General features: G+C 61.0%; 314 protein-coding genes, 3 tRNA genes and 1 other RNA gene (1 of these 318 only partly in view). 197 read left to right on the top strand and 121 right to left on the bottom strand.

All coding sequences use genetic code 11. The annotated features are described in order from the left end of the window. The 33 genes from ESZ00_RS16275 to ESZ00_RS16115 all read left to right on the top strand — a co-directional run. Positions 1-177: EF-Tu C-terminal domain-related protein (locus tag ESZ00_RS16275; protein ID WP_476749594.1), on the top strand; the 177-nt coding region annotated here is incomplete at its 5' end. A 121-nt stretch (positions 178-298) separates the two neighbouring features. Beyond that, a complete protein-coding gene (gene rpsJ, locus ESZ00_RS16270; RefSeq protein ID WP_050059838.1) occupies positions 299-616 on the top strand; it encodes a 30S ribosomal protein S10 in 318 nt (105 codons plus the stop codon). 203 nt (positions 617-819) lie between these two features. Further along, positions 820-1,560: a 50S ribosomal protein L3 gene (gene rplC, locus ESZ00_RS16265; RefSeq protein ID WP_129209352.1), complete on the top strand. Its 741-nt coding sequence runs from the start codon at positions 820-822 to the stop codon at positions 1,558-1,560. A 190-nt stretch (positions 1,561-1,750) separates the two neighbouring features. Beyond that, complete coding sequence (rplD, locus tag ESZ00_RS16260) at positions 1,751-2,419, top strand: 50S ribosomal protein L4 (protein ID WP_129209351.1); 669 nt, start codon at positions 1,751-1,753, stop codon at positions 2,417-2,419. Further along, complete coding sequence (locus tag ESZ00_RS16255; RefSeq protein ID WP_129209350.1) at positions 2,419-2,712, top strand: 50S ribosomal protein L23; 294 nt, start codon at positions 2,419-2,421, stop codon at positions 2,710-2,712. The genes rplD and ESZ00_RS16255 overlap by 1 nt, the downstream gene beginning before the upstream one ends. Before the next feature lie 103 nt (positions 2,713-2,815). Continuing rightward, positions 2,816-3,640, top strand: coding sequence for a 50S ribosomal protein L2 (rplB, locus tag ESZ00_RS16250; protein WP_129209349.1), 825 nt, complete (start codon positions 2,816-2,818; stop codon positions 3,638-3,640). 139 nt (positions 3,641-3,779) lie between these two features. Further along, positions 3,780-4,067, top strand: a complete 288-nt coding sequence (gene rpsS, locus ESZ00_RS16245; protein ID WP_129209348.1) for a 30S ribosomal protein S19 — start codon at positions 3,780-3,782, stop codon at positions 4,065-4,067. Between the two features lie 103 nt (positions 4,068-4,170). Further along, on the top strand, positions 4,171-4,719 hold the full coding sequence (gene rplV, locus ESZ00_RS16240) for a 50S ribosomal protein L22 (RefSeq protein WP_129209347.1): 549 nt from the start codon (positions 4,171-4,173) through the stop codon (positions 4,717-4,719). A 2-nt stretch (positions 4,720-4,721) separates the two neighbouring features. Then, positions 4,722-5,393 carry a 30S ribosomal protein S3 gene (gene rpsC / locus ESZ00_RS16235; protein ID WP_129209346.1) on the top strand — a complete coding sequence of 224 codons (672 nt, stop codon included), beginning with the start codon at positions 4,722-4,724 and terminating at the stop codon, positions 5,391-5,393. Between the two features lie 165 nt (positions 5,394-5,558). Beyond that, complete coding sequence (gene rplP, locus ESZ00_RS16230; protein WP_129209345.1) at positions 5,559-5,993, top strand: 50S ribosomal protein L16; 435 nt, start codon at positions 5,559-5,561, stop codon at positions 5,991-5,993. Positions 5,994-6,128: 135 nt separating this feature from the next. Beyond that, complete coding sequence (rpmC, locus tag ESZ00_RS16225) at positions 6,129-6,452, top strand: 50S ribosomal protein L29 (RefSeq protein ID WP_129209344.1); 324 nt, start codon at positions 6,129-6,131, stop codon at positions 6,450-6,452. Further along, positions 6,452-6,775, top strand: a complete 324-nt coding sequence (gene rpsQ / locus ESZ00_RS16220) for a 30S ribosomal protein S17 (protein WP_129209343.1) — start codon at positions 6,452-6,454, stop codon at positions 6,773-6,775. Before rpmC ends, rpsQ begins: the two co-directional genes overlap by 1 nt. 24 nt (positions 6,776-6,799) lie before the next feature. Continuing rightward, a complete protein-coding gene (gene rplN / locus ESZ00_RS16215) occupies positions 6,800-7,171 on the top strand; it encodes a 50S ribosomal protein L14 (RefSeq protein ID WP_129209342.1) in 372 nt (123 codons plus the stop codon). 38 nt (positions 7,172-7,209) lie between these two features. Beyond that, the gene (rplX, locus tag ESZ00_RS16210; protein WP_373283935.1) at positions 7,210-7,548 is read left to right on the top strand and encodes a 50S ribosomal protein L24; all 339 of its coding nucleotides are present in this window, start codon (positions 7,210-7,212) and stop codon (positions 7,546-7,548) included. Between the two features lie 247 nt (positions 7,549-7,795). Further along, positions 7,796-8,344: a 50S ribosomal protein L5 gene (rplE, locus tag ESZ00_RS16205; RefSeq protein WP_129209340.1), complete on the top strand. Its 549-nt coding sequence runs from the start codon at positions 7,796-7,798 to the stop codon at positions 8,342-8,344. A gap of 27 nt (positions 8,345-8,371) precedes the next feature. Next, positions 8,372-8,557 (top strand): type Z 30S ribosomal protein S14, encoded by a 186-nt coding sequence (locus ESZ00_RS16200; RefSeq protein ID WP_129209339.1) that lies wholly within the window; start codon positions 8,372-8,374, stop codon positions 8,555-8,557. A 180-nt stretch (positions 8,558-8,737) separates the two neighbouring features. Then, on the top strand, positions 8,738-9,136 hold the full coding sequence (rpsH, locus tag ESZ00_RS16195) for a 30S ribosomal protein S8 (RefSeq protein WP_129209338.1): 399 nt from the start codon (positions 8,738-8,740) through the stop codon (positions 9,134-9,136). 200 nt (positions 9,137-9,336) lie between these two features. Continuing rightward, a complete protein-coding gene (gene rplF, locus ESZ00_RS16190) occupies positions 9,337-9,876 on the top strand; it encodes a 50S ribosomal protein L6 (protein WP_129209337.1) in 540 nt (179 codons plus the stop codon). Between the two features lie 118 nt (positions 9,877-9,994). Then, positions 9,995-10,351 carry a 50S ribosomal protein L18 gene (rplR, locus tag ESZ00_RS16185; protein ID WP_129209336.1) on the top strand — a complete coding sequence of 119 codons (357 nt, stop codon included), beginning with the start codon at positions 9,995-9,997 and terminating at the stop codon, positions 10,349-10,351. A 31-nt stretch (positions 10,352-10,382) separates the two neighbouring features. Next, positions 10,383-10,892, top strand: coding sequence for a 30S ribosomal protein S5 (gene rpsE, locus ESZ00_RS16180; RefSeq protein ID WP_129209335.1), 510 nt, complete (start codon positions 10,383-10,385; stop codon positions 10,890-10,892). A gap of 2 nt (positions 10,893-10,894) precedes the next feature. Beyond that, positions 10,895-11,077, top strand: coding sequence for a 50S ribosomal protein L30 (gene rpmD / locus ESZ00_RS16175; RefSeq protein ID WP_129209334.1), 183 nt, complete (start codon positions 10,895-10,897; stop codon positions 11,075-11,077). Positions 11,078-11,214: 137 nt separating this feature from the next. Continuing rightward, positions 11,215-11,658 carry a 50S ribosomal protein L15 gene (rplO, locus tag ESZ00_RS16170; RefSeq protein WP_129209333.1) on the top strand — a complete coding sequence of 148 codons (444 nt, stop codon included), beginning with the start codon at positions 11,215-11,217 and terminating at the stop codon, positions 11,656-11,658. Positions 11,659-11,771: 113 nt separating this feature from the next. Then, positions 11,772-13,163, top strand: a complete 1,392-nt coding sequence (gene secY / locus ESZ00_RS16165; protein WP_129209332.1) for a preprotein translocase subunit SecY — start codon at positions 11,772-11,774, stop codon at positions 13,161-13,163. Next, a complete protein-coding gene (locus tag ESZ00_RS16160) occupies positions 13,164-13,883 on the top strand; it encodes an adenylate kinase (protein WP_129209331.1) in 720 nt (239 codons plus the stop codon). Between the two features lie 5 nt (positions 13,884-13,888). Then, positions 13,889-14,641, top strand: a complete 753-nt coding sequence (gene map / locus ESZ00_RS16155; RefSeq protein ID WP_129209330.1) for a type I methionyl aminopeptidase — start codon at positions 13,889-13,891, stop codon at positions 14,639-14,641. A gap of 49 nt (positions 14,642-14,690) precedes the next feature. Continuing rightward, on the top strand, positions 14,691-14,909 hold the full coding sequence (gene infA / locus ESZ00_RS16150) for a translation initiation factor IF-1 (protein WP_050059816.1): 219 nt from the start codon (positions 14,691-14,693) through the stop codon (positions 14,907-14,909). Between the two features lie 157 nt (positions 14,910-15,066). Continuing rightward, positions 15,067-15,180, top strand: coding sequence for a 50S ribosomal protein L36 (rpmJ, locus tag ESZ00_RS16145; protein ID WP_013581269.1), 114 nt, complete (start codon positions 15,067-15,069; stop codon positions 15,178-15,180). Between the two features lie 229 nt (positions 15,181-15,409). Beyond that, positions 15,410-15,790 (top strand): 30S ribosomal protein S13, encoded by a 381-nt coding sequence (gene rpsM / locus ESZ00_RS16140; protein WP_129209329.1) that lies wholly within the window; start codon positions 15,410-15,412, stop codon positions 15,788-15,790. A 4-nt stretch (positions 15,791-15,794) separates the two neighbouring features. Beyond that, positions 15,795-16,208: a 30S ribosomal protein S11 gene (gene rpsK, locus ESZ00_RS16135; RefSeq protein ID WP_129209328.1), complete on the top strand. Its 414-nt coding sequence runs from the start codon at positions 15,795-15,797 to the stop codon at positions 16,206-16,208. Between the two features lie 332 nt (positions 16,209-16,540). Then, on the top strand, positions 16,541-17,170 hold the full coding sequence (gene rpsD, locus ESZ00_RS16130; protein ID WP_129209327.1) for a 30S ribosomal protein S4: 630 nt from the start codon (positions 16,541-16,543) through the stop codon (positions 17,168-17,170). A gap of 176 nt (positions 17,171-17,346) precedes the next feature. Next, positions 17,347-18,444, top strand: coding sequence for a DNA-directed RNA polymerase subunit alpha (locus ESZ00_RS16125; RefSeq protein WP_129209326.1), 1,098 nt, complete (start codon positions 17,347-17,349; stop codon positions 18,442-18,444). 176 nt (positions 18,445-18,620) lie between these two features. Further along, a complete protein-coding gene (gene rplQ, locus ESZ00_RS16120) occupies positions 18,621-19,094 on the top strand; it encodes a 50S ribosomal protein L17 (protein ID WP_129209325.1) in 474 nt (157 codons plus the stop codon). Positions 19,095-19,294: 200 nt separating this feature from the next. Further along, positions 19,295-21,352: a beta-N-acetylhexosaminidase gene (locus ESZ00_RS16115; RefSeq protein ID WP_229741309.1), complete on the top strand. Its 2,058-nt coding sequence runs from the start codon at positions 19,295-19,297 to the stop codon at positions 21,350-21,352. A 58-nt stretch (positions 21,353-21,410) separates the two neighbouring features. On the opposite strand, the gene ESZ00_RS16110 is transcribed toward ESZ00_RS16115, so the two are convergent. The 3 genes from ESZ00_RS16110 to ESZ00_RS16100 all read right to left on the bottom strand — a co-directional run bounded on the left by ESZ00_RS16110 (position 21,411) and on the right by ESZ00_RS16100 (position 23,620). Beyond that, positions 21,411-21,890, bottom strand: coding sequence for a GlcG/HbpS family heme-binding protein (locus tag ESZ00_RS16110; RefSeq protein WP_129209323.1), 480 nt, complete (start codon positions 21,888-21,890; stop codon positions 21,411-21,413). 52 nt (positions 21,891-21,942) lie between these two features. Continuing rightward, positions 21,943-22,938: a pectinesterase family protein gene (locus tag ESZ00_RS16105; RefSeq protein ID WP_129209322.1), complete on the bottom strand. Its 996-nt coding sequence runs from the start codon at positions 22,936-22,938 to the stop codon at positions 21,943-21,945. Between the two features lie 148 nt (positions 22,939-23,086). Continuing rightward, a complete protein-coding gene (locus tag ESZ00_RS16100; RefSeq protein ID WP_129209321.1) occupies positions 23,087-23,620 on the bottom strand; it encodes a GNAT family N-acetyltransferase in 534 nt (177 codons plus the stop codon). Between the two features lie 185 nt (positions 23,621-23,805). Between ESZ00_RS16100 and ESZ00_RS16095 the strand changes: the two genes are divergently transcribed. The 3 genes from ESZ00_RS16095 to ESZ00_RS16090 all read left to right on the top strand — a co-directional run bounded on the left by ESZ00_RS16095 (position 23,806) and on the right by ESZ00_RS16090 (position 25,574). Beyond that, positions 23,806-24,540: a Type 1 glutamine amidotransferase-like domain-containing protein gene (locus ESZ00_RS16095; RefSeq protein ID WP_129209320.1), complete on the top strand. Its 735-nt coding sequence runs from the start codon at positions 23,806-23,808 to the stop codon at positions 24,538-24,540. 130 nt (positions 24,541-24,670) lie between these two features. Further along, on the top strand, positions 24,671-24,847 hold the full coding sequence (locus tag ESZ00_RS20510) for a hypothetical protein (RefSeq protein WP_373283936.1): 177 nt from the start codon (positions 24,671-24,673) through the stop codon (positions 24,845-24,847). A 358-nt stretch (positions 24,848-25,205) separates the two neighbouring features. Next, positions 25,206-25,574, top strand: coding sequence for a DoxX family membrane protein (locus ESZ00_RS16090; RefSeq protein WP_129209319.1), 369 nt, complete (start codon positions 25,206-25,208; stop codon positions 25,572-25,574). A 207-nt stretch (positions 25,575-25,781) separates the two neighbouring features. Here the strand turns inward: ESZ00_RS16090 and ESZ00_RS16085 are convergent, their stop codons facing one another. Then, positions 25,782-27,059, bottom strand: a complete 1,278-nt coding sequence (locus tag ESZ00_RS16085) for an alanyl-tRNA editing protein (protein ID WP_229741311.1) — start codon at positions 27,057-27,059, stop codon at positions 25,782-25,784. Positions 27,060-27,464: 405 nt separating this feature from the next. Between ESZ00_RS16085 and ESZ00_RS16080 the strand changes: the two genes are divergently transcribed. Together ESZ00_RS16080 and ESZ00_RS16075 are read left to right on the top strand one after the other, a co-directional pair. Further along, entirely contained in the window at positions 27,465-28,073 is a 609-nt protein-coding gene (locus tag ESZ00_RS16080) for a DUF4252 domain-containing protein (RefSeq protein ID WP_164981554.1), read from the top strand. A 149-nt stretch (positions 28,074-28,222) separates the two neighbouring features. Next, entirely contained in the window at positions 28,223-28,600 is a 378-nt protein-coding gene (locus ESZ00_RS16075) for a YciI family protein (RefSeq protein WP_129209316.1), read from the top strand. A 201-nt stretch (positions 28,601-28,801) separates the two neighbouring features. On the opposite strand, the gene rho is transcribed toward ESZ00_RS16075, so the two are convergent. Continuing rightward, positions 28,802-30,052, bottom strand: a complete 1,251-nt coding sequence (rho, locus tag ESZ00_RS16070) for a transcription termination factor Rho (protein WP_129209315.1) — start codon at positions 30,050-30,052, stop codon at positions 28,802-28,804. Positions 30,053-30,251: 199 nt separating this feature from the next. Further along, entirely contained in the window at positions 30,252-30,467 is a 216-nt protein-coding gene (locus ESZ00_RS16065; RefSeq protein WP_129209314.1) for a DNA-directed RNA polymerase subunit omega, read from the bottom strand. Between the two features lie 653 nt (positions 30,468-31,120). On the opposite strand from ESZ00_RS16065, the gene ESZ00_RS16060 reads away from it, so the two are divergent. From ESZ00_RS16060 to ESZ00_RS16050, 3 genes are read left to right on the top strand one after another with little or no spacing between them, the layout of a single operon-like run. Further along, complete coding sequence (locus ESZ00_RS16060) at positions 31,121-31,528, top strand: GntR family transcriptional regulator (protein WP_129209313.1); 408 nt, start codon at positions 31,121-31,123, stop codon at positions 31,526-31,528. Between the two features lie 2 nt (positions 31,529-31,530). Continuing rightward, the gene (locus tag ESZ00_RS16055) at positions 31,531-32,430 is read left to right on the top strand and encodes an ABC transporter ATP-binding protein (RefSeq protein ID WP_129209312.1); all 900 of its coding nucleotides are present in this window, start codon (positions 31,531-31,533) and stop codon (positions 32,428-32,430) included. A gap of 7 nt (positions 32,431-32,437) precedes the next feature. Continuing rightward, positions 32,438-33,154: a hypothetical protein gene (locus ESZ00_RS16050; protein ID WP_164981553.1), complete on the top strand. Its 717-nt coding sequence runs from the start codon at positions 32,438-32,440 to the stop codon at positions 33,152-33,154. A gap of 331 nt (positions 33,155-33,485) precedes the next feature. On the opposite strand, the gene ESZ00_RS16045 is transcribed toward ESZ00_RS16050, so the two are convergent. Together ESZ00_RS16045 and ESZ00_RS16040 are read right to left on the bottom strand one after the other, a co-directional pair. Continuing rightward, the gene (locus tag ESZ00_RS16045) at positions 33,486-35,294 is read right to left on the bottom strand and encodes a MutS-related protein (protein ID WP_129209310.1); all 1,809 of its coding nucleotides are present in this window, start codon (positions 35,292-35,294) and stop codon (positions 33,486-33,488) included. A 229-nt stretch (positions 35,295-35,523) separates the two neighbouring features. Beyond that, positions 35,524-37,080, bottom strand: a complete 1,557-nt coding sequence (locus tag ESZ00_RS16040; protein WP_129209309.1) for a YifB family Mg chelatase-like AAA ATPase — start codon at positions 37,078-37,080, stop codon at positions 35,524-35,526. Between the two features lie 135 nt (positions 37,081-37,215). Here ESZ00_RS16040 and ESZ00_RS16035 point away from each other — a divergent pair, with 135 nt between their 5' ends. Beyond that, complete coding sequence (locus ESZ00_RS16035; RefSeq protein ID WP_129209308.1) at positions 37,216-38,181, top strand: HEAT repeat domain-containing protein; 966 nt, start codon at positions 37,216-37,218, stop codon at positions 38,179-38,181. Between the two features lie 94 nt (positions 38,182-38,275). After that, positions 38,276-39,661 carry an L-serine ammonia-lyase gene (locus ESZ00_RS16030; RefSeq protein ID WP_129209307.1) on the top strand — a complete coding sequence of 462 codons (1,386 nt, stop codon included), beginning with the start codon at positions 38,276-38,278 and terminating at the stop codon, positions 39,659-39,661. A gap of 100 nt (positions 39,662-39,761) precedes the next feature. Here ESZ00_RS16030 and ESZ00_RS16025 read toward each other — a convergent pair whose 3' ends face one another. Then, complete coding sequence (locus ESZ00_RS16025) at positions 39,762-40,970, bottom strand: acetyl-CoA C-acetyltransferase (protein WP_129209306.1); 1,209 nt, start codon at positions 40,968-40,970, stop codon at positions 39,762-39,764. Between the two features lie 94 nt (positions 40,971-41,064). On the opposite strand from ESZ00_RS16025, the gene ESZ00_RS16020 reads away from it, so the two are divergent. Both ESZ00_RS16020 and ESZ00_RS16015 read left to right on the top strand, forming a co-directional pair. After that, a complete protein-coding gene (locus ESZ00_RS16020) occupies positions 41,065-41,853 on the top strand; it encodes a CPBP family intramembrane glutamic endopeptidase (RefSeq protein WP_164981552.1) in 789 nt (262 codons plus the stop codon). Between the two features lie 359 nt (positions 41,854-42,212). After that, entirely contained in the window at positions 42,213-42,959 is a 747-nt protein-coding gene (locus tag ESZ00_RS16015) for a 16S rRNA (uracil(1498)-N(3))-methyltransferase (RefSeq protein ID WP_129209304.1), read from the top strand. Positions 42,960-43,289: 330 nt separating this feature from the next. On the opposite strand, the gene ESZ00_RS16010 is transcribed toward ESZ00_RS16015, so the two are convergent. Together ESZ00_RS16010 and ESZ00_RS16005 are read right to left on the bottom strand one after the other, a co-directional pair. Next, positions 43,290-44,984 carry a cellulose synthase family protein gene (locus ESZ00_RS16010; protein WP_129209303.1) on the bottom strand — a complete coding sequence of 565 codons (1,695 nt, stop codon included), beginning with the start codon at positions 44,982-44,984 and terminating at the stop codon, positions 43,290-43,292. 146 nt (positions 44,985-45,130) lie between these two features. Then, positions 45,131-46,039, bottom strand: a complete 909-nt coding sequence (locus ESZ00_RS16005) for a hypothetical protein (RefSeq protein WP_129209302.1) — start codon at positions 46,037-46,039, stop codon at positions 45,131-45,133. Positions 46,040-46,481: 442 nt separating this feature from the next. On the opposite strand from ESZ00_RS16005, the gene ESZ00_RS16000 reads away from it, so the two are divergent. From ESZ00_RS16000 to ESZ00_RS15990, 3 genes are all read left to right on the top strand, one after another. Then, entirely contained in the window at positions 46,482-47,711 is a 1,230-nt protein-coding gene (locus ESZ00_RS16000; protein ID WP_129209301.1) for a DUF481 domain-containing protein, read from the top strand. Between the two features lie 98 nt (positions 47,712-47,809). Continuing rightward, positions 47,810-49,891 carry a RecQ family ATP-dependent DNA helicase gene (locus ESZ00_RS15995; RefSeq protein WP_129209300.1) on the top strand — a complete coding sequence of 694 codons (2,082 nt, stop codon included), beginning with the start codon at positions 47,810-47,812 and terminating at the stop codon, positions 49,889-49,891. Between the two features lie 50 nt (positions 49,892-49,941). After that, positions 49,942-51,186 (top strand): ComEC/Rec2 family competence protein, encoded by a 1,245-nt coding sequence (locus tag ESZ00_RS15990; protein WP_129209299.1) that lies wholly within the window; start codon positions 49,942-49,944, stop codon positions 51,184-51,186. Between the two features lie 104 nt (positions 51,187-51,290). Here ESZ00_RS15990 and ESZ00_RS15985 read toward each other — a convergent pair whose 3' ends face one another. From ESZ00_RS15985 to ESZ00_RS15975, 3 genes are all read right to left on the bottom strand, one after another. After that, positions 51,291-51,908, bottom strand: a complete 618-nt coding sequence (locus ESZ00_RS15985) for a carbonic anhydrase (protein WP_129209298.1) — start codon at positions 51,906-51,908, stop codon at positions 51,291-51,293. A gap of 151 nt (positions 51,909-52,059) precedes the next feature. After that, a tRNA-Cys gene (locus tag ESZ00_RS15980) sits at positions 52,060-52,135 on the bottom strand. 178 nt (positions 52,136-52,313) lie between these two features. Beyond that, on the bottom strand, positions 52,314-52,970 hold the full coding sequence (locus ESZ00_RS15975; RefSeq protein ID WP_129209297.1) for a peroxiredoxin: 657 nt from the start codon (positions 52,968-52,970) through the stop codon (positions 52,314-52,316). Positions 52,971-53,424: 454 nt separating this feature from the next. On the opposite strand from ESZ00_RS15975, the gene ESZ00_RS15970 reads away from it, so the two are divergent. The 10 genes from ESZ00_RS15970 to ESZ00_RS15925 all read left to right on the top strand — a co-directional run bounded on the left by ESZ00_RS15970 (position 53,425) and on the right by ESZ00_RS15925 (position 64,196). Continuing rightward, positions 53,425-54,258, top strand: coding sequence for an SPFH domain-containing protein (locus tag ESZ00_RS15970; RefSeq protein ID WP_129209296.1), 834 nt, complete (start codon positions 53,425-53,427; stop codon positions 54,256-54,258). A 3-nt stretch (positions 54,259-54,261) separates the two neighbouring features. Then, positions 54,262-54,810, top strand: coding sequence for a hypothetical protein (locus ESZ00_RS15965; RefSeq protein WP_129209295.1), 549 nt, complete (start codon positions 54,262-54,264; stop codon positions 54,808-54,810). A gap of 78 nt (positions 54,811-54,888) precedes the next feature. Beyond that, positions 54,889-55,833 carry a ribosomal protein L7/L12 gene (locus ESZ00_RS15960; protein ID WP_129209294.1) on the top strand — a complete coding sequence of 315 codons (945 nt, stop codon included), beginning with the start codon at positions 54,889-54,891 and terminating at the stop codon, positions 55,831-55,833. Between the two features lie 91 nt (positions 55,834-55,924). Then, on the top strand, positions 55,925-56,839 hold the full coding sequence (locus ESZ00_RS15955; protein WP_229741315.1) for a PhzF family phenazine biosynthesis protein: 915 nt from the start codon (positions 55,925-55,927) through the stop codon (positions 56,837-56,839). 524 nt (positions 56,840-57,363) lie between these two features. Then, positions 57,364-57,828 carry a response regulator gene (locus ESZ00_RS15950; protein ID WP_129209293.1) on the top strand — a complete coding sequence of 155 codons (465 nt, stop codon included), beginning with the start codon at positions 57,364-57,366 and terminating at the stop codon, positions 57,826-57,828. 21 nt (positions 57,829-57,849) lie between these two features. After that, the gene (locus ESZ00_RS15945; protein ID WP_129209292.1) at positions 57,850-58,563 is read left to right on the top strand and encodes an ABC transporter ATP-binding protein; all 714 of its coding nucleotides are present in this window, start codon (positions 57,850-57,852) and stop codon (positions 58,561-58,563) included. 82 nt (positions 58,564-58,645) lie between these two features. Then, positions 58,646-58,720 (top strand) — tRNA-Gly (locus ESZ00_RS15940). A gap of 93 nt (positions 58,721-58,813) precedes the next feature. After that, positions 58,814-58,888, top strand: a tRNA-Cys gene (locus ESZ00_RS15935). A 340-nt stretch (positions 58,889-59,228) separates the two neighbouring features. After that, positions 59,229-60,599, top strand: coding sequence for a hypothetical protein (locus ESZ00_RS15930; protein WP_129209291.1), 1,371 nt, complete (start codon positions 59,229-59,231; stop codon positions 60,597-60,599). Between the two features lie 273 nt (positions 60,600-60,872). Continuing rightward, positions 60,873-64,196, top strand: a complete 3,324-nt coding sequence (locus tag ESZ00_RS15925) for a TonB-dependent receptor (RefSeq protein ID WP_164981551.1) — start codon at positions 60,873-60,875, stop codon at positions 64,194-64,196. A 139-nt stretch (positions 64,197-64,335) separates the two neighbouring features. Here ESZ00_RS15925 and ESZ00_RS15920 read toward each other — a convergent pair whose 3' ends face one another. Continuing rightward, positions 64,336-67,878, bottom strand: a complete 3,543-nt coding sequence (locus ESZ00_RS15920) for a carboxypeptidase-like regulatory domain-containing protein (protein ID WP_129209289.1) — start codon at positions 67,876-67,878, stop codon at positions 64,336-64,338. 183 nt (positions 67,879-68,061) lie between these two features. On the opposite strand from ESZ00_RS15920, the gene ESZ00_RS15915 reads away from it, so the two are divergent. The 4 genes from ESZ00_RS15915 to ESZ00_RS15900 all read left to right on the top strand — a co-directional run bounded on the left by ESZ00_RS15915 (position 68,062) and on the right by ESZ00_RS15900 (position 74,475). Then, a complete protein-coding gene (locus ESZ00_RS15915) occupies positions 68,062-69,171 on the top strand; it encodes a LacI family DNA-binding transcriptional regulator (RefSeq protein ID WP_129209288.1) in 1,110 nt (369 codons plus the stop codon). 82 nt (positions 69,172-69,253) lie between these two features. Continuing rightward, complete coding sequence (locus ESZ00_RS15910) at positions 69,254-71,914, top strand: glycoside hydrolase family 2 protein (RefSeq protein ID WP_129209287.1); 2,661 nt, start codon at positions 69,254-69,256, stop codon at positions 71,912-71,914. Beyond that, the gene (locus ESZ00_RS15905) at positions 71,904-73,232 is read left to right on the top strand and encodes an APC family permease (RefSeq protein ID WP_129209286.1); all 1,329 of its coding nucleotides are present in this window, start codon (positions 71,904-71,906) and stop codon (positions 73,230-73,232) included. Before ESZ00_RS15910 ends, ESZ00_RS15905 begins: the two co-directional genes overlap by 11 nt. 178 nt (positions 73,233-73,410) lie before the next feature. After that, positions 73,411-74,475, top strand: a complete 1,065-nt coding sequence (locus ESZ00_RS15900; RefSeq protein ID WP_129209285.1) for a serine endopeptidase — start codon at positions 73,411-73,413, stop codon at positions 74,473-74,475. A gap of 95 nt (positions 74,476-74,570) precedes the next feature. On the opposite strand, the gene ESZ00_RS15895 is transcribed toward ESZ00_RS15900, so the two are convergent. After that, positions 74,571-75,596: a DUF3829 domain-containing protein gene (locus ESZ00_RS15895; RefSeq protein WP_129209284.1), complete on the bottom strand. Its 1,026-nt coding sequence runs from the start codon at positions 75,594-75,596 to the stop codon at positions 74,571-74,573. 578 nt (positions 75,597-76,174) lie between these two features. On the opposite strand from ESZ00_RS15895, the gene ESZ00_RS15890 reads away from it, so the two are divergent. The 3 genes from ESZ00_RS15890 to ESZ00_RS15880 are packed head-to-tail and all read left to right on the top strand — an operon-like array spanning position 76,175 to position 82,553. After that, positions 76,175-77,101, top strand: coding sequence for a DUF1175 family protein (locus ESZ00_RS15890; protein ID WP_129209283.1), 927 nt, complete (start codon positions 76,175-76,177; stop codon positions 77,099-77,101). Then, positions 77,098-81,783, top strand: a complete 4,686-nt coding sequence (locus ESZ00_RS15885; protein WP_129209282.1) for an alpha-2-macroglobulin family protein — start codon at positions 77,098-77,100, stop codon at positions 81,781-81,783. Before ESZ00_RS15890 ends, ESZ00_RS15885 begins: the two co-directional genes overlap by 4 nt. Then, positions 81,780-82,553: a hypothetical protein gene (locus ESZ00_RS15880; protein ID WP_129209281.1), complete on the top strand. Its 774-nt coding sequence runs from the start codon at positions 81,780-81,782 to the stop codon at positions 82,551-82,553. The genes ESZ00_RS15885 and ESZ00_RS15880 overlap by 4 nt, the downstream gene beginning before the upstream one ends. Here ESZ00_RS15880 and ESZ00_RS15875 read toward each other — a convergent pair. From ESZ00_RS15875 to ESZ00_RS15840, 8 genes are all read right to left on the bottom strand, one after another. Next, positions 82,493-84,169, bottom strand: a complete 1,677-nt coding sequence (locus ESZ00_RS15875; protein WP_268235311.1) for a SpoIID/LytB domain-containing protein — start codon at positions 84,167-84,169, stop codon at positions 82,493-82,495. The two genes, ESZ00_RS15880 and ESZ00_RS15875, sit on opposite strands and share 61 nt — an antisense overlap. A gap of 17 nt (positions 84,170-84,186) precedes the next feature. Continuing rightward, a complete protein-coding gene (locus ESZ00_RS15870) occupies positions 84,187-84,924 on the bottom strand; it encodes a penicillin-binding transpeptidase domain-containing protein (RefSeq protein ID WP_164981550.1) in 738 nt (245 codons plus the stop codon). Between the two features lie 274 nt (positions 84,925-85,198). Then, positions 85,199-86,422, bottom strand: a complete 1,224-nt coding sequence (locus tag ESZ00_RS15865; protein WP_129209278.1) for a DUF3617 domain-containing protein — start codon at positions 86,420-86,422, stop codon at positions 85,199-85,201. 216 nt (positions 86,423-86,638) lie between these two features. After that, positions 86,639-89,527, bottom strand: a complete 2,889-nt coding sequence (locus ESZ00_RS15860; protein WP_164981549.1) for a glycoside hydrolase family 76 protein — start codon at positions 89,525-89,527, stop codon at positions 86,639-86,641. A gap of 355 nt (positions 89,528-89,882) precedes the next feature. Further along, positions 89,883-90,356, bottom strand: a complete 474-nt coding sequence (locus tag ESZ00_RS15855) for a GNAT family N-acetyltransferase (protein ID WP_129209276.1) — start codon at positions 90,354-90,356, stop codon at positions 89,883-89,885. Positions 90,357-90,537: 181 nt separating this feature from the next. Beyond that, on the bottom strand, positions 90,538-91,527 hold the full coding sequence (locus tag ESZ00_RS15850; RefSeq protein WP_129209275.1) for a DMT family transporter: 990 nt from the start codon (positions 91,525-91,527) through the stop codon (positions 90,538-90,540). Beyond that, entirely contained in the window at positions 91,527-92,975 is a 1,449-nt protein-coding gene (locus ESZ00_RS15845) for a GHMP family kinase ATP-binding protein (RefSeq protein ID WP_129209274.1), read from the bottom strand. The genes ESZ00_RS15850 and ESZ00_RS15845 overlap by 1 nt, the downstream gene beginning before the upstream one ends. Positions 92,976-93,059: 84 nt before the next feature. After that, positions 93,060-93,809: a DeoR/GlpR family DNA-binding transcription regulator gene (locus tag ESZ00_RS15840; RefSeq protein ID WP_129209273.1), complete on the bottom strand. Its 750-nt coding sequence runs from the start codon at positions 93,807-93,809 to the stop codon at positions 93,060-93,062. Positions 93,810-94,193: 384 nt separating this feature from the next. Here ESZ00_RS15840 and ESZ00_RS15835 point away from each other — a divergent pair, with 384 nt between their 5' ends. The 6 genes from ESZ00_RS15835 (at position 94,194) to ESZ00_RS15810 (ending at position 108,002) form a co-directional block, all read left to right on the top strand. After that, a complete protein-coding gene (locus ESZ00_RS15835; RefSeq protein WP_229741319.1) occupies positions 94,194-97,436 on the top strand; it encodes an outer membrane beta-barrel protein in 3,243 nt (1,080 codons plus the stop codon). A 29-nt stretch (positions 97,437-97,465) separates the two neighbouring features. Beyond that, on the top strand, positions 97,466-98,305 hold the full coding sequence (locus ESZ00_RS15830) for a glycerophosphodiester phosphodiesterase (protein ID WP_229741321.1): 840 nt from the start codon (positions 97,466-97,468) through the stop codon (positions 98,303-98,305). Positions 98,306-98,476: 171 nt separating this feature from the next. Continuing rightward, the gene (locus ESZ00_RS15825; RefSeq protein WP_204520225.1) at positions 98,477-99,892 is read left to right on the top strand and encodes a family 43 glycosylhydrolase; all 1,416 of its coding nucleotides are present in this window, start codon (positions 98,477-98,479) and stop codon (positions 99,890-99,892) included. Continuing rightward, complete coding sequence (locus ESZ00_RS15820; protein ID WP_164981548.1) at positions 99,892-102,645, top strand: glycosyl hydrolase 115 family protein; 2,754 nt, start codon at positions 99,892-99,894, stop codon at positions 102,643-102,645. Before ESZ00_RS15825 ends, ESZ00_RS15820 begins: the two co-directional genes overlap by 1 nt. 540 nt (positions 102,646-103,185) lie before the next feature. Next, positions 103,186-106,605 carry a TonB-dependent receptor gene (locus ESZ00_RS15815; protein WP_164981547.1) on the top strand — a complete coding sequence of 1,140 codons (3,420 nt, stop codon included), beginning with the start codon at positions 103,186-103,188 and terminating at the stop codon, positions 106,603-106,605. 209 nt (positions 106,606-106,814) lie between these two features. Continuing rightward, complete coding sequence (locus tag ESZ00_RS15810) at positions 106,815-108,002, top strand: acyltransferase family protein (RefSeq protein ID WP_129209269.1); 1,188 nt, start codon at positions 106,815-106,817, stop codon at positions 108,000-108,002. A gap of 39 nt (positions 108,003-108,041) precedes the next feature. Here the strand turns inward: ESZ00_RS15810 and ESZ00_RS15805 are convergent, their stop codons facing one another. Beyond that, positions 108,042-110,450 carry a glycoside hydrolase family 15 protein gene (locus tag ESZ00_RS15805; RefSeq protein WP_129209268.1) on the bottom strand — a complete coding sequence of 803 codons (2,409 nt, stop codon included), beginning with the start codon at positions 110,448-110,450 and terminating at the stop codon, positions 108,042-108,044. 332 nt (positions 110,451-110,782) lie between these two features. Between ESZ00_RS15805 and ESZ00_RS15800 the strand changes: the two genes are divergently transcribed. Next, on the top strand, positions 110,783-112,108 hold the full coding sequence (locus ESZ00_RS15800; protein ID WP_129209267.1) for a hypothetical protein: 1,326 nt from the start codon (positions 110,783-110,785) through the stop codon (positions 112,106-112,108). A 17-nt stretch (positions 112,109-112,125) separates the two neighbouring features. On the opposite strand, the gene ESZ00_RS15795 is transcribed toward ESZ00_RS15800, so the two are convergent. Continuing rightward, positions 112,126-113,142, bottom strand: a complete 1,017-nt coding sequence (locus ESZ00_RS15795; protein ID WP_129209266.1) for a zinc-binding alcohol dehydrogenase family protein — start codon at positions 113,140-113,142, stop codon at positions 112,126-112,128. Between the two features lie 247 nt (positions 113,143-113,389). Further along, positions 113,390-114,460, bottom strand: a complete 1,071-nt coding sequence (locus tag ESZ00_RS15790; protein ID WP_129209265.1) for a LacI family DNA-binding transcriptional regulator — start codon at positions 114,458-114,460, stop codon at positions 113,390-113,392. A 200-nt stretch (positions 114,461-114,660) separates the two neighbouring features. Between ESZ00_RS15790 and ESZ00_RS15785 the strand changes: the two genes are divergently transcribed. The 8 genes from ESZ00_RS15785 to ESZ00_RS15750 all read left to right on the top strand — a co-directional run bounded on the left by ESZ00_RS15785 (position 114,661) and on the right by ESZ00_RS15750 (position 129,140). Next, entirely contained in the window at positions 114,661-116,457 is a 1,797-nt protein-coding gene (locus tag ESZ00_RS15785) for an alpha-L-fucosidase (RefSeq protein ID WP_129209264.1), read from the top strand. A gap of 1,015 nt (positions 116,458-117,472) precedes the next feature. Continuing rightward, positions 117,473-120,775, top strand: coding sequence for a TonB-dependent receptor (locus ESZ00_RS15780; protein ID WP_229741323.1), 3,303 nt, complete (start codon positions 117,473-117,475; stop codon positions 120,773-120,775). A gap of 82 nt (positions 120,776-120,857) precedes the next feature. Next, on the top strand, positions 120,858-121,994 hold the full coding sequence (locus tag ESZ00_RS15775) for a phosphatidylinositol-specific phospholipase C1-like protein (protein ID WP_229741324.1): 1,137 nt from the start codon (positions 120,858-120,860) through the stop codon (positions 121,992-121,994). Positions 121,995-122,179: 185 nt separating this feature from the next. Next, a complete protein-coding gene (locus tag ESZ00_RS15770; RefSeq protein WP_129209262.1) occupies positions 122,180-122,917 on the top strand; it encodes a (Fe-S)-binding protein in 738 nt (245 codons plus the stop codon). After that, positions 122,914-124,362: a LutB/LldF family L-lactate oxidation iron-sulfur protein gene (locus ESZ00_RS15765; RefSeq protein WP_129209261.1), complete on the top strand. Its 1,449-nt coding sequence runs from the start codon at positions 122,914-122,916 to the stop codon at positions 124,360-124,362. Before ESZ00_RS15770 ends, ESZ00_RS15765 begins: the two co-directional genes overlap by 4 nt. Continuing rightward, positions 124,359-125,012, top strand: a complete 654-nt coding sequence (locus tag ESZ00_RS15760; RefSeq protein ID WP_129209260.1) for a LutC/YkgG family protein — start codon at positions 124,359-124,361, stop codon at positions 125,010-125,012. The genes ESZ00_RS15765 and ESZ00_RS15760 overlap by 4 nt, the downstream gene beginning before the upstream one ends. Before the next feature lie 304 nt (positions 125,013-125,316). Beyond that, complete coding sequence (locus ESZ00_RS15755; RefSeq protein ID WP_129209259.1) at positions 125,317-127,626, top strand: GH92 family glycosyl hydrolase; 2,310 nt, start codon at positions 125,317-125,319, stop codon at positions 127,624-127,626. Positions 127,627-127,634: 8 nt separating this feature from the next. Further along, entirely contained in the window at positions 127,635-129,140 is a 1,506-nt protein-coding gene (locus ESZ00_RS15750; protein ID WP_129209258.1) for a glycoside hydrolase family 125 protein, read from the top strand. 72 nt (positions 129,141-129,212) lie between these two features. Here ESZ00_RS15750 and ESZ00_RS15745 read toward each other — a convergent pair whose 3' ends face one another. Continuing rightward, positions 129,213-129,839, bottom strand: a complete 627-nt coding sequence (locus ESZ00_RS15745; RefSeq protein WP_129209257.1) for a c-type cytochrome — start codon at positions 129,837-129,839, stop codon at positions 129,213-129,215. Between the two features lie 195 nt (positions 129,840-130,034). On the opposite strand from ESZ00_RS15745, the gene ESZ00_RS15740 reads away from it, so the two are divergent. Further along, positions 130,035-130,793: an outer membrane protein gene (locus ESZ00_RS15740; RefSeq protein ID WP_129209256.1), complete on the top strand. Its 759-nt coding sequence runs from the start codon at positions 130,035-130,037 to the stop codon at positions 130,791-130,793. Between the two features lie 55 nt (positions 130,794-130,848). On the opposite strand, the gene ESZ00_RS15735 is transcribed toward ESZ00_RS15740, so the two are convergent. Together ESZ00_RS15735 and ESZ00_RS15730 are read right to left on the bottom strand one after the other, a co-directional pair. Then, entirely contained in the window at positions 130,849-131,613 is a 765-nt protein-coding gene (locus ESZ00_RS15735) for a ThuA domain-containing protein (protein ID WP_129209255.1), read from the bottom strand. Then, entirely contained in the window at positions 131,610-132,386 is a 777-nt protein-coding gene (locus tag ESZ00_RS15730) for a ThuA domain-containing protein (RefSeq protein ID WP_129209254.1), read from the bottom strand. The genes ESZ00_RS15735 and ESZ00_RS15730 overlap by 4 nt, the downstream gene beginning before the upstream one ends. Positions 132,387-132,460: 74 nt before the next feature. Between ESZ00_RS15730 and ESZ00_RS15725 the strand changes: the two genes are divergently transcribed. Beyond that, complete coding sequence (locus tag ESZ00_RS15725; RefSeq protein ID WP_164981546.1) at positions 132,461-133,486, top strand: Vgb family protein; 1,026 nt, start codon at positions 132,461-132,463, stop codon at positions 133,484-133,486. Here ESZ00_RS15725 and ESZ00_RS15720 read toward each other — a convergent pair. Next, a complete protein-coding gene (locus ESZ00_RS15720) occupies positions 133,483-134,928 on the bottom strand; it encodes an aspartate ammonia-lyase (protein WP_129209252.1) in 1,446 nt (481 codons plus the stop codon). The genes ESZ00_RS15725 and ESZ00_RS15720 overlap by 4 nt on opposite strands. Before the next feature lie 60 nt (positions 134,929-134,988). Next, complete coding sequence (locus tag ESZ00_RS15715; protein WP_129209251.1) at positions 134,989-136,512, bottom strand: fumarate hydratase; 1,524 nt, start codon at positions 136,510-136,512, stop codon at positions 134,989-134,991. A 235-nt stretch (positions 136,513-136,747) separates the two neighbouring features. Here ESZ00_RS15715 and ESZ00_RS15710 point away from each other — a divergent pair, with 235 nt between their 5' ends. The 4 genes from ESZ00_RS15710 (at position 136,748) to ESZ00_RS15695 (ending at position 142,289) form a co-directional block, all read left to right on the top strand. Next, positions 136,748-138,232: an MBOAT family O-acyltransferase gene (locus ESZ00_RS15710; protein WP_129209250.1), complete on the top strand. Its 1,485-nt coding sequence runs from the start codon at positions 136,748-136,750 to the stop codon at positions 138,230-138,232. Positions 138,233-138,289: 57 nt separating this feature from the next. Beyond that, entirely contained in the window at positions 138,290-139,240 is a 951-nt protein-coding gene (locus ESZ00_RS15705) for a hypothetical protein (protein ID WP_129209249.1), read from the top strand. Between the two features lie 45 nt (positions 139,241-139,285). Further along, the gene (locus ESZ00_RS15700; protein ID WP_129209248.1) at positions 139,286-140,323 is read left to right on the top strand and encodes a YpdA family putative bacillithiol disulfide reductase; all 1,038 of its coding nucleotides are present in this window, start codon (positions 139,286-139,288) and stop codon (positions 140,321-140,323) included. A gap of 64 nt (positions 140,324-140,387) precedes the next feature. Continuing rightward, on the top strand, positions 140,388-142,289 hold the full coding sequence (locus ESZ00_RS15695; RefSeq protein WP_129209247.1) for an ATP-binding protein: 1,902 nt from the start codon (positions 140,388-140,390) through the stop codon (positions 142,287-142,289). A gap of 165 nt (positions 142,290-142,454) precedes the next feature. Here the strand turns inward: ESZ00_RS15695 and ESZ00_RS15690 are convergent, their stop codons facing one another. The 3 genes from ESZ00_RS15690 to ESZ00_RS15680 all read right to left on the bottom strand — a co-directional run bounded on the left by ESZ00_RS15690 (position 142,455) and on the right by ESZ00_RS15680 (position 146,389). Then, complete coding sequence (locus ESZ00_RS15690) at positions 142,455-144,677, bottom strand: chymotrypsin family serine protease (protein ID WP_129209246.1); 2,223 nt, start codon at positions 144,675-144,677, stop codon at positions 142,455-142,457. Positions 144,678-144,938: 261 nt separating this feature from the next. Next, complete coding sequence (locus ESZ00_RS15685; RefSeq protein WP_129209245.1) at positions 144,939-145,238, bottom strand: hypothetical protein; 300 nt, start codon at positions 145,236-145,238, stop codon at positions 144,939-144,941. A 143-nt stretch (positions 145,239-145,381) separates the two neighbouring features. Next, a complete protein-coding gene (locus ESZ00_RS15680) occupies positions 145,382-146,389 on the bottom strand; it encodes a zinc-dependent alcohol dehydrogenase family protein (protein ID WP_129209244.1) in 1,008 nt (335 codons plus the stop codon). Positions 146,390-146,628: 239 nt separating this feature from the next. On the opposite strand from ESZ00_RS15680, the gene ESZ00_RS15675 reads away from it, so the two are divergent. Continuing rightward, on the top strand, positions 146,629-146,829 hold the full coding sequence (locus ESZ00_RS15675) for a hypothetical protein (RefSeq protein WP_129209243.1): 201 nt from the start codon (positions 146,629-146,631) through the stop codon (positions 146,827-146,829). A 57-nt stretch (positions 146,830-146,886) separates the two neighbouring features. Here ESZ00_RS15675 and ESZ00_RS15670 read toward each other — a convergent pair whose 3' ends face one another. The 5 genes from ESZ00_RS15670 to ESZ00_RS15650 all read right to left on the bottom strand — a co-directional run bounded on the left by ESZ00_RS15670 (position 146,887) and on the right by ESZ00_RS15650 (position 151,694). Next, positions 146,887-147,675, bottom strand: a complete 789-nt coding sequence (locus ESZ00_RS15670; protein ID WP_129209242.1) for an SDR family NAD(P)-dependent oxidoreductase — start codon at positions 147,673-147,675, stop codon at positions 146,887-146,889. Between the two features lie 79 nt (positions 147,676-147,754). After that, positions 147,755-147,940: a hypothetical protein gene (locus ESZ00_RS15665; RefSeq protein ID WP_129209241.1), complete on the bottom strand. Its 186-nt coding sequence runs from the start codon at positions 147,938-147,940 to the stop codon at positions 147,755-147,757. Positions 147,941-148,344: 404 nt separating this feature from the next. Next, complete coding sequence (locus ESZ00_RS20415; protein WP_129209240.1) at positions 148,345-149,970, bottom strand: OmpA family protein; 1,626 nt, start codon at positions 149,968-149,970, stop codon at positions 148,345-148,347. 250 nt (positions 149,971-150,220) lie between these two features. Then, positions 150,221-150,937 carry a response regulator transcription factor gene (locus tag ESZ00_RS15655; protein ID WP_129209239.1) on the bottom strand — a complete coding sequence of 239 codons (717 nt, stop codon included), beginning with the start codon at positions 150,935-150,937 and terminating at the stop codon, positions 150,221-150,223. A 13-nt stretch (positions 150,938-150,950) separates the two neighbouring features. Continuing rightward, positions 150,951-151,694: a response regulator gene (locus tag ESZ00_RS15650; RefSeq protein WP_129209238.1), complete on the bottom strand. Its 744-nt coding sequence runs from the start codon at positions 151,692-151,694 to the stop codon at positions 150,951-150,953. A 310-nt stretch (positions 151,695-152,004) separates the two neighbouring features. Here ESZ00_RS15650 and ESZ00_RS15645 point away from each other — a divergent pair, with 310 nt between their 5' ends. From ESZ00_RS15645 to ESZ00_RS15620, 6 genes are all read left to right on the top strand, one after another. Beyond that, positions 152,005-155,418 (top strand): TonB-dependent receptor, encoded by a 3,414-nt coding sequence (locus ESZ00_RS15645; RefSeq protein ID WP_229741326.1) that lies wholly within the window; start codon positions 152,005-152,007, stop codon positions 155,416-155,418. A gap of 103 nt (positions 155,419-155,521) precedes the next feature. Then, entirely contained in the window at positions 155,522-157,375 is a 1,854-nt protein-coding gene (locus ESZ00_RS15640) for a DUF2339 domain-containing protein (RefSeq protein WP_164981545.1), read from the top strand. A gap of 57 nt (positions 157,376-157,432) precedes the next feature. Then, positions 157,433-158,047 (top strand): hypothetical protein, encoded by a 615-nt coding sequence (locus tag ESZ00_RS15635; RefSeq protein WP_129209235.1) that lies wholly within the window; start codon positions 157,433-157,435, stop codon positions 158,045-158,047. Then, the gene (locus ESZ00_RS15630; protein WP_129209234.1) at positions 158,037-158,426 is read left to right on the top strand and encodes a transcriptional regulator; all 390 of its coding nucleotides are present in this window, start codon (positions 158,037-158,039) and stop codon (positions 158,424-158,426) included. The genes ESZ00_RS15635 and ESZ00_RS15630 overlap by 11 nt, the downstream gene beginning before the upstream one ends. Positions 158,427-158,493: 67 nt before the next feature. Next, positions 158,494-159,192: an inner membrane CreD family protein gene (locus ESZ00_RS15625; protein WP_129209233.1), complete on the top strand. Its 699-nt coding sequence runs from the start codon at positions 158,494-158,496 to the stop codon at positions 159,190-159,192. Between the two features lie 65 nt (positions 159,193-159,257). Next, complete coding sequence (locus tag ESZ00_RS15620) at positions 159,258-159,758, top strand: hypothetical protein (RefSeq protein ID WP_129209232.1); 501 nt, start codon at positions 159,258-159,260, stop codon at positions 159,756-159,758. 72 nt (positions 159,759-159,830) lie between these two features. Here ESZ00_RS15620 and ESZ00_RS15615 read toward each other — a convergent pair whose 3' ends face one another. Continuing rightward, entirely contained in the window at positions 159,831-162,380 is a 2,550-nt protein-coding gene (locus ESZ00_RS15615) for a DNA translocase FtsK (protein WP_129209231.1), read from the bottom strand. A 339-nt stretch (positions 162,381-162,719) separates the two neighbouring features. Here ESZ00_RS15615 and ESZ00_RS15610 point away from each other — a divergent pair, with 339 nt between their 5' ends. After that, positions 162,720-164,144: a hypothetical protein gene (locus tag ESZ00_RS15610; protein ID WP_129209230.1), complete on the top strand. Its 1,425-nt coding sequence runs from the start codon at positions 162,720-162,722 to the stop codon at positions 164,142-164,144. Between the two features lie 95 nt (positions 164,145-164,239). Here ESZ00_RS15610 and ESZ00_RS15605 read toward each other — a convergent pair whose 3' ends face one another. Both ESZ00_RS15605 and ESZ00_RS15600 read right to left on the bottom strand, forming a co-directional pair. Next, on the bottom strand, positions 164,240-165,259 hold the full coding sequence (locus tag ESZ00_RS15605; RefSeq protein ID WP_129209229.1) for a tetratricopeptide repeat protein: 1,020 nt from the start codon (positions 165,257-165,259) through the stop codon (positions 164,240-164,242). A gap of 165 nt (positions 165,260-165,424) precedes the next feature. Further along, positions 165,425-166,414 carry a threonine ammonia-lyase gene (locus ESZ00_RS15600; RefSeq protein WP_129209228.1) on the bottom strand — a complete coding sequence of 330 codons (990 nt, stop codon included), beginning with the start codon at positions 166,412-166,414 and terminating at the stop codon, positions 165,425-165,427. Here ESZ00_RS15600 and ESZ00_RS20505 point away from each other — a divergent pair. Both ESZ00_RS20505 and ESZ00_RS15590 read left to right on the top strand, forming a co-directional pair. Further along, complete coding sequence (locus tag ESZ00_RS20505; protein WP_420852856.1) at positions 166,328-166,810, top strand: BrnT family toxin; 483 nt, start codon at positions 166,328-166,330, stop codon at positions 166,808-166,810. The genes ESZ00_RS15600 and ESZ00_RS20505 overlap by 87 nt on opposite strands. Continuing rightward, positions 166,770-167,078: a BrnA antitoxin family protein gene (locus tag ESZ00_RS15590; RefSeq protein ID WP_204520222.1), complete on the top strand. Its 309-nt coding sequence runs from the start codon at positions 166,770-166,772 to the stop codon at positions 167,076-167,078. Before ESZ00_RS20505 ends, ESZ00_RS15590 begins: the two co-directional genes overlap by 41 nt. A gap of 4 nt (positions 167,079-167,082) precedes the next feature. Here the strand turns inward: ESZ00_RS15590 and ESZ00_RS15585 are convergent, their stop codons facing one another. From ESZ00_RS15585 to ESZ00_RS15560, 6 genes are all read right to left on the bottom strand, one after another. Next, positions 167,083-167,637, bottom strand: a complete 555-nt coding sequence (locus ESZ00_RS15585; protein ID WP_129209226.1) for a hypothetical protein — start codon at positions 167,635-167,637, stop codon at positions 167,083-167,085. Between the two features lie 25 nt (positions 167,638-167,662). Next, positions 167,663-169,324 carry a ribonuclease J gene (locus ESZ00_RS15580; protein ID WP_129209225.1) on the bottom strand — a complete coding sequence of 554 codons (1,662 nt, stop codon included), beginning with the start codon at positions 169,322-169,324 and terminating at the stop codon, positions 167,663-167,665. Between the two features lie 104 nt (positions 169,325-169,428). Further along, entirely contained in the window at positions 169,429-169,764 is a 336-nt protein-coding gene (locus ESZ00_RS15575; protein WP_129209224.1) for a hypothetical protein, read from the bottom strand. Positions 169,765-170,144: 380 nt separating this feature from the next. Next, positions 170,145-171,689 carry a GGDEF domain-containing protein gene (locus ESZ00_RS15570; protein ID WP_129209223.1) on the bottom strand — a complete coding sequence of 515 codons (1,545 nt, stop codon included), beginning with the start codon at positions 171,687-171,689 and terminating at the stop codon, positions 170,145-170,147. 167 nt (positions 171,690-171,856) lie between these two features. Further along, positions 171,857-172,924 (bottom strand): LLM class flavin-dependent oxidoreductase, encoded by a 1,068-nt coding sequence (locus tag ESZ00_RS15565; RefSeq protein ID WP_129209222.1) that lies wholly within the window; start codon positions 172,922-172,924, stop codon positions 171,857-171,859. A 378-nt stretch (positions 172,925-173,302) separates the two neighbouring features. Beyond that, positions 173,303-174,184, bottom strand: coding sequence for an MBL fold metallo-hydrolase (locus ESZ00_RS15560; RefSeq protein WP_204520221.1), 882 nt, complete (start codon positions 174,182-174,184; stop codon positions 173,303-173,305). 172 nt (positions 174,185-174,356) lie between these two features. On the opposite strand from ESZ00_RS15560, the gene ESZ00_RS15555 reads away from it, so the two are divergent. The 3 genes from ESZ00_RS15555 to folD all read left to right on the top strand — a co-directional run bounded on the left by ESZ00_RS15555 (position 174,357) and on the right by folD (position 176,803). After that, a complete protein-coding gene (locus ESZ00_RS15555) occupies positions 174,357-175,127 on the top strand; it encodes a phenylalanine 4-monooxygenase (RefSeq protein ID WP_129209389.1) in 771 nt (256 codons plus the stop codon). Between the two features lie 120 nt (positions 175,128-175,247). Beyond that, positions 175,248-175,919 carry a phosphate signaling complex protein PhoU gene (phoU, locus tag ESZ00_RS15550; RefSeq protein ID WP_129209221.1) on the top strand — a complete coding sequence of 224 codons (672 nt, stop codon included), beginning with the start codon at positions 175,248-175,250 and terminating at the stop codon, positions 175,917-175,919. A 35-nt stretch (positions 175,920-175,954) separates the two neighbouring features. Next, positions 175,955-176,803, top strand: a complete 849-nt coding sequence (folD, locus tag ESZ00_RS15545) for a bifunctional methylenetetrahydrofolate dehydrogenase/methenyltetrahydrofolate cyclohydrolase FolD (protein ID WP_129209220.1) — start codon at positions 175,955-175,957, stop codon at positions 176,801-176,803. Positions 176,804-176,934: 131 nt separating this feature from the next. Here folD and crcB read toward each other — a convergent pair whose 3' ends face one another. Further along, complete coding sequence (crcB, locus tag ESZ00_RS15540; RefSeq protein WP_129209219.1) at positions 176,935-177,309, bottom strand: fluoride efflux transporter CrcB; 375 nt, start codon at positions 177,307-177,309, stop codon at positions 176,935-176,937. A 583-nt stretch (positions 177,310-177,892) separates the two neighbouring features. On the opposite strand from crcB, the gene ESZ00_RS15535 reads away from it, so the two are divergent. From ESZ00_RS15535 to ESZ00_RS15525, 3 genes are read left to right on the top strand one after another with little or no spacing between them, the layout of a single operon-like run. Then, entirely contained in the window at positions 177,893-178,567 is a 675-nt protein-coding gene (locus tag ESZ00_RS15535; RefSeq protein ID WP_129209218.1) for a winged helix-turn-helix domain-containing protein, read from the top strand. Further along, positions 178,551-180,056, top strand: coding sequence for an ATP-binding protein (locus ESZ00_RS15530; protein ID WP_129209217.1), 1,506 nt, complete (start codon positions 178,551-178,553; stop codon positions 180,054-180,056). Before ESZ00_RS15535 ends, ESZ00_RS15530 begins: the two co-directional genes overlap by 17 nt. Before the next feature lie 29 nt (positions 180,057-180,085). Next, positions 180,086-180,679 (top strand): YceI family protein, encoded by a 594-nt coding sequence (locus ESZ00_RS15525; protein WP_129209216.1) that lies wholly within the window; start codon positions 180,086-180,088, stop codon positions 180,677-180,679. 367 nt (positions 180,680-181,046) lie between these two features. On the opposite strand, the gene ESZ00_RS15520 is transcribed toward ESZ00_RS15525, so the two are convergent. Then, positions 181,047-181,319, bottom strand: coding sequence for a hypothetical protein (locus ESZ00_RS15520; RefSeq protein ID WP_129209215.1), 273 nt, complete (start codon positions 181,317-181,319; stop codon positions 181,047-181,049). Positions 181,320-181,563: 244 nt separating this feature from the next. Between ESZ00_RS15520 and ESZ00_RS15515 the strand changes: the two genes are divergently transcribed. Continuing rightward, entirely contained in the window at positions 181,564-182,052 is a 489-nt protein-coding gene (locus ESZ00_RS15515) for a ComEA family DNA-binding protein (RefSeq protein ID WP_129209214.1), read from the top strand. Positions 182,053-182,239: 187 nt separating this feature from the next. Beyond that, on the top strand, positions 182,240-182,608 hold the full coding sequence (locus tag ESZ00_RS15510; RefSeq protein ID WP_129209213.1) for a HesB/IscA family protein: 369 nt from the start codon (positions 182,240-182,242) through the stop codon (positions 182,606-182,608). A gap of 472 nt (positions 182,609-183,080) precedes the next feature. Here the strand turns inward: ESZ00_RS15510 and ESZ00_RS15505 are convergent, their stop codons facing one another. The 3 genes from ESZ00_RS15505 to nrdR form a co-directional block, all read right to left on the bottom strand. Then, positions 183,081-183,839, bottom strand: a complete 759-nt coding sequence (locus tag ESZ00_RS15505; protein WP_129209212.1) for a carboxypeptidase regulatory-like domain-containing protein — start codon at positions 183,837-183,839, stop codon at positions 183,081-183,083. 204 nt (positions 183,840-184,043) lie between these two features. Beyond that, the gene (locus tag ESZ00_RS15500; protein WP_129209211.1) at positions 184,044-185,054 is read right to left on the bottom strand and encodes an isocitrate dehydrogenase (NAD(+)); all 1,011 of its coding nucleotides are present in this window, start codon (positions 185,052-185,054) and stop codon (positions 184,044-184,046) included. A 27-nt stretch (positions 185,055-185,081) separates the two neighbouring features. Then, positions 185,082-185,594, bottom strand: coding sequence for a transcriptional regulator NrdR (nrdR, locus tag ESZ00_RS15495; RefSeq protein WP_129209210.1), 513 nt, complete (start codon positions 185,592-185,594; stop codon positions 185,082-185,084). A 318-nt stretch (positions 185,595-185,912) separates the two neighbouring features. Here nrdR and ESZ00_RS15490 point away from each other — a divergent pair, with 318 nt between their 5' ends. After that, positions 185,913-186,371, top strand: a complete 459-nt coding sequence (locus ESZ00_RS15490; protein WP_129209209.1) for a DUF1440 domain-containing protein — start codon at positions 185,913-185,915, stop codon at positions 186,369-186,371. 88 nt (positions 186,372-186,459) lie between these two features. Here ESZ00_RS15490 and ESZ00_RS15485 read toward each other — a convergent pair whose 3' ends face one another. Continuing rightward, complete coding sequence (locus ESZ00_RS15485; protein ID WP_129209208.1) at positions 186,460-187,473, bottom strand: zinc-dependent alcohol dehydrogenase family protein; 1,014 nt, start codon at positions 187,471-187,473, stop codon at positions 186,460-186,462. Positions 187,474-187,564: 91 nt separating this feature from the next. Here ESZ00_RS15485 and ESZ00_RS15480 point away from each other — a divergent pair, with 91 nt between their 5' ends. Further along, positions 187,565-187,867: an ArsR/SmtB family transcription factor gene (locus ESZ00_RS15480; RefSeq protein ID WP_129209207.1), complete on the top strand. Its 303-nt coding sequence runs from the start codon at positions 187,565-187,567 to the stop codon at positions 187,865-187,867. Between the two features lie 68 nt (positions 187,868-187,935). On the opposite strand, the gene ESZ00_RS15475 is transcribed toward ESZ00_RS15480, so the two are convergent. The 3 genes from ESZ00_RS15475 to ESZ00_RS15465 all read right to left on the bottom strand — a co-directional run bounded on the left by ESZ00_RS15475 (position 187,936) and on the right by ESZ00_RS15465 (position 190,822). Continuing rightward, on the bottom strand, positions 187,936-189,006 hold the full coding sequence (locus ESZ00_RS15475) for a lysylphosphatidylglycerol synthase transmembrane domain-containing protein (RefSeq protein WP_129209206.1): 1,071 nt from the start codon (positions 189,004-189,006) through the stop codon (positions 187,936-187,938). Between the two features lie 81 nt (positions 189,007-189,087). Continuing rightward, positions 189,088-189,882: a lytic transglycosylase domain-containing protein gene (locus ESZ00_RS15470; protein WP_129209205.1), complete on the bottom strand. Its 795-nt coding sequence runs from the start codon at positions 189,880-189,882 to the stop codon at positions 189,088-189,090. Between the two features lie 49 nt (positions 189,883-189,931). Beyond that, on the bottom strand, positions 189,932-190,822 hold the full coding sequence (locus ESZ00_RS15465; RefSeq protein ID WP_129209204.1) for an HAD family hydrolase: 891 nt from the start codon (positions 190,820-190,822) through the stop codon (positions 189,932-189,934). 112 nt (positions 190,823-190,934) lie between these two features. Here ESZ00_RS15465 and ESZ00_RS15460 point away from each other — a divergent pair, with 112 nt between their 5' ends. Continuing rightward, positions 190,935-192,107, top strand: coding sequence for an acyltransferase family protein (locus ESZ00_RS15460; protein ID WP_129209203.1), 1,173 nt, complete (start codon positions 190,935-190,937; stop codon positions 192,105-192,107). A gap of 184 nt (positions 192,108-192,291) precedes the next feature. Here the strand turns inward: ESZ00_RS15460 and ESZ00_RS15455 are convergent, their stop codons facing one another. Together ESZ00_RS15455 and ESZ00_RS15450 are read right to left on the bottom strand one after the other, a co-directional pair. Then, on the bottom strand, positions 192,292-193,872 hold the full coding sequence (locus ESZ00_RS15455; protein WP_129209202.1) for an ankyrin repeat domain-containing protein: 1,581 nt from the start codon (positions 193,870-193,872) through the stop codon (positions 192,292-192,294). A gap of 418 nt (positions 193,873-194,290) precedes the next feature. Then, a complete protein-coding gene (locus ESZ00_RS15450; RefSeq protein ID WP_129209201.1) occupies positions 194,291-195,547 on the bottom strand; it encodes a threonine synthase in 1,257 nt (418 codons plus the stop codon). Between the two features lie 89 nt (positions 195,548-195,636). Here ESZ00_RS15450 and ESZ00_RS15445 point away from each other — a divergent pair, with 89 nt between their 5' ends. Beyond that, positions 195,637-196,845 (top strand): SGNH/GDSL hydrolase family protein, encoded by a 1,209-nt coding sequence (locus tag ESZ00_RS15445; protein WP_164981544.1) that lies wholly within the window; start codon positions 195,637-195,639, stop codon positions 196,843-196,845. Positions 196,846-196,954: 109 nt separating this feature from the next. Here the strand turns inward: ESZ00_RS15445 and ESZ00_RS15440 are convergent, their stop codons facing one another. The 4 genes from ESZ00_RS15440 to dprA form a co-directional block, all read right to left on the bottom strand. Continuing rightward, positions 196,955-197,239, bottom strand: coding sequence for a DUF427 domain-containing protein (locus tag ESZ00_RS15440; RefSeq protein ID WP_129209199.1), 285 nt, complete (start codon positions 197,237-197,239; stop codon positions 196,955-196,957). A gap of 91 nt (positions 197,240-197,330) precedes the next feature. After that, positions 197,331-197,795, bottom strand: a complete 465-nt coding sequence (locus ESZ00_RS15435) for a DUF4760 domain-containing protein (protein WP_129209198.1) — start codon at positions 197,793-197,795, stop codon at positions 197,331-197,333. A 291-nt stretch (positions 197,796-198,086) separates the two neighbouring features. Further along, complete coding sequence (gene topA, locus ESZ00_RS15430; protein WP_129209197.1) at positions 198,087-200,714, bottom strand: type I DNA topoisomerase; 2,628 nt, start codon at positions 200,712-200,714, stop codon at positions 198,087-198,089. A gap of 188 nt (positions 200,715-200,902) precedes the next feature. Then, entirely contained in the window at positions 200,903-202,105 is a 1,203-nt protein-coding gene (gene dprA, locus ESZ00_RS15425) for a DNA-processing protein DprA (RefSeq protein ID WP_129209196.1), read from the bottom strand. 60 nt (positions 202,106-202,165) lie between these two features. On the opposite strand from dprA, the gene ESZ00_RS15420 reads away from it, so the two are divergent. Both ESZ00_RS15420 and ESZ00_RS15415 read left to right on the top strand, forming a co-directional pair. Beyond that, positions 202,166-203,128 carry a menaquinone biosynthetic enzyme MqnA/MqnD family protein gene (locus tag ESZ00_RS15420; protein ID WP_229741331.1) on the top strand — a complete coding sequence of 321 codons (963 nt, stop codon included), beginning with the start codon at positions 202,166-202,168 and terminating at the stop codon, positions 203,126-203,128. A gap of 84 nt (positions 203,129-203,212) precedes the next feature. Next, on the top strand, positions 203,213-203,905 hold the full coding sequence (locus ESZ00_RS15415) for a YqaA family protein (protein ID WP_129209195.1): 693 nt from the start codon (positions 203,213-203,215) through the stop codon (positions 203,903-203,905). A gap of 106 nt (positions 203,906-204,011) precedes the next feature. On the opposite strand, the gene ESZ00_RS15410 is transcribed toward ESZ00_RS15415, so the two are convergent. Both ESZ00_RS15410 and ffs read right to left on the bottom strand, forming a co-directional pair. Further along, the gene (locus ESZ00_RS15410) at positions 204,012-205,034 is read right to left on the bottom strand and encodes a beta-ketoacyl-ACP synthase III (RefSeq protein ID WP_129209194.1); all 1,023 of its coding nucleotides are present in this window, start codon (positions 205,032-205,034) and stop codon (positions 204,012-204,014) included. 132 nt (positions 205,035-205,166) lie between these two features. Then, an RNA gene (gene ffs, locus ESZ00_RS15405) (signal recognition particle sRNA small type) lies at positions 205,167-205,264 on the bottom strand. Between the two features lie 503 nt (positions 205,265-205,767). Here ffs and rimO point away from each other — a divergent pair. From rimO to ESZ00_RS15335, 14 genes are all read left to right on the top strand, one after another. Then, positions 205,768-207,285 carry a 30S ribosomal protein S12 methylthiotransferase RimO gene (gene rimO, locus ESZ00_RS15400; protein ID WP_129209387.1) on the top strand — a complete coding sequence of 506 codons (1,518 nt, stop codon included), beginning with the start codon at positions 205,768-205,770 and terminating at the stop codon, positions 207,283-207,285. A 58-nt stretch (positions 207,286-207,343) separates the two neighbouring features. After that, on the top strand, positions 207,344-207,568 hold the full coding sequence (locus tag ESZ00_RS15395) for a DNA gyrase inhibitor YacG (RefSeq protein ID WP_129209193.1): 225 nt from the start codon (positions 207,344-207,346) through the stop codon (positions 207,566-207,568). 25 nt (positions 207,569-207,593) lie between these two features. Then, the gene (locus ESZ00_RS15390; RefSeq protein WP_129209192.1) at positions 207,594-208,088 is read left to right on the top strand and encodes a phosphatidylglycerophosphatase A family protein; all 495 of its coding nucleotides are present in this window, start codon (positions 207,594-207,596) and stop codon (positions 208,086-208,088) included. 22 nt (positions 208,089-208,110) lie between these two features. After that, on the top strand, positions 208,111-209,181 hold the full coding sequence (locus ESZ00_RS15385; protein WP_129209191.1) for an SMP-30/gluconolactonase/LRE family protein: 1,071 nt from the start codon (positions 208,111-208,113) through the stop codon (positions 209,179-209,181). A 52-nt stretch (positions 209,182-209,233) separates the two neighbouring features. Next, positions 209,234-210,478 (top strand): competence/damage-inducible protein A, encoded by a 1,245-nt coding sequence (locus ESZ00_RS15380; RefSeq protein ID WP_129209190.1) that lies wholly within the window; start codon positions 209,234-209,236, stop codon positions 210,476-210,478. A 260-nt stretch (positions 210,479-210,738) separates the two neighbouring features. Beyond that, positions 210,739-211,383, top strand: coding sequence for a glycerol-3-phosphate 1-O-acyltransferase PlsY (plsY, locus tag ESZ00_RS15375; RefSeq protein ID WP_129209189.1), 645 nt, complete (start codon positions 210,739-210,741; stop codon positions 211,381-211,383). Next, complete coding sequence (locus ESZ00_RS15370) at positions 211,383-212,390, top strand: NAD(P)H-dependent glycerol-3-phosphate dehydrogenase (RefSeq protein ID WP_129209188.1); 1,008 nt, start codon at positions 211,383-211,385, stop codon at positions 212,388-212,390. Before plsY ends, ESZ00_RS15370 begins: the two co-directional genes overlap by 1 nt. Positions 212,391-212,500: 110 nt before the next feature. After that, entirely contained in the window at positions 212,501-213,493 is a 993-nt protein-coding gene (locus ESZ00_RS15365) for an HD-GYP domain-containing protein (protein ID WP_129209187.1), read from the top strand. A 59-nt stretch (positions 213,494-213,552) separates the two neighbouring features. Continuing rightward, a complete protein-coding gene (gene ftsY, locus ESZ00_RS15360; protein ID WP_129209186.1) occupies positions 213,553-214,506 on the top strand; it encodes a signal recognition particle-docking protein FtsY in 954 nt (317 codons plus the stop codon). Positions 214,507-214,530: 24 nt separating this feature from the next. Then, positions 214,531-215,673, top strand: a complete 1,143-nt coding sequence (gene ribD, locus ESZ00_RS15355) for a bifunctional diaminohydroxyphosphoribosylaminopyrimidine deaminase/5-amino-6-(5-phosphoribosylamino)uracil reductase RibD (RefSeq protein ID WP_229741333.1) — start codon at positions 214,531-214,533, stop codon at positions 215,671-215,673. A 34-nt stretch (positions 215,674-215,707) separates the two neighbouring features. Then, on the top strand, positions 215,708-216,355 hold the full coding sequence (locus ESZ00_RS15350) for a riboflavin synthase (RefSeq protein WP_129209185.1): 648 nt from the start codon (positions 215,708-215,710) through the stop codon (positions 216,353-216,355). Positions 216,356-216,461: 106 nt separating this feature from the next. Beyond that, the gene (locus tag ESZ00_RS15345) at positions 216,462-216,821 is read left to right on the top strand and encodes a PadR family transcriptional regulator (RefSeq protein WP_129209184.1); all 360 of its coding nucleotides are present in this window, start codon (positions 216,462-216,464) and stop codon (positions 216,819-216,821) included. Positions 216,822-216,850: 29 nt separating this feature from the next. Beyond that, positions 216,851-219,535 (top strand): ABC transporter permease, encoded by a 2,685-nt coding sequence (locus tag ESZ00_RS15340; RefSeq protein WP_129209183.1) that lies wholly within the window; start codon positions 216,851-216,853, stop codon positions 219,533-219,535. A gap of 78 nt (positions 219,536-219,613) precedes the next feature. Beyond that, positions 219,614-220,009 (top strand): four helix bundle protein, encoded by a 396-nt coding sequence (locus ESZ00_RS15335; protein ID WP_129209182.1) that lies wholly within the window; start codon positions 219,614-219,616, stop codon positions 220,007-220,009. A 56-nt stretch (positions 220,010-220,065) separates the two neighbouring features. Here the strand turns inward: ESZ00_RS15335 and ESZ00_RS15330 are convergent, their stop codons facing one another. The 11 genes from ESZ00_RS15330 to ESZ00_RS15280 all read right to left on the bottom strand — a co-directional run bounded on the left by ESZ00_RS15330 (position 220,066) and on the right by ESZ00_RS15280 (position 231,136). Next, positions 220,066-221,520, bottom strand: a complete 1,455-nt coding sequence (locus ESZ00_RS15330) for a sensor histidine kinase (protein ID WP_129209181.1) — start codon at positions 221,518-221,520, stop codon at positions 220,066-220,068. 146 nt (positions 221,521-221,666) lie between these two features. Next, the gene (locus ESZ00_RS15325) at positions 221,667-222,101 is read right to left on the bottom strand and encodes a type II toxin-antitoxin system VapC family toxin (RefSeq protein WP_129209180.1); all 435 of its coding nucleotides are present in this window, start codon (positions 222,099-222,101) and stop codon (positions 221,667-221,669) included. A gap of 20 nt (positions 222,102-222,121) precedes the next feature. Further along, a complete protein-coding gene (locus ESZ00_RS15320; protein ID WP_129209179.1) occupies positions 222,122-222,382 on the bottom strand; it encodes an antitoxin in 261 nt (86 codons plus the stop codon). A 78-nt stretch (positions 222,383-222,460) separates the two neighbouring features. Further along, positions 222,461-223,030 carry a DUF4174 domain-containing protein gene (locus ESZ00_RS15315; protein ID WP_129209178.1) on the bottom strand — a complete coding sequence of 190 codons (570 nt, stop codon included), beginning with the start codon at positions 223,028-223,030 and terminating at the stop codon, positions 222,461-222,463. A 16-nt stretch (positions 223,031-223,046) separates the two neighbouring features. Further along, positions 223,047-224,072 (bottom strand): ketol-acid reductoisomerase, encoded by a 1,026-nt coding sequence (ilvC, locus tag ESZ00_RS15310; protein ID WP_129209177.1) that lies wholly within the window; start codon positions 224,070-224,072, stop codon positions 223,047-223,049. A gap of 83 nt (positions 224,073-224,155) precedes the next feature. Continuing rightward, a complete protein-coding gene (ilvN, locus tag ESZ00_RS15305) occupies positions 224,156-224,752 on the bottom strand; it encodes an acetolactate synthase small subunit (RefSeq protein WP_129209176.1) in 597 nt (198 codons plus the stop codon). 59 nt (positions 224,753-224,811) lie between these two features. After that, the gene (ilvB, locus tag ESZ00_RS15300; RefSeq protein WP_129209175.1) at positions 224,812-226,551 is read right to left on the bottom strand and encodes a biosynthetic-type acetolactate synthase large subunit; all 1,740 of its coding nucleotides are present in this window, start codon (positions 226,549-226,551) and stop codon (positions 224,812-224,814) included. Between the two features lie 77 nt (positions 226,552-226,628). Continuing rightward, positions 226,629-227,237, bottom strand: coding sequence for a 3-isopropylmalate dehydratase small subunit (leuD, locus tag ESZ00_RS15295; protein WP_129209174.1), 609 nt, complete (start codon positions 227,235-227,237; stop codon positions 226,629-226,631). Beyond that, positions 227,237-228,667: a 3-isopropylmalate dehydratase large subunit gene (leuC, locus tag ESZ00_RS15290; protein WP_129209173.1), complete on the bottom strand. Its 1,431-nt coding sequence runs from the start codon at positions 228,665-228,667 to the stop codon at positions 227,237-227,239. The genes leuD and leuC overlap by 1 nt, the downstream gene beginning before the upstream one ends. 70 nt (positions 228,668-228,737) lie before the next feature. Continuing rightward, positions 228,738-229,841 carry a 3-isopropylmalate dehydrogenase gene (leuB, locus tag ESZ00_RS15285; protein ID WP_129209172.1) on the bottom strand — a complete coding sequence of 368 codons (1,104 nt, stop codon included), beginning with the start codon at positions 229,839-229,841 and terminating at the stop codon, positions 228,738-228,740. Between the two features lie 86 nt (positions 229,842-229,927). Beyond that, entirely contained in the window at positions 229,928-231,136 is a 1,209-nt protein-coding gene (locus ESZ00_RS15280; RefSeq protein WP_308419077.1) for a 2-isopropylmalate synthase, read from the bottom strand. Positions 231,137-231,257: 121 nt separating this feature from the next. Here ESZ00_RS15280 and ESZ00_RS15275 point away from each other — a divergent pair, with 121 nt between their 5' ends. Both ESZ00_RS15275 and ESZ00_RS15270 read left to right on the top strand, forming a co-directional pair. Then, the gene (locus ESZ00_RS15275) at positions 231,258-232,178 is read left to right on the top strand and encodes a LysR family transcriptional regulator (RefSeq protein WP_129209171.1); all 921 of its coding nucleotides are present in this window, start codon (positions 231,258-231,260) and stop codon (positions 232,176-232,178) included. 171 nt (positions 232,179-232,349) lie between these two features. Next, positions 232,350-232,946 (top strand): outer membrane beta-barrel protein, encoded by a 597-nt coding sequence (locus ESZ00_RS15270; protein ID WP_129209170.1) that lies wholly within the window; start codon positions 232,350-232,352, stop codon positions 232,944-232,946. 126 nt (positions 232,947-233,072) lie between these two features. Here ESZ00_RS15270 and ESZ00_RS15265 read toward each other — a convergent pair whose 3' ends face one another. The 3 genes from ESZ00_RS15265 to ESZ00_RS15255 form a co-directional block, all read right to left on the bottom strand. Then, positions 233,073-233,630, bottom strand: a complete 558-nt coding sequence (locus tag ESZ00_RS15265) for an outer membrane protein (RefSeq protein ID WP_164981543.1) — start codon at positions 233,628-233,630, stop codon at positions 233,073-233,075. A gap of 147 nt (positions 233,631-233,777) precedes the next feature. Next, on the bottom strand, positions 233,778-235,574 hold the full coding sequence (locus ESZ00_RS15260) for a M48 family metalloprotease (protein ID WP_129209168.1): 1,797 nt from the start codon (positions 235,572-235,574) through the stop codon (positions 233,778-233,780). 198 nt (positions 235,575-235,772) lie between these two features. After that, a complete protein-coding gene (locus ESZ00_RS15255) occupies positions 235,773-236,852 on the bottom strand; it encodes an energy transducer TonB (RefSeq protein WP_129209167.1) in 1,080 nt (359 codons plus the stop codon). Positions 236,853-237,293: 441 nt separating this feature from the next. On the opposite strand from ESZ00_RS15255, the gene galE reads away from it, so the two are divergent. Continuing rightward, complete coding sequence (gene galE / locus ESZ00_RS15250) at positions 237,294-238,268, top strand: UDP-glucose 4-epimerase GalE (protein WP_129209166.1); 975 nt, start codon at positions 237,294-237,296, stop codon at positions 238,266-238,268. Between the two features lie 78 nt (positions 238,269-238,346). On the opposite strand, the gene ESZ00_RS15245 is transcribed toward galE, so the two are convergent. Further along, a complete protein-coding gene (locus ESZ00_RS15245) occupies positions 238,347-239,552 on the bottom strand; it encodes an L-lactate MFS transporter (protein ID WP_129209165.1) in 1,206 nt (401 codons plus the stop codon). Positions 239,553-239,820: 268 nt separating this feature from the next. Here ESZ00_RS15245 and ESZ00_RS20110 point away from each other — a divergent pair, with 268 nt between their 5' ends. Next, positions 239,821-239,973 carry a hypothetical protein gene (locus ESZ00_RS20110; protein ID WP_164981542.1) on the top strand — a complete coding sequence of 51 codons (153 nt, stop codon included), beginning with the start codon at positions 239,821-239,823 and terminating at the stop codon, positions 239,971-239,973. On the opposite strand, the gene ESZ00_RS15240 is transcribed toward ESZ00_RS20110, so the two are convergent. Then, entirely contained in the window at positions 239,970-240,959 is a 990-nt protein-coding gene (locus ESZ00_RS15240) for a CPBP family intramembrane glutamic endopeptidase (RefSeq protein ID WP_204520220.1), read from the bottom strand. The two genes, ESZ00_RS20110 and ESZ00_RS15240, sit on opposite strands and share 4 nt — an antisense overlap. A 415-nt stretch (positions 240,960-241,374) precedes the next feature. Between ESZ00_RS15240 and ESZ00_RS15235 the strand changes: the two genes are divergently transcribed. Further along, positions 241,375-242,364: a DHH family phosphoesterase gene (locus tag ESZ00_RS15235; RefSeq protein ID WP_129209164.1), complete on the top strand. Its 990-nt coding sequence runs from the start codon at positions 241,375-241,377 to the stop codon at positions 242,362-242,364. A 30-nt stretch (positions 242,365-242,394) separates the two neighbouring features. Beyond that, positions 242,395-243,543 (top strand): glycoside hydrolase family 130 protein, encoded by a 1,149-nt coding sequence (locus tag ESZ00_RS15230; protein WP_129209163.1) that lies wholly within the window; start codon positions 242,395-242,397, stop codon positions 243,541-243,543. A gap of 328 nt (positions 243,544-243,871) precedes the next feature. Here the strand turns inward: ESZ00_RS15230 and ESZ00_RS15225 are convergent, their stop codons facing one another. Continuing rightward, on the bottom strand, positions 243,872-244,327 hold the full coding sequence (locus ESZ00_RS15225; RefSeq protein ID WP_129209162.1) for a metallophosphoesterase family protein: 456 nt from the start codon (positions 244,325-244,327) through the stop codon (positions 243,872-243,874). A gap of 8 nt (positions 244,328-244,335) precedes the next feature. Then, a complete protein-coding gene (locus tag ESZ00_RS15220) occupies positions 244,336-245,184 on the bottom strand; it encodes an ABC transporter permease (protein ID WP_129209161.1) in 849 nt (282 codons plus the stop codon). 230 nt (positions 245,185-245,414) lie between these two features. Here ESZ00_RS15220 and ESZ00_RS15215 point away from each other — a divergent pair, with 230 nt between their 5' ends. The 6 genes from ESZ00_RS15215 (at position 245,415) to ESZ00_RS15190 (ending at position 251,175) form a co-directional block, all read left to right on the top strand. Next, positions 245,415-246,683 (top strand): glycosyltransferase WbuB, encoded by a 1,269-nt coding sequence (locus ESZ00_RS15215; protein WP_129209160.1) that lies wholly within the window; start codon positions 245,415-245,417, stop codon positions 246,681-246,683. Between the two features lie 96 nt (positions 246,684-246,779). Then, positions 246,780-247,865, top strand: a complete 1,086-nt coding sequence (gene gmd, locus ESZ00_RS15210) for a GDP-mannose 4,6-dehydratase (RefSeq protein WP_129209159.1) — start codon at positions 246,780-246,782, stop codon at positions 247,863-247,865. A 16-nt stretch (positions 247,866-247,881) separates the two neighbouring features. Continuing rightward, a complete protein-coding gene (locus ESZ00_RS15205; protein WP_129209158.1) occupies positions 247,882-248,850 on the top strand; it encodes a GDP-L-fucose synthase family protein in 969 nt (322 codons plus the stop codon). A gap of 271 nt (positions 248,851-249,121) precedes the next feature. Next, on the top strand, positions 249,122-249,805 hold the full coding sequence (locus tag ESZ00_RS15200; RefSeq protein ID WP_129209157.1) for an HAD-IA family hydrolase: 684 nt from the start codon (positions 249,122-249,124) through the stop codon (positions 249,803-249,805). A gap of 84 nt (positions 249,806-249,889) precedes the next feature. Next, on the top strand, positions 249,890-250,453 hold the full coding sequence (locus ESZ00_RS15195; protein WP_129209156.1) for a glutathione peroxidase: 564 nt from the start codon (positions 249,890-249,892) through the stop codon (positions 250,451-250,453). Positions 250,454-250,461: 8 nt separating this feature from the next. Then, positions 250,462-251,175: a hypothetical protein gene (locus tag ESZ00_RS15190; protein WP_129209155.1), complete on the top strand. Its 714-nt coding sequence runs from the start codon at positions 250,462-250,464 to the stop codon at positions 251,173-251,175. Positions 251,176-251,368: 193 nt separating this feature from the next. Here ESZ00_RS15190 and ESZ00_RS15185 read toward each other — a convergent pair whose 3' ends face one another. Then, on the bottom strand, positions 251,369-252,925 hold the full coding sequence (locus ESZ00_RS15185) for a glycosyl hydrolase family 79 C-terminal domain-containing protein (RefSeq protein WP_129209154.1): 1,557 nt from the start codon (positions 252,923-252,925) through the stop codon (positions 251,369-251,371). Between the two features lie 201 nt (positions 252,926-253,126). Here ESZ00_RS15185 and ESZ00_RS15180 point away from each other — a divergent pair, with 201 nt between their 5' ends. From ESZ00_RS15180 to ESZ00_RS15150, 8 genes are all read left to right on the top strand, one after another. Beyond that, positions 253,127-253,756: a Pr6Pr family membrane protein gene (locus tag ESZ00_RS15180; protein ID WP_204520219.1), complete on the top strand. Its 630-nt coding sequence runs from the start codon at positions 253,127-253,129 to the stop codon at positions 253,754-253,756. A 393-nt stretch (positions 253,757-254,149) separates the two neighbouring features. Beyond that, positions 254,150-255,232 (top strand): recombinase RecA, encoded by a 1,083-nt coding sequence (recA, locus tag ESZ00_RS15175; RefSeq protein ID WP_129209153.1) that lies wholly within the window; start codon positions 254,150-254,152, stop codon positions 255,230-255,232. Positions 255,233-255,347: 115 nt separating this feature from the next. Beyond that, positions 255,348-255,794: a hypothetical protein gene (locus ESZ00_RS15170; protein WP_164981541.1), complete on the top strand. Its 447-nt coding sequence runs from the start codon at positions 255,348-255,350 to the stop codon at positions 255,792-255,794. Then, positions 255,791-256,219, top strand: a complete 429-nt coding sequence (locus tag ESZ00_RS15165; RefSeq protein ID WP_129209151.1) for a type II toxin-antitoxin system VapC family toxin — start codon at positions 255,791-255,793, stop codon at positions 256,217-256,219. The genes ESZ00_RS15170 and ESZ00_RS15165 overlap by 4 nt, the downstream gene beginning before the upstream one ends. Beyond that, positions 256,203-256,466 (top strand): hypothetical protein, encoded by a 264-nt coding sequence (locus tag ESZ00_RS20105; RefSeq protein ID WP_164981526.1) that lies wholly within the window; start codon positions 256,203-256,205, stop codon positions 256,464-256,466. The genes ESZ00_RS15165 and ESZ00_RS20105 overlap by 17 nt, the downstream gene beginning before the upstream one ends. Positions 256,467-256,527: 61 nt before the next feature. Then, positions 256,528-257,025, top strand: coding sequence for a pantetheine-phosphate adenylyltransferase (coaD, locus tag ESZ00_RS15160; RefSeq protein WP_129209150.1), 498 nt, complete (start codon positions 256,528-256,530; stop codon positions 257,023-257,025). Positions 257,026-257,210: 185 nt separating this feature from the next. Beyond that, a complete protein-coding gene (locus tag ESZ00_RS15155) occupies positions 257,211-258,842 on the top strand; it encodes a methyl-accepting chemotaxis protein (protein ID WP_129209149.1) in 1,632 nt (543 codons plus the stop codon). A gap of 518 nt (positions 258,843-259,360) precedes the next feature. After that, positions 259,361-260,773 (top strand): alginate export family protein, encoded by a 1,413-nt coding sequence (locus ESZ00_RS15150; protein WP_129209148.1) that lies wholly within the window; start codon positions 259,361-259,363, stop codon positions 260,771-260,773. A 267-nt stretch (positions 260,774-261,040) separates the two neighbouring features. On the opposite strand, the gene rlmN is transcribed toward ESZ00_RS15150, so the two are convergent. Continuing rightward, on the bottom strand, positions 261,041-262,207 hold the full coding sequence (rlmN, locus tag ESZ00_RS15145) for a dual-specificity RNA methyltransferase RlmN (protein ID WP_129209147.1): 1,167 nt from the start codon (positions 262,205-262,207) through the stop codon (positions 261,041-261,043). Between the two features lie 140 nt (positions 262,208-262,347). Between rlmN and ESZ00_RS15140 the strand changes: the two genes are divergently transcribed. From ESZ00_RS15140 to ESZ00_RS15075, 14 genes are all read left to right on the top strand, one after another. Further along, entirely contained in the window at positions 262,348-263,622 is a 1,275-nt protein-coding gene (locus ESZ00_RS15140) for a M16 family metallopeptidase (RefSeq protein WP_129209146.1), read from the top strand. Positions 263,623-263,824: 202 nt separating this feature from the next. Continuing rightward, positions 263,825-264,370, top strand: coding sequence for a type IV pilin protein (locus tag ESZ00_RS15135; RefSeq protein WP_129209145.1), 546 nt, complete (start codon positions 263,825-263,827; stop codon positions 264,368-264,370). Positions 264,371-264,434: 64 nt separating this feature from the next. Then, positions 264,435-265,124 (top strand): LolA family protein, encoded by a 690-nt coding sequence (locus tag ESZ00_RS15130; protein WP_164981540.1) that lies wholly within the window; start codon positions 264,435-264,437, stop codon positions 265,122-265,124. A gap of 312 nt (positions 265,125-265,436) precedes the next feature. Continuing rightward, on the top strand, positions 265,437-266,531 hold the full coding sequence (locus ESZ00_RS15125) for a WD40/YVTN/BNR-like repeat-containing protein (protein ID WP_229741337.1): 1,095 nt from the start codon (positions 265,437-265,439) through the stop codon (positions 266,529-266,531). A 177-nt stretch (positions 266,532-266,708) separates the two neighbouring features. After that, positions 266,709-267,905, top strand: a complete 1,197-nt coding sequence (locus ESZ00_RS15120) for a type II secretion system F family protein (protein ID WP_129209144.1) — start codon at positions 266,709-266,711, stop codon at positions 267,903-267,905. Positions 267,906-268,009: 104 nt separating this feature from the next. Next, a complete protein-coding gene (locus ESZ00_RS15115; protein WP_129209143.1) occupies positions 268,010-269,638 on the top strand; it encodes a GspE/PulE family protein in 1,629 nt (542 codons plus the stop codon). A 91-nt stretch (positions 269,639-269,729) separates the two neighbouring features. Next, positions 269,730-270,665, top strand: coding sequence for a type IV pilus biogenesis protein PilM (locus ESZ00_RS15110; protein WP_129209142.1), 936 nt, complete (start codon positions 269,730-269,732; stop codon positions 270,663-270,665). Further along, on the top strand, positions 270,665-271,453 hold the full coding sequence (locus tag ESZ00_RS15105; RefSeq protein ID WP_129209141.1) for a PilN domain-containing protein: 789 nt from the start codon (positions 270,665-270,667) through the stop codon (positions 271,451-271,453). The genes ESZ00_RS15110 and ESZ00_RS15105 overlap by 1 nt, the downstream gene beginning before the upstream one ends. Next, positions 271,450-272,073, top strand: coding sequence for a hypothetical protein (locus ESZ00_RS15100; RefSeq protein WP_129209140.1), 624 nt, complete (start codon positions 271,450-271,452; stop codon positions 272,071-272,073). The genes ESZ00_RS15105 and ESZ00_RS15100 overlap by 4 nt, the downstream gene beginning before the upstream one ends. Beyond that, a complete protein-coding gene (locus ESZ00_RS15095) occupies positions 272,073-272,681 on the top strand; it encodes a hypothetical protein (RefSeq protein WP_129209139.1) in 609 nt (202 codons plus the stop codon). The genes ESZ00_RS15100 and ESZ00_RS15095 overlap by 1 nt, the downstream gene beginning before the upstream one ends. Positions 272,682-272,713: 32 nt before the next feature. Next, positions 272,714-273,724, top strand: coding sequence for a hypothetical protein (locus ESZ00_RS15090; protein ID WP_129209138.1), 1,011 nt, complete (start codon positions 272,714-272,716; stop codon positions 273,722-273,724). A gap of 145 nt (positions 273,725-273,869) precedes the next feature. Further along, positions 273,870-274,949 (top strand): aspartate-semialdehyde dehydrogenase, encoded by a 1,080-nt coding sequence (asd, locus tag ESZ00_RS15085; protein ID WP_129209137.1) that lies wholly within the window; start codon positions 273,870-273,872, stop codon positions 274,947-274,949. Continuing rightward, complete coding sequence (gene lysC, locus ESZ00_RS15080) at positions 274,946-276,385, top strand: lysine-sensitive aspartokinase 3 (protein WP_129209136.1); 1,440 nt, start codon at positions 274,946-274,948, stop codon at positions 276,383-276,385. The genes asd and lysC overlap by 4 nt, the downstream gene beginning before the upstream one ends. An 11-nt stretch (positions 276,386-276,396) precedes the next feature. Continuing rightward, positions 276,397-277,080: a 4-hydroxy-tetrahydrodipicolinate reductase gene (locus tag ESZ00_RS15075; RefSeq protein ID WP_129209135.1), complete on the top strand. Its 684-nt coding sequence runs from the start codon at positions 276,397-276,399 to the stop codon at positions 277,078-277,080. A gap of 70 nt (positions 277,081-277,150) precedes the next feature. Here the strand turns inward: ESZ00_RS15075 and ESZ00_RS15070 are convergent, their stop codons facing one another. The 3 genes from ESZ00_RS15070 to ESZ00_RS15060 all read right to left on the bottom strand — a co-directional run bounded on the left by ESZ00_RS15070 (position 277,151) and on the right by ESZ00_RS15060 (position 281,801). Further along, entirely contained in the window at positions 277,151-279,433 is a 2,283-nt protein-coding gene (locus tag ESZ00_RS15070; RefSeq protein WP_129209134.1) for a penicillin acylase family protein, read from the bottom strand. Positions 279,434-279,501: 68 nt separating this feature from the next. Next, complete coding sequence (gene otsB, locus ESZ00_RS15065) at positions 279,502-280,290, bottom strand: trehalose-phosphatase (RefSeq protein ID WP_129209133.1); 789 nt, start codon at positions 280,288-280,290, stop codon at positions 279,502-279,504. Beyond that, the gene (locus ESZ00_RS15060) at positions 280,287-281,801 is read right to left on the bottom strand and encodes an alpha,alpha-trehalose-phosphate synthase (UDP-forming) (protein WP_129209132.1); all 1,515 of its coding nucleotides are present in this window, start codon (positions 281,799-281,801) and stop codon (positions 280,287-280,289) included. The genes otsB and ESZ00_RS15060 overlap by 4 nt, the downstream gene beginning before the upstream one ends. A gap of 323 nt (positions 281,802-282,124) precedes the next feature. Between ESZ00_RS15060 and ESZ00_RS15055 the strand changes: the two genes are divergently transcribed. The 10 genes from ESZ00_RS15055 (at position 282,125) to ESZ00_RS15010 (ending at position 295,984) form a co-directional block, all read left to right on the top strand. Next, positions 282,125-282,679, top strand: coding sequence for an RNA polymerase sigma factor (locus ESZ00_RS15055; protein WP_229741340.1), 555 nt, complete (start codon positions 282,125-282,127; stop codon positions 282,677-282,679). Then, a complete protein-coding gene (locus ESZ00_RS15050) occupies positions 282,669-283,298 on the top strand; it encodes a hypothetical protein (RefSeq protein ID WP_129209131.1) in 630 nt (209 codons plus the stop codon). Before ESZ00_RS15055 ends, ESZ00_RS15050 begins: the two co-directional genes overlap by 11 nt. A 13-nt stretch (positions 283,299-283,311) precedes the next feature. Beyond that, positions 283,312-283,842, top strand: a complete 531-nt coding sequence (locus ESZ00_RS15045) for a hypothetical protein (protein ID WP_129209130.1) — start codon at positions 283,312-283,314, stop codon at positions 283,840-283,842. A gap of 185 nt (positions 283,843-284,027) precedes the next feature. Continuing rightward, a complete protein-coding gene (locus ESZ00_RS15040; RefSeq protein ID WP_164981539.1) occupies positions 284,028-287,666 on the top strand; it encodes a glycosyl hydrolase 2 galactose-binding domain-containing protein in 3,639 nt (1,212 codons plus the stop codon). A 107-nt stretch (positions 287,667-287,773) separates the two neighbouring features. Further along, the gene (locus ESZ00_RS15035; protein ID WP_129209128.1) at positions 287,774-290,056 is read left to right on the top strand and encodes a Tex family protein; all 2,283 of its coding nucleotides are present in this window, start codon (positions 287,774-287,776) and stop codon (positions 290,054-290,056) included. 118 nt (positions 290,057-290,174) lie between these two features. Next, positions 290,175-291,371, top strand: coding sequence for an SIS domain-containing protein (locus tag ESZ00_RS15030; RefSeq protein ID WP_129209127.1), 1,197 nt, complete (start codon positions 290,175-290,177; stop codon positions 291,369-291,371). A gap of 50 nt (positions 291,372-291,421) precedes the next feature. Then, the gene (locus ESZ00_RS15025; RefSeq protein ID WP_204520218.1) at positions 291,422-293,389 is read left to right on the top strand and encodes an alpha-galactosidase; all 1,968 of its coding nucleotides are present in this window, start codon (positions 291,422-291,424) and stop codon (positions 293,387-293,389) included. Positions 293,390-293,427: 38 nt separating this feature from the next. Beyond that, on the top strand, positions 293,428-294,387 hold the full coding sequence (locus tag ESZ00_RS15020) for a carbohydrate kinase family protein (protein ID WP_129209126.1): 960 nt from the start codon (positions 293,428-293,430) through the stop codon (positions 294,385-294,387). Positions 294,388-294,517: 130 nt separating this feature from the next. Continuing rightward, positions 294,518-295,324 carry a transcriptional repressor AgaR gene (gene agaR / locus ESZ00_RS15015; protein WP_129209125.1) on the top strand — a complete coding sequence of 269 codons (807 nt, stop codon included), beginning with the start codon at positions 294,518-294,520 and terminating at the stop codon, positions 295,322-295,324. A gap of 63 nt (positions 295,325-295,387) precedes the next feature. Then, positions 295,388-295,984 (top strand): DinB family protein, encoded by a 597-nt coding sequence (locus ESZ00_RS15010; RefSeq protein WP_129209124.1) that lies wholly within the window; start codon positions 295,388-295,390, stop codon positions 295,982-295,984. 145 nt (positions 295,985-296,129) lie between these two features. On the opposite strand, the gene ESZ00_RS15005 is transcribed toward ESZ00_RS15010, so the two are convergent. Next, entirely contained in the window at positions 296,130-297,263 is a 1,134-nt protein-coding gene (locus ESZ00_RS15005; RefSeq protein ID WP_129209123.1) for a citrate synthase, read from the bottom strand. Positions 297,264-297,471: 208 nt separating this feature from the next. Beyond that, positions 297,472-298,554 (bottom strand): glycine oxidase ThiO, encoded by a 1,083-nt coding sequence (gene thiO / locus ESZ00_RS15000; protein ID WP_229741341.1) that lies wholly within the window; start codon positions 298,552-298,554, stop codon positions 297,472-297,474. A gap of 187 nt (positions 298,555-298,741) precedes the next feature. Here thiO and ESZ00_RS14995 point away from each other — a divergent pair, with 187 nt between their 5' ends. The 3 genes from ESZ00_RS14995 to ESZ00_RS14985 all read left to right on the top strand — a co-directional run bounded on the left by ESZ00_RS14995 (position 298,742) and on the right by ESZ00_RS14985 (position 302,798). Further along, positions 298,742-299,575 carry a hypothetical protein gene (locus ESZ00_RS14995; protein ID WP_129209121.1) on the top strand — a complete coding sequence of 278 codons (834 nt, stop codon included), beginning with the start codon at positions 298,742-298,744 and terminating at the stop codon, positions 299,573-299,575. Between the two features lie 304 nt (positions 299,576-299,879). Beyond that, positions 299,880-301,307 (top strand): alkaline phosphatase family protein, encoded by a 1,428-nt coding sequence (locus tag ESZ00_RS14990; protein WP_129209120.1) that lies wholly within the window; start codon positions 299,880-299,882, stop codon positions 301,305-301,307. A gap of 177 nt (positions 301,308-301,484) precedes the next feature. After that, on the top strand, positions 301,485-302,798 hold the full coding sequence (locus tag ESZ00_RS14985) for a cytochrome-c peroxidase (RefSeq protein ID WP_129209119.1): 1,314 nt from the start codon (positions 301,485-301,487) through the stop codon (positions 302,796-302,798). 85 nt (positions 302,799-302,883) lie between these two features. On the opposite strand, the gene ESZ00_RS14980 is transcribed toward ESZ00_RS14985, so the two are convergent. After that, positions 302,884-303,744: an undecaprenyl-diphosphate phosphatase gene (locus tag ESZ00_RS14980; protein WP_129209118.1), complete on the bottom strand. Its 861-nt coding sequence runs from the start codon at positions 303,742-303,744 to the stop codon at positions 302,884-302,886. An 81-nt stretch (positions 303,745-303,825) separates the two neighbouring features. After that, a complete protein-coding gene (locus tag ESZ00_RS14975) occupies positions 303,826-304,392 on the bottom strand; it encodes a hypothetical protein (RefSeq protein WP_129209117.1) in 567 nt (188 codons plus the stop codon). Positions 304,393-304,600: 208 nt separating this feature from the next. On the opposite strand from ESZ00_RS14975, the gene ESZ00_RS14970 reads away from it, so the two are divergent. Beyond that, positions 304,601-306,403, top strand: coding sequence for a patatin-like phospholipase family protein (locus tag ESZ00_RS14970; protein WP_129209116.1), 1,803 nt, complete (start codon positions 304,601-304,603; stop codon positions 306,401-306,403). 30 nt (positions 306,404-306,433) lie between these two features. Then, positions 306,434-307,588, top strand: a complete 1,155-nt coding sequence (locus ESZ00_RS14965; RefSeq protein WP_129209115.1) for a hypothetical protein — start codon at positions 306,434-306,436, stop codon at positions 307,586-307,588. 281 nt (positions 307,589-307,869) lie between these two features. Here ESZ00_RS14965 and polX read toward each other — a convergent pair whose 3' ends face one another. From polX to ESZ00_RS14950, 3 genes are all read right to left on the bottom strand, one after another. Then, positions 307,870-309,612: a DNA polymerase/3'-5' exonuclease PolX gene (gene polX / locus ESZ00_RS14960; protein WP_129209114.1), complete on the bottom strand. Its 1,743-nt coding sequence runs from the start codon at positions 309,610-309,612 to the stop codon at positions 307,870-307,872. Between the two features lie 262 nt (positions 309,613-309,874). After that, complete coding sequence (locus tag ESZ00_RS14955; RefSeq protein ID WP_129209379.1) at positions 309,875-310,093, bottom strand: cold shock domain-containing protein; 219 nt, start codon at positions 310,091-310,093, stop codon at positions 309,875-309,877. Positions 310,094-310,262: 169 nt separating this feature from the next. After that, the gene (locus tag ESZ00_RS14950) at positions 310,263-310,904 is read right to left on the bottom strand and encodes an NUDIX hydrolase (RefSeq protein ID WP_129209113.1); all 642 of its coding nucleotides are present in this window, start codon (positions 310,902-310,904) and stop codon (positions 310,263-310,265) included. Positions 310,905-310,969: 65 nt separating this feature from the next. Between ESZ00_RS14950 and ESZ00_RS14945 the strand changes: the two genes are divergently transcribed. Beyond that, complete coding sequence (locus ESZ00_RS14945) at positions 310,970-311,860, top strand: Rossmann-like and DUF2520 domain-containing protein (RefSeq protein ID WP_164981538.1); 891 nt, start codon at positions 310,970-310,972, stop codon at positions 311,858-311,860. Between the two features lie 51 nt (positions 311,861-311,911). Then, positions 311,912-313,516 carry a bacillithiol biosynthesis cysteine-adding enzyme BshC gene (gene bshC / locus ESZ00_RS14940; RefSeq protein WP_129209111.1) on the top strand — a complete coding sequence of 535 codons (1,605 nt, stop codon included), beginning with the start codon at positions 311,912-311,914 and terminating at the stop codon, positions 313,514-313,516. Between the two features lie 241 nt (positions 313,517-313,757). Here bshC and ESZ00_RS14935 read toward each other — a convergent pair whose 3' ends face one another. Beyond that, positions 313,758-314,720, bottom strand: a complete 963-nt coding sequence (locus ESZ00_RS14935) for a catalase family peroxidase (RefSeq protein ID WP_129209110.1) — start codon at positions 314,718-314,720, stop codon at positions 313,758-313,760. 310 nt (positions 314,721-315,030) lie between these two features. Here ESZ00_RS14935 and ESZ00_RS14930 point away from each other — a divergent pair, with 310 nt between their 5' ends. Both ESZ00_RS14930 and ESZ00_RS14925 read left to right on the top strand, forming a co-directional pair. Further along, the gene (locus ESZ00_RS14930) at positions 315,031-315,342 is read left to right on the top strand and encodes a hypothetical protein (RefSeq protein ID WP_129209109.1); all 312 of its coding nucleotides are present in this window, start codon (positions 315,031-315,033) and stop codon (positions 315,340-315,342) included. 67 nt (positions 315,343-315,409) lie between these two features. Continuing rightward, positions 315,410-315,733 (top strand): hypothetical protein, encoded by a 324-nt coding sequence (locus tag ESZ00_RS14925; RefSeq protein ID WP_129209108.1) that lies wholly within the window; start codon positions 315,410-315,412, stop codon positions 315,731-315,733. Positions 315,734-316,127: 394 nt separating this feature from the next. On the opposite strand, the gene ESZ00_RS14920 is transcribed toward ESZ00_RS14925, so the two are convergent. The 6 genes from ESZ00_RS14920 to ESZ00_RS14895 all read right to left on the bottom strand — a co-directional run bounded on the left by ESZ00_RS14920 (position 316,128) and on the right by ESZ00_RS14895 (position 324,598). Further along, on the bottom strand, positions 316,128-316,496 hold the full coding sequence (locus ESZ00_RS14920; protein ID WP_229741342.1) for a metal-sulfur cluster assembly factor: 369 nt from the start codon (positions 316,494-316,496) through the stop codon (positions 316,128-316,130). 87 nt (positions 316,497-316,583) lie between these two features. Continuing rightward, positions 316,584-317,498, bottom strand: coding sequence for a polyprenyl synthetase family protein (locus tag ESZ00_RS14915; RefSeq protein ID WP_229741344.1), 915 nt, complete (start codon positions 317,496-317,498; stop codon positions 316,584-316,586). Next, on the bottom strand, positions 317,495-319,225 hold the full coding sequence (locus ESZ00_RS14910; protein ID WP_129209107.1) for a 6-pyruvoyl-tetrahydropterin synthase-related protein: 1,731 nt from the start codon (positions 319,223-319,225) through the stop codon (positions 317,495-317,497). The genes ESZ00_RS14915 and ESZ00_RS14910 overlap by 4 nt, the downstream gene beginning before the upstream one ends. Continuing rightward, complete coding sequence (locus tag ESZ00_RS14905) at positions 319,222-321,654, bottom strand: penicillin acylase family protein (RefSeq protein ID WP_129209106.1); 2,433 nt, start codon at positions 321,652-321,654, stop codon at positions 319,222-319,224. The genes ESZ00_RS14910 and ESZ00_RS14905 overlap by 4 nt, the downstream gene beginning before the upstream one ends. Before the next feature lie 357 nt (positions 321,655-322,011). Then, a complete protein-coding gene (locus ESZ00_RS14900) occupies positions 322,012-322,866 on the bottom strand; it encodes an aldo/keto reductase (RefSeq protein WP_129209105.1) in 855 nt (284 codons plus the stop codon). A 145-nt stretch (positions 322,867-323,011) separates the two neighbouring features. Continuing rightward, complete coding sequence (locus ESZ00_RS14895; protein ID WP_129209104.1) at positions 323,012-324,598, bottom strand: hypothetical protein; 1,587 nt, start codon at positions 324,596-324,598, stop codon at positions 323,012-323,014. Positions 324,599-324,601: 3 nt separating this feature from the next. On the opposite strand from ESZ00_RS14895, the gene ESZ00_RS14890 reads away from it, so the two are divergent. Continuing rightward, positions 324,602-326,062, top strand: coding sequence for a metallophosphoesterase (locus tag ESZ00_RS14890; protein ID WP_129209103.1), 1,461 nt, complete (start codon positions 324,602-324,604; stop codon positions 326,060-326,062). 60 nt (positions 326,063-326,122) lie between these two features. On the opposite strand, the gene ESZ00_RS14885 is transcribed toward ESZ00_RS14890, so the two are convergent. Continuing rightward, entirely contained in the window at positions 326,123-328,063 is a 1,941-nt protein-coding gene (locus tag ESZ00_RS14885) for a M61 family metallopeptidase (protein ID WP_188590875.1), read from the bottom strand. Between the two features lie 243 nt (positions 328,064-328,306). Between ESZ00_RS14885 and ESZ00_RS14880 the strand changes: the two genes are divergently transcribed. The 6 genes from ESZ00_RS14880 (at position 328,307) to ESZ00_RS14855 (ending at position 335,733) form a co-directional block, all read left to right on the top strand. Further along, positions 328,307-329,221 (top strand): DUF1684 domain-containing protein, encoded by a 915-nt coding sequence (locus tag ESZ00_RS14880; protein ID WP_129209102.1) that lies wholly within the window; start codon positions 328,307-328,309, stop codon positions 329,219-329,221. A gap of 199 nt (positions 329,222-329,420) precedes the next feature. Continuing rightward, positions 329,421-331,010 (top strand): ArnT family glycosyltransferase, encoded by a 1,590-nt coding sequence (locus ESZ00_RS14875; protein ID WP_229741346.1) that lies wholly within the window; start codon positions 329,421-329,423, stop codon positions 331,008-331,010. A 202-nt stretch (positions 331,011-331,212) separates the two neighbouring features. Beyond that, positions 331,213-332,712 (top strand): tetratricopeptide repeat protein, encoded by a 1,500-nt coding sequence (locus tag ESZ00_RS14870; protein WP_229741389.1) that lies wholly within the window; start codon positions 331,213-331,215, stop codon positions 332,710-332,712. Then, positions 332,709-334,091 (top strand): NfeD family protein, encoded by a 1,383-nt coding sequence (locus ESZ00_RS14865; RefSeq protein WP_229741348.1) that lies wholly within the window; start codon positions 332,709-332,711, stop codon positions 334,089-334,091. The genes ESZ00_RS14870 and ESZ00_RS14865 overlap by 4 nt, the downstream gene beginning before the upstream one ends. A gap of 50 nt (positions 334,092-334,141) precedes the next feature. Then, positions 334,142-334,933, top strand: coding sequence for a slipin family protein (locus tag ESZ00_RS14860; protein WP_129209100.1), 792 nt, complete (start codon positions 334,142-334,144; stop codon positions 334,931-334,933). 17 nt (positions 334,934-334,950) lie between these two features. Beyond that, on the top strand, positions 334,951-335,733 hold the full coding sequence (locus tag ESZ00_RS14855) for an SPOR domain-containing protein (RefSeq protein WP_129209099.1): 783 nt from the start codon (positions 334,951-334,953) through the stop codon (positions 335,731-335,733). A 5-nt stretch (positions 335,734-335,738) separates the two neighbouring features. On the opposite strand, the gene ESZ00_RS14850 is transcribed toward ESZ00_RS14855, so the two are convergent. From ESZ00_RS14850 to ESZ00_RS14815, 8 genes are read right to left on the bottom strand one after another with little or no spacing between them, the layout of a single operon-like run. Beyond that, on the bottom strand, positions 335,739-336,464 hold the full coding sequence (locus ESZ00_RS14850) for a lysophospholipid acyltransferase family protein (protein WP_129209098.1): 726 nt from the start codon (positions 336,462-336,464) through the stop codon (positions 335,739-335,741). A 6-nt stretch (positions 336,465-336,470) separates the two neighbouring features. Beyond that, positions 336,471-337,907: a UDP-N-acetylmuramate:L-alanyl-gamma-D-glutamyl-meso-diaminopimelate ligase gene (gene mpl / locus ESZ00_RS14845; RefSeq protein ID WP_129209097.1), complete on the bottom strand. Its 1,437-nt coding sequence runs from the start codon at positions 337,905-337,907 to the stop codon at positions 336,471-336,473. A 45-nt stretch (positions 337,908-337,952) separates the two neighbouring features. Next, positions 337,953-338,897 (bottom strand): S66 peptidase family protein, encoded by a 945-nt coding sequence (locus ESZ00_RS14840; protein ID WP_129209373.1) that lies wholly within the window; start codon positions 338,895-338,897, stop codon positions 337,953-337,955. Further along, entirely contained in the window at positions 338,897-339,721 is an 825-nt protein-coding gene (gene dapF / locus ESZ00_RS14835) for a diaminopimelate epimerase (RefSeq protein WP_129209096.1), read from the bottom strand. Before dapF ends, ESZ00_RS14840 begins: the two co-directional genes overlap by 1 nt. 26 nt (positions 339,722-339,747) lie before the next feature. Next, positions 339,748-340,506: an MgtC/SapB family protein gene (locus ESZ00_RS14830; RefSeq protein ID WP_129209095.1), complete on the bottom strand. Its 759-nt coding sequence runs from the start codon at positions 340,504-340,506 to the stop codon at positions 339,748-339,750. Then, positions 340,503-342,191 carry an ArnT family glycosyltransferase gene (locus ESZ00_RS14825; protein WP_229741350.1) on the bottom strand — a complete coding sequence of 563 codons (1,689 nt, stop codon included), beginning with the start codon at positions 342,189-342,191 and terminating at the stop codon, positions 340,503-340,505. Before ESZ00_RS14825 ends, ESZ00_RS14830 begins: the two co-directional genes overlap by 4 nt. Positions 342,192-342,222: 31 nt before the next feature. Then, complete coding sequence (locus ESZ00_RS14820; RefSeq protein WP_129209094.1) at positions 342,223-343,158, bottom strand: PfkB family carbohydrate kinase; 936 nt, start codon at positions 343,156-343,158, stop codon at positions 342,223-342,225. Positions 343,159-343,161: 3 nt separating this feature from the next. After that, positions 343,162-344,040, bottom strand: coding sequence for an S-methyl-5'-thioadenosine phosphorylase (locus ESZ00_RS14815; RefSeq protein ID WP_129209371.1), 879 nt, complete (start codon positions 344,038-344,040; stop codon positions 343,162-343,164). A 435-nt stretch (positions 344,041-344,475) separates the two neighbouring features. Between ESZ00_RS14815 and ESZ00_RS20100 the strand changes: the two genes are divergently transcribed. After that, on the top strand, positions 344,476-345,234 hold the full coding sequence (locus tag ESZ00_RS20100; protein WP_164981525.1) for a hypothetical protein: 759 nt from the start codon (positions 344,476-344,478) through the stop codon (positions 345,232-345,234). 171 nt (positions 345,235-345,405) lie between these two features. On the opposite strand, the gene ESZ00_RS14805 is transcribed toward ESZ00_RS20100, so the two are convergent. After that, positions 345,406-346,953 carry a hypothetical protein gene (locus tag ESZ00_RS14805; RefSeq protein ID WP_229741353.1) on the bottom strand — a complete coding sequence of 516 codons (1,548 nt, stop codon included), beginning with the start codon at positions 346,951-346,953 and terminating at the stop codon, positions 345,406-345,408. Positions 346,954-347,043: 90 nt separating this feature from the next. On the opposite strand from ESZ00_RS14805, the gene ygfZ reads away from it, so the two are divergent. From ygfZ to ribF, 4 genes are read left to right on the top strand one after another with little or no spacing between them, the layout of a single operon-like run. Continuing rightward, positions 347,044-348,183: a CAF17-like 4Fe-4S cluster assembly/insertion protein YgfZ gene (gene ygfZ / locus ESZ00_RS14800; protein ID WP_129209092.1), complete on the top strand. Its 1,140-nt coding sequence runs from the start codon at positions 347,044-347,046 to the stop codon at positions 348,181-348,183. A gap of 50 nt (positions 348,184-348,233) precedes the next feature. Then, the gene (locus tag ESZ00_RS20210; RefSeq protein WP_188590876.1) at positions 348,234-349,097 is read left to right on the top strand and encodes a DUF1844 domain-containing protein; all 864 of its coding nucleotides are present in this window, start codon (positions 348,234-348,236) and stop codon (positions 349,095-349,097) included. A 13-nt stretch (positions 349,098-349,110) separates the two neighbouring features. Beyond that, positions 349,111-349,935 carry an MBL fold metallo-hydrolase gene (locus ESZ00_RS14790; RefSeq protein ID WP_229741355.1) on the top strand — a complete coding sequence of 275 codons (825 nt, stop codon included), beginning with the start codon at positions 349,111-349,113 and terminating at the stop codon, positions 349,933-349,935. A 2-nt stretch (positions 349,936-349,937) separates the two neighbouring features. Then, positions 349,938-350,894: a riboflavin biosynthesis protein RibF gene (ribF, locus tag ESZ00_RS14785; RefSeq protein WP_129209091.1), complete on the top strand. Its 957-nt coding sequence runs from the start codon at positions 349,938-349,940 to the stop codon at positions 350,892-350,894. Between the two features lie 14 nt (positions 350,895-350,908). On the opposite strand, the gene ESZ00_RS14780 is transcribed toward ribF, so the two are convergent. Beyond that, positions 350,909-351,751, bottom strand: a complete 843-nt coding sequence (locus tag ESZ00_RS14780; protein ID WP_129209090.1) for an oxidoreductase — start codon at positions 351,749-351,751, stop codon at positions 350,909-350,911. Positions 351,752-351,847: 96 nt separating this feature from the next. Here ESZ00_RS14780 and ESZ00_RS14775 point away from each other — a divergent pair, with 96 nt between their 5' ends. From ESZ00_RS14775 to ESZ00_RS14765, 3 genes are all read left to right on the top strand, one after another. Next, positions 351,848-352,438: a TetR/AcrR family transcriptional regulator gene (locus tag ESZ00_RS14775; RefSeq protein WP_129209089.1), complete on the top strand. Its 591-nt coding sequence runs from the start codon at positions 351,848-351,850 to the stop codon at positions 352,436-352,438. Positions 352,439-352,527: 89 nt separating this feature from the next. Continuing rightward, on the top strand, positions 352,528-353,082 hold the full coding sequence (locus ESZ00_RS14770; RefSeq protein WP_268235310.1) for a TetR/AcrR family transcriptional regulator: 555 nt from the start codon (positions 352,528-352,530) through the stop codon (positions 353,080-353,082). Positions 353,083-353,256: 174 nt separating this feature from the next. Beyond that, the gene (locus ESZ00_RS14765; protein ID WP_229741361.1) at positions 353,257-353,718 is read left to right on the top strand and encodes a hypothetical protein; all 462 of its coding nucleotides are present in this window, start codon (positions 353,257-353,259) and stop codon (positions 353,716-353,718) included. A gap of 440 nt (positions 353,719-354,158) precedes the next feature. On the opposite strand, the gene ESZ00_RS14760 is transcribed toward ESZ00_RS14765, so the two are convergent. Beyond that, positions 354,159-354,746, bottom strand: coding sequence for a TetR/AcrR family transcriptional regulator (locus ESZ00_RS14760; protein ID WP_129209086.1), 588 nt, complete (start codon positions 354,744-354,746; stop codon positions 354,159-354,161). A gap of 88 nt (positions 354,747-354,834) precedes the next feature. Between ESZ00_RS14760 and ESZ00_RS14755 the strand changes: the two genes are divergently transcribed. From ESZ00_RS14755 to ESZ00_RS14745, 3 genes are read left to right on the top strand one after another with little or no spacing between them, the layout of a single operon-like run. Continuing rightward, positions 354,835-355,662 carry an oxidoreductase gene (locus tag ESZ00_RS14755; RefSeq protein WP_338055738.1) on the top strand — a complete coding sequence of 276 codons (828 nt, stop codon included), beginning with the start codon at positions 354,835-354,837 and terminating at the stop codon, positions 355,660-355,662. A gap of 6 nt (positions 355,663-355,668) precedes the next feature. Beyond that, positions 355,669-356,598 (top strand): alpha/beta fold hydrolase, encoded by a 930-nt coding sequence (locus ESZ00_RS14750; RefSeq protein ID WP_204520215.1) that lies wholly within the window; start codon positions 355,669-355,671, stop codon positions 356,596-356,598. Next, entirely contained in the window at positions 356,579-357,583 is a 1,005-nt protein-coding gene (locus ESZ00_RS14745) for an NADP-dependent oxidoreductase (RefSeq protein WP_129209085.1), read from the top strand. Before ESZ00_RS14750 ends, ESZ00_RS14745 begins: the two co-directional genes overlap by 20 nt. 183 nt (positions 357,584-357,766) lie before the next feature. On the opposite strand, the gene ESZ00_RS14740 is transcribed toward ESZ00_RS14745, so the two are convergent. Further along, positions 357,767-358,777 carry a tagatose 1,6-diphosphate aldolase gene (locus ESZ00_RS14740; RefSeq protein ID WP_129209084.1) on the bottom strand — a complete coding sequence of 337 codons (1,011 nt, stop codon included), beginning with the start codon at positions 358,775-358,777 and terminating at the stop codon, positions 357,767-357,769. 126 nt (positions 358,778-358,903) lie between these two features. Beyond that, positions 358,904-359,668 (bottom strand): ribonuclease PH, encoded by a 765-nt coding sequence (gene rph / locus ESZ00_RS14735; RefSeq protein ID WP_129209083.1) that lies wholly within the window; start codon positions 359,666-359,668, stop codon positions 358,904-358,906. A 279-nt stretch (positions 359,669-359,947) separates the two neighbouring features. On the opposite strand from rph, the gene ESZ00_RS14730 reads away from it, so the two are divergent. Both ESZ00_RS14730 and ESZ00_RS14725 read left to right on the top strand, forming a co-directional pair. Beyond that, on the top strand, positions 359,948-361,381 hold the full coding sequence (locus ESZ00_RS14730) for a sigma-54-dependent transcriptional regulator (RefSeq protein WP_129209082.1): 1,434 nt from the start codon (positions 359,948-359,950) through the stop codon (positions 361,379-361,381). An 84-nt stretch (positions 361,382-361,465) separates the two neighbouring features. Continuing rightward, positions 361,466-362,032 (top strand): hypothetical protein, encoded by a 567-nt coding sequence (locus tag ESZ00_RS14725; protein ID WP_129209081.1) that lies wholly within the window; start codon positions 361,466-361,468, stop codon positions 362,030-362,032. A 3-nt stretch (positions 362,033-362,035) separates the two neighbouring features. Here the strand turns inward: ESZ00_RS14725 and hpaR are convergent, their stop codons facing one another. The 4 genes from hpaR to ESZ00_RS14705 all read right to left on the bottom strand — a co-directional run. Then, positions 362,036-362,584, bottom strand: coding sequence for a homoprotocatechuate degradation operon regulator HpaR (hpaR, locus tag ESZ00_RS14720; RefSeq protein ID WP_129209080.1), 549 nt, complete (start codon positions 362,582-362,584; stop codon positions 362,036-362,038). A gap of 204 nt (positions 362,585-362,788) precedes the next feature. Then, a complete protein-coding gene (locus tag ESZ00_RS14715; RefSeq protein ID WP_129209079.1) occupies positions 362,789-364,024 on the bottom strand; it encodes a vWA domain-containing protein in 1,236 nt (411 codons plus the stop codon). 258 nt (positions 364,025-364,282) lie between these two features. Beyond that, on the bottom strand, positions 364,283-365,800 hold the full coding sequence (locus ESZ00_RS14710) for a magnesium chelatase ATPase subunit I (RefSeq protein ID WP_129209078.1): 1,518 nt from the start codon (positions 365,798-365,800) through the stop codon (positions 364,283-364,285). A gap of 568 nt (positions 365,801-366,368) precedes the next feature. After that, on the bottom strand, positions 366,369-366,742 hold the 3' portion of the coding sequence (locus tag ESZ00_RS14705; RefSeq protein WP_129209077.1) for an LON peptidase substrate-binding domain-containing protein. 232 nt of this gene lie beyond the right edge of the window; the window shows 374 of its 606 coding nt (coding positions 233-606); its start codon lies off the right edge, out of view; its stop codon occupies positions 366,369-366,371.

The raw sequence follows: 366,742 nt of genomic DNA, 5'->3' as shown, positions 1-366,742 counted from the left end.
GACGTGACCGGCACGGCGAAGCTGCCTGAGGGCACGGAGATGGTGATGCCGGGCGACAACATCCAGCTGGAGATTGAGCTGCACACTCCGGTGGCCATGGAAAAGGGCCTGCGCTTCGCCATCCGCGAAGGCGGCCGCACTGTCGGCGCCGGCACCATCAGCGAGATCCTCGCGTAGGACTGGCCGTCCAGGCAGACGCGCCGCGCGGCGCAGAAGCCGGGTTTGCTGGTTCAGAAGTGATAGAAGAGTTCAGCGGGAGGGCCTTAAGCCCTCCCAGTCTGAGGAAAGATACAAGACCATGGTTGGACAGAGAATTCGTATCCGGTTGAAGGCATATGACTACCGGGTGCTGGACACTTCGACGGGTGAGATTGTGGACACGGCCAAGCGCACGGGCGCTCAGGTTGCGGGTCCGATTCCCCTGCCGACGGTCAAGAACAAGTACTGCGTGCTGCGTTCGCCCCACGTCGACAAGAAGTCGCGCGAGGCCTTCGAGATCCGCACGCATAAGCGGCTGATCGATATCCTCGAGCCGACCCAGCAGACCGTGGACGCGCTGATGAAGCTCGACCTGCCGGCCGGCGTGGACGTCGAGATCAAGGCCTTCGAGAAGTAGCTCCTAGCCGTTAGCTTCTAGCTCTTAGCTTTTAGCTCGTTTGTGCGATAGCGCAAGGTTGAGTGGGGAGTAAAGATAGAAGCCGGGGAGCGGCGAAACTCAAAAGTTTTAAAGCTAGAAGCTAATAGCTAAAAGCTAGCAGCTAATTACAGCCTTCAGTGACTACGGAACGAGCGTAGCCATGATGGGGAAAGAAAAAAGAAATGTCAGTTACTGGAATTCTCGGCAAGAAGATCGGCATGACGCAGGTATTCGATGAGAAGGGTGAAGTTCACCCCATCACCGTTCTGCAGGCCGGTCCCTGCGTGATTACGCAGCTGAAGACCCTGGCCAAGGACGGCTACGATGCCGCCCAGATCGGTCTGGTTGAGTTTGTGAAGGCCCACAAGGTGACCAAGCCCCAGGCTGGCCACTTCGCCAAGGCCGATGTCGCCCCGGTCCGCATCATCAAGGAAGTCGGCGTCGAGGCTGCGAAGCCTGCTGCTGAGGGCGAGGCTGCTGTTTCGGCCAAGGCCGGCGATCGCGTCCTGGTCGATATCTTCGCGGACGAAAAGTTTGTCGACATCATCGGCACCAGCAAGGGCCGCGGTTTCGCAGGCGTTGTGCGCCGCCACGGTTTCGGCGGCGGTCCCAAGTCGCACGGCCACATGTTCCAGGTGCAGGGCTCGATCGGCGCCTCGTCGTTTCCCTCGCGCGTTCTGCCCAAGACCCGCATGCCTGGTCACATGGGCGATGTGCAGGTGACGGTGCGCAACCTCCGCATCCGCGGCATCGATCTCGAAGAGAACCTGATCATGCTCGAGGGCGCGGTACCGGGTCCCCGTGATGGTTATGTGCTGATCTCGAAGGCCAAGGCTCCGCCGCGTGAGCGTCGTGGATTCGCCGGCTCCGGCACGGTCGATCCGCTGAAGGCTTCGAAGAAGGCTTCGGGTAAGAAGAAGTAGTTTTAGAGGCTGCTCCGGTCAGGCAACATCCGATCGAAGCAGCCGGGTAGTCATGCAGTGAGCTGTTCGTAGTACGCAGTAGCAGTAACGGAGCGGGAAAGCCGCTCAGGCAGTTCGCGTCTCAGGGATATCCCGAGGCGCATAAATACCAGGGATCGCAGGGCAAGGGAGCGATCCGAAAGAGACGAACATGGCAAACATTGATGTATTGGACCTGGCGGGCAATAAGGTTGGCTCCTTCGAGCTGGCCGACGAGGTCTTCGCCCCCAGCCAGGTGAATGAAGGACTGGTTTGGGAAGCGGTCAAGCACTATCGCGCCGCGCTCCGCCAGGGCACCGCGGCAACCAAGAACCGCAAGCTGGTTTCGGGTTCGGGCAAGAAGCTGTGGAAGCAGAAGGGTACCGGCCGCGCCCGCGTGGGTTCGGTGCGTTCGCCCCTCTGGCGGCATGGCGGCACGGTTCACGGACCGCAGCCCCGTACCTATGACTACGCCTTCCCGAAGAAGAAGCTGATGGGCGCGCTGCGCTCGGTTCTGGCAGCCAAGCTCCAGGACGGACAGCTGACCGTGGTCGAAAGCCTCGAGCTCGATCAGCCCAAGGCAAAGCTCTACCGCCAGGCGCTGGACAAGCTCGACGTCAAGCGGACCGCGCTGCTCGTCGAGAACAGCCAGTCGCTGACTCCGACCCTGATCCTCGGCTCGCGCAACCTGGCCGGCGTGGATCTGGTCCTGAACAACGAAGTGCATCCTTATGATCTGCTGCGCTACCAGCGCGCGATCTTCTCGCGCCAGGCGCTTGAGTCTCTCCAGGAGGCACTCAAGAAGACGGTGTCGAAGCGCAAGAAAGCTGAGGTGGCTTAATGCCGACGACCTATAACGTAATCCGCCGCGCCCTGATCACCGAAAAGGGCCTGACCGTGAAGGAGACCGAGAGCACGCTGGTCTTCGAGGTGGACGGCAAGGCGACCAAGACGGAAGTGAAGCAGGCGGTCGAGCTGCTCTTCAAGGTGAAGGTGGACACGGTTCGCACCGCCAACTTCGCTGGCAAGGAACGCCGCCGCGGCAAGTTCTCCGGTTTTCGTCCGGACTGGAAGAAGGCGTATGTGCGCCTGAAGTCCGGCGAAAAGATGCCGGAGTACGTGAACAACCTCTAAGGAACAGGGCTCAGAGCACAGAGCTCAGCAAGAAGAACAGCCGGGATAACCAACTATCCGGCGGACGGGGGCCGAAGCCGGCCCCCGGTAGAGAGAAGAAACGATGCCGATTAAGACATATCGACCGATCACACCAACGCTGCGCTTCAAGACCACGCTGGTGAATGACGACATCACGACGGACAAGCCGTATAAGCCGCTGCTGGCAACCAAGCAGCGGACCGGCGGTCGCCGGAACTCGGGCGACCTGACCATCCGTCACCACGGCGGCGGCCACAAGAAGAAGCTGCGCCTTATCGATTTCAAGCGCGACAAGTACGGCGTTCCGGGCAAGGTTGCGACGATCGAATACGATCCGAACCGTTCTTCCCGCATTGCCCTTATCAGCTACGTGGACGGCGACAAGCGTTACATCATTCAGCCTGTGGGCCTGAAGGTGGGCATGACGGTGATGAGCGGTCCTGAGGCCGACATCCTGGTCGGAAACGCGCTGCCGCTCAAGAACATTCCTGCCGGTACCACGGTGCACAATGTCGAGCTTCGCCCCGGCAAGGGTGCGCAGATGGTGCGCTCGGCTGGCGCCTCGGCGCAGCTGGTGGCCAAGGAAGGCGAGTATGCCTTGCTGAAGCTGCCTTCCGGCGAGACCCGCCGCGTGCTGGTAGCCTGCATGGCGACGATCGGCCAGGTTGGCAATACCGATCACGAGAACGTGACCATCGGTAAGGCCGGCCGTAACCGCTGGAAGGGCATCCGCCCGACCAACCGCGGTGTCTCGATGAACCCTGTCGATCACCCGCACGGTGGTGGTGAGGGTAAGACCTCGGGTGGCCGTCATCCTGTGACGCCCTGGGGCCAGCCCACGCGCGGATACAAGACCCGCAACAACAAGCGGACCGATGTCTTCATCGTCAACCGCCGCAGCAAGTAGTTAAAGCAGCCTTTAGCTGCTAGCTTCTAGCTCCTAGCTAAAAGCACAAGCGCTAAAGGTTGCAGGCGGTCAGCAAGATTGAAAAAGGGCTCTAGCTAGAAGCTAGGAGCTAACAGCTAGAAGCTAAGAGGGTTTTAAGATGGCACGGTCGACAAAGAAAGGGCCCTTCATTGATGGGCACCTGATGGTCAAGATTGAGGTGCTGAACCAGGCGAACGACAAGAAGGTCGTTCGCACCTGGTCGCGCCGGTCCACCATCCACCCTGACATGGTGGGTCACACGATCGCGGTTCACAACGGCAAGAAGTTCGTGCCGGTGTACGTGACGGAGAACATGGTGGGTCACAAGCTGGGCGAATTCGCCGCAACGCGCACCTTCAAGGGCCACACGGCCAAGGGTGGCGAGAGCGGTGCGAAGCCGAAGTAACGGAATCGAAGGCGGAGAACGGCCCCTCGTTGAGAGGCCAACATAACGCCGATAGGGAACCAGCGGTGAAAGCCGCTAGGCCCTGAAGAAAAGGACGAAGGTCATGGCATTGGAAACGAAGGAATTCCGGGCTCAGGCACGCTTCCAGCGGGTTTCGCCGCAGAAGGCGCGGCTGGTGCTCAATCTGATCAAGGGCCGTAGCGTGGAAGAAGCGCTGAATACGGTCGCCTTCACGAAGAAGGCAGTCGCTCCGATGGTCGAGAAGGTGCTGCGTTCGGCTCTGCAGAACGCCAACTATCTCAGCCAGGAGCAGGGACTGGATGTGGACGTCGACAATCTGTATGTGAAGTCGGCGATCGCAAACGAAGGTCCGCGTATGAAGCGTATCCGCCCTGCGCCGATGGGCCGCGCTTACCGCTACCAGCGCCGTCTGGCTCACCTGGAGATCACGGTGGCCGAGCGCGTATCGGGCGAGAGCCTGGTCGAGACGGTAACCGACGCGCCGGCAGTTGAGGCGACGCCGAAGGCCGCCAAGAAGAAGAAGGCGACGACGAAGAAGAGCTCGACGCCGCGCACGGCAGCCAAGGGTTCGGCCAAGGCCGCTCCGAAGGCCGCGACGAAGCAGTGGAAGGGTTTGGGGAAGAAGGGTTAACGATGGGACAGAAAGTACATCCTTACGGATTTCGTCTGGGCGTCAATAAGCCCTGGCGCTCGCGCTGGTTCGTCGAGCGTGACTACGACAAGCTGCTGGTCGAGGACGTTCAGCTCAAGAAGGAACTGAAGGAGAAGCTGAAGGCTGCTGGCGTCAGCTCGGTCGAGATCGAGCGTCCCGGCAACAAGCTTCGCCTCATCATCCGCACCGCGCGTCCGGGCATCATCATCGGCCGCAAGGGCGCGGAGATCGAGAAGCTCAAGGTCGATCTGCAGAAGCGGACCAACCGCGATGTCTTTATCGATATCCTCGAGGTCAACAAGCCGGAGCTCGATGCCCAGCTGGTGGCCGAGAATATCGCACTGCAGCTCGAGAAGCGCGTCGGCTTCCGCCGCGCCATGCGTAAGTCGGTGGATTCGGCTCTGCGCTTCGGCTGCAAGGGCATCAAGGTCCGCGTTTCGGGCCGCCTGAACGGCAACGAAATTGCCCGTTCGGAGTGGTACCTCCAGGGCCGTCTGCCGCTGCACACGCTGCGTGCGGATATCGACTACGGCTTTGCCGAGGCGCACACCACCTACGGCATTATCGGCGTCAAGACCTGGATCTACCGCGGCGATATCTACCAGCAGCGTCGGCGTGAGCCTGCTGCGACGGTCGGCACGTCGGTGTTCTAAAGGCAGTGCACAGTTGCCAGTTGTCAGTCCCCAGGGGCTGGCCTCTGGCAGCTGAAGACTGACAGACGATTTTAAAGCAGTGCACGGTGATCAGTTGAAAGTCCCGCAGCGGGTTGAACTGAAAACTGACAACTGAAGACTGATAAGTGTTTTGAGGAATTCATCATGTTGATGCCAAAGAAGGTCAAGTATCGCAAGCAGCAACGCGGCCGCATGCGCGGCAAGGCGTGGCGCGGCAGCGAACTCGCATTTGGTGATTACGGCCTGAAGGTTATGGAGTGCGGCTACATCACCGACCGGCAGATCGAGGCCAGCCGTATTGCCATGACGCGCTTCATCAAGCGCGGTGGCAAGATCTGGCTGCGTCTGTTCCCGGACAAGCCGGTGACCCGGAAGCCTGCCGAAACCCGTATGGGTAAGGGCAAGGGCGCTCCTGACCACTGGGTAGCAGTCGTCCGCCCCGGCAAGGTGCTCTTCGAGATGGAGGGCGTAGCGCCCGAAATCGCGCAGGAAGCCATGCGTCTGGCGGCTCACAAGCTGCCGCTCAAGGTGCGCTTCGTGCAGCGTCACGATGTAAAGACAGTCGTGGCGGCCAAGTAAGGAAGTAGTCAGTGGTTAGTTCTCAGTTCTCGGTAACGGCCTCCAGGCATTGCCAGCTGTTCACTGAAAACTGAGAACTGAAGTGTGGGGATACGCGGGAGCCTGAATCCCGTCGTCCCGGAGAGAAGAAAAGAAATGGAACTCGAGAAGATTCGAAATCTGAGCGATGGCGAGCTGAAGGCCGAGCAGGCCAAGGCGGCTGAGCAGCTCTTTCGCCTCCGCTTCCAGATGAAGCTGGGCCAGAACGAGGGCGTCAAGAAGCTGCGCGGGCTCAAGAAGGACATTGCCCGCATCCAGACCGTGGCCCGCGAGCGTGAGCTTGGCCTGTACGGCGCGACTCCCAAGACGGAGTCCACCGAGCCCAAGCCCAAGGCCAAGAAGGCTGCCGTGAAGAAGACCGCGGCCAAGCCGGCGGTCAAGACCAAGAAGGCCAAGAGCGAGAAGGAGGCCGCTGAGTGATGAGCGAAGCCACGACGAAGACGGCGCCTGAGTCGCGCCGCAATGAGAAGGTAGGCAATGTCGTTTCGACCAAGATGCAGAAGACCATCGTGGTCGAGGTCGAAATGCGCAAGGCTCATCCGAAGTACAAGCGCGTCATGAAGACCAACAAGAAGTTCTATGCGCACGACGAAGAGAACACCGCGCGCGTGGGCGATGTGGTCCGCATCCGCGAGACCCGTCCCTTGAGCAAGCTCAAGCGCTGGAACCTCGAAGAGATCATCCGCCGCTCGGCTCTGGCTCAGGCCGAAGCCGCAGCCGAAGCCGCTGCCGCTGCGAAGTAAGCGCGAGATTAAGGAGAGTTTGCTATGGCAGTGCAGATGAGAACCATGCTCGAGGTTGCCGATAACTCGGGCGCACGCAAGCTGCAGATGATTCTGCCCCTGGGTGGCGGCGCCGGCAAGAAGGCGGGCCTGGGTGATGTGGTGACGGCTGCCGTCAAGGAAGCCTCGCCCGATGGTCAGGTGAAGAAGGGCAAGGTGGTGAAGGCCGTGATCGTGCGTACGCGCAAGGAGTCTCGCCGTCGCGACGGAACCTACATCCGCTTTGATTCGAATGCCGCGGTGCTGATCAACGAAGCGGGCGAGCCGGTAGGCACGCGCGTCTTCGGGCCGGTTGCCCGCGAGCTGCGCGAGAAGAAGTTTCTGAAGATTGTGTCGCTCGCTCCGGAAGTCCTGTAAGCCAGGGCCGGACGAGAGAGAGACAGAGGATAAGAATTATGAGTCTGGGTATTCAGCGCAACGATCAGGTTGTCGTGATTGCCGGTAAGGACCGGGACCTTAAGAAGCAGCGCCGCGTACTGAGCGTCGATGCCGAAAAGGGCCGCGTGCTGGTCGAGCACGTACACGTGATCAAGAAGAACGTCCGCCCGAACCCGCAGCGGAACATCAAGGGCGGCATCGCCGAGCAGGAAGCACCGGTCCACATCTCGAATGTGCAGCTGGTGTGCCCGAACTGCGGACCGACCCGGGTGGGCCACAAGCTCGAGGGCGACAAGAAGGTTCGCGTCTGCAAGAAGTGCGGCAACGAGATCGCGACCAAAGGCAAGAAGAAGTAAATTCGCAGTTTCAGGGCATGCGCGACTTCGGGGATGCAAATCCCCGATTTTCGCGCTATGATGCTAGATGCAGGTCAATCAGGGTGAATTGCGTCTGAACAGTCCGGAAACGGGCTTCCCGGAAACGGGATCTGGTTCAGAGACCCCACCCGAATGAACACCCTCCGCAACGGTATACGGCTGCGTGAAGTCCGGAAACGGGCGCGCGCGGCTACTCCGAAGTCCGGAGAGAAAGAGCATAGAGACAATGGCAGCAAGACTGAAAGAGAAGTATTTCAAGGAAATCAAGCCGGCCCTTCAGAAGGAGCTGGGTCTTGAGAACGTGATGGCGATTCCGAAGCTCGAGAAGATCGTCATCAACATGGGTCTGGGCGAAGCGACACAGAATTCGAAGATGCTCGATCCGCTGGTTGCGGACCTGGCCTCGATCGCCGGCCAGAAGCCGGTGACCACCCGCGCGAAGAAGTCCATTGCGGCCTTCAAGCTGCGCGAAGGGATGTCGATCGGCGCGATGGTGACCCTGCGCGGCGATGCAATGTATGAGTTCCTCGATCGCCTGATCTCGGTGGCCCTGCCCCGTGTGCGCGACTTCCGTGGCGTTTCGACCAAGAGCTTCGATGGCCGCGGCAACTATACGCTCGGTGTCCGCGATCAGCTCATCTTCGCCGAAATCGACTACTCGAAGGTGGAGAAGCTGAAGGGCATGAACATCACGTTCGTGACCACGGCCCAGGACGACAACTCGGCGCGCGCTCTGCTCAAGCAGTTCGGCATGCCCTTCCGCCAGACGGCGTAACGTTTCAGACTTAAGGATTCGAGAGATATGGCAACCACTGCAAAGAGAGTCAAGGACGCCCGCAAGCCGAAGTTCAAGTGCCGGCAGCATAACCGCTGCAAGCTGTGCGGTCGCCCGCGCGCATTCCTGCGCAAGTTCGGCATCTGCCGTTTGTGCTTCCGTCAGCTCGCGCACCGCGGCGAGATCCCCGGCGTCGTCAAGTCGAGCTGGTAAAAGGTTCGCCGGGGCTGGCCGTTCAGGCGGGTGCCAATCGAGAGCACAGGTCCCGGAACACGAAAACATCACGCGCGATGAGCGCAGAACAAGTTTGGCCGCGCAGCAGATGCGGGCCGTTAGCATCTCCGCTGGTTCTCAGCTGCATAGGCTGAGCGAACGGGGGATGAAGGAGAAACGATGAGTTTGACCGATCCTGTAGCAGACTTTCTGACCCGCATCCGGAACTCGATCCGCGCGCGGCACCAGAAGCTGGATGTTCCGGCCTCCAAGCTGAAGACCGAGATTGCCCGCATCCTCAAGGAAGAGGGTTATATCGCCAACTACAAGGCTTCCGAAGAGAACGGCCGCAACGTTCTGCGTGTGTATCTGAAGTACAGCGCGAACAATGAAGCCGCGATCCGCGACCTGTCCCGCGTTTCCCGTCCTGGCTGCCGTGTGTATGTCGGCCGCGACGAGATCAAGCGTGTTCAGGGTGGCCTGGGCATCAGCATTCTCACCACGCCCCGCGGCGTGATGACCGGTCGTCAGGCGCGCAAGGAAGGCGTCGGCGGTGAGATCCTCTGCGAAGTCTGGTAAGGACTGGCCGTCCAGGCACATGCGCCTTCGGCGCGTTCTTCGCCTGATGACGGTCTTCCCCGGGCCGATGGCCCGGATGAGTAAGGCGAGCAGGGAAGTAGTAAGCAGGTTTGTCGTAGAGGAGCGGAAGAGCAATCTTCCGCTCGGGCTGCAGTGGAACGGTGGAAGCCGGGACTCGCAAGCCGCATAAGGAATAAGTAATGTCGCGTATTGGTAAGCAGCCGATTCCGCTCCCCGCAGGCGTGAAATATTCGGTGACCGGCACCCATATCGTGGTGGAAGGCCCCAAGGGCAAGATCGAGCAGGTCATTCCTGCCGGTATCAAGCTCGAAACCAAGGACGGCCACATCGTTGCCAGCCGTGAGAACGAGAAGCAGGCTGCCATCCATGGTCTGACCCGCGCACTGGTCTTCAATGCCGTTGAGGGCGTGACCAAGGGCTGGTCGAAGGATCTGGACATCGTTGGTATCGGTTATCGCGCTGAGCTCAAGGGCAAGGACATGGTTGTCTTCACCCTGGGCTATTCGCACCCGATCGAGTTCCCGCTGCCTACCGGCATCACGGCGACCATCGATCCCAAGCAGACCAAGGTGACGATCTCGGGCATCGACCGGCAGAAGGTTGGCCAGGTAGCCGCCGACATGCGCTCGCTGCGCAAGCCGGATCCGTACAAGAACAAGGGTGTGCGTTACTCCGACGAGAAGCTGAAGAAGAAGGTCGGCAAGACGGGCGCCAAGTAAAGCAGGGTATAGGGGATAGGGAATAGGGTGTAGCAAGACAACCACACCCTATCCCCTACCCCCTTTACAGAACCGAACGGGGCCGCAGGGCAGCTCCGCTATTAGGAAGGAAGAGACGATGATTCCTCAGAGGAAGAGAAATGAGATCCGGAAGCGCGTACACACCCGCATCCGGCGCAAGATTGAAGGCACGGCAGAGCGTCCGCGCCTGAACGTGTACCGTTCGCTGAACCACATCTACGTGCAGGTCATCGACGATCTGGCCGGTGCGACGCTGGTTTCGGCCTCGACTGTGGCCGACAAGGTGAAGACGGGCGGCAACGTGGCGGCAGCGAAGGAAGTCGGCAAGCTGGTGGCCGAACGCGCGCAGGAGAAGGGCATCAAGAAGGTGGTCTTCGATCGTGGCGGTTACCTCTATCACGGCCGCATCAAGGCTCTGGCGGATGCAGCCCGCGAAGCGGGACTGGAATTCTAAGGCGACCGGAAAGATCGAAGGAAGGAATCCAATGGCAACACTGAAGAAGAAGATTGATGCCGGCTCGCTGAACCTGAAGGACCAGGTCGTGGCGATCAACCGCGTGACCAAGGTGGTCAAGGGCGGTAAGAATATGTCGTTTGCCGCGCTGGTCGTGGTGGGCGACCCCTCCGCCGGAGTGGTGGGCTATGGTTCGGGCAAGGCCAAGGAAGTGCCGCAGGCGATCCGCAAGGGCATCGAGTCGGCCAAGAAGAACCTGGTCCGCGTGAACCTGACCGAGACGACGATTCCTCACCAGGTGCTGGGCCGCTTCGGCTCGGGCCAGGTGCTGCTGAAGCCGGCTCCGGAAGGTACGGGCGTGATCGCCGGCGGCGCAGTCCGCGCGGTGATGACCTCGGCTGGCGTGCAGAACGTGCTCACCAAGAGCCTCGGCACCGCCAACCCGCATAACGTGATCAAGGCGACGTTCGACGCACTCGTGCAGCTGCGTGACCGCGCCGAAGTGGCTGCCGCTCGCGGCAAGTCGGTTGAGGAGCTCTAGTCATGGCAGAGACCAAGATCAAGATCCAGTACTTCCGGTCGATGATCCAGGCGCCGGTGAAGCACAAGAAGGTCGTCAAGGGCCTGGGCTTTACCCGTCTGAACCAGATCGTCGAGCGCGAGGACACGCCGTCTATCCGCGGCATGGTCAAGGCGATTCCGCACCTCGTGCGCATCGTCGAGTAGTAGACAGTTTTCAGTCCCCAGTCCCCAGAGGGTTGATTGGAGACTGAGGACTAAGAACTAAAAACTAAGAACTAAGAACTAAGAACTAAAAAAGCGAGTCGGCCGGTGAGATTCCGGCCGGCGTTAGCGAGGAAATCATGAATCTTTCTAATCTTCGGGCGCCCAAGAAGGCGAACCGCAATAAGAAGCGCGTTGGCCGCGGTATGGGTTCGGGCCACGGCAAAACTTCGGCTCGTGGACACAAGGGACAGGGATCGCGTTCAGGCTCCAGCCTGATGCGTGGTTTTGAGGGCGGCCAGATGCCGCTGCACCGCCGTCTGCCGAAGCGCGGCTTCACGAACATCTTCCGCACCGAGTACACGGTTCTCAACCTCGACCGCCTGGTCAGCCTGAACGAGGCCGAGCTGACGCTCGAAGCCTTCCAGTCCAAGGGCTACCTGAAGCGCCGCGGCGAACTGCTCAAGATCCTCGGCAACGGCGAGCTGAATGTGGCTCTCACCGTGCATGCGCACAAGTTCTCGAAGTCGGCGCAGGAGAAGATCGAGAAGGCCGGCGGCAAGATCGTGGTTGTCGGCGCCTAAGTCTTCTGCGAGTGATTCGCTTTTGGCCTCGCTGTGCTTCCCGATTCTCCGGAGGGTGCAGCGAGGCAGTATGATGTGTAAAACCCCTACGAATCCTCCCGCGAGTTTTCTTCATGCTTGAGAAGTTCCTGAATATCTTCCGCATCCCTGATCTGCGCAAGCGTGTGCTGTTTACCATGGCCATGCTGGCGGTCTATCGTCTGGGCGCGCACATTCCTACGCCTGGCGTCAACACGGCAGCACTCGAGAACTTCTTCAATCAGCAGGCGGGCTCCTCGCTCGCGCTGGTGGATATGTTCAGCGGCGGCAATCTGCGCAAGCTGACGATTTTTGCCCTGGGCATCATGCCCTATATCACCGCGTCGATCATCTTCCAGCTGCTCACTGTCGTCTATGAGCCGCTGGCCAAGCTGCAGAAGGAAGGCGAGCTGGGCCGCCGGAAGATCACGCAGTGGACCCGCTATCTCACCGTGCTCCTGGGTATCGTGCAGTCGGCGGCCATCGCCATTACGCTGCGCACGGCCAGCGACAACATGGTGCTGAATCCGGGCTTCGGCTTTATCGTGATGACCGTCATCACGCTGACCACGGGTACTGCCTTCATCATGTGGCTGGGTGAGCAGATCACCGACCGCGGTGTCGGCAACGGCATGAGCCTGCTGATCTTCGCCGGTATCGTGACCGGTCTGCCGCGCGCCATTGCCGAGCTGGTCGATGTGGCCAAGACGCAGAAGTTCGGCGCCTTCACGGTGCCGGCGCTGATCCTGCTGGTTGCAGGCATGATCGCGGTTGTGGCCTTTATCGTCTTCGTCGAGCGCAGCGAGCGCCGTATCCCGGTGCAGTATGCCAAGCGCATTGTCGGACGCCGCCTGATGGGCGGCCAGTCGACGCACCTGCCTCTCAAGGTGAACTCCGGCGGCGTGATGCCGGTCATCTTTGCCGCTTCCGTGCTCTCGGCCCCGATGCTCTTCGCCAATGCGGCTTTCATCAAGAATTCAGCTCCGCTGGCACGTATTTTCGACGCGCTGAAGCCGGGTGAACCCTGGTATGAGCTGATTCAGATGGCGATGATCGTCTTCTTCGCCTACTTCTATATTTCCATCGTGTTCCGTCCGGACGATATTGCGGACAACATGCGCAAGTACGGCGGCTTCATTCCCGGTATCCGTCCGGGCAAGCGGACCTCGGACTTCATCAACGACATCCTGACCCGGATTACGCTGGTGGGCGCGCTGTACCTGATCATTATCACGATCATTCCGCAGTTCCTGATCACCGGTATTCACCTGAACCACCTGCCGCTGGTGGGCGGGCTCTTCGAGCACCTGCCGCTGTGGATCACCAACGGCTTCGGCTTCAACTTCTACTTCGGCGGTACCTCGCTGCTGATCGTGGTGGGTGTGGCCATGGACACGGTGAACCAGGTGGAATCGCAGCTCATCATGCGTCACTATGAAGGCTTCTCGCCGCGCAGCGGACGCGTCCGCGGAAGGCGGTCCTGGTAAGTGACGGAAGCAGCGGCACAGACGGGGACACTCCTCGAGACTCCGGCCGGGTTTCAGCCCGGCCCGATTCTCCTCCTCGGGGCCCCGGGCGTAGGGAAGGGCACGCAGGCCAAGGAGCTGGTAGCAGCGTGGGGCATTCCGCAGATCTCGACTGGAGATATCCTGCGGGCGAATGTCAGCCAGGGAACGGAACTGGGCAAAGTCGCGAAGGCGGTGCTGGATCGCGGCGAGTTGGTCTCGGATGACCTGGTGAACGAGATGGTCGCGGCCCGGCTGCTCGAGCCGGATACGGCAAAAGGCTATATTCTCGACGGTTTCCCCCGGACACTTGGCCAGGCAGACTGGCTCGATGCGCATCTCTCGGCCGGGGCGGGCGCGCTGCCTGTCATTGCTGTGAGCATCCAGGTGGGCTATAATCAGTTGTTACGCCGTATTACGGGTCGGCGTATGTGTCCTGTCTGCAAGACGATTTATAACGTCTATCTGCACCCGCCTAAGGTCGAAGGCATCTGCGACAACGAAGGCGCCGAGCTGACCAGGCGTTCCGACGACACAGAAGAGGTTTTCGAGGAGCGGATGCGCGCCTATAACGCGCTTACGGCTCCGGTGGTGGAGCATTATCGCGCGCTGGGACGGTTTGCCGAAGTGGATGGCGAGCTGGCTGTGAGCGACGTGACCTCCGCCGTAGTAAGCGCCGTCGTGCGCATGAGGGTGAAGTAAGGCGCATGGCGATCATCATCAAGACGCCGCAGGAGATTGAAAAGATGCGGCGCAGCGGACAGGCCGTCCGTGCAGTGCTGGAACATCTGCGGCCGTTTGTGGTGGCAGGTGCGACGACGCGGGATCTCGAAGATGCGGCAGCGGCGAAGATCAAGGAGATCGGAGCCAGGCCGGCATTCCAGGGATACCGTGGTTATCCGTGCGTTCTTTGCACCTCGGTGAATGAAGAGGTGGTGCACGGGATTCCGTCGGAGAAGAGGGTTCTGCGCGACGGAGATGTGGTTTCGATCGACACGGGCGTGATCATCGATGGTTTTTACGGTGATTCGGCGATGTCTGTGGCGGTCGGCAGCAAGGTCGATCCGAAGACCCAGAAGCTGCTGGATGTGACCGAGGCTTCGCTGCTGGCAGGGATCGAAATGGTCCGGCCGGGCGCAACGCTGGGGGATGTGGGAGCAGCGGTTCAGGACGTCGTGGAAGCTGCCGGGTTCAGTGTCGTTCGGGACTTTGTAGGGCATGGGATCGGGACGCGCCTGCACGAGGATCCGCAGGTGCCCAACTATGGCACTCGCGGAAAAGGGCAGAAGCTGCGCGAGGGCATCGTGATCTGCATCGAGCCCATGGTCAACGCGGGAAAGCCGGAGGTGCAGGTGCTGCGCGACGGCTGGACGGCGGTGACGCAGGACGGAAGTTTGAGCGCGCATTTCGAGCACACGGTAGCCGTGACCGCCGATGGCGCGATGATTTTGACGCAGTAGCAGGCGCGGGCGGCACGGGCGAAAATCCAGCCGCAGAAACGGAATCGGATTGTCGAAGGAAGACGCGATTGAAGTGATGGCAGTGGTCCTTGAGACGCTGCCGAATGCAATGTTCAAGGTTGAGCTCGAGAACAAGCACCAGGTGCTGGCGCATGTCTCGGGCCGTATGCGGAAGAACTTCATCCGCATTCTCCCCGGTGACCGGGTGGCGATCGAGTTGAGCCCGTACGATCTGACGCGCGGGCGCATTGTGTACCGGTACAAATAGCTTTTAGCTGTTAGCTCCTAGCTTTTAGCTTTGGGCTTGCCGGGAAACAGGGTTGTACTGTTCTACTGAGGTTTTTCTTGCTGTTCGTTGAGTGACGTTTTAAGTCGCTCACACAAAACAAGCTAATAGCTAAGAGCTAGAAGCTAGGAGCTGATTTATGAAGGTTCGTGCATCGGTCAAGAAGATTTGCGACAAGTGCAAGGTCATTCACCGCCGCGGTGTGGTGCGTGTGATCTGCGAGAACGCAAAGCACAAGCAGCGCCAGGGGTAGTTAGGGTTTAGGGTGTAGGGGATAGGGTGTAGAACACCTTTCTCAAACCTCTAAAGGCTGGAGCTGTCGAAGGAATCTGGCTTCGGATCATTCCAGGAGCAGGGGCTAGTTAGCCGTAGAAAGGCTTGCGATGAACCCCGATTCCGACACTGCCGTCACTTAGCAATGGGTGATGGCCTAACCGCTTCCCGCGGTGAAGCTGCAGGGAAGCAACTTTAAGGACAAAAGCATGGCACGTGTAGCTGGCGTCGATCTGCCCCGCAACAAGCAGGCGCGGATTGGCCTTACATACATCTTCGGGATCGGGACCCCGCGTGCGCTCAAGACTCTGGAACTCGCGAACGTCGATCCGTTCAAGAAGATCCAGGACCTGAGTGAGGACGAGGTTAACCGTATCCGTCAGGTCATCGAGCAGGGTGGCAGCGTGGAAGGCGACCTCCGCAAGGAAGTCACCATGCACATCAAGCGTCTCATCGACATTCAGTCTTACCGCGGTATCCGTCACCGCCGTGGCCTGCCTACGCGCGGCCAGCGGACGCACACGAATGCGCGCACCCGTAAGGGACCGCGCAAGGGTACAGTAGCGGGCAAGAAGAAAGCGACGAAGTAGACCGATGGCTAAGGCACAGGGCGCCGGAAAGGCTGCCAAGAACAAGAAGTTTAAGAAGCGGGAACGGAAAAATGTCCCGTACGGTCTGGTCTACATCCAGGCATCGTTCAACAACACCATCGTGACCATCACCGATGCGCAGGGCAACACGATCTCCTGGAAGAGCTCGGGTTCGCTCGGCTTCCGTGGATCGCGTAAGGGCACCCCATTCGCAGCCCAGCAGGCGGCGATGAACGCAGCCAACCAGGCTCGCGATCATGGTCTCCGCTCGGTGGACGTTCGCGTCAGCGGCCCCGGTTCGGGCCGTGAGTCGGCTGTCCGTGCTCTGGCTGCGGCCGGCATCGATGTCCGCTCGATCCGCGACACGACGCCGATTCCGCACAACGGCTGCCGTCCTCCAAAGCGCCGCCGTGTGTAACTCAGCTTCTATAGCTATGAGCTCCTAGCTTCTAGCTAAAGGCTCAGGAACAGACGGTATCGCCACGGGGCGGAAATCCGGTGGAAAATTAGGGTAGAATAAGTGGGATGGAGTGGCTTCGGCTGACTCCATCCTGCTGCGTTCGGTGGAGTATTCTCGCCGAGCAGTTGTAAAAGCAGCGAGTAGTGGAAAGCCACTAGCTAAAGGCTAGGAGCTAACAGCTAAAAGCTGCTTTCGGACTGGGATGAAAACGCATGCCAGCGTGTAAACCAGTCGGCCTCAGAAATGATTGATGTTCGTCCACAAGGCCGGGCGAACCATGGGAGAAACAAGTGGCACGTTATACAGGAGCAGTCTGCCGCCTTTGCCGTCGCGAAGGCACGAAGCTTTTTCTGAAGGGCGCAAAGTGCTTTGGGGAGAAGTGCCCCATCGAGAAGCGCAACTTTGCCCCCGGCCAGCACGGCCGCGATCGCAAGGCGAAGATTGTGGGCTACGGCCTGCAGCTGCGTGAGAAGCAGAAGGCGAAGCGTATTTACTTTGCACTCGAAGGTCAGTTCCGTGAGTACTACGAGAAGGCATCGAAGGCACCGGGCGTTACCGGCGAGATCCTGCTGCAGCAGCTGGAGCGTCGTCTGGACAACGTGGCGTTCCGCCTCGGTTTTGCCAGCTCGCGCCGCCAGGCCCGCCAGATCGTGCGTCACGGTCACGTCGAGGTCAACGGCCGCAAGGTGAATATTCCTTCGTACCAGGTGAACGTGGGCGACGAGATCAAGATCCGTCCGAACTCGGCGAAGCTGACGGTGGTGGAGAGCTCGCGTGAGTTCGCCAGCCATCAGCCGGCTCCGGCATGGCTCACGGTCGATGGTGCAGCTCTTTCGGGCAAGGTCATCGCCCTGCCGAAGCGCGAGGACGTCAACCTGCCGGTCAACGAGCAGCTGATCGTCGAACTGTACAGCAAGTAATCAGCCACCAGTTGTCAGTTGTCAGTCGATTTTCTGGGGACTGACAACTGGCAACCCGGCAAAGTTTGTAAGAGCAGTAGAAGTTCAGGGTAGTTCAACTCAACCTAACGGGAGATCCAGGCACAGCCGTTGCAGAATGCTTCGCGGCGCTCGCTGTGCAGGAAAAGGATATCGATATGCTTTGGAGAGGATTCCAAAAACCCAAGCGGCTTGCAGTGGATGCGGAGACGCTCACTGACAAGTATGGCAAGTTCAGCGCTCAGCCCTTCGAGCGCGGCTTTGGTACCACCATCGGCAATGCGCTGCGTCGTACGCTGCTTTCGTCCATCGAAGGCGCTGCGGTTACGGCCGTCAAGATCGAAGGCGTTCTGCACGAGTTCCAGTCGATCACTGGAGTCGTGGAAGACGCGACCGACATCATCCTCAACCTGAAGCAGATTCCCTTCAAGTTGAACGGCGATGGTCCGAAGGCGCTATATCTGCGCGCGGAGCAGCCGGGTGTGGTGACCTCGGGCATGATCGAAGCCGATGGCGACGTGGAGATTCTCGACAAGGATGTCTATATCGCGACGGTCAGCGAAGGCGGCAAGCTCGATATGGAGATGCGCCTGAAGCGTGGCCGTGGCTATATCTCGGCGGACAAGAACTTCGACTCCGATCTTGGTATTGGTTTCATCCCGGTCGACTCGGTGCACTCACCGGTGCGCAAGGTCAACTACACGGTCGATGCGGCGCGTCTCGGTCAGATCACCGACTATGACAAGCTGACGCTCGAGGTGTGGACCAACGGTACGGTTCTGCCGGCCGATGCGGTGGGTCTGGCGGCCAAGCTGCTGAAGGACCACATGAGCATCTTCATCAACTTCGAGGAAGAGATCGAAGCGGAGAGCCATGCCGAAGAAGGCCGCATGCAGCTGCGCAACGAGAACCTGAACCGCTCGGTCGAAGAGCTGGAGCTCAGCGTCCGCAGCTACAACTGCCTGAAGAACGCAAACATTCAGTCGATCGGCGAGCTGGTTCAGAAGACCGAAGCCGAGATGCTGAAGACCAAGAACTTCGGCCGCAAGTCGCTGAACGAGATCAAGGAAATCCTGGCGCAGATGGGCCTTTCGCTGGGCATGAAGATCGACGAGCATGGCAACGCCGTGCCCGGACCGACCTCCGTGCTGCCTTCGGCCACGCTGGCGGCCAGCAGCTTCAACCGCTTCGACGATGACGAAGAGGATGATCTGAACGACGACATCGCCCTGCAGGGAGAGACTGAGGGTTTTTAGTACGAGGGCTTAGAGCTCAGGGCGCAGGGCTCAGTAACCCCGCGCCCCAGGCTTAAAAGTCCAAGCAGGTTTTGGAATACATAATTTAACTGGCGGATTGAGCCCAGATGCGCGGGACGGAAGTGATTTCTGAGCCCTGAGCCCTGAGCTCTGAGCCCTAATAAGAGAGAAACGCCATGCGTCATCGCAATGCAGGATTCAAACTTGGACGGAATACGAGCCATCGCCGTGCGCTGCTGCGCAACCTGGTGACCTCGATTGTGCTGGAGGACCGCGTACACACCACGGTCGCGAAGGCGAAGGCGGTGCGTCCGCACGTAGAGAAGCTGATCACCCTCGGCAAGAAGGGCGACGTTCATTCGCGCCGTCAGGCGCTGGCCTTCCTGCAGACGCGTGAGGCTGTGACCCGGCTGTTCGATACCGTGGCTCCGCGCTACGGCGACCGCAACGGCGGCTATTCGCGCATCGTGCGCACCGGCTTTCAGCAGGGCGACGGCGCCGAGAAGGCGTTCATCGAGCTGTTGGGTGCTGAGGCGGTTCTGGACGAGAAGCGCCAGAAGCGCGCCGAAGTCCGCGAGAAGAAGCGCGAAGAGCTGCAGAAACAGCTTGCCGAACAGCAGCAGGCCGAAGGCGGCGAAGAGCAGGCCTAAGCCGCACACACACAGGTTTTCCTGGAGCAGAGGCGCACCCTTCGGGGTGCGTTTCTGTTTTCGGAGACAAAGTGCGTGCTTGGCCGCAGTGGCCGTCCTTCAGCATTTACAAATAAAACAGCACGTTTATTTCTTTCGGGCTGGTGTCGATGCAAAGCTGTCGCTCTCTTCGGTTTCTTCTGCTTGGTCTTTCTCTCGGCGTGAGTGCCGTTTCTCCTCTCTTCGCACAGAGCGATGCGCCGCGTGTTCTACCCGCTCCGCGTGAGTTGCATGCCTCGGGCACAGAGCCGATTCCTGCGGCTGAAATCTTGGTTCCGGGTGCGGATGCGGAGGATCAATTTGCCGCTTCGCAGCTTCGCGAATCTCTCGCATCACACGGTATCGCAGAACACGGCAACGATGCTGTGCCCATCACGCTGCTGCGTGCGGACTCAGCCGATGCGAAGAAGATCCTTTCGGATAACAGGTTAAGTTTCGACGCCGCGATGCAGGCCGAAGGCTATGTACTCATCACTGATAAGCATGGCATCGCCGTGATTGGAGAGGCAGGCGCGGGCGTCTTCTACGGCGTGCAGACGCTGAAGCAGATGATCGAAGGCCGCGGTGCCGATGCCAAAGTGTGGCTGGGCACGGTGCGCGACTGGCCGGCTATGAAATATCGCGGCATCGACGACGATCTCTCTCGCGGACCGGTTCCGACACTGGCTTTCCAGAAGCATCAGCTCGAGATCTTCGCGGCCTTCAAGGGGAATGTCTACTCGCCCTACTTCGAGAACACGGTGCAGTATCCGGGCAATCCGTTGCCAGCGCTGCCCGGTGGTGCCATGTCTCCCTCCGATGTGAAGGAATTGGTTGCGTATGCGCAGAAACTTCACATCACCATCATTCCCGAGCAGGAGGCCTTCGGGCACCTGCACCATGTGCTGGAGTACGACAAGTACGCCGACGTGGCGGAAACGCCGAACGGCAACGTGCTGGCTCCAGGGCAGCCAGGCACGCTGCCGCTCATCAAGAGCTGGTTCACGCAGCTGGCCGCGGAGTTCCCCGGACCGTTTCTGCATGTGGGCGCGGATGAGACCTTCGACCTTGGCACCGGGCGCACCAAGGCCGATGTGGACAAGCGCGGACTCGGCACGGTCTATGCGGACTTCCTCGCGCAGATCCACGAGGAGCTTGCGCCGCTCGATCGGAAACTGTTGTTCTGGGGCGATGTGGCGTGGAGCGATGAGGCCGCGGTGCAGCGCATTCCGAAGGACATGATCGCGGTGCCGTGGGTCTACTGGCATGAGGACAGCTACGACAAGAACATCGTGCCCTTTAAGAATGCAGGCATCGAGACGTGGGTTGCGACCGGCGACGCGAACTGGAGCATGCAGTATCCGCTGGGTGAGAACGCGATGGACAACATCGCGGGCTTTACCGAGAGCGGCCAGCGCCTGGGCTCGACCGGCGAATTGCTGACGGTATGGAACGACGACGGCGAGGGGCTCTTCAACCAGGACTGGTTCGGTGTGCTCTTCGGCGCAGTGGCCGCATGGCAGCCGCAGACGGTGGCGACCGCTCCGGCTGAGAAGGCAGCCTATCAGAACGCATTCGGTCTGCAGTTCTACGGCGATCCTTCGGGACGCATCGATGAGGCGGAGAAGGAGCTGATCGCGGCGCAGAAGGATGTGGATACGAGCGACAAGGCCTTCTGGCTCGATCCGTGGACGGTGGAAGGGCAGGATGAGCTCGAGAAGCTACGGCCAAAGCTGGTGAGCTCGCGGCAGCATGTGGAGCGCGCTGTCGAGCTGATCGAAGAAGTGGAACAGTCGGAACCGGAGATCGCCGAGAAGGACGCGTTGAAGGCGATGGAGCTGGGCGCGCGGCGCATCGATTTCGCGCTCGAGAAGTTCGAACTTGCCGACGAGATGAGTGCGGCTTATCGCGAGGCCTATGCGATGCGTGCAGATAAGAAGCATGCGACGGAAGTACGCGAGCTGCTGTCTTCGATCGGCGGCATGAACGGGCGCTGCGACGATATCCGTGACGGTTACACGCTGCTGAAGTCGCTTTACAGCGATGCGTGGCTGGCGGAGAACCGTCCTTTCTGGCTGGGCAATGTCCAGGTGCGGTATGACATTGCGGCGCAGCTCTGGCACAAGCGCTCGATGGCCATGCAGGCCATCAAGGATGAGTGGGAGCACACCGGGCAGATGCCTGCGCCGGGCGCGCTCGGCGTGCCGCTCGTCGAAGGCCGCACTACAGACATGCAGTAGTCGCTCTGCTCTCGTTCTCAGGCGGCGCATCCCGCGGGATGCGCCGCTTCTTTTTTCGCTACTTGCTGTCGAGTACAGATGCTGCAGCCTGTGAAATGCGCACGTCATTGTCCTTGTTGACGCCGGCAACGCCTATTGCACCGATGACCTCGCCGTGATCGAGAATAGGGAAGCCTCCGCGCAGGGTCATGAAGCCGGAGGTGACGAAGGCGGTGCGGCCGTTGTCGACATTGTCCTCGGTCTCACCGCTGGGGCGGCGAAGGAGCGCAGAGGTGCGCGCTTTGCCGATGGCGAGCTCGGGGCTGCCGGGACGGACGTCATCCATGCGTACAAAGGCGACCAGGATGCCAGAGGCGTCGACGACGGCAATGGCGCTGGGGGCGTGGAGCTGTTGCGCCTGGGTTTCCGCTGCGATGAGGACCCGGCGCGCGCCGGCTTCACTGATGACACGCTGTGCCACGCTGGCAGGCTGGCTGTTGTCCTGTGCCTGCACAGCGGTGACAGCAGCGAGAAGCAGAATCGGTACGAGAGACTTCATGGGGCAAGACTATAGCCCCAAGATGATGGCTTCCTGAAGGCGAAAATCAGGGCTACGGCATCTTTGCGGCGACAGCTTCGGGATTCCAATGATCGTCGCCGGCGAGGAAGTTCTTCGGTTCGTAAGCCTGGGCCTCGGCAGCGGTGAGCTTGTGCATCCAGGAGACGCGACCGGTGGTGTCGGCGCCGGGGCCGGTGTTTTCATACTCGGCGTAGTCGATGTTCTTCGTATCCTTGCCCCAGTTATTCCATCCCCTGGGGTCGAAGCCTGCAGCGATCTCGCTGTGCATGATGACGACGCGCGCATAAGAGCGCCATGCGCGGCCGAGCAGGAGCGAGCGGCCCTCGGGAATGGCGTCGTGCGTGAGCTTCGAGTTCACGATGACGTAGCCGGTGGGCTGGGTTGCGTTGGTGCGCCCCTGCGCGGTGAGGTAGCCGGGCGCGGTGGCGTGAATCTCGGAGTGATCGAAGACGGCTGGCGCGTTGCCGAAGAGGAAGTCGACAGCGCCGCTGATGTAGGTGTCCGTATAGTACTGGCGGCCGTATTGGGCGAAGACCGTGTCCTGGTAGCCGAGCAGGCGGCAGCGCTTGAAGATCGTGCGGTCCGCGGTGACGCTGACAGCGAGAGCCTGACCGGTGGCGCCGGCAGCATTTTCAACGGTGAGGTTATCAGCCTGGAAGTCGTCGGCGAGGATCTCCATGGTCTCGCTGAAGAAGGTACTCTGCGCGGTTTTGACGTTCTGCGCCGCAGTGATGACGACATCGGAGGGGTCTTTGCCTATGCCGACAAGTGTGGTGCGCGGGCGATCGTGCGAGACGTAAATGCGCTCGGCATAGGTGCCGGGAGCGATTTCGATATAGAGCCGCGCGCCGGGCGGAACATCAGGAGCATGGTCGAGCGCGTTCATGATGGTGGGGAAGTGATAGGCGTCGTCGGGTGAGAGCTTGTACTGCTTCGAGACCTGGACGTGAATGTCCTGTGCGAGAGCGGCGAAGGGCGCGAGCGAGAAGCAGAGCATAGCGAACGAAGCGAGCAGATAGGAGCGCATGGGAGCAGGAAAATCCTCGCTCCCAATGTACATGGCTGAGCGCGGTTCTTTCCTGCGGCTCCGATAGGGAGATTCGTACTGGAAGACCTGCTGGAGCGGGACGGCGAAGACCCCGGCAATGCGAAAGGCGGTTTCGAGCGAAGCGCGCTTATCGCGACTGATTTTCTATGCGCCATGCTTCCGCGTGGATTGCCCACATGCATACCTCTATTTCCTTGGGCCCCCAGAGAATATCGTGTGTATAGTTGAATCCCACGCGCTCAAGCAGCTTCCGGGAGTTTTCATGTTCCTTTCCGTGTCCCGCGACAATCCGTGGAAGACGGAGCGTGTCGAACCCATACGCGAGCACTGCACGCAAAGCCTCTTCGCCCAGCCGCAGTCCCCATGCCGATCGCATGAGATTGACGCCTGCCTCAACCGTGCTGGCATCCATTGACCACGGCCTCAGACCGGCGCATCCTGCAAATTCGCCCGTCTCGCGCATGAAAATCGGCCAGTACTGCATACCGAGACGGGCCTCACGGTCACATTCGGTGTGCAGGCGGTTATGGGCTTGTTCTCGGGTCATCGCGCCACCAAAGTAGTAAGTCACTTCCGGATCGCACCATAAGGCCTCGGCAAGCGTGGTGTCCTGGTCCGTCCAGCTTCGAAATGTCAAACGTGCAGAGGGTTGTGGAGGCATGCAGAAGACTCCGGTGTTTTGAAGATGATATCGATTTTCTCGAAGTGGTCATGGGAAGCCGGCTTGTCGTCGGTCATCGGGCCATGACGAGAAGCGCGTTTCTGCCATGAATATGATTCATAGCGCAGAAGCGTCGCGGCTGAAGATAGACTCACAACGCACGTTCCTACGGAAGGATATGCACGATGAAGCTTCTTCTCACTTCCTCCGGCATCAACAACGCGAGTATTCATAACGCTGTGGTCGATCTTCTGGGCAAGCCGATCGCCGAATCGAATGCTCTCATCGTTCCCACCGGCATTTATCCCTTTTCCGTCGGCGCTGCCATGGCCTATAAGGCTGTCTGCGGAAGAGCCCCGACTCCCTTATGTGAACTTGGCTGGAAGTCGCTGGGCTTGCTCGAGCTCACAGCGCTGCCCAGCATCGATAAAACGGCATGGGTGCCAGCCATCGAGGAGACGGACGCCCTGCTGGTCTGGGGCGGCGATCCGCTCTTCCTGAGCTATTGGATGAACCAGTCGGGGCTGCCAAATCTCTTATCGTCGTTAGAGCGACCCATGGTTTATGTCGGCGTAAGCGCCGGCAGCATGGTGACAGCGCCTATCTTCGGCGAGACCTACCATAAGCCCTATAAGGGCACTGGCAGCCCGCTCACGCTGGAAGATATGACGTTCGCCGGGCCCGCAGGAGAAGTCACCATGAACTTCATCACGGCCAGGGGAGCGGGATTGACCAGCTTCGCATTGATCCCGCACGCAAACCACAAGGATCGCCCCGATGCCTCTTTCGCGAATGCGGAAAGATGGGCAGCAAAGTTACCCGTGCCGGTATACGCAATCGATGATCAGACCGCCATCCAAGTGATCGACGAGTCTATCGAGGTGATCTCGGAAGGAGAATGGAAGAAAGTCACGAGGTGATCGGTGCTCATAGTCGAGTTATGGGAAGCCAACATTGTTGGTGAGAATGGGCGTTTGTCGGGACTAATCGGAAACAGGCATAATGGTCCATGTTTGACCGCTTGGTTCTATTAGAGTCTTATTCAAGAGCATGTACTTGGAGGAAGCGTTGAGAACCGATCCGGTCGAAGCTCTGGGTATCGATGAAAGCGGGTCGCTTTGGGTTAAGCCAACGACAGCAACTTTCCCCCAAATTTACCGCGAGGGAACAGGTGTTCAGTGGGATTCCGCACGCCTATGTCTGTATAGCCCAAAGCCGAGCGAATGATCGTATCTGGATTGGTTTATCCAGATCAAAGACAGCGCTCGCGAACAAGGCGTAAATCTTCAGATCGAGCACACGACCTCATGGACGGGAGTTAGTGCGGAGTTACAGGCCGCCATCATCAACGGCTCTTAAATCGCGATATAGCTCGGGCACCTATACAAGAGATAGTGCATAGCCTCTCTGAAATATTCGTATTAGGCATTGGATGCCCTCACTGGTTGGTGACGATAAGTCGGCATATCGGAAACTAATGCGTCCATATCAATGAGCACATTGGCGATTTGCGTCAGTCGGGAATCGTGGCAGGCGAGGAGGGCGTTTCCAAGTATGCTAAACGCATATCGTGAGAGGTGTGGCCATGGCGTTGCGGACAAACAGTAAGGTGCGTGCTGTCATCACCTGGGTTCTTAGGTGCGTCATCGGTTTGATCTTTCTCCTGGTTGGTGTCGAGAAGCTTACGGGAACGATGGGCACCATTCCATTCTTCGACGCGATCGGTTGGGGACAGTGGCTACGTTACGTTTCGGGAGCTGTAGACACGGCTGGGGCGCTCCTGGTTTTCTTCCCGCGTTTCACCTCGCTGGGGGCCTTCATGATTACCTGCAGCGTGGGTCTTGGAACTTACCTTTGCTATGCGAAGGCTGTCTTTAACCCTGCTTTTCCTCTAGTGATGACGCTTCTGGCTGCAACGCTGATTTGGCTTGGTTGGACATCAAGAACGGCCTGAGGAAGATTTGTAGGTACCAATGACACAGGCACTTTGAAGCCTCGATCCCGATAAGTCGGCTTTTCTTTACCCATCCTCATCAACGGCTGGATGATATGCCGAGTGAATCCGTTTATGGGCAGGGCAGGCGTGGTCACGCAAAAAAACCGCCGGAAGAGGCAGCTCCTCTTCCGGCGGTTTTTCATGCTTCCTGCGTAGGGCGGAGCTTTAGGTGTTCGCGGTCTCGGAGCGGAGAAATTCGCGGAGCTGGTGCGTGAGCTGAGCGAAGAAGTTCGGCACTTCGAGCTCGTCGAGCTGTCCCTGGGCGAGATCGGGTGAGCCGCCGCCGCGGGAGCCGAAGACGGCCAGAGCGCGCGTGAGCGTTTCTCCGCAGTGGAGATCGAGATCGGCCGTACGGGCGAGCACGATCGAGGCCGGCGAGCTCTCCGATGAAGCGAGCAAAGCCAGGGTGTGAGGCACTGAGGCAACCACACGGGAAGCGAGCAGGCGGATATAGTCGCGGTCACGGTCGGGGAAGATGCGGCAGATGACGCGCAGATTATGCTGCGGGAGTTCTTCCACGAGAAGGCGTGAGGCGTGGTAGGTGGCCACTTCCTCGCGCAGGCGCATGCGCTCGCGGGCGCCGATTTTGCTTTCGGCGAGAAGTTTTTCAACGGCGGCAGGAATGCCCGCGGTGCCGGTGGAGAGGATGCCGGCTGCACGGTGCAGGAGTTCGTGGTCGGAGCGGGCCGCGGCGATGGCGCGGTCACCTGCGACGAAGGTGATGCGGCAGCCGCGGCTGTTCTTCTCGACGCCGCGCAGCAACAGGGCTCCGATCTGGCCGGTGGAGCGGACATGGGTGCCACCGCAGGCGTTCAGGTCATAGTCGGCGATTTCAATCAGGCGGATGTCGCCTTCGCGCTCGGGCAGCTTGCTCAATTTTCCCTGCGCCAGCAGCGATTCGGCCTCGGCGCGAGGCGCGGTGCGGATGGAGACGGCGCGGTCTTCGGCGATGAGCTGGTTGGCCAGGCGCTCGATGCGCTCGATGGTGTGGTGCGCGGGCGGCGGAACGGCGAGGTCGATCGTGGACTCCGTTTCGCCGAGATGGAAGCCGACGGTCGGGGCCTTGATCTCATGCGCGAAGACGGCAGAAAGAAGATGCTGGCCGGAGTGCTGCTGGATGTGATCGAGACGGCGCTCCCAGTCGATCTCCGCTTCGATGGCGGTTCCTGCGAGCAGGGGTTTGCGGGTATAGTGCCAGACCTGACCGGATGCGTCCTCTTCGACGGACTCCACGGTGGCTTCGAGCACGGCGCCGCTGCGCGAGGTGGCGCGGAACAGGCCGGTGTCAAACGGCTGGCCGCCGCTGGTGGGATAAAACGCGGTGCGGTCGAGAGCGATCTGCCAGAGTGAGACGCCGTCGGCGCGGGAGTCTTCGCGGATATCGGTGACGTGCGCGGTGAAGCGGGAGAGGAAGGAGTCCTGGTAATACAGGCGATCGGTCATGACTTGCTCCATGCTGCTCGCGGAGCGCGAGCCTCTGGCTAGAGGGTGTTACGGACTTTCCGGCGGTCGTCGCTGGGAGCCAATTTTTCTGAGGTCGAGGAGCGAGTTGCGACGGATATCGGGTTATATCCGAGCAGCGAGCGACGAAGAGATCGGGAAAATTGGCCCCAGCCCTCCGGGTTGCGGTGCAAATTGGCCCATACTTCGTTGTCGTCCTTGCCTTGGAATGGCCAATGTCTTCGTCCTCCGTCTCGTCTGGGCCGATTTGCGCCAGCAACGACGGCCACCTGAAAGTTCATAACACCCTCTAGTGTAATCAAGCAGGGCGCAGAATGGGATAGAGCGGAAGAGGCCAACTTTTTCGGCAAAGGTGCGTTTGCAATGGTAAGGACGTCTATGTTTCGTATGCGTTGGACACAAACATGCTTTCCGTTGGTGATGCTGGCCATGCTCGTATCGCCCGTGGCGCGGTCCCAGACGGCTCCGCCGCAGTCAGCTCCGCCGCCTCCGCCTCCGAGCGCGCAGGTTTATCCGGACGACAGCTGGATTCCGCGTGGCATGGAAGCGCTAGGGCAGCATGCCAGCTTCCATACCGATTTCACCTTCGACAAATCGATGCTGGCGATGGCGGGCAACTTCGTTGGAGACGACGATACGCAACGGGTGATCGCCAAGCTGCGTGGCATCTCGGTACACAGCTTCAAGTATCCGGCTCCCGGAATGTATGATCCGGCGATTCTCGACTCGGTGCGGCAGCAGTATCACGATCGCGGCTGGAAGCACCTGGTGACGACGCATGCACACCCGGCGGCGGCACATCCGGGGACCACGGATGTGTGGGTGCGCTTCGCCAATGGCAATGTGGAAGGCATTGTTCTGCTCGTGGCCAATGAGACCAACGTCAACCTGGTCGCGGTCAACGGTACGCTCAGCCCGCTCGATCTGCTGCATCTGCGCGGCCACTTCGGCATCCCGCGTTTTTCGGGGGACGGGTTTCAGGATGCGGATCGGTAGGGACGGCGAGTGATAAAGCGGCCAGCAGTCAGGCATAAAACGGTCAGGGGAAAGATCTGGCTGGCCGTCTTTGTGCCTGACCGCTAACCGCTCCCTCCCCTGTATTCTGGCTCTGTGCCGCGTGCCATCTCCCGCGGCTGGAGACAGGAATGCCAGAGAACGAAGCGCGGCGCAGAGAGATTCCGCGCAACCTGAAGGGATATTTCCTTTGCCTGCTGCGCAAAGGACCGCAGTGGAACGAGACGGGGGATTCGCCCGCGCTGATGCTGGAACACCTGGCCTGGCTGCGCCAGCAGATGGAGTCGCGCCGCTATGTGGTTGCGGGCCCGGTGGTTGGGCCGGCAGTGGTACCGGTGCATGCGGCGGCTGAGGATGATCTGGTGGGGATTACCATTCTCACTGCGGAGACGCCGGAAGAGGCGCAGGCGCTGGTCGACGGCGATCCGGGCGTGAAGGCCGGACGGCTGCGCATGGAAGTGCGGCCGGTGTTTCTGCCTTCTCTGGATGCGGTGCGGGTGGAGTACTGATTCGGTTGGTGACCTGCTTGCAGCAAATCCGTCGGGCGAACAACCGCAGGTTTCCACTGCGCTTCCCCACCCCATCGTGCCAAAAGCGGGCACGCCGGGGCCCCCGGTTCGCTCCGGTCGGGATGACATTTTTTCTTTGGGTAGAAGTAAGAAGAGCGTCCCTTGCGGGACGCTCTTTCTGTTTGCGGCTATCGCTGGAAGCTACAGCGAACTCATGTTCAGCAGGAACTCCGCGTTGTTGCGGGTTTTGCCGAGTTTGTCGACCAGCAGTTCCATGGCTTCGGTGGGCGAGAGCGGGTTGAGCACCTTGCGGAGGACCCAGATGCGCGAGAGGTCTTCCTTGGGGATGAGCAGCTCTTCCTTACGAGTGCCGGAGCGCTGGATGTCGATGGCCGGGAAGACACGCTTGTCGACCAGCTTGCGGTCGAGAATGACTTCCATGTTGCCGGTGCCCTTGAACTCTTCGAAGATGACCTCGTCCATGCGCGAGCCGGTATCGACCAGCGCGGTGGCGATGATGGTCAGCGAGCCGCCTTCCTCGATGTTGCGGGCCGCGCCGAAGAAGCGCTTCGGGCGCTGCAGCGCGTTCGAGTCGACACCGCCCGAGAGCACCTTGCCCGACGGGGGGACGATGGTGTTGTAGGCGCGGGCGAGACGGGTGATCGAATCGAGCAGGATGACGACGTCACGCTTGTGCTCGACCAGGCGCTTGGCCTTTTCGATGACCATTTCGGCCACCTGGACGTGGCGTGCGGCCGGTTCGTCGAAAGTCGAGCTGATGACCTCGCCCTTCACCGAGCGCTGCATGTCGGTAACTTCTTCCGGACGCTCGTCGATGAGCAGGACGATGAGCACGACTTCGGGGTGGTTCGAGGTGATGGAGTTCGCAATCGACTGCAGCAGCACGGTTTTACCGGTGCGCGGCGGGGCGACGATCAGCCCGCGCTGGCCCTTGCCGATGGGGGTGAGCAGATCCATGACGCGGCCGCTGATGTTGTCGCGGACGGTCTCCATCTTGATCCGCTCCTGCGGATAGAGAGGCGTCAGGTTGTCGAACAGGATCTTGTTGCGGGTCTCTTCCGGCGACTCGAAGTTGATGGCCTCGATCTTGACCAAGGCGAAGTACTTCTCACCTTCGTGGGGCGGGCGGACGTTGCCGCTGATGGTGTCGCCGGTCTTGAGGTCGAACTTGCGGATCTGGGAGGGAGAGACGTAGATGTCGTCGGGACCGGGCAGATAGTTGTAGTCCGGGGAGCGGAGGAAGCCGTAGCCGTCAGGCAGGATTTCGAGGACGCCTTCGGCGAAGATGTGGCCTTCTTTTTCGCTCTGCGCCTGGAGAATCTTGAAGATGAGGTCCTGCTTGCGGAGGCCGCTGGCGCCGGGGATCTCCAGAGTGCGAGCGATTTTGCTCAGCTCTGTGATGTTTTTTTCTTTGAGTTCGGAGATGGTCATTGTCACCTGCGGTGGGAATGAGATGAGGCGGGAAGTGTATTGCCAGGAAGGAACTTACAGGTTCTTGCGGGGCAGGACAGGGAAAAGTTAGGACTGAGAGGCTTGAAAACCCAGGAATGGCGCTACGGATGATTTCTGGGAGTTTGTTTGTGCGGGGGGCCGGAATAGAGGAAGAAAGGGGGAAGAGCAGGCCGCGCGCTTAGGCTGCGCGGCGCTGCTCGATGGAACCGGAGGGTGAAATGGAACCGGGAGCCGCAGGGCTCGCTTCGCGGAAACGGACCAGTACATCGTTGGTCGTGTCCTGGAGGCGGGTGTTCGGCTTGTGCAGCTTGCGCGTAGCCTTCGAGGCGAGCTGACAGAGCTGGTACCGGTTCTTGACGTGGGCAAGAGCCCCAAAAATGAGATCAGAACGCATGGTGAATCTTCTCCTTCTTGACCGTGTCACACAACCTGTAAGGGGGTTCTGCTGAGACGGCGCCCGGTTGGCGTTACCGGAGCCTTAATCGGTCTTTCTTGCTCATACCTTTAGACGCGGCAGAGCGGTCTCTTGGTCAACATTTTTTGCATCACGTGATCCACGCAGATTGCCTGTTGACCTTACGGCGTTCCGCGCAAACCTGAAACTATCTTTCGTACTACGAGCCTTCACCGATATCCCGCCGGACAGGGCTTGCTGCTGGCCGGAAGAAATCGAAATGGGACATCAGGATGGATCAACAGCCTGAACTGCCTGGAAGACTATGGTCTAAACCAGTTGTGCACCGGGTCGATCTTATCGTGGGCAAAAGATTTGTTTATGTGCACCCATGAAGTTAAACCCGTCCCGGCACCGGGTCAACAGTTTTTTCCAGATTCTGGCTCATTTTCATACGGGAATTGGAAGGTTTCCATTCCGGGCTAAACCGAAGTCATGCGCTGGGTTGCATGAAATGGCATGGGCGAGCAGCCGTTTCCCGGGAGGATGGCTATGAAAAGCTGTAGCGGCAAAGCTCTCCATGAAAAGGATACCGAAAGAAAAATGAGAAAAGAGATTGACAGTGTATTAATTGTACTATTGTATTAGTACATATGATTGTCAGGGTTCATCCAGCGTCCGGCGTTCCTATCTACCTGCAGATCGAGCAGCAGGTGAAGCAGGCGATCGCCGCCGGAGTTTTGAAGCATGACGATGCGCTGCCACCGGTGCGAAGACTGGCGTCCGAGGTGCGAGTCAATCCGAACACCGTGGCCCGGGCTTATCAGAACCTGGAGCGGGATGGCGTGATCCGGACCGTGCAGGGCGGCGGTTGCTATGTGAATGGGCAGGCTCCGGGGCTGCTCGAAAGCGAGAAGGCGCGCCGCCTGCGTCCGCTGGCCGCGCAGCTGGCGGTCGAGGCGATGCAGCTGCGCTTCAACCAGGAGGCGACGGTGGAGTTGGTGGAGGCGGCTTTTGCGGAGCTCGAGGCCGCGAATCGCCAGAGACAGGAGGGGGAATAAGCATGAGCGGGCTGGCGGTAGAGACGGCGGGGCTGGTGAAACGGTACGGAACGCTGGCGGCGGTGGACGGGCTTTCGATGCACGTGCTGCAGGGAGCGATTTACGGCTTCCTGGGGCGCAACGGGGCAGGAAAGACGACGACGCTGCGGGTGCTGGCAGGGTTGACCGCCTCCGATGGCGGCCGGGCAACGGTGTTGGGGATCGAGGCGGGGCGCGACCGGACAGATATCTTGTCGCGGGCCGGTTTCGTGATCGATCCGGTGCTGCCGGGCTGGATGACGGGCTGGGATGCGGCGCGCTTCAACCGCGGATTTTTTCCGACCTGGAGCGATGAGGCGGTGCGACGGTATGCTGCGACTCTTGAAGTTCCGATGGACCGGAAGTTCAAGCAGCTCTCGCAGGGCAACAAGACCAAGCTTTGCCTGGTGATGGCGATGGCGCAGCAGCCGGAGGTGCTGGTTCTGGATGAGCCGACGGCGGGTATGGATCCGGTCTCGACGGATCAGCTGGCGCGGCTGCTGGTGGAGGAGTTCGCGGGCCAGGGGCGGACGGTGCTGCTCTCTTCACACCATTTATCCGAGGTCGAGCGCATTGCCGACTGGGTGGGGATGGTCGACGAGGGAAAGATTCTGCTGGAGGCGCGGCTGGACGATATTCGGACTACTTATAGGCGGATTCGCGCGGCGGGTGACCGGCTGCCGGCCTCGGTGCCGGAGATGGTGACGGCGAGCGCGAATGCCGGGCTCACCGAATATGTAGTACGGAGCGGGGCGGAGTCGACGGTAGCCGCTCTGCATGGGCAGGGCGCGATGGTGCTCGAGGTGCTGCCGTTGAACTTATCGGAGATGTTCCTGGCGCTGGCCGGAAGGGAGAGCCATGTACCTGTGGAAGTATTGGCGTGAAAGCAGGATGCTGTTTCTGGGATACCTGGGGCTGGTCGCGATAGCGATGATCTGGTCGCTCGTGACATTTCATTCCGGGGTGCGCGGTAATAATCAGATTCCAGGCACGGTCTTCTTGATTGTGGATCGGCTTTTCCTGGCTGTGCCGGTGCTGTACCTGGGCAGCCTGGGAGTAGGGCGCGCGCTCGGGGAAGGGACGGGAGCATTTCTGCTCACGCGGCCGCGGAAGAGATCGTGGTTCGTATGGCGTGACTGGGGGCTGGGCTTGCTCCTGGTTGCGGGAACGGTGATCGGGCTCAATGTGTGGAGCGGTTACTGGATGTATCGGATGAGCACCGCGCTCTATCGGAGCACCGGTGTTGCCAGTCCGCTGACGGTGCAGGAGATGATCGGGCTGAATGTGCTTTCTCTGATGCTTGCTTGCGCATTGCTTTTCAGCGTCGTGTATCTCGCAACAATACTCAGGAAGAGCTCGAACGGTGTCATTCTGGGGATCGGAGCTCTGGTCGGATATCTGGCGCTCAATGCGCTCCTGGAGCATTACATGATTGGGGAGCTCCCTTCATTGATGCTGAATCCGTACCGGTTCACGCATACGGGGAATATTCCGCAGGAGGCTCTGGCTAGTGGGGTATGGGTTTCGGTAGCTATTCGGGCGGGAATCCTGCTCCTTTTTCCGATCGCGGCGCAGCTGCGGCTGGAACGGATGGAGATAGCCCGGTAGCTGCTCCGCGCAGGGCGGATCGCTTCGCGTGGCGCTCCCGCTGGTCGCGATCCGGTATCTCTGTGGTGAAAACGGAAATGGGTGCCCCATCCTAGCATTGCTTGGGCGGGAAGCAGGAGCTTTCGTAGCGCTCTCATCCTGCGCGCCCATCTCGGGCGGAACGAGATGGGGGGCGCGGGTTTCTCTTGTCTGGACTTATTGGAATTCGGGCTTACTTTTGGATTTGTGTGAGACCCACCCATGACCAACTGCGTGTCATGGGTGGGGCACCCGGGTTTTATGCTCCTACCTGAGCCCTGAGCCCTGAGCCCTGTATTTGTATCTGTGGCGATTACACTTCGAGGCCGATGGAGCGCATGAGGAGCAGTGCGTTCGCCGTCTGTACGATGCCGGGCGTGAGTTTGTAGTCGAAGTGCAGCTTGCCGTCGTCGAAGGTGTCGGCGAAGTGGTAGTTGGCGGCATGCGGGCCGATCTGCTCGGCGATCTCGGCGAGGGCAAGATCGTGCGTCGTGACGAGGCCGACGGCTCCGCGCGTGAGCAGTCCGCGGACGAAGCGCTCGGTGCCGGTGCGGCGGTCGTGCGAGTTGGTGCCGGAGAGCAGCTCGTCAAGCAGGAAGAGCACAGGCATGGGTGCGCGGGCGAGGTCGTCGATCTGCTTGAGGCGGGAGATCTCGGCGTAGAAGCGCGAGAGGCCGCCCTGCAGCGAATCGAGCACGCAAATGGAGGCCGCGACCTGCAATGGAGAAAGCGCAAGGCGCTTCGCGAAGACAGGCGCGCCGGCCTGCGCGAGGACGATATTGAGACCGAGCGCACGCATGAAGGTGCTTTTGCCCGCCATGTTCGGTCCGCTGACGACGATGAGCTGCAAGCCATTGCTTGCGGAGCTCAGTGCGAGATCGTTACCGATGGCCTTGTCCCGCGCGAGCAGAGGATGGGCGAGATCTTCGGCTTCGATACGTGGCGTGTCCGGGGCGATGAGTGTGGGGAAGATATCGGTGGGGTGCTCGTAGGTGTAGACGGCGAGCGAGGTGAGGGCTTCCATCTCACCGGCGACGGCGAGCCAGTCGCGGACAGAGGGGCCGAAGCGCGCGCGCCATGCATCGATAGCGAGCGTGCAGAGTGGTGTCCAGAAGCAGAAGAGATTGAGGAGCTTTACGAACCAGTTGTCGTTCGACTCGAGCCATGCGAGGCGGCGGGTGAGATCGGCAATGGCTTTCGAGGCACAGATGCCCGAGCAGGTGAGCCGTGACTGCAGTTGGTGCAGCTTGCCGGCAGCGAAGGTATGGCGCTCGATGGGCGCGAGAATCGCCGCGAGCAGCGCGAGATCATGCTGGGCGCCTTCGACGCCGGATGCAGCCTTGAGCATGCGCTCGCGGAATTTGTAACTGACGCCGATATTTATCAAAGAGAGGGCCAGCGCCGGAGCCGGCCATCGCCATTGCCACCATGCGAGGAGGCTCGCGACCCAGGCGGCATCGAGGCCGAGAAACAGTGTGCGCAGCGCTGCACGGCGGAAAGGTGAAGGTGCTTCAGCCCAGGCGATGAGCGCGTCGGGGTGGAGCTTGCCTTTGGCCTCTTCGCCGGCGAGGACGAGGGTTTCGCGCAGGTCGAGCTGGGGGGCAAGCTCGCGGATGGCCTGCTGGCGAAGAGTGATCTCGGAGATGGGTGCAGGCTGCTGCAGCCAGGCTGCGAGCGTCTCTTCGCCGGGCGCGGTGCGGGCGGTGGAGAGCAGCTGGAAGAGCGAGCCGGGGCCGAAGAGGTCGAGGTCGCGCGCGTAGGGGTGGTGAGGATCTAAAAATTGCAGACCATTGGTGATGGAATCAGTCGAAGCTTCTGTCGCCCAGCGATTCTCGATGCGTGCCATGCCGCGCTCGTAATACGCGGCGAGGCGCGTGTGCTGGCGCAGGCGGCGAAGAACACGCTCATGGGCAATGGCAAGCGCGACGAAGCAGGCTGCCGGAAGCAGAATCCACGCGATATGCGCTGGCTGGTACTTCATGAGCCAGATGGCGAGCGCGAGGAGGATGATGCCGGTGATGATTTTGGCTGTGACGAAGGAGCGGTCACGGCTCTTGAGGCCAGTGGATGCGGTGGCGAGTGCGTCGATGCGTGCGCGGTAGGAGGATTGCGGCTCGCTCATGTGGGTTATTGTCTCAAGGGAAAGCAGTCAGTGAGAAAGCGGTCAGTCACAAAGACGGCCAGTGAAAGGCGGGCTGTGTTCCCCACCCAGGCAACAGCGGCTTGAGTGGGTCACCCTTTTTTCTTTGCACGAGAAAACCCGCTGGTTTGTTGACACGAGCGCGTAGCGCGAGGCCTGCGCCGCGGGCGCGCTGGCCGTTTTTATGACTGGCCGCTGACCGCTGTCTTGCTCAGCTCCAGTAGCTGCGGTCGAGGGTGCGGTACTGGATTGCTTCGGCGACGTGGCCGGTGTTGAGCTTGTCCTGGTTGTCGAGATCGGCGATGGTGCGGGCGACTTTGAGGATGCGGTCATGAGCGCGGGCGGTAAGTCCTTGCTGCTGCATAGCGCGCTCGAGCAGATGCTCGGACTCGGGCGCGAGCTCGCAGTGGGTGCGGATCTGGCGGGTGGTCATCTGCGCATTGGCGTGCATCTTGTCTTTGGCGAAGCGGATGCGCTGGCGTTCGCGGGCGGCGAGGACACGGGCTCGGATGATGGCGGACGACTCGCTGGAGGGGCCGTTGCCGCGGAGTTCACGATACTGCACGGCGGGCACTTCTATATGGATGTCGATGCGGTCGAGCAGGGGTCCGGAGACCTTCGAGACATAGCGTTGGATGATGGGCGGCGTGCAGCGGCATTCGCGTGACTTGTCGTTGAAGTAGCCGCAGGGGCAGGGGTTCATCGCCGCGGCGAGCATGAAGGCGGAGGGGAAGCTCAGCGACATGGATGCGCGGGAGATGGTCACGGAGCGGTCTTCGAGCGGCTGGCGCAGGACTTCAAGTACGTTGCGCGGGAACTCGGGCAGCTCGTCGAGAAAGAGGAGACCATTGTGCGCGAGCGAGACTTCGCCGGGGCGCGGGACGGCGCCTCCGCCGATGAGGCCGGCATCCGAGATGGTATGGTGCGGGGCGCGGAATGGCCGCTGGGTGACGAGGCCGGATTCGGGATCGAGGATGCCGGCGACGGAGTGAATCTTGGTAGTCTCTAGCGCCTCTTCGAAGCTGAGCGGCGCGAGGATGGAAGGCAGGCGGCGTGCGAGCATGGTTTTGCCGGAGCCGGGTGGGCCGATCATGAGGATGTTGTGTCCGCCTGCGGCTGCGACTTCGAGCGCGCGGCGCGCCGTCTGCTGGCCGCGCACGTCGGCGAAGTCGAGCGCGGGATGGTGCGGTGGGTCGAGCGCCTGTTGTGTCTCTACGCGGAAGGGCGGCGTGTGGATGCCTCCGTTGCCGGCGGCATTGAGCAGCTCACGCGCCTGGTTGAGCGACTCGACGGGGAAGACGTTGACACCTTCGACGACGGCGGCTTCGCGGGCGTTGGCGCGGGGAATGATGAGGTTGGGAATGCCGCGCTGGCGGGCGGCGATGGCCACCGGCAGCATGCCGGAGATAGCACGGACAGCGCCGTCGAGGCCGAGCTCGCCGACCAGCAGGAACTGGCTGAGATCTTTGAGGTGCAGCGCGCCATAGGCACCGAGGATACCGATGGCCATGGGCAGGTCAAAGCCAGAGCCTTCCTTCTTGAGATCGGCCGGCGCAAGATTGATGGTGATGTGCGTGGGCGGAATGTCGAAGCCGGAGTTTTTGATGGCGGCGCGGACGCGGTCGCGGCTTTCGCGCACGGCGGCGTCGGGCAGGCCGACGGTGTGGAAGTGATCTTCCGATGTTTTTATGCCGGAGAAATCGACTTCGACATCGATCATGTTGGCATCAATGCCGTAGACGGACGCGCTGAAGGCTTTGAAGAGCATTTCGGTCTGCTTGGAGGTGGCTGGAGTATACCTGCGGAGACAGGGTGGTTCATGGTAGCGTTCGTAATCTTGCATTTCTGGATGAACTGAGGCTTGAGCGGAGCGCGAGGCCGGATAGAGTGCGAGGAGGGATCGATGAAGGCGTGGCAGCGTGCATGTGGAACGGTAGCGATTGGAATGATGGGCCTGGGCGTGATGCATGGGCAGACGGAGAAGCCGGACGATAATTCGGGGATCGTGCAGACGACGGGCGAGCCGGATCAGCCGGTACTCGCGCAGGCTGAACGGCTGAAGAAAGATCAGCCTGCGGCTCTAGCCGAGGCGTGGGAGATGTTGAAGTCGGCCGGTGAGGCTTCAAAGCCGCTGGAGCATGTGGGACTGCTGGTCGCGTTGGGGACGATGGGCGGCTACAAGGATGCGGAGTCGATTCTCGTGGACTCGATGAAAAGCGGCGATCTCGATGTGCGGCTGGCCGCGGTGGCCGCGGCAGGCGGCAGCGAAGACAAGACGCTGATTCCGGCCCTGAAGCAGGCACTCGACGACAAAACGCCGGAGGTGATGATGACGGCTGCGGCCGCGCTGTGGAAGCTGGACGACCACTCAGGCGAGGAGGTGCTGCAGGGCGTGCTCTCCGGCCAGGTGAAGGGCAAGTCGGGAGCATTCAAGTCGGGGCTGCATACGATGAGCCACGACATGCACGACCCTTCGGCGATGTGGATGATGGGCGCGGAAGAGGGAGCGGGAATGCTGTTCGGTCCGGTGGGCATGGCGATTGGAGCGGTGCGGTTTGCGCATCCAGGGCCGTCGGCGAATTCACCGCGAGTGATCAGCGCCGGGCTATTGGCGAGCAATCCGATAGAGGCGAATGAAAAGATTCTGATTGCGACGGCGAAGGACAAGGACCCGTTTGTGCGGCAGGCTTCGCTGCGTGCCTTGGGAAAGTTTCACGGCAGCGCGGTGACGGACGCGTTGATCGATGGCTTCGACGATCCGAAGCCTTCGGTGCGCTATATGGCGGCGGCTTCGTATATCCGCGTGGTGACGCCGCTGAAGGGCGCGGCGCGGACGCATGTGACGCATCGGGCAGTGAAGCACAGCTGAGGGGAGCTGCTGCGAATCTTTCTGCGTGAGAAGACGTGGTTTTTTGCAACAGGATTCGGCATGTCCATACAATGGACTGTTGCTCTGAGGCGTTGTGAAAACCAGTCTTTTTGATCTCTTCAAAGTAGGTATTGGGCCATCGAGTTCGCACACAATGGGCCCGATGCGCGCGGCGCGGCGGTTTGCGCAGGCATTGGCGGATGAGGGTTTGCTGAGCACGACCGCGCAGGTGCGGGTGGAGCTCTATGGATCGCTGGCTCTGACCGGTATCGGCCACGGCACGGATCGCGCGGTGCTGCTGGGACTCAGCGGCGAAGATGCGGCGACGATCGATCCGGCAACGATTGAACCGAAGCTTGCGGCCATACGCCATTCCGGCGAACTGCTGCTGCTTGGAGAAAAGCCGATTCCGTTTTGCGAAGGTAAGGATCTGGTTTTCGAGCGCGAGCAGATGTTTCCTCCGGGCGCGAAGACGGAGCATCCGAATGGCCTGCGCTTTGCAGCCTTCGATGCCGCGGGTGCGGAGCTGAAGAGCACGATTTACTTCTCGATCGGTGGCGGCTTTATCGTGGCCGATGCGGAGGGTGTGGGTGAATCTCCGGTGATGACGACGGCGACGCTGCCGTATTCCTTTACGAGCGCGGCGGAACTGCTGGCGATGGCGGCTGCATCGGAAAAGAAGATCTGGCAGGTGATGCTGGAGAACGAGTGCTCGCTGCGGCCGGAGGCCGAGGTGCGTGCGGGGATTCTCAAGATCTGGCAGGTGATGGATGGCTGCATCGCGCGCGGCATGACGACGGAAGGGGTTCTCCCTGGCGGTTTGAATGTGCGGCGTCGCGCGCCGAGGCTGGCGGAGCGTCTGCGCGAAAAGGGGTCTACCGATCCGCTGGCGCCGCTCGACTGGGTGACGGTGTTCGCGATGGCGGTGAACGAGGAAAATGCCGCAGGCGGGCGCGTAGTCACGGCTCCGACGAACGGTGCGGCAGGCGTGGTGCCGGCGGTGGCGCGCTACTACAAGACCTTCATCGACGGCGCGGACGAAGAGGGACTGCTGCGCTACTTCCTGACTTCGGCGGCGATCGGCGTGCTCTACAAAGAGAATGCTTCGATCAGCGGCGCGGAGGTGGGTTGCCAGGGTGAGGTCGGGGTAGCGTGCTCGATGGCTGCGGGAGGACTGGCCGCAGCATTGGGGGGATCGGATGCCGAGGTGGAGCATGCGGCGGAGATCGGCATGGAGCACAACCTGGGCATGACGTGCGATCCCATCGGCGGCCTGGTGCAGATTCCGTGCATCGAGCGCAATGCGATGGGCGCGGTGAAGGCGGTGCATGCCTGCCGCATCGCACGCAATGAGGATGCGGCGCACAAGGTGTCGCTCGATCAGGTGATCAAGACGATGTATCAGACGGGGCTCGATATGCAGTCGCGGTACAAGGAGACCTCGCTCGCGGGCCTGGCGCTGAATGTGATCGAGTGCTGAGCGGGTCAGCGAGATAGCAGCCAGTCATAAAGGCGGCCAGTAAAAAGCTTGCGCCGACTGCTGGCCGTTCTTATGCCTGGCTTCTTCTTTACTGACTTGCTCAGAGCCGCTCGCGTTCCACGGCTAACGCCACCGAGTTGCCTCCGCCCAGGCAGAGCGCGGCGACACCGCGCTGCACGTTGCGGCGGATCATCTCGTGGATGAGCGTGACGAGGACGCGCGCGCCGCTGGCTCCGATGGGATGGCCGATGGCGACGGCTCCTCCGTTGACGTTGACCTTGTCGAAGGGCAGGCCAAGTTCGCGGGTTACGGCGATGGCCTGCACTGCGAAGGCCTCGTTGAGCTCGTAGAGATCGACACTGTCGGCTGACCATCCGGCGCGGGTTAATACCTTCTGCACACCGGTGACAGGCGCCATCATGACCCATTTCGGCTCGACACCGCTGGCGGCCTGCGCCCGGATGCGGGCGAGCGGCGTGAGACCCAGCTCTTTTGCCTTCGACGAGGACATGAGCACCAGCGCAGCAGCAGCGTCGTTGACGCCGGGCGCATTGCCGGCGGTAACGGTGCCGTCTTTCTTGAACGCAGGTTTGAGTGCCCGGAGCGATTCGATGCTTGCGTCGGCGCGGATGGATTCGTCGCGGCTGAAGAGCGCGGGCGGCTGACCTTTTTTCTTTGCCGGAACTTCGACCGGGATGACTTCGGCGTCGAAGCGGCCGGCGTCCCATGCCGCTGCTGCTTTGCGATGCGAGTTCACGGCATATTCGTCCTGCTCTTCGCGCGTGATCAGGCATTTCTCGGCAACAAGCTCGGCGGTGATGCCCATGTGGAAGTCGTTGTAACTATCCCACAGTCCGTCGTGGACCATGGAGTCGACGGCCGTGGCATTGCCCATGCGAAAACCGCTGCGCGCCTGCGGCAGCAGGTAGGGCGCATTCGTCATAGACTCCATGCCGCCGGCGACAACGATCTCCGCGTTGCCGGTCTGGATGGATTGCGCAGCGAGGGCGACGGCCTTGAGTCCTGATCCGCAGACCTTATTGATGGTGAGCGCGGCGACTTCGACGGGCAGGCCGGCGTAGATCGCGGCCTGGCGGGCGGGGTTCTGTCCGAGGCCTGCGGGGAGTACGTTGCCCATGATCGCTTCTTCTACTGAATGCGATGCCGGAAGCTGCGCGCGCTTTACCGCTTCGCGCACGGCGATGGCGCCGAGCTCGGTAGCTCTGAGGTCCGCGAGCGAGCCCTGGAATTTGCCTACGGGGGTGCGGACGGCGGAGACGATGACGACTTCTTCGAGCGGTTGCGACATGAGATTCCTCGTGTGGCGGAATAGCGCTGCCGTTGAGCATCTACACTCAAGGCAGGAACCGATGACGATAGCAGAGCGAGAGAAGGCTGTGCCAATGATGGAGCCAATTGCAGAGCCGGAAACAGGGGAGACAGGAATCGTGACGACGGATGCGCAGTGGCCGCTGCCGCCGCGAAAGGTTGCGCCGGTCTGGCACACGGTGCTGATGATGGTGTTGATCGCCGGTGTGTCGCTGATGAGCGGGTGGCAGGCGAAGGCGGGACGGATGGGCAGCCATCACCGGATGCAGTATGCGACAACGCTTGCCTGGGAGTGGATGCTGGCCGCGCTGGTGTGGTGGGGGCTGCGGATGCAGCATGTTCCGCTGCGGCAACTGCTTCATGCGCCGCCGCGCGGCGCGCAGGAAACGCAAGCCTCTCATGCACTTCTGAAAGATGCGGGTGCTGCCTTCGTCTTCTGGCTGATGTCGATGCTGGTACTGGCCGCGCTGGCGACGGTGCTGCGGCTGTTGCACCTGATGTCCGCGCAGAAGCTGATTGCTTCACTGGCGCCTGTGGGCGCGGGTGAGATCGCGCTGTGGATCCTGCTTTGCGTGAGCGCGGGCATCGCCGAGGAATTGCTCTTTCGTGGTTACTTTCTGCAACAGTTTGCGAGGCTGGGCGGACGCGTGGCGACTGGCGTGGTGGTTTCCTCGCTGCTGTTTGGTGTTGCGCATGGTTATGAAGGCGCAGGCGGCATGATCGCGATCACTGCGTACGGCGCGATGTTCGGCGTATTCGCAGTGAAGCGGAGAAGTCTGCGCGCGGGCATGATGGCGCATGCATGGCACGATGCCGTGACGGGTCTTGCGCTGACTCTTGCGAAACATCTGCATGCGTTGTGAGGCGAGATGCGGCGAGCAAGTGGCGCGAGCGATGCCGAGTCGAAAAGAGATTGTTCGCAAATGCGATTTTTTTCTTGACACGCATTTATGAGACTTCTATACATTCGGTAACTGCAGCACGTGTGCTGCAGGTTTCGATGTACGAATCGAAAAAGGGAGAATAGCAACCATGGCAACGAAGAAGGCAGCCAAGAAGACGGCGACAAAGAAGGCAGCCAAGAAAGTCGCCAAGAAGAAGTAAGGCAAAGCAACACAAGGCAACACAAAAGGGGACGCGACAAGCGTCCCCTTCGTGTTTCTATGCGATGGCGTGCCAGCGCCGGCGAGATTGCAGCGCGGAATGAGAGAGAATCAAAAGTATGACGCGACGCCGTTGGATAGCCGATACATGGGATGAAGCAACCGCCAGCCTGACCGGAGAGCAGGCCTCGCATTTGATTCGCGTGCTGCGCGCGCAGGCAGGCATGGAGTTCGACATCGTGGCGGGCGACCGCGTGTGGCATGGCATCATCGCCGGTATCACCGGTGATCAGGTGCGCTTCAATCTCGTTGCCGAAGTTGAGTCCGATCCAGCGTTGCCGGTCACGCTGCTGCTTTCCGTCTTCAAGTTCGATCGCATGGAGTGGACGATCGAGAAGGCGACGGAACTGGGTGTCGAGCGGATTGTTCCGGTCATTGCGCGGCGGACGGAGAAGCATCTCGGGCAGTCGGCTGCAGGGCGCGTGGAGCGGTGGCGCAAAATTGCACACCAGGCGGCGCAGCAGTCGCGGCGTTCGGATGTGCCGGTGATCGAAGACCCGCTGCCGTTGAAGACGGCGGCGAAGCGCGAGGGCGAAGCGGTGAAGCTGCTGCTGGCCGAGCAGGAGCGGACGACGACACTGCGCAGGGCGCTGGTCGAGTCGCTGTGTCTCGAAGAGGGCATGACGGGATGCGACGAACTGTTGCCGGTGCGGCTGGCGGTCGGCCCTGAGGGTGGATGGACAGCGGAAGAAGAGGCGCTCTTCGACAGCGAAGGCTGGAAGGCGGTGAGCCTGGGGCCGAGAATTCTGCGCGCGGAGACGGCGGCGATTACGGCGCTGGCCGTGGTGGCGGCGATGCTGGAGTAGCAGAGGAGCGAGTCAGCAAGTCGGCGCGGCTTTGCCGCTGGCGAGTCAGCGGTTAGTCATAAAGACGGCCAGTATTTGCTTGCTCGAGTGCTGGGGTGTTCCTTGCGGAGCTGAGGAGGAATCATGTCCCCCATACAAGCCGACATCGGGCTTGTATGGGCCACCTGCGTTCCCACCCAAGCGGAGCTTGGATGGGGCACCCGGAGCATTGCCGGTGCATGCGAACTGCAGGTTCCTCGACTCGCTATGCTCGCTCGGAATGACATTGTTTTTAGAAAGGACGAAGGCCGCTCTGATCAGCGCGGCCTTCGTCCTTTGCTTCGATTGAATTTACACACCTACCGGAAACGGCTTTGGCGATGACTCGTCGAGGTTGGCTCCGCCGCCGCGCCAGCGCTCGAAGCGGCCCTGGAGCAGCGAGAGCAGGCCGGTGTACCAGTAGCCGATGACGAAGAGGAGCAGGAACGGGATGGTGAAGTAGTTCTCGTTCGTCCACGCATACCAGATGGTCATGGCGAAGTAGCAGCCGATGCCGAGCTCGATCCAGGGGATGATGCCGAGGCGCTTGCGGTACTTCGTCGCCTTCGACTTTTCACCGCGCTTCTCCACGCGATATTTGGGCGTGCGCTTGAAGGAGCTCTGAATGCCGAAGAGTGCCTCGAGCACGGCCTTGGCATTCGTGATGGTGAGACCGATGCCGAGTGACATCAGAAATGGCAGGTAGAGGAAGGTCCGCCACCAGCGCTTGGGGAAGAGTTCCTTTTGCGAGACCAGGTAGAAGGACGAGATGGAGAAGGTCGATGCCATGAAGAGCGGCAGATCGATCAGCAGCATCTGGAACCAGCCCTGGTAGAAGCGGATGATCATCGCAGGCATCAGCAGCACGGAGAGGATGATCATCAGCGGGTAGCTGAGGTTCGCGGTCAGGTGGTACCAGGCCTCGAGCTTGGTGTGCCAGGGCGCGTCGCTCTGAAAGACGCGCGGCAGGATTTTCTTCGAGGTCTGGATGAGGCCCTTGGCCCAGCGCGCCTGCTGGGTCTTGAAAGCGGTCATTTCGATGGGCAACTCGGCCGGGCACTCGACATCCTGCAGATACTTGAACTTCCAGCCGCAGAGCTGGGCCCGGTAGCTGAGGTCGGTGTCTTCGGTGAGAGTGTCATGCTGCCAGCCGCCGGCCTCGCCGATGACCTCGCGGCGCCACATGCCGGCGGTGCCGTTGAAGTTGAAGAAGACGCCGGCGCGGGAACGGCCGCCGTGCTCGAGCACGAAGTGGCCGTCGAGCAGGATGGCCTCGACCTGGGTGAGGAAGCTGTAGTCGCGGTTGAGGTGCGTCCAGCGCGTCTGGACCATGCCGATATTGGGCTCGGCGAAGTGGTGAATGACCTTCATCAGCCAGTCCGGCGGAGGCACGAAGTCGGCATCGAAGATGGCGATGAAGTCGCCGCTGGCGACCTTGAGTCCTTCGTCGAGCGCGCCGGCCTTGAAGCCATGGCGATTGGTACGGTGCAGGTAGACGATCGGCGTGCCGGCTTCCTTATAACGCTGGCAGATGGCGGAGGCTACCTCTTTTGTTTCGTCGGTCGAATCGTCGAGGACCTGAATCTCGAGCAGTTCACGCGGGTAGTCGAGCTGCGAGCAGGCCTCGATGAGGCGGTCGATGACGTACTGCTCGTTGAAGATAGGGAGCTGGATGGTGATGCGCGGGAGTGTCTCGAAGCGGAGCGATGGTTCCTTGGCGGCGTCTTTCTTGTGCTTGTAATAGAGGTAGACGAGCTGATAGCGATGCAGGCCATAGAAGGCGAGGATGATCATCACCACGAAGTAGGGGATGAGCAGCGAGGCATCGAACCAGTTCCAGCGATAGAGGTGCTCGAAGGTATGGTCGCCGTAATGGTAGCGGAGATAGTGGCGCAGGTCGTTCTTCTGCTGGAAGAAGGCGAGCGCGGCGACGTTGCAACGAGCCGCAAGCTGGGTACAGATGTTGTTGAGCAGGGACGTGCCTCCGCAGGAAATTACCTTGCTCATTGTACGAAAACAGCTGCCAGCTGCTAGTTTTTAGCCTCCAGCTCTCCCTTGCTTTGCGTGAAACTGTCGCTTCCGTTGACAGCGGCAACCTGCGCACAGCGGTGGGAATCAGCTAAAAGCTAGAAGCCGGGAGCTAAAAGCTGCCTTTAGTGCAGCAGAGAGGCGCGGTAGAGGGCATCACGCTGGATGGGGGTAAAGCCGGCATCGCGGAGGATGCGGCGCAGTTCCTGCTCACGCGTGGCGGCGGCGGTGGCTTCCTCAGGATGGATGGAGCCGGCATCGTTTGCGCCGCAGCGAAGCGCCATCTGCAGAACCTTGAGGCCCTGGGCAGCGAAGGTGCCCTGAATGGTGTCGACAGTATCCAGGAGCAGACGGGCGACCGAAACGACCTTCAGGTATGCGACAGCGGTGGGATCGTCGGCAACGCGGCCGTGGTGCGCGCTGAGGGGCAGGACAGCTGTGAGACCGCCGGTCTCTTCCTGCAGGGCGCGGAGTTGCTCGAGCTGGTCGAGCCAGGCGAATGTATCGCCGCGGCCGAAGATGAAGGCCGCGGTAGTGCGCAGGCCGAGGCGATGCGCGGCACGATGGGCTTCGAGGCTTGCCGTGAAAGTCTCCGGCGTGGCCAACGCATGCGGATCGAGGCCGACAGAGCAGAGCGAATCGAGGTCGGCTCGGTGAAGGCGGTTGAGGGCTTCGTCGAGAGAAATGCCAGCGGCGCGGGCGATGGCGGCGAGGCCGGAGGCGGGCAGCGTGAAGGCGAGAGAGGGATGCGCTTGCCGGAGGGCCGGCAGGAGGTGCTCAAGGGCGTCGATCGCGGGTGGATTGCTCTCCGGGAAGAGCAGGCGAACGGCACCGGCTCCGGAGAAGACGGCGCGGCTGAGCTGCGGTTCGAGTGCGGCAGCGTCAGGGGCATCGAGCGTGACGGCGCGGTCAAGACTGTATGTAACGATGTTGTCGGGATGTAGTTGGGCGCGGAGGGCATCGGCCTCCATGCCGAGACCGAGGAGATCGCCGGAGCGGAACAGATCCGCAGCCTGATTGCGCGTGAGAGCCATGATCCTATTTTACGGAAAAGCTCCGGCAGGGATTTTTCGGGAAAAGTCGCAGGAGGGGCAGGATGCTGGCGGTACCACGGATGCCGGGGTGAGGAAAGCGCCGGACCGAAAAGAGAATCCGTACCTCCGAGGTAGATTACAGAAATTAATTTGCAGGCCGGGCGACATGCAGACGAAAAGTGTCATCGCAACACCGAGGCCAAGCTTCACGATTTTTGCGTATTTCCCGGCTCTATTCCGGTGGAGTCGAGGTACGCGTCCATGCTTCTGCAGGTACTTGAGAAGTTAACCAATCACGCACCCTTCCGGGTTACCATGGAAAACGGTTCAGGAATAGCTTCGCCGTCTGTCACGGAAGTGCAGGTCGTTTGCCTTAGGAAGCCGACGGATTGAGTTCCGTCACAGTTCCAACCTACCTTTTATTTCTTCAGGAGTTTTGTTCATGTTTCAACGCAGCCATGCGTCCCGTCGCGCTCCATTCTTATCCGTGCTCTTTCCGGTGTTCCTGATTTCTATGCTCGCGATGCGTCCGTGCACTGCAGCTGCGGCCGATGGCGATGCGGCGAAGAAGGATACGCCGAAGGACGTGATCGTATTTACGAACGGCGACCAGCTTTCCGGCACGCTTACACGGGAAGTGGGCGGAAATGTGGTTTTCCATAGCGATGTTGTGGGCGACATCACGGTGACCTGGGACAAGATCAAGGAGCTGCGCACGCAGACCAAGTTCGCCGTACTGGACAAGAGCGTGACGCCGAAGCGGCATAAGCTGCCGGCGAATGTGCCGCAGGGCACGATCTCTGTCGCCGATAACATGCTGACGGTGCATCCGGACAATGGTGTGCTGATCGAGCCGATGCCGGTGAAGAGCGCGCAGTACATTGTGGATGAGTCGACGATGACCAAGCAGCTGATCGGCAAGCCGGGCTTCTTCGAGGGCTGGCACGGCACGGCGACGGCAGGCGCGACTATCGTCGAGGCGACGCAGAAGCAGCACACTTACTCCGGCGCGGTGTCGCTGGCCCGCGTGGTGCCGACGGCAAGCTTCCTGAACCCGACCAACCGCACCACGATCAACTTCTCGGGCTCTTATGGCAAGAGCACGCAGCCGGCCTATGTATCGGAAGGCGTACTCTATCCGGAAAGTGATACCAAGACTGCCCTCTATCACGCGGATGCGGAGCGGGACCAGTACTTCAAGCCGCGTTTTTACGCGTTGGCCCAGACGTCCTTCGATCACAACTACAGCTTGCTGCTCGATCTGCAGCAGATTTACGGCGGTGGTATCGGTTGGACGGTCATTAAGCAGCCGAAACAGGAACTGGATGTGAAGGCGACGATCCAGTATGAAAAGCAGACGTTCATCAATGCCAGCGGGGGCACGAACCAGAACCTGATCGGTTCGACCTTTGGCGGCACCTACCTGCTGCATCTGCCCAGGAGCATTGTGTTCAACCAGCAGTTCTCCTATATTCCGGCTTACAACAACGCGAATGCGTACTCGGCGACGGAGACGGATGGATTGACCTTCCCGACGTACAAGAACTTCGGCTTTACGTTCGGAACGCTCGATACGTATTTGAACGATCCGGCTCCGGCGGTACCGGCAACCAAGCGCAACTCTTTCCAGATGACCTTTGGCCTGAGCTACGCTTTCAAGTCGAAGTACTAAAGCGGAAATGGAATGGGACGCGGCGGCGGGCTTATGGCCTTGCCGCCGCGTCCGTTTTTGCAGGGGACTGCGCGATACACTGGAGACAGCTGCTTCCGATGACTCGCTCTGTCTCTTCCTCCCACGCCAGTACGCTGCATGAAACGCTCCATCGCGTCTTCGGTTTTCGCGGTTTTCGCGCGAACCAGGAAGCCGTGTGCGCCGCGGCGATGGAGGGGCGTGACGTACTGCTGGTGATGCCGACAGGCTCGGGCAAGAGCCTCTGCTATCAGCTTCCAGCGATCGCGCGTGGAGGCACGGCGCTGGTCATCAGCCCGCTGATTGCGCTGATGGACGACCAGGCGGCAAAGCTGGCTGCTCTCGGTCTGCGCGTAGAGCGCATTCATTCCGGACTGGACCGCGAGGCTGCGCGCGAGGCCTGCCGCCAATATCTCGCCGGGCAGTTGCAGTTTCTTTTCATTGCGCCGGAGCGTTTGCGCGTGCCGGGTTTTGCGGAGATGCTGGCCAAGCGCAAGCCGAATCTGATTGCCATCGACGAGGCGCATTGCATTTCACAGTGGGGGCATGATTTCCGGCCGGATTACCGGCTGCTCGGCCGCTCGCTGGAGATGCTGAAGCCGGCGCCGGTGATGGCGCTGACCGCGACGGCGACACCGACCGTACAGAAAGACATTGTGAAGCAGCTCGGGCTTGCGGCGCCTGCGCAATTCATTCACGGGTTTCGTCGCGACAACCTGGCAATCGAAGTTGTCGAGGTCTCGAAGCCGCGGCGCGCGCAGTTCTGCGTGGAATTGCTGCAGTTGAAGGAGCGGCGGCCAGCCATTGTGTATGCGCCGACGCGCCGTGATGCGGAGACTACCGCCGAGACGCTTTCCAGTCATTTCCCCAGCGCGGCTTATCACGCGGGCATGGACGCAGGGGTGCGCGAGCGCGTGCAGCGCGAGTTTCTTGAAGGCAGGTTGGAAGTTGTCGTCGCGACGATCGCCTTCGGCATGGGCATTGATAAGGCTGATGTGCGCACGGTGATTCACACGGCGCTGCCTTCGAGCGTGGAGGGCTATTACCAGGAGATTGGCCGTGCGGGCCGCGATGGTCTTGAGAGCCGTACGATCCTCATGCATTCGTTTGCCGACCGGCGTACGCACGATTTCTTTTATCAGCGGGACTATCCCGAGATGGCAGTGCTCGACCGCATCGCGTACAAGCTCGGCGATGAGCCGCAGCATGTGGAAGATCTGCGCGACGCGCTGAAGATGGACCAGGAGATCTTCCAGAAGGCACTCGAAAAGCTGGTGGGCCATGGCGGCGCGGCGGTGGACTTTGAAGGCATGGCGACGAAGGGCGCGGCGGCCTGGCGTGATCCGTACGCCCGGCAGTGCCAGCATCGGCAGGAGCAGATCGAGAAAATGCTGCGCTTTGCCGATGGCGGCGTATGCCGGATGCGCATGCTGGTGGAGCACTTCGGCGACGATGAGGACGCGGGGCGTAACTGCGGGCTGTGCGATTTCTGCGCGGCAGAGAACGCCGTGGCGCAGGTCTTCCGTCCGCTGAAGCGCGGCGAAGAGGCAACGGTGGAATCGGTGGCGCGCGCACTGCGCAGCTCGCCGAATGGCATGGCTACGGGGCGCCTCTACAAGCAGCTTTTCCCCAGCGGGGGAATGGATCGCGACGAGTTCGAATCGCTGCTGGTGTCGATGGCGCGCTCGGGCTATGCGGAGCTCGAGGACACGACCTTCGAGAAAGACGGCAAGATGATTCCGTTCCGGCGGATCACACTGACGGATGCGGGTGAGGAGATCGGGCAAGGTGAGCCGCTGCGCATGCTGCTGCCCGATGCGAAGGAGCGCGAGCGTGCTGGCGCGAAGCCTCGGCGGAGCAGCCGTTCGGGAAGCGGGTCCGGTGCGCGTAGTGCAGCTCCGCAACAGAAAACGTTGATTGCCGAGCCCGAGGTAAAGCTCTCAGCAGCGGAAGAAGCGCTCGAAAAGCGTTTGCGCGCATGGCGCAGCGAAGAGGCGAAGAAGCACGGCTTCCCGGCCTTCCGCATCTTCGGGGACAAAACGCTGCGCGAACTGGTGCTGGAGCGTCCGCAGACGCAGGACGATCTGCTGCGCATCAACGGCATCGGGCCGGAGAAGGCTACCCGCTTTGGCGAAAGCATTTGCGCCATCTGTGCCGGTTAGCTTCTTTATCGAAAGCCGCCGGAGTGCATGATAAGGTGCGCGAAGGTGCCATGATGAACCGTAGACATTTTCTGGGATTAGCGGCCGCCGCTGGAGTCAACGGACCGCTGCGTGCCTGGGCGCTGGAGACGGCGAGAATACTTCCGCCCTGGTCAGAAGGCACACTCGACATTCATCATCTCGCCTACGGACGAGGGAACTCGACCTTCGTGATGGGCCCGGACGGCACGACGCTGCTGATCGATGCGGGGACAACGAAGGATGGCACGGATGTCTCCTGTGCGCAGCGCCCGGATGCGAGTGAGCGTCCGGGGCAGTGGATTGCAGATTACATCCTGCGGGTGATGCAGCCTGCGGGACGGCGTGAGCTCGATTATGCGCTGATTACGCATATCCATCCCGACCATCTTGGCGATCTGAGCGGAGATGAACCGTCTTCGCCGAAGGGCAATTACAAGCTGACAGGGCTGATGGATGTGGATGCGAAGGTGCCGATTCGCACGCTGATCGATCGCGGCTTTCCGGACTATACCTATCCAACACAACAAACAGCACCGTATGCCACGAATTATCTCGGCTATGTGCAGTCGCGCGTAAAGCAGGGTAAACGTACAGAACGCATCCAGGTGGGCAGCGCGAGCCAGATCGTGCTGAGGCAGAACAGGCGCGGGTATCCCGGATTTTCTGTACGGAATCTTGCGGCGAATGGCGAGGTCTGGACCGGTAAGGGCGATGAAACAAGGCAGACCTTTCCTGCATTGAGCTCGCTCGCGAAGAGCGACTATCCGACCGAGAATATGTGCTCGATTGCGTTGCGATTGAGCTACGGAAAGTTCGATTACTTCACCGGCGGCGATCTCTCTTCCGATATGGAGGAGACGGGTGAGGCCTGGCGTGATATCGAGACGGCTGCCGCGCATGCGGCGGGTCCGGTCGAGGTTGCGGTGGCCGATCATCATGGCTACTACGACGCGGTCGGGGTGGGGTTTGTGAAGGCGCTGCGCCCGCGGGCGTTTGTGATCCCGGCATGGTATGTGGGGCACCCATCCATCGTCCCGTTGCGGCGGATGCTGAGCCGAGCGCTCTATCCGGGGGATCGCGATGTGTATGCGACCTGCTCGATGGAGGCGAACCGGCTGGTGAACAGTCAATTCCTCCGGCAGCTCAAGAGCCTGGAAGGCCATGTGATCGTGCGTGTTTCGCCCGGCGGCGACGAGTACCGGATTTTTGTCACGGAGAATGCCGAGGATACGGGGCGCATCAAGCTGGATTCGGGGCCTTACCGGACTAGCTGACGCGGCCTAAGTGAATGCAGGCTATACAGCATGAATGCTCGCTCTCCCGCCCAAGCGGAGCTTGGACGGGGCACCCTGATCTTCGCCTGATATGGTTACGTTTTTTACAGGACAGGCTCGAACTGTTTCGACTGCTCGTCATAGATAAGCACATTGCCGGAACCGATTTCGTAGATCCATCCGGAGAGGACGAGTTCGCCGCGAGCGAGCGCTCCGGCGACCGAGGGATGCGTGCGGGTGTGTGCCATCTGCATGAGCACATTCTGGTGGGTGACGCGGGAGAGCAGGTCTTCCGGACCTTCGAGTTCCTGGGCGACTGAGAGCGCGGCCTCAGCATTGCGCAGCCAGCGGCGGACAGTGGGCATCTTCTCGGTCTGCTCGGGAGCGAGCAGGGCCTTCATGGCTCCGCAGTCGGTGTGGCCGCAGATGACGACCTGCTGCACCTTGAGCGCGGAGACGGCGTACTCGAGGACGGCAGAGACGCCACCCAGCATTTCTCCGTAAGAGGGCACAAGATTGCCGATGTTGCGGGTGACGAAGAGCTCGCCGTGGCGGGTCTGGGTGATGCGTTCGGGCTCAATGCGCGAATCGGCGCAGCAGATAAAGAGCGTGTGGGGGCGCTGGGGTTCGACCTCGGCACGGGTGTACTCCTCGCGGTGCTGGGGGTAAACCTCGGTGCGGAAGCGATGCACGCCTTCTCTCAGCCGTTCACGTACGTCCATGAATCCCTCTCCTGCGCGATGGGCGCCTTGGGCATTCTATCGTGAGCATCGATAGGAGAAGGCGCTCCACGAAGCGTGGATATGCAAGAGGCTGCATCGGTCAGCAGAATTTTGGAGAAGGAAGATGTGCGGCTAAGAGAGGAAAGAGAGTTGGAGCACCGGGCGGGAATTGAACCCGCGAATACTGGTTTTGCAGACCAGCGCGTTAGCCACTTCGCCACCGGTGCTCTTAGAGCAAAATCCGAGTAACCGTGCCCTTTTGACTGCATACCAGGTGGATTTTTCTTAAGGAAAAATCCACGCAGCAGGAGTGCCTCCGGGGTATATCTACTCGGATTCTGCTTTCGTTCCGCCGCGCTGCATGAGGTGGGAGCGCGGAGTGTGCTTCTGTATCTTACAGCGAACTTACTGGGGCTGCGAGGTGGTGCGCAGGTAGGGCTTCACGGTCTTGAAGCCGGGGAAGATTTTCGCCGCGTCGTCGTTGGAAACCGCGCCGGTGATGATGACATCATCGCCCTGCTTCCAGTTGGCCGGGGTCGCGACCTTGTGCTTGGTGGTCAGCTGGATGGAGTCGAGCACGCGGAGGATCTCGTCGAAGTTGCGGCCGGTGGTCATGGGGTAGGCCAGCGTCAGCTTGATGCGCTTGTCGGGGCCGATGACGAAGACGGTGCGCACGGGCGCGTTGTTGGCGGCGGTGCGGCCTTCGCAGGAGTCGCCCTCTTCGGCCGGCAGCATGTCATAGAGCTTCACGACGTTTAGGTCGTGGTCGCCGATGATGGGATACTTGACCTCGTGTCCGCCGACTTCCTTGATGTCTTCGGCCCACTTGCTGTGGTCGGTGACCTTATCGGCCGAGAGGCCGATGACCTTGGCGCCGCGGGCGGCGAATTGATCCTCGAGGGCGGCAACGGCGCCGAGCTCGGTGGTACAGACAGGGGTGAAGTCCTTGGGGTGCGAGAAAAGGACGGCCCAGTTGTCGCCGATCCACTCGTGGAAGCGGATGGTGCCCTGGGTGGTCTCAGCGGTGAAATCGGGAGCGATGTCGTTGATGCGAAGTGCCATTCCGTTTGCCTCTGACTGTACTGCTGGTTACGAAGGATGCCCGTGAAAAGGAAAAACCCACCGGCAGGGTCTCTGCGGGTGGGCGACTGAGCTGACTGAGTGAGTTCGCTCTAGGTACGCACCCGCACGGCGCAGCTGTGACAGCAGCAGCAGCAAGGACACATGCGGGTTGAAGCGAAGTTCGTCATGAAATCTGTAGAAGGAGCGGGATGCATTCCGCTTTTTCTTGTACCTGAGCATAGAGAGGCAGCCCATGAATGTCAAACCGGGAAATATTAGAGCTCGGCGATGCGGGCCAAAAACTTTTGGGAGCTGCCTCCATCCCGCCCTGTGGTTACAGCATCTTAGAGCCTCAGAAATACCGTGTATTCAGGGATGAGCCTGCCTTACTTCGCCGTCGCAGGTCTTGTTTCTCACAATCAACGCGTGCGGCGAAGTGAGAGGGATGGGAAATATGGCGCTCGCTCGCCAGGTGATTACTTCGTTGCAGGCGGATGGGACAGACCTGCTGGGTCTGAAGGGGCTGGCCGTGAAGATCGCGGACGACAGCATCGTCTCGGGTTCGTTGCTCACGGTGGAAAGTAACCATTTCTGCGTGCTGAAGTCGCGCGGCGCAGTGCTGAATGTCTACGACACGGGGCAGTATGCACTGGAGACGCCGGATAAGCCGCTCCTCGGATCGATCGCGCAGGGATTCTTCGGCGGCTCATCGCCCTGGGTCTACGAGGTGATCTACATCAACCGCTCGAAGCTGCTGGTGCGCAATCAGGGGATTGCCACGAGCGCGGAGATGGCGGAGATGGCCTATCAAGTGGATTACTACATCCACATCGATTCGAAGGCGGCGGCTCTCGACCTGATTACGCACCTCCCCTTCAACGGCAACTTCATCGACACCCGCGAAGTGGCCGATTATGCCGGGCCGGCGATCGAGCAGGCGGTGAACCAGGTGGTCCAGGTCACCAAGATGGAGGAGATCAACGAGCATATCGGGGAGATTCGTGAGTTAGTGAAGAACCATCTCACCGAATTTCTGCAGGTGTATGGCATTACGCTCAACGATCTCAAGGTGCTGATCCTGCCCAAGGACGATCGTATGCGCGAGCTGATCTCGCTGCAGGCGATCGGTCTTACCGCACAGGAGGCGATCCGCTATTACCTGGCGCTGCGGATGGCGGAGAAGGGACTGGTTTCGGCTCCGAACGCGGCGGCCGGTCAGCCGTTCCATATTGGTGGCCAACCGACGGGTTTCTATCCTGTCGGACCGGAAACCGGATTGCAGAAGTAAGTGATGACGGACTTTTATGACGCAAACGCGCTCCAGCAGGTCGCGATCAATCTGTTTTACGGCTGGGGCTATAACTTCTATCGCACGGAAAATCAGCTTCGCGCCGACGACCAGTTAGTGCGGGCGAAGGTCTCCTGGCTGCTCGGCCGGGCGCGGGCAGCGGTAGAAGCAGGCGAAGTGCAGTGGCGGCGGGAGAAACTTCCGCCGCCGAGCCGTGCTCATCCGTTTCCGGATGCCGAGGCCGTTGCCGGGGCTCAGGCGCTGGAGTTACTGGCGCGGGAGATAGGCAGGCTCAAAGGTCAGATCGAGAATCTGCCTGTGCCGGAGAATGACCGCATGACGCAGCGTTATCGCCAGGAAGCGGCTACGCTCGAGGCGCTGGCGTTGCAAGATGCGCTGCTGGTGGGACAGGCCGATCTGCTGTGTGCGAGGGCCGAAGGCGGCGACGGCGCGGCGCTCATCGCGTCCAAGTCCGAACTGCAACAGGGGCTGAAGGCTATCTCCGAAACGCTGCATCAGCGCGAGTCTCTTCTGCACGCGAAGCTCGGATAGTCCGAAGCTTTGCAGGGGCTGGTTTTTGCTCAGTACCGGTAAGTGATTTTGTAAGTGAAGAAAGGTGGTATCACGGAGATGCTTCACTATCTGGTCATCATTGCGGTGATCCTGCTGATTGTGCTGGCCACGCGGTCCGGCAGGAAGAAGAACGCCGCGGCCATCTCGGCTCCGCGTGCTCCGATTGTGCCGGGATCGCTGGTGCTGCTGGACTGCGGACCCAACAAGATCAGGACGATCAAGGTGCTGCTGAAGGCGCTGAATCTGGGCCTGGCCGATGCAAAGAACCTGGTGGAGAATGTGCCGGCGATGCTTATGAGCGATGGCGCGAGTCCCCAGGCGGTGGCGCTGCGCGCGGCTCTTGAAGAGTCCGGCGCGCGCGTGCGCATCGCAGATGCGGACACGGCACTGCCCTTCGATGAGGTGCCCTCGGATGAGGAGCCTTCAGAAGAGGAGATACAAGCGGAGCTGGATGCGCTGCTGGGGACCGACAATGTGCAGCAACCGGGCACGCGCCGCACCGTGACCGTTACGGTCAATGGCACGGAGCAGGGCGCGGAGTGGCTGAAGAACAATCCGGGGATCCAGGACGCGGTGCGCCAGGCGCTGAGCCAGCGACCGGACCTCGCTGCGTCGGCAGCCTCGATCAGCAAGGCGCTCGATCAGGCGATATCTGGAAATCAAGAGGGGAAAGCTGCCGCCGGGAATCCCTTTTCAGAAGGCAGTGCCTTTGCCAAGAGTGCGTCCTCTCCGTTCGCGACGCCAGCGACGGAGTCATCCGATGAGAATGTTGCGCCAGGCAGCGACGAGTACAGGGTGATGGTGACGAACACCGGCTTTTCCAAGGCCAGGGTGCTGGAAGTGATTCGGGAGCTGTGGCCGGATATTGAAGACGAGGAGATCGCGAAGCTGGGCAGGCCCGGTTTTGAGCTGCTGGCCGACGACGGGCTTTCCCGCGCCGAGGCGGAACGCTTCGCCGAGCGACTGGAAGCTGTCGGAGCATCGGTCAGGATCGAAAAATAGCAGGCGTCGGCCGCTGCATCGGCGATCATAAGATCACGCGGGTGAGGCGCGGTGAGACTTGAATCCAGAGAACCATTCTTCAGGCTCTGCGTTGAGGCGCAGAGCCTTTGCCTATCAGCTGTGCGATGTATTCACGACGCACCGGCTGGCGGGGAATCAGCTGGCTGTGTTTGTGGACGCGGGCGGGTTAAGCACGGACGAGATGCAGGCCCTGGCGCGGGAGACAAACCTTTCCGAAACCACCTTCATCGTGCGGCGCGACGCCTCGGTGGAGCGCGAACGCGGTGTCCTGGTTCGCATTTTTACCACGGAGGAAGAGCTGCCCTTTGCGGGGCATCCCACGCTGGGTACGGCGACGGTGATCCGGGCGCTGTTTCCGGAGTGGGCCAATGCGGAGCGCGTGGTGCTCGATCTGAAGGCGGGACGCGTGCCAGTTGCATTTCATCGTTCCGGCGGAATCGAGCGCGGTGTCATGACGCAGCCCAGGCCTGTCTTTGGGCGTACGCATAAGCCGGAAGAGCTTGCTCCACTTCTGGGGTTGGCCGTAGAGGATCTGCATGCCGAGCTGCTGCCGCAGACAGTGTCGACGGGGCTGCCGTTCTGTGTAGTGCCGCTGCGCTCCGTGGAGGCGCTCACGCGGCTGCGTGTGGATGGGCATCGTGCGAATGAATACCTGGCCCGCGTTGCAGCGGAAGATGCCGATGGGCCGCATGCGAAGTTCTTTTATGTGATTGCAGAAGAGGGTGCGCATGCCTGGCGCTCGCGGATGCAGTTTTATAACGGCGAAGATCCGGCGACAGGCTCGGCTGCTGGCTGTGCCACTGCCTACCTGGCCGCGCGGGGCGTGCTGGCGGAGGGCGCAGAGCTGCATCTCCGGCAGGGCATCGAGATGCGGCGGCCAAGCGATATCTACAGCTCTTTTCAACGAAATGATGCCACTGTGAGTGAAGTGCGGGTGGGTGGCAGCACTGTTCTTGTGGCAGAGGGACGCTTTTTCCTTGATTGATTCACACAGTTTCAACAAGAGATGAACAGCGCAACTCCTGTATTCACAGCAGTAAGGAAATTGGGACCCGTATTCCACAGCGGAAATCATGTTTTCTTCGCCTGTTGTTCCCTATTGCGGAGGGGCGGCGAGCTTCGTAATCTTGGCAAGCGTTCCGGGAAAAGCGGGGCGCAACTTTCGCCGATTGACTGAAAACTGAACCTGAGCAAAGGACGCGTGACACACGCGCACATACGCTGGCTGCCATGTTCCGGAGAGTATTCCGAGAAGGCGCAAGCAGCGGGAATGTGTGCACGGCGTGTAGCCGTCCTATGCTCTCCGCATCCTGAGGATGAGGGACAGCGGCCCCGTGTGCGCACGGGCAGAACGCTCTTTTGCGTTTTTGCCCGCAAGCAATGCGGCAGGAGCCCTGTTTTTTCTAACGACATGGAAGCGGCCAACGGAACCCATTGCGGGATTCGCACGCTCGACGTGTGTCCGCAGACTGACGGGCTTTGCGAGGCAGCAAGGCAGCAAGGACAACGATGCGACCGAAGAAGACGATCCTTTGCGTAGACCACAACGAACAGGCACTGGCCGTGCGGAAGTTTTTGCTGGAGACGCGCGGCTATCGCGTGCTGGCGGCGACAACGTCCTATGACGCGCTGGAGGTCTTCGCGCAGGGTGGGATCGACCTGGTGGTGAGCGATCTGCTGATGCCGCAGATGGACGGCAATGAGATGGTGCGCCGGATGAAGGAGATGACGCCTGAGATTCCGATGATGCTGGTGAGCGGCACAGTAAAGGCCTTCGATCGCGCCAGCGCGGCCGATGCCTTTCTGCCCAAGGGCGCCAGCGCTCCGGCCGAGATGCTCGAGCGCATCCGCATGATGATTGCGCGCAAGCGCGGGCCGAAGAAGACGAGCGTGCCTCGTGTGCCGGCGATGCGCAAGACGCCGATGGGCGCCGAGCCGCTGTTTACCGATCTGCGCACGGCCGTGGCTTCCTAGTCGGACGGGTACAATAAGCGGGTGCAGCCGATTATTCAAGCGGAACAACTGGAAAAGGTCTATCGCTCCGGCAAGGTGGAAGTGAAGGCGCTGCAGAGCGCGTCGTTCACGGTAGAGCGGGGCGAGTTTGTCAGCATCGTGGGTCCTTCAGGCAGCGGCAAATCGACGCTGTTCTATCTGCTTGGCGGCCTGACGCAGGCGACCAGCGGACGGATCGTCATCGACGGCGTGGATTTTGCTACCTTGAACGACGCCGAGCGAACCAAGATGCGCAAATCGAAGATCGGCTTTGTTTTCCAGAAGTTCAATCTGCTGCCGACGTTGACCGCGCGACAGAATATCGATATTGCCTACAGTATCTCGGGGCGTACGGAGCCTCTGGATGAAGCGCATCTGCGCAATCTGACGGACATGCTGGGCATCAGCGATCGCCTGGATCACAGGCCCTCGGAGCTCTCCGGCGGACAGCAGCAGCGTGTTGCGATTGCACGGGCGCTGGTCACGCAGCCGGCGATTATTCTGGCCGACGAGCCGACGGGGAATCTGGATACGGCCAGCTCCGACGCGGTGCTGGAGATGCTGCAGCGTTCCAACCGCGACTATAAGCAGACGGTGCTGATGATTACGCATAATCCGGAAGCCGCCTCGATTGCCGACCGCATTCTGCACATGCGGGATGGCCGGATCACGGGTGTCGAAGCGGGTGCGGGACGGGTGATCCATTCCGCGTTGTAATTCCCACAGCGGATGCGGATTTCCCACAGGGCTGATGGCGTTGACCTTAAGCCCTGCTCATGGGATACTTAAAAAGTACCAAGCGGGAGTAGCTCAGTGGTAGAGCATCGCCTTGCCAAGGCGAGGGTCGCGGGTTCAAGTCCCGTCTCCCGCTCCAGTCAGCCAGACCGTTGTCCCACCCCGGGTAAACGCTGTGTTGGCTTCATGAGCGCCGCGGGGTTTAAGCCGCAGGCGCTTTCTGCCGCTACAGGGCGCGGTACCCAAGTGGTAAGGGAGAGGTCTGCAAAACCTTTATGCGTCGGTTCGATTCCGACCCGCGCCTCCAAGCACGTCTGTCCGAATCACCCTTCGTAGCCAATCACACCGTACATTTTCCACGTCCAGCGTTCAGGCTATTCAGCGGCTGTCCTCTGTTGTGCTCTCTCGTAGAGTGAGCTGGCAGTTGTGTTTTTGCGGCGAGGACGACGGAGATACACGTTAAGCATTCCTTCTATATAGAGGTGTTGTGCAAGACAGTGTCTGCCAGACGGACAAGTCCGGAAGCCTTGCGATACAGATGATTTCACCGTGGAGCGGCTTTGCTTCACGGTGATTTTTTTCGGATTGTTTACAAGCAGTGGCCAAGGGATTCCCGCAGGAATCGATAAGATAAAAGTGAATTCCCCGTGGCCACAACACAGACAATAGGACGCAGCGAAGCGATGGATGTGGAGCGGCGACGAGAGTTGATGGAGCGCGTTTTAGCTTCCGATCAATTCCGTCGTGCCCCCAGGCTGTCGGCATTTCTGCGCTTTATCTGTGAACAGGAGCGCCTTGGGCTGGCCAACCGCTTGAATGAGCAGCGCGTGGGCGTGCATGTCTTCGGACGGCCTGAAGGTTATCACGTCGGCGACGACAGCATCGTGCGTTCCCAGGCTCGCCAGCTTCGGCAGCGGCTGGAAGAGTACTTTGCCACCGAAGGCAAGGACGAGCCCTTTGTGCTGTCTGTTCCCAAGGGCTCTTATGTGCCGCACTTCGACCCTTATCCGCAGGGAAGTGCAGAAAGCGAATCCGCAGAGGAGCTGCTGCGTGTTGGGGCTGGCTCCGAAACAGGCCTGCGTGCGTCTTCCTCCGACAAATCACAGGTGGAATCGCTTGCGCTCCCGCAACGCCGGTGGTCCTGGGGCTTTCAGGCGTCTCGCCTGATGCTCGGGGGAGCGCTTGTCTGGATTCTGGCTTTGATCGCATTCCTGGGTTATCAGGGATTTCGATACTGGACCCATACACGGGAGACGAAGGAAGCCATTTTCTGGGACTCGCTGCTGAGTACGAAGCGCGAGGTCATCATCGTGCCCTCGGACAGCAGTCTGGTGCTGCTGGAAAAGATCGATGATAAGCGTGTGGCGCTCGATGACTACATGAGTCACCGGTATTTAAACGGCAAGGACACCGGAGACAAGGATGGCTATGCGCCTCCGGATATGGACGAAGTGAAGCGCAGCATCGCCTTCGGCCGATATACGAATATGGCTGATCTAAACCTGGCCTGGAATCTGGGACAGCTTGCCGGCGCGCGGCACACGCAGGCGCATATCCGCTTTGCGCGGGATTTGAATCTGAAGGAACTCGGGGAATCGAATTCGGTCCTGATCGGCGGGCCCAGATCGAATCCGTGGGTCGATCTCTATGCGCCGTATATGGATTTCGTCGTCGATTACGACCAGAGCTCTCACCGGAATGTGATCCTGAACCGCAAGCCGAAGACGGGAGAGCAGGCGCGCTACTTCGAAGTAGGCGGCGAATCCGAGCATGAGGCTTATGGCATCGTGGCCTATCTCCCCGGCCTGGATGGGCAAGGCTCCTCTTTGCTGGTAGGCGGGACGAGCCGAGCTGGAACCGAAGCGGCCACGGAGTTTCTCTTCAGCCATGGATTTTCGAGCCTGCTGGAGCGTATTTCCAGCAAGCAGGGGATACCTCACTTCGAGATTCTGATCTCTACCAGGAACCTTCGCGGCGATCCGCACGAGAGCAGTGTGCTCTGCTATCACCAGCTCTAAGCCTCGTTGTAACCCTACTGAAACCCTGTATTTACACTCCTGCAATCTCTCCGCGCATCAGGCCGCTTTCACAGTGAGAGTGACCGTGAAAGTACCTGCCTCCAGCATTTTTACCTTGCTAGGTTGAGGGCATCCGCACCTCCCGATCGAGGATGGCGCGCGGAAGACTGTAAGGGAGAAACAATGAACACTCTTGGGAAGAGGCTACGCCTCCGAGGGCATCGATCTGCGCCTATGCACTGCGCAGCACTGCTTGCTCTGGCGGCAATTTGCATGGGGTCGCGCGCCTTTGGACAGGGCGTGACTGGAACAATCGGCGGCGTAGTGACCGATCCGAGTGGTGCGCCGGTGGTGGGTGCGACGGTAACCGTGACCGATCTGGAGACGAACGCGCAGCATGTCATCACCTCGTCTTCAACGGGAAATTACCGGGTGGCGGATCTGCGGCCTGGGCATTATCTCGTCCATGTCGAGGCTCCCGGTTTTCAGGGCTTCGATGAGAACAATCTGGTGCTCTCGATCGATCAGGCGCTGGAGGTCAATCCTTCTTTGAAGGTGGGTGGCGCCCAGGAAAAGGTCATCGTGACGGCTGAGACGCCACTGCTCCAGAGCGAGCAGTCCTCGATTGGCTTGACGCTGGACAGCAATAACATCCAGAACACGCCACTCAATGGCCGGTTAAGTGTGCTCGGACTGATGATCCTGGCTCCGGGCGTGCAGAACCTCTCGACGGCACAGGATACGGTTCCGGCCACGGGCGTGACGCTCTCGCTGGGCACAGGACGCCGTAACTCCTATGGCGGCATGGCGACCACGCTCGACGGCACGATCAACGAAGAAGTTTCGCTGCAGCGTTCCGAGGCTGAAATCCCCTCCATCGATGCGTTGCAGGAATTCAAGCTCATCACCAACGGCGCGCCCGCGGAATTCGGGCAGGCCGGGCAGATCATCGTTGCCACCAAGGGCGGCGCCAATCGCATTCACGGCGAGCTGCTGGAGTTCAACCGCTCGAAGGGAACGAGTGCCAAGACCTATTCGTTTGTGACGCCGGAAAAGACCTCGGCTCGTCCTCCTTATGAGCGCAATGAATACGGTGGCAACTTCTCCGGGCCGATCTTTATCCCGCATCTTTATGATGGCCGCGACCGGTCCTTCTTCTTTGCCGCCTACGAGCGCTATGCCTACACCTTTTCTTCCAGCGCAAACACGATCCAGCCTACAGAGGATGAGCGCAACGGCGACTTCAGCGAATTTCTGGCCGGCGGCGCCTGCAACAGCACCGGCACCAGCGTTCATATCGTCAATCCGATGACGGGCACCGACTATTACACGGCCAACGGAAACAAGATTCCTTCGAGCGATATCAACCAGGTGTCTCTAAAGCTGCTGAAGCTGCTCTATCCGACGCCTACCACCTCGGGCTGCGATACGACCAACACGTATGAGCTGATCGACTACACGCAGAAGGCGCAGCGTTTCTCTCTGCGTCTCGATCACAAGCTCTCTGAGAAGGACCAGCTACGTGGCACGTTCATGCGCGCCTTCTACGGCCCGTATCCCGCCAGCTGGACGGACAGCCTGCAGGGTGGTTACAGCGCCGATGGCGAGCACAATGCCGACACTATCCTGGGCTGGACGCACACCTTCTCGCCGACCCTGGTGCTCGATGTGCCTGCCTCGTATCTGCACCTGATCATCGTTCGTCAGCCGCACGTCAATGACGTCAACTTCGGATCTTTTATTTCCGGTCTGGGCTCCATTGAATACGGCGGCGCACCGACGATTGCCATCAAGAACCTCACCAGCACCGGCGACTCCGGTGGTGGACATGCTGGCCTGGAGCAGGATATCGAGTTCCAGCCGACACTCACCAAGGTCTTCTCGAAGCACACCATCAAGACGGGCTTCTCGTGGGTATGGAGCAACTACTACTCCGGCAGCATCGTTTCGAACGGCTCCTTCGACTTCGGCAATACGACGACCTACTCCGGCGTGCCCTTTGCCGACTTCCTCCTCGGCGTGCCAGATAAGACTGTCAACGGCAATCCGGCCAGCTATAACATCCGTGAAAAAGAAAACCAGTATGCCGGTTTCATTCAGGACGATTGGAAAGCGCTCCCCACGCTGACTCTTAATTACGGTCTACGCTACGACCTGCAGTGGTTCCAGAAGGACCCCTACGGACGGAATTCACTCTATATTCCTGAGCAGGGCAAGCTGGTTGTTTTTGGAGATTCGATTCCTGCGAGCGCTGTCAGCAGCTATGTCAGCTCGCTTGAGTCCTATGGCGTGATCGAGACATCGGCTCAGGCGAAGATGAGCAGCAATCCCTGGGATTATCTCGGCCATCCGAAGAATGACTTCGCGCCTCGCCTGGGCTTTGCCTGGGAAGCGACGCCCAAGACGGTGGTGCGCGGAGCATTCGGTATCTATTACAACCTGGTTCCAACGCAGTATACGAACACGGAAATCGATAACCTGCCCTTCACCGCTACGGTTACGCATACCAACAGCAGCACTGCGACCTCGAGCGGCTACTTCACCATGAGCGATCCTTTCGCTTCGACGGGTGCTTACAGCTCCAATCCCTCGGTAGGCGCGCAGGCCAAGAGCAAGACGCCCTACACCGAGCAATACAATCTGGCGGTGGAGCGCGATCTTGGGGATGGCTTCGATCTGCGGGTCGGTTACGTCGGCCAGCACAATCTGAAGCAGAATAATGTGCAGGGTCCGGGTACCACGACCATCAACCTGAACGTGCAGCAATATCCGCTGATCAATGCTTCACCGCAGAAAACCTATAACGTGCAGCCATTCTCTTCCATTACGCTGAACACGATTCCTGTCTTCCACTCCGACATGAATTCGCTTCAGGTTGGTCTGCACAAACGTTACAGCCATGGCCTGAGCGTGAATGCGGAATATCAGTGGACTCGCATCCTGGGCAATGAGAACCTGCTCAATCCCTCCGGCGTCAACGTGAACGATTCTTATGGTCCGGCCAGCGGCACGGTGCCGGAGGTATTGAATCTGAATTACACCTACGAATTGCCCTTCGGCCACGGACATCTGATCGCAGGCAATGCTCGCGGCGTGCTGAATACGATCATCAGTGGATGGCAGTATTCCGGCGTGGGTACATTCCAGCAGGGCACTTACTTTACTGTGACTGCGAACACCCCAAGCAACACGGTTGGACTCACTTCAACCCGGGCGAATCGTGTGGCTGGTGTGCCGCTGTATCCGAAGCACAAGACGAATGCAGAGTGGTTCAATCCTGCAGCCTTCTCCGCGCCTGGTTCCTATGCCAGCACAGACGGCAACACCTACGCTGCCATGGGCAACTCCAGCTATGACATGCTGCGTGGGCCTGGCTGGTGGAATATGGATATGAACCTGATGAAGAATATCTCCTGGGGCGAACGCTACAACGTGCAGCTCAGAGGCGATACCTTCAATAGCTTCAACCACCCGAACTTTGGCGTTCCCGCTTCGAATATCTCGACGCCTTCTTCGGTGGGCACCATCACTTCCACCTCAAGCAGCCCGGTTTACGAACAGCGCACGATGGAATTCGGGGCGAAGTTCACCTTCTAAAACCGCATGGGCTTCGACGACGCGGTGGTATGCGCAGCCGAAGCCCCTGTTTTATCTCTGCCGATCCAGATACGCTAAAACCTGCAGGCCGCATGCGCTCTGATCTTGAGACGTGCGGCCTGTGTATTTCTGCTGCGGGCTAGAAGGTGAACCGCGCGCCAAATTGCAGTTGGCGTGGCAGATTGGCTGCCGCGGTTATCTGCCCGAAGCCCGCCATTACCGATGGGTCGCTTACTTCGGCCGGATCCCAGAAGACATTGGGGTATCCCATCTGCACCGTGTTCGTTACGTTGTAGCTGGAAACCTCCAGCCGCAAGTTTCGTTCACCCAGCATCGCGAAGCCCTTGTACAGCGATACATCCGCACTGTGTGCGCCATCTGTGCGTACACTCCCGAGATAAGCTGGTGCGGTGCCTGCCGCGAAATAGCTGGCCGGCTGTGAGAAGCATGTGTAGTTGAACCACTCATCGGCTGAGTGTTGAGCATGCGCGCCCGGATCGCACGCCAGATTCACGCGCTGGTTGAAGTAAGGATTGCCCGTGCCCGTCGGTGAGGCGATCGGTACGCCGGTGCTCAGGTAAAGGATGGTGTTCAGCGTCCATCCGCCCAGCAGTGAATCCTGCATGCCGTGCAGGTTGATCAGCCGTCCCTTGCCGATGGGCAACTCGTATGATGCCTGCCAATTGAACTGCAGCTTTACATCCTGTGAACTCACTGCGCGCTCCAGGTTCAGGTTGCGCCAGTCCTGCGCTGCTCCCGAGTGGTAGCCCACGAAGCTCAACGGCGTTTGGCTGTCGTTAGTCAGCAGTTTGGACCAGGTGAAGCTGGCAATGGTCGAGAAGTGATTGCTGAGCTGCTTCTCGAGCTTGGTCTGCAGCGAGTTGTAGCTTGAGTCTGCGCCGGGATAGCCGTAGACCGTTACGCCGTTGCCGAACGATCCGTTGTTGAATTGTGGATAGGGCTCGAGCGAGAGCCACAGCGGCACCTGGCTTGCGCCATAGTAGGGATTGGTCGCCGGCAGGATCGGTTCCCATGTGTTCGAGACCATCTGGCAGCCGTTGCTGCCGTCCACGCACAACGAGGTGCCGTAGCGCGCGATCTCGCCGATCGACATCACATTCAGATCCACAGATCCCAGCGGCAGAAAGAGCCCGCGGCTGCCCACGTAGGCCAGCGTAAAGACCATCCGCCCGGGAAGTTGCTGCTCAACGCCCAGGTTGTAGTTATAGGTGGTCAGCGTTCTTGGGTTACGGATTACTGTATTCAGGCCCACGCCGATGTTGGTAGCCGCGCCGAGCGAGGAGCCTGTAGGCTGTACCACTCCGCCCGGAAAAGGGTTGCTTAACGGGTTAAGCATTACCGTGTTGCCGTCGGAGTTGTACTGGGTCGCGTTCCAGGTGGTTACCGAGCTGAAGCCATCGGTGTTGAACACGGGGTTGGCCACCATTGAGGTACTCGGCCCATAGTAGATGCCTGCACCGCCGCGCACTACGGTACCCGGCTTCGTCTCCCACGCAAAGCTTGCGCGCGGTCCTGCGTTCTTCCAGTTCGTATCAAAGGCCGAGCGGTGGCCCGAGGTCACGAATTGCTCGCCGCCTGTCAGCCCAATACCATCCAGGCTGTACTGCACGGCGGGATCGAAGGATTCCTGGCGATTGAAGCGTTCCGTACGTCCGCCGAAAATCTCCCACCTAAGTCCAGCAGTGATGGTCAGGTGCGGTGTCGCGTGAAAGACATCCTGGAAGAACGCCGCGTAGTACGGATTTGCTTCTGCTGCGAAGACGTCTTTGGTAAAGTTCTCAGTCTCATTGCTTGGTGTCGATCCCATGCCCAGCAGAAAGCTGGCAAAGTCGCTGCCATCGCCGGCTGTCGCGGTTGAGCTGGTTGCTGTGTTGTCGAAGGCATAGGAGCCGGCCGGAGAAACTGGCTGTCCGATGTTCATGAACTTCTTCTGCCACTCGAAGCCCGTGCTTAGTTCATGCTTGCTTAGCAGCTTGGTGTAGGTTGCACCCACATCGCTGTTCTCGCTTGCGAAAAGAAACGTGTCTTCATTGCCGGTGCCACCGATTGAGGCCGTGGTTCCAAAAGTCATCACTGGAATCTGCTTGTAGAGCACCTCGCTCGCCAGCGACGACGGAAATCCGGCCGTCGTGATGTCATAGCCGCTCTGGCGCGGGTCGCCTGTCTGGTCTTCGTAGTGTCGCGTGAAGGAGTAGCGCAGCTGCAGCAGCGAGCTCTTCGAGAGCGTAATATCATCGCCGAGCACTACATTGCGTGTGTTCGTAATATTCACGTAGTAGTTTGGGTCGAACATGTTATCTGCGCCGTAGAGATCGGCGTTGCCGAAATCCAGCCGTCCAAAAGAGAAGCGCCCGAAGAGCTTGTTCTTTTCGTTCAGTGCATAGTCCATGCGCACATCGAACTTTTGTGCATTTTGCGGATCGAGCCCGGAGCCGGTGTAGTTGTTCGTGTGGTAAGGCCCGGTGCCGGTCAGATTTGGCTGTGGGAACTTGCTCGCGAAGTACTGCGCCACTGTGTCCAGGTCAGACGCAGGAATGACGTTGCCGGAAAACGCCTGTCGTGTGCCGTCTGCGTTGTCGGCCACCAGCGGGTTGTAGATGGTGAAGCTGTCGGAGGAGAAATCGCCCGTGCGCTCAGCCGCGGTCGGCACGGTATAGTAGCCGTTCTCGAGCTGTTCCTGCTGCGTGGCCTCGTAGTCGGCAAAGTAGAAGAGCTTGTCCTTGAGGATCGGTCCGCTGATTGCGCCGCCCTCCTGGTAACGATGGAAATCGAGCGGAGGCTTGCCCGGATTGTCGCGCTTGTAAAAGAAGTCATTCGCCGCCATGGCGTTTGGGCGGAAATATCCGAAAGCATCGCCGTGCAGCTTGTTTCCGCCGGATTTAGTCACCAGGCTGATCACGCCGCCGCCGCCGCTCGCATAGCTCGCCGGCGTGTTCTGCGTTTCCATGCGGAACTCTTCGACGCCATCCTCTGGCACCTGGAAGGCGGGCATGATCGTCGCTACATTGTTTTCCGCAATGCCGATTGGGCTGCCATCCACCATGTAGAACACGTTGCCCTGCAGCGATCCGTTGATGGTGTACGACGAAACGTCGATCAGAGAGCGAGCGTTGAAAATGCCCGGAGTGTCTGATGCATTCGGGGTGCCGTTGGCCGGCGCCACGCCCGCGCTCAGCTGTACCAGCTGGTAAACGTCGCGCGTCAGCAGCGGCACGCGGTCGATGGTCTCGGCGCCGATCAGTTGTCCGACCGTTGCGCTCGAGGTGTCCACCGGCGAGCTCGAGGCATCCACCGTTACTGTTTGCGTCAGAGAACCCACCGCCATGCGCACGTTCACACTCGTCGCCTGGTCTACCGTTACGCGTACATTCTTTTGCACCTGGGTTTCAAAGCCGTCATGCGCCGCGGTCAGCTGGTATACACCGGGATCGACCGAAACAAAGGTGTATAGGCCGGCATCGGTCGTCGTCACCGTGAGCACTAACCCAGTCTTCGTTGATTTGAGCGTGATCGCTGTTTTGGGGATCACCGCGCCACCGGAGTCTGTCACCGTGCCGCTCACGCTGCCGCGTCCAGCCTGAGCCTCCAGCTTGCCAGGAAGGAGCCAGCAACAGAGTGCCAGCAAAGTCAGCAGGGCAATACTTGTTGCGTTGCGCGCCATAAAACAGTCTCCGTGTGTAAAATTACTTTTCTTTATTCAATCGTTTGAATATCGTGTGCAAGGAAGTTAAGTGGAACCTGAGACCCTGTCAAGAAGAAATATTTTCCCGCTCCATCCCGCATCTGGTGTGGTATTCCTCAGGAACTCACCCGTCGCCGGCCGGAGCCCGGCAAAGGTATTGTGATGGCCAAGCGCAAGTCCGGACATGTCACCCTCAGCGATGTCGCACACGCCGCGGGGTTTTCCGTCTCCACCGTCTCCATCGTGCTCAGTGAGGCGCCACTCTCGCGCCATGTCGCTGCCACCACGCGCGAGCATATCCGCGCTACGGCGGCGCATCTCGGCTACCATCCTGATGCCTTTGCCCGTTCTCTCCGTAAGCGCAGCTCGCGCACTATCGGCGTACTTGCCTTCGACCTGTCAGATCCTTATTGCGTGCCCATCGTGCGCGGCATTCACTCCGCACTGCAAAGCTCGGAGTATCTGCCCATGGTGCTGGACGCTCAGACCGAGCGCCGCCTGTTTGACGAGCATCTCAGGCTGCTGCTTGAGCGTCGCGTGGAAGGTGTCATCGTTATCGCGAGCTGGGTTTTTGACGAGGCGAATCTCTTTGCAGATGTTCGCAAGAATTCGGTGCCCATTGTCATCATTGGCCGTGACCTCAGCGCTCGCGGTGTCAGCTCATTCCTGCTCGACAATGAAGAGGGGGGCGCACAGGCGCTTCGGCATCTTGCCGGACTAGGTCATCGTCGGATCGCTGTTATCACCGGCCCGCACGAGATGTTTGACAGCAAGCCACGTTGGCTCGGCGTCGAACGAGCATCCGAAGAGTGCGGCATTGCGCTCGATCCGCTTCTTGTGCAGCAGCTGCCCTCCTTCGGTGATGCCGAGCACGGATTTGAGGGAGGCCGCGAAATTGCCAAGCGTCTTGTAAACACCGGCCGCCCCTTCACCGCAGTTCTCGCCTTCGATGACCTTACTGCGCTTGGTGTTGTGCGCGGCCTTGCCGAGATGGGCATCCACGTTCCGCAGGACTGCTCGGTTATAGGTTTCGACGATGTGTTGCCTGCTCGTGTGGCTACGCCTGCCATCACCACGATCCGTCAGCCATTGCGTTCCATGGGCGAACACGCAGCACAGCGCATGCTCGAACGCCTGGCTGCGCCCCAGCAGGCCCGTGAGCGTGCTCGCGTTCACAAGGCAGCGCCTCAGCTTATCGTCCGCAGCTCCACTGCGCTCTACCGCAAATCCGAGTCATCAAAAGGGCGCCGCAAACGTCTTGACAGTCGTTGAAATAATCGAGTCAGAATATTGAAACGATTGAATATTCATAAGCACCGCCTACGCTTTCAAGAAAATAGAGGGAGTCCCAAGTATGACGTCCGCTCGTTCCATCGCCGCTCTCGTCATGGCTTTTCTATCGCTGCCTGTCCTCGCCAGCGCGGAGACCACCGTTTTTCATGACGGCTGGAAGCTGGCCTCTACATGTTCAGGCATCGGCGCTGTCACTGCAGATGGCGCCGCTGTTTCGAAAACCGATTTCGACGATACCTCGTGGATCGCAACTTCTATTCCGTCGACTGTGGTCGCCGCGCAGGTGAAGGCGAAGCTTCTCCCTGACCCCTACTTTAGCGACAACCTCCGTAAACTCCCCGGTATGAGCTATCCCGTAGGTCATAACTTCGCCAATCTTCCTATGCCCGATGACAGCCCTTATCGCTGCGGCTGGTGGTACCGGAAAACATTCTCTGCGCCCGCATCTGGCAAGGGTGCACATGCCTGGCTGCACTTCGGGGGCATCAACTATCGCGGTGAGCTCTGGGTGAATGGCCATCACATCGCAGACAAGAATCAGATTGCCGGCGCCTACCGTACGTATGATTTCGATGTAACCTCCGCGCTTGAGCCTGGTCGTGAAAACACCGTTGCCGTCGAGGTCTTCGCGCCTACAGAGAAAGACCTCGGCATTAATTGGGTCGACTGGAACCCGGCGCCCCCGGATAAGGACATGGGTCTCTGGGGCGACGTGGATCTCGTCTCCACCGGTTCTGTCACGCTGCGTTCGCCTATGGCAACCACGCACTTTACTGATGGAACGCTGCAAGCCGCAGAAGTTACCGTCTATGCTGAACTGCATAACGCCGCCGATCACGTCGTCGATGCTACGGTGAGCGGAACCGTCGCGGGTGTGGCCATCACCCAGGCCGTTACACTTCAGCCAAACGAAGATAAGACCGTCATTTTTACTCCCGCTCACTATACCGCGCTGCGCATCGAACATCCGAAGCCGTGGTGGCCTGCGCAGATGGGCGATCCGCACCTCGAGCAGCTTAAGATGGAGGTTGCCGTCTCCGGCGTAAAGACCGACGGGCAGTCCACTGAGTTTGGTCTCCGAGAAGTGACATCCGAGCTCACTGCGAACGGTAGTCGCCTCTTTCGTGTCAACGGCAAACCTATCCTCATCCGCGGCGCAGGCTGGTCGCAGGACATGCTCCTGCGCAATGATCCGCAGCGCCTCCGCGAGCAGATCCGCATGGTTGGGGATATGCACCTTAACAGCATCCGCCTCGAGGGAAAGCTCGAGAGCGAAGACTTTTTCCGCCTCACCGACCAGCATGGGATTCTCGTCATGCTGGGATGGTGCTGCTGCGATCACTGGGAGAAGTGGGAGACCTGGACCAACGAAGATCGCAAGATTGCTGCGGCCTCACTACGTGATCAGCTCCTTCGCCTGCGTCAGCATCCAAGCCTGCTCGTGTGGCTCAACGGCAGTGACAATGCGCCTCCTGCGGATGTCGAGCGCAGTTATCTTGATGTCGAGGCGTCTGTACACTGGCCCACGCCCATCATCGCCTCAGCATCTGCCACAGATACCGTTAACTCCGGCTCCAGCGGTGTGAAAATGACGGGTCCGTATGACTACGTCGAGCCTAGTTATTGGTATGTTGATTCGAAGTTTGGTGGAGCCTACGGCTTCAATACCGAAACCAGTCCTGGTCCTGCTATCCCATCGCTCGCCAGCCGCAAGCTCTTCCTCAAAGAGCCGGAAGCGTGGCCGCCTGCTGCGGAGTGGAGCCTTCACTATGGAGGCGGTGAATTCAAAGATTTGAACGTCTTCGATGGAGCAATGACCGCTATCTACGAGAAGCCCGCGAGTGCTGCGGACTATGAACGCATAGCGCAGACCATGACCTACGATTCTGAACGTGCCATGTTTGAGGCATACTCGCGCAATAAGTACTCGAGTACGGGTGTCGTGCAATGGATGCTGAATAATGCGTGGCCTTCGATGATTTGGCACTTATACGATTACAATCTCGATGCAGATGCTGGCTACTTTGCTGTTAAGCGTGCCTGCGAGCCGCTGCACATCCAGTACTCCTATGACGATCGTTCCGTCGTTGTAGTGAATAGTACTTACACGCCCACCTCCGCGCTGCATGCATCGATCCGCGTGCACAATCTCGAGTGGAATCAGGTGTATGCGTCGGATCGCATGGTAAGCCTCGCGCCTGATAGTGTGCAGCAACTTATTGTTCTGCCCGAGTCACTCTACACCGGCTCCGAGCGTATTCTCTTCGTCTCGCTCACGCTTGTCGACTCAGAAGGCAAAGAAGTTAGTCGCAATTTCTATTGGGTCCCCGTCATGCTTACTACCTTCGACTTTACCCGTACCGATTACACGCATACACCGGCCTCGCGTTACGAAGACCTCAGCGCGCTCACACATCTTGCGCCAGCAAAACTCGAAGTCCACGCCGAAACTGCATCCAGCGCACACGCAGTCAAGATCACTTTGAGCAACCCTTCCAACGCTCTGGCTTTCCAGGTGCACGCCGATATGCGCACGCCTGAGGGAGCACTCGTTGCACCTGTTCTCTGGTCTGATAACTGGATCGAGCTTGCACCCGGGGAATCCACTACTCTTATCGCTGAGTTACCTGAAGCTTCGGAACCACATAGCACCGCACATCCGGTTATAGAAATATCCGGCTGGAATGTAGCTCCGATCAAGGTTGATACGCATGGTGACTAACAGCGCGGCACAGGCAGATACCAATCACGGCCTGCAGCGCCGACTGATGCTCTGGGATCTCATCCTCTATGGCATCATTCTGGTGCAACCCACTGCGCCCATGCCGCCTTTCGGTGTCATCTACACTACTGCGCACGGCCACGTCGTTACCGCTATCTTGCTCGCCATGGTAGCCATGCTCTTTACCAGCTTTAGTTACGGGCGCATGGCGCAGGCCTATCCACAAGGGGGCTCGGCTTTTCTCTATGTCAGTAAAGAGCTCCACACGGGTCTCGGTTATGTGACCGGATGGTGCCTTATCCTTGACTACGTCCTTAACCCGCTCATTTGCACTATCTGGTGCGCGCGGGCGGCGATAAACTTCTTACCTCACGTGCCCTACCCACTCATGGCCACGTTCTTTGCTGTGCTCTTCACCGCGCTCAACTGCCGTGGTGTGGAAACCTCTGCGCGTATCAATCGTGGCATGGCGATTGCTCTAGGATTGGTAATCCTATTGATCATCGCCGAAGCCATCCACTGGCTCCTTCAACTTAACCATCCAGAGCCCGGCTTCTTTACGCATCCCTTCTACGATCCACAAACCTGGAACACCAGCGGCCTATTGCGTGGCACCTCCATCGCAGTGCTCACCTATATTGGCTTTGACGGCATCTCTACGCTGAGCGATGAGGCTGTGCGCCCGCAGCGAGATATTCCGCGTGCTATCGTGCTTACATGCCTGGTCACCGGCATTCTGTCGAGCCTCGAAGTCTATCTAGCGCAGCTTATCTGGCCGCGCGGTGCGAGTTTCCCGGATGTCGACACAGCGTATGTCCATGTTGCGCAACGCCTGGGCGGACCGATCCTCTTCCTCATTGTCAATGGCACGCTGCTTCTCGCTAACATGGGCTCTGGCCTCGCCTCGCAGCTCGGTGCTGCACGCCTGCTCTATGCCATGGGGCAGGATGGTGCGCTGCCTCGCCGCTTCTTCGCTCAAGTCTCCAGCGGTGCGCGTGTGCCGCGCAACAATGTGCTTCTACTCGGATCCATTGCACTCATCGGCGCGCTCAGCTTCAGCTATGAGCTGGGCACTGAGCTGCTCAACTACGGCGCGCTGCTCGCTTTTATGGGAGTTAACCTTGCTGCCGCAGTACGTGCCATTCGTAGCGATGCACGCCGCGAATGGCCTAGCATCCTCTTTGCGTTAGGAGGCCTTGCTACCTGTTGCTTTCTCTGGGGCAATCTTGGCCGACTTGCGCTCTCAGTCGGCACTATATGGGCTATGGGCGGTATTCTGCTCTATCTCGTGCGTCGTCGCCATACGCACCTGCCATAGCGCTATTTTGCAGTTTTACTTGTCTCGAGTTTTGTCTACGCCGCTCTGAAATAGGTGATGGTCTCGCTACGATCTACCTGTGAAAAATATTCTCCAGCAGTCCCGGTGCACCTTGTCGATTTTCATGTTGCATGGCCACAATGAAATATGACATGGATCTATGGCCTAAGGAGAATGAATGAGTAAATTGCGACTTTCTGAGAAGTGGTTTCAGCGCGGGCTTTGGCTTATTGCTGTGCTCTTCGGCGGATTCCTGGTAGGTCTTGGCCGACTTGTTGTAAGTGATCTTCCAAGTGTAGTGCCTCCGCGCAGTGTCGACTCTTATGTCGACCAGTCTAAGGTGGCTACGGTGCAGCAACTGCTTGCTAAGGATCAAGCTGCACTGGACGACAATCAGAAACTTCTCGACCAGGCGACCGCGAAATATGAGCATGCACAGCAGGAGTCTAGCGATGCCCATGACACATTTCAGAATTGGATTGCGACCCGCCAGGCCACTGGGCAATCGAATCAGGACGCGGAGGTCATTAAGAGAACTCGGCAGCTTGATGATCTAAAGGCGAACGAGCAGAAGCTTCAGGAGGATGTTGATCACATCCAGAAGCAGAGAGAAAGCCTGCTAAAGCCGCAACAGGAGCACCAGGCAGTCATTGATCAGGCTCAGGCAGATGCGCAAGTCCTCTATGACAAGGAAATGCACCGGGTGGCGTTGCATGTCTTTCTTATGCGCCTTGCCTTCACCTTGCCGCTTCTGCTGGTCGCATGGTTTCTCTTCCTTAAAGCACGGAAGAGCTCACAGTGGCCGTTTGTCTGGGGCTTCATCTTCTTTGCTCTCTTTACCTTCTTTGTGGAGCTCGTGCCCTATCTTCCCAGCTATGGAGGGTATGTCCGCTACATTGTAGGCATTGTTGTGACTGTGCTATGCGGTAGCTACGCCATTCGCGCGTTGCGTCGTTATCTCGAACAGCAGAAGCTGGCGGAGCAGCTTCCAGAAGAAGAGCGTCGCAAAGATCTGGGCTACGATACAGCTCAGCTGCGCCTGGTAAAGGGCGTGTGCCCTGGGTGTGAGCGTCCCTTTGATGTTGCCGACACAAAGAGCAACTATTGCATGCATTGCGGCCTGCTGGTCTATATCCATTGCCCTCAGTGTGATACTCGGCAGACAGCATTTTCCCGCTTCTGCCGCACCTGCGGAGCAATCAAGGCCAATGCGAGCACAGACGCAAAAACAGTTCAGGGATAGCCGGCTTCATCGAATAATTCTTGTAATACATGCAATGCCGCGCGAACTTTGTTTTGCGCGGCATTTGGTGTGTTTGGCGATCGCTCTGAGGTGATTTACCTGCTGACTCCCATGGATGCTGCATCGTTGAAGCTCTTTACAGCCTGGTTGTAGTAATACATGACCATTTGAAGTGGATACCTGGCTTTTTTCTTGTCGACGTCTGTAAGCGGGCCGTTGGCAGGCAACGCTGTCTGCGCATCGCGTGCCGCGCCTAACTCTCGATCCAGATCACTACTGATGGTCGTCCATACCGGGTCCATGTTTCGCTGGTCTGGCTTGCCTTCGTCGGGATGAGTTGCGAGATAAGTGCGTGCGGCATCCAGTGCATCCTGCAAGGGCTTCGAGGCCGCAGCCATGGTTTGTGCGTCCAGCTTTTCAGCCTTTGTAAGTGTTACGACCGAGTCATTCAGTGAGCGCGCTGCAAGCATGCTGTTCATGGTGTGCCAATGCAGGTTGCGCCCTTCCTCTTTTTCTATGGCATCCAGTTCATGCTTTCGCAGTACGGTTTGCTGATCGTGGACGGCGTTTTCAAGCGTCTGCATGTCATTCCAGAGCCGTTTTAGCAGCGGGCTGAGTGTCGCATCCAGTTCCTTGCCTTTTGTGAAGTTATCCGCAAGCCAACCCTTTTGCCTTATGTAATCCTCAAGCGCATCCCCTGGTGCTTGCAGCTGCTTGAGTGTGTTCGCGGTATCTTGTGCGGTGGCGTCTACTTGAGGGATTGCCGGCAGCATGGATGCGGACTTGTTCAATCCATCGATACAGCTATCTTCAAACTGATGCGAGACTTCAAATGGCCGGATCTTGAAAGAGAAGAATGCGACATCCTTTGTTTTGCTCTGCTTCAGTTGATCCATGTCCTGAAAGTAGACGGGGGTCATTTCTTCAAAGTGCGCAAATGTCTGATTGATGCACTCGATGATTGGTTGTTCTTTGTCCATCGCATTCTGGTCTTCGCTCGACAGTACAGTCTTCACTGCTTGCTGTACCGTGGGCTTGGACTTACAGCCATTGAATATGCTCGATACGCCAAACAGCAGAACGGCTGCGCCTGCAATGTTTAGCGCATGTCGGGCTTGCATGATCGTCTGTAGTCTCCTGCATGAGAAGAGAAGTAAAAAGCGTTTAGATGCGGCAAGAGTCCTTTGCGCTTACTTCGCCTGTTGATTTTCCATCGGTTTCTTGTAAATCTGGCAACTCTCTTGCCCTCTTCTCCGGTGAGCTGTCCCTTTGATGGCGGAGTGAGTGAATAAAATAGCGCATTCAGCGAGCTGTTTTGAGCGGTGCCGGCGGGGCTTCGCTAGATGAGCAGAGTTGTGCGGGTGCATTGTGATTCCCAACGGTGCTATGGTGCCCGTTATCGAAGATCGGGGAGACGTCATCAAGGACAAATGGGCCTTTGTGGTTCGGGTCAGCAGAGGCCGGTCTCTTCACGGCTGAATAGCGTCTTGCCTTTTGCTTTTGGATGCATGCGGTGGAACATGGAGTGGATACTGATTTGTGCCAGCCCTAATGGAATGTCCGGACTCACTCTTCTCATTGCAATAAAGTCGCATTACTATGAAATTGCTTGAGCTCCCGAAACACTGTTAGCGTATTAGCCGCACTGCTCTGCGTCGCAGGGATTTTATTTTCCTTATGGACTCTGAGGCCTGTACATTTGCGCATCCTGGATCAGAAGCTCGAGATGCCGGCCGACGGCCGCTTTCATCATCTCGGTCTGATCTCCTTTGCTGACGGTGGCCCAATGAATGTCTCAAGAGTTTCTGTCACCGGCTTGCTCGCACGGGCTTCAGAGGCAGGGAAGTCAAAGGTAGATCTGGTGGTTCAATCGCCTGTTCTTCCAGGCAAGGATACGGTCCGAATCTCTTATGGAAAAGCCACTGTAGCATTGCGGGTTCATTTTGTTCCTAGCGAGGATGACATCATCGGTGATGGCACTCCCGACTTTCTTCGCTTGCATACGGCTGAAGATCGTAATGCATTTCGCGGATGGTTTACAGCGATGGCAGAAGCCGCTGCAGATCTGCCACGGGAAAAGCTTCCGGCAGAAATCGATGATTGTGCCGCGCTGTTGCGCTGGTGTTATCGCAACGCGCTGCATGCACACGATGAGGCATGGCTCGGCGAGGCTCCGGACGGCGTTGATCTGGCACGGCCTTCCGTGAGGCAGTACGCATATCCGCTCACGCCTCTGGGGGCCGGCTTGTTCCGTGTGCGGGATGGCTCCTTTGCGCCAGGTGACGAAAGCAATGGCGCATTTGCGCAGTTTGCAGATGCGAGGACGCTATGGCGGCTGAATACCTTCTTCCTTAGCCGGGATGTGCGGAATGCGCGTTCAGGTGATCTGCTGTTTTTTCGTCAGCTGGAGCAGAACTCTCCTTATCATTCGATGATTGTCACGGGAGAAGGGCAGAAATGGGTGATTTATCACACGGGGCCGATCGGGCGTGGACCGGGTGAGGTGCGCCGTGTGCTTCTGCAGGATCTCTTGCAGCATCCCGATCCCAGATGGCGGCCCAATCCAGAGAACAGTAACTTCCTTGGCGTATATCGCTGGAATATTCTTCAAGAGGATCCTCGATGAGATGGCGCGCGCTCCTGCTGCTTGCCTTCCTGACATTCGCTGCTTCCTGGTGCCATGCCCAGGACGATGCCGTATCGTTCAACCTAAGCACGAGTAAGACCTTCGCGGAAGGTGAAAAACCGACCATCCATCTCTACACGCATAATGTGGATGCGCTGGAGTTCCGTGTCTATCGTGTGCATGATCCGGCGAAGTTTGTTGAAAATCTTCGCGAACTGCATTCCTTCGGTCCGGAAGGCAGCCTGCTCGGGCCGGAGCAGGTGGATGAGAAGACCTGGCTGGAACGTTTTCATGATTGGAAGTCCGATTTGTGGAGCCGCGTCCGCGCTTTCTTTCGGCACCAGTTCTCACACGATGCGCGCCGGCAGCTTCGCCGGCAGCAGACCAAGCTGAGCCGGAAGAGCCGTATCGTCTCTGAGGCGGAATTCGCACAGATTCCGGTGTTGAACTCCTCCCAACTCGTGGCGCGATGGCGTGAACAGGTGCCGTCTACTTATATCTCAGATACGAACGAGTTACCGGTTCCAAAACTCGATGCCGGTTTATATCTTCTGGAGGCCACGGACGGGCGCTACAAGGCCTATACGCTGCTGATGGTAACGAACATGGCGCTGATTACGCGCACAGGTTCGACTGAAATCACGGCGTATGTCGTAGATCGTGCGACAGGAGTGCCTATTGCTGGCGCAAAGGTGGATGCAGGATACGGACCGAAGCGTTTTGCCTCTGCAATCACAGACGCGAACGGCGTCGCCGATCTTCCGGTACAAGGAAAAAAGGGCGTGGACGATGAGCTCTGGGTCATCTCCGCAAAGGATCGCGAAGTTGCAGTCTCTACGCCGGGCGGCTGGATGCTGAGTGATGGGACGAGCCATAACATGGTGGGTTATGCGTTCACTGAGCGGCCCGTATATCGCCCCACCCATACGGTGCATTGGAAGGCGATCCTTCGAGAGAAGAGTGGGAACTCGCTTGCGATGCCGAGCGAAGCTAAGGTACACGTCAGCATTTTGGATGGCGCTGACCAGACCGTCTTTGAGAAAGATATGCCTGTTACAAACGGCAATATCTCTGGCGATTACGATCTGCCGAAGGACGCTTCGCTGGGTTATTACACGCTTCGCGTGGGCAGCGGCGATGATGCATTTGCAACTGCCAGCTTCCATGTAGAGGAGTACCGCAAGCCGGAATACCGCGTCCAGGTGACGGCGCAGCAGAAGCGCGTGCTGGAAGGTACAACCGTGCCAGTCACGATTGACGCGCGCTATTTTTTCGGTGAGCCGGTTGCGGGTGGCAAGGTGAAGTACCGTATCTATCACGAGCGGCATGATTGGTGGGGAGAGCCTGAGGACGACGATTCTCCTGCGGATACCGATAGCAGCGACGATAGCGATGATAACGGTGATGAAGAGGCTGAAAAGACCGGTGTTCTGGATGCCAATGGCCTTCTGACGGTGCAGGTGCCTACTCAGGTCGAGGATAAAAACCATAGCGACTTGGACTATACCGTCGAGGCTGGTGTGACCGATGCAGCGAACCGTGAGATCACTGGTCGTGGACGCTTCCTCGCTACCTATAGCACCTTCCGGGTTAAGGTGGAGCCTGTCAGTTATGCTGTTAGGCCCAACGATATGGCCAAGGTGCGTGTTACTGCCGTGGATTATGACGATAAGCCGGTGAGCACGCACGTTCATCTGCAATTGCGCTTCCGCCGCTGGGAGGACGGTCACACCAGTACGGTGGATGGTGCTTCGAGCGATGTGACCACGGACGCTTCCGGTCATGCTATGGGTGAAATTGCAGTGGGCGCACCGCAATCCAGTGCTGGAGAGGTGGTGGCTACAGCGAGCTCTGTGCAGAGTGGTACGCCCGATCCTGTAGATACGAGCTTCCTGTACATCTTGGGGGCCGGAGAGCAGTCGTGGGACAGCAGCGATGATACGGCGCAGATTATTACGGATAAAAAATCGTACGCGCCGGGAGATATAGCGCATATCAGCATCGTGTCCGAGGTGGAGGGTTTCCACGCACTTGTGATTACAGAAGGCGCATCGCTGCTGAAGCGAGACGTTCTGCATACGGACGGGAGAACGGTGTCGTTCGATCTGCCCATCACGGCGGATGCGCAGCCGAATATTACGATCTCTACACTCTTCCTGAAGAACAATACTCTCTACCAGGCAACGAAACGTATCCAGGTGCCGCCTGCGCAGCAGAAATTGCAGGTTGAGGTCACGCCGACAAAGGAGATCTTTCAGCCGCAGCAGAGTGCGACATACGATGTGTCCACGATGGACTCCACGGGGAAGCCGGTCAGCGCCGATGTAAGTTTCGGCGTGGTGGATGAAGCCATCTATTCGCTTTACCCGGATACGAGCGGCGATATGATCAAGAGCCTGTATCCGCAGCGCTATAGCAGTGCGGAGGTGGAGACTTCGCTGGACTATTATTTCAGCGGAGAAGCTGGCGAAAAGTCACCTCTACTGGCAGAACGTAATCGCCGTTATCATCCGCAGCTGGCACAGGTGAAACCGGGTAATGAGGCCGCTCCTAAAGTGCGTAAGGCATTTCCGGATACGGCCTACTGGTCGCCTGATGTGCATACAGATAGCAGCGGTCATGCCCGCGTGACGCTGACCTTCCCGGATGCCCTCACCACGTGGCGTACAACCGTTCATGCCATTACGAATGACTCAAAGGCAGGATCGGCCTCGAGCAAAGTGCTGGTGAGAAAAGATGTGCTGGTGCGCATGGGAACGCCGCGCTTCATGCTCAAAGGGGACGAGATTACGCTCCCTGTCATCGTGCATAACTACCTCGACACTGCAAAGATGGCAAAGGTGTCGTTGCACGTCAGCGGTCTGGACGTGGTGCATGCGCCGGATGCGAGCGTGAGCGTTCCTAGTAAAGGAGAAGCGACAGTGATGTGGCGTCTGCGTGCATCGCAGGTCGGCACGGCAACGTTGGTGGGGGCCGCGATTACCGATGTTGAATCGGATGCGTTGGAAATCAGCTTCCCCGTAGAGCCTGCGGGCGTTGCCAAGACGATCGCGGCCAGCGGGGTCATTGCACAGTCTTCATCACAGGCGAATGCAACCGTGCATTTTCCCGCGGGAACGGATGTCGATGCGCACTCTCTGCATATCGAAATAAGTCCATCGATTGCTGGCTCGCTCTTCACCGCGCTCGATTACCTCACCAGTTATCCGTACGGTTGCACGGAGCAGACTATGTCCAGCTTCCTGCCGAATGTGATCGTTTCTGAAACCCTGCGGAAGCTTAAGCCGGGAACACCGATCGATGAAGCAGATTTGCGCGCGAAGATGGTGGCAGGGCTTGATCGGCTGCAGGATTATCAGCACGATGATGGCGGTTGGGGCTGGTGGAAGGAGGACGACAGCCGTGTCTACATGACTGCCTATGTCGTAGGCGGGCTCGGTCAGGGAGAGCAATTTGTGCCGTTTACGCCCCAGCAAAAGCAAATGCTGGAGAACGGCATGAATTATCTTCGCGATGCTCTGAAGCAGCATCCCAGGATGCGCCCGGAGTTGCGTGCGGCTGTCGTATACGCGCTTGCCAATGCTGGCGAGAAGAACCTGAAGGATGCACTCAATGCTCAATGGGAGCGTCGCAAAGATCTGCAGCCGGAGGCGCTTGCGATGACCGGTCTGGCCATGCTGCAAGTGAATGACACCCGTGCCGGAGACGTGGCAGACGTGCTGCGGAGCAAAGCAGTGCGCAAGGGCGATCTCGTCTCCTGGGCCGGATCGTATGTGCCGCTCCTGGATGCCGAATATGAGAATGACGCAGAGGCCACTGCTTATGCCGTGCGTCTCCTGGCACGGATCAATCCGAATGACGCGCTGCTACCCGCAGCGGCGCAGTGGCTTATGCTGGAGCGCAACAATGGCGGATGGTGGGATTCCACGGAGCAGACCGCGATGGTGCTCTTCGGACTGATCGATTACCTGGCTGCGTCGCATGAGCTGGATGCAAACTTTACCGTGGATGTTCTGGTGAATGGGAAATCTGTAGGGCAGCATGCCTTCACGATGGATGATGCGTTGCATGGCGCGAGCCTGAAGCTCGATGTCGGAGGCGCGCAACTCGTGCCAGATGGGAACAATATCCAGATTGTGCGGAATAGTGGTTCTGGCCGTGTGTACTGGTCCGTGCGCGGTCGATACTTCTCTACAGAAAAGAAGGATTATCAGGCAGGGATGCTGTCACTGAACCTGACACGCGACTATTACAAATTGCAACCGACGCAGAAGGACGGCAAAGTGATGTACAGCCTTATTCCGCTTGCTGGCGATGCGCAGGTCGGCGATGTGCTCGCCGTACATGAGGCGATCAACGGCTCGCCCATGCGTTATCTGCTGCTGGAAGACCCGATTCCCGCAGGCGCGGAGTTCATCACAAACGAAGGCAGTTATCCCGTCGAAAGCCGTCCGGGCGGATGGTATGACTGGTTTACGCGACGAGAATTTCACGACGATCACGCTGCGTTTTTCGCCAGCGACTTTGATGGACGGCAGGAAATCTTCTATCTGATTCGCATTGTGAACCCAGGCAGCTTCAACATCAGTCCATCGCACGTGGAGCCTATGTATCAAACAGGAGTGCAGGCTTCCAGTGATGCGCGTCACCTGAATGTTCCTGCTCCGGGAGGCGCGCAATGAGCGGATCGCGGCCATTTTTCCGCAGCACAGCGGCATTAGCATTGCAGCAGATTGTGCTCGTCGCGTTGCTCGCGCTCCTGCTTGCAGCCTGGCTGCATATTCCGGATGCCAATGCCTTTGAGATATTGATCAGCATTGTCCTCGGGATGCTGATTGCTGGTGTTGTGGGCATAGGGGAGAGCGTAATTGCCCTTCGCCTGATGCGTAAGGTGATCTCTGCGCGTCGCTTGTTGCTGGGGTTGGGGATTGTGCTTATCGCTATGCTGCTTTGGTATGCGATCTCGCTGGGTCTGGAACAGCTAAGTGCGAAGGAAGGTTTGTGGGCCGGTTATCTGAACTCGCGTTTTCCGGCTTCACTGCGAAATTTCTTTTCCTATGAGCATTTCTACCTCTGGTTGTCCTGGATCTTAAGCGCACTTCAGTGGATTGTGGCAGGTCTGCTGGCGGCGGGAGCCTTTGCGTGGATTGCATGTAATGCACCGATGCGCAGCTTTCGAGCGATTCTTCTCGCGGGCAGGTTTTGGATGGCACTGTTACTGCTTGCGATCATCGGCGTAGTGATTACAGGCATATTGCTCTCATGGACTCCGGGGCATGGCCTTGCAGTAGAAGCATTCAGCCTCGTGTTTCGCGTACTGACCGTGGTGGTATTGAATGCAGCGGCGATTGCCTGGCTATTGCAGGTTATGGCGCATGTAGCGCTGGGGGTTCAATCTGTAGGAACAGATGAGCCGCCGATGATCCAGCCACGCACTGTAGACATTCCATAGTGCTCCAGGAGTTGTCGTGTGCGTGCCGCCGCCGCCCGGTGTGCGGCCTCGCTCTCATGCCTGCTGTTGGCATTCTGCAGTAGCCGCTCGGTATCCGCTACGGAAAGTGAAGGAGGGGTGCGAGGTGCATCGCCTGCAAGCACTTCCACCATTCCTTCGCGCAGCCATAGCGGAGTTTTCTCATTTGTGCTCATCTCTACGGCAACATGCAGCATTTCATGCTGCAGAGTTGTTGCTAGCGATGCGCTATTTGCCGCAAACACAGATAAAGGCTGTAACGTAATCGTCGCTCCGGCTGTGCTCGCCAATTGCCATCCTGGCTGCAAGGTCATCTGTCGAAAGAGTTCTGTGCTGGGCGCGAAGATGACTTCAGGTATAACTTGCTCCCGTGGTGGGAAACTGCTTTTCGCTATCTTCCAGGCGCTTACTGCGCTTTCGATCAACGGTGGCTTGAGTGCGATTGTGCTCGCGAAGCGGACATCTTCCTGCGAGCCCTGTTTCCATCCTTCATCTGTGCTTGTGACGCGCACCTTTGTGCCAGGAAAGTAGAACGCAAGAATCTCGCGGTAGGACCTACCCATGCGTGCCATCTCCGTTGCGCCCTGCTGACAAAGGCCAACGCCGTGGCCGTGGCCATGTCCATCTAAGACCAGTATGCCGTTGCGAACCCGGAGATCGTAGGCATCGCTTCGTATCAGGTTCCATCCCAGGGAGCGTCCCACGGCGAGGCGCAGTGCAGGTGCTGAGACAAGGGATTGCTTTCCGCTGTCATCGGTGAACGCGATGGTTCGTGAGCGCAAGGAAGAGGTTCGGTCTATGACCTGTGCAGAAGCGATATGCGACGGTATGTGCCAGCCTTCGCGCATTGCGATCTGCTGGATTTCGGCAAGTGGTATCTCTGCATGCCAGCTTGCTCGATCTTTGCGCACGCAGTACGGATCCTGGATGGAGCGAAGATAGGGAACATGGGCGAGCTCCGGCCACATGGCTCCGGCGCTCTCGGTTGTACCTCCGCAGCTTCCGCTGAAAAATACCTGCGCGCGTTGCGAGCCCCACCACAGTGTTTTGCCTGCGGTGCTACGAACGGCTTCGCGGACTGCACTGGATACAGGTCCTAGCCGCATATCCTGGCAGGCCGTGCTGTCGCAGATATCGCTTGGCAGTTGACTGGAAGTGCTTCTCGCGGGAACTGCTCGCATGGCAATTGTTCTTGCTACGATTGCCATAGCGCGGAGAGATTCTTGAGGCTCGCCTGATGGTGTTTCACCCATGAGAACGGCTGCTACATACCGCTCACTCGGCAAAGTAAGAACGACATCGATATTGCCCTGGCTTTCAGACCGCAGGTGCCATCTGCCGTCTGCAGTACGAACTTGTGCGTGCTCTTCATCGCGAACCGTGAGTGGACCGCCTGCGAAGACTTCATGCACGGCCGGTATGTGCAGCGGAGTCGTAAAGGATTGATGTCGGCAAGTGGCGCACAACGCCCACCAGGCTTGCGGACCGGATGCGGCGACAGTGATGCTCCGCGGAGGCAGCGTAGAAAACAATGCGACACTTATATCTCGTCCGCCGCCATCTTGCTGCGCCAGACAAGAGAGTGCAGAGCATAGCATGAGGCCAGCAAGCCACCTCATGGAGCATCCTCAGGTAGAAGGTGCTGGAATACATGACTGGCCAGAGTTGCGGCAATGCCGCCGTCGCCGCGTGGTACATAAATCACCAGTACAAATCGATTCGGTATTCCGCCAGCAAACCAGCCATGAGTCCACCATTCTCCAGGGTTGCTGGCCGTGCCTGTTTTTCCGAGCACCCCTGCTCCTTTGATGCGCGCATGATTTGCCATGCCGTACGCAACAGAATCGCGTAAGCCATTCCACACTACGCTTGTATGTGCCTCATGTAGAAACAACGCGCGATAGGCAATGGCCATCTGTATCGGAGTGGTCGAGACATTTTCCAGTCCAAGCACGGTAAGGATGCGGTCATCTGGCTCATCAAAATGCGTCGTGGAATATGGCAAGCCGGTTTGCTGCAATGCAGCTTGCAGATCTTGTGCTGTCATGCGCTGTGCCAGCGAGGCAAACCATGTGTTGCATGAAGCCGCAAGCGCGTCCTCGGCGTCCAGCAGAGGCTGGTCGTTGGGATGAGAACAGGGGAGGGATCGGCCAGCGACATGAAGTGTGCGGCGGCAGTACACTCGCGTGTTTGCATCGACGATGCCATGTTTTAAAGCATAGGTGAGCAGGAAGGGTTTGATTGCAGATCCAGGTGTTGAGGCGTGTGGTCGTCCTTCTACTGCTAACACTTTTCCCGTATTCCAATCGAGCAATACACCGGAAGCCTTGGCGGCGTGAAGTTGTTCTTGCAATATGCGCCCACTTATCGAAGAAGGGCTTTTTTGCGTCTGTAATAGGGAAGCGGAAAGAGGATGTGTTCTAGCTGGAATTAGTCTGCTTTTGAGTGAGAAAGAAGCTGATTCAAGCCGATGTACGCTCGCAGAAGGAGAATGCGCGCTGCCCCCAGAGCTTGTTAAATGCACCGACGAAATCATCGCTAGTAGCAGACAGAGCACGATCTATATTTAACCGCGATTCTCAGAAAATGGCATAAGTGAAGCTGAGCAACGCATTTCTAGCGCGAGCTTACTGGTTTTGCGTGGCCGGCGGTTTCACCGCTTCGCAGTTCTCTCCAATAAATTTCTCGCTTCCACTCATCCTCTCGGTGGTATATGGTTTGCCATCATTGAGAAGGTTGATTGTCATTGTGAAATGAGCCGTTTCCGCGGAATCGAATTTCAACTCGACGTGAGTCGCTTCATCTGGCTCCGTGCATGAAATATCCGCGCTGTAGAGATTGTTTTCGAGCTGTTCCCGATCAAGATCACATTTGTCACTTGTTTCGATTGGCCTCCAGGTTTGCGGAGTAATGCAACGGCGGCGATCAAAGGATTTTTGGTCAGGCTTGCTGGACTTATCCATTTCGGTCAGGGTAGATGTACCTGTTACTTCCCATAGCCCCATCCTGATTGCAGGGGGAGCAATCGGTGCTTTCGGCGCCTCATCTTCGGCAGATATCGGGTAGAGGTCATGCCCATCGACCTGAAACCCTTCTATCGTCATAAAAAGGAAGCCGGTTTGTGCCGTGTATTCGCCCCAGTTTGAGCCGAACCGGGAGGTTGCCTGATAAGACGTTCCCGCAGGCATCATGAGGAAAAGTCCTCCGTCCACCATGAGCGTGCAGGCTGACTGGATAGGCTTATCTCCGTTCCCAATATCAGGGTTACTCGGAAAGTAGGAGGCAGGTTCGGTCTCCGCGGCCCATTTCCCGCTATTATCTTTTGCTCGTACGACGTAATCACCATCGAGTTTTTCAAAGCGCATGGCAGACGGGCGATGCGCTTTGGTTCCAAACTCGCCTAGCCATCGATCGCATGCAGCCGGTACATGCAGAGGATAGACATCGAATAAGGCTGGCTTATTGTTATCATCGCTGGCCTCAAGAAAGCCTGTCTCTGCCTTCTTGCCTTCATAGATAGTTCCTGCTGGAACGCGTATCAGCCTGCCGCCTTTGCCCTTGAGCACACAGGCGTCTGTCGTCGGCTTACCGTCGACTCCTGCTGTAACGGCACTTGGATCAGCCTTGACGGTGTCGAACGTTTGCCATGTTCCATCTTTTCTTGCCTGGAGAACGTATTGCTCTTCCTGCTTCTGAATGCGAAAGTCAGCAACATTCTGTGGAGTGAGCGAAAACTCGCCGATCCATGCATCGCATGCGGAGGAAATTATTGCCGGAGTCACAGGTGTGGACTGTGCCAGAGCAGCGCAGCAAGAAAGTATGAGCAGGAGAATCGCAGGAGCCAACCGCATGGAATCATGATAGCTGTTTCATGCCATAGTCAAACATGCTTTAGTCGCTCATGCCGTCAGCGCCGTGAAATGCAGTGGTGTTATTTTCTTCTCGCGCGGAGCATTATTTTTACCAGGCAGATCAATCTCTGCATTCCAGAATCAGCAGCAGTCGGAGTCGCAATTAACTCCGGCTGCTGCCATTCTGTGAACGGTATTTGTGTGGAAGCGCCTCATCTATTGGACGGGGCATTCCTGCTGTTGCATGCCTTCGGTTTCGCGCGTCAGCGTCATGCCGAGAACAAGGACATCGCGATTCGATGGCAGCGTGATGCTCTTTATCTCTTTCCGGCTGTCGAGCGAGAATGCATAGTGGTAGAGATCGAAGAGCGCGGTCCCTGTTGATCCATTGGCCAGATCGCGGTAGGACATGCTCTGCGCGATATATTCGCGCGGATAGCCTGCCGGTGTGTGCCAATCACTGAAGCTCTGGCTGAAGTGTTGAGTCGTTCCATCGCTGTAAGTGATCGTTACAGTCTGTCCTGTCTGCGCTCCCTCTACGCCTGTCCCGAGTACTTCGAGCGTCGTGTAATGACCGTTCGGAAGCGTAATCGTCTGTCCCGAGCCAAAGACGGCATTCGTAAGGTTCGGTGCGCCGAGATCATAAAGCACGCCATGCACGATAAGGCTCGATGCTCCGGCATCATTGCCGAGCAGATTGGCCGAGTATGCCGTTCCTCCGCCGTCGAGACCGCCGGTCGATGAGAAGGTCGAGCCGTCTGTATAGATACCGGCCACGTTGTATTGAGAGGCGAGGTTTACAGCATCTCCAAAGGATTGGCGTGTAAGCGTCGCAGCCAGAATGACAAGGCTGCGGTTGGTCGGCAGGGTGATGCTTGCCACCTGTTTTTCCAGGTTCAGCGGAAATGTGTAGTTATAGAGCTTGATCGGTGCTGTATTCTCCGAGCCATCTCCATAGTTGCGGTAAGGCATGGTGACAGCTACAGCCTCGCTCGCATTATTCGACGAGGTATACCAATCGCTGAAGCCCTGCGTAAATTTCGCAGTCGAGCCGTCGGTATAGGTGACAATGATTGTCTGTGCTGCCTGATCCCCATTGACCCCAGTCGCGAGCAATTGCAATGCGGTGTACTGTCCCGAAGGGAGCGGTATCGTCTGTCCGGCCCCATAGACAACATCCGGAGCCTGCGCGGGACCGAAGTTGAAAAGAGTTCCATCGAGCACACGAGCTTTTCCTAGCTGATCGGAGGCGTAGGAGTAGCCGACACCGTCAATCCCTGCCGAGGTGGAGTAAACACTTCCACTGGGATAGAGTCCGGTCGCATTATATGCCTGGCTGAGATCCACCTGTACGCCTGTGCCGCAAGCGCATAGTGCGGCGCTGACTGTAAGAGGGAAGGCTGGAGTCGTTGACGTCAGCGTCCCCGAGGTCCCTGTGATTTGCAGACTTGCAGCAGCAGTGGTCGCGGTGTTGGATGTTGCGATCAGGCGTACTGCGCTCGTGCTGCGAGTCGCCGGTGGCTGGATCGCTGAGAGCAGTCCCTGAGGGATTCCACTCGGCCGAGCAAGACTTACCGTCCCCTGAAATCCATTGTGCGGTGTAACTGTCACTGTTCCGGTTACAGATGAGTCCTGGTTCAATGAAAGGGCAGTGGGAGTGAGGGCCAAGGAGAAATATGGAAGTCCGATTCGGACATACACGGTTTGAGAGACTGAGCCACTCGATCCTGTGACCGCAACTACGTAGGTGCCAGCCGTTGTCGTGCTGGTAGTGGAAGCGGTCAGCGTTACGGTTCCAGCTCCAGTCACAGAGTTCTCACTTAATGAAGCGGAAACTCCTGCCGGTGAGCCGACGACCGTTGCTGCCAGTGAGACTGCGCCGGTAAAGCCGTTTGCGGGACTGATACTCACCGTTGTAGTTCCGCTGCTGCCTGCAGCTATATCCAATTCCGACGAAGCAGCGGTCAGCGTAAATTCAGAGCCTGTGGAGGGGGGTGGTATATCCAGCATGCCTACGACCGTATCGCTGCAATCCCAGCTATAGAGGCCGGTATCGGCGGTTGCTGCCAGCCAGTTATTCCAGGAGAGCCCAGCTGAATTTCGCTGCGCCCAGGCCAGGCCAACATTCGTTTGTGCCCAGGGAAGGACGCTGCTGCTGGTAAAGCCCCCATGGCTGTACACGTAACCGATCCAGCGGAGTGTGATGCCGTTGAAGCCACCACCGTCGGTTCCTCCCTGCCCATAGTTCGGAAGGATGTTATAGCCGCCAACGGTGCCGGAAGAGAGGTTATTCATCAGGTAGACTGCTGCGTTGTTCGCATCGCTCAGCTTGTTTTCGAAGTAATCGGCGCCGATGGAAACGCCATAGTTATAGGAGTATTGTCCCGTGCTGACTCCGCCGCTGCCGACGCCGTCATAGACCTCTCCGGTCGTCGCGTTGTAGAGATTGCTGTAGGCCCAGCTATAGACGGTATTGGCCTCATCGAGATAAGTAGAATTCTTCGTGATCTGGTAGAGAAGGTTTCCGGCGATCACAAAGGTCCAGTTTGAGGCTGAGGCTTTATAGCCCGAGGATGTATTTGCTGCCGCTACATTCCACCAGATACCGCCGCCATAAGTAGTGTCATAGCCGCGTGACCAGACCGTGGCAAAATTGTTTTCTGCGTCTGTGAGCCACGTGCTGTTACCGGTTGCCGTATAGGCGCGGGTAAAAGCGATGGTTGCCCACATCAGGTCATCGTCGTAGGTATCGCCGGACCAGTCTGCGCTGAACTGCGCGATGAAGCCATTGCAGAGCTGGTTGATGATCGTGGCATTGGCGGAACTTGGGTTCTGATTGTAAGCATCGATTGCCAGTTCGATCTCCTCTGCGCCAACCCAGAATCCCGAGGTCGAAGTGGAGCCTTGCATGGAGCGGTAGTCGTAGTTATCCCCGCTGGGGTTGAAGTAAAAGGCGTTGTTGTAATCGTTGAAAGCGGTCTGTGCGTCCGCAGCTGTCCATTGTGCCAACGCGGGGTTGGCCAGCATGAGTAGAAGTAAGAAGAGAGAGAGTGGGGTGATCGCACTGGCCTGGAGATAAGGCCAAAGTCTGCCTGGGAGCTTCATGGGGGACTCCTTCGAGAGTATGACTGCACATTCCAAGCGATTCCACGCGTGCACCCGCATACTGCGATCGGGACAGTTCCTGTGTGCCGTGCTCCATACGGGCGATGCAGTCGTGGAAACGATTCCATTTCCGGAAAACATACTGCCCGGGATATCGCAGATGCGTCAAGCTCTAACTGAAATGTTTTTCTCTTCTCACGAGAAAATCATGCCTGCTGGCCGAGCAACAGCTCAGGTTACGAGTGCCACTTGCAGCTTCGAAGCTCATTTGTGCTCGCAATGCAAAGCTGGACTTCAGACTTTTTGTCTTGAATGGGAAGCTCTTAGAAAACCATGGATGCTGAGGCATACCAGCTTAGGGCTCGTGTGTAAGCTCCTGCCTGCTCCATGAAGATTGCAGGCGCTCAAGATAGACAGTGCCATGCTTTGCAGCTTCAAAACCGAGCTCGCGATAGAAAGTCTCGGCATCATGAGTCAGAAGCGAGATGCGCTTGAGCCGCCGAAGTATGTTGTGGTCGAGCACGCAGAGCATCATCCATCGTCCAAGGCCCTGTCCGCGGTGGGCTTCGGCAACGTAGACATCGCAGAGATAGGCATACGTCGCATAGTCGGTAATCACGCGAGCGAACCCGATCTGGACACGGTCTTCAAGGAGAGAGAAGCAAAGGGAATGGGAAACGGCGCGCATGAGTGCCGTGCGTGAGAGACCGGCCGCCCAGGTCGTCGTGCTCAGAAAGCCGTGCACGATATCGAGATCGAGCGCGTTGAGGGCGGTAGTGACGCAATAGGGCCCTCTGCTCCATTCCTGCCATGCGTCAGATCCCGGCAATCGACTCGTTCCCCTTTCGTGTACAGGTCCTGTCTGCCCGTCCTGAGGTCAGGGAATCGGGCTCTGGGAGGCTTCCGTGCATGTTCATTAGTAACACTAAAAATGTTCATGATTCACTGACAGAGTGTGAATTTCGCCCTCTCCTGTCAGGAATAAGCGGAACGATCTGCAGAGCCAGGAGCTATTTGCCGCTGGGGCATGGTGCGAGAGTTCCGTCGTAACGGAAGAGCAGGAGCGCCGAGAGCAGGATTACGGCAGATCCTGCCATGGTCTGGAGGCTGAGGCTTTCGTGGAGAACGCTGATCCCGAGAGCGACGCCGAAGAGCGGAACAAGATAAAGCGACGCCGAGGCGAGGATCGCGTCAACCCAGCGCAATGCGCGCAAAAAGAGAACCATGGACAGGCCGTAAAGGCCGAATGCGAGATAGCTGAGGGCGAGCCAGGAAGGCAGGCGAAGACGGCTGAGGTCGGAAAGGCAGTGGGGCGCGAAGAGGATGAGCAGCGGCAGTCCGCAGAGCGCAGTTGCCAGATAGCTGAAAAAGAGGATTTCGAGCTCTGAGAACTGCGCCAGAAGGCGTTTCGAGTAGACGTTATAGAACGCCGACCCGATGCAGCCGGCGGCGATCATCAGGTTGCCTTCCAACGGGAGTGCATGGCTCCGGTCGAGGCCCGCGACCGCGTGCGCAGGAAGATTCCCGGAGAGAAGCAGCACCCCGGCAAAGCCCATTAGCAGACTGATGACGCGCAGCCGTGTGAGCTGCTCGCGCAGCAGCCATGTGGCCAAGGCCGTGCTGAGAATGGGAATGAGCATGCTGAGGATGGCACCGTCGGAAGCCAGCGACTCGCTGACGCCGAGGGTCATGCCCACCTGGGCGAGTAGCTGGCCGCCGATGCCGACGAACAGAAGCTCGTGGCGATGCTGCCATGCGCGGGTCCAGCGGTTTTCGTCCGATTTGCGGAAGGAGAGAAGCAGTAAGCCCGCCGTGGTGACCGCATAAAAAGGGAGAAGAGCGATGGCCAGCGGTTGCAGGTGGCCTGTGAGCAGCTTCACTGCGACTCCCTGGCCGGACCACAGAAGACTGGCAGCGACCAGCAGCACCGCGGAGGAAATGCGTGTCCGTGCCTGCGCCTGTGCGGAGGAGAGAGTTGAAGAGTCTCCGAGAGGACGCATCAGGGCATTCCGGCGCCGAGCGCTGCTTCTGCTTCCCACACTGTAACGCCGGAGAGATCTGCTCCGTCCGAGCTGTCGGTAAAGATGTGCGGCGCGATACCGCAGTGCTGGGCATACTCGGCTGCCACCGCGCGTACGGCATCCTCCTGGCCGGCAGTGCCGAGCAGTGCAACAACGCCACCGCCACCGCCGCCGGTCATCTTGGCGCCGTAAAGTCCATGATGCTGTGCGAGCTCCACCAAGATGTCGCAGGATGTTGCGCCGAGGCCGCACTCTGCATAGGCATGATGCGACTGGTGCATCAGCTCGCCGAGCATGCGAAGCTGCGATTCGAGCCGATGGAGGCTCATGTCCTGATGCATGCCCTGTAGAAGAGCGCGAGCGATCTCGATTCTCAGGTGCTCTTCGCAGGCATAGAGCACGGCGGCTCGCACCGGATACCAGTCGTCCGGTGCGACAGAGGTGAAGGGGTCCACGTGTTCGGTATAGAGACGAAGAAAGTCGCTGCCGCGCATCGATTCAGGCAGGCGATCCAGATGGCGGGCACGCAGCTCCGAGGGGCGCAGATTGGAGAGATATCCATTCCAGCGCGGGTCTGTCCAGCGTGGAATGCGGCCGTTGTGTTCTGGCGTGAGGGCAAGACCCTCCCACTGGCAGAGCATGCGGTAGCCCATGAAAGCAGCAGCACGTGCAGACTCATAGGCCGCGCTGGTCGTGGACCGCGAAGCAAGAGAATCGATACCCCAGATGCGCACGCCATCTGGGAGGGCAAGTGGAGGCTCAGGCTGACAGGGCTGGCATAGGAGCGGCAGCAGGCATCCCTGCTCGCCGATCACACAGGCTGCCTGGTCCATGATGCCGCAAGCCGACTGCGCGACAACGTTCTCGACCCATTGACCGGCTTCCGCCAGCGCCACGCCTTCTAGGCGGACGCCGGCCACAGCCGCAGCTGCTTTGAGCACGCTGATCTCAAGCGCAGCCGAGGAGCCTACGCCGCGATTTGCCGGCAGAGTGGAATCAAGATAGAGGCGGGCGCCGTGCCGTTGAAACGCTCCGTGATGCACATGCAGCGCGTGGAAAGCTCCGAGCACGTAGCGTCCCCAGCGCGTGCCGCGCTCCTCCGAGCACACGGCAGTGAGAGCTTGCAGATCGCCCAGCTGCGCGATGGGAAATGCAATCTCACTCGCCCAGCCATGCAGGACAGCTCCATGATTAAAGATGCGAATGACCGGCTCTGCAGAAGATTGAGCCGCGGCGTGTATGCCTTCACGCAAAGGAAGCTGGAGAACAAGTCCGCCGGTGTAATCGACGTTGCCGCCCATGAAGTCAAGGCGGCCCGGTGAGCGTGCGATCCAGATCGTCTCCTGGCCATCAAACAGTCGATTCTGTCCGCGTAGGACGGCAAGCTGTTGGTAAAACCTCTTTTCGATGTTCCTGCTGCGCGTCATGGCTGGCGTGGAGCGAAGCCTTGTATACGCTTCACCCTGTGCTCGAGCCTATCGAATGCCCCTCAAAGGAATATGAATGCCCGATCAACGGGCAATCTGGACCTTGGTCTGCCGGCTGAGGCGGGCGAGATCAGCTTCAGGAAGCAGTTCGTCGGTGATGATGAGGTCGCATTCCTCGATACCGCAGAGGCGATAGGTCGCCTCTTTGCCGATCTTGCTGCTGTCGACGAGCAGGATCTTGTGCTTGCCCGCCTGAAGCATTTCCCGCTGGGCATCGGGATCATGAACCATGACGCCGCGCGAGAACGATACGGAGGCAGCTCCAAAGATGACGTGATCGGCGTATATCGACTTCAGGCTTTCTGCCACGCCGTGACCGATGAGGTCATGGCTGCTGGAACGGTAGACGCCGCCGGTAAGCTCGAGACGAATCTCTTCTGCCGAGGCCAGTTCTTCGAGCACCGCCATCGAGAACGTCACCACCACAACATTTCTCCGCTCGCGCAGCGCCCGTGCGACATAAAGCGTCGTGGTGCCGGAATCGAGCACCACGGATTCGCCATCCTGCACCAGCGCGGCCGCAGCTTTGCCGATGCTGCGCTTGGCTGGAGACATCTTCTCGAGCCGCTCGAGGAAGGTGCGCTCCATGCCGCGCCATCGTTCGATGCGGGCCCCTCCGGGAATGCGGATGACCTGGCCCTGTTCAGCGAGCTTCTGGAGATCGCGCCGGATGGTCATCTGCGAAACGCCGAACTGTTCGGCGATGTCACCGATGGAAGCTGTAGTGTTCTCTTTTAACAGCTGAAGAATGGCCTCGATGCGCGAACCTTCCACCTCTCGTTATTCCCATCCTTTCGTGCAATTTCGCAGTATCCCTTTTCTACCAGCATATCCATGGCACAGCAAAGATTCCTGAAATAACCAGGAATGAATGTGATTTTTTCACTGAAATGGTGATTGTTTGTTCATTATTCACAATTGAATGCTACAAGTCATGGTGTCGGCGATGTGAGGGCCATCTCCATCACGCATATTCGCAGACTGCCCACACAGGGCCACTTTGATCGTTTTTCTTTTTTGGGGGACTTTATGCTTTGCCAGCGTCGCTCCTTTGCTCCGCCGCGCCTCCTGGTATCGTCGAGCGCTTCTGCCGCTCGAGGCCAGCGAGGTGTCTGCCATGGGGCTTTGTCGGTTTTCTTCCTCGTTCTATTCTCGATCGTGTCCGGATCCTCTCTGTTTGCGCAGACCTTTTATGCCTCTCTGAGCGGCGTGGTTACCGATGCAAGCCATGGCGCCGTTGCCGGAGCTCAGATCACGGTCGTTGAAACGGCGACCTCTGCGGCATACAAGACCGTCACCAATCAGCGTGGCAGCTACCGTGTCTCATTTCTGAAGCCTGGAGAATATGTCGTCGGCGTACAGAAGGACGGCTACGAGGAGTACAAGACTTCGGCGATCCAGCTGGTGCTGAACCAGGAAGCCCAAGTGGATGCGGTGCTGGCGATCGGCACGCAGTCGCAGGTGATCACGGTCAATGCCCAGGGCACCGCATTGAACGATGCGAATCCCCAGATCGGCACGCAATTCGGATCGGACGATCTTGTGAACGTGCCGGAAGCCATGACCGGGTCGAACGGATCTTCACAGGAGTTTCTGCTGGCCGCGCAGGTGCCGGGCGCAGCAGGCTCCAGCTCCGACTATTCGAATCCGAACAATATCTCTCTCGGCGGTGGGCGCCCGGACACGAACCCGATCATTATTGACGGCCTGCCCAGCAACATGGGCGTCGATGGCACTTATGGTCTTGTGCCCACACCCGATTCGACCGAAGAGCTGCAGGTGCTCACCTCGCCCTTCTCGGCGCAGTATGGCCAGTCCGGTGGCGGCGCTATCCTCACCACGACGAAGTCCGGCACGCAGACCTTTCACGGCAGCCTGTTCGAGTATCACAACGATCAGAGCATGAACGCGCTGCAGTATTTCGATGCTCCCAATACGGACCGTCCGGTGAATGTCTTCAATTATTTCGGCGGTTCGGTCGGTGGTCCGGTGCGGATTCCCTGGCTCTTCGATGGGCGCAAGCATCGCCTGTTCTTTTTCACCGATTGGGAAAACACCATCAATAACAGCGCGAACACGCTGGACACCAATGTTCCGACCGCGGCCGAGCGCACCGGCGACTTCTCCGGCCTGGACCCGCAGGGGCAGCAGACGCCGACCATCTACGACCCCACCACGCTCAAGCTGGTGAACGGCACCATTACCGGCACGCCATTCGCGGGAAACATCATTCCATCTGACCGCATGGATACGGTGGGCAAGGCTCTGCTTGCCTACTATCCGCAGCCGAACTGCAACTACCTGACTTACAACTACTGTGTCAATCCGCCCAGCCACAACACGTATCTCTATAACGCCGATCGCGTGGACTTTAATACCACCGACTACGACCATATCTGGGCGAAGTTTTCGCGCGATGGCCCAACGACCGGAGCGGTCACATACATTCCGAATGCGGCCAACACCTCGGCGGCGAACGGCTGGAAGGACGACCACTATGAGACCTCGTGGAGCCACATCTTCAGCCCACGCATCTCGAATGAAGCTCGCTTCGGTTATGTCTCCGAGGTGAATTTCTCCGATGTCTATCCGGTCGATGCCTCGTCGCTGGGCCTGAAGGGCGTGATCCTGAACGGGTTTCCCAACCTGAGCGTCAATGGCCTCTATGGCCTTGGCCCCGGCTCCTACCAGTACACGCTCGATGGGCACTACATCCTGAATGACGCGATGGTGCTGCAGCTTGGGCGGCACTCGCTCTCGCTCGGTGGCGAATTCATGAACTACCACTTCAGCCAATACGAGCCGGGCGTGCTCTCAGGCAACTATGACTTCTCGGGTCAGTTCACCTCTACCTCCGGACAGCCGGTGACAGGCATCGCCGATCTCGAGCTCGGCCTGCCGGACTCGACCACCATCGACACGAACGACACCTGGTTCCGCGAAACTTCGAAGTACGGCTCGCTCTATGTGCAGGACGACTACCGCATGTTCGAGAAGCTCACCGTGAATCTCGGGCTGCGCTGGGAGTTCGATGGTCCCTTTACCGAGACGCGCGACCAGATGTACACTTTCAATCCGAATCTCACCGACTCAACCACCGGCAAGCAGGGTGCGATTGAATTTGCCGGCTACGACGGCGCGCCGCACACGCTCATTGGCCGCACTTATATGGGGTTCCTGCCTCGCGTGGGCTTCAGCTATCACGCGCTGAAGAACACGGTGGTGCGCGGCGGCTATGGTGTCTATGAGCTGCCGGGCATCGGCTTCGCCATGACGGCCACCACCTCGAAGACAACCGTGGACACCACCTTCGAAAGCGCGGACGGCATCACTCCGCCGTATCAGCTCGATAATGGCGTGCCTGCTTATTCGCCGCAGGTCGACGCCAATGGTGAGCCATCGATCCCGACCAGCCTGACCGACCCCACCTCGAATGTCGATCGTCTGCAACGGAATGGTGTTCTGGCTTATATCCAGCAGTGGCAGTTCGGTGTTCAGCAGGATCTCGGCAACGGCTGGCTGGCCGAGGTCGACTATCAGGGCAACCACGGCGTGCATCTGCCGATCCAGTTACCCAGCAACCAGATCGCGCCCAGCACAGGCTGCTGCTATGGCAACTCTGAAGCGCAGAGCCTTCGTCCTTATCCGCAGTTTCTCAATGTGACCTACTACGTGAACGGTGGCGCCTCAGGCTACAACGCGCTGCTCGCACAGCTCACGCATCGCTGGAAGAACGGCCTCTCGATTCTCGCGGCTTACACCTATGCCAAGCAGATGGATGACGTCGATCCTTCGGCACGCGGCAATGCCGTGGGCATCCAGAATGCGTACAATCTGCATGCGCAGTGGGGCACGGCGATGACCGACATCCCGCAGCGTCTCTCGCTGACCGGAGTGTGGAATCTGCCGATCGGTCAAGGCGGACGCTTCCTGCGCTCGACACCAGTACTCAGCCAGGCACTGGGCCACTGGCGCGTGAGCACGATTGCCGCCTTCCAGGTTGGTTATCCCTATCACGTAAGCCAGTCCAACACGCTCGGTCTCTTCAGCAACGCGCAGTACGTGACGCGCGTCGGCAATCCGCACATTGGCCGGGGCCAGCGCACGCTTGAGCACTGGTTCAACACCGATGCATTCGCGATCACGCCGAAAGACACACTGGGCAACGGTGCACGTGCTTCTCTCTTCGGACCGGGACAGAATGTATGGAACCTTGGCCTGATGCGCGATGTTCCGATCAAGGAGAAGGTCACCTTCACCTTCCGCGCGGACGCGTACAACGCCTTCAATCACCCGCAGTTCGACGGTCTCGGCACTTCGATCACCAGCGGCAACTTCGGCCAGCTCACCAAGGCGCAGGATGCCCGCACGCTGCAGGTGAGCGGACGGATGCGCTTCTAAGACGCGGCTGCGCCACAAGGAGAAACAGATTGTTCAAGACGCACATTCTTCCTGTCCTCGGACTCTGTCTGGCAGCGGCTTCGGCCGCTGCGCAGGCCGGGTCTGCCGATCAAGCAGCCGCGAAGCAGAAGATCATCGTGATCTCGCATCGCGGCGAACATCTGCATCATCCGGAAAACACGCTGCCTGCTTTTCAGGCGGCGATTGACGCGGGAGCCGACTTCTTCGAGTGTGACGTGCGCACTACCTCTGACGGCAAGCTGATCCTGATGCATGACAGCAGCGTGGACCGCACGACCAATGGCACGGGAAAGGTGAACCATCTTAGCTTTGCACAAATCCGGGCACTCGATGCAGGGAGCAAGTTCTCTCAGGCCTTTGCCGGGACGAAGGTGCCTACCTTCGACGAGGCGCTTGAGCTGGCGCATGGCAAAATCGGCATTTATGTCGACACGAAAGATGCCGATCCGAAGCTGCTGATCGACACCATCTATCGCCATCATATGGAAGATCATGTTGTCATTTATGGCGATCCTTTCTTTCTGCACGATGTGGAGAAGCTGCAGCCCGCGCTGCGCGTGATGCCCGAGGCCGAGAATGCCGAGGTGTGCGGATCGCTGGTCGCGCACCTGCATCCGAAGGTGATCGCGTATGATGCCGATGACTTCAAGCCAGAAATCATTGCCTGCGCAAAGAACACCGGGGCGAAGATCTACGTGGATCGTCTGGATGAAATGGACAATCCATCCGTATGGCAGCAGGCTCTTGATCTTGGCGCCGACGGCATCCAGACCAATAAGCCCGCTGAGTTAGTGGAGTATCTGCGCGCCCGGGGGCAGGCTACGCATGCGCTCTCCAGCGGCCGCTGACGAGTATTTTAGCCTTATCTTGAGACGAACAGTCCTCGAGCGGAAGCATGGCTTCCGCTCATTTCTTTCTTGCCCTGACCGTGCCGGATTTCTGTCTGTTTCGAGATTGTCCTGAATCAAGGAGCACAGGCACAATGGGTGAAAGAAGAAGTGGAGAGGACGGAACGCCTTTTGAAAGGTCTACGATCGAAGCTGTGGCTGTGGATAACGCTCGCATCCGTTGTATACGTTTTCCAGAATGCCCATGCCGCAGTTCCCGGCAATGCGAGTGAAGCCACGCAAGTGAGTTGGGATGCTCCGCACAATCCGAATCCCTTCATCCCTGGTTATTACGCGGATGCCTCCGTGCTCCAGACCGCAAAGGAAACCTTCGTTTACGCGACGGAAGACCCATGGGGAGGCCGTACGCTCGGCTGCTGGCGCTCCACGGATCTCGAGCACTGGCGCTGGTGCTCGCTGAACTGGCCCACGAAAGAAGCGGCCACCAGTCCGACCTCCGGTGACAGCATGATCTGGGCTCCGTCGGTCATCGCGAAGAACGGCCGCTACTATATGTATGTTTCGGTGGGCAGCGAGGTGTGGGTTGGCATCGCCGACTGGCCCACAGGTCCTTGGAAAAACGCTCTCGGAAGCAAGCCGCTCATCCCCGGCAACTATCGTCCCGGCTATCACATGATCGACGCCGAGGTTTTCCTCGACACCGACGGGCAGGCCTATCTCTACTGGGGTTCAGGACTGCACTGGGTAAACGGCCATTGCTTTGTGGTGAAGCTCAAACCGGACATGGTCACCTTCGACGGTGAGCCGCGCGACGTCACGCCCGGGCACTACTTCGAAGCACCTTTTATGTATAAGCACGGTGGCCGCTATTTCCTGATGTATTCGGAGGGCAAGACCACCGACTCCACCTACAACGTGCGCTACGCCGTCGGCAGCTCTCCGCTCGGGCCATTCCGCGAAGGGGTAAACAGCCCGCTGCTGGTCAGCGATCCGGCGAACAGCATCCTCGGCCCCGGCCATCACGCTATCTTCGCGCGCGGCGGCAAGAGCTACATCGTCTATCACCGTCACAGCCTGCCGTTCGACAGCAGTTCTGTCCGTCGCCAGCTCTGCATGGATGAGTTGAAGTTCGGCCCCGACGGTGAGCCGCAGAAGATCGTGCCTACGCACCTCGGCCCCGCGCTGCTGCGGCAGACGCCGCGTGATGCCGGAGCCCTGCCGGTCACGGCCACCGCTTCTTCGTCACTCGATGCCGTCCACGACGCGAAGCGCGTCACCGATGATAACTACGCAACTCGCTGGATTCCTGCCGCAGCAGAGAAAGAGGCGTGGCTGCAGCTCGATCTGCACCGGGTGATGCAGCCCAGCCGTACCGAGATTCGCTTTGAATACGCATGGAAGCCCTATCGCTTCAAGCTTCTGGCTTCGCTCGATGGCAGGCGGTGGACTTCCGTCGAGGATCACAACTCCACCGGCGAAGTGGGCTCCCCCGTGACGATCACCGGCCTGCCGCGCGCCCGCTATCTTCGTCTCGTATTTCCTGCTGCGGAGACTCCAGTCTCAATCTTTGAATGGAACGCCTACTGATGCTTCGTCGTTGGAAATTCTCGACTGCTGCCGCCGGCCTCACGGCGCTGCTCTGCGCTGCTGCTGCGCTCCCTGCTTTCGCGCAGGAAGCCGATCATGATGCTCCGGCGTTGATTCTCGACCGGCCAGTCGATACAAGCGCTTTCCCGCTCTTCGATCATGGCCGCGCGACACCCATTTATGTGGCGGACGGCGATGCGGCGCCGGTGCGCACAGTCGCAAACGCATTTGCGGCGGATGTCCGCGCTGTCTCCGGTGTCCGGCCCACCGTTGTGAATAAAGTATCCGGCGAGCAACAGATGATTCTCGTCGGCACGCTTGGTCACTCGGCGATGATCGATGCACTCGCGCACAGCGGACAGCTTGACACCTCGGCCATCGCAGGCCAATGGGAAGCTGCGAGTGTCAGCATTGTCGATCATCCGCTGCCCGGCGTAGCTCGTGCCCTGGTGATCGCTGGTAGCGACCCGCGCGGCGCGGCCTTTGCGCTCTTTGGCCTTAGCCGCGCCATCGGCGTCTCGCCCTGGAGCTGGTGGGCCGACGTACCCATCGCACATCACACCTCGGCGGCGATTATGCAGCAGCACTTTGTGCAGCCTCCGCCTGCTGTACAGTATCGCGGCATCTTTATCAATGATGAAGACTGGGGCATCCGTCCCTGGGCTGCGAAGAAGATGGACCCGCAGCTGCGCAACATCGGTCCGCATACGTATGCCCGCGTCTTTGAGCTGCTGTTGCGTCTGCACGCCAACACGCTGTGGCCGGCAATGCATCCCGGCACCATGCCGTTTCATGCGGTACCGGAAAATGCGAAGCTTGCTGCCGAGTGGGGCATTGTGATGGGCTCCTCGCACTCCGAGGCGCTGCTGCGTGATAACGTCGGCGAGTGGGACGAGGGGCGTGACGGTCCGTGGAACTACCAGATCAACCGCGATGCCATCGACCGCTATTGGGACAAGGGACTTGAAGTTAACGGTCAGTACGAAAACTTCTACACCGTCGGCATGCGTGGACAGCACGATACCGGCCTGGAAGCGACTGGCAGCAACGAGGTGAAGGCGCAGCTGGTCGAGCAGGCCATCGCCGATCAGCGCGCCATCCTTGCACGCCGCGTGAATCCGGACCTTGCGAAGATTCCACAGGTCATCTGGCTCTACAAGGAGTCGATCGATCTCTATCGCGTGGGAATGAAGGTGCCGGACGACGTCACACTCGGCTGGACCGACGATAACTTCGGCTACATCCGTCAGCTTCCCGATGCCGAAGAGCGTGCGCGCAGCGGCGGCAGCGCGCTCTATTACCACGTCTCCTACTGGGGCACGCCGCATGACTATCTCTGGTTGTGCAGCACACCTCCGGCGCTCATGCGCGAGGAGCTGACCAAGGCCTGGGATCACGGCGTGCGTAAGCTCTGGATCCTGAACGTAGGCGACCTTAAGCCCGCCGAGAGTGATATCGAGTACTTCCTGCGGATGGCGTGGCAGGAGCCATCCTTTCGCGACGTCTCGCAGCCGGACTACCTCCAGAGCTGGTATACCGCGCAGTTTGGCGGGCAGGGAACGGCGATGGCTTCGCTGATGGACCACTGGTACCAGCTCACCTTTCTGCGCAAGCCGGAGTTCATGGGCTTCAACGGCTATGACGACGCAGTGCAGCGCACGGCCTTCAACCCGCTCGCCTGGGGCGACCAGAACCAGCAGATGATGGCCGCATGGCAACAGCTCGCTGCCGAATCCCGTTCCCTCGCAGAGAAGATCAAGCCCGATCAACGCGATGCCTTCTTCGAACTCGTCGCCTATCCAGTCGAGGCTAGCAGCGCGCATGCTCTCAAGTTCCTGTGGACCGACCGCAGCTATCTCGCCCAGCACGGCCGCGATTTCGCCGCGGTCGATCATGACTCCGTCGAGGCGAAGGCCGCCTACGATCGCGTGCAGAGCCTTACCGCCGATTACAACCAGCTCGCCGGCGGCAAGTGGGACGGCATGATGTCTTCGCATCCTCGCGATCGCCGCGTCTTCGAGATGCCGGAGACCGCCACCGTTCTGGCCACGGCTCCACTTCAGCTTCCGGGAGACTGGCGCGCACCGAAGAACTCGGCATCTTCCGAGACCTCCGAGCAGGGCTTTGTCGAGCAGAACGGAACCATCTCCATTAATGCCGCGCACTTCGCCGCCCGTAAGGACATGCCGCAGGCAGCGTGGGAGATATGGCCCGACCTTGGCCTGGATCTGGGGCTTGACCTTTCCCTGAATCGAAGCAGGTCCGGTGGCTCGGTCTCAATCGCCGGTCCTGGAGCTGCATCACCCGCCGCCTGGACGCAGATGGAGAAACGCGCCGAGGCGATTGCGCAGACTCCTTCGCTCCGCTATGACTTCACGACTTCGACCAGCGGTGAGGCCACGGCTTCCATCTATCTGTTGCCTTCCTTCCCGGTCGATTCCAGCCAACGCCTGCGCTACGCGCTCTCTATAGACGGCGGTGCGCCCATCGTTCTTGACGCAGCCGGAGCCGAGGCGCACCAGGCTGGGTTGAGTCCCTGGGCTGCCAATGTTCTCCGCAATGCGATGGTGCAGATTGTTCCCCTGGGCAGTCTCACGCCTGGGAAGCACACACTGGTGCTCTATTACGGGGATCCCGGTGTAGTCTTCCAGCACATCATGGTCAGCTTTCCGGGAGCAGCGCCCGCTTATCCGTTCGCTCCAGAGACGATCGGGAAGGGAAGCACAGTCGCGGCTGCATCGGGCTCACGCTGATCCATAGAACCTTCGTCTAGTTGAATATCGCTGCCCGGATAGCAGCATGGCGATGCGCGATCGCGAGCAGGACGAGAGCGCTCTCATCGAGCCCGGGAGTCCTCGCTCGCCTTTTGCGGCATGCATCGCAGGAGAAGTTCTCCGCACGCTTCACGGCTCGAAACAGGCCGCACACCTCTGCGCACCGAGCCTTTCACACCCAGCGAACCCACGTTTTTCCAATAGTTTTGCCTGTGGCGGGGCCTGTTCCGTCCGCTCTCTGCTTCACTGTGAAGAAACTGTGAAATACATGGATTCTCTTCCTGCAGGGTGGGTACTGTCCCACCAACAAGCAGCCTCTTACAGCTTTGGGGTGATTCCTCACACCTTCTCTGGCCGAGCTTTGCTTGAGGCCTTTCGAGCCCTAAACAGCAGTTGATCGAAGCAGTGGATTTCAGGAGGATGCAAATGTGTCAGTCGGATTGTGGCCGCCGAAGCGGTGTATGCCACACGCAGGATCCTTTCCAGCCAGAACAGATTTTGGGCCGTCGCCTCTGGCGGATGTTTTTCTTACTCACCTTCTTGGTATTTCCCGGCTGCTCCTTCTTTTCGTTGCATGCGCAGAGCTTCACCGCCGCTATCACCGGTACGGTCACGGATCAGAGTGGGGGCGCCGTAAATGGCGCAACGGTCATGATCCGGAATGTCGACACCAACGAGACCCGCACCTTAAGTACGGATGCCTCCGGCCTCTATACCGCTAACCAGCTTCTCCCCGGCAACTACCAGCTCTCCGTGACGATGAACGGCTATAAGAACTTCGTCGAGAACGGCATCACGCTCACCGGCAGCCAGCGCGCCGAAGAAGATGTCCAGCTGCAGGTCGGTACTGCCGCGCAGGTCGTCCAGGTCAGCTCATCTCCGATTGGTCTGGATACTCAGACCGCCAACCGTGAAGTCACCATCGAGTCCGATCAGCTCGAACTGATGCCGACCAGCTTCCGCAATCCGCTGTATGCGGTGCAGAGCACCGCCGGAGTCGTCTCCGTCCGCACCGGTCTCAATGCGTATATGACCGACCAGAACCAGAACCGCTTCTCACTGAACGGCGGACGCGACGAGAGCACCTCGGTGCTGGTGGACGGTGCTTCGATCGTTGCTCCCGATCTCGGCGGCGCCATCGCTACTCCGAATATGGATGCCACGGCCGAAGTGCAGGTGCAGCGCACCGCTTACGATGCGCAGTTCACCCACACGGACGGCGGCGTGGTCAGCCTTATTACCAAGGCCGGCAGCAACGACTTCCACGGCAGCGCCTTTGAGTACTTCCGCAACGACCATCTGGATGCCAACAACTGGGACAATAACCACGCCGGAGTGGCCCGTCCGCTCTATCAACGTAATCAGTTCGGCGGCAGCATCGGTGGCCCGGTCTGGAAGAACAAGGCATTCTTCTTCTTCGCCTATGAAGGTCTTCGTCAGGCGAGTGCGGACTCCTTCAGCGGCTTTATGCCGACCGCTGCCGAGCGCAGCGGCGACTTTTCCTCTTCGGGTGAAACCCTCTACGATCCCTTCAACCTCGACTCCAGCGGCAACCGCGTAACCTTCGCCTCCGAATACGGCAGCAACGCCATCCCCTCTGCACGCATGGACTCCGTCGGCAAGACCATTGCCTCACTCTTCCCCGAGCCCATGTCCCAGTACGCGAACAACACCTCGTACAACTACTACATCAATTCCGAAGACCCCTCGAACTACGACAAGATCGATATCCGCGGCGATTATGTCTTTGGCCCCAAGGATTCGATTTTTGCCCGTATCACCAAGGCCTGGCAGCACAATCCGGCAGCCAATTACTTTCCCTCGGTGCCTGGTTTCAATCCGAACCAGGGCGAAAACGATTTCCGCCAGGTCATCCTGATCAACAACACCTGGACTCCCACTCCGGACTGGGTCATCAACGCTGTTGTGAGCTATGGCAAGTGGACGGAGCAGGACACCTCGCCCAGCTTCGGGCACGATCCGACCGCGCTCGGCTTTTCCAGCTCCACGACCAGCCAGTGGCAGGAGAGCGATGCGTGGCCTGAGTTCAGCTTCAGCAACTACGCGACCCTTGGTCAGAACTCCTATGCAGATACGCCGCATGAAACCGATGGCCTGCAGATCAACGTCTCCCGCCAGCTGAGCCGGCACAGCCTCAAGTTCGGCTTCCTCGGTGAGATCGAGCGCCTGTATCCGCACAATCTCTATTCCCCCATCTTTAACTTCACGTCCAACATGACCGCCGGTCCTACGCCCGGCGCCAGTGGCACCGGTACAGGTGATGCCGTCGCTTCGCTGCTTCTCGGCGCTGGCAGCAGCGGCAACACGATCTACCAGGTGGAGCTCGATCTGCAGCAGATCAACTGGGGCTGGTATGTGCAGGATACGTATCGCGTCAACGATCGCCTGACCGTCTCCGCCGGGCTTCGTTATGACCTTCAGGGGCCGCGCACCGAGCGCTACAACCGCCTGAACAACTTCGATCCCTCGCTCACCACGACCGACAGCGGTACGACGCTGACCGGCGGCCTCAGCTTCCTCAACTCGTCGAAGCGCGGTCTGTGGGATGCGAACTACCTGAACTTCGATCCGCGTATCTCGGTCGCTTACAAGCTCACCGACAAGCTGGTTGCCCGCGCAGGCTACGGCATCTTCAATCCCAATACCTATGCCTACAGCTCTGACGCTCAGGACAGCTCCGACGGCTATTCCGCCACGACCACCTGGGAGGCTACCGAGAACGGCAACGGCGTGACGCCATACAACCTGCTCGCGAATCCTTATCCGAACGGCCAGAGCCAGCCCACTGGAAGCAGCCTGGGAGCGCTGACCGACCTCGGCGATTCCGTCAACGCGACCTTCCGCCATCATCCCAACGCGTACGTGCAGGACTATAGCCTCGATCTGCAGTACCAGCTCAGCAGCGCCGGTGTGCTGGAAGTCGGCTATGCCGGCACCCAGGGCCGCCAGCTGCTGCGTGGTGTCTCGGAGAACCTCGACCAGCTGCCCGCGCAGTATCTCAGCCAGGGCATCACGGCCTTGACTGCAACGGTGGCGAATCCTTACGCCAGCGTAATCACCGACACCACCAGCTCGCTCTATGGTTCCACCATCCCTTACTGGCGCACGCTGGTGAAGTATCCGCAGTTCAGCAGCGTCAACCAGCTTCCCGACACCCCCGGGTCGAGCTCCAGCTTCAACGCACTCTCGGTGAAGTACAACCAGCGGATGGCGTACGGCTTGAGCGCACTCTTCACCTACCAGTGGTCGAAGGCGATCGACAACACCTCGGAGAACAACAGCTGGGAGGTTTCCGATGCCGTACGCGATGTCTTCAACCCGAAGCTCGACCGCTCGGTCAGTGCGCATGACATGCCGCAATCCTTTGCCGGCACGCTGAACTGGGATATCCCAGTTGGCCGCGGCAAGGCCTTCGGCGGTGATATGAACCGCGCTCTCGATGCGGTGATCGGCGGCTGGAAGTGGAGCACGATCCTGCGCTTCAACGACGGCCTCCCGATCCACCTGACAGAGACCAGCTCACTCTCGGACTTCAACTATGGCGTAGCCCGTCCGAATATTACCTCGGAGAAGGCTCTGGCCAAGGGTAAGGGCAGCATCAGCGGCACGTACTTCAACACGGCCGCGGTCAGCTATGCGAGCAGCGGAAACAGTCTGGCCATCGGCAACGCTCCCCGCTACATCGGCAGCGTGCGCTATGCCGTGACCGAGGATGAGGACATGGCGATGGAAAAGAACTTTGCACTCTATCGCAATGCCATCTTCAAATTCCGGGCAGAGGCATACAACATCATGAATACCGCCTCTTCCTTCTCGGCGCCGGATACCAACCTTGGCGATACCGCATTCGGCAAGTCGACCTCAACCACCAGCGTCGGACCTCGTACCCTGCAGTTCGGCGCTCGTATCGAGTTCTAACAGTACGGCAGTCAGCCGTCATGCAACAGGAATGCATTTTTGCAGTGGCCAACTTGACCTTCCCGGTGTTTCTCCGGGAAGGTCTTTTTTTCGACAGATGCCCGTGTTCACAGACATGCTCTCCTGATCGCATTCCACTGTGAAAAACCTTGTATCTGCCGCGCATCCGCCTAAGCTGAAAGTCAGTGAGCCAATTTGTGAAGACCATTGTGACAAGTTCTGCCCCTGCTCCTCAGGCGAATCCCGGAAGGCCCGCTTCGGGCACTGCCCGTATGGCCTCGCTCGACATCCTCCGCGGACTCACCGTCGCCTTCATGATTCTGGTCAACAACGCCGGAGATGGTGCGGCATCCTATCTTCAGTTGCGCCACTCGGTATGGAATGGCTGCACCCTCACCGATCTCGTGTTTCCCATGTTTCTCTTCATCATGGGGATATCCATGGCGCTCTCGTTCGAGTCCCGCCTGCGCAAGGGAAGGAGCCGGGGTGAGATTGCGATAGAGGCCGCGCGCCGCGCCGCCACGATCGTAGTCATCGGTCTCGTTCTGAATGCGCTGCCCTTCTTCCATCTGGATACGCTGCGCTACTGCGGCGTCATGCAGCGGATCGGACTCTGCTATCTGATGGCAGCGTTGATCTATCTTGCCGGCCAGGCGCGCCTCACAGCCATCGTCACGGTGGTTCTGCTTGTCGGCTATTGGGCTTTGATGACCTGGGCGCCGGTGCCCGGCTGCGGCGGCAACGGCGCGACGCTCGGCATCCTCAACCAGCCCTGCAATCTCGCCAGCGCTCTCGATCGCATGGCGATTCCGGTGGCGCATCGCTATCGCCACACGTTCTACGATCCCGAAGGCCTGCTGAGCACACTGCCTGCGCTGGCTTCGGTGCTCATTGGCGTGCTGGTGGCATCATGGCTCCGCGCACCTGTCTCGCAGAGAAAAAAGCTCGGCTGGCTTGCTGCTTCCGGCGCTCTTTTGGTTGGGATGGGGTGGATCTGGAGTGAAGTCTTCCCGCTCAACAAGCGGCTCTGGACCAGTTCCTACGTGCTCTTCACTGCGGGAATCTCGCTGCTGCTGCTCGCCGCTGCCGCAATGCTGTTTGACGGGGAAGGTGAGCAGACTCCACTTCGCCGCTGGTTCCAGCCGCTGGCCTCTGTCGGGCGCATCTTCGGCACCAATGCGCTGACGGCCTATGTGCTCTCGGAGGTGCTGTCCATCGTGATCGGCGCCATCCATGCCGGCAGCGCAGGCACCCTGCAGCGGCTCACCTATCTGTGGCTGCCCGGTTTCCTCGTGCCCGGTCCCTTCCGTTCGCTTGTCTGGTCGGTACTTTTTGTCGGTGTCTGCTTTGTGCCGGTTGCTGTACTCTACCGCAGACGCATCTTCCTCAAGCTCTAAAAACGATGCTAGGTCGATACGCCCTAGGTGTGCCGGAGATTACTCCGGCACACGCCAGGTGTCCGGCATAGAAGATCCCTGCCCATCGGTCAAGAAGAGATTCCAGCGTCGCTGATACTCCTGCTTCCACGATTCCACTGTGCGCTCGTAACTCATGTGAGGATCGCCTGCAGCCTGCCACTTCAGCCGCACCACGCGCGTTCCCGCGGGCAGGTGCAGGCCGTCTGCCTCGGCCTGTACCGCCACGCCATCCGCGGTTGCCGAGTCGAGCTTCCGGAACCACGGAATGTGCAGCACCAGTGCTTCCGGTGCATGCGTGAAGGCGCTTTCGATCGTCAGCTCTGCCGTATTGGCGCCTGTTTCGCGCAACGTAAAGTCGAGCGAACCGAAATACGTCGGTGCATGGGTAACGCGAATCTCCTTGCCTGCGCCGATCCACTCCGGTGATACCGCCGACAGCAGATGCAGGCTGTCGCCCTGCTCGCGCACCATCATGTTGCGCAGCAGGTTGCGGTAGTCGGCGGCAAACCAGCCGTGCGGCGAGAGGTTCCCCTCGAAGTCCCGCGATCCCCAGGGCCGGATGGCATATTCGAAGCCTGCTTGCGTGGAGCTGGTGTGCAACAGCTCCGCGTAGAGCTCGCGGATGGCCTGGTGATCCTCGCCGCGCACCAGTTCGGTGAGCGTGTTCTTGATGGTCAGGTAGTGATGCAGAAAGATGCCATCATCCGGCTCGGCATAGGTGGTGATGCCTTCCTGGTAGCGAGCCTGTGTACTGTGCAGCGTCGCTGTTACGCGCGGATCGAAGGGATCGAGCACCGGCTCCGGCGTCACCGAGAGCAGATTGCCCCAGTCCGTACCCTTCCATGCGCCGGCGTCGAGGGAGGGCGGGATGATTCCGCCTTCTTCCTTCGACGCCTTGCTAAGCAGCGCGAAGAAGGTCGCGCGGTAGTCGTCATATTCGTGCTGGAATCGTGCCGCATCATCCTCGTGTCCCAGCGCGTGTGCCAGCGTAATCGCGCCCTGCAGTCCATCGAGAGCGAGGAAGTTGTAACCCGTCAGGTGCCCGGCGACATACTCGTTGTCGCGGACATCGCTGGCCGGCATCACGTGCAGCGGATCTTTCATGCGCGCCGCAATCAGCCAATCGACAGCCTTCACTACATGCGGATACACCAGCCGCGCGAAGTCCATATCCCGCGTGCGGCGGAAGTGTTCGCCGAAGGCCCACAGCGCTTCGCCCCAGCCGTCATACTGCTGCGGCTGGGAGAGAAAGTTGCCGTCCGGCTGTTGCCGCGTGAGAAAGAAGCGCGCGATCTGTCCGCCGATGTCGGCGTAGCCGGTGGCATCGTACATGCGCATGTAGTCGGCAGAGTCGCGCAGATAGAACCGGTGATATTGGAACTGGCTCGCCGTCTGCACATACTGTCCGTCGACCATGTTGCGATAGAGCAGGTCATACATCAGGCTGGCGCGGAAGGTATCGACCGCCTTCGCCTCGGGTACATTGATCCCCATGCCGCGTGCGATCATGGCGTGCCAGTAGTCGACAGTGTGCTGGTAGGCCACGTCATAGCTGGCGGCGAGCGCCTGCTGCGCCTCGGGAGAGCCCTGTTTCACCGGGATCAGCGGCATGCGCAGGTCAAGCGTCACGGTCTCGCCCGGTTTGAGTGGGACGGTATAGCTCACGCGGCAGGCAGGGGTAGCCGGTGTCAGCTCCATTTTGCCGGAGAGTTTGTCTGAATCGAGTGGCCCGACGCGGTTGTAGTGGGTGTGCAGGGTCAGCGCCAGCTCGGGCCTGGGTTTCTGCGGATAGAAGTACAGCACCCGGTCCTGTCGCTCACAGGCGCCATCTCCGATGCGGTAGCTCCATTTAGGGTCGAACGCCTCGCCAGGCTGCTGATAGTCGCCCACGCGTTCTGCCGTCACGGGCCTGCGGAACCGGTTGTCCGCCAGCGCCTCTGTCGTGGTCTGCGGGGCCTGGTAGCGCATGGCCGTGGTCAGGAAGGCCGCGCGCGGCGTAGTGCCGGGATTGTGCAGCGTCACCCGCACAAAGTTCACGATCTGCCCCGGCGCATGGTCCGGATCGACCGCCGTCTGCACCGGAACTTCAGCCGCGAAGGTGGTGAAGGTGTAGTCGATTCCCAGCTGCCGCACCGTTCCCTCGATGATCGGCACATAGCCATCTTTGAGGGTACGGATGCGCTCCACCAGAGGCGTCTGCTCGGGTCCGGTAAAGAACATCAGCTCGCCGTACCCGGAGTAGAGAAAGCCCTCCGGCGTAATCTCCGTAGCCGAAGGCGCATTCATCACACCGATCACGTCGACCGGTTTGCTGAAGTAGGAAAAGGGGCTGCCTGGCAGGTCGATCTCCGGCGAGACCATCTGGGCCTTGGCCAGCATTGCCGATGCCGGCAGTAGAACGAGACAAAGGGCAGTGCGCCGGCTCAAGTGCGGCGCCCTCAACGCGAACAATCGCAAGTAGCTTCACCAGTCAGCGGGGATTCGTCTTCAGGCCGGTCGAGCTGAGCCGGCTCATGTGCAGATTCGCATCGCGGCATATGCGCGGTAAGGTGTTTTCACTGTGATACGCATGGAGCTGCGTCCTGTCTACCTCTTCCGGTGTGCATTTCACAGTGAAACACCTCTTCCCGAGCCACTTGCTCATCGCCCCGTGCGCTGCTAGCGTGGAGAACAATGATCCCTTGTCCCGTGCAGTGGAAGGCAATCGAGGCCGCCGGTCATCGATCTGACCGCGTAGACTCCTGCCTCAACGGAGCGAGATGAACGCCGCAGTTCCGGAGTCCGATCCGCGGTGGCAGCTCACGCTCGAAGTCGTCAATTCGCCGGCCTTCGAGCGATCGCCGAGGCTGCGCGCCTTTTTGCTCTTTATCTGTGAGCTTGAGCTCTCCGGGCGCAGGCTGGAGATCAATGAGCAGCTGATCGGTATTCACGTCTTTGGCCGCGCCCCCGGTTATAACCCCGGCGATGACAGCATCGTGCGTTCCCAGGCACGGCTGCTGCGGCAGCGTCTCGAAGAATATTTCCGTTCAGCCGGCCGCACGGCCGCGATGCGGATCGAAATTCCCAAGGGCAGTTATGTGCCCTTTTTTGAGGCCAACGTCGAGCCCGAGCCCGTCGCCGCGGCTGTGCCTCCTCCTGTGACTTCCCGCATCGAACCGCCGCCATCCTTTGAGCCGCCCATCCACATCCCTCCGCCGGTTTCTTCTGCGACGGAAGAGGTTCGCTCCCGAAAGTCCGGCCGGTGGATTTTGGGGGTCATCGCTTTGCTGGTGTTCATCGGGGCTGCCATCTCTCTGACGCGCATTCTGCGTCCGCATGCGCAGCCGCAGGACCTCGAGACACGATTCTGGAGCCGGCTCTTCGATCCTTCGCGTCGGGCAGTGATTGTCCCCGCCGACAGCACGCTGATTCTCATTGAAGAGCTGACAGAGAAGCCGGTGAACCTGGCTCACTACCTCAATCACGACGATCTGCGTTCGCTCGATCTTCTCCGCTCGACTGCGGCCATTCACCCTGGCGATCTCGAGAGTTCGCAGTACACCAGCATGGCCGATCTCAACCTGGTCGCGCGCCTCATGACCGTGCCCGAACTCTCGCGGAGCCGGGTGCAGGTCCGCTATGCGCGCGAGCTCAGCATGAGCGACGCCAAGGAAGACAACCTTATCCTCATCGGAGGAGAGCGCGCCAATCCCTGGGTGGAGCTCTTTGCTCCGGGCATGAACTTCGCAGTGGACTATAACTGGTCGACCCGGCAGAACACCGTGGTCAACAAGGCACCGCACTCTGGAGAGTCGGCTACCTATGCCGAGGGCCCGGATGGGCCGCAGAGCTCAGCCTATGGACTGATCGCCTTCCAGCCGAGCCTCGACCACCAGGGTGACACGCTTCTCGTATCCGGCACCACCAGCGCCGGAACCCAGCTTGCCGCAGATTTTCTGTTGAATGCCCGGACGCTCGACCAGTTCCTGCAATCCATCGCCAAGCCGGACGGCTCCATTCCTCACTTCGAGCTGCTGCTCGTCGGCCGTAACCTCGGCGGCAGCGTCCCGACCTGGTCCATTGTCGCCTATCGAACAAAAACTTAGCAGTACGCCGCAGCTTCTTAGGTGTCGAGCGTGAGCATGATCTTGGTGAACGCTGCCGGGTTTGCATCCCATGCTTTGAGCAGGGCAGGTGCCTCTTCAAGTGGCGCAATCCGGCTTACGGTGGCGTCCACGGGGAAGTGACCGCGCTCGAGCATGCGGATCACCTGGCGGAAGTCTTCGGGCAGGGCATTGCGTGAGCCGCGGATATCGAGCTCTTTCTGAACGAAGGATTTGGTTTCGTAAGAGACCTCTTCCTTGGCATACCCGATATAAACGACGCGGCCGGTGAAGGAGACGAGCTCGACGGCGGAGCGAAAGGTTTGCGCCATGCCGACGGCTTCGATGATGACGTCGGGTCCGTTGCCCCCGGTGAGTTCGGCGAGGATCGGCGCAATCTCCTGGCGCCGGGAATGAATGGTGTGCGTCGCGCCGGCGCGACGGGCAATCTCCAGCTTGTCGTCATCGACATCGATGGCTACGGTGATCGCATTGCGGAAGGCCGAGGCTGCGACCGCGCCCAGGCCCACGCCCCCACAGCCGAAGATGACGGCTACATCCTGCGGGGTCACCTGCGCCCGGGCTACCGCGTGGAAGCCGACGGTGAGCGGTTCGACAAGACAGAGTTCCGTCAGACCCAGTTGTGCCGTGTAGAGCTTCTCCACTGGAACGCGGATGTATTCGGCAAGCGCGCCATCGCGCTGCACGCCCATGGTCTGGTTGCACTGGCAGGCATTCGGGCGCTGGTTGCGGCAGGAGGCACAGTCGTTGCAGCAGGTATAAGGCGAGAGCGTGACATCCATTCCTGTCCGCAGGCCGTGCGCCTCCTCAGGCAGCTCGACAATGGTTGCGGCAATCTCGTGCCCCGGGATACGGGGATAACTCACGAGCGGATTGCGTCCGCGATAGGAGCTGAGGTCTGTGCCGCAGAGCCCGACGCGGCGCACGCGCAGCAATGCTTCGCCTGGCTTGCGCACCGGTTCCGGCACATCCTCGATGGTTACGATGCCGGGGCCGTGCATGACCAGGGCTTTCATGCGTGATTCCCTGCAAAGGAGAAGTGGAAATCGATGCTGCCTGCGCTGCGGTTCCTATACCTGCTTGAGTTCGGATGCACGACGCTCCTTCTGAGAACCCGGGATGGGCTGTTTATTTTGGGAAATGTCAGGAAACCGGCTCAGTATACGTTAACTGTATCGGAAATATAGGAAGGTTTGTTGGAACGGCGATTGTGCGGTCCGACAGAAGCCTGTAAGAAAGCGCATGCAGGAAACAGCTGGATCGTCAGTGCCTGCGGGAGGATTTGCACGGTGCGGAAGCTCGTGTCCCGCTCTGCCGGGCTGGTTTGCGAAGCGATGAGGCGCGAACCACCAGCTCAGGGTTGAGGATCACGCTCACCGGCTGCGGCCTCTTTTTTGAGCTGAACATATTCAGCAGGATGGCGGCAGCGCGCTCGCCGATCATCGTGCTGCGTTGATCGATGCTCGAGAGAGGAACGCGTAGCGAGGCGTCGTAGTGCAGATTACCGCAGCCGATCAGCGCGATATCCTCGGGGATGCGAAGGCCGGCATCGAGAATCGCATTCATCGCGCCGATCGCGAGCGGATCGTTGAAGCAGAAGATGCCGTCTGGCCGAGTCCGCTGTGCAAGCAGATAGCGAGCAGCCTCCGCGCCGTGCCGGATACTTTCGGTATCGACGTGGATGTGTCCGGTGACAAGCGATTCGGAGAAGGGAAGTCGGGCTGCGCGCAGCGCCTGCCGGTAACCCTCGTAGCGGCGCACGCCGGTGCTGTGATTTCCGCCGCAGATATGGGCAATGTTGCGGCAGCCCTGCTGGATGAGGTGCTCCGTGGCAAGACGGCCGGCCGCTATATCGTCGATGCCGACAAAGTTTGCAGCCAGCTCGGGAAATTCGCGATCGATGAGGAGATAGGGCTGCTCCGCGCGCTCCAGGCGTTCGAAGGAAGTGGCATTCTCCGCGGCCGAGGCGATGACCAGCGCATCGAGTCGACGCGCGAGTAATTGTTGGATCTCACGCGCTTCGAGCGACGGGTCCTCTTCCGAAGACGAGAGGATGATGGAGTAGCCCTGTGCCCTGACTGCGCTGGAAAGCGCCTTCGCAATTTCGGCGAAGAACGGATGTAGCAGGTCCGGCACGATAAGTCCGATGAGATAGCTGCGGCCTGTGACCAGGCTTCGCGCAAGAACGTTCGGTTGATAGTCCAGTTCGCGCACGCGTTTCATCACGCGCTCTTTGGTCTCTTCGGCGATATCGGGATGATCGCGCAGCACCTTGGAGACAGTGACGACAGAGAGCCCGAGATCCCGGGCGATGTCCTTCATGCGAACGGCCATAGGTGGAATATAGAGCAATCGTTCTGTTCTTTTCTGCCTGGAATAGAAATCGTTAACTGTATCGTTGACAGCTGAGAGGAGCCAGCCTATATTTCGCGGAGAAGAAGGACGATTCCAGGCAGGCCGAATGCCGCATGCGCGGTAGGAGTGATAGAACTCTGTCGCTGAAGCCATGCCAATCGTAAAGGGGAGATCACCGGATGTTACGCAGAGACTTTTGTAAGCTGGCCGCCGCTGCGGCTGCTGCCCGCGCAATCCCGTCACTGGGACAGACACCCACCGCCGCAGCTCTGCCTCCGGGATTTCACCAGTATCGTGAGGATTACGCTGCCTATTGTGCGACGCCCGCGAAAGACAGAATCTTTTATGCGCTGAGGGACGGAAAGATCGTAAAGACGCAGCTTGACGAGGCCTCCTGGAAGCCGACGGAGTGGGGAGAGCCTCCGGTGCTGCCGATTCCCGGTGGTTCATGGGACGGTGTTCCGATGGATTCTCCGATTCCCGGACTCGGCGGCACCGGGCCCTTCCAGGGAAATTGGGATTCGCTGCTCGCATACGAGGCTCCGGAGTGGTATCAGGATGCGAAGTTCGGCATCTGGGCGCACTGGAGCCCGCAGTGCGTGCCGGAAGACGGCGACTGGTATGGCCGCAGGATGTACGAGGAGAAGGACGACGTCTACAAGTTCCACCTGGAGCATTACGGTCCGCAGTCGCGCTTCGGTTACAAAGATCTGTGCGCGCAGTGGACGTTACTGAATTGGGAGCCGGATGAATTCATTACGCGGGCAAAGAAGGCCGGCGCGCGGCTCTTCATCGCCCTGGCCAATCATCACGACTCCTTTGACGCGTGGAATTCGAAGCATCAGCCGTGGAATGCGGTGTCCATCGGCCCGCACAGGGATGTCATCGGCACGTGGGCCGCGGCGGCGCGCAAGCAGGGCCTGCGCTTTGGTGTGACCGTGCACCAGGCGCGCAACTGGTGGTGGTTCCAGACCTCGCATAACGCGGATACTGCGGGTCCGCATGCAGGCATTCCATATGACGGAGCCATGACGCAGGCGCAGGGCCGCGATCAGTGGTGGGAGGGACTCGATTCGCAGCGGTTGTACGGCGCGAAGCATCCCTTCGATGCGCTTCCCGATGTCTCTTTTGTGAAGAACTTCTACGACCGGACAGTCGATCTCATCGATCAGCACGATCCGGACCTACTTTACTTCGATAATCCTCGCCTGCCCATGGGCTGGGGCGGGATGAACCTCGCCGCTTATTTCTACAACCACAATCTGAAAACCCGGGGAAAGATGGAAGCCGTGCTCAACGGCAAGGAGATTCCTGACAACCTGGCCAAGGCACTGGTGGCGGACTACGAGCGCGGTCTCACCAGCGGGATCATGAAATACCCCTGGCAGTCGGAGACCTGCATCGGCGACTGGCACTACAACCGCAGCCTTTATGAAAAGCCAGGCGAATATGGCGGCTATCTGCCGCCCCGCGATGCTATCCACTGGATGATCGATACGGTCAGCAAGAATGGCACCTTCATCCTGAATATTCCCGGCCGGCCGGATGGCACCATCGACAGCAAGGAAATTGCGGTGCTCGACGGTATTACGAAGTGGATGGAAGTCAATGGCGAGGCCATCTACGAAACGCGCCCCTGGAAGGTGTATGGAGAAGGGCCGAATGTCATCGAGAGCGGAGCTTTTCATGGGAAGAGCATCGCGGCGCTCGGCGTAAAGGACATCCGCTTTACGAGGAACAAGGCAAATACTGTGATCTATGCCATGATGCTGGGCTGGACGGCGGAGCCGGTGGTGATCCGGTCACTTGGCACCGCCTCCTCCTCCAATCCTGGAAAGATCGCACACGTCGAGCTCATCGGTACCAGTCAGCCGGTGAAATGGAACCAGTCTTCGCAGGGGCTGAGCATCGCGCTTCCCAAAGGCTATGCACCGTCTGTGGACTATGCAGCGGCGCTGAAGGTGTCTCTGGCCTGACAGATGGATGGCCGTAGTTCCGGCAGAGGGGAATGTGTCTCCATATCCTTATCCGCGCACAGGCGTTCGCATGCCTGTGCGCGGATAAGAAGGAAACTTGCGATAAGACATGATTTCGGCGCAGTCCTGATGTGGCGAGAAAAGATGCGGCACCTATGAAAGAGGAGCCAATCACCGGCATATGTCACAGCGACTTCAGGCTTTCTGATACAGAGTGTTTGAGGGGAAGGGCTTCCAATTTTTGCTGAGTCCCAGCGAAGAGCTGGAACCCGATGCACGCGCGAGCGTGAGTGCACCAGGGGGTAATACAGGGGTTAAGTGCGTGTGCCTTTACCGGTCGGAATCTTCATTGGGGTCAGCGACTCGCGTGCGGTGATACTGCCGCTTTTCGCAAACCGGACACTTCCAAGGGTAAATGTGCACAAGACGCAAGCATTGTTCGAAAAATCCGACAGTACGACGTCGGACCAAGGCAACTCCGCAAGAAGAGCAAATCATTGGGCCTGGCCTCTGAGGGCTTGTACAACTTGTTGTTGAAAAGTTGAATTGATTATGCGTGATATTGCAGGTAATGCCAAGACGATTCTGCCGGAAGCAGATGAATATCGCGTCATGCCCACATAGCGATTCAGCAAACGATGCGGACTGGCTGGATCGCTGGCCTGCCCAGGCTGGTCTGCTCTGATCGCCGTGTGGTAGGATTTTCGCCGTTTCCGGGTATTGTCTATTTTGTAATCCTGCATTCATCGTTAGCGGTTAAGTTGAATCATGTTGGACAGCCTGTGCCAGGCTCCCGGGCGCCAACCGTAATTTGTGCCTCCGCTTCTTGAGCATCGCGCGGAGGGAACCTCCTCATTCCTCAGATTTGAAGTTGCACGGAGAAGCCGTAGCTATGACGGCGAAGAAGAGCTCTGCGCAGAAAAGAGAAGATGAATTGACAGGGATTAGTTGTAATTCTTTTTTTCCTGTGAAGCGCGGCCGCGGCCGTTTGCTGAGCGGGTTATTGCTGTTGGGTTTGGCCACAACGCTCCCGATGCAGGCGCAGTTTGAAACCTCATCGGTCCTTGGTTTTGTTCGCGATTCGAGCGGTGCGCCGATCGCCAACAGCAAGGTTGAGCTCATCAACACCGCCACGGGCACGATCGTGACCGTGAATACGGATAACCAGGGCCAGTACGAGTTCACCAGCGTGCACGCCGGGGAATACAAGGTTGATGCCGGCGCGGACGGCTTTGCCGAATCGCTGACCTCGCCCTTCTCGGTCACCGTCAACTCGCGTCAGCGCGTGGACGTCAAGCTGCAGCCGGGCAGCCATACGGAAACAGTCACGGTCACGGGTGCAGCGTTGCAGCTCCAGACCGAAACCAGCGACTCCTCGACCATCATCAATCACTCCGAAGTCGAGAATCTGCCGCTGAACGGCCGCGCCTATGGTGACCTGGCCACGCTGGTTCCAGGCGTTCACACCAATATCCTGGAAAACCAGACGGTGACCAGCCGCGATGCTTCGTTCAACGTGAACGGTCAGCGTTCGGAGTTTAATAACTTCCTGCTCGACGGTCTGGATAACAACGCCTATGGCACGTCGAACCAGGGCTTCTCGAACCAGGCTATTCCGCCCTCGCCGGACGCCATCGACCAGTTCCAGGTGCAGACGAACAACTATTCGGCCGAGTTCGGCCGCGCCTCGGGCGCTGTCATCAACGTGTCGATCAAGAGCGGCACCAACGCTCTGCACGGCAGCGTGTGGGAGTACAACCGTAACACCGACATGAACGCGGAAGGCCCCTTCGTGGCCAAGTCGAAGCCCACGCTGATTCGCAACCAGTTCGGCGGTGCGGTCGGCGGTCCCATCCTCAAGGACAAGCTCTTCTTCTTCGCCGACTATGAAGGCAACCGCCAGTCGCAGGGCTCCTATGCCACGGCAACCATTCCGACCACGGCTCAGCTCCAGGGCATCTTCAAGGACAGCTCGGGCAACGCGATCCCGCTGCGCAACCCGGTTACCGGCACCGTCTACACGGATGGTGTGGTTCCGACTTCGGACTGGACGCCGCTGGCCAAGCTGGTCTTCGCCGCGCTGCCCCAGCCCAATGCCAACACCACGCTGAACTACGCGACCACCAACTACGTCGGAACCCCGGTTGCGACCCTCACCGACAACAAGGGTGATGGCCGTCTTGACTACTACATGAGCCCGAAGACCAACATCTTCGGCCGCTACTCGAAGCACAAGGGAGATATCGTCGATGCCTCGTCGATCCCCGGCGATGCGGGCGGTGGCGGCAACGGCACGATCCATGCGTATAACCAGCAGATCGCGGCTGGTGTCACGCACTCCTTCACGCAGAACCAGATTGTCGATGCCCGTATCGGCTTCACTTGGACCCAGGGCGGCAAGACCCCGTATCTGGCCGGCGAAGAGAGCTTGAATACTGAGGCTGGCATCCCGGGTCTCCCGACCGATACCTCGGTTATTCGTAAGCTGAGCTCGGAGGCCGTGCAGGGCTTTACCGCGTGGGGCGCGCAGACCTCGAACCCGCAGTTCCAGAACCCCTTCGTCATCGACCCCAAGATCAACTACACCTGGCTCAAGGGTCGCCACTCGATGAAGTTCGGCTGGGAGTTCCTCTCGCTCAACACTGAGATCGACGACTTTAACCCGGTCTACGGCTATGAAGACTTCAACGGCGCTTTCAGTCAGAACGGCGGCGGCACCAGCTCCTCCGCGGACGCGCAGGCTGCCTACCTCACCGACTTCCTGACCGGCGCCCGTGCCACCTATCAGCTGAACAACCACGTCGTCATCAACCAGCACCAGCGCATGCACTTCTTCTATGCGCAGGACGACTTCAAGTTCACGCCCAAGCTCACCATCAATGCGGGTCTCCGCTATGAGCTGGCTACGCCGGCTTACGTAAGCGGCAACCACCTGGCGAACTTCGATCCGACGAACAACACCCTGGTGCAGGCCAAGAGCGGTTCGCTCTATGACCGTGCCCTGGTCAACATGCCCAAGCTGGACTTCGCGCCGAACTTCGGTTTCGCCTACCAGGTGGCGCCGACGACTGTGATCCGCGCGGCTTACGGCCTCAGCTTCGATCAGTTCAACCGTGAAGGCGGCGAAAACCTGCTGGCCTACAACGGTCCGTACATCGTCAACTCTTCCATCACGCAGGTTGCTCCCTACGCCTATTCCGGCACCAAGGAAGCACTGTGCTCTGGCGAGAACTACAGCGGCTGCTTCCGTACGGTGGCGCAGGGTTATCCGACGGACTTCGTGAGCTCCTCGAATTTCAGCACGCTGCTGGCAGAAACCCGCTTCATCCCCAAGAACATCTCCACCGGTTACGTGCAGAGCTGGCATGCTGACGTGCAGCAGCAGGTCGGCAAGAACGACACCTTTACCCTGAGCTATGTCGGTTCGCACGGTGTCCACCTTTGGGTGCTGGCTGACTGGAATCAGGCGGCGATCAACGCTCCGGGCGGAACTCTGAACCTGCAGTCACGTCGCCCCATCTCTACCTTCACCGGCATCGAAGTCTCTCTGCCCGAAGGCTTCCTGCGCTATAACTCGCTGCAGGCCAAGTGGGAACACCGCACCTCGTACGGTCTCTACCTGCTGAACGCCTTCACCTGGGGCCATGCGATCGACAACGCCTCCGGTCACCTCGACACGCCGAATGGCGACAACTCGCGTATCGTGCTCGGCAACCCCCAGTACAACGTGGGTCAATCGGCCTACAACCAGCCCATCAACGATACCCTTACCCTGGTCTATGACCTGCCTTACGGTAAGAATCGCCAGTGGGGCGGCGGTGCCAATCGTTGGGTCCAGATGGCGCTCGGCGACTGGCAGATCACGGCCACCAACATGGCCACCAGCGGTGCGCCGGTTAACCTGACCTACTCGGATAGCGCGAGCCAGGACATCAGCGACATCCTTGTCTATCACCCGTATGTGACCGGCAATCCGAAGAACAAAAAGAGCGCCTGGGTCAAGACGTCCACCTCGCTCAACGGCTACCTGAACTCGAGCGCGGTTGCTGTCCCGACCTCGCAGCAGTCGCCGCTGGGCAACTCGGGTCGTAACTCGATCCGCGACCAGGAATTCAACCAGCTCAACCTCGGCCTCCACAAGAGCTTCCGTCTGTGGAACGACACCACGAAGTTCGACATCCGTGGTGAGGCCTTCAACGCGCTGAATCACGTCAACTACCAGGCTCCGGACTACAACCGCAGCGACAGCACCTTCGGCCAGATCAGCTCGGCCTTCCCGGCGCGTCAGCTGCAGGTTGCCGGCAAGATCACCTTCTAATTCACACAACCTCACTTTGGCTCCGCATAAGATCTCTTGTGCGGAGCCAGATTTTTTTGAACAGCAGCGAAAGGATGTTTCCGTGTTGAAGACAGGAATGGCGCGAGGGACGAGCGCGATCGTGTGGTGTGCGCTGGCGGCGACCGGCGTGGCAGCGGCGCAGAACGATGACAGTGTGCGCATGAACCAGATCCAGGTGATCGGCACGCATAACAGCTATCACGCGGGCTTTGCCCCGAGCGCGGCAAAATACTGGCAGGAAAAAGCTCCGAAGGTCTACGAGGGGCTGAACTACAGCCATCCGACGCTGACCGCGCAGCTCGATGGCGGCGTGCGCCAGCTGGAAATCGATATCTTCCCTGATACCAAGGGCGGCCTCTTCGCACATCCCTATGGTGAAAAGGCCATTGCCGAGGCCGGCCTGCCGGCCGATCCGCCGTACAACGCCGATGGTGTAATGGACAAGCCCGGCTTCAAAGTCCTGCATGTGCAGGATATTGATTACCGCAGCCGCTGTGAGCCCTTCACCGCGTGTCTGGCTGAAGTGCGCAAGTGGTCAAAGGCCCATCCGCATCATCTGCCTGTCTTCCTGCTCATCGAAAACAAATACGGCAAGCTGAAGGACGTGCCCTTCCCGACGGTTACGCCTGAGGAATGGACCCCTGCAATCTTCGACGACCTCGATAAGGAGATTCGTTCGGTATTTCCGGAGAGCGAGATCATCACGCCGGACGATGTGCGCGGCAAGTATGCCACGCTGAACGAGGCCATCCGGGCAGGCAACTGGCCAACCCTTAAGCAGGCGCGGGGCAAAGTCATCTTCCTGCTGGATCAGCGCCGCTACGAATCCATGTATACCGAAGGCCATCCGGCGCTGCAGGGCCGCATCCTCTTTACGAATGCAGTGCCTGGAGCGCCCGATGCAGCTTTTACCGAAGAGAATGACGGCACGCCGGAGGAGATCGATGCGCTGGTGAAGCAGGGATACCTGGTCCGCACGCGCTCCGATGAGCCTGGCCGCGAGGCGCCGAAGAATGACACCTCGCGCCGTGATGTGGTGCTCAAGACCGGCGCGCAGATTATCAGTACGGATTATCCCGCGGCGGAGAAGCATGCTTCGGGTTATGAGGTGGAGCTGCCCGGTAACGCCGTGGCGCGGTGCAATCCGGTGCTGCAGCCGGCGGGCTGCACGGACAGCGGGCTGGCTGCAAAAAAGTAAGCGACAGTAGAACCATCGGAGGGACGGCGCGCCGGCAGCATCGAGGCGCGCCTTTTCTTCTTCGGCTTTTATGAGGCTCGTCGCAGTCATGGCAATTCCAGGGGGAACCTGTTCCATGAATTTGCACTATGCTGGTTTGAGCGGCTTGCTGCCGTAATCTCCCTGCCAGTGAGGGTTCCTCCACCGTGCGCCTGTCGCTCTTCATCACCTGTTATAACGACACGATGTTTCCGGAGACCGGCAAGGCCGTCGTCCGCGTGCTGGAGCGTCTGGGGCACGACATCTCTTTTCCGCATGAGCAGACCTGCTGCGGCCAGATGCACTGGAACACCGGCTATCTGAAGGAAGCGGTGCCGATTATCCGGCATTTCGTCAACGTATTCCGTGATGCCGAGGCGGTAGTGATTCCGTCCTCGTCGTGCGTAGCCATGATCCGCGATCATTATCCGAAGGCCGCCGAGGCGAGCGGCGATGCGGCCTTTGTCCGCGAGGTCGAAGCGCTGCTGCCGCGCGTCTGGGAGTTCTCGGAATTTCTGGTGAAGAAGCTGGGTGTGGAGGATGTGGGCGCGGAATTTCCGCATCGCGTGACCTACCACGCAAGCTGCCACTCGCTGCGCGGGCTGGAGCTGGGCGATGTGCCGTTGCGCCTGCTGCGCAACGTGCGCGGTCTGGAGCTGATCGAGCTCAAGAATGTAGACCGCTGCTGCGGCTTCGGGGGAACCTTCGCCATCAAGAATGCCGACGTCTCGACCGAGATGCTGGGCGAAAAGATGGCGTCGATCGAGGAGACGCACGCCGAAATCTGTACGGCCGTCGATAACTCCTGCCTGATGCATATCAGTGGCGGTTTGCACCGGCAGAATGCGGGCGTGAAAGCGATGCACATCGCGGAGATTCTGGCCTCAACCGGCGGTGTGCAGTGAGCGCGGGCGTTGGCCATGCCTGGCCGGATGTCGCTTTTCCCGAGGCTGCGAAGGATTCGCTGAAGGACGAGCAGCTTCGCCGTAATGTGCGCCACGCGACCGACGTCATCACCACCAAGCGCGGTCGCGTGACCGGCGAGCTGGAAGACTGGCAGGCGCTGCGTGAGTCGGGCAGCGCCATCCGCGCCCATGTGCTGCGCAATCTCGATACGTACCTGGTGCAGTTCGAGCAGGCCTGCACCGCTGCGGGCGGCCATGTGCACTGGGCACGCGATGCCGCGGAAGCAAATGCCATTGTGCTCGGATTATTGGAGCCGAAGGGCGCGAAGGAAGTCCTCAAGATCAAGTCGATGACCACCGAGGAGATCGGGCTCAATCGCACGCTCGCCTCTCATGGTATCGAGGCGAAGGAGACCGATCTCGCCGAGCTCATTATTCAGCTGGGCAAGGACAAGCCCTCGCACATCGTCGTTCCCGCTCTGCATAAGAACCGCCACCAGGTGCGCGAAATCTTCTCCCGCGAGATGGGGCTCAAAGATCTCGGCGATCGTCCCGAAGACCTGACCGAGGCCGCGCGCCAGCATCTGCGCGAGCGTTTCCTGAGTGTGCCCGTGGCCATCAGCGGCGCAAACTTTCTTATCGCCGAAACCGGCGGCGTCTGCATCGTTGAGTCCGAGGGCAACGGTCGCATGTGCCTGACGCTGCCCGATACGCTGATCACCATCGCCGGTATTGAGAAGGTGCTTCCGCGCTTCCGCGATATGGAAGTCTTCCTGCAGACGCTGCCTCGCTCAGCGACCGGCGAACGCATGAATCCGTACAATTCGGTGTGGACGGGCGTGCATGATGGCGACGGGCCGCGCGAGTTTCACGTGATCCTGCTCGACAACGGCCGCTCGGAAATCCTGAAGGATGCCGAGGCGCAGCAGACGCTCAAGTGCATCCGCTGCGCGGCCTGCCAGAACGCCTGCCCGGTCTACCGGCAGACGGGTGGCCACGCATACAGCTCGGTCTATGCGGGCCCTATCGGCGCCATCCTAACGCCACAGCTCTATCAGCTTCAGCGCGGCTCCACGCTGCCGTATGCGTCTTCATTGTGCGGCGCGTGTTATGAGGTCTGCCCGGTCAAGATCAATATCCCCGAAGTGCTCATTCACCTGCGCGGCGAAGTCGTGCGCGAAGAGCAGAAGACGCTCAAGGGCAAACTGGGTCCGTGGAATCTGGGCATGCAGGCCGCTGCGAAAATTTTCATGAGTGGCGATCGCCTGGAACTGGCGCAGCAACTGGGCCGCATGGGGCAAAAGCCCTTCGTCGGCGGTGACGGCTTCATTCATCATTTGCCCATGATGATGAGCGGCTGGACACAGTCCCGTGACATGGCCGCGATGCCGAAGGAGAGCTTCCGCCAATGGTGGGAGAAGCGCGAGAAGGGAGCCCAGGCATGAGCACAGCGCGGGAGGCGATTCTCGGGAAAGTGCGTGCGGCTATCGCAGACGCCAACGGAATGAGCAGCGACGAGCAGCGTGAGCGGGACTATGCGGCGCTGCCGCGTGCCTACGCTCAAAGCTCTCCACTCGACGGGGCCGGACGGCTTGCGCTGCTGGCCGAGCGGCTGCATGAGTACGATGCAGGCGTCTACGAGACCACGCGCGAGGGGCTGCGGGCGAAGATCGATGAAGTGTTGCGCAGCCGCAACAAGCAGCGGCTGGCCGTGCCGGATGCGACTCCTGCGGACTGGCTGCCCAGTGGCTTCGAATTCGTGCCTGGTGAAGATAGGACTGCGCTCGAGCTCGACAAGGTGGATGGCCTGGTGAGCGGCTGCACGGTGGCCATCGCGCTGACCGGCAGTCTCGTTTTGCAGAATGCCGCGGCGCAGGGCAAGCGGGCGCTCTCGCTGGTTCCGGACTATCACCTATGCGTCGTCTTTGCCGATCAGGTCGTCACGACTGTGCCGGAGTGTTTTGCGCGGCTGGATGCGGCCTCGGCACTCCCCACAACCTTTATTTCCGGGCCATCCGCCACTGCGGATATCGAGATGACGCGCATCAAGGGCGTGCATGGACCGCGATTTCTGGATGTAATCCTGGTGCGCTAGCGCTGCCGGGTTTTCCTCTCCGGGCCGGGCTGTGAAAGAATCTTGGCAAATGCCTCCGGAGAGCTCTTTCGGGGCAGCGCACGCGAAGTGGCGGACAGACGAGGGCTGAGTACGGCGTTCCGGCGGTAACGATTCCATCGGACGTTTTTACGGTTGCAGGTCTCATTTGCCACTGCATCGGTTACAGATTGCGCGGGCCGGATGTACGTCGCTCTGCCGGTGCGGGCTGGTCTTCCGTGGTGCTGCTCTGTGGGTGCTTCCGTGTACCCGAACCGCAACTTTCAGCAGAAAGGTTTCCTGCAGCATGCTTTCCAGACGCACCTTCCTTGAATTGATGTCCCTGACTGCCTGTTCCGATCTCATCGCCAAGCCATTATTCAAAGGCGGACTGGGCGGCGCGCATGAAGATCCCGCGCAGTATGTGAATCTGGCCATTGGTACGGGCGGCCACGGGCATACCTATCCCGGTGCGACGGTGCCCTTCGGCGCGGTGCAGCTGAGCCCGGACACCTTCAACTCGGGCTGGGACTGGTGCTCGGGCTACCACATCTCCGACAGCTCGATCATGGGCTTCAGCCATACGCACCTGAGCGGCACCGGCTGCGGCGACCTGCTTGACGTGCTGCTGATGCCGTGCGTAGGCGATGTAAAGCTCGAGGCGGGTTCGCGCGAGAACCCGGAGAGCGGCTATCGCTCGCGCTTTTCGCATGAAGACGAAGTGATGAAGCCGGGCTACTACTCGGTGAAGCTGAAGGACTATGGCGTGCTCGCCGAGCTGAGCGCGACCGAGCGTACCGGCGCGCATAAGTACACCTTCCCGGCGAGCGAGAAGAGCCACTTCATTCTCGATTGGACGCATGCCTACGAAGATCCGAAGAACCCCGTTTCCGATGCGTTTCTCTCCGTGCGTGGTAACGATACTGTGCTCGGTGGACGCACCGTTCACTCCTGGGGCAACGGACGCAAGATCTACTTCGCCATGCAATTCTCGAAGGCTCCGGAAAAGATCGAGATCATTGCCGACGGAACCACCTTGCCTGCCGGAACGACGGAAGCGAAGGGCACCGCGCTCAAGACTGTCCTCCACCATGCAACGGCCGCAGGCGAAGTCATCTACGTGAAGACCGGCATCTCGGCAGTCAGCGCCGAAAACGCGCTCAAGAATCTCGAAAAGGAGCAGCCGGGCTGGGATTTCGACGGCGTGCGCAAGGCCGCTGCTTCCACCTGGGAAAAGGAGCTGGGCCGCATCCGCATTGATGGCGGCACGGAAAAGCAGAAGCAGATCTTCTACACCTCGCTCTACCACATGATGGTTGCCCCCACGGTGATGGATGACGTGGACGGCAGCTATCGCGGCATGGATCTCGAGGTGCACCAGCTTGAGCCCGGTCAGCACAACTACAGCACCTACTCGCTGTGGGATACCTATCGCGCGCTGCACCCCTGTTTCACGCTTTTCCAGCAGGAGCGCGTGCCCACCATGGTCAACAGTCTCATCGCCATGGCCGAGCAGAGCCCCGCGGGCATGCCGGTATGGCCGCTGCAGGGCCGCGAGACGGGCACCATGACCGGCTACCACTCCGCATCGGTGATGGCCGAGGCCTGCGTGAAGAACTTTCCCGGCATCGATTGGGAGCGCGCCTACAAGGTGATGCGCAAGCGCAACATGGATGACGACTACGAGGGACTCGGCTTCTACCGCGAGATGGGCTACATCCCGGCCGATCTCGAAAGTGAGTCGGTGAGCAAGACGCTCGAGTACGACTACGGCGACTGGGCCTGCTCGAAGGTGGCTGAAAAGCTGGGCAAAACCGATGACGCGGCCATCATGAAGAAGCGCTCGCGCAACTACCAGCACCTCTTCGACCCGAAGACGAAGTTCATCCGCGCCAAGCTCAAGGACGGTCAGTGGGCCACGCCCTATGATCCCAAGGAGATGGGCCACATGCAGAAGTGGCGCGACTACACGGAATCGAACTCCTGGGAGACGACCTTCAGCGTGCAGCACGATGTGATGCACTACATCGAGGTCTTCGGCGGCCGCGAGGCCTTCGTCACCAAGCTCGATGAGCTCTTCAACCAGGATTCGACGCTGCCCGCCGATGCTCCGCCGGACATTGCCGGTCTCGTCGGCATGTACGCGCACGGCAACGAGCCCTGCCATCACATGGCCTACCTCTACCTGTGGGCCGGCCAGCCGCACAAGACGCAGGCCCGCATCCGCATGCTGCTCGACACTATGTATGACAACAAGCCGGATGGCCTCGCAGGCAACGAGGACTGCGGCCAGATGTCGGCTTGGTACGTGATGTCGGCCATGGGCCTCTATGCGGTCGATCCAGCCAGCGGTTCGTATGTCTTCGGCTCGCCGATCTTCGACAAGGCGACGATTACGCTCGCGGGTGGAAAGAAACTCGAGATCGAGACGAAGCGGAAGTCGCCGACCGATCAGTACATCCAGTCGGTGACCGTTGACGGCAAGCCGCATGACCGCCTGTGGATCGAGCACGAAACGATTGCCCGGGGTGCGAAGATCGTCTTTACCATGAGCGCGGAGCCGAACCTGCAGCTCGGCGTCTCGGAAGCCGCGGCGCCTCCGTCGCTGGAGGTGTAGGCGAAACAATGAATAAGTTAACCATTCTGAACACTGGCCTGAGCCGTCGCGCGATGCTGCGCGGCGGCCTGGCCGCAGGTGTGGCCGGGCTTGCCGGCCGCGCTGCAATGGGAGAAGGCAATGCGCAGTCGGCCATGACCGCGGCCCAGGCGGATACGCCTCCGCCGGATCTGCGTGAGCGTCCTGCGCCTGGTAAGCGCCGCTTCCAGAGCGAGGCCATCGAGCGCGTCATCCGCGAGACGAAGGCGAAGATTGCCGATCCCACGCTGGCGACGATGTTCGAGAACTGCTTCCCCAACACGCTCGACACCACGGTCTTTCCCGGCACCTTTGAAGACAAGCCCGATACCTTCGTGATCACCGGCGACATCAACGCTATGTGGCTGCGCGATTCCTCGGCGCAACTCTGGCCGTATCTGCCTTACTGCAAGGAAGACCCGAAGCTCGCGGCGATGATTGAAGGCGCGATCCGTCGCCAGTCGCGCTGCATTCTCATCGATCCTTACGCGAATGCGTTCATGCCGTCGGTCGAAGATAAGCCGCTTTCCTGGAGCGTGCATGACGACACCGATCTGAAGCCCGGAGTCGGCGAGCGCAAGTGGGAGATCGACTCGCTCTGCTATACGCTGCGTCTCGCGCACGGCTACTGGAAAGCGACCGGCAGCACCGCGCCTTTTGACGTTCAGTGGAAGCAGTCGGCCGAGCTGATCGTCGAAACCTTCCGCGTGCAGCAGCGCAAGGATGGACCCGGACCGTATCACTTCCAGCGCTCCTCGCCCATTCCCACGGATACCCTGATGCTGAGCGGCTACGGCAATCCTGCCGTGTCCGTGGGCATGATCTTCTCCATGTTCCGTCCCTCGGACGATGCCTGCATCTATCCGCTCTTTGTGCCGGCAAATCTCTTCGCCATTACCAGCCTCGAGCACCTGGCAGAGATGGCGACCGCTATTTATCACGATGCTGCGCTCGCGCAGAAGGCGAAGTCGCTCGCCGATGAGGTTCGCGAAGCGGTCAGGCAGTATGGCCGCGTGCAGCATCCGAAGTATGGCGAGATGCTGGCCTACGAGGTCGACGGCTACGGCGGCCGCGCGCTGATGGACGACGCGAATGCGCCGGGTATCCTCTCGCTCGCTTATCTCGGTTGCATCGACGTGCGCGATCCGCTTTATCAGGCCTCGCGCCGCTTTGTGCTCAGCAAGGATAATCCGTACTTCTTCAAGGGCACGGCCGGGGAAGGCATCGGTGGACCGCATGAAGGGTTGAACTCTATCTGGCCCATGTCGATCATCATGCGCGCGCTGACTTCCACTGATGAGGCGGAGCAGCGCGAGTGCCTGCGCACCATCCGCAACACGACGGCCGGTACCAACTTCATCCACGAAACCTTCTACAAGGATGACGCGGCGAAGTTCACGCGGCCGTGGTTCTCCTGGGCCAACGGTCTCTTCGGAGAACTGATCCTGCATCTGGCGGAGCATCGCCCGGCGCTGCTCAAGGAAAGCTACGCGTAACCTGGCAGTGAGTCAGCAAAGCAAAAGGCGCCCTTCCGGGCGCCTTTTCGCATTCTGCAGCCTTATTCCGGCTTATTGTTGGTCAGGCGGCAGCGGAGAAGGCATCGCGTTCAGGTCGGTGATCTTCTGCGGCGGAACATTGGCCGTTGGTGGCGCCAGGTTCACCGTGTCCAGGTCAAGAGGCTGCTTCAGCAGGTCGAGAGCGCTGGAAGGCAGCGGTTTATCGGCGTTGGCGAGCAGGAGTGAAACCTGCCACATCTGGGTCGGATTCAGCACCTTGTCGAACGCGGGCATGCCCGTCAGGCGGATACCGTTGGCCACCTTCCAGTAGGTCTCGCCCGGGGGATCGTCGCTGACGCCTACCGTGCCGTTGCCGTGCGGGGCCCAGAGTTGCGGCGCATGGGGATACATATGGGCTGCAAAGCTGGACGGGCGGCCATAGAGGCCGTGGCAGGCGGCGCATTGCTGGCGGTAAATGTGGGCGCCGGCCTCGAGATTGGTGCCGGAGGCCTCAATGGGGGCGGATTTTGGCATTTCCGCGTGGATACGAGCCTGCAGGGGGGCGCGGACGATCTGTTTTTCCATCGGAAAAGGCGAGTCGGCGACGGCGACCGGCGGATGTCCGAGGTGGAAATAGCAGAAAATAACCACGGGAATGGCCAGAATCCCCAGAAAAAGCCCGATGAGGAATGCTTTCATGCGTATGAGAACCTCGATTCTCTTCGATGCGGTCCAGACCTTCGGCGGAAGAAACAGTCTAATGTTCAGCCGGCGGGAGGCGCAGGGGTCGGGAGTGATTTAACCTAGATGAGGTTAAACTTTCGGAATTTTGACCCCCAAGTCAGCAGGGCAGTGGAGGCAAGCAGGTTCATGCACTTGAGAAAGCGCAAAGTTTTGGCGCTGGCACTTTGGTTGGCGCCGGCTTTGGTATGCGCGCAGACGACCACCCAGCAGCAGCCGGACCAGCAGACAGAGCAGCAGCCGGCTCAAACGCAGACACAGACAGCACCATCCACGGAGATCCCGGCGACCGAGGGAACGCAGGAGCGCGCCGAGGTGCTGCGTCAGGCACAGCTGCGTGTGAAGGCCCGGCGTAAGCTGCGCGTTCAGCAGATTATTCAGGACACGTACACGCACAAGTACGAGACCTACTTCGGTGGCGGCTATCTCCGCTTCCGTCCGGGCTCGACCCTGCAGCACATCAATGAGGGCGGCTGGAACGTCGGCGTCACCGATTATCTGAAGGGCAAGATCGGTGTAACCGCGGACTTCCGCGGCTACTACGGCACCACCTGGACCTATATCAACCAGTATCAGATCTTTTCACCGAGCATCAGCCAGTACACCTTCATGGCCGGTCCGACGGTGCGCTTCTTCGAGGGGCAGCACTGGGGTTGGAGCGGGCACGTGCTGGCGGGTGTGGGCCACGGCAACTTTGACACCGGCACCGGTGGTCTGCCCGCAAGCTACATCGGGCTTTATTCCAACGGGAACTCAGTCAACGTGACGGCAGGCGCCAGCGTCGACTACAACCTCGGGCCCGGTCTGGCGATCCGCCTGACGCCGAACTACCTGATGACCCGCTACGGCAGCGAAACACAGAACAACCTCGGATTCACCTCGGGGATTGTCTATCGCTTCGGACGGCAGTAACTCTTAATACCAAACAGAAAGGGCCGCGTCTTCGGACGCGGCCCTTTCTGTTCGCTCAAAATGATCGCTTTTGCCGGGCGAGTCCGAGCAGGGCATGCGCAAAAAGCTGATTCTGGGCAGGGCTGGTAAAGATGCGGTCGCCGTGCCCCATATTCATGTACAGCATGCGGTAGCGGGTGTTGGTCCAGACCACCGGCAGATCGCCGCCCAGGAGAACGTCCTTGAGGCCGAGCGGATAGTTCTCCGGGGAAAGTGTGAGCAGTACGCGCACGTCCTTGTCCAGCCGGGGCGACGGCTTCCAGATGTACCACTCGTTGGCGGGTGAAACGAAGCTCGCAGGCAGACCGCGCGTCACCGGCTGCGAAGCATCATCGACGGTGAGCGTTGCCGGCAGTGGAGGCCAGCTGTTGCCGTAGAAGACCGCTCCGCCAAGGAACTTCACGAACCATGGCCAATGGGTGCTGTCGTCGTTGTAACCGGCTGCATGGAATCCGAGCCATCCGCCGCCGTGTTCCATGTATTGCTCGAAGGCGGTGCGCTGGGCTATGGTGGCAGGCTGGTCGTTCAGCCAGAGCACCACGCGATACTGGGCGAGGTTGTCCGCGTTGCAGTCTTCCCAGCGGGTGGTTTCGGTAAAGGAGAAGTGCTCGCGCGCTGCGAGCGCGGTGTAAAAACGGAGGGCATCGCGGGCAAAGTCGACATGGTCCGGTTCGACTGTGGTGGAGTAGAAGGCGAGGACGCGGAAGGCCGGCTGCTGCTGCGCGGACACGGGGATCGCCAGTATGAGAGCGGTGAAGAGAGACAGCAGCAGCCGCTTCATTGTCCGGAAGTCCAGAGAATCGAATTGTGGAAGAGTGTCGTGAAGGCCGTGTTCTCGAAGAGATCGGGATGATGACCCATGAAGATGTACACATTGCGTGCCTTCACATGTTCATTGGTCCACACGACGGGGTGATCGCCGCCCATCTTGATCTTGCTGTCCGGCGTGTAGCTGCTCTCATCCACTGTGGCGAGAACATGCACATTGGGTCTCGGTGACTTGTCCCACGTGTACCACTCCTCATCCCTCACAGGAAAGACCGCAGGCACCCCGCGCATCACCGGATGCTGCGCATCTTCGATGTGGACATTAGCCGACGCGAAAGTGGCAATGTAGTTTGTCCAGCGGATGCCACCCATGAAGTTCGAGAACCACTGCCACATCGGAAAGCCGTCGAACTCGCCGAGCAGGCCGGCATGATGAAAGCCGATCCAGCCGATAGAGCCGTTCTCGATGGCCGAGGTGAAGGCCGCGGCAGCGGTCGGTGTCCAGTGATAGGGCGGATAGTTCAGTTCGATGAAGACGCGATAGCGCGCGAGGAAGGCAGCATCGATCGGCTTTGTGTCCTCGATGTAGTCGACGGTGAAGTGATCCTGCTGCGCCTCCTGCGTGAGCCAGACCTTCGCGGCGTCGACAAAAGGCTTATGGATGCCGCCGGGCTCGGCAATGGCGAACACGCGGAAGTTTGCAGCCGGCTGTTGGGCGCAGAGGGGCAAAGGCGCGAGCAGGCAGGCGAAGACAGTGGCGAGTGCGAGCAGACGAAGGGGGCGCATGATGTCGGGTGGTCCCATTCTATGCCTGGGCAAGCGATTGTCTACAGGGTAGGATGGAGCGGGAGAAAATAGGCGTGCAGAGATCGATCTGGCCGCTCCTTCTGCTGGTGACTGCGACCGTTGCAGCTTCTGGGCAGGAGGCGCAGGTAGGGCTGCTGAATCATTCCGCGATCACGGTGAATCAGCGGACTCACACGGTTTATGCCGTGGACGAATCGCACAACATCCTGGAGGTCATAAGCCCTTCGGGAGCCATGCAGCATATTCCGGTGGGTGCCGGGCCTGTTGCTGTTGCGGTGAACGGACAGACGGGCCGGGTCTACGTGGCGTGTGATGGGCCGCGCGCGGTCTGGGTGCTGAACGCGCAGGGAGATGTGATCGCAAAGGTGCCGACCGCGGCCAGGCCGTATGGCATCGCTGTCGACGAAGCGGAGGACAAGGTCTATGTCTCAAATACTTTCAGTGCCATGCTGACGGTGATCGACGGTGCGGGCAATACCGCGAGAAATGTGAAGACAGGATCGGCGGATGTGCTGCTGGTGGATGCTGCCGCGCATCGGGTCTATCTGGAGGGATACGAGAGCGATACGCTTACCGTGCTCGATTCTGTCACCGGTACTATTACGAAATTGCCGACAGGCAAGAAGCACCAGTGGGGGATGGCAATGTCCGACGGCATCCTCTATGTCCCGCATCCGCAGGATGACAGTGTGGGGCTGATGGATGAGGAAACCGGTACCGCGCACGAAGTAAGAACAGGCGCATGGCCCTGCGCCGTAGCAGCCGATACAAAACAAGGTACCGTATGGGTTACAAATTACGTCGATGGCACGGTGACAGCCATCAAGCATGGCCAGGCTACAGCTACTGTGCGCGTAGGCGCAAAGCCGGAGGCCGTTGCCGTGGATGAGCTGGCCGGGCGCGTGTATGTTGCGAATGAAGGCGATAATACCGTCAGCGTCATCGACGCTGTAACGCATCATGTGCTTGCGACGCGTGCGGCAGGCGAGCACCCCTATGCGCTGGCAGTCGAGTCTGCGAGCCACCGCGTCTATGCAGCGAACGCAGGCGGTGGCGCGACACTGATTGCTGCGCATTAGCCCACAGACTTATCGCGATGCTTTGCCGCTTCGAGCGGCATCTGCGGTTCAGTCATGCGCTTCGGATCGAGAATCTCGCCGATTTCCTCTTCGCTGAGCAGCTGCTGCTTGCGGGCAATCGCGATGATGGACTCGCCTGTAGCGACCGACTCCTTCACAATCTCAGCGGCCTTCGCATATCCGATATAAGGATTCAGCGCAGTCGCAAGCGAAACCGTGCTCTCCGCATATTGCTGGCAGCGGCCTGCGTTTGCCGTGATACCGGCGACGCAGTGCACATCGAACTGGTGCAGCATATGCGCAAGGATGGTGATGCTCTGGAGGACGTTGTAGGCCATCGTCGGCATCATCACATTCAGTTCGAGTTGCCCTGCCTGCACCGCATAAGCCACGGCGGTGTCATTGCCGAGAACCTGGAAGCTGACCATGGCCGCAAGCTCCGGAATCACCGGGTTGATCTTGCCCGGCATGATCGACGAACCGGGTTGCAGGCTGGGCAGATGAATCTCCGCAAAGCCGGTATTCGGTCCGGATGAGAGCAGGCGCAGGTCATTCGAAATGCGAATCACCTCGAGCGCCAGCCCGCGCAGCGCGCCGCTCACCTCTGCCATGCATGCATGCGACTGCATCGCCCATCGCATGTCTTCCGCAGGAGTAAGCTGCTGGCCGGAGATGCAGGCAAGGCGATCGACTGCAAGAGCACGATAATTCGGGTGAGTATTGATCCCGGTGCCGACAGCCGAGCCGCCCAATCCGAGCTCACGCAGAGAATCCGCCGCGTGTGCAATGTTTCCGAGAGCCTTCGTTATCGCGAGACCGTATGCCGCGAACTCCTGCCCCAGCCGGATCGGCACCGCGTCCTGCATGTGCGTGCGGCCGGATTTCATCACCCCGTCGAACTCACCGGCCTTCGCGCGGAAGGTCGCAGCCAGCGCATCGAGCACCGGGAAAAGCGTCTCGAGATTGAGCAGCGTAGCCAGGCGCATCGCGGTGGGGAAGACGTCATTGGTCGATTGCCCGTAGTTCACGTGGTCGTTGGGATGAACATGCTGATAGCTGCCGAGCGGCGCGCCAAGGATCTCATTCGCGCGATTGGCGATGACCTCGTTCGCATTCATATGGAAGCTGACACCGGCGCCTGCCTGGAAAACATCCACGACGAACTCATCGTTCCAGCGTTCATCGATGACCTCGTTGGCTGCTTCAATGATGACGCGTGCGCGGGTCTCATCGATGAGACCCAGTTCAAGATTGGCTTCCGCGGCAGCGCGCTTCACCATGCCGATGGCTCGGATGAGCTGCGGATGGGCGCGCAGGCCGGAGATGGGGTAGTTCTCGACGGCGCGGGCTGTCTGAGCTCCGTAATAGGCCGTGGCAGGTACCTGCACGAAGCCGAGAGAATCTTTTTCTTCGCGAAACGACCGAGGCAGTGATGTAGACATGAAGCGCACTCCTTGCTGCTCAAACTTACACGGAGTGCGCCGCATGAATCCGGCGAAGACTTAAGCGAGGATCGGAATCCCCGCGAGCTTCGACTGGATCTTCGCCTGCCACTCCTTCGGTCCTGTTTGATGCACGGAGGTGCCCTTGGAGTCCACGGCGATGGTCACCGGCATATCCTGCACCTCGAACTCGTAGATGGCTTCCATGCCCAGGTCCTCAAACGCCAGCACACGTGAGCCCTTGATGGCCTTCGAGACAAGATACGCAGCGCCGCCCACCGCCATCAGGTATACGGCCTGGTTGTCGCGGATAGCATCAATGGCCGCTGGTCCGCGCTCCGCCTTCCCCACCATGCCCAGCAGTCCAGTCTGTTCGAGCATCTGGCGGGTGAATTTATCCATGCGCGTCGCGGTCGTTGGACCTGCCGGGCCGACCACTTCTTCGCGCACCGGGTCCACCGGGCCGACGTAGTAGATGAAGCGGTTGGTGAAATCCACCGGCAGTTTTTCGCCGCGGTTAAGCATGTCGGTCATGCGCTTGTGCGCGGCATCGCGGCCGGTCAGCAGTTTGCCGTTCAGCAGGATGACCTCGCCCGGCTTCCAGCTCGCCACTTCCTCACGTGTCACCGTATCCAGGTTCACGCGGCGCGCCGTCGAGACGTCATAGGTTAGCTTCGGCCAGTCTTCGAGCGAGGGCGGCTCGAGCGCCACCGGGCCTGAGCCATCGAGGGTGAAGTGCGCGTGGCGGGTGGCCGCGCAGTTGGGAATCATCGCCACCGGCAGGTTCGCCGCATGCGTGGGATAGTCGAAGATCTTTATGTCGAGCACCGTGGTGAGGCCACCGAGTCCCTGCGCGCCGATGCCCAGCTCGTTCACCTTCTTGTACAGCTCCACGCGCAGCTCTTCGATCTTGTTCTGTGGCCCGCGCGCGATTACGTCCTGGATGTCGATGGGGTCCATTAACGACTGCTTGGCCAGCACCATTGCCTTCTCCGCTGTGCCGCCAATGCCGATGCCGAGCATGCCCGGCGGACACCAGCCCGCGCCCATGGTGGGCACGGTCTTGAGCACCCACTCGACAATCGAGTCCGAGGGGTTGAGCATGACGAATTTTGACTTCGCTTCCGAGCCGCCGCCCTTGGCCGCGACCGTCACTTCGACCTCACCGCCGCGCACCAGTTCAATGTTGATGACCGCAGGGGTGTTGTCCTTGGTGTTGCGGCGGGCTCCGGCGGGGTCGGCCAGCACTGAGGCGCGCAGCTTGTTGTCCGGATCGAGATAGGCGCGGCGCACACCCTCGTTCACCATCTCGTCTACCGTCATCTCGGCATCCCAGCGCACGTCCATGCCGATCTTCAGAAACACGGTCACGATGCCGGTGTCCTGGCAGATCGGCCGGTGGCCCTCGGCGCACATGCGCGAGTTGATGAGGATCTGTGCAATGGCATCCTTGGCTGCGGGCGACTCCTCGAGCTCATAGGCCTTGGCAAGGCTGGTGATGTAATCGACCGGGTGGTAATAGCTGATGTACTGGAGAGCGTTCGCGACGCTCTGAATGAGATCTTCCTGCTGGATCGTAGCCATGCGTATGAGCCTTTCCGAACCTTCTAGGTTAAATGAAAGGCGCCGGAGGCGGCATCGTTCCAGAAGCGAGAAGTCCTTGGGGAGTCTATTCCGCGTGGGATATGCTTGCACCACATCGGATTGGAAGCACCTGGCCGGTATGCTGCATCCTGAGTGAGAAAACAGCCTCTGCTATTTCTTTTAGGTGCGATAGGGAAATTCAAATGCGTCTGAGCGAGAAAGCCTTGTAGGTGCGATGCTTTTTAACAGTTACATCTTTCTGCTTGGCTATCTGCCAATCGTTCTCGTGGCCTTCTTCGTGCTCGGTCGATGGAGCCGTACGGTAGCGGCAGCATGGCTGGCATGCTCGTCGCTCTTTTTCTACGCATGGTGGAATCCTCGCTATGTGTTGCTGCTGCTGGCCTCGATCACCTTCAACTACGTTTGCGGACGAACCATTGCCCGGTGTGCACAGACGGCTGCCGGCAAGCGAGTCCTGACCTTTGCAGTCACGGTCAATCTGCTGCTGCTGTGCTACTACAAGTACACCGGTTTCTTCCTCTCTTCGATGGGTACGTGGGGGCATGCGCCGTATGGGCTGCTGCATATCGTGTTGCCGCTGGGCATCTCGTTCTTCACCTTCACGCAGATTGCCTTCCTGGTGGACGCCTACAGGGGGCTGGCGATGGAATACAGCCCGGTCCATTACCTGCTGTTCGTCACCTATTTCCCGCACCTCATTGCCGGGCCCATCCTGCACCACAAGCAGATGATGCCTCAGTTTGCCGATCCGGAAATCTATCGTCCACGCCTTCGCTCCATCCTCCCGGGACTGGCCTTTCTGGCCATTGGTATGGCAAAGAAAGTGTTGTTGGCCGACAACCTCGCCTATTACGCGGACCGGCTTTTCCGTGGAGTAGAGGTGGGGCTGCATCCCGGGCCGGTGCTGGCATGGACTGGAGTTCTCGCCTATGCCTTCCAGCTGTACTTTGACTTTTCCGGATACTGCGACATGGCGATCGGACTGTCGAAGCTCTTCGGCATCGACCTGCCTGTGAATTTCGATTCGCCGTACAAGTCGGTGAACATCGTCGATTTCTGGCGGCGCTGGCATATCACGCTCTCGCACTTCCTGCGCGATTACCTGTACTTTCCTCTGGGCGGTAATCGGAAGGGAAAGGTCATGCGCTATCGCAACCTGATGATCACCATGCTGCTCGGAGGCCTATGGCATGGCGCGAACTGGACATTCGTCGTGTGGGGAGGCCTGCATGGAATCTACCTGGTGATCAATCATGCGTGGCTGGCCGTCAAGCAGTCCGCCTTTCCAGGATGGGCAGAGCGCAGCAACGGTCTGATGGCGCGAGTCCGCGGTATAGCGGCGACAGCCGTGACCTTTGTGAGCGTGCTTCTGGCCTGGGTCTTCTTCCGTGCGGATAGTTTCCATGCCGCCGGCGTGATTCTGAAGGGGCTGGCCTTCGGTTTCCGGCATACATCCGATGCTCCGCAGGAGGTCTTTCTCTGGCTTCTCTTCGCAGTAAGCGTACCGGTTGTGTGGCTGATGCCGAATTCGCAGACGCTGGTCGGCAGCATGATGCGGAAGTTGGAGAAGACAGAGGCAGGTCTTCCCGCAGGCCTGGTCTGGACAGCAGCATTCAGTCTGTTGCTCGGAGCGCTGGGTGGGGCTGCGATTCTGCAGATCTCAGCCGTGCCGTCGAAATTTATCTACTTCCAGTTTTAGCTTGAGTGGGTGTTTAGTTCTTATGAGGGTGGAGCCGGCAGGTTGAGAAGAAGACTCATGTTGTTTGTCGGGTGCATGGCGCTGGGCCTGCTCGGTGTGGCAAGTTTGCTCCTGGGATATGCGACCTGTCTGTCGCGGAAGCCTCTCAGCGGGAACCCTCTCAAGGAGAACCTGGATCGCAAGCTGGCTATGGCGCAGGTGCCTGGAGCGAAACTGATCATCTTGTCCGGATCGAATGGGGAATTCGGCTATTCCGCGCAGATGCTGGAGCAGGAGTTACGGGTGCCGGCAGTCAATATGGGAGAGCATGCGGGGCAGGGGTTGGATTACATTCTCTATCGCGGCTCGCTCGCTGCGCAAAAGGGCGATCTCTTCGTGCTTCCTCTGGAGTACGAGCAATATGCTTCAATCGAGCCGTCGGGAGACCAGACTTGCATGCAGGTGATTCTGCATGATGCTGCTTACCGTCGCAGTCTGGGATTCTGGCGCTGGGCGCGGCTTGTCTTCTCCATCCCGTTGAAAACCTGGAGCCGCGTGGTGCCTCTGGAATGGCATGCGGGCATGCGGAGCGATGCGGAGCCGATCGATGGTTGGGGAGATCCTACGCGGGATACAGATCCCGTGGTCATCCAGAAAACGATCATGGAACTCAGTCACGAAGCGCCGCGAGGCATGACGCTTTCCAGCGAATCGATCGACGATCTGAAGCGGTTTCATGCTCTTCTGCAAGCCAGAGGCGCGCGCATGGTGGTGATTTTCCCCTGTATTTACCGGCCTCTTCTCGCGAATGGATCGCCGCAGTTTCAGGCGAACGTGGCCAGTCTAAGACGCGCTCTGACTGCCGATGGAATTCCGCTGCTGGGTAACCCGGAGGACTTTACTTTCGAGGCAAGCGAAGTGTACGACACCGTGTATCACGAGAATGCAGCTGGCCGGGAACACGCGACAAAGCGGCTGATTACGATGTTGCAGGCGCATGGGCTGGTGGCGCCGGTATCTGCGCAGTAGCGGCTTTCGCTGCCATCGCCGCGCGAAATCCTCTAGTCTATAAGAATGGGGACGGGAAACGAGGCTTCGTACGAGACGCAGTTCGATGTGCTGGTAATCGGGGCAGGGCCCACCGGGCTTGCCTGCGCGATCGAGGCGCAGCGCTCAGGATATCGCACGGTGCTGGTGGATAAGGGCTGCCTGTGCAATTCGCTCTTTCACTATCCGGCGCACATGACCTTCTTCACCACGTCGGAGCTGCTTGAGATTGGCAACATCCCCTTTCCCAGCGTGAACGCCAAACCCACGCGGAATGAGGCTCTCGAGTATTACCGGAAGGTCGCCGACCATTATGGGCTCGACGTACGTCAATATCGGCATGTGACTGGCGTGAGTGGCCACGACGGCGATTTCCGTGTGGCGACGCGCGATCAGCATAAGCGCACGACGGTCTTTACGGCGAAAAAGCTGATTATCGCAACCGGTTACTACGACCTGCCGAACTATATGAACATTCCCGGAGAAAATCTGGGCAAGGTCTTTCACTACTACAATGATCCACACCCGTATTACGGGCAGGACGTGGTGGTCATCGGGGGCAAGAACTCGGCGGCGATTGCGGCGCTTGAGCTCTGGCGTCACGGCGCGCGAGTCACCCTGGTGCACCGCGGTGCGGCCATGCACAAGCACGTGAAGTATTGGATACTGCCGGACATCGAGAACCGCATCAAGAATGGTGAGATTACGGCTTATTTCGAGAGCAGGGTGACGGAGATCACCCCGGATTTGGTCAAGCTCGAGACGCCCCGCGGCGCGGTCACGCTGGAGAATGATTTTGTTTTTGCACTGACGGGCTATCATCCGGATTTTGCGTTTTTACGCGAACTCGGAGTCAGTCTGGAGGGCAAAGATCTTCTGCCGTTGTGTGACAAGGAGACGCTCGAGAGCAATGTTCCGGGCGTCTATCTGGCAGGGGTGGTGGTGGCGGGCTCTCGGACCAATGAGATCTTTATCGAGAATGGGCGCTTCCACGGGCGCCAGATTGCCGTCGATTTAGAAAGGAAGCTGGCGCCGGTCAGCGGGGCCATGGCGTCGGCGACATAGGAATAGAGATCGGAAGATCGGACGCCGGGCATGCTTGCTCCGGCCTGCTGCAGGAAAGGCAGTGATGGTTTCGTTCAGGCCACGCACAATCCGAGGCCAGTTAACAGGCGGCCTGGTGATCTTCGAGATCCTGGTGCTGGCTGTCCTTTCCCTGGTTGTGATTCGCGAGCAGCGCAGCGAGCTGCAGACGCGAACCGACCAGCGGCTCGAGTACGAGGCTTCGCAGATTGCATTGCAGAGCCGGACGGCCCTCGAGGGCAAGGCCTTTGCCTCGCTCGAGGAGTTTGTGGCAGCGATGCGTGGCAGCCCGGGCGTGCACGCCGTCATGGTCACCGATCTGGCTGGACAGCGGCTGGCCGGGGACAGCGGTACCGACGAAGCGATGGAGCTGACGCCGACCGAGCGTAGCTTCCTGCGCGATCTGAGCAAACCCGCCATCTTCTGGGGCGACAAGGGCACGCGGGAAGCGGTGGCTCCGGTGCGCATCCATGGGGTATTGCAGGCGCTGGTGTGGATCTATCCCGACGACACGCAGGATAGGGAGCAGCTGCACAGCCTTCTGCGGACAACCCTGCTGTCCGCCCTGTTCGGGATTGCAGGCTGCACCCTCTTCGCCAGCCTGATGGCGCGGCAGATTGCGCGGCCCCTCGGCGTGCTGACGCGGGCAACACGCAGAATGATCCGCAATCCGGAAGACACCGCTGCCTTCCCGATTCCTATCTCCTCCTCCAACGAGGCAGCCGACCTCACCACGGCGTTCAACCTGATGGTGGCATCGATCAACGAGCAACGGGCCGGGTTGAACGACACGCTGGCACTGCTCGACTCCATGCTCGCCAATGCTCCCATCGGATTTGCCTTCTTTGACCACCGGCTGCGCATGGTGCGAGTGAACCAGTTTCTCGCGGGCATGAACAGCCTTTCGATCGGAAGGCACCTGGGTAAGACATTGGATGAGGTCTTTGCGCCGGGCGCGGCGCAGGCCTTGCATACCGCGATCGAGCAGGTTTTTGCCGACGGCGAGCCGGTCCGGGATCTGGAGATCACGAATGAGACCCCGGCTCATGGCCGGATGGGCGCCGAGATGCGGAGCTGGCTTGCGAACATCTACCCGGTAAAAACGGAGACACAGACCGTCCGCTGGGTGGGCATGATCCTTTCGGAGACCACCGAGCGCCGCCGTGCCGACGAGGCCCTGCGCAAGTCTGAAAAGCTGGCAGCTGCGGGGCGGCTGGCAGCCTCCATCGCGCATGAAATCAATAATCCTCTGGAAGCGGTGACGAATCTGCTCTACCTCATCCATCAGGAGCAGAAGGATTCGCCGGCACAGCCATATGTGGAGCTGGCAGAGGCCGAGGTGGCGCGCATCTCGGTGATCACGCAGCAAATGCTGCGCTTCTACAAGCAGTCGACCAGGCCCGCCAGGGCCGAGGTATGCGCTCTGCTGGATTCCGTGCTGTCGCTGCACGAGCGGCGGGCAGCCATGCTGCAGATCGATATCGACCGCCGCTATTGCAGCGAAGCGCCGCTGTTCTGCTTTACCGGCGAGATGCGGCAGTTATTCAACAACTTCATCGCCAATGCCATCGATGCCATGACGCCGGGCGGCGGAAAGCTGGTGCTGCGAGTGCAGCGTGTGCGGCAGGATGCGAAGACAGGGCTTGCCGGGATACGGGTAACCGTCGCCGATAGCGGCTGCGGCATGAGCCAGGAAACCCGCCGGCACATCTTCGAGCCCTTCTTTACCACTAAGGAAGATACCGGCACCGGGCTCGGGCTGTGGGTGAGCGCGGAGATTCTGGCCAAGCACCACGGACGGCTGCGGCTGCGAAGCTGGGAGCGCGGCGCCGGAACAACCCATGCGAGCCAGCGCGGAGGCACGGTGTTTACGATGTTTCTGCCGGAGCGGCTGGAGCATGAGCTCCACGGTGAGCCAGCTCCATTACAAACAGCGCAGTCGGTTTAACGCATTTTCTTCTGGCATCCCGAACACGAATCATAGAGCGCGGCAAGCACATGAAAGCAGAATCAGGACAGATATACCCGGCTGGCACATGCTCTCCGTAGCCTTTTCCTCAAGAAAAGGCCACCTGCATCCACTCAGCATGGGCACAGTTGTCCTGATTCTGCTTTAGTGCAGGGGCAGTGCATCTTGAATCGACCGTATGGAGCGGCCGGATTGCGTGGCTTGGAGACCGCGCAGAGCGCAGGCGGAGTGGGGATGCCCGGTCTCATACTTGGACTGCGTAAGGTGGAAAGGATGCAGCCGCATATAGCGCACGCGCAGGCCTCCGAGGGTCAGTGGCGTGGAAGCAGGGAGCTGGCTCATGTCGACCAGCACAAGAATCGCCGGCTCGGCAGGATTGTCAGCGCTCTGGGTGACGCCTACGCCAAAGATCGCCGGATCGCTGAGCAGGGACGAGGCATAGCGGCTGACCACGCTCTCCGCGTTGGAGAGCGCGTCGGCGGTAAGGTGCAGACCGGCGACGGCAGCGGGGTGCGTGGGGGCCTGCTCGCGGGCGAGAGCTGCGGCGGTGGTAGCGACAGGCTGGGTGCGTAGCCCGGCGTAGCTTTTCGGCACCGCGACCGCGCCGCGTGAGGCATCCGTGTAGACCACCAGAGCCGCATCGCCGGGGCTGTCGAGGCTTTTGCCGGAGGCAACTCCAAGAACACCGGCGACCTGGCCGATCAGGCCCTGGCCGGCAGTTTCCGCAATGGTTTTCGCCTGGCTCTGGGTATCCGGCGAGACGACAAGACGAGTCCAGGGATCGGTGGGGTGAGCATCATATTGCACGCAGGCGACCGCGTGCGGAGTATTGGTGCCGACCACCGAGAAGCTGCTCCCGGCCTGCGAACCGAGCTCGTTGAGGACCTCGCCGATAGGGCTGGCGACGGAAAGCCCCGTGCCGCTGCCGTCCGTGCCGCTTGAAAAGAGCAGGCCGACGGGCTGCGCATTGGCGGAGTCGACGATCAAAGCGCCGGAGTCGCCGCTGTCGGAAAAATGGTCGCCTGTGATGCCGATCTGTCCGGAAAAGGTCTTGGTGGTGTAGGGCTGGGTTTCGGCGCAGTCCTTGTAGTAATCGATGCGGACACTCAGATCGACGGACTGAACCGTCGAGCAGGTGAGACCGGTGGTGCGTCCACTCTTTACCAGGTGAATATCGGCAAGATTGGTGGTGTCGAGCGTCTCACCGGTGCCTGCAACCGGCGGCGCGGAGCCGATGCTGGTTGTATTGCCGGGTGCAGTAGGTTCGAGCTGAAGGATGCTGCCGGAGGAGTCGACGGCGCCCGGAGTAACGGCAGCGAGAGCGGCATCGACATTTGTCCTGTTGCTGGAGAGCGGCACGCTGTAGCGCAGGGTGCCGACAGGGCGGATATTGCCGCTGGCGCGGTCGAGCGGGACACAGCCGTTATCGATAAGACCGGGTGCGTCGATGATGTCGCCGTTCTGAGCCTGATCGGATTCGGCCAGAACGTGATTGTTGCTGAGAATGTATTGAGAACCGGAGGTATCCTGCACCAGCGCGCCCAGGGTGCCACCGCAGCAGTTGGCGATATAAGGATTGCCCGACTTGTCCTGATAGGTGTCGTAGTCGTTATCGTTGCCGCCGGAAGAGCCCAGGGAGATAGGGCCGGTCTGCATCGACTGGTTCACGCTGGGAGTCGTATTCCAGCCATTGTTATTCACCAGGATGCGCAGCGGTGTAGCGATGTGGACTCCGTTGGTGGAGGCCGTCAGGGTGATGGTTTCTGCAGCAGGGATGCTGCCCGGCGCCGTGTAGGTGATCTTGCAGGTGGTGTACTGGTCGAGCGAATGCGAGCAGTTCTGGGTGGAAAGCGTGCCCCGATCGGCAGCCGGTGCGTTTCCGCTGAGGCTCCAGTGGACGCTTCCATTACCGACCTCTGCGATCTCCGCCGTGATTTCGATATCGCGGCCCGGCGTGAGGGCGGCGTTTTCCGGCAGTAGAGATTGCACAAAGCCGGGGCTGATGGTGATCAGCTCGCTGGCCTGCGCCGTGGGATCGGATTTGAGGGTGGCAAGGACGCGCACCTGGACCGTGTCACGGGCCAGCGCTGTGGGCGGGGTATAGAGGCCGGCAGCGTCGATGCGGCCTTCCCCGAGCGAGGACGGGTTTTCGCCTTCGGCGATCGACCAGGCAACCGGAGCCGTCTCGCCATTGGCGAGAATGGCCGTGAACTGGACCTGCCCGCTGGTGCTGGTGGTCGACGAGGACGCCATGATGCTGAAGGCTCCGCCGTTCGCTCCATTCCATTGGCCCACGCCACAGCCCGCCATCGCCATCAGGAGTGGCGGCAGAGCAAGGGCGAGGCGTTTGCGTGCGGGTGTGGGCATGTCTTGCTTTCGGACAACAAAAACGCTGCCCTTGACCGTATTTTAGACGGGGACTCTTTTGGAAAGCTGTAGAAATGGAAGCGCAACCTCTCGCTCAATTGCAGAATGAATGCGTTTCTTTCCTTTTTCAGGAATGCAGCAGCCGTGGAAAGCCCTGTGCCGCCCCAGATTCCATGGCGGATGCCACTCCCGGGAGACAGCCCGCTCCTGGGCGGAACTAGCTGTGGAAGAATGACCACACTGAGAGGTAGAAAGAGAACCTCAGGCTGCCGTCGAGTTGTTCTTATCCCCGAAGAGCTTATCCCCGGCGATCTGCGCCTGGCCTGTATCCGATTCCATTGGCATAACCTGGCGCCTTTCCCCAAGGACCGCCTTCATCCGGCGGAGTTCGCGGCTGGTGAGAGGCCGCATGCTCTCCTGCGAATAGGGCACATGCGTGCCGCATTGCAGGCAGACCATGTAGCACTGATCCTCAAGGGTAAAAGGGCGGCTGAGCCGTTCGTGGGCGCAACCAAAGCAGATTTCGCTGAAAAAATTGGCAGTGCTGCGAAGCACATTCATGGATTCCGGCCTCCCGTGGGCTGGGTAACCACCACGCTTCTGCCTGGCAGAAGCGTGGCGGATGGGGGCGAACCACGCGCTTCATAAGATGCCACGGAACGGCCAGGGAGAGGCGCGAAAGAGCCGGTCCAGATGTGGAAAACTCAGTTGCGGATGACGATCTTCCCGAAGTGGGCGGCACTCTGCATAAGAGCGAACGCTGCCGGCGCCTGATCGAAAGAGAAAGTCTTGTCGACAATCGGCTGAAGCCGGTGGAGGGTGATGGCGCGATTCATCTCTTCAAAGTCGGCGCGGGAGCCCACATAAATGCCCTGCAAATGCACCTGCTTATGCAGCATGGGGGCGATCTGGATCGGCTCGGCCGACTGCGAAAGAATGCCGATCTGGGCGATATGTCCGCCCACGCGCACCGCCTTCAGCGATTGGGCAAAAGTGCCTGCTCCGCCCACCTCGACCACCAGGTCGGCGCCGCTCCCTCCGGTCTCCTCGAGGACCCACTTCGCCCAGTCTTCGTGTTGGCGATAGTTCACCCCTGCATCGAGCCCGAGTGCTTTTGCGCGGGCCAGCTTTTCGTCGCTGCCCGAGGTGCCGAGCACGCGCGCACCGAGCAGCTTCGCAAACTGCAGGGCAAAGATCGAGACGCCGCCCGTCCCCTGGATCACGACCGTATCGCCCGGTTTCACCCTCCCGGCATGAACGACCGCATTCCAGGCAGTGACGGCGGCGCAGGGCAGTGTGGAGGCTTCTTCCCAGGAGAGATGGTCAGGGATGGGGACGAGGCCGTTCTGGTCGAGGAGGACGGATTCGGCGAGCATGCCATCGATATCTCCACCGAGAGCGCCCCGCTGCTTGGCCGCATCCGCCGGCCCGTCGATCCAGTGCTGCATGAAGATGCCGGCAACCCGGTCCCCGACCTTGAAGCGGGTCACGCCTTCCCCGACGGCCGTGACCTCTCCGGCGCCATCCGAGCAGGGGATACGCGGCAGGGCAAGCTTCGGATTGTAGAGACCGAGGGTGATGAGCAGATCGCGGTAGTTGAGCGAGACTGCATGCACACGGACGGCGACCTGGCCGGGACCGGGCGTGAGGGCGGCGCGTTCGACGAGCTGAAGATGATCGATGCCGAAGGCGGGGATTTGCCAGACTTTCATGGGGACTCCATTCCGAAAAGGACGTATTCAGGCATAAGATGCGCGGATCAGGGCGCAGATGCGGACCGCAGGCGGTAGAGCATTTCTCCTGAAGATGTGAGCGATCGCACAACACTGGATGCTGTTTTCTGGCAGGGAAAACAGCACCGCATGCCATGAGTAAGAGCACAGTATCAGGAGAAATGCTCTAGCATGAAGATATGGCGCGTGGATGGGAAAGCAAATCAATAGAGGATCAGGTGGCGGAGAAAGCAACCGCCGAGCCTGTGAAGTCGAAGAGTGAACTGGCAGCGGCCGAGGCTCACCGCAAACGGCAGCAGCAGGAGCTGGAGCTGCAGCGGGAGCGGATTCTCGATCAACGGACCTCCAGCCCGCACCGTCGGGCAGCGCTCGAGGCTGCGCTTGCAGAGATCGAAGCGCGGCTCAAGGAGCTGGAGTAACCGTCGCTGTAATGTTTCTCCGGGCATCGTTGCAGCCCGGAGAAATACAGTTCTGCTCTATCGCAGCCCGGTCTGCTGTCTGCGGTTGAAGAGCAGGGAATTGGCCTGGTCGATCGAAGTCATCAGCACGCGCGCGATGTTGACGTGCGCCGGCCGCGCGGCTGTCCAGACGATAGTCTCGGCAACATCTTCGGGCGTCAGCGGCGTGAGGTCCTGGTAGACCTTTGCGGCACGCTCAGAATCGCCGTGGAAGCGGACAAGGCTGAAGTCGGTTTCGACCATGCCCGGATCGACGGTGGTCACGCGCACCGCGGTGCCGAGAAGATCCTGGCGCAACCCGTCGTTGATGGCGCGCTCGGCTGCCTTGGTCGCGCAGTAGACGGCTCCGTTGGGGTAGGTCTGATCGCCGGCTGTGGAGCCCAGATTGATCACATGCCCGCTGTTGCGCTCGACCATGCCCGGAACGACGGCGCGTGTCACATAGAGCAGCCCCTTCACGTTCGTGTCGATCATTTCCTCCCAGTCCTCGATGTTGCCCACATAGAGCTTCTCGAGGCCCCGGCTGAGTCCGGCATTGTTCACCAGCACATCGATAGCCTTCCAGTCAGAGGGCAGCGCCTCGATGGTGGAGGCAACGGCGGCGCGGTTGCGGACATCCAGAGCCACGGTGTGTACATCGGCGGCCCCGGCCTGCTTCAGTTCTGCCGCAAGTGATTCGAGGCGGTCACGACGGCGGGCGGCGAGCAGCAGGCGCGCGCCCTCCCGCGCGAAGGCGAAGGCGGTAGCCGCGCCAATGCCGGCGCTGGCTCCGGTGATAAAGACAATCTTCCCGTTCAGATTTCCCATGGATGTATCGTAAGCTCCCATTCGATCCAGTTGCGTGTGTTCAGATCTCAGGCCCGGTCGTTTCGCGCACAAAGCGATACTAGCCCGAGGCCCAGTCGGCATCCTGCATATCGGCGTCGATGGCCCGGCGAAAGTTATCGGCAAAGGCATCGGCCAGCGGCGTAGCGACACCGGCATGCTCTGCGGCTTCACGGAAGAGGCGCGAAATAAGATGGCGGCCAATGGGGATGCCCATGCTGCCCAGGCCAGGAAAAGCGATGCGCATGCGAACTCCTGCGAGGGATATACATCCCTGGATGACAGTGCGGCGCTAGGACGTATCCATAGATAGCGGCATTGGAAGTAAAAACTTACCACCGTCTTGTCATCCCGACCGGAGCCTCCCTCTCCCTTTGTCATTCCGACCGGAGCGCAGCGCAGTGGAGGAACCTGCGGTTTTGTTTAGCTCGCGACCAACGGAAGCGGAGGCCGAAGGCACATTCGCCCTGCGCGCAGCAGAACCGCAGGTTTCTCCACTCCGCAGGACAAGAAATCGGTCCTGCTCCGGTCGAAATGACAATTTGCGGAATGGCTCTATGGGGATACACCCTCTATGAGACGCAGCCTTGCGTAAAAGAAAGCCGCCCATGGAGGGCGGCCATTCTTGTTCCGAAGAAAGAGAAGCCATGTCTACATCTGCGGCTCGTTTGAGACCCCCGTTGCATTCGGTTGCGGCTGAGGCTGCTGTTGCTGAGGTTGTGCCGGTGGCTGCTGCGTCGTGTCGCCGCCCGGGGTAGGAGCCGATTGCTGCACGCCGATGGCATTGCCGGAGACGACCAGCTGCACGCGGCGGTTCTGGGCACGGCCTGCGGCGGTGGAATTATCCGCAACCGGATTCGTCTTGCCATAGCCCGTAGCGCTGATATTGCCCTGCGCCACGCCCTGGCTCACCAGATAGTCGCGAACCCCGTCGGCGCGCTGCTCGGAAAGCTTCTGGTTGTATTCATCCGAGCCGACATTATCCGTGTAGCCCTCCACCTGCAGCGTGAGTCCAGGGTAGGCGAGCAGGATGCCTGAGACCTTGGCCAGCTTCTCGCGCGCTTCCGGCTTCAAGGTGTACTTGCCGAAGTCGAAAAGCACGTCGGACATGTTCACGATCAGGCCGCGGGCGGTCTCGCGTGTCTGCAGCACCGCGTTCAGCTGATCCTTCAGCCGTTCGCGCATCTGCTCGGTCTGGTCGTTGGCCTGTTGCGCCTGATGCTGCGCCGCAGCCTGTTCCGCCTTGGCCTTTTCTGCCGCAGCCTCTGCCTCTGCAGCGCGCGCTTCCGCTTCCGCTTGTTGCGCCGCAGCCTGTTGCGCTGCCAGGGCGCTCTGTGCCGCCTGATCCTTGGCGTTCTGCGCAGCGATCCGCTGCTGTTCGTCCTGCTCCGCCTTCATCTTGCGGATCGAGGTCAGGCGCGCATCCTCGGAGGCCTGCACCGCTTCACGCGCATAAGTAATGACCTGCTTCTGATCCTTCTTGCGCTCGTCGAAATCCTGGGCATTCTGCAGCGCCTGCTTGGCCGTGGCAAGAATATCCGGAGCATACTTGTCCGCGCCCTGGGCTTCGGCGATCTGCACCGCATTGATCGCCTCGTAAAGCTCAAGCGGCGAGCGTTCGTTGCGCGTAATCGGCCGCGGAACCGCATGCTGTCCAGCCGTCTGCGTGTAAGCGCCGCGAGGCAGCAGCAGGTAATGCGCATTCACCTGCTCGAGGATGCCCTGTGTCTTGTCGGGCAGCGCGTAGTTCTGCATTACCACCACATCGCTGGGCATGGTTACCGCGTAGTACGGCTCGGCTGTGATGATCAGTCCATACGCCTGCAGGTTGGTCGTGACGGTAATCGCACTCTTCGAGCCCTGCGGCAGAATCTCGCCGAGGTTCACCGGACGGCCTTCCGGCGTGATCGCCCATAGAACATAGGTGAGATATTCCACGCCGAAGCTGTTGGCCGGTACCAGGCCTTCAAACTTTGCGTCGATGACCATGCGCCCGCGGCGGCTTTCTACCACTGCGGAGCCTTTGGCGCGAGGCAGCAGGGGGGTGCCGTCGAAACCGATCTTTGTGGAACCGCTGCGGTGGAAGTAATTGATCGCGGGAATATCCCGGCCGATTACCGTGACCTTGTACACCGGAATGCCGCCTTCGATTCGGGCCTCCGGCTGTGTCTTCTGCTGCGACTGCGGCCACTGCATGGTGGAAGTCGGGTTGGCTTCCTGGGCGCCGGCCACGGTGGCGGCGCAGGCGAGAACTACAAGCGAGAGTGTGTATTTCATCGTCGATCCGTTCCTCGATCCACCCAGGGAATCTGCCCAGGAGGATCCATCTTCCTGCTGCGCTGTGAGAGCGCAGAAAATCGCGCAGACTGCGCGGGAATGACGACGCTGGGATCGCGCCGATCAGCCATTGATTCCTGGCCATTCGCTAAAGATGGATGCAGGGAAGAAGGATGGAGATAGCCAGACATGGGTCGTCTGGCTGATCGTCACGGGAGAACTGCGGCTGGCACAAAAAGAACAGGAAAAGTTACAGTTGCGGGGCAACCAAATGGTGAGCGATGGCAAACATGGCCAGCTCGAGCCGTGTCGAGACACCGGTCTTGTCGAAGATATTGGAGAGGTGGCGCTTCACAGTCTCTTCGCTGAGAGTGAACTGCTTGGCGATATCACGGTTGCTGCACCCCTCGACGATGCAGCCGACGACGTCCATCTCACGCGGGGTGAGGCCGAAGGTCTTGCGCTCAGGAACAGCGGCCTGCTTGGTGAGTTCATGCAGCGCCTGGACCAGGTTGACGACACGCTTGCCGCCGATCCAATAGTCACCGGAGATCACGGTACGGATGGCGCTGGTCAGATGATCCGTAAGCGCATCCTTGAGGACGATGCCGCGTGCGCCGATCTGCAGCGCCTCGATGATCTGCTGCGGGGTGACCGTGCTGGTGAGCAGGATGATCTTGACCGCCGGCGAGCCGCTCATGATGGAGCGCATCGCCTCGAGGCCGGGAAGGCGCGGCATGTTGAGGTCGAGCAGGAGAATGTCGGGAAGCAGCTCGAGTGTCTGCGTGATGGCTTCATCGCCGTCTCCGGCGTCTCCTACAACATCGAAGCCCTCGTCGATCTGGAGCATGTTGCGGACGCCGATACGGACGACAGGATGATCGTCCGCAAGGACGATGCGGATATTGGACAGCACAGGGCGGCTGGCGGCAGTGGAATGTTTCGCGGGAGAGGTCCGGGCAGTCATAGTATCACTCTAGTCAACCAGAATTGACTTTTGTCATCAGAATACGCTCGAGTTGGTCACAACCGAGCAACAATTTATTTGTCAGTTCTGGTACCTCGGTAACAGCATATTGCGCCGATTCCAGAAAAGCAGCAATGGCCGCGATCCGGGAAGCGCCTACCATAGATGCCCCGCCTTTGACGGTGTGGGCGAGGCGCCGGAGTTGCGGCTCATCTTTGCCCGCGGCTTCGAGAATCAGCCGGGAGCGCTGCCGGGTATCGTTGATGCACACCCCATACACTTCGGCAAGCGCGGCGCTGGACATCATTCCCTTGAGTTTTGTAAAAGTACGTTCGTCCAGAAGGGGGATCTCCTCCAGCTGCTGCAGGGCCGGCTGCATGGTCTCTTCCCGTTCCCTGGGCCGGTGCTCGAGAATCACCCGGAAAGCTTCTATTTTGAGTGGCTTATAGAGAAATTCATCATAACCCTCAGTCTCTCCTAGTGAAGCGCTCATCGCGATAAGGAGGCAGTCGGGAAGCAGGGCGTGCAAGGCCAGCGCAAGCTCACGTCCGCACAGGCCGGGCATCTGCAGGTCGGCGAGGACAACGTCCGGTGCCGCATCCCGGGGTTGTTCGGCAATCAGCCGGAGAGCAGCTTCGCCGCTCGAAGCAGACTGCACGCTGTAGCCTGCCGATGCCAGTTGCAGGCTCAGGAGGGAGAGGCTGATTTCATCGTCGTCAATCAGCAACACGGAGCGTAATAGGGGGATCTCGTTCATAGGCGCGGCCGTGGGAGCTGCAAAAGATGTTCAAGGAAAAGATTCTCACGACAATACCACGCGGGAGAGAGGGCAGATGGAATTCCCTGGAAGGTGGACAGAAGAAAGACGCAGACGTGAAATCGCCGCGAATCATCGGACCTGCCATTCATACGGCATTCTCCGGGCATTCACACTTCGTTTGCAAAGCGTTTCTATGCTCGGCACTATGCAGAAAAACAGACGGATTGCAGTACTTTTTGGGATCGGCCTCCTTATCTTCTTGATTTCCGGAAGAACTCTATTCGCTCAATACGATAACGGCAGCCTCGTGGGCACCATCAAGGATGCCAGCGGTGCGGCCATTCCCGGCGCTTCGGTGAATGTTCTGAACACGGCCACGGGAATCCAGAACGCAGTGACCACCAATGGCAGTGGCGACTACGATGTGCCTTCGCTGCGCGTGGGTACCTACAAGATCACGGCCAGCGCGCAGGGCTTCGCCTCCGCGGTGGCAGACAATATCCAGATCTCGGTCGGAAACCGGCAGCGCATCGATCTGACGCTGCAGGCCGGTGCGACGCAGACCACGGTGGAAGTCAACGGAGTGGCCCTGCAGCTCGAGACCGAGCAGAGCCAGCGCGGCCAGACCATCACCAATTATCAGAGCGAGGCTCTGCCGCTGGTCACGCGTAACTATTCCGACCTGCTCGGCCTGGTCACCGGCTCACGCCAGGCCCCGACCGCCGCGACGACGAGCTCCATCAACAGCCTGGTGCGTCAGGGCTCGTATAACGTCAACGGCCAGCGCAGCATGTTCAATAACTTCCTGCTGGATGGCATGGATAACAACGCCTACGGCGAGAGCAATCAGGGCTTCGACAACCAGATCATCGCCGTTCCGCCGGATTCGGTGGCCCAGTTCAACGTGGTCACCAATAATGAGAGCGCGGAATACGGCCGCTCCTCGGGTGCGACGATCAACGTGGCTTCGGCCAGCGGCACCAACAGCTATCACGCGACGCTCTATGAGTTCCTGCGCAACACGGATCTGAACGCCGACGGCTTCTTCAAACCGAATGTCGTCAGCAACACCGGCACCGCGACCGCCTTCCAGAAGCCGGCCTTCAACCGCAACCAGTTCGGCATGAACTTCGGCGGCCCCATTCTCAAGGACAAACTCTTCTTCTTCCTCGATTACGAGGGCTTCCGCCAGACCCTGACGCCGCTGAGCGTGCTCACGCTGCCCACCAAGGACGAGCTCGAAGGCAACCTGGTCGTTCCGGTCAAGGACCCGCGTTCAGGCATCGTCTATCCCGCAAACTCGCCGATTCCAACCACGGTCTTCGACCCGCTGTCACTCAAGATCGTCGACAAGTTTGCCTCCCTGGCGCTGCCACAGTCGGGCCTGGCATCAAGCGGCCTGAATTCGAACGACTACGCGGTGCAGGTGCCGTTCTCCGATAACTCGGATAAGGGCGATCTGCGCCTCGACTATCAGCAGGATGCGAAGAACTCCTGGTTCCTGCGCGTCAGCGATCGCAAAGAGACCGGCGTCAATTACCAGGCGATTCCGCTGCCGCTCGACGGCCAGACGAACGGCACCATCCGCGTTCTCGATCAGCAGGTAGCGCTCGGTTACACGCACCTTTTCGACGCCAACAAGATCATCGACGCGCGCCTCGGCCTCTCGCGCACCAAGGCCGGCAAGTGGTCGCTCTCCATCGGCAACAACGAACTGGGCTACACGATTCCCGGCCTGCCGCAGATCGCCGGCATCTCTGGCGGCCTGCCGTCGATCGGCATCACCAACTTCACCAGCTTCGGCCGTCAGAGCACCAACCCGCAGTGGCAGGACCCGGCCCTGCTCGATCCCAAGGTGAACTTCACCTGGGTGAAGGGCGCGCATACGCTCAAGTTCGGTTACGAATACGAGCACGTGTGGATGGCAGTGAACGACAATAACCCGCTCTATGGCGGCTGGACCTACGGCGGCGCTTATAGCCTCGACACTGGCACGGCTGTTGCCGACAACTACTGGGCTGACTTTCTCTTCGGTACTACCAGCGCTTATCAGCTGGCCAACTACTTCGTGGCGCACCTGCGGCAGGATATGGACAACGTCTATGCCCAGGACGACTGGAAGGTGCTGCCCAACCTGACGCTGAACCTCGGCGTGCGCTGGGAATACGGATCGCCTTACTCCGAGCAGCACAACTACATCTCGAATTTCGATCCGGATACGCAGACCGTGCTGACCATTACGCCGGGCGCCTCGGGCACCGACATCACGCCGGTCAGCAAGGGCGGCGTCTACGGCAAGACGCTGGTTAACCCGGACCGGAATGACTTCGCTCCCCGCGTGGGCTTTGCCTGGGCGGCGACGCAGAAGACCGCGGTCCGCGGCGGCTTCGGCATGAGCTACGTGCACTACACGCGCGCCGGTTCGGGCGACATCCTCGGCATCAACGCGCCGCAGGCGCAGTTCGCGGCTGTAACTCAGGTCACGCCGACCACCACCAACCAGTGCTCCTCGCCGCTGCCCTCGCAGATCGTGCCCGTCGGTTCGACGACCCCGAGCTGCTATGCAACCGCGAGCCAGGGTTTCCCCTCCGGCCTGGTGACCACCTTCAATCCCTCGACCGACAACATCACCTGGGTGCCGAAGAACACCCGCGACAGCTACGTGGAGGACTACTTCTTCAGCGTGCAGCAGCAGCTGGCGAAGAACACCATCCTCGACATCGCTTATGTCGGCAATCACGGCCTCAAGCTGCAGGGCTTCCTGAACGGCAACCAGAAGAACCCCTCCAATGGTTTCGCGCGGCCCTTTGGCAACTGGCCCAGCGACATCACCGAAGCGCTCAACGAATTCTGGTCGAACTACAACGCGCTGCAGGTGCGCTATGAGCAGCGCTTCAACGGCGGTCTCACCCTGCTGAACTCCTTCAGCTGGGAGCATTCCCTCGACAACGCCAGCGCCTCGCTCGAAGGCAACACGCCTTCGCCGCAGGATGGCAACAACATCAAGGCGGACTACTCGCAGTCGGATTACAACCTGCCGATCGCAAACACCACCAGCCTCATCTACGAAATGCCCTTCGGGCATGGACGCCGCTGGCTGAATAACTCCAACGGTGCGGTGAATGCCGTGCTGGGTGGCTGGCAGGTGAGCCTCATCAACATGGCGCAGGCCGGCACGCCGTTCAACATCACCTATACGCCGAATAGCAAGCAGCAGGTTTCGCAGCAGATCAGCGCCACCTACCGTGGCGCCAACGAGTACCGCCCGAACATGGTGCCGCACGCCAGGGTCACGCAGGGCCGCAGCTCCCGCGCGGCGAACACCGGCTACATCAACTACGTCAACTACAACGCCTTCGTGCTTCCTCCCATCAAGGATGCGGCGGGCGACTACCTGAGCCCCTTCGGCGACGCTCCGCGTAATCCCGGACGCACGCCGGCCTTCTATGAGAGCGATCTGGCTCTGAACAAGAAATTCGACACGCCGATCGACGGCCTTAAGGTCGAGTTCCGGTCCGAGTTCTACAACCTCTTCAACCACACCAACCCCTACCTGCCCAGCACCATCAGCGGCACGCAGGGCACGACCGGCGAGACCCTTTCGACCGGCGCTACCGTGCCGCTTTCGGCCATCACCGGCGGCGTCCCGACCAGCGGCGGCCAGATTTCAAGCACCTTCGAGCCGCGCATCATCCAGTTCGGACTGAAGGTTATCTACTAGCTCCGAACCTCAAGTTGCAGCGCTTCCAGGGGAGCCCGCGCAGGGCTCCCTTTTTTCTTGCGTTCATGACGCGGTAGAGTGGTCGGGACGGGTGATGGCCGGAATGACTGAAGACGAAAACGAGCTGAGGCGAGAAATCGCGGCATTGCGCGCACGTGTGGAGAGGCTGGAGCAGCTGGCTCGTCCGGAAGCGGCTGCGCGGTTTCAGGCTTCAACGGCTGTGCCGGCTCCACCCGATCCGGAATCAAGGGCCATACCGGCCAGTGCTCCGCTGCCGTCTCCGCCATGGCAGCCTGCTGCAAATCAGGAATCGTTGCGAGCGGCTGTAGCCGGGCCATCTCTCGAAACGAAGATCGGCTCGCAGCTCTTCAACCGCATTGGCATCATTGCTGTGCTGATCGGCGTGGCCTGGTTTCTCAAGCTGGCCATCGACAACGGATGGATCGGCCCGGCTGCACGCGTGCTCATCGGTCTGGCCGCCGGCGCGGGTGTCGCCGTGCTCGCGGAGCGCTTTCGCAGGAAGGGTTACCAGGCCTTTGCGTATTCGCTGCAGGCGGTCGCAACCGGTGTTCTCTACCTCTCTTTGTGGGCAGCGTATTCGGTCTTCCATCTTGTGCCGGGCAGTGTAACCTTCCTGTGCATGGCTCTGGTTACGGCGATGAACACCTGGCTCAGCTGGAGCCAGAGCTCCGAGGTGCTGGCCTTCTATGCGGCAGTCGGAGGATTCCTCACGCCGCTGCTGCTCTCCGCGCACGCGAGCGAAGAGCTGGTGCTCTTCGGTTATCTGCTGCTGCTGGATGCGGGCGTCATAGCGCTGCTTGCCGCGCGGCCCTGGGCGCGGTTGTTGCTGGCAGCCTTTGCCGGTACTACCTTCTACGCCGTGGGCTGGTATGCGAGCAGTTATGAGGACGAGCGCTTCGGTGTGACGCTCTTCTTCGTGCTCGTATTCTTTCTCATCTTTGCCGTTTCCCCGGTCCTGCTGCTGCGACGTGTGCGTTCTGCCGAGACAGAGCCGGTGCATCCTTTCGAAGAGAGTCTCGCCCTGCGCCTGTTGCCAGCGTTCAATGCGCTGGTGGCCTTCTCCGAGATGTTCATGCTCTTCGGCCATTCGCCCTATGAAAGTTGGCGGGAGTGGATTCCGCTGCCCTTTGTGGCCTTCTATCTCGGACTGCAGCGCCTGCGTGGTACACGCAGCAATGCCATGGAGCTGGCGCTGGCCGGGGCCTTCGCCACCGTGGCCATTCCGATGGAGGCGCACGGGCGTTGGGTAGCCATTGGCTGGTTTCTGGAGTTCGGTCTGTTGACCTGGTTTGCCGCACGGCGCGGAGAAAAAGCGCTGCGCGAGCCGGGAACGCTGCGCTGGGTAGCCTCGGGCGTGCTGGTGCTGGCGGTGCTGGCGCTGATTGCGCCAGTGGAAGCGTGGCATCCGCCGGTGGCCGGGCCTCTGGTGTTGAACACGCGCTTTGCAAGCTGGCTGGCTGGTGCAGTCATCAGCGCATGGGCGATGCGCATGGGACTCATGGCCGCGCGTGGAGAACACAAGCACAGCGAGGACTGGAAGAACTTCGCCGCTGTCTCCGGACTGGCAGCGACAGCACTTCTGCTCATCGCCGTATGCATGGAGATCCATGCCTACTGGGCCGGGCAGGGCGGGCTGCTCGTCGACCAGATCGGCGAGCAGTTCACCTATTCGGCATGGTTCATGGTCGCCGGCGCAGCACTGCTGGCGATGGGCTTCTGGCGCAAGTCCGCCTTTCTGCGCTGGCAGGCGCTGGTGCTTCTCTCCCTGAGCATCGCCAAGGTCTTCCTCTTCGATACGCGACAACTGGACCAGGGCTATCGCATCCTCAGCTTCCTGGGCCTCGGAGCGCTGCTGTTGACGGTGAGCTTCGCCTATCAGAAAGATTGGCTGAGCCTGCGCGGCTCGGGCGGAAAGAAAGATTCACCCCAGGCATAAGCGAATGAGCAGAAAATCCATTGACGTAGAAATAAGCTTTGCGGTACAAAGTAATCCATGAGCGAACTCTCTCGCGCCCTGGGTGATATCGAGCGCATCCGCCAGCAGGTTGCGGAGAGCGCCGTATTTCGAGGCTATGGGCCGGCCACGGTCGCAGGGACCGGCTTGCTCGCAGTGCTGGCTTCGTTGGTGCAGTCGGCCTGGCTGCCGGAGCCGGGAGCCAGGCATGCAGCCTATCTCTTGCTTTGGATCGGAACAGCGGTTGCATCGATCCTGCTGATCGCGTTCGAGATGTTTGCGCGCACCCGCCGCATGCACACGTGCATGGCCAGCGCGATGGTGCGTATGGCGGTTGAGCAGCTGTTGCCTGCGGTAGCAGTGGGAGTCCTGCTGACGGTAGCGGTGGCGCGTTATGTGGCGGCGGATTTCTGGATGCTTCCTGCGTTGTGGCAGGTGATTTTCAGCCTCGGCATCTTTGCTTCATGCCGGTTTCTGCCGCGATATGCGGTGCTGGCCGGCGGATGGTATCTGGTAAGCGGATTGGTGCTGATCTCGTTTGCAGGGGCGCGTGCTCTCTCGCCATGGGCCATGGGGCTTCCTTTCGGTGCAGGACAGATACTGGCAGCAATGGCGCTGTTATGGGGAGCAAAGGAGGAAGAAGATGCGGAGTGAAGATCCATCGATGGACGCGCCCTTTGCCTATGAGGGGCTGGACCGCGCCATTCATGAGCGAGCGCGGCTTGGCATCCTCACCGTACTTGCCACGCGCAGAAAAGGCGTGAGCTTCGGCGATCTAAAGCAGCTATGCGGATTGACCGACGGCAATCTGAACCGTCATCTGAAAGTGCTGGAAGAAGAAAAGATGGTGCAGGTAGAAAAGACGACGGCAGGGAATCGTCCGCAGACCATCTGCCGGATTACATCCTCGGGACGTGCACGCTTTGCGGAGTACCTCGCCACGCTCGAAAAGGTGGTGCAGGATGCGGCTGCGCTGATGGAGGGAAAGACAACGTTTGGAAAGCAGAAAACGCTGCTGCCCGACCGCGCATAGGTCTTTTTTCGCTTATTAACTTTGCGATACAAAGCAAATTCCATCCTCTTCAAGGAGACAGAAACGAATGGACACTCTCGCATTGCAGGAGTCGAAAGACTGGAATCCCCGTTCTATGGGCATGAAGCTGTTATTGCTCAGCGTTCTGGCGCTGTGTATGACCATTCCCTCGTTCTTCGTCAGCGATCTGGCAAGCGAGCGCAGCCAGGCTGCGGTGCACGGAGCCGCTGCTGCCCAGAATACGCCATCGTCACGGTTACCTATTCGCACAGTCGATTCTTACCGCTCCGTCACCCGCTCGCTGAAGTATGTGTTGCTCTTTCTCGGGCTGGTATTCCTGACCTATTTCGTCTTCGAAGCGACGACGGGGACTCGCGTTCACCCGGCGCAGTATGTGCTGGTGGGAACGGCGCAGCTGATCTTCTATCTGCTGCTGCTCTCTCTGGCGGAAAAGGTGGGTTTCGATTGGGCGTTTTTGATAGCGGGTGGTGCGACTGTGGCCCTGCTTTCTACCAACGCCGGCTGGATCTTCGCAGGCCGGAGTCAGGGCTGGCGCGCCCTGGCCGTCTTTGGACCGCTTTACATGCTGATCTACCTGCTGCTGCGCCTGGAAGATGATGCGCTGCTGATCGGTGCGATCATGAGCTTCCTCGCTGTTGCGGCAGCCATGTACTTTACGCGCAGGATCGACTGGTACAGCGCGCGGAGCGGGAAAGAGAAAGTAAAAGCAGGCAGCGGTCCTGAGTTCTTTCAGGGGCTGGTATAAACAAACTTCCGGCACGGGTTTGCTTTCGGCAGAGCAAGCCCGTGCCATGATGTAGCAAAGAACGTATGCGATCAGAACATATCCTGCGCAAAATCCGCTTCTGGCTGGCCATATTCATCGTCGGCCTCGTGCTGAGCGGAATCACGGCCTTTCCTCTGTTGACCGAATTGCGCTGGTTTCATCGATTGCTTCTTACGCCAGCGTTGCAGCCGATTTCCATGCGTATCGGGCTTCTGCCATGGATCGTTCGAGTGCACGAGGGATTGGAAGTGACGCAGCGTGACTATCCATTTCTCGCTTACGGAACCGACTGGCTTGCATTTGCGCATCTTGTAATCGCGGTTGCGTTGATAGGCCCATATCGTGAACCAGTCAGAAACAAGTGGGTGATCGTCTTTGGGCTGATCGCTTGCGCGGGCATCCTCCCGCTGGCTCTGATTGCCGGTGCCGTGCGTGGCATTCCGTTGCCCTGGAGGCTGGTGGATTGCAGCTTTGGTGTCTTCGGTTGTATCCCTCTGCTGTTATGCCTCAAGTGGACGAACACTCTTGAGCGGGATTCGCAATAACGTGTATTGCAAGACGAGAACGGCGTGGCTCAAGAGCCACGCCGCTTTTGCTTGGGGATGAGAAAGAGCAACCTATCGCATTGCCGATTCCACTTCGCTGAGCCAGTCCGGCCGCTTGAGAATCTCACGCGGCTTCGAGCCTTCGGCTGGGCCGACGAGGCCGTCGCGTTCCATCATGTCGATCAGGTGCGCGGCACGGCCGTAGCCGATGCGCAGCCGCCGCTGCAGCAGAGAAGTCGAAGCCTTGCCGAACTCCAGCACCAGCCGAACGGCATCCTGAAAAAGCTCGTCGTCCTGGTCGTCTCCTTCGCCGTCGCCACCGATCTCGCGGCCGTTCGCATCCTTCGGCGCTTCGAGGAAGCCTTCGGCATATTCAGCCTCTCCCTGCCGCTTCCAGAAATCTGTAACCGACGCGATTTCTTTTTCGGTGACAAACGGTGCGTGCACGCGCTGCAGCCGCGAGGTGCCCGGCGGCAGAAAGAGCATGTCGCCGCGTCCCAGCAGGCTCTCAGCGCCATTCGCATCGAGAATCGTGCGTGAGTCCACCTTGGTCGCCAGCCGGAACGAGATGCGGCTGGGCACATTCGCTTTAATGAGGCCGGTGATGACATCGACGGAAGGCCGCTGCGTGGCCAGCACCAGGTGGATGCCGACCGCGCGCGCCATCTGCGCCAGGCGCGTGATCGCCTCTTCGACGTTGGCCTTATCCAGCATCATCAGGTCGGCCAGCTCGTCGATGATGATCATGATGTAAGGCAGCGGGGTCTCGTCGGGAGAATCCTCGAAGAGGCTCGGCGTTTCAAACAGCTTGTTGTACTGGTCGATGTTGCGCACCGAGCGTGAGGCCAGCAGCTTCAGCCGGCGCTCCATCTCACGCACCGCGTTGCGCAGCGCATTCGCCGCCAGCTTGGGCTCGGTGATGATCGGCGTGAACAGGTGCGGAATCTTCTCGTACATGCCGAGTTCCACACGCTTCGGATCGACGAGGATCAGTCGCACCTGGTCGGGTGTCGCCTTAAAGAGCACCGACATGATCATGGCGTTGATCGCCACCGACTTACCGCTGCCTGTCGAGCCGGCGATCAGCACGTGCGGCATCGTCGCGAGATCGGCCGTCACGATGCGGCCATTGATGTCCTTGCCCATGGCCAGCGTCAGCTTGCTCTTGGCCGAGCGGAAGCCGTCCGCCTCGATCACGTCGCGCAGCCAGATCGTCTCGCGATCGTGGTTCGGCACCTGGATGCCGACCGTGCTCTTACCCGCCATGCGCTCGATCAGGATGCTTTCCGCCCGCATCGCAAGACACAGGTCCTCGGCCAGTCCCGTCACGCGGCTGTACTTCACGCCCGCATCCGGCCGGAACTCGAAGGTCGTGACCACCGGCCCCGGATTGATGCGCTCCACCTGACCCATCACGTCGAATTCGGCGCACTTCTCGACAAGAATCTGTGCCTCGGCCCGCAGCTCATCCTCGCGGATAGTCTGAGTGTCCTCGCTCAGGTGCAGCAGCGTGCTTGGCGGCAGCTGGTAGCCGGCCACAGACTTAGGAGCCACGGTGACGTGCTGTGTCTGGGCTTCGGCCCGCTGCGCAACGGCGATGGCTGCCTCGGCCGGCGGACGGCTGGAAACCGCGATCGGTCCCGTGGCCGGCGCAGGTTCCTCTTCGGTTTCGGGATAAGGAATCGGCGGCTCAGGCACGCGCACCGGCTCCTGCACATGCGCGCGAGGCATCTGGTCCCACACCGTGGGCGGCTGTGGCGGGTCTTCAAGATACGGATCGGCGACCGGAGCCTCCGGCGCGTAGGTCTCCGAGAAGCCGGCATGGCGCCCGCGAGGAATCTCCGCCTCATCGTTCTCGGCATAAGGCGAGGGCACCGGCTCGATGATATGGCCCTCCTTGAGCTGCCGCTTTTCGAGCTTGGCCTGCGCCTTGCGCGCCTTGGCAAGCTCCTTCTCGCGAAGCCTCTCTGCGCGGGCCTCGGCCTTCTGCTCCTTGGAGAGCTTGCGGCTGGCGCGCCAGTTGCGCAGGCGGTCACGCCACGCCATTACAAAAGCCAGCCGGATGGCGAGCCATTCCTGCGCGGTATTGAAGCTGAATGTCGTGGAGAGGTAGAGCGCAATGCCCACCATGGCTACCGAAATCACGCACGCGCCCGGATAGTTGAGCCAGGAGATCAGCGCATCCGAGACCAGCCGTCCGGTCACGCCGGAGATAGGCAAGCCGGCAGGGAAGTGCATGTGCCCCGGCAGCAGCGCCATCAGCGATGGCAAAAAGAGCGCGCACAGCAGAATGCCGAGCAGCTTCGCGCCCGGCGAGCCGGCAGGACGCGAGCGCAGCCAGGACCATCCCAGTGCGCCGATGAGCAGCGGAAGGAAGAAGGAGGTGACGCCTTCGATCTGCAGAACGATATCGGCAATCCAGGCGCCGAGCAGCCCGGTCCAGTTATGCGCGGGGCGGCCGGACGAGCCAAAGCCGCCGACCGTGTCGAAGGACGGGTCGGTGGGGTGATAAGAGATGAGCGCGAGGAGGAGGAGGATCGCGGAAACCAGCACCAGCAGCCCGATCAGTTCATTCAGGCGGCGGTTGCGGGTAGGAGTCGTGACCAGTTTGAGGGGTTTCATCGGGACGCAGAAAACTGTTCGCCGGTCAGGCGGCGTGCACACAGTCGAATCCCCAGAGCAAGACCATTGTTTCATATCAGGGCGAAGAGGAAGGGAAAAAGGCAGCTCGGGAACCGAGATGGCTACCGGTGAGGCGGGCAAGGAAGCCATGCAGTGAGCGGGAAAGGTTTTTCAGCGGGATGAAGCGCATTCGTAGTTTCGCCTCAAAAATTTGTTGACAGTGCGAGAAGAGCTCCCTAAGAATGGCGCGCGAGTGGTAACGATTCCACTGCCGGCAGAAGTCCACGGCTGATTCTGCCGTCCACCCCCACCCCCATGCCAAAACCTGGAGCTCCACATATGACGCGACTTCGTTTCGGACGTTCGTGGCAGTTGTACCGCGCGGTTTTGCTGTTCGTTCTGTTCGCAGGGATCACATGCTCCTCCATCGTCGCCTCGGCCCAGACGGGCTACACGGGAATCTTCGGCGGCGGCCCGATATACAAGAACTCCACGACCACCATCTCCGAGCTGGAGAATTCCGGCTTTACAGAGGTGATCGTCTGGAGCATCGAGGTCAGCTCCACAGGTGATCTGAACTTCAACGGCGAGTTTCCGCTGACATCGAACGGCGTTTATGTCGGCAATCAGACATATCCGAATTTTGCCTCTACGCTGGCGACGCTGAAACAAGGCACGGTAAAGAGAATCACCTTCAGCATCGGGTCTTCCAATGTTGGAGACTGGCAGGACATCGAGGCCCTGGTCAACGCGCAGGGAACTGGCTCGAGCAGCATTCTCTACAAAGACTTCCAGGCATTGAAAGCTGCCATTCCTTCGCTCGATGCCATCGATTTCGATGATGAGAACAACCAGGACACGTCCTCAACCGTTGCATTCGGGGTCATGCTGGGAAACCTCGGCTATCACGTGATGCCGGATGCGTATGACAACAGCAGTTACTGGACAAATGTGGTTTCTCAGATCAACACGCAACTGACGGGAACCGTGGATGGTGTTCACCTGCAGGCCTATTCAGGCGGCGCCGGGAACAATCCGTGCTCCGGATGGAATTTCGGCAGTGTGCCGGTCTTTCCCGGGCTTTGGGATCAGGATGATACCCCGAGCCAGGTGCAGAGCACGATGAGCAGCTGGCATTCCCAGTGCGACATTCTGGGTGGCTTCTTGTGGCTTTATGACGATATCGCCGGGCAGAACACCGCGTCGCAGTATGCCAATGCGATTAACGCAGCAGTGGGCAACACGACGAACAGCACCGGAGCCTACAACGTGAGCGGTATCTATACGGATGGGACTTCGTTCACCACCGGCGGGCTGGACGGTAACGGCTATGCCTATTCCTCGGAGCAGTTGGGAACCTCGGTGAGCTGGAACGGAAGTACCTTCACCCCTGGATCTGCGAACAGCGCGAACGCCTGGACCAGCACGACCATTCCGTTGACCTCAGGCGAATACAAGACGCTGAATCTGCTGGCCACCGGCGTAAATGGAGATCAGGCATCGCAGACCTTCATCGTCAATTACACCGATGGAACAAGCACCACCTTTACGCAGAGCCTGAGCGACTGGTTCACCCCGCAGACGTATAGTGGCGAGTCCGAAGCCAGGATCATGACCTACCGCGATACCAGCAACGGAGGCCAGGATGATCGGACCTTCTACCTCTATGGCTATACCTTCGCGTTGAACAGCAGTAAGACCGTCAAAAACCTTACCCTTCCCACGAATCGCAACGTGGTTGTTGTGGGTTTCGCGCTGCAATAGAGGTGTATCGCAGGTTCTGCACGACCCGGGTCCGGTTACTGGTCTTCCAGTGACCGGGCCTTTTCCTTGGCACTGCGTCTTGCCGGAGACGCGCTCTACTCCCGGTCGCTCCCATACACCGGAATACCCTGCTGGATCTTGTAGGCGAGGTCCGCGGCGCGTGCCGAGTATTCCGACTGCGGATATTTCTGCTGCAGGTGGTCGGTGATGCCCATGGTGCGGCCGCGGTCTTCCTTTGCGCGATCGTCGTTGCCGTCGGCGGCCCACATATCTCCGGCCGAGGCCATGCGCCAAGCCGCCAGATAAAGCGCCTGCGGAGCTCGCGGCGAGTCCGGATGCTCGTCGGCGTATTTCATGTAGAGATTCGCTTCCTTCTCCGGACACTTCTCCGATCCCTGCCAGTCGCCGCAGAGCTGGTTTTCGATCAGATCCCACGCCGCGAAGTCCGCCCATTTCGTATGCGGGAAGTACTTCTCGATCTTCTTCATCTCGTCTTCGTCCATCTGTTCTCGCAGATAGGATTCCTTCTCGTGCGCCGAGGGCAGCGTGGCCGCATCGGCCTTCTCCAGCTGCCAGCGGATGTCGGCCGCACGCCACATGGCTTCCGGCGTGATGGGGGATTCAGGGAACATTTCGACCACGCGGCGATAGAGCAGGCGTGCATCCTGCGCGGCGCGTGGCGGCGGATGCGGTTCGGCGGCGGCGTTTTCCGCCGAGACACCTTCGCCGAAGAGGATCTGATCGCCGTGCGGGGTGTGAATATCGATGACGCCCTTGTCGAGCATCCAGCCGGAGATCGGCTGCACCTCTTCAGGATTCTCCAGGGTAGGCTGATCGGCGGCGCGTGATTCAGGCGCGTCGACGTTGGCAAAGACGCGCAGCCACTTGCCGCTGCGCTCGACGATCACCAGCTCGCGGCCGGGAGTGACCTCGCCGGTGCGGTCCGAGGACTCATCGGCCTGCGCATAAAGATTGCCGACACGGATGATCGTGGCCATCGTGCCGTTCTTCGGCATCTCGATGCGTGGCGGCCGCTTTTGCGCCAGTACCGGGACACTGGCAAGCAGAAGTAGAGCAAGCGGAAGAGGAGCGAGGACAGTTCGCAGCGAGCGCATCTCGGCAACAGTGTATGCCACAAGGGAAGGAGCAAGTCAGCGCATATTTTTAGGGATAAAGCAGTGAGCAGCCAGCCATAAAAGCGGCCGGCAGGGATAGGTTCCCCACTGGTCGTTTTTATGACTGGCTGCTGGACGCGCAAAGCGCGTCCCACTCGCTCGCCCTCAGCTTTCCATCACCTGCTTCAAAATCTCAGGCTCCACATTCCCACCGCTCATCACAGCTACGGCTTTTACTGCCGGTAGCAGCTTGTCCTGGTGGAAGAGCAGCGCCGCCGCGGTCACCGCGCCGCTGGGCTCGGGGACAATCGGCGTCGAGCGCACGATCGTGCGCATGGCCTCGCGAATCTCATCTTCGGTGACAGTGACAATGTCATCCACGAAGGCGCGGACGTGGAGAAAGTTCAGGTCGCCGAGGCTCTGCGTGCGCAGTCCGTCGGCAATGGTGCGCGTCGTCATCTCCGCAGGCCAGCTCACCAGCGAGCCCCCGCGGAAGCTCTCCTCGGCATCGGCAGCCAGCGCAGGCTCGATGCCCAGCACGCGCACCTCAGGCCGCAGATGCTTGATGGCCGCCGCTGTGCCGCTCAAGAGGCCGCCGCCGCTGACCGGCGCAAGCACGAGATCGACGTCGGGAATATCCGCGAGAATCTCCAGCCCGACTGTGCCCTGCCCGGCAATGATCGCCGGATGGTCGTAAGGCGGAATCATGACATAGCCGTGCTCGCGTTCCAGCTCTTCGGCCTTGATCTTGCGATCGGAGCTCGATGGGCCAACAGTCACAATTTCTGCGCCCAGCGCCAGCGTGGCCTGTTTCTTGATTTCGGGAGCATTCGAGGGCATCACGATCACCGCTTTCGCCCCCACCGCGCGCGCAGCATAGGCCACGCCCTGCGCATGGTTGCCGCTCGAGTAGGTGATGACGCCGCGCCGCCGCTCCTCGTCGCTGAGCTGCGCAATTTTGTTATAGGCTCCACGCAGTTTAAAGCTCTTGATCGGCTGCTTCGATTCGTCTTTCAGCCACGCCGAGATGCTGCTCCCGCCGGGCAAGGAGAAGGGAATGAGCGGCGTATGTACAGCCACGCCGCGGATGCGTTCCTGTGCTGCGCGAAACGTGTCGAGGGTGACGAGCGAGGTGGTGGAAGTAGCGCTGGCCATATGTTCCATCATAGGCCGGCGGAAAGTGACCGAAGTTTTGTGAGGCTAGCGGGTTATGACATTTGTAGCTACAATTGTGGTGAGGCTGTGTCACCATGCGATGTGGATTACGTTCGGGAATATGAATGGGATACGGAAAAGGCCCTGCGAAACCTGCATAAGCACGGAGTACCTTTTCCCGTAGCTGTGGAGGTTTTCGCCGATCCGGCCCGGATCGAAATGATTGATGACAGCGATGCTTACGGCGAGACCCGATGGCTTGTGATTGGATGGGCCGATCAAACCGTTCTGGTAGTGGTTTATACGCTTCGCGGAGACAGATGGCGCATCATCTCAGCGCGAAAGGCAAATGCTCATGAAAGAGAATCCTACTGGCTACACCGTCTATCGTCCTGATCCGAAGAACCCTGCGCGGTTTACCCCCGAGGAACGCTCCCGTCTCGAAGCCATGACCGACGATGACATCGACTATAGCGACATTCCCTCGCAGGCAGGGAAGTTATGGACGCGTCCAGGCGCGCTGATCCCGGCCGAGAACAAGCAGCAGATCACCTTGCGCCTCGATGCGGACATTGTCACCTTCTTCAAGGAGACCGGCAGCCGCTACCAGAGCCGCATCAATGCGGTGCTGCGCGAATACATGAAGGCGCACCAGCAGGGTTGAGTGCCTACTTCCCAGCCGGCATCGCATCCGCCGGAATCGGGTCTCCCGCCGACTCGGCTTTCCAGTCGATATGCGAAAGCTTCCAGCCGTCCGCGGTCCGGATGGCCTGAATGGCATTGATGCCGCGGAGGGTTGCCTTGCCCGTCGGCGTCTCGCGAATCTCGTACAGGCTCCAGATCTGTGCGATCTGCCCGTATTCCTTCACCGAGTAGCGCACCTGTACCTCGTAGAAAGGTGCAGGGCCGCGTTGTGCCACACGCGTAATCCAGTCCTCGACAGTCAGCGGGTGCGGCTGCCAGTTGTCGGAGGCATCCTTGGCCAGCGGAATCAGCTGGGCGCCGGGCAGAGCGAGAGCACGCAGGCAGCTGCGGTCGCCATTCGCGGGCCCGCTGACGGCCGCATCCAGCGCGTCTACAAATTGAGTGAGAGTGCCGGTCGGCGCACAGACCGGCGCCGTGCTCTGCGGCGCTGTAACCGCGGTTTGGGCCAAAGCAAAACCGGCAGCACAAAGGCTGCCGGCAAAGGTAAGAGCGAGAGACCGCAGGATTGCTTTCATCACGTGCCCTCAAAGATATGTTCGAACTTTAGATCTCCAGAATCACCGGCATGATCAGCGGCCGGCGACTGGTGTTCTTCTGGATATACCGCTTCAGGTCGATCCGGATCTTTTCCTTGATCACGCCGTAGTCGGCTTTCTCCTCGGCAGTCGAATTCTCGAGCGTCTTGATCACCACTTCCCGTGCTGCTTCCATCAGGCCGGTTTCGCCGCTCACAAAGCCGCGAGTCACCAGCTCCGGCTGACGTTCGACCAGGCCGGTGAGCTTGTTGATGGTGAGAATCGGCAGCACGAAGCCGTCTTCGGAAAGATGACGGCGGTCGCGAATCACAATGTCCTGCACCACGTCGGCCGTCGAGCCCGAGTCGATGCAGATGCGGCCGGCGGTCACCTTGCCGCTGCGTACCGCGCTTTCGCCGTCCAGCTCCAGTACGTCGCCGTCCTCGATGACGATCGCTTCCTTCACCACGCCGGTGTTCTTCGCCAGTTCGGCGTGCTTCTTCAGGTTGCGGTAATCGCCGTGCACCGGGATAAAGAACTTGGGACGCAACAGGTTGATCATCAACCGCTGTTCTTCCTGGCTGGCGTGGCCGCTCACGTGGATCAGCCCGTGCGAGCCGTCGTCGTAGATCACCTGCGCGTCGCGGCGGCAGAGATGATCGATCACGCGGCCAATGCTCTTCTCGTTGCCCGGAATCACGCGCGAGCTGAGCAGCACCGTGTCGCCCGGCTGGATGCGCGCATGCTTGTGGTTATCGACTGAGGCGCGGCTCAGCGCGCTCATCGGTTCGCCCTGCGTACCGCTGATGAGCACCATCACGTTTTCCGGCGCGTGGTCGTTGATCTGCCCCGGGTGGATGATCAGCCCCTGCGGGACATCGATGTAGCCGAGGTCCTGCGCAATCTCCGACGATTCGACCATGGAGCGTCCCAGGATCGCGACCTTACGGCCATGCTGCTGCGCCAGTTCGAGCGCGATGCGGATGCGATAGATCGAAGATGAGAAGCAGCTGAAGAAGAGCTTGCGCTTGGTGCGCGAGAAGATCTCGTCCAGGCGCGGACGCACGCTCCACTCGCCCGGCGTATAGCCCGGACGGTCGACGTTGGTCGAGTCCTGCAGCAGGGCCAGGATGCCGCGCTTGCCGTACTCGGCGAACTTGTGCAGGTCGATGGCCTTGCCGTCCGGCGGCGAGAAGTCGATCTTGAAGTCACCGGTATGCACCACCACGCCGACAGGCGTGTCGATGGCCAGGGCCACGCAATCGACCAGGCTGTGGGTCACGCGGATCGGCTCGACCGTGAACGGCCCGAGGGTAAACTTCACCCCCGGCAGAATCTCGATCAGCTCCGTGTCGTCGAGCATCTTGTGCTCGTCGAGCTTGCCCTCGACATAGGCCAGGGTAAATTCGGTCGCGTAGACCGGGACGTTCAGCTCGGAGAGAATCCAGGGCAGGCCGCCAATATGGTCCTCGTGACCGTGGGTGAGCACGATGCCGCGGACAAGTTCGCGATTCTCAACAAGATAGGAGATGTCGGGGACGACAATATCCACGCCGAGAAGTTCCGTTTCCGGGAACATGAGGCCGGCGTCGATGACGAGAATGTCGTCTTTGTAGCGGAGGGCGAGGCAGTTCATGCCGAATTCGCCGAGTCCGCCCAGCGGTATGATTTGGAGCTTTGCGTCAGCCATGGGAAACATTGATCGTAGCAGGAGCGTTGCCATGATCAAAACATCTGTGGCCGAAGTGGGAGAAAGCCGGGGCGGCTGGTTCGCCGCCCGGTCCGCTCAGGCGATCAGCGCCCTTGCATAATGTGCTGCCAGCCTACGTGGTAACCGGCTCGGAAGGCATCGCGGTAGTCGTGGCGGAAGCGGCCCGGCACATCCGGATGCCGGTATTCATCGCGGTTTTCCGGGGTTGGCGGCCGATGGTTCTCGAAGTCGCGCCGAGCGCCCTCGATGCCGTCGCGGAAGCCCTTGCGCTGGAATTCGCTGTACGCCGACGGGGGCGCATCCCAGCCGCCCTGCGCGTATCCCGGCGGGGGCGGTGGTGGGGGACCCTGGGCAAACAGGACGCATGGGGCGGCCAGGGTCAGTGCCAGCGTGGGGATGGCAAATTTTTTGAGATTCATGATTCGTTCTTTCCTCCGAGAAACTACGATGACCGGCGGCGGGAAGCCGTTGTCTGGAAGCATACCGAGGATAGATGCGTTTCCTGTCAAAATGCGCGCCAGGCGGTGTCCGCCCATAGCTCAAGAGAGAACTGTCATTTCGACCGGAGCAGGGCCGATTTCTGGGCCTGCGGAGTGGAGAAAGCTGCGGTTCTGTTTAACCCCGCAATGCTCCAGCTCGCGACCAGCGGAAGCGGGGGCCGCAGGCAGATTCGCCCTGCGCGCAGCAGAAACCGCAGGTCTCTCCACGTCGCTTCGCTCCGGTCGGGATGACAAGGCAGTGCTAAGTGTTTATTTCCAATGCTTCTATCAGTGAATACACCCTAAAGCATGCAGAATCTTCATCCTTGCCCACGATTGGGTGATTCGGCCGTGCGGTGGATGACCACCCGGTTCCGGCCTTCCCGCTTGGCCTGGTAAAGCGCCGTGTCCGCGGCCAGGATCAGCTCCGAGTGGTGCATCGTACGGACAGGATGAAGCGTGGCGACCCCGATGCTGACCGTGATCACCGTCAAAGGGCTCTGCCCATGGGGGATGGCGGCGTTGCGGACCGCCTGGTGGAAGAGGCTGGCGATGATCGCCGTGCCTTCGCCGTGCGAGCCGGGGAGCAGGACGGCGAACTCCTCGCCGCCGTAGCGGGCGACGAAGTCGCTGCTGCGCATCATGGAGCGGGAAAGAAGCGCGGCAACGGCGGCCAGGCACTGGTCGCCGGCGATGTGGCCGTAGTAGTCGTTATAGGCCTTGAAGTGATCGATATCGATCATGAGCAGCGAAATGCTGCCCTGCTCGCGCACGGCGCGGTGCCACTCGCGTTGCAGTTCGAGGTCGAAGGCGCGGCGGTTGGGGATGCCGGTGGTGTGGTCATGAGCGGCAAGCTCGTTGGCCTGGCGGTAGGCCCGTGTAATCTCCTCCTGCAGGCGGTCGCGCTGGCTGAGCGCGGCGGAGACGGAGTAAACGATGAGCAGCAGGGCGCAGAGATAAACCTGCAGCACGGCAATGCTGTGGATGAGTGAGCCCTGGTGGAGAAGCGTGAAGGGGCCGCGGAGCTTCAGGGTGCCAATGGTGGCGACAATGGTGATAAGAAAAATGCCGATCGCGCCCCCTGCGATGCGAAGCCGGAAGGTGACCAGCAGCAACGGCGGCAGAAGAATAAATGCCATCGGATATCGCCATAGCCAGAAGACCGGAATGCTCAGCGCTAGAAGGGCAAAGAGCAGCAGGCAGCTCTCCATGCGACGCTCGGAGAGGAAGAGCGCGGCCAGATCGGAAGGTTGGAGTGCCATGACCAGAGGCGTCATGATGGCGATGCCCAGCGCATCTCCGGAATACCAGTTCCACAATCCGAGCAGGCTGAACGGATCGCCTCCCAGCGAACAGAAGAATTGGACAATAACGACCGAAGTGAGCGGCGCAAGCACGATGCCGTAAAGAAAGAAGCGGCGCAGTGTCTTCCACTGCGTGATATCCGGAACCGCATGGCCGTCTGGAGTGCCGTCCGCATGCCGGTAAAGGAGCAGGCCCGCGAAGAGTATCTCCGCAGTGTTGGCGACGGAGAAGAGCACGGCGAGCGCCCATGAGTAATGGAAAGCCCGATGGGAAAAGATGCTGGCGAAGAAGCCTGCGAGGAGGTAGCCAGGCCATATGGCCCGAGGAGAACTGAGCAGGATGGCAAGCAGGATGCCGTTCGCGGGCCACAGGATATCGGCCTCGGCGGGGGACTGGCCGAGCCACAGACCGTAGTATCCGGCGGTGAAGCAGAGTATCCCTGTGGCGCACCAGCGAAGCGCAAGAGGAGGAAACCGGCTCGCAGTGAAGAGCAGGCCAGCGCTGCGTGGCAGATCGGGCCGAAGAATCTCCATCAGTTTCGAGCCGTAGGACAGGAGCATCGGTGATCGAGCCTCCACGTCGAGACCACGTAGAGTAATCACCTTCGTCTGTTTCGGCAACGAAAGAATACCGCTGCGTCAGAGCGGTCTGGAAATGATTCTCCGGCAAACTTAGCCGCGGGCGTCCCATATGGGGACAGCTCCCCATATGGGAATAGCGCAGTGCGTCAGCGCGTGACGGCCTGTCTGGCTTCCAGCGGAATATCTGGCTGTATCTCATCCGCATGCTGCGCCAGTCCGGCTACCTCTGCCAGAATCTCGTAGGACCGCAGCCGCGCCTGGAAGTCATAAGGATTCGTTGCAACGATCAGCTCATCCACCTGCGTCCGGTCGAGGAACAGCTCCAGCTTGCGGCGGATTGTCTCCGGCGAGCCGACCACTGCGGCTCGGAACTTCGCCTCTACCGTCTGCTGCTCGATGGCGTTCCAGTCGAGGCTGCGCACCGGAGGCACCAGTGGCCCCGGATGGTTGCGGATCAGGTTGAGGAACATCTGCTGCGGCGTGGTTGCCAGGTATTCGGCCTCTTCATCCGTCTCCGCTGCAATTACCGGAATGCCAGCCATCGCGTACGGACGGTCGAGCATCGCCGAGGGCCGGAAGCTGCGCCGGTAGAGCTCAAGCGCCGGCAATAAATTGTCGGGCTGGAAGTGTGCGGCAAAGGCAAACGGCAGCCCCAGCTCGCCGGCCAGTGCCGCATTGAAGCCGCTGGAGCCGAGCAGCCAGATCGGCACATTTGTCCCCGCTCCGGGATAGGCCGTCACCGGCTGCCCTGGCTTGGCCGGCGCAAGATAGCCACGCAACTCTTCGAGCAGGGCGGGGAAGTCTTCGCCATTCGGGCGGAAGTCCTTGCGCATAGCCCGTGCCACGGCATAGTCGCCGCCCGGCGCGCGGCCCAGGCCCAGATCGATGCGTCCCGAGAACAGTGTCTCCAGGGTGCCAAACTGCTCGGCAATGATGTACGGCGAGTGGTTGGGCAGCATGATCCCGCCCGATCCCACCCGGATCGCGCTGGTCGCCGTTGCCACCTGTCCAATCAGCAGCGCCGTCGCCGCCGAGGCCACGCCGGAGATGTTGTGGTGCTCGGCCAGCCAGAAGCGCTTGTACCCCAGCTTCTCTGCATGGCGGGCAAGGGTCACCGAGTTCGCATAAGCTTCGGCAGCCGTGCTGCCCTGGCGCACATGGGCAAGATCGAGAATCGAAAGAGGAGTGCCGGCGAGCCGGGAGGTCTGGGTCATAAGTTTCTCAGGCGGGCAGAGGCCCGTAGTCCTTAATAAAGATGTTCGGACACGGCGCGAGGACTCACCCCGCTCCTGGGGTGTATTCACAGATAGCTCATGCAAAGCACTGTCATTTCGACCGGAGCGCTCTTCTGACTTTGTTATTTCAACCGAAGCACTCTTCTTACCTTGTCATTCCGACCGGAGCGTACCGGGCTCCCGGCGCGCCTGCGTCTGGCGTGCTGGGGTGGGGGAGCGTAGTGGAGGAACCTGCGGTTTTCACTGGCGCAGACTGGACAGCAGGCCCCTCCACTACGTGAGACAAGAGCGTCTCGCTTCGGTTGGGATGACAGGTCAGTGGTAAACCTTCATCTTCCGTGCACTTCTATGCCAGGGTCAGTCGAGCGCCGGCGACCAGCGTTCAGGACGGAGCGCAAAGCTACTGTCGTCCCGGACAATGCGGAGGAATCCGGGAAATTGCAGGTGCATGCCGGCGATGAGCAGGTTCTCCGATGCGGCTCGCTCCAGAACTCGTCTGCGAGTTGCCTCAGCCAGCGGCGCATCCACATCGAAGACCAGCGTTGCCTCCGGTCTGGGAATCTGGATATCCGCCAGGTGCACGATATCGCCCCAGATCAGCACGCTCTCGCCCTTGGATGTGACCCTATATCCGCTGTGTCCGGGAGTATGTCCGGGCAACGGCTCGAGGACGATGCCGGGCAGCACTTCGCCTCCTGTGACGGTTCGCAGGGAAGAGCGATAGATCTCGAAGACGCGGAGCGCAAGCGCGCGGACCGGAAGCATACGCTGCCGCTCCGGTCCGAAGTTCGCATCGTCGCTCCAGAACCGGAACTCCTCCTCATGCAGAACGACCTCGGCTCGCGGAAAGACCCGGGCGCCATCCGGCGCAAGGAGGCCGCCGATGTGATCGGTGTGGGCATGGGTGACCAGCACCGTGTCAATCTCCGCGGGGGCGACTCCGGCTACGCGCAGCGCGGACAAAAGATAGCCGCCGGTGCCCATGCAGTTCGCATCGCCGGAGTCGACCAGCGTCGTATGCCGGCCATCCTGGATAAGGAAAGCGTGTACCGGCATGCGGGCAATTGGTGGCAGTCCTGCTGCGCGCAGCAGGTGTTCGGCTTCAGGGCGGGTGATGTGGTGAACGATGTCGAAGGAGTAATCCTCAAAGCCATCGTTGAGCAGCGTAATGACAGTATCTCCAAGCTTTCGCCGGTAGACGGTAGGGGCCTGTTGCATGGGAATTCCGGTGATCTTCAAATCTGCTCCTTGAAGGAGTTCGTTGCGGGAATCGGGGCCGGTCTGGCCGATGAAACCGATGGATTGGATCGGGTTTGGCGGCACAAAGATTCGGCGTTACCGCAATTTCATCGCCGCATTGACAGGGCATAGGCCCCGGTGCAAGCCTTATGAGTTTTGCCGGAGTCCAATGATGATGAATCCTCAAGCCGATACCCATTTTTCCGCCGCCGAGTCCTACCTGATCGAACAGGATTGGGCCGCCTATACGGCAGAGCAGCATGCGGTATGGGCCGAGCTGGTCCGTCGCCGGATGCCGCAGCTGCGTGAGCATGCCTGCGCCGAGTACCTTGCCGGCTTTGAGCAGATCGGCCTCCGCGAGGACACGATCCCCGACCTCAAGGCCGTGAATACCCGGCTCAGGCCGCGTACGGGCTGGCAGGCCACGCCGGTCAGCGGCTTTCTGCCGCCCGACGCCTTCTTCGAGATGCTGGCCGCGCGCCAGTTCCCGACAACCACCTGGCTGCGTGCGCGCGATGCCATGGAATACACTCCCGAGCCGGACATCTTCCACGATGTCTTCGGTCATGTGCCCATGCACGCGCATCCGGTCTTCGCCGATTTCCTCCAGCAATACGGCAAGGTCTGCGCGGCGCTCACGGATAAGGAAAAACTGGAGCGGATGGGCCGGCTCTTCTGGTTCACCGTGGAGTTCGGCGTCATCCGCCAGCAGGGCGAGATCCGGCTCTATGGCAGCGGGCTTATCTCGTCGCACGGCGAATCTGAATATGTGATCGAGGGGTCGAAGACAGGCCATGGGCCGCAGATCCGCGACTTCAACCTCGAGCAAGTACTCGGCCAGCAGTTCCTGGTCTCGGAAATGCAGAAGGTGCTCTATGCGGTTGAGAGCTTTGACCAGATCTATGAAGCTGCTCATCAGGCTGAGGAGTTGCTTTGCGGGTGAGCTCCAGATTGGATTGCAGGCGCTTCCTTTCGCCTTCAGCTCCGTTTCCGGAACCGCAAGTGGAATATTTTGCAAATCTTTTACATCGCATCAGGCACAATGCAAGTTGGAGAGATCGATTTGCCACGGATTCATTTTCATCAGCAGCTTGCAGAGCTGAAAGATAAGCTTCTCGCCATGGCTGCGCTGGCGCAGCAGGCCGTGGAGTCGGCGGTAGACGCCTATGTGCAGCGCGATGAGGGCATCTGCCAGTACGTGCGCGAGAACGAGACGGCAATCAATGCGGCGCAGCGCGAGGTCGATGAGATGGCCTACGAGCTTCTGGCCAAGGAGCAGCCGATGGCGATCGATCTGCGCTTCATCCTCGCCGTCATCAAGATCAATGGCGATCTGGAACGGATTGGCGATCAGGCCATGAGCATCGCGATCCGGACGAAGGAGATGCTCGACATCCCCGCGGTCGTGCTGCCGGTGGATATCGAGAACATGGGGGACTACGCCGGGCGCATGATCCGTGCCTCGATCCAGTCGCTGCTCGAAGGCGATTGCCAGGTAGCCGAGTCGGTGCGCGACATGGACGACGAGATCGACCAGATGAACCGCGTGGCGCGCGCCGGGCTCACGCAGATGATCCAGAAGCAGCCCGAGGTAGCCGAGCAGGCGCTGCAGACCATCATGATGTCGCGCAGCCTCGAGCGCATCGCCGACCACGCCACCAACATCGCCACCGACGTGATCTTCTGGATTCGCGGCGCCGACGTGCGCCACCAGCTGAACGCCGCGATCGATTAAAGCCCATAGCGGTGCCGGGCCGTTACACTAGAGACATGGCTGGACTGGTGTTAGATGGCAAGGCGTACGCCAAGGAGCTCGAAGGCGAGCTGCTGGCGCGGGTGGAGCGTTGGAAAGAGCAGACGGGGAGCGAGCCGCCGATCCTGGCGACCATTCTCGTGGGTGCCGATCCCGCTTCGGCAACGTACGTAAAGATGAAGGGCAATGCCTGCCGCCGCGTGGGCATGGAGTCGCTCTCGATTGCGCTTCTGGAAGAGACGACGACCGAGCAGCTGCTGGCAACCATTGACGATCTCAATGCGAATCCTCGCGTGCGCGGCATCCTGCTGCAGCACCCGGTACCGCACCAGATCGACGAGCGTGCCTGCTTCGATCGCATCGCGATCGACAAGGATGTGGACGGTGTCACCAGCCAGGGCTTCGGCCGCATGGCTATGGATGAGCCCGCTTATGGCTCGGCTACACCCGCCGGCATCATGCGCCTGCTCAAGCGCTACAACATCGCTATCGAAGGCAAGGAAGCCGTTGTTGTTGGCCGCAGCCCGATCCTTGGCAAGCCCATGGCCATGATGCTCCTCGGCGCGAACGCGACCGTGACCATCTGCCACTCGCGGACGAAGAACCTGCCCGAAATCATCAAGCGCGCGGAGATCGTCGTCGGCGCGGTCGGCAAGCCGGAATTCATCAAAGCTGACTGGATACGCGACGGTGCGGTGGTGGTCGATGCCGGCTACCATCCCGGCGGCGTCGGTGACATCGAGCTGGGCCCGGTGATCGAGCGTTGCGCGGCGTATACGCCGGTACCCGGCGGCGTCGGTCCCATGACCATCGCCACGCTCATCGCGCAGACCGTCGAGTCGGCAGAGAAAGAACTGAAGAAGTAGAGGGCGGCTTCGCCGCCAGGGATAAAGCGGCTGGCAGTCAGGCGCAAAACAGTCAGCAAGGATATCTTCCGGGCTGGCCGCTCTTGTGACTGGCTGCTGGACGCGCAATGCGCGTCCGACTTCCTGACGCGCTATGCCATGCCTCTCGCCACAGCCTGCCCGAACCAGACCCCGGCATAGCCCAGAATGACGCTGCTCGCGATGTAGAGCAGGGCTGTCCCGGCCTGTCCGTGTTGCGCCAGGCGCAGGGTCTCGTATTCAAAGGTGGAGAAGGTGGTGTAGGCGCCGACAAAGCCCACGGGGATGATAAGCCTCCACGTCGGCGAGAGGCTCATGCGCGCGTCGAGGAAGGTGAGCACGAAGCCGATGATGAAGCAGCCGGTGATGTTGATGAGGAAAGTGCCGTAAGGGAAGCGCGTGCCCATGCGCTCGTAAATCCAGAGCCCGACCAGATAGCGTGCGATCGACCCGAGTGCGCCGCCAATGGCAATCCACAGAAATTTCAATGCCGCCTCCTGTCGCTGGCGCGTAAGACGCGCTGAGTGCAGGAGTCATTGGCGCGCTTCGGCTCGAAACAGGAAGCCCACGGTTGGGAATAGGCGAACTCCACCGCCCGGCTTTCAGCATCGCGGCTGAGGGTGGGCGGCGTCAAGACCGTGTCGGCGGAAAGCGCGTCTTCAGGCTCACGTTTTCGTGCCGTCTGAGCGCAGAAGAGACCTTGCGGTCGACGGTTCGTATGACGCGTTTGTCATTTCAGAGAGAAATTTGCGCAATGGAGGCAGAATAGGTTTATGGCAGCGGGAAGAGATGCCGAAGGAGGCAGCTCTGCAGCCTGCCGGGCATGGGAACTGATTCTCTCAAGGGGATTTATGCTGGAGCAGACCGCCCAGGGAATCAGTGAGGCGCGGTTCTCGAAGCTCCTGTGCATCACTCCTCATTCCATAGGCATGACCGAAAGATAACTCCTGTTTCATGCCGTCCGGAGTAGTCTTAAGCCTTCATGACGGTGAGGAAAGGCGTGCCCGGGCAATCTGCATCTGAGTCATGGGTGCGGGCCTCGTGGGCCGCAAGGAGCAAAAAGGAGACAGCATGCGGTTGCTGGTAGTAGAAGATGACAGCACGATTCGTGAATTTCTGGTGCGGGCGCTCGCCGAGGGAGGCTTTCGGGTGGATGCCTGTTCAGAAGGCCGCGATGCGGAGCGGCTGGCTCTGGAAGGCGTGCACGATGCCATGGTCGTGGACCTGACTCTTCCCGATATGGATGGTCTGGACCTGATCGGGCGGCTGCGTTCGCAGGGGGTCTCGGCCCCGGTGCTGATTCTTTCTGCACGCCGTTCGGTGGACGAGCGCATTCTCGGTCTCGAGCGCGGCGGCGACGATTACCTGACCAAGCCCTTTGCCGTGGCCGAAGTGCTGGCCCGCCTGCGGGCCCTGCTGCGCCGCAGCACGCCAGGCCAGCAGGAGGCGACGCGTCTGCGCGTGGCCGATCTTGAACTGGACCTGATCCGGCGCGAGGCACGGCGAGATGGTCTCGAATTACAGCTCACGCAGCAGGAGTTCGCGCTGCTTGAATACCTGTGCCGCAATGCCGGCCGGGTCGTGACGCGGGCCATGGTGCTCGATCACGTGTGGAAGATGCGCATCGATACGTCGACAAATATTGTGGACGTCCATATTCACCGGCTGAGGAACAAGGTGGACCGGGAGTCCGCGCGCCCGCTTATCCGTACGATGCGCGGAGTGGGCTATGTTCTCAAGGATTAGAGCCTTCTTTTCAGGAACGGCGGCGTGGCGGCTGGCCATGCGCAGCACGGTGGTGTTTGCAGTCGGCTCTGCCGTGCTCTTTGGAGCGATGTATGCGCTGGTGGCCCAGGCGGTGCATGAGCGCGGCGATTCGTGGTTGATTGGCGAGAGCGAAACGCTGCGCCAGGTGGCACTGACCACCCCCCGCGATTCTCTCTACGACCGGATTCTCGAAGAAGTGGCGGAGATCGCGACCCAGGAGCTGGCCTTCGATGGCCGGGGGCATCGCACCGCCAATGTGGTCTTCATCCTGCTCAAGGATGAATCGGGCAAGGCTCCGCTGTGGGTGGGCCCGAAGGACGCCTCGGACTTCGAGCCGGAGATTGCCACGCTGCACCTGCAGCATCACCAGGCGGCCTTTCTCCATGTGCCCGGATGGAAGCTGCCCTTCCGTGTCGTGGCCGCGGATATCGATCCGCCGGGGACGAGTCCGGCCGCGGATGGGCGCATCTACATTGGATTGCTGGATACGGCCGCGCACCGGCTGCTGCTGAACCTGCGGCTCTGGTTTGTCTTTGCCTGGTGCCTGATGGTGGGCTTCGGCTTTCTGATCGCGCTTTTGAGCTTACAGAGAATGTTGAACCGCGTGGACGCAATCACCCGGGCTGCGGCCGGGATTGACACGGCCGACCTGAGCACGCGCGTGCCGCCATATGAGCAGCCGAATGATGAGGTGGCGCGCCTGACGCGAACCTTCAACACCATGCTCGACCGCATCTCGGCTTCGGTAAACCAGCTGCGCACGGTAACGGACTCCGTGGCGCACGACATGAAGAGCCCCATCACCTCGATTCGCGGAGGGCTGGAGTCGGCGCTTTCGACCGAAGATCAGGAGCTCTCGCGGGAGTACGTGGCGCATTCGCTCGAGCATCTGGACCGGCTGACGGAGATCGTGACCACCACGCTCGATGTGGCCGAGGCAGAGGCCGGCGCGCTGCGTCTGCACCGCACGCCGGTGGTACTGGGTGACCTGTTGCGGCGCCTGGGTGAGCTTTACTTGCCGGCTTTTGCCGATCGGGAGCAGACGCTGACCCTTGCTTTGGACGATGGTCTGGTGGCGCAGGCAGACGTGCGCTTCCTCAACCGCGTCTTTTCCAACCTGATGGAAAACGAATTGCGTTACGCAGGCGAAGGCGCGCAGATATGGCTCTCCCTGCAGGTGGCCAGTGGGATGGCGGTCATCGTGATGGAGGACAACGGGCCGGGTTTTCCGCCGGAGATGACAGAACGGGTCTTCGAGCGTTTTGCCAAGGGCATGGACTCCGAAGGGCATGGGCTGGGGTTGGCGTTCGTAAAGGCGGTGATGGTCGCGCACGGCGGCATGGCGCGCGCAGAGCATGCCGATGCAGGGGTACGGATTGTGCTTGAGATTCCGGTACTTCCGCCGGGAGAAGCGGCATCTTTACTGGCGCAGCAGAAGGACGGCAAGCTGCAGACGCTCTTGTCCTGACGGCGCAGGGCTGCATCTCACCGGAAATCATGAAAGCTTTCCGGATATTCTTCCTGTTTCTGACATTTGCGGGCGCCGGTCTTTCGATGGCATCCGCGCAGGCTGCGCCGCAGAAGATCACGGTGCATCTCGATCCGGCGAAGACGAACATTCGCTGGACCCTGAAAAGCACATTTCATAACGTGCACGGAACCTTCGCATTGAAGGGCGGCCTGATCACCATCGACCCGGCGACCGGTGAGGCGCAGGGGGAGGTGATTGTCGAGACCGAAACCGGTCAGAGCGGCAACAAGGGCCGCGACGCAAAGATGCAGAAGGAAGTCCTCGAGTCAGTGAAGTACCCCGAGGCCATCTTCCATCCCGAGAAGGTGACCGGGGAGCTGAAGTCAGGATCGCTCCAGAAAGTGACCATCAGCGGCCTCTTCACCATGCACGGCAGCGATCATCCGCTGACGCTGGAGATGAATGTCGATCTCAGGGACAACGACGCGAGGGCAACGACACACTTCGTGATTCCCTATGTGCAGTGGGGAATGACCTATCCGGGAAGCGTGCTGATGCATGTCAGCAGGCAGGTGGATGTGGATATCGCGGCGCAGGGTAGCGTCGACGGGCTGCGATGAGCGCAGGTATAGGAGACCGCCGGGGCGTCCTTCTCTGCCGGAAAGAACGCCCCGTTGCTTATCGGCCTGTAGCCGATGGAATGGGTGAAAGAAGCCTGAGAGCCTGTTATGAACTTTCGCGCGAGCGGCGTTGCTGGGGAAAATCGGCCCAGGCGAGGCGGAGGACGAAGACATTGGCGATTCCAAGGCGAGGACGACAACGAAGTATGGGCCGATTTGCCCCGCAACCCTTCAGGGCTGGGGTCAATTTTCCCGATCTCTTCGTCGCTCGCTGCTCGGAGATAACCCGATATCCGTCGCAACTCGCTCCTCGACCTCGAAAAAATTGGCTCCCAGCGTCCGCCGCGGGAAAGTTCATAACAGGCTCTTACATCAGGTGTCTTACCGCGTCCCATACGTAAATGCCGAGAATACAGGCCGAGAGTAAACAGGTTGCGCCGGTGGCCATGCGGACATAAGGGGTGACCTTCGTGACCTTGGCGAGAATTTCCGTCTGTTCCTTTTCCTGATGGTTGGCTGCCGAGTCGAGGAAGATCTGATCCTCCTCGTAGCGGGTGATGGTGCCTCTGTAGGCGAGGAGGATGAGCAGGACAGCGGTGACTCCGGCCCATACGATCCATAGAGCTGGCATGATGCTCATAGAGCACCTCAAGGATTCGAATTTGAGCCGGCTCCAGATACCGAGCGGGTCCGGTTTCCCGGGCTCGGGGGGTAGGAGGGGCCGTTCGCGAAGCATATTAATCCTGTTGCGCGCTTCTGAACAGAGGCAACCCCGCAATCCTTTTCGAAAGCATGAACCATGCTGGCAACCCCCGGGGAATGAATGGATTCCATAGGTGTGTGAAGTAGGTGTGTGAAGCGCCGGCAGCGCACAGGAGGGTTCGATGAGAGCGCGAAACACGATGCAGGGTCGGCTCTGGAAGGAATTTCTGCTCCTGGCTTCAGCGGTAACGATAGCGGCGATCACCGTGGTATGGATAACCGGCTGCGATACCGCGCCGAAGAGCGATCAGCAGCTCCGCCAGCAGGCGGCTCAGACCACAGCCGAGGCGAAACGGGATGCGCAGCAGGCCGCGGCGAACGCACGCGTGGCAGCAGCCGAGGCGGAACAGAAAGTGAATGACATTGCTGCCGGCGTGAAAGAGGGTCTCCATAACGGAAGCGCCGGCCCGGGCGGTAAGTCCGCAGCGGGCGTCATGAACCTCAATACGGCGAGCGCAGACGACCTTTCAACATTGCCGGGAATTTCTCCGGCACGGGCGCGCCGGATCGTGGCCAACCGGCCTTATGAAACTCCCCATGAGCTGGTGAGGAGGGGGTTGGTTTCTGAGGCCGAGTACCAGCAGATTCAGGGCCAAATAGTAGCTCACTAAGAAGTTAACCCGTGAGGAGTGGATCTTGAAAAACCTCGCGGGAAAATGCGCCTCGCTGAGTCGTTCTGATTCGATCCACATCTAAATGAGAAAGTGCGCCTGCTCCGGATGAATGCGCCTTGTGCTGCATTCCGGACGGGAGCTACACTGAACAGACCAGCTTTTGGATTTACCAGGAGATTTGCCCATGGCCACCGCTACCGCCGTTCCCGAATCGACGCAGACCAAGACCCCGTTGTCGCTGACGCCCAACGCCGTGGTGAAGGTCCGCGAGATCATGGCCTCCCAGGACCCGCTTCCTGCCGGTCTTCGCATCGGTGTGGTTGGCGGCGGGTGTTCCGGCTTCCAGTACTCGATGTCCTTCGAGAACCAGGCCGGCATGATGGATAAGGTCCTCACTTTCGACGGCCTGAAGGTCTTCGTCGACGCCACCTCCGCCATGTACCTGAACGGCTGCGTGGTCGATTATGTCGAGACGCTCGAGGCAGCCGGCTTCAAGTTCGAGAACCCCAGCGTGAAGAGCACCTGCGGCTGCGGTTCGTCCTTCAGCGTGTAATATCCACGTTCCGTGCTCCGGCACGATGAGAAAGGCCCTCGCTTCGGCGAGGGCCTTTCGTCTGTCCGGGACGGAAATTTGATGGTGACCCGCACTAGGCCGTATCCCCATAGAGCGATAGCAAAAGGCTGTCATTTCGACCGGAGCAGGACAGTTTCATCGTCCTGCGGAGTGGAGAAACCTGCGGTTCTTCCTGTACCGGCAAAACCGCAGGTTCCTCCACTTCGCTTCGCTCCGGTCGGAATGACAAAGTAAAAAAGAGCGCTCCAGCCGGGATGACAACGATAAGGGTAAGTTCTTTATTCTCAGACCATCTCTATGGGGATACAACCTAGCCAACTCCGGCTTGTATAGGTCACCGCAGCTGTTCCGACGAGGGAAACACAGCTGGTTATTCTGCTGCGCGAGACGAAAATCCGTCTCGTTTTGGCCGGAATAACAATGCTTTTGCTACACCCTATCTCCCTAAACCCTACTTCGTCCCGCTGAAGGTGAAGTTCGCCGTGGCTGTCTGCTGCGAGGCGACTGTCACCGTAGCGGTCTGTTTGCCCAGAACCTCGTGTACTGCCTCGATGGTGTACGTTCCCGGAGGCAGGCCGTGGATGGTGAAGTGCCCATCTGTATCCGAAACCGCGTAGAACGGGTTGTCGATGACGTTGATAAAGGCTTCCATCCAGGGATGGTTGTTGCAGCGCACCGGGATCATCAGCTCCGGCGACGACAGCACCCGGGTCTCGCCCGCGTCGTTCGGCGGCTCGGAGAGATCCGCGGCCTGGTTTGTCCCCAGTGTCGGCGTCATGTGCACGTTGTGCATAGTGTTGTCGCTGTTGGTGAACTTGATCGGCTGTCCGACACGGAGACCGACCACGTGCGGCGTATAGCGGCAGCCTTTCTGGTCCATCACCACCGGCGACGTGGGGATGGCATATACCTTGTCGCCCAGCCCGCTTTTTACGTACAGAAAGACATTCGCGAGCCCGCCGTTATGCACCACGTACTGCTCGGTCAGGTTCGCATCGGCAAAGGTACACGCCGGGTCCTGCCCCATGTCGATGGGAATGCGAGCCGGAGGCTTGCCCTCGTAATGAATTGTGCCGGAAATGGTTCCGGCCGTGGCCGGATCGATGGAGACGTAATTCTGGGCGGGAGCGGCGGGGCCGGACTTCTTGCAGCCTGCGCCGGCGAGAGCCAGAGCGGAGAGCAGAATCAGGGCCGTTTGCTTCAGAGACATGGTTTACACCGTTAGCCTTCCGTAAAAGCTGTCGAAGAGGAATCTTTCACAAAAGAAGCTGAGGATCAGTCGTTCTTATCAGGAAATTGCGGAGGAGCTTCTAAAAAGGAGCTTTCGCGATACCTGTTCGGAAACGGAACGCGCCCCTTCCTGTCCTGTGAAGCACATAAGCCGTTTCGCAGGACAGACCGGGGCGCAGATGGACTAGAGAGCCGCGATGACCGCGTCGGCGAAGGCCGTGGTGCCGGCCGTGCCGTGAACATCGCGGGTGAGCGTCTTCTTCTCGGTGTAGACCTTCTCGATCGCGGCCTGGATGCGATCCGCCGCTGCCTCTTCGTCGAGATGGCGGAGCATCAGCACGGCCGACTGCAGCAGGGCGGTCGGGTTGGCGATGTCCTTGCCGGCGATGTCGGGAGCCGATCCGTGGACCGCCTCGAAGATTGCTGCCTCATGGCCGAGGTTCGCGCCGGGGACGAGTCCCAGGCCACCGACGAAGGCCGCGCACAGGTCGCTGACGATGTCGCCGTACAGGTTCTCAAGCAGCAGCACGTCGTACTGGTAGGGGTTGGTCACCAGCTGCATGCAGGTGTTGTCGACGATGTGCTCGCCGTAGGTGATCTCCGGGAAGTCCTTCGAGACGTTCTTCGAGCAACGGATGAAGAGACCGTCGGACATCTTCATGATGTTCGCCTTGTGGATGGCGTGGACCTTCTTGCGGCCGTGCTTGCGGGCGTACTCGAAGGCGAACTTGGCGATGCGGGTCGATGCCTTCTCGGTGACGATCTTGAGCGCCTCGACGACGCCGGGCACGACTTCGTGCTCGAGGCCGACATAGAGACCTTCGGTGTTTTCACGAATGATGATCAGGTCGACACCGGGGTAACGGGTCTCGAGGCCGGGCAGGTTCTTGATGGGGCGGAAGTTGGCGAAAAGCTCGAACTTCTTGCGCAGGGTCACGTTGATGGAGGAGAAGCCGCCGCCGATCGGGGTGGTCACAGGCCCCTTCAGGGCCACCTTGTTGCGCTCGATCGACTCGTACAGCTCCTTGGGGATGTACTCCTTGTACTTCTCGAAGGCCTCTGCGCCGGCCGCGTAGCTCTCCCAGTCGAACTTGACGCCCGAGGCCTCAAGGATGCGAACGACTGCATTCGAAACTTCCGGGCCGATTCCGTCGCCGGGGATCAGCGTAACTTTATGCGTTTTCTGAGTGGTCATAATTTTTGGCTCTCTGCTCTCGGCGGCTTATGCCTTTTCAGCCGGAGGGCTGGTGTGCGCGGCGGCCCTGGCCTTGCGGCCTGGCTGCTCGCGGGTGAGAAGCTGCTCGAGCTCCTCCTTGAATTCGCGTACGTCCTTGAAGTCGCGGTAGACGCTGGCAAAGCGGATATAGGCAACCGTATCCAGCGCTTTGAGCCGGTTCATCAGCAGTTCGCCGATCTCCGAGGTGGTGCGCTCGCGTTCGGGTGATTCGGTGAGGTAGGACTCGGTCTCATCGACCAGCCGCTCGAGGGTGCCGGCGGATACAGGCCGCTTTTCGCAGGCGTGCAGCAGGCCGGAGAGCACCTTCTGGCGCTCGAACTTTTCCCGCCGACCGTCCTTCTTGACGACCATGTAGGGAATCTCGTCGATGCGCTCATAGGTGGTGAAGCGCTTCGTGCAGCGCTCGCACTCGCGACGGCGTCGGATGGAATCGGCTTCTTTGCTTTCGCGCGAGTCGATCACGCGGTCTTGCGTGAACCCGCAATAAGGACACTTCATGTGCGTATAGCCAAATTCTAGCAGCGGACTGGCCGTCCAGGCCTTTTGCCTTCGGCCTCCGCTCCCTCCGATCACGAGTTGGCATTCTCGCTCTTTCATCATGGTTGTCATTCCGACCGAAGCGGAGCGACGTGGAGGAACCTGCGGTTTCTCGAAATAAGTGAGGATCAGGGTGCCTCATCCAGGCTTCGCTTAGGTGGGGGGGAGAATCCTGACGGGGGGACAGGAAATGCCAGACAGGCATCCACCACAAAAGAGACATCCTCAGTCAAAAAGAAGCACTTGGCTCTCAGCCATGGAATGGCATCTAATCGCCACATGACACGGAAGAGATCGATTCTGAAGGGAGCTATGGCCGGCATGATCGGCGGCCTTGCCGGCGCCGGAGCCAAGGTGCTGGCCGAGAAGCTTTTTCCGCCGCGCGCCGCCGGACAGGTCGCGCCGCCGGTAGTGCTGGCCGAGCAGGTTGCCGGGCATCCATTGCCCCCGGCCAGCCAGCAGGCTGCAATGCAGAGTATCCACCTGGCCTTCGGCGCGACCGCCGGAGCTGTCTACGGCGCGCTGGTCGAGATGGAGCCTTCGCTCGGAGCCTGGAAGGGCGCGGCCTTCGGCCTCACGCTGAACAAGCTGACCCACGAGTCGATCCTGCCGAAGATGGGCCTCGCCGCTCCAAAGGAAGAGCAGCCCACGCAGGAGCGCATCAGCGAATGGGTCTCGCATGCCGTCTACGGTATCTTCACCGACGCCGTGCGGCGCGTGGTGCGGAAGAACCTGTAAACAGGGTGCCGGGGATAGGGTTCAGGGTGTAGCGAAAACGGCGGCCGGAAGGCCGCCGTTTTCATTTGGGAAAGACGTTTGCAGGCGATTATGCGGATACCTTGATCACAATCTTGCCAAAGGCTCCACGAGCCAGATGCTCATAGGCTTCCCGTGCCTGGTCGAAGCTGTAAACCGTATCGATGACGGGGTGGATACGGTGCTGGTTCAGGAACTCGTTCATCCTCTCAAAGGATTGTGCCGGGCCGACACAGATGCCGCGCAGGACGGTCTGACGGAAGAGCACCGGCATCAGATCGAGCTTGGAAACCTGGCTGTCGAGAAAGCCGATCTGGTGGATTTGGCCGCCAATTCGCGTCGCCTGGACGGACTGGTTCAATCCCTCACCGCCGACGACATCGAGCAGCTGATCCACACCTCTCCCGTTCGTGAACTCCAGCGTTTTCTTCTCCCATGCCGGGTGCTGGCGGTAGTTGATGACCTGCCACGCTCCCAGCTCCTTTACGCGGGCCAGGTTCTCGTCGCGGCTCGAGGTCGCGATTACTTTGGCACCCAATGCCGTAGCCAACTGGAGCGCGAAGATCGAAACACCGCCGGTGCCTTGTACCAGAACCGTCTGCCCAGGCTTAAGCTGGCCGAGATCTGTCATGGCGTACCAGGCGGTAAGTGCGGCGATCGGCAAGGTGGCCGCTTCTTCATCGGACATGAAGGCTGGAGCTTTCACCGACGTGGATGCATTGAGGATCATGTATTCCGCCAGGGCGCCGGGCAGAGGCGTGCCGTAGGAAAAGAGGCCGTAGTCCGGCTCGGCATCCCCATCCACCCATGACGAGTAGAGGTTGGAGTTCACGCGGTCGCCTTCTTTTAGATGCGTGACTTCTTGACCCACGGCGACCACGGTGCCGACAACATCGGAAACGGGGATGAGAAGTTTGGGAACAAGCTCCGGTTCGTAGATTCCATCGACAATTGCCTTGTCGCGAAAGTTCAGCGATACCGCCTTCACCTGGATGAGAACCTCATTGGCCTGCGGTGTCGGGATCGGTGCTTCTCCCGGCTTAAGGTTTTCCAGCCCGAGTCCATGTAGCTGCCATGCTTTCACTGTGCTTCTCCTGGTTCGATAGTAGTTCGATAATATTCGAACAATAGTATGATGAAGGCAGAAGTGCAAGCGTTTCGGGAAATCGGAAAAGATGCCAACAAAACAGGCTGAGCCAAAGAAGAGCGATCTGCAGTTGACGGCTGTACTCTACGCTTTGAGCGATGAGACGCGGCTGCAGATCGTAAAAAGTCTCGTGAAGACAGAGGAGATCGCGTGCGGGTATTTCGATATCGACATGCCCAAATCGAGCTTGTCGCACCATTTTCGCGTTCTGCGGAATGCGGGTGTCATCACCTCCCGGAAGGAGGGAACAGCCCTGATGAATCGCTTGCGGAAGGCTGATCTCGATGAGCGCTTTCCGGGGCTTTTGAAGAGTATTCTCGGGGCTGCCTGATAAGCGAAATGGCCCAAATCCGGCCTGCGCAGCTCCCCGATCGCACGAAGAGCTGCGCAACCGTTGAGTTATTCCGCTGCGTCCTGCACAGGAGCAGTCAGTGACTCGACCCCGGCGTGCTCGCTCTCTTCCGAGACTTGCTTGAGCGAGACATGCTCGATCTGCGCCCAGACCAGGCCGAGCGGGATCACGCTCATGAAGGTGACTAGCAGCAGCACGGCGCCGCAGCCCAGCGCCGGTTCGGGCGCGACGTGAAAGAGCGCCGTCATCGCGGCGGAGGTCAGGCCGATCTGCGTGAACCAGCCGATGATCGGCAGCTGCAGCATCGAGGAGCCCATGCTGGCGGCCATCAGCAGCATGCACCGGGCCAATGTCATGTTTGCCAGCTCCGGCGCGGCCACAAAGGCCTTTGTCGCCTCCAGATACGCATAGGCAATCATCAGCCAGTGGATCACCGAGATCGTCAGGATTGCCAGGAAATCACCCAGCGAGCCGATCACGTTGAGCCCATCGCGGAAGCCGAGGATCTTCTCGCTCGCGCTCTCGCCGAGGCTCTTTGAAAACACACCCAGTCCTTTGCCGACGATTCCGGCGACCACCTTGCCCGAGACGCGGGCCAGGATAGCGAAGACGGCGAGCGCTACCGTGGCCAGCAGGCCGCCGAGCGCAGCCTTGTGGATCAGGTCCGGACGGGGCAGGTTGGCGCGGTCGGGAGAGAAGAGCAGGACGATGGAAAAGATCAGCGCCAGGCAGCCGAAATCGAACATACGCTCGACGGTGTAGACGCCCACCTGCGTGCTGAGCGGAAGCTTAGTGCGCTTGGCCACCAGGTACGGCCGCACCAGGTCGGCGAGGCGTCCGAAGAGCGCGACGGCGGTGAAGCCAATGACCTGCGAGCCGACCAGTTTGAACGGAGAGACCTTCTTTGTGGGCTTCAGCAGTACCGACCAGCGCACGGCGCGGACGCCGTAGGCCATCCAGATCAGCGCGATGCCAATACCGATGCGGCGCCAGTCGGCCAGCTTGAGCTGCTCGCCGAAGACATGCCAGTCGAAGTGAATGCGGTCGCGGACAAGAAAGAAGGCCACGACGAGCACGATCGCCACGACGAGGTACAGAAGCCAGCGCTTATTCTTCAAACAATCGGTCTCCCGGATCGTAGATGTCAGATCGTTCAGTCGGAAAGAAACTCAGGTGCGTGTGTTTTGGGGTCTGCTGTCTTATTTTATGGCGGCGCTGGCCACCTGGGTCACGGAATGAGCGGCCATGCTGTGGCGCTGGGCGACGCGCCGGTTGAATTCATGGATCACGCGGGCGACATAGGCGCGGGTCTCGGGATAAGGCGGGATGCCATGCCAGCGGTCCACCGCACCGGGACCGGCGTTGTATGCGGCGAGAGCCAGCGGCAGGTTGTCGTGGTAGCGGTGCAGCAGGCTATCGAGGTAGGCCGTGCCGCCGCCCACATTCTGCTCCGGAACAAAGGCGTCTGAAACTCCGAGCTGGCTGGCCGTGCCGGGCATCAGCTGCATGAGGCCGCGCGCGCCGGTACGGCTCACGGCGTGGGTCTGGCCGCCGCTCTCCTGCTTGATCACTGCCGCCAGCAGATCGACATCGAGATCGTGGACCTGGCCGGGTGCGGCCAGAAGCTGGTGAATTTCGGCGTCGGAAAGCCTTGCCGATGCCGGGGCGGCCGGAGCCGGGGTTGCAGTGACTGCATGTGCGGAAGCTGTCGCCGGTGCAGATGGCGCTGCGGGGGGCAGTTCTACGGGAACAGCCGAGGCAATCTCCGTGGCGTTCACCTCGACATAGCTGGAGGCGTCGGTATACAGCCGCACGCGGCTCCCGTCGGCGACGCGGTGGTCGCAGACCAGGTCGAAGCCGTTGGTCAGCGTGATGCGCTCGGCGGCATGCGCGGCGGGAAGAGCCGCGGTGGCGAGCAGCAGGCTGGTGAAGGTGGTCCGGAAACAAGACCGGAAAGCGGTCTGGAAAACGGACAGGGAGCGGGAGCACGTCATCAGGGTCAATCTACCATGGTGATCCGGGGCGGCAGCGCCCCGGATCGGGTTAAATTCCTCTGCCAGACGGGACGTTGGCCGAAGTGAGGACGCTCTCAAGCGTCTGCGCTACACCGTCCTCGTCGTTCGTCGGGGCGATGCGCCAGCCATGCTGTCGTGCCGCTTCGAGCAGCTCGGGGGCGGCATTGGTCATCACGACAGGTTGGCCGGCATAACGTAACATCTCGAAATCATTGAGGTTATCGCCGATGGCCATGACGCTGGCGGGTTCGATTCCCAGCCGCCGGGCCAGCCGGTCGAGGGCTACGCCCTTCGAGCAGCCGGGAGGCAGAATGTCGAGAATGCTGAGGTCGCGGTGGATGTATTCGGTGCGGTGCGTCTCGATCTTTGCAGAGAGTTCGCTGGCCGAAAGCCAGAGTTCCGCCTGCATCATCTCCGTCGGGGTGCCGCAGACCATGCCCTGCACGGGCGCTTTGCCGGCGTCGAAGGCGCGTTCCAGGGGGTGTACTTCTTCGATCCAGGGGCGGTTGGCCTCAACCCAGAGAGCGATGCGGGCGTGGAGCTGTTCGAACGATTCGATCACCAGCTCGCCCGGACCTTCGCGGTCGAAGGTAAAGACAGTGGTGCCGCCGAAGCGGCGCAGGATAGGGCAAAGCGCACGGGCGGTCTCGACAGGCAGCGTGAAGCGGTCGATGCGTTCGCCGGCCATGGTCCGGGTTACCGCGCCGTTCGAGGTGATGAAGACCGTCTCCGGACTCAGCCCGGAGGAGACCAGCAGCGGCGCGGCGTAGGCCTGGCGGCGGCCCGTGGCAATCACTACTTCTATGCCGGCTGCCTGTGCCTCGCGCAGGGCACGGTGGGTACGATCGCTGATGGTGCCGGAGGAGGGAAGCAGGGTGCCGTCGATGTCGATGGCGACCAGGCGTACGGGCGGGGTCATCTCTTCCAGTGTACGGGAGGAAGATTGCAGGCACGCGAATCGCGAGCTGAGAGCCGGATGGGGTTCGTATGATGTTCCTGAACAGGTTTGCGGAATCCCCTGAAGTTCTTCCATGGAAAGAAACGAGGTGCCGGTGGACGAGGTACAGGCGCAGAAGCGACGCATCCCCAGCCATCGCATTCCCAGTCTCGATGGAATGCGCGCCGTGGCCATTCTCATGGTCATCGCGCTGCACCTCACGCAGCGTTACCGGGTCGTGAACACGCACACGGCGAAGGGGCTCGTCCTTTACTTTCTCTTCGGCCTGGGTGGCGACGGGGTGGGAATCTTCTTTGTGCTGAGCGGCTTCCTCATCACCACGCTCCTGCTGCGCGAGCAGGAGAAGACGGGCCGGGTGAGCCTTGCCGACTTTTATCTGCGGCGCACCTTCCGCATCCTGCCTCCGCTCTATGCGTATCTGCTCTTCGTGATCGCGTTCTGCGTCGCAATACACACGCCGCTGCACTTGGCGACGATCCTCGGCTCGGCGCTCTTCTATCGCAACTATGTGCCGGGAGATGCGCAGTGGTTCACCGAGCACACCTGGTCGCTGTGCGTGGAAGAGCAGTTCTACCTGCTGTGGCCGCTGCTGTTTCTGCTGGCCTGGCGGCGTGGAGGGCGTCGTGCCGCGGGCTGGTGTGCTGCGGTGCTGATTGTGGCGACGCCGGTGCTGCGCGTGGCGACCAAGCTCGCCTTTCCCCATGTACACCATCTCGACGAGATGCTGCATGGACGGATGGATGCCCTGATGGCCGGCTGCCTGGCTGCGATCCTCATCGGTACAAGGCCGTTCGAGTCCTTCTACACGCGGGTGGTGGCGCGGATCTGGTGGCTGCTGCCGCTCGAATTCCTTGTTTTCTCCGGCGCGGCTACGCTGGCAGCGGGTGTGAACTACCACAACAGTATCGGCTTCACGATCGACAGCCTGTGCATTGCGCTCTTTCTGGTGTGGGTCTCGCGCAATGCGGAGCACTGGGTGGGACGGATACTGAACTGGCAGCCGGTGGTCTGGATTGGCGTGCTCTCCTACAGCGCTTATCTCTGGCAGACGTTCTTCATCCACACGGACAATCCGACCCGGGCCAAGGCCATGCCGTGGGGCTTCTTCCTGATCTGGATCGCCGCGGCGCTCTCCTATTTCGTGGTCGAGCAGCCTTCGCTCCGGATGCGGAAGCGGATCGAGGCCCGCCGGACTGGCCATCCAGGCCTTTCGCCTTTGGCCCCCGCTCCCTCCGGTCGCGAATGAGGTTTGGTTTTAGAACAAGATGCCGGATGCAGGAACCGGTGGTGGCCTAAGGTATATCGGTCTATTGCTTTAGTAAACCATTGTCATTTCGACCGGAGCAGGACGGTGGTATCGTCCAGCTCCGGTCGGGATGACGACGCAGTGGTAAGTTTTTATCTCTAATGCTCTGGAGGAGGACACGCCATCAGGCTTCTGTCGCTTGCGTGGAGGACGTGGCTGAAATTTCGATGCCGTGCTGGCGGAGAATTTCCAGTAGCTCGTCCGGTGCTTCCAGCGGCATTTCGGGCCGGGGAATGACCGCTCCCGCTGCAAGCAGCGTCCGCACCACGCCGGGATAATCGCCCGTGTCGCGATGCCAGCTGTGCGTCGAGCCGTGCAGCGCCCATGCCAGCGGACTGCCGCCGTGCTCCAGCTCGAAGACCTGTACCGGCGCATGGTGCCGCAGCAGGGCGTTCACCATCTCCAAATTGCCGTGCCATGCGGCGTAATGCAGCGCGGTTTGCTGGCTTTCGAGCGCCGCGGTCACCGGCCAGCCATGCGAGACGAGCAGCTCCACCGCGCGCGCATTGTTGCGTACCGCCGTGCCGATGAGGCGCCGTGCCGCCGCTGGTGAGAGCTTCTGGAAGAGCGTCGGATGCTGCGCCAGAATGCGCTTTACGCCCTCTTCGTCTCCGGTCTCGGCGATGTTGACGAGCCGGATCCACGCCGGGCTGCGCTGCATGAGCAGATCGAACACCGCGGTGTGGCCGAACTGCCGTGCCAGCATATGCGGCGTCGTGGTGATACCGAAGCCGAAGTAATAAATGCAGCCGCCGGAGCGGGGATCGCGCTTGGGGAAATCGCGCTCGCGCACGGTGATGCGGATCGTGTCCGGATCATGGTTGAGGATGCGCTCCACCAGCGCGAGGTCACCCACTGCGGAGGCCATGAGGATGTCTGTCTCCGCGCCGCGCGAAATAAGAAAGCGGGCCACGTCATGGCGATACGGATCGCGCCACTCGAGCAGTTGCCGCATGCAGACCATGTACTGCGCCGCAGTCGATTCGTGGTCGATGTCGCGTGCGTTGATGTCCGCGCCATGGTCGAGCAGCAGCGCGGCGATCTCGACGGTTGCGGCAAAATGCAGCGGGAGCTCTCCATCGCCGCCGCGCGCATGAACAAGATTGGGATCGGCGGCCAGCAACTCGCGCACGCGATCGATCCTGCCCAGCCGCGCCGCGGCGTGGATGTCCACGATTGCGCCGCGTGCAATGAGATATTCGGCCAGCTCCGGGCTCGCCGAGTCGAGTACACCGAAGCCGCCTGCCCACCAGCGGGTCCGCGCGTTGATATCTGCGCCTGCATCGAGCAGGGCGTCGATCATCTCTCGGTTATCGCGCATCACTGCGCCGATCAGCGCCTGAGCATCGAAGCTCAGGCCGGGCAGCGGCTCATCGAGCACACCGCCGCGCAGTGTGGGATGGCGGGTAAGCACCGCGCGCACCAATGCGGCCTGATTCGATTTGATCGCCGAGGAGAGCGCCTGTGCAGGGTTCTCCGATCCGAGCTCGAGATACTGCTTGAGCGCCGGCCAGGTGTCGAAGCTGTATTCCCGGGCGATGATGTGGAGCGCATCGGCGAGTTTCGGCTGCGGTGTGGTGACGCCGAAGGCGGCGAGGCGTGCGACTGCGACGGGATCGGCTGCAAGCGCCTGATCGAGCAGCGTGCGGGCCTGATTTTTAAGGTGTTCGAGGTTGGGGCGTGCGGGAAGCTGATGCTGAGACATGACTCACTCCTTCTTTGATGCCCGCGATCCGCTTCGCCGGGCGAGAAGAGAGTGGATTGTGGCACTGCAGAAAAGCAGCAAGGCGGGATAGTCCCTTTCCGCGGACGGGGTGCACCCTTGGTGTGCGCTCTGAGTGTAGCAGCGTTTCCCAAGGGTGACGCAAGCCCTCGCCTTCGTATCGCCGGCTTTGTGGATGGCTTCGTAGAAAAGGTTGTCATTCCGGCTGGAGCGCTCTTTTTTACTTTGTCATTCCGACCGGAGCGAACCGGGGTCCCCGGCGCGCCCGATGTTGGCGCGCTGGGGTGGGGAAGCGAAGTGGAGGAACCTGCAGTGTCGTTTACCCAGGCAACAGAAGCTTGGGTGAGCGATCAAACTTCTACGCCCTATCCTCACACCGCCTCCCAAAACTGGTCCGAGGTTAAACCGGCGTGATGATGCCGCCGACCGGCGTGCGCACCGGATATTGCTTCTGCGTGGGCCGTTCGAGCTGCATCGCTTCGGCGATCATGTCCGTGTACTTCAGGCCGGAGCCGGTATTGAAGAGCACCACGCGGTCCGTGGGCTTGAGGAAGCCGATGTCGAGCAGATAATCATACGCAGCGGTGGCCGCCGCGCCTTCCGGGCAGAGCATCAGTCCCTCGTGACGCGCCCAGTCGAGCAGCGAATCGAGGATGGCGGCATCGGGCAGCGCGACCACTGTGCCCTCCGACTCGCGGACAATGTCGAGGATGATCGAGTCGCCATAGGGCTTGGGCACGCGCAGGCCGGCGGCAAAGGTCGCCGCGTTCTCGAACATCTGCGAGACATGCGCGCCTTCGCGGAAGGCGCGGGCGATGGGCGCGCAGCCCGAGGCCTGCACGGCGATCATCTTTGGCCGTTTGCCGGGCTTGACCCAGCCGAGGGCTTCCATCTCCTCGAAGGCCTTCCACATGCCGATGAGGCCGACGCCTCCGCCGGTGGGGTAGAAGACGGCATCGGGATACTCCCATCCCAGCTGCTCCACCAGCTCGTAGCCCATGGTCTTCTTGCCTTCCACGCGGAAAGGCTCCTTGAGCGTCGAGACATCGAACCAGACATCCTCCGGCGCGAGACGGCCTGCGGCGGCTTCGGTCCGCTGGGACTGGATGGTCTCGGCGACGATGCGTCCGCAGTCGGAGATGAGGCCGTCGACCAGCGTGACCTGCGCTCCATACGCAACGCCTTCCAGGTAGTTGGCGAAAGGCACATCCTTTGGCATGAAGAGATGCGCCTCGATGCCTGCGGCCGCGGCATAGGCGGCCAGCGCCCCGGCTGCGTTGCCCGCCGAGGGCGTGGCCAGCTTCTTCAGTCCGTAGTGCTTCGCCATGGAGACGGCAGCCGACATGCCGCGCGCCTTGAAGGCTCCGGTGGGGTTCGTCGCTTCTTCTTTCACAAACAGAGACGGATGCCTGCGGCTTGGCAGCATCGGCGTCCAGCCTTCGCCGAGGGTGACCGGCGTGACATCGGGGAGCACGGCGCTGTATCGCCACATGCTTTGCAACCCGCCGGGTTCCGGCCGTTGCGCATGGGCGCGAATCGCGTCCAGATCGTAGCGGACGTAGAGCGTTCCCGCGCAGTGCGGGCAGACGTTGCGCGGCTGGTCGGCAGAAATGTGCTGGTGGCAGCGGGAGCACTCGAGTGAAGCGATAGCGGGCATGTGTCCAGCGTATAGGAAGAGCAGGCTCTATGATGGAGCGGACGGCCGCGGAGCCTGCGGTCCCGATCCTTGAATGCTGGAGTGTGTGGATGACCTGGACGATGCGGCTTGGCTCGCTATGCCTGGCTGGAAGTATGTTGTGTGGTGTGGCGATGGGGGCCGAGAAGCCTGCGGCAAGCTGGGTGGGAAGCTGGGGAGCATCGCCTTCGAGCTCCCGGGTGGTGGACGCCGGGGATGTGACCTATCGCGACGTGGTGCACCTGAGTGTCGGCGGAAATGCCATCCGGATCAAGCTGACGAATGAGCTGAGCCCGGCTCCGGTTGCGATCGGCGCGGTGCACGTGGCGCTGAGCGCGGGTAGCGGCCAGACACAGCCCGGTACCGACCACGCGCTGACCTTCAACGGCCGGGCGCAGGTGACTATCCCTGCCGGAGCCATGGTGGTCAGCGATCCGATCCCCATGCCGGTCGCTTCGATGGCCGACCTGGCGGTAAGCGTCTACCTGCCGAAGCAGGAGCAGGCGCGCACCACCTGCCATGACCTGGGCTCGTCGACCAACTACATCGCCACCGGCGATGCCACGGCGGCAGCTTCCGTGGAAGGCGCGAAGACCGTGACATCCTGGTGCGTCGTAAAGGGAGTCGATGTGCAGGCGAACGAGAAGAACGCAGGTGCGATAGTGACCTACGGCGACTCGATCACCGACGGCGCCGGTTCGGCCCTGGACGCGAACCATCGCTGGCCGAACTTCTTTGCCGAGCGGCTGCAGGCGGAGAAGAAGACCTCGCACCTGGCCGTGCTGAACGAGGGCATCAGCGGCAATCGCCTGCTCTATGACGGTGCCGGGCCGAGCGCGCTGGCGCGGCTGGACCGCGACGTGATCGCGCAAAGCGGCGTGAGGTACCTTGTGATCCTCGAAGCCATCAACGACATCGGGCGGATTCCAAAGGAAGGCGATCCGGAGAGCTCGCTGACGGCGGCGGATGTGTTGTTTGCTTATACGCAGATCATCGAACGCGCCCATCAGCATGGGATCAAGGTGATCGGCGCCACGCTGACACCCTACGAGGGAGCAAAGTACTTCTCCCAGGGCGGTGAAGCGGTGCGGCAGGCCGTGAACCAGTGGATTCGCACACCGGGGAACTTCGACGGCTTCATCGACTTCGACAAGGCGACCCAGGACCCGAAGAATCCGGGCATGTATCTCCCGGCCGACGATCACGGGGACCACCTGCACCCCAGTGATGCGGGCTACAAGGCGATGAGCGACAGCATCGACCTGAAGTTGTTTGAGTAGCCAGGCTCAGGGCGCGGGAACAGACGCTACCGGCAACTGGCACCAAGCACCAACAGGAAAAGGCGCGGACCGAATGGTCCGCGCCTTTTGTTTTCAGGGCGTTGAAGGCTTACTTTTCGATTTCGACGCCACGCCAGAAGGCGATGTGATTCTTGATGTTACGAGCGGCGGGCTTGGGATCGAGGTAGTACCAGGCCGCATCCTGGTTCTCCTGGCCGTCGACGACCAGGGAATAGTAGCGGGCCTGCCCCTTCCACGGACAGGTTGAGGTGGTCGAGCTGGGGCGGAGGTATTCCCGGTTGACTGCGCTTTCCGGGAAGTAAATGTTGCCTTCGACCGTTTCGAATGTGTCGCTTTCCGCGATGACTTTGCCGTTCCAGATTGCCTTTGCCATACTGCCTTCAGAAACCTTTCCTACAGAGTCAGACATTTTACCTTACCAGAAGCGGCGGTCTTGTGCATGAATGTAAGCGCTTTCTTGTGCCTTATTGACCTTTTGCGGCGCGGGAGGCGAGGAACGCGGCCTTGCGCTGGGGCAGGGTGCGCTTGAGCTGGTCGACCCGGGTGCGTGCAGCCGGATATTCCTCCACCAATTGCTGGACCTTGACTAGAAAACCGGGCCGGCCAGCCCGAATCTCAGCGAGATAGGGTTCGAACTTGGCAAAGATGAAGAACGGCTCGTTGTTGCAGTCGAGGAAGAGCTCGGCATTGAGCGCGCCATGGGTGACGAAGGCCGCGGCCATGTCCCAGTAGCTGGTCACCTGGCGAACCCAGGCATTGTGCTCGGTTCCGAAGGCCTGCAGGACGGCGAGCGCTTCGGCGGAGGATTCGGGGAAAAACTCGCCGTGCAGCCAGGCGCGAGCCTGACGCATGGTGGCTTCGGTGCGGAGCTCGTAGAGCTTCAGGATCAGGTCGGCATCCTGCGTAGTGGCCAGGGTGGATTCAAACATAGGGTGTACTCCCGGCGTGAGTCTACATGGAATGATGGTGGAGAAACCGGACGATGGGCAGGAATCGGGGTGCTTGCGGCGCGGAGCAAGATCACGAAGCGTTGACGGTGCCCCATTCAAGTCTTCTGTTGGCTTGAGGGAGGAAGCGATGGACCTGATTCCAAAAATCGATCGCAGGTTCCTCCACTGCGCTTCGCTCCGGTCGGAATGACAAAGCGTAGAGATTGAGCGAAAGCAAAGAAACGCCCCTGCCGAAGCAGGGGCGTTGTCTTGCAGCGATGCGAGTAGCGTTTACACCTCAACGAGCGGGCCGTGCGTCTTGGCCGTTGGCTTGACCTTGGGTGCCGGATCGGCAGGCTCGGGCGGTGGGGCGTCGCCGATGCGCTTGGTGTAGCTGCAGGCGATCTCCGTCTCCGGTTCGCCCTTCTTGGCGCGCTTCTTCGGTGTTTCTTCCTCGCCAGCCGAGGGCTTCTTATTGTTCGGGCAGACCAGGTAGACGCCCGACTTCAGCGTCTTCTCCATCAGGTACGGCGAGCCGCACTCCGGGCACTTCTGGTCGACCGGCTTGTAATTCGCCGTGAAGTCGCACTTCGGGTACTCCGAGCAGCCGTAGAAGAGGTTGCCGCGGCGTGCCTTTTTCTCCACCAGGTCGCCGACTTTGCACTTCGGGCAGTTCATGCCGATGGTGTTCTGCTTGATGTACTTGCACTTCGGATACGCCGAGCAGGAGACGAATTCGCCGTACTGGCCGTGGCGCAGTACCAGCTGGCTGCCGCACTTGGGGCAGTTCTCCTCGAGCGGTTGCGGCGGCTTCTGCTGCTGCTTCTGGTTCAGGCGGCGGACCGTCTTGCACGGCGGGTCCTCGTTATAGCCGGGGCAGGCCATAAACGGGCCCCATGGGCCGTTGCGCAGCACCATCACGCGGCCGCAGTTCTCGCAGTACTCTTCTTCGGTCTCTTCGGCCTGGTCGGCCATCTGCAGGTTCGGCTTGGCGTCGAAGTTCTCGCGCGTGTAATCGCAGGAGCCCTTCTTCTTCTTGTCGTACGAGCTGCAGGCGTAGAAGCTGCCGAACTTGCCCCACTTCAGCACCAGCGGCGAGCCGCACTGCGGACACACTTCGTCCGTAGCCTTCTCCATCCGCTTGATGTCTTCCATGTTGTCGCCGGCGACCTTCAGCTCCTTCTCGAAGTGGCCATAGAAGCCGCCGAGCAGGTCGGTCCACTTCTCCTTGCCGTCTTCGATGTCGTCGAGCTCTTCTTCCAGGCGTGCCGTGTATTTCGTATCGAAGATGTAGGGGAAGTTCTTCACCAGCAGGCCGGTGACCACGGTGCCGATCTCGGTGGGCACGAAGCGTCCGTTGCGGCCGCCGATCTTCTGCACGTACTCGCGATCCTGGATGGTGTTGATGATGGAGGCGTAGGTCGAGGGGCGTCCGATGCCGCGCTCTTCGAGCTCCTTCACCAGCGAGGCTTCGTTGTAGCGCGGAGGCGGCTCGGTGAAGTGCTGTTCGGGCTTGAGTTCCTGCAGGTTCAGCTTGTCGCCGGCTTCGAGCGCGGGCAGCTTGTTGGCCAGCGCCTCGTCGTCCTCGTCCTTCTTTTCCTTCGACTCCTCGTAGACCTTGAGGAAGCCGTCGAACTTGACCACCGAGCCGGTGACGCGGAAGTCATAGCTGCGGTCGGCCTTGGCGACAATGTCCACGGTCGTCTGATCGAAGAGCGCGGGCGTCATCTGCGAGGCGACAAAGCGCTGCCAGATGAGCTTGTAGAGCCGGTACTGCTCATCGGAGAGATAGCGCTTGATCTGGTCCGGGTGCAGATCCGGATTCGACGGACGGATGGCTTCGTGCGCATCCTGCGCGTCCTTCTTCGACTTGAAGGTGTTGGGCGCGGCGGGCAGGTACTTGGCGCCATGCTTCGACTCGATGAAGCTGCGGACCGAGGCGATGGCCTCCGGCGCGACGCGGGTCGAATCGGTACGCATGTAGGTAATGAGACCGACGGTGCCTTCGCTGCCGAGGTCGATGCCTTCATACAGGCGCTGGGCCACGCCCATGGTGCGCTTCACGTTGAAGCCGAGCTGGCGGGCGGCGTCCTGCTGCAGTTTCGAGGTGGTGAAGGGCGCGGCGGGGTTCCGCTTGCGCTCCTTGCGCTCGACATTGCGCACCGACCACGCAGCCTTCCTGATCTGGGCCACGGCCTCGTCGGTGAGCTTCTGGTCAGGCAGCGCCGGAGCGTCCACGGTCTCGACCTTGGCCTTTGCGCCGTCGATGCCGATGAAGCGGGCGGTGAAGTCCTGGCCTTTTGGTGCAGGCTGCAGTACGGCGTCGATGGTCCAGTACTCGACCGGGTTGAAGGCCTTGATGACTTCTTCGCGCTCGACGATGAGGCGCAGGGCGACCGTCTGGACGCGGCCTGCGGAGAGTCCGCGGCGGACCTTGTCCCAGAGCAGCGGCGAAATCTGGTAGCCGACGATGCGGTCGAGGACGCGGCGCGTCTGCTGCGCGTCGACCAGGTTGCGATCGACGGCGCGGGCATGCTGGAAGGCGGCCTTGACCGCTTTCGGCGTGATCTCGTTGAAGGTGACGCGGTGGACCGCGCCCTTTTTCGTCGAGCCCTTCAGCACCTCTTCGAGGTGGTAGGCGATGGCCTCGCCTTCGCGGTCCGGGTCAGGCGCAAGATAGATGCTGTCCGACTTGGACGCAATCTTCTTGAGGCGGTCGACGACCTTTTCTTTTCCGGGGATGACGATCAGCTCGGGCTCGAAGGTGCGCTTCTTGCCTTCGAGGTCGACACCGATCTTGTTCTTCGGCAGGTCCATGATGTGGCCGATGGAGGCCTCCACGGTGAAGTCGCTGCCGAGATATTTGCCGATCGTTTTAGCCTTGGCGGGCGACTCGACGATCACGAGAGATTTGCTCATTCTTTTCCTTTACGACGGGCGTGCATCTATCAGACGCAATCCCGACGCTCCTGGTTCCTTACGGTTTGGATTCCTCAAAAATCCGGAATCCCGACAATGTCTCTGGAAGCTACCATGCCCCGCGGCTCAAAATCCACCGGCGGTCCTTTATAAGGTGGCGGCGGCTGGCAAAGGGAACGCCAGTGCCATTACAGGCAGCGGACGTAATTCTTGCCGGGAAGCTGCCGGACGCGGCCGGCGAGTTCGAGCTCGAACAGGGCGGTAAAAACCTCCGAAGAGCTGAGTTCCGCCTCCAGCTTTTCCATGATCTCGTCGATCTGGAGGGCCTCATCGGGTCGGAGGATCGAGAGCAGGCGAGCTTCATGGGGAGGGAGGGGCTCTTCCCTGAATAACGATGCAGCAGGTGCGTCATTCGATGCAAGTCCGGCCTTTTCGCTGAGCAGGGACTCCAGTTCGAGCCGCACCTGGCTGGGAAGGTCTTCCCACACGTCCTCCCAGGTGGCGGTGAGCTTGGCGCCCTGTTTTATCAATGTGTTGGGGCCCCAGGCGTTCTTGTTCGTCACGTTGCCGGGAACGGCAAAGACGTCGCGGTTCTGCTCGAGGGCGCAGCGGGCGGTGATGCGGGTCCCGGAGTACTCGGCCGCCTCGACCACCAGCACGCCGATGCTGATGCCGGAGAGAATGCGGTTGCGGCGGGGAAAGTTTGGCGGAGCGGGAAAGGTGCCGAGCGGGAATTCGGAGAGGATGGCTCCGCCGGTGGACAGGATTTTCTCCGCAAGCGATTGATTTTCCTTGGGATAGACAACATCGATGCCGGTACCCCAGATGGCGATGTTGGGCTTGCCGGCGGCCAGCGCCCCCTTGTGGGCGGAGGTATCGACGCCGCGGGCCATGCCGCTGAGGATGATGAGGCCGCGCTGGGCGAGATCGCGGGCCAGCATCTCGGCCATGGCTGAGCCATAGGGGGTGGGATGGCGGGTGCCGACGACAGCCAGCGCCGGCTGCTGCAGGATAGCGGCTTCGCCGCGCAGCCACAGTACCGGCGGGGCATCGAAGATCTCCCGCAGGCGTGCGGGATAAGCCTCGTCGGCATGGCAGAGGAAGCGGGCGCCGAGCGAGGTGAGCGCGGCCTGCTCCTTTCCGGCGAGATCGAGTGAGCGGCCATCGGCGAGGAACTGGGCGCTTTCGGCGGGAAAGCGCAGCCCTTCGAGCTCGGTAAGGCGCAGGTTGAGAATGCGGGCCGCCGCTCCGACCTGCTCGACGGCCCTGAGGATACGGCGGGGGCCGAGCTGCGGCGTGAGAGCCAGGGCAAGCCAGGCCAGTCGCTCATCGTTTATGGCAGTAGAAGCAGGGGAGGTGGACACAGGCAGGCCGGCGGGAGCGGTGGTCATGGCGGGTGCATCACCTCTTGAGCAGGTGGGGATGGAAGGCAGGCTAGGAGCAGCGCGGGGGTGAGTCAAAGAAAAAGCGGAGGCTGGTTCGGGGCGGAGATTACCGAAGAGATGTGGCGCAATCCTTCCGGCCGTGGATTGGTAGACTGGGGAGTGAGCCCGTTATCCCGCAAGCTGATTCTCGCCGCGATCGATTTTGTGAACCCTGCGCCGCTGATGTGGGATTTCGAGCACGAACCCCGGAAAAGCGAACTGGCCGAACGGTACGAGATCGTCTCGTCTACGCCGTCGGAGTGCGCGCGCAGGCTGAAGACCGGGGAGGCGGATATCGGCCTCGTCCCGGTGGCCTCGTATGCGCTGAGTGAGGGGCAGAGCATCGTTCCGGGCTGTGCCATTGCTTCGCTCCACGACATCCGCTCGCTGCTGCTGGTGCTGCGTTCTGGCATCGAACCGGAAAGCGTGAAGACGGTGGCGCTCGACACCGCATCAATGACGACGGTGACCTATACCCGCATCCTCTTCGCGAAATATTGGAAACGGCAGCCGGAGTTTGTGCCCATGGCGGCGAATCTCGATGCCATGCTGGCCGCAGCCGATGCGGCGGTGGTGATTGGCGATCCGGCGCTGCTGGCCCTCGAGGACCGCGCGGCGCGGGAAGCGCGCACCGGTGAGCGGCTCGAGTATCTGGATCTGGCGCAGGTCTGGCGTGCATGGTCGGGCACGCCATGGATTTCGGCCTTCTGGGCGGTGCGCGATGCGGCCTTCGGTCCGGATACCGTGACGCGGGAGCAACTGGTCGAGGACTTTCTGCACTCCCGCGATGCGGGCCTGGGGCATGCGGAAGACCTGGTCCAGGAGTGGGCGGGGCGGATTGCGGTGCCGGAATCGGTGCTGCGCGAGTACCTGACTCGGAACATCCACTACGTGCTGGATGAGGCCTGCCTCGAGGGTCTACGGCTGTTTTATCGTTACGCGGCCGAGTGCGGCGCGCTGCCTGGGGTGCCGGCGCTGCGGTTTTTATAGCGGCTCGCTCTGGATTCTGATTCCTTTTTCGTTACAAAGAGTGCAGGCAGCGACTTCCATCTCCGATCTCGCGTCTTAGGAAACGTGCCCGCTGCTCAAAAGACGCCGCACCATCACCTTATGCCCGGTTGGCTCATCCACCTGGGCGCGATCGGCGTCTTCGTCGTTGCGGCTCTGGATGCTTCACCCATCCCCCTGCCTCTGCCGGGAAGCACGGATGTGCTGATTCTGCTGCTGGCGGCGCATCGCGGTAATCCGTGGATATTGACGCTGGCAGCGGTCACAGGCAGCCTTTGCGGCGCGTACACGAGCTGGGGTGCGGCGAAAAAGGGCGGCATGGGGATGGTGCAGCGCTACGTGCCGGAGCGCTGGCTGGGCAAGCTGGAGCCGCAGATCAAACGCCATGGAGCGCTGGCCGTGGGGTTGGCCTGCGTGCTTCCCCCGCCGATTCCGCTGATGCCGTTTCTACTGCTGGCCGGGGCGCTGGGCGTGAAGAGACGGCCCTATCTGATCGCCGTCGGCACGGCACGGATCGTCCGTTACGGAGCCATGGCCTGGCTGGGCGCGACCTATGGACGGCGCGTGGTCCATGCCTGGGAGCAGTATCTCTCCGGCTGGTCAGAGGTGATCCTGTGGACCTTCTTCGGGGTGCTGATTGCGGCGGCGCTCTTCGGGGTGTGGAAGTACCGGCGGGATAAGCAGCGCGGCGGCTACGCGCCGAGCGATTCGCCTTCGGCCCCTGCTCCCGCTGGTCGCGAGGAGGCAGTGAGCCGTTAGGCGCAAAAGCGGCCAGTGAAAAACGGCCAGCGGATCATTCTCTACGAGGAGCGAGATCGAGCTGACCGTTTTTGTGCCTGACTGCGAACAGCTTGGCCGCTGTCTCTTAAATCTCCCAGCGCAGCAGCGTGGCGCCTACGGTGAAGCCTGCGCCGACGCTGGCGATCAGCACCAGGTCGCCCTTCTTGAGGCGGTTCTCTTCGACGGCGGTGCCCATGGCCAGCGGAATGGTGCCGGCAGTGGTGTTGCCGTAGCGATCGATGTTGATGACGATCTTCTCGAGCGGCAGGCCGAGGCGCTCGGCGCTCGAGAGGATGATGCGCTTGTTGGCCTGGTGAGGGATGAAGGCGGCGATTTCGTTCACCGTTACGCCGTTGCGGGTGAGCACCTTTTCGGCGGTCTCGGCCATCTTGCGCACGGCGAATTTGTAGACCGTCTGGCCGTCCTGGTGCACATAGTGCATCTTGTTCTGCACGGTTTCGACGGTGGACGGATGGGCGCTGCCGCCGGCGGGCATGTTCAGTGCCGGCGCTCCGGAGCCGTCGATCTCGTGCACAAAGTCGATCATGCCGATTTCGCCTTCCGCCGCGGGCTCGATGAGCACCGCGCCGGCACCGTCACCGAAGAGCACGCAGGTGGTGCGGTCGGTGTAGTCGAGGATCGAGGACATGGTGTCCGAGCCGATGACCAATACCTTGGAGTGCGCGCCGCTTTCGACCAGCTTGGTGCCCATCTGCAGGGCATAGACGAAGCCGGAGCAGGCGGCCGAGAGATCGAAGCCCCATGCGCCGGCGGCGCCGAGCTTGTCCTGGACCAGGCAGGCGGTGGCGGGGAAGAACATGTCCGGCGTGACCGTGGCGACGATGATGGCATCGACTTCAGAAGGCTCGATGCCACGGCTGGCCAGGCACTTGCGCGCTGCGGCGACAGCCATGTCGCTGGTGGCTTCGCCCTCGGCGACAATGTGCCGTTCCCGGATGCCGACCCGCGAGTAAATCCACTCGTCCGAGGTCTCGACCAGTTTTTCGAGGTCCTGATTGGTGAGAACGCGGGACGGGACATAGGTGCCGAGGGCGCTGATCTTGGCGCGCCGGGCCACGGGCGGGCGTACTGCGAGGGTCAAGGACATTCTCCCTAAGGGTATGAACTCAAAAGGGTATTTTCGCCGAGGGACAAGAGGGCTGTCCACGCAACGGCATGTAATGGTTTTGTCGCGAGGCTGGAGTGCGAAAAAGAGAGGATGGAAGGCAGGAAGGGAAATATGCGCCGGGTGACCTGCTGCGCACGCACTAGCCCGGTACCGTTGCTTCCTTCCGGACCTGGCGGGGTTAGCGGGATTGCGCCGCGCAGGACCCGGCACACGAATGATTCTAGCACTTTGCGGTGGGGGAGTTTTCCTCGGGGGGACGCGGCCAGCGGTATCGAGATCTTCGTGTCTGCATAGAGGATTGTCATCCCGACCGAAGTGACCGTAGGGAAAGAAGTGGAGGGACCTGCGGTTCTCTACCCCTAGCGAAGTGTGTGCGTACCCCACTCAAGCCTTGTTTTGGCTTGAGTGGGGTGGGCGAAATCTCTGATCGTTCCTCCCACCCAAGCGGAGCTTGGTTGGGGCACCCTGGCCTCTGCGAACCCACGTCTCAAGTTCGAGACGTGGGGCACCCGGATTTGTGCTTGTGCCAAGGGAACTGCTGGTTCCTCCACTTCGCTCCGCTCCGGTCGGAATGACAGAGTGCGGGAGGGCTCCGGTCGGGATGACGCCAGAACGGGGCGAGTAAGCCGGGCGCGATTTCCGGGGCGAAACCTCAAAAATCCAGTAAAATAGCTAGGTGACGCACTCTCTCCTCGACGCGCCTGGATCAGGTGTGATCGATTCCGAACAATCCGTTTCTTCCTCATCCCGCCCCAAGGTGGGATTTGTTTCGCTCGGCTGTCCCAAGAACCTGGTGGACAGCGAAGTGATGATGGGCCTGCTCGACTCCGCCGGCGCCCAGATGACCAATGACGCCTCCGAGGCCGAAATCCTGGTCGTCAACACCTGCTCGTTTATCGATAAGGCCAAGCAGGAGTCGGTCGACACGATCCTCGAAATGGCGCAGCACAAGGTGGACGGCAAGGCCCGCCGCCTCATCGTGGCCGGCTGCCTGGTCGAGCGCTATCGCGACGAGATCCGTAAGAACATCCCCGAGGTCGATGCGGTCGTCGGCACGGGCGAGCTGGAGGCGATCCTTGCCGCCGCCGGGCTCTCGAAGCCCGCTCCGGTGATCAGCGAGCCTTCGCCGTTTACCATTCTGACCGCTGCGGAAGCTGCTGCTGCGACCGCGACGAGCATCGAGTTCCGTGCTGAGGGCGATCTGCGGGAACAGCAAGGCCGCTTCTCACGCTCCGAGTGGGATGGCGCCGAGTCGTCGGCGCTGCCGCAGTATCTCTATGACCACACCACGCCGCGCCTGCTCGCGACGGGCAAGACCTCGGCCTACATCAAGATCGCCGAGGGTTGCGACCATCCCTGCGCGTTCTGCGTGATCCCGAACCTGCGCGGCAAGTTCCGCTCGCGGCGCTTCGAGTCCGTCGTCGCCGAGGCCGAGAGCCTGGTGGCCCAGGGCGTGCGCGAGATCGTGCTGATCGGGCAGGACACGACCTGCTACGGCGAGGACATGGGACTGAAGGACGGCCTGGCTCAGCTGCTCGACCGCCTGGCGCAGATTCCTGACCTCAAGTGGCTGCGGTTCCTGTACGCCTATCCGAACAAGATCACAGGCAAGCTGCTTGAGACCATTGCGAAGCATGACAAGATTGTGAAGTATCTCGACGTACCGCTGCAGCATGCGGCCGGGCCGGTGCTCAAGTCGATGAAGCGCGGCGCGAATGCCGACATCTTCCTGAAGACCGTCGCCAAGGTGCGCGAAGCGGTGCCGGGCATTGCGCTTCGGACCTCGTTCATCGTGGGCTTCCCGGGTGAGACGGAAGAGGACTTCGAGACGCTGTGCAACTTTGTGCGCGCGGCGAAGTTCGACTGGCTGGGTGTCTTCACCTACTCCGATGAAGAGGGCTCGAAGGCCTTCGATTTCGGCGAGAAGGTGCCGCCGCGGGTGATCGAACAGCGCCGCAAGAAGCTGATGAAGCTGCAGCAGGGCATCAGCAAAAAGGCCAAGCAGAACTGGGTGGGCCGCGAGCTGGATGTGCTGGTCGAGGGCGAGTCGGAAGAGACGCCGTTGCTGTGGGAGGGCCGCTCCGAGTTCCACGCGCCGGAGATCGACGGCACGGTCTACATCAACGACTTCGGCCCCTTCGAAGAGCTGACGCCGGGACGTTTCTACCGCTGCGAGATTACAGAGGCGCACGATTACGACGTGGTGGCCCGCATCGTCAGCGAGGTCTAACGCATCAGTTACACGAACAGGCACCTGTAAGGGTGTCTGTGACGGTTACGAATACGAGATGACAGAGAAGAATCAGACATTGCGTTGCCCGACATGCCGCACGCTGGTGCTGGCCGGGTCTGAGGATTTTCCTTTCTGCAGCGATCGCTGCCGGCTGATCGACCTGGGTAAGTGGTCGAGCGGGGCGTACCGCATCTCTTCGCCCATCCTCGATCCCGATGTGCTCGAGGGGCTGGACAACCAGCCGCGGCGTCCGGATGACGACGAAGACACTTCGCACTAAGGCAGGGATAAAAGTGCACACAGGCATGCCGCAACCAAAGGTGCGGTGGGGAAAAACGACTTGGGCGTGGCTGACGGCCACGTTTTTCGGTATTGGTCTGCTTCCGGGCGGTCCGGGAACCTGGGCTTCGGTCGCAACGGTGCTGATCTGGACCTTCAGCATGCGGGCGCTGCACCTGGCTCCGGGCGCGATGATGCTCTGGACCGCGATTGCCGCCGTGGTGGTGACATTGATCGGCATTCCGGCGTCGAGCATCGTGGAGCGTGAGAGCGGGCGCGAAGATCCCGGTCACGTGGTTATCGACGAGGTTGCCGGGCAGTTAATTGCGCTGGTCGTATCGCCTGCCCTGTGGCTGCATGCGGCGGTGGCGCTGCTGCTCTTTCGCGCTTTCGATATCACCAAACCCGCGCCGGTGCGGCAGCTGGAACGGCTGCATGGGGGCGTGGGTATCATGATGGATGACGTGGCGGCCGGTGGGTACGCCCTGCTGGTGAGCCTGGCGATTCATCATAAGTGGTAGAGTTGGGAGTTTCCTTTTGGGTATGGCACCTCTGATCAAGACCGATTTTGGAGGCGCGCCGCGGATCGAATCGGTGCAGCCGGATGTGGCGCTGCCGGGCGGCGAGGTGGAGATTCACGGCGCAAACCTGGGTCCGGTTACGGCTCCGGCTTCCGGGACGTCCGTGTCCTGGCGGCGCCCGGTGGCCATGCTGGGAGAGCTGGCGGCGCCGGTAGTGATGAGCCGCAGCCGGCGGCTGGTGCTGCGCGTGCCCGACGAGGCCGAGAGCGGCAAGCTGCGTATCCTCCAGAACGGGGCACAGAGCAACCAGGTCGATCTGTCGGTAGCGTCGCTGGTGGCCACCGGAATTCACGCCGTCGCAAGTCCGGCTGTCGATGAGGCGGGCAATATTTATGTCACGCTTTCCGGCTCGCGCGGTCAGGAGACACCGGTTTCGGTCTATCGCGTAGAGCAGGACGGCGAGATGCGGCCCTTTCTTTCCGGCATCATGAACGCGACGGGCCTGGCCATGGGGCCGGACGGCTACCTGTACGTCTCTTCGCGCAATGACGGCACGGTGTATCGCGTGACCCATTCGGGTGCGGCGTCCGTCTATGCCGAGGGTATGGGCGTGGCTACCGGGATGGCTTTCGACGGCGAGGGTAATCTCTACGTGGGCGACCGCAGCGGGACCATCTTTAAGATCGCTCCGGACCGGCAGATTTTCGTCTTCTCGACGCTCGAGCCGAGCGTGGCGGCTTATCACCTCGCCTTCGGGATCGATGGCACGCTGTACGTCGCGGGGCCGACAACCTCGTCGCACGACGCGGTGTATGCGATCGATCAGGATGGCGCAACGACGGTCTTCTATCGCGGGCTGGGACGTCCTCAGGGACTGGCGGTGGATGTGGCCGGGGCCGTGTACGTGGCTGGTTCGCTGGGCGGACGCCGCGGCGTGGTGCGCATCGGACCCGGCGAGGAAGATCCGGCGCTGGTGATTTCCGGCTCGGGAATTGTGGGCTTCACCTTTGTCCCGGGAGGCAGCGCGCTCGTGGCCACCGGCAGCTCCGTTTATCATGTACCGTTGGGTGTCGAAGGATGGCGTATCTTCTAGCCCTTCTTCGTATGCATTGTTATCTTCCTTTTCTTGGATTGGTCAGGGCTCGATGAACGCCGAGATCATTGCTATTGGTTCCGAGCTGCTGACGCCGTGGCGCCAGGACACCAACTCTCTTTACATCACCGAAAAGCTGAACCTGCTGGGTGTGAGCGTGGCCTTCAAGACCATCGTCGGCGACCGGCAGAAGCACCTGGTGGAGGCGATCCGCAACGCGGTGCGGCGCACGGACATCCTTGTCATCATGGGCGGTCTCGGTCCGACCGAGGACGATCTGACGCGCGAGTCGGTGGCCGAGGCGCTGAAGATCCAGCTCAAGCGCAATCCGGACCTGATTGCGGAGCTCTACACCCGCTTTGCCGCGCGGCGACAGACGATCACCCGCAACAACGAGAAACAGGCCGATACGCTCGAAGGCGCGATCGTGCTCGAGAATGCACGCGGTACAGCTCCAGGCCAGATGCTGGATACGGTTTACGGCGAGCATCGCAAGCTGATTTTCCTGCTTCCGGGGCCGCCTTCCGAACTGAAGCCCATGTTCGACGAGCAGTGCATGCCGCTGCTCCGTGAGACGCTTCCTGTCCGGCATATCGCCACGCGCGTGCTCAAAGCGGCGATGATCGGCGAGTCGGCAGCGGATGCGCGGATTGCGCCCATCTACCAGCAGTTCAAGGATGTGGAGACGACGATCCTCGCGCACCTGGGGGATATTCAGCTCAACCTGATCTGCGGCAAGTCGATTCCCGAGGCGGCGCAGGCGCGCGTGGACGAGCTGGCCGGGCGCATCGAGGAAGAGCTCGAAGAACTGGTGTATTCGTCGCAGGGCGAGACGCTGGAGCAGATCGTGCTCTATTACCTCGAGATGCGCGGGGCGACGCTATCGGTGGCCGAAAGCTGCACCGGGGGCTTGATTGCGCAGAGGCTGACCAGCATCAGCGGCTCGTCACGCTCGTTCATGGGTGGCGCAGTGGTCTACTCGAATCAGCTGAAGACGCAGTTTGCCGGCGTGCCCGAGGATCTGATCGAGCGGCACGGCGCGGTGAGCCGCGAAGTGGCGGTCGCGCTGGCCGAGGGCATTCGGGCGCAGTGCGGCACGACGCATGGGGTGGGCGTCACCGGCATCGCCGGACCGGGTGGCGGCAGTGAAGAGAAGCCGGTCGGGCTGGTGTACTTCGCGGTGAGCGACGCCGAAGGTACCGAGGTGCTCGAAAAGCGCTTCAACGGCGACCGGAACCGCATCCGGCAGTATGCCAGTCAGCAGGCGCTGGACCTGGTTCGTCGCCGGTTGATGTAGGCAGCATCCACATACAGGTGGATGGAAAGCAAGATGCTTAGATTTTCGATTGTCATCCCGGCCGCAGTGGATGGTTCCGCTTTTCAAGAAGAGCCTGGATGGGAAGGTGTACTGCGACCTCTTGCCCCCACCCAAGCAACACCGGCTTGAGTGGGCCACCCGGCCTTTGGGATAAGAAAGATCCCAAACTTGCGACCGGCGGGAGCAGGGGACGAAGGCGGCTCGCTCTGCGCGTAGCAGCAGGGTAAACTCGTAACTCGATGCCTGTATTTACTTATGCTCTGGTCTCGCTCGCGGCTTACCTGCTGGGTTCGATTCCGACTGGCTACATTCTTGTACGCGTCTTCCTGAAGGAAGACATCCGCTCTAAGGGCAGCGGCAACATCGGCGCGACCAATGTGATCCGCTCGGGCGGAAAGAAGCTGGGCGCGCTGACCTTTCTCATCGATGCGCTGAAGGGCTTTGCTGCCGTCGTGGTGGCGGCAAAGATCGCCGCGCTGCCGCAGCTCCAGCCGATTCCGCACCAGGATGCCGAGGCGCTGGCCGCGCTCTTTGCCATTCTCGGGCACGTCTACACGGTCTGGCTGGGCTTCAAGGGCGGCAAGGGCGTGGCGACGGCGCTGGGAGTATTTATCGCGCTGGCTCCATGGGCCGCGCTCTGCGGGCTGGGCGTCTTTCTCGTCGCCGTCATCCTGACGCGCTATGTCTCGCTCGGCTCCATCCTGGCGGCGGTAGTCTTTCCGCCGGCTGCGCTGCTGCTGCCGCACGGCGCCCGCACGCCTCTGCTGACGGGAGTGATCTTCTTCGTGCCGCTGCTGGTGATTTTCAAGCATCACCAGAACATCGGGCGGCTGCTGAAGGGCACCGAAAACAAGTTCGGTTCAAAAAAGAAAGCGGAAGCGTAGTGAGCAGGATTTCTGTGATGGGCAGCGGCGCCTGGGGCACTGCGATTGCACTGAGTCTTTCCCGCCGTGGCGGTCATGATCTGACGCTCTGGACGCGTTCCGAGGCGACGGCGGCCTCGATCCGCGAGAAGCGCGAGAATGCGGTATTCCTGCCGGGCTTTGCGATTCCGGAGGCGATGACGGTGACCTCCGATCCGGCAGTCGCTCTGAGCGAGGCTGAGATCATCGTGAGCGTGATGCCGTCGCACGCGGTGCGCGATTCCTACACACGGTTTGCCGGGTGGCTGAAGCCGGGGCAGATTCTGGTGAGCGCGACCAAGGGCGTCGAGGACGGAACCTATCTTCGTGTGAGCGAAATCATGGCCGATGTACTGGCCTCGCGTGGGCTCACGCTGCCGATCGCGGTGCTGAGCGGCCCTTCGTTCGCGCAGGAGACAGCGGCGGGAATGCCGACGGCGGTCACGATTGCAGCTTCCGATATGGATGTCGCGGCGCGGCTGCAGCGCGAGTTCTCGAGCAATTCGCTGCGCCTTTATACGAATGACGACGTGGTGGGTGTGGAGCTGGGCGGCGCGCTCAAGAACGTGATCGCCATCGCCTCCGGGGTGGTGACCGGTCTGGGGCTGGGCCACAACAGCACGGCGGCGCTGATCACCCGCGGCATTGCCGAGGTAACGCGGCTGGCCGAGGCCTGCGGCGGACGGCGGGAGACGCTGTCCGGCCTATCCGGCGTGGGCGACCTGGTGCTGACCTGCACCGGGGGGCTATCGCGCAACCGCTACGTGGGCGTGGAGCTGGGCAAGGGGCGGACGCTGGTGGAGATTCTCGAAGGGATGGGCGGCAAGGTGGCCGAGGGCGTGAAGACGACCGCTGCTGCACTGGGCCTGGCCCGTTCCCGCGGGGTGGAACTGCCGATTGCCGAGCAGGTGGAGGCCGTTCTCGAAGGCAGGAGAAGCGCTCCGCAGGCGATTCAGGAGCTGATGGCCCGTCCCGGCCGGGAAGAATAACCGCAGTGCACCGGCCTCCGGGGTAGTTCGGCGGCCGATGCCACTTTCGAGGGAGCTACTTCGGGCCTTCCAGAGCGATACACTCACGGCAGCCGAGTTGTGTCTCTTTCATGAAGCCCGTCCACCCATTTCGCTGGCGCCTGCTACTGGCCATCTTCTGCCGGTACGGCGCGATCGCGCTGGGTGCGCTGTTGCTGGAGCGGGCGGCAAGGCACTGGCCCCTGCCGGGCTGGCTGCCGGTTGTGCTGGCGTTGGCCCTCGCCCTCGGAGTTTCGGTCTTCCTGAGCTGGCGGACAGGGCGGCAGAGCCGCAACCTGGCGGCCTCCATTGATTCCCGCTCGCTGCATTTCGCGGAACGGCAGGAAGAGGTGCTGCGGGATACGCCGTTCGCGGAGACGGCGCGCGCCTGGCGCCATGCGCTGCAGACGCTCCAGGACAGCTTCCAGGAGCGGCAGGGCGAGGCGCGGCGGCATTACACCTCGCTGGTCGACCTGATTGCCATGCTGGCCCGGGCCGTCGATGAACGGGCACCCTACATGCGTGGACATTCGGAGCGGGTGGCCTTCTACGCCGGTGAGATCGCGCGCGAGATGAAGCTCGACTCAACGCAGGTGGAGCGCATCCGGCTCGCGGCGCTGCTGCATGACATCGGCAACGTGGGCATCGAAGACTCGGTTCTGACCAAGGAAAATACGCTGACGCCGGACGAGTTCGAGATGATCAAGGCGCACACCGTGAAGGGGGCGTCGATCCTGCGCCCGATCGAGGCGCTGAACGACCTGATCCCCGGTGTCGAGCTGCATCATGAGGCGCTCGATGGCTCCGGATATCCGTACGGGTTGAAAGACGATGAGATTCCGATGATGGCGCGCATCATCGCCGTGGCGGACAGCTTTGACGCAATGACCACGGCCCGTCCCTACCAGGCCGCGATGGATCCCCGCTATGTGCTGCAGGTGATGGGACGGATGACCGGCTCACGCTATGACGCGGACGCGGTGCAGGCGCTGGCGACGCTGGTGCAGCGGGGCACGATCGTGGTGCGGAGCCTGCGGCCTGCGCCGTCGATTGTGCGCAGGCGCCGTATCGCCCAGGTGGTCTAAAGAAAGCCGGCCGGCGCAGGGTAGTACACTCGGAGAAAGAGTCTGAGGATACCCGAAGCATGATTCAAACCCTCTTCGGCAGCCTGGAAGAGCCGCCTAAAACAAGCATTTTCGACCGCATGAAGCAGGCCGTCTCGCGCACGCGGGAGAGCCTCGAGGACCGCATCGAGACTGTGCTCTCGATGACGCGGACGGTCGACGATGCGGCCCTGGAAGAGCTGGAAATGTCGCTGATCGCCTCGGATATCGGGGTGAATGTGACGACCGAAATCCTGGATGCCTTGCGCGAGCGCGCGAAGCGGCAGCAGATTCGCGATGGCGAAGAGCTGCGCAGTCTGCTCAAGGAGCAGCTCAAGGCCATTCTCGACGAGCAGGCGCGGCCTCCGCGCACCGTGGCGAATCCGCCGGAAGTAATCCTGATGGTGGGCGTGAACGGCACGGGCAAGACCACGACCAGCGGCAAGATGGCGGCACATTTCCGCGCGCAGAACAAATCCGTGCTGCTGTGCGCGGCCGATACCTTTCGTGCCGCGGCTATCGAACAGCTCGAGGTCTGGAGCCAGCGCAGCGGGGTGGAGATGATCCGCTCGAAGCAGGGCGGCGATCCTTCAGCCGTGCTCTTCGATGCATTGCAGGCCGCGACCGCTCGCAAGAAGGACTACCTGATTGTCGATACGGCTGGACGCCTGCATACCAAGGCCGGTCTGATGGACGAGCTCGACAAGATGCGGCGTATCACGCAGCGGTTTATCCCCGATGCTCCCCACGAAGTGCTGCTGGTGCTGGATGCGACCACCGGGCAGAACGGTTTGCAGCAGGCGCGGCTCTTCACCGAGTCAGCCGGAGTGACAGGCATTGTGCTGACCAAGCTGGATGGCACGGCAAAAGGCGGCATTGCGGTAGCGATTGCCCGTGAGCTGAAGCTGCCGGTGCGCTACATCGGCGTAGGTGAGAAGATCGACGACCTGCTGCCTTTCGACAGCGAAGCGTTTGTGGAGTCGCTGCTGGGCTAGAGCAGCAGGTAAGGATCAACTGCGGTGACAGATACGGAAGCACTCACGTCGGATCGCGCAGAAGATATGCGCTGGATGCAGCGTGCTTTGGGGCTGGCCCGGCAGTCGATTGGTCTCGCCTCTCCCAATCCCCATGTGGGTTGCGTGCTGGTAAAAAACGGCGCGGTCGTGGGCGAGGGATTCCATGTCTACGACCGCCGGGATCACGCCGAGATCGTAGCCCTGAAGGCCGCGGGCGATGCTGCGCGCGGGGCTACGGCTTACGTGACGCTTGAGCCCTGTTCGCACACCGGGCGCACCGGCCCGTGCGCGGACGCGCTGATCGCCGCCGGCGTTGCGCGCGTAGTCGTGGCAACTGGTGATCCGAATCCGCAGGTAAACGGACAGGGCATGGCGCGCATCCGCGCGGCGGGTATCACGGTCGAGACGGATGTCTGCATGGACGCATCGCGGGCGCTGAACATGGGCTTTGCGCGTTCGATCGTGAGCGGTGTGCCGTTTGTGACGCTGAAGGCCGGTGTGTCGCTGGATGGACGGATTGCACCGGCACCGAGTGCGCGGCCGGCAGGTCCGCCGGCCGCGGTGATGCTGACCGGTGAAGAGTCGCGCGCCGAGGTGCAGCGGATGCGTCATGCCTCGGATGCGATCCTGACCGGGATTCATACCGTGCTGGCCGATGATCCCTTGCTGACCGACCGCAGCGGGCTTGCGCGCCGCCGTCCTTTGCTGCGCGTGGTGCTCGATTCGGCGCTGCGGATTCCATTGGACTCGAAGCTGGTGCGCACGGCTGTAAACGATGTGCTGGTCTTCTGCACGACACCGAATCCCGAGCGGCGCAAGGCGCTGGAGGTCATGGGCATCGAGGTGGAAGTGCTGGCAGGCAACGGGGCGCGCGTGGATCTGCACGAGATGTTGCGAGCTCTTGACCGGCGCGGCATCCTCTCTCTGCTGCTCGAGTGTGGCAGCCAGTTGAATGGCGCGTTTTTGCGCGAGGCCCTGGTCGACAGGGTGACGTTGTTCTATGCGCCGGTTCTGCTGGGAGAAAAAGCTGTGCCATTGATCGCGGAGGGCGAGGAAGTGTGTTGGGAGACGAGGTCGACCTCGTCGCGGCACTACGGTCCGGATGTGTGCATCACGACAGAGCTGCGCGATCCCTGGCGGGCATAGCCGGGTTTGCTCAAGACGCAAGTAAACTAGAGATATGTTCACTGGATTGATCGAAGCAACCGGGAAGATTCTTGGGGTAGAAGAGCGGCCGGGAGCGCGGCGCATTGCCGTGGAGGCACCGGTGCTGGCGGAGCGGCTGAGGGAAGGCGACAGCATTGCGGTAAGCGGTGTGTGCCTGACGGCGCTCGATATCGCGGCCCCGGTGTTTTATGCCGACCTCGCCGCAGAGACGATTGCGCGGACTTCGCTGACGGCGTTGAAGGCCGGCGCGGCGGTGAATCTCGAATTGCCCACGCCGGCAGGCGCGCCGTTGGGCGGCCATATCGTGCAGGGCCACGTGGACGGTACCGGCACGCTGCGTGTGCTGCGTCCGCTGACGCCGGGCGCGGAGAACACCGACTGGTGGCTGGAGATCGAGGTGCCGGAGCATCTACGCGGCTACATGGTGGAAAAAGGCTCGATTGCGATCGAGGGCATCAGCCTGACGATTGCACGCTGGGATGGTGCGGTTGTATCGGTGGCGATCATTCCGCATACCTATGCGGCGACCAACCTGCACACGCTGACGCCGGGCTCGCCGGTCAATCTCGAGGCGGATGTGCTGATCAAGCACGCGCTGCAGAAGACAAAAGCGCCGGAGTTCGAGCTGACGGTGGATTACCTGATCGCAAACGGATATTAGTTTTTAAGCAGAAACAGGAACGAGGAAGAGGCGCATGACATGCGCCTCTTTTCTTTTGCAAATAGATGTAGACGCGCTACAGCCATGGGTGTAGATTCTCTACATCATGGCGAAAGAAAAATATCAGAACCGCATCGAGCTGCTGCAGGGCACGCTGGACCTGCTGATTCTCGAAACCCTGCGCTGGGGTGCGCAGCATGGCTACGGCATCGGTCAGGCCATCCGTGCGCGCTCGGGTGAGGTGCTGCAGGTAGAGACGGGATCGCTCTATCCGGCACTGCACCGGCTCGAAAAGCAGAAGTGGATCAAGAGCAAATGGGGTGTGACTGACCAGAATCAGCGGGCAAAGTTTTATGAACTGACAAAGGATGGCAAGGCCCAGCTGCTGCGAGACCGCTCGAAGTGGGAGGCCATGGTGCAGGCCATGGCAGGCGTGCTGGGAGCGGTGCCGGAAGCGGAAGGCTGAAGCGTTCACGAATTCAAGGAGAAGCAGCGATGGCCTGGTTCTTTGGCGAGAAGCGCAAGCAGGATCTGGAAGACGAGCTGGCGTCGCACCTGGCGATGGCGGCGGCGGAGCGTCGTGCGGCGGGTGAGAATGTAACCGAAGCGGATACAAATGCGCGGCGGGAGCTGGGCAATGCCGCTCTGGTGCAGGAGGCGACGCGGGCTTCGTGGGGATGGCTGCGCGTGGAACGGGTGGTACAGGACCTGCGCTACGCGCTGCGGCAGATGCGCCGCTCGCCTGGCTTTGCGGCGTCGGTGATCGGGACTCTCGCGCTTGGGATAGGCGCGGCCACGGCGATGTTCACGGTGGTCGATCACGTGATGCTCCAGCCGCTGCCTTACAAGGATGCGGGCAGGCTGGTGAAGCTTTCGGCAGGGGGAGGGATGTTCCAATATTCGCCAACCTATCAGGATATTTCAGCGTGGCAGCAACGGCTGAAGAGCTATGAAGGCATCGCATTTTCCAGCAGTACGAATGGCCGCAGCTTTCTCGAGACCGGGGACAGCGCGACGCAGATATCAATGACCAATGTGAGCGCGAACCTGTTCTCGCTGCTGGGCGTGTCGCCGCTGATCGGTCCCGGGCTTCCATCGGGGCCGGAGAGCTTTGCGAAAACAGCGCGGGACAGCGATGTGGTCCTCGGCTACTCGACATGGCAGGCGTTGTTTCATGGCGACCAGAATGTGATCGGAAAGACAGCAAAGATCAATGGTAAGAGCTACCTCATCGTTGGCGTGATGCCGCGCGGGTTCTTCTATCCGGATCGCCGCGACCTGTCCCCGGTGTGGGTTCCTGTCACGCTCGGAGACAAGGATCGCGAGTCGAATGTTAACAGTCGTTACTATGCGACGATTGCGCGGCTCAAGCCTGGTGTGAAGATCGAATCTGCGCTTGCCGAGTTGACGGCCGTGCAGGCGCAACTAGTGAAGAACGTCGGCAATCATGATTGGCAGGAGAGCGCGAAGCACGTCAAGGTCGAGCGTTATGAAGAAGGGCTCATCTCAAAAGACGAGCGCGGCGCTTTGCTCGCGTTGCTGGGCGCATCCGGCGTGCTCTGGTTGATTGCCTGCGTGAATGCGACCAACCTGCTGCTGGCGCGAGCCTCGGCGCGGCAGCGCGAGATTGCCATGCGCGGCGCGCTCGGCGCTGGACGCACGCGGCTGCTGCAGCAGATGGTCATCGAAGGACTGGTGCTGAGTGGTGCGGCATCGCTGATCGGCGCGGGCATGGCTATGCTTGCAGTGCGTGTCTTTCAGCATGCGCTCAAGCAGAGCCTGCCGCTTGCGGTGCCGGCGCTGCCATCTGTCACCGTAATGGTTACATTAGCTGGACTCACGCTGTTCTCGGCCGTGCTGGCCTCGGTGTGGCCGGCGCTCATTGCGGTAAGTGCGCCCATCGAGCCGGTGCTGCGCCAGGGCGGCCAGCAGGGTGGGGTGAGCCGCGGTCAGCAGAGGCTGCGCGGCGGCCTCGTCGTGGCTGAGATTGCGATGTCGCTGGCACTGCTGGCCTGCTGCGGGTTATTACTGCGCACCATTTACGCATTGCGTCAGGTGCCGCTGGGCTTCCGCACCGATCACATTCTTGTTGCGAGCCTCGATGTCCCCACCTATCGCTACGCGAAGGTAAATGCTGCCACCGAGCTCTATGCGCCGTTGCTCGAGCGTGCCCAGCATCTGCCGGGTGTGACTGCGGCCGGACTGATGACGCAGGTGCCGCTCGACAGCAATTTCACCATGCGCATCGGTCTCTACAAGACCACATACGGTGATCCCAAAAGTAAGCCGGTGTCGGTAACTTCGGCATTTCAGGCGGTAAGCCCGGATATGCAGCGTGTCTTCGCCTTCCAGATGCTGCGCGGGCGCTACTTCGAGCCACAGGATACGGCATCGTCTGAGCCGGTGATCGTGGTCAATCGCGCCTTTGCGCGGGCATTTTTTCCCGAGGAACAGGACCCGGGAAAGGTGATCGGCAAGGAGGTCATCAGCGTTGGCGGAGAGAACAGTAAGTCGGCGAAGATCGTCGGGGTGCTCGACGATTTTCACCAGGCGTCGGTGGGTGGTGAGGCGGCGCCCGAAGTCGAGGTAAACCTTGCGCAGCTCACCCCGGACAGCGGCTTCTACACGGTGCTTGAGGGCATTGCGATGGACCTGGCGGTGCGCACCGAGCGCGAGCCGGCGCAGGTGATCCCAGAACTGCGTGCGGCGCTCAAGCAGGCGAGCCCGGAGCTGGCCAACTCGCGCATCACCACCATGAACCAGATTGTCGAAGACTCTTATGGCAGTCAGATGCTGGCGGCGCGGCTGCTCGAAATCTTTGCCGGCTCGGCACTGCTGTTATGCGTGGCAGGGCTCTATGGACTGCTGGCCTATGTGGTGAGTCAACGGACGCGCGAGATGGGCGTGCGCTTCGCTCTCGGTGCGAGCCGAGGCAATGTGATGGCCCTGGTGATGCGGCAGGCGGGTGCTCTGGTGGGCGTGGGAGTGGTGCTGGGGCTGGTGCTGGCGTATTTCGCTGGCAGGCTGGTGAGCAGCTATCTCTACGGCGTGAAGGCTCACGATGGCTGGACGCTGAGCGGCGTGGCGCTGGTACTTACTGCCGCTGCCGCCTGTGCAGCATGGCTGCCTGCGCGACGCGCAGCGAGCGTGAATCCGGTCGAGGCGTTGAGAGCGGAATAATTACGAAAGGGTGTAGGGGATAGGGAGTAGGGTGTAGAAGTGCTCGCTTGGTTAAGGCTGGCAGGCGTAGAAAGATGCATGCTTTCCTCTTATCAGGAACTGATCGTCTGGCAGAAAGCGATGGATCTTTGCGTCGAGATCTACCGACTTACCGAGTCGTTTCCACGCGGAGAAGTTTATGGGCTCACAAGCCAATTGCGGCGGGCAGGAGTGTCGATCGCAAGCAATATTGCTGAGGGCTATGGACGCGGCTCTCGAGGAGAATACTGTCAGTTTCTCGCCATCGCGCGTGGATCGAATCACGAAGTGCAGACGCAACTGCTGATCGCGGAGAGACTGGGCTTCTTAACTCGTGATAATCGGCTGCGAGCGGAAGGCCTGTCGGAGGAAATAGGGCGCATGCTGAGCAAGATGCTCCCTGAGCTTCATCCGCGAGACGCCAGTCCCAGGCACATCATGCAGCGTCGGGGATAGAGCAGGCAGAAAGCTCTTCTACACCCTATCCCCTATGCCCTACACCCTTAAGTAACTCAGTACGCCAGCAGCTGTTCGATCGGCAGGCGGATCTGGAAGCAGGTGGCTCCTGGTTTCGATTCGACGCTGACGTAGCCGCGATGGCGGCGGACGATGCGCTGCACATTGTCGAGTCCGAGCCCGAGTCCGCGGCCAGGCGCTTTGGTCGTGAAGAAGGGCTCGAAGATGCGGTCGCGGATTTCGGGCCCGATGCCGATGCCGTTGTCCCACACCTCGATGAGCAGCATGTCGCCCGATATCTGCACGGCGAGGGTGATCTTGCCGTGATCGTCGATGGCATCGAGGGCGTTTTCGAGCAGTCCCATCCACACCTGGTTGAGTTCGCTGCCGTAGGCGGCGATGCAAGGCAGATCGTCAGCGTAGCGGCGCTCGATTTCGACATGCGCAAGGCGCGACTGGAGCATGGTAAGCGTGTTCTCGAGCCCCTGGCGCACGTCGACCTCCTGGATCGGCGCCTGGTCCATGTAGGAGTAATCCTTGATGGCGCGGATGAGGTCGAAGATGCGGGCTGTCGAATCGAGCATGGCTTCGGCGATGCGCTCCGCGCGGACCGACGAAGAAAACTGACCGAGGACAATCGAGAGCGCTTCGGCGTTGAGGAAGCTGCCGAGCGGCTCGAGCTGAGCAGCGGTGACGCCAAGCTCGGCCAGCTCGGGGGCAATCTTCCAGCTCTGCTCCACGCCGTGGCCGCGAAGCCATTCCTGGACCTCGTCTTCGCGCTGGGCATGGCGCTCGGTCTCCGGCGGGGTATGGCGGGCGTGCTCGCGCACGGAGTCCTGCCAGTCACGGACCTGCGCCATATGTGCCGTATCGAGACAAAGGCCGCCGAGGCGATATTTTTCGTGGCCGTAGACGCGCAGTTCATCGAGCAGGCCGGAGGCGGCGCGTTGCGCGGCCGAGGCCGGGTTATTCATCTCATGCGCGAGATTGGCGGCGAGCTTGCCCAGTGCCGTGAGCTTTTCCGTCTGCTGCTCGAGCCGTGTCACTTCGCGAACGCGGTCCAGCAGCACGGAGACGCAGCGCTGCGTCATGGAGGGTACGGCCTGCATCATGGCCGGGAATATGGAGCGGGGATACTCGAGCACCGAGACGTCGGCGACGGTGTAGCCGTGGCCGCCGTAGGTCTTCATGCGCGAGAAGGGCAGCAGGCCGGTGATCTGGCCGGCGCGGCCGATGAAGAGCGCCGCGGGGCCGCCACGCTCGCGGCGGACGTGCACCTCGCCGCGCAGCACGATGATCATGGCCTCGGCGGCATCGCCTTCGTGAAAGAGAGTGGTTCCGGCAGGAATAAAACGCTCGAGTCCGTGCGTCGCGAGCCAGATGTATTCCGATTCCTCGAGCCCCTGCAGAGGGGTAACACGCTTGAGAGCCTCCACAAGCTGTGGAAGGGAAGTCCGAGGAGAAGAAGCAGCAGCCGGATCCAGCGCAATTGCGGAACTGGCGGTGGTCATAAAAGAGCCTCACTCTGATGGTACAACGAAGGCAAGCCGGGACTGTGAATCTCTACATGGCAGAGCCTTCGACCGTGCCTCGCGACTGCGTAGCGAAGGTTCTTATTCCAGGGACAGCGCAGCCAGTCAGGTTGATAGTTTTTCAGCTATGGAAGGTCCGTCGCCCAATTCGCTGTGGCGGTCAGATGCAACATGGTGCCGATGCTTTCGAAGATACTGTCTCGCGTAACAAGCACTGCGCCAACGCTGGCGGCGTGCGCTCCAATCAGCATGTCCATCGCTGCCACGGTAATTCCGAGCGCCTCGATGGCCACACGCGCCTTTCCATATACCGATGCTGCGCTCGAATCCCACGGCAGGATGTCTACGGTAAGAAGCAGGCTTTCAATCGCACGGGTCCGGGTTGGGCCGAGCGCCCGTTTCGCCATCCCATAGCGGACTTCCGCCTCCGTAATGGAGGAGATGCAGACTTCTGCCGCCGGATCATGAAGCAGCCGTTGAAACTCTGCTCTTGCCGCTGGTGATATGCCCGTAGCGATATAGCTGAAGGTATTAGTGTCGAGCAGATATCGTGCGCCCACAGTGATCGTCGCGCTCCCAGTTACAACGTATGGAGCGCTTCGCGCTCCGGGGCTGGCTGGCGATCACGATCCTCATCGCACAGGAAGTCTGCCGGAATCTTCGCCGCATCGAGTGCGGCAAAGACCTCTTGAATGTCTGGCACTTCCGAAAGAATGAGATCGCCGCTCGCCGGATCGCGGCGGACTGTTACCTGCGCGCTGCGAAAACGGAACTCAGCCGGAATCGTGACGTGCTGGCTCCGGCCATTCATAAAGACACGTGCCTTGGCGGTTTGCGACATGAAAGTCACCTGCCATGTAGCATAGCTATGTAGCGCTTGCATGTCAATCCGTTCTCACCTCATTTCTGCGATACACGTTTAGTACGCGTCTTTTCTTTGACGCTCGATTTTGCGATCCGGCATGGTGTCGATGAGTGCGTTCAGGCGATCCGTCGAGACAGGATGGCTGCTGCGCAGTGCGACGGCTCCGTTCTCCTCCAGCAGCAGGACGAGAAATGTCCCATCGGGCACCTGGAAGCGGCGGCGAATGCTGGCCATTTCTGTGCCGGGGAGTAAGGCGTGAGGCGAGTCGAGCGGCGGCTGGTAACCATGGCTGTCGGCGAGGATGGGCGTGAGCAGCACAAAGCGGTCCATCATGTCGTCGGCGTCGTTATCGAGGTTCTGAATCTGGGCGCGGAGCGCGGCATTATCTCCGCGTGGGCTGAAGACCAGCAGCGGACGGTAGCAATGGTGCATGGCTGCAAGGGTCTGCGGCTGCACCTGGCACTTGAGGCTTGCCTGGGCCTGGAGTGTAGCGGGCAGCAGCGCGGCAGACGCGAGTGACACCACAGCCGCGAGGGTGCGGCAGAATTGGGGGACGTTCCTGTTCTGCATATTTCGATAGACACGAATGGCCGCGGCAGAGATGCCCGCGGCCATTCGATGCATGGTGATTTTGTATGGTTTAGGCCTTGACCGGGGTGCCGTTCTCGATCTTGACCGGATCGAGGAAGGGCATCGCGGCGCGCAGCTTGCCGCCGACTTCTTCGATCAGCTCACCGGCTTCCTGCTTGCGGATCTGGTCGAACCACTTCTTGCCGGTGTTGTTTTCGTCGATGAAGTTCTTGGCGAAGGTGCCGTCCTGGATCTCGGCGAGGAGCTTCTTCATGGCGGCGCGGGTCTCGTCGGTGACGATGCGCGGGCCGGCAACGTAGTCGCCGTACTCGGCGGTGTTCGAGATGGAGTGGCGCATATAGGCCAGGCCGCCGCGGTACATCAGGTCCACGATCAGCTTGAGTTCGTGCAGGCACTCGAAGTAGGCGATCTCGGGCTGGTAACCAGCCTCGACCAGCGTATCGAAGCCAGCCTTGACCAGGGCAGCGGTGCCGCCGCAGAGGACAGCCTGCTCGCCGAAGAGATCGGTCTCGGTCTCTTCCTTGAAGGTGGTCTCAAGCACGCCGGCGCGGGTGCAGCCGATGCCCTTGGCATAGGAGAGGCCGAGCTTCAGCGCGTTGCCGGTCGCATCCTGGTAGACGGCGACCAGGCCCGGGACGCCGCCGCCCTCGGTGAAGACCTCGCGGACGCGATGGCCCGGGGCCTTGGGAGCAGCCAGGAAGACGTCCACATCGGTGGGGGGCTGGATGGTGCCGTAGCGGATGTTGAAGCCGTGCGCGAAGACCAGGGCCTTGCCGGCCTTGAGGTGCTTGGCGATGTGATTGGCGTAAACCTTGCCCTGCGTCTCGTCCGGGGTCAGGATCATGATGACGTCGGCCCATTCGGCGGCTTCATCGATGCTGGTGACCACGAGGCCGGCCTTCTTTGCCTTGTCGATGGACTTGCTGCCTTCGGGCAGGCCGATGTGAACTTCGACGCCGGAGTCCTTCAGGTTCAGGGCGTGCGCGTGGCCCTGCGAGCCGTAACCGATGATGGCGACCTTCTTGCCCTGGATAAGGGAGAGGTCTGCGTCCTGATCGTAATAAGTCTTCGCCATGGTGTTTCCTTTTCTTTGTTTGGATGAAGTCGGTTCGGGCGCCGCGCAGCAAGCTGCCGCGTTTCTGTCGCCACGTTGAAGTTTTAGATGACCGGCGGAATTTCGGTCTCTTCAGCTGCAAGGTCGCGCACCGTGTCGTCGTCCTCGGCTTCGGCTTCAGGCCGGGGAACGCGCATGGCATCGAGGACGCGGCTGGTGTGCTGGCCGCGGCGCATGGTCATGCGGCCGGTGCGGGAGATTTCGAGAATGCGGTCTTCGCTCTCGTTCAGAACCTGGATGAGTCCTTCGATCTTGCTCTCGACGCCGGTGATCTCGATCATCAGCGATTCGGGCGCCAGATCGACGATGCGCGCGCGGAAGACCTCGACCAGTTCGAAGATGTGCGAGCGGGTCTTGGGTGTGGCCGCCACCTTGATGAGCGCAAGCTCACGGGCGACGTTGGGCGACTGGCTGACATCGTCCACTTCCACGACATTTTCCAGTTTGTAGAGGCTGGCCATGATGCGATGGCCGGCGGTCGGAGAGGCTTCCGAGACGATCGTCATGCGCGAGACGCCGGACTTCTCCGAACGGCCGACGGTCAGCGAGACGATGTTCACGTTGAGCCTGCGAAAGAGCGAAGCGACGCGGGTGAGCACGCCGGGCTTGTCTTCAACGAGTGCGACGAATGTGTGCAGCATACGGTGACAAATCTCTTCTGGACGAATCCTGGTAGGTGCTTCTGTTACGGTCGCTGTTACTAATCCTGCGCGGTCTCGATGAGCGGGTTCTTTTCCGGTCTGCGGATCATCTCGTGCAGCGCGGAGCCTGCCGGGATCATCGGATAGACCGAGTCTTCCTTCTCGACGAGGAAATGAACGAGGAACGGCCCCTTGTGCTTGCGTGCGGCCTCGACCGCGGGCGCAACCTCGGCGCGGGTGCGGACGGTGATGCCGGGGATGCCGTGGGCCTCGGCCAGCTTGACGAAGTCGGGGCTGAGGATGGGCGAAGACTCGTAGTTCTTCTCGTAGAAGAACTCCTGCCACTGGCGCACCATGCCGAGATAGCCGTTGTTGACCACGGCGATGTTGATGTCGAGGTTCTCCTGCGCGATGGTGGAGAGCTCGCAGGCGGTCATCTGGAAGCCGCCGTCGCCGGCGATCACCCAGACTTCCTTCTCCGGCGCGCCGACTTTGGCGCCGATGCCCGCAGGCAGTGCGAAGCCCATGGTGCCGAGGCCGCCCGAGGTGATGAGCGAGCGCGGGTCTTCGTGCTTGTAGTACTGCGCCTCCCACATCTGGTGCTGGCCTACGTCGGTGGCGACGACCGCGCGTCCGTTGGTCGCGTGCCAGAGATCGTGCATCACATGCGCGGCGTAGAGATGGCCGGTGTCGGGCAGGTTCTGGATGTCGCGCACTGCGGACTCGCCCTTCATCGCATTCACTTCGCGCACCCACGCGGACTCACCGCTGATGGGCGAGAGATGCGGCAGCAAAATCTCGAGCATCTCGGCCAGGTCGCCGATGAGGGCAACGTCGACCTTGACGTTCTTGTTGATCTCGGCCGGATCGATCTCGATGTGAATCTTCTTCGCGTCCGGCGCGTAGGTGGCCAGCGTGCCGGTCACGCGGTCGTCGAAGCGCATGCCGCAGGCGATGAGCAGGTCGGACGATTGGATGGCGTTGTTCACCCACGACTCGCCGTGCATGCCCATCATGCCTAATTGCAAGGGATGCGTGGCGGGCACACCGCCCAGTCCCAGCAGCGTGGTGGCGATGGGAATCTGCAGCCGCTCAGCGAGAGCAAGCACCTGCTCACGCGCGCCCGACTGGATGATGCCGTGGCCAGCGAGGATGATCGGGCGCTTCGCGCTGCGGATCAGGCTGACGGCTTCGAGCACCGATGTATGTTCGGAGCGAAGCATGGGATGCGGACGATACGCCTTGGGTGCGGCGGCTTCGAAGTCGAAATCCGCGGTGTTCTGCTGCGCATCCTTGGTGATATCGACCAGCACCGGGCCGGGACGGCCGGAGAGTGCCACCTGGATGGCCTCGCGGATGGTCGGAGCGATGTCTTCGGCGCGTGTCACCAGATAGTTGTGCTTGGTGATGGGCAGCGTGATGCCGGTGATGTCGACTTCCTGGAAGGCATCGGAGCCGAGCGCCTTGCTCGAGACCTGGCCGGTGATGCAGAGCATGGGGACGGAGTCGAGCATGGCCGTGGCGATGCCGGTGACGAGGTTCGTCGCGCCGGGGCCGGAGGTGGCGATGGCTACGCCGATCTTGCCCGAGGCGCGCGCGAAGCCGTCGGCCATGTGCGCTGCGCCCTGCTCGTGGCGCACCAGGATGTGGCGGATGGGGAACTTGCGCAGCGCGTCATAGACGGGCAGGATGGCTCCGCCGGGATAGCCGAAGACCTCGCGGACACCCTCGCCTTCGAGGGTGGCCCACATGATCTCGGCGCCGGTTAAGCGCGTGCCTGCGATTTTCGCTTCGCTCATCTCATGCTCCTTGGTCGTGCTGGGTACTGTGTCGCGGGACGGCCGTGCTTCTGTCGCCGTCCCTTCGAGCTCATGGCTTACAGGGCAGCGGCGGGCCGTGGAGCCAGCCAGAATGCGGCATTGTGCTTCTGTTCAAACGTGTCCAGCGCATCTGCGTGACGCAGCGTGAGGCCGATGTCGTCGAGACCTTCAAGCAGGCAGTAGCGGCGGAAAGGATCGATGGAGAATCCGGTGGAGAATCCGTCGTTGTCTTGCAGCGTGTTCTCTTCCAGAGAGACGGTCAGCGTGTAGTTCTCGTTCGTCGCCGCGCGGTCCAGCAGCATCTGTACCTGCTCTTCGGGCAGGGTGATGAGCAGAATGCCATTCTTGCCCGCGTTCGAGTGGAAGATGTCGGCGAAGCTCGAGGAGATGACGCAGCGGAAGCCGTAATCACCCAGCGCCCAGGCCGCATGTTCACGCGACGAGCCGCAGCCGAAGTTCTTGCCCGCGACCAGAATCTCTCCACCCTGGTAGCGCGGCTGGTTCAATTCGAAGTTCGCGTCCTTGCGCCAGTCGAAGAAGAGGAAGTCCCCGTAACCGGTGCGCTCGATGCGCTTCAAAAATTGCTTCGGAATGATCTGGTCCGTATCGACGTTGCTGCGGTCGAGCGGAACCACCTTCGAGGTCAGCGTGTGAAATGCCTTCATTAGACCAGTACCTCCGCCTTCTTGAATTCCCAGGTGCGGACGTCGGTGAAGTGTCCGGTGATCGCGGCCGCGGCGGCCATCATGGGGCTCACGAGATGAGTGCGCCCACCGGCGCCCTGGCGGCCTTCGAAGTTGCGGTTGCTGGTCGAGGCGCAGCGCTCGCCGGGCTTCAGCGTGTCCGGGTTCATGCCCAGGCACATGGAGCAGCCGGGCTCGCGCCAGTCAAAGCCTGCCTCGCGGAAGATCACATCGAGGCCTTCCTGCTCGGCCTGCGTCTTCACCTGCTGCGAGCCGGGAACGACCATGGCACTGACATGCGGGCTGACATGATGACCGGCGACGACCTTGGCAGCCTGGCGCAGGTCTTCAATGCGGGAGTTGGTGCAGGAGCCAATAAACACGCGGTCGATGGTGACTTCCTCGATCGACGTGCCGGGCTTGAGCGCCATGTACTCGAGCGCACGCTCGAAGCCCTTGCGGTCTGCCTCGGAGGCGGCGTTGGCGGGATCGGGCACCGTCTCGGTGACAGAGATCACCATGCCCGGGCTGGTGCCCCAGGTCACGTAAGGAGCGAGTTCGATGGCCGGGATTACCAGCTCGCGGTCGAACTTTGCGCCTTCGTCGGTGGTCAGCTTCGACCACTCCTCGACGGCCTTGTCCCACGCCTCACCCTGCGGCGCATATGGACGGCCCTTGAGGTAGGCGAAGGTGGTCGCGTCGGGGGCGATCATGCCGGCGCGTGCGCCTGCTTCGATGCTCATGTTGCAGACCGTCATGCGGCCTTCCATGCTCAGCGAGCGGATGGCCGAGCCGGCGAACTCGAGCACGTAGCCCGTCGCGCCGTCGGTGCCGATGCGGCCGATAATGCCGAGCGCCACATCCTTCGCGCCCACGCCCTCGGGCAGCTCGCCTTCGACGGAGATGCGGAAGGTCTTGGCCTTGTTCTGCGGCAGCGTCTGCGTCGCCATCACGTGCTCGACCTCAGAGGTGCCGATGCCGAAGGCCAGTGCGCCGAAGGCGCCGTGTGTCGAGGTATGCGAGTCACCGCAGACAATCGTCATGCCCGGCTTGGTGAAACCCTGTTCCGGCCCGATGACGTGTACGATGCCCTGCTTGGGTGACTGCACGTCGTAGAGCTCCACGCCGAAGTCGGCGCAGTTCTTACGCAGCGTGTCGATCTGCTTGGCGGCGATGGCGTCCTCGATGATGAGGCGGTTCGCCGTGGTGGGCACGTTGTGATCGACGGTGGCCACGGTGCGGTCCGGGCGGCGCAGCTTGCGGCCCGCGATGCGCAGGCCCTCGAAGGCCTGCGGCGAGGTCACTTCGTGCACGAGATGCAGGTCGATGTAGAGGATCGCTGGCTCATTCGCCGGCTCAGCTACAAGATGCTGCTCCCAGACCTTCTCGAAGAGTGTTTTCGGTGTCGACATAATCTGTAACTCCAACTGCTACATAACTTGCTTTTGCGCCGAAGGCGCGTATGCCTGGACGGCCAGTCCCCTAGACGGCGTGCAGCGACTGGCGGCGATCGATGATCTCGTTGAGCGCCTCGAAGACCTTCTGGCCCATCTCCTGCGTGGTGAGCTTCTGCTTGCTCTCGCCGCGGACGAGATCGGCGGTGCGGTAGCCGGCTTCCAGCACCTTGCGGACAGCCGTCTCGATAGCCAGGGCATCCTGCTCGAGCTTGGCTGAGTGACGCAGCAGCATGGCCGCGGTCAGGATCGCGCCGAGCGGGTTCGCAAGGCCCTTGCCTGCAATATCGGGAGCCGAGCCGTGGACCGGCTCATAGAGATTCACCTTGCCGCCAACAGTGGCCGAGGGCAGCATGCCGAGCGAGCCGGTGATGACGGCGGCTTCGTCCGAAAGAATGTCGCCGAAGAGGTTCTCGGTGAGCACCACGTCGAAGTTGCGCGGGATGTTCATCAGGTGCATGGCGAAGGAGTCGACGTACTGATGATCGAGCGCAATGCCGGGGTACTCCTTAGCGACTTCGGTCACCGTCGCGCGCCACAGTTGCGAGGTCTCGAGCACGTTGGCCTTATCGACCGAGGTGACCTTCTGGCGGCGCGATGCGGCCAGTTCGAAGGCCACGCGGGCGACGCGGACAATCTCATCGCGCGTGTAGCGCATGGTGTTGTAGGCCGAGTTGGTCTCGCGGTTCCACTCGCGCGGCGTGCCGAAGTAGAGGCCGCCGAGCAGCTCGCGCACAAAGATGATGTCCGCGCCGTCGGTGACTTCCGGCTTCAGAGGAGAATTGACCGCGAGCGAAGGCCACGCGAAGGCCGGGCGCAGATTGCCGTAGCCGCCGAGTGCCTGGCGAATTTGGAGCAGGCCGGCCTCGGGACGTTTATCGGGGGGCAGGGCATTGAACTCGTTGCTGCCGACAGCGCCGAGCAGTACGGCGTCGCTCTCGAGCGCGGCTTCCAGCGTGGATTCGGGCAGCGGGGTGCCGTGCGCCTTGATGGCCGCGCCGCCGATCAGGGCATTGCGGAATTCGAAATCGTGACCGCCGAGTTCGGCAACCGTACGGAGGATGCGCACCGCTTCGGCTGTCACTTCGGGACCAATGCCATCGCCGGCAACAACCAGCACCTTCAACTTCATCGTCTTCTCCAGGATCGTGTCTTTCGGCAGAGCCGAAGGTTATGAGGGAGAGCATTTGGATACGCGGGCCGAAGCTCGCGATATCCTTAGCTGGCTTTGCCTGCGGGCTCTTCGGCGATCAGGTCCTGATGCCGCTCGTGGTGCGCAACCAGGTTGATGAGGTCCTGGTCGTAAATGTTCTTCTTGCGGTCGGCAACCTCGGTGAAGGCGCGATACGCGACTTCGAGGTCTTCGGCCGAGAGCTTATAGCCGAGCTCGACAAGGCGCGCGCGCAGTGCGTGACGGCCGGAGTGCTTGCCGAGGACCAGGCGGTTGGTGGGCGCGCCGACCGAGGCAGGGGTCATGATCTCGTAGGTCAACGGATTCGAGAGCACGCCGTGCTGATGGATGCCGGACTCGTGCGCGAAGGCATTGCTGCCAACGACAGCCTTGTTGGGCGAAGGGCCGAAGCTGATGGTGTTCGAGAGCAGCTGGCTGACGCTGTAGAGGTGGTCGAGCTTGATGTTGTTCTTCAGTCCGAAGCGGTCGGAGCGGACATGCAGAGCGGCGGCGATCTCTTCGAGCGCCGAGTTGCCCGCGCGCTCGCCGATGCCGTTGATGGTGCACTCCACCTGGCGGGCTCCACCTTCGATGGCCGCCAGCGCATTGGCGACGGCGAGGCCGAGATCGTCATGCGTATGCGAAGAGAAGGTCACCTTGTCGGCGCCCGGCACGCGCTCGCGCACCTCGCGGAACATGGCGCGGTACTCATCCGGCGTGGCGTAACCCACGGTGTCCGGCATGTTGATGATGGTCGCTCCAGCCTCGATGGCCACGCCGACGATCTTGCAGAGAAAATCGCGGTCCGATCGCGTCGCGTCTTCAGGCGAGAACTCAACCTCATCGGCGAAGTTCACTGCCTGGGCCACGGACTTTGCCGCGAGCTCGAGAGCCTGCTCCCGGCTGATCTTGAGCTTGTACTCTAGGTGCAGGTCGGAGCTGGCCAGGAAGATATGGATGCGGCGGCGCTGGGCGTGCTCGAGCGAACGGGCGGCGCGCTCGATGTCTTCCGCCTTGGCGCGGGCGAGCGAACAGATCACCGGTCCGCGGATTTCGCGGGCGATCCGGTCGATGGCTTCGAAATCGCCGTCGGAGGCAATGGCAAAGCCGGCCTCAAGGATATCCACGCCAAGATCGGCCAGCGAACGGGCCATGGCGAGCTTTTCCGGCTGGGTCATGCTGCAGCCCGGCGACTGTTCGCCGTCACGCAGTGTTGTATCGAAGAAATGTACGGTATCGGGGAGTTTCGACATCATCGCCTACCTTGATAGTGATTCTGCCAAATCCCGGCACATGATTCAAATTTATAATTTCTACTGATTCGATAAATTTAATCTATAGTTTGTCCATATCGTGAACATGGGACGCTGATCTTTTATGGACCTGGCTCAACTGGAGACATTTTTAGCGGTCGTTGAGGAACGTGGGTTTTCTCGCGCCGCAAGCCGGCTGCACCGCACCCAGCCCGCGGTGAGCCACACCATTCGACGTCTGGAAGATGAAATCGGCGAGCCGCTCTTTGAGCGCAGCTCCCGCGAGGGGACGCTGACCGCCTCCGGCGAGCTGCTGCGCGAGTATGCCGAGCGGATGCTGGGCCTCAGGCGCGAGGCCACCAGCGCACTCGAGCAGCTGCGTTCGCTCGAGCGGGGAAGGCTGCACATTGCGGCCAACGAATATACGTGCCTCTACCTGCTGCCGGTGCTCGACGAATTCCGGCGGCTTTGTCCGCATGTCAGCGTCCTGGTGGAGCGGGCGTTCGCCAGCCGTATCCCGGACCAGCTGCTGGACCGCTCGGTCGAGCTGGGGGTGGTGACCTTCACGCCGCCGGATGCTGCGATTGAAGCGGTAAGCGTCTATACCGACCCGGTGGTTTTCGTGGTGAATCCGCGCCATCCGCTGGCGCGGGAGAAGGAAGTGGGCATCCGGCAGCTGGGAGCGGAGAGCTTTATCGCGCATAACGTCGTATCGCCGCTGCGCCGCAGGGTGATTGCGCTCTTCGAGCAGCACCAGACGCCGCTCAACATGTATGTGGAGCTGCCCAGCCTGGAGGCGATCAAGCGGTTTGTGGCCATGGGCAACGGCGTGGCGCTCGTGCCGGGGCTTACCGTGCAGCAGGAGCTGGAGCGCGGCGAGCTGGTGCAGGTGGCCGTGCCGGAGCTGAAGATCGAGCGGCAACTGATGCTGGCGCGGCGCCGGCACGGGAGCCTCTCCTATGCCGCGCAGGCTTTTTTGAAGGTGCTGGAGTCGGTTGCCGCGGAGCGTGGAGCACCTTTTTGCTACCGCTCTGCGGTCTCATGAAGTCCAATGCTTCAGTTTGATTGGGGAAAGGCCTTCCATCCTGCTGTCGAAAGACGGATGGACAGGTACAATGGCCAGAGTGGACCGGGGAGTTTCTCGCGGCGCCACACATCTTTCACACCAGCCGCAGAGGCATAGGCCCGCCGCAGCGGGTCCGAGGTTCACGAACGAATGAAGAAACGTCTGTTGATGTTGTTGCTGCTTCCGCTGATGGCGGCGGCATGCTTTGCCCAGGAGAGCCGTCAGGACATCAGCGTAAGCGGCACGGGTCTGATTCCTCCTTTCATCGCCGGGAACGCCGTTCAGCTGCACGCGAACGTTGGCTACGGTGTGCTGATCAGCTATCGCTACCTGCTGACCCCGCGCAGCGGACTCGAGCTGAACTACCAGTACGCGCAGCAGGTTCAGCACTACACCAACCCGACCAACAACGTCCTGATCCATGACCGGTTCCAGGAAGTTTCGGGCGCGTACGTGTATAGCTTCAACTACCGGAACTTCAACCCGTTCCTCGAAGGCGGCATCGGCGGCTTCATCTACTCGCCGATCGATGACAATAAGACGCAGCTGCAGAACCTGAGCCAGAGCACGAATATCGGCGCGCTCTACGGCGGCGGTATCGCGTACGAGATCAGCCCCAGCTTCGACATCCGCGCCGAGTACCGCGGCCTGGTGATGAAGACCCCGAGCTTCGGCCTGAGCAACTACCGGACGAACCGTTACTACAACATCTACGAGCCGACTATCGGCGTGGCGTACCACTTCTAGGCACGCAACAACGTAGCTGATAAAAAGCCGCCGGGATATCCCGGCGGCTTTTGTTGTATGCGCTCCTCAGCGAGAAGGCCAGGCGAGAGCCTGGCCTTCTGCTGTTGAGAAAAAGAGAGCGGTGGGTTACCGGGCGCCGAGCAGGCGGTAGGCTACGCCGATGCTGAAGCCATTCGGGGTTAGGCCATGGCTAGGATAGCCGTCTTGAAGGCCTGGGGCCGAGGGCAGGAAATGGTACTCATAGTCGCCACGGACAGACCACTTCCGGTTGACACGGTAATCGACGAAGCCGCCTGGCACGTAGGCAAAGTAGCTTCCGTTGCCGATATTGTTGGGGTAGTTGATCCAGTCGCCGCCGAGCAGAAATTTCGCATTAAAGGAAAAACGGTTCCAGCGGTAGAGGCGATATTTGACGCCGGCGAGATAGTTTTTTTGCGTCTCGCCGCCTTCACCATGCCAGTCCATGAAACGGGCTTCGCCCTCGACGCCGAGTTTCTGGGTGAGGTTGAAGTCGAAGAAGACCCCAGGGCCGAGAACTCTGGCCGCATCATAGTCGGGGTGGAAAGAGGAAAACTCTCCGCCGACCCAAAGGGTGGAATTTCCACCGCGAGCAGAGGGGGCGACCTGGGCCCAGGCGGCTGTCGCCCCCAGGAGGATGCCGCTCAAGAGAATTTTTTTCAGCACGTTGTAAACACTCCAGTTCCGTAGGTATGCAATTTTCTCACCACACGCGCAAGCGCTGCGCGCTTGCCTTGAAGCAGGAAGCCGGTGCGGGCTGGGCCCGCACCGGCGACCTCTGAGGCGATGCCTGGCTGGTAATGAAGACGCAGGCTATGGTTGAGGCGTTTGCGGTGCCGGGGTGGTGGCAGGCGGAGCAGCGTTGCCTCCGTTATCTGCCGGAGCCTGGGCAGGTGCTGCAGCCGGAGCCGCAGTTCCATTGTCAGCGGGCGCCGGAGCCGGGGCTGCCGGTGGCTGATAGCGGACCAGACGGTAGTAAATGGGCGTGACCTCGAACGGCATCTTGTCCCGGCTGCTGAGCAGAGCGGCAGGCTTGACGTTGAGGGCGTAGATCTTGTCATCCCAGGAGTCGACGCGCAGGCGGCTGTTTAGCGGCAGGGCTGCGATCTGGGTGAGATCGTCGGGGTTGAGCTTGGGCGCGCCCTGGGTCAGGCCGGAAAGCCAGGGGGTGCCGTCTGTCTTGAGGAGCGAGTCGCCGAGGCGTGGGGTGAGCAGCGCGGTCAGAGCTTTCTGGCGCACGGCGAGCTGCTGGAAGAACAGGCCGACGGAGGCCGACTTGTCCTTGTAGATGGAGTTGTTGAAGAGTTCCACGGCCTTCTTGGCGGCAGCTGCGTTATCCGCCGGGGTGTGGTTCATATTGATGCGCTGGAAGGCTGCCTCATCCGGGAAGAGCAGCCGGTCGTTGAAGGCGTAGCGGGTATCGGTGTGGTGGCCGAGCACGATGTGCGCGAGCTGGAAGGTGAGCACGGCCGCCAGGCCCTCTTCTGAAGGCAGGGTGTCGATCAGGCCCTTGCTGACCAGGATGGTGTTGCCGATGGAGAGCGACTCGAGCGTGTTGGTGAGCAGCACACGGCAGTGGACATCGTCGGGCAGCTCGATCTTGTTGCCGATGACGACGTTGTTGGTGACGGTCTCGAGCACCTTGTCGAAGTCGCTGGGCGGAGCCAGCAGGCCGGCTTGGGTGAGGCGGTCGAGGACATTCTGCTCCGCCTGGGAGACCCACTGGCGCTGGGCCTGCAACGGGCTCATATCCTGCGACTGGCCGCTCTGGTCCTGAGCATCGTCCACCTGGATCGACTCGTTATCCGATTCGCCCTGGGGAAGCTTGAGGGAGTAGCCCCAGAAGTAGGTCTGGGCGCGGAAGCCGAAGTTCTTCTTCGAGTCGCCGGTGTGCGATTCCTCGACATAAATGGCGGTGGGCAGCCACTGTCCGGGCTGAACGTTGGTCCGCCAGCTGTCGAAGTGATAGTAGTGGGCGACCTCGTCATCCTTGCTGCCGGTATAGGAACCGTTGAAGCGGACGACGTGGCCATCCTGGTCTTCTACCCAGATACGGCCGAAGAAGCGGCCGGCGCCCTTCACATCGGGCTTGGGGCGGACATCGAAGACCATGGTGCGCACGGTGCCCAGGAAGTCACGGCGTACGTAGGTGAAGATGTAGTGCTGCTGGTCGAAGCCGGACGGATCGATGAACATCATGTCCATGAAGCCGGTGGCGGAATAGGTGATGTGGAAGCTCTTGGTCAGGCCGCTGAGATAGCTCATGCTGCCCTTGAAGAAGCCCTTGCCTCCGGACTTGCGCGAGCCGTACTCGTTCGCCGAGAAGCTCTTGCCGAAATCCACGCGGGCGATGCTGTACTCATCCGACTGCGGCACCTGGTAGAGCGCCGGGTCCTGCTGCATGTTCTGGATATACGTCTGGACGAGCGGGGTGCTCTTTTCGATCTGCTTGACCGTGTCCCGTTCGTCGGCGATGGCCTTTTCCACCAGGGCGGACTGCTCAGGGGTGAGTGGCACCGGGGGAGGATACTTCGGGGCTTTCTTGGCATAGGCGGCGGAGACGCCCAGCATCAAAGCCAGACCTATGGTCGAAAACTTGCGCAAATACATTTACAGGCTCCTCTTAAAAACTTTCGAATCTGCGAGACCGGAACACCCCGGCCGGGAGCAGCATGAGTGCGTTGCGAATACTGCTCCCGGGAAAGGGTTGAATCAAATTGTGGAACTGCTGATCTCCAACTGCTGATCATGTATCGCTGTTCTGAGCGGCGGCTTTCTCCAGAGCGGAGTAGGAGAAAGCCGTCAGGCTCAGGCCAGCTGGAATGTTACGTGGATAACCGTGACCTCATCGACAGGGTGACCATCCTTGGTAGCGGGCTTGAACCGGATGCCTTCTGCGACGGCGCGTGCCTGCTCGTCGAGACCGTGGCCAAGGCCGCTGACGACCTGCAGAACCTGCACTCGCCCATCGGCAGTAAAGCGTACCTGCAGAGTGACATCGCCTTCAATATGCAGTTGCTTGGCCTCCGCAGTGTAAGCCGCGCGAGGCTTGGAGATGACCACGATCGGCGTCGACTGGGCCTGCTGCGGGGCCGCGGCCGCACGGGGACCGCTTGATCCGATGCCGGTGCCGCCGAAGCCGCTCTGGGCGACCTGTCCAGTGCCGCCGGGACGGCCGGTGCCGCCGACTACGCCGGAGCCGAATCCAGCCGAGGCGACGGTGCCGCGATCACGGCCGCCGGGGACGCCGTTGGCCACGCCGGAGCCGAAGGCCACGCCCTGGACGGAGCCGCGCCGGGCTGCGCCGGCACCGGACTGCGTTCCAGGAGCCGAGGCGAAGGAGCCGACCGCGGCAATGTTTGCCGGACGGTTGGCGTTCGGGTCCGGATGCGCACCATTCGGATCGCCGAAGCCGCCGGTCTTGACCGTCGGCGCCGACTGATTATTGGCGACCGTCGTGGGTCTCGAGCTCTGGAAGAGGCCGACCTTGGGCTGCGGAGGAGGCTTGACCGCCTTCGGCGGCGCAGGGGCTACCGCGGGCAGCTTGGTTTCTACCTTGACTACATTGACTTTAGGCGGTTCCACAACCGGCTTGGGCGGTTCCACCTTGATCTTCGGCGGCTGAGGGGTGACTTTGGGCGGTGGCGGAATGACATGAACCCTGGGCGGCGGCGGAGGAATGTAGGGCTTCGGCGGCGGGGGAGTAAAGACGAGCGTCGTCTGATTATATTTTTCTACTTTGACCTCATGAACCTTGGCTGCGGCAAAAAGCAGCAGCAGGGCGCCGATGGCGATATTGACCACCATGCTGACGCCAAAGGAGCCAAATCGTGATTTCTGCTCCGGCAGTAGTCCAAAAAGGGAATCATTCTCGGGTTTGCTGACCATAGGTTCCTTGAAGAAAAAATCACTCGTTAGATGACGAAAGTGGCCGAGATGTCGTCACCATAGCTCTGTGCATTCGGGGTGCCATTTTCCGGGGAGAAAAGGTCGTCGATTCCTTTGCCCCAGGCTTTGCGGCATGTTACCTGCCGTCATCCTTGCTGCCCTGTGTCCAGAATGGCAGTCACCTGCAATTCTGTTCCTTCCAGCGTAGCGCGAAAGCTTTGAGCCGATCGATAATATTGCTTTTCTAATTAATAGGTGGGGAAATCTGTAATCTTGCCACAGGTTACTAACTGCTGCGGAGGTGTGTCGAGAAAATTTCGCGTAATTTTTTCCCGCATATCGAGTATGGATGCCATGTTCCACGCTTTGCTTCGCCTGATTCCGGCATAGAGCCGGTATGCGACATAGAATGAGGGCATTCACGTACCAAGGAGACACGCTTTGCGAATTTTGGTTACGGGCGGCGCCGGCTACATCGGCGGAACGGTCGCCCAGCTGCTGCTCGACTCCGGACATCAGGTCGTTGTGTATGACAACCTCTGCCACGGTCATCGTTCGATGATTCCGGCTGCAGCCGAGTTCGTGGAAGGCGAACTGGCGGACCGGGAAAAACTCGAACGTGTCTTGCATAGCTCAATAGACGGAGTCATGCACTTTGCTGCTCTGATTGAGGCCGGTGAAAGTATGAAAAAACCGGAGCTATATTTCAGAAACAACAGCGCTTCCACGCTGACGCTCTTCGAAGCGATGCTGGCGACCGGGGTGAAACGGCTGGTTTTTTCCTCAACCGCAGCCGTTTACGGCGAGCCTGAGTCGACGCCGATCTTCGAGGACGCGCCGCTCCATCCGACAAATGCCTATGGCGAGTCAAAGCTGCTGGTGGAGCAGATGCTCGCGTGGCTCAACCGCATCCACGACTTCCGCTATGCCAGCCTGCGCTACTTCAATGTGGCCGGAGCGATTGAAGGACGTGGCGAGGCGCACGAGCCTGAGTCGCACATCATTCCACTGATTCTTGACGTGGCGCTGGGCCGTCGCGAGAGCATCAAGATCTTCGGGAAGGACTATCCGACCAAGGACGGCACCTGCGTGCGTGACTACATTCACGTGCAGGATCTGGCGCAGGCTCACCTGCTTGCGTTCAACGCGCTGAAGGAGCACAGCCGCCTGATCTACAACATCGGCAACGGCGTGGGCTTTACGGTGCTCGAGGTGATCGAATCGGCGCGGCGGGTGACAGGGCATGCGATTCCCGTGATCGAGGAGCCGCGGCGGCCGGGCGATCCGGCCGTGCTGATTGCCAGCTCGGAGAAGATCATCCGGGAGCTTGGCTGGAAGCCGGAGTACACCGAACTGGACGCTATCCTCGCTACCGCCTGGAAGTGGCACCAGCAGCGGTACGCGAAGACGAACTAATCTCGTCCCCGGCCCACCCATGATGAACGGCGCGTCATGGGTGGGGCATCCGGCGATGCTTCTGGGCAAGAGGAAACCTCAAGCCGTCTTGGGCGGCCGCACCAGCAGCGGCAGCAACGCAGAGAGAGCCATGATGGCGGCGATGACATGCAGGCCGCTGGCATAGCTGCCGCTGGTTTCGCGCAGGTGGGCGATGAGCAGCGGGCCGAAGGCAGAAGCGAATCCCCACGCCGTGAGCATGAGGCCGTAGATCGGGCCGACATTCTTCGCTCCGAAGTAGTCGGCAGCGAAGGCGGGCATGGTGCCGAATCCTCCTCCATAGCAGAGCAGCACAGTAAAGGCGACCACGGTCAGAGCCAGGGCTCCGTGGAGGCTGGGCAGCATCCAGAAGAGGATCACCTGGATGAGGAACATACCCAGGAAGGTGAAGCGCCGGGTAAGGAAGTCCGAGACCCAGGCCCAGAAGACGCGTCCCGCTGCGTTGCCGATGGAGACGACGCCGACCATGCCCGCGGCGACGATCGCCGTGACCTTGGCCAGCTCCTGGAACATTGGGGCTTCCTGGGAAATGATGGAGATGCCGGCCGAGGTATTGAGGAAGAGCAGCAGCCAGAGCGCCCACCACTGCCAGGTGGCGAGGGCCTGGCCGAGGGTAAAGTCACGTGCTGCGCGCTGCGCGGCCTGCAGCGGCTTCGGTGTCCATCCCGCAGGCGCCCAGCCGGCCGGCGGATTCTGCATGAAGAAGCCCGAGGCCACGGTGATAACCAGGAAGACGAGACCGAGGACGGCAAAGGTGTGAAGCACGCCGCTGCTCTGGATGAGCCGGGTGGCGACCGGAGCGGTGACCAGCGCCCCGGCGCCGAAACCGCCGACGGCGATGCCGGTCATCAGGCCGCGGCGATCGGGAAACCACTTGACCAGGACGGAAATGGGGACAATGTAGGCGAAGCCAAGGCCGATTCCGCCGATGACCCCATAACTGAAGTAGAGCCAGTAGAGTCCGTGATTGGAGAAGCTGGCAAGAAAGACGCCGAGGCCGTAGAGGGCGCCGCCGGTCATCGCGACAATGCGGGGTCCGACACGCGCCAGCCACAGTCCTCCGAAGAAAGAGGCGAAGCCGAGCACGAAGATGGCGATGGTGAAGGTGAGCGTGACCTGGGAGATGCTCCAGTGGAATTGCTTCGCGAGCGGAACGCGGAAGACGCTCCAGGCGTAGACGGCTCCCAGGGCCATCTGCAACAGGATGCCTGCCAGCGCAATGCCCCAGCGTTTGATGTCCTGCATGATGTATGTTCTCCCATTAGTTCATAAAAACGGAGCGAATCGGCACGATCCTGCCTGCCGAACCCGACAGGCAGCTAGGATGCCATGATTGGGCGCCGCGGGCGAGAGGGATGCGCACGATTCTTTTGCCGGGCGGACCGCTTTGGCCACGTCCCGTGCTTTTCCCGTTATCGGCAGGGAATGCCAGGATGCGAGTGGGAAGATGACGTGATCGCCGTCACAGACGCGGGTGCCGTGCTCCCGGGAGAATGGCTCCAGAGGTGAAGGGATGGCTATGCCGGGCACGGATTTCGAGGCGTCTTCCAGGAAGACCTGCAAGGATTACTGCATCCATTGCAAGAGCTGCAATCACAAGATTCCGCTGATCGTGCTGGCCGTGCATGTCTCGCAGCGCAAGCGCGGATTGGTGCAGATCCGCTAGGCCTCCAGCCCGGCGGCCTGAGCGAGGCGCTTTTCGCGCAGCCACGCAGGCTGCCAGCCCTGGCCGGCAAAGGCCGCGGGGCCGCGGCGTCCCCACCAGAGCGCCATGAGCAGGGCGACGAGCAGGAGCAGTGGCACGCCGAACAGGCTGCCCTCCGGGCCGGTAAGCCCGCCGCTCAGCAGGATGTTGCCGACCGGGTGCTCGGCGAAGAGATGGCCGTGGGCGATGAGGCCGCTGTCGGAGGTGCCATAGAAGTAGGACTCGCCCCAGTCCCAGGCGGCATGGAAGCCGATGGCCCACCACAGCGAGCCGGTGTACCAGAGGCTCAGGCAGAAGACCAGGCCGACGAATCCGGCCTGAAAGAGCCCGACCGGAGATTCGCCCGGGTTGGTGCTGTGGATGAAGCCGAAGAGGAAGGAAAAGAGCAGCGCTCCCCACCAGAAGCCGACGCCACGCGTCATGGTGAACTGCACGTAGCCGCGCAGCAATGACTCCTCGAAGAAGCCGGTGCCGAGAAAGACCAGACCCCAGCCCAATCCATAGGTAAGGATGGCGTCGCCGTGCAGCGGCTGGCCGTCGAAAACCAGGTAGCCGGCCTTCCAGAGCACCAGCACCAGCGCGCTGATGGCGGCAAAGCCGGAGACAAGGCCGCCGAGGAAGCGCGGCGCGCGGGACGGTCCCTGCAGTCCATAGCTGAAGGGGGAGCGGCGCTCGACCAGAGCGAGGACGAGCGTGGTGAGGAAGACGGCAGACAGTTGCAGCGCCTCGGAGATCAGTCCGGAGCTGACTGTGAAGCTGCCAGGCGTGGGCTTCCAGTGGAAGAGCGCATGCATCGCGATGCCGATCCCGATGACGAAGAGGATGAACAGGAGGACAAAGGCGGCAATACCCCAGCCGGCGCGCAGGCCGCCACGCCCCCACAGAATCCATTCGATGCCGTGATCCTCGCTGGACTGGGGCGGAGTGGGTTGCCCGGGTGTGGGCAAGGAGCTGCTCTGGGGCGTTTCGGGAGATGGAGGCGTCGGGTCGGTCACGCGTTCATCATACTCAGAGGCTAGGAGGGGATAGGGGAGTTTTCTCAAAAGCCTGCTCTTTCGATCGGCGCTGGGCGATGGAGTGCCGTGCTACCCAACACAAGCCAACTGCAGGCTTGTATGGGGACACTCGGGAATCTTCCTGCATCCTCGGTGCTCCCCATGTCCCCGTGGTTTTAGAATCGCGACCAGCGGGAGCGGAGGCCGAAGGCGAAAGGCTCGCACGGCCAGTGCCGCGACCAGCGGGAGCGGGGTGCCGAAGATAGAAGGCCTGGACGGCCAGTCCCAGCCTTGACAATGCGGCCGGTCCCGGCAATCCTAAACATTTCCTGATCACGAAAAATTTTGGCAGTGGAGCAAGCCCGGTTTGAAGGTTCGCGTTTTCTATCACGACAAGTGTTTCGATGGGGCCTGCTCGGCTTCTCTGTTTACCCGCTTTCATCGCGAGTGCATCGCGAAGGATGCCGAGTATGAGTTTCACGGGCTGGTGCACCGCGCCGGAGCGTTGTTCAACGAAGCGGACTTCATCGGAGACGAGAACGCGATTGTCGATTTCAAGTATTCGGCTTCGCCGGAGATTACCTGGTGGTTCGATCACCATCTGAGCGCTTTTCTGACGCCTGCTGACCAGCAGGATTTCGTGCAGGGCGTGGAAGACGGCCGCTATGCGATGCGCCGCTTCTATGACCCGACGTATACCTCCTGCACCAGCTTTCTCGCGCACATCGCTGCGACGAAGTTCGGTTTCGACGCGCAGCCGGTGGCGGATCTGGTGAAGTGGGCGGATATTGTGGACGGCGCGCTCTATGAGAGCCCCGAGTCCGCGGTCGAGATGGCTGCGCCAGCGATGAAGCTGACACTGGTGATCGAGTCGACGCAGGACCCGGCGTTTATTCCGCGCCTGATTCCGCTGCTCACTTCGATGCCTCTGGGCGAGATTCTCAAGCAGCCATTCGTGGCTGAGCTGTTGCCGCCGCTGCTCGAGCGGCATGAGGAGTCGGTGAAGCTAATCCGTGAGCGTTCGGAAGAGAAGGACGGCACGATCTACTTCGACATTACCGACCACCAGCTCGAGGGCTACAACAAGTTCATTCCCTACTACCTGCATCCGCAGGCGACGTACTCGGTGGGGCTGTCGAAGTCGAGCTTCCGCACCAAGGTGTCGGTGGGCTCGAATCCGTGGACCAAGGCCGATCCGGCGAAGATGCTGAACCTGGCGACGATCTGCGAGCGCTACGGCGGCGGCGGACATGCGCGGGTGGGCGCGATTTCCTTCCCTCCGGATCGTTCGGACGAAGCGCGCAAGGCGGCGGCGGAGATTCTGTCCGAGCTGCGGGCACATCAACCTCTGGCCTAAGAAACAGGAATAACCAATAGAGGATAGGGCATGCGATCTGCTGTTCTCGCTGTGACGCTGATGGTGTTTCCGTGGGTGGCAGCGCTTGCGCAGTCGCCGCAGGCCGCTTCGCTGCCGGATGCGCCTCCGGATTGGGCCATCGGCCCCTTCACCCGGCCGGTCGAAGGCAACCCGGTGATCACGCCCGACCCGAAATCCACCTTCACGGACCCCATCACCCACCAGCCGGTGCGCTGGGAGGCGCTGCACACCTTCAATCCCGCGGCGGTGGTGCGCGACGGCAAGGTGTATGTGCTCTATCGCGCCGAGGATGATTCGGGCTCGATGGCCATCGGCATGCACACCTCGCGGCTCGGCCTGGCGGTGAGCGAGGACGGTATTCACTTCCGCCGCGAGGCGACCCCGGTCTTCTATCCCGCCGAAGACAGCCAGAAAGACCTGGAGTGGCCGGGCGGCGTCGAGGACCCGCGTCTGGTGGAGTCGCCGGATGCCCATTCCAGAAACCGTTATGTGCTGACTTATACGCAGTGGAATCGCAAGACCTATGCGGTGGGCATTGCGACCTCTCCGGACTTAGTTCACTGGACTAAGTCCGGTCCGGCTTTCAAGGGCGCGGCAGGCGGAAAATATGACAGCCTCCGTTACAAATCCGCCGGAATCCTGACAGCGATCGTCGATGGGCGTCTGAAGGCGGCGAAGATCGACGGCAAGTTCTGGATGTACTGGGGCGAGGGAGCCATTCATCTGGCCACATCGCAGGATCTGATCCACTGGACGCCGCTCGAAGATGCGAAGGGCGCACCGCAGGAGCTGCTGAAGTCGCGCGCCGGTCATTTCGACTCGTTTTTTCCGGAGACAGGACCACCGCCGGTGGTAACGAGGCAGGGCATCGTGGTCTTGTACAACGGCAAAAATGCAGCCGATGGCGGCGACACAAAGCTGGGTGCAGGGGCTTATGCCGTGGGTGAAGCGCTCTTCGACGCGGTACATCCGTCACAGTTAGAGGCACAATTCGACGAACCGGTGCTCTGGCCGGTGATGCCCTGGGAGAAGACGGGGCAATATGCGGCGGGCACGACCTTCGGCGAAGGGCTGGTGCTTTTTCACGGACAATGGTTTCTGTACTACGGCTGCGCCGATTCGCTGGTCGCGGTGGCGACGGCGCCGTATCGTCGTTAGGGTGTATTCCCCTATATCCGAACAGAAAATAAGCGATTTATCTTGCGCATTGTCATTCCGACCGGAGTGAGCCGTAAGGCGAACGGAGTGGAGGAACCTGCAGTTTTCTCCGGCCCAGGCAGAACTGCAGGTTTCTCCGCTGCGCAGGACGATAAAGCTGTCCTGCTCCGGTCGAAATGACATCCCTTTCTCGTGGCTCTATGGGGGTACCGCCTAGGGATAGGGGTAGAAAAACGGAGGGACGGTGGCCTATTCAAGCCTGAAGCTGGCTTGAGTGGGGAGGCACAAAATCTGCGCCGGAGGTTTTTCTATACCCTGTCCCCTCGTTTCACCCCAGCGTGATCAGCCTGGGCTCCAGCCTGCCGTCTTTTATCTCAAGAATGCCGAGCGAGATGGGCAGCGAGAAGCGGCGCGGTCCAGCGCTGCCGGGATTGAAGTAGAGCACATCCTTTTTCCATTCGATCAGCGGTTGATGCGAGTGTCCGCTGATGACGGCTGCGATGCCTGCGGCTACCGGATCGAGGTCGAGCTCTTGGCGGTCATGCAGCATATAGATCGACGTGCCGCCCATCTCCACCAGCTCAATCGCGGGCAGCTCCGCGCAGGAGCCCTTACGGTCAATATTGCCGCGTATGGTGGTGACAGGTGCGATGGCCGCGAGGGCATCGAGGATGGCAGGATCACCGACATCGCCTGCGTGAAGGATGGCATCCACGCCCTGCAGAGCCGCAACGGCTTCGGGCCGGAGCAGTCCGTGCGTGTCCGAGATGACTCCAATGCGCATAGGCGATCCTACAGCCCGGCGCTGATGCGGGTGCGGGGATCGAGATAATCACGGAGTGCGTCGCCGAGGAAGTTGAAGCAGAGCACGCAGAGCATGACGGCGAGTGCAGGGAAGAGCACGAGATGCGGTGCGTCGAAGAGGTGCGACCGGGCCTCGTCGAGCATGGAGCCCCAGCTGGGTGTAGGCGGCGGCACGCCGAGGCCGAGGAAGCTGAGCGTGGCTTCGGCAAGGACAGCTCCAGCCATGCCGATGGCCGACTGTACGATGAGCGGCTGCAGGATATTGGGCAGGATGTGTCTTAGAAAGATACGCAGGTGGCCGGCGCCGAGCGCGCGTGCCGCTTCGACGAACTCCCGCTCGCGTACGGCGAGGACCTGGGCACGGACGAGGCGCGCATAGCCGACCCATCCGCCGATGGAGAGGGCGAGGACGAGGTTGATCATGCCCGGGCCGAGGAAGGCGACGAAGGCGATGGCCAGCAGGATGCCGGGCATGGCCATGAAGGCATTCATCAAAAAGATATTGATGGTGATGTCGATCAGCCCGCCGAAGTAGCCGGCCAGACCTCCGAGCAGGATGCCTGCCGAAAGGGAGCAGGCAACGACCATGACCGCAATGCCCAGCGAGAGACGGGCTCCGTAGACGACGCGGGCGAAGATGTCGCGGCCGAGTTCATCGGTGCCGAACCAGTGCGCAGCGCCGGGCGAAGCCAGCCGATGCGACAGGTCGATGGCTGCCGGATTTTCCCGTGCTATCCAAGGCGCAAGCAGCGCGACCAGGAGCATTCCCGCCAGGATGATGAGCCCTGCCCAGGCAAGCGGTTGTTGCAGAACGCGCAGAGTAGGGGTTCGGCTCATGTCTCTCATAGTAGTGCAGGCTCCGGATGTGGGCGGGAGAGACATCAACCATTACGGCCGTAATCTTTTCAGCGAGAGCTACAAATTTTTGACCGTTAGTCCTTCGCATATTCAAGAACATTTGCATCTAAGCTAGCGGCATAACCGAAGTAAGATGAAAGCCCGGTCTCCGATCCGGCGAAGATCGGGACCTATCGACTCTTTGTTGGCGTATATGAAAGGGCGAGGCGTTGCGGATACTTCTCCTAGGTCTGAACTACTCTCCAGAGTTGACTGGTATCGGAAAGTATTCAGGAGAGATGATGGAGTGGCTCGTGGAACAGGGCCACGAGGTGCGGGTAGTGACAGCTCCACCGTACTATCCGGAATGGAAGGTGAGGGAGGGCTACCGATGGTGGGAATACCGGACTGAACAGTCGTCTGCCGGAGTCCGCATCTATCGCTGTCCTCTCTATGTGCCGAAGCGGCCGAACGGATGGCGGCGGCTTCTCCACCTGGGCTCGTTTGCGACCAGCTCTCTTCCGATTATGTTGCGCCAGCTGCTCTGGCGGCCGGACATCGTGATGACCATTGAGCCGGCGCTGTTCTGTGCGCCGACGGCCGCGCTGATGGCTGTGTTGAGTGGCGCTTCGGCATGGCTGCATGTGCAGGACTTCGAGATCGACGCGGCCTTCGATCTGGAGCTGCTGCCGGCCGGCGGTTCGATCCATAAGTTCGCCTTGTTCTACGAGCGCGCCATCATGCAGGTCTTCGACCGGGTCTCGACGATCTCACCGAACATGGTGCGGCGGCTGACCTCGAAAGGTGTTTCGAAGGAAAAGGCGATTCTTTTTCCCAACTGGGTGAATGTGGACGAAGTGACGGCAAGCGTTCCGGGTGCGCTTCCCAATGCGTATCGCCACGAGTTGGGAATTCGCGATGACCAGATCGTGCTGCTCTATTCCGGCAATCTGGGCCACAAACAGGGGCTGGAGATTCTTCCTCAGGTGGCGGAGGCGTTACGTGAGCGAAAGGATCTGCACTTCGTTTTTTGCGGAGATGGCGCTTACCGGCGACCGCTCGAGCGATTTGCGGGGAGCCTTCCGAATGTCTCGCTGCTGCACCTGCAGCCGAGGGCGCGGCTCAATGAGCTTCTGAATGCAGCGGATATTCACCTGCTGCCGCAGCGCGCCGATGCTGCCGACCTGGTGATGCCGTCGAAGCTGACGGGCATGATGGCCAGCGGCCGGCCGGTGATCACTACGGCGGTTCCAGGTACGCAGCTGGCCGATGCGGTGGAAGGATGCGGCCTGGTGGTGCCTCCAGGAGATGTGCAGGCCTTTACCCAGGCAATTCTCGCACTCGCAGACGCGCGTGCAGAGCGGCTGGAAATGGGCCGCACTGCACGGTGTTATGCGGAGGAGCATATGGGGCGTGATTATGTCCTGCGCCGCTTGGAAAAGGAGATGCGCGTTCTGCTCGCGTCCGGGCCGGCGCTGGAAGTCTCCGAACAACAGTAATAACCACCCTTTCCGGGTGCGGCTTCGGGCGAAGCCCTGAGGCTGGAAATGTTCCCCTTAGAATGTAGGCTATTGCAGAAACCGAGGTTCCTTCGTTTGAAGAAAGCTCTCATCACCGGCATTACTGGCCAGGATGGCGCGTACCTAGCGGAACTTTTACTGAAGAAGGGATATGAGGTGCACGGCATCAAGCGCCGCTCCTCGCTCTTCAATACCAACCGCATCGATCATCTATACGAAGACCCTCACATCCAGGGGCGGCACCTCATCCTCCATTATGGGGATTTGACGGATGCGAGCAGCCTGATCCACATTGTGCAGAAGGTACAGCCGGACGAGATCTACAACCTCGCTGCGCAGAGCCACGTGAAGGTCTCCTTCGAACAGCCGGAATACACGGCAAATGCGGATGCGATCGGTCCGCTGCGCCTGCTGGAGGCGATCCGCATCCTGGGTCTCGAGAAGACGACGCGCTTCTACCAGGCTTCCACCTCGGAGCTCTACGGACTGGTGCAGGAGATCCCGCAGAAAGAGACGACACCGTTCTATCCGCGCTCACCCTACGCGGTGGCCAAGCTCTACGCCTACTGGATCACGGTGAACTATCGTGAGGCGTATGGCATCTACGCCTGCAACGGTATTCTCTTCAATCACGAATCGCCGTTGCGTGGGGAGACTTTTGTCACGCGCAAGATCACGCGCGCGCTCTCGCGGATCAAGGCAGGGCTGCAGGAGACGCTGTGGATCGGCAACCTGGATGCTATGCGCGACTGGGGCCACGCCCGCGACTACATCGAGATGCAGTGGCTGATGCTGCAGCAACAGAAGCCGAAGGACTACGTCATTGCCACCGGTGAGCAGCATAGTGTGCGTGACTTCATTCACCTGACGGCTGAACTGTTGGAGATGCCGCTGCGCTGGGACGGCTCGGGTGTGGACGAGCGCGCTTACGACGATAAAGGCCGTTTGGTGGTGGCAGTCGATCCACGCTACTTCCGCCCAACCGAAGTGGAGACGCTGCTGGGTGATCCCTCGAAGGCCAGGCGCGAGCTGGGCTGGGTGCCGAAGATCAGCTTCCATGAGCTGGTGCGGGAGATGGTGGAGGCCGATTACGATGCGGCTAAACGCGATGCGCTGGTAAAGAGCCACGGCTTCACGGCTTACAACTTCCACGAGTCTTAACCAAACGGAGCAGAGCGTGGAGAAGACAGCGAAAATCTTTATCGCGGGCCATCGTGGGCTGGTAGGCAGCGCGATCCGGCGCGGGCTCGAAGAGCATGGGTATACCAACCTGTTGCTGCGTACGCGCGCGGAACTGGACCTGACAGATAAGGCTGCGGTGCGGACGTTCTTCGAACAGGAGCGGCCGGAATATGTTTTTCTTGCAGCGGCGAAGGTCGGCGGCATCGTGGCCAATGACACCTATCCGGCAGACTTTATCCGCGAAAACCTCGAAATACAGACCAATGTCATCGACGCGGCGTATCGCAGCGGCGTGAAGCGGCTGTTGTTTCTCGGCTCAAGCTGTATTTATCCGAAGCTCTGCCCGCAGCCGATCAAGGAAGAGTATCTGCTGACCGGGCCGCTCGAGCCGACCAACCGCGCCTATGCGCTGGCGAAGATCGCGGGCATCGAGATGTGCTGGGCTTACAACCGGCAATATGGCACGCAGTTTCTGGCAGCGATGCCGACCAATCTTTACGGGCCGAACGATAACTTCGATCTGAAAAATTCGCATGTGCTGCCAGCTCTGATCCGCAAGGCTGCAGAAGCCAAGGCTGCGGGCGAGGCGAACATCACGGTGTGGGGCACGGGCACACCGCGGCGCGAGCTGCTCTACTCGGACGATCTGGCCGAAGCCTGCCTCTATCTGATGAGTCTGCCGGATGCGGAGTTCGGCAAGCTGCTGACCACCGGCGAGCCGCCGCTGATCAACATCGGCACAGGCGAAGACCTGACCATCCGCGAGCTGGCGGAACTGGTGTGCAAGGTGGTGGGCTTCGCGGGCGAGCTGATCTTCGATACCACGCGGCCCGATGGCACGCCGCGCAAGCTGATGGACGTGAGCCGCATCCACGCGCTGGGCTGGCAGGCGAAGACGCCGCTCGAAGACGGCATCCGGCGCGTGTATGAGAGTGTGAAGGATCTGTTCCTCGCACCCGCGTAGTTGCGAGGGTGTAGGGGAATAGGGTGTAGGGTATAAAACCGGGTGCCTCACGTCTTGCTTCTGAGACGTAGGAAGGCACGAACCTCTCTGTGTCCTCCGTGGTGAAAGGTCTTTCGGTCTCCATCCTGCGAACCCACATCTCGAAAAGAACGAGATGTGGGGCACCCGTTTACGCTTTCATCTGAGCCCTGAGCCCTGAGCCCTGAGCCCTGAGCCCTGAGCCCTGAGCCCTGAGCCCTGAGCCCTGAGCTGCGGCTGATACGCTGGAAGCATGAAGATTCAAGTACGCGGCATTCTCTTCGATATGGATGGCATCCTGGTGAGCTCGCTCGGCTCGGTGGAGCGGAGCTGGGCCAAGTGGGGTGAGATGCGCGGGGTGGACGGCGCGACGGCGATCAAAACGGCGCATGGGCAGCGGGCGATCGACACGATCAAAATGCTGCGGCCAGACCTCGATGCTCAGAAAGAACTCGACGTGGTCGAAGAGATCGAGATTGCGGACAAGGACGATATAAAGATTCTGCCGGGCGTGAAGGCGCTGCTGGCAGCGTTGCCGAAGGATCGCTGGACGATCGCGACCTCGGCGACGAAAAAGCTGGCGAAGGCGCGGCTGGGTTATGCCGGCATCACGCCTCCGGAGCAGTTCATCTCCGCCGATATGGTGACACACGGCAAGCCGAATCCGGAGCCCTACCAGCGCGGTGCGGCGGTGCTTGGCTTCGCGCCGGAAGAGTGCCTGGTGATCGAAGATGCGCCGGCAGGCGCGAAGGCAGGCCATGCCGCTGGATGCAAGGTGATGGCGACGATGTTTTCCCACTCGGTCGAGCAGCTGGAGTATGCGAACTGGATCGTGACCTCACTCGAGGATGTGAAGGTCCAGGTGCTCGAGGACGGTCTTGAGCTGGAGTTTGAGCCCGTTCCACGTACGGTTGCCGAAGCCGCGGTTAAGGCGTAGAGGCCGAGAGGCCGCTATCTCGCCGTAATGGCGATCCGCTATGATCGCTGTGCCTTTGCTTCTGCAAGGAAACGAGAGGGAACGATGCGCAAGCCTTCGTTGCTGGGATTGGTCTGTCTTTCGCTGTTGATGAGCGCGGGCGCCGCGTTCGGTGTCGCTCGCAGCATCTATGACTTCAAACTGACGACGCTCGAAGGCGAGCCGGCCAGCCTGCATGCCTACAAGGGCAAGGTGGTGCTGCTGGTGAACGTGGCCAGCAAATGCGGTTTTACGCCGCAGTATGCGGCGCTCGAGTCACTCTACAAGAAATACCAGTCGCAGGGACTGGTGATCGTGGGCGTGCCGGCGAATAATTTCGCCAGCCAGGAGCCGGGTACGGCGGTCGAGATCCGCAGCTTCTGCACGCGCACCTATGGCGTCACGTTTCCGATGATGTCCAAGGTCTCGGTGAAAGGCGACGACGAGGCTCCTCTCTATCGCTTCCTTACCGATAAGAGCACCGATCCGCAGTTCGCAGGCGATATCCAGTGGAACTTCACCAAGTTTCTCTTCGACCGCGGCGGTAAGCCGGTGGCGCGTTTTGAGCCGGCGGTGAAGCCGGATGCGCCCGAAGTGACCTCGGCCATCGAAGCGGCACTGAAGCAGTAGGGAGCGGCATGGCGTTTACAGTGCGACCGGAGATTTTCGACGAGCGCAAGATGCGCACGCGCAACAAGAAGCATTACCGCGTGTCGCACTGGCCGATCTGGATCTGGGTGTTCTTTCTCGCTCCCGGACCGATGACCTTCAGTCTCTTCGCGCATGGCGGCAGCCGCGGAAACCTGATCTGGCTGGGCGTGGTGCTCGTCTGCACGGGGATCGCGCTGCTGGCCGGGCAGTTGCCGGGCTGCGAGCCGGCGCCCTATATCCTGCGCTTCAACGAAGACCGGCCGAATCCACTCTATCGCAAGGTCTGCTACAGCTTTGCGTGGAATGCGCTCATCAACTTCGCGCTGCTGAACTTCATCGGTCTCGCGGTCGCGGTGGCGACCGGCAAGTGGTACCTGCAGCAGATTTACTGGAAGGGCTATACACCGATCTGCATCATCGTGCTGCTGCTGGGCGCCTTTGGCCTGCTGCCGCGCGTCGGCAAATCGACACGCGGCGAGGGCACGGAGCGACGCTACTTCTACGGCGCAGTATGGTCGGTGACGGCAGCGCAGACCACGCTGCTGCTGTTATGGAAGACGCTGCCGAAGAATCACACCACGGATATCGTGAAGCTGGCTGTCTACACCGGTGTGCTGATTTTGATGGGCACGCTCTCGGTGTTTGGGAAGCTGCCGCGGACGCGGCCGATCCAGCCGGGCGAACTGATCGTCGCCGATTAGTTCGATATACTCTGGTGCTCAATCGAGAGCATGTCATTTCGACCGGAGCAGGACTGTTTTCTAGTCCTGCGAAGTGGAGAACCCTGCGGTTTCCTCCCCGGGCACGCGTACACCGCAGGTCCCTCCGCTTCGCTCGGGATGAAGACTTCATTACATAGAGAAAAGTGCTTGCTGGCGAACAGGTGGATACACCTTAGCGGATCTCCACGATGGCCGCGCTCGAATGCGGCAGGGAGACAAGATACACACCGTCCCTGGGATGCACGGTCGTGTGTTCCGGAGCTCCATGCAGGATGCCGTCCTGGGCTCCGCCGGCGACCTTGAAGGTCTGTCCGGCCAGCGTGATCCTGTCGTCGGCGGTGTAGTGGGTGTAATCGCTGACGCGGTAATCGTCATTCGTCGCGCGCAGCGCTGAAATCACAGCGTCGCGATGCTCCGCGAGATGCAGCGCCACACTTCCATCGCCAGACCTGCCCTCTTCCTTGTTGATCAGCAGAACACGCACCACGCCTTGCTCGTCCACGGTCGCATACGCCTTGATCCTCCGTGAGGTGGAGAGCGTTACGGGGATGAGGGCTGCTCTGGATTGCAGCATCTCCGCGGTGGTCAGCACGCCATAGTAAATCGGGTTGATCTGCGCGATGGCATATTGTGGCGAGGGGAAGCTGCCGGTGTGGGAGAACCGGAACGGGGTGTAGTAAGCGTTGGAGGATTCAATGGTGAAGAGGTTGATCCCGCTCACGCCTGCGCTGGCAAAGCTCATCGCTTCATCCAGGAACCAGAGCGCGGACTGGAAGGTATTGCTGACGCCGTCCTGCCCTCCGCATGCGATCGAGTTCATCTCTCCAATCCGAAAGTTGCTGCGTCCGGCGCGGTTGAGCGCGCGAATATAACCGGAGACGTTAGCCGGGGTCGGGCGGATAGGGGAGCCGGGCATGTTTACCGCATCGTCCGACAGCAGGTAGTCTTCGGGGTTTACCCTGCCGTTGCAGTGACTTCCTCCGTAGTTATGCAAATCGAGCATGCCCAGATGCGCGCTCTCAGAGGAAATGAAGTCGTCCAGATTCTTCATGAAACCCCCGGGATAGCCGGAGAAAACGGGCGCGGCCATTGGAACGCCTGTCTTTTTGGCTTCGATCGCTGCGGCGGTCTTCTCGTATTCGCGTTTGAACTGCGGGTAGGTGTAGCCGGTACGCAAACCGCTCTGATTGTAGAGATCGGGCTCGTTTCCGATTTCATAGCTCAATAGACTGCCCTGCGGCAGGCTGCGGAAGATGGTCTCCGCCTCCGTGGCGGCCATGCCGCTCTCGTTGCCATGCGCGTCGAAGTTTCCCGAGAAGTCCACCCCCACGAAATACCTCACACCCTGTCCTAAGGCCTGCATTTCTTTGTAGAGATTCGACAGCGCCGGAAGATCGTCCGAGGTCGTGCTGGCGGTGAATGCCTTGTCGTTCAGTTCTCTGAGCTCAAGCGGGCCGTTGCCGTATACCAGGAAGTTCTGGAGAAGCCGCTTGAAATAGGGATTGGACGCAGTGCTGGTTCCCACCGCGTATTTCGTTTCGCTCAGGACCATGGACAAGCCCAGGAAGGACGGCGCGATGGACTGCTTCCTGGCGTTCGGATCGATCTTGACCGTAGCCGTAACATGGGAGGGTTCGGTTGGCGGGTTGTTGTCGCTGGCCCAGGAAGCGGGGATGCGGCTGGAGAAAACGAGCCCTATGGCAAGAACAGAACGCAGGATTTTGGACACCGTTACACCTTTGGAAAATGCATGGATGAGGTGACTACCCGGATCGGGCAGGAGATCCGCAGCCAAGGAAACCCGGCTGGGGAGGTATAGTTTCGCCGGCCAGGAGCACGAGCAACAGGAGCGCGCGCTCCCCGATGCAAAGCTCGAAACAGGTCTTGCCGCGATGGCATGCAATCTCACACGGAGAGAGGCACGGCGTCATTGACTGACCAGAGGATTGCATCTCCGGCATCGGGGTTCGTCGCGGCCTCGATCGCGGCCGCCGCGCTGGCGGGGCTTGGCGTGCAGAGTGCGGTGCTCTTTGCCGGGAATCACTCGGCCGGGCTGACGCTCTGGATTCTGCTGCGCTACTTCACCATTCTCACGAACGTGCTGGTTGTGGTTGTATTTGGACTGGCTGCGGGAGGTCTTCGGAAACCTTCTCTGCTCGCCGGTACGGTGCTGTCGATCGCACTGGTGGGCGTAGTCTACGGGTTGCTGCTGCACGGGCTGGTGGAGCTTTCGGGCGGATCGGCGGTGGCCAATGCGCTGCTGCACGATGTGACTCCGGCCGGATCTGTGATCTGGTGGCTGGCGCTCGCGCCGAAGGGCGGCCTGCGGTGGCGTGATCCTCTGCTGTGGGCCCTGTTTCCGCTGGGCTACCTTGGTTATGCCCTGGTACGCGGCGCCTGGGAGGGTCTGTATGCCTATCCCTTCCTCGATGTGCCGGCGCTGGGGTGGTTGCGCGTGGCGGGAAACGCGGCGGGGCTTGCCGTATGCTTTCTGGCCTGCGGATACCTGATGGTCTGGGGTGCGCGCTCCAGAGCCGGGGTTTCAGGGGCCCGGCTTTAGGACTTCCTTACATCTTCCTTGTACGGGCTTTGCGGGATGACATTTCCACTCGTGATGGAGGGTGGATTTGCTGGCTCGCTGGTTCTCATTGGCCGTTCTGGGAGGTGTGTCCGTGCTGGGGATCGCATTTTTATGCTGGGTTTTGGTGATGCTGTGCAGGGAAAGCCGCCGGAGGGCTGCACCGACGAGGTGCGACAGGATCCGGCAACGGATCGCGGAGCTGCGGGATTTCGGGCGGTGACGCGGGCTGGCCGGCGGGAAATGTTACCATCGTTTTTGTTTTTTGTTCGCCCCTCGCGTTTTCGATGCTAAGATGACCTCAAGTCGCACTGTCCCGTTTGGAAACAGGTTCTAAAACGGTGTTGAAGGTGTGTCCCGACTGGAGATTTTGACGTGGCAGATGACCGTTCCCGCGCTATAGACCTGGCGCTTTCGCAGATCGAAAAACAGTTTGGCAAGGGCTCCATCATGCGCCTGGGCAGCAAAGAGGCGGTGGTGCCGATTTCGACGATCTCGACCGGGTCGATCTCCTTTGACGCCGCGCTCGGCGTGGGCGGTGTGCCCCGCGGTCGCGTGATCGAGATCTTCGGGCCGGAATCCTCGGGTAAGACGACGATTACGCTGCAGATCATCGCCGAGGCCCAGAAACTGGGCGGCATGGCGGCCTTCGTCGATGCCGAGCACGCGCTCGATCCGGTCTACGCGAAGAAGCTGGGCGTGGACGTGGACAACCTGCTGGTCTCGCAGCCGGACTACGGCGAGCAGGCGCTCGAAATCACCGAGGCGCTGGTGCGCTCGGGTGCGATCGACGTGCTGGTGGTCGACTCGGTGGCGGCGTTGGTGCCCAAGGCGGAACTCGATGGCGAGATGGGCGATTCGCATGTCGGCCTGCAGGCCCGCCTGATGTCGCAGGCGCTGCGTAAGTTGACCGGAACCGTATCGAAATCAAGGACTTGCCTGATCTTTATTAACCAGATCCGCGAAAAGATCGGCGTGATGTTTGGTAATCCCGAGACCACGACCGGCGGCCGCGCGCTGAAGTTCTACTCCTCGGTGCGCGTCGATATCCGGCGCATCGCGGCGGTGAAGGAGGGCGACGTGGTGGTGGGTTCGCGCACCAAGGTCAAGATCGTGAAGAACAAGGTCGCCGCACCCTTCCGCGAGGCCGAGTTCGACATCCTGTACGGAGAAGGCATCTCGCGCGAAGGCGACGTGCTCGATCTCGCGGTGAACAACAACATTGTCGAGAAGTCGGGCGCCTGGTACAGCTACAGCGGCGAGCGCATCGGCCAGGGACGCGAGAACGTGCGCAACTTTCTCAAGGAAAACAAGGATACCTTCGGCCGCATCGACACGCAGCTTCGCCAGAAGCTGGGCATCGTGACGCCGGGTGCAGCACCCGAGGTGCCGGCGGTGCCGGTGAATGGTGCCGCTGCAGCGCAGGAAGCAGTGAGGCCGGCGGCGCGTCGGCAGTAGCAGTAGTTTCAGATTGGAACAAAAAGGGAAGGCCTTTGGGCCTTCTCTTTTTTTATTGGGTATATGTGTATATGTATTAGGTGTAATGTATGTATGTGAGGCGAATGTGCCGGGTTTGAATGAAACGGTTCGAGAATATGTGCTTTCGCAATATGTCCGCCCTGCGCGGGAGCAGGGGCTGGATGTGGTACGAATCAATGCCGGAGAGGTGCACCGCAGTCTGCGCTGGGTTAACCGTGTGCCCTCGGTATGCACCGCATTGGGCTCGCAGCGGTTGCAGCGTGAGACGGGGCTGGAGCTGATCGAGAAAAAGGGTCCACCGTCGGGCTTTGGGACGCGGGCGGAGTTTACCTATCGCATTGCCCGGCCTGAGAGTACGGCTGGTCAGGATGTGGCTGAGAAGAAGGTCACGCTTGACGATCTCTATGGGCTGTTCTCCGGGATGTTTCCGGAACCGGGCGGCATGGAGGCGTGGATCAGGAAAGAGCGCGCGGCGATGACGTTCCGCCCTGATCCGAATCTTGATCCGGAGCTTGACCCGGAAGGCGAAGAAAGCCTGTGATCCGGGTCTATTGGGACACGATGCTGTTTGCCTACATGCTTGAAGCCCATCCGGAATATGGGCCGAGGATGCGTGAGGTGTATGGGGTCCTGGCCCGCCGAGGCGCAAGGATCTGCACCAGCATTTTTACCGTGGGAGAAGTGCTGACCTATCCGAAGAAGCTGCAGGATGAGGGCAGGGTGCGGATGCTGATGCGATATTTCGAGGACAGCGGGGACGTGGAAGTGCTCCCTTTCTCAATGCGCACGGCGAAAAGTTATGCTGCCATTCGTGCTGTGCACCGGGTTCTACCTGCAGATGCGGTTCATCTGGCCAGCGCCGCTGAATTGGAGGTAGACATGTTCATGACCAACGACCGGAAGCTGCAGGGCCTGCAGGTGGAAGGGATTAAATTCATCACCGGGATGGATGGCAGGCTGCTTTGAGGAGCGCTTCAAGGAGCAGATCGAGGGGAAGATGACTAATCCTCAGAAAGTGTATGTTTTTCTGAAAGAAAACTCAGGGCAGGCATTTTGCGATGACTGTATTGAGAGGGCCGTTGGCGTTGACCGGCACCAGGTACACACCATTGCGGCTACTCTGGGGCTGTTCCCGCTCGAATTCAAGCGTTGTGCTTCGAGCTGCGCGAGCCGATGTGCGGACCGCGACAAACAGGTGACCATGGCGATCTGAGTACTGGCAGCAGCGACCGGGCTTTGTTGCCATCTGCTTTCGCAGCTACAATCCAACTGGCGTGAATACTGTTAAGGCTATCTATCCGGGCAGCTTTGATCCGGTGACGAACGGGCATCTGGACCTGATTGCGCGGGGATCGAAGATCTTCGATCATCTCGTGGTTGCCATCCTGAGGAACTCGCACAAGAACCCGCTGTTCACCGTCTCCGAGCGTGTCGAGATGCTCACCGAGGCAGTGGCCGGCTTCGGCAACGTGTCAGTAGCCACTTTCGACGGGCTGCTGGTGGATTTTGCCCGGCAGGAGCAGGCGCACGCGGTTTTGCGCGGCATCCGCGCGATCAGCGACTACGAATACGAGCTGCAGATGGCCCTGATGAACCGCCGCCTCTCGCCGGAGCTGGAGACGATCTTCCTGATGCCGGATGCGAAGTACTCCTTCGTGAGTTCGCGGCTGGTAAAGGAAGTCTTCGAGCTGGGCGGATCGGTGGACGGCCTGGTGCCGGAGTTCGTCATCGAGCGGCTGAAGCAGCACGTGCCCGGCGACGAGCGCCGCTGACTCCTTCGCTTCTTTTTCATTCATCGCGCAGCGGTTTCTCTTGGGCAGGGGAGGCGGCTGGCGTGGCATCTCTCGGTCGAAAATTCAGGTTGTGGATGGCTTTGCCGATGTAGTCCGAAGAGCTGGACATACGCGTGGAGAGCTTTTCGGTGCCGGCTCAATACTTCGAGTGTCGAGGGCCGCGCATGCAATGGTTCCGCAATTTACGTGCTTTTCCCAAGCTGATGCTGAGCTTTGGGCTGGTGATTGTCCTGAACGCGATGACCGGGATGCTGGCGCTCAGCCGCCTCAGTGACGCGAATCAGCGTGTCTCGATCGCCTATACGCGCGATCTGGACGCGATCTCCCAGGTGGACAACGTGACGGCGGCCAAGCTGGGCATGGCGCGCCTGACGCGCGATGCGCTGATCTTTATCAAGGACAGGAAGCGCGTAGCTGACGATGCCCGGGCTTTCGACGAGCTGGCCACGCAGACCAGCCAGAGCCTGGCCAAGCTGGACGCGGACTTCAGGGGAGAGGATGGTTCGGCGCAGATTGCCGAGATGGCGAGGCTGTTGCCTGGGTATGTCGAGCTCTGCCGCCTGGTGCTGACGCGGGCGCAGGCCGGAGACCAGGCAGGCGGAACGGCGGCGCTCGATGCGGTGCAGGGAGTGGCGAAGACGCTCAATGCGGATTCGGCGGCGGCATCGCGGGCCAAGCAGCAGCGCGCACAGCGGGTTGCTGCGGAGAGTGAAGCCACCTATCGCAATACGCGTGACGTACTGTGGACGGCGATTGTGCTGTGCATGCTGACCGGAGTGGGGCTGAGCGTCTGGATTGGGCGGCTGTTCTCCGTGCCGCTGGGACGGACAGTGGAATTGCTCAAGGAGGTGGCGCGCGGCGACCTGACGCAGAGCCTCGCGGCGGAGAGCCAGGACGAGACGGGAGCAATGGCCCGGGAGCTGAACGCGGCGCTGCAAAGCCTGCGCGCCACGCTGACCAGTGTCGCAGATGCGGCCTCGGGACTGAATACAGCCTCGCGGGAGCTGGCTGCCTCGGCCGATGCCATTGCATCCGGAGCACAGACGCAGGCGGCGAGCCTGGAGGAGACCTCGGCGAGCCTCGAAGAGATCACGGCGACGGTGCGGCAGACCGCAGACCAGGCGCGGGAAGCGAATCAGCTCTCGGCTACCTCCGGTGGTACGGCGGAGTCTGGGCAGAAGGTAGTCCAGGAGGCCGTGGCGGCGATGAACGAGATTCATGCGGCCTCGGCGAAGATTGCCAGCATCATTGCCTCGATTGACGAGATTTCCTTCCAGACCAACCTGCTGGCGGTGAATGCGGCGGTCGAGGCGGCGCGTGCCGGCGAGCAGGGCCGGGGCTTTGCTGTCGTGGCGACCGAGGTGCGGAGCCTCGCGGTGCGCAGCGCCGATGCGGCCAAGGAGATTCGGCGGCTGATTGGAGACACGGTGCACAAGGTGGAGCGGGGCGCGGAGCTGGTGAACGGCTCGGGCGAGACGCTGCAGCAGATTGTCACCTCGGTGAAGCGGGTGTGCGGCATTGTGAGCGAGATGTCCGTGGCCTGCTCGGAGCAGAGCGTGGGCGTGGAGCAGGTGAGCACCGCCATGACGCAGATGGACCAGGTGATGCAGGCCAATTCCTCGCAGACCGAAGAGCTGGCCGCGACAGCCGCGACACTCTCCGACCACTCCTCGAGCCTGCTTGAGCTGGTAAGCCGCTTTCGCATCGACGCAGACGCGCCTCCCCGGCTATCCATGCCGGCCAGGAGCGGACCGGAGCGCAGCGGCGCACTGCATCTACGGCCCTCGCTGGGCTGACTGTTGCGCGCAGAGCGGGACTGGCTGTCCAGGCGATTGCGCTGCGCGCCGTCCGCTCCCTTCGGTCGCGGGACTGGCCGTCCAGGCCCTTTGCCTTCAGCCTCCGCTCCCTTTGGTCGCGAATTGGGATATTCACGGTGGAGACGGATATGGGTGCCCCACATCTCGATTTTGAGATGTGGGAAAGCACGAACTCCCGAAGCAAGAATCCTGCGAACCCGCATCTCGAACGGCTCGAGATGTGGGGCACCCTGGTTCCTTTGCTGCATCTTCTTTGCGGAGCTCTGCGTTCTTTGCGTCTTTGCGCTGAAAAGAAGCGCAGTGGCAGGGATTCCTCTGTGCCCTCTGTGGTGATGATTTCCTCTCCACTCGAGCAACTGTGGGCTTGCATGGGCCAACGTGGGAAGTTCCTATCCGTAACATCGAGATTTTCCTCAAGGCTGTCGATGAACGAGGCAGTGCCGGCGATCCTGCGCTGCTGGGGAATCGCGGGCGAATGACAGTCTTCGAGGATTGCTATGTTCTCTGCATGCCATGGTGTCTTTCCGGTTCGGCCCGCTATCCGGCCGGGAACGACGGCAAATGTACTCAGAAACAATGTGCGGGCGGTTGCGGTGTTCTGTTTTGCGGCGATGGCGCCGCTGCTGGCCTCGGCGCAGTACAAGGACTATCCGCAGAAGGCGGGCGTGGTGCAGAATGTGCCGACCAAGCTGCTGCCGGGCTGGCTCTCGCTCGACATGCAGGTGCGCGGACGGACCGAAGGCGAGACGACGGTGAGCAACGTCTCGGGCAACGGGCAGGTGTATGAGCTGACGCGAGTGTGGCCGGGGATCGAGGCGCGGCCTGCTTCGTGGATGACGATCTATGCGCAGGCGATGGATTCGCATGCGCTGGGGCTGCCGCTCAAGTATGTGGCCTCTAATATGCGCGACAACTTCGACCTGCGCCAGTGCTATGTCTCCGTGCATGCGCATGACGCCTCGATCCTGGCCGGACGGCAGGAGCTGCGCTTTGGCGGCGAGCGGCTGGTGGGCATTTCGGACTGGACAAATGTGAGCCGCACCTTCGACGGCTTCAGCGCGCAGTATGGCGAGGCTAACCGGGTGACGGTCTTCAGCGCTTCGGTGGTGAAGATTTATCCGACGGCCTTCGACGAGCACGCGGGCGGGCTGAATTTTCACGGGGTGTATGGATCGCTGGGCCGCGTGGTGCCGCATGCGACGGTCGAGCCGTATGTCTTCGTGAAGGCGATGCCGTGGGTGAAGGGGCAGCAGGGCAGGTACGGCACGGAAACCGAGGCGGCGCCGGGGATGCGCGTGCTGGTGAACGCGCCGGAGGGCTTCGAGGTGGTAGCCGAGGGCGTGCTCGAGCGCGGCAGCTATGCGAATGACTCGATCCACGCAGGCGCGGGGTATATCAAGGCCGGAGAGACAGCGAAGTACCTGCCCTGGACGCCGCGGTTGCTCTTCGAATACGACTATGCGACCGGCAACACGCACCGCAATGCCGAGCGGGTCAGCACCTTCGACCAGCTCTATCCGAGTTCGCACAATGCCTTCGGCCTGGTGGACCTCTTCGGCTGGCAGAACATCCAGCAGGAGCGGATCAACCTCGACCTGCGGCCGGATTCACGGCTGACGCTCCTGATCCAGGGGGAGTTTCTGCAGACGGCGACGGGCAAGGACAGCGTCTACAGCGGATCGGCGAGTACGGTGGTAAAGCCGCCGACGGGTGGATTCAAGAGCGACGGGATCGGGCGCGAATTCGACGCCTCGGCGAAGTACCTCGTGACTTCTTCGGTGGTGATGAATGCTGGTGTGGCGCATTTTGCTCCAGGAGCGGTGATGGCGAACAACGGCCACGGTTCGCCCATCACGCTGGGATACCTGGCGCTGACCTACCGTTTCAAGTTGCAGAAAAAAGGAGCATAGAGCCTGTTATGAACTTTCGCGCGAGCGGCGTTGCTGGGGAAAATCGGCGCAGACGAGGCGGAGGCCGAAGACATAGGCTATTCCTAGGCGAGGCCGACAACGAAGTATGGGCCGATTTTCCCCGCAACCCTTCAGGGCTGGGGCCAATTTTCCCGATCTCTTCGTCGCTCGCTGCTCGGAGATAACCCGATATCCGTCGCAACTCGCTCCTCGACCTCGAAAAAATTGGCGCCCAGCGTCCGCTGCGGGAAAGTTCATAACAGGCTCTCAGGCTTCGACGGTGCGCTTGAGCTGGCCGCAGGCGGCGTAGATGTCGCGTCCTCGGGGACGGCGCAGGAAGGCGGGGATGCCGGCGGCGATGAGCGCCTGCTGGAATCGTTCGACGCTTGCGGGCGCGGGCATGGTGTAGGGGATGCCGGGGCCGGGGTTCCAGGCAATGAGGTTGACCTTGGCCGGCAGGCCGCAGCGGCGGACGAGGCGGATGACCTCGCTGGCGTGCTCCGGCTGATCGTTGACGCCGCCCAGCAGCACATATTCGAAGGTCACGCGTTCGCGGGGGCGCAGCGGCACCTTGCGGATGGCGTCCATGAGTGCGGCGATATCCCATTTGCGGGTGATGGGCATGACCTGCTCGCGGACCGCGTCGTTGGAGGCGTTGAGCGAGAGGGCGAGCTTGGGCCGGACCGGCTCGGTGGCGAAGCGCTCGATGCCGGGGACGATGCCGGAGGTAGAGACGGTCATGCGCGATTCGGCGATGCCGACTTCGTTCACCAGCAGGCGGACAGCGTCCATGAAGGCGTCGTAGTTCAGAAACGGCTCGCCCATGCCCATAAACACAAGATTGATACGGTCGCGGCCGATGCGGACCTTGTGGCGGTCGAGGACGGCGACAACCTGCCCGGCAATCTCGCCTGGCGTGAGGTTGCGGATGATGCCGAGCTTGGCCGTCAGGCAGAACTGGCAGTTGACCGCGCAGCCGATCTGCGAAGAGACGCAGATGGTCGCGTCGTGATGGCCTCCCTGCTCGATGGTTAGAACTTCTTCCTCTCCGGCTTCCGATCCGTCGCCGGCTTCGCCGTCATCGCCTTCGGGCATCCAGACCGTTTCGACCGTCTGGCCATCGGCGGTGGCGATGAGGTATCGTTCGGTGCCGTCGACGGAGCGGAAGGTCTCGGCAATCCGCGGGCGGCCGACTTCATAACCGGCGGCGCGCATCTGCTCGCGGACGGACTGGGGCAGCGTGGTGAGGGCTTCGAGCGAGTCCACGCGGTCGCGGTAAAGGGCCTGGGAAAGCTGGCGGGCGCGGTACGCAGGCAGTGAAAACTCTTGCGACAGGACGGTAAGTTGCTGATGGGAAAGGCCAAAAAGAGGTCGGATCGCCTGGGGTTCCGGAGCGTCTAAAATGGAATAGAGATTGTTTCTGCCAGACGTCATCAGCTGTTTCGGTTTCCGCTGTGTCAGCATAGCGCATTCTGCGCGCTCCCTGTCTGCATATTGACCCGCGCAACTCCGAAAGATACGGCCCCCCAAAATTCCCGTGACGTATGGCCTCCCAGGAAAGGTCGAAAGACTGAATGAGCAATGAACGCAATATCCGCCGCACGATTCTGCCCAATGGCCTCACCATTCTGACCGAAAAGATGAACCACATCCGCTCGGTGGCCATGGGGGTGTGGATCGGCGCGGGCTCCCGGCATGAACTGCCCGAGGTAAACGGCATTTCGCATTTTGTGGAACACATGGTCTTCAAGGGCACCAAATCGCGCTCGGCGCAGCGGATTGCGCGCGAAGTGGACGCGATCGGCGGCAACCTCGATGCCTTTACCGGCAAGGAGACGGTCTGCTTCAACATGAAGGTGCTTGACGAGCACGTGCCCACGGCGCTCGAGGTGCTGAGCGATCTGGTGCTGAACCCGGTCTTCTCGCCCGAGGAGATTGACCGCGAGCGCGGCGTGATCCTCGAAGAGATCAAGATGGACGAGGACAACCCGGACTACCTGGTGCACGAGATTTTCACCCAGAATTTCTGGAAGGATCATCCGCTGGGCAAGCCGATCCTCGGCACCAAGGAGACAGTAAAGAGCTTCGAGCGGGACACGCTCTTCGGCTACTACGATTCGCGCTTTCTCGGTGGGAACATGGTCTTTTCGGCGGCCGGGAACATCGAGCATGACGAGTTCGTCGAGCGGGTGACACGCAAGTTTGAGTCGCTGCCTGCCGGGCAGAGCGTCAACGGCGGAGAGCCGCCGAAGACCGCGGCGCGGATCAATCTGCGCAACAAGAAATCTCTGGAGCAGGTGCAGTTATGCCTCGGCGTGCCTTCGCCGCCGGTGGCCGACGAGCAGCGCTACGTGACGCTGGTGCTGAACACGGTGCTGGGCGGCGGCATGAGTTCGCGCCTCTTCCAGACGGTGCGCGAGGAGCGCGGCCTGGCCTATGCGATTTACAGCGACTTGAGCCCGTATCGCGATACTGGCGCACTGTGCGTCTATGCCGGAACCTCGTCGTCGAAGGCGATCGAGGTGGTGAAGCTGGTGATGGAGGAGTTCGGCAAGCTGAAGCAGGTGCCCCTGAGCGCCGATGAGCTTCGCAGGGCGAAAGATCAGTTGAAGGGCAATCTTCTGCTGTCGCTCGAGAGCTCGATGTCGCGGATGTCGAACCTGGCCCGCCAGCAGATGTACTTTAACTACTTCTTCGGGCTGCAGGAGATCCTGGACAAGGTGGAGCATGTCACGGCCGAGCAGGTGATGGAGATGGCGCAGACGCTCTTCCAGCCGGAGCGGGTAGCGGCGACGCTGCTCGGACGTCTCGACGGATTGAAGCTCACGCGCGATCTGCTGGTGTGTTGACGGCGAGGGTGCAGGGGACAGGGGAAGTGAATATTTGCCTTGTTCTGTGATGTGGACGCCCGGGGCTTTTTCTACACCCCATCCCCTTGTTCGAGCGGGGAACTGGCCTCCGGCGTCTTTTATCCTTTAGGATTGCGTTTGGCGGAGCCGGAGTTGCGATTGGGCGAAGCCCGCTGCGCAGGATTATCGAAGGGTATTGATCATGACACGACTTGTTCTTCTCAGCCTTCTCTCGCGCCGCAAGCGCCGTGGCATTGTTCCAGACGCCGAAGCGGGCTTTACGCTCATGGAGCTGCTGATCGTCATCAGCATCATGCTGATCCTGATGCTGATCGCGATCCCGAACTTTGCCGGCATGAAGATGCAGGCCAATGAGACCTCGGCCATCCAGTCGCTGCGCGCCATCTACGAGGCGCAGATCCAGTACCAGACCACCTATCCGCAGAATGGCTTTGCCAGCAATCTGCAGGAGCTGGGCGGCGATCCGAAGTCGGGCGCGCCCACGGCGACCTCGGCGCAGCTGCTGCAGGGCGATCTGACCGGCGGGCAGAAGAGCGGCTATACCTTCACCATCGTGAACACCACCAAGACCACGGTGAACAACCAGGATATGTACACCGGCTACGAAGTGACGGCGGTGCCGCAGGCGGTGGGCAAGACCGGTCACTCCGGCTTCTGCATCGACCAGCAGGGCGAGGTGCGCAAGGACCCGACCGGCGGCACGAACTGCACGGTCGCCCTGCAGTAAGCAGCGCGGCGCAGCCAGGGTTTACTCTGGAAGCGTGAGAAATCTTTCCAATCACGGCGGACCGATGCGGTCCGCCGTTTTGCTTTTGGCGCTTGTGCCGCTGAGCGGCACGGCTCTTTCGGCTGAAAACCTTTCGGCTGGAACCGCGCCCGTGGGTCAGGCTTCCGCTGCGATGACGGCCGAGACGCTGGCCGGCCGGATCGACGCGCATTACAACCGGTTGCACTCGCTCGAGGTGCATTTTGTCCAGACCTACGAGGGGATGGGTATGAACCGGAAGGAAGAGGGCGCTCTGCTGCTCAAGAAGCCAGGGCGGATGCGCTGGACCTATTCGCAGCCCGACGGCAAGCTCTTTGTGCTCGACGGCAAGGATGGCTATTTCTACTCGCCGGGGCAAAACGAGGCGCAGAAGGTTCCGGCAAAGGAACTGGATGACATGCGCTCGCCGCTGAGCCTGCTGCTGGGCCATACGCAACTGATGAAACAGCTGAACGGCATCGCACTGCGGACGAACGACGACGGCACCTGGACGCTGACCGGCGTGCCCAAGGGTCTCGAAAAGCGGGTTGCGTCCTTTGCCGTGACCGCGGCTGCCGATGGCACCATTCATGCGCTGCGCGTGGAAGAGACGGACGGCATCGTGAACGGCTTCCGCTTTTCGGGTGAGGCGGCGAATGTCCCGGTGAAGGATTCGGATTTTGTCTTTGTGCCGCCGCAAGGGGTGCATATCGTGACCGGGCTGCCTCCGGCCTGATCTTTGTACCGGGTGCCCCACCCATGACCAGCCGTTGGTCATGGGTGGGTCTCCGAAAAACCGAAAGTAAGCCACGACGGACAGAATTCGCCGCAGAGGAGCCTTTACCTCTGCCAGCATCCAGGTTCGCGCAAAGACCGCCAAGTTTCGCGGAGCGCGCAAAAAAGATATGGGTGCCCCATATCTCGTTTTGTTCGAGATGTGGGTTCGCAGGATGTGCTTGTTCTGGGGGGATGCCTTCCCTCGTCTCAAAGGCGAGACGTGGGGCATCCGGGTTCGTTCGATAGGGAAGCAGGCGGGTTAGGATGGGCCATGATCCGATCCTGCCGTCTGCTTGCTCTTACGCTATTCGCTGCCTTGCCGTTCCTTGCTCAGAATGTGAGGGCCCAGGATGTGAAGTCTGGCCCTTGGGTGATGCAGAACGGCGGGACGACGGCGAGTCTGCGGGGGATTCACGCGGTGGGCGGCGGCGTGGCCTGGGCCAGCGGCACGGGCGGCACGGTGCTGCGGACCGAGGACAGTGGTTACATGTGGCAGAGCTGCGCCATGCCTCCGGGTGCGGAGAAGCTGGATTTTCGCGGCATCTGGGCCTGGGACGCGAACAATGCCGTGGTGATGGCGTCGGGACCGGGAGACCAGTCGCGGGTCTATAAGACGACGGATGGGTGCTCGCACTGGACGCTGGAGCTGACCAATCCGGATAAGGATGGGTTCTGGGATGCCTTGGTGTTCCAGGATCGGAAGACCGGATTTCTGCTCGGCGATCCGGTGAGCGGGCGGTTCGTCGTGATGAAGACTGTGGATGGCGGACAGAGCTGGAGCCGCTCGAAGGCTCAGGGGCTTGAGGCTACGCCCGAGGCCAAGGGCGCATTTGCGGCGAGCAATACGTCGTTGGTCATCCTGCCAAACCACCGGCTCCTTTTTGGCACTGGAGGTGGAGTTCTCTACCATGGGGTTCATTTCGAAAGTACGGTGCTGGACGCACCGGCAAATACTTCGCCTGCGACGTCAGGGGCTTTTGAACACCTGTCTGTTCCTCTAGCGGGTAAAGGAGATGCGGCCGGAATCTTCTCCCTCGCCTTCGCCGATGCTCTGCACGGTGTCGCCGTGGGCGGCGATTATCAGAAGCCGAATGAGTCTGTTGGCACGGCGGCATGGACCTCGGATGGCGGCAAGACCTGGACGGCGGCGGTGAAGCCTCCGCACGGATACCGGTCGTCGGTGGCCTGGGATGCGGACGCGAAGGCATGGATTGCGGCGGGGACGAACGGCTCCGACATCAGTTATGACGGTGGTAAGACCTGGGCAAAACTCGACGACGGGAACTGGAACGCTCTGAGCCTGCCCTGGATTGTCGGTCCGAAGGGCAGGATGGCGAAGCTGGGGGTGCTTCCGCCGAAGCCATAGGGTCTTTTTGTGCGATCCAGCTTTTGAGCTGCGGTGTCCTGCCGGGGATTTACGCCGGGAAGGGGACGCGCCGATAAGCTTCTGAGAAGATGGATGCGGCCGAACGGGCAGGAGGGGAAGCGCGTCTATTCCCATGACCGGCCCTATCCGGGAACTGGTACCCTGAAATAGTCCTTCATGGCAGAATTTGTTATCAAGCTGGCCGATGAGCGTGGCCGTGTGCAGGAGCAGGTGCAGTCGGCGGCCTCGGCCGAGGAGCTGCGCCAGCGGTTTACGCAGGCAGGCTATTACGTTTATTCGGTCAAGGCCAAGGGCCTGACGGGCGGCCGCAAGAAGGCCAAGCTCGAGACCTTTCTCATTTTCAATCAACAGTTTCTGACGCTCATCAAGGCGGGTCTGCCGATCCTCGGCTCGCTCGAGATGCTCTCGAAGAGCCAGAAGAACTCGGCCTTTGCCGGGCAGCTGCAGAATGTGGCGGCGCGGGTGCGCACGGGTGAGTCGATCTCGGCGGCCTTCGAGGCGCAGGGCGGCTTTCCGCTGATGTACACGACGACGCTGCTGGCCGGCGAGCGAAGCGGCAACCTCGAAGAGGTTCTGGGGCGCTTTCTCTCCTTTCAGCGGATTTCGCTGAGCTTCCGCAAGAAATTGACAGCCTCGCTGATCTACCCGGCGCTGCTGATCTGCCTGGTCTTCGGGCTTTTCGTCTTCCTGATCACCTTCGTGGTGCCCCGCTTTGCGACACTCTACGACCAGCTGGGGACGAACCTGCCGTGGCTGACGCTGCTGCTGCTGAAGGTCGGAAACGATGCCCAGAAGTATGTTCTGTACGTGATTCCGGCGCTGGCGCTGATTGTCTTCCTGCTCTTCCGCTGGAGCAAGACGGATAAGGGAGCGGACAGGATCGACGGTATCCGTATCGGGATGCCGGTTTTTGGATCGATCTGGATCAAATATCAGGTGGCGCTGTTTTCGCGTACGCTTTCGACGCTGTTGCAGGGCGGTCTGCCGCTGATGCCGTCGCTTGAGACGGCGGCCCGCTCGATTGCGAGCAAACGGATTGCGAAAGCCGTCTTTTCCTCGGTAGGCAGCATCCGCGAGGGCAACGGGCTGGCTACGAGCCTGGCGTCGACCAGGGTATTTCCCTCGCTCTCGATCGAGATGATCGAAGTGGGCGAGTCGACCGGCGCGCTTCCGCAGATGCTCAACTCGGTGGCGGAATTTTTCGAAGAAGATGTGCAGACGGCGCTGACGGCAGCGATGGCGCTGATCGAGCCGGCGATTCTGATTGTGATGGGTGTGGTGGTCGTCGTTATTCTGATTGCGCTGTATCTGCCGATATTCTCCCTGGGGAGTGCGGCGAATCTCCAGCACTGACGAGCGGCAACCGGCACGAAGGCGAGCGCAGCGGACGATTCGCGACACGCGCAGCGGCAAGCGCCGGCGGAGTGAGAGCAGGCAGGAGTGAAGGGGCAGGATTTATGGCACAGGGACCGGTATTGACGCTTCCCACCGAGCAGGACGAGACAGCGCGGGCACAGGCGCTGGCGGCGCGCTATCGCTCGGAATTCGTCGACCTGAAGAACTTCAAGATCCAGCACGAGCTGTTCAAGACCGTGCCGGTGGACATGATGTTCCGCTACAACTTTGTGCCGCTGGAGCAGGATGGCAACCGGCTGATGATCGCGGTGAGCGATCCAAGCCGGCTGATGATGCTCGATGAGATCAGCGGCCTGCTGGGGCAACGCATCGTGACGCGGGTAGCCACGCTGACCCAGATCATGGACCTGCTCAAGAAGACCGAGCAGTCGCAGCGTGTACTGGATGAGGCGTCGGAGGGTCTTACCTTCGATGTGATCTCGGCCGAGGAGAACCCGGACGAGAACATTTCGATCGAGAAGCTGACCTCGGAAGAGGACATCAGCCCGATCATCCGCCTGGTCGACACGACGATCTTCACCGCGCTCGAGCGGCGCGCCTCCGATATTCATATCGAAACCTATGACGACTCCCTGATCGTGAAGTACCGCATCGACGGCGTGCTGCAGCTCGCCATGGCGCCGATTGCGCGCGAGCACCATTCGACGATCCTCTCCCGTATCAAGGTCATGAGCGAGCTCGACATCGCCGAGCGCCGCGTGCCGCAGGACGGACGTTTCCGGGTGCGCTACAAGGGGCGCCTGATTGATTTCCGCGTCTCGATCATGCCCACGGTGCATGGCGAAAACGCCGTGCTCCGCGTGCTCGACAAAGAGTCGATGAGCGAGAAGTTCAAGAAGCTTACGCTCGAAGTCGTCGGCTTCCATGAAGACGATCTGCGGCGCTTTCGGCGGTATATCCGCGAGCCTTACGGCATGGTGCTGGTCACCGGGCCGACCGGCTCGGGCAAGACGACGACGCTCTACGCCGCGCTCAACGAGATCAAGAGCGACGAAGACAAGATCATCACCATCGAAGACCCGGTCGAATACCAGATCCGCGGCATCACGCAGATTCCGGTCAATGAGAAAAAGGGCCTGACCTTCGCCCGCGGCCTGCGTTCGATTCTGCGCCATGACCCGGACAAGATCCTTGTCGGTGAGATCCGCGACCAGGAGACGGCGCAGATTGCCATCAACTCGGCTCTGACCGGTCACCTGGTCTTCACCACCGTGCACGCGAACAACGTGGTCGATGTGCTGGGGCGCTTCCTGAATATGGGCGTCGAGGCCTACAACTTCGTCTCCGCGCTGAACTGCATCCTGGCGCAGCGGCTGGTGCGTACCATCTGCGAAGATTGCGTGCGTTCGGTGCGCTACGACGATGAGATCCTGATCAACAGCGGTTTGAATCCCGAAGAGTGGCGCGATTTCGACTTCCGCGAGGGTGCGGGCTGCATCGAGTGCGGCGGCACGGGGTATCGCGGACGTACAGCGATCCACGAGCTGCTGGACCTGACCGATCCGATCCGCGAAATCATTCTCGAGAAGAAGCCAGCCTCCGAGGTGCGCAGGATGGCCCAGCAGGAAGGCATGCAGTTCCTGCGCGAATCGGCCATCGACCGCGTGCGGCGCGGCTGGACGACGCTCAAAGAGATCAACAAGGTAACCTTTATCGAGGCTTTCCGGTAGTGCGCGTTCGCGGGTTGTGCGCAGGGGAGAGCAGAACGGTGCCAGGCAAAGCCGGTGATTGCCGGGCCGGGCATACAGGAGCGGCAAGGTAGTGGCTTTTTCTTTCAATTTCTTTGTGCCGCGGGCGAGCCAGCGGCCGCAGCTGGCCTGCGAGATTACGCCGGAAGGCGTCATCGCAGGACGGCATGTGGACGCGGAGCGCTCGGTGACGGCCTTCGCGCCACTGCCGGCAGAGGTGGTGCGTCCGGGCATTGCCGAGGCGAACCTGGCCGACGCGCAGCGTGTGACCCAGGCGATCCGCAAGGCCGTGGATGAGGTTGCGGGTCGCGAGAAGCCGCTGACACTGGTGATTCCGGATGCGGCGGTGCGTGTGCTGCTGATGGATTTTGAAACACTGCCCTCGAAGCTCTCCGAGGCGCTGCCGATTGTGCGCTTCCGGTTGAAGAAGCTGGCGCCCTTTGAGGTGGATGACGCGGCGGTGAGCTACCAGGTGTTGCCGCGCGTGCACGGTGCCGCCAATGGACAGTTGCGCGTGCTGGTGACGGTGATGCCGTCGGCGATTCGCGCGGAATACGAAGCGGTGGTGCGCGCGGCCGGCTACGAGCCGGGCGTGGTGCTGCCGGCGACGCTGGCCGCGGTGGCGGCCGCTCCGGCGCAAGGGGCTTCGCTGATCCTGACGCGCAACGGCCACACCCTGACCACGGTGATCACCGATGGCGACGAGCTGCTGCTGCATCGCTCGCTCGATCTGCCGCCGGGCGATGAAGGGCATGCCGATGAGCTGGCGCGGGCCGTATCGGTTTCGCTGGCCTATTTTGAAGACACGCTGCACTACAAGCCCACGGTGCTGCACTATGCCGGGCCGGGCGGAGCGCAGGAGTTCCGCCGGGCGCTGGGGCCGCATCTGAGCGAGGTGCTGGAGGAGTACGGATTGCAGATTGAAGACCTGTTGCGTGGTCCGCATGGGGCGCTGACGGCGATTCCCTCGGGACTGGCAGCCGGGGTCATGGGGGCGTTGGCCAACTGATGCGCATCTCACTCAATCTTGCCAGCCAGCCGTATGTCGACCTGCGGGCGATCCTGAAGCGGCTGCGTGTGATCATGCTGATCTTGGCGCTGCTGGTGCTGCCGCTGTGGTGGCTGCTGCATGCGAAAGAAGGCGAAGCCGCCGCAGCGACAGCGCGCGTCGATGCCGTCGAACGTCATGTTCGCCAGCTAGAGCTGGAACAGCAGAGCTACCAGGCGATGATGCAGCAACCGCAGAACGCGGCCGTGCTCAAACAGTCCGACTTTCTCAACGGACTTTTCCGCCGCAAATCCTTCTCCTGGACGGCTACGATGACCGATCTCGAGACCGTGCTGCCGACGGGTGTGCAGGTGCTGAGCATCGATCCGCAGGTGGCGAAGGACGGCTCGGTGACGATTCACATGCGTGTGAGCGGCGCGCGCGACCGGGCCATCGAACTGGTACGGAATCTCGAGAAGTCGCGGCACTTCGTGGCGCCGAGGATTACGGCCGAGGCGCAGGCGCAGATTCCGGGACAGAACAATACCAATGCCATGGCCATGCAGCCGGTGAGCGCCTCGACGCTGGTGAACTTCGAGATTCAGGCGGCCTATCGGCCGATCGAGGGCTCGGCGAGCGAAGAGCATGATGCGGAAAAGGCCGCGCAGTCCACTCAGAACGGACAGCCCTCTCAAACCGGACCGGCGCATGCAGCGGCGGCGCACAACGGGACCGTCCATAGCAATGCCCATGGGAATCCACTGGGCATTGCCGGGGCTGCGAAGCCCGGAAAGCAGGGGGCGCGATGAAGAACGTGCGCAAACTCTTTACCCTGCTGAACCTGCACATTGCCGGAGTGGTGATTCTGCTGGGCATAGTGCTCTTTGTGGGAACCAAGGCCTTCATCGCGCTGCATGAGTCCGGCGAGACGCAGTCCGAGGCGTTTCAGCAGGAACAGCTCCACTATGTGCAGCTGAAGGCGCAGATGGGCCATCTTGAAGGGCTGCCGGCCAAGGTGAAGCAGTCGAGCGACGATGCGCAGAAGTTCTACGACAAGCGCATCGCACCGAACTACTCGACGCTGCTCGTGGAATTCTATGCGCCGGCGATCAAGAACCAGGTGCATATTTCGCGCACCGGTTATACGCAGACCGCGGCGATCGAGGGGCTGCGCGAGGTGCGCATCGATGCCAGCCTGAGCGGCGAGTACACCGCGCTGGTGCACTTTATCAACGATCTTGAGCGCGACCAGAATCATGTCTTCTTCACCATTACTGGTGTGGCGCTGAGCGGTCAGCAGGGGGGGCTGGTGAATCTGCGCCTGCGGGCCTCGGCCTATCTCCTGGCCAACGCGAACGATCAGCCACCGCAGTCGTCCGATGAGGGCGAGGCCGCGAATGACGCGGGCGGAGAAGGGGGCAACCAGTAATGGCTCTGAAGATGGGAGCGGAAGACAGGAAGAAGGTCTTCATCGCCGGGGGCCTGGGGCTGGTGGTGCTGGTGCTGGCCGTGCGCATGATTCTCCAGACGTTTGTAGGCGGCAGCACGCCTGCTCCGGCGCCGGCGCCAGCTGCGGGCACGAGCGCGCCGGCTGCTGCAGGAACGGGGCGGGCTTCCGGTGAGCACGAGGCTACGAAGCTTTCGTCGCCGCTGGCGAAGCTCGATCCGACGCTCCATCCGGAATGGATGGCCGCGGCTGAGTCGCTGGAATATGCGGGTAAAGGGCGCAATATCTTCTCGATGAACGCGGAGCCGCCGGCGATTGAGGCAGTGAAGGCGCCGATCCGGCCGGTTGCCGCCATGGTGCCCACCGGGCCTCCGCCTCCTCCTCCGATCGATCTCAAGTTCTTCGGGTACGAGGAGTCGAAGTCGGGCAAACGCAGGGCATTCCTGCTCCACGGCGACGATGTGTTCATCGCATTGGAAGGGGATGTCGTCGATCATCGTTACAAGGTGCTGAGCATTCTGCCCACTTCGCTGCGCGTGGAGGATATCCCGTACAGCAACACGCAGAGCCTGCCCCGGATACAGAACTAGCGGCGGATGGCGCCGGTTTGCGGTACAGCAGCATGAGAGTTTCCTTCCAACACGGACGACAGCGCGAGGGCAGCGGCGAAGAAGGCATTGTGCTGCTGTTCGTCATCTTCATGGTGGCGATTCTGCTGATCGCGCTGGCCGTGGCCGCGCCGAAGATGGCCAAACAGCTCCAGCGCGACAAGGAGCTGGAGCTGTGGCATCGCGGCATGCAGTACAAGCGCGCGATCAAGCTGTACTACAAGAAGTTCGGCGCGTATCCGACGTCCATCGATCAGTTGATGAACACCAACGATATCCGCTACCTGCGCAAGCGTTATAAAGACCCCATGACCGGCAAGGATGACTGGAAACCGGTGTATTTCGGGCAGGTGCATGTGCAGACGCTAGGGCTCTTCGGGCAGCCGCTGACGGCAGCCGGCGCGGCCGGCACCGCAGGAGTGAGCGCGATGGCCGGATCAACCGCGGGGTTGATGGCAACGTCGAGCACGGATAGCAGCGGCTCTTCGGACAGCAGCGGCTCGACGAATAACACCTCGACAACCAGCGGCAGCTCGTTTGGCAGCACTTCTTCTACGGACAGTGGCAGTTCGTTCGGCAGCTCCTCGTCGAGCTTTGGGTCTACTTCCAGCTCTCCCACAGGAACAACGACGGGTAGTACAAGCGGATCGATGTTTGCGTCGTCCTCGTCGAGCAGCGATTCCGGTTTGAGCGGGGGCGGTCCAATCGTCGGCGTGGTGATTCCGGATACGCGTGCCTCGATCATGGAGTACAAGAAGCAGAAGCACTATAACCAGTGGGAGTTTGTCTATGATCCGCTGGAGGACCAGCTGCTGAATGGCGGTGCCGCTGCGTCGACGAGTGCGAGCGGCTTGAGCACTACGGGGACATCCACCACGAGTTCCGGAACATTCGGCAGCAGCAGCTCGGGTAGCAGCTTGTTTGGCAGCAGCTCGAGTTCGGGCTCCAGCAGCAGTACGGGTTCAGGCAGCAGCTCAGGCTCGAGCAGCACCGGCACGACGGATAATTCCAGCCCTCAGATGTAGCCTGCGCCTCGTTCGCGTCATCTGGCGCGTGCGTGGCCGCGCGGGAAGACGTTACACTGTTGCTACACGATTCAGTCCCGGTGCTCCAGCTTTGATAAGCCGGGCAGTGTAACTCTTGACGAGTCAGGCAGGCAGATCGAAAGACATGCGGCAGAAGATTGGAATTCTCGGCGCGACCGGAATGGTCGGCCAGCGGTTTATCCAGCTCCTCGAAAATCATCCCTGGTTTGAAGTAGCGTGGCTGGCGGCGAGCGATCGCTCGAGTGGCAAGAAGTACGGCGAAGCAGTCAAGTGGAAGCTGGACACGGCGCTGCCCGAGCGCATCGCGAACATGACCGTCTCTCCGGCGGTTCCTGACCATGCCCCCAGGATTATCTTCGCTGCTCTCGATACCGACATCGCACGCGAGATGGAGCCGGCCTTCGCAGCCGCAGGCTGCGCGGTGATTTCGAACTCGAGCGCCTTCCGCATGCACGAGGATGTGCCGCTGGTGATCCCCGAGGTCAACGCCGACCACCTGCCGATCCTTGAAAACCAGACATGGCGCAAGGAGTCGGGCGGCTACATCGTGACCAACCCGAACTGTTCAGCCATTGGACTGGTGCTGGTGCTGAAGCCGCTGGTCGAGCGTTTCGGTATCGACGCGATTTTCGTCAGCACCATGCAGGCCATCAGCGGCGCGGGCTATCCCGGCGTGGCTTCGATGGACATCCTCGGCAACGTGGTGCCGTACATCAAGAACGAAGAAGAGAAGATGCAGGCCGAGACGCTACGCCTGCTGGGTTCGCGCGACGGCAAGCTGGTGAAGCCGCTCGCGGCCGGCATGACCGCGCACTGCAACCGCGTGCCGGTGGAAGATGGCCACACGGAGTCTGTCAGCGTGAAGCTTTCGCGCAAGGCGACGAAGGAAGAGATTCTTGCGGCGTGGCGTGAGTTCCAGCCGCTGGCCGGCCGCGATCTGCCGACAGCTCCTGCGCAGCCGATCGAGTTCGTCGGGCTTGAGGATCGTCCGCAGCCGCGCCTGGACAAGATGCGCGGCAACGGCATGGCGGCGACGGTGGGCCGTCTGCGCGAGTGCACGCTGCTCGACTGGAAGTTCACCGTGCTCTCGCACAACACGATTCGCGGCGCGGCCGGTGCGGCGCTCCTGAATGCGGAGCTGCTGGTTTCGCTCGGCAAGCTCGATCCCGTGAAGAATTCTGACCAGGCGGCTGTCACAGCATGAACAAACTGGTCGTGATGAAGTTCGGCGGCACGTCCGTCGAAGATGCAGTCGCTATCAACCGGACCGCGGGCATCGTCCGTGGCCGCATCGAAAAGGGTCTTACGCCGATCGTGGTGGTTTCGGCGATGGCCAAGGTCACCGACCAGCTGCTGGCAGCCGCTGCAGCAGCAGGACGCGGCGATCGCAGCGGTGCGCTGGCGATCACGGCTCGCCTGCGCAGCCGGCATAAGGAAACCGCTTGTGCGCTTGTCGAGCAGCCGGCGAATGTTGCTCTGAGCGCATCGATCGATGCTGAATTCGATGGCCTGGATGAAGTGCTGCGCGGACTGGCTGCTGTTGGCGAGTTGACACCGCGCATCAGCGACATGATCGTCTCGATGGGCGAGCGTCTTTCGAGCCGCATGATTGCGGAAGCCTTCTCGCAGCGCGGCCTGAACGGCGTGCACGTGGACGCGCGCAAGTGCATCATCACCGACAACCAGCACGGCAAGGCGATTCCAAACGACGCCATGATCGAGGCGCGGCTCAAGGAGCACGTGCTGCCGCATGCGACGGAAGGCCGTACGGTGGTGATGGGTGGTTTTATCGGCTCCTATGTCGCGCCGGGTGCGGTCGAGGATGACAAGATCATCACCACGACGCTGGGCCGCGGCGGCTCGGACTTTACGGCGGCGCTCGTCGGCGGCGGCATCGACGCAGGCGCGATCGAAATCTGGACCGATGTGAACGGCATCATGACGACCGATCCGCGCATTGTGCCCGAGGCGCTGCGCGTGAAGACGATCAGCTTCGAAGAGGCAGCCGAACTCGCCTACTTCGGCGCGAAGGTGCTGCATCCGGCGACGATCCTTCCGGCGGTGAAGAAGAACATCCCGGTGCTGGTGCTGAACTCGCGCAATCCGGAGAACGAAGGCACGCGCATCATCTCGCTCGCGCCGCACTGCAAGAGCCCCTTCAAGTCGATTGCCGCCAAGCGCAAGCTGACAATTATCGACGTGGTGGCGAGCCGCATGCTGATGTCGCATGGCTATCTGAAGGCGATCTTCGATGTCTTCGACAAGCACAAGTGTGCAGTCGATATGGTCTCGACCTCTGAGGTCTCGGTCTCACTGACGGTGGACTCGAATGAAAAGCTGCCGGACATCGCCGCCGATCTGAGCAAGCTGGCCGACGTGAAGTATGAAGGCCGCAAGGCGCTGATCTGCCTGGTGGGCGAAGATATCCGCGGACACAACGGCATTGCCGCGCAGGTTTTCGGCGCGGTGAAGCATGTGAACGTGCGCATGATTTCGCAGGGCGCATCCGAGATCAACATGAGTTTCATGATCGAAGAAGATGACGTGGAAGAAGCCATCCGCTCACTGCACAAGGCGTTCTTCTCGGATCCCGATCCGGAAGTCTTCGACGTGGAAGCGGCCAGGGCCGTGAAGGCGTAGAGGTAGAAAACATGCTGTTTCTGGTGTTAGGGCGAGGCAAGACGGGCCGCGTGGTGGCGGATATCGCGCACGAGCGCGGCCATGGCGTACGCGTGCTGGGTGAGGAAGAGAACCGCGACGCAAGCGCGCTGACGGCTCCATTCCTTGCACAATTCGATGCGGTGATTGACTTCACGACTCCGCAGGCGGTCATCCCGAACATGCGCGCGTGCCTGGCGAACGGTGCGCACATGGTGGTGGGCACCACGGGCTGGTACAGCCAGCTCGAGGATATGCGCGCTTTGGCGGCACGCAAGAATGCCGGGCTGCTCTACGGCACGAATTACTCGGTGGGGGTGCAGGCAACGCTGCGGCTGGCGAAGGAGCTGGCGAAGGCAGTGCCGCACTACCGCTTCTCGATCAGCGAGACGCACCATGTGAGCAAGAAGGATGCGCCTTCGGGTACGGCTCTCTCGCTCAAGCAGGCGCTGCAGTCTGCTGTGCCTGGGCTCGAGGTCGAGATCACCTCGCATCGCGAAGGCGATGCTTCCGGTCTGCACGTGATCGAGGCTCGCTCGGAGAACGATGTGATCGAGCTGAAGCACGAAGCCTTCTCGCGACGTGGCTTCGCCGAGGGCGCGGTGCGCGCGGCGGAATGGATCCACGACAAGAAGGGCGTGTGGGAGTTCAGCGAAATCTCTTCGCAGCTCGGATAAATGGACAAATTTCTTGCGATGACAAGTAAAAGGCAGCGTCCGAGGACGTTGCCTTTCTCTTTTACGAAGGTTATTCTCCCGGGTGATAGACGCGCTCCGTGTGGCCCTGGAGCTGATCGGGATAGAAGTAGACTTCTCGCAGATTGCCGCTGACGTAGCGTTGCGCTTCGTCGTCGAAGTGCGGTGAGGATGGATGACCGCTCTCACCTCCGGCGGTGATGGCGCGGGCGCGGATGCGGGGACCGAATTCAACCACTGCGACGAAGCTGTTGCCGACGGTGCCGTACCATTTCTTGGTTCCTGGATAGGCATGCGCGCCGAAGGCAGCGAGCGAGCCCCACACGGACGAGGTGAAGCCGACGGGGATGCTCGGAGCTGCGTCGTTGAAGGGCTGCTGGATATCGCCCGTGAGCCGCTGGAAGCGATTGATCTGCCCCCATGGGGTCTTCCAGGTGCCGAAGCTGGCGGTGAGTTTTGCCGAGGCTGCGGCGAGTGTGCTGAGCAGTTCGTCCGGTGTGGCCTGCGTCGCCGCATATTCCTGTACGGCGAGGCCTGCGGTGCGTGCATCCGGCTTGATCTTCGGCGAAAGCGTGCTGCGCAGCTCCGTGCCCCAGAAGATGGCGAGCGAGGTGGCGATGGAGTCCACGCCCCAGCGATGGTCCCAGTTGCGCAGCGTGTTTACCTGCTCGGCAAGCTGCGCCTTGCGCGGATCGGCGTCAGGCAGAGCATCCCATGCCTTGACGAGTGCGGGTATGGGCTTGTCGAACCATGGCAGGTAACTGTCGAAGGCGAGTGTGAGCAGGGAATCGAGCGTGAAGTCGGGGTGGTGGGTGAGCAGGCGGATGGCATGCTGGCCGCGCGCGGTTTCTCCACCCATTTCGACGTAGGCAGGGTAGTCGCTCGCACGCAGGCTGCTCGCGCCTGCTCCGGTCCACGGCCAGTTGTTTACGTTGAAGAGATAGCCGCTCTTCGGATTGAGCAGGTGCGGCGTCTCTTCGACGGAGAGCAGGCCATGCCAGTCCGTGGAGGGATCGCTGCCGTCGACGGGGCGCGTGTAGTCAAAGCGTGGATCGCGGCGCGGAATGAAGTTGCCGTGGAAGTAGGCGATGTCGCCGTCGGCATCGACGAAGAGCGTGTTGTTGGAGGAGTTGGCCTGCAGCTCCATGGTCTTCCAATACTCCGCATAGGTGCGGGCCTTGGTGCGCAGGTACGACTGTTCGAGCGCAGCAATCGGGATATTCATGAGCTGGATGGTGATCCAGTGGTCGCCTTCTGCGCGGATGACGGGCCCATGCGAGGTGAAATAGGCGGTAAAGGTGCGCGTGGTGATGCCGGAGGGCTTGGGGTATCGCAGTGTGAAGGTGCGCTCGGTGACGGGACGCCACTCGTTGCCGTACTTATAGAACCAGTGCCCATTGCGAGCGGCGACCGTCTCTACATATTCGTCGACGGCATCGACACCGCTCGAGGTATGCATCCATCCGGCGCGGTCGTTGAAGCCCTGATAGATGAAGAATTGCCCCCAGGTGACGGCGCCGTAGGCATTCAGGCCTTCACCGCTCGTCATTTGTAACTCGGAACGGAAGAAAAAGGACGTATGCGGGTTGATGAGCAGCAGCGGGTGATGATCGACGGTATGCGAGGCCGCGATCACAATGCCGTTTGAGCCCTGCGGCTCGGTCTCGAGCTTGTCGGGATCGAAGCGATCCGGATCGGCGAGCATGGCCAGCTCGCGTGGCGTGGGTGGATGCGGAGGCTGCGTGGAGGCTGAAACGGCTTCGTGGGCCTGCGTGTAGAAAGCCGAAAGTGCTTTGAGGTTCACGCGCTCGATATCGCCGCCGATGCTGCCCTCGGTGAAGGAGAGCGCCATCCATGGCTCGAAATGATGGATGACCGCGGGGTGTACATCGGGATGCGTGGCGAGGTAGTAGTTGAGGCCATCGGCCCACGCGTTCATCAGCTTCTGCAGCCATGCCGGGCTCTGTGTGTAAAGGCGCTGAAGCTCAGTGGGATCGATGAACAGCTGCTGACGGAGATCCTCCCACATAGCTTTCTCGCCTTCTGCTTCGGAGAGGCGTCCGAGAGAGACGAGGTAGTTGCGTTCGATGCGGGGAAAGTCGTCTTCGGCCTGTGCGTAGATCATGCCGAAGACAGCATCGGCGTCAGTCTGGCCGGAGACGTGAGCAATGCCCCAGTCATCGCGGCGGATGGTGACCTGCGCGGCTTCGTGCCGCAAACGTGTGAGCTCCGGGGTGGAAATAGGCTGGGCAGGTGAAAATGCGGGCAGAAGTACAAGAAGAAATGTTCCGGCCAGGGGACAACGCCATCGTCTACGGTGCAAAGGGCTCTCCATGTGCAGGGCTAGTGCGGATGATGGCACAGGTAGAGCAGCAAAACAATCGCGAAGTCCCAGGGTCAGTCTCAGACTGTTGCGCGGCAGGAAACCGCTTCTCGAATGAGTTCGAGCACTCGTCCGACTTCGCCGGGATCGCCGACCCGGAAGCGCGCGGAAGTCGGACCTTCGCCGACCTTGATGGAAATGGAATCGGGCACGGAGCGGAAGATGTCTTCGTCGGTGCGGTCATCGCCCATCGCGATGATGAGTGGCGCCGGGGACGCGATCTGCTGGAGTATCCACTCGGCAGCTTTGCCCTTATGCCAGTCGACCCGTGGCCGGACTTCGATCACCAGTTTGCCTTCGTGCAGGACGACGAAATTTGTATACGACGCTGTGACAGATTGGGTGATCTGTTTGACGCGCGGAGCGAGCGACGGATCGACATTGCGATAGTGAACGCTGAGGCTCGACTGCTTGTCTTCCACCTGCGCCCCGGGGATCGCGTGCAGCTTCTCGGCAAGCTTCGCGCTGACCGCGCGAAGCACCTCGGTGGATTGGATGAGGTCCACACCATGAAAATCCAGTCCGGGGCCTTCGATTTCGAGACCGTGATTGCCGGCATAAATGGCGTTGAGACCGACACGCGAGCGCAGGTCCGCGAGAGCGCGTCCGCTGATGAAGGCCAGCGTCACTCGCGGCGAGCTCTGGAGTGCAGTAAGAGCGGCACGCGTGGGCTGAGGCAGGGCAGCAAGCTCAGGCCGCTGGACGAGCGGTGCGAGCGTGCCATCGAAGTCGAGCAGCAACACCACTCGGGATGAGGATGCGACGGCATCGCGCAGCTGCGGGAGATAGGTGGCGAGGGGCGTAGTCATTCTATTTCCTCTTCGTCTTCTGATTGCGTGGATGGAATCTCAAAGCGAAGCAGCTGCGAGAGGATATTCGCGGCCCAGTGGTAGATATTGTTTTCTTCCACCTCGCGGCGCATGCGCCGCATGCGTTTGCGCCGCTCCTCCTGCTTCATATGGACGGCCTGGGCGATGGCTTCGGCGATTTCGCCGATCGCGAAAGGGTTGACCAGCAGCGCGTCGGAGAGTTCGCGGGCGGCGCCGGTAAAGCGGCTGAGAATGAGCACCCCGTCCTCATCGAAGCGGCTGGCGACATACTCCTTGGCGACCAGGTTCATGCCGTCATGCAGCGAGGTGACGACGCAGAAATGGGCAAGGCGATGGAGCGCGATCAGCTGGCGCGGCGTGAAGTATTGCTTGAGGAAGATAACCGGCTTCCATGAGCCGGTGGCCCACCGGGTGTTGATGGTGTCGACCAGCTTTTCCACTTCTTCGCTGACCGCCTGGTACTGCTCGATCTGCATGCGGCTGGGCACGCCGATCTGCACAAACTGAATGCGGCCCCTGTACTCGGGGTGCTGTTCGAGGAAGTAGTCGAAGCCATGCAGGCGATCGGGAATGCCCTTGGTGTAATCGATGCGGTCGATGCCGATGCCGAGAAATTCTATGCCTGAGCTGTCGAGGTTCAGCTGCCTGCGCCACTCCTCCATGTCTGCCTGGACTTCCGGGCCGAAAGCGGTGCGTACGTGCGCGTCGAAGTCGATGCTGATGGGGAAGGGACGCACCAGGGTTTCGTGGCCGCCGCGCTGCACGTTGGACTGCTCGTTATTGACGATGGCTTCGATATTCCGGTCAATGGTCTCGAGGAAATTTGTGCAGTGATAGCGGAGCTGGAAACCGAAGAGATCGTTCCCCAGCAGGCCGTCGAGAATCTCCTCCTTCCAGGGGAAGGCGCGGAAGGCTTCGGCATTGGGCCATGGAATATGCCAGAACTGCGCGACGATCAGTTTGGGGTTGCGCTCCTTGAGCATGCGCGGAAGCAGCGCGAAGTGATAGTCCTGGATGAAGACAAAGGCAGCTTCATCACCGGCCTCTTCGAGGATGGCGTCGGCAAAGATCTGGTTGGCGCGGCGATAGCTCTCCCAGTCGCGCGGACGGAAGGTGGGGCGCACAAAAGAGGCATGGCAGAGCGGCCAGAGTCCTTCGTTGGCCATGCCGTTGTAGAACTCACGCTGGAGCTGCTCGTCGATCCAGACGCGGCGCAGCGTGTAGGTGGGATTGTCGGGCGGGACAGCAACGTGATCGTGCTCATCGACAGATTCACGATCCGCATCGCCCGTGCCCTGAGCGATCCAGGTGCCGTTCGCGGCCTGCAACACAGGGTCGAGCGCCAGAGCCAATCCGCCAGCAGGGCGGCTGGCAACCATCTCCTCTCCTTTCCAGCTATGTACATAGGGCTCGCGGTTGGAGACGACGAGGAACTTTACCCCCTGAAGCTCCCTGTGCATGAGCCGCTGCAGTGTCTTGCGATTGGACATGCTCTCTATCTTTCCGGGGCGCGCAAACCGGAGGGCGCGGATGCGAACCGTCCGTGGCAGCCACCTGCTGAATGGATTGCTGGCCGTAGTGGAGGCGACGCTGCTGTGGCGCCGCGAGAAGCAATGAAATTAAGTCTTATCCATTGGATGAAGAATTCATCAGAATGGCTGTCTGGGCCGGGATTTTGCTCAAACACACAAAGCCCGAAGAAATTGCAGAAAACGGTGTGAAGAAAAATGAACACTTTGCTCCATTCTGCCGTCCTCGCGAGTGAAGGCATGCGATACGGAACACGGCGGCAGGGAGTGGGGAGCCTGAGGCTTTGAACGCGGTAGAGGAGGCGGAGTTCGAGGCGATGGTGTCGCGGCATGCGCGGTTTGTGGTGCGCGTAGCCTATGCGGTGCTGCGCCATCGGCAGGACGCCGAGGATGCGGCGCAGGAGATGTTTCTCAAGCTCTATCGCAACCGGACGTGGCAGGGCATGAAGAATGAGCGCGCGTTTCTGGCCAGGACGGTGTGGCGGGTGGCGCTCGATCACCTCCAGGCGGATCGGCTGCCGGCGCGAACGCGGATGGAAAGCCTGAGCAGCGACGAGGCAGCATGGGAGCCGGTTTCGATGGAGTTATCGCCCGAGCAGAGAGTCGCAGACGCAAGCGCCGTGGCCGCAGTGCATAGGATGATCGATGCCTTGCCGGAGGAGTTTCGGCAGGTTCTGGCGCTCTCTGCGGTGGAGGAGATGAATTCCCGTGAGATGGCCGAGGTGCTGGAGGTTCCGGAGGGCACGGTGCGTACGCGGCTGATGCGGGCCCGGCAGATGCTGAAACAGAAGATGGCGGCAACCATGGGGCGGGAAAAGGAGGGACGCTATGCGCGATAGGGCAGACGACGAACTGGATTCTCTGCTCGATGCGGCGCTCGAGACCTATGTGCTGGTCGAGTATGAGGATGAGGCCGTCGCTGGAGTGAAATCGCGCACCATGGCTGCGGTGCGGGCGCAGGTGTTATTGGAAAAGAAGTCCGGACGCAGGATCGCATGGCCGCTGTGGGCTCTGCCGGTGGCAGCCGTCCTGGTCATGGCAGCGGTGTTGCTGCTGTCGCGGCAGCGTGTGGATGTAAAAGGTCTGGCCATGAGCGCGCCGGAGAAAGTTTCCGATCGGCACGAGACGCGAGCTGCTTCTCCTGGCGCCATGCAGGCACAAGTGGAGTTTCCGCAGGCGTCGCATCCTGCGATTCGGCACGTGAGTTTGCAAACCGAGCGAATCGCGAATCCAGTTTCCGAGCCGCTGCCGAAGCTGGATGTATTTCCTACACCTACGCCGTTGTCTCCAGAGGAGCAGGCGCTGGCAGCGATGGCACAGCGCAATCCGCAGCAGGCACAGCAGGCTATGACCATGCCGGAGCATAAGCCGATTGAACCTTTAAACGTTAAGCCGGTGATGATTGCGGCGATTCGAATTCCACCATTGAACCCGTCCGACACGGACGAGAATAAATAAACAGGAGGCAGTAATGAGGAAGTGGGGATGGTCAGGTGTGCTGGTGTTGGGGATGCTGTGTTGGGGTGCATGCGCAACAGCGCATGCGCAGGATGCACAGAGCACCGTCAAGGCGGATGCTCACGACTATGCGCTGGATTTTCTTGTGAAAGAAATCAATGCGGAAGGGAAAGTGGCCAATAGCCGTAACTATCACGTAGTCTTGTCCGGCGATCATCGGAACTCCACAGTCCGCTCAGGAACGAAAGTCCCGATCCAGACGGGCACAAATGGTATTCAGTACCTGGATCTGGGAGTGAGCATCGATTGCTCAAACACGCAGGAGACGCCAACCGGTGTATCGATCAGGATTGGTGTCGAGGTCAGTAGCCTGGCCGAAGCATCTGGAAGCAGCGCTACGCCAGGCACTCCCGTCGTCCGCCAGAACAAATGGGAGACGAATGCGGTTCTGCCTCTCGGTAAGCCGATGCAACTCTTCTCGTCCGACAATCTGGAAAACAAGGGAAAGATGGAGTTCGAAGTCACGGCCACGCGCATACCGTAGCGCTCTACTGTCCGGCTTCTCAACTTGTGAGGCTGAACCACCATTTCTGCTCTTCCTGACTTGATGCCGTGTGAGGTTCGGCGGTAGTGTGGACCCTGTGCCCTGGTTATGCGATGACGCTTATGCGATTTACTCGCAGCCATGAGAGGGCACGGCCAGTTGATAGAGCCAGACGAAAGGGTTCGATGTCCACCTCACGACGCGTTTTTTTGAAGAGCACCCTGATTGCGGGCGCAGGCATGGCCATGCCTGCCGCCCATGCCTCTGCCGAGACTTCTTCTGCTGTTGCGGATGCTCCTGCGGGCTTTACTGATGCGGCGGCTGCGCCTGCGGGAGCAGGCTTTACGCGTGGCATCGGGCTGTATCCGGGCGCGGCGGAGGAGAACTTTGCGCCGGAGCTGGTGATCGACGCGACCACCTATCGCAATCTGGCGCTGCGGCGGCCAGCGTATCACTCGAGCGCATATGACTATAATCTGACGGCACAGCTGGTGACCGACGGAGTGAAGGACACGCGGCTGCCGAGCTGGGTCGCGGTCTCGATGAATCGCCAGGGCGAGCTGCCGAAGCCCGATCGCGAGACGCTGCTGAACCATTACGAGGCGAGCCCGCAGGAACTAAAGGGAGCATCGCCCTCGGTGCAGGTGATGCTGGGCGGCGACGATCTGCCGGAGATCGACAAGCTCAAAGTCTTTCTCGTGATGCCGAAGCATGTTCCGGCATCGGCCATCCGGCTGACTATCTCTGTCTCGGACGACGGACGTACCTGGACGGAAGCGGCGAGCCTGGAGGGACCGGACCCGGCCTCCCCCGCACCGTATCCGCCGGATATGTCGCGCGGGACAAATCTTTTTTATCCCGAGATTCCGCTGAAGCAGGCTTATCGCAGCCGCTACTACGAGGTGAAGTGTTCGCTTGCGCAGGGCGAAGAGGGCGCGCAGTGGCAGATGGGGCAGATCGAGTTCTGGCATGGCAGCGAGCGCGTCCAGGTCGGTGGCCCCTACAGCTTTACCAGCGCGTGGATGAGTGCGGGCTCGGGCGAAGAGTGGGTGTACGTGGACCTGGGAGCACGCTGCGAGTTCGATCGCATTGCGCTCTACTGGGTTGCGCGTGCGGCTGAGGGAAAAATTCAGCTTTCGGATGACGCAGAGTCATGGCGCGACCTGCAATCTCTGGCAGCAAGTACGAACCAGGTCGATGATATTCATCTGCCTTCGCCCGAGCGTGCGCGCTACGTGCGCGTGCTGATGACGCAGCCAACCTCGGCGCAGGGATATCTGCTGAGCGAGATCGAGGTGTACGGGCGCGGCGGCTTAGTGGCGAAGCCGAAGGCTGCGCAGCAGCCAACGCCGGATGGCAGTCTTAATTTGGCCGGTGGAGCATGGCGCGTAGAACGCATTTCGGCGACAGGCTCTGCAACCGGCGAAGCGCTTGCGACGGCCGGTTATAAGGACGAGAGCTGGGTGGTCGCAACGGTGCCGGGTACGGTGCTGACTTCGTATCTGAATGCGGGCGCGATCCCCGATCCGAATTTCGGTCAGAATCAGTTACATATTTCAGATTCATATTTCTATTCCGACTTCTGGCATCGCACCGAGTTCACCGCACCGGTTGTAGCGCACGGGCAGACGACATGGCTGAACTTCGACGGTATCAACTGGAAGGCCGATGTCTACCTGAACGGCGAGAAGCTGGGCCGGATTGAAGGCGGCTTCATGCGTGGGCAGTTCGATGTGACCGGCAAGCTGAAGCCGGGGCAGGCGAATGCGCTGGCAGTGAAGGTGGAAAAGAACGCGACACCGGGCGCCTGCAAGCAGAAGACCTGGGAGAATCCGAGCCGCAACGGTGGAGCGCTGGGGCGCGACAATCCGACCTATCATGCGTCGATCGGCTGGGACTGGATTCCGACGATTCGCGGGCGCAACAGCGGCATCTGGGGCGATGTCTATCTATCTGTAACCGGATCGGTGACAGTTGAGAATCCGCTAGTGGTTTCGACCCTCCCGCTGCCCGATACTTCGCATGCGGATGTGAAGATCGAAGTGGAGCTGTGGAATCACAGCGCGAAACCGGTGACCGGCACGCTCAAGGGCACATTCGGCGCGGTGAAGTTTGCCCAGCACGTGGACCTGGCAGCCTCGGAACGGAAAGCGATCCGCCTGGACACGACGACGCACCCGGAGCTGCGCATCGACAAGCCGGAGCTGTGGTGGCCGGCGGGCTATGGCGAGCCGCACCTCTACGATGTCGAGCTGAATTTTGAAGGCCGTGATCACAAGGTCACCGACTCGAAGAAGTTCAAGGCCGGCATTCGTCAGATGACCTTCAGTGAAGAGGGCGGCAAACTCAGACTTTGGATCAATGGTCGAAGGTTCGTTGCGCGTGGTGGCAACTGGGGCTTCGGCGAATCGATGCTGCGCTATCGCGCGCGCGAGTATGACGCGGCCCTGCGCTATCACCGCGAGATGAACTTCACCATGGTGCGCAACTGGGTGGGGCAGATCGGCGACAAGGCATTTTGGGAGGCATGCGATCGTCACGGCATCGTAGTGTGGCAGGACTTCTGGCTGGCGAATCCGTGGGATGGTCCGATCCCCGACGACAACGCGCTCTTCCTCAAGAATGCGCGCGACTACATCCTGCGCATCCGCAGCCACGCTTCGATCGGCCTCTATTGCGGACGCAATGAGGGCTATCCGCCGCCGGTGCTCGACGCGGGCATTCGCAAGCTGCTCGCGGAACTGCATCCGGACATTCACTACATCGGCAGCTCGGCCGACGACGTGGTGAGCGGGCATGGGCCGTACAACGCGCTGCCCACGGCGGTGTATTTCGACATGGCGGACAGCCGCATGCACAGCGAGATCGGCATGCCGAATATCCCGCCGATCGAGAGCGTGCGCGCGATGATGCCGGAGAAGGCAATCTGGCCGCAGGGGCTCGACTGGGGCCTGCATGATTTTTCGCAGACCGGCGCGCAGGGTGGCAGCTCGTTCCTGCGCATCATTGAAGACAGCTACGGTGGCGCGCAGTCGGGCGAGCAGTGGGTCGAGCTGGCTCAGTTCGTGAACTACGAAGGCCATCGCGCCATGTTCGAGGCGCAGAGCAAGTACCGTATGGGCGTGCTGCTGTGGATGAGCCATCCCTGCTGGCCGTCGTTTGTGTGGCAGACCTACGACTACTATTTCGAGCCGACGGCCGCGTACTTCGGTGCGAAGAAGGGCTCGGAGCCGCTGCACATCCAGTGGAATCGCACGACGGGCAAGATCGAGGTGGTGAACTACAGCGGCGGCAGCCAGAGCGGGCTGACGGCGCAGGCCGAGATCGTGAACCTCGATGGCGCCCAGAAGTGGTCGAAGACGGCATCGCTCTCGAGCGCGGAAGACAGCACGGAGACACCGATCGAGATTCCCGCGATCGACGGGCTGACGTCGGTGCACTTCCTGCGGCTTTCGCTCACGCAGAGCGGTAAAGAAGTCTCGAGCAACTTCTATCTGCGTGCAATCAACGAAGGCGATTACCGCGCCATCCGGCAGCTGGCGAAGGCCCAGGTGCGAGCGACCACGAAGACCGTGCAGCAGGGCGAGGTGTGGACGCTGACGACGGAGCTGGAGAACACGTCGCAGATTCCGGCGCTGATGGTGCGGCTCAAGGCGGTGCGCGAGCGCAGCGGCGACCGTATTCTGCCGGCGATCTACAGCGATAACTATATCGCTCTGATGCCGGGTGAGAAGCACACGGTTACCATCGAGCTGAAGCACGCGGACACGCGTGGTGAGGCGGCGAAGGTGGTGGTGAGCGGTTTCAATGTGGTCGAGGCCTAGTTTGTTTCTTCCCCACCCAAGCAAAACCAGCTTGGGTGGGCCACCTTTACATTTACGGCTCCATTACATTTCCTCACGGGGCGCGTTTAGCATGAATGCAGACGTTCATGAGCGACCCGAAGAATCTCTCCCCTGAAGTTCTCACACACATTGCGAACCTTCTCGAGCTGCCGTTGCGCAGCGTTGTTTCCGTCATCGAACTGCTCGATGCGGGCGGCACAGTGCCGTTTATCGCGCGTTATCGCAAGGAGCAGACAGGCAATCTCGACGAGGTGCAGATTCGCAATATCGAAGAGAAGCTGGCCTACTTCCGCGAGCTCGAAGACCGGCGCGAGACCGTGCTTTCTTCGATTGCCGAGCAGGGCAAGCTCACCGATGAGCTGAAGGCCCGCATCGAAAAGGTGCTCGAAAAGAGCGAGCTCGAAGATCTGTATCTGCCCTACAAGCCCAAGCGCCGTACCAAGGCGACCGTAGCGCGCGAGAAGGGTCTGGAGCCGCTGGCGCAGTATCTGTGGGCGCAGGAGCCGGGCACGCAGTCACTCGACGAACAGCTGCCTGCGTATATCAACGCCGAGCTGGGTGTGGCGGATGCGAACGAGGCGCTTGAGGGCGCGCGGCACATCGTGGCCGAGTGGATCACCGAAGTCGCCGAGCTGCGCAAGGCGCTGCGGCAGCTCATGTTCGACGAGGGCGTGGTGGTGAGTAAGAAGGCTCCCGACGCCAAGGACGAGCAGGAAAAGTTCAAGATGTATTACGAGTATCGCGAGGCGGCGAAGATGATTCCGTCGCACCGCATGCTCGCCATCCGGCGCGGCGAGAGCGAGAACGTGCTGTACTTCCTCATCGAGCTCGAAGCCGAGCGGCCGCTGGGCCTGATGCGCTCGCATGTGCTGAAGGCGCAGCAGGGCGACTGGACGCGGCAGATCGAGCTTGCGATTGAAGATGCATGGACGCGGCTGCTGAACTCCTCGATCCAGGCGGAGATTCGCCTCGAGCTGAAGCAGCGCTCGGACCTCGACGCCATCGGCGTCTTCCGCGACAACCTCTTCAACCTGCTGCTCTCACCGCCTGCTGGACCCATCGCCGTGCTGGGCATTGACCCGGGCTTGCGCACGGGCTGCAAGATCGCCGTGGTGGACGAGACAGGCAAGATGCTCGCGCATGACGTGATCTATCCGCATACCTCGAAGCACGGCATTGCCGAAGCAGGCGAGAAGCTGGCGCGGCTGATGCAGCAGCACCCGGTGAGGGCCATCGCCATCGGCAACGGCACGGCTTCGCGCGAGACCGACTCGTTCGTGCGCAGCTTCCTGCGTGAGAAGCAGCTCGAGAACATCTTCTCGGTCACGGTGAGCGAATCGGGCGCGAGCGTGTATTCGGCTTCCGATATCGCACGGCAGGAGTTCCCCGATCTCGACCTCACGGTGCGCGGGGCAATCTCGATTGCTCGCCGTTTGCAGGATCCGCTGTCCGAGCTGGTGAAGGTCGATCCGAAGTCCATTGGTGTGGGGCAGTATCAGCATGACGTGGACCAGCGCCAGTTGAACGACTCGCTCGAGAAAGTCGTCGAGAGCTGCGTGAACCGCGTGGGCGTCGACCTGAACACTGCTTCGTGGACGCTGCTGCGCTACGTGGCCGGCGTCACCGAGCGCACGGCCATCAACATCGTGCAGTATCGTGACCTGAACGGACGCTTCCGTTCGCGTGCGCAACTGCGCGATGTAGCCGGAGTCGGCCCGAAGACCTTCGAGCAGGCCGCGGGCTTTCTGCGCATCCGCGGCGGCGAGCAGCCGCTGGATATGACAGCGGTGCACCCGGAGTCGTACCCGGTGGTCGAGCAGATTTCGACCATGCTCGGAACTTCGGTGGAAGAGATCATTAAGAAGCCGGAGCTGCTGGAGAAGGTCGACCGCAGCCAGCTGACTGCAGGCGTCTTCACGCTGAATGACATCCTCGAAGAGCTGCGCAAGCCGGGTCGCGATCCGCGCGACAAGTTCGTCGCGCCCAGCTTCCACGATGAGGTGCACGAGATCAGCGATCTGCGCGATGGCATGGTGCTCGAGGGCATCGTGACCAACGTGACCAAGTTCGGCGCGTTCGTCGATATCGGTGTGCACCAGGATGGCCTGGTGCACATCAGCGAGCTCTCGAACAAGTTCATCAAGGAGCCATCCGAGGCGGTGAAAGCCGGGCAGATCGTCAAGGTGAAGGTGATGAGCGCGGATGCAAAGACCAAGCGCATTTCGCTTTCGATCAAAGCCCTGCTGGCGCCCTCGGCTCCGCAACCGAAGAAAGGTGGCGGCAAGCCGGCGGCGAAGGCCGAACCGGCGAAACCGCTCTCCATGAACGAGAAACTGGCAGCGCTTTCCAGCAAATGGAAGGTGCGCTGAGGCGAAATTTTAGTGAAATCGGAGAAGTATTTTCCGATTTCCTTTGATTTCGATTGATTACGATGCGAAAGCGGGTGTAAAACGGGTCTGGTGAAAGCCTTGTGAAAGGACCAATGATTTGCCGGACCCTATTTCCGCACTCTTAGCGCTTCCTGAAGCAGAGCGCGAGGCCCGTGGGCTTCGCGATACCCCCGGAGAAATTGCGCAGCAACCCGAAACCTGGAGGGAGACGGCCGAAAGGCTGATCGGCCTCCGGTCCGAACTCGAGGCCTTCCTGACGGAGGTGCTGCGCGTGGAGCTGGGAGCGGCTGCGCCGGTGGTGATCCTGGTCGGCGCCGGAACCTCGGACTATATCGGGCGCGCGGTGAGCCGTGTGCTGCGGCAGCGGTGGGGCTGCGAAGTGCAGGCGGTTCCGAGCACAGAGCTGCTGACCAATTTTGACGATTTTGTGCTGCCGGAGCGGCGGTACCTGTTTGTTTCGTTTTCGCGTTCGGGCGAGAGCTCAGAGGGCGTGGCGGTGCTGGCGCAGGCGCTCGAGCGCTATGGCCGCCAGGTGCGGCATCTGGTCATCACCTGCAATGCGCAGGGGGCAATGGCGAAGTTCCCCGGCGTCTTCACGGTGGAACTGGATGCGCGGGTCAACGATCGTGGCTTGGCTATGACCAGCTCGTTCACGAACATGGTGCTGGCCGGCATCTTCCTGGGATTTGTCACCGATACTGAGCTTTATGCGCGGAATGTCGCAGCACTGGCCGATGCCGGAGCGCGGGTGTTGCCGCAGGTGGCCACGGTGTCGGAGACCCTGGCAGATCAAGGCTTCTCGCGGATGTGCTTCCTCGGCTCGGGCTGCCTGCAGGCGGTCGCGGATGAGTCTTCCCTGAAGGTGCTGGAGCTGAATGCGGGCAAGATCCCGACGATTGCGCAGTCGGCGCTGGGATTGAGGCACGGACCGCTTTCGTTTGTGGATGAGAAGACGCTGGTCGTGGCGTTTCTTTCCGGCGATGAGCTGCGGCAGCAGTATGAATTGGATCTGCTCGAAGAGATCCGGGAGAAGCAGCTCGGCGGCGGAATTCTGGTCATGACTCCGCAGCGCCTGGAGCGGCTTGAGGCACTGACACCGCATGTGATCGACCTGCAGCTCCCAGCCGGTTTCCCGGATGCCTTCCGGCCTCCGGTGGATGTGCTGGCCGGGCAGTTGCTGGGACTCTTCTTCTCGATCCGCAACGGGATTCCGCCGGATGCGCCAAGCACGGGGGCCATCAGCCGTGTTGTTTCTCATGTGAAGATTTACAACTCTGCGGTCAGGAGCCGGTAATGGTGCGTCGGTGCTCGTTTCCCTTGTGTAGCCTCTCCAGAACCGGAGTAATGGCTCTGGCCTTCTCCATGGCCGTTGCCTCGTCTGCCTTTGCGCAGGCGGGCAGGGCAGAGGCAAATCATCACGGTGACAGTTACACACTCGGGAACGAGGTGATCGCCGCGCACTGGTCGGTTGCCGATCATCATCTTTCGGCGCTGACAGTGGAGGATCGTCTGCATCACACGAGCCTCACGCTGCCGGCGCCCTTTGCGCTGCGCTTCAAAACCGGAGAGATCGAGAGCCCGGCAAACCTGACCGTGACCGATGCAGGCTTTCACGCGCTTGCCGCGGAGAGCCATGTATCGCGGGCCTCGGATGGGATTCCAGGGCAGGAGTTCGATGCCACCTTCGAAGATCCTGCTGCTGCGGTCACGGTGAAGTGGAGCGTGGTGTTGCGCGATGGCTCGCAATATCTGCGGCAGTTCATCACGCTGACCGCCGGGGCAAAGGACGCACCGGTTGAGCAGGTACGTCTGATCGATACCGCATTGCCCGAGGCGCAGGTGCTGGGATCGGTGAAAGGCTCGCCGATTGTGGATGGCGACTTCTATCTCGGCTTTGAGCATCCGCTCTCGGACAGCAAAGTCACGGCTGGCCGGGCTACGGCGGCCATCGACCGCGATCTGCCGCTCAAGGCAGGGCAGTCGGTCACGTATTCATCGGTGGTGGGCGTGGCGCGGACCGGGCAGCTGCGCCGCGATTTCCTGGCGTATATCGAGCGCGAGCGGGCGCATCCATACCGCACATTCCTGCATTACAACTCGTGGTACGACATCGGCTATTTCACTCCCTACGGTGAGAAGGATGCGCTGGACCGGGTGAATGCCTTTGGACAGGAGCTGCACGAGAAGCGCGGCGTGACGCTGGATTCCTATCTCTTCGACGATGGATGGGATGACCATACGACGCTCTGGAGCTTCAACAAGGATTTTCCGAACGGCTTCACGCCGATCCGTGAAGCCGCGGAGAAGTACGGGGCTGAGCCCGGTGTGTGGATGTCGCCGTGGGGCGGCTACGCGGGACCGAAGAAGGAGCGCATCGCCTACGGGAAGAAGGAAGGCTATGAGATCGTGGACAACGGCTTCGCGCTCTCCGGGCCGAAGTATTACGACCGTTTCCGCGATGTGTGCCTGGAGATGATCCAGAAGTATGGCGTGAACCAGTTCAAGTTCGACGGAACAGGCAACGCGGACAGCGTCTTTCCGGGCAGCAGCTTCGACAGCGATTTTGGCGCGGCGATTCACCTGATCGGCGAGCTGCGCGCGGTGAAGCCGGATATCTATATCAACCTGACGACGGGCACGTATCCTTCGCCCTTCTGGCTGCTGTATGCGGACTCGATCTGGCGCGGCGGCGAGGATGACGGCTTCGAGGGCGTGGGTACCTATCGCGAGCGCTGGATTACGTATCGTGACTCGGACACCTATGCCGAAGTGGTGAAGGCGGGGCCGCTCTATCCGCTGAATTCGCTGATGCTGCACGGCATGATCTACGCATCGCGCCGCAAGCACCTGAACGACGATCCGGGGAACGATTTCCCAAACGAGATCCATTCGTATTTCGGCACCGGAACGCAGCTGCAGGAGATGTACATCACGCCGTCCCTGATGACGGAGCAGAACTGGGACGATCTTGCCGAGGCGGCGAAGTGGTCACGCTCCAACGCCGATGTGCTGAAGGATACGCACTGGGTCGGCGGCGATCCGGCGTGGCTCGAACCCTATGGATGGGCATCGTGGTCGCCGCGGCGTGGCATTCTGGTGCTGCGCAACCCGAGCGACAAGCCGCAGTCGATTGCGATCGACCTGCAGAAGGTTTTTGAGCTGCCCAGGGGCGCCGCGCAGCGCTACACGGCGAAGAGTCCGTGGAAGGCGGATGCCGGCAAACCGGCGCTCGAGCTGCGCGCGGGTGAGGCACATACCTTTGCGCTGCAGCCTTTCGAGGTGCTGACGCTCAATATCGATCCACGTCCGTAAGATTCACGCCAGTAAAACAGAAAGAAATGACTGAAACGATGAAGCAATTCGATGTGATTGTTCCCGGCGAGATCAATCTGGACCTGATCCTTGCCGGGCTGCCGGAAGAGATGCCGCTGGAACGCGAGCTGCTGGGCGATGATTTTGCCGTGACGCTGGGCAGTTCGTCGGCGATCCTCGCGCATAATCTTGCGGTGCTGGGGGCCCGGGTAGGCTTTATTACCTGCACGGGAGGCGATGATTTCGGCCGCCTGGCGCTGGAGCGGCTGGGGGCGAGCGGCGTGGACCTTTCGCAGTGCTTTCACTCCAGGCGCGGGATCAAGACGGGCGTGACGCTGCTGCTGCCGCATGGCAAAGAGCGGCACATCCTGACCTACCAGGGCACGATGGCCGAGATGGCAGTAGCCGATCTCGACCTGAACTATCTGAAATCGGCCCGGCATGTGCACGTGTCGTCGCTCTATCTGCAGACGGCTCTGGCGCCGGGGCTGCCCGCGCTCTTCCGCGAGCTGAAGAATGCCGGGGTGACGCTCTCCCTGGATACCAACGACGATCCGGCGGACCAGTGGGGCGCGCCGCTCGAGGAGCTGCTGCCGCTGGTGGATTTCTTCTTCCCGAACGAGCAGGAGCTGCTGCGCATCACCGGCAAGCCGAACCTCGATGAGGCGCTGGAGGCGATCGGGAAGCTGGCCTCCTGCGTGGTCGTGAAGTGCGGGGCGCGGGGCTCGGTGGTGCAGACGCGTGAGGGACGCATTGTGGCCGAGGCGACGCCGGTTACGCCGGTGGATACCATCGGCGCCGGCGACAGCTTCAACGCAGGCTTTCTGGCTGCGTGGCTGCGCGGCCTTGACCTGAAGAGCTGCGCATACGCCGGCAATATCACCGGAGCGCTTTCGACCCAGCGGCCCGGGGGCACGGATGCGTTTCGGAATCCCGGGCTGGTGAAGCATTTTTTCGAAGAGAGGGCGTTTCCGTTTCCCGTCGAAACCAGCCGGTAAAGGCAGTATCCGGAGCTCAAGCCGGGGTTTGCGTGCAATCTCGGCTTGCTCCCTATAGCAGCGGCAAGTAGCATAGCCTTCATGTCCGGTGATGAATACCGGTACATTGCTGCGCTTTCTCATGAAAAAGATGACCCAACCGCAACGACGTGCTGCTTCTGTTGATGGCGATTCGCTGATGGCCGAGGAGCGGCGCCAACACATTCTCGCCATGCTGCAGGCGGAAGGGCGGGTGATCGTCGGCGATCTCTCGCAACACTTCGGCGTCTCGCAGATCACCATCCGCAAGGATCTGGACTCCCTGCAGGAGCGGGGCCTGTTGCAGCGCAGCCATGGCGGAGCACTTCCTCCATCGTCGAGCGCGCTCTTCGACCCCTCGCTGCAGGAGAAGCAGGAGCAGCGGGCGGCGGAGAAACAGCGCATCGCGGCTGCGGCCGTCAAGCTGGTGACCGACGGCAGTTGCGTCATGCTGGATTCAGGTACGACGACGGCGGCGATTGCCCAGGGGTTGCGGCGCTTCTCCTCGCTGACGGTCATCACCAACGGCATCAATATCGCGGCGGAGCTCGGCAATACCAACTTCGAGATCATCCTGACCGGCGGCTCGCTGCGGCGGAATTCCTTCTCGATGGTGGGGCCGATTGCCGAGGATGTGCTCAAGGAGATGCACGCCGACATCCTCTTTCTCGGCGTGGATGCCTTCGATGTGGAGTCCGGGCTCTTCACCCCGAATCTCCTCGAGGCCCGCGTGAACCGGGCGATGATTGCGGCTGCCCGGCGCGTGGTGGCGGTGTGCGACTCGACGAAGTTCTCGCGGCGCAGCCTCTCCCGCATTGCGCCGATTTCCGCGCTGCATCATGTGATTACCGACCGCGAGCTGCCGGAAACAGCCGCCGAAAGCATCCGCGCGCTGAATGTGGAATTGACGCTCGTTTGACGCTTGCTGGACGCCTGCCACGCGGCTTTCTGATAGGCTTGCTGCGCAGTTTGGGAGGCGGGAATGATCAGAAAGTGTTGTCTGATGACGGCGGCGTGCTGCGCCATGCTGTTGCTGCCGATGACGGGCAAGGCCCAGGAGAAATCTCAACCGAAGATGGCGGTGGAGGGAACTCCGCTGGCGCCGAGCGCAAGCCTGAACGCGGTGCTCTCTATCATGGAAAAGCAAGTGATGGGAGCGGCCGAGGCGATGCCGGCCGACAAGTATGACTTTGCGCCTGCGGTTCCGGGTGGCGACTTCAAAGGCGTGCGCACCTTCGGTGAACAGGTAAAGCATCTGGCGCAGGCCAATTATGAGTTTTTCCATGGTTGGGGCGTCGCGGGCGAGATCGATCCAAAGACGCTCGAAGGCCTGAAGACCAAGGATGAACTGGTCAAGGCGCTCAAGGACAGCTATGTCTATGCGCACGCGGCGATCAACTCGATTACTCCGCAGAACGCTTTTCTGGCATTGAAAGGGCCGGAGGCCTTCCAGTCGACGCGGGTTTCGATGGCCGCCTTTGCCGCTGCGCACTCGATGGATCACTACGGGCAGATGGTCGAATATCTGCGCATGAATGCGATCATTCCGCCGGCGAGCCGGCCAGGGGCGACGATGTAGGACTGCGCGTCCAGCGATAGGCGCCTTCGGCGCATTCCGTTGCTATTTAAGGGCTTTGGCGCTCCCGCTGGTCGCGAGCTTGCACGGTTGCAACAAGAAGGGCGTCCTTGCGGACGCCCTTCTTGTTGCGATGTGAAGTTTTCGTTTAGCGGCTTTCGATGGCGATGTACTTGGCCGGGTATTCGGGTCCAATATATTCGGCGCGCGGGCGGATGAGGCGGTTGTCGTCGAGCTGCTCGATGACGTGCGCAGCCCAGCCGGAGATGCGGCTGATGGCGAAGATCGGCGTGAAGAGATCGAGATCGATGCCCAGCGTGGTGTAGGTCGAGGCCGAGTAGAAATCGACGTTCGCGTTGAGCTTCTTCTCTTCCTTCACGAAGAGCTCGATCTTGCGGGACATCTCATACCACTTGGGGTTGCCGTCGGCCTTGCCCAGCGCCTCGGACATGCGGCGGAGGTGCGTCGCGCGCGGGTCCTCGGTGTGGTAGACGCGGTGGCCGAAGCCGGAGATCTTCTTCTTGGCGGCGAGCATCTCGCGCACGTATTCGACCGGGTCCGCGCCCTTCTGGTCGATTTCGAAGAGCAGGCGCATCACGGCTTCGTTCGCGCCGCCGTGCAGGGGTCCCTTGAGCGCGCCGATGGCGCCGGTGATGGCCGAGTGCACGTCGGAGAGGGTCGCGGCGATGACGCGCGCGGCGAAAGTCGAAGCGTTCAGCTCGTGGTCGGCGTGCAGGATCAGCGCGACGTCGAAGGTCTTGGTCGCGGTTTCGGAGGGCTTCTCGCCGGTAAGCTGCCAGATGAAGTGTGCTGCGTGGGAGAGCGACTTGTCGGCCGGGACGACATCCTTGCCCTTGCGGATGCGATCGAAGGCGGCGACGATCATCGGGATCTGGGCGGTCAGCGCGAAGCACTTGCGGATGTTGGAGTCATGATCGACGGCCTTTTCGTCGGCGTCGTACATGCTCAGCGCGGAGACGGCGGTGCGCAGCACCTCCATCGGAGTCGCAGTCTTGGGGAAGGCCTTGATGAGGTCGAGGATGGCCGGAGGAAGCTCACGGGCTTCGGCCAGCTTCTTGCTGAAGTCGGCCAACTCGGACTTGGTCGGCAGCTTGCCGTTCCAGAGGAGGTAGGTGGTTTCCTCGAAGGTGGACTTCTCCGCCAGTTCGTGAATGTCGATGCCGCGGTAGGCCAGCACACCCGCATCGCCGTCGATCCAGCAGATGCCGGAATTAGCCGCCACAATCCCTTCAAGTCCCTTCGCTGCCACCGCAGTCGCCATACGATTCTCTGCTCCTCTTGCTGAAAAGTTACGGATGAAATCCTTATCGGTTTTCGCGCCGTTTCTCCTGTTATCTGATGCCGGATTGCCCGAGATCGAACCAACGGCGCCTGGAGAAGAGGGTGCGCGGGCAAATGAGAGTCAACAGACGTTTATAACGCAGTCTGCATACGATTGTCATGCGGCCTGAGCCGCGTGCCGGGGCCTGTTACACCTGCACAGGAACACACTGTGATTGGACGGATGAGAGCGCGAACCGGTCGCACCGGAAAGGCGCGGGATCGATGCTGGGCCGGCGATTCTCAAGCATTTCACAGAGCAGGCGCGCGGTACCGGGCGCTAGCAGGATGCCGTTCCGATAGTGTCCGACTGCGGCCCAGGCGCGCTGCTCGCCGCGCTCTTCCTCCAGCGGGCCGAGCATGGGGAGCAGGTCAGGCGAACCGGGGCGAAGGCCGGCCCAGGTCTCGACCACAGCAGCGTTGCCGACAGGGGGCCAGAGCGCGGCCGCCCGGCGAAGCAGGGCCTGGATATCGTTCTCGTGGACCTGCTTGTCGAAACCGGCGTCTTCCACGGTTGCGCCGATGACGAAGCGGCCATGGCCGCGCGGCACGATGTAGATATCCGGCGTGCGCAGAACGCAGTCGAGAGGAGCATCGAGAGCCGCCTGGATCATCTGGCCCTTGCGGGGCGTGGCGGGAAGACCGGGAAGATTGCCCGCCCAGGCCCCCGTGGCGTAGACAATGCGGCCGGCCAGCCAGTTGCCGTCCGGGGTGACGATTTCGACGCCTTCGGTATGATTGCGCACGGACTGGACCGGAGTCTGCTCGAGGAGCGTGACGCCGGCAGCGCGCACCGCCACGGGCAGTGCGGCAACGAGATCGCGGGGATTGATGCTTTCCTCGTTCAGGAAAAAGATGCTTTTGCAGGGAGCCGTGAGGCCGGGAGCGACGGCGTCGATCTCTTCCCGCGAGGCCTCGGTGAAGCCTTCGGGGAGATGATGCGCAATCTGGAGGGTGCGCCGGGTGCGGACCGGGACGGCGTGGCCGGAGAGCTGCTCCACCTGCTGGCGGAAGCTGGTCCAGAGGCTGCGGCTGAGGCGCGAAAGCGGCTGGAGCGCAGCGGGATTCTCGGGGTCCGAGTCGGCGAGCATACCGGCTGCGGCCCAGGAAGCCTCGGAGGCAGCGCTCTCCCGTTCCAGGATTGTGACCTGGCGGCCGTTTGTTGCCAGCTCGAGTGCAAGGGAGAGGCCGATGATGCCGCCACCGACGATGGCAATTTCGGTATGGTTCACACGTCTTATTGTATGTCGTGCTGCAGGGGACGCGCCGATTTGGACTCTGGCGGAGTGGAGGCTGACCGGCTATGCTCACTGCATGCCGGCCACGGTACGGTCTTTACCGGACTGGCGGCCGGCGGTTTCGTCGCACAAGGAACCCGCGCCGAAGATCGTCCGTCTGTAAGAGAAAGGGTGCAACGCAATGAGTGAAGAAACATCGTTGAGCGGAGAACCGCGGAGCTATTCGGGACTGTTTCTGGTCCTTCTGGCTGTGGCCGTGCTGGCGGCAGTCGGCGGCCTGGGCTGGAGCTATTACCTTTCCGGACGGCTGACGAATGCCGAGGCAAAACTCTCCCAGGCGCAGCAGCAGAATGACAAGCTGAGTTCCGCGCTGGACGAGACCAACGCACGGCTGAAGGTGACCAGCGATACGCTGGGCAAGTCGCTGGGGCTGACGCAGAAGCAGTTGGAGATGCGCGCCGACGATCTGCTGCGCCGTCAGCAGTCCGACGCGGCGCGGCTCGAGACGGAGCAGAAGGAGACGCAGAAGGCTGTCTCTTCGGTTTCGAGCGATGTTTCGAACGTGAAGACCGATGTGGGAGGCGTGAAGACCGATCTTGGCAATACGCAGACGCAGCTCAAGTCGGATGAAGCGCAGTTGCAGAGCATGAAGGGCGACATGGGCGTGCAGAGTGGCCTCATCGCGACCAACCACGACGAGCTCGAGATTCTGAAGCACAAAGGTGACCGGAACTATTACGAATTCACTCTGGACAAGGGACAGCGCAAGCCGGTCTCGACGGTGAGCCTGGAGCTGAAGAAGGCCGACGCCAAGCACAGCCGCTACACGCTCGAGGTCTACGCCGACGACAAGAAGATCGAGAAGAAGGACCGCGGGCTCAACGAGCCGGTCCAGTTCTACACCGGCAAAGACAACAACCTGTATGAGCTGGTGGTGAACAGCATCGACAAGAACCAGGTGCGGGGATACATCTCCACGCCGAAGTCGGCGCCTGTGCCGGTGAGCACAAATTAGGGCCTCAGAAACTCGTAGCAGAAAGAACGCTCCTGAACTCCAGATCCTTTGATCACCGTTTGGCAAAAGCATGCCAGACGGGGATCAGGACGATGACAGGAGTGGAAGTTGCGGGCTGCTCTTCGTCCATCGCCGCATGCAGACACTCGGTTTGCGTCGTTTTTCTCTCCAGATTCCTTATTCCAGAAAACGCTTTCGACACGGGCAAGTTTTCACCTTGCTGTAACCCATGACTCGTACCTGCGCTGCAAAGATTGCGACGCAATCTGAATTATTTTGCTGTCTTTTCAGGGAGGAACAGAAAATGTTACGCAGCTTTCTCGAGCGGGCGGCCTGCGGATGTCTCGCCGCGGCGCTGGCATTCGGTACGCCGCAGTTTGCAGCCGCCGAATCCAGCCAATCTTCGAACCACGACGCGCAGGGCGACTCGCACCGCGTGCCCACTGCAGCCGCCGGCGTGAAGCATGTCTTCGTCATCGTGCTTGAAAACAAGAACTACGCGGTGACCTTCGGCTCGAGCACGCAGGACCCCTATCTGCAGAACACGCTGGTGCCGGAAGGCGCGCTGCTGACGCAGTATTACGGCACGGGCCATGTCTCGCTCGACAACTACATCTCGCTCATCAGCGGCCAGGCGCCTACGCAGGACACCGATGACGACTGCATTCCCAACCTGACTTCGAGCATCGGCAATTACAACAACGTGGACCAGACCGGCTGGGCGGCGCAGGGGCAGGTAGTGGCGCAGGGCGGCTGCATTTATGCCAAGGACGTGCCGAATCTTCCCAGGCAGCTCGACAAGGCGGGCCTGAGCTGGCGCGGTTATATGGAAGACATGGGCAATGATCCGACCCGGGAAAGCGCTACCTGCGGCCATCCGGCCATTGGCGTTGGCACGGACAACACGAACAGCGCCGTGGCGCCCAGCAGCTCGGTGCCGCTCGGCGACGCCTACGCCACCCGGCACGATCCCTTCATGTACTTCCATTCGATCATTGACGATCAGGCCTACTGCGGCAAGCATGTGGTCAACCTGAACGCGCTGGCCAGCGACCTCAAGAGCGCGGACACCACGCCGAACCTGGTCTTCATCACGCCCAACCTGTGCAATGACGGCCACGACGGCAGCGGCACCGGCGCGACGGGCACCACCTGCGCCAATGGCCAGCCCGGCGGATTGACCTCGGCCGACGCCTTCCTCAAGACCTGGGTGCCGCAGATCACCAACTCACCGGCCTTCAAGCAGGACGGCCTGCTGCTGATCACCTTCGACGAGAGCAACTACGCCACAGAGAGCGTCAGTGAGAACGCGAGCGGGCAGGAAGTGGTGTCCATCAACTATACGGGGCAGACCTGCTGCGATCAGCAGCCGGGCGCGAACCTGAGCGGCGTGCGTCCTGCGACGCTGACGCTGGTCGATACCTCTTCGCTGCTCGAGCAGCTGGTGTTCAACGGCTACGGCGGCGACCGCATCGGCGCTGTGCTGCTCTCGCCCTTCATCAAGGCGGGCAGCACCTCCGACACGCCTTATAACCATTACTCGATGCTCCGCAGCATCGAAGACATCTTCCATCTCGACCACATCGGCTACGCGGCCGACGATCGCAGGACCAGCTATCACCTGGACACGATCGGCGAGGATGAAGACATCTTCGAGAGCGGCGCGGGCACGGGTCGCAGCCATGAACCGGGCAACAACGGCGAGACGCCGTATGTGAAGCTCCCCTTCTAAGCTGTATCGATATAGAACTCATGCAAGCGATTGTCATTTCGACCGGAGCAGGACGGTAGTATCGTCCTGCGAAGCGGAGAAACCTGCGTTTCCTGCCGGAGCTGGTGGAAACTGCGGGTCCCTCCATTACGCTCCGGTCGGGATGACAACTTCGTTTGTGTGTTGCCTGAACGGGTTATGTTCCGACTTTTAAAATTTCGCTTCCAGGCCCACGCCCGGAAGCTTCCGGCAATCTTTCTCGTGGCGCTGGCAGCCGCGGTCCTGCTAAAGGCGCGTGCCGGCGCGGCCACGGACACCACATCCGGCATCGCCGCACAGAATCCCGCCGCGCTCGCGGCACTGGGCCGCAAGGCCTTCTTCGATCCATCGCTTTCCGGCTCGGGCCGCATGGCCTGCGCCACCTGTCATGATCCGGCGCATGCCTATGGTCCGCCGAACGGCCTAGCGGTGCAGCTGGGCGGCCAGGGACTCGATCGCCAGGGACCGCGCGCCGTGCCTTCGCTGCGCTACACGCTGAACCGCACACCGCGATGGAACAAGGAGTTTATTGCCGACGTGGCCGAACGGCTGCGCGAGGGCGAAGAGCCGCCCACCGGCGGCTTCGGCTGGGATGGCCGCTTCAACTCGCTGCGTGACCAGGCGGCGTTTCCTCTGCTGGCTCCGCAGGAGATGGCCAACGGCAGCCGCGAGGAGGTGGTCGCGAAGCTGCGACACGCTGCGTATGCCGGAGATTTCCGCAAACTCTTCGGCGCAGAAATCTTCGATCACCCGGAGGCTGCATTTACCGCGCTGCTGGCGGCTTTGGAGCGGTTTCAGCTCGACGACCCGAGCTTTCATCCCTATACCAGCAGGTTCGATGCCTATCTCGACGGCAAGGCGACGCTGACTGCGCAGGAGCAGCGCGGGCTGGCGCTCTTTGACGACCCCAAACGCGGCAACTGCGCCACCTGCCATCTGGACCGCAAGGGGGTGAACGGCGCGCATCCCATCTTCACCGACTACCAGTTCGAGGCCCTCGGTGTGCCGCGCAACCCGGAGCTGCGCGCCAATGCCGCACCGGATGATTACGACATGGGGTTGTGCGGTCCGCTGCGCAAGGATCAGGCTGCGCAGACAGCCTTCTGCGGCCTGTTCAAGACGCCGACGCTACGCAACGTGGCTGCACGCGGGGCGTTCTTTCACAATGGCCGCTTTCACACCCTCAAGGACGCGCTGCGCTTCTACGTGAGCCGCGCCACCGACCCAGGTCTTTGGTATCCGCGCACGGCGAGCGGAGCGGTCGATGTCTTCAACGACCTGCCGCCCAGGCTGCGTGGCAATATCGATACCATCGACGAGCCGCTGACCCGCAAACAGGGCGATGCGCCGGTGTGGACGGACGCGGAAATAGACGACGTGATCGCGTTTCTGAAGACGCTGACGGACAGCGATGTGCAGACGGTGAAGGCCGGCCACGAAGTGCGGATTCGAGCAGACAGCGGCCGGGAATGAACGTTCCGTCGGTGCTTAGGGTGAGGGAAAAGCGCAGGGGCGACGGTCACACCGTCGCCCCTGCGCTTCTTTCACATGTTCAGTTCTAGTAGCCGTGCTGGTGGAGCAGGAAGACCACGACCGAGGCGACCAGGCAGTAGATGCCGAAGAGGTACCAGCGTCCGCTCTCGAGCCACTGGCTGAGCCACTTGAGGGCGACCAGTCCGGCGAGGAAGGCGAAGACCATGCCGAGCAGGCTCATGGCCACGGGCGAGCCGCTCATGGCTCCAGCACCTGCATGCTTGAGGCGCAGCGCCTCACGGGCAACCACAGGCGGGGTGAGCACCACGGCAAGGGCGAAGCTGAAGACCTCGGCGCGGGCGCGGGCTGCGCCTGCGAGCATGCCGGCGGAGATGGTAGCGCCGGAGCGGGAGAATCCGCGGAAGGGCAGGCAGAGTCCCTGCACCGCGCCGATGACGCCGGCCTGCCCCATCGTGACCTCGGGTGTCGAGGTCAGGGCGCTGTGCGAGCTGTTGCGGCGGGCGATCCCGGCGATGAGGATCAGGATGCCGGCGGCGGCCAGGGCCGGGGCGACGATCTCAAGATGGCTGAAGAGGTCTTCGATCTCGGCATGCGGCGTGGCCTTGAAGACGGTCTTTTCCAGCACCTTGATGATGGCCTCGCCGATGACGCCGGTGAGCAGAGTGGCGACGATGACCCGGCCGAGAATCTTCTTGAAGTGCTCGGCGGTATCGAAATAGGCCTGCATCCACTGCTTCCAGAAGTAGACGATGACGGCGAACATGGTGCCGGTGTGGAGCATGACCAGCAGCAGGGTCATCTGCGGCGAGGACGGGTCGAGGCCCATGAGCTTTTCCGCGACCACGACGTGTGCGGAGCTGGAAACGGGCAGGAGTTCGGCGAGTCCCTGGACGATGGCCAGGATGATGACCTTAAAAATGGGCATGCGCCGATTGTAGCGAGGGTCGGTGACAGGAAAAAGTACGGAAATGACATCCCTGTCAGGATTGACTCGCGGGAGCCGCCGTTATTTTGCGGTTGGAGCAGGTGCCGGGATCACCAGATCGTTCTGATTCTTGAAGCTGATGTGCAGGTCCATGGATTTGCGGGCATCCCACTGCGCTTTCGGGATTTCGTAATGAAAAATCATGAGGCCTTCGTGCTGCTCACCGGGCGCAAGGCTCAGATTGCGGGGCATCGGGTCTTTGTGGAAGGCGTGGGCATCGGGATAGGCAAGAAAAACCTTGTCGAAATCGGACTGCGAGACGGCGGTGCTGCGCTGCTCGCTGTCGCCGAGGTCGACGGTGGCCCACATGTCATCGAGGATGAGAGGGGTCTTTGCCAGGTTGCGGATGCGGACGTCGGCGAAGATCAGCATCTCGTCGTAGAGGTCGGCCTGGCCGCCGAGACCGTTCACCGAGCCGGGCGTCGAGAGATCGCGATGGATGGGGTAGAGGTTGAGGCTCAGAACCTCACCGGAACTGGCCGGTGCCGTGCGGTTGAAGTATGCGTAGGCGCCGATGGCCAGCGAGACGAGAACGAATGCGGCAATGACGATGAACAGGGAACGGCCGGTGCTGGAGTCTTCTGCCATGCGAAAGAGCCTTTCGGATACATAGAGAGTTTACCGTGCGCGGACTGGTTACCTCGGTGATGGAGAACCGGCCTGCGCCGATCCTTGCGGCGAGAAAAGAACTCGACATCCCGGTTGAAAGAAGCCGATACTTCCACCGACTTCCCCCATTTTCTCTTTCACCGATCCCGGCCGGGAGCCCTGTCTCCTGTTCGTGGCTGGAGGCTGCATGGGTGTTCCGTGGAAGGACCAGGCATTTCATCTCGGTATCAACATGGCGGGAGCGGTTTCGGCCGGGGCGTATACCGCCGGCGTGCTGGATTTTCTCATCGAGGCGCTGGAGCAGTGGCAGGCGCAGAAGGATGCCTTCCGGGCGCACCTGGCCGACGAGAATGCGCCGGATGAGTTCGAGGGGGTGGTGCCACTGCACGATGTGATGATCGACGGTTTTTCCGGCGCTTCCGCCGGAGGCATGTGCGCGGCCATTGCTTCGGTGATGCTGCATTCGGAATTCGAGCACATCACCGACACGATGGATGGCAACCAGCCGAAAACCGGCACCAGCAACGTCTTCTACGAGGCATGGGTGAACCGGATCGACATCCGCCAGCTGCTGGGGACGAACGACCTCAGTCCGGGGCAGCCGCTGGCCTCGCTGCTCGATTCGACCATCATCGATGAAATTGCGGCCTATGCGCTGGTGCCCCGCGGACAGAGGGTGGAGCGGCCATATGTGGCGAAGGACCTGACGCTGTTTCTGACCACGACGAATGTGCGCGGGATGACGTATCCACTCTACAGCAGCGCCACGGGCACGGACGGAGAGTACACCACGTACTATGGCGACCGGGTGCGCTTCGAGGTGGTGCGCGGAGGGGCCGCGCCTGCCGCGTCCGATGCCTATCCCGTGCCGGTGCAGGACCCGCAGGCGAAGACCGACTGGGAGTTTCTACAGGCGGCGGCCAAGGCCACCGGTGCTTTTCCATTGTTTCTTGCTCCGCGCCGGCTGACGCGGCGCGTTACGGACTATGAGACGCCGCTGTGGTATCCGGTAGGCGCGAAAGCGCCGGTGCCACTGCCTCCGCCGGACCTGCCGCAGCCAAAGCCCGGCAAGCCGCCGCTGAAAACCATCGACACCTTCAACATCGACGGCGGGGTGACGGACAACGATCCATGCGAGCTGGTGCATGACTACCTGGCGGCGCGGAATCCGGCCTTCGAGACGATCGATGGTGTGCGGTCCAATCCGCGGCTGCCGCAGGAGGCCAATGCGGCCGTGCTCACCGTGGCTCCGTTTCCTACCCGCGACCGCTTTGACGAGACCTTTTTTGACCCTCCGCCGATGACCGTCTTCGGGATGCTGGGAAAGCTCTTTACGGTGATGATGTCGCAGTCGAGGTTTCTGGGCGAGTCCCTCTCGGTGCTGACCGACGGGAGCGCCTTCAGCCGCTTCGTGATCGCGCCCTCCGATCCCGGCCAGAGAGATGAGGATGCGCTGCAGTGCGGCACGCTGAGCGCCTTCGGCGGATTCATGGAGCGCGGTTTTCGGGCGCATGATTTTCTGCTGGGGCGCTATAACTGCCAGCGCTTTCTCGATACCTATTTCCGGCTCCCGGAGACGAATCCGGTGATGGCAGCGGGGCTGGCAGGAGCGGGGAAGTACAAACGTGCCGTGTTGGCGCGCGCGGGCTGCGGGGCACCTCTGGGAACGCCGGAGATCCTCGATGGCGGCGGAAAAGCGGTAAAGTGGCTGCGGATTCTTCCTCTGGTGGGCACCGCCGCTCCGGAGATCGATCAGCCGAAGCGGATGCAGATCAGCAGGGACAAGGTGGGCGAGATTGCCGGGCTGGCGATGGCGCGTATCCGGGCGATCGAAGGACCGCTGCTGGCAGAGGTGCCTGGCGCGGCATTGCTGCAGCCGGTGATCGCTGCAGCTACCATGCTTCAGAAGCACAAAGTCGAGAATCTGCTGATGGAGAAGCTCTCCCCGAACGTGGAGGGGCAGCGGGCGGACACGAGCGAGGATGGGTAACGCTCAGCAGATCGATAGCAAGGAGCTGGAATGGAACGGGTTCTGGGAGTAGCGATCGGCATCTCGGTCGTGTGCCTGATGTTGAGCATCATCGCCTCGCACCTGCAGGAGCTGTGGGCGTCGTTTACCTCGCGGCGGGCGGCCTCGCTGGCCAGCGCCATTGACAACATGCTGGGCAAGAGCGTGGCCGCGGAGTTTTTTGCGCATCCGCTGATTCAGACCATCTCTTTTTCTGCTCCGCGCGTTACGGTGACGCTGCACGACGGCAAGGTATCGCCACGGAAGCAGGAGGGTGGCGCAGCAGCATCGCGGCCGTCGTACATCCCCTCCACACTTTTCAGCCGCGTGCTGATCGCAATTCTTGCCGAGCGGCATAACATGCGCGGAGCCCCGCTCCACAGCCTGGTGGAGAAGGTCGACGATGTGGACCTGAAGCGGCGCCTGCAGGCGGTGCTGGAGGGAACGGAGCAGCGTGCCGGCGCATCCACGCTGGCGCTCGAGCAGTGGTACGACAACACGATGGACCGCATCAACGGGCTATACAAGAAGAACACACAGACCATCCTGCTTTACCTGGGCATCGCGCTGGCCGTGCTGTGCAACGCGAATCTGTTTTCGATCACCGAGAAGCTGTGGAGCTCGGAAGACGCGCGTACCGTGCTGACCACGACCGCGCAGATGTATAGCTGCAGGGATGCCGGCGGGTGCACCGACGAGCGATACAGGGATGCGCGCAGCGAGATGACAGGTCATCTCGAGCGGTACATCCCGGTGGGCTACCACCAGACGGCGAAGTACTGGAGATATGCCGGGAAGACGCTCGAAGGCGGGTCATGGGATGACCGGCTGGAGATCGCTTGGAGCTGGGTGCTGCACCTGGCCGGATGGGGACTCACCGGCATTGCCGTTTCGCTGGGTGCGCCATTCTGGTTCGATGCGGTGAACAAGCTGATCAATATCCGGCTGGCCGGCGACAGGCCGCCACGCGCCGAGCCGCCGCCGATCGTAGCCGCTCCGCAGGTAACAGGACCGGTGGTGAATGTGGTGACGCCGGACGCCGGTCCTGACCTGGCTGGTGGCCAGCCAGGGGGCACAGGGCCGGACCCGGGCGGGAATGGCGGAGGCAATGCCGATGGCGGGACCGAGGTGGTGGTGGACCCTGTCGCATCGGGGCCATCCACCTAGAACGTATCCACTTATAGCTTATAGCCATAACGCAAACTGTCATCCCGACCGAAGCGAGCCAAAGGTGAGCGAAGCGGAGGGACCTGCGGTTTCCACCCGTACCAGCGAAGAACTGCAGGTTCCTCCACTCCGCTACCCCACCCCAGCGCGCCAGATGCAGGCGCGCCGGGGACCCTGGTACGCTTCGGTCGGAATGACAACTTTGGACTCACTCCGCTATTCCAATACAGCCATATGTGGATACTGCCTAGAACTGCCTTATCGCTGCGTAAATGCGATCGTTAGGGACGCGGACGCAGCGCGGCAAGAAACTGCTTCGCGGGCAGCGTGTTGAGGACGTCCTCCTTGGTAAGCCATGCGCGGCGGAGCTGGCGGATGCCGTAGCGCATCTTCTCCATGTGGCTGGTGTGGTGCGAGTCGGTGTTCACGCTGATCTTGCAGCCTAGCTCCTTGGCCAGCCGCAGGTCGCGGTCGCTCAGGTCCAGCCGGTCGGGATAGGCATTGTGCTCCATGGCGACGCCCAGCTCGGCGGCGCGGCGCATCACCGTCGGCAGGTCGAGCTCGAAGGGCTCGCGGCGCAGCAGCAGCCGTCCGGTGGGATGGCCAAGGATGCGCACATAAGGGTTCTCGATGGCGCGCAGCACGCGCTCGGTCATCTGTTCGCGCGGCTGGTTGAAGAGCGTGTGCACGCTGGCCACAACCACATCCATCTGTGCCAGCGTTTCATCGGCGAGGTCGATCTCGCCGTCGCCGAGAATGTCGACCTCGATGCCGGGGAAGACGCGGATACGGCCTTCCATCTCGGCATCGACTTCACGGATACGGCGCACGTGCTCGAGGGCACGGGCGTCGTCGAGGCCGTTGGTCATGGCCAGGTTCTTCGAGTGGTCGGTGATGGCGATGTACTCGTAGCCCCGCGCCAGCGCCGCCTCGGCCATCTCGCGGATGGTGTTGCGGCCGTCGGTGGCGTTGGTGTGCATATGCACATCGCCGCGGATATCGGACTGCTCGATGAGCTTTGGCAGCGTGCCTTTCTCCGCCGCTTCGATCTCGCCGTTGTTCTCGCGCAGCTCGGGCGGAATCCATGCCAGGCTGAGCGCGGCGTAGATGTCTTCCTCGGTCGCGCCGGCAACGAACGATCCATCGTCCACCTTCGCAAGCGCGTACTCGCTCAGCGTGTAGCCACGCTTGAGCGCGCGCTGGCGGATGGAGACGTTGTGCATCTTCGAGCCGGTGAAGTACTGCAGTGCTGCGCCGTAGGAGGCCTCCGGCAACAGCCGCACATCCACCTGCAGGCCGCTGCGCAGAATGAAGCTGACCTTGTTCTGCCCCTTGGCGATGAGGTTCGCAATCGGTGGATAGGCGGCGGTGTAATCGACCGCGGCCTGCACCTTATCTTCGGCGCAGGCCGGGCCGGTGACGAGGATGTCGAGATCGCCGACCGTCTCGCGGCCGCGGCGAAGTGAGCCGGCCGGCTGAATCGTGGTGAGGCCGGGGAATTCGCGCAGGTAGGCGATGAGCTTCTCGGCAGCCTCCTCGCCAGTGTCGATCAGGAAGCGGCCGCTGTTCTTCTTGTAGTCCTCGATGCCTTTGCGCAGCTTCTCGATCTGCTTCTCGCCGAAGCGGGGCAGGTCCTTGAGTCTGCCGGCTGCGATGGCGGCTTCCAACTCATCGACGGAGGCGACCTGGAGCGCCTCCCAGAAGAGCGCGACGGACTTCGGTCCCATGCCGGGCAGTTTCAGGAGCTCGAGCATGGTGGGCTTGTACTTCTGCAGCAGCTCATCGCGCAGCGGCAGGCTGCCGGTCTTCTCGATGTCCTGAATGTTGGAGGCCATACCCTTGCCGATGCCGGGGATCTCCTGCAGCTTCTTTGCATCGCCGGCAATGGCGCTGATCTGCACGGTCGTCGATTCGACCGCCTCGGCGGCGCGGCGGTAAGAGCGGATGCGGAAGGGATCGCCGCTGCTGATTTCGAGCAGGTCGGCGGTCTCCGAGAGGAGCTGGGCGATGGAGCGATTATCCATAAGCGGTAAAGTCCATGGACATTATCGAGCAAGATCGTCTGCCTCTGCTGCCTGGGTCCAGGAGAGGTGGACGGGTTACGGGCAAATTATGGGCAAAGAAAAGACCCCGGGCAAAGCCGGGGTCTTTTCTGAGAAACGAGGACGGGAAGATCGTAGTCCGGCCGATTCGCTATCGACAGAATCGCTTCCGTGTACGCATGAAGGACTGCCTTGCTGGCGAGGACACGCGGTATCCGCGAAATTCGCCGGAAGGGAGGATGGATCAGGCGATCTGTTCGGTGCGGGTGACCTGGTCCGCCTGTGGGCCTTTCTGCCCCTGTACGATATCGAATTCGACTTCGTCGCCTTCTTTCAGGCTCTTATAGCCGTCGATCTGGATTGCACTGTAGTGCACGAAGACATCAGGGCCGTCATCCCGTCCTATGAAGCCATATCCCTTCGCGTTATTGAACCACTTGACCTTACCCTTATATTGAGCCACGAGCGATTGCCCTTCCTGAAGAAACAGATGCCGATTGGGGTGCCAACCTGCTTGCTTCATAAAGACGCAACTCTTCGCGCTTTGGTTTTCCCTGAAAACAAGCGATTGTCGCAGGAAAATGGGAAAAACGCGTAACCCTGTGTAAACAGGTGAGATCGCTTCTTCGCGGTTATGCCTTTTTGCGCGCCTGCCGCAGGCGGGCATAGAGGAGCACGGCAATGATGGTCTTGCCGTCCTGGATCTTGCCGGTGTCGATGAGACGGAGCAGCTCGGAGAGCGGAACGAGGAAGAGCTGGATGCGCTCGTCGGCTTCCGGAGCGGCGTCGCCGAGGGTGAGGTTTTCGGCGAGATAGACCTGCATCCACTCGCCGAGGAAGCCGGGGCTGGCATAGTAGCGGGCGAGCTTGGTCCATTTCTTGGCACGGAAGCCGGTCTCTTCGATCAGTTCACGCTTGGCCGCGGCCAGGCGCTCTTCGCCTGCATCCACCTTGCCGGCAGGAACCTCATAAAGAAACTGCCCGGCAGCGTGGCGATACTGGCGCTCCACCACGATGTAGGGATCTTTCTTCGACTTCGACTCATCGACGGCGAGGATCACGACCGAGCCATTGTGGCGGATGATGTCGCGCTCGACCGAGCCGATGCTGGTTTCGAGACCAGGCTCCTTGACCTGTTCCTTGAGGACATTGAAGAGCGGGCCGGAATAGGCAATCTCGGAGGAGGTGACCTCGGCGGGCTTGCCAGAGTTCACTTTCAGGCTGCCCTTTACGGTGGTTACGGTCTCGGCTGCCTTTGCGTTCTTCTTCGCCATCTTTGCTCTCCTGCAGGTCTTTAGAGTTCAGCTCTTACGGTACCATCCTGTGGATGGCAAGGCCGTTGCGAGAGATTTCCATCATCGGGCCGGGAAACTGGGGCACTTCGCTCGAAGCAGGGCTGCGCCGCGCCGGTGTGCCGGTGGCGGAGGTGGTCGGGCGGCGCGCAGTGCGCGGCCGGGTGGTGAACTGGAGCCGGGCACGGCTCGACGCGCCGCTGATCTGGCTCTGTGTGCCGGATGGGGCGATTGCCGGGGTGGCGCAGGAAGTGGTTCGCCGCCGTGGCAACCTGTCAGGGCAAACAGTCATGCACTCGAGCGGGGCGCTGTCCTCGGTGGTTCTGGAGCCAGCGCGGCAGGCTGGAGCCCGGGTGGCCGCGGTGCATCCGGTGATGACCTTTCCGGCGCGTGAAGCGGTGCCGCTCGAAGGCGTGCTGTTCGGGATCGAAGCCGCAGATCGACCCACGCGGAGCACGATTGAAAAACTCGTAAAACGGCTCGGCGGCGTGCCCTTCGTGGTGGATGGAAAGAAGAAGGCGCTCTATCACGCAGCGGCAACCATGGCCTCTCCGCTGCTGGTAGCGGCGTTGACGGCAGCAAGGGACGCGGCACGCCTGGCGGGTCTTGATGAGGAAACGGCCAAGGCCTGGGTAGCCGCGCTGGCTGTGCCGACGGTCGGCAACGTGGCGGCGCGTGGAGCGGAGAACAGCTTCAGCGGACCCTTCGCGCGCGGGGACGCGGAGACAATACATCTGCATCTTCAGGCGCTTGCGGCGCATCCGATTCTCACGGCCGTATATCGCTCCCTGGCCCGCGAGGCGCTGGCTGCACTGCCGGTACGGAATCGGCCGGCGCTGGCAGAAGCGCTGGAGGAGGACAGGCAGGCCGGAGCCGCGAAACCGGAGCCGCGGACGAGGGGGAAGCGCCTTCGTGAGAGACTGAAGCCGGCGCAATAACGCAGGAGCAGAGAGAAGCAGCAACCGAAGTTCTGAGGGAGAGCCGCCGTTTTGCACACCGAGTGTTATCCAATCTCGATCCTTCCCCGGCTGAGCCGGCTCTTTCTCGCCTACGCCGAGCACCGTGAGCCGATGGCTCCGTATTACTCGGCAACGCCATGGTCGCGGGACTGGGCCAAGAGGCCGGTGACGATCGACGCGGCCGTGCGTGCAGGGATTGCGGATCTGCTGGAAGAACAGAATCGCGGTTTCGGTGCCGGTGCGGAGACGTTGGCAAACATTGCCCGGCTGCGCGAAGGCGCCGCGGCTGTCATTACCGGCCAGCAGGTGACGCTCTTCGGCGGACCGCTCTTTACGCTGCTGAAGGCGGCGACGGCGATTCGCAAGGCGCGCGAGGCCAATGCGGTGCCGATCTTCTGGATGGCGACCGAGGACCACGACCTCGAAGAGGCCGATCACGTCTCGTTTCCGACAAAGCATGAATTGCTGAAGCTGAAGCTGGCGCACGTGGAAGGTTCTGCCGGCAAGCCGGTCGGCGGCGTAAAGCTGGGTGAGGGCATTGCGGCCGTGCTCGAAGAGGCTGCGGGACTGCTCGGCCCCTCCGACGTGCTCGATGCGATCGAGGCGTCATACACGCCGGATGCGACCTATGCCGAGGCCTTCGGCAAGCTGTTGACAAAGATTTTTGCCGGAACCGGACTGGTGCTCATCGATGCGGCGTCGCGCGGCTTCCATGCGCTGGGTGCGCCGGTGCTGCGCGCGGGCATCGAGCGGGCGGCGGAGCTCGAGGCGGCGCTGCTCGAGCGCGGCAAGCGGCTCGAGGCGGACGGCTACGCGGCGCAGGTGCTGGTGAATCCGAACAGCAGCCTGCTCTTTCTGATCGATAAGGATGGCCATGGGGAGAATGGCATCCGGCTGGCGCTGAAGCGGCGCGAGGGAGACGTCTGGACGGCGGGCAAAAGGAGCTATACCACCGCGGAATTACTGGCGATTCTCGAGGCTGAGCCCGAACGGTTGAGTCCGAATGCGCTGCTGCGGCCGGTCTTCCAGGACTTCATCCTGCCGACGGCAGCCTACATCGGCGGCCCGGCGGAGATTGCCTACTTCGCGCAGTCGCAGGTGCTCTATGAAAAGATTCTCGGCCGCACCACGGCTGTCCTGCCGCGCCTGAGCGCGACGCTGGTCGAGCCGGCGATTGCGGAGGTCATGAAGCAGCATGGCTTGTCTGTTGACGATGTGCTGCACCAGCGGCCTGAAGAGCTGGCCGCGCGGCTCGGGGCGCGGGCCATCCCGATCGAGGGCAAGCAGAAGCTGGCTGCGGCCGGCAACGCGCTCGATGCGGAGCTCAACGAGGTCACCGCGTGGATGACGAAGCTCGATGACTCACTCGGGCGCTCAGCCGGCGTGGCTGCTTCCAAGATGCGCTACCAGATGAACCGTCTGCGGCGCATGGCTGCGAACTTTCAGCTGCAGAAGGAAGCGAGCCTCCGGAAGCACGTGGACGCGATCTATCTCGCACTCTATCCCGATCAGCATCTGCAGGAGCGGGCGGTAGGTGCGGCGGCGTTCCTCGCGAAGTACGGCATGGAGCTGGCTGCAGAGCTAGTGGAGCACGCCGCGCAGGAGTGTCCCGGCCACCGGGTGATTTCGCTGTAACGGCCACTGCAACAAATAGCAAATACATTGTCATCCCGACCGAAGTGGAGGGACCTGCGGCTCTTCGCTTTCGTGAGTGCACAGGCTTGCCGGTGCGTGGATTGTGCCTTCCCACCCAGGCAGAGCTTGAGTGGGGCACTTTCGTCCTTGCTTATCGAGAGAACCGCAGGTTCCTCTACTTCGCTCCCTGCGGTCGCTTCGGTCGGAATGACAGTCTTTTTCAGGTGAAAAATCTATGGAGCTACTTCGCTTCGCCGGTCGGCGGAGCAGCCCTGCGACGGCGTCCGCTGATGAGGTAGACCGCGGCGCGCAGTTCGAGCAGAGGATCGGCCGAGGGCTCGATGCCGTCGACACGCGGAATCGGGTCGAAGATGATGTGCTGCTGCTCCTTCGCCTCGTCTGCCACCAGGGCGTCGAGAGTGATGGTGCCGAAGTCGACGATCTCGCGGTCCTCAGGCCAGTGGACGGTGGCGTTGTCCGTCACATCGCCCTCGTTCGCCAGCTGGACCACGATCTTGAAGGTCACTGGTCCCTGCTTCACGCGCTCGCCGATTTCATCGATGAGGTAGTTGGCGGATTTCGCCTTTACTGCCTCGTCGCTGAGGTGGTGCACCCCTGCGCCCGGCAGGATGCGATAGCGTCCGAAGCGCGACTTGCCCTCGGCATTGAAAAACTCCATCGCGGTTACACCGAAATAGTGATCGGTCGCGAAGCTCTCGGGTGCGGGCTTGGGCGTCTGGATGAAGGCGAGCGTCTCGGGATGCTGGCCGAGGAAGGCTTCGAGCGGCGTGCCGGCGAGGTTCTTCGGATCGCTGGCGACGACCGCGCGCAGGAACTCGAGGAATTCGGCGCCGGTGTGCGTGGGGAAGCCGTCGGTGGTGTGGCTCACGATGTCGGTGTGCACGTGCTCGGCAAGGTTGAAGCGGATGGCAAGGCCGCGCGGGTTCGCATTGGGATCGTTGTCCGGGATGAGCGGCAGGCCGGTTGAGTTCGAGAAGCGCACGGTGACAGGTGTGGACGGCCGCGTGATGTGCGGAGCGCGGGTAAGCGCCGAGGCTCCAGGCGCGGGCGCGAAGGTGCCGGTGAGCAGGATGCCCTTGGCGTGGGCGGGACGGAAGCCGGGGTGCAGACCGAAGATCTGGTCGAACTGCTGGATGAGGTCATTGCTGAGGGCGAGGAGTTTTTCGTCGTTCGGGAGTGGCATCGGTCGTGCTCCTGTCTTGCTCAGGTTGAGGCTTCTGGTTGGGAATAGGGGAATGAAGAGCGCATCCCGCTGTGCAGCGGATGGATGCGCTGCCGGGTGCGGTGCAGCCAGTGTGACATTTTTGTTTGTGGGATTGCGATTCCATTCGCGCGTTGGGAAGAATCTTCATGGATGCCGGCACCGTAGAGCTCTGGGAGCGATGGTGTCTGGAGCGCGAGACAGCTTCCGGCATGCGGCGATAGACTGAGACGTATCCGCCGGGAGAAGCGAGACGGCGCAAGAGACCAGATTCGAGGAGTGCATTCGAGCGATGAGCAGCAAGCAACAATCGACGATCGAGGTAGCCTGCCCGGAGTGCGGCTCGACGATGAAGATCGATACGGCGACCGGCGCGGTGATCGCCCACACGCCGGCTCCGCGCAAGCGTACCTTCGAAGACTTTGAGACCGCGGCCAAGGCCATGCGCGAGCAGAACGAGCGCAAGGAGAGCCTCTTCCGCCAGTCGGTGGAGGCGCAGAAGAACAGCAACGATCTGCTGGAGAAGAAATTCGCCGAGGCGCTGCGCAAGGCCAAGGAGTCGCCGGACACGGGCAAGCCGCTGCGGGATTTCGATCTGGACTGAACGCTGACTTTCGGCAGGCTGCCTGCGCGGCGGCTGCATCCTAGGACATATTGCTATGGGGAATGGAATGAATCTGATGAAGCTGCCGTCGAAGATAGAAGCCGCTGTGCCGGAAGTGGTGAGTGAGTTTCCCTGGAGCCGCGCCGTCGCGGCCGGGTCGCTGGTAGCCAGCGCCTGGCTGCTGATCGCCGGTAAGCGTAAGGCTGCGTTGGCCGTGGCGGCGGCAGGAGCGGCGGCCGCAGTGATCGAAAGCCCGGAGACGGTGCGCGAGATATGGGAAAAGACGCCCGGCTACCTGCGCGCCGGACAGGACTTCCTGGTGCGTGCCGAGGGCTTCGTGGAAGACCTGGCAAAGAAGGGCGAAAAGCTCCGCGAAACACTGATGCGCTAACTGCTGCGCGCAGGGCGCGGACTGGCCGTCCGGGGCCTTTCGCCTTCGGCTGCTTCGCGCAGGGCGATCCGCCTTCGGCCTCCGCTTCCTCTGATCGCGATTGAGATTTTGTTCTCTTGAAAGAGAAAAGAACCCGGGTGCCCCACGTCTCGCAGTTGAGACGTGGGATTTTTATTTGAGCCTGAGCCCTAGGCCGTATCCACCTATAGTGATGGTAAAAGGCTGTCATTTCGACCGGAGCAGGACAGTTTTATCGTCCTGCGGAGTGGAGAAACCTGCAGTTTTCTCCGGTACCGGCAACACCGCAGGTCCCTCCACTGCGCTCCGCTCCGGTCGGGATGACAACGATAAGGGTAAGTTCTTTAGTTTCAGGACACCTATATGTGGATACAACCTAGATCCCCAGCTTCTTGCGCCCGGCTTCGCTGATGCGCTGCGGGGTCCAGGCTGGTTCCCAGACAAGCTGTACGCGAATGTCGCTGAGTTGCGGCATACCGGCCAGGCGGTTGCGCACTTTTTCGAGAATCATCTCGTGCGCCGGGCAGCCGGTCGAGGTCATGGTCACGTCGACTTCGGCGCGGTAGCGCGGTGGGACGCCGGGAATGCCTGCGCCGGGCGCGTCCTTATCGAGCGAAACATCCACGCGATAGATCAGACCGAGGTCCACAATGTTCAGCGGAACCTCGGGATCGTTGACGTCGCAGAGCGCGGTGAAGATGTCGTCAGCGGTGAAGGTCGTGTGATTCATTGCTCCAGCCTGCATTCCGACATCCCCCGGAAATTGTCATTCCGACCGAAGCGAGACGGTTTCATCGTCTCGCGCAGTGGAGAGATGACAACGAAAAGATATTTAGTGGGTGCGCTCGACGAGGTAGCGGGCCACGGCCTTGAGTCCGTCGGCCGCTGCGCCGTAGGGCTCGAGCGCGGCAAAGGCTTCGGCGATGAGCTTGTCGGCCTGACGGCGTGATTCTTCGAGGCCGAAGACGGCTGGCCAGGTCGCCTTCACGCTGGTCAGATCCTTGCCGGCGGTCTTGCCCAGCTGCTCGGAGTTCTGTGTCACGTCGAGAATGTCATCGATGATCTGGAAGGCCAGTCCGCCCTTGCGGCCGAATTCGGTGAGGCGAGCCACATCCTCCGCATGCGCGCCGCCGTAAACGCCGCCGGAGACGACGCTCACACGGATCAGTGCGCCGGTCTTGGCGCGGTGGATGGCGTCGACGGACTCAGCGGTGGGCTGCGTGCCTTCGCCTTCGATATCGAGCACCTGGCCGCCGATCATGCCGTCGACCGTTCCGACCGCATCGCTGACCAGCTTGATGATCTCGACCGTGGCAGGCGCGGGGCAGGCCAGCCGCGCCAGCGTCTGGAAGGCCAGCGTCTGGAGTGCGTCACCCGCGAGAATGGCAATGGCTTCGCCGAAGACGACATGGCAGGTGGGCTTGCCGCGGCGCAGATCGTCATTGTCGAGCGCCGGCAGATCGTCGTGGATCAGCGAATAGGTGTGGAGCATCTCGAGGGCCGCGCCGAGGTCTGCGACGCCCTTCGGCAGTGCGCCGCCGCGGTTATGGATCATGCGCGCGGCCTCCATCGCCAGCACCGGGCGCAGGCGCTTGCCGCCGGCAAAGGTGCTGTGGCGCATGGCGCGGTGGATCGACGAGGGAACCGTGTCGCCGGAGGGCAGCAGGCGCTCAAGCGCCTGATCGGTCAGCTCGACACCGGATTCGAGAATGTCTTTTACCTGGACTTCGACTTGCATCCTGCTCATTTTACCTGTTCATGCCCGCGTTCCGCCTGCATGCGGAGCATGAAGGCGCCCAACAAAAGGACGAGGGAGATGAGCGAAAGGCTGCGGCCGCCCCACATGTCTTTCGTAAGTCCGTAGCGGACATCGATTTCGGATCTTCCGGCCGGGATAGGGATGACCATCAGACCGTCGTCCCGGCGCGGCCGATCGGTAACCGGCTGACCGTTGCGCAGGACATTCCAGGCGGGGTAATCCATCAGGCGCAGCACGGCAAAGGCCGGTGCAGGGGCGTCGATGATAAGAGACCTGTGTTCGCTCTGCCACAGGGTTACGCGTACGCCGGCGATAACGGACGAAGCTGGAGCCTGCCACTCGGGGTTTTCGGCAACGGAGCTGTCGGCGGTATCCGCGGTTGCCTGGGACAGGATGCGAACCTGGGGCAGGTCCTGCTGGATGTCGCCGTTGTCGGCGGCCGTAGCCGTGTATTCGTCGGTGCCCTCGAAGCCCTGCGCGGCGAAGGTTGCGAGCTGGGCACGGACGTTGTCTTCGTCATCGCAGGGCTGCCAATAGTGCGTCCAGGAGACGGCGGCCATCAGAAAGGCAAAGCCCAGGACGGCGAGGGAGCGCAGCGAGAGGCTGCGGCGCGTGCAGGCTTCGGCCCGGAGAGAAAATCCGGCAAAAAGCGCGGCCAGCAACCCGAGGACGAGCAGCCATCGCCAGGGAAATTGCAGGAACGGGAGCTCCGGAACGTGGTGCCAGACGGGATCGCTGAAGGGCAGCAGCAGCGCAGCGATCACGACGGCCAGCAGCAGGAGTCCGCCGCGAAAGCGTGGATGATCGCGGCGGCGGGCGAGGAAAGCGGCGATGGCCGTAACGGCGAGCAGGAAGACCGCGATCAGGGATGCGGTGTGCAGCACCTGGTCGTGGAAGGCTTCGCCGGTGTGGCCGAAGAGGAAGCTGTCTTCGACGCGCATGCCGGAGCCGATGGCGCGCGCGATCTCGACCCATCGCTGCTCCACAAGCGCGGGCAGAAGATAAAAGCTGGCTAGGCCGAGGCCCAGCGCAGTACCACCGGCGGCGCGCCCGATGAGCGTCCAGCGGCGCTCGGTGATGGCCGTCCAGGCGACGAGCAGGGCCATGGCATAGCAGCCCATCACCGCGCCGGGCGCGTTGGTGAGCCACAGCGCGGCGATGGAGAGCGCAAGCTGCGGGACAGCGGGCCTGGTTCGCAGCGCATAGAGCAGGACGAGCGGGATGAAGGTTGCGGCCAGCAGCTCGCCGTAGGCCGTGCGCTCGTAGGCGACGAAGAGCGTGTACGGATTCAGGACATAAAGGCAGGCAGCAAGCGTCGCCTGGCCCTCGGGCATCCACTCGCGGGCCAGGCGGAAGCAGGCAGCGCCCATGGCCAGAAGCGCAATCAGCGTGAAGACAAGCGGTACCCAGGTCCATGGCAGGATGGCGCCGAGCAATGCTCCCAGTGCCCAGGAGACAGGCGGGTAAAAGACAAACCGCGGCTCGCCTGCGCCGTAATTCGGCGACGCGGCCCAGTGCGGGTAGAGCACGCCCTCGTGCCAGTGGCGCACCGTTTCGATCCACGATTCGAGGTGAAAGTCGAAGTCGTGTCCGCAGGAAACGCCATGCCAGGCCAGCGGCAGGACGGCAATTCCTGCTGAAGCGAGCATCAAAGACCTGCGGCTCCGCGCCGCGTTGCGGGCCGTGAAGCTGCGCAGCGAAAAGGCCAGCTTCACGGTGTCAGCCGCAGGGTGTGCGTAGTCTGGGAGGCGACGGCTTGGGACGAGAACGGCAGAGCGAAGGTTTTGCCGCTGTACCAGTAGGGCCAGTGGTCGCGATAGTAAGGGCTGAGCGGATCGCCCGATTCGCCCATGACGATGTTCTCGGTGGACTGATCCGGGTTGCTCCAGTCCATGGTGAAGCGCTGCGAGGGGCCGAAGGTGCTGCCGGCCTGCTTCACCGTCGTCGTGTCACCAGCCTGCGGCTGCTTGCCTGTGCCGGTCCAGCGCTTGAACCAGGGCAGCATGCTGTAGAGCGGGTGTTCGACGTCGACCGGGTGCTGCTCGCCATATTTCCAGTGCTTCAGGTCGCCGTGTTTCTCGCGGATGCCGGTACGCACCACATCGGCGAGGAAGTCGTCCCAGGTCTTATATTCCGAGGGCAGCCACGCCGCGGGCCGATGGTTGATGAACTCCTCCATGGCAAAGGTCTGGGAGCTCCACTCGTAAAGCTTCCAGTCGTCGCCGATGCGCGGCTTGAGCAGCATGGGCCAGAAGGCCTTCTTGGCGTCGGCGATGATCGCGGCAGGCGCAGAGTCGATGCTGACGACGCCATCCCAGCTGCGCAGCAGGTCGGCGGCCTCGCGCAGGCGGCTGTCGGTCTTTCCGGCGTGATCGATGGCATAGGCAAAGCGCTGGGCCAGCTCCTGGTCGACCTCGGAGTAGACATCGGTCTGGAGCGTGAGCATGTCGGCCGGGGTGAGCTTCTGGCCCGCGCCGGCGTGGCCCGCGAGCCACTTCCAGATGCGCTCATTGCGGTAAGGGTCGGCCCACTCGTCGGTGATCGGATACGGATAGCCATCCGGAGTGGTGCGGGCGTTCGCCGTAGCCAGGATGCCGTTAGCCGGATCATAGGCAGAGGGAAGCTGCTCGAAGGGGATGAAGCCCTGCCACTCGTGGTTGGTGTCGGCGATGGTCGTCGGCGCGATGCCCGCAGGCCGCAGGGGAATGTAGCCGACGGCCTGGTAACCGATGTGGCCCTGGTCGTCGGAGTAGACGACATTCTGCGAGGGCGAGTACCAGCCGCTCATGGCGCGGCGGAAGTCGTCCCAGTTGGCGGCGGTATTGAGGTCGAAGAGCGGATCGCCGCCGGATTTCGGATCGTAGATATTCCAGCGCAACGCGAGCGCGCGTTTTTCGTTCGGAATGAGCGGCGTAAGGATGGGACCGTGGACGGTGCGTTCCACATCGATCGGGACATCGCTGCCGCCGCGCACGTGGATAGTTTCGTGGTCATGCTCGACAGGTTGCCAGCTGACGGCGCCGGTGGCTGAGATGCTGCGGTACTGGTCCTGATTGTTCAGCTGCTCGACGTAGATATCCTGCATGTCCGCATAGAGCGCGGTGAATCCCCAGGAGATGTGTTCGTTGTGTCCGGCAACGATGTAGGGAATGCCGGGAACAGTGACGCCGGCAGCGTGGAATCCGGGGCCGTTGAGATCGAGTTCGAACCAGATATTGGGAATCTGGTGGTTAAGGTGCATGTCGTTTGAGAGCAGCGGCTTGCCGGAAGCCGTGAGCGCGCCGGAGACGACCCACTGGTTCGAGCCGGGCGTGCATCCGGCGCATGCTGCGCGCGGGCCTTCGAGAAGCGTTTTCAGATGCAGCAGATCCTCGGCTTTGACCTGCGTTTCGTCGAGCGGGGCATCGGGGATGATCTGATTCGGCGCAGTAAGGTCGGGTTCGACCTGTGTGGGTGGATGATCGCGCCATGAGCCATCGGGATAGAGTGTGGCCGCAAGCGTGGGGCCGAGCCGCGCGGTCACCTGTTCGCGTTCCAGCTTCGACTCCCAGTGCTGGTCGAGCATTTGCATCATGCTCAACATCACGAGGACGGAGTCGACCGGCTTCCACGGTTTGGGCGAGTACATCAGCAGGCGGAACTCGGGCGAGAGGTGGTCCTGGTTCGCCGTGATGAAGGCATTCACGCCGCGAGCATAGTCTTCGAAATAGCGGCGATCGCGGGCGTTGAGGCTGGCAACCATGCGCTCGGCGGTGGGGCGAATCTGAAGCACGCGCTGCACGCGGTCATGCTCGACGAGCTTCGAGCCGAGGATTTCGGCGGCCTCGCCGGCGGAGAGACGGCGCGCCATGTCCATCTCCCAGAGGCGATCCTGCGCGGTGACATAACCCTGCGCCTCGAAGAGGTCGTCGAGGTTTGCGGCCTCGATGTGCGGCACGCCATGCTGATCGCGGCGGACGGTGACCGGCGCCGAGAGGCCGGGCAGCGGGAGTGAGCCGTCGAGCTGCGGCAGGGCAGCCGTCATGGCATGGCGCAGCCAGAGCCCGGCGCCCAGCACGGCCGCAGCCGCCAGCACCACAAGCAGGAAAAGCAAAACAATCAGCACGCGCAGGACAGGACGCCGGCGCGTTTCGCTTACGGGCATGCTTCGACCGAGAGGCATTTCAAAAACATTGTCTCATCGGGCTGCTGCGCGCAGTGCGGATCGCCTTCGGCCTCCGCTCCCTCCGGTCGCGCGCCGGCATTTTGGGGGTGTCTTTGCGGGCTTTGCGTCTTGGCGGACTTTGCGCTGAAAGGGAGGACAGCCGTGGCACGGAACCCTCTGTGTCCTCTGTGCTCTCTCACGGCGAGCGAAGTGGAGGGACCTGCGGTTTTTGCTTGGTCCCGCAGCACTCTGGCTCGCGACCAGCGGGAGCGGTCCTGTTCCGGTCGAAATAACAACGCCAGGGATGAGCCGATATGGATGAGATGGATGAGCGATATCGCTATCGGGCAAGATGACCTACGCCGCGGCAATCCGCTGGATCAAATCCTGCTGCTCCTGCTCGTTCTCGGCGCCGATGGTGAAGGCATCCAGCACCTCGTGCCGCAGGGCGTAACGGATGGCTTCATCCTGCCGCTGACGCATGGCGCCCTGTCCCAGAATCTTCATGCCGACGATGCCTTTGCCTTGCGAGCGCATCTCGCGCACCACGTCCGTCACCGTGTCCGGATGGTCGTCCATGACAGCGCCGATAGGATTCAGGCGGACCAGGTCGACTTCGACCCAGGGTGAGGCCGCCGCAGCGCGCAAAGCGGAAATCGAATGGCAGGAGACGCCGTGGGCGCGGATCTTGCCTTGCGCCTTCGCCTCGGAGAAGACGTCCATCACGCCGCGATAGCGGGTCGTCCAATCCTCTTCTGTGACGCAATGCACGAGCAGAATGTCGATGTAGTCGGTGTGGAGTTCTTTGAGGAAGCGGTCGACGTCGGCCTTCGCCTCGGCCGGATCGCGCGAATCGCACTTGGTCATCACCACGGCTTTGTCGCGCGGAATCTGCCGCAGGGCGGCGGCGACCTCGGGATGGCTGCCGTAGGAGTCCGCCGTGTCGAAGAAGTTCAGGCCACGGTCGTAGCCCTTGAGCAGCAGGGCGGTAAGAACTCCGGTGCGCGTCTGGTTGGAGGCGCCACCGTAGCCGATAGTTCCTGTGCCCATGGCCAGGCGGCTGGTGACGATGCCGGTTTTCCCCAGCGTGACGCGGTCATGCGCGAGCGGCTTCGGAGAAGCAGGCACTTCGAGCGCGGAGCTGAGGTTGGTGGAGATGCAGGCCGTGCCAAGTCCTGCCGCTACGCCGGTGAGGAAGTCTCTGCGGTTCATGGGAACCTCGCGAGATGCGGTTGGAAGTGAGGACGGACGAGCACCGCCGGGGTTGCAGGGAAGTCTCGTCGCAGCGGACAACGCGCAAAAACAGCATGCTCCCGTACAGGGCCGTCCGGCAAGTGGGAACGCTTGCCGGATAGAGCTAGCGTTCGAGACCCCACTGGTTCACCCAGTGAAAGCCGCGCTCGAGCAGCGGATAGTGCGCGGGGACAGGTACACGGGTGAGGGTGAGTGTCTCGGGTGTGAATGCGGGCGCCGGCTTCTGGTCCTTCTTTTTGCTGTCAGCCTTCGGCGCCGGTGGGGGAACGGTGGTGAGGACGAGATGGTTCGGATCGGGCTCCGACCAGGCGTAGTTCACTTCGCCGTTCGTGTAGCAGCGGATATGCACGGTGTGCGCCTTCGGATCGATGTTGAGGTGCGTGCGCCAGAGCTCGCCATCCGGGCCGCGCATGAAGGCGCGCACCGCGCTGTCGATGTAGAGATCGCTCACCGGTTGCTTCTCCGGGGTGATGAAGGCGCCGGATGCTGGATGGTCCGCGTCGAGATGCCAGGCTCCGAGCAGAGGAGTCGGAACTGCGGCGGCCTTGCGGGACTGGAAAAACCCCATGCCCATAAGAATGGGGAAGACAACGAGAAAGGTAAGGATGAAGACGATCTCTGTGATGCGCAGGCTGATGCGTGCAGCCTTGGTATGGGCCGGTGGCGCCCAGTCGGCCTGGGGCGCGGAAGGCCTGTGGCGGATGAAGAAGTTCCAGAGCGGCGGCACGTCAGGCAGGATGAGATAGACGAGCGCGAGCAGGAGATTGGCGGCGAAGAGCTTCACCGGGACATCGAAGAACAGGTTGTAGAGCAGGACGTTCGTGATCACGAACGCCGAGATCAGCGCGCCGGCCAGCGCCGTGCGGCGGAACATCAGCAGAATGCCGCCGATCACCTCCGCGGCGCCGCAGATCATTTCATAGACCGGATTGAGCCCGATAAGCGCCCAGAGCATGGTCATGGGCGACATGTTGCCGACCGGCTCATTGAGGATGGCGATGGAGACAGGCGCCATCTGCATGGGATAGAGCTTGGCCAGCCCGTAGTTCAGCATGAAGAACCCGCAGGTGAGCCGCAGCGCGAAGCGCAGCCAGGCATGCAGCGTGCGGTATTCCCTGCGGCGGCCGCGTAACTCGGAGATGAGCGTCCAGATCAGGCCTCCGGCCACGGCGGCGAGCACAAAGAGACCGTCGACCAGGTAGTTCATTGTCGTGTCGCCGGAGCCGGTCGGGTGCCAGTGCGAACCGATACCAGTCAGGTGAAAAACATGCTGGCCGGTCCACTCGGCAAGTGTATTGAACGGCCAGGTAAGCCAGCGGTAAAGGAAGTTTCCGATGACGGGGAAGATCGAAAAGATGGTCCCGTTGCCGTAGCAGAAGCAGAACAGGAAAAAATAGACGAAGGCGACGCGGAAGAGGATGCGTGCGGCAGAATGCCATGGCGCTTCTGGAATACGCTCCCTGCCGGTGGTTGTCTCCTGCCCGGGAACTGCCGGTTGCGCATGCGTGGAATCTTGCTCGAGAGAAGGGGAAGGTGCGGAAGGAGAGGTGTTCTCAGCGGAATCCACGGCGACCCTCGGACTGGCATTGGAGCGTGCGGGATTATTTTTTCGTTGCGCGTTCGGGCGGTCAAGCAGAATGAATAGAGGCACGCGCAGCCAGGTTGAGAGGCTCGCTTTCAGGAAGGACATTGCTTGGTTCGTCTTTTTTACTTGCTCTTCCGCCGGTGGTGGCCGGCGATGCTCTGCCTTTTGGTTGTTTCCGCTTCGCCCGCATTGGCCGCGGGCGAAGCGGAAGCTCCAGTGCCTGCGCTGATGCTGAGCGATGTGCACCTTGACCCTTTTCAGGATCCGGCCAGGGTGCGGCAGCTGGACCGCGCTCCCGTGAGCCAGTGGGCGGCGATCCTTTCCGAGCCAGTGTCTGCAACGCAGCCGCAGGACGCCGTCGGCCTGCAGGAAAACTGCCCGGTACGGGGCATGGATACGCCCTATGCGCTTTTCCGTTCAAGTCTCAAGGCGATGCGGGCGCAGAATCCCGCTCCGAAGTTCATCACGGTGAGCGGCGATCTCATCTCGCACGCCTTCAAGTGCCGCTATCGCGCTCTCCTGCCCAATGCGACGCCGGGCGCCTATGACGTCTTCGTGGAGAAGACCATCACCTTTGTCAGCGACCAGATCCGCGCGGCGTTTCCAGGCGTGCCGGTCTACATCGCGCTGGGCAACAATGACGCGGTTTGCGACGACTACAAGCTCGATGCGAACAGTGCCTTTCTCGCTGCGGCGGGGCGCATTCTGAGCGCCGGTCTGCCCGAAGACGATCGGGCGCAGGCAGAAAAGCAGATCGCGGTGGATGGAGATTATGTCGCGCATCTGCCGATTCCGAAGACCCGTATCCTGGTTCTCGATGACCTGTTCTTTTCCATGAATTATGAGGATTGCCGGCGGAATGGTGATCCGCATCCGGCCCTGCAGCAGCTGGTATGGCTGGAAGCGCAGCTGGCCGATGCCCGCGCGCATGGCGAGAAGGTCTGGGTCATGGCCCATATTCCGCCCGGCGTGGATGTGTTCACGACGATGATGCGGTTTCGTGCGGTCTGTCACAACGAACCGGCCGTTACGTTCCTCTCGGACTGGCTCAATGACAAATTGACGGATGTGCTGGAGCGGTATGGAGACGTGGTGCGGCTGAGTGTCTTCGCGCACACGCACATGGACGAGATGCGGTTGCTGCGGCCGGAAAGCGGCGCCGCGGGCACTCCCGTGGCCATTAAAATGGTGCCGTCCATCTCGCCCGTGAACGGCAATACGCCGGCATTTACGCTGGTCAGCGTGAATGCCTCGAGCGCCACGCTTGAGGACTATCACGTGGTGATGGCTTCGAATGCGACAGGCATCGATACACGCTGGTCCGACGAGTATGACTTCGCCGACACTTATCATGTGAAAGATTACACGCCGGAGGCGCTCGAGCCCCTGCTCGATGCGCTCTCCAGGGATGATCGCGGGCAATCCGAGGCAGCGAAGTCTTACATCCGTAATTACTATGCCGGTGGAAAGCTTCCCGCCGTCGGGCTCTTCTGGTCGGAGTATCGCTGCTCGATCGAGAACAGCTCGGCAAAGAGCTACGCCGCCTGCGAATGTCAGGCAGCAAAGTAGTCACAGGCAAAAGAAAGAGGCCCGGGATCAGCTCCCGGGCCTCTTGTTGTGTGCGAGAAATTACTTCGCCGCGAGGATGTCGTCGAGGCGAGCCGGTGTGCCGTCCACGCGCTCGAGGTGCGGGATGCGCAGTCCGCCGTGGTAGTCGAGGGCGACGTCGAGCAGCTTGTCGTCGTACTTGAGGACCAGCTTGATCGGGTCGCTCGACTTCTCTGCGGCGAGCACGGCTGCCTTCAGCTTTTCTGCGGAGAAGGTGTCGCCGTTGACGCCGATGATCTGCATGTCGGGCGTGATACCGGCCTTGAAGGCCACGCTATCCCACCATACGCTGCCGATGCTGCCGTCGCCCATCACGCTGAGGCCGAGCGAGGTTGCGAAGCTGGAGCCGCGCATCGGGTCGCCGTGCTTCTGCCAGTCGGGCACCTTGTCGTTGTAGACCAGCTTGTAACCGCCCTGGGTGAAGCCGTTCTCCGGCACCTCGGGATGCAGGTCGTAGACGCGGGTCTGGAGGAAGGTCTTCCAGTCATAGGGCTGCACGGTGTTGAGTGCGGCGATGACGTCTTCGAGCGTGTAGGTCTTCGTGACATAGCTGCCGTTATCGACGCCGTAAAAGAGCTTCGCGAAGTCATCGAGCGACTTCTGGCCGTTGCTCAGCTCGCGGATCTTGGTGTCGGCATCGAGCCAGATCAGCAGGCCTTCGGTGTAGTAGTCCTCGGGACGCTGCCAGCTGACCCAGCTCACAGGCGAGCGCTGCGAGACCGTCGGCTGGTTGGTGGTGTCCACCAGCGGACGCCACTTGCGGCCGGGGCTGATTTCGAAGCCCGCGGCGACGGCCGCGAACAAGTCGCGTGTCTGCTCGGGCGTGCGCATGCCGGCGCGCGCGGTGAGAACGTTGCCGTAGTACTGCGTCATGCCCTCGTAGACCCAGAGCAGGTCATCCTGCATGGGGACGTTGAAGTTCGGTGTCCAGAGATCGGCCGGACGGCGGAATTTGCCGTCCCAGGAGTGGGTGTATTCGTGTCCCAGCAGATCGCGTCCACCGACGCCCGCGGCCCATTCGGTGAAGTAGTTGCCGCGCGTGCCGTCCTCGCTCGACTGGTGGTGCTCGAGGCCTTCGCCGCCGATGGTGTCGCTCAGCGAGAGCAGGAAGTCATAGTGGTCATAGTGGTGCGAGGCATAGAGCTTGGCCGCCTGCTCCACCAGGTTCTTATGTCCCTGCAGGGCTTCGGGCGAGATGGCCAGCTCCTCTGGCGTATCGGCGAAGACGTCGAGGAAGACCTTGTTCTCGGCGCTGGTCGAGAGGTCGACGCGCTTGTAATTCACGCCCGCATAGAGCGGCGAATCGACCAGCGTGTTGAAAGTGGTGTCCTTGAAGTGAACCGTGTTGCCGTCGTTCGAGGCAGTCTCAAGCGCAGTGGCGTACTTCCAGCCCTCGGGTAGCTTCAGCGTGGGGGCGAAGGTGATCTGCCGCGAATAGTGGCCGGCGGGATAGAGTGCGACCGTGTTCCAGGAGAGATCGATCAGCTTCGAAGAGAAGGTGATACGGCCTTCACGGCCGCGAATCGGAGTGAGGTACTGGAAGTTGACCTCAATCTCCGACACCCCCTGCGGCACATCGATGTGGAAGGCGAAAACATCGACGCGATCACGCACCCAGGTGAGCGGCTTGCCGTTCGCGGTGACGAACAGGCCGGCGAGCTTCGAGATGGGGCCTGTCGGCGAGTGATTGCCGGGGATCCACTGCGGGTAGAGAAGCGTGAGCTGGCCGGGCTTTACGGGGATGGTCTCGTGCACGTCGATGACGCGGTGCACCGTGTCGGTGATATCGACATGGAGCGCGATCGTGCCGGGGTAGGGCGTATCGACCGGGGCCACGATGGGCGGCGGCAGCGGTACAGCCTTGGGGCCTTGCGATTGTGCGACGGCGGCATGCGAGAAAAGACCAAGCGAGAGACCGGCAGAGAGCGCAGCGGCGCTCCAGCGAGAGCGGGAATCGATCACGGATTCACTCCAGGTGTGGATCAGAAGTACTTCCAATGTATACGTGCCGCCCGGTATTGAGGCTGCAGGTTATGGATACATGAGAGCAAAAAGCATTGACCGGGAAAAATACTCCCCGTTATGCTGAATCTGTGATCGAGCGCTGCGCCCAGCTTTGTGCTCTCTACGCCTGTTGTCGATAGCAACAGCGCGCCCTCCTGTGTTTCTACCCTGTACTGCTTTTTCCCCCGTGTGAGGAATCCCATGAACGTTTCCCGAGTGCTTGCTGCTCTCGCTGTTTCTGCTATTACCCTGCTCGGCGTTGCGGAGACGCCTTCTACCTGGAAGAGCGACCTGCTGTCCTGGCGCGCGCAGCACGAGCATGGACTGGCTTCGCCGAATGGCTGGCTCACCCTGGTGGGGCTGGACTGGTTGAAGCCGGGAGAGAACACGATCGGCGCGGCCGGCGATAACCAGCTGCAGCTGCCGGGCACGGCGCCGGCGCACCTTGGCGTGATCGAGCTGAACGGAGGCACCATTCGTCTGAAACCTCCGGCAGGAGGATTTCCCTCAGACCTTGAAGTCAATGGCGCACCGGCAACGGCGACGATACTGAGCGACGACCATACGGAACATCCGACAACGGTGTCGATCGGCAGCCTCAGCTTTTACGTGATCCATCGCAGCGATCGTTACGCGATACGGATCAAGGATACAAAGGCGCCGACGCTGGTGAATTTTCACGGACTGCACTGGTACGAGGCGAATCCTCGTTACATCGTGCATGCGCGGTGGGTCCCTTATCATCCGCACCAGACGCTGCGTGTGCCATCCATCGTAGGCACCATCAACGAGATGGATGTGCCGGGTGAGGCGGATTTCACGGTTGAGGGCAAGACGGTGAAGCTGCTGCCGGTGGTCGAGGGCGAGAGCGACAAAAAGCTGTTTTTCATCGTGAGAGATGCGACCAGCGGCAAGACCAGTTACGGCGCGGCGCGCTTCCTTTACACCGATCTCCCGGATCACGGACTGGATCAGTCTGGGACACTGACGCTTGATTTCAACCGGCTGCAGAATCCGCCCTGCGCCTACACGCCCTATGCCACCTGCCCGCTTCCGCCGCCGCAGAACAGGCTTGCCGTGGCGCTTCCGGTGGGAGAAGAAAAGTATTCGCATTGAGAAGCCGGCGAGGCCGCGCCGCGTCTGGTTACTTCACGGGTGAAGTGAGTGGAGCGCCTGGAAGCATTTCTCCTGAAGCGGTCAGAAGAGGCGAGATCGCAAATGCCCTTTTCTCTCAAGGAAAACGGCATGGCACGCCCGCAGGGGATGGCACCCTATCAGGAGAAATGCTTTAGACTGGTCCAACGCGAGGCCAGTCTTGAACCACGATCATGCGCGGCGCGGTCTGCCGCCGGGCTTTCTCTGCATCCTCATCTTTCTGGCCGTCTTTTCGGCCACGGTGCTGCTGCATTGGCCTCTGCTGCATCTGCCTTATTACTGGGATGAGGCGGGCTATTACATCCCGGCTGCGTATGATTTTTTCCGCACAGGCGCGCTCATCCCCTACAGCACGCTGACCAATGCGCATCCGCCGATGCCGTCGTTCTATCTTGCATGGTGCTGGAAGCTCTTCGGCTTTTCTCCGCTGGTCACGCGGGTTTCTGTCTGCGCGGTTGCGAGTCTCATGCTCACCGGCGTCTGGCGGCTGTCTCTGCGGGCTTCAGGACAGAAGGGTGTTGCCGCGGGAACGGTGTTTCTGACTGCCCTCTATCCGATCGTCTTTGTGCAGAGTTCCCTGGCGCACGCGGATATCTTCGCTGCCGCGGGGACCATCTGGGGCATTGCCCTTCTGCTCGATCGCACGGGGAAATCGGACTGGCTCGCGGCACTTTGTTTTTCCGTGGCCGCACTGAGCAAGGAGACCGCGGTGGTGACGCCTTTGGCACTTGCTGTATGGGCGGCCTTTGGCGAGCCGAGGCTGCAGCATCAGGCACGGAGTTGGGCGCGTGCTGCGAAGCTGCTGCTGCCTATCCTGCCTCTCGTTTGCTGGTACGCGTACCACCATCACAGGACGGGCTTTCTCTTCGGCAATCCCGAGTACCTGCGCTACAACGCGGAAACCACGCATCAGCCGCTGCGCATCGTGCTGGCGCTGGCGCATCGCCTGCTGCACGTCACCGCGCATATGAATCTGTTTGTGCCGGTTCTGCTGATGGCCGCATGCCTGCTGCTGGCTCCGTTGGAAGATCAGGATGGAGCTGTGCGGAGACGGATCGCGGTTCCGGACCTGGCTCTCTTTCTCGTCGTGCTGACGACGAATGTGCTGCTTTTTTCCCTCGTGGGCGGCGCGTTGTTGACCCGCTATCTGCTGCCGCTGTATCCGCTGGTGCTGCTCCTGTGTGTCAGCACCTTTCGGCAGCGGCTGCAGATGTGGCCTTCGCTGGTGCTGCTGAGCGCGGCGGGGTTTGTCGCCGGGCTTTTTGTGAATCCACCCTACCGCTTCGCGCCGGAGGATAACCTCGCCTACCGGGATGTAATCCTGCTGCACCAGCACGCCATCGCGCAGATCGTGACGCACTACTCGCACGATGTGATCCTGACGGCGTGGCCGGCCACCGATGAGCTGAGCAAGCCGGAGCTTGGCTATGTGCAGCAGCCGGTCCCGGTGAAAGCCGTCGACAACTTCTCCTATGGGCAGTTGCAGGCGGCAGAGCAGGAGCCGGGCGATTATTCGGCGGCGCTCCTCTTCTCGACGAAATACGATCCGCCGAGGCTGCCTCTGAGCCTGGGGCCGGCGAATGAGCGGCTGGACCAGAGATTCTTTGATTTTCACATCGATCTCACCCCGAGGGCGGCGGCACATCTTCTCGACGGGCAGATCGTCTGGCAGGAGCAGAGAAAAGGGCAGTGGGCCGCGGTGCTGACCTTCCGCCGCGCCATCGATGCGGAGCTGGATGTGTCACGGTAGGTTCAGGGCTGGATGCCGGGGCTGCGTATACGGGCGCTATGTCTTATCGCACACCTATAATCTTGCTGTGCGGCTCAAGTCTTCTTTTCTTCTCCCGATCGTCGTCCTGTTCGCCTTTTCCGCGGCATGGCCGCATGCTTTTGCGCAGGAGGCAAGCGCATCAGCCACTCATACGGAGGAGAAGCAGGGACGTTTGCTCCTGGTGCTTCCCTTCAGCAACCAGACCGGGCAGCAGAATCTGGATTGGATCGGCGAGGCGGCGGCGGATATCCTGAACCGCCGGCTCAACTCGGCGGGCTTTCTCAGCATCGGCCGCGGCGATCGCCTGTATGCACTCGATCGCCTGGGGCTGCCGCTGAATATCGAGCCTTCGCGGGCGACAACGATCCGCATTGCAGAGAACCTGGATGCCGACGATGTGATCGTCGGCTCGTACACGCTGGCGAATGGGCAGCTCAGCATGAAGGCGCAGATTCTGGACCTGGGCACCCTGACACTGAGCCCGCCGCTCACCGAGCAGGCTGAGTTAAAGAGCATGATGGACACGCTCAATCGGCTTGCCTGGGATGAGGCGCACAGCATGGACCCGGGATATGCCGTGGCCGCACAGACCTTTCTGGCCGCCGATGCGCCGCTGCGTGTGGATGCCTTCGAGGCCTATATCCGCGGCGTCATCGAAGAGTCGCCGGCTAACCGTGTTGTGCATATGCGCGAGGCGGTGCGGTTGAGCCCGAGCTTTATGCCGGCATGGCTGGCGCTGGGACGGGCCTACTTCGCCAATCAGGATTATGAAGATGCCGCCGAGACCCTCGGGCATCTCTCGAAAGACGATCCGAATGCGCTCGAAGCGGATTTCTATCGTGGGCTGTCGTTTTTCTATACCGCGAATTACATGAAGGCGGAGGATGCATTTGCCTTCGTGAGCCTGCGTCTGCCGCTGCCCGAGGTGGTGAATAACCAGGGTGTGGCTGCGAGCCGCCGTGGCCGCGATGCCGCGCCGCAATTCCAGCAGGCCATTGCCGCCGATCCGCGCGACGAGGACTATCACTTCAACCTGTCCGTGGCGCTGCGCAGGCGCAACGATGTTCCCGGCGCGATTCGCGAGATCGATGAGGCGTTGAAGCTGCGCCCGCAGGACACCGAGGCTCAGGCATTTGCCACGCAGCTCAAGGACCCGGGCTCGATCAAGGTAAACCCGGACCCGGGCAAGGCCATTGTGGATGACAGCCTGCCGCTTGAGAGGATCAAGCACTCCTACAGCGAGACAGGATTCCGGCAGGCGGCCTTCGAGATGGAACAGTTGCAGGCTGCGCGGCTCGCTGCTCTGCCTCCGGCGCAGCAGGCGGCGTCGCTGGTTAAGGACGGAGATCAGTTCCTGAACCGCGGCCTGATTCTCGAGGCAGAGCGTGAATACCAGTCGGCGCTGAAGGCCGATCCCAACTCCGCGGCGGCCCATGCGGGACTGGCCGAGGTGCGTGAGCACAGCCGTGATACAGACGCCGCGCGGCAGGAGGCGCAGAAGTCGCTTTCCCTGCAGCCGAATGTGTCGGCGCATCTTGTCCTGGCGCGGTTGGACCTGGCAGGCAATCAGCTTGCTCCCGCAGCCGGTGAAGTGAGCGCCGCGCTGAAGATTGATCCGAACAATGCAAATGCCAGGGGCATGAAGCAGGCCGTCGAAGCTCGGGGACAGCAGGTGCCATGATGACTGCGCACCGAAGAGCGGGGCAATGGGCAGCGCTCGTGGGCTTCGCCCTGGCATGCCTGCTCGTGTGTGTGCTCGCGGGGAAGGGCAGTGTGACGGCATCGGCGCAGAGCGGGCGTCCGGTGGTGACTGTGCTCAACCTGGATGACACCATCCAGCCGATCAGCGAGGACTTTGTCGCGCGCGGGATCGCGCAGGCGAGCGCCTGGCATGCCGAGGCTCTGATCGTGGAGCTGAACACGCCGGGCGGGCTTCTCGATACGACACGCTCGCTGGTGGGCAGGCTGCTGGCATCGCCGGTGCCTGTGGTCGTCTACGTTGCGCCGACAGGGAGCCGCGCCGGCTCGGCAGGATTTTTCCTGCTCGAAGCCGCGGATGTGGCGGCGATGGCGCCGGGCACCAACGCCGGGGCTTCGCATCCAGTCATCGAAAGTGGCACGCTCGATCCGCTGATGAAGGAGAAGCTCGAGAACGACACGACGGCCTTCCTGCGGTCCTTTGTCACAAAGCGTGGGCGCAATGTTGACGCCGCGCAGGACGCGGTGCTGCATTCGAAGTCCTATACCGAGCATGAGGCTCTGGACCTGCACCTGATCGATCGCGTCGCTCCCGATCTCTCTGCGCTGCTGCAAACGCTCGATGGGCGCACGGTGACGCGCTTCAACGGTCAAACGGTGGTGCTGCACACGGCGAATGCCGAGGTCAGGAACATACAGCCGACGCTGCGCGAGGCCATTCTCGATCGTCTGATGGACCCGAACCTGGCCGTGCTCATCCTGGTCCTGGGCGGTTTGCTGATTTACATCGAGTTCAATGCGCCGGGGACGATCATCCCCGGTGCGATGGGGACGCTTCTGCTGCTGACCGCGCTCTTTGCGCTCAACCTGCTGCCGGTCCACTACACGGCGGTGATGCTGTTGTTGGCGTCCTTCGTGCTGATGCTGCTCGAGGCCAAGTTCCCCAGCCATGGCGTTCTGGCCGTGGTGGGAATAGTGGCACTGATCTTCGGTACTCTGACTCTGGTCTCGGCCCCGATTCCGGAGCTGGAAGTTCATCTTGCGACAGCGCTTTCCTGCGGCGCAGCCTTTGGTTTTATCACCACCGTGCTGGTGCGCATTGCGATCCGTGCGCGGCGGAACAAGGTGATAACCGGCCCTGAGGCGATGATCGGCTCGATCGGCCTCGCGCAGGAGAACTTTACGCCGTTTGGCGAAGCTGCGCAGCGCGGGCAGATTCTCATTCATGGCGAACTGTGGCTTGCCGAAGCGGTTGCAGGCGGAGGAATGGTCCAGCACCGTGAATCGGTGCGCGTCCTTGCCGTGCGCGGCCTGCTGCTGTTGGTGGAGCGGGTTCCTGGCCCTCTTTCCAGGGCGGAATGAAGCGATGTGTGCGGAAATGCTGGGATACAATCGCAGGCGGGTGAGGTGAGATGTTCAACGTTCCGATTCTGATCCTGATTTTTGCCGTCGGGTTTTACCTCATCAGCTCCATCAAGATTCTGCGCGAGTACGAGCGCGGCGTGATCTTCCGCCTGGGCCGTGCGCTGCCGCAGCCCAAAGGGCCGGGTGTGATCCTGGTCTTTCGGCCGCTCGATCAGATTGTGCGCGTCTCTCTGCGTCAGGAAGTGCTCGAAGTGCCGCCGCAGGATGTGATTACCCGCGACAACGTCACCATCAAGGTGAATGCCGTCATCACGCTGCGTGTGCTCGATCCGGCGAAGGCCGTGATCGAGGTCTCGAACTACGTCTACCAGACCTCGCAGTTCGCGCAGACCACGCTGCGCTCGGTGCTGGGCGAGGTCGAGCTCGATGGATTGCTCTCGCATCGCGAACAGTTGAACCAGCGCATTCAGAGCATCATCGATCAGCGCACCGAGCCGTGGGGCGTGAAGGTGGTCAGCGTCGAGGTGAAGCAGGTCGATCTGCCCGAATCCATGCTGCGGGCCATGGCCAAGCAGGCCGAGGCGGAACGTGAGAAGCGCTCGAAGATTATCAACGCCGAAGGCGAATACGCCGCGGCGCAGAAGCTGGTGGAGGCCGGCAATCTGCTGGCAGCCCAGCCCATCACGCTGCAGCTCAAGTACCTGCAGACATTGACCGATATCGGCACAGAGAAGAACACCACGGTGATCTTCCCCCTGCCCATGGAATTACTGTCCCTGTTAAATAAACTGGCCGGCCCGGCGGTTGTGGAACCGAAGAATCCCGGGGAACAAAGCTGAAAGAGTAAGGAAACCGTATGCGAACGCTCATCGAAGACGAAGAAGAAGAGACCCGACACTCGGATACCGAGATCACCCTGGGCATGAAGTCGCTGCTCGGTGTGTTCTTCGGCTCCGTATTGGTGTGCGGAGTGTTCTTTGGCTTCGGGTATTCGATGGGGCGGGGCAATGCGCATGGAACACAGGCTGCCTCTACTGCTGCCGCAGCGGCTCCCGCGCCCGCTCTCAAAGAGAGCGTGACGGGCGAGGATGAGAACGGATCGGGAAGCGGGACGGCCGCCTCTACTGGCAACAGCACCTCTTCCAGTACGGAAAGCGTACCGGCTCAGCAGGCTGCTTCGGCGAATACGAGCTCGCCTGCGTATGACTATGTGCCCACCCCGGCCGGCCCGGCGCGGCGCCCTGCAGGCGCGCCTCCGGTTGCCGCAAAGCCCTTAGCTGCTGCAAAGCCTTCGGCGGAAGTGCAGCAGACGGTTCTGCAGAGTGTGCCGGCTCCCGCTCCGCCTCCTGCGCAACCGCATGCGCAGCCTGCGGCATTGACCACGACCGTTCCAGCAGCGGCATCAGCGCCTGCGTCCGGTACCGGTTTGATTATGGTGCAGATCGCCGCCGTATCGCGCACCGAAGACGCCGGCATTCTCGTCGGCGCACTCAAAAAACATGGATATAGCGCGACCATGCGCACCGATCCGCGCGATCAGCTGGTGCATGTGCAGGTCGGACCCTTTGCGACTCGCGACGAGGCCCGCGCCATGAAGGCGCGGCTCATGGCCGACGGCTACAACGCGATCCTGAAGTAAGAGCCTTACTGCGGAGTGTCTTCGCCGCGCATCCACTTCGGCAGTCCGGAGGCGATGGCGCTTCGCACCGCCTCCATCAGCTCTTCGCGCGTGGCGTAATCCCCTGGATAAACCGGCGCATGGAAGACGATGCGCGCCGTTCCCGGATAGAGCCGCACGCTGCCCTTCTTCATCATTGATTCGGTTCCCGAGATCGAGACAGGAACCACCGGAACGCCTGTCTCCATGGCCAGATAGAACGGGCCCTTCTTGAAGGGCAGCAGACGCCCGTTGCGAGAGCGCGTGCCTTCGACGAACGACAATACATCCACACCCGAGGCCATGACCTGTGCGGCAGCTTCTACGCTGGCCTTCGCGCTTTCCACGCGGCCATCGCGGTCCACAGGGATAAAGTTCGCCAGCTTCATCCCATAGCCGAGGATGGGCAGCCTCGTAAGCGAGCGCTTGATGAAGACCGAGACGCGTCCCGGCAGCAGCGGCAGCAGGATCGGCGGGTCGAGGTTCGAGATGTGATTCGAGAGAAAAAGGTAGCGCTGCGCGGGATCGAGCGGCGTGCGCCGTTCGGCTTCAATGCGGATACCGGCTGCCCGCGTGCCGAGCCGCATGATGCGCATGGCCCAGCCATAGACCAGTGAGATATCGCCGGTGAGCAGCGTCCAGGGGATGCCGACGATCGCCGCAGGGATCGTCAGCATCGCATAGACAACGAAGATAGTGAGTGCGGGCAGCATGGCAGATTACGCCTTGACCGTGACCCGGGCACGCAACTGCTGCGGAAGCTTCTCGTAGATGCCGTCGAAGCCGCCGTTCGAGAGAATCGCCACAACGTCGCCCGAGCGCAGGCGCGGAGCGATGCTGGCAACGATCTCGTCGGCATGCGTGTGCAATTCCGCGGGGATGCCGCGCACATTGAGGCCGCGGACGACAGACTCGGGGTGCAGCCGTTCGGCCTCGGGGATATTTTCCATCTTGAAGACGCCGGCCAGCACAACCTCATCGGCAGTGGCGAGCGAATCGATCAGCTCCTGCTCGAAGACATTGCGGCGCAGAGTGTTCGAGCGCGGCTCAAGCACGGCCCACAGGCGGGCTCCGGGGTTGGCCTCGCGCAGCGCGCGCAGCGTCTCGCGGATGGCCGTGGGGTGATGCGCGAAGTCGTCGATGATCGTGATGCCGTCGATGACTGCTTTTACTTCGAGGCGGCGCTTCACGCTGCGGAAGGTGGATAACGCTTCGATGATGCAATCGAGCGGAACACCCTGCCCGGCCGCCAGGGCAGCGGCTGCGGTGGCGTTGAGCACGTTGTGCGCGCCGGCCACCGGAAGCATCAATTCTGCCCATGGCTGCCCTGCGCGGAGCACCTTCCATTCTGACTGGTTGCCGCTGTGCGTAAGGCCAACGATCTGCCACATCGAGCCGGACTCGAATCCGTAACGCTCGACGTTACAGAAGGCGCGGCTCAGGCATTCGGTGACATTCGGCGCGCCATCGAAAGCGACGATGCGGCCACGGCGCGGCACCAGGTTCACCAGGCGCTTGAACGCCGTCTTCACCGCATCCAGATCCTTGTAGATGTCGGCATGGTCGAACTCGACGTGCGTGAGGATCAGAGCGTCGGGGAAGTAGTGCATGAACTTCGGCCCTTTATCGAAGAAGGCCGTGTCATACTCATCGCCTTCGAGGAGGAACGGCTTGCCATCCTGAAGCTGAAAGCTGGTGGCAAAATTCTCGGCAACGCCGCCGATGAGGAATGAAGGTGCGAGCTCGGGATGTTTGCGCGCGGCGACCGCATAAATCCACGCCAGCATGCTCGTCGTCGTGGTTTTACCGTGTGTGCCGGCGACCACCAGCGATTCACGCCCGCGCAGGAACTCGTCATGGATGACCGCAGCCATCGATGTGAAGGGAATGTGCTGATCGAGAACGTACTCGAGCTCCACGTTGCCGCGCGAAATGGCATTGCCGACGATAACGAGATCCGGATGCGGCTGGAGATTGGCTTCGGCAAAGGGCTCGGAGACAGGAATCTGCAGATGCGCGAGCAGATCCGACATGGGGGGATAAGCCGCCTGGTCCGAGCCGGTGACGCGATGACCCTTGAGCTGCAGCAGGCCGGCAATGGAGGCCATGGCGGTGCCGCAAATCCCAATAAGATGAATGTGTTTGCTGTCCTGCATGTTTGTCACAATCCTGGTTACAGATAAGTCCTGAGGGGAACGCGTCTATTCAACCGCGGCTTCGAGGTATTGCAGTACCGGCTGCTCTCCCGCATCGGGTTCGGGGACATGGAGTTCGGCAGCGATGCCGAGCGGCAGGGTCACGTTGCCGCGCGAGACGTGGCCGGAGCGCAGGCCGACCGCGATCGGGCCCTCGAACCAGTCCAGAACGCGGAGAATGACATCGTCAAGCAGGCCGGGATTGGCTCCGGGCGAGATGCAATCGAGCATCTCTCCAAAGACGAAGCCGGTGACGCCGTCGAACTTGCCGGCCAGCACCATCTGCCGCAGCATGCGGTCGACCTGGTAGGGTTTGGCTCCGATATCTTCGAGAAAGAGCACGCTGTTCTCGGTCTGCGGGGCGAAGGGCGTGCCCAGCGTCGAGACCAGCATGCTCAGGCAGCCGCCACGCACGGTGCCCTGCGCGCGTCCGGGCTTGAGAATGCGCAACCCCTGGGCTTCGCCGGCCAGCACTTTGCCGCCGGTGAGTGCATCCGAGAAGCTGGCTTCATCCACGCCGTCGTTGCGATAGAGGTCGGCTGCCACCATGGGGCCGTGGAAGCCGATGAGCCCGGTCTGATCGAGCAGATAGCTCTGGATGATGGTGAGATCGCTGTAGCCGAAGAACGGCTTGGGGTTCTCGGCGATGAGGTCTACATCGAGATCCTCGAGCAGATAGTTCGATCCGTAACCGCCACGGGTACAAAATACGGCTTCGATATCCGGATCGGTGAAGGCTTCGTGAAGATCGGAGAGACGGTCTTCGACGGTACCGGAAAAATAGGGAGCTTCACGGCCGGCCGCATGCGGATACAGGATCGGCCGGTAGCCATGGCGGGCCAGCGCAGCGATGCCGCCCTCGATGCGCTCCGCCTTCGCATTGCTGGCGGGCGCAACCACCGCAACCTTCGCTCCCGGAGCGATGGCCGCAGGCTTGAGCGGTTGGTGCATCACCACGCTTCTCCCCTCCACGCTTCTCCTGTGCAGATGAGTTCGGCCGGGCCGATGAGAAGAATTTCGGCGTCAGGGCTGGGCCAGTCAATGCGCTGCTCGCCGCCGGGCGCGACCACGCGCAGCGTGGACTCACCGTTGCGCGTAGCGATCGTCGCCGAGGCCGTGGCGCAGGTACCGGTGCCGGAAGAGGTAGTCGGCCCGACGCCCCGCTCGAAGATGCGGATGGCAATGTGGCCGGGCGCGAGGATGTGCACAAACTCGACGTTGGTCTGTTCAGGAAAGTCGGCGTGGAAGCAGATCTCGCGGCCAAGCTCTTCCCAGGTGCGCTGATACGCGGTGAAGTTCTCGTCCTCGACGAAAATGACGAAGTGCGGATTGCCGGTATGCACCACGACGCCTTCAACAGATGTTCCATCCGCGAGCCTCACGCTGCGCTTTGCAACCTGTGGCACGCCCATGGGGGCTGCGAACTCGTAGCGATGGCCTTCGGCCTTGACCAGCGTGCAGGTGCGGAGCCCTGCATCGGTATCGATCTCGAGCGTGGCGCCGGATGCGAGCGGCGCGCCCTTCTGCGCGATCTGGTGCGCCATCCATGCGGCGACGCAGCGCGTGCCGTTGCCTGAGATCTCGGCGATGGAGCCGTCGGCATTGGCCAGGCGGATACGGCCGGAGCGTTCGTCGGTCCACTCCAGGAATTCAACCCCGTCGGCGCCGACGCTCGTATGGCGATTGCAAAGATGCACGGCGAGAGCGGTATTGCAGGCCCCTTCTACGACGAGAAAATCATTGCCGCAGGCATGCGCCTTGGCGAAAAAAGTCATTCCAGTTTCTTTCCTGTTGGGATGGTTCATGAATAGCCATCGTCTTCCTGGCTGTGGAAGGTGTGAACACTTTCGATGGCAGGCGAGTCCTTGAGCAAAGCGAGGATGCGGCGCTGGATGCGATAGGTGGTGGCCACCTCGAACGAGAGCCGCCGCACTTCGCCAAGCGAATCATCGGAAATTTCGTTGAGGCGCCGCTGCACCTGGTCCATAGCATGGAGGATGGCGAGCCGCATGCCCTGGTCATCGCTGCCGCGCGTCTCGTAGATGACCGTGTAAGACTTAAGGTTACCGTTGCGTTCGAGAATGCCGACCACCTCAAGCGTGAGGATGACGAGTACAGCCGAGAGCACGGCCGGCGCATAGAGCCCCGCGCCGCATGCCATGCCAATCGATGCGACGGCCCACACCGTGGCCGCGCTGGTCAGGCCGCTGACCCGGTCGCGGTTGTGGAGAATCAGTCCCGCCCCGAGAAAACCGACGCCCTGTACGACATTCGAGGCGATCTGGCCCTTGTTGGTGCTGTTGTCTCCTGCAACGATTGCGGAGAGGAAGGTGAACAGCGCCGCGCCGAAGCAGATGAGCAGATTCGTGCGCACGCCGGAGGGCTTATGATGCACTTCGCGGTCGATGCCGATTGCCCCGCCCAGCGCCGCGGCCAGCAGCAGACGCCCAACAACGCCGCCCGTCAGGTGCCATTGCTGCGGATGGCTGAAGCTGAGCATGTGCCCCGGCTCCTGCAGTGCAGCCAGGGCGGCGAGCGGCGATGTCGAAAAAAACTTCATTTCTGCGTGATGCTACCACCCGCGGCGTGGCGATTGGACTGGTAAATGCGCACGCAGGGTTGATCAGTCGAGCACACGATGTTCATCAGCGTGAGTCCCTGCGGATGCGCCGCAACGGCCTTCGCTACCGGATCGTTGTCGGTCGTGATGACGTAGTCGGCCGCGGCAGCGGGATTTTTCAGTGCCGGCGTCCACTCGTAGTAGTCCGACTCGTTGATGGTGTGCTTCAGCGGAATTCCGGCCTGCTGATAGGCCCCGGGATGCTCGGAAGTATAAGCCAGGATGGTCGCGTTCGCCGGTAGCACGGCCAGCCCGCGCGCATAGGCTGCCTCATAGGGTACGCGGCTGCGCGAGTTGGCAATCGCTTCGCCCAGAACCAGCGGCGTTTTCTTCGCCAGCGTGATGTTGCTCGCGATGAGCAGCGCGATGAAAGCCCACGGCAGATACGGCGCAACGACAGGCCAGCGCTTTTTCACCACGCCTGCGAGCCACGCTACGAAGAAGGCCAGCGCCAGCGCGAAGACCGGCAGCATCTCCATGCCGTAGCGCACGTTGTAGAACGAGTGCGGCCACCACAGCGGAATGAAGATCGGCACATAGCCGTAAGCGATCGAGTAGGCGTAAAAGGGAGCCGGAACCCACAGCAGCAGCGCCGGCAGAATACCCGCCTTGCGCCACTTCCATGCGGCCGCCGCGGTGCCGGTGAGCGCGAGTACGAGCAGCAGATTGGCACACTGCGCAATGACGGCTCCGAGCTCGGCGGCTTTGAGAAAGTACAGTTCAGCCACCGGCATGCTGTGCCAGCCGGGGTAGTGTGGTGCGCCGGGCTTGGAGGTGCGGGCATCGATGGCCTTGGCCGAATACGGTCCGCGCATGAAGTCGAGCGGGTCGCCGAACTGCTTCGCGCAGTAGCCCATCCAGAGGAGCGGAGCCACGGCCAGCATGAGGGTGAAGAGCACGAAGGCGCCGCCGGTGCGGGTCTGCCAGCGGTCGCGGCGCAGCATGGGCAGCAGGGCAATCACCCAGGCGAAGGCGGCGAAGATCCATCCGTCGTAGCGGGTAAAGACCGCGCCGACGAGAACCACGCCGCAGAGGGTTAGCAGGCGCGAGGCGCGGGCATGGTCGTCGGCTTCCAGCTCGCGGCGATACTCGACCAGCAGCAGCACGGCCCAGATCATCTCGCAGAGGAAGAGCGGCTCATTCATCGCCGTGCTCTGCATGTAGAGCAGGCCGGGGTTGAGCGCGAAGAGCGCCACAGCGACCAGCGAAAGCTGCGGCGAGAGCCACTGCCGCGCCAGGCGATAGAGGCCGGCGCTGCCGAGAACGTAGGCGGCCATCGAAGGGAATGCGCCGGCAATGCCCGTCTGCCACCAGCCCATGCGCCAGATGAAGGGCAGCAGCAGCAGGTGCGGCAGCGGCAGCCATACCGAGCCCATCTGCCGGAATCCCGGCTCGATCGAGTCGATGATGCGGCGCGCAATGTGCATGTGCGCGACCGCGTCGCCGTAGAGCAGCAGAAGCTGGTGCGAATAGCAATAGGAGAGCGCGAGCAGCGCGAGGAGCAGGGTACTCCAGGCCACGACGAAGGTCTCGCCGCGGAGGGCGAATTTTTCCTGTTCGGCGGGGCTGAGTTCAGAGACGTCGATCCCGCGGCGGCGTTGTGAGCGCGGCCGCGGGTTGTTCACGGTGACGGACTTTTTCGGTTTAGGCGTTAATTTACTCAAGGTGCGAGAGTTCGCGGAAAAGCGCAAAGCGCTCCTCGATTTCCTTTCGGTCGAGCTGCTGAAGACGTTCCGTGCCGAACTTCTCCACGGCGAAAGAACCCATCACGCCACCGTAGAACATCGCCTTCTTAAAGGTGGACGGAGTGAACTCCGGCTGCGACGCAAGGTAGCCGAAAAATCCTCCGGCAAACGAATCGCCCGCGCCTGTGGGATCGACGACCTCGGCCAGCGGCAGAGCCGGCGCGCGGAAGGGCAGGAAAACCTGCCGTGGCTCGTTCGGGAAGGTGCGCTCGCTGAAGAAGGCCGTCGCGCCATACTCTCCGTGCTTCACCACCAGGCTCTTCGGCCCGAGCGCGAGGATCTCCTTCGCTGCGCGGACCAGGTTGCCGTCGTTTGCCAGCAGCTTCGCCTCGGTGTCGTTGATCAGCAGGCCGTCGAGTCCCTTGAGCACCTTCTCGAGATTGGAGCGGTGATCGTTGATCCAGTAATTCATCGTGTCGCCGCACACCAGCTTTACGCGCGGCATCTTGGCGCGCACGTCGGCCTGCAGCACAGGATCGATATTGGCGAGGAAGAGATACTCGCTGTCCTCGTATGCGACCGGAATCTTCGGGCTGAAGCTCTGGAAGACATTGAGCTCTGTCTTGAGCGTGTGTGCCTCGTTCAGATTGCCCATGTACGAGCCCGACCAGAAGAAGCTCTTGCCCTCAACATGCTCGATGCCGCGCGTGTCGATGCCGCGGCGCGTGAGCACCGCTTCGTTTTCGGCGGTGAAATCCTCGCCGACCACGCCGATCACACGCACATCCGTGAAATAGCTGGCGGAAAGAGCGAAATAGGTTGCTGCTCCGCCGAGAACGCGTTCTACCTTGCCTGACGGCGTCTCGATACCGTCAAATGCCACACTGCCTACGACCAGAATCGCCATGATTTATGCCTTCGCGCCTTCGTTCAGATATTTGCCGAAAATCAGGTCCAGCTTCTTCTTTGTTTCGGCAGGGATCGCGGCGCGATCGGTGAGGATGGCGTATTTCAGGGCAGAGGCGCAGGCGCAGTTGCGCTCCGCAGGCATGGCGGCGACGGCGGACTTCACCACCAGCGCGGCGTTGGTCGCGTTTTGGTGCAGCACGGCGACAATCTGATCCACAGTCACGTCGTCGTGTCCTTCATGCCAGCAGTCGTAGTCGGTGACCATGGCGATGGTCGCGTAGCAGATCTCGGCCTCGCGGGCCAGCTTGGCCTCCTGCAGGTTGGTCATGCCGATCACGTCCGCGCCCCAGCTGCGATACAGGTTCGACTCGGCGCGCGTCGAGAACTGCGGGCCTTCCATGCACACATACGTGCCGCCCTGCTTGCCGACCACGTTCTGCGCGGCGCAGGCCTCGGCCGCGGTCTTCGCGACGGTCGCGCAGACCGGATCGCCGAAGGCCACGTGCCCCACGATGCCTTCGCCAAAGAAGGTCGAGACGCGGTGGAAGGTGCGGTCGATGAACTGGTCGGGGATTACGAAGTCGGTGGGCTTGTGCTCTTCCTTGAGTGAGCCCACGGCCGAGACCGAAAGGATGCGCTCGACGCCCAGGGCCTTCATCGCGTAGATGTTGGCGCGGAAGTTCAGCTCCGAGGGCAGGATGCGGTGGCCGCGTCCATGGCGGGCGAGGAAGGCCACCTTGCGGCCTTCGAGATTGCCCAGGATGAAGGCGTCACTCGGATCGCCGAAGGGGGTTTCCACGCGGACTTCGCGCACTTCCGTCAAGCCGGGCATGGCGTAGAGGCCGCTGCCGCCGATGATTCCAATCTCTGCCTGTTGCAAATGCATGCTCCACCGCGCGGGGCGCGGACGTTAGGGTTTGAGGAAAAAATACGAAACCTCAGTATAAATCCCGGGATGGAGCGGGTCGGCAGAGGCACTGTCAGCGCTTGCCTGTCTTCGAGCCAGGAAAAGAAGGGCAAAAGCAATGTGGTGTTGTGAGCATGTGAGCAAATCCGGACGTCATACCTGGGTGGCAATCCGTACGGCTGCAGCCCTCCGGATTGCGGCCATACTTCAAAGATCGATAGGCGAGGGTGCTATTTGACGGAGCGAGCTGCGTGCTGGGAATGGAGAAGAGCGATCGTTCGCGGAGCGCTTCTGAGTGCAGTTTTTGTGGTCTGCGGCGCACCCTGCCTGATGGGCCAGAGTTTTTCGTCGAATAATGCGGCGGATGATTCAGCCGCTGCGGATACCCCGGCTGTAGACACGCCGTCTATGTCCAGACAGCCGTTTCAGCATGGTGACGCTTCCTCCGGGCCGCGCCCTTCAGATGCTGGGAATGCCCATGCCGAGGGTCCAGGCGGAGGTGGTCCGCATCCTCCTGGCAGTTCGCGCAGTACTTCCAACACCGTCGACTGGTCGCGCTTCTTCTCCAGCATGATGCAGAGCACGGTGCGCTCGGCCCTGCCGCGCGCCGGCGCAGGGGGCAACTTCGGCACTGCTCCCGGCCTGGCACAGGAGACGGGCAGTGGCATGGACGCAGACACCATGGGCAGCTCAGGCATGGGAGGTATGCAGAGCGGCGGATTCTCAGGCGGCGCAGGAGCCGGAGGGCTGAGCAGCGGCTCGGGCGGCGGAGCTGGCGGAGGTATGGGCGGAGCGCCCGGAGGCGGAGGACAGAGCGGTATGGGCCGCATGAATATGTTCAGCTTAGGCAATAACGCGCTCCGCTCGCTGGCCGACTCCACCGGCGGAGCGCTCGGCGAGTCCTTCAGCATGCTCTCCCGCGGATCGAGCCTGGCTGGTCCGGGCATGTCGACGTCGATGAAGGCGGGCGGCCTGAACCTGAACCTTTCCGGCTCGCTGCAAGGGCTCTGGGGCGGCGGAATGGCGCAGGGTGGAGGCCAGGGCGGCGGCTCAGGCGGTCAGAACATGTTCGGCAGCAATGGTGGCAGTGGCATGGGTGGCCCGGGCGGTGGCGGCCACGGCGGCGGTGGCCCTGGACTCGGCCTGGCGCTGCACATGAAGTTCTAAAGCTGTATTCACATCGAGCAACAGCAAACAGCTGTCATTTCGACCGGAGCAGGACAGTTTTATCGTCCTGCGCTGCGCTCGCCTTCGGCTCGCTCCGGTCGGAACGACAATCGCAAAAGGAAGTCATTTATTTTGAGCTGGCCATATGGAAATATGGCCAACTCGTCTCGTTTACCGCGAGGGCAGCGCTGCCCGCATCATGCCGCTTTCCGCCAGAAAGTGCGTCAGTGGCGCGGTCAGGCTGTCTCGCTCGCCGGAGGCGGGAAGAGCCGCGATGACCTGTCCGGCAGTATTCCCCTTCTGGACGTTCGTCATCAGGAGTTCGAGCTTGCGCGCCAGTTGCAGATCGAAGCTCTCGCTGACGAAGACCATGCGTCCTGCCGTTGTGATCAGCACCGGGCCTTCATTCGTTTGATAGACCTGCTCGGTGGTATCGGATTCCTGCGAGGAGTCGCGGGAGACTCCCGAAAACTGCTTGTCGAGCTCTTCGGCATACATCTTGGCGAAGGCCTGCGCGGCTCTCTCTGACTTCCACTGCGAGAGATAGAGCAGGCCGATGGATGCGGTCGAATTCTTGTCGGCTGCCTTTTTCTTCTGCGCTGCGTAATAGATGCCGCCGTCCCATGCCGGCGCGAGCGCCGCTGCCATTTCCTGCCCTCCAAAGAGCTCGGAGAGGATGCGGACGTCGATTTGTCCCATCACGCCGATGTCATAGGGTGCATAGTCGGCATCGAGCAGCGGATGAATGTCCGGTATCTTGAGCACCGGTACCGTGACGTTGCGCTCGTAGGCGCGGGGATTCATGATTTCGTAGCTCGAGGACGGCGGATGGTCGAGCACGCCGGCGAAGGCGCCTTCCGGCCCCTTGTCGGTGAGCATATCCACCTCGAACTTGAGGCCCTCGCGGTAGGGGAAGAGCAGCGATTCCTGCAGCAGCAGCGGCGCGCGGCTGAGGACCGGAGAATCGGAGTCTGCGCCCTGCTCATCGGCCCGCTGCTTGATGAGGTCGGGATTGGTGAGAATGCTTTGCCCGGCAGGCTTAAGGCTGTAGTCGATGAGCACGGCCATGGCCTGGCCTTCGAGCACCGCTTCGCGCGCCGTGTCCTGTTCGTCGAGCTCGATGAAGTGGTTATCCTCGGCCACGTTGCGGGAGATGTCCTCTTCGGTGCCGGAATCCTCCCACTTGTCGAGATTGAGCCGCTGGTCCTGCAGTGCATGCGTCAGTTCGTGAGCCAGAACCGGCTTCTGCTGCTCGGGATCGATCCAGTCCAGCAGGTTCACAGTCTTCGTCTTCGCGTCGTAGTAGCCGGCAATCTGCTCCTTGAGCAGGCTCACCAGGAACGGCTGCAGGTGGAAGCTCTCGTCGAGCAGCCCGAACTTCTTGAGCACGATCTCGGAGCGCTCCATGCGCTTGGCATCCTTGTCGTCCTTCATCTTGTCGACCAGATACTTCTCAACCTCGTCGCGCGTGGTCAGGCGGCGCTTCACCTTGCTCTTGATGGCGAGCTTCGTGTCGCTGGAGGCGAACTGGAGGATGGTATCGACCGAGGAGAAGAGCTGCTTGGCCTGTTCGGGGGTGATGTGCGTCTCGGGCTTGGCATCCTGCGCCGGCGGATTCGCGGAGGTCTGTGCGGCCAGCGGCGATGGTCCGCACAGGGTAGCGGCGGCCAGCGCCAGGGAAAGAAGGTAAGGGGCCCGCGAAGCAGCGTTCATCACCATGTCTGAACCATATCGTGAGTGCCGCCTGTTGGACGAGCGGGCGGGGCAGGGAGAGGGACGCGGTGACTATAATTTGAACAGGTTAAGACTATGAGTGATGTTGTATCGACGGGAGTTGCCGCCTCTTCTGTGCTGGAGCCGACGCCTCTGGCCGCCGCGCTGACCGCCGGCTCCCCGGGCCTTGCCCTCACCGCGTATCGGGGTGCTGAAACCGTGCTGGCCTTTGCCGGAGCGAACCCCGAGCTGGCCGCGCTGACCGCTGCCGCCGGCTGCTATGACCTCGGCTACCGGGCCTTTGTCCGCATCACCGGCGAAGATCAGGTGCGCTGGCTCAACGGGATGGTCAGCAACACCATCGTCGGGCTTACCGAGGGGCACGGAAACTACAGCTTCCTGCTCAACGCGCAGGGCCGTATCCAGGGCGATGCGAATATCTATCGCTCTTCCGATCACCTGCTGCTGGAGACCGACCGCTCCCAGCAGGTGGCAATCCTGGCGCATTTAGATCACTTCATCATCATGGATGACGTCGAGCTGCATCCCGCGGACGGGCTGACGGCCATCGGCGTTGCCGGGCCGAAAGCTGTCGCGGTGCTCGAATCGCTGGGACTGGCCGCTCCCGCCGCAGAATCGACCGAGGCATTGAGCTTCGTTGCCGCGCGCTGGCAGGAGCATGAAATCCTGGTGATCCATGAGGCTTCTCCGCTCGTTCCGCGTTTTGCGTTGCTGGTTCCGTCCGGAGCCGTAGTGGCATTGTGGCAGGCGCTGACGGCCGCCGGCGCCGAGCCGTGTGGCGCGGAGGCGATCGAGAAGCTGCGCATCCTCGAAGGCACGCCGCTCTATGGTGTCGATATCCGCGACCGCCATCTGCCCCAGGAGACGGCGCAGACGCAGGCCTTGAACTTCAGCAAGGGATGCTATCTCGGGCAGGAGATTGTCGAGCGTATCCGCTCGCGGGCTGCGGTGCATCGCGGATTCCGTCAATTTCAGCTGGCAGCCGGTCTCGGCCCGCTTGAAGCGGGTGCGACGCTGCCCATCGAGGCTGAGGGCGCGGCGCAGAATCCAGCTGGTGAGCTGAGCAGCATCGCGGCCTTCGATCTGCCGGTCTTTCAGGGAACACTGGCGCTGGGCTTTCTTCGCAATGAGGCAGCGGAGCGCGGCCTGCCGCTCAGCGCATCGGGCGTCAAGGTGACCATCGCGGAGCGCAGGCCGGAAATCGCCGGGCTTTAAACGCGGAGCGTTTGCCGTGGCAGGTAGAATTTAGTTTCGAGGATAGACATATGGCAGAGAAACCGCCCGCATTTACCGTGACCGATCGCCGCAAGTTCACCGAGGATGGCGATCTGCGCAATCCTGCCGAGAGCCCCGCCCCGGCTGCTCCTGCCGCGCCTGCTGCTGCGCCCATCGACTTCGCCGCGCACGCGGCCGAGGCTGTCCATCCCGCCCCTGGCCAGTTCGCCGCGGATGTGGCCGAAGCCGTGCATCCGGCGCCCGGGCAATTCACTGCGAATGTGGCCGATGCCGTGCATCCTGCTCCTGGCCAGTTCACCGCGGATATTGCCGAAGCGGTTCACCCCGCCCCCGGCCAGTTCGCCGCCGCAGCGGAGACGGCTCCAGTTGCCGGCGCGCGCGTCGTGACCATGCCTTCGCGCCCTGCTGCTCCTGCGCCGCCTCCACCGCCGGCTCCAGCTCCTGTGGTGGTGCCTGAGCCGGTAGCCGAGGCACCACTCGAGGGCGAGGGGCAGGGAAGTTTCGAAGAGCCTTCCGCTGCGGAGGCCGCCGAGCAGCATGCCGCCTATCAGGAGACCACCCTGCAGTTGGATGAGCTGTTGCGGCAGCAGAATCCGGGAATGAAGGACCTTGGGCCGGTCGGCATCGAGCATGTCTTCCAGTCGATCTACCTCTCGGCGGTGGTCGCCATGGGTGCGGCGGCCGAGCCCGGCCAGAAGCCGCGGATCGATATTCTCGGCGCGCGGCAGAGCATCGACATGCTGACCGCGCTCGAAGAGAAGACCAAGGGCAATCTGACCGAGGCGCAGCAGCGTCTGCTGCAGAGCCTGCTCTTCGAGCTGCGCATGATGTTCCTCGAGATCACCAACGCCATCGTGCAGCAGGCGCACACCCCGCCTCCGGGCAAGTTCTAGGCCGCGCGGTTTGATGCAGGCAGGGGATTCGATTCAGGCGGAGATCGTGGTGCTGGGCAGCGGCACGTCCATGGGTGTGCCGACGCTCGGCTGCGGGTGCGCAGTATGCACGTCTACGGATCCGCGCAACCGGCGCAGCCGGCCCTCCATTGCCGTCGAGTGGGGCGATCACCGGGTGGTGATCGATACCGGGCAGGATTTCCGCGAACAGGCTCTGCGTGAGAAGATCACGCACGTCGATGCGGTCCTCTACACGCATCCCCACGCCGATCACATCCTCGGCCTCGATGACCTGCGGCCGCTGAGCTTCCGCCATCATGACAGCATGCCGCTGTATGCCGACGACGCGACGGCAGCGGTGCTGCGCACGGTCTTCTCCTACACCTTTGCTCCGGATGCAAAGTATCCGACACGGGCGCGGGTGCGGCTCGAGCCGATGAACGGGCAGGAGTCCGCGCAGATTGCCGGAGTCCGTTTTCAGCGTATTCCATTGATGCACGGACGGCTCGCCGTCGGCGGCTATCGCTTCGGCAACGTGGCCTATCTCACCGACATGAACCGCATCCCGGAGGAAAGCCTGCCGCTGCTCGAAGACCTCGACGTGATGATTCTCGACGCGCTGCGCTGGGAGCCGCATCCGAGCCATGCGAATGTGGATGAGGCGCTCGGCTGGGTGGAGCGGGTCAGGCCGCGCCAGGCCTGGTTCACGCACATCGCGCACGAGCTCGACCATGCGCCCACGGAAGCCGCGCTGCCGCCGCATATCCGCATGGCCTATGACGGCCTGAGGATTCCCATCACGCTGCAGGCAGAGACCTCGGCAGGAGAACGATCTTAGCCATGCAGGTCTTTCGCAGTCTCGAGGAGATTCCGGCGGGTTTCGGCCCCACGGTCGTCGCCGTCGGCAATTTTGACGGCGTGCACCGCGGCCATCGCGCCATCATCGCCAGCGTCCGGGAGCGCGCGCAGGCATTGGGCGCAAAGTCCGTCGCCCTCACCTTCGATCCGCATCCGGTGCGGCTGCTGCGGCCCGGGCAGTCTCCGAAGCTGATTACGCCGCTCGATGTGCGATTGGAACTCCTGGCCTCGACAGGGCTCGATGCGACCGTGGTGATCCCGTTTACGCCCGAGTTTTCGCTGCTCACCGCGCAGGATTTCGCCTCGGGAGTGCTCGCCGGATTGCTCGAGGCAGTCGAAGTTCACGAGGGTGACAACTTCCGCTTCGGCCACAACGCGAGCGCGGGCATCCTCGAGCTGCGCGAGCTGGGGCAGTCGCTCGGATTCGCAGTGGTCACGCACAGCGCCATTCACGTGGGACGGCTCATCGTTTCCAGCTCGGAGATACGCCGCCGCGTGGCCGCAGGCGATGTGAGCACGGCGCGCCGCCTGCTCGGCCGTCCCTTCTCGATCCACTCTACGCAGGCGCGCGGACGCGGCATCGGCTCGCGCCTCACCGTGCCGACCATCAACCTCGCCCCTTACCACGAGCTGCTGCCCGCGGACGGCGTGTATGTGACGCGGCTGCATATCGGCGGGCAGGGCGTCTTCGACGGAGTGACGAATGCCGGCGTGCGTCCGACATTCGGCGAGCCCTCCTATGCGATTGAGACCTATCTGCTCGACTTCGATCCCAATCGGGATGAGATTGCGTTGACCGCGGAGACGCCGCTCGAGCTGTGCTTCCTCAAGCGGCTGCGCGGCGAGCGGAAGTTCGAAACCCCCGAAGCGCTGAAGGCCCAGATCCTGCGCGACGTGGGACAAGCGCAGCGCTTCTTTGCGTTGAGCAGGCAGTTCTGAGTCTGCGCGAGGGCTCAGGTCTCCTGCTCGAAGTTGGTTGATCGGGTCACCGCTTCCCACGCCGTAAATTCGGACCGAATTGCCTCCAGTTCCTTCTGGACGTAATCGAACGCATCGGGACCGAGCAGAAGGTGAGCAGGCGGCTCTGCTGCCATTAAGAACTTCGCAACAACCTTGCCGGCCTTGGCCGGATCTCCCGGCTGTTGTCCGCTTCTTGCTTTACGCGCTTCACGGATGGGATCGAAGATCGCGTCATAATCGGAGATCGACCGTTCTGAACGCACCATGGAGCGGCCTGCCCAGTCTGTCCGAAACATGCCGGGTTCGATCGCCGTGACGTAAATACCCAGCGGTCGCACCTCCTTGGCCAGCGACGACGAAATCCCCTCCAATGCAAATTTGCTTCCGTGGTAGTACGAGAGTCCGGGCATCGTCATGAGACCGCCCATCGAAGTCACGTTGAGGATGCGTCCTTCGCGCCGGGCGCGCATCGCAGGCAAGACCGCTTTCATCATGGCCACAGCGCCAAAAACGTTTACCTCGAATTGCTGACGCAACGCGTCCATCGAGCTTTCTTCCAGCGTGCCTTCATGGCCGTACCCGGCGTTATTGATAAGCCCATAAACCGGGCCGACATTGCGTTCGATTTCTGCGGCGACCGCGGCCAGCCGTTCAGGAGCTTCCGTCACATCGAGCACCCGTGCAAACGCGGCTCCCGGTTTCAGTTGCTCGAATGCTTGCACGGCTTCCATCTTCCGCACCGTTCCCACGACGGTGAAGCCGGAATCCAGCAGTGCATGGGCGAATGCCCTGCCCAGGCCACTGTTTACGCCGGTGATGATGACAACCTTGTTCATCGTCTCCTCCAATCGATACCGCCAGTATCGTTTCTCGAGAATAAGATACTCGCGGTATCGTTAAGGATGCATTTTGTTTCCGGAACGTGAGGCAGTATGAGGACCATAGGCCGGCCGAGGAGTCAGGCAGCTCATGATGCAATTCTTAAGGCCACTCTCCGCTTGATCACCCGGAGCGGCTTCCGTGCTGTGAGTGTGAATGAAATTGCCGCCGAGGCCGGCGTAGGAAAGATGACGATTTACCGGCACTGGCCAAACAAGGCAGCGGTCGTGATGGATTCCTTGCTGGAGCTGATCGGGAATGAAACAGCTTTTCCCAAAGCCGGCAGCGCGCTCGAAAGCCTCCGGCGGCAGCTCCATCTGCAGGCTGCTTTCTTCCGTAGCGCGCGTGGCAATCTCATCCGTTCCCTGGTGTCCGAAGCCCAGTCGGACCCGGAACTCGCTTCGGCTTTCCGTGACCGCTGGCTCAATCCCCGGCGGGAAGGGGTTCGCCAAAACATACAGGCCGCGATCTCGGAGGGCTCGTTACGCCGCGACTTCAACATCGACACCGCGATCGATCAGCTATACGGATCGCTCTACTACCGGCTGCTGCTCGGCTCAGGGGCGATCGATGATGCGTTCATCGAGGATACCTATCAGCAGTTTCTTGCCGGACATAAGGCACGCTCGTCTGCCCGGAAATAACCCTTCAAATCTACGCAAAAAGATTTTTGTAACCAAACCGACTAGTAGGTAGTCTACTTGGCGTGCAGGGAGAAACGGCAGAACGCATCATGAAATCGGCGGAAGCCCTGATGATCGAAAGGGGATACTCGGCTTTCAGCTATGCCGATATTTCCGAAGCAGTCGGAATCAGGAAACCGAGCATTCATCATCACTTTCCGACCAAGGCAGCCCTGGCCGCAGCGGTTCTCAAGGCGCATCGCGAGAAGACGATCGAAGGCACTGCGCAGCTCGACCGGCAGATTGAAGCCCCCCGGAAACGCCTTCATGCTTACGTTCAGTATTGGGAGGGGTGTATCCGCAAGCATACGGTCCCCTTCTGCGTTGCTGCGCTCATGGGAGCGGAGCTTCCATCCCTGCCGGAGGAAGTACAGGTCGAAGTGCGCCTGCATTTCCGGGCATTGAGCGAATGGCTGGAGCGAACGTTAAAGGCCGGCGTGAAAGCCGGGGACATCCGGCTGCACGATTCGGCGGCAACGGAAGCTCAGACGCTGATGGCGGTCGTGCATGGAGCGATGCTCTCCGCCCGCGCCACCGGTGACTGTGAGGTCTTCAAGCTTGTGACCGGAGCAGCACTCAAGCGTCTCGATAAAGCAAGGAACTAACGAGCAGAGGCCATGCAGTGCCTCGCTTTATTTTATAAACCTACCAACTAGAAGATAGAGGAATTTCTCATGCAAAACCACTCCACGGAATCAGCGCGCTCTCTGCGGAACCTTTACTTTGTTCGCACAGTATTTCAGGTGATATGGGCTGCCGCTGTTCTTTCGACGGTACGTATGCAGCCACAGGTCGCTTCCGTTTTACTGATCGCGTATCCTCTATGGGACGTCGCTTGCACGCTGTACGATCTGAGGGCTTCACGCCCTGCCGGAAGCGCACGCACTTCGCAGATCGTCAATGCACTCCTGGGCTCTGCTGCTGCTCTTGGGATTGCCTTAACGATCTTTAGCAAACCGGCATACTCCATCGCGATCTTCGGTGCCTGGGCATTCGGAGCCGGCGTGCTTCAACTCGTCGCCGGGCTCATTCGTCGTAAGCAGCTGGGTGGGCAATGGGCGATGATCCTGAGCGGTGCGCAATCCACTGCAGCGGGTATTGCCTTTGTGCTCGGTGGCCTGGGTGGAAAGTTGCACACGAAGGATCTGGGAGGCTATGCCATCTTCGGTGCCCTCTACTTCATGATTGGAGGCATTCTGCTGAGCCGAAAGCTGTCACAGGCCGTGGTCGAACAAATCTAGAGCCTGTTATGCCGTTTCCCGCAGCCGTCACTGGAAGCCAATGTTCCGAGTTGGAGGAGCACGTCGAGATATGTCTGCATGACTTCGACCCTGCGCAGGCATGAGCTGGATCTGACCGCGGAGACGCCGCTCAAGCTGTGCTTACTCAAGCGGCTGTTTGCCTCGAGCCTGCGCTCTTAAGCCGAGCAGCATTCCCTCTCACGAAAAACAGGAATGGAGTTTTACAAGCATAGTTCTGTCCTGGTGAAGAACGGTCACGAAAAGTCGACTTGTCAGCAATCGGACTATGCCGGATCCCTTCCTCGAAGCCGACTTCGCGGTACTCGCTGTTCCCGATGACTGATCGGCGACAATGCGCAAACCCAAGAAGAGCCCTGTTCCTGTCGGCTGCAGCGAACACAAGCGCCGTGCAGAATTTCCGAGAAGCTTTGCCGAACGAACTACACTCTTCTTTTCCCGGATTGAATCAGGCTCTTGGCGACGTGAGTACCGGCAGCCAAAATATCGTCAGAGAGCGACGGATCGTTCACGGCGCGAGCCATTTGTAGCGTTCCGATCAGAAGCCCCATTGTCGCGATGGCGATCTCACGTGCCTTGGGGCCCTTCGGCATATCGGGCAACTGCTTCTCCATGGCACTCACGAGCCGCTTCACGCTCTCGGTATAGACATGCCTCGTTGCTGGTTCCTGGCGTGAAATCTCAGGTAAGAGCGCAGCAGATGGGCATCCCGAGTCGGCATGATCCCGGTGCTGTTCTGACAGATAAGAACGAATAATTTCGACCAGACGTCCCGCAGCAATTTCTTTTTCAAATTGCTGCCACTGGTCATCGATGGCCCGTTCGATGCATTTTTCGACCATCTCGCTCTTGGAAGAAAAGTGGGCATAGAAAGCCCCATTCGTCAGACCAGCTTCCGACATGATGCCCGCCAGACCGGACGCCGCGATTCCATCCTGCCGGAATCGGCGTGTCGCGACCTCCAGGATGCGATCGTGCGTAGTCTCCTTACGCCCTTTCTCGTATCTCATTATTTTTGCATCCTCGCTTCTTTATGCATGATCTTATGATTGTAATTATAAATTATGATCGTAATATAATGATCAAAAATAAGGACGAATGACGATGACAGGACAGCAGGCATCTCAGAAAACTGCGTTGATCACGGGAGCGTCGACCGGCATTGGCAAGGCGGCAGCCTTGGCACTGATAAAGGCAGGCTACCGGGTGATTGGAACAAGTCGCAGCGCCAAGCCTGACGAGGTGCGCGAAGGTATCCGGATGATTGCGTGCGATGTCACCTCCGATGGATCGGTCGCGGCGACTGTTGCCCTGGCGGACGCTGAACTCGGTCGTATCGATCTGCTCGTCAACAATGCAGGTTTCGGAGTCACAGGCGCAGCGGAAGAAAGCTCGATCGAGCAAGTCCGAGGTCTATTTGAGACCAATTTCCACGGTGTGGTTCGCGTGACGAATGCGGTCCTGCCGATCATGCGCGGGCAGCGTAGTGGACGCATCCTCAATGTAGGGTCCGCACTGGGACTGATCCCGGCCCCCTTTAGCGCCTACTATTCCGGAACGAAACACGCTCTTGAGGGCTATTCCGAATCGCTCGATCACGAGGTGCGTGAGTTCGGTGTACGTGTCGCGGTCATCGAGCCCGCGGCTACGAAGACCTCGTTCGAATCGAGTTCCGCCCAGGCAGACAGGCCGCTGAGTGCCTATGAGGCGAGTCGCACCAGATATCTTGCCGCATTTGGGCGCGCGATGACGGTTGCGGATACAGCGGAAAGTGTGGCGGAGACGATCGTGCTGGCGGCAAGCGAAAAGACTCCTCGTCTGCGCTATGCCTCCGGCAAGGCTGCGCGGCAGGTCTCCTTCGCAAGGCGTTTTCTCCCTCGGTCTCTCTTCGACACAATCTTGCGGAAGCAATTCGGATTGGCGTAACAAGCCGTGGAGCAAACAATGGGAAGTTCTCGCAACAATTTCGGATCGGGCGAGCGTTATGTTGAGGCGCCGAATCTCTCTATCCGCGTCAAGGAAACGGCTTTCGCCTACCGTGATGTTGGACCCAGGAGCGGGGTGCCGCTGATTCTCCTCAACCACTGGGGCGCGGTACTGGATAACTTCGATCCGAGGATTGTGGACGGCCTTGCCAGCAGGCATCGCGTTATCGCAACTGACTATCGGGGTATCGGTGCGTCCGGAGGGAAGGCTCCTGTGACCATCGACGAAATGGCGAGCGACACAGTTGCTCTGATTCGAGCGCTGGGTTTCGAAAAAGTTGATCTGCTCGGCTTTTCGCTCGGAGGATTTGTAGCGCAGGATATCGTGCTGAAGGCTCCCGGCTTGGTGCGAAAGCTCATCCTGACCGGAACCGGTCCAGCGGGTGGAGAAGGCATCGAGAGGGTGGGAGCGGTCTCCTGGCCGCGGATGATCAAGGCTCTGTTGACACTCCGTGACCCGAAGTCCTATCTGTTCTTCACCTCTTCGGCTAACGGCCGCCGCGCTGCGAAGGTTTTTCTGAAGCGGTTGAAGGAACGCAAAGCAGGCAGAGACAAAGGCCCGACGCCCAATGCTTTCCTTCGGCAACTCAAGGCGATCAAGGCATGGGGCAGGCAGCAGCCTCAAAACCTCGAGCGCATTGCGATCCCGGTTCTGATAGCAAATGGTGACCATGACGTGATGGTCCCGACCGCGAATAGCATCGACATGGCGCGGCGTATTCCGGGCTCGCAACTTGTGATCTACGAAGACGCCGGCCATGGCGGGATTTTTCAGTATCACGCTGATTTTGTGCCCAAAGCTCTCACATTCCTGGGCAAATCTGAGAACGTTACTAACGTTGGATTGGAGAACGTCGGTGAAGGCATTCGTCGTTGACAAGTACAAAAAGAAGGGCGCGCTGGCTTTGGTCAACGTGCCAGAACCGAAGTTGCAAGACAACGATGTCCTGATCAGGATTCAGGCCGCGGCTGTGAACCTGCTGGACTCGAAAGTCAGGGATGGTGAGTTCAAGCTTCTTCTTCCGTATCGTCCGCCGTTCGTTCTGGGACATGATGTCGCCGGAACGGTTGTAAAGACCGGGCCCAAGGTCAGGAAGTTCAAGGTAGGTGATGCGGTTTATGCACGGCCGCGCGATCATAGGGTCGGCACATTCGCCGAATTCATTGCCACGGATGAGGCCGACGTTGCGTTGAAGCCCAGGAACCTTGGCATGGTGGAAGCGGCGTCCATCCCACTGGTGTCGCTGACTGCATGGCAGGCACTGGTTGAGGTTGCGAAGGTGCAGCCCGGTCAGAAGGTCTTTATTCAGGCAGGATCTGGCGGTGTAGGAGCGATTGCTATTCAACTCGCCAAGCATCTTGGTGCGACAGTTGCGACGACGACGAGCGCGAAGAATGCCGATCTGGTGAAAAGTCTTGGCGCAGATGTGGTCATCGACTACAAGAGGCAGGATTTCGAGAAAGTTCTATCAGACTATGATCTCGTGTTGAATAGTCAAGATGCAAAGACACTCGAGAAGTCTCTACGTGTGCTCAAGCCTGGCGGTCAGCTCATCTCTATCTCTGGCCCACCCGATCCTGCTTTCGCCGAAGCATTCGGCCTGAACCCTTTTCTGAAGCTGGTTATGCGCCTGCTGAGCCGAGGGGTACGGAAAAAGGCAAAGGCCCTTGGCGTTCGTTACTCCTTCCTGTTTATGCGCGCACAGGGGCAGCATCTTAGCGAGGTTACATCCCTGATCGAATCCGGCGTTATCCGGCCAGTCGTCGACAGGGTGTTCCCGTTCGAGAAGACAGGTGAAGCGCTGGCTTATGTCGAGACTGGGCGCGCGAAAGGCAAGGTCGTCATCACGGTCGCAGATTAGTTCCTTCGCAAATCCGCAGGGGGAGCGCCATGTCAGATGCTGCCAACAGAACAAGGCACTCATCCAGAATCGTTTCGATAGCAAGGCCGTGACGCAGATGCCCGGAGGGCAAAGGAATCGCAAACAAAAAGCCCCGCTTCTGATAAGAAGCGGGGCTTTTTCTTGGTTCGCGGTTGGGGAGCTTTACACCGTGGCCGGGCTCAGGCCCACCTTCTCGTACCACGACGAGGCAGCCTTCAGGGCCTTGTTCACGTTCTCGATGTTCTCGACGCCGACCGTGTTGAGCCACTCCTCGAAGGCGCGGGCGCCATGCTTGGCGTAGATCGCGATGCCGTCCTTCCAGGTCGCGCGGCCGCAGAGGACGCCGTTGAAGCTGGTGCCGCTCTCGGCAGCGAGCTCGAGGGTTTCGATGAAGACCGGGTTCGAGACGCCGGCCGAGAGATAGATGAAGGGCTTGTGCGTCGAGGAGGCGGCGAGACGGAAGTGCTCAAGGGCTTCTGCGCGGGTATAGGCCTGTTCCCCCTTGAACGCCCTGGTGCCGGCGACGAACTCCATCTGGATCGGAACCTCGACCTTCAGCACATCGACGCCGTAGCGCGCTTTGCCGAACTCCTCCATCGATCCGGTGACAATCTCCGGCTTGCGCTTCGCATAGCCGAGGCTCTTCTCGCTCTCGCCGTGCACGTCGTAGCCGACCGTCTCCAGGAAGAAGGGAATGTCGTGCGCGAGGCACTCGTCGCCGATGCGCTCCACCCACGCATGCTTCAGATCGTTGATGTGCGACTTCTCGAAGGGCGTGTAATAGAGCAGGATTTTGATGCAGTCGGCGCCGGCTTCCTTCAGGCGGCGCACCGACCAGACATCGAGCAGGTCGGGCAGACGGCCGGGCGTGGCGGCATCGTAGCCGGTCTTCTCATAGGCCAGCAGCAGACCCTTGCCATTGCGCCTCTTCGCCGCGGGCAGGCCGAATTCCGGATCGAGCAGGATGGCCGAGGCATGCTTCGTCAGCACCTCCGTGACCAGCTCCTTGAACTCGATGAGCGCGGAGTCGGGAACATCGGCGACTCCCTTTTCCTTGGCCAGCGATTTCCTGAGCGAGCCGCGCTGGTCCATGGCTGCGGCAGCGATGACGCCGCGCTTGTCGGATACCGCCTTCAGACCTTCGAGCTTGCCGGGGGTGAGCTTCGTCGACATTGTTTTTCTCCTGCTCCTTGCTGTGTCAGATGGTTCGAAATGGATTGTCTTCCGCTTCTAGCAGTTTAGATGCGGCCCTATTCTAACTCGACTCGTGTCCCCGGGATTTGCGGCCGGGGATTTGTGCTATTTCGTGCCGGCACGCAGGGCGGCCTCGGCGGCGATGACCTCGCGCTGCCGCTCCAGCAGCTGGCGGATGCCGGCCTCGGCATAATCCATCATCTCCAGCATGCGGGCGCGGGGGAAGGCCTGGCGCTCGGCCGTGGCCTGGACCTCGACCAGCCCGCCGTCCTCGGTCATCACGACATTCATGTCCACCTCGGCCTGCGAATCCTCTTCATAGGCCAGGTCGAGCAGAACCGTGTCTTCCACGATGCCGACCGAGGTGGCGGCCACCAGCTGCTTCAGCGGCGATGCCTTGAGCGCGCCGGTCGAGACCATGCGTTCAAACGCAATCGCGAGCGCCGCGCAGGCTCCGGTAATGGCCGCGGTACGGGTGCCCCCGTCGGCCTGGAGAACATCGCAGTCCAGGATGACGGTGCGCTCGCCGAGCGCCTGCATATCCACAACGGCGCGCAGCGAGCGGCCGATCAGGCGCTGAATCTCGTGGGTGCGGCCTCCCACCTTGCCGCGCTCGCTCTCGCGCGCCGTGCGGGTCAGGGTGGCGCGGGGCAGCATGCCGTATTCGGCGGTCACCCAGCCCCGGCCGCTGTTGCGCAGCCAGCCGGGAACGCCCTGCTCGACCGTGGCGTTGCAGAGGACGCGGGTGTTGCCGGCCTCGATCAGGATGGAGCCTTCGGCGGTGGCGACAAAGTTGGGCGTAAGGCGGATAGTGCGGAGATCGGAGGGCTTGCGGCCCTCGGTACGGAAGAATGGCGTGCTCTGTGTCATCGCTCGTCATTGTACGGGTTTTGGGGGGACGGGTTTTGCGCCGGCGGCGTGGCGCGGCAGAGCCGCATCGTTCTTTGATTCCTCTCATGTGTGCAAATTCAGGAATCGAACCCCAATCCGGTCATTCTCGTGCAGGAATTTCAGGCAGCGCGATTACCGAAGATTCATAAAAGGATGGCTTCGCTGCATTTTTCCGGCTGACGCGCCACGAGGGAGGATGCCACAATGTTCGCAACTTTACCCGAACGACCGACTATGTCACTACCGGAACGATTGACTATGTCATCGCCGGCGCTTGCTTTCGAGCCAGCCGGTAAGCTCCATCTCTTAGTGGTGGATGAAGATGCTGCTGTCCGCACGGCCTGCTGCGAGATTGTTGCCGCACGTGGCTATCCGGTCCGCGGCGTAGCCGACATCGAGGCGGCGCGGAGCCTGCTGCGCGCCGGCGGTGCCGACATCCTGCTCATCGACCTGAAACGGGGCAGCGACGGGCGCAACGGCATCGAGCTCATCGAAGAGATCAAGCTGCTGCAGCCGGAGATCGCGGTGATCGTCATGACGGCCTTCGCCACGGTGACCTCCGCGGTCGAGGCCATGCGCAGCGGCGCCACCGATTACCTGAGCAAGCCCTTTCTGGCCGAAGACCTGACGGCCATTCTCGAGCGGATCGCCGAGCGCCGGAGAGTGGATGCGGCCAGCCGCGTGTTGCGCGAGCGCATGCGTCAGCAGTCCGGCCTTTCGGTGATTGTCGGCAACAGCGCGGAGATGGAAAAGCTGTACCGCATTCTTTCCAAGGTGGCCCAGACCTCGCATCCTGTCCTGATCCTGGGAGAAAGCGGCACCGGCAAGGAGCTGGTGGCGCGGGCTATCCATGCCCACGGTCCGAATGCCGCCAGGCCCTTTCTGCCCGTGGATTGCGGCTCGCTGGTGCCGGCCCTGATCGAGAGCGAGCTCTTCGGCTATGTCAAAGGCGGCATGAACGGGGCAACGAGGTCCAGGGATGGCCTGCTCGCCATGGCGCAGGGCGGAACCGTCTTTCTGGACGAGGTGGGCGAGCTGACCCTGGATCTGCAGGTGAAGCTGCTCCGTGCCCTGCAGGAGAAGGAGATGCGTCCGATCGGCAGCGCGCAGCCGGTGCCGTTCCAGGCACGCATCCTGGCGGCCACGAGCCGGGATCTGACGACGATGGTCGAGCAGGGCCGCTTCCGGCGCGATCTTTATTACCGGCTCAACGTGGTCAGCCTGCGGATTCCTCCGCTGCGCGAGCGGCGTGAGGATATTCCCCTGCTGGCGGCGCACTTTCTGGAGCGGAACAGTCGGCAGCGCAAGCAGCGGTATGTGCTCAGCGACGATGCTCTGCGCATCATGAGCGATTACGCCTGGCCGGGGAATGTACGGGAGCTGGAGAACTCGGTCGAGCGGGCTTGCACGCTTTCGACCGGTCCCATACTGCACATCGGCGATCTTCCCACCCAGCTGCAGGATTTCCGGCTGCATGCCTATCGGACGGAGGTCGACCGGAGCAAGGCTCCCGAGCCCGCGCATGTCGAGCAGGCGGTGCAGCCTCTGGCCGAGCTCGAGCGGCAGGCCATCCTGGGAGCGCTGCGCGATCTGAAGGGCGACAAGCTCCGCGCGGCGCGCCTGCTGGGCATCGGCAAAACCACGCTTTACCGCAAGCTCAAGGAGTACGGCATCAGCGGCGCAGGGGCATGAGCCGCTTCCTGGATGGCATCGATCGCGGCCGTAGCTGCCGCGCCAGCCTGGAAGGACGCTTGTCGCCCGAAAACGGAGGGGGAAATGGAACCGGTACTTTTGATTACAGCCATAGAAGGCGCGGAATCGTGCGCCGCCGTCCTCGCGCGGCAGTTTCAGCTGGAGGTCGAGACGGTCTCCACGCGCCGCGCCGCGCTGCATGCGCTCCGCCGGCGGGAGTATGCGCTGGTGATCCTCGACGAGTCTCTGCTGGACCCGTCGGAGGACGGCATGGACACCCTGCTACGGGGAACAGGGACGGCGCTGGCTATCGAGATCAACTTCGCCATCTCCGGCTGCGGCCGCCTGGTGCGCGAGGTGCGCGCTGCTCTCGACCGCCGGCAGCGGGAGCAGGAGTTAGCCCTGCGCGCCGCCGGGGAGGCGATCGAAAGCGAGCTGCGTGAGCTGGTGGCCGGGCTGCTGCTGCAGAGTCAGCTGGCGGCCGCAGAGCCCAGTGCTCCGGCTGCGCTGGCTGAGCGTTTGCGCACGATTGTCGAACTCTCACGCCGGCTGGGGCGGAGGCTCACCGAGATGAAGCCGGGAGAAACGGCAGCCGTGCCGGCGCGGACACGAACGGTTCCGCAAGCGCTCGCGTCTGTCCGCACGATGTAGGCCTTAATCTTCGCTGTCGGGGGCCGCCGCGCCTTCGGAGGGCTGTGCGAGCGTCATCACGTCATCGAGAGCGCGATAAAGCCGATTCAGCCGGGTGGAACCGAGGTCTTCTTCGATCTGCTGGTAGAGGCGCACGGTCTCGGCGGACATGGTACGGAACAGCGTCCGGCCGCGTGCGGTCAGAGAGACGAGTACCCGGCGCTGGTCGCCGCGGTGGGCGGTACGCTGTACCAGCCCGCGCTCGATGAGCAGCGGAATGGTGCGGGAGAGGCTGGGCGGCTGGATATTGCAGCGTACGGAGAGTTCCAGCATGTCGGCGTGCTTGTTTTCGGCCAGCACGCGAAGGATTCTCCACTGCTGCTCGGTGATGTCATGGCTGCGCAGGAGCGGGCGAAAGCGGTGCATCACGGCTTCGCGGGCCCGGATCAGCATCATGGGCAGGGAGCGGTCGAAAGAGCGTAAAGAGGTGGACTGCCCGGACTGTTTTTCAGTGGCGGGGGCGGCGGACTTCTTGGGAGACTTGCTCGGGGACTTGCTCGGGCTCAGGGGCATGAATCACTCGTACGGGCGCTGGCAGATGCCGCCGGCGCTATAGGGGTTGAAGTAAGGTTACACAAAAGCGCGATGCCGCGACGGCTTCAGCGCTCTCGTTGCCGGAGCGCAGGCCGTTCTTTTCAAGCGCTCTGCTCTATCCAGGCTGTGATGCGGCCGCCATCCAGTGTGCTTTGCAGCCTCAGCGGAATTGTAACGGCAGAATCAATGAATCGTCCGCGACTTCCTCTGCATAAAGTCCATCAGCAGGTATTCTCCCAGGGTCTCGGGGGTGGTGAAATAGGCCTTGCCGCGGCACATTTCCGAAACCTGGTGCACGAACTCCACCAGCATCGGGTCGGAGGTGAGCATGAAGGTGTTGATCATGATGTTGGAGCGCTTGCAGCGCGCTACCTCTTCGAGCGTTTCGCTGACCACCAGTGGATCGAGTCCGAAGGCATTTTTATAGATGCGGCCGTCTTCGAGCGTCAGCGCCGAGGGCTTGCCGTCGGTAATCATCACAATCTGCTTCATGTCCGTGCGCTGTGCCTTGAGGATGCGCTGCGCCACCCGCAGTCCCTCGCGTGTGTTCGTGTGCCACGGGCCGACCTTGACGCGCGCCAGCTGCGAGACGGGCAGCTCTTCGGCGGAATCATGAAAAAGCACTAACGAAAGCGAATCGCCGGGGTATTGCGTGCGGATGAGGTGCGCCATAGCCATGGCGACCCTCTTGGCCGGGGTAAAGCGGTCCTCGCCGTAAAGAATCATCGAGTGCGAGCAGTCGAGCATGACCACCGTCGCGCAGGAGCTCTGGTACTCGCACTGGTGGACGTGCAGGTCGCTGTATGCGATGTTCAGCGGCACCGTGAGCCCTTCGCGCGCAATGGCCGAGGTGAGCGTGGCCGTGGTGTCGAGATTGAGCACATCGCCGAACTCGTAGAGGCGCGAGGCGCCGCTCGATTCAATGCCAGTGGCCCAGTGGCGGGTATCGTGGCGGCCGGCGCTCGATTTCCCCAGCGACCCGAGCAGGTCGCGCAATGTCCGGTAGCCGAGGAAGTCGAGGCTCTTGTCGGTGACCTCGAAGCGTGCGCCGCCCATGGCCGAGCCTACCTCGCCGCTGCCTTCGGTGATGGTGCCGGAGCCGGGCGCGGATTCAGCGCGGATGTAGTTCTCCTGCTGCATCCGCTCGATCAGGCGATCGATCAGCTCATCGAGTTTGCCTTCCTCCTCGAGCTGCTCGATCTTCTGCTGCATCGGCTCATCGAACAGCTCGCCGGAAAGCAGCGCCTGGCGCAGTGCCTCGCGCAGGTCATCCAGGGTGTGCTCCAGATCCTGGTAGGGCTGGAACGGGTTGGAAAAGCCGGAGTCGAGCATGTAGTCGGAGAGCGCCTTCAGCAAATCCTCCATATCGATCTCGGAGGCGAGGTCGCCGGTGAACTTCGAATATCGAACCCGCTTCATAACGCAGCTCCTAGCTTCTAGCTTCTAGCTTCTAGCTTCTAGCTTCTAGCTTCTAGCTTCTAGCTTCTAGCTTCTAGCTTCTAGCTTCTAGCTTCTAGCTTCTAGCTTCTAGCTTCTAGCTTCTAGCTTCTAGCTTCTAGCTTCTAGCTTCTAGCTTCTAGCGAAAATGCTTCTGCAAGGATTCATTTTCTTCAACCCAGGCAAAGTCCGCCGGCACCGGCATGAACAAGCGAAAAGCTAAGAGCTGGCAGCTGGAAGCTAATTAAAGTTTCCCCGCCGCGAGCGCCGCGTCTGCCATTGCTCGTATTCGGTCTCTTCGCTGGGACGTTCGCGCCGTGCCGGCTGCTGCTTCTTTTCCGCGAAGAAGGCGCGCTCCTCGCTGCGCGAAATCCGGCGATGGGCGACCATGCCTTCCAGTAAGAACTCGGCAGCGGCTACCGTCTCAGCCGCGGAACTTTTGGCTGTGATCCCGAGCGGCTTGAGCTTTTCGATCAGGCCCTGGATCTGCTTCAGTTCTTCCAGCGTGGCCTCGGTCGGCTGGCTGTCCTCCACCTTCGTCGATCCGCCGAGATTGAACCATTGCTCGATTTGCTGCGTGTTCAGGTCGGCGAAGTAGCGATCGAAGATGCGGCCGATGGCGGTACGCAGAATCTCCTTGACCACGGTGTCCGCGCCGCGCATCTCGCCCTCATACTCGAGCTCGACCTTGCCGGTGATGCCGGGAACGGCGGTATACAGATCGCCGACGCGGGGCACCACTTCCTCCTCGCTGTGCACAAGAGCCCGGCGTTCCGCATTCGAGACAACCAGCTCCATCGTGGAGATGGGCAGGCGCTGGCTCACGCCGCTGCGCTTGTCCACACGCTTGTCTTCGCGGGCAGTAAAGGCCACCTGCTCGACAATCTCGCGTAGATACTGTGGGAGGACGAGCTTCGCATGGCCGCGCTCGGTCCACGCCTCCTGCGCGGTGATGGCCAGACCCTCTTCGAGGCTTTCGGCGTAGTGCGTGCGAATCTCCGAGCCGATGCGGTCCTTGAGCGGAGTCACAATCTTGCCGCGCGCCGTGTAATCCTCGGGGTTGGCACTGAAGGTCAGGGCCACATCGAGCTCGAGGCGCACCGGATAGCCCTTAATCTGCACATCGCCTTCCTGCATGATGTTGAAGAGCGCAACCTGAATCTTGCCGGCGAGGTCGGCGAGCTCATTGATGGCGAAGATGCCGCGATTCGCGCGGGGCAGCAGGCCGTAGTGCACGGTCAGCTCGCTGGCCAGGTCTTCGCCGCGCCGCGCCGCCTTGATGGGATCGAGATCGCCGATCAGGTCGGCCACCGTAACGTCCGGCGTGGCGAGCTTTTCGATATAGCGCTCGCTGCGTCCCATCCATGCAATCGGCGTGGCGTCGCCCTTCTCGGCGATCAGCATTTGGCACCGCTTGCAGAGTGGGCGGTAGGGATTGTCGCGAATCTCGCATCCGGCAATGTAGGGCGCCTGTTCATCAAGCAGCGCTGTGAGCGAGCGCAGAATGCGGCTCTTGGCCTGCCCGCGCAGGCCGAGAAGAATGAAGTTCTGCCGCGAGAGCACGGCATTGATGATCTGCGGAACAACCGTGTCTTCGTAGCCGATGATGCCGGGAAAAATGGTTTCGCCGGAGCGCAGCCGCGCAATCAGATTTTCGCGCATCTCGTCTTTCACGGTGCGGTCTGCCAGACGCGCAGCGGAAAATTTGGCGCTGCTGCGGAGTGCTCCGAGTGTGGATGGCAGGCTGGGATGGGACATGCATTCCTCCGTGAAAAGGTTGGCGAAAGCGAGCCAGGCTCGCCGGTGGGCGTCTCCTGTTCAGAGTAGTGGATTCCCACGGGCAAGGCGAGCGGATGCTATCAGCCTTTGGCACCGCTCCCTAAGTCGTATCCCCCTATCGCCATTCCACAAATTGTCATTTCGACCGGAGCAGGACAGTTCTATCGTCCTGCGGAGTGGAGAAACCTGCAGTTCTGCCTGTGCCGGAGAAAACTGCAGGTTCCTCCACTCCGTTCGCCTTACGGCTCACTCCGGTCGGAATGACAATGCGCAATACAAGTCGCTTATTTTCAGCCTGGATATATGGGGATACGCCCTGGGTGTTCCCTAGGTGCTCCCACGCTGGGTGGCCCCTTCAATCTCATAGTTGACTTGAGTGGGGTACATACAAACCCGTTCGTTCCATAATTGTCATCCCGACCGGAGCCAGACGATTTTGTCTCGCGCAGTGGAGGGACCTGCAGCCGGTACAGTGCTGGAGCGCGACCAAAGGGAGCGGAGGCCGAAGGCGGATCGCCCTGCGCGCAGCAGCCTGGACGGCCGGTCGCTACATGATGTGGCCGTTCTTCTTTGCCGTCTTCTGTGTAGTGACGCTGCTGCGCAGCTTTGGGAGGATGGCTTCGTAGAACTGCAGCAGGTGTGCAGTACGCTCGGCATCCGAGCGCAGGCTGAGTATCTGCTGCTTGAAGCCGAGATCGGCAGGCAGTGCCGCAGCGAGCTGAAACGAGATGGGCCCGTCGAGACTGAGGTGCGTAGCCTCCATCTCCATACCGGCAAGCTCCATGGTTTCGAAGTGCAGTGCGGCGCAACGCTCGCGCTGTTCGCGCGTTGCCGTTTCCTCCTCATCTTCGAGGAAGAGCACATCGGCCTGCAGATATTCGAGTGAGTTGTCGAGCATCTCGATCTCAAAACGCTGCTCGC

This window comes from Silvibacterium dinghuense, assembly GCF_004123295.1.
GTDB classification, from domain to species: domain Bacteria; phylum Acidobacteriota; class Terriglobia; order Terriglobales; family Acidobacteriaceae; genus Silvibacterium; species Silvibacterium dinghuense.
Note: the sequence above shows the minus strand (reverse complement) of the source record. Positions and strands in the feature narration are given on the sequence as shown.

Coding starts and splice junctions, on each gene's coding strand:
- ESZ00_RS15615 (WP_129209231.1), bottom strand. CDS start 162,380: ATGAAACCCCTCAAACTGGTCACGACTCCTACCCGCAACCGCCGCCTG.
- ESZ00_RS15610 (WP_129209230.1), top strand. CDS start 162,720: ATGACGCGACTTCGTTTCGGACGTTCGTGGCAGTTGTACCGCGCGGTT.
- rplF (WP_129209337.1), top strand. CDS start 9,337: ATGTCGCGTATTGGTAAGCAGCCGATTCCGCTCCCCGCAGGCGTGAAA.
- rplV (WP_129209347.1), top strand. CDS start 4,171: ATGGCATTGGAAACGAAGGAATTCCGGGCTCAGGCACGCTTCCAGCGG.
- ESZ00_RS15880 (WP_129209281.1), top strand. CDS start 81,780: ATGAGCGGATCGCGGCCATTTTTCCGCAGCACAGCGGCATTAGCATTG.
- ESZ00_RS14855 (WP_129209099.1), top strand. CDS start 334,951: ATGCGAACGCTCATCGAAGACGAAGAAGAAGAGACCCGACACTCGGAT.
- polX (WP_129209114.1), bottom strand. CDS start 309,612: ATGGATAATCGCTCCATCGCCCAGCTCCTCTCGGAGACCGCCGACCTG.
- ESZ00_RS14935 (WP_129209110.1), bottom strand. CDS start 314,720: ATGCCACTCCCGAACGACGAAAAACTCCTCGCCCTCAGCAATGACCTC.
- ESZ00_RS15200 (WP_129209157.1), top strand. CDS start 249,122: ATGAAGATTCAAGTACGCGGCATTCTCTTCGATATGGATGGCATCCTG.
- ESZ00_RS15150 (WP_129209148.1), top strand. CDS start 259,361: ATGTTCTCTGCATGCCATGGTGTCTTTCCGGTTCGGCCCGCTATCCGG.
- ESZ00_RS15785 (WP_129209264.1), top strand. CDS start 114,661: ATGTTACGCAGAGACTTTTGTAAGCTGGCCGCCGCTGCGGCTGCTGCC.
- ESZ00_RS15900 (WP_129209285.1), top strand. CDS start 73,411: ATGAGTAAATTGCGACTTTCTGAGAAGTGGTTTCAGCGCGGGCTTTGG.
- asd (WP_129209137.1), top strand. CDS start 273,870: ATGCGGCAGAAGATTGGAATTCTCGGCGCGACCGGAATGGTCGGCCAG.
- ESZ00_RS15440 (WP_129209199.1), bottom strand. CDS start 197,239: ATGGCAAAGGCAATCTGGAACGGCAAAGTCATCGCGGAAAGCGACACA.
- lysC (WP_129209136.1), top strand. CDS start 274,946: ATGAACAAACTGGTCGTGATGAAGTTCGGCGGCACGTCCGTCGAAGAT.
- ESZ00_RS14985 (WP_129209119.1), top strand. CDS start 301,485: ATGTTCCGACTTTTAAAATTTCGCTTCCAGGCCCACGCCCGGAAGCTT.
- ESZ00_RS15850 (WP_129209275.1), bottom strand. CDS start 91,527: ATGCGTCCTCTCGGAGACTCTTCAACTCTCTCCTCCGCACAGGCGCAG.
- ESZ00_RS15665 (WP_129209241.1), bottom strand. CDS start 147,940: ATGCGCATCGCTTTTCCTGGCCTGGGCAGCATGGGCATCCCCATTGGC.
- ESZ00_RS15575 (WP_129209224.1), bottom strand. CDS start 169,764: ATGAATCTCAAAAAATTTGCCATCCCCACGCTGGCACTGACCCTGGCC.
- nrdR (WP_129209210.1), bottom strand. CDS start 185,594: ATGAAGTGTCCTTATTGCGGGTTCACGCAAGACCGCGTGATCGACTCG.
- ESZ00_RS15135 (WP_129209145.1), top strand. CDS start 263,825: ATGACACGACTTGTTCTTCTCAGCCTTCTCTCGCGCCGCAAGCGCCGT.
- ESZ00_RS14980 (WP_129209118.1), bottom strand. CDS start 303,744: ATGCCCATTTTTAAGGTCATCATCCTGGCCATCGTCCAGGGACTCGCC.
- ESZ00_RS16060 (WP_129209313.1), top strand. CDS start 31,121: ATGATTGTCAGGGTTCATCCAGCGTCCGGCGTTCCTATCTACCTGCAG.
- ESZ00_RS14780 (WP_129209090.1), bottom strand. CDS start 351,751: ATGAACAAGGTTGTCATCATCACCGGCGTAAACAGTGGCCTGGGCAGG.
- ESZ00_RS15025 (WP_204520218.1), top strand. CDS start 291,422: ATGGCTCTGGCCTTCTCCATGGCCGTTGCCTCGTCTGCCTTTGCGCAG.
- hpaR (WP_129209080.1), bottom strand. CDS start 362,584: ATGCCCCTGAGCCCGAGCAAGTCCCCGAGCAAGTCTCCCAAGAAGTCC.
- ESZ00_RS20210 (WP_188590876.1), top strand. CDS start 348,234: ATGGCAGAGAAACCGCCCGCATTTACCGTGACCGATCGCCGCAAGTTC.
- ESZ00_RS15720 (WP_129209252.1), bottom strand. CDS start 134,928: ATGTCTACATCACTGCCTCGGTCGTTTCGCGAAGAAAAAGATTCTCTC.
- ESZ00_RS14820 (WP_129209094.1), bottom strand. CDS start 343,158: ATGGCGATTCTGGTCGTAGGCAGTGTGGCATTTGACGGTATCGAGACG.
- rplX (WP_373283935.1), top strand. CDS start 7,210: ATGAGTCTGGGTATTCAGCGCAACGATCAGGTTGTCGTGATTGCCGGT.
- ESZ00_RS15600 (WP_129209228.1), bottom strand. CDS start 166,414: ATGGCCAGCGCTACTTCCACCACCTCGCTCGTCACCCTCGACACGTTT.
- ESZ00_RS16015 (WP_129209304.1), top strand. CDS start 42,213: ATGACGCGACGCCGTTGGATAGCCGATACATGGGATGAAGCAACCGCC.
- leuB (WP_129209172.1), bottom strand. CDS start 229,841: ATGAAGTTGAAGGTGCTGGTTGTTGCCGGCGATGGCATTGGTCCCGAA.
- ESZ00_RS14920 (WP_229741342.1), bottom strand. CDS start 316,496: ATGCAGGCTGGAGCAATGAATCACACGACCTTCACCGCTGACGACATC.
- ESZ00_RS15670 (WP_129209242.1), bottom strand. CDS start 147,675: ATGGGAAATCTGAACGGGAAGATTGTCTTTATCACCGGAGCCAGCGCC.
- ESZ00_RS16040 (WP_129209309.1), bottom strand. CDS start 37,080: ATGCTCTTCAAAGCCTTCAGCGCGTCCGTCTACGGCATTGATGCCAAC.
- ESZ00_RS15860 (WP_164981549.1), bottom strand. CDS start 89,527: ATGAAGCTCCCAGGCAGACTTTGGCCTTATCTCCAGGCCAGTGCGATC.
- ESZ00_RS16045 (WP_129209310.1), bottom strand. CDS start 35,294: ATGAGCGAGCCGCAATCCTCCTACCGCGCACGCATCGACGCACTCGCC.
- ilvN (WP_129209176.1), bottom strand. CDS start 224,752: ATGCTGCACACATTCGTCGCACTCGTTGAAGACAAGCCCGGCGTGCTC.
- agaR (WP_129209125.1), top strand. CDS start 294,518: ATGACCCAACCGCAACGACGTGCTGCTTCTGTTGATGGCGATTCGCTG.
- ESZ00_RS15045 (WP_129209130.1), top strand. CDS start 283,312: ATGAGGAAGTGGGGATGGTCAGGTGTGCTGGTGTTGGGGATGCTGTGT.
- ESZ00_RS16050 (WP_164981553.1), top strand. CDS start 32,438: ATGCTGTTTCTGGGATACCTGGGGCTGGTCGCGATAGCGATGATCTGG.
- dprA (WP_129209196.1), bottom strand. CDS start 202,105: ATGACCACCGCTCCCGCCGGCCTGCCTGTGTCCACCTCCCCTGCTTCT.
- ESZ00_RS16065 (WP_129209314.1), bottom strand. CDS start 30,467: ATGCGTTCTGATCTCATTTTTGGGGCTCTTGCCCACGTCAAGAACCGG.
- leuD (WP_129209174.1), bottom strand. CDS start 227,237: ATGAAGGCATTTCACACGCTGACCTCGAAGGTGGTTCCGCTCGACCGC.
- plsY (WP_129209189.1), top strand. CDS start 210,739: ATGCCTGTATTTACTTATGCTCTGGTCTCGCTCGCGGCTTACCTGCTG.
- ESZ00_RS15735 (WP_129209255.1), bottom strand. CDS start 131,613: ATGAAGCGGCTGCTGCTGTCTCTCTTCACCGCTCTCATACTGGCGATC.
- ESZ00_RS15580 (WP_129209225.1), bottom strand. CDS start 169,324: ATGGCTGACGCAAAGCTCCAAATCATACCGCTGGGCGGACTCGGCGAA.
- ribF (WP_129209091.1), top strand. CDS start 349,938: ATGCAGGTCTTTCGCAGTCTCGAGGAGATTCCGGCGGGTTTCGGCCCC.
- ESZ00_RS15760 (WP_129209260.1), top strand. CDS start 124,359: ATGAGCACAGCGCGGGAGGCGATTCTCGGGAAAGTGCGTGCGGCTATC.
- ESZ00_RS16095 (WP_129209320.1), top strand. CDS start 23,806: ATGAAGCTTCTTCTCACTTCCTCCGGCATCAACAACGCGAGTATTCAT.
- ESZ00_RS20505 (WP_420852856.1), top strand. CDS start 166,328: ATGTACAGCCACGCCGCGGATGCGTTCCTGTGCTGCGCGAAACGTGTC.
- ESZ00_RS15570 (WP_129209223.1), bottom strand. CDS start 171,689: ATGCTCCTGTCCTACGGCTCGAAACTGATGGAGATTCTTCGGCCCGAT.
- ESZ00_RS14840 (WP_129209373.1), bottom strand. CDS start 338,897: ATGCACCAACCGCTCAAGCCTGCGGCCATCGCTCCGGGAGCGAAGGTT.
- ESZ00_RS15465 (WP_129209204.1), bottom strand. CDS start 190,822: ATGACCCCGCCCGTACGCCTGGTCGCCATCGACATCGACGGCACCCTG.
- ESZ00_RS16200 (WP_129209339.1), top strand. CDS start 8,372: ATGGCAACCACTGCAAAGAGAGTCAAGGACGCCCGCAAGCCGAAGTTC.
- ESZ00_RS15270 (WP_129209170.1), top strand. CDS start 232,350: ATGAAGAAACGTCTGTTGATGTTGTTGCTGCTTCCGCTGATGGCGGCG.
- ESZ00_RS15345 (WP_129209184.1), top strand. CDS start 216,462: ATGGCGAAAGAAAAATATCAGAACCGCATCGAGCTGCTGCAGGGCACG.
- ESZ00_RS14755 (WP_338055738.1), top strand. CDS start 354,835: ATGACGATGACAGGACAGCAGGCATCTCAGAAAACTGCGTTGATCACG.
- ESZ00_RS14710 (WP_129209078.1), bottom strand. CDS start 365,800: ATGTCCCATCCCAGCCTGCCATCCACACTCGGAGCACTCCGCAGCAGC.
- map (WP_129209330.1), top strand. CDS start 13,889: ATGGCGATCATCATCAAGACGCCGCAGGAGATTGAAAAGATGCGGCGC.
- ESZ00_RS15925 (WP_164981551.1), top strand. CDS start 60,873: ATGGGGTCGCGCGCCTTTGGACAGGGCGTGACTGGAACAATCGGCGGC.
- ESZ00_RS16110 (WP_129209323.1), bottom strand. CDS start 21,890: ATGAAGTCTCTCGTACCGATTCTGCTTCTCGCTGCTGTCACCGCTGTG.
- rplD (WP_129209351.1), top strand. CDS start 1,751: ATGGCAAACATTGATGTATTGGACCTGGCGGGCAATAAGGTTGGCTCC.
- ESZ00_RS15480 (WP_129209207.1), top strand. CDS start 187,565: ATGCCAACAAAACAGGCTGAGCCAAAGAAGAGCGATCTGCAGTTGACG.
- ESZ00_RS16075 (WP_129209316.1), top strand. CDS start 28,223: ATGCCAGAGAACGAAGCGCGGCGCAGAGAGATTCCGCGCAACCTGAAG.
- ESZ00_RS14805 (WP_229741353.1), bottom strand. CDS start 346,953: ATGGTGATGAACGCTGCTTCGCGGGCCCCTTACCTTCTTTCCCTGGCG.
- rpsH (WP_129209338.1), top strand. CDS start 8,738: ATGAGTTTGACCGATCCTGTAGCAGACTTTCTGACCCGCATCCGGAAC.
- ESZ00_RS15435 (WP_129209198.1), bottom strand. CDS start 197,795: ATGTTTGAATCCACCCTGGCCACTACGCAGGATGCCGACCTGATCCTG.
- ESZ00_RS14975 (WP_129209117.1), bottom strand. CDS start 304,392: ATGGCAGAAGACTCCAGCACCGGCCGTTCCCTGTTCATCGTCATTGCC.
- ESZ00_RS15245 (WP_129209165.1), bottom strand. CDS start 239,552: ATGCAGGACATCAAACGCTGGGGCATTGCGCTGGCAGGCATCCTGTTG.
- rplN (WP_129209342.1), top strand. CDS start 6,800: ATGGCAGTGCAGATGAGAACCATGCTCGAGGTTGCCGATAACTCGGGC.
- ESZ00_RS15750 (WP_129209258.1), top strand. CDS start 127,635: ATGAATAAGTTAACCATTCTGAACACTGGCCTGAGCCGTCGCGCGATG.
- ESZ00_RS15350 (WP_129209185.1), top strand. CDS start 215,708: ATGTTCACTGGATTGATCGAAGCAACCGGGAAGATTCTTGGGGTAGAA.
- ESZ00_RS15105 (WP_129209141.1), top strand. CDS start 270,665: ATGCGCATCTCACTCAATCTTGCCAGCCAGCCGTATGTCGACCTGCGG.
- ESZ00_RS15655 (WP_129209239.1), bottom strand. CDS start 150,937: ATGACTGCCCGGACCTCTCCCGCGAAACATTCCACTGCCGCCAGCCGC.
- ESZ00_RS15260 (WP_129209168.1), bottom strand. CDS start 235,574: ATGTATTTGCGCAAGTTTTCGACCATAGGTCTGGCTTTGATGCTGGGC.
- ESZ00_RS15845 (WP_129209274.1), bottom strand. CDS start 92,975: ATGACGCGCAGCAGGAACATCGAAAAGAGGTTTTACCAACAGCTTGCC.
- rpsS (WP_129209348.1), top strand. CDS start 3,780: ATGGCACGGTCGACAAAGAAAGGGCCCTTCATTGATGGGCACCTGATG.
- ESZ00_RS15905 (WP_129209286.1), top strand. CDS start 71,904: ATGGTGACTAACAGCGCGGCACAGGCAGATACCAATCACGGCCTGCAG.
- ESZ00_RS14725 (WP_129209081.1), top strand. CDS start 361,466: ATGGAACCGGTACTTTTGATTACAGCCATAGAAGGCGCGGAATCGTGC.
- ESZ00_RS15450 (WP_129209201.1), bottom strand. CDS start 195,547: ATGCCCGCTATCGCTTCACTCGAGTGCTCCCGCTGCCACCAGCACATT.
- ESZ00_RS15280 (WP_308419077.1), bottom strand. CDS start 231,136: ATGATGTCGAAACTCCCCGATACCGTACATTTCTTCGATACAACACTG.
- ESZ00_RS20415 (WP_129209240.1), bottom strand. CDS start 149,970: ATGAAATACACACTCTCGCTTGTAGTTCTCGCCTGCGCCGCCACCGTG.
- ESZ00_RS16035 (WP_129209308.1), top strand. CDS start 37,216: ATGAAGGCGTGGCAGCGTGCATGTGGAACGGTAGCGATTGGAATGATG.
- rpsK (WP_129209328.1), top strand. CDS start 15,795: ATGGCTAAGGCACAGGGCGCCGGAAAGGCTGCCAAGAACAAGAAGTTT.
- ESZ00_RS14765 (WP_229741361.1), top strand. CDS start 353,257: ATGCAGCCACAGGTCGCTTCCGTTTTACTGATCGCGTATCCTCTATGG.
- mpl (WP_129209097.1), bottom strand. CDS start 337,907: ATGCAGGACAGCAAACACATTCATCTTATTGGGATTTGCGGCACCGCC.
- ESZ00_RS15330 (WP_129209181.1), bottom strand. CDS start 221,520: ATGACCACCGCCAGTTCCGCAATTGCGCTGGATCCGGCTGCTGCTTCT.
- ESZ00_RS15715 (WP_129209251.1), bottom strand. CDS start 136,512: ATGGCTACGATCCAGCAGGAAGATCTCATTCAGAGCGTCGCGAACGCT.
- ESZ00_RS15950 (WP_129209293.1), top strand. CDS start 57,364: ATGCGACCGAAGAAGACGATCCTTTGCGTAGACCACAACGAACAGGCA.
- otsB (WP_129209133.1), bottom strand. CDS start 280,290: ATGACTACGCCCCTCGCCACCTATCTCCCGCAGCTGCGCGATGCCGTC.
- ESZ00_RS14895 (WP_129209104.1), bottom strand. CDS start 324,598: ATGTCCTTCCTGAAAGCGAGCCTCTCAACCTGGCTGCGCGTGCCTCTA.
- ESZ00_RS15640 (WP_164981545.1), top strand. CDS start 155,522: ATGACTGAAGACGAAAACGAGCTGAGGCGAGAAATCGCGGCATTGCGC.
- ESZ00_RS14850 (WP_129209098.1), bottom strand. CDS start 336,464: ATGCTGCCCGCACTCACTATCTTCGTTGTCTATGCGATGCTGACGATC.
- ESZ00_RS15255 (WP_129209167.1), bottom strand. CDS start 236,852: ATGGTCAGCAAACCCGAGAATGATTCCCTTTTTGGACTACTGCCGGAG.
- ESZ00_RS15985 (WP_129209298.1), bottom strand. CDS start 51,908: ATGGACGTACGTGAACGGCTGAGAGAAGGCGTGCATCGCTTCCGCACC.
- ESZ00_RS15565 (WP_129209222.1), bottom strand. CDS start 172,924: ATGACCCAGACCTCCCGGCTCGCCGGCACTCCTCTTTCGATTCTCGAT.
- ESZ00_RS15225 (WP_129209162.1), bottom strand. CDS start 244,327: ATGCGCATTGGAGTCATCTCGGACACGCACGGACTGCTCCGGCCCGAA.
- rplO (WP_129209333.1), top strand. CDS start 11,215: ATGAATCTTTCTAATCTTCGGGCGCCCAAGAAGGCGAACCGCAATAAG.
- ESZ00_RS15705 (WP_129209249.1), top strand. CDS start 138,290: ATGTTGTTTGTCGGGTGCATGGCGCTGGGCCTGCTCGGTGTGGCAAGT.
- ESZ00_RS15970 (WP_129209296.1), top strand. CDS start 53,425: ATGGCGCTCGCTCGCCAGGTGATTACTTCGTTGCAGGCGGATGGGACA.
- ESZ00_RS15820 (WP_164981548.1), top strand. CDS start 99,892: ATGCTTCGTCGTTGGAAATTCTCGACTGCTGCCGCCGGCCTCACGGCG.
- rpmC (WP_129209344.1), top strand. CDS start 6,129: ATGGAACTCGAGAAGATTCGAAATCTGAGCGATGGCGAGCTGAAGGCC.
- ESZ00_RS14950 (WP_129209113.1), bottom strand. CDS start 310,904: ATGGCGAAGAAGAACGCAAAGGCAGCCGAGACCGTAACCACCGTAAAG.
- ESZ00_RS14775 (WP_129209089.1), top strand. CDS start 351,848: ATGAGGACCATAGGCCGGCCGAGGAGTCAGGCAGCTCATGATGCAATT.
- ESZ00_RS15960 (WP_129209294.1), top strand. CDS start 54,889: ATGCTTCACTATCTGGTCATCATTGCGGTGATCCTGCTGATTGTGCTG.
- ESZ00_RS15500 (WP_129209211.1), bottom strand. CDS start 185,054: ATGACCACTCAGAAAACGCATAAAGTTACGCTGATCCCCGGCGACGGA.
- ESZ00_RS16055 (WP_129209312.1), top strand. CDS start 31,531: ATGAGCGGGCTGGCGGTAGAGACGGCGGGGCTGGTGAAACGGTACGGA.
- ESZ00_RS15625 (WP_129209233.1), top strand. CDS start 158,494: ATGGACACTCTCGCATTGCAGGAGTCGAAAGACTGGAATCCCCGTTCT.
- ESZ00_RS15340 (WP_129209183.1), top strand. CDS start 216,851: ATGGCCTGGTTCTTTGGCGAGAAGCGCAAGCAGGATCTGGAAGACGAG.
- ESZ00_RS16020 (WP_164981552.1), top strand. CDS start 41,065: ATGATGGAGCCAATTGCAGAGCCGGAAACAGGGGAGACAGGAATCGTG.
- ESZ00_RS15815 (WP_164981547.1), top strand. CDS start 103,186: ATGTTTTTCTTACTCACCTTCTTGGTATTTCCCGGCTGCTCCTTCTTT.
- rplP (WP_129209345.1), top strand. CDS start 5,559: ATGTTGATGCCAAAGAAGGTCAAGTATCGCAAGCAGCAACGCGGCCGC.
- rph (WP_129209083.1), bottom strand. CDS start 359,668: ATGACACAGAGCACGCCATTCTTCCGTACCGAGGGCCGCAAGCCCTCC.
- ESZ00_RS14970 (WP_129209116.1), top strand. CDS start 304,601: ATGGGTGTTCCGTGGAAGGACCAGGCATTTCATCTCGGTATCAACATG.
- ESZ00_RS14925 (WP_129209108.1), top strand. CDS start 315,410: ATGAATCTGATGAAGCTGCCGTCGAAGATAGAAGCCGCTGTGCCGGAA.
- ESZ00_RS15690 (WP_129209246.1), bottom strand. CDS start 144,677: ATGCCCACACCCGCACGCAAACGCCTCGCCCTTGCTCTGCCGCCACTC.
- folD (WP_129209220.1), top strand. CDS start 175,955: ATGGCTGGACTGGTGTTAGATGGCAAGGCGTACGCCAAGGAGCTCGAA.
- ESZ00_RS15530 (WP_129209217.1), top strand. CDS start 178,551: ATGTTCTCAAGGATTAGAGCCTTCTTTTCAGGAACGGCGGCGTGGCGG.
- ESZ00_RS15995 (WP_129209300.1), top strand. CDS start 47,810: ATGACTCGCTCTGTCTCTTCCTCCCACGCCAGTACGCTGCATGAAACG.
- ESZ00_RS15470 (WP_129209205.1), bottom strand. CDS start 189,882: ATGACGTGCTCCCGCTCCCTGTCCGTTTTCCAGACCGCTTTCCGGTCT.
- ESZ00_RS15910 (WP_129209287.1), top strand. CDS start 69,254: ATGACGTCCGCTCGTTCCATCGCCGCTCTCGTCATGGCTTTTCTATCG.
- ESZ00_RS15915 (WP_129209288.1), top strand. CDS start 68,062: ATGGCCAAGCGCAAGTCCGGACATGTCACCCTCAGCGATGTCGCACAC.
- ESZ00_RS20110 (WP_164981542.1), top strand. CDS start 239,821: ATGGCTATGCCGGGCACGGATTTCGAGGCGTCTTCCAGGAAGACCTGC.
- secY (WP_129209332.1), top strand. CDS start 11,772: ATGCTTGAGAAGTTCCTGAATATCTTCCGCATCCCTGATCTGCGCAAG.
- rplE (WP_129209340.1), top strand. CDS start 7,796: ATGGCAGCAAGACTGAAAGAGAAGTATTTCAAGGAAATCAAGCCGGCC.
- ESZ00_RS15230 (WP_129209163.1), top strand. CDS start 242,395: ATGCGATCTGCTGTTCTCGCTGTGACGCTGATGGTGTTTCCGTGGGTG.
- ESZ00_RS15795 (WP_129209266.1), bottom strand. CDS start 113,142: ATGAAAGCCCTGGTCATGCACGGCCCCGGCATCGTAACCATCGAGGAT.
- rpmD (WP_129209334.1), top strand. CDS start 10,895: ATGGCAGAGACCAAGATCAAGATCCAGTACTTCCGGTCGATGATCCAG.
- ESZ00_RS16100 (WP_129209321.1), bottom strand. CDS start 23,620: ATGCCTCCACAACCCTCTGCACGTTTGACATTTCGAAGCTGGACGGAC.
- ESZ00_RS15010 (WP_129209124.1), top strand. CDS start 295,388: ATGATCAGAAAGTGTTGTCTGATGACGGCGGCGTGCTGCGCCATGCTG.
- ESZ00_RS15790 (WP_129209265.1), bottom strand. CDS start 114,460: ATGGCCGTTCGCATGAAGGACATCGCCCGGGATCTCGGGCTCTCTGTC.
- ESZ00_RS14995 (WP_129209121.1), top strand. CDS start 298,742: ATGAGTGAAGAAACATCGTTGAGCGGAGAACCGCGGAGCTATTCGGGA.
- ESZ00_RS15755 (WP_129209259.1), top strand. CDS start 125,317: ATGCTTTCCAGACGCACCTTCCTTGAATTGATGTCCCTGACTGCCTGT.
- ESZ00_RS14880 (WP_129209102.1), top strand. CDS start 328,307: ATGAACGTTTCCCGAGTGCTTGCTGCTCTCGCTGTTTCTGCTATTACC.
- ESZ00_RS14770 (WP_268235310.1), top strand. CDS start 352,528: ATGAAATCGGCGGAAGCCCTGATGATCGAAAGGGGATACTCGGCTTTC.
- ESZ00_RS15395 (WP_129209193.1), top strand. CDS start 207,344: ATGACAGAGAAGAATCAGACATTGCGTTGCCCGACATGCCGCACGCTG.
- rplR (WP_129209336.1), top strand. CDS start 9,995: ATGATTCCTCAGAGGAAGAGAAATGAGATCCGGAAGCGCGTACACACC.
- ESZ00_RS15630 (WP_129209234.1), top strand. CDS start 158,037: ATGCGGAGTGAAGATCCATCGATGGACGCGCCCTTTGCCTATGAGGGG.
- ESZ00_RS15445 (WP_164981544.1), top strand. CDS start 195,637: ATGACCTGGACGATGCGGCTTGGCTCGCTATGCCTGGCTGGAAGTATG.
- ESZ00_RS15975 (WP_129209297.1), bottom strand. CDS start 52,970: ATGGCACTTCGCATCAACGACATCGCTCCCGATTTCACCGCTGAGACC.
- ESZ00_RS15460 (WP_129209203.1), top strand. CDS start 190,935: ATGGAAAGAAACGAGGTGCCGGTGGACGAGGTACAGGCGCAGAAGCGA.
- ESZ00_RS14915 (WP_229741344.1), bottom strand. CDS start 317,498: ATGAGCAGGATGCAAGTCGAAGTCCAGGTAAAAGACATTCTCGAATCC.
- ESZ00_RS15685 (WP_129209245.1), bottom strand. CDS start 145,238: ATGAATGTGCTTCGCAGCACTGCCAATTTTTTCAGCGAAATCTGCTTT.
- ESZ00_RS16080 (WP_164981554.1), top strand. CDS start 27,465: ATGCGTTGGACACAAACATGCTTTCCGTTGGTGATGCTGGCCATGCTC.
- ESZ00_RS15710 (WP_129209250.1), top strand. CDS start 136,748: ATGCTTTTTAACAGTTACATCTTTCTGCTTGGCTATCTGCCAATCGTT.
- ESZ00_RS14990 (WP_129209120.1), top strand. CDS start 299,880: ATGTTACGCAGCTTTCTCGAGCGGGCGGCCTGCGGATGTCTCGCCGCG.
- ESZ00_RS15335 (WP_129209182.1), top strand. CDS start 219,614: ATGCTTTCCTCTTATCAGGAACTGATCGTCTGGCAGAAAGCGATGGAT.
- ESZ00_RS14860 (WP_129209100.1), top strand. CDS start 334,142: ATGTTCAACGTTCCGATTCTGATCCTGATTTTTGCCGTCGGGTTTTAC.
- ESZ00_RS15050 (WP_129209131.1), top strand. CDS start 282,669: ATGCGCGATAGGGCAGACGACGAACTGGATTCTCTGCTCGATGCGGCG.
- ESZ00_RS15965 (WP_129209295.1), top strand. CDS start 54,262: ATGACGGACTTTTATGACGCAAACGCGCTCCAGCAGGTCGCGATCAAT.
- rplB (WP_129209349.1), top strand. CDS start 2,816: ATGCCGATTAAGACATATCGACCGATCACACCAACGCTGCGCTTCAAG.
- ESZ00_RS15380 (WP_129209190.1), top strand. CDS start 209,234: ATGAACGCCGAGATCATTGCTATTGGTTCCGAGCTGCTGACGCCGTGG.
- ESZ00_RS15555 (WP_129209389.1), top strand. CDS start 174,357: ATGATGAATCCTCAAGCCGATACCCATTTTTCCGCCGCCGAGTCCTAC.
- rplQ (WP_129209325.1), top strand. CDS start 18,621: ATGCGTCATCGCAATGCAGGATTCAAACTTGGACGGAATACGAGCCAT.
- ESZ00_RS20510 (WP_373283936.1), top strand. CDS start 24,671: ATGTACTTGGAGGAAGCGTTGAGAACCGATCCGGTCGAAGCTCTGGGT.
- ESZ00_RS15385 (WP_129209191.1), top strand. CDS start 208,111: ATGGCACCTCTGATCAAGACCGATTTTGGAGGCGCGCCGCGGATCGAA.
- ESZ00_RS15745 (WP_129209257.1), bottom strand. CDS start 129,839: ATGAAAGCATTCCTCATCGGGCTTTTTCTGGGGATTCTGGCCATTCCC.
- ilvC (WP_129209177.1), bottom strand. CDS start 224,072: ATGGCGAAGACTTATTACGATCAGGACGCAGACCTCTCCCTTATCCAG.
- ESZ00_RS15020 (WP_129209126.1), top strand. CDS start 293,428: ATGAAGCAATTCGATGTGATTGTTCCCGGCGAGATCAATCTGGACCTG.
- ESZ00_RS15505 (WP_129209212.1), bottom strand. CDS start 183,839: ATGTCTCTGAAGCAAACGGCCCTGATTCTGCTCTCCGCTCTGGCTCTC.
- ESZ00_RS15490 (WP_129209209.1), top strand. CDS start 185,913: ATGACACGGAAGAGATCGATTCTGAAGGGAGCTATGGCCGGCATGATC.
- dapF (WP_129209096.1), bottom strand. CDS start 339,721: ATGACTTTTTTCGCCAAGGCGCATGCCTGCGGCAATGATTTTCTCGTC.
- rpmJ (WP_013581269.1), top strand. CDS start 15,067: ATGAAGGTTCGTGCATCGGTCAAGAAGATTTGCGACAAGTGCAAGGTC.
- ESZ00_RS15040 (WP_164981539.1), top strand. CDS start 284,028: ATGTCCACCTCACGACGCGTTTTTTTGAAGAGCACCCTGATTGCGGGC.
- ESZ00_RS14715 (WP_129209079.1), bottom strand. CDS start 364,024: ATGAAGCGGGTTCGATATTCGAAGTTCACCGGCGACCTCGCCTCCGAG.
- ESZ00_RS15100 (WP_129209140.1), top strand. CDS start 271,450: ATGAAGAACGTGCGCAAACTCTTTACCCTGCTGAACCTGCACATTGCC.
- ESZ00_RS15060 (WP_129209132.1), bottom strand. CDS start 281,801: ATGTCCAATCGCAAGACACTGCAGCGGCTCATGCACAGGGAGCTTCAG.
- ESZ00_RS20105 (WP_164981526.1), top strand. CDS start 256,203: ATGGCAGGCTGCTTTGAGGAGCGCTTCAAGGAGCAGATCGAGGGGAAG.
- ESZ00_RS15865 (WP_129209278.1), bottom strand. CDS start 86,422: ATGCGGTTGGCTCCTGCGATTCTCCTGCTCATACTTTCTTGCTGCGCT.
- ESZ00_RS14760 (WP_129209086.1), bottom strand. CDS start 354,746: ATGAGATACGAGAAAGGGCGTAAGGAGACTACGCACGATCGCATCCTG.
- ESZ00_RS15130 (WP_164981540.1), top strand. CDS start 264,435: ATGCGGTCCGCCGTTTTGCTTTTGGCGCTTGTGCCGCTGAGCGGCACG.
- ESZ00_RS15005 (WP_129209123.1), bottom strand. CDS start 297,263: ATGGCGACTGCGGTGGCAGCGAAGGGACTTGAAGGGATTGTGGCGGCT.
- ESZ00_RS16025 (WP_129209306.1), bottom strand. CDS start 40,970: ATGTCGCAACCGCTCGAAGAAGTCGTCATCGTCTCCGCCGTCCGCACC.
- ESZ00_RS15605 (WP_129209229.1), bottom strand. CDS start 165,259: ATGCGCTCGCTGCGAACTGTCCTCGCTCCTCTTCCGCTTGCTCTACTT.
- ESZ00_RS15730 (WP_129209254.1), bottom strand. CDS start 132,386: ATGCGCCCCCTTCGTCTGCTCGCACTCGCCACTGTCTTCGCCTGCCTG.
- ygfZ (WP_129209092.1), top strand. CDS start 347,044: ATGAGTGATGTTGTATCGACGGGAGTTGCCGCCTCTTCTGTGCTGGAG.
- ESZ00_RS20100 (WP_164981525.1), top strand. CDS start 344,476: ATGTCCAGACAGCCGTTTCAGCATGGTGACGCTTCCTCCGGGCCGCGC.
- ESZ00_RS15680 (WP_129209244.1), bottom strand. CDS start 146,389: ATGAAAGTCTGGCAAATCCCCGCCTTCGGCATCGATCATCTTCAGCTC.
- leuC (WP_129209173.1), bottom strand. CDS start 228,667: ATGTCGACACCGAAAACACTCTTCGAGAAGGTCTGGGAGCAGCATCTT.
- ESZ00_RS15920 (WP_129209289.1), bottom strand. CDS start 67,878: ATGGCGCGCAACGCAACAAGTATTGCCCTGCTGACTTTGCTGGCACTC.
- ESZ00_RS15515 (WP_129209214.1), top strand. CDS start 181,564: ATGAGAGCGCGAAACACGATGCAGGGTCGGCTCTGGAAGGAATTTCTG.
- ESZ00_RS16090 (WP_129209319.1), top strand. CDS start 25,206: ATGGCGTTGCGGACAAACAGTAAGGTGCGTGCTGTCATCACCTGGGTT.
- ESZ00_RS15895 (WP_129209284.1), bottom strand. CDS start 75,596: ATGCAAGCCCGACATGCGCTAAACATTGCAGGCGCAGCCGTTCTGCTG.
- ESZ00_RS15635 (WP_129209235.1), top strand. CDS start 157,433: ATGAGCGAACTCTCTCGCGCCCTGGGTGATATCGAGCGCATCCGCCAG.
- ESZ00_RS15885 (WP_129209282.1), top strand. CDS start 77,098: ATGAGATGGCGCGCGCTCCTGCTGCTTGCCTTCCTGACATTCGCTGCT.
- rpsC (WP_129209346.1), top strand. CDS start 4,722: ATGGGACAGAAAGTACATCCTTACGGATTTCGTCTGGGCGTCAATAAG.
- ESZ00_RS15120 (WP_129209144.1), top strand. CDS start 266,709: ATGGCAGAATTTGTTATCAAGCTGGCCGATGAGCGTGGCCGTGTGCAG.
- ESZ00_RS16125 (WP_129209326.1), top strand. CDS start 17,347: ATGCTTTGGAGAGGATTCCAAAAACCCAAGCGGCTTGCAGTGGATGCG.
- ESZ00_RS15220 (WP_129209161.1), bottom strand. CDS start 245,184: ATGAGCCGAACCCCTACTCTGCGCGTTCTGCAACAACCGCTTGCCTGG.
- ESZ00_RS14730 (WP_129209082.1), top strand. CDS start 359,948: ATGTCATCGCCGGCGCTTGCTTTCGAGCCAGCCGGTAAGCTCCATCTC.
- ftsY (WP_129209186.1), top strand. CDS start 213,553: ATGATTCAAACCCTCTTCGGCAGCCTGGAAGAGCCGCCTAAAACAAGC.
- ESZ00_RS16010 (WP_129209303.1), bottom strand. CDS start 44,984: ATGAGCAAGGTAATTTCCTGCGGAGGCACGTCCCTGCTCAACAACATC.
- ESZ00_RS15650 (WP_129209238.1), bottom strand. CDS start 151,694: ATGAACGAGATCCCCCTATTACGCTCCGTGTTGCTGATTGACGACGAT.
- ESZ00_RS15125 (WP_229741337.1), top strand. CDS start 265,437: ATGATCCGATCCTGCCGTCTGCTTGCTCTTACGCTATTCGCTGCCTTG.
- rplC (WP_129209352.1), top strand. CDS start 820: ATGTCAGTTACTGGAATTCTCGGCAAGAAGATCGGCATGACGCAGGTA.
- ESZ00_RS15095 (WP_129209139.1), top strand. CDS start 272,073: ATGGCTCTGAAGATGGGAGCGGAAGACAGGAAGAAGGTCTTCATCGCC.
- ESZ00_RS16085 (WP_229741311.1), bottom strand. CDS start 27,059: ATGACCGATCGCCTGTATTACCAGGACTCCTTCCTCTCCCGCTTCACC.
- ESZ00_RS15990 (WP_129209299.1), top strand. CDS start 49,942: ATGATGAACCGTAGACATTTTCTGGGATTAGCGGCCGCCGCTGGAGTC.
- ESZ00_RS15140 (WP_129209146.1), top strand. CDS start 262,348: ATGAGCAATGAACGCAATATCCGCCGCACGATTCTGCCCAATGGCCTC.
- ESZ00_RS15365 (WP_129209187.1), top strand. CDS start 212,501: ATGAAGCCCGTCCACCCATTTCGCTGGCGCCTGCTACTGGCCATCTTC.
- ESZ00_RS15070 (WP_129209134.1), bottom strand. CDS start 279,433: ATGGAGAGCCCTTTGCACCGTAGACGATGGCGTTGTCCCCTGGCCGGA.
- ESZ00_RS14740 (WP_129209084.1), bottom strand. CDS start 358,777: ATGTCGACGAAGCTCACCCCCGGCAAGCTCGAAGGTCTGAAGGCGGTA.
- ESZ00_RS14900 (WP_129209105.1), bottom strand. CDS start 322,866: ATGAACCGCAGAGACTTCCTCACCGGCGTAGCGGCAGGACTTGGCACG.
- ESZ00_RS14905 (WP_129209106.1), bottom strand. CDS start 321,654: ATGCCCGTAAGCGAAACGCGCCGGCGTCCTGTCCTGCGCGTGCTGATT.
- rpsQ (WP_129209343.1), top strand. CDS start 6,452: ATGAGCGAAGCCACGACGAAGACGGCGCCTGAGTCGCGCCGCAATGAG.
- rpsE (WP_129209335.1), top strand. CDS start 10,383: ATGGCAACACTGAAGAAGAAGATTGATGCCGGCTCGCTGAACCTGAAG.
- ESZ00_RS15510 (WP_129209213.1), top strand. CDS start 182,240: ATGGCCACCGCTACCGCCGTTCCCGAATCGACGCAGACCAAGACCCCG.
- ESZ00_RS16000 (WP_129209301.1), top strand. CDS start 46,482: ATGTTTCAACGCAGCCATGCGTCCCGTCGCGCTCCATTCTTATCCGTG.
- ESZ00_RS14930 (WP_129209109.1), top strand. CDS start 315,031: ATGAGCAGCAAGCAACAATCGACGATCGAGGTAGCCTGCCCGGAGTGC.
- rpsM (WP_129209329.1), top strand. CDS start 15,410: ATGGCACGTGTAGCTGGCGTCGATCTGCCCCGCAACAAGCAGGCGCGG.
- ESZ00_RS15535 (WP_129209218.1), top strand. CDS start 177,893: ATGCGGTTGCTGGTAGTAGAAGATGACAGCACGATTCGTGAATTTCTG.
- ESZ00_RS15390 (WP_129209192.1), top strand. CDS start 207,594: ATGCCGCAACCAAAGGTGCGGTGGGGAAAAACGACTTGGGCGTGGCTG.
- ESZ00_RS15190 (WP_129209155.1), top strand. CDS start 250,462: ATGGCGTTTACAGTGCGACCGGAGATTTTCGACGAGCGCAAGATGCGC.
- ESZ00_RS15620 (WP_129209232.1), top strand. CDS start 159,258: ATGCGATCAGAACATATCCTGCGCAAAATCCGCTTCTGGCTGGCCATA.
- rlmN (WP_129209147.1), bottom strand. CDS start 262,207: ATGACGTCTGGCAGAAACAATCTCTATTCCATTTTAGACGCTCCGGAA.
- ESZ00_RS15195 (WP_129209156.1), top strand. CDS start 249,890: ATGCGCAAGCCTTCGTTGCTGGGATTGGTCTGTCTTTCGCTGTTGATG.
- ESZ00_RS14965 (WP_129209115.1), top strand. CDS start 306,434: ATGGAACGGGTTCTGGGAGTAGCGATCGGCATCTCGGTCGTGTGCCTG.
- ESZ00_RS16255 (WP_129209350.1), top strand. CDS start 2,419: ATGCCGACGACCTATAACGTAATCCGCCGCGCCCTGATCACCGAAAAG.
- ESZ00_RS15590 (WP_204520222.1), top strand. CDS start 166,770: ATGAAAGAGAATCCTACTGGCTACACCGTCTATCGTCCTGATCCGAAG.
- ESZ00_RS16005 (WP_129209302.1), bottom strand. CDS start 46,039: ATGGCTCTCACGCGCAATCAGGCTGCGGATCTGTTCCGCTCCGGCGAT.
- ESZ00_RS15275 (WP_129209171.1), top strand. CDS start 231,258: ATGGACCTGGCTCAACTGGAGACATTTTTAGCGGTCGTTGAGGAACGT.
- ESZ00_RS15875 (WP_268235311.1), bottom strand. CDS start 84,169: ATGCTATGCTCTGCACTCTCTTGTCTGGCGCAGCAAGATGGCGGCGGA.
- ESZ00_RS15455 (WP_129209202.1), bottom strand. CDS start 193,872: ATGTCTCAGCATCAGCTTCCCGCACGCCCCAACCTCGAACACCTTAAA.
- ESZ00_RS14830 (WP_129209095.1), bottom strand. CDS start 340,506: ATGAAGTTTTTTTCGACATCGCCGCTCGCCGCCCTGGCTGCACTGCAG.
- ESZ00_RS15090 (WP_129209138.1), top strand. CDS start 272,714: ATGAGAGTTTCCTTCCAACACGGACGACAGCGCGAGGGCAGCGGCGAA.
- ESZ00_RS15525 (WP_129209216.1), top strand. CDS start 180,086: ATGAAAGCTTTCCGGATATTCTTCCTGTTTCTGACATTTGCGGGCGCC.
- ESZ00_RS14790 (WP_229741355.1), top strand. CDS start 349,111: ATGCAGGCAGGGGATTCGATTCAGGCGGAGATCGTGGTGCTGGGCAGC.
- ESZ00_RS15315 (WP_129209178.1), bottom strand. CDS start 223,030: ATGCATCGAATGGCCGCGGGCATCTCTGCCGCGGCCATTCGTGTCTAT.
- ESZ00_RS15075 (WP_129209135.1), top strand. CDS start 276,397: ATGCTGTTTCTGGTGTTAGGGCGAGGCAAGACGGGCCGCGTGGTGGCG.
- ESZ00_RS15800 (WP_129209267.1), top strand. CDS start 110,783: ATGAACGCCGCAGTTCCGGAGTCCGATCCGCGGTGGCAGCTCACGCTC.
- ESZ00_RS15700 (WP_129209248.1), top strand. CDS start 139,286: ATGGGGACGGGAAACGAGGCTTCGTACGAGACGCAGTTCGATGTGCTG.
- ESZ00_RS15155 (WP_129209149.1), top strand. CDS start 257,211: ATGCAATGGTTCCGCAATTTACGTGCTTTTCCCAAGCTGATGCTGAGC.
- ESZ00_RS15695 (WP_129209247.1), top strand. CDS start 140,388: ATGGTTTCGTTCAGGCCACGCACAATCCGAGGCCAGTTAACAGGCGGC.
- ESZ00_RS15410 (WP_129209194.1), bottom strand. CDS start 205,034: ATGTCCTTGACCCTCGCAGTACGCCCGCCCGTGGCCCGGCGCGCCAAG.
- ESZ00_RS16105 (WP_129209322.1), bottom strand. CDS start 22,938: ATGCGCTCCTATCTGCTCGCTTCGTTCGCTATGCTCTGCTTCTCGCTC.
- rho (WP_129209315.1), bottom strand. CDS start 30,052: ATGACCATCTCCGAACTCAAAGAAAAAAACATCACAGAGCTGAGCAAA.
- ESZ00_RS15520 (WP_129209215.1), bottom strand. CDS start 181,319: ATGAGCATCATGCCAGCTCTATGGATCGTATGGGCCGGAGTCACCGCT.
- rpsJ (WP_050059838.1), top strand. CDS start 299: ATGGTTGGACAGAGAATTCGTATCCGGTTGAAGGCATATGACTACCGG.
- topA (WP_129209197.1), bottom strand. CDS start 200,714: ATGAGCAAATCTCTCGTGATCGTCGAGTCGCCCGCCAAGGCTAAAACG.
- ilvB (WP_129209175.1), bottom strand. CDS start 226,551: ATGAGCGAAGCGAAAATCGCAGGCACGCGCTTAACCGGCGCCGAGATC.
- ESZ00_RS14865 (WP_229741348.1), top strand. CDS start 332,709: ATGATGACTGCGCACCGAAGAGCGGGGCAATGGGCAGCGCTCGTGGGC.
- ESZ00_RS15115 (WP_129209143.1), top strand. CDS start 268,010: ATGGCACAGGGACCGGTATTGACGCTTCCCACCGAGCAGGACGAGACA.
- ESZ00_RS15320 (WP_129209179.1), bottom strand. CDS start 222,382: ATGTCGCAAACCGCCAAGGCACGTGTCTTTATGAATGGCCGGAGCCAG.
- ESZ00_RS15035 (WP_129209128.1), top strand. CDS start 287,774: ATGAGCGACCCGAAGAATCTCTCCCCTGAAGTTCTCACACACATTGCG.